The organism is Nocardioides sp. JQ2195 (assembly GCF_012272695.1).
GTDB lineage: Bacteria > Actinomycetota > Actinomycetes > Propionibacteriales > Nocardioidaceae > Nocardioides.
In genome coordinates this window covers 2,846,665-3,302,903 of sequence record NZ_CP050902.1, presented here as the reverse complement: position 1 = coordinate 3,302,903, position 456,239 = coordinate 2,846,665, and the positions used below count along the sequence as shown (strand labels likewise).

General features: G+C 69.1%; 433 protein-coding genes, 4 tRNA genes, 6 rRNA genes, 3 pseudogenes and 5 riboswitches (1 of these 451 running past the window's edge). Of the genes and pseudogenes, 286 read left to right on the top strand and 160 right to left on the bottom strand.

Going from position 1 to position 456,239, the window contains the following annotated elements; all coding sequences use genetic code 11:
• Positions 1-173: the 5' portion of a hypothetical protein gene (locus ncot_RS15740; RefSeq protein WP_168618448.1), read on the bottom strand. It extends 325 nt beyond the left edge of the window; 173 of the gene's 498 nt are visible here — the first part of the coding sequence; it begins with the start codon at positions 171-173; the stop codon falls past the left edge of the window.
• Between the two features lie 71 nt (positions 174-244).
• Between ncot_RS15740 and ncot_RS15735 the strand changes: the two genes are divergently transcribed.
• The 3 genes from ncot_RS15735 (at position 245) to ncot_RS15725 (ending at position 3,119) form a co-directional block, all read left to right on the top strand.
• Positions 245-1,324 carry a DNA polymerase domain-containing protein gene (locus ncot_RS15735; protein WP_168618447.1) on the top strand — a complete coding sequence of 360 codons (1,080 nt, stop codon included), beginning with the start codon at positions 245-247 and terminating at the stop codon, positions 1,322-1,324.
• Between the two features lie 69 nt (positions 1,325-1,393).
• A complete protein-coding gene (locus ncot_RS15730; protein ID WP_168618446.1) occupies positions 1,394-1,936 on the top strand; it encodes a DUF664 domain-containing protein in 543 nt (180 codons plus the stop codon).
• Between the two features lie 172 nt (positions 1,937-2,108).
• Positions 2,109-3,119 carry a hypothetical protein gene (locus tag ncot_RS15725; RefSeq protein ID WP_206065014.1) on the top strand — a complete coding sequence of 337 codons (1,011 nt, stop codon included), beginning with the start codon at positions 2,109-2,111 and terminating at the stop codon, positions 3,117-3,119.
• Between the two features lie 6 nt (positions 3,120-3,125).
• On the opposite strand, the gene ncot_RS15720 is transcribed toward ncot_RS15725, so the two are convergent.
• The 3 genes from ncot_RS15720 to ncot_RS15710 all read right to left on the bottom strand — a co-directional run bounded on the left by ncot_RS15720 (position 3,126) and on the right by ncot_RS15710 (position 5,162).
• The gene (locus ncot_RS15720) at positions 3,126-3,386 is read right to left on the bottom strand and encodes a hypothetical protein (RefSeq protein ID WP_240937935.1); all 261 of its coding nucleotides are present in this window, start codon (positions 3,384-3,386) and stop codon (positions 3,126-3,128) included.
• 90 nt (positions 3,387-3,476) lie between these two features.
• Positions 3,477-4,034 carry a hypothetical protein gene (locus tag ncot_RS15715; protein WP_168618445.1) on the bottom strand — a complete coding sequence of 186 codons (558 nt, stop codon included), beginning with the start codon at positions 4,032-4,034 and terminating at the stop codon, positions 3,477-3,479.
• A gap of 18 nt (positions 4,035-4,052) precedes the next feature.
• Positions 4,053-5,162, bottom strand: a complete 1,110-nt coding sequence (locus tag ncot_RS15710) for an ATP-dependent DNA ligase (protein ID WP_168618444.1) — start codon at positions 5,160-5,162, stop codon at positions 4,053-4,055.
• 142 nt (positions 5,163-5,304) lie between these two features.
• Between ncot_RS15710 and ncot_RS15705 the strand changes: the two genes are divergently transcribed.
• Positions 5,305-5,383 (top strand) — tRNA-Gln (locus tag ncot_RS15705).
• A gap of 185 nt (positions 5,384-5,568) precedes the next feature.
• Here ncot_RS15705 and ncot_RS15695 read toward each other — a convergent pair.
• Complete coding sequence (locus ncot_RS15695; protein WP_168618442.1) at positions 5,569-6,339, bottom strand: hypothetical protein; 771 nt, start codon at positions 6,337-6,339, stop codon at positions 5,569-5,571.
• 223 nt (positions 6,340-6,562) lie between these two features.
• On the opposite strand from ncot_RS15695, the gene glmU reads away from it, so the two are divergent.
• From glmU to ncot_RS15670, 5 genes are all read left to right on the top strand, one after another.
• On the top strand, positions 6,563-7,975 hold the full coding sequence (gene glmU, locus ncot_RS15690) for a bifunctional UDP-N-acetylglucosamine diphosphorylase/glucosamine-1-phosphate N-acetyltransferase GlmU (RefSeq protein WP_240937934.1): 1,413 nt from the start codon (positions 6,563-6,565) through the stop codon (positions 7,973-7,975).
• Between the two features lie 87 nt (positions 7,976-8,062).
• On the top strand, positions 8,063-9,034 hold the full coding sequence (locus ncot_RS15685) for a ribose-phosphate diphosphokinase (protein ID WP_168619406.1): 972 nt from the start codon (positions 8,063-8,065) through the stop codon (positions 9,032-9,034).
• A gap of 923 nt (positions 9,035-9,957) precedes the next feature.
• Complete coding sequence (locus tag ncot_RS15680; protein ID WP_168618441.1) at positions 9,958-10,617, top strand: 50S ribosomal protein L25/general stress protein Ctc; 660 nt, start codon at positions 9,958-9,960, stop codon at positions 10,615-10,617.
• Between the two features lie 68 nt (positions 10,618-10,685).
• Entirely contained in the window at positions 10,686-11,282 is a 597-nt protein-coding gene (gene pth, locus ncot_RS15675) for an aminoacyl-tRNA hydrolase (RefSeq protein WP_168618440.1), read from the top strand.
• A gap of 72 nt (positions 11,283-11,354) precedes the next feature.
• Entirely contained in the window at positions 11,355-12,221 is an 867-nt protein-coding gene (locus tag ncot_RS15670; protein WP_206065013.1) for a glycosyltransferase, read from the top strand.
• Here ncot_RS15670 and ncot_RS15665 read toward each other — a convergent pair.
• A complete protein-coding gene (locus tag ncot_RS15665; protein ID WP_168618439.1) occupies positions 12,218-13,300 on the bottom strand; it encodes an LCP family protein in 1,083 nt (360 codons plus the stop codon). The genes ncot_RS15670 and ncot_RS15665 overlap by 4 nt on opposite strands.
• Positions 13,301-13,302: 2 nt before the next feature.
• Positions 13,303-13,911, bottom strand: coding sequence for an acyltransferase (locus ncot_RS15660; RefSeq protein ID WP_168618438.1), 609 nt, complete (start codon positions 13,909-13,911; stop codon positions 13,303-13,305).
• Positions 13,912-14,138: 227 nt separating this feature from the next.
• Between ncot_RS15660 and ncot_RS15655 the strand changes: the two genes are divergently transcribed.
• The 8 genes from ncot_RS15655 to ncot_RS15620 all read left to right on the top strand — a co-directional run bounded on the left by ncot_RS15655 (position 14,139) and on the right by ncot_RS15620 (position 26,605).
• Entirely contained in the window at positions 14,139-18,863 is a 4,725-nt protein-coding gene (locus ncot_RS15655; protein ID WP_168619404.1) for a DUF4082 domain-containing protein, read from the top strand.
• Between the two features lie 101 nt (positions 18,864-18,964).
• Complete coding sequence (locus tag ncot_RS15650; RefSeq protein WP_168618437.1) at positions 18,965-20,038, top strand: Gfo/Idh/MocA family oxidoreductase; 1,074 nt, start codon at positions 18,965-18,967, stop codon at positions 20,036-20,038.
• Positions 20,035-21,030 (top strand): NAD-dependent epimerase/dehydratase family protein, encoded by a 996-nt coding sequence (locus tag ncot_RS15645; protein WP_168618436.1) that lies wholly within the window; start codon positions 20,035-20,037, stop codon positions 21,028-21,030. The genes ncot_RS15650 and ncot_RS15645 overlap by 4 nt, the downstream gene beginning before the upstream one ends.
• Positions 21,027-22,163 (top strand): DegT/DnrJ/EryC1/StrS family aminotransferase, encoded by a 1,137-nt coding sequence (locus ncot_RS15640; RefSeq protein WP_168618435.1) that lies wholly within the window; start codon positions 21,027-21,029, stop codon positions 22,161-22,163. Before ncot_RS15645 ends, ncot_RS15640 begins: the two co-directional genes overlap by 4 nt.
• On the top strand, positions 22,160-22,807 hold the full coding sequence (locus ncot_RS15635; RefSeq protein WP_168618434.1) for a NeuD/PglB/VioB family sugar acetyltransferase: 648 nt from the start codon (positions 22,160-22,162) through the stop codon (positions 22,805-22,807). The genes ncot_RS15640 and ncot_RS15635 overlap by 4 nt, the downstream gene beginning before the upstream one ends.
• Positions 22,804-23,910, top strand: coding sequence for a DegT/DnrJ/EryC1/StrS family aminotransferase (locus ncot_RS15630; protein ID WP_168618433.1), 1,107 nt, complete (start codon positions 22,804-22,806; stop codon positions 23,908-23,910). The genes ncot_RS15635 and ncot_RS15630 overlap by 4 nt, the downstream gene beginning before the upstream one ends.
• Before the next feature lie 2 nt (positions 23,911-23,912).
• Entirely contained in the window at positions 23,913-25,385 is a 1,473-nt protein-coding gene (locus tag ncot_RS15625) for a lipopolysaccharide biosynthesis protein (protein ID WP_206065012.1), read from the top strand.
• Positions 25,382-26,605: a glycosyltransferase gene (locus tag ncot_RS15620; RefSeq protein WP_168618432.1), complete on the top strand. Its 1,224-nt coding sequence runs from the start codon at positions 25,382-25,384 to the stop codon at positions 26,603-26,605. Before ncot_RS15625 ends, ncot_RS15620 begins: the two co-directional genes overlap by 4 nt.
• Here ncot_RS15620 and ncot_RS15615 read toward each other — a convergent pair.
• The 5 genes from ncot_RS15615 to ncot_RS15595 form a co-directional block, all read right to left on the bottom strand.
• A complete protein-coding gene (locus tag ncot_RS15615) occupies positions 26,586-27,773 on the bottom strand; it encodes a glycosyltransferase (protein ID WP_168618431.1) in 1,188 nt (395 codons plus the stop codon). The two genes, ncot_RS15620 and ncot_RS15615, sit on opposite strands and share 20 nt — an antisense overlap.
• 21 nt (positions 27,774-27,794) lie before the next feature.
• Positions 27,795-28,694, bottom strand: coding sequence for a glycosyltransferase family 2 protein (locus ncot_RS15610; protein ID WP_168618430.1), 900 nt, complete (start codon positions 28,692-28,694; stop codon positions 27,795-27,797).
• A 2-nt stretch (positions 28,695-28,696) separates the two neighbouring features.
• On the bottom strand, positions 28,697-29,437 hold the full coding sequence (locus tag ncot_RS15605; RefSeq protein ID WP_168618429.1) for a hypothetical protein: 741 nt from the start codon (positions 29,435-29,437) through the stop codon (positions 28,697-28,699).
• A 289-nt stretch (positions 29,438-29,726) separates the two neighbouring features.
• Positions 29,727-31,070, bottom strand: a complete 1,344-nt coding sequence (locus tag ncot_RS15600) for an O-antigen ligase family protein (RefSeq protein WP_168618428.1) — start codon at positions 31,068-31,070, stop codon at positions 29,727-29,729.
• Positions 31,071-31,082: 12 nt separating this feature from the next.
• Entirely contained in the window at positions 31,083-31,832 is a 750-nt protein-coding gene (locus ncot_RS15595; RefSeq protein WP_168618427.1) for a hypothetical protein, read from the bottom strand.
• A 158-nt stretch (positions 31,833-31,990) separates the two neighbouring features.
• On the opposite strand from ncot_RS15595, the gene ncot_RS15590 reads away from it, so the two are divergent.
• On the top strand, positions 31,991-32,665 hold the full coding sequence (locus ncot_RS15590; protein WP_168618426.1) for a hypothetical protein: 675 nt from the start codon (positions 31,991-31,993) through the stop codon (positions 32,663-32,665).
• Here the strand turns inward: ncot_RS15590 and ncot_RS15585 are convergent.
• Genes ncot_RS15585 through ncot_RS15545 form a run of 9 tightly spaced genes read right to left on the bottom strand, consistent with a single transcriptional unit; the run spans position 32,595 to position 41,923 of the window.
• Entirely contained in the window at positions 32,595-33,776 is a 1,182-nt protein-coding gene (locus ncot_RS15585; protein ID WP_240938196.1) for a GNAT family N-acetyltransferase, read from the bottom strand. The genes ncot_RS15590 and ncot_RS15585 overlap by 71 nt on opposite strands.
• 5 nt (positions 33,777-33,781) lie before the next feature.
• Entirely contained in the window at positions 33,782-34,438 is a 657-nt protein-coding gene (locus ncot_RS15580) for a class I SAM-dependent methyltransferase (protein WP_168618424.1), read from the bottom strand.
• Positions 34,435-35,595: a UDP-N-acetylglucosamine 2-epimerase (non-hydrolyzing) gene (wecB, locus tag ncot_RS15575; protein ID WP_168618423.1), complete on the bottom strand. Its 1,161-nt coding sequence runs from the start codon at positions 35,593-35,595 to the stop codon at positions 34,435-34,437. Before wecB ends, ncot_RS15580 begins: the two co-directional genes overlap by 4 nt.
• Positions 35,592-36,854 (bottom strand): UDP-N-acetyl-D-mannosamine dehydrogenase, encoded by a 1,263-nt coding sequence (gene wecC / locus ncot_RS15570; RefSeq protein WP_168618422.1) that lies wholly within the window; start codon positions 36,852-36,854, stop codon positions 35,592-35,594. Before wecC ends, wecB begins: the two co-directional genes overlap by 4 nt.
• On the bottom strand, positions 36,847-37,635 hold the full coding sequence (locus ncot_RS15565; protein ID WP_168618421.1) for a WecB/TagA/CpsF family glycosyltransferase: 789 nt from the start codon (positions 37,633-37,635) through the stop codon (positions 36,847-36,849). The genes wecC and ncot_RS15565 overlap by 8 nt, the downstream gene beginning before the upstream one ends.
• Complete coding sequence (locus ncot_RS15560; RefSeq protein ID WP_168618420.1) at positions 37,632-38,816, bottom strand: hypothetical protein; 1,185 nt, start codon at positions 38,814-38,816, stop codon at positions 37,632-37,634. The genes ncot_RS15565 and ncot_RS15560 overlap by 4 nt, the downstream gene beginning before the upstream one ends.
• Complete coding sequence (locus ncot_RS15555) at positions 38,816-39,823, bottom strand: hypothetical protein (RefSeq protein ID WP_168618419.1); 1,008 nt, start codon at positions 39,821-39,823, stop codon at positions 38,816-38,818. Before ncot_RS15555 ends, ncot_RS15560 begins: the two co-directional genes overlap by 1 nt.
• Positions 39,820-41,157 carry an MFS transporter gene (locus ncot_RS15550; RefSeq protein WP_240937933.1) on the bottom strand — a complete coding sequence of 446 codons (1,338 nt, stop codon included), beginning with the start codon at positions 41,155-41,157 and terminating at the stop codon, positions 39,820-39,822. The genes ncot_RS15555 and ncot_RS15550 overlap by 4 nt, the downstream gene beginning before the upstream one ends.
• Position 41,158: 1 nt before the next feature.
• On the bottom strand, positions 41,159-41,923 hold the full coding sequence (locus ncot_RS15545) for a hypothetical protein (RefSeq protein ID WP_168618418.1): 765 nt from the start codon (positions 41,921-41,923) through the stop codon (positions 41,159-41,161).
• A gap of 80 nt (positions 41,924-42,003) precedes the next feature.
• On the opposite strand from ncot_RS15545, the gene ncot_RS15540 reads away from it, so the two are divergent.
• Both ncot_RS15540 and ncot_RS15535 read left to right on the top strand, forming a co-directional pair.
• Positions 42,004-42,774, top strand: coding sequence for a 3'(2'),5'-bisphosphate nucleotidase CysQ (locus ncot_RS15540; RefSeq protein ID WP_168618417.1), 771 nt, complete (start codon positions 42,004-42,006; stop codon positions 42,772-42,774).
• A 335-nt stretch (positions 42,775-43,109) separates the two neighbouring features.
• Positions 43,110-43,268 (top strand): hypothetical protein, encoded by a 159-nt coding sequence (locus ncot_RS15535; protein ID WP_168618416.1) that lies wholly within the window; start codon positions 43,110-43,112, stop codon positions 43,266-43,268.
• A gap of 208 nt (positions 43,269-43,476) precedes the next feature.
• On the opposite strand, the gene ncot_RS15530 is transcribed toward ncot_RS15535, so the two are convergent.
• Positions 43,477-44,832 (bottom strand): helix-turn-helix transcriptional regulator, encoded by a 1,356-nt coding sequence (locus tag ncot_RS15530; RefSeq protein WP_168618415.1) that lies wholly within the window; start codon positions 44,830-44,832, stop codon positions 43,477-43,479.
• Positions 44,833-44,953: 121 nt separating this feature from the next.
• On the opposite strand from ncot_RS15530, the gene ncot_RS15525 reads away from it, so the two are divergent.
• Complete coding sequence (locus tag ncot_RS15525) at positions 44,954-45,352, top strand: VOC family protein (RefSeq protein WP_168618414.1); 399 nt, start codon at positions 44,954-44,956, stop codon at positions 45,350-45,352.
• A 144-nt stretch (positions 45,353-45,496) separates the two neighbouring features.
• Positions 45,497-45,874, top strand: a complete 378-nt coding sequence (locus ncot_RS15520; protein ID WP_168618413.1) for a hypothetical protein — start codon at positions 45,497-45,499, stop codon at positions 45,872-45,874.
• 112 nt (positions 45,875-45,986) lie between these two features.
• On the opposite strand, the gene ncot_RS15515 is transcribed toward ncot_RS15520, so the two are convergent.
• On the bottom strand, positions 45,987-48,620 hold the full coding sequence (locus tag ncot_RS15515; protein ID WP_240937932.1) for a DUF4153 domain-containing protein: 2,634 nt from the start codon (positions 48,618-48,620) through the stop codon (positions 45,987-45,989).
• Complete coding sequence (locus tag ncot_RS15510) at positions 48,617-49,312, bottom strand: response regulator transcription factor (RefSeq protein ID WP_168618412.1); 696 nt, start codon at positions 49,310-49,312, stop codon at positions 48,617-48,619. Before ncot_RS15510 ends, ncot_RS15515 begins: the two co-directional genes overlap by 4 nt.
• 204 nt (positions 49,313-49,516) lie before the next feature.
• Here ncot_RS15510 and ncot_RS15505 point away from each other — a divergent pair, with 204 nt between their 5' ends.
• The 4 genes from ncot_RS15505 (at position 49,517) to bfr (ending at position 51,975) form a co-directional block, all read left to right on the top strand.
• Positions 49,517-49,957: an OB-fold domain-containing protein gene (locus tag ncot_RS15505; RefSeq protein ID WP_168618411.1), complete on the top strand. Its 441-nt coding sequence runs from the start codon at positions 49,517-49,519 to the stop codon at positions 49,955-49,957.
• The gene (locus tag ncot_RS15500; protein ID WP_168618410.1) at positions 49,954-51,144 is read left to right on the top strand and encodes a lipid-transfer protein; all 1,191 of its coding nucleotides are present in this window, start codon (positions 49,954-49,956) and stop codon (positions 51,142-51,144) included. The genes ncot_RS15505 and ncot_RS15500 overlap by 4 nt, the downstream gene beginning before the upstream one ends.
• Before the next feature lie 152 nt (positions 51,145-51,296).
• Entirely contained in the window at positions 51,297-51,503 is a 207-nt protein-coding gene (locus ncot_RS15495; RefSeq protein WP_168618409.1) for a (2Fe-2S)-binding protein, read from the top strand.
• A 10-nt stretch (positions 51,504-51,513) separates the two neighbouring features.
• Positions 51,514-51,975, top strand: coding sequence for a bacterioferritin (gene bfr / locus ncot_RS15490; protein WP_240937931.1), 462 nt, complete (start codon positions 51,514-51,516; stop codon positions 51,973-51,975).
• Positions 51,976-52,074: 99 nt separating this feature from the next.
• Here the strand turns inward: bfr and ncot_RS15485 are convergent, their stop codons facing one another.
• Positions 52,075-53,028 (bottom strand): EamA family transporter, encoded by a 954-nt coding sequence (locus ncot_RS15485; RefSeq protein WP_240937930.1) that lies wholly within the window; start codon positions 53,026-53,028, stop codon positions 52,075-52,077.
• 36 nt (positions 53,029-53,064) lie between these two features.
• On the opposite strand from ncot_RS15485, the gene ncot_RS15480 reads away from it, so the two are divergent.
• From ncot_RS15480 to ncot_RS15460, 5 genes are all read left to right on the top strand, one after another.
• Complete coding sequence (locus ncot_RS15480; RefSeq protein ID WP_168618407.1) at positions 53,065-53,982, top strand: LysR family transcriptional regulator; 918 nt, start codon at positions 53,065-53,067, stop codon at positions 53,980-53,982.
• A gap of 40 nt (positions 53,983-54,022) precedes the next feature.
• The gene (locus ncot_RS15475) at positions 54,023-55,180 is read left to right on the top strand and encodes a low temperature requirement protein A (protein WP_168618406.1); all 1,158 of its coding nucleotides are present in this window, start codon (positions 54,023-54,025) and stop codon (positions 55,178-55,180) included.
• 64 nt (positions 55,181-55,244) lie between these two features.
• Positions 55,245-58,844 carry a transcription-repair coupling factor gene (gene mfd / locus ncot_RS15470; RefSeq protein WP_240937929.1) on the top strand — a complete coding sequence of 1,200 codons (3,600 nt, stop codon included), beginning with the start codon at positions 55,245-55,247 and terminating at the stop codon, positions 58,842-58,844.
• 99 nt (positions 58,845-58,943) lie between these two features.
• Positions 58,944-59,666 carry a SurA N-terminal domain-containing protein gene (locus tag ncot_RS15465; RefSeq protein ID WP_168618405.1) on the top strand — a complete coding sequence of 241 codons (723 nt, stop codon included), beginning with the start codon at positions 58,944-58,946 and terminating at the stop codon, positions 59,664-59,666.
• Between the two features lie 10 nt (positions 59,667-59,676).
• Positions 59,677-60,312 carry a MazG family protein gene (locus ncot_RS15460; RefSeq protein ID WP_168618404.1) on the top strand — a complete coding sequence of 212 codons (636 nt, stop codon included), beginning with the start codon at positions 59,677-59,679 and terminating at the stop codon, positions 60,310-60,312.
• A gap of 278 nt (positions 60,313-60,590) precedes the next feature.
• Here the strand turns inward: ncot_RS15460 and ncot_RS15455 are convergent, their stop codons facing one another.
• The 4 genes from ncot_RS15455 to ncot_RS15440 all read right to left on the bottom strand — a co-directional run bounded on the left by ncot_RS15455 (position 60,591) and on the right by ncot_RS15440 (position 64,678).
• Positions 60,591-61,250 carry a methionine ABC transporter permease gene (locus tag ncot_RS15455; RefSeq protein WP_168618403.1) on the bottom strand — a complete coding sequence of 220 codons (660 nt, stop codon included), beginning with the start codon at positions 61,248-61,250 and terminating at the stop codon, positions 60,591-60,593.
• A complete protein-coding gene (locus tag ncot_RS15450; RefSeq protein WP_168618402.1) occupies positions 61,250-62,278 on the bottom strand; it encodes a methionine ABC transporter ATP-binding protein in 1,029 nt (342 codons plus the stop codon). Before ncot_RS15450 ends, ncot_RS15455 begins: the two co-directional genes overlap by 1 nt.
• A 3-nt stretch (positions 62,279-62,281) precedes the next feature.
• Positions 62,282-63,205, bottom strand: coding sequence for a MetQ/NlpA family ABC transporter substrate-binding protein (locus ncot_RS15445; protein WP_168618401.1), 924 nt, complete (start codon positions 63,203-63,205; stop codon positions 62,282-62,284).
• 213 nt (positions 63,206-63,418) lie between these two features.
• Positions 63,419-64,678 carry a hypothetical protein gene (locus tag ncot_RS15440; protein ID WP_168618400.1) on the bottom strand — a complete coding sequence of 420 codons (1,260 nt, stop codon included), beginning with the start codon at positions 64,676-64,678 and terminating at the stop codon, positions 63,419-63,421.
• Positions 64,679-64,998: 320 nt separating this feature from the next.
• Between ncot_RS15440 and eno the strand changes: the two genes are divergently transcribed.
• From eno to ncot_RS15315, 25 genes are all read left to right on the top strand, one after another.
• The gene (eno, locus tag ncot_RS15435) at positions 64,999-66,279 is read left to right on the top strand and encodes a phosphopyruvate hydratase (RefSeq protein WP_206065011.1); all 1,281 of its coding nucleotides are present in this window, start codon (positions 64,999-65,001) and stop codon (positions 66,277-66,279) included.
• Between the two features lie 8 nt (positions 66,280-66,287).
• Positions 66,288-66,884, top strand: a complete 597-nt coding sequence (locus tag ncot_RS15430; RefSeq protein WP_168618398.1) for a septum formation initiator family protein — start codon at positions 66,288-66,290, stop codon at positions 66,882-66,884.
• Positions 66,877-67,395 carry a DUF501 domain-containing protein gene (locus ncot_RS15425; protein ID WP_168618397.1) on the top strand — a complete coding sequence of 173 codons (519 nt, stop codon included), beginning with the start codon at positions 66,877-66,879 and terminating at the stop codon, positions 67,393-67,395. The genes ncot_RS15430 and ncot_RS15425 overlap by 8 nt, the downstream gene beginning before the upstream one ends.
• Positions 67,396-67,528: 133 nt before the next feature.
• Positions 67,529-68,449 (top strand): Ppx/GppA phosphatase family protein, encoded by a 921-nt coding sequence (locus ncot_RS15420; RefSeq protein ID WP_277345745.1) that lies wholly within the window; start codon positions 67,529-67,531, stop codon positions 68,447-68,449.
• A 47-nt stretch (positions 68,450-68,496) separates the two neighbouring features.
• Positions 68,497-68,793 (top strand): hypothetical protein, encoded by a 297-nt coding sequence (locus tag ncot_RS15415; RefSeq protein WP_206065438.1) that lies wholly within the window; start codon positions 68,497-68,499, stop codon positions 68,791-68,793.
• 7 nt (positions 68,794-68,800) lie between these two features.
• Positions 68,801-69,631 (top strand): uracil-DNA glycosylase, encoded by an 831-nt coding sequence (locus ncot_RS15410; protein WP_168618396.1) that lies wholly within the window; start codon positions 68,801-68,803, stop codon positions 69,629-69,631.
• Positions 69,632-69,744: 113 nt separating this feature from the next.
• The gene (locus ncot_RS15405; protein ID WP_168618395.1) at positions 69,745-70,263 is read left to right on the top strand and encodes an ACT domain-containing protein; all 519 of its coding nucleotides are present in this window, start codon (positions 69,745-69,747) and stop codon (positions 70,261-70,263) included.
• Positions 70,264-70,265: 2 nt separating this feature from the next.
• A complete protein-coding gene (gene def, locus ncot_RS15400; protein WP_240937928.1) occupies positions 70,266-70,844 on the top strand; it encodes a peptide deformylase in 579 nt (192 codons plus the stop codon).
• A gap of 13 nt (positions 70,845-70,857) precedes the next feature.
• Positions 70,858-70,934: transfer RNA gene (locus ncot_RS15395), tRNA-Leu, on the top strand.
• Between the two features lie 104 nt (positions 70,935-71,038).
• The gene (locus ncot_RS15390; RefSeq protein WP_168618394.1) at positions 71,039-75,106 is read left to right on the top strand and encodes an Ig-like domain-containing protein; all 4,068 of its coding nucleotides are present in this window, start codon (positions 71,039-71,041) and stop codon (positions 75,104-75,106) included.
• A 316-nt stretch (positions 75,107-75,422) separates the two neighbouring features.
• Positions 75,423-76,304 (top strand): Bax inhibitor-1/YccA family protein, encoded by an 882-nt coding sequence (locus ncot_RS15385; protein ID WP_168618393.1) that lies wholly within the window; start codon positions 75,423-75,425, stop codon positions 76,302-76,304.
• A gap of 228 nt (positions 76,305-76,532) precedes the next feature.
• Positions 76,533-76,961, top strand: coding sequence for a TadE/TadG family type IV pilus assembly protein (locus ncot_RS15380; protein WP_168618392.1), 429 nt, complete (start codon positions 76,533-76,535; stop codon positions 76,959-76,961).
• A complete protein-coding gene (locus ncot_RS15375; protein ID WP_168618391.1) occupies positions 76,958-78,673 on the top strand; it encodes a pilus assembly protein TadG-related protein in 1,716 nt (571 codons plus the stop codon). Before ncot_RS15380 ends, ncot_RS15375 begins: the two co-directional genes overlap by 4 nt.
• A gap of 45 nt (positions 78,674-78,718) precedes the next feature.
• Positions 78,719-79,495 (top strand): Flp pilus assembly protein CpaB, encoded by a 777-nt coding sequence (gene cpaB, locus ncot_RS15370; protein ID WP_168618390.1) that lies wholly within the window; start codon positions 78,719-78,721, stop codon positions 79,493-79,495.
• Entirely contained in the window at positions 79,492-80,676 is a 1,185-nt protein-coding gene (locus ncot_RS15365; RefSeq protein ID WP_168618389.1) for a P-loop NTPase, read from the top strand. The genes cpaB and ncot_RS15365 overlap by 4 nt, the downstream gene beginning before the upstream one ends.
• Position 80,677: 1 nt before the next feature.
• Entirely contained in the window at positions 80,678-82,066 is a 1,389-nt protein-coding gene (locus ncot_RS15360; protein ID WP_168618388.1) for a CpaF family protein, read from the top strand.
• A 74-nt stretch (positions 82,067-82,140) separates the two neighbouring features.
• Positions 82,141-83,982 (top strand): type II secretion system F family protein, encoded by a 1,842-nt coding sequence (locus ncot_RS15355; protein ID WP_168618387.1) that lies wholly within the window; start codon positions 82,141-82,143, stop codon positions 83,980-83,982.
• Position 83,983: 1 nt separating this feature from the next.
• Positions 83,984-84,916 carry a type II secretion system F family protein gene (locus ncot_RS15350; protein ID WP_168618386.1) on the top strand — a complete coding sequence of 311 codons (933 nt, stop codon included), beginning with the start codon at positions 83,984-83,986 and terminating at the stop codon, positions 84,914-84,916.
• Complete coding sequence (locus ncot_RS15345; RefSeq protein ID WP_168618385.1) at positions 84,916-86,523, top strand: sensor histidine kinase; 1,608 nt, start codon at positions 84,916-84,918, stop codon at positions 86,521-86,523. The genes ncot_RS15350 and ncot_RS15345 overlap by 1 nt, the downstream gene beginning before the upstream one ends.
• Entirely contained in the window at positions 86,495-87,133 is a 639-nt protein-coding gene (locus ncot_RS15340) for a response regulator transcription factor (RefSeq protein ID WP_168618384.1), read from the top strand. Before ncot_RS15345 ends, ncot_RS15340 begins: the two co-directional genes overlap by 29 nt.
• Positions 87,134-87,307: 174 nt before the next feature.
• Complete coding sequence (locus ncot_RS15335; protein WP_206065010.1) at positions 87,308-87,499, top strand: Flp family type IVb pilin; 192 nt, start codon at positions 87,308-87,310, stop codon at positions 87,497-87,499.
• Positions 87,500-87,596: 97 nt separating this feature from the next.
• Entirely contained in the window at positions 87,597-87,782 is a 186-nt protein-coding gene (locus ncot_RS15330; RefSeq protein ID WP_168619395.1) for a Flp family type IVb pilin, read from the top strand.
• Between the two features lie 112 nt (positions 87,783-87,894).
• Positions 87,895-89,349, top strand: coding sequence for a hypothetical protein (locus ncot_RS15325; RefSeq protein ID WP_168618383.1), 1,455 nt, complete (start codon positions 87,895-87,897; stop codon positions 89,347-89,349).
• Positions 89,285-90,682 carry a mannosyltransferase family protein gene (locus tag ncot_RS15320; protein WP_168618382.1) on the top strand — a complete coding sequence of 466 codons (1,398 nt, stop codon included), beginning with the start codon at positions 89,285-89,287 and terminating at the stop codon, positions 90,680-90,682. The genes ncot_RS15325 and ncot_RS15320 overlap by 65 nt, the downstream gene beginning before the upstream one ends.
• A gap of 52 nt (positions 90,683-90,734) precedes the next feature.
• Positions 90,735-91,688: a glycosyltransferase family 2 protein gene (locus tag ncot_RS15315; protein WP_168618381.1), complete on the top strand. Its 954-nt coding sequence runs from the start codon at positions 90,735-90,737 to the stop codon at positions 91,686-91,688.
• Here the strand turns inward: ncot_RS15315 and ncot_RS15310 are convergent.
• From ncot_RS15310 to ncot_RS15300, 3 genes are all read right to left on the bottom strand, one after another.
• Positions 91,672-92,379 carry a GNAT family N-acetyltransferase gene (locus tag ncot_RS15310; RefSeq protein ID WP_168618380.1) on the bottom strand — a complete coding sequence of 236 codons (708 nt, stop codon included), beginning with the start codon at positions 92,377-92,379 and terminating at the stop codon, positions 91,672-91,674. The two genes, ncot_RS15315 and ncot_RS15310, sit on opposite strands and share 17 nt — an antisense overlap.
• Positions 92,380-92,429: 50 nt before the next feature.
• Positions 92,430-93,584, bottom strand: coding sequence for a dTDP-4-amino-4,6-dideoxygalactose transaminase (rffA, locus tag ncot_RS15305; protein WP_240937927.1), 1,155 nt, complete (start codon positions 93,582-93,584; stop codon positions 92,430-92,432).
• A 332-nt stretch (positions 93,585-93,916) separates the two neighbouring features.
• On the bottom strand, positions 93,917-94,966 hold the full coding sequence (locus tag ncot_RS15300) for an SGNH/GDSL hydrolase family protein (RefSeq protein WP_206065008.1): 1,050 nt from the start codon (positions 94,964-94,966) through the stop codon (positions 93,917-93,919).
• A gap of 60 nt (positions 94,967-95,026) precedes the next feature.
• Here ncot_RS15300 and ncot_RS15295 point away from each other — a divergent pair, with 60 nt between their 5' ends.
• The 5 genes from ncot_RS15295 (at position 95,027) to ncot_RS15275 (ending at position 99,797) form a co-directional block, all read left to right on the top strand.
• Positions 95,027-96,424 carry a cystathionine beta-synthase gene (locus tag ncot_RS15295; protein ID WP_168618378.1) on the top strand — a complete coding sequence of 466 codons (1,398 nt, stop codon included), beginning with the start codon at positions 95,027-95,029 and terminating at the stop codon, positions 96,422-96,424.
• A gap of 175 nt (positions 96,425-96,599) precedes the next feature.
• Positions 96,600-97,268: a hypothetical protein gene (locus ncot_RS15290; protein WP_168618377.1), complete on the top strand. Its 669-nt coding sequence runs from the start codon at positions 96,600-96,602 to the stop codon at positions 97,266-97,268.
• 84 nt (positions 97,269-97,352) lie between these two features.
• On the top strand, positions 97,353-98,132 hold the full coding sequence (locus ncot_RS15285; RefSeq protein WP_168618376.1) for a TSUP family transporter: 780 nt from the start codon (positions 97,353-97,355) through the stop codon (positions 98,130-98,132).
• Between the two features lie 95 nt (positions 98,133-98,227).
• Positions 98,228-99,172, top strand: a complete 945-nt coding sequence (locus ncot_RS15280) for a hypothetical protein (protein WP_168618375.1) — start codon at positions 98,228-98,230, stop codon at positions 99,170-99,172.
• Complete coding sequence (locus ncot_RS15275) at positions 99,165-99,797, top strand: YigZ family protein (RefSeq protein WP_168618374.1); 633 nt, start codon at positions 99,165-99,167, stop codon at positions 99,795-99,797. Before ncot_RS15280 ends, ncot_RS15275 begins: the two co-directional genes overlap by 8 nt.
• A gap of 90 nt (positions 99,798-99,887) precedes the next feature.
• On the opposite strand, the gene ncot_RS15270 is transcribed toward ncot_RS15275, so the two are convergent.
• A complete protein-coding gene (locus ncot_RS15270; protein ID WP_168618373.1) occupies positions 99,888-100,268 on the bottom strand; it encodes a YchJ family metal-binding protein in 381 nt (126 codons plus the stop codon).
• 38 nt (positions 100,269-100,306) lie between these two features.
• On the opposite strand from ncot_RS15270, the gene ncot_RS15265 reads away from it, so the two are divergent.
• Both ncot_RS15265 and ncot_RS15260 read left to right on the top strand, forming a co-directional pair.
• Positions 100,307-101,041, top strand: coding sequence for a VOC family protein (locus ncot_RS15265; RefSeq protein ID WP_168618372.1), 735 nt, complete (start codon positions 100,307-100,309; stop codon positions 101,039-101,041).
• Between the two features lie 75 nt (positions 101,042-101,116).
• Positions 101,117-101,650 carry a DinB family protein gene (locus ncot_RS15260; RefSeq protein ID WP_168618371.1) on the top strand — a complete coding sequence of 178 codons (534 nt, stop codon included), beginning with the start codon at positions 101,117-101,119 and terminating at the stop codon, positions 101,648-101,650.
• Positions 101,651-101,664: 14 nt separating this feature from the next.
• Here ncot_RS15260 and ncot_RS15255 read toward each other — a convergent pair whose 3' ends face one another.
• Positions 101,665-102,048 carry a VOC family protein gene (locus ncot_RS15255; RefSeq protein WP_168618370.1) on the bottom strand — a complete coding sequence of 128 codons (384 nt, stop codon included), beginning with the start codon at positions 102,046-102,048 and terminating at the stop codon, positions 101,665-101,667.
• Positions 102,049-102,140: 92 nt separating this feature from the next.
• On the opposite strand from ncot_RS15255, the gene ncot_RS15250 reads away from it, so the two are divergent.
• The 4 genes from ncot_RS15250 (at position 102,141) to ncot_RS15235 (ending at position 107,007) form a co-directional block, all read left to right on the top strand.
• Positions 102,141-102,626 (top strand): GNAT family N-acetyltransferase, encoded by a 486-nt coding sequence (locus ncot_RS15250; protein WP_168618369.1) that lies wholly within the window; start codon positions 102,141-102,143, stop codon positions 102,624-102,626.
• A 100-nt stretch (positions 102,627-102,726) separates the two neighbouring features.
• Positions 102,727-104,115, top strand: coding sequence for a magnesium chelatase (locus ncot_RS15245; protein WP_168618368.1), 1,389 nt, complete (start codon positions 102,727-102,729; stop codon positions 104,113-104,115).
• Positions 104,108-106,258: a VWA domain-containing protein gene (locus ncot_RS15240; RefSeq protein WP_168618367.1), complete on the top strand. Its 2,151-nt coding sequence runs from the start codon at positions 104,108-104,110 to the stop codon at positions 106,256-106,258. The genes ncot_RS15245 and ncot_RS15240 overlap by 8 nt, the downstream gene beginning before the upstream one ends.
• Positions 106,258-107,007 (top strand): ZIP family zinc transporter, encoded by a 750-nt coding sequence (locus ncot_RS15235; protein WP_168618366.1) that lies wholly within the window; start codon positions 106,258-106,260, stop codon positions 107,005-107,007. The genes ncot_RS15240 and ncot_RS15235 overlap by 1 nt, the downstream gene beginning before the upstream one ends.
• A 36-nt stretch (positions 107,008-107,043) precedes the next feature.
• On the opposite strand, the gene ncot_RS15230 is transcribed toward ncot_RS15235, so the two are convergent.
• Entirely contained in the window at positions 107,044-107,466 is a 423-nt protein-coding gene (locus ncot_RS15230; protein WP_168618365.1) for a nuclear transport factor 2 family protein, read from the bottom strand.
• 52 nt (positions 107,467-107,518) lie between these two features.
• Here ncot_RS15230 and ncot_RS15225 point away from each other — a divergent pair, with 52 nt between their 5' ends.
• Positions 107,519-107,803, top strand: a complete 285-nt coding sequence (locus ncot_RS15225; protein ID WP_168618364.1) for a DUF1905 domain-containing protein — start codon at positions 107,519-107,521, stop codon at positions 107,801-107,803.
• 57 nt (positions 107,804-107,860) lie between these two features.
• Here the strand turns inward: ncot_RS15225 and ncot_RS15220 are convergent, their stop codons facing one another.
• The 5 genes from ncot_RS15220 to ncot_RS15200 form a co-directional block, all read right to left on the bottom strand.
• Complete coding sequence (locus tag ncot_RS15220) at positions 107,861-108,220, bottom strand: YciI family protein (protein ID WP_168618363.1); 360 nt, start codon at positions 108,218-108,220, stop codon at positions 107,861-107,863.
• Positions 108,221-108,323: 103 nt separating this feature from the next.
• Positions 108,324-108,464, bottom strand: a complete 141-nt coding sequence (locus ncot_RS15215; protein WP_168618362.1) for a hypothetical protein — start codon at positions 108,462-108,464, stop codon at positions 108,324-108,326.
• Positions 108,465-108,566: 102 nt separating this feature from the next.
• Positions 108,567-108,893, bottom strand: coding sequence for a hypothetical protein (locus tag ncot_RS15210; RefSeq protein ID WP_168618361.1), 327 nt, complete (start codon positions 108,891-108,893; stop codon positions 108,567-108,569).
• A gap of 75 nt (positions 108,894-108,968) precedes the next feature.
• On the bottom strand, positions 108,969-109,613 hold the full coding sequence (gene msrA / locus ncot_RS15205; RefSeq protein ID WP_206065007.1) for a peptide-methionine (S)-S-oxide reductase MsrA: 645 nt from the start codon (positions 109,611-109,613) through the stop codon (positions 108,969-108,971).
• Between the two features lie 88 nt (positions 109,614-109,701).
• Positions 109,702-110,142 (bottom strand): hypothetical protein, encoded by a 441-nt coding sequence (locus ncot_RS15200; protein WP_168618360.1) that lies wholly within the window; start codon positions 110,140-110,142, stop codon positions 109,702-109,704.
• 133 nt (positions 110,143-110,275) lie between these two features.
• On the opposite strand from ncot_RS15200, the gene ncot_RS15195 reads away from it, so the two are divergent.
• Genes ncot_RS15195 through ilvA form a run of 4 tightly spaced genes read left to right on the top strand, consistent with a single transcriptional unit; the run spans position 110,276 to position 115,463 of the window.
• Positions 110,276-111,439, top strand: coding sequence for a cystathionine gamma-synthase (locus ncot_RS15195; RefSeq protein WP_240937926.1), 1,164 nt, complete (start codon positions 110,276-110,278; stop codon positions 111,437-111,439).
• Positions 111,426-112,847, top strand: a complete 1,422-nt coding sequence (locus ncot_RS15190; protein ID WP_168618359.1) for a glutamate mutase L — start codon at positions 111,426-111,428, stop codon at positions 112,845-112,847. Before ncot_RS15195 ends, ncot_RS15190 begins: the two co-directional genes overlap by 14 nt.
• Positions 112,848-112,857: 10 nt before the next feature.
• On the top strand, positions 112,858-114,252 hold the full coding sequence (locus ncot_RS15185) for an AI-2E family transporter (protein ID WP_240937925.1): 1,395 nt from the start codon (positions 112,858-112,860) through the stop codon (positions 114,250-114,252).
• On the top strand, positions 114,249-115,463 hold the full coding sequence (gene ilvA / locus ncot_RS15180; protein ID WP_168618358.1) for a threonine ammonia-lyase: 1,215 nt from the start codon (positions 114,249-114,251) through the stop codon (positions 115,461-115,463). Before ncot_RS15185 ends, ilvA begins: the two co-directional genes overlap by 4 nt.
• A 318-nt stretch (positions 115,464-115,781) precedes the next feature.
• On the opposite strand, the gene greA is transcribed toward ilvA, so the two are convergent.
• Together greA and ncot_RS15170 are read right to left on the bottom strand one after the other, a co-directional pair.
• Positions 115,782-116,279 carry a transcription elongation factor GreA gene (greA, locus tag ncot_RS15175; RefSeq protein ID WP_168618357.1) on the bottom strand — a complete coding sequence of 166 codons (498 nt, stop codon included), beginning with the start codon at positions 116,277-116,279 and terminating at the stop codon, positions 115,782-115,784.
• A gap of 187 nt (positions 116,280-116,466) precedes the next feature.
• Positions 116,467-116,853 (bottom strand): DUF4307 domain-containing protein, encoded by a 387-nt coding sequence (locus ncot_RS15170; RefSeq protein WP_168618356.1) that lies wholly within the window; start codon positions 116,851-116,853, stop codon positions 116,467-116,469.
• A gap of 30 nt (positions 116,854-116,883) precedes the next feature.
• Between ncot_RS15170 and mca the strand changes: the two genes are divergently transcribed.
• Both mca and ncot_RS15160 read left to right on the top strand, forming a co-directional pair.
• Positions 116,884-117,816 (top strand): mycothiol conjugate amidase Mca, encoded by a 933-nt coding sequence (mca, locus tag ncot_RS15165; RefSeq protein WP_206065006.1) that lies wholly within the window; start codon positions 116,884-116,886, stop codon positions 117,814-117,816.
• Complete coding sequence (locus ncot_RS15160) at positions 117,813-118,043, top strand: hypothetical protein (protein ID WP_168618355.1); 231 nt, start codon at positions 117,813-117,815, stop codon at positions 118,041-118,043. Before mca ends, ncot_RS15160 begins: the two co-directional genes overlap by 4 nt.
• A gap of 125 nt (positions 118,044-118,168) precedes the next feature.
• Here the strand turns inward: ncot_RS15160 and fdhD are convergent, their stop codons facing one another.
• On the bottom strand, positions 118,169-118,984 hold the full coding sequence (gene fdhD, locus ncot_RS15155) for a formate dehydrogenase accessory sulfurtransferase FdhD (protein ID WP_168618354.1): 816 nt from the start codon (positions 118,982-118,984) through the stop codon (positions 118,169-118,171).
• Between the two features lie 132 nt (positions 118,985-119,116).
• Between fdhD and ncot_RS15150 the strand changes: the two genes are divergently transcribed.
• Positions 119,117-119,767 (top strand): NAD(P)H-binding protein, encoded by a 651-nt coding sequence (locus ncot_RS15150; protein WP_168618353.1) that lies wholly within the window; start codon positions 119,117-119,119, stop codon positions 119,765-119,767.
• Positions 119,768-119,871: 104 nt separating this feature from the next.
• Here ncot_RS15150 and pucD read toward each other — a convergent pair whose 3' ends face one another.
• The 6 genes from pucD to ncot_RS15120 all read right to left on the bottom strand — a co-directional run bounded on the left by pucD (position 119,872) and on the right by ncot_RS15120 (position 126,317).
• Positions 119,872-122,193 (bottom strand): xanthine dehydrogenase subunit D, encoded by a 2,322-nt coding sequence (gene pucD, locus ncot_RS15145; RefSeq protein WP_168618352.1) that lies wholly within the window; start codon positions 122,191-122,193, stop codon positions 119,872-119,874.
• Positions 122,190-122,654, bottom strand: coding sequence for a (2Fe-2S)-binding protein (locus ncot_RS15140; protein WP_168618351.1), 465 nt, complete (start codon positions 122,652-122,654; stop codon positions 122,190-122,192). The genes pucD and ncot_RS15140 overlap by 4 nt, the downstream gene beginning before the upstream one ends.
• Positions 122,654-123,514, bottom strand: a complete 861-nt coding sequence (locus ncot_RS15135; protein ID WP_168618350.1) for an FAD binding domain-containing protein — start codon at positions 123,512-123,514, stop codon at positions 122,654-122,656. The genes ncot_RS15140 and ncot_RS15135 overlap by 1 nt, the downstream gene beginning before the upstream one ends.
• 3 nt (positions 123,515-123,517) lie before the next feature.
• Complete coding sequence (locus ncot_RS15130) at positions 123,518-125,074, bottom strand: acyl-CoA synthetase (protein ID WP_168618349.1); 1,557 nt, start codon at positions 125,072-125,074, stop codon at positions 123,518-123,520.
• Positions 125,075-125,214: 140 nt separating this feature from the next.
• Positions 125,215-125,646 carry a DUF1707 domain-containing protein gene (locus tag ncot_RS15125; protein ID WP_168618348.1) on the bottom strand — a complete coding sequence of 144 codons (432 nt, stop codon included), beginning with the start codon at positions 125,644-125,646 and terminating at the stop codon, positions 125,215-125,217.
• A complete protein-coding gene (locus ncot_RS15120; protein ID WP_206065005.1) occupies positions 125,646-126,317 on the bottom strand; it encodes a PadR family transcriptional regulator in 672 nt (223 codons plus the stop codon). The genes ncot_RS15125 and ncot_RS15120 overlap by 1 nt, the downstream gene beginning before the upstream one ends.
• A 354-nt stretch (positions 126,318-126,671) precedes the next feature.
• Between ncot_RS15120 and ncot_RS15115 the strand changes: the two genes are divergently transcribed.
• On the top strand, positions 126,672-128,669 hold the full coding sequence (locus tag ncot_RS15115; protein ID WP_168618347.1) for a thioredoxin domain-containing protein: 1,998 nt from the start codon (positions 126,672-126,674) through the stop codon (positions 128,667-128,669).
• Between the two features lie 132 nt (positions 128,670-128,801).
• The gene (locus tag ncot_RS15110; RefSeq protein ID WP_168618346.1) at positions 128,802-129,722 is read left to right on the top strand and encodes a DUF1353 domain-containing protein; all 921 of its coding nucleotides are present in this window, start codon (positions 128,802-128,804) and stop codon (positions 129,720-129,722) included.
• A gap of 92 nt (positions 129,723-129,814) precedes the next feature.
• Here the strand turns inward: ncot_RS15110 and ncot_RS15105 are convergent, their stop codons facing one another.
• Positions 129,815-130,555: a hemolysin III family protein gene (locus tag ncot_RS15105; RefSeq protein ID WP_168618345.1), complete on the bottom strand. Its 741-nt coding sequence runs from the start codon at positions 130,553-130,555 to the stop codon at positions 129,815-129,817.
• A gap of 88 nt (positions 130,556-130,643) precedes the next feature.
• On the opposite strand from ncot_RS15105, the gene ncot_RS15100 reads away from it, so the two are divergent.
• From ncot_RS15100 to ncot_RS15090, 3 genes are all read left to right on the top strand, one after another.
• Positions 130,644-131,420, top strand: coding sequence for an isoprenyl transferase (locus ncot_RS15100; protein ID WP_168618344.1), 777 nt, complete (start codon positions 130,644-130,646; stop codon positions 131,418-131,420).
• A gap of 321 nt (positions 131,421-131,741) precedes the next feature.
• Positions 131,742-133,073 (top strand): PhoH family protein, encoded by a 1,332-nt coding sequence (locus ncot_RS15095; protein ID WP_206065004.1) that lies wholly within the window; start codon positions 131,742-131,744, stop codon positions 133,071-133,073.
• A gap of 306 nt (positions 133,074-133,379) precedes the next feature.
• Positions 133,380-134,039, top strand: a complete 660-nt coding sequence (locus tag ncot_RS15090) for a lytic transglycosylase domain-containing protein (protein WP_168618343.1) — start codon at positions 133,380-133,382, stop codon at positions 134,037-134,039.
• A 119-nt stretch (positions 134,040-134,158) separates the two neighbouring features.
• On the opposite strand, the gene ncot_RS15085 is transcribed toward ncot_RS15090, so the two are convergent.
• Both ncot_RS15085 and ncot_RS15080 read right to left on the bottom strand, forming a co-directional pair.
• Positions 134,159-135,283, bottom strand: a complete 1,125-nt coding sequence (locus ncot_RS15085) for a hypothetical protein (protein WP_168618342.1) — start codon at positions 135,281-135,283, stop codon at positions 134,159-134,161.
• Positions 135,276-135,803, bottom strand: coding sequence for a SigE family RNA polymerase sigma factor (locus tag ncot_RS15080; protein WP_168618341.1), 528 nt, complete (start codon positions 135,801-135,803; stop codon positions 135,276-135,278). The genes ncot_RS15085 and ncot_RS15080 overlap by 8 nt, the downstream gene beginning before the upstream one ends.
• Positions 135,804-136,118: 315 nt before the next feature.
• Here ncot_RS15080 and ncot_RS15075 point away from each other — a divergent pair, with 315 nt between their 5' ends.
• The gene (locus ncot_RS15075; protein ID WP_168618340.1) at positions 136,119-137,459 is read left to right on the top strand and encodes a PKD domain-containing protein; all 1,341 of its coding nucleotides are present in this window, start codon (positions 136,119-136,121) and stop codon (positions 137,457-137,459) included.
• 146 nt (positions 137,460-137,605) lie between these two features.
• Here the strand turns inward: ncot_RS15075 and ncot_RS15070 are convergent, their stop codons facing one another.
• Positions 137,606-139,012: an acyl-CoA synthetase gene (locus ncot_RS15070; RefSeq protein ID WP_168619387.1), complete on the bottom strand. Its 1,407-nt coding sequence runs from the start codon at positions 139,010-139,012 to the stop codon at positions 137,606-137,608.
• A gap of 5 nt (positions 139,013-139,017) precedes the next feature.
• Positions 139,018-140,397: a class II fumarate hydratase gene (locus tag ncot_RS15065; protein WP_168618339.1), complete on the bottom strand. Its 1,380-nt coding sequence runs from the start codon at positions 140,395-140,397 to the stop codon at positions 139,018-139,020.
• Positions 140,398-140,601: 204 nt separating this feature from the next.
• On the opposite strand from ncot_RS15065, the gene ncot_RS15060 reads away from it, so the two are divergent.
• Positions 140,602-142,362, top strand: a complete 1,761-nt coding sequence (locus ncot_RS15060; RefSeq protein ID WP_206065003.1) for an AMP-binding protein — start codon at positions 140,602-140,604, stop codon at positions 142,360-142,362.
• Positions 142,363-142,408: 46 nt separating this feature from the next.
• A complete protein-coding gene (locus tag ncot_RS15055) occupies positions 142,409-142,960 on the top strand; it encodes a TetR family transcriptional regulator (protein WP_206065002.1) in 552 nt (183 codons plus the stop codon).
• A 193-nt stretch (positions 142,961-143,153) separates the two neighbouring features.
• Here ncot_RS15055 and ncot_RS15050 read toward each other — a convergent pair whose 3' ends face one another.
• The gene (locus ncot_RS15050) at positions 143,154-143,828 is read right to left on the bottom strand and encodes a hypothetical protein (RefSeq protein ID WP_168618337.1); all 675 of its coding nucleotides are present in this window, start codon (positions 143,826-143,828) and stop codon (positions 143,154-143,156) included.
• A 261-nt stretch (positions 143,829-144,089) separates the two neighbouring features.
• Between ncot_RS15050 and ncot_RS15045 the strand changes: the two genes are divergently transcribed.
• On the top strand, positions 144,090-145,031 hold the full coding sequence (locus ncot_RS15045; protein ID WP_168618336.1) for a hypothetical protein: 942 nt from the start codon (positions 144,090-144,092) through the stop codon (positions 145,029-145,031).
• A gap of 65 nt (positions 145,032-145,096) precedes the next feature.
• Here ncot_RS15045 and ncot_RS15040 read toward each other — a convergent pair whose 3' ends face one another.
• Both ncot_RS15040 and ncot_RS15035 read right to left on the bottom strand, forming a co-directional pair.
• Positions 145,097-146,161 (bottom strand): MBL fold metallo-hydrolase, encoded by a 1,065-nt coding sequence (locus tag ncot_RS15040; RefSeq protein WP_206065001.1) that lies wholly within the window; start codon positions 146,159-146,161, stop codon positions 145,097-145,099.
• 129 nt (positions 146,162-146,290) lie between these two features.
• Complete coding sequence (locus tag ncot_RS15035; RefSeq protein ID WP_168618335.1) at positions 146,291-146,596, bottom strand: zf-TFIIB domain-containing protein; 306 nt, start codon at positions 146,594-146,596, stop codon at positions 146,291-146,293.
• A 133-nt stretch (positions 146,597-146,729) separates the two neighbouring features.
• On the opposite strand from ncot_RS15035, the gene ncot_RS15030 reads away from it, so the two are divergent.
• Complete coding sequence (locus ncot_RS15030; protein WP_168618334.1) at positions 146,730-147,278, top strand: NAD(P)H-dependent oxidoreductase; 549 nt, start codon at positions 146,730-146,732, stop codon at positions 147,276-147,278.
• 74 nt (positions 147,279-147,352) lie between these two features.
• On the opposite strand, the gene ncot_RS15025 is transcribed toward ncot_RS15030, so the two are convergent.
• Together ncot_RS15025 and ncot_RS15020 are read right to left on the bottom strand one after the other, a co-directional pair.
• Positions 147,353-149,095 carry a fumarate hydratase gene (locus ncot_RS15025; protein WP_206065000.1) on the bottom strand — a complete coding sequence of 581 codons (1,743 nt, stop codon included), beginning with the start codon at positions 149,093-149,095 and terminating at the stop codon, positions 147,353-147,355.
• Positions 149,096-149,175: 80 nt separating this feature from the next.
• Positions 149,176-151,782, bottom strand: coding sequence for an alpha/beta hydrolase fold domain-containing protein (locus ncot_RS15020; protein WP_168618333.1), 2,607 nt, complete (start codon positions 151,780-151,782; stop codon positions 149,176-149,178).
• A 136-nt stretch (positions 151,783-151,918) separates the two neighbouring features.
• Between ncot_RS15020 and ncot_RS15015 the strand changes: the two genes are divergently transcribed.
• The 16 genes from ncot_RS15015 to ncot_RS14940 all read left to right on the top strand — a co-directional run bounded on the left by ncot_RS15015 (position 151,919) and on the right by ncot_RS14940 (position 168,886).
• Positions 151,919-154,162 (top strand): LuxR C-terminal-related transcriptional regulator, encoded by a 2,244-nt coding sequence (locus ncot_RS15015; protein WP_168618332.1) that lies wholly within the window; start codon positions 151,919-151,921, stop codon positions 154,160-154,162.
• 108 nt (positions 154,163-154,270) lie between these two features.
• Entirely contained in the window at positions 154,271-155,035 is a 765-nt protein-coding gene (locus ncot_RS15010; protein ID WP_168618331.1) for a hypothetical protein, read from the top strand.
• Positions 155,036-155,085: 50 nt separating this feature from the next.
• A complete protein-coding gene (locus ncot_RS15005) occupies positions 155,086-155,742 on the top strand; it encodes a DUF1707 domain-containing protein (RefSeq protein WP_206064999.1) in 657 nt (218 codons plus the stop codon).
• Positions 155,743-155,836: 94 nt separating this feature from the next.
• A complete protein-coding gene (locus tag ncot_RS15000) occupies positions 155,837-156,883 on the top strand; it encodes an NAD(P)-binding domain-containing protein (RefSeq protein WP_168618330.1) in 1,047 nt (348 codons plus the stop codon).
• A gap of 27 nt (positions 156,884-156,910) precedes the next feature.
• Positions 156,911-157,021, top strand: a riboswitch (TPP riboswitch).
• Positions 157,019-157,642, top strand: coding sequence for a thiamine phosphate synthase (locus tag ncot_RS14995; RefSeq protein WP_206064998.1), 624 nt, complete (start codon positions 157,019-157,021; stop codon positions 157,640-157,642). It overlaps the preceding riboswitch by 3 nt.
• 5 nt (positions 157,643-157,647) lie before the next feature.
• Complete coding sequence (locus tag ncot_RS14990; RefSeq protein ID WP_168618328.1) at positions 157,648-158,685, top strand: FAD-dependent oxidoreductase; 1,038 nt, start codon at positions 157,648-157,650, stop codon at positions 158,683-158,685.
• A gap of 52 nt (positions 158,686-158,737) precedes the next feature.
• Positions 158,738-158,929: a sulfur carrier protein ThiS gene (gene thiS, locus ncot_RS14985; protein ID WP_168618327.1), complete on the top strand. Its 192-nt coding sequence runs from the start codon at positions 158,738-158,740 to the stop codon at positions 158,927-158,929.
• Positions 158,926-159,687: a thiazole synthase gene (locus ncot_RS14980; RefSeq protein WP_168618326.1), complete on the top strand. Its 762-nt coding sequence runs from the start codon at positions 158,926-158,928 to the stop codon at positions 159,685-159,687. The genes thiS and ncot_RS14980 overlap by 4 nt, the downstream gene beginning before the upstream one ends.
• Positions 159,688-159,698: 11 nt before the next feature.
• The gene (locus ncot_RS14975; RefSeq protein ID WP_206064997.1) at positions 159,699-160,391 is read left to right on the top strand and encodes a thiamine phosphate synthase; all 693 of its coding nucleotides are present in this window, start codon (positions 159,699-159,701) and stop codon (positions 160,389-160,391) included.
• Positions 160,388-161,290 carry a bifunctional hydroxymethylpyrimidine kinase/phosphomethylpyrimidine kinase gene (thiD, locus tag ncot_RS14970; RefSeq protein WP_168618325.1) on the top strand — a complete coding sequence of 301 codons (903 nt, stop codon included), beginning with the start codon at positions 160,388-160,390 and terminating at the stop codon, positions 161,288-161,290. Before ncot_RS14975 ends, thiD begins: the two co-directional genes overlap by 4 nt.
• Positions 161,287-163,017, top strand: coding sequence for a phosphomethylpyrimidine synthase ThiC (gene thiC / locus ncot_RS14965; RefSeq protein WP_168618324.1), 1,731 nt, complete (start codon positions 161,287-161,289; stop codon positions 163,015-163,017). Before thiD ends, thiC begins: the two co-directional genes overlap by 4 nt.
• A 65-nt stretch (positions 163,018-163,082) precedes the next feature.
• Positions 163,083-164,120 (top strand): hypothetical protein, encoded by a 1,038-nt coding sequence (locus ncot_RS14960; protein ID WP_168618323.1) that lies wholly within the window; start codon positions 163,083-163,085, stop codon positions 164,118-164,120.
• Positions 164,117-165,943, top strand: a complete 1,827-nt coding sequence (locus ncot_RS14955; protein ID WP_168618322.1) for a hypothetical protein — start codon at positions 164,117-164,119, stop codon at positions 165,941-165,943. Before ncot_RS14960 ends, ncot_RS14955 begins: the two co-directional genes overlap by 4 nt.
• 53 nt (positions 165,944-165,996) lie before the next feature.
• Complete coding sequence (locus ncot_RS14950; protein WP_168618321.1) at positions 165,997-166,584, top strand: DNA-3-methyladenine glycosylase I; 588 nt, start codon at positions 165,997-165,999, stop codon at positions 166,582-166,584.
• Between the two features lie 32 nt (positions 166,585-166,616).
• On the top strand, positions 166,617-168,107 hold the full coding sequence (locus ncot_RS14945) for a cobyric acid synthase (protein WP_168618320.1): 1,491 nt from the start codon (positions 166,617-166,619) through the stop codon (positions 168,105-168,107).
• Positions 168,104-168,886: a cobalt-precorrin-6A reductase gene (locus ncot_RS14940; protein WP_168618319.1), complete on the top strand. Its 783-nt coding sequence runs from the start codon at positions 168,104-168,106 to the stop codon at positions 168,884-168,886. Before ncot_RS14945 ends, ncot_RS14940 begins: the two co-directional genes overlap by 4 nt.
• Here the strand turns inward: ncot_RS14940 and ncot_RS14935 are convergent.
• The 6 genes from ncot_RS14935 to ncot_RS14910 all read right to left on the bottom strand — a co-directional run bounded on the left by ncot_RS14935 (position 168,868) and on the right by ncot_RS14910 (position 176,647).
• Positions 168,868-169,833 carry a cobalamin biosynthesis protein gene (locus ncot_RS14935; protein WP_240937924.1) on the bottom strand — a complete coding sequence of 322 codons (966 nt, stop codon included), beginning with the start codon at positions 169,831-169,833 and terminating at the stop codon, positions 168,868-168,870. The two genes, ncot_RS14940 and ncot_RS14935, sit on opposite strands and share 19 nt — an antisense overlap.
• Positions 169,834-169,846: 13 nt before the next feature.
• Positions 169,847-170,764, bottom strand: coding sequence for a CbtA family protein (locus ncot_RS14930; protein ID WP_168618317.1), 918 nt, complete (start codon positions 170,762-170,764; stop codon positions 169,847-169,849).
• 204 nt (positions 170,765-170,968) lie between these two features.
• Entirely contained in the window at positions 170,969-171,181 is a 213-nt protein-coding gene (locus ncot_RS14925; protein WP_168618316.1) for a CbtB-domain containing protein, read from the bottom strand.
• Between the two features lie 209 nt (positions 171,182-171,390).
• A complete protein-coding gene (locus ncot_RS14920) occupies positions 171,391-173,964 on the bottom strand; it encodes a cobyrinate a,c-diamide synthase (protein ID WP_206064996.1) in 2,574 nt (857 codons plus the stop codon).
• On the bottom strand, positions 173,958-174,572 hold the full coding sequence (gene cobO / locus ncot_RS14915; RefSeq protein ID WP_168618315.1) for a cob(I)yrinic acid a,c-diamide adenosyltransferase: 615 nt from the start codon (positions 174,570-174,572) through the stop codon (positions 173,958-173,960). Before cobO ends, ncot_RS14920 begins: the two co-directional genes overlap by 7 nt.
• On the bottom strand, positions 174,572-176,647 hold the full coding sequence (locus ncot_RS14910) for a VWA domain-containing protein (RefSeq protein ID WP_168618314.1): 2,076 nt from the start codon (positions 176,645-176,647) through the stop codon (positions 174,572-174,574). Before ncot_RS14910 ends, cobO begins: the two co-directional genes overlap by 1 nt.
• 81 nt (positions 176,648-176,728) lie before the next feature.
• Positions 176,729-176,889, bottom strand: a riboswitch (cobalamin riboswitch).
• A gap of 88 nt (positions 176,890-176,977) precedes the next feature.
• Here ncot_RS14910 and ncot_RS14905 point away from each other — a divergent pair.
• Genes ncot_RS14905 through cobM form a run of 3 tightly spaced genes read left to right on the top strand, consistent with a single transcriptional unit; the run spans position 176,978 to position 179,509 of the window.
• Complete coding sequence (locus ncot_RS14905; RefSeq protein WP_206064994.1) at positions 176,978-177,523, top strand: ATP-binding cassette domain-containing protein; 546 nt, start codon at positions 176,978-176,980, stop codon at positions 177,521-177,523.
• Between the two features lie 19 nt (positions 177,524-177,542).
• A complete protein-coding gene (gene cbiE, locus ncot_RS14900; RefSeq protein WP_168618313.1) occupies positions 177,543-178,748 on the top strand; it encodes a precorrin-6y C5,15-methyltransferase (decarboxylating) subunit CbiE in 1,206 nt (401 codons plus the stop codon).
• Positions 178,745-179,509, top strand: a complete 765-nt coding sequence (gene cobM, locus ncot_RS14895; protein ID WP_168618312.1) for a precorrin-4 C(11)-methyltransferase — start codon at positions 178,745-178,747, stop codon at positions 179,507-179,509. The genes cbiE and cobM overlap by 4 nt, the downstream gene beginning before the upstream one ends.
• Positions 179,510-179,601: 92 nt before the next feature.
• On the opposite strand, the gene ncot_RS14890 is transcribed toward cobM, so the two are convergent.
• The 3 genes from ncot_RS14890 to ncot_RS14880 form a co-directional block, all read right to left on the bottom strand.
• Positions 179,602-181,320: a precorrin-2 C(20)-methyltransferase gene (locus tag ncot_RS14890; protein WP_168618311.1), complete on the bottom strand. Its 1,719-nt coding sequence runs from the start codon at positions 181,318-181,320 to the stop codon at positions 179,602-179,604.
• On the bottom strand, positions 181,317-181,979 hold the full coding sequence (locus ncot_RS14885; RefSeq protein WP_168618310.1) for a precorrin-8X methylmutase: 663 nt from the start codon (positions 181,977-181,979) through the stop codon (positions 181,317-181,319). Before ncot_RS14885 ends, ncot_RS14890 begins: the two co-directional genes overlap by 4 nt.
• A 56-nt stretch (positions 181,980-182,035) precedes the next feature.
• Positions 182,036-182,161: riboswitch (cobalamin riboswitch) on the bottom strand.
• A complete protein-coding gene (locus tag ncot_RS14880; RefSeq protein WP_168618309.1) occupies positions 182,137-183,045 on the bottom strand; it encodes a nitrite reductase in 909 nt (302 codons plus the stop codon). Its footprint overlaps the riboswitch before it by 25 nt.
• A gap of 82 nt (positions 183,046-183,127) precedes the next feature.
• Positions 183,128-183,330: riboswitch (cobalamin riboswitch) on the top strand.
• Between the two features lie 20 nt (positions 183,331-183,350).
• On the opposite strand from ncot_RS14880, the gene ncot_RS14875 reads away from it, so the two are divergent.
• The 3 genes from ncot_RS14875 to cobF are packed head-to-tail and all read left to right on the top strand — an operon-like array spanning position 183,351 to position 188,660.
• Positions 183,351-184,049 (top strand): (2Fe-2S) ferredoxin domain-containing protein, encoded by a 699-nt coding sequence (locus ncot_RS14875; RefSeq protein WP_168618308.1) that lies wholly within the window; start codon positions 183,351-183,353, stop codon positions 184,047-184,049.
• Positions 184,046-187,828: a cobaltochelatase subunit CobN gene (cobN, locus tag ncot_RS14870; RefSeq protein WP_168618307.1), complete on the top strand. Its 3,783-nt coding sequence runs from the start codon at positions 184,046-184,048 to the stop codon at positions 187,826-187,828. Before ncot_RS14875 ends, cobN begins: the two co-directional genes overlap by 4 nt.
• A gap of 58 nt (positions 187,829-187,886) precedes the next feature.
• Positions 187,887-188,660 (top strand): precorrin-6A synthase (deacetylating), encoded by a 774-nt coding sequence (cobF, locus tag ncot_RS14865; protein WP_168618306.1) that lies wholly within the window; start codon positions 187,887-187,889, stop codon positions 188,658-188,660.
• 3 nt (positions 188,661-188,663) lie between these two features.
• Here cobF and ugpC read toward each other — a convergent pair whose 3' ends face one another.
• From ugpC to ncot_RS14840, 5 genes are all read right to left on the bottom strand, one after another.
• Entirely contained in the window at positions 188,664-189,938 is a 1,275-nt protein-coding gene (gene ugpC / locus ncot_RS14860; RefSeq protein WP_168618305.1) for a sn-glycerol-3-phosphate ABC transporter ATP-binding protein UgpC, read from the bottom strand.
• Positions 189,939-189,948: 10 nt separating this feature from the next.
• Positions 189,949-190,782, bottom strand: coding sequence for a carbohydrate ABC transporter permease (locus ncot_RS14855; RefSeq protein WP_168618304.1), 834 nt, complete (start codon positions 190,780-190,782; stop codon positions 189,949-189,951).
• A gap of 4 nt (positions 190,783-190,786) precedes the next feature.
• Positions 190,787-191,710, bottom strand: coding sequence for a sugar ABC transporter permease (locus ncot_RS14850; protein ID WP_240937923.1), 924 nt, complete (start codon positions 191,708-191,710; stop codon positions 190,787-190,789).
• An 11-nt stretch (positions 191,711-191,721) separates the two neighbouring features.
• On the bottom strand, positions 191,722-193,056 hold the full coding sequence (locus ncot_RS14845; protein ID WP_168618302.1) for an extracellular solute-binding protein: 1,335 nt from the start codon (positions 193,054-193,056) through the stop codon (positions 191,722-191,724).
• Between the two features lie 90 nt (positions 193,057-193,146).
• The gene (locus ncot_RS14840) at positions 193,147-194,058 is read right to left on the bottom strand and encodes an alpha/beta hydrolase (RefSeq protein ID WP_168618301.1); all 912 of its coding nucleotides are present in this window, start codon (positions 194,056-194,058) and stop codon (positions 193,147-193,149) included.
• A 76-nt stretch (positions 194,059-194,134) separates the two neighbouring features.
• On the opposite strand from ncot_RS14840, the gene ncot_RS14835 reads away from it, so the two are divergent.
• Positions 194,135-194,965, top strand: a complete 831-nt coding sequence (locus tag ncot_RS14835; protein WP_168618300.1) for an alpha/beta fold hydrolase — start codon at positions 194,135-194,137, stop codon at positions 194,963-194,965.
• 57 nt (positions 194,966-195,022) lie between these two features.
• On the opposite strand, the gene glpX is transcribed toward ncot_RS14835, so the two are convergent.
• From glpX to ncot_RS14810, 5 genes are read right to left on the bottom strand one after another with little or no spacing between them, the layout of a single operon-like run.
• Positions 195,023-196,039, bottom strand: a complete 1,017-nt coding sequence (gene glpX / locus ncot_RS14830) for a class II fructose-bisphosphatase (protein ID WP_168618299.1) — start codon at positions 196,037-196,039, stop codon at positions 195,023-195,025.
• Positions 196,040-196,056: 17 nt separating this feature from the next.
• Positions 196,057-197,034 carry an ABC transporter ATP-binding protein gene (locus ncot_RS14825; protein ID WP_168618298.1) on the bottom strand — a complete coding sequence of 326 codons (978 nt, stop codon included), beginning with the start codon at positions 197,032-197,034 and terminating at the stop codon, positions 196,057-196,059.
• Positions 197,031-197,822, bottom strand: a complete 792-nt coding sequence (locus tag ncot_RS14820; RefSeq protein WP_168618297.1) for an ABC transporter permease — start codon at positions 197,820-197,822, stop codon at positions 197,031-197,033. The genes ncot_RS14825 and ncot_RS14820 overlap by 4 nt, the downstream gene beginning before the upstream one ends.
• Entirely contained in the window at positions 197,819-198,568 is a 750-nt protein-coding gene (gene modA / locus ncot_RS14815) for a molybdate ABC transporter substrate-binding protein (RefSeq protein WP_206064993.1), read from the bottom strand. The genes ncot_RS14820 and modA overlap by 4 nt, the downstream gene beginning before the upstream one ends.
• Positions 198,569-198,572: 4 nt before the next feature.
• Positions 198,573-198,974, bottom strand: a complete 402-nt coding sequence (locus ncot_RS14810) for a helix-turn-helix domain-containing protein (RefSeq protein WP_206064992.1) — start codon at positions 198,972-198,974, stop codon at positions 198,573-198,575.
• Between the two features lie 256 nt (positions 198,975-199,230).
• On the opposite strand from ncot_RS14810, the gene ncot_RS14805 reads away from it, so the two are divergent.
• On the top strand, positions 199,231-199,782 hold the full coding sequence (locus tag ncot_RS14805; protein ID WP_168618296.1) for a DUF4245 family protein: 552 nt from the start codon (positions 199,231-199,233) through the stop codon (positions 199,780-199,782).
• Between the two features lie 133 nt (positions 199,783-199,915).
• Here the strand turns inward: ncot_RS14805 and ncot_RS14800 are convergent, their stop codons facing one another.
• Positions 199,916-200,125, bottom strand: a complete 210-nt coding sequence (locus ncot_RS14800) for an exodeoxyribonuclease VII small subunit (RefSeq protein ID WP_168618295.1) — start codon at positions 200,123-200,125, stop codon at positions 199,916-199,918.
• Positions 200,118-201,377, bottom strand: a complete 1,260-nt coding sequence (gene xseA / locus ncot_RS14795; RefSeq protein WP_168618294.1) for an exodeoxyribonuclease VII large subunit — start codon at positions 201,375-201,377, stop codon at positions 200,118-200,120. The genes ncot_RS14800 and xseA overlap by 8 nt, the downstream gene beginning before the upstream one ends.
• Positions 201,378-201,469: 92 nt before the next feature.
• On the opposite strand from xseA, the gene ncot_RS14790 reads away from it, so the two are divergent.
• Together ncot_RS14790 and ncot_RS14785 are read left to right on the top strand one after the other, a co-directional pair.
• Positions 201,470-202,477, top strand: coding sequence for a 4-hydroxy-3-methylbut-2-enyl diphosphate reductase (locus ncot_RS14790; RefSeq protein ID WP_168618293.1), 1,008 nt, complete (start codon positions 201,470-201,472; stop codon positions 202,475-202,477).
• An 8-nt stretch (positions 202,478-202,485) separates the two neighbouring features.
• The gene (locus tag ncot_RS14785) at positions 202,486-203,106 is read left to right on the top strand and encodes an L-threonylcarbamoyladenylate synthase (protein WP_168618292.1); all 621 of its coding nucleotides are present in this window, start codon (positions 202,486-202,488) and stop codon (positions 203,104-203,106) included.
• A gap of 113 nt (positions 203,107-203,219) precedes the next feature.
• Here ncot_RS14785 and ncot_RS14780 read toward each other — a convergent pair whose 3' ends face one another.
• From ncot_RS14780 to ncot_RS14745, 8 genes are all read right to left on the bottom strand, one after another.
• Entirely contained in the window at positions 203,220-203,771 is a 552-nt protein-coding gene (locus tag ncot_RS14780) for a DUF6542 domain-containing protein (protein ID WP_346766623.1), read from the bottom strand.
• Positions 203,772-203,895: 124 nt separating this feature from the next.
• Complete coding sequence (locus ncot_RS14775; protein ID WP_168618291.1) at positions 203,896-205,050, bottom strand: DNA recombination protein RmuC; 1,155 nt, start codon at positions 205,048-205,050, stop codon at positions 203,896-203,898.
• A gap of 184 nt (positions 205,051-205,234) precedes the next feature.
• Complete coding sequence (locus ncot_RS14770; protein ID WP_168618290.1) at positions 205,235-206,023, bottom strand: exodeoxyribonuclease III; 789 nt, start codon at positions 206,021-206,023, stop codon at positions 205,235-205,237.
• Positions 206,024-206,092: 69 nt separating this feature from the next.
• Entirely contained in the window at positions 206,093-207,583 is a 1,491-nt protein-coding gene (locus tag ncot_RS14765) for a PH domain-containing protein (protein ID WP_168618289.1), read from the bottom strand.
• Positions 207,580-208,107, bottom strand: a complete 528-nt coding sequence (locus tag ncot_RS14760; RefSeq protein WP_206064990.1) for a PH domain-containing protein — start codon at positions 208,105-208,107, stop codon at positions 207,580-207,582. Before ncot_RS14760 ends, ncot_RS14765 begins: the two co-directional genes overlap by 4 nt.
• The gene (locus ncot_RS14755) at positions 208,104-209,447 is read right to left on the bottom strand and encodes an amidohydrolase (RefSeq protein WP_168618288.1); all 1,344 of its coding nucleotides are present in this window, start codon (positions 209,445-209,447) and stop codon (positions 208,104-208,106) included. The genes ncot_RS14760 and ncot_RS14755 overlap by 4 nt, the downstream gene beginning before the upstream one ends.
• Before the next feature lie 9 nt (positions 209,448-209,456).
• Positions 209,457-210,485, bottom strand: a complete 1,029-nt coding sequence (locus ncot_RS14750) for a M48 family metallopeptidase (protein WP_168618287.1) — start codon at positions 210,483-210,485, stop codon at positions 209,457-209,459.
• Positions 210,486-210,494: 9 nt separating this feature from the next.
• Positions 210,495-210,878 carry a hypothetical protein gene (locus tag ncot_RS14745; protein ID WP_168618286.1) on the bottom strand — a complete coding sequence of 128 codons (384 nt, stop codon included), beginning with the start codon at positions 210,876-210,878 and terminating at the stop codon, positions 210,495-210,497.
• 145 nt (positions 210,879-211,023) lie between these two features.
• On the opposite strand from ncot_RS14745, the gene ychF reads away from it, so the two are divergent.
• Both ychF and ncot_RS14735 read left to right on the top strand, forming a co-directional pair.
• The gene (gene ychF / locus ncot_RS14740) at positions 211,024-212,100 is read left to right on the top strand and encodes a redox-regulated ATPase YchF (protein WP_168618285.1); all 1,077 of its coding nucleotides are present in this window, start codon (positions 211,024-211,026) and stop codon (positions 212,098-212,100) included.
• A gap of 66 nt (positions 212,101-212,166) precedes the next feature.
• Positions 212,167-212,484, top strand: a complete 318-nt coding sequence (locus ncot_RS14735) for a hypothetical protein (RefSeq protein WP_168618284.1) — start codon at positions 212,167-212,169, stop codon at positions 212,482-212,484.
• Here the strand turns inward: ncot_RS14735 and ncot_RS14730 are convergent.
• Positions 212,474-212,779 carry a GNAT family N-acetyltransferase gene (locus ncot_RS14730; RefSeq protein WP_168618283.1) on the bottom strand — a complete coding sequence of 102 codons (306 nt, stop codon included), beginning with the start codon at positions 212,777-212,779 and terminating at the stop codon, positions 212,474-212,476. The two genes, ncot_RS14735 and ncot_RS14730, sit on opposite strands and share 11 nt — an antisense overlap.
• Before the next feature lie 213 nt (positions 212,780-212,992).
• Between ncot_RS14730 and ncot_RS14725 the strand changes: the two genes are divergently transcribed.
• Positions 212,993-213,838 carry a GNAT family N-acetyltransferase gene (locus ncot_RS14725; protein ID WP_168618282.1) on the top strand — a complete coding sequence of 282 codons (846 nt, stop codon included), beginning with the start codon at positions 212,993-212,995 and terminating at the stop codon, positions 213,836-213,838.
• A gap of 57 nt (positions 213,839-213,895) precedes the next feature.
• Complete coding sequence (locus tag ncot_RS14720) at positions 213,896-214,567, top strand: snapalysin family zinc-dependent metalloprotease (RefSeq protein ID WP_168618281.1); 672 nt, start codon at positions 213,896-213,898, stop codon at positions 214,565-214,567.
• A gap of 21 nt (positions 214,568-214,588) precedes the next feature.
• On the opposite strand, the gene ncot_RS14715 is transcribed toward ncot_RS14720, so the two are convergent.
• On the bottom strand, positions 214,589-214,816 hold the full coding sequence (locus tag ncot_RS14715) for a hypothetical protein (RefSeq protein ID WP_168618280.1): 228 nt from the start codon (positions 214,814-214,816) through the stop codon (positions 214,589-214,591).
• 184 nt (positions 214,817-215,000) lie between these two features.
• Here ncot_RS14715 and ncot_RS14710 point away from each other — a divergent pair, with 184 nt between their 5' ends.
• The 3 genes from ncot_RS14710 (at position 215,001) to ncot_RS14700 (ending at position 217,021) form a co-directional block, all read left to right on the top strand.
• Positions 215,001-215,828 (top strand): 1-acyl-sn-glycerol-3-phosphate acyltransferase, encoded by an 828-nt coding sequence (locus tag ncot_RS14710; RefSeq protein WP_168618279.1) that lies wholly within the window; start codon positions 215,001-215,003, stop codon positions 215,826-215,828.
• On the top strand, positions 215,828-216,250 hold the full coding sequence (locus ncot_RS14705) for an SRPBCC family protein (protein ID WP_168618278.1): 423 nt from the start codon (positions 215,828-215,830) through the stop codon (positions 216,248-216,250). Before ncot_RS14710 ends, ncot_RS14705 begins: the two co-directional genes overlap by 1 nt.
• A 120-nt stretch (positions 216,251-216,370) precedes the next feature.
• Positions 216,371-217,021, top strand: coding sequence for a maleylpyruvate isomerase family mycothiol-dependent enzyme (locus ncot_RS14700; protein WP_168618277.1), 651 nt, complete (start codon positions 216,371-216,373; stop codon positions 217,019-217,021).
• Between the two features lie 16 nt (positions 217,022-217,037).
• On the opposite strand, the gene ncot_RS14695 is transcribed toward ncot_RS14700, so the two are convergent.
• From ncot_RS14695 to ncot_RS14680, 4 genes are all read right to left on the bottom strand, one after another.
• Positions 217,038-217,631 carry a histone deacetylase gene (locus ncot_RS14695; RefSeq protein WP_168618276.1) on the bottom strand — a complete coding sequence of 198 codons (594 nt, stop codon included), beginning with the start codon at positions 217,629-217,631 and terminating at the stop codon, positions 217,038-217,040.
• Positions 217,632-217,708: 77 nt separating this feature from the next.
• Positions 217,709-218,752 carry an acyl-CoA desaturase gene (locus tag ncot_RS14690; protein WP_168618275.1) on the bottom strand — a complete coding sequence of 348 codons (1,044 nt, stop codon included), beginning with the start codon at positions 218,750-218,752 and terminating at the stop codon, positions 217,709-217,711.
• 75 nt (positions 218,753-218,827) lie between these two features.
• Positions 218,828-219,484, bottom strand: coding sequence for a lysoplasmalogenase (locus tag ncot_RS14685; protein WP_206064989.1), 657 nt, complete (start codon positions 219,482-219,484; stop codon positions 218,828-218,830).
• Positions 219,484-220,506, bottom strand: a complete 1,023-nt coding sequence (locus ncot_RS14680) for an FUSC family protein (RefSeq protein ID WP_240937922.1) — start codon at positions 220,504-220,506, stop codon at positions 219,484-219,486. Before ncot_RS14680 ends, ncot_RS14685 begins: the two co-directional genes overlap by 1 nt.
• Positions 220,507-220,590: 84 nt before the next feature.
• On the opposite strand from ncot_RS14680, the gene ncot_RS14675 reads away from it, so the two are divergent.
• A complete protein-coding gene (locus ncot_RS14675) occupies positions 220,591-221,403 on the top strand; it encodes a thioesterase family protein (protein WP_168618274.1) in 813 nt (270 codons plus the stop codon).
• A gap of 19 nt (positions 221,404-221,422) precedes the next feature.
• Here the strand turns inward: ncot_RS14675 and ncot_RS14670 are convergent, their stop codons facing one another.
• On the bottom strand, positions 221,423-222,520 hold the full coding sequence (locus ncot_RS14670; protein ID WP_168618273.1) for a hypothetical protein: 1,098 nt from the start codon (positions 222,518-222,520) through the stop codon (positions 221,423-221,425).
• Between the two features lie 503 nt (positions 222,521-223,023).
• On the opposite strand from ncot_RS14670, the gene ncot_RS14665 reads away from it, so the two are divergent.
• The 7 genes from ncot_RS14665 (at position 223,024) to ncot_RS14635 (ending at position 229,454) form a co-directional block, all read left to right on the top strand.
• Entirely contained in the window at positions 223,024-224,472 is a 1,449-nt protein-coding gene (locus tag ncot_RS14665; protein ID WP_168618272.1) for an HNH endonuclease signature motif containing protein, read from the top strand.
• Positions 224,473-224,735: 263 nt separating this feature from the next.
• Entirely contained in the window at positions 224,736-225,122 is a 387-nt protein-coding gene (locus tag ncot_RS14660; protein WP_240937921.1) for a (deoxy)nucleoside triphosphate pyrophosphohydrolase, read from the top strand.
• 77 nt (positions 225,123-225,199) lie between these two features.
• Complete coding sequence (locus tag ncot_RS14655; RefSeq protein WP_168618270.1) at positions 225,200-225,475, top strand: hypothetical protein; 276 nt, start codon at positions 225,200-225,202, stop codon at positions 225,473-225,475.
• A 31-nt stretch (positions 225,476-225,506) separates the two neighbouring features.
• A complete protein-coding gene (gene mshB / locus ncot_RS14650; protein WP_168618269.1) occupies positions 225,507-226,412 on the top strand; it encodes an N-acetyl-1-D-myo-inositol-2-amino-2-deoxy-alpha-D-glucopyranoside deacetylase in 906 nt (301 codons plus the stop codon).
• Complete coding sequence (locus ncot_RS14645) at positions 226,409-226,783, top strand: hypothetical protein (RefSeq protein ID WP_168618268.1); 375 nt, start codon at positions 226,409-226,411, stop codon at positions 226,781-226,783. The genes mshB and ncot_RS14645 overlap by 4 nt, the downstream gene beginning before the upstream one ends.
• Positions 226,784-226,793: 10 nt before the next feature.
• Positions 226,794-228,554 carry a VanW family protein gene (locus tag ncot_RS14640; protein WP_168618267.1) on the top strand — a complete coding sequence of 587 codons (1,761 nt, stop codon included), beginning with the start codon at positions 226,794-226,796 and terminating at the stop codon, positions 228,552-228,554.
• 48 nt (positions 228,555-228,602) lie between these two features.
• Positions 228,603-229,454: an alpha/beta fold hydrolase gene (locus ncot_RS14635; protein WP_168618266.1), complete on the top strand. Its 852-nt coding sequence runs from the start codon at positions 228,603-228,605 to the stop codon at positions 229,452-229,454.
• 13 nt (positions 229,455-229,467) lie between these two features.
• Here ncot_RS14635 and ncot_RS14630 read toward each other — a convergent pair whose 3' ends face one another.
• Entirely contained in the window at positions 229,468-230,385 is a 918-nt protein-coding gene (locus ncot_RS14630) for a GNAT family N-acetyltransferase (protein ID WP_168618265.1), read from the bottom strand.
• 58 nt (positions 230,386-230,443) lie between these two features.
• On the opposite strand from ncot_RS14630, the gene fdxA reads away from it, so the two are divergent.
• From fdxA to ncot_RS14615, 3 genes are all read left to right on the top strand, one after another.
• Entirely contained in the window at positions 230,444-230,770 is a 327-nt protein-coding gene (gene fdxA, locus ncot_RS14625) for a ferredoxin (protein WP_057325031.1), read from the top strand.
• Between the two features lie 5 nt (positions 230,771-230,775).
• Positions 230,776-231,915 (top strand): succinyldiaminopimelate transaminase, encoded by a 1,140-nt coding sequence (gene dapC, locus ncot_RS14620; RefSeq protein WP_168618264.1) that lies wholly within the window; start codon positions 230,776-230,778, stop codon positions 231,913-231,915.
• 163 nt (positions 231,916-232,078) lie between these two features.
• Positions 232,079-234,208 carry an FAD-dependent oxidoreductase gene (locus ncot_RS14615; RefSeq protein WP_206064988.1) on the top strand — a complete coding sequence of 710 codons (2,130 nt, stop codon included), beginning with the start codon at positions 232,079-232,081 and terminating at the stop codon, positions 234,206-234,208.
• Between the two features lie 304 nt (positions 234,209-234,512).
• Here ncot_RS14615 and ncot_RS14610 read toward each other — a convergent pair whose 3' ends face one another.
• Together ncot_RS14610 and dapD are read right to left on the bottom strand one after the other, a co-directional pair.
• Positions 234,513-235,484: a hypothetical protein gene (locus ncot_RS14610; protein WP_168618263.1), complete on the bottom strand. Its 972-nt coding sequence runs from the start codon at positions 235,482-235,484 to the stop codon at positions 234,513-234,515.
• Positions 235,485-235,494: 10 nt separating this feature from the next.
• Positions 235,495-236,439, bottom strand: coding sequence for a 2,3,4,5-tetrahydropyridine-2,6-dicarboxylate N-succinyltransferase (gene dapD, locus ncot_RS14605; protein WP_168618262.1), 945 nt, complete (start codon positions 236,437-236,439; stop codon positions 235,495-235,497).
• Between the two features lie 414 nt (positions 236,440-236,853).
• Here dapD and ileS point away from each other — a divergent pair, with 414 nt between their 5' ends.
• Positions 236,854-240,195, top strand: a complete 3,342-nt coding sequence (gene ileS, locus ncot_RS14600) for an isoleucine--tRNA ligase (protein WP_168618261.1) — start codon at positions 236,854-236,856, stop codon at positions 240,193-240,195.
• A gap of 30 nt (positions 240,196-240,225) precedes the next feature.
• Here the strand turns inward: ileS and ncot_RS14595 are convergent, their stop codons facing one another.
• On the bottom strand, positions 240,226-240,381 hold the full coding sequence (locus ncot_RS14595; protein ID WP_168618260.1) for a hypothetical protein: 156 nt from the start codon (positions 240,379-240,381) through the stop codon (positions 240,226-240,228).
• A gap of 90 nt (positions 240,382-240,471) precedes the next feature.
• On the opposite strand from ncot_RS14595, the gene dapE reads away from it, so the two are divergent.
• The 4 genes from dapE to ncot_RS14575 all read left to right on the top strand — a co-directional run bounded on the left by dapE (position 240,472) and on the right by ncot_RS14575 (position 243,134).
• The gene (dapE, locus tag ncot_RS14590) at positions 240,472-241,539 is read left to right on the top strand and encodes a succinyl-diaminopimelate desuccinylase (protein WP_168618259.1); all 1,068 of its coding nucleotides are present in this window, start codon (positions 240,472-240,474) and stop codon (positions 241,537-241,539) included.
• A 41-nt stretch (positions 241,540-241,580) separates the two neighbouring features.
• Complete coding sequence (locus tag ncot_RS14585; protein ID WP_168619373.1) at positions 241,581-242,309, top strand: TIGR00730 family Rossman fold protein; 729 nt, start codon at positions 241,581-241,583, stop codon at positions 242,307-242,309.
• A 7-nt stretch (positions 242,310-242,316) separates the two neighbouring features.
• Positions 242,317-242,634 (top strand): DivIVA domain-containing protein, encoded by a 318-nt coding sequence (locus ncot_RS14580; protein WP_240937920.1) that lies wholly within the window; start codon positions 242,317-242,319, stop codon positions 242,632-242,634.
• 74 nt (positions 242,635-242,708) lie between these two features.
• Positions 242,709-243,134 carry a hypothetical protein gene (locus ncot_RS14575; RefSeq protein WP_168618258.1) on the top strand — a complete coding sequence of 142 codons (426 nt, stop codon included), beginning with the start codon at positions 242,709-242,711 and terminating at the stop codon, positions 243,132-243,134.
• 38 nt (positions 243,135-243,172) lie between these two features.
• Here ncot_RS14575 and ncot_RS14570 read toward each other — a convergent pair whose 3' ends face one another.
• Together ncot_RS14570 and ncot_RS14565 are read right to left on the bottom strand one after the other, a co-directional pair.
• Entirely contained in the window at positions 243,173-243,967 is a 795-nt protein-coding gene (locus tag ncot_RS14570) for an enoyl-CoA hydratase-related protein (RefSeq protein ID WP_168618257.1), read from the bottom strand.
• Positions 243,968-244,025: 58 nt separating this feature from the next.
• Entirely contained in the window at positions 244,026-244,805 is a 780-nt protein-coding gene (locus ncot_RS14565) for a PaaX family transcriptional regulator C-terminal domain-containing protein (RefSeq protein WP_168618256.1), read from the bottom strand.
• A 118-nt stretch (positions 244,806-244,923) separates the two neighbouring features.
• Here ncot_RS14565 and ncot_RS14560 point away from each other — a divergent pair, with 118 nt between their 5' ends.
• The 3 genes from ncot_RS14560 to ncot_RS14550 all read left to right on the top strand — a co-directional run bounded on the left by ncot_RS14560 (position 244,924) and on the right by ncot_RS14550 (position 247,031).
• Positions 244,924-245,091 (top strand): DUF3117 domain-containing protein, encoded by a 168-nt coding sequence (locus ncot_RS14560; RefSeq protein ID WP_082748240.1) that lies wholly within the window; start codon positions 244,924-244,926, stop codon positions 245,089-245,091.
• A 96-nt stretch (positions 245,092-245,187) separates the two neighbouring features.
• Positions 245,188-246,702: a leucyl aminopeptidase family protein gene (locus tag ncot_RS14555; protein ID WP_168618254.1), complete on the top strand. Its 1,515-nt coding sequence runs from the start codon at positions 245,188-245,190 to the stop codon at positions 246,700-246,702.
• On the top strand, positions 246,699-247,031 hold the full coding sequence (locus tag ncot_RS14550; RefSeq protein WP_168618253.1) for a hypothetical protein: 333 nt from the start codon (positions 246,699-246,701) through the stop codon (positions 247,029-247,031). The genes ncot_RS14555 and ncot_RS14550 overlap by 4 nt, the downstream gene beginning before the upstream one ends.
• 57 nt (positions 247,032-247,088) lie before the next feature.
• On the opposite strand, the gene ncot_RS14545 is transcribed toward ncot_RS14550, so the two are convergent.
• Positions 247,089-247,760 (bottom strand): O-methyltransferase, encoded by a 672-nt coding sequence (locus ncot_RS14545; protein ID WP_240937919.1) that lies wholly within the window; start codon positions 247,758-247,760, stop codon positions 247,089-247,091.
• A 175-nt stretch (positions 247,761-247,935) separates the two neighbouring features.
• Between ncot_RS14545 and sigE the strand changes: the two genes are divergently transcribed.
• Together sigE and ncot_RS14535 are read left to right on the top strand one after the other, a co-directional pair.
• A complete protein-coding gene (gene sigE / locus ncot_RS14540) occupies positions 247,936-248,520 on the top strand; it encodes an RNA polymerase sigma factor SigE (protein WP_168618252.1) in 585 nt (194 codons plus the stop codon).
• Positions 248,517-249,044, top strand: coding sequence for a zf-HC2 domain-containing protein (locus ncot_RS14535; protein WP_168618251.1), 528 nt, complete (start codon positions 248,517-248,519; stop codon positions 249,042-249,044). The genes sigE and ncot_RS14535 overlap by 4 nt, the downstream gene beginning before the upstream one ends.
• Before the next feature lie 275 nt (positions 249,045-249,319).
• Here ncot_RS14535 and ncot_RS14530 read toward each other — a convergent pair whose 3' ends face one another.
• Positions 249,320-249,463 (bottom strand): hypothetical protein, encoded by a 144-nt coding sequence (locus ncot_RS14530; protein ID WP_206064986.1) that lies wholly within the window; start codon positions 249,461-249,463, stop codon positions 249,320-249,322.
• 132 nt (positions 249,464-249,595) lie between these two features.
• Between ncot_RS14530 and ncot_RS14525 the strand changes: the two genes are divergently transcribed.
• Entirely contained in the window at positions 249,596-250,690 is a 1,095-nt protein-coding gene (locus ncot_RS14525; protein WP_168618250.1) for a trypsin-like peptidase domain-containing protein, read from the top strand.
• 54 nt (positions 250,691-250,744) lie between these two features.
• On the opposite strand, the gene ncot_RS14520 is transcribed toward ncot_RS14525, so the two are convergent.
• Positions 250,745-251,287, bottom strand: coding sequence for a metallopeptidase family protein (locus ncot_RS14520; RefSeq protein ID WP_168618249.1), 543 nt, complete (start codon positions 251,285-251,287; stop codon positions 250,745-250,747).
• 49 nt (positions 251,288-251,336) lie between these two features.
• Between ncot_RS14520 and ncot_RS14515 the strand changes: the two genes are divergently transcribed.
• From ncot_RS14515 to secA, 14 genes are all read left to right on the top strand, one after another.
• Positions 251,337-251,702, top strand: coding sequence for a DUF3499 domain-containing protein (locus ncot_RS14515; protein WP_168618248.1), 366 nt, complete (start codon positions 251,337-251,339; stop codon positions 251,700-251,702).
• Between the two features lie 27 nt (positions 251,703-251,729).
• Positions 251,730-253,115, top strand: coding sequence for a phosphomannomutase/phosphoglucomutase (locus ncot_RS14510; RefSeq protein WP_168618247.1), 1,386 nt, complete (start codon positions 251,730-251,732; stop codon positions 253,113-253,115).
• Positions 253,112-253,276, top strand: coding sequence for a Trm112 family protein (locus tag ncot_RS14505; protein WP_168618246.1), 165 nt, complete (start codon positions 253,112-253,114; stop codon positions 253,274-253,276). Before ncot_RS14510 ends, ncot_RS14505 begins: the two co-directional genes overlap by 4 nt.
• A 5-nt stretch (positions 253,277-253,281) precedes the next feature.
• The gene (locus tag ncot_RS14500; protein ID WP_168618245.1) at positions 253,282-254,304 is read left to right on the top strand and encodes an SIS domain-containing protein; all 1,023 of its coding nucleotides are present in this window, start codon (positions 253,282-253,284) and stop codon (positions 254,302-254,304) included.
• A gap of 112 nt (positions 254,305-254,416) precedes the next feature.
• Entirely contained in the window at positions 254,417-255,364 is a 948-nt protein-coding gene (locus ncot_RS14495; RefSeq protein ID WP_168618244.1) for a DUF808 domain-containing protein, read from the top strand.
• Positions 255,365-255,498: 134 nt separating this feature from the next.
• Positions 255,499-256,950, top strand: a complete 1,452-nt coding sequence (ahcY, locus tag ncot_RS14490; protein ID WP_168618243.1) for an adenosylhomocysteinase — start codon at positions 255,499-255,501, stop codon at positions 256,948-256,950.
• A gap of 13 nt (positions 256,951-256,963) precedes the next feature.
• Positions 256,964-257,665, top strand: a complete 702-nt coding sequence (gene mtrA, locus ncot_RS14485; protein WP_168618242.1) for an MtrAB system response regulator MtrA — start codon at positions 256,964-256,966, stop codon at positions 257,663-257,665.
• Between the two features lie 70 nt (positions 257,666-257,735).
• Positions 257,736-259,322: an MtrAB system histidine kinase MtrB gene (gene mtrB / locus ncot_RS14480; RefSeq protein WP_240937918.1), complete on the top strand. Its 1,587-nt coding sequence runs from the start codon at positions 257,736-257,738 to the stop codon at positions 259,320-259,322.
• Positions 259,319-261,058 (top strand): LpqB family beta-propeller domain-containing protein, encoded by a 1,740-nt coding sequence (locus tag ncot_RS14475; protein ID WP_168618240.1) that lies wholly within the window; start codon positions 259,319-259,321, stop codon positions 261,056-261,058. Before mtrB ends, ncot_RS14475 begins: the two co-directional genes overlap by 4 nt.
• Positions 261,059-261,211: 153 nt before the next feature.
• Positions 261,212-261,859 carry a ComF family protein gene (locus ncot_RS14470; protein WP_240937917.1) on the top strand — a complete coding sequence of 216 codons (648 nt, stop codon included), beginning with the start codon at positions 261,212-261,214 and terminating at the stop codon, positions 261,857-261,859.
• A 429-nt stretch (positions 261,860-262,288) separates the two neighbouring features.
• Complete coding sequence (gene raiA / locus ncot_RS14465; RefSeq protein ID WP_168618239.1) at positions 262,289-262,912, top strand: ribosome-associated translation inhibitor RaiA; 624 nt, start codon at positions 262,289-262,291, stop codon at positions 262,910-262,912.
• 79 nt (positions 262,913-262,991) lie between these two features.
• Entirely contained in the window at positions 262,992-263,675 is a 684-nt protein-coding gene (locus tag ncot_RS14460; RefSeq protein WP_206064985.1) for a response regulator transcription factor, read from the top strand.
• A gap of 7 nt (positions 263,676-263,682) precedes the next feature.
• Positions 263,683-264,933, top strand: coding sequence for a crosslink repair DNA glycosylase YcaQ family protein (locus ncot_RS14455; protein WP_168618238.1), 1,251 nt, complete (start codon positions 263,683-263,685; stop codon positions 264,931-264,933).
• A gap of 116 nt (positions 264,934-265,049) precedes the next feature.
• Entirely contained in the window at positions 265,050-267,863 is a 2,814-nt protein-coding gene (secA, locus tag ncot_RS14450) for a preprotein translocase subunit SecA (protein WP_168618237.1), read from the top strand.
• A 236-nt stretch (positions 267,864-268,099) separates the two neighbouring features.
• Here the strand turns inward: secA and ncot_RS14445 are convergent, their stop codons facing one another.
• A complete protein-coding gene (locus ncot_RS14445) occupies positions 268,100-268,639 on the bottom strand; it encodes an Rv3235 family protein (RefSeq protein WP_168618236.1) in 540 nt (179 codons plus the stop codon).
• A complete protein-coding gene (locus ncot_RS14440) occupies positions 268,639-269,328 on the bottom strand; it encodes a LysM peptidoglycan-binding domain-containing protein (RefSeq protein WP_168618235.1) in 690 nt (229 codons plus the stop codon). Before ncot_RS14440 ends, ncot_RS14445 begins: the two co-directional genes overlap by 1 nt.
• Before the next feature lie 137 nt (positions 269,329-269,465).
• Here ncot_RS14440 and ncot_RS14435 point away from each other — a divergent pair, with 137 nt between their 5' ends.
• Positions 269,466-270,002, top strand: coding sequence for a hypothetical protein (locus tag ncot_RS14435; protein WP_168618234.1), 537 nt, complete (start codon positions 269,466-269,468; stop codon positions 270,000-270,002).
• 31 nt (positions 270,003-270,033) lie between these two features.
• Here ncot_RS14435 and ncot_RS14430 read toward each other — a convergent pair whose 3' ends face one another.
• Genes ncot_RS14430 through ncot_RS14415 form a run of 4 tightly spaced genes read right to left on the bottom strand, consistent with a single transcriptional unit; the run spans position 270,034 to position 273,340 of the window.
• Positions 270,034-270,360, bottom strand: a complete 327-nt coding sequence (locus tag ncot_RS14430) for a sec-independent translocase (RefSeq protein WP_168618233.1) — start codon at positions 270,358-270,360, stop codon at positions 270,034-270,036.
• 1 nt (position 270,361) lies between these two features.
• Entirely contained in the window at positions 270,362-271,525 is a 1,164-nt protein-coding gene (locus ncot_RS14425; RefSeq protein WP_168618232.1) for an Mrp/NBP35 family ATP-binding protein, read from the bottom strand.
• Between the two features lie 11 nt (positions 271,526-271,536).
• Positions 271,537-272,088, bottom strand: a complete 552-nt coding sequence (locus ncot_RS14420; protein WP_168618231.1) for a DUF1003 domain-containing protein — start codon at positions 272,086-272,088, stop codon at positions 271,537-271,539.
• Positions 272,081-273,340: a CBS domain-containing protein gene (locus ncot_RS14415; RefSeq protein WP_168618230.1), complete on the bottom strand. Its 1,260-nt coding sequence runs from the start codon at positions 273,338-273,340 to the stop codon at positions 272,081-272,083. The genes ncot_RS14420 and ncot_RS14415 overlap by 8 nt, the downstream gene beginning before the upstream one ends.
• Positions 273,341-273,436: 96 nt before the next feature.
• Here ncot_RS14415 and ncot_RS14410 point away from each other — a divergent pair, with 96 nt between their 5' ends.
• Complete coding sequence (locus tag ncot_RS14410; RefSeq protein WP_168618229.1) at positions 273,437-275,047, top strand: class I SAM-dependent methyltransferase; 1,611 nt, start codon at positions 273,437-273,439, stop codon at positions 275,045-275,047.
• Positions 275,038-275,301 (top strand): DUF6752 domain-containing protein, encoded by a 264-nt coding sequence (locus ncot_RS14405; RefSeq protein WP_240937916.1) that lies wholly within the window; start codon positions 275,038-275,040, stop codon positions 275,299-275,301. The genes ncot_RS14410 and ncot_RS14405 overlap by 10 nt, the downstream gene beginning before the upstream one ends.
• Before the next feature lie 130 nt (positions 275,302-275,431).
• Here ncot_RS14405 and ncot_RS14400 read toward each other — a convergent pair whose 3' ends face one another.
• The 3 genes from ncot_RS14400 to ncot_RS14390 form a co-directional block, all read right to left on the bottom strand.
• Positions 275,432-277,324: an alkaline phosphatase family protein gene (locus ncot_RS14400; protein ID WP_168618228.1), complete on the bottom strand. Its 1,893-nt coding sequence runs from the start codon at positions 277,322-277,324 to the stop codon at positions 275,432-275,434.
• A gap of 114 nt (positions 277,325-277,438) precedes the next feature.
• Positions 277,439-278,518 carry a glycosyltransferase family 2 protein gene (locus ncot_RS14395; RefSeq protein ID WP_206064984.1) on the bottom strand — a complete coding sequence of 360 codons (1,080 nt, stop codon included), beginning with the start codon at positions 278,516-278,518 and terminating at the stop codon, positions 277,439-277,441.
• A gap of 76 nt (positions 278,519-278,594) precedes the next feature.
• Positions 278,595-279,782 (bottom strand): endonuclease/exonuclease/phosphatase family protein, encoded by a 1,188-nt coding sequence (locus ncot_RS14390; RefSeq protein WP_168618226.1) that lies wholly within the window; start codon positions 279,780-279,782, stop codon positions 278,595-278,597.
• 121 nt (positions 279,783-279,903) lie between these two features.
• Here ncot_RS14390 and ncot_RS14385 point away from each other — a divergent pair, with 121 nt between their 5' ends.
• The 3 genes from ncot_RS14385 (at position 279,904) to ncot_RS14375 (ending at position 283,841) form a co-directional block, all read left to right on the top strand.
• Entirely contained in the window at positions 279,904-281,028 is a 1,125-nt protein-coding gene (locus ncot_RS14385) for a hypothetical protein (protein ID WP_168618225.1), read from the top strand.
• A gap of 11 nt (positions 281,029-281,039) precedes the next feature.
• Positions 281,040-282,461: a phospholipase D-like domain-containing protein gene (locus tag ncot_RS14380; protein WP_168618224.1), complete on the top strand. Its 1,422-nt coding sequence runs from the start codon at positions 281,040-281,042 to the stop codon at positions 282,459-282,461.
• A 162-nt stretch (positions 282,462-282,623) separates the two neighbouring features.
• Positions 282,624-283,841, top strand: coding sequence for an acyl-CoA dehydrogenase family protein (locus ncot_RS14375; protein WP_168618223.1), 1,218 nt, complete (start codon positions 282,624-282,626; stop codon positions 283,839-283,841).
• Positions 283,842-283,908: 67 nt separating this feature from the next.
• Here ncot_RS14375 and ncot_RS14370 read toward each other — a convergent pair whose 3' ends face one another.
• Positions 283,909-284,550: a hypothetical protein gene (locus ncot_RS14370; RefSeq protein WP_168618222.1), complete on the bottom strand. Its 642-nt coding sequence runs from the start codon at positions 284,548-284,550 to the stop codon at positions 283,909-283,911.
• 285 nt (positions 284,551-284,835) lie between these two features.
• On the opposite strand from ncot_RS14370, the gene ncot_RS14365 reads away from it, so the two are divergent.
• Both ncot_RS14365 and ncot_RS14360 read left to right on the top strand, forming a co-directional pair.
• Positions 284,836-285,027, top strand: a complete 192-nt coding sequence (locus ncot_RS14365; RefSeq protein WP_168618221.1) for a DUF5302 domain-containing protein — start codon at positions 284,836-284,838, stop codon at positions 285,025-285,027.
• 162 nt (positions 285,028-285,189) lie between these two features.
• Entirely contained in the window at positions 285,190-286,224 is a 1,035-nt protein-coding gene (locus tag ncot_RS14360) for a MaoC family dehydratase (RefSeq protein ID WP_168618220.1), read from the top strand.
• Positions 286,225-286,275: 51 nt separating this feature from the next.
• Here ncot_RS14360 and ncot_RS14355 read toward each other — a convergent pair whose 3' ends face one another.
• On the bottom strand, positions 286,276-287,415 hold the full coding sequence (locus ncot_RS14355) for an MFS transporter (RefSeq protein ID WP_168618219.1): 1,140 nt from the start codon (positions 287,413-287,415) through the stop codon (positions 286,276-286,278).
• A gap of 62 nt (positions 287,416-287,477) precedes the next feature.
• On the opposite strand from ncot_RS14355, the gene ncot_RS14350 reads away from it, so the two are divergent.
• From ncot_RS14350 to ncot_RS14330, 5 genes are all read left to right on the top strand, one after another.
• Positions 287,478-288,062, top strand: a complete 585-nt coding sequence (locus ncot_RS14350; protein WP_168618218.1) for a histidine phosphatase family protein — start codon at positions 287,478-287,480, stop codon at positions 288,060-288,062.
• A gap of 55 nt (positions 288,063-288,117) precedes the next feature.
• Complete coding sequence (locus ncot_RS14345) at positions 288,118-288,750, top strand: DUF6758 family protein (protein ID WP_240937915.1); 633 nt, start codon at positions 288,118-288,120, stop codon at positions 288,748-288,750.
• A gap of 44 nt (positions 288,751-288,794) precedes the next feature.
• Positions 288,795-289,673 carry a PHP domain-containing protein gene (locus tag ncot_RS14340; RefSeq protein WP_168618217.1) on the top strand — a complete coding sequence of 293 codons (879 nt, stop codon included), beginning with the start codon at positions 288,795-288,797 and terminating at the stop codon, positions 289,671-289,673.
• A gap of 109 nt (positions 289,674-289,782) precedes the next feature.
• Positions 289,783-290,562 carry a ParA family protein gene (locus ncot_RS14335; protein WP_168618216.1) on the top strand — a complete coding sequence of 260 codons (780 nt, stop codon included), beginning with the start codon at positions 289,783-289,785 and terminating at the stop codon, positions 290,560-290,562.
• A 6-nt stretch (positions 290,563-290,568) separates the two neighbouring features.
• Positions 290,569-291,267 carry a L,D-transpeptidase gene (locus tag ncot_RS14330; protein WP_168618215.1) on the top strand — a complete coding sequence of 233 codons (699 nt, stop codon included), beginning with the start codon at positions 290,569-290,571 and terminating at the stop codon, positions 291,265-291,267.
• Between the two features lie 166 nt (positions 291,268-291,433).
• Here the strand turns inward: ncot_RS14330 and ncot_RS14325 are convergent, their stop codons facing one another.
• Positions 291,434-292,840, bottom strand: coding sequence for a DEAD/DEAH box helicase (locus tag ncot_RS14325; RefSeq protein WP_206064983.1), 1,407 nt, complete (start codon positions 292,838-292,840; stop codon positions 291,434-291,436).
• 174 nt (positions 292,841-293,014) lie between these two features.
• On the opposite strand from ncot_RS14325, the gene ncot_RS14320 reads away from it, so the two are divergent.
• From ncot_RS14320 to ncot_RS14310, 3 genes are all read left to right on the top strand, one after another.
• Positions 293,015-293,728 (top strand): ferritin-like fold-containing protein, encoded by a 714-nt coding sequence (locus ncot_RS14320; RefSeq protein ID WP_168618214.1) that lies wholly within the window; start codon positions 293,015-293,017, stop codon positions 293,726-293,728.
• A 97-nt stretch (positions 293,729-293,825) separates the two neighbouring features.
• Complete coding sequence (locus tag ncot_RS14315; protein ID WP_168618213.1) at positions 293,826-294,350, top strand: MarR family winged helix-turn-helix transcriptional regulator; 525 nt, start codon at positions 293,826-293,828, stop codon at positions 294,348-294,350.
• Positions 294,347-295,912 (top strand): MDR family MFS transporter, encoded by a 1,566-nt coding sequence (locus ncot_RS14310; protein WP_168618212.1) that lies wholly within the window; start codon positions 294,347-294,349, stop codon positions 295,910-295,912. The genes ncot_RS14315 and ncot_RS14310 overlap by 4 nt, the downstream gene beginning before the upstream one ends.
• Positions 295,913-296,037: 125 nt before the next feature.
• Here the strand turns inward: ncot_RS14310 and ncot_RS14305 are convergent, their stop codons facing one another.
• The 4 genes from ncot_RS14305 to ncot_RS14290 form a co-directional block, all read right to left on the bottom strand.
• Entirely contained in the window at positions 296,038-296,307 is a 270-nt protein-coding gene (locus ncot_RS14305; protein WP_168618211.1) for a hypothetical protein, read from the bottom strand.
• Between the two features lie 32 nt (positions 296,308-296,339).
• Positions 296,340-296,561 (bottom strand): DUF3107 domain-containing protein, encoded by a 222-nt coding sequence (locus ncot_RS14300; protein ID WP_168618210.1) that lies wholly within the window; start codon positions 296,559-296,561, stop codon positions 296,340-296,342.
• A gap of 43 nt (positions 296,562-296,604) precedes the next feature.
• The gene (locus tag ncot_RS14295) at positions 296,605-297,186 is read right to left on the bottom strand and encodes a TetR/AcrR family transcriptional regulator (RefSeq protein ID WP_168618209.1); all 582 of its coding nucleotides are present in this window, start codon (positions 297,184-297,186) and stop codon (positions 296,605-296,607) included.
• A 172-nt stretch (positions 297,187-297,358) separates the two neighbouring features.
• Positions 297,359-299,623: an immune inhibitor A domain-containing protein gene (locus ncot_RS14290; protein ID WP_206064982.1), complete on the bottom strand. Its 2,265-nt coding sequence runs from the start codon at positions 299,621-299,623 to the stop codon at positions 297,359-297,361.
• 246 nt (positions 299,624-299,869) lie between these two features.
• Between ncot_RS14290 and moeZ the strand changes: the two genes are divergently transcribed.
• From moeZ to ncot_RS14275, 3 genes are all read left to right on the top strand, one after another.
• Positions 299,870-301,087, top strand: coding sequence for an adenylyltransferase/sulfurtransferase MoeZ (moeZ, locus tag ncot_RS14285; protein ID WP_168619364.1), 1,218 nt, complete (start codon positions 299,870-299,872; stop codon positions 301,085-301,087).
• Positions 301,088-301,432: 345 nt separating this feature from the next.
• Positions 301,433-302,098 carry a hypothetical protein gene (locus tag ncot_RS14280; RefSeq protein ID WP_206064981.1) on the top strand — a complete coding sequence of 222 codons (666 nt, stop codon included), beginning with the start codon at positions 301,433-301,435 and terminating at the stop codon, positions 302,096-302,098.
• Between the two features lie 306 nt (positions 302,099-302,404).
• Entirely contained in the window at positions 302,405-302,707 is a 303-nt protein-coding gene (locus ncot_RS14275) for an MGMT family protein (protein ID WP_168618208.1), read from the top strand.
• 4 nt (positions 302,708-302,711) lie between these two features.
• Here ncot_RS14275 and ncot_RS14270 read toward each other — a convergent pair whose 3' ends face one another.
• From ncot_RS14270 to ncot_RS14260, 3 genes are read right to left on the bottom strand one after another with little or no spacing between them, the layout of a single operon-like run.
• Entirely contained in the window at positions 302,712-304,106 is a 1,395-nt protein-coding gene (locus tag ncot_RS14270) for a DUF1116 domain-containing protein (RefSeq protein WP_168618207.1), read from the bottom strand.
• Positions 304,103-305,617 (bottom strand): FdrA family protein, encoded by a 1,515-nt coding sequence (locus ncot_RS14265; protein ID WP_168618206.1) that lies wholly within the window; start codon positions 305,615-305,617, stop codon positions 304,103-304,105. The genes ncot_RS14270 and ncot_RS14265 overlap by 4 nt, the downstream gene beginning before the upstream one ends.
• On the bottom strand, positions 305,614-306,465 hold the full coding sequence (locus tag ncot_RS14260; RefSeq protein WP_206064980.1) for a DUF2877 domain-containing protein: 852 nt from the start codon (positions 306,463-306,465) through the stop codon (positions 305,614-305,616). The genes ncot_RS14265 and ncot_RS14260 overlap by 4 nt, the downstream gene beginning before the upstream one ends.
• A gap of 69 nt (positions 306,466-306,534) precedes the next feature.
• Between ncot_RS14260 and ncot_RS14255 the strand changes: the two genes are divergently transcribed.
• From ncot_RS14255 to ncot_RS14190, 14 genes are all read left to right on the top strand, one after another.
• Positions 306,535-307,779, top strand: a complete 1,245-nt coding sequence (locus tag ncot_RS14255; RefSeq protein WP_206064979.1) for a helix-turn-helix domain-containing protein — start codon at positions 306,535-306,537, stop codon at positions 307,777-307,779.
• 129 nt (positions 307,780-307,908) lie between these two features.
• Positions 307,909-309,363, top strand: a complete 1,455-nt coding sequence (locus tag ncot_RS14250; RefSeq protein ID WP_240937914.1) for a solute carrier family 23 protein — start codon at positions 307,909-307,911, stop codon at positions 309,361-309,363.
• The gene (locus ncot_RS14245) at positions 309,360-310,241 is read left to right on the top strand and encodes an FAD binding domain-containing protein (RefSeq protein WP_168618204.1); all 882 of its coding nucleotides are present in this window, start codon (positions 309,360-309,362) and stop codon (positions 310,239-310,241) included. The genes ncot_RS14250 and ncot_RS14245 overlap by 4 nt, the downstream gene beginning before the upstream one ends.
• The gene (locus tag ncot_RS14240) at positions 310,238-310,798 is read left to right on the top strand and encodes a (2Fe-2S)-binding protein (protein ID WP_168618203.1); all 561 of its coding nucleotides are present in this window, start codon (positions 310,238-310,240) and stop codon (positions 310,796-310,798) included. The genes ncot_RS14245 and ncot_RS14240 overlap by 4 nt, the downstream gene beginning before the upstream one ends.
• Positions 310,795-313,194: an aerobic carbon-monoxide dehydrogenase large subunit gene (gene cutA / locus ncot_RS14235; protein ID WP_168618202.1), complete on the top strand. Its 2,400-nt coding sequence runs from the start codon at positions 310,795-310,797 to the stop codon at positions 313,192-313,194. The genes ncot_RS14240 and cutA overlap by 4 nt, the downstream gene beginning before the upstream one ends.
• Entirely contained in the window at positions 313,191-313,862 is a 672-nt protein-coding gene (locus tag ncot_RS14230; RefSeq protein ID WP_168618201.1) for a carbon monoxide dehydrogenase subunit G, read from the top strand. Before cutA ends, ncot_RS14230 begins: the two co-directional genes overlap by 4 nt.
• 4 nt (positions 313,863-313,866) lie before the next feature.
• Entirely contained in the window at positions 313,867-315,258 is a 1,392-nt protein-coding gene (locus tag ncot_RS14225; RefSeq protein ID WP_240937913.1) for an amidase, read from the top strand.
• 116 nt (positions 315,259-315,374) lie between these two features.
• Positions 315,375-317,492, top strand: coding sequence for a hydantoinase/oxoprolinase family protein (locus ncot_RS14220; RefSeq protein WP_168618200.1), 2,118 nt, complete (start codon positions 315,375-315,377; stop codon positions 317,490-317,492).
• Positions 317,492-319,525, top strand: coding sequence for a hydantoinase B/oxoprolinase family protein (locus ncot_RS14215; RefSeq protein ID WP_168618199.1), 2,034 nt, complete (start codon positions 317,492-317,494; stop codon positions 319,523-319,525). The genes ncot_RS14220 and ncot_RS14215 overlap by 1 nt, the downstream gene beginning before the upstream one ends.
• Complete coding sequence (arcC, locus tag ncot_RS14210; protein ID WP_168618198.1) at positions 319,522-320,475, top strand: carbamate kinase; 954 nt, start codon at positions 319,522-319,524, stop codon at positions 320,473-320,475. The genes ncot_RS14215 and arcC overlap by 4 nt, the downstream gene beginning before the upstream one ends.
• Positions 320,476-320,518: 43 nt before the next feature.
• Positions 320,519-321,619 carry a ring-opening amidohydrolase gene (locus tag ncot_RS14205; RefSeq protein WP_168618197.1) on the top strand — a complete coding sequence of 367 codons (1,101 nt, stop codon included), beginning with the start codon at positions 320,519-320,521 and terminating at the stop codon, positions 321,617-321,619.
• A 113-nt stretch (positions 321,620-321,732) separates the two neighbouring features.
• On the top strand, positions 321,733-324,999 hold the full coding sequence (locus tag ncot_RS14200) for an ATP-dependent DNA helicase (protein WP_168618196.1): 3,267 nt from the start codon (positions 321,733-321,735) through the stop codon (positions 324,997-324,999).
• Entirely contained in the window at positions 324,996-328,184 is a 3,189-nt protein-coding gene (locus tag ncot_RS14195; protein ID WP_168618195.1) for an ATP-dependent DNA helicase, read from the top strand. The genes ncot_RS14200 and ncot_RS14195 overlap by 4 nt, the downstream gene beginning before the upstream one ends.
• A 90-nt stretch (positions 328,185-328,274) precedes the next feature.
• Complete coding sequence (locus tag ncot_RS14190; protein ID WP_168618194.1) at positions 328,275-329,519, top strand: APC family permease; 1,245 nt, start codon at positions 328,275-328,277, stop codon at positions 329,517-329,519.
• 7 nt (positions 329,520-329,526) lie between these two features.
• Here ncot_RS14190 and deoD read toward each other — a convergent pair whose 3' ends face one another.
• Entirely contained in the window at positions 329,527-330,240 is a 714-nt protein-coding gene (gene deoD, locus ncot_RS14185; RefSeq protein ID WP_168618193.1) for a purine-nucleoside phosphorylase, read from the bottom strand.
• 43 nt (positions 330,241-330,283) lie between these two features.
• Here deoD and ncot_RS14180 point away from each other — a divergent pair, with 43 nt between their 5' ends.
• Both ncot_RS14180 and nudC read left to right on the top strand, forming a co-directional pair.
• Positions 330,284-332,218 carry a M3 family metallopeptidase gene (locus ncot_RS14180; protein ID WP_206064978.1) on the top strand — a complete coding sequence of 645 codons (1,935 nt, stop codon included), beginning with the start codon at positions 330,284-330,286 and terminating at the stop codon, positions 332,216-332,218.
• Positions 332,218-333,138 (top strand): NAD(+) diphosphatase, encoded by a 921-nt coding sequence (gene nudC, locus ncot_RS14175; RefSeq protein ID WP_168618192.1) that lies wholly within the window; start codon positions 332,218-332,220, stop codon positions 333,136-333,138. Before ncot_RS14180 ends, nudC begins: the two co-directional genes overlap by 1 nt.
• 23 nt (positions 333,139-333,161) lie before the next feature.
• On the opposite strand, the gene ncot_RS14170 is transcribed toward nudC, so the two are convergent.
• Positions 333,162-333,410 (bottom strand): mycoredoxin, encoded by a 249-nt coding sequence (locus ncot_RS14170; protein ID WP_168618191.1) that lies wholly within the window; start codon positions 333,408-333,410, stop codon positions 333,162-333,164.
• A 75-nt stretch (positions 333,411-333,485) separates the two neighbouring features.
• Here ncot_RS14170 and ncot_RS14165 point away from each other — a divergent pair, with 75 nt between their 5' ends.
• From ncot_RS14165 to ncot_RS14150, 4 genes are all read left to right on the top strand, one after another.
• The gene (locus ncot_RS14165) at positions 333,486-335,519 is read left to right on the top strand and encodes an ATP-dependent DNA helicase UvrD2 (protein WP_168618190.1); all 2,034 of its coding nucleotides are present in this window, start codon (positions 333,486-333,488) and stop codon (positions 335,517-335,519) included.
• Between the two features lie 161 nt (positions 335,520-335,680).
• Positions 335,681-335,857, top strand: coding sequence for a hypothetical protein (locus ncot_RS14160; protein ID WP_168618189.1), 177 nt, complete (start codon positions 335,681-335,683; stop codon positions 335,855-335,857).
• A gap of 125 nt (positions 335,858-335,982) precedes the next feature.
• Positions 335,983-336,294, top strand: coding sequence for a WhiB family transcriptional regulator (locus ncot_RS14155; RefSeq protein WP_168618188.1), 312 nt, complete (start codon positions 335,983-335,985; stop codon positions 336,292-336,294).
• Between the two features lie 49 nt (positions 336,295-336,343).
• Complete coding sequence (locus ncot_RS14150) at positions 336,344-336,547, top strand: hypothetical protein (RefSeq protein ID WP_240937912.1); 204 nt, start codon at positions 336,344-336,346, stop codon at positions 336,545-336,547.
• Between the two features lie 259 nt (positions 336,548-336,806).
• Here ncot_RS14150 and ncot_RS14145 read toward each other — a convergent pair whose 3' ends face one another.
• Together ncot_RS14145 and ncot_RS14140 are read right to left on the bottom strand one after the other, a co-directional pair.
• Positions 336,807-337,727 (bottom strand): hypothetical protein, encoded by a 921-nt coding sequence (locus ncot_RS14145; protein ID WP_168618187.1) that lies wholly within the window; start codon positions 337,725-337,727, stop codon positions 336,807-336,809.
• Positions 337,728-337,857: 130 nt separating this feature from the next.
• A complete protein-coding gene (locus ncot_RS14140; protein WP_168618186.1) occupies positions 337,858-338,016 on the bottom strand; it encodes a DUF5679 domain-containing protein in 159 nt (52 codons plus the stop codon).
• Positions 338,017-338,599: 583 nt separating this feature from the next.
• On the opposite strand from ncot_RS14140, the gene ncot_RS14135 reads away from it, so the two are divergent.
• Positions 338,600-339,634, top strand: coding sequence for a PHP domain-containing protein (locus ncot_RS14135; protein ID WP_168618185.1), 1,035 nt, complete (start codon positions 338,600-338,602; stop codon positions 339,632-339,634).
• Between the two features lie 78 nt (positions 339,635-339,712).
• Complete coding sequence (locus ncot_RS14130; protein WP_168618184.1) at positions 339,713-340,249, top strand: M48 family metallopeptidase; 537 nt, start codon at positions 339,713-339,715, stop codon at positions 340,247-340,249.
• A 93-nt stretch (positions 340,250-340,342) separates the two neighbouring features.
• Here ncot_RS14130 and ncot_RS14125 read toward each other — a convergent pair whose 3' ends face one another.
• Positions 340,343-340,912 carry an NUDIX domain-containing protein gene (locus tag ncot_RS14125; RefSeq protein ID WP_240937911.1) on the bottom strand — a complete coding sequence of 190 codons (570 nt, stop codon included), beginning with the start codon at positions 340,910-340,912 and terminating at the stop codon, positions 340,343-340,345.
• On the bottom strand, positions 340,909-342,204 hold the full coding sequence (locus ncot_RS14120; RefSeq protein WP_168618183.1) for a zinc-dependent metalloprotease: 1,296 nt from the start codon (positions 342,202-342,204) through the stop codon (positions 340,909-340,911). Before ncot_RS14120 ends, ncot_RS14125 begins: the two co-directional genes overlap by 4 nt.
• Positions 342,205-342,267: 63 nt before the next feature.
• Here ncot_RS14120 and ncot_RS14115 point away from each other — a divergent pair, with 63 nt between their 5' ends.
• The 6 genes from ncot_RS14115 to ncot_RS14090 all read left to right on the top strand — a co-directional run bounded on the left by ncot_RS14115 (position 342,268) and on the right by ncot_RS14090 (position 347,834).
• A complete protein-coding gene (locus ncot_RS14115) occupies positions 342,268-342,708 on the top strand; it encodes a molybdenum cofactor biosynthesis protein MoaE (protein WP_168618182.1) in 441 nt (146 codons plus the stop codon).
• Between the two features lie 77 nt (positions 342,709-342,785).
• Positions 342,786-343,037, top strand: coding sequence for a hypothetical protein (locus ncot_RS14110; RefSeq protein WP_240937910.1), 252 nt, complete (start codon positions 342,786-342,788; stop codon positions 343,035-343,037).
• A 90-nt stretch (positions 343,038-343,127) separates the two neighbouring features.
• Positions 343,128-344,174: a PDZ domain-containing protein gene (locus ncot_RS14105; protein WP_168618181.1), complete on the top strand. Its 1,047-nt coding sequence runs from the start codon at positions 343,128-343,130 to the stop codon at positions 344,172-344,174.
• Between the two features lie 2 nt (positions 344,175-344,176).
• Positions 344,177-344,752, top strand: a complete 576-nt coding sequence (locus ncot_RS14100; protein ID WP_206064977.1) for a PPA1309 family protein — start codon at positions 344,177-344,179, stop codon at positions 344,750-344,752.
• The gene (locus tag ncot_RS14095) at positions 344,749-347,712 is read left to right on the top strand and encodes a UPF0182 family protein (protein WP_168618180.1); all 2,964 of its coding nucleotides are present in this window, start codon (positions 344,749-344,751) and stop codon (positions 347,710-347,712) included. The genes ncot_RS14100 and ncot_RS14095 overlap by 4 nt, the downstream gene beginning before the upstream one ends.
• Before the next feature lie 48 nt (positions 347,713-347,760).
• Positions 347,761-347,834: transfer RNA gene (locus ncot_RS14090), tRNA-Met, on the top strand.
• A 67-nt stretch (positions 347,835-347,901) separates the two neighbouring features.
• On the opposite strand, the gene ncot_RS14085 is transcribed toward ncot_RS14090, so the two are convergent.
• The 14 genes from ncot_RS14085 to ncot_RS14020 all read right to left on the bottom strand — a co-directional run bounded on the left by ncot_RS14085 (position 347,902) and on the right by ncot_RS14020 (position 357,193).
• Complete coding sequence (locus tag ncot_RS14085) at positions 347,902-348,990, bottom strand: site-specific integrase (protein WP_168618179.1); 1,089 nt, start codon at positions 348,988-348,990, stop codon at positions 347,902-347,904.
• A gap of 483 nt (positions 348,991-349,473) precedes the next feature.
• Positions 349,474-349,725: a hypothetical protein gene (locus ncot_RS14080; protein WP_168618178.1), complete on the bottom strand. Its 252-nt coding sequence runs from the start codon at positions 349,723-349,725 to the stop codon at positions 349,474-349,476.
• 5 nt (positions 349,726-349,730) lie between these two features.
• Positions 349,731-350,099 carry a hypothetical protein gene (locus tag ncot_RS14075; protein ID WP_168618177.1) on the bottom strand — a complete coding sequence of 123 codons (369 nt, stop codon included), beginning with the start codon at positions 350,097-350,099 and terminating at the stop codon, positions 349,731-349,733.
• A complete protein-coding gene (locus ncot_RS14070; protein ID WP_168618176.1) occupies positions 350,099-350,356 on the bottom strand; it encodes a hypothetical protein in 258 nt (85 codons plus the stop codon). Before ncot_RS14070 ends, ncot_RS14075 begins: the two co-directional genes overlap by 1 nt.
• A gap of 77 nt (positions 350,357-350,433) precedes the next feature.
• Positions 350,434-350,976 carry an antirestriction protein ArdA gene (locus tag ncot_RS14065; protein ID WP_168618175.1) on the bottom strand — a complete coding sequence of 181 codons (543 nt, stop codon included), beginning with the start codon at positions 350,974-350,976 and terminating at the stop codon, positions 350,434-350,436.
• 29 nt (positions 350,977-351,005) lie between these two features.
• On the bottom strand, positions 351,006-351,341 hold the full coding sequence (locus ncot_RS14060) for a hypothetical protein (protein WP_168618174.1): 336 nt from the start codon (positions 351,339-351,341) through the stop codon (positions 351,006-351,008).
• A gap of 466 nt (positions 351,342-351,807) precedes the next feature.
• Positions 351,808-352,023, bottom strand: coding sequence for a hypothetical protein (locus ncot_RS14055; protein WP_168618173.1), 216 nt, complete (start codon positions 352,021-352,023; stop codon positions 351,808-351,810).
• Positions 352,020-352,319, bottom strand: a complete 300-nt coding sequence (locus ncot_RS14050) for a thioredoxin family protein (RefSeq protein WP_168618172.1) — start codon at positions 352,317-352,319, stop codon at positions 352,020-352,022. Before ncot_RS14050 ends, ncot_RS14055 begins: the two co-directional genes overlap by 4 nt.
• Positions 352,320-352,381: 62 nt before the next feature.
• Entirely contained in the window at positions 352,382-352,870 is a 489-nt protein-coding gene (locus tag ncot_RS14045) for a hypothetical protein (RefSeq protein WP_168618171.1), read from the bottom strand.
• A gap of 200 nt (positions 352,871-353,070) precedes the next feature.
• Entirely contained in the window at positions 353,071-353,403 is a 333-nt protein-coding gene (locus ncot_RS14040; protein WP_168618170.1) for a hypothetical protein, read from the bottom strand.
• 1 nt (position 353,404) lies between these two features.
• Entirely contained in the window at positions 353,405-354,520 is a 1,116-nt protein-coding gene (locus ncot_RS14035; RefSeq protein ID WP_168618169.1) for a hypothetical protein, read from the bottom strand.
• Between the two features lie 181 nt (positions 354,521-354,701).
• Positions 354,702-354,932 carry a hypothetical protein gene (locus tag ncot_RS14030; RefSeq protein ID WP_168618168.1) on the bottom strand — a complete coding sequence of 77 codons (231 nt, stop codon included), beginning with the start codon at positions 354,930-354,932 and terminating at the stop codon, positions 354,702-354,704.
• A 462-nt stretch (positions 354,933-355,394) separates the two neighbouring features.
• Positions 355,395-356,954, bottom strand: coding sequence for a DEAD/DEAH box helicase (locus tag ncot_RS14025; RefSeq protein ID WP_168618167.1), 1,560 nt, complete (start codon positions 356,952-356,954; stop codon positions 355,395-355,397).
• Positions 356,951-357,193 carry a helix-turn-helix domain-containing protein gene (locus ncot_RS14020; protein WP_206064976.1) on the bottom strand — a complete coding sequence of 81 codons (243 nt, stop codon included), beginning with the start codon at positions 357,191-357,193 and terminating at the stop codon, positions 356,951-356,953. Before ncot_RS14020 ends, ncot_RS14025 begins: the two co-directional genes overlap by 4 nt.
• A gap of 122 nt (positions 357,194-357,315) precedes the next feature.
• On the opposite strand from ncot_RS14020, the gene ncot_RS14015 reads away from it, so the two are divergent.
• The 3 genes from ncot_RS14015 to ncot_RS14005 all read left to right on the top strand — a co-directional run bounded on the left by ncot_RS14015 (position 357,316) and on the right by ncot_RS14005 (position 360,359).
• Positions 357,316-358,206: a hypothetical protein gene (locus tag ncot_RS14015; RefSeq protein ID WP_168618166.1), complete on the top strand. Its 891-nt coding sequence runs from the start codon at positions 357,316-357,318 to the stop codon at positions 358,204-358,206.
• Positions 358,207-358,288: 82 nt separating this feature from the next.
• On the top strand, positions 358,289-359,497 hold the full coding sequence (gene dcm / locus ncot_RS14010) for a DNA (cytosine-5-)-methyltransferase (RefSeq protein WP_168618165.1): 1,209 nt from the start codon (positions 358,289-358,291) through the stop codon (positions 359,495-359,497).
• Between the two features lie 10 nt (positions 359,498-359,507).
• Positions 359,508-360,359: a hypothetical protein gene (locus ncot_RS14005; RefSeq protein ID WP_206064975.1), complete on the top strand. Its 852-nt coding sequence runs from the start codon at positions 359,508-359,510 to the stop codon at positions 360,357-360,359.
• 249 nt (positions 360,360-360,608) lie between these two features.
• Here ncot_RS14005 and ncot_RS14000 read toward each other — a convergent pair whose 3' ends face one another.
• Positions 360,609-361,679: an NAD(P)/FAD-dependent oxidoreductase gene (locus tag ncot_RS14000; protein ID WP_168618164.1), complete on the bottom strand. Its 1,071-nt coding sequence runs from the start codon at positions 361,677-361,679 to the stop codon at positions 360,609-360,611.
• Positions 361,680-361,758: 79 nt separating this feature from the next.
• Between ncot_RS14000 and ncot_RS13995 the strand changes: the two genes are divergently transcribed.
• From ncot_RS13995 to ncot_RS13965, 7 genes and pseudogenes are all read left to right on the top strand, one after another.
• Positions 361,759-362,382, top strand: a complete 624-nt coding sequence (locus tag ncot_RS13995) for an XRE family transcriptional regulator (RefSeq protein WP_168618163.1) — start codon at positions 361,759-361,761, stop codon at positions 362,380-362,382.
• Positions 362,383-362,490: 108 nt separating this feature from the next.
• Positions 362,491-364,827: pseudogene (locus ncot_RS13990) on the top strand (helix-turn-helix transcriptional regulator); the annotation flags it as partial.
• A gap of 66 nt (positions 364,828-364,893) precedes the next feature.
• On the top strand, positions 364,894-365,136 hold the full coding sequence (locus ncot_RS19875; protein WP_346766644.1) for a LuxR C-terminal-related transcriptional regulator: 243 nt from the start codon (positions 364,894-364,896) through the stop codon (positions 365,134-365,136).
• Between the two features lie 118 nt (positions 365,137-365,254).
• Entirely contained in the window at positions 365,255-365,938 is a 684-nt protein-coding gene (locus ncot_RS13985) for a hypothetical protein (protein WP_168618162.1), read from the top strand.
• Positions 365,935-366,630, top strand: a complete 696-nt coding sequence (locus ncot_RS13980) for a DUF2306 domain-containing protein (RefSeq protein WP_168618161.1) — start codon at positions 365,935-365,937, stop codon at positions 366,628-366,630. The genes ncot_RS13985 and ncot_RS13980 overlap by 4 nt, the downstream gene beginning before the upstream one ends.
• The gene (locus ncot_RS13970; RefSeq protein WP_240937908.1) at positions 366,627-367,484 is read left to right on the top strand and encodes a GNAT family protein; all 858 of its coding nucleotides are present in this window, start codon (positions 366,627-366,629) and stop codon (positions 367,482-367,484) included. The genes ncot_RS13980 and ncot_RS13970 overlap by 4 nt, the downstream gene beginning before the upstream one ends.
• A gap of 48 nt (positions 367,485-367,532) precedes the next feature.
• Positions 367,533-367,964, top strand: a complete 432-nt coding sequence (locus tag ncot_RS13965; RefSeq protein ID WP_168618160.1) for a hypothetical protein — start codon at positions 367,533-367,535, stop codon at positions 367,962-367,964.
• Here the strand turns inward: ncot_RS13965 and ncot_RS13960 are convergent.
• From ncot_RS13960 to ncot_RS19720, 3 genes and pseudogenes are all read right to left on the bottom strand, one after another.
• Positions 367,916-368,878 carry a class I SAM-dependent methyltransferase gene (locus tag ncot_RS13960; RefSeq protein WP_168618159.1) on the bottom strand — a complete coding sequence of 321 codons (963 nt, stop codon included), beginning with the start codon at positions 368,876-368,878 and terminating at the stop codon, positions 367,916-367,918. The genes ncot_RS13965 and ncot_RS13960 overlap by 49 nt on opposite strands.
• Entirely contained in the window at positions 368,875-369,498 is a 624-nt protein-coding gene (locus ncot_RS19725; protein ID WP_240937907.1) for an FAD-dependent oxidoreductase, read from the bottom strand. The genes ncot_RS13960 and ncot_RS19725 overlap by 4 nt, the downstream gene beginning before the upstream one ends.
• Before the next feature lie 158 nt (positions 369,499-369,656).
• Positions 369,657-369,842 (bottom strand): annotated as a pseudogene (locus ncot_RS19720) (FAD-dependent oxidoreductase); the annotation flags it as partial.
• A 112-nt stretch (positions 369,843-369,954) separates the two neighbouring features.
• Here ncot_RS19720 and ncot_RS13950 point away from each other — a divergent pair.
• On the top strand, positions 369,955-370,548 hold the full coding sequence (locus ncot_RS13950) for an XRE family transcriptional regulator (protein WP_168618158.1): 594 nt from the start codon (positions 369,955-369,957) through the stop codon (positions 370,546-370,548).
• Positions 370,549-370,567: 19 nt separating this feature from the next.
• On the opposite strand, the gene ncot_RS13945 is transcribed toward ncot_RS13950, so the two are convergent.
• A complete protein-coding gene (locus tag ncot_RS13945; RefSeq protein WP_168618157.1) occupies positions 370,568-370,759 on the bottom strand; it encodes a hypothetical protein in 192 nt (63 codons plus the stop codon).
• A 102-nt stretch (positions 370,760-370,861) separates the two neighbouring features.
• Entirely contained in the window at positions 370,862-372,190 is a 1,329-nt protein-coding gene (locus tag ncot_RS13940) for an FAD-dependent oxidoreductase (protein ID WP_168618156.1), read from the bottom strand.
• A 75-nt stretch (positions 372,191-372,265) separates the two neighbouring features.
• Between ncot_RS13940 and ncot_RS13935 the strand changes: the two genes are divergently transcribed.
• Together ncot_RS13935 and ncot_RS13930 are read left to right on the top strand one after the other, a co-directional pair.
• Positions 372,266-373,189, top strand: coding sequence for a LysR family transcriptional regulator (locus tag ncot_RS13935; RefSeq protein WP_168618155.1), 924 nt, complete (start codon positions 372,266-372,268; stop codon positions 373,187-373,189).
• A gap of 299 nt (positions 373,190-373,488) precedes the next feature.
• On the top strand, positions 373,489-373,878 hold the full coding sequence (locus ncot_RS13930) for a DUF5709 domain-containing protein (RefSeq protein ID WP_206064974.1): 390 nt from the start codon (positions 373,489-373,491) through the stop codon (positions 373,876-373,878).
• A 4-nt stretch (positions 373,879-373,882) separates the two neighbouring features.
• On the opposite strand, the gene ncot_RS13925 is transcribed toward ncot_RS13930, so the two are convergent.
• Positions 373,883-374,371, bottom strand: coding sequence for a DUF6328 family protein (locus tag ncot_RS13925; RefSeq protein WP_168618153.1), 489 nt, complete (start codon positions 374,369-374,371; stop codon positions 373,883-373,885).
• Between the two features lie 129 nt (positions 374,372-374,500).
• Here ncot_RS13925 and ncot_RS13920 point away from each other — a divergent pair, with 129 nt between their 5' ends.
• From ncot_RS13920 to ncot_RS13895, 6 genes are all read left to right on the top strand, one after another.
• On the top strand, positions 374,501-375,046 hold the full coding sequence (locus ncot_RS13920) for a type 1 glutamine amidotransferase domain-containing protein (RefSeq protein ID WP_168618152.1): 546 nt from the start codon (positions 374,501-374,503) through the stop codon (positions 375,044-375,046).
• Complete coding sequence (locus ncot_RS13915) at positions 375,043-375,996, top strand: LLM class F420-dependent oxidoreductase (RefSeq protein WP_168618151.1); 954 nt, start codon at positions 375,043-375,045, stop codon at positions 375,994-375,996. Before ncot_RS13920 ends, ncot_RS13915 begins: the two co-directional genes overlap by 4 nt.
• Before the next feature lie 43 nt (positions 375,997-376,039).
• Positions 376,040-376,786, top strand: a complete 747-nt coding sequence (locus ncot_RS13910) for a GAF and ANTAR domain-containing protein (RefSeq protein ID WP_168618150.1) — start codon at positions 376,040-376,042, stop codon at positions 376,784-376,786.
• A 78-nt stretch (positions 376,787-376,864) separates the two neighbouring features.
• Positions 376,865-377,419: a hemerythrin domain-containing protein gene (locus tag ncot_RS13905; protein WP_168618149.1), complete on the top strand. Its 555-nt coding sequence runs from the start codon at positions 376,865-376,867 to the stop codon at positions 377,417-377,419.
• Positions 377,416-377,856 carry a hypothetical protein gene (locus ncot_RS13900; RefSeq protein WP_168618148.1) on the top strand — a complete coding sequence of 147 codons (441 nt, stop codon included), beginning with the start codon at positions 377,416-377,418 and terminating at the stop codon, positions 377,854-377,856. The genes ncot_RS13905 and ncot_RS13900 overlap by 4 nt, the downstream gene beginning before the upstream one ends.
• A gap of 13 nt (positions 377,857-377,869) precedes the next feature.
• Complete coding sequence (locus tag ncot_RS13895) at positions 377,870-379,102, top strand: divalent metal cation transporter (protein WP_168618147.1); 1,233 nt, start codon at positions 377,870-377,872, stop codon at positions 379,100-379,102.
• Positions 379,103-379,108: 6 nt separating this feature from the next.
• Here the strand turns inward: ncot_RS13895 and ncot_RS13890 are convergent, their stop codons facing one another.
• The gene (locus ncot_RS13890) at positions 379,109-379,792 is read right to left on the bottom strand and encodes a hypothetical protein (protein ID WP_168618146.1); all 684 of its coding nucleotides are present in this window, start codon (positions 379,790-379,792) and stop codon (positions 379,109-379,111) included.
• A gap of 149 nt (positions 379,793-379,941) precedes the next feature.
• On the opposite strand from ncot_RS13890, the gene ncot_RS13885 reads away from it, so the two are divergent.
• Positions 379,942-380,211 carry a Rho termination factor N-terminal domain-containing protein gene (locus ncot_RS13885; protein ID WP_168618145.1) on the top strand — a complete coding sequence of 90 codons (270 nt, stop codon included), beginning with the start codon at positions 379,942-379,944 and terminating at the stop codon, positions 380,209-380,211.
• A 7-nt stretch (positions 380,212-380,218) separates the two neighbouring features.
• Here the strand turns inward: ncot_RS13885 and ncot_RS13880 are convergent, their stop codons facing one another.
• Positions 380,219-380,902, bottom strand: a complete 684-nt coding sequence (locus ncot_RS13880) for an HAD family hydrolase (RefSeq protein ID WP_168618144.1) — start codon at positions 380,900-380,902, stop codon at positions 380,219-380,221.
• A 104-nt stretch (positions 380,903-381,006) separates the two neighbouring features.
• Between ncot_RS13880 and ncot_RS13875 the strand changes: the two genes are divergently transcribed.
• From ncot_RS13875 to ncot_RS13820, 12 genes and pseudogenes are all read left to right on the top strand, one after another.
• Complete coding sequence (locus tag ncot_RS13875) at positions 381,007-381,303, top strand: hypothetical protein (protein WP_168618143.1); 297 nt, start codon at positions 381,007-381,009, stop codon at positions 381,301-381,303.
• A gap of 129 nt (positions 381,304-381,432) precedes the next feature.
• Positions 381,433-382,242 (top strand): sigma-70 family RNA polymerase sigma factor, encoded by an 810-nt coding sequence (locus ncot_RS13870; protein ID WP_168618142.1) that lies wholly within the window; start codon positions 381,433-381,435, stop codon positions 382,240-382,242.
• A gap of 188 nt (positions 382,243-382,430) precedes the next feature.
• Entirely contained in the window at positions 382,431-383,768 is a 1,338-nt protein-coding gene (locus tag ncot_RS13865) for a SpoIIE family protein phosphatase (protein ID WP_168618141.1), read from the top strand.
• Between the two features lie 130 nt (positions 383,769-383,898).
• The gene (locus ncot_RS13860) at positions 383,899-384,897 is read left to right on the top strand and encodes a DNA topoisomerase IB (RefSeq protein ID WP_168618140.1); all 999 of its coding nucleotides are present in this window, start codon (positions 383,899-383,901) and stop codon (positions 384,895-384,897) included.
• A 48-nt stretch (positions 384,898-384,945) separates the two neighbouring features.
• On the top strand, positions 384,946-385,614 hold the full coding sequence (rpe, locus tag ncot_RS13855; protein ID WP_168618139.1) for a ribulose-phosphate 3-epimerase: 669 nt from the start codon (positions 384,946-384,948) through the stop codon (positions 385,612-385,614).
• A 122-nt stretch (positions 385,615-385,736) separates the two neighbouring features.
• Positions 385,737-385,884, top strand: a riboswitch (FMN riboswitch).
• Positions 385,885-386,037: 153 nt separating this feature from the next.
• Positions 386,038-387,036 (top strand): annotated as a pseudogene (ribD, locus tag ncot_RS13850) (bifunctional diaminohydroxyphosphoribosylaminopyrimidine deaminase/5-amino-6-(5-phosphoribosylamino)uracil reductase RibD); the annotation flags it as partial.
• Positions 387,037-387,159: 123 nt separating this feature from the next.
• Positions 387,160-387,798 carry a riboflavin synthase gene (locus tag ncot_RS13845; RefSeq protein WP_168618138.1) on the top strand — a complete coding sequence of 213 codons (639 nt, stop codon included), beginning with the start codon at positions 387,160-387,162 and terminating at the stop codon, positions 387,796-387,798.
• Positions 387,791-389,050 carry a bifunctional 3,4-dihydroxy-2-butanone-4-phosphate synthase/GTP cyclohydrolase II gene (locus ncot_RS13840; RefSeq protein WP_168618137.1) on the top strand — a complete coding sequence of 420 codons (1,260 nt, stop codon included), beginning with the start codon at positions 387,791-387,793 and terminating at the stop codon, positions 389,048-389,050. Before ncot_RS13845 ends, ncot_RS13840 begins: the two co-directional genes overlap by 8 nt.
• Positions 389,047-389,517, top strand: a complete 471-nt coding sequence (ribH, locus tag ncot_RS13835) for a 6,7-dimethyl-8-ribityllumazine synthase (RefSeq protein WP_168618136.1) — start codon at positions 389,047-389,049, stop codon at positions 389,515-389,517. Before ncot_RS13840 ends, ribH begins: the two co-directional genes overlap by 4 nt.
• A gap of 488 nt (positions 389,518-390,005) precedes the next feature.
• Complete coding sequence (locus ncot_RS13830; protein WP_168618135.1) at positions 390,006-390,269, top strand: phosphoribosyl-ATP diphosphatase; 264 nt, start codon at positions 390,006-390,008, stop codon at positions 390,267-390,269.
• A gap of 9 nt (positions 390,270-390,278) precedes the next feature.
• On the top strand, positions 390,279-391,130 hold the full coding sequence (gene hisG / locus ncot_RS13825) for an ATP phosphoribosyltransferase (protein WP_168618134.1): 852 nt from the start codon (positions 390,279-390,281) through the stop codon (positions 391,128-391,130).
• On the top strand, positions 391,123-391,551 hold the full coding sequence (locus ncot_RS13820; protein ID WP_168618133.1) for a PH domain-containing protein: 429 nt from the start codon (positions 391,123-391,125) through the stop codon (positions 391,549-391,551). Before hisG ends, ncot_RS13820 begins: the two co-directional genes overlap by 8 nt.
• A 22-nt stretch (positions 391,552-391,573) precedes the next feature.
• Here the strand turns inward: ncot_RS13820 and ncot_RS13815 are convergent, their stop codons facing one another.
• The 4 genes from ncot_RS13815 to ncot_RS13800 are packed head-to-tail and all read right to left on the bottom strand — an operon-like array spanning position 391,574 to position 394,767.
• Positions 391,574-392,482: an aldose 1-epimerase family protein gene (locus ncot_RS13815; RefSeq protein ID WP_168618132.1), complete on the bottom strand. Its 909-nt coding sequence runs from the start codon at positions 392,480-392,482 to the stop codon at positions 391,574-391,576.
• 5 nt (positions 392,483-392,487) lie between these two features.
• Positions 392,488-393,093, bottom strand: coding sequence for a 4-amino-4-deoxy-L-arabinose transferase (locus ncot_RS13810; protein ID WP_206064973.1), 606 nt, complete (start codon positions 393,091-393,093; stop codon positions 392,488-392,490).
• Position 393,094: 1 nt separating this feature from the next.
• Complete coding sequence (locus tag ncot_RS13805) at positions 393,095-394,324, bottom strand: amino acid deaminase/aldolase (RefSeq protein ID WP_240937906.1); 1,230 nt, start codon at positions 394,322-394,324, stop codon at positions 393,095-393,097.
• On the bottom strand, positions 394,324-394,767 hold the full coding sequence (locus ncot_RS13800) for a cellulose synthase (RefSeq protein ID WP_168618131.1): 444 nt from the start codon (positions 394,765-394,767) through the stop codon (positions 394,324-394,326). The genes ncot_RS13805 and ncot_RS13800 overlap by 1 nt, the downstream gene beginning before the upstream one ends.
• 80 nt (positions 394,768-394,847) lie before the next feature.
• Here ncot_RS13800 and ncot_RS13795 point away from each other — a divergent pair, with 80 nt between their 5' ends.
• The 8 genes from ncot_RS13795 (at position 394,848) to pheT (ending at position 402,854) form a co-directional block, all read left to right on the top strand.
• Positions 394,848-395,501 carry an SseB family protein gene (locus tag ncot_RS13795; protein ID WP_168618130.1) on the top strand — a complete coding sequence of 218 codons (654 nt, stop codon included), beginning with the start codon at positions 394,848-394,850 and terminating at the stop codon, positions 395,499-395,501.
• 228 nt (positions 395,502-395,729) lie between these two features.
• The gene (infC, locus tag ncot_RS13790; RefSeq protein ID WP_168618129.1) at positions 395,730-396,458 is read left to right on the top strand and encodes a translation initiation factor IF-3; all 729 of its coding nucleotides are present in this window, start codon (positions 395,730-395,732) and stop codon (positions 396,456-396,458) included.
• A 49-nt stretch (positions 396,459-396,507) separates the two neighbouring features.
• Complete coding sequence (rpmI, locus tag ncot_RS13785) at positions 396,508-396,702, top strand: 50S ribosomal protein L35 (RefSeq protein WP_168618128.1); 195 nt, start codon at positions 396,508-396,510, stop codon at positions 396,700-396,702.
• Between the two features lie 42 nt (positions 396,703-396,744).
• The gene (rplT, locus tag ncot_RS13780) at positions 396,745-397,137 is read left to right on the top strand and encodes a 50S ribosomal protein L20 (RefSeq protein ID WP_168618127.1); all 393 of its coding nucleotides are present in this window, start codon (positions 396,745-396,747) and stop codon (positions 397,135-397,137) included.
• Positions 397,118-398,050, top strand: a complete 933-nt coding sequence (locus ncot_RS13775) for an RNA methyltransferase (RefSeq protein ID WP_346766622.1) — start codon at positions 397,118-397,120, stop codon at positions 398,048-398,050. Before rplT ends, ncot_RS13775 begins: the two co-directional genes overlap by 20 nt.
• Before the next feature lie 59 nt (positions 398,051-398,109).
• Positions 398,110-399,168, top strand: a complete 1,059-nt coding sequence (locus ncot_RS13770) for an ATP-binding protein (RefSeq protein ID WP_240937905.1) — start codon at positions 398,110-398,112, stop codon at positions 399,166-399,168.
• 75 nt (positions 399,169-399,243) lie between these two features.
• A complete protein-coding gene (pheS, locus tag ncot_RS13765; RefSeq protein WP_168618126.1) occupies positions 399,244-400,356 on the top strand; it encodes a phenylalanine--tRNA ligase subunit alpha in 1,113 nt (370 codons plus the stop codon).
• 17 nt (positions 400,357-400,373) lie between these two features.
• The gene (gene pheT / locus ncot_RS13760) at positions 400,374-402,854 is read left to right on the top strand and encodes a phenylalanine--tRNA ligase subunit beta (protein WP_168618125.1); all 2,481 of its coding nucleotides are present in this window, start codon (positions 400,374-400,376) and stop codon (positions 402,852-402,854) included.
• Between the two features lie 310 nt (positions 402,855-403,164).
• Here the strand turns inward: pheT and ncot_RS13755 are convergent, their stop codons facing one another.
• Positions 403,165-403,635, bottom strand: coding sequence for a DinB family protein (locus ncot_RS13755; protein ID WP_206064972.1), 471 nt, complete (start codon positions 403,633-403,635; stop codon positions 403,165-403,167).
• Between the two features lie 8 nt (positions 403,636-403,643).
• Positions 403,644-404,438 (bottom strand): maleylpyruvate isomerase family mycothiol-dependent enzyme, encoded by a 795-nt coding sequence (locus tag ncot_RS13750; protein WP_168618123.1) that lies wholly within the window; start codon positions 404,436-404,438, stop codon positions 403,644-403,646.
• A 73-nt stretch (positions 404,439-404,511) separates the two neighbouring features.
• On the opposite strand from ncot_RS13750, the gene argC reads away from it, so the two are divergent.
• From argC to ncot_RS13645, 21 genes are all read left to right on the top strand, one after another.
• Entirely contained in the window at positions 404,512-405,552 is a 1,041-nt protein-coding gene (argC, locus tag ncot_RS13745; RefSeq protein ID WP_168618122.1) for an N-acetyl-gamma-glutamyl-phosphate reductase, read from the top strand.
• Between the two features lie 35 nt (positions 405,553-405,587).
• Entirely contained in the window at positions 405,588-406,040 is a 453-nt protein-coding gene (locus ncot_RS13740; RefSeq protein WP_168618121.1) for an ACT domain-containing protein, read from the top strand.
• Entirely contained in the window at positions 406,037-407,200 is a 1,164-nt protein-coding gene (gene argJ, locus ncot_RS13735; RefSeq protein WP_168618120.1) for a bifunctional glutamate N-acetyltransferase/amino-acid acetyltransferase ArgJ, read from the top strand. Before ncot_RS13740 ends, argJ begins: the two co-directional genes overlap by 4 nt.
• Entirely contained in the window at positions 407,197-408,132 is a 936-nt protein-coding gene (gene argB, locus ncot_RS13730) for an acetylglutamate kinase (protein ID WP_168618119.1), read from the top strand. Before argJ ends, argB begins: the two co-directional genes overlap by 4 nt.
• Entirely contained in the window at positions 408,132-409,343 is a 1,212-nt protein-coding gene (locus ncot_RS13725) for an acetylornithine transaminase (protein ID WP_168618118.1), read from the top strand. The genes argB and ncot_RS13725 overlap by 1 nt, the downstream gene beginning before the upstream one ends.
• Complete coding sequence (argF, locus tag ncot_RS13720; RefSeq protein WP_168618117.1) at positions 409,340-410,263, top strand: ornithine carbamoyltransferase; 924 nt, start codon at positions 409,340-409,342, stop codon at positions 410,261-410,263. Before ncot_RS13725 ends, argF begins: the two co-directional genes overlap by 4 nt.
• Positions 410,260-410,781 (top strand): arginine repressor, encoded by a 522-nt coding sequence (locus ncot_RS13715; protein WP_168618116.1) that lies wholly within the window; start codon positions 410,260-410,262, stop codon positions 410,779-410,781. The genes argF and ncot_RS13715 overlap by 4 nt, the downstream gene beginning before the upstream one ends.
• Positions 410,782-410,810: 29 nt before the next feature.
• Positions 410,811-412,247: an argininosuccinate lyase gene (gene argH, locus ncot_RS13710; protein ID WP_168618115.1), complete on the top strand. Its 1,437-nt coding sequence runs from the start codon at positions 410,811-410,813 to the stop codon at positions 412,245-412,247.
• A gap of 9 nt (positions 412,248-412,256) precedes the next feature.
• On the top strand, positions 412,257-412,877 hold the full coding sequence (locus ncot_RS13705; RefSeq protein ID WP_168618114.1) for a DNA-3-methyladenine glycosylase: 621 nt from the start codon (positions 412,257-412,259) through the stop codon (positions 412,875-412,877).
• A 121-nt stretch (positions 412,878-412,998) separates the two neighbouring features.
• Complete coding sequence (locus tag ncot_RS13700; protein WP_168618113.1) at positions 412,999-413,625, top strand: FMN-binding negative transcriptional regulator; 627 nt, start codon at positions 412,999-413,001, stop codon at positions 413,623-413,625.
• On the top strand, positions 413,622-414,980 hold the full coding sequence (locus tag ncot_RS13695) for a serine hydrolase domain-containing protein (RefSeq protein WP_168618112.1): 1,359 nt from the start codon (positions 413,622-413,624) through the stop codon (positions 414,978-414,980). The genes ncot_RS13700 and ncot_RS13695 overlap by 4 nt, the downstream gene beginning before the upstream one ends.
• Before the next feature lie 87 nt (positions 414,981-415,067).
• Positions 415,068-416,342 (top strand): tyrosine--tRNA ligase, encoded by a 1,275-nt coding sequence (gene tyrS, locus ncot_RS13690; RefSeq protein ID WP_168618111.1) that lies wholly within the window; start codon positions 415,068-415,070, stop codon positions 416,340-416,342.
• Positions 416,343-416,378: 36 nt separating this feature from the next.
• Positions 416,379-417,425, top strand: a complete 1,047-nt coding sequence (locus ncot_RS13685) for an alpha-hydroxy acid oxidase (protein ID WP_168618110.1) — start codon at positions 416,379-416,381, stop codon at positions 417,423-417,425.
• A gap of 533 nt (positions 417,426-417,958) precedes the next feature.
• A 16S ribosomal RNA gene (locus ncot_RS13680) occupies positions 417,959-419,476 on the top strand.
• Between the two features lie 330 nt (positions 419,477-419,806).
• Positions 419,807-422,905, top strand: a 23S ribosomal RNA gene (locus ncot_RS13675).
• 100 nt (positions 422,906-423,005) lie between these two features.
• Positions 423,006-423,122: ribosomal RNA gene (gene rrf / locus ncot_RS13670) — 5S ribosomal RNA — on the top strand.
• A gap of 1,034 nt (positions 423,123-424,156) precedes the next feature.
• Positions 424,157-425,674 (top strand): 16S ribosomal RNA (locus tag ncot_RS13665).
• Between the two features lie 330 nt (positions 425,675-426,004).
• Positions 426,005-429,103, top strand: a 23S ribosomal RNA gene (locus ncot_RS13660).
• 100 nt (positions 429,104-429,203) lie between these two features.
• Positions 429,204-429,320: ribosomal RNA gene (rrf, locus tag ncot_RS13655) — 5S ribosomal RNA — on the top strand.
• The 16S, 23S and 5S rRNA genes sit together here, the layout of an rRNA operon.
• Positions 429,321-429,418: 98 nt before the next feature.
• Entirely contained in the window at positions 429,419-430,342 is a 924-nt protein-coding gene (locus ncot_RS13650) for a tetratricopeptide repeat protein (RefSeq protein WP_168618109.1), read from the top strand.
• A gap of 113 nt (positions 430,343-430,455) precedes the next feature.
• Positions 430,456-430,773, top strand: a complete 318-nt coding sequence (locus ncot_RS13645; RefSeq protein ID WP_168618108.1) for a single-stranded DNA-binding protein — start codon at positions 430,456-430,458, stop codon at positions 430,771-430,773.
• Here the strand turns inward: ncot_RS13645 and ncot_RS13640 are convergent.
• The gene (locus tag ncot_RS13640; RefSeq protein WP_168618107.1) at positions 430,748-431,833 is read right to left on the bottom strand and encodes a DUF1015 family protein; all 1,086 of its coding nucleotides are present in this window, start codon (positions 431,831-431,833) and stop codon (positions 430,748-430,750) included. The genes ncot_RS13645 and ncot_RS13640 overlap by 26 nt on opposite strands.
• A 34-nt stretch (positions 431,834-431,867) precedes the next feature.
• On the opposite strand from ncot_RS13640, the gene ncot_RS13635 reads away from it, so the two are divergent.
• From ncot_RS13635 to der, 23 genes are all read left to right on the top strand, one after another.
• The gene (locus ncot_RS13635) at positions 431,868-432,842 is read left to right on the top strand and encodes an HAD-IIA family hydrolase (RefSeq protein ID WP_168618106.1); all 975 of its coding nucleotides are present in this window, start codon (positions 431,868-431,870) and stop codon (positions 432,840-432,842) included.
• Positions 432,843-432,846: 4 nt separating this feature from the next.
• Positions 432,847-433,224, top strand: a complete 378-nt coding sequence (locus tag ncot_RS13630; protein WP_168618105.1) for a hypothetical protein — start codon at positions 432,847-432,849, stop codon at positions 433,222-433,224.
• On the top strand, positions 433,175-434,101 hold the full coding sequence (locus ncot_RS13625) for a TlyA family RNA methyltransferase (RefSeq protein ID WP_168618104.1): 927 nt from the start codon (positions 433,175-433,177) through the stop codon (positions 434,099-434,101). Before ncot_RS13630 ends, ncot_RS13625 begins: the two co-directional genes overlap by 50 nt.
• Entirely contained in the window at positions 434,098-435,042 is a 945-nt protein-coding gene (locus ncot_RS13620) for an NAD kinase (RefSeq protein ID WP_168618103.1), read from the top strand. Before ncot_RS13625 ends, ncot_RS13620 begins: the two co-directional genes overlap by 4 nt.
• The gene (recN, locus tag ncot_RS13615; RefSeq protein WP_168618102.1) at positions 435,039-436,790 is read left to right on the top strand and encodes a DNA repair protein RecN; all 1,752 of its coding nucleotides are present in this window, start codon (positions 435,039-435,041) and stop codon (positions 436,788-436,790) included. The genes ncot_RS13620 and recN overlap by 4 nt, the downstream gene beginning before the upstream one ends.
• A gap of 142 nt (positions 436,791-436,932) precedes the next feature.
• On the top strand, positions 436,933-438,135 hold the full coding sequence (steA, locus tag ncot_RS13610) for a putative cytokinetic ring protein SteA (protein ID WP_168618101.1): 1,203 nt from the start codon (positions 436,933-436,935) through the stop codon (positions 438,133-438,135).
• Positions 438,132-439,037 carry a copper transporter gene (locus ncot_RS13605; protein ID WP_168618100.1) on the top strand — a complete coding sequence of 302 codons (906 nt, stop codon included), beginning with the start codon at positions 438,132-438,134 and terminating at the stop codon, positions 439,035-439,037. Before steA ends, ncot_RS13605 begins: the two co-directional genes overlap by 4 nt.
• An 88-nt stretch (positions 439,038-439,125) precedes the next feature.
• Positions 439,126-440,808: a CTP synthase gene (locus ncot_RS13600; RefSeq protein ID WP_240937904.1), complete on the top strand. Its 1,683-nt coding sequence runs from the start codon at positions 439,126-439,128 to the stop codon at positions 440,806-440,808.
• 59 nt (positions 440,809-440,867) lie between these two features.
• Positions 440,868-441,449, top strand: coding sequence for an NUDIX hydrolase (locus ncot_RS13595; RefSeq protein ID WP_168618098.1), 582 nt, complete (start codon positions 440,868-440,870; stop codon positions 441,447-441,449).
• Between the two features lie 5 nt (positions 441,450-441,454).
• Positions 441,455-442,378 (top strand): site-specific tyrosine recombinase XerD, encoded by a 924-nt coding sequence (xerD, locus tag ncot_RS13590; protein WP_206064971.1) that lies wholly within the window; start codon positions 441,455-441,457, stop codon positions 442,376-442,378.
• A 43-nt stretch (positions 442,379-442,421) separates the two neighbouring features.
• The gene (locus ncot_RS13585; RefSeq protein ID WP_168618097.1) at positions 442,422-445,019 is read left to right on the top strand and encodes a DEAD/DEAH box helicase; all 2,598 of its coding nucleotides are present in this window, start codon (positions 442,422-442,424) and stop codon (positions 445,017-445,019) included.
• A gap of 387 nt (positions 445,020-445,406) precedes the next feature.
• Positions 445,407-446,375 (top strand): AAA family ATPase, encoded by a 969-nt coding sequence (locus ncot_RS13580; RefSeq protein WP_346766621.1) that lies wholly within the window; start codon positions 445,407-445,409, stop codon positions 446,373-446,375.
• Complete coding sequence (locus ncot_RS13575) at positions 446,344-446,727, top strand: hypothetical protein (RefSeq protein WP_168618096.1); 384 nt, start codon at positions 446,344-446,346, stop codon at positions 446,725-446,727. The genes ncot_RS13580 and ncot_RS13575 overlap by 32 nt, the downstream gene beginning before the upstream one ends.
• A 5-nt stretch (positions 446,728-446,732) precedes the next feature.
• Positions 446,733-447,578 carry a segregation/condensation protein A gene (locus tag ncot_RS13570; protein WP_168619343.1) on the top strand — a complete coding sequence of 282 codons (846 nt, stop codon included), beginning with the start codon at positions 446,733-446,735 and terminating at the stop codon, positions 447,576-447,578.
• Positions 447,575-448,603 carry an SMC-Scp complex subunit ScpB gene (gene scpB / locus ncot_RS19870; RefSeq protein WP_206064970.1) on the top strand — a complete coding sequence of 343 codons (1,029 nt, stop codon included), beginning with the start codon at positions 447,575-447,577 and terminating at the stop codon, positions 448,601-448,603. The genes ncot_RS13570 and scpB overlap by 4 nt, the downstream gene beginning before the upstream one ends.
• Positions 448,596-449,342 carry a pseudouridine synthase gene (locus ncot_RS13560; RefSeq protein ID WP_168618095.1) on the top strand — a complete coding sequence of 249 codons (747 nt, stop codon included), beginning with the start codon at positions 448,596-448,598 and terminating at the stop codon, positions 449,340-449,342. The genes scpB and ncot_RS13560 overlap by 8 nt, the downstream gene beginning before the upstream one ends.
• Before the next feature lie 142 nt (positions 449,343-449,484).
• A complete protein-coding gene (locus ncot_RS13555) occupies positions 449,485-450,306 on the top strand; it encodes an AraC family transcriptional regulator (RefSeq protein ID WP_168618094.1) in 822 nt (273 codons plus the stop codon).
• A gap of 25 nt (positions 450,307-450,331) precedes the next feature.
• Complete coding sequence (locus tag ncot_RS13550; RefSeq protein WP_168618093.1) at positions 450,332-450,727, top strand: VOC family protein; 396 nt, start codon at positions 450,332-450,334, stop codon at positions 450,725-450,727.
• A gap of 59 nt (positions 450,728-450,786) precedes the next feature.
• A complete protein-coding gene (gene aroH / locus ncot_RS13545) occupies positions 450,787-451,185 on the top strand; it encodes a chorismate mutase (RefSeq protein ID WP_168618092.1) in 399 nt (132 codons plus the stop codon).
• Positions 451,178-452,251: a prephenate dehydrogenase gene (locus ncot_RS13540; RefSeq protein WP_168618091.1), complete on the top strand. Its 1,074-nt coding sequence runs from the start codon at positions 451,178-451,180 to the stop codon at positions 452,249-452,251. The genes aroH and ncot_RS13540 overlap by 8 nt, the downstream gene beginning before the upstream one ends.
• A gap of 66 nt (positions 452,252-452,317) precedes the next feature.
• Positions 452,318-452,986 carry a (d)CMP kinase gene (gene cmk / locus ncot_RS13535; RefSeq protein ID WP_168618090.1) on the top strand — a complete coding sequence of 223 codons (669 nt, stop codon included), beginning with the start codon at positions 452,318-452,320 and terminating at the stop codon, positions 452,984-452,986.
• On the top strand, positions 452,986-453,738 hold the full coding sequence (locus ncot_RS13530) for a lysophospholipid acyltransferase family protein (protein ID WP_168618089.1): 753 nt from the start codon (positions 452,986-452,988) through the stop codon (positions 453,736-453,738). The genes cmk and ncot_RS13530 overlap by 1 nt, the downstream gene beginning before the upstream one ends.
• Positions 453,738-455,099, top strand: a complete 1,362-nt coding sequence (der, locus tag ncot_RS13525) for a ribosome biogenesis GTPase Der (protein WP_168619342.1) — start codon at positions 453,738-453,740, stop codon at positions 455,097-455,099. Before ncot_RS13530 ends, der begins: the two co-directional genes overlap by 1 nt.
• Here the strand turns inward: der and ncot_RS13520 are convergent.
• A complete protein-coding gene (locus ncot_RS13520) occupies positions 455,011-455,970 on the bottom strand; it encodes a patatin-like phospholipase family protein (protein ID WP_168618088.1) in 960 nt (319 codons plus the stop codon). The two genes, der and ncot_RS13520, sit on opposite strands and share 89 nt — an antisense overlap.
• Positions 455,971-456,117: 147 nt before the next feature.
• Here ncot_RS13520 and ncot_RS13515 point away from each other — a divergent pair.
• Positions 456,118-456,191, top strand: a tRNA-Pro gene (locus ncot_RS13515).
• Positions 456,192-456,239 lie beyond the last annotated feature (48 nt).

Below are 456,239 nucleotides of genomic sequence, written 5' to 3'. Positions count from 1 at the left end.
AGCCGGGTGAGCGTGCGTCGCGACTCCTGGACGGCTGCGCGGGCCTGTCGGAGCACCTCGGGGCTCTCCGTCCTCGGTGGCGTCGCGGCCGGAGGCAGGATGACCAGGTCGACGTCGGGATGCTCCTGACGGACGACCCTGAGGAACGGGTCGTGGAGGGAGGGATCGGACATGGCTCTCCGTGTATCCGTTCGGGGCCGCGTCCAAACCTCCGGCCCGGTGGCTCGACGGTAGCGTGTGGAGCATGGCGAAGGCAGCGGCAGCAGAGGTCGAGGCGGGCGGACGAGCGGTGCGGGTCTCGAGCCCGGACCGGGTCATCTACGAGGCGACCGACCGGACCCCCGAGGTCACCAAGCTGATGGTCGCGGAGTTCTTCGCGGGCGCCGGTGACGGACTGATGCGGGCGCTGCGTGACCGCCCGACCGCTCTCGAGCGCTGGCCCAGCGGCGTGCGGGAGGGCATGAAGCTGGCGACCGGACCGCAGGACCGCAACGCGGATGCGTTCTACCAGAAGCGGGTGGCCAAGGGTGCCCCCGACTTCGTCGAGTCGGTCGGGATCACGTTTCCCTCCGGCCGCACCGCCGACGAGATCTGTCCCACCGAGCCGGCCGTCCCCGTGTGGTGCGCGCACATGGGCACGCTGACCTTCCACCCCTGGCCGGTCCGACGCAGCGACGTCGACCGTCCCGACGAGCTGCGGATCGACCTCGACCCCCAGCCCGGCACCACGTTCGCCGATGCCGTGCGGGTGGCGGGGGTGGCCCGTGAGCTCTTCGAGGAGCTGGGCATCGCCGCCTTCGTGAAGACCAGCGGCAACCGTGGGGTGCACGTGTTCGTGCGGATCGAGCCACGGTGGGAGTTCGTAGACGTCCGCCACGCAGCGATCGCGTTCGGGCGCGAGCTGGAGAAGCGGGACGACGGGGTGACCACGGCGTGGTGGAAGGAAGAGCGCGGGGAGCGCATCTTCGTCGACTTCAACCAGAACTGTCGCGACCGCACCATCGCCTCGGCGTACTCCTTGCGACCGCAGCCCGGCGCGCCGGTCTCGACACCGGTGACCTGGGCAGAGCTGGCCGACCTCGAGGACCCGCGCGAGCTCAACCTGTTCACCGTGCCCGACCTGCTCGCCGACCGTGGGGACGCCTGGGCGGCGATCGACGACGTGCACCACTCGCTCGAGCCGTTGCTGGAGCTGTGGGAGGCCAACCCGGTCGAGATGAACTACCCGCCGGACTATCCCAAGATGCCGGGCGAGCCGCCCCGCGTACAGCCGAGCAAGAAGGTCGCCGAGCACTGGGACGACGAGGGCAATCGGGTGGAGTGAGGTCGTGTGTGGACGTCTCGGTGCCGGGCGCCGGAGGATCCAGGCACGAGGTACCGAGAGGGGAAGAGGATGGCGATCGAGGAACCGCTGGGAGACGGCACCACGGCCCAGCACTTCTCGGACTACTTGGCCTACTACCGGGCCGAGGTCATCGAGAAGCTGTCCCGCCTGCCCGAGCGGGAGCTGAGGCGGTCCAGGCTGCCCAGCGGGTGGACGCCGATCGAGCTGCTCTCCCACCTGGTGCACATGGAGCAGCGCTGGTTCGTCTGGGGCTTCCTCGGCGAGGACCTCGCTGCCCCGTGGGGCGACTGGAACGTCGACCGTGACCCGTGGGCCGGCGGAGCCGGGGCTGACGGGGGCGAGGCCCGGTGGCAGGTCCCGGCCACGACCTCGCTGACCGACCTCACCGACGCACTCACCGCGGTGGGGGAGCAGACCACCGAGATCCTGGACGGGCACTCGTTGAGCGAGCTCGCCCAGCCGGGTCCGCGCTGGCCCGAGGACGCGTGGCCCGGCTCCGTCGGGGACCTGCGCTGGATCTGCTTCCACGTCCTCCAGGAGTACGCCCGCCACGTGGGGCACCTCGACATCGCGATCGAGCTGTCGGGCTGAGGCTGCCGTGCGGCCCCCGTGCCGGGCTTCCCGGTTGGCCAGGCCGCTGTGTGTGGATGTTCCGGCGTCAGGTGCCGGAACATCCACACACAACGAGATGCGGACTCGAGTTCTCCACAGTGATGCGTCCACGCCGTTGTCGTGGGTTGCTCGCGCGCCGAGACTTGTCCGCATGGACGAACCCGAGGTACGACGGCTGCAGGGTCTCCAAGCAGGGGTGATCTCCCGCCGACAGGTGCTCGCGTGCGGCGGCAACGACAACGACATCGAGCGGCTCGTGCGACGGCGGGAGTGGGCGCGGGTGCTGGGTGGCGTCTACGTCGACCACACCGGGCCGCTGAGCTGGGAGCAACGCGCCTGGGTCGCTGTCCTGTCCCACTGGCCCGCGGCCCTCATCGGCCGGTCGGCCTTGGATGCCCACGGGGTGCGCCGGCGCTCGGGGCTGCGGTCCGCCGATGCCGAGATCCACATCGGCATCGATGCGACTCGGACGGCGACCGTCGTGGAAGGCATCAGGGTCAAGCGCCTGCGTGGCTTCGACACCACTGTGCAGTGGCACCTGCACCCACCCCGAGTGCGCTTGGAGGGAGCGTTGCTGCAGGTCGCGGCGGAGGCGGCCGACGAGGCATCAGCCGTGGCGGTCCTCGCCGACGCCTGCCAGACCCGACGTACGACGGCCGAGAGGTTGCGCGGTGCCCTCGCCGCGATCCCACGACAACGTCATCGACGGTTGCTCCTGTCGATCCTCGAGGACGTGGCGTGCGGCGCGTTCTCCGTGATGGAACGCCTCTACCTCACAGGAGTGGAGCGGCGGCACCGATTGCCGGCGGCACGACGTCAGCGGCTGGTCAGGTCCGGTAGGAGCGTCGCCCATCGCGACATCGACTACGAAGCGTGGCGGCTGGTCGTCGAGCTCGACGGACGCCTGGGCCACGAGTGGTCCGACGATCGCTGGGCAGATCTCGATCGCGACGTCGTGAGTGCGGTCGAGGACGAGATGACCTTGCGCGTGGGGTGGAAGCAGGTGCTGGAGCCGTGTCGACTGGCGGCTGCCGTCGCGCGCATCCTGGTCGCCCGGGGCTGGGACGGGAAGCCACGCGCCTGCGGGCCCGGTTGCCCGGTTGGGCGGTTGTGTGTGGATGTTCCGGCGTCAGGTGCCGGAACATCCACACACGGGGCGTGAAGAAGGTCAGACCTTCTTGCGCCCCATGGTTCCTTCGGCGATGCCGATCAGGATGATCGCGGCGATGATGCCGACGATGGTGCCGAGGACGTTGAGCTCCCAGATGCCGCCGGTGCCGATGAGCGAGGCGATGATCCCGCCAATGAGGGCACCCGCGATTCCGAGCCCGATGGTCATGAGCCAGCTGATGCTCTGCCGGCCCGGCTTGAGCAGGCGTGCAACGACGCCGATGACGATGCCGATCACGATGAGTCCGAGAATCTGCATGCTCACTCCTATCGTTCAGGGTCGCGCGTCATTGCGCGACCGTTCCGTTCGAAGATAGCCCCAAACGGACCGCAGGTGCGGGACGTTGGGTCAGACCCCGGTGACACCCTCGCCGAAGCCCTCGCCCTGTTCGTCGAACGTCTCGCGCTCGAGCAGGTGGAGGACGGGGACGCCGAGCTTGCGGCGGGCCCGCGAGGTCCAGTCGACGTGGAAGAACTCGGCCACCACGTGGGGCCGGGTCAGGATGATCACTTCACGGCCGTCGACCTTGGCGACCGCGCCGGCCAGGGCGTCGACCGGGTGCTCGTGGCTGATCGCGCCGTCGGCGTTGGCGCCGGCGGCCCGGAGCACCTTCAAGGTGGTGGCCAGCTCCTCCAGCGAGTGGTCGAGGCACTCCTTGCGCACCTCGGCCAGGTCGATCTCACCGATCGCCATCGCGGGTGCCGCCATCACCTCGCCGGCGGACAGTGATCCCATGGCCGCCTCGACCCGGGCTGCGGCGTCCTCGACGGGGATCAGCACGTGGTAGGTGACCGGGTCCTCGAGGTCTTCGTGCAGTGAGGTCACCTGGGCGGCGTCCTCTTCAGAGAGCGCCTGCTCGCAGAGCAGGACCACGTCGTAGTTGTTCGTTGCCTCTTGCTCCGCCATGACAATGCCTCCGGATCGTCAGCTGATGGAAAGAATTCTACCGAGGTCGTAGCTGGATGGCTCCTCGAGCTGGGCGTATCCGCACGACTCCGGGTCACGGTCTGGGCGCCACCGCTTGAACTGCGCGGTGTGGCGGAACCGCCGCCCCTCCATGTGGTCGTAGCCGACCTCGAGGACGCGCTCGGGACGCAGGGGAGTGAAGGACAGGTCCTTGCCGGCCGACCAGCGGCTCTGGGTTCCCGGCACCCGGTCCGGGTTGGCGATCGCCCACTCCTGCCACTCGCCCCACGGGTGGTCGGCGATGTCGCAGACCAGAGGCTGCAGCTCCTCGAACAGCTCGGCCCGCCGGGTCGCGGTGAACGATGCGGAGACGCCGATGTGCTGCAGCTTGGCGTCGTCGTAGAGGCCGAGCAGCAGGGAACCGATGAGCGGGTGATCGGGCGTGGAGGTCTTGTGCTCGCGATAGCCGCAGAGCACGACGTCGGCGGTGCGCGCGTGCTTGAACTTCAGCATCACCCGGGCGTTGGGCTGGTACGCCGCATCCATCGGCTTGCCGACCACGCCGTCCAGGCCGGCGCCCTCGAACTGGGTGAACCAGTCCTCGGCCTCGGCAGGGTCGGTGGTGGTGCGGGTGAGGTGGCAGGGGCCGTCGAGGTCGCCGAGCGCCTCCTCCAGGGCCGCGCGACGATCGGCGAACGGCTGGTCGACGTACGACGTGTCGCCCAGCGCCAGCAGGTCGAAGGCGACGAAGCTCGCCGGAGTCTTCTCCGAGAGCATCGTGATGCGGGAGGCGGCCGGGTGGATGCGTTCCTGGAGGACCTCGAACTCGAGTCGTTCGCCGCCGTCCGTGGCGGTGGAGGCGACGAAGATCTCGCCGTCGAGCACGCACCGGTCGGGGAGCTGCCCGCGGGCGGCGGTGACGAGCTCGGGGAAGTAGCGGGTGAGCGGCTTGGTGTTGCGTGAGGCCAGCTCGACCTCGTCGCCGTCCTTGAACAAGAGGCAGCGGAAGCCGTCCCACTTGGGCTCGAAGGACAGCCCGCCGAACTTCGCGGGATCCAGCCCGCTGATCGGGCCCTTGACTGACTTGGCCAGCATCGGCTTGATCGGCGGCATCACGGGCAGGTCCATGTGATGACACTAGCCACGGGCTCGGGTTCCCGCGCTCCCGACTCGAGGACTTCGTGAGGTCACTTGGCGTGCCAGCGCGTCGGCCAAGTAGCCTGTCGCCCACAGTCCGCCGCGCGTGGACTGTCATTCCCTCGAGGAATGTTCCCCGGTTGGTCTGCCGGCAGGGCCCGCCTGACTTTGAATCAGGATTAGCGACGTAGGTTCGACTCCTACCCGGGGAGCAAGTTCACGGCGTCCGCGCAGTCGGTGCGCGCAGACGGCCTCTCACGAAGTGACGCTCACGCCTCGCAGGCGGTGCCGTCCTTGTCGCGGTCGAGCCTGCTCATGTTGGTCCGGTAGACCACCTTCGCGCGCTTGCCGTGTGCAGGATGCCATGGCCCGCACGGTCGGGCTGGGAGGCGCGGCCTCAGAGATCGGTGACCCACCAGGGCTCGCCGGGTGACCGGCGTACGGCGAAGACCTTCATCACCAGGCCCTTGTGCAGCAGCCGCCCCTCCCACTCGTCGGGGATGCCTTGCGAGAGGTCGACGGGGGAGGTGCCACGGTGCACCACCAGGTCACCCTCCCTGCCTGCGGGGAACTTGTCGGTGCTCGACTCGACGACCCGGAGCGGCAGGTTGAGCACGCCCTCCGTGGTCCGGCTCGGGTCGGCGTCGAGCTTCGCGCGGTCCAGCTGCAACCGGAGCCTGGGCGCGGCGTCGATGTCGGTGTTCCTGAGACGGGTACGCCGGAACGAGCCCACCGCGATCGCGGCGAGCAGCAGCGCGCCGATGCCGAGGAGGACCGGGAGCACCATGGAGCCGAAGCCGATGCCGGACGGGTCGTCCGCCGACAGCTGACCCTCCTCGTCGCGCCAGAGCTCGGCCCGCTCGCCCACCTGCAGGTCGTCGCTGTTGATCCGGCCGGGCCGGCCGTCCTCGGCCACCACCTGCGCGTGGCGCACCTCGGCCAGGTGCCGCGACCGGCGACCGCCGCGGGTCTCCCGGTGGGTGCCGACCGCCTGCACCGTGACGGTCACCTGCTCGGCGGAGGTGGCGGCCGCATCGATCGTCCTGGTGACGGTCGCGTAGGCGCAGGCCAGCGCCAGCAGGGAGGCCACGATCGCGACGACCAGGCTGGTCCGGGTCAGGGCCGCGAGATCGGCCCTCGGGTCTGCGGTGGGGACCGGTTCGGGCACGGTGCTCCTTGATCGACGGGGATCCGCGATCACTGGCGACCGCCGCACCATGATGTCCCACCGTGATCCCCTTCCCGGAGTCACGGGCAGCAGATGCCCACCCAAGGACTGCTCGAGGGACACCGGGGAACTCCCCACAACGCCCCGAGCAGCTGCTTGGCGTGGCAAACTCTGAGGTCGCGCCCGGCCACCCCGGCGGGCGCCAACCCACGGAGGAGCTGCTGTGCCGAACAACCTGACCGTCGTCGTCCTTGCTGCCGGTGGCGGCACCCGGATGAAGTCCAAGACGATGAAGGTGCTGCACGAGGTTGGCGGACGCAGCATGATCGGGCACGTGCTCACCGCCGTACGAGCGATGGAGCCGACGCAGGTGATCGCGGTCATCGGCACCCAGCGGGAGCAGGTCGGACCCCACATCCACGAGCACATGCCCGAGGCGATCCTCGCCGTCCAGGAGACGCAGGACGGCACCGGGCACGCCGTACGCGTGGCACTGGAGTCGATCGAGGGCCGGGTCGAGGGCACGGTCGTCGTGGTCACCGGCGACACGCCGTTGCTGCAGGGTGACAGCCTGCGCGCCTTCGCCGAGGAGCACGAGGCTGCCGAGCGTGCCGTGAGCATCCTGTCCGGCGTCGTGCCCGACCCGCACGGCTACGGGCGCATCGTGCGCAACAAGGAGGGTGACGTCGAGGCGATCGTCGAGGAGAAGGACGCCACGCCGCTGCAGCGGGACATCGGCGAGATCAACTCCGGCATCCTCGCCTTCGACGCCGCGTTCCTCAACGAGGCGTTGACCAAGATCGGCAACGACAACGCCAACGGCGAGTTCTACCTCACGGACACCGTCGGCATCGCCCGCGACTCCGGCCTGACCGTCGGCGCCTACGCGATCGACGACGTCAGCCAGACCGAGGGCGCCAACGACCGCGCCCAGCTCGCCGCACTCGGTCGTGAGCTGAACCGTCGCATCGTCACGCAGTGGATGAAGGACGGCGTCACCGTGATGGACCCCGAGACCACGTGGATCGACGCCGACGTCGTGCTCAACCCGGACGTCACGATCCTGCCCGGCGTTCAGCTCCTCGGCGCCACCGTCATCGCCGAGGACGCGGTGGTCGGGCCCGACTCCACGCTGAAGGACTGTGAGGTCGGCCGCGCCGCCCGCGTCGTCCGCACCCACGGCGAGCTCGCGGTGATCGGCGACGAGGCGAACGTCGGCCCGTTCTCCTACCTGCGGCCCGGCACCAACCTGGGCGCCCGCGGCAAGATCGGTGCGTTCGTGGAGACGAAGAACGCCCAGATCGGCAACGGCTCGAAGGTGCCGCACCTGACGTACGTCGGGGACGCCGAGATCGGCGAGGACTCCAACATCGGTGCCGGGACGATCTTCGCGAACTACGACGGCACCAACAAGCACCGCACCAAGATCGGCAACCGCACCAAGACCGGGGCGAACAACACCTTCGTCGCCCCGATCGAGATCGGCGACGACGCATCGACCGGTGGCGGCACCACCGTCCGACGTGATGTTCCTGACGGTTCGCTGGCGGTCTCGGCCGGTCCACAGCGCATCCTTGAGCGGTGGAACGAGCGTCGCGCCGCCATCCGTGGGGAGCAGGGGCCATCCGAGGACTGACCCTGATTGGCGGCAGGTGAATTCTGGGGGCAGAATCAGGAACGGCGCACCACCAGTCGAGCTTGAGGAGCACCGGGCGTGAGCGGAATGAAGCGGACCACCGAGAAGAACTTGATGGTCTTCAGCGGAAGGGCTCACCCGGAGCTCGCCAAGGAGGTCGCCGAGAACCTCGGCACCGGTCTGGTCCCGACGTCGGCGTACGAGTTCGCCAACTCCGAGATCTACGTCCGCTACGAGGAGTCCGTGCGTGGTTGCGACGCCTTCGTGATCCAGAGCCACACGGCTCCGATCAACGAGTGGATCATGGAGCACCTGATCATGGTCGACGCGCTGAAGCGTGCCTCGGCCAAGCGGATCACCGTGGTGATGCCGTTCTACGGCTACAGCCGCCAGGACAAGAAGCACCGCGGTCGCGAGCCGATCTCGGCGCGCCTGATCGCCGACCTCTTCAAGACCGCCGGTGCCGACCGCCTGATCACCGTCGACCTGCACGCCGACCAGCTCCAGGGCTTCTTCGACGGCCCGGTGGACCACCTCATGGCGCTGCCGATCCTGGCCGACTACGTCAAGGAGAAGTACGGCGACCAGCCCCTCGCGGTGGTCTCGCCCGACGCCGGCCGGATCAAGGTCGCCGAGCGTTGGTCGGCCCGCCTCGGTGGCGTTCCGCTGGCGTTCATCCACAAGACCCGCCGCACCGACCGCCCGAACGAGACCGTCGCCAACCGCGTGATCGGTGAGGTCAAGGGCCGCTACTGCGTGCTCACCGACGACATCATCGACACCGGCGGCACCATCGTGAAGGCAGCCGAGGCGCTCATGGAGGAGGGTGCCGCGGGCGTGATCATCGCCGCGACCCACCCGATCCTCTCGGGCCCGGCCGTCGACCGGCTGAAGAACTCGTCGGCCACCGAGGTGATCGTCACCGACACGTTGCCGCTCACCGACGAGCAGAAGTTCGACAAGCTGACCGTGCTGTCGATCGCGCCGCTCCTGGGCAGCGCGATCCGCGCCGTCTTCGAGGACGGCTCGGTCACCTCCATGTTCGACGGTCACGCGTAGCCCTTCCGCGCACCCGCATGCGGCGTTCTTGCCGGTCATTTCGACAGGAAGTTCGCCGACTCCAAGAGCGGCCACCGCTCGGATCCCAGGCGTCGAGCCTGAACTTCCTGCTCAAATGACCGGCGCCGTGCGGCACGGCGTACGGCGGCTTGGCGGCGGCTTGGCGGCTTGGCGGCGTGCGGCACGGCGTGAGTCGGGGCAGCAGGTGGCCTGGCGGCGTACGGCGGGGCAGGAGGTGGCCTAGCGGTTGGCGGCGAGGCGACGGCTGGCGGCGTACGGCGAGGCGGCGGCTTGGCGGCGTGCGGCACGGCGAGAGTCGGGGCAGCAGGTGGCCTGGCGGCGTACGGCGGGGCAGGAGGTGGCCTGGCGGCTGGCGGCGAGGCGACGGCTGGCAGCCGCGGCCTGGCGGCGTGGCGCCGTGCAGCACGGCGTACGACGGGGCGCGGCAGGGGGCCTGGCGGCGTACGGCGAGGCGGCAGTTCGGCGGGCGACGGTGCGGCGAGGCGGCTGGCGGCGCTCTTGCCGGTCATTTCGACAGGAAGTTCGCCGCCTCCAAGAGCGGCCACCGCTCGGATCCCAGCCATCGAGCCTGAACTTCCTGCTCAAATGACCGGCGCCGTGCAGCACGGCGGCTTGGCGGCGTGCGGCCCGGAGGCCGGCGGCTGGCGGCGTAGCGGCGGGGCGGCGGCAGCGTGCTACGGCGGGCGGCGGGCGGCGGGCGAGGCGGGGATTCGCTGCGGGGCGGAGTTGACGTTAGACTCCTCTGGTTGCCCAGGCGAGGGAGCGCTGCACGCGCAGTGACTCCGTGATCGACGAGGCCGGCTGAGATGCACTGCGCCGCGCTTCCGATCCGGAAGTCGCGGCGTTCTTCGTTCCGGCGCGCTGCAGCCCCGAGACCCACGAAGAACGCATCAGGAGAAGACATGGCCACCGAGAAGATCGCCGCAGAGACCCGCACCGAGTTCGGCAAGGGTGCGGCCCGTCGCATTCGTCGCGACAACCAGATCCCTGCCGTCATCTACGGCCACGGCAACGACCCGATCCACGTCAAGCTGCCGACCCACGCGACCACGATGGCGCTGCGCCACGGTGGCGCCAACGCGCTGCTCGAGCTCAACATCGACGGCCAGACCCAGCTCGCCCTGACCAAGCAGGTCCAGGTCGACCCGATCCGTCGCCTGATCGAGCACATCGACTTCGTGGCCGTCCGCAAGGGCGAGAAGGTCACCGTCGACGTCGTCATCCACCTGGTCGGCGAGGCCGCCAAGGAGACGCTGGTCGTCACCGAGAACGCCACCATCCAGGTCGAGGCCGAGGCCACCCACATCCCCGAGTACTTCGAGATCTCCGTCGAGGGCCTCGAGTCCGGCACCCAGATCCTGGCCAACCAGGTCCAGCTGCCCGAGGGCACCACGCTGCTCTCCGACGAGGAGCTGCTCATCGTCAACATCACCGACGCTCCCACCACCGAGGAGATCGAGGCCGAGCTCGAAGAGGCCGAGGCCGAGGCCGGCATCGAGAAGGACGAGGCCGAGGTGCCCGAGGTCGGCGAGGAGACCGCCGAGGACAAGACCGAGGAGTGATCCGCATGGGCGAGGCGCTGCGCCGAGCCCTCTCACGCTTCACCGGGAAGGACCGGGATACTTCTGCCATGACCGAACCACAGGACCTGTGGCTCGTGGTCGGGCTGGGGAATCCCGGTCCTTCCTATTCCGGGCACCGACACAACATCGGCTACATGGTCGCCGACGAGCTGGCCGACCGGATGGGCTCGCCCTGGCGGGCCCACAAGAGTGGCCGGTCGGCGGTCGTCGAAGGCCGGCTCACGCCACCGGGTACGCCGGGGCCTCGTGTCGTGCTCATGCGTGGGAAGGGCTACATGAACGAGTCCGGGGGACCGGTCTCAACGATCGCGAAGTTCTACAAGGTGCCGCCGGAGCGGATCATCGCGATCCACGACGAGCTCGACATCGGCTTCGGCACGCTGCGGATCAAGCTCGGTGGCGGTGACAACGGGCACAACGGGCTGCGCTCGATGCGGTCGTCGTTGGGCACCGGCGACTTCTTCCGGGTCCGGGCCGGCATCGGCCGTCCGCCGGGTCGGCAGCCGGTCGCCGAGTTCGTGCTCTCCGACTACTCACGCACCGAGAAGAAGGAGCTGCCCTTCCAGATCAGCGATGCGGCTGACGCGATCGAGATGCTGGTCTCGGAGGGCCTGGCCAAGACGCAGTCGCGCTTCAACTCCTGACCGGTCACCGAATCTGGGGATAGCCGGGCCGATCCGTCGGCACGGTGGTCGCGAGCGCGTGACGATGGGCCCGTGTTGGCCAGTGTCGTCATCCCCGCAAACAACGAGTCCGCGACCATCGAGCGCACCTTGGTGGCGCTGCGCAGCGGTGTGGGTGGAGCAGCGGAGCTCGACGTCGTGGTGGTCTGCAACGGATGCACCGACGACACCGCCGAGGCGGCTCGACGCGCGGATCCGCTGGCCCGGGTCATCGAGGTCCCTGAACCGTCCAAGACCGCGGCGGTCCGGGTCGGCAACGCCGCCACGCGTGTCTTCCCGCGCGTGCACGTGGACGCCGATGTCGAGCTCACCGGCGCAGCGTTGCGGCTGCTGGTCGCAGCGCTGGACGACGGCGTGCTGGCGGCTGCCCCGCAGCGGATCCAGCCGCGCGACGGCTGCACGCGACCGGTGCGCTGGTACTACGACGTGTGGGAGCAGCTCCCGCAGGTGCGCGCCGGACTGTTCGGCCGTGGCGTCGTCGCGCTGAGCGACGAGGGTCAGCGGCGGGTCTCCGCGTTGCCACCGATGATGAGCGACGACCTGGTGATCTCCGAGGTCTTCCACCCGTCCGAACGACGCGTCGTCGAGGCGGCCACCGTGGTCGTCCATCCGGCCCGCACGATGCGCGCGCTGCTGCGGCGCCGGGTGCGGGTGGTGACCGGGAACGCGCAGGCAGACGCGGACGGCGTACGTCGCCGGGACGCGGTCACCACACCGCGGACGCTGCTGCGGATGATCAGGAGGCAGCCGTCGTTGGCGATGCGGATGCCCTTCTTCGTGGCCGTGACCCTGGTGGCGCGGTGGCGGGCACGTGCGGCCGTGCGCAGCGGGGACTTCACCACCTGGCAGAGGGACGAGAGCTCGCGCGGAGGCGCACGGCCCAGGGCCGCCAAGCCCTAGTCCACGACGTCGGCCGCCTCGGCGTCGGGGTGCGCGGCCGCCCAGTCGTCGACCCGGTCGTTGCGCACGGCCTGCCACAGCTCCGCGCCCGCCTCGTGGTCGAGGTGGACCACGCTCTGGGCGCCCTCACGGCCCAGGCCGCTGACCGGCGCCGTGAAGTAGTGGATGTCGGCGGACCGCAGGTTGCGCAACGACACGGCGAGCCTGCCCATGTCGATCGTGGACCACTCGGCGTCGATGGAGGCGTGTCGGGCGAGTGTCCTGAGGAAGTGGTGGAGCATGAAGGGGTCCGAGCGCATGGCCGTGTGCAGGTTGGCCTGGAGGACCGCGCGGAGGAACGCCTGCTGGCGCCGGACCCGGTCGAGGTCCCCGCCGGGCAGTCCATAGCGCTGCCCGACGTAGTCGAGCGCCTGCTGGCCGTTGAGCACGTGGGTCCCGGCGGTCCAGGTGATGTCGCGCGCGGAGTCGTGCACGGTCTCGGGGACCTCGACGACCACCCCGCCCACCTCGTCGGTCATCTGGCGGAACCCCTCCCAGTCGATGACGGCGAGGTGGTCGATGCGCACGTTGGTCAGGTTCTCGATGGTCTCCACCGCCAGGGACGGTCCGGCCAGGGAGAAGGCGGCGTTGATCTTGGCGTGCCCGTGGCCGGGGACCTGCACCCATGAGTCGCGGGGCAGCGAGATGATCGACGCGCCCCGACGGTCGCCGTCGATGTGGAGGAGCATCAGCGTGTCGGTGCGCTGGGCGCCGGCGATCCACTCGGGCGCCTGCGCGTCGTCGCCCGTGGTGGCGACGTCGGAGCGGCGGTCGACCCCCATCAGCAGGATGTTCACGGCCTCCGCGGCATCTCCGGTCGCGGGTCGCGACGGCCGGTCCTCCAGACCGGCGAACACGCCGTCGATCCGCTGGACCGGCAGGGCCAGCTTGCCGCCGAGCCCCAGGACGGTCCCGATCGCGGCCGTGCTGATGCCGAAGAGCACGACCAGGCAGACCAGCATCCCGCCGAGTGCCTTCACGTCGTTGCGACGCCTCGGAGCGGGTTGCTCCGTGGTGGAGTCCATCAGGGCGATCGACATGCTCACTCCGTCGCGGGAGCCAGGACGCCGTGCGCCTCGACGTACTCCCGGCCCGTGGCAGGGCACCGGAACCGTCCCGCGCCGACGTCCTCCAGGGGTACGCCGGCGTGCCCCACCCACCGCACCCGACGAGCCGGTACGCCGGCGACGAGGGCGAAGTCGGGCACGTCACGGGTGACCACGGCGCCGGCCGCCACCATCGCCCACCGGCCGATCGTCACCGGAGCCACGCACACGGCACGGGCCCCGAGGCTGGCCCCGGCACGCACGGTCACCCCGGCCGGGACCCAGTCGTCGGCGCTCTTCAGCCGGCCGTCGGGGGTCACCGCCCGGGGGAAGTAGTCGTTCGTGAAGACCACCGCCGGGCCGACGAAGGCACCGTCCTCGAGGACGGCCGGCTCATAGACCAGCGCATGGTTCTGGATCTTGCACCGGTCGCCGACGCGCACGCCCGGACCGATGTAGGCGCCACGGCCGATGATGCAGTCCTGCCCGATCACGGCGTTCTCGCGGACCTGGGCCAGGTGCCAGACCCGGGTGCCGGCACCGATCGTGGCGCGGTCGTCGACGTCGGCGGACCCGGCGACGGGCGTGGTGACCTGGGGCTCCATGGATCCATCGCACACGCGAACCGGATCCGCTCCGGCCGCGGCAGGTGCATTTCATCAATGTTGGGCAGGCCCCGGACCGCCCTCACACCTAGCGTCGAATGTGTCGAGGTCGGTGCTCTGTGGGGAGTGGCGTGGGACGACCTCACCTGACGGGAAGAGCCGACATGAATGGGCTGACGAGAGCACCCGGACGGCAGGGCCGCAGCTGGCGGCTGCGCCTGGCGTCGATGACGACCTCGGTGGCCGTGGTGGCCGCGTTGCTGACCGGCGTGATGCTCGCCTCCGTCCCGGTGTCGGCGATCGCCGCAGCCGGCGACCCGTGCGCCGTCGGTGGGAACAAGATCGCCTGTGAGAACAGCAAGCCCGGCACCGACCCGAGCGTCTGGGACATCGACGGTGCCGGGGACGAGTCGATCCAGGGCTTCGCCACCGACATCAGTGTCAACGTCGGGAGCCGGATCGACTTCAAGATCGACACCGACGCCTCGAACTACTCGATCACCATCTACCGCATCGGCTACTACGGGGGCGACGGCGCGCGCCAGGTCGCCACGGTCTCCCCGTCGGCGACGCTCCCGCAGCGCCAGCCCCAGTGCATCAGCGACGCCACCACGGAGCTCTACGACTGCGGCAACTGGGCCGTCTCGGCCTCGTGGAACGTGCCGTCGACGGCGGTCTCGGGGGTCTACGTCGCCAAGCTGCACCGGTCGGACCGCAACGACTCGAGCCACATCACGTTCATCGTCCGCGACGACTCCAGCCACTCCGACGTGGTCTTCCAGACCTCCGACCCGACGTGGCAGGCCTACAACACCTACGGCGGCTCGGACTTCTACCAGGGCGCGGACAACGGCCGGGCCTACAAGATCAGCTACAACCGGCCGGTGATGACCCGCAACGGTGTCGGCGGGCGTGACTTCTTCTTCTCCAACGAGTACCCGTTGGTCCGCTTCCTCGAGCAGAACGGCTACGACGTCAGCTACATCGCCGGTGTCGACACCGACCGAGCCGGTGCCCTGCTGAAGAACCACAAGGTGTTCCTCTCCGTGGGCCACGACGAGTACTGGAGCAAGGCACAACGCGCGAACGTCGAGGCAGCGCGCGACGCCGGGGTGAACCTGCAGTTCCTCAGTGGGAACGAGGTCTACTGGAAGACCCGCTACGAGTCGTCCGCGGACTCCAGCCACACGCCGTACCGGACCCTGGTGTCCTACAAGGAGACCTGGTCCAACGCGAAGATCGACCCGTCGGACGAGTGGACCGGCACGTGGCGCGATCCGCGGTACGCGCCGCGCAGCAAGGGCGGTGGGATGACCGAGAACGGCCTGACCGGCACCGCCTACATGGTCAACTACTCCGACCTGGCGCTCAAGGTGCCCGCCGAGCAGGGCAAGCTCCGGCTCTGGCGCAACACGTCCGTGGCCAACCTCGCCGCCGGTACGACGGCAACGCTGGCCCCGCACACGGTCGGCTACGAGTCCGACGAGGACCTCGACAACGGTGAGCGTCCAGCCGGGCTGATCCGGCTGTCCACGACCACCGGCGACGTTCCCGAGTACCTCCTCGACTTCGGCAACAACGTCGCGCCCGGCTCCACCACCCACCACCTCACGATGTACCGGGCACCCAGTGGTGCGCTGGTCTTCGGGGCGGGCACGGTGCAGTGGACCTGGGGCCTCGACGGGGAGCACGACAGCCCGTTCGCGCCCGAGCCGGCCGACGCCCGCATGCGGCAGGCCCAGGTGAACCTGCTCGCCGACATGGGCGCCCAGCCCTTCACGTTGGCCTCCGGGCTGACCGCTGCGACGAAGTCCACCGACACCGCCGGCCCCACGGTCGTCATCTCCTCGCCGGCGGCCGGGGCGTCCCAGCAGAACGGCAGCAGGATCACCGTGACGGGCACGGCCGCTGACACCGGCGGCAGGGTCGCCGGCGTGGAGGCCTCGACCGATGGCGGCTCCACCTGGCACCCGGCCACCGGGACGACCGCCTGGAGCTACACGTTCATCCAGCACGGGAACGGCACGTCACCCCTGCGCGTCCGCGCCATCGACGACAGCGGGAACATCGGCGCCCCGACCGACCGGTCCTTCAACGTCGCGTGCCCGTGCAGCGTGTTCGGGGCCACGGTGCCGGCCGTCCCGGCGTCCGACGACGCGTCCTCCGCCGAGCTGGGCCTGCGCTTCACGCCGACCTCGTCGGGCTTCGTCAGCGGGGTCAGGTTCTACAAGGGCAGCGGCAACACCGGCACCCACGTCGGGTCCCTGTGGAGCAGCAGTGCGGAGCTGCTGGCCAGCGCGACCTTCAGCAACGAGTCGGCCACCGGTTGGCAGAGCGTCACCTTCGGGACACCGGTGCCCGTGACGGCGGGGCAGACCTACGTGGTCTCCTACACCGTCCCCAACGGTCACTACGCGGTGCAGCCCTGGGCGTTCTCGTCGTCGCCGACGGACGCGGGCCCGTTGATGGTGGACGGTGGCTTCGGTGCCACGCCGGCGGGGGTCTACGGCAACGCTGGCCAGTTCCCCAGCCAGAGCTACCAGAACGCGAACTACTTCGTGGACGTCTCGTTCACCTCCACCGACGAGTCACCCCTGATCGCGACCAACCAGTGGCCGCTGGCGGGCTCGTCCAGTGTCGCCCTCGACACGACGGTCAGCGCCCGTCTGTCGAAGCCCGTCGTCGCCAGCAGCGTCGGCATCGTCGTCAAGGACGCCAACGGGGTCGCGGTGGCCGGCAGCACGGCGTACGACGCCACCACCCGCACGGTGACCTTCACGCCGTCCCAGCCGCTCGCCGGGTTCGTGAAGTTCACCAGCACGGTGTCGGCCACTGACACCCTGGGCAACCAGGTGAGCACCGGCAGGACCTGGTCGTTCACGACGGCGCGGCCGCCGAACGCTCCCGGGGTCTGCCCCTGCTCCCTCTTCGACGACTCCACCGTGCCGACCCTGCTCGAGGACGTGGACAAGGCAGCGGTGACCCTGGGCGTGAAGGTCTCGCCTGACGTCAACGGCACCATCACCGGGGTCCGGTTCTACAAGGGGCTGAACAACACCGGGACCCACACCGGCACGCTGTGGAGCAGCACCGGCCAGGTGCTCGCCCAGGGGACCTTCACCGACGAGTCGACGACGGGTTGGCAGACGCTCACCTTCGCCCAGCCGGTCCCGGTCACCAAGGGCTCCACCTACGTCGCTTCCTACCGCACCACGGTCGGCAGGTACTCCGCGACGCCGAACGCCTTCGCGAACGCGAACCTGTCGCGGCCGCCCCTGAGCGTGACCTCCAGCGCCGGCGCCTACACCTACGGAACCGGCTTCCCGGACGCGAGCTCCTCGACCAGCTATCTGGTCGACGTGGTCTTCGAGAAGGTCGCACCCACGCTCGCGGTCACCGCGCAGGACCCGGCACCGGGAGCCACCTCGGTGGCGCGCGGCACGCCGATCAGGGTCTGGTTCTCCTCCGCCATCACCTCCGGCGCCACGATGACCGTCAAGAGCGGCAGCACCACGATCGCCGGCACGACATCCCTGGGCAGTGGCGGCACCCAGCTGACCTTCACCCCGGGCGCCCTGCTGCCGGCGTCGTCGACGATCACGGTCACCCTGGCCGGGGTCACCTCGACCGAAGGCGTCACCCTGCCGCAACAGACCTGGAGCTTCGAGACCAGGGGTGCCGACGCCGCCAACAGCCAGTCGCTCTTCAGCGACCTCCTGCCGGAGGTGGCGGCCGCGGACGAGGGATCGCCGGTCGAGCTCGGCACGGTGGTGACTCCGTCGAAGGACGGCAAGATCACCGCGATCAGGTTCTTCAAGGGCACCGGGAACAACGGCACCCACACCGGATCCGTGTGGTCGATGTCGGGCGACCGCCTGGCCACGGTCACCTTCGTCGGGGAGTCGCCCTCGGGATGGCAGACCGCCAACCTCACGCAGCCGCTCTCGGTCACCGCGGGCACGTCGTACGTCGTCTCCTACCTGGCGCCCCAAGGGCACTACTCCTACACGTCGGGCTTCTTCAACAACCCGTGGACCTCGGGCGACCTGACGTCGCCGAGCGGCAACAACGGTCGCTACCTCTACGGAGACGGGGGTGGGTTCCCGACCTTCTCGTGGGGCAGCTCCAACTACTTCGTCGACGTCGTGTTCGAGGCCGCACCGGCGACCATCGCCGTGGCCTCGCGCACCCCGGTCGCGGGTGCTGTTGACGTGGCGCGCACGGTGACGCCCTCCATCACGCTCTCGGCGCCGGTGGCGCCGGGGTGGTCGATGAGCGTGAAGCAGGGCACGACGACGATCGCGGGCACCGCGTCGCTGTCCGCCGACCAGACGAAGCTCACCTTCACACCGACGTCGAACCTCCCGGCCGGGGCTGACATCACGGTCACCGTCTCCGGGGTGGTGTCGACGGACGGCGCCGTGCTGGCGACCCAGACCTGGACGTTCCGCACGGAGGCCAGTGCCCCGTCGACCTACACGTCGTTGTTCACCGGGCTCACTCCCAGCAAGACGTCGATCAACGACAAGGACGCGGTGGAGCTCGGCACGGCGTTCACCCCGTCCGTCGACGGCACGGTGACCGCGATCAAGTTCTTCAAGGGATCCGGCAACACCGGCACCCACACGGGCTCGATCTGGTCCGCGACCGGGACCCGTCTGGCCACGGTGACCTTCACGAACGAGTCGTCGTCCGGGTGGCAGACAGCCCAGCTGTCGACCCCGCTCGCCCTGACCGCAGGGCAGACCTACGTGGTGTCCTACTTCGCGCCCAACGGGCACTACTCCGGCACGCCGAGGTTCTTCTACGACAACCTGACCTCCGGGCCGTTGTTCGCACCGGGCGGCAACAACGGACGCTTCACCTACGGGGCCAGCGGAGGCTTCCCGACGAGCTCGTTCAACGCCACGAACTACTTCGTCGACGTGGTCTTCCGGTCGTCGGCGCCGTAGGCCGTTCCGTCTCTCGCCAACATTGGGTAACTGGCACCAGGTCCTCCACGATCGCCCGCCGATCCGAGTCGAATGGTGTCCTCACGAGTTAAGGGGACGGAATGAGTCGTGCACGGGGCAGGCTCGGAGTCGCTGTGGTGGGTGCCGGCTACTGGGGGCCCAACCTGATCCGCAACTTCCGAGCCAGCGAGGACTGGGACCTGGTCGCCGTGTGCGACCTGGACACGGAGAGGGCACAGCGCGTGCTGGGGGAGCGCAGCGGTGTCGCGGTCACGGACTCCCTGGCGGAGGTCCTCGCGCGTGAGGACGTGGATGCGGTCGCGATCGCCACGCCGGCCCGCACCCACCACGACATCGCCGCGCGGGCGCTCCGTGCGGGCAAGCACGTCGTGGTCGAGAAGCCGTTGGCCGACAGTGGCGACCACGGTCGGGCGATGGTGGACTTCGCCGCAGAACAGGGACTGGTGCTGATGGCCGACCACACCTACTGCTACACGCCGGCCGTCATCAAGATCCGGGAGCTCATCGAGAGCGGGCAGCTGGGTGAGATCCTCTTCATCGACTCGGTGCGGATCAACCTCGGGCTGGTGCAGCCGGACGTCGACGTCTTCTGGGACCTCGCCCCGCACGACCTCTCGATCCTCGACTACATCCTCCCCGGAGGCCTCCGGCCGGTGGGCGTCTCGGCCCAGGGAGCCGACCCCCTGGGCGCCGGCAAGTCCTGCGTGGGCTACCTGATGATGCCGCTGGAGGGCGGGGCGATGGCCCACGTGCACGTGAACTGGCTCAGCCCCACCAAGATCCGCCAGATGGTGATCGGGGGGTCCCAGCGCACCCTCGTCTGGGACGACCTGAACCCCCAGCAGCGGCTCAGCGTCTATGACCGCGGCGTCGACCTCGTCCAGCAGTCCGTCGACCAGGTCGATCGGCGTGCTGCCACGGTCTCCTACCGGCTGGGGGACACGTGGGCGCCTGCACTGCCGGAGACGGAGGCGATCGGCGGCATGGTCGCCGAGTTCGCCTCCAGCATCAGGACCGGCCGCCCGTCACGGACCGACGGCCGGGCCGGGCTCAGGGTGCTCTCGGTCCTCGAGGCCGCGGGCCGGAGCCTGGCCGCCCAGGGCGTGCTCGTCGACGCCGGGGCGTCGGCCGTCGACCGGCAGGCCGTGTCATGACCGCGTTGGACGGGGCCCGGGTGCTCGTCACCGGGGGAGCGGGCACCATCGGTTCGACCATCGTCGACCAGGCGCTCGGGGCCGGTGCTGCGCACATCGACGTGCTCGACAACCTGGTCCGGGGCCGCGTGGCCAATCTCGACGATGCCTTGGCAACGGGTCGGGTGCGCCTGGTGGAGGGCGACATCCGCGACCGCGACCTCGTGCACGACGTGAGCCGCGGCAAGGACCTCGTGTTCCACCAGGCCGCGATCCGGATCACCCAGTGCGCCGAGGAGCCCCGGCTGGCGCTGGAGGTGCTGGTGGACGGCACGTTCAACGTCTGTGAGGCCGCGGTCGACGCGGGCGTGGACAAGCTCGTGGCCGCGTCGTCGGCATCGGTCTACGGGATGGCCGAGGAGTTCCCGACCGACGAACGCCATCACCACCACAACAACGACACCTTCTACGGCGCAGCGAAGTCGTTCAACGAGGGGATGCTGCGCAGCTTCCGGGCGATGCACGGGCTGGACCACGTGCTGCTGCGCTACTTCAACGTCTACGGACCGCGGATGGACGTGCACGGGCTCTACACGGAGGTGCTGGTGCGATGGATGGAGCGGATCGCCGACGGTGTCCCGCCGCTGATCTTCGGGGACGGCCAGCAGACGATGGACTTCGTCTTCACCAGCGACATCGCCCGGGCCAACGTGCTGGCGGCCTGCAGCGGTGTCACCGAGGGCGTCTACAACGTCGCCCGTGGTGAGGAGACCAGCCTGCTCGGGCTGGCAGAAGCACTGCTGCGGGTGATGGGCTCCGACCTGGCCGTCGAGCACGGGCCGGAGCGAGCCGTCAACGGCGTCGTACGTCGCCTGGCGGACACCCGGGCGGCCCGCGAGGACCTGGGGTTCGAGGCCGAGGTCGGGCTGGAGGAAGGTCTGCGACAGCTGGTCGAGTGGTGGCGACCGCTGCGTGAGGAGATCGCAGCGGGACGAACGTTGGCGGCGTCATGAGCCGGATCAACGTGATGCAGCCCTGGCTGGGTGAGGAGGAGATCGCCGCGGTCGGCGAGGTCATCGCGTCCGGGTGGGTGGCCCAGGGGCCGCGGGTCGCGGCCTTCGAGGCGGCGTTCGCCACGGCCATGGAGGCGGAGCACGCCGTCGCCACGTCGAGCTGCACGTCGGCTCTCCACCTGGCGCTCCTCGTGGCCGGCGTCGAGCCGGGCGACGACGTCGTGGTGCCGTCGTTCTCGTTCATCGCCACGGCCAACGCACCGACGTACTGCGGGGCCCGGCCGGTGTTCGCGGACGTCGACCACGTGACCGGCAACCTCACCGCGGAGACCGTGGCCGCGGCGCTCACCCCTCGGACCCGGGCGGTCATCGCGGTCGACCAGGGTGGCGTCCCGGTGGACCTCACCGCCCTGCGGGACCTCTGTGACCCGCTGGGGATCGTGGTCATCGAGGACGCGGCCTGTGGTGCGGGATCGACCTACCGGGGGCGTCCTGTGGGGGCGGGCGCGGAGGTCGCCGCCTGGTCGTTCCACCCGCGCAAGATCGTGACGACCGGGGAGGGCGGCATGCTCACCACCAGTCGTCCCGAGTGGGCCGAACGGGCGCGACACCTGCGCGAGCACGCGATGAGTGTCTCCGCGGCGGCACGCCACGCCAGTGTCCTGGCGCCCCCGGAGGAATACACCGAGGTCGGGTTCAACTACCGCATGACCGACATCCAGGCAGCTGTCGGCATCGTGCAGCTGGGCAGGCTGCCGGAGGTGGTGCGCCGGCGTCGCGAGCTCGCGGCGTCCTACCGCAAGCAGATCAGTGAGATCGAGGGGTTGCGCCCGGTGGCGGACCCCCCGTGGGGGACGTGCAACTTCCAGAGCTTCTGGGTCGAGGTCGGTCCGGGGTTCCCGCTCGACCGGGACGGCCTCCTGACGCACCTCGCGGCCGGTGAGATCTCGGCCCGCCGGGGGATCATGGCGGCGCACCGGCAACCGGCCCACCGCGAGAGGGTCACCGGCCCGGCGGCCCTCGCGGTGACCGAGCGGCTGACGGACACCACGCTGATCCTGCCGCTGTTCCACCAGCTCGCCGACTCCGACCAGGCCCGCGTGGTCCAGGCGTTGCGGGTGACGCAGCCATGAGGCACCTGACGGTGGTTGCGGCGAGCGGCCTGGCCGGCGAGACCATCTCCGCGGCCCGGGCCACGGGCCGGTTCGTCACCATCGAGGTCGTGGACGACGATCCGTTGCTGCGGGGCACGCGGGTCGCTGGTGCGCTGGTCCGGGGTGGGCTGGACGAGATCGGCGACCACGACAACCGTGACGTGGTCGTGTGCGCGGGCAAGGGGCTCGTGCGCCGCGTGCTCGTCGAACGCCTACTGGCCCACGGGGTCTCACCCCACCGCTTCGCCACCATCATCCATCCGCGTGCAACGGTCGCCGCCGAGGCCGATGTCGGCTCCGGCTGCGTGATCCTGGCCGGTGTGGTGGTGACCGCCAACGCAGTCATCGGCGACCACGTCGTCGTGATGCCACAGGTGACGCTCACCCACGACGACACGGTCGCCGACTTCGCCACCCTGTGCGCGGGGGTGGCGCTGGGTGGGTCGGTGCACGTCCGCGAGGCGGCGTACGTCGGGATGAGCGCGTGCGTGCGTGAGGGGACGACCGTCGGTGCGGGATCCACGCTCGGCATGGGGGCCGTGCTGCTGGACGACCTCCCCGACGGTCAGACCTGGGTCGGTGCTCCCGCACGACCGCTCGTCAGGCAGGGGGTGGCGGTGTGAGCATTCCGTTGGTGGACCTGAAGGCACAGCAGGCCGAGGTGGACGACGAGGTCCGTGCCGGACTCGACCGGGTGTTCGCGACCACGGGCTTCGTCGGAGGTGCCGAGGTCGCCCGGTTCGAGGCCGAGTACGCCGCGTTCATCGGCGCCGGGCACTGCGTCGGTGTCGGCAACGGGACGGACGCCCTCGAGCTGGCCCTGCGCGCGGTCGGGGTGCGACCCGGGGGCGAGGTCGTCCTCCCGGCGAACACCTTCATCGCCACAGCCGAGGCGGTCTCGCGCATCGGAGCCGTGCCGGTCCTCGTCGACGTCGACGAGGAGCACCTGCTCATCGATCCCGGTGCAGTGGAGCACGCTGTCACGCGAAGGACCCAGGCGATCGTGCCGGTGCACCTCTTCGGCCAGGTCGCCCCGGTCGAGCGGCTCACCGGCCTCGCTGAGGCGGCCGGTGTCCCGATCGTGGAGGACGCGGCCCAGGCCCAGGGCGCCGTACGCCACGGACGCAACGCGGGAACGCTCGGGGCGATCGCGGCGACCAGCTTCTATCCGGGGAAGAACCTCGGGGCCGCCGGCGACGCGGGTGGTGTGACCACCGACGACGCCGACCTCGCCGCACGGGTGCGGGTGATGGCAGCGCACGGATCGCCGACGAAGTACGTCCACGACGTGATCGGGATGAACTCGCGCCTGGATGCGATCCAGGCCGTCGTGCTGCGAGCCAAGCTGGCCCGGCTGGAGAAGTGGAACGAGCTGCGCAGGGATGCCGCACAGCGCTACGCCGCGCTGCTCGAGGATCTCCACGACGTGCGACCGCCCAACCAGGCAAGGGGAAACGTCGACGTCTGGCACCTCTACGTGATCCGGGTCGCGGACCGTGACCGGGTCCTGGCCGCCCTGAACGAGGCAGGCATCGGAGCCGGGATCCACTACCCGACGCCCATGCACCTCACCCGCGCCTATGCGGGCCTGGGCCTGTCGGCCGGGGCGTTCCCCGTCGCGGAGCGGGCGGCCACGGAGATCCTGTCGCTGCCGATCTTCCCGCAGATCACCGTGGAGCAGCAGGAGCAGGTCGTGACCTGCCTCGCGGGCCTCGTGGGGAGCTGACCGTGGCGGGACGGGTGGCGGACGCGAGTCGTCGTCCGGCGGCGGGACGGGCACTGGCCTGGAGCTTCGCCAACACGATGGTCGCCAGGTTCGGCACCCTGGCCATCGGCATCGCCCTGGCCCGCATGCTGGGCCCGGAGGAGTTCGGCACCTACGCGGTCGCCCTGGTGGCGTTGCTCGCCATCCTCAGCTTCAACGAGCTCGGGGTGAGCCTGGCCATCGTCCGTTGGGAGGAGGACCCTGCCGAGATTGCGCCGACCGTCACCACCATCTCGGTGGGCATGAGCGCGGTGCTGACTGGTGCGGCGGTGTGGGCAGCGCCGTACTTCGCGAGCGCGATGGGCAGTCCGGAGGCGGCGCCACTGGTCCAGCTCATGAGCCTCTGCGTCCTGGTCAACGGTGTGGTGGCGACCCCGGCGGCGCTGATGCAGCGACTGTTTCGGCAGGACCAGCGGATGGTTGCGGACCAGGTGAACGTCTGGCTGGGTGCCTTCGTCTCGCTGGGGATGGTGGCGGTGGGCTTCGGTGCGATCTCGTTGGTGGTCGGGCGTCTCGCCGGTGCCGGGGTGTCCGGTCTCCTCTTCCTGCGCTTCTCGCCGCTGCCGTTCCGCTTCGGCTTCGACCGACGCTTCGCCCGGCGGCTCCTCGTCTTCGGACTCCCGCTGGCCGGGGCCAGCATCATCGTGTTCCTGGTCGGGTTCATCGACCAGCTCATGGTCGGCCGGTTCCTCGGCCCGGTGGTCCTGGGCAGCTATGTCCTCGCCGCCAACCTGGCCAGCTGGCCGGTCTCGATCTTCTCCCAGCCGCTGCGCAGCGTGGCTCCTGCCCTGTTCGCCCGGATGCAGCACGACCCGACGTTGATGCGCACCTCCTTCGTGCAGGTGCTGCGACCGCTGTCTGCCGTCGCGCTCCCGGTCTGCCTCGTGATGAGCGCGACCGCGCCGCAGCTGGTCGCCTTCGTCTACGGCGAGCAGTGGTCCGCCGCAGCCCCGGTGCTGCGGTGGTTGGCACTCCTCGCGGCGCTGCGGATCTTCTTCGAGCTCGCCTACGACTACCTCGTGGTCCGTGCCCGCACGGGCGCGATCCTGCGCATCCAGGTGGTCTGGATCGTGGTGCTCGTGCCGGCGCTGTGGTTGGGGATCGACCGGGCCGGCGCCGGTGGTGCCGCGCTCGCGCTGGTGCTCGTCGCGGCACTGGTGAGCCTGCCGATGTACCTCGCCGAGTTCGCCCGCGGAGGCATCGGCGTCCGGGCAGTGTCGAACGCCGTTGCGCTCCCGTCCCTCCTTGCCGCCCTTGCCTGGATGCTGGCGACAACGCTGGGCGTGGTGATGTCCGGCGCCGTGCTGCTCCTGCTGGTCGCTGGCACGGTCGGCGGGATCTGCATGGCCGCGACGTTGTGGGTGTGCCGCAACGACTTGGAGGTGTGGCGGGCTCAGGCACCCGCCCCCACCGCTGGTGTCAGGAGTCCCGCATGAGGGTGGTGGTCTATCCGCACAGCATGGAGATCGGCGGCAGTCAGCTCAACGCGGTCGAGCTCGCTGCAGCAGCGACCGCCCAGGGACACGAGGTGCTGGTCTACTCCGAGCCGGGGCCACTGGTCGACCGTGTGCACGCCCTGGGACTCGAGCACGTCGTGCGTCGCGAGGCACGGTTGCGCCCCGGGTGGGAGACCGCTGCCGACCTTCGACGCCTGGTCAGGAGCCGCAGGATCGATGTCGTCCATGGCTACGAGTGGCCGCCGATCCTCGAGGCGTACGCCGCCACCCGGGGTGGCATCGGCCGGTCGACCGCTGTTGGCACCGTGATGTCGATGTCGGTGGCTCCCTTCCTTCCTTCGTCTCTTCCACTCGTCGTGGGCACGGCCCAGATCCGGGACCATGTCCGAGCCAGTCACTCAGGTCCGGTGCACCTGCTCGAGCCGCCTGTGGATGCGAGGGAGAATGCCCCGGGCGTCTGTCCGGAGCCACCTGTCGACGTCGTGGGGCTCGAACCCGGGGCCCTGCGGATCGTCGTGGTCTCACGTCTGGTGAGGGAGCTGAAGCTCGAAGGAGTGCTCACGGCGGTGCGTGCCGTGCAGGAGCTCGCGGCAGAGCAGGTGGTGCAGCTCGTGGTGGTCGGAGGTGGTCCCGAGCTCGGAACAGTGCGCCGGGCCGCCGCGAGCGCCAACGCCGCAGCGGGTCGAACGGTCGTGCTCGTGCCGGGGGAGTCACCGGATCCACGCTGGGCCTACGGCTCGGCAGACGTGTGCATCGGGATGGGTGGTTCGGCACTGCGGTGCCTGGCCTTCGGGAAGCCGCTCGTGGTCCAGGGCGAGGGAGGCTTCTTCGAGCTGTTGACCCCGGAAACGTGTCCGACGTTCTTGGCCCAGGGTTGGTATGGCCGGGGAAGCCTGGACCCCGAGCGCGCCGTCGAGCATCTCTGCTGCGTGCTGCGTCGACTGCGGGACCCCGGGCTGCGGGCAGACCTGGGTGCGTTCGGCCGGGAGCTCGTCGTCTCCAGGTTTGCGCTGGATGCCGCTGCAGGTCTGCAGGAGGCCGTCTATCGGGACGCCCTTGACCGCCGGGCCTCCGCTCCTCGCGTCCTGTCGGACACGACCAGGTCTGGCGCGGGGCTGATCTCCTACAAGGTGCGACGCAGGGTGGAGCGACACCGTGGGCGCGTTGCCGTGGACGACTTCAACGCCCGGCCCCTCTGACACCCGGCAGGTCGCGATCCAGTCCGGTGTCCGCAAGGAAGGTGGCGGCTCGGGCGGACCAGTCGTGTCGCCGGGCGAAGCTGCGCAGTTCCTCTGATGCACCCGGGTGCGCGACCTGGGCGGCAAGGGTCGACCTGACCGCGGTCACGAACTCATCGGGGGTGGCGGCGGTGCGCACTCCCGGTGCTGCGAGACGCTCGACGGCGGGCAGGGGTGTCGAGACCACCGGTCGACCGGCCGAGAGGTACTCGAGGGTCTTGAGCGGGAAGCTGGCCAGGTTGAACGCGTCACCCGTGTAGGGAGTGAGGCCGACGTCGATCATGCGCAGGTACGAGGGCAGTTCCTCGAAGCGCTTCTGACCGACAGCGACCACGTTGGCTCGTTCGAGGAGCCGACGCACCCGCTGGGGCTCGAAGTCGACCTGTCGGGGGCCGACCAGGAGCAGCGACATGCCGGCGTCCGCCACGGCCTCCAGCAGGGACAGGTCGATCCGTGGCGTGAGTTGTCCCACCAGGCCGATGATGGGCCTCGGCAACGAGACGTCGGTGGGAAGGGGAGCAGTCTCCACGCCGGCGAAGTGCTGCACGTCGCAGCCGTTGGGGAGCACGAACGTGGGCTGCTCGACCGGCGCCCATCGAGCCACGATCTCGGGAGACACCGCGCCGAGGACATCCGCCTCCCGGACTCGCCGCTGCTCGATCTGTTGGAACCGCCGGGCTCGTTTGCCCATGAGCTCGGCGCCTGCCGAGAAGTCGTCGGTCGCGAAGTAGATGCGGCGCGCTCGCGCCACCACGTCGAGTGCTGGCAGTGGCGAGGTCGAGACCACGGCCTCCGGAACCTGCTCCAGGTGTCCCAGGGACGACCTGATCGCTGCGCGGGCGAGCGCGACAGTGATCCGGTCCAGACCGGGGCGGAAGGCGAACGGTGGCGCCGAGCACCTGAGGCGGGTGATCCGTGGAGCGACCACGTCGAGGCGGGGCCTCAGCGCCGGCCTCTGTCGTGCGCGCAGCGGAGTGACGATCGAGACGGGCGGGTCGACCCAGAGCACGTCGACGTGGCGGCTGAGATGATTGACCAGGTGCCAGTCCGTCCCTGTCACTCCGTCCCAGGCAACTCCCGCTTGCCAGACCACCAAGGGACGGCTTGGGTCCGTCTGCGCGCTGCTCATGCCACCATCACCTCCACGAGCTCAGATCGGCATCATCTGCTGTGAGCACTGGAGCTCGGGCGGGCGGCGGCGTGGCGACAGCAGGCTGACGATCGCCTCCCGTGACTCTGCCTTCCCCCGCAACAGCCACGAGACCTCGCTGGCCACTGACAGGGCCAGGTAGAGCCAGCTCGTGGCTGCGCCGTGACGGCGGCGATAGAGGCGGACCCGGTTGACGATCTGCATGGCGTGGATGCGTGGGGATCGCCCCGAGGCGCCGCCGATGTGTGTGCACACGGCCGCCGGCACGTAGCGCGTGACCATGCCGAGGTCGGCGGCGCGAAGACAGATGTCGGTCTCCTCGGAATAGAGGAAGAAGGATTCGTCCCAGCCGCCCAGTGCGTCATGGCACGAGCGGGAGACGAGCAGGACAGCGCCCAGTGCCCAGTCGGTGACCTGTGGAGCGTCATAGACGGCGTCGTCCGACACCGTCTCGCTCAGGAAACCGAGACCGGTTCGACCCAGGCCGAGGGCGCGGCCCAACGTGGGCTCGCGGCGCAGTGAGTGGAAGAGGGAGCCGTCCTCGTTCAACACCCGGGGGGCAGCAATGCCGGTGCCCGGAACCTCCAGCGCACCCATGAGGGCGCGGACGCAACCGGGAGAGAGCCGGACGTCAGGGTTCAGGACGAGGATGGATCCCTCGCCCTCCAGGGTGGCGACGCCGAGGTTGATGCCCGCCGCGTACCCGCGGTTGTCCGAGCGCACCAACACGCAGTCGGGGTGTTGCGCGACCACTGCGCAGGTGTCGTCGGTGGACCCGTTGTCCACGACCACGGTGCGGGCCGGGAGACCGTCCAGGGCGGGACCGAGCGAATCGAGCAGGTCGCCGATGACCCGCTCACTGTTGTGGGTCACCACCACCACGTCGATCCCGGCCACCATGGCTACGGCCTGACCCTGGAACCGTCGCGGCGACCGCCGCGCCACACGTTGCCCGACCACGTGTTGCCGCTGGACTCCCAGTAGGCGACGGGACCCCAGTAGCCGGAGCGGGGGAAGTGCTTCGTGGAGAAGGTGTTGTCGATGACCCGGATCCCGGCCCGCTGCCCGGGCCCACCGTAGATCGAGTAGCCACCACCGGCGATGAAGTTGTTCTTGAGAAGGCCCGCCGAGTCGCGGTAACGAGGATCGCCCACCCAGACAGCCGCGGTCTGGCTGTGGTGGTTGAGGATCCGGTTGCGGAGGATGCGCCAACCGGTGTAGCCGTCGGCGGTGACGGCGTCGAAGTGCGACTCGGGGCTGCCGCGGAGTCCGTGGATGAGGGAGTCGGTGAGGATGCAGTTGCTTGCCATCCGGACTCCGTCCTCGGTCCTGAAGACGTGGATGCGCCGTGCGACGAAGGATCCGCCCTCGTAGGCGACGAGGCCGGCCAAGGTCGGACCGGGTGTGCCCTCGATGGTGGTGTCCCTGACCTTGGCACGGTGGCCGTAGACCAGCACGCCGTAGGCGCTCGACGTCTTGACGTAGACGTTGTCGAGGACGACGTCGTCGGCCATGATCGTCAGCTGCCCGTTGACCCGCACGTTGCGCAGGACCGCTCCGTCGCGTGTGATCGTGCGGCCCTGGATCGATCGAAGCGTGCCGTGGGCGCCCGACGTCTCCTTCGTTGGCCACCCCTTTCGCATTCGCTCCACTGTGGCCGTCGAGGCGCCTGGCTCTGGCTCGGCTGAAGGAGTTTGTGTCGAGGTCGGCTTGAGCAGGTACCCAGTGGTGATGGCACTGACGACCAGGAAGGTCCCGGCCAAGCTGATGGTGGTCGCTCGTCTCAAGGCCGCCACCACGATGTGAAGTCGTGCGAATCGGCCGTTCCGGCGGTGCATGTGTGCTCTCCCTGTGTCGGCCCCCCAAGAGCACCGAGGCGGGGTCGCGATGGGCATGCTCCAAGGCATTCCCTCGAGGCCGGTGCTCGACGGGTCACCTTAGGTCACTCTCCGCCGAGTCGAAATACCCAAGATCGGGTATTGACGGGCCGGAGTCACAGTCCTCGAGCCTGACCAGTCGCCAGATCGTGCCGCTCAGTCCGATCACCAGGAAGAGCACGGACGTGCCCATGGGGAAGCTGAAGCCGTCGTAGGTGCCGAGTCCGAATCCTGCTGCGGCGACTGCGGCACTGAGGGATTGCGCCATCTCCTTCGTGCCCCTGTTCGTCGACAGCCGCCGTGCTGCCCAGGCGCTGCCGATGGCCGCGAACATCAGCGCCAGGAAGACGAGCAGGCCGACGATTCCGATGTCGACCAGGAGCAGGAGGTACTGGTTGTCGAGGATGCGATAGCTCGGGAGGAAGGTCGAGGGTCCTCGGCCGAACCAGGGCTGACGCTCGAAGAACTCGGAGACGATGGTGTAGGAGCCGGTGCGTGACTGCGTGCTCCCGTCCTCGGCGAATCCGGTGAACAGCTTGAACAAGCTGCCCGAGACCCCGGGGAGGGCCACGGCCACGAATCCGAGGAGGATGCCGACCAGGACGACCGCCATCATCCGGGTTCTGTAGGACCACGCGGCGCCGAGAACCACGAGCCCCACAAGCGCGGCCAGGATGGCCGAGCGTGACCCTGACACGACAATCCCCAAGGCGATTGCCAGGACGCACAACCAAGCACCCGGGTGTCGACCGGCAGCATGCGTGCGGGCCCTGGCGATGGCGATCGGCAGGACGGTGGTCAGCACGGCACCGAACTCGATGGGGTGCAGTGCGGTGCCGGCCGGGCGGGTGAAACCGGCCCGGCTCATCAGGTCACCGAGCGGCGCGCTGGTCTGCAGCCCGGGAATGGTGAACCAGCGGATCAGCGAGTCGTGGGTCAGGAACTGTGCGACGCCAAGGGCACCCAGCAACGCGGTGGCCAGCACGAGTCGGCGCACCAGGACATCGAAGCGCTCGTGTGTCGGAACGCCGTCGTGCGCCAGGAGGCCGATGCCCAGCCAGCCGAGGACCCCGACCATGCCGAGCGTGGCGCTGCTGGTCTCCACCCCGTCGATGGGCCGTGCCATCGCGGCAACGAAGCTCGCCATGTAGGCCAGGAGGAGGGCGAACAGTCCGATCCGGACCGGATGCACCATCCAGCCATCGGAGTGGGTGCGCTGGACCTGGTAGTAGAGCCACCAGCCCAGGCCCGTCAGCGCGATCAGCTGTGCGGGGGTGCCGGCAGCGCCCAAGGGGCCCACGACGTAGCGGGACTCGATCGCGAAGGCGGCCACCAGGAACACCGTGAGGTAGGTGACGCCGTCCAAGCGCTTGGCGCGTGAGTTCTCGCTGAGCAACATGTCTCGGGTCCGTCAGGTGCGAGAGACTGGCTCGAGATCGGAGGTGCCGGAGGACTGGTCCTCCTTCGGATCGGATCCATGGCCGGCCGGTCGGGACTTCGTGGCGTTGCCGCCCTCGCCCTTGGGCGATCTCGTCCTGGAGGCGGCCGTGACCTTGTCGCGCGAGCTCCTCCGGAGCATCAGCCCGTCGACGGCCGCGATGAGGAGGGCGCTCATCAGCAGGAGTCCCGCCAAGGTGAGCCCGGCGAGCCGGATGCGCAGCTTCTCGACGGGGTCCGGGGCAGTGTCGCGCGAGACCAGGACCTGCGTGATCTGGTTGGACGCGGCGATGTCGACCGACTCCTGCAGGTTGCGGAGGTTCACCGGGATCCTGCGCAGGATCGTCTCGAGCATGGCCTCAGCACTCTGCGCTGTGTCGCTGGTGACCTTCACGTCCAGGATCGGGGCGCTCGTGGCCCAGTCCGGCTCCACCTGGTAGGTGGCCTCCGGAGCAGCGTCGCGGATCGCGGCGGTGGTCTCCTCCGACATCATCGTGCGGGCCAGCACGTCGGCGGACTGCTTCAGGCCACCGAGGCCGAGGTACCTGTTCTGGTCAGGTTGTTCCTTGCTCTGCGGCGGGACCAGGACGACCGAGGCCTGGGACTCATAGGACGGCGAGATCGCCATGAAGACCGCGTAGGTCGCCCCTGCCGTGACGGCAAGGCAGACCAGCAGCAGCGGCCATCGCCGCAGGCAACTCGTCAAGAGGTCTCGGAGGTACATGGCTAACGCCCCATCTCAGCGATCGACAGAACGGGTGCGACCGCGCCCACCAGTCTATGAACCGTGGCCCGGGCTGACCCCGAAACCGGAAAACTGCGTCCAACGTCGTGAGCCCCACCTAGAATTGGCTCGAGCTCGATGAGGAGGGGGAACCTGCGGTGACCACGGCAGAGTGCCTGATCGTGCTTCGTCGACGCTGGTACCTCGCCCTGGGTGGGCTCGTGGTGACCGCGTTCCTCACCTTCCTGCTGGTGGGCCGACCGGGTGTCTACACCTCGCGGGTCGACGTGGCCCTGGTCGCCCCTCGTTCCGCGGAGCAGGTCACCGACACCACGTTGGTGGACCAGTCCGAGAGCTTGATCGCCACGGCTGGGTTGGTCGAGCGGCTCGTGAATGCCAACACCGAGACGAGTGCGGCCACCAGCCAGGAGGTCTCCCTCGCCAGCACGGGAGTTCGCGACGGGACCTTGGTGAAGCTGCCCAACTCGGGAGGCCAGTGGGACTACAACTTCACCGCACCGATGCTCAGCGTCCAAGTGGTCGGTCCCGACGCCGACGAGGTCCTCGTCCACCGTGAATCGGCCGTCCGCGACATCAAGCGCGAGCTCCGGCGCATCCAGGTCGGCACGGATCCCGACCAGAGGATCACGACCCAGGAGATCCCTGTGCAAGCACCGGTCACCTATGTCACTGGGCATGTCTCCAGGGTGGTGGTGGGAGGCCTGCTGACCGGTGGACTGCTGACCCTTGCGCTGACCATCCTCATCGACCACCGGCTGACCCTTCGGCGGCAGCGTCGGGTCCATGCGCGAGCGAGCGCCAGCGTCGCCTGATCGACCGGACTCGACCCGACCGCTCGAGCAGGCGGGTGGTCGCGCGGACCACCGCTCCGTTGACCAACAGCGCAGCCCTCACTGCCATCGCTCTCGGCTTGGCAGCAAACACGAGCAGGTCTGAGTGCAGGCTGGACTCGGACGCGAAGCGTCGCTTGTAGTCGGCTTCGCCGTAGCCGAAGTCGACGGTCTTGACGTCCGGGTCGAGGCAGGTGTCCTCGAGCATCTTCATCAGGGTGAAGAAGCCGACACCCGACGACCGGAGAGCAGGATCGAAACCGGTCGCGCCGGGCTCGAGGATGCCTTCGTGGAGCATGCCCCACCAGAACGCGACCGGTGCTGCATCCATGTAGAGGATCCAGGCGCGCAACCAACCGCGGTCCAGGGCCAGGTCACGGAGGGCGTGCAGGACCTGTTCATCGACGCTGCCGATGCCGAGGTGACGCTGATAGCTGTGGGCGGCGACGGCATCGATGTCCTGGGTCAGCTGGTCGGTACCTCCGCCGGCGTCGATCCTCTTGAGGGACCAGCGACCCTTGAAGTCACGGTCGAAGAGCTTCATCTCGCGTCGAAGGCGCTTGCGAGAGCGTGATGGGCGGCTCTCGAGCAGCTCGTACAACGAGTTCGGAACGGTCAAACGGTGCCGGACGACGCTGGGTGTCGTCGTCTGCCACAGCGGCGAGGAGGTGGCCCGGAACTCGAGGTCCAGTGCGCAACCGTCCTCGACCTTCTGAAGCACGAGCACGTCGGCCTCACCGGCTCTCAGCTGTTCGCGCAGCAGGTCGAGCGCGACCCTGCGATCCTCCGTGGTCTCGACACCGAGGATGCCGTCGAACGAGACCAGGAGGGTCCGCGCCCTGATCGTTCCGAGCGTCCGGTAGCCCAACCTGAGCGGAAAGGACTGATCCACCAGGCGGGCCACGACCAACAGGTCGCCGTGCTCCCTGGGCAGGTGGATCACATGGGGCCGCAGGACCTGCGGAGACGAACGCACGACGGCCAGGTAGTAGTCGATGTGGGCATCGATGTTGGGTACCGGCAGGCTGGTCCAGATCGGGCGGAGGGACTCCACCTCGTCGAGGGTGCGTGCCACGGTCGCGGCAGCCGACATCGTGCTCACGAGCGCACCGCGATGATCGACTTGGTCAGGCCGGCGACTCGCTCCTGGCGGATCTCGGCGCCAGGAAAGAGGTGACGGAACTCGGTGAGGCCCACCAGCTCGACCGACAACACGCTCTCGAGCATCGAGTCGTAGTCGCCGTTGGGCGTGTGCACCAGCTTCCACCGCCTGCCAATGGCCACGCGCGTGGCAACCGGCAGGAACTGGAAGCCGGGGAACAGCCAGTGCGGCTCCACGGGAAAGTAGCGGTAGGGGGTCTGCACCCACAGCCGGTCACCGAGACGGTGGACGGTGTCAGCGAAGCGCTGGCGTCGTTCGGCGCCTCCCACGTGCTCGATGACCGCGTTGGAGTAGACGAGGTCGGCCCGCAGGTCGGCGAACTCCGCAGGCAGTGCGCAGGCGTCGACCCGGTGTGCATCGATCCAGTCGAAGGCATCGGCGCCCTCCGGTTCCAGGGTGAGGACTGTGACGTGCCGGGGGCGCATCGGTGCGCGGGCCCAGGAGCTGACGGTGCCCCCCAGGTCGACGACGTGCAGCTCGGCCAGGTCCGGGAACGTGTCGGCGAACTGCGCCCACCGGTTGGCACGGAACCTCTCCGCCAACGAGTCCGGCGAGTCGACGAGCCGGTTGCGGATCATGGAGCCCACGCTCATGCGACACGACCCTCCCAGTCAGGCTCCCGCCGCCCGACCCCGATGAACTCCTCGACGGCGGCTCGGATGCGCAGTGAGGCCCGCCCGTCGCCGTAGGGATTCACGGCGTGCGCCATCTCGTCGTACGCCGCCGGGTCGGTCAGCAGGCGCGAGACCTCCTTGACGATCAGGTCCTCGTCGGTGCCGACCAGGCGCACGGTGCCGGCGGCGACGGCCTCGGGGCGCTCGGTGGTGTCCCGGAGCACGAGCACGGGCTTGCCCAGGCTGGGTGCCTCCTCCTGCACGCCACCGCTGTCGGTGACCACCAGCCGGCACTCGGCCATCGCGCGGGAGAAGTCGGTGTAGGAGAGCGGCTCGGTCACCACGACGTTCGGCAGCCCCTCGATCGGTGGCAGCAGCACGTCACGGACCGTCGGGTTGAGGTGTGCGGGGAGCAGGAAACAGACGTCGGTGAACTCCTTGGCAAGCCGCGCGAGTGCGGCGGCGGTCCGCGCCATCGGCTGGCCCCACGACTCGCGTCGGTGACTGGTGGCCAGCACCAGGGGTTGCCGCTTCTCGAGCGCCGACGCCAGGGCCGGGTCGTCGACGGCCGCGTGGTCGCGGCCGACCACGTGGAGGAGTGCGTCGATCACGGTGTTGCCGGTGACCGCGACGTCGTGGGCGGCGATGCCGTCGTCGAGCAGGTTCTGCCGGGACGTCGCGGTCGGTGCCAGGTGCAACGACGCGAGCTGTGAGGTCATCCGCCGGTTGATCTCCTCGGGGAACGGGTCATAGCGGTGCAGGGTGCGCAGCCCGGCCTCGACGTGGACCACCGGCACCTTCTCGTAGAACGCGGCCAGGGCCGCCACGAACGTCGTGGTCGTGTCGCCCTGCACGACGACCAGGTCGGGTCGCTCGGCCCGGATCACCTCGGTGATCCCGGCCAGCACGCGGCCGGTGACCTCGTGCAGCTGCTGCCGGGGCTGGATCACGTCGAGGTCGTGGGCGGGTGTGATGCCGAAGAGGGCGTTGACCTGGTCGAGCATGGCCCGGTGCTGGCCCGTGACGACCGGGCACACGGTCAGCCACGGCGACCGGTCGAGCTCCTGGATCACGGGTGCCAGCTTGATCGCCTCGGGGCGGGTCCCGTAGACGACCATCGCCTTGTGCGTGCTCATGACCGCCGCCACAGACCGCAGGTGTCATAGACGATCTTTCCCTCGAGGCGGGAACGGCTCAGGGACCGGAAGTGGTCGTGGTCGACCAGGAGGACCACGATGTCGGCCGCCTCGATCGCCTCGACCGCCGACTGGTGGACGACGTGGGGGAACGCATCGAAGCTCGCCGGGAGTGCGGTGATCAGCGGCTCCGCGACCCTGATGTCGAGCTCGGGCAACGACTTCGCGATGTCCAGCACGATGTCGACGGCCGGGCTCTCGCGCAGGTCGTCGACGTTGGCCTTGTAGGCCAGGCCGAGACAGGCGACCGTCGGCTCCTTGAAGCGTGCGGTCTTCGCCACGATCTGCTCCGCCACGTGGATCGGCTTGGCGTCGTTGATCTCGCGGGAGGCGCGCATCAGTCGGGCCTGGTCCGGCGCGGCGCCGACGATGAACCACGGGTCGACCGCGATGCAGTGGCCGCCGACACCCGGGCCCGGGGTGAGCACGTTGACCCGCGGGTGGTGGTTGGCCAGCTTGATGATCTCCCACACGTCGAGCTGCAGCGTCTCGCTGACCAGGGCGAGCTCGTTGGCGAAGGCGATGTTGACGTCGCGGTAGGCGTTCTCGACGAGCTTGGCCATCTCGGCGCTCGCCGCGTCCGAGAGCAGCACCTTGCCGTGCGTGAAGACCCGGTAGACCGCGGCCGCCTTCTCCGCGCACCGGGGGCTGATGCCACCGACGACACGGTCGTTGGTCACCATCTCGATCATGATCCGGCCCGGAAGGACGCGCTCGGGGCAGTGGGCGACGTAGACGTCCGGCACGCCTTCCGAGCAGTGCGGCAGGGTCAGGTCGGGCCGCAGCTCGGCCAGCCACCTGCTCACCTGGACGGTGGTGCCGGGCGGCGAGGTCGACTCGAGGATCACCACCTCGCCACCACGAAGGCGCGGCGCGATCGACTCCACGGCGGCACGGATGTAGTGGAGGTCGGCCCGGTGCTCGTCCATGAACGGGGTGGGCACGGCGATGATGAACGCGTCGGCCTCGGGCACCTCCGAGGTCGCACTCAGGTTTCCCTGGGAGACGGCGCCGCTCACCGCAACACCCAGGTCGGGCTCGACGAACGGGACCTCGCCCCGGGACACCGCCTCCACGGTGGCGGCGTTGACGTCGACCCCGATCACCTCGATGCCTCGCGTCGCGAGCACGGCCGCCGTGGGCAGGCCGATGTAGCCGAGGCCGAGGATCGCGACGCGGCCGCTGAAGATGTCATCCATGATGGACCCCTGATCCGGTGGTGTAGGCGGAGTGCCGATGGACGCGCTCCATCGCGAGCATCAGCAGGAAGCGGGTGTTGGTGGTCAGGTAGCGCTTCCAGAGCCGGCGCGGCTCCTGCCTGACCCGGTAGGCCCACTCCATCCCGGCGCGCTGCCAGGCGAGCGGGGCACGGGCGGTGACCCCGGCCATGACGTCGAAGGAACCGCCGACGCCGTGCAGGATCGGTACGCCGAGGGCGTGGCCGTGCCTGCCGATGAAGTTCTCCTTCTTCGGCGTGGTCATGCCGAGGAACAACATGTCGGCCCGCGCCTCGGCGATGTCCCGGGCGACCGAGGCCGACGAGTCCTCGTCGAAGTAGCCGTCGTGGCTGCCGGCGATCACGGCGTTCGGCCACCGCGTGGAGACGACCTCGCAGAGTCGGGCCAACACCTCGGGGGTCGCCCCGAGGAGATAGATCCGCCGCTGGTCCCGGTGAGCGACCTCGAGCAGCGCCTCGAACAGGTCGATGCCCGCGACGCGCTCGGGAAGGGGACGGCCCAGGAGGCGGCTGGCCCAGACCACGGACTGGCCGTCGGCGAGGAGCAGGTCGCACTCGAGGAGCGAGTCGCGCAGCACCTGGTCCGCGCTCAGCTTCACGATCTTGGCGGCGTTGACCACCCCGATCAGGAGCGGGTCGCGGGTGGCGAGACTGTGCTCTGCCTCGGTCACGACGTCGTCGAGCGTCAGGGCGTGGACGTCGAGGCCGAACAGCTGGCTCGCGGGCATGGGCTGGGTGGTCATCGCGCACTCATCTCGGTCGAAGGGGTCGGTGGGAGCCACGCGTGCAGCAACCAACCGAGCTCGTAGGGGCGGCACTCGTGGTCGACCGACGTCGGTGGGAGGAGCCGGTCGATCCCGGGCAGGTGGGCTCCGACGCGTACGGCGGTCGTGGCGGTGTTGACGGCGCGCGCGGCCTTCGGTGGCTCGCGTCGACCGACCTTCCGCCAGATCACCCCGAACCGGGGGGAGACCAGCTCCTCGACGACCTCGGGATGGGTCTGGAGCCAGGCCAGGCCCCGTGCCACGGCCGCCGTGTGGTCGTCACCCCCGGCCTCCAGCAGGTCGAAGAGCGCCATCGGTCCCATCGCGTGCTGGTGCACGCTGTAGACGGGGAACTTCTCGACGACGCCACCGTTGCGGATGTCGTAGTGCCACCACCACTGGCCGTGCTCGCCCTGCAGCTCACAGATCCGTGACGCGGTCCGGTTGGCCGCGGCGAGGCAGTCGCCCCGTCCGGTCAGGGCAGCGACCCGGGCCAACGCCTGGATCGGGTAGACCTGATCGGCGAAGCACCCGACGTGACCGCGCCAGCGAGGTTGCGCCGTGGGCGGGAGCCAGTGCGGGAAGATTCCGCCGGTGCCTCGGTGGTCGAGCAGCAGCCGGGTGCCGAGGTGGAGGATGCGCGACGTGTCACCGAGGCCGGCCGCCACCGTCGCGGCGGTCACGGCCCAGGATGCGTCCACCGTCGGCAGTGCCACGCCCGCGCCCAGCCGGCCGTCGAGGGCGTCGAAGAGCTCGCCGGCGAAGGCTCCGTTGACCTCGGCCCGGGCCCACGCGGCCAGGGCCACCGCGCCCGGGTCCCGGTGGTCGACGGCCCGTTCGGCGGTGCGTGCGGCGAGCTCGGCGGCCGTGCCACCGGCCAGGACCTGTCGTTGCTGCTCGACCGGCACCCGGGCCAGGCCGAGCGCGGCCATCGCGGCGTACCGGAGGTTGTCACCCTGCCGCTGCAGGCGCGTCCCGGGCGTCCCGGAGAGCCCACGGACGGTCTGCGCGAAACCACCCGTCGCCGGGTCGTGCCCGGCGGCCAGGCCGGTGGGTGCCAGCGCCAGCAGCTGGCGGACCAGCGCTGCGCCGGCGGGATCGATCGCGTCGAGCCGGGCTCGGCTCCGGACCGGTGCTCTGGTGGTGGCGGGTGAGGTCATCACTGGTCTCCTGTGCGTATGACGGACGGCGACCAGGCCTGCTCGATCAGCCGGGTCGGTTCGGCCTCGGGTCGGGTGTCGATGGACCAGATGTCCGTGACGCCCGGTTCGTCGCTCCGGGGGAGGCCGTAGAGCAAGGTGTCCTCGTCGAGCCACTCGACCTGGTCGTCCAGGCCGCGGGTGTGGGGGAGCACCGTGCGCTCACCGGTGGCCAGGTCGAGCACGGCGACCTCCCACTCCTTGTCGTCGAGCACCTTGAAGGCCACCTTCGTGGCGTCGGGGGAGACGGAGGGGCACTCGGCGTTGGTGCTGATCGCGGTCAGGGTGCGCTCGGTGAGGTCACCCTGGGTCAGGTAGGTCCGGCCGCCGGTCGCGACGGTGGCATAGAAGGTGCGGTCGTCGACGAAGGTCACCCCCCAGACGTTGCGGTCCACCGGGTGCACGGCCTTGTCGTTGATCCGGAGCTCGAAGCGCTCGAGGTTGCCCAGGCTCTGGCCGCCGACCTCCCGGATCTCCGTTGCCGTCGAGAAGCCGGTGGTCATGTAGGTGTGCCCGGTGACGAACGACGTGGTCGCCACCAGCGTCCCGTCGGGCGACAGACGGGTGCGGCTCGGGATCCCGGGAAGCCCGTGGGTCTCCCGGACGTCCCAGTCGGCGTCCAGCTCGAGTGCCTCGAACGTGGTCACCACGCCCCGCTCGGTGACCAGGCAGGTGGCTTCGGTGGTGCTGGCGTCGACCCGGTCGCAGGCGACGTCCGTGAAGCTGCGTGGGCCATCGGGGTCGTCGAGCGGCACCATCGCCACGAGCCCGTAGTGGTCGTCGATGCCGGTGTGGCGGAAGACGATCCGGTCGCCGTGGGGCAGGGTGCCCGCGTTGTCGGCCAGCGCCACGGTCGGCGGGTCGTCGTACCTGTCCCAGTAGCGGTGGAAGGCGGTGCTCGCGTAGGCCGTGCTGCCGCCGACGGTCAGCGCAGCGACGGCGAGGAAGACGGTGACGTTGCGGTTCATGCGACCACCAGCGGCCGCGTGTCGAGGCGTCGCAACCCGGCGAAGGCGACGGGAACGGCGACGAGGAGGAGGCCGGCGACGAGGACCAGTGCTCGTTGCGGGCCGACGACCACCCAGAGCAGGCCGAAGCCGAAGGACGCCAGCAGCCTGCTCAGTGCGACCACGGTCTGCACCGACGCGATCCCGCTGGCTCGTGCGGTGCCGGGCACGAGTCCGCCGGCCAGGGCGGCCACCACTCCGTCGGTGGCGGCATAGAAGGCGCCGAGCATCGCCAGCACCGCGAGGATGGCCCACGCAGTCGACACCGGCGCCGCCGTGCCGACGTACGCCGCGGCAAGGGCGAGGTGCCCGAGGACGAGGACCCGCGCACGTCCGACGCGATCGGCCAGTCGGCCGAACGGGATCGCGAGTGCGAGGTAGGCGATGTTGGTGCCGACGTACATCAGGGGGAACCAGGCCGCCGCGAACTGTCCCCGGTCGAGCAGCGCCAGGTAGATGAACCCGTCGCCGACGGAGAGCAGGCCGAGCACCGCCGACACGACCAGGAGCCGGACCATGTCGGGGCTGACGACCTCGGCCCAGCGGAACCGGGGAGCGCTCTCCGCCTGGCGGACCGCCGGCCGGTCCTCCACGAAGAGGCCGAGCAGGGTCAGCCCCAGCACGGCGAATCCGAGCGACACCACCATCACCGTCAGGTAGCCGTCGGGGATCATCCACAGGATCGCGAAGGCGATCAGCGGCCCGATCGCAGCGCCGATGGTGTCGAGGGTGCGGTGCACGCCGAACGCGCGGCCCAGGTGGGCGGGGTCGGTGGCGGCGGAGATCATCGCGTCGCGGGGAGCGGTGCGCAGGCCCTTGCCGATCCGGTCGGCGGTCACCACCGCGGAGACCGTGCCGAGCCCGGCCGCGAAGAGGAGGCCGATGCGCGCGCCGACGGAGACGCCGTACCCCAGGAATGCCACCCACTTGGGGTGCCCGCCCCTGTCCGCGGCCCAGCCACCGCCGATGCGGACCAGGGAGCTGACCCCCTGGTAGAGCCCGTCGATGAATCCGTAGGCCACGGGGGAGAGGCCGACCACGGCCGTCAGGTAGAGCGGCAGGATCGCCGAGACGGACTCGGACGAGATGTCCGTGAGCAGGCTGACGAAGCCGAGCGTGAAGACCACCGGGGCGACCTTGGGTCCCTTGCCCGTGGTCGTGCTCGCGACGGCCGTTCCGGTGCCGTCTCCGCTGCCGGCTCCGGTGCCGGCGGACGCGGGACCGGTGGACGCGGGACCGGCGGACGGGCCGCCGGGTGGTGCGGCGCTCGGTCGATCCCGGAGCGAGACGTACATGTCAGGATCCCGAGGCGTGGAGTGTGCCGTAGGCGGTGTAGGTGGTCTCGTCCGCGCCGGGGGTCGCGGTCACGACCACAGTGTCGTCGCCGCGGATGAAGCTCGCCGCGCTGGAGCCCCCGATGACGGGCAGCGCCGCGTCGGTCTCGGTGAAGCCGAGCTTGGCGAGGCGGATGCGGTAGTCACGCAGGACGGCGTCCGCACCCGCACGAGTGGTCGCGACCAAGGCCACCTGGAGCGAGTTGACATCGGCTGCCGGCGAGACGCTGCTGGTGACGATTGCCGACTTCTTCCGCGGACCGAGCACCTTCCGGGGGAACCCCTTGGCCAAGGAGTCCTTCGCCACCGCGCTGTCGGGCAGCGGCAGGTCGATCAACGGCTGCTTCGTGTCGGGCGGCTTGGTGTCGAGCCCGGGCAGGCCCTCGGTGGTCTCGGGATCGGTGGGCAGCACCTCGACACCGGAGTCCCCGTTGCCGCTGGTGTCGCTGGTGTCGACACTCGGCTGAGTGTCACTGGCACTGGGGTCGGTGGGGGCGTCGGAGTCGTGCTCCCGAGCGTCCGGTGTGGTGCCCGCGGAGTCGTCCGACGGCGGGGCCGAGGTCGAGCTCGGTGCCGAGTCCGGAGCCGAGGGCGAAGAGGTCGGCGTTGCGGAGGAGTCGTGGGTCCGTTGCGCGCCGTCGTCGCCCGGCACGACGCCCAGCCACGCCATGGCGACGACCGCCACCAACGCGACGACGGCATAGGCGGCCAGGACCTGACGGGGCATGTTGACGACGCTAGGAGCGTCCGTGGTCCGCTATGGGGTCTTCCCATGGGGTTCCCCAAGTTTGATGACAGACTGCCTCCGTGACTACCGACTTCCCGGCCGCCGCGGCCACTGATGACCACATTTTCGCCACCTGGCTTGCCGGAGCTGCCGGCGACCGCCTGCTGGAGGTGCGCAGCCAGGGCCTCGAGGGGCGTGAGCTCAAGGATGCCGGCGACGCCGCTGCGCAGGCGTTGATCGCCGAGCTCCTGGCCGAGCACCGGCCCGACGACGCCGTGCTCTCCGAGGAGGCTGCCGACGACAAGTCCCGCCTGCAGTCAAAGCGGGTCTGGATCATCGACCCCCTCGACGGCACCCGTGAGTTCTCCGAGCCGCCGCGTGACGACTGGGCCGTGCACGTCGCGCTCTGGGAGGACGGCGACCTCACCGTCGGCGCCGTGGCGCAGCCCGCGCTGGGAGAGACCTTCAACACCGGCACGCCGTCCGTCGTTCCTCCGCGTACGTCGACCCGCCCGCGCATCGCGGTCTCGCGGACCCGCCCGCCGGCCTTCGTGCAGGCCCTGGCGGAGGAGATCGACGCCGAGCTGGTGCCGATGGGCTCTGCCGGTGTGAAGGTGATGTCCGTGGTCCGTGACGTCGCCGACGCCTACATCCACGCCGGTGGGCAGTACGAGTGGGACAACGCCGCCCCCGTGGCGGTGGCCCGAGCCGCCGGCCTGTTCTGCTCACGCGTGGACGGCTCCGAGCTGGCCTACAACCAAGACAACGTCTCGCTGCCCGACCTGATCGTCTGCCGCCCGGAGCTGGCCGAGCAGATCGTCGACTTCGTCAAGCGCAACGGCACCGACTGACCGCCTGCGCCTCGAACCAAAGAAGAAACCCCCGCCGGAACCGGCGGGGGTTTCTGTGCGCTTGGGGTGGGGGGATACCCCTGCACGCTGCTCGCGATCAATGGGGGTGGTCACGAGGGGGGTTGGGTTGGTGGTTGTGGGTGGGTTGCCAACCGAACTTGACCAAACTTTACTCACGACTCGACAGCCTTGTCTCAGAGTTGGAAAGATTCTTTTGGAAAGTTCCTCTTTCGTCGAGATTGGCAGGGATACTTCTAGTCAAGGATCGCCTCGTGAGTCGCGGCTGGTCCGGCTGACCCCAGCAGCACACCAAAAAGACAGTGGAGGGAACCACCATGAAGAGCACGATGAAGAAGACCCTGACAGTCCTGGCGCTCACGGCTGTGACGTCGTTCGGCGTCGTCGGTCCGAGCAGCGCGGCAACCAGCGCCCCCGTCAAGGGTGACCGCGGCGGGATGGTGATCTTCAAGGTCGGCGACCCCTGGTGCTGCTGACCCACATCGTCAGCAAGGCGTAGCAGCGGTCAGGCCACGCGGGGACCAAGTCAGGTTCGCGTGTGGCCTGTCGTCATTTCGGCGCGGTCGTGCCCTGGTCGCGGGCCCGTTCCACCTGCGAGTCGTTGCCTCTGGACGCAAGCTGGGCGTGGGCCGGGTGCGTGGGCGGTTCCGGGGCCTGTCGAACGGGGCGCCGGAACCATGCCGGTCAGACCTGGGAGCGGATTCGCGGCGCAGTCGTTCGCCGGAGACCGGTGGAGGCAGCTGCGCTGCGATACGCATCGCGTGCCGCTGCCGTGTCGCCGACCTCGTCCAGCTGCGAGGCGAGCTCGAACCAGAACTGTGCTGCACTGCGGTCCGCGCCGACACCGGTGAGCAGGTTGACCGCGGCGCGGTAGGCCGTTCGCGCTCCTTCGATGTCGCCGGTGCTGGACAGCGCGAGGCCCTCGACAGACTTGGCATTCGCCGCAACCAGCGGCGAGGTCGCTGCGGCGACGTCATGGACGTGTCGGCTGAGCTCGATGGCTCGATGGACGTCCCCCGTTGCGTGCAGCGCCCGCGCCAGCGCCAAGTCGTTCTTGGCCACGTCGATGGGTGCCGCACTCGACCACTTCAAGTCCTCCGCGGCTTGGGAGAGCTGCTGCATCGCGTCGTCGATGGCGGGAGGATCCATGGCGAGCTGCAGGGTGCCGAGCTGGGTTCGTAGAAGCGCCAAGTGGCGCATGTCCTGGCCTTCACCGAGCAGCGCCAGCGCGCGCTCGGCCAGCGGGATGGCCGCCCGGGTGTGGCCGCGGTGGGCCTCCATGATCGAGGCGTTCCAGTAGGCCGAGGCACGCGCGGTCGGCGAGCCGAGCTCTTCGGCACGGGTCGCGGCGCGGCGGCAGATGCGGATCGCGTGGCTGACGTCGCCGCGCTCGAAGTAGGCCGAGGCCAGGGTGGCAGCCAGCTGCACCGCCTCGTCCGCCTGCTCCAGCCCACTGCCCTCGAGCAGGTCGAGCAGTCGCTGCCCGCTCGCGATCGACATGCCCAGGTCGCCCGAGTCGCGGTAGCAACGGGTCAGCGCGATGCCGGCGCGGATCGTGACCAGGGTGAGCTGCTCGACGGCGACCAGCTGCTCGAGCTCCAGCACCGCGTCGTCGAGCTGTCCCAGGGACTCGCACGCGCGCGCCCGGACATAGGCGGCGCGTTCGGCGAACTCGGCGACCTGCGACTCCCGCGCCCGGTCGAGCACGGTGTCGGCCTGTCGCATGGCCTCGGCCGGATCGCCCGACTCGAGCGACAGCTCGGCGAAGTCGAGGCCGAGGCGGAGCTCGTCGTACTCCGCGGGGGCCACGCCACCGAGGAGCTCCTCGAGCCCCACGCCGAGCCGGTTGGCCAGTGCGGTCAGGGTCTTGGCGTTGGGACGCCGTTGCCCGGACTCCATCCGGGAGATGTATCCGGTCGAGGCGGTCTCACCGCCGAGGTCGGCCTGGGTGAGGCCACGCGAGACCCGGGCTGCGCGCAGGCGATCGCCGAGCACGACCGGATCGATCGTCTGCAGAAGCGTCGCCTGACGGGAGTCCATCCAGCGATTGTGACGGATTCGAGGCACAAATGGGCAACTTTTGCAGCATTCCCGAGAAATGACGGAGAACGTCCGCGGGAAATCCGTGGACGGCTCGTTCCTGCGGCGTCAGAGTGACGCCATGACGTCCTTCATCTCGCACACGTCCGTCGACTGCCGCAACGCCTACGAGCTCTCCGAGTGGTGGAAGAACCTGCTCGGGTACGTCGACATCGAGGGCGATCCCAACCTCCCGGGTCACGAGGAGTGCATGATCCGGCACCCCGAGAGCGGCCACCAGCTCCTCTTCATCGAGGTGCCCGACGAGAAGCAGGTCAAGAACCGTCTCCACTTCGACCTGCGGCCCTCCGACCGCTCCCGTGACGAGGAGGTGGCCCGGTTGCTGGAGAACGGCGCCACCCAGGTCGACGACCAGCGGAACATTCGCGGCGACGGAACCGGTTGGGTGGTCCTGGCCGATCCGGAGGGCAACGAGTTCTGCATCCTGCGCTCGGAGTCGGAGCTCGCTGCCAGCCAGTGATGCCGGCCACAGATGCCGGCCAGTGACGCCGGCCGGTGATGCCGGCCAGTGATGCCGGTGACGCACCCGCCGGCGCGGGCGGCCACGATTACCGCTCGGCGCGGGCTCTTGGGAGAATGGGGCCTCCAGATGAAGGGGTGTCCCATGACCGAACGCCAGCCCGCGACCACCGTGCAGCCGCGGCGTGCCAAGCACCTCATGGACCCCAGCAACCCTCGTCGGCAGGTCGATCCGGAGCAGCTCCGCGAGGAGAAGCGCAAGCTGCAGAACGTGCAGCGCTGGGTGGGATCCACGCTCGCGGTCACCACGATCCTCCACATGGCGGCTGGTCTGGTGATCGCAGCCATGGTGGTTCCCGACGACCGCCTCGACGCGAAGATCGGGCTCAACGTCATCGCCGGCGCCTTCGGTGTCCTCTCGGTCGCTGCCGGTCTCGTGATCCACGCCCGCCCGGTCCTGTCGTGGTGGCTCCTGCTGGGCGTGCTGGTCACTCCGATCGGGCTGCTGGCGACGTTCGCCTGACGGCGCGGCGCGGGGCGAGGCTCCCCAGCGGTCGGAGCAGGGCCGGGGCTCGGCTCAGGAACGGTGCTCGGAAATGGCGCTCGGGAACGGCGTCCGGGAACGGCACTCCGGCTCAGTCCGTGCCGCTGCTGCGGCAGATCGCGTCATCCCGGAATGCGCCGGCGGCGTGGTCCTCCAGGATCGGGGCTGCACGATGTCGGCCCAGGTTCCACTCGAGCCAGTCGTCGTCGCTGACCGCGCCGTGGCCCACGAGTGCGCACCCGACGACGTCGTCGGGCAACGTGGCCAGCACCGGCACGGCGTCGTCGGAGAGCCCCCCGAGGAAGGACCAGTCGACCTTGCCGGTCTCGGCATAGCGGTCGAGGTTCTTCTGGGCGACCCAGGCATCCGGGTTGATCGCGGCAATCGCGAGCAGCAGGGTCGCACCACTGAGCAGGGCTGCCCGGGGGAGCCAGCGCGCACGCAACCTCGACCCGGCGACCATCACCGCGAGGACGAGCAGGCCGAGCCAGCCCTCGAAGACGTCGACCAGCAGCCGGAGCTGGGTGAAGCCGTAGGCCTCCTGGTAGACGTGCATCCGGTAGAGGGCGGAGGCGACGACCACGAGGGTGAGCAGGCAGAGCAGGCCGAGTGATCCGCGCAGCCAGGCCCGGTCGGCAGACGTCGTACGCCGTGCCTTGCGGGCCGCGGCCCAGACCACCAGGAGCGTGAGGGCGGTGGCCACGGTCAGCTGGCCGAAGCCCTGGTGGACGTAGTCGGCGTAGGTCACTCCGGTGGTGCGCTCCAGGTAGTCGTGCCCGCCGAAGATGACGGTGGCCTGCGCGACGAGGAACAGCAGGAACACGGCATCGACCAGGAGGACGGGCGCCAACCACTCGTAGCGGTTCGCGACCGGTCGGGTGGGCCCGTCCTCGGTGTTGACCTGCGGCGGGTTCAGGCCGACGTACGTCGCGGCCAGCACGACCCCGCCGACCGCGACCGTGATGAACGCGCGCAGCACGAAGGAGTCGAGCTCGAGGTCGGGCACCAGGGCGCCGATCCACTCGGCGAACAGGGCGTCGGCCGACGCGAAGAGCAGCCCGAAGACGAGGACACCGGCGACGGAGAGCACGACCGTGCGGATCGCCGCCGCACTGGTGCCCTGCCCGGTGATGCCGCGTGCCGATCGACCCAGCCACGGCATGCCGCGCAGCCCGGCCAACGGCCAGGAGATGCCGGCCAGCACGAACGACGGGAGGGTGCGGCCCTCCACCAGGCCGACCAGGCAGAGGGCTCCGCCGGCCAGCAGGCAGAGGACGACGATCCACTCGGCGTCGCGGACGACGACCGTCCCGGCGAGCAGGACGCACAGGGCGGCGCAGGCCAGGGTGAACGGCGAGCGGCGGTTCGCGCTGAAGCCGAGGATCACCCCGCCTGCGGCGAGCAGCACCGCGAAGGTGCCCAGGCCCAGGTCGCGGAACGGCAGCACGATCGCGGCGAGCAGGCCGACCCCCAGGCAGGCCAGCAGGGCGCGGGTGTTGCCGCGGAGGCCCTGCTCGGGCCAGAACCTGCCGAAGATGCTGTCGAGCGCGGGCTCCGGCTGGGTGGCAGGAGGACGTGTCGGCGCCGCGGGTGGGGGTGTGGCGGGTGTGCTCATGACGATCTCCTGGCTTCGGGTCTCGGTGCGTGGTCTCGGCCGGCCGGTGTCCGGGCTCGGCGTGCTCGTGGCGGCGGGGCTGACCGGCAGCACCACGCGGACCCGGGCTCCGGAGGCGCCGGGCGCCGGGTCGACGAAGGCGATGGAGCCGCCGTGCAGCTCGGCCACCCAGCGGGCGATGGCGAGGCCCAGGCCGGTGCCTCCGCCTCCCTCGGTCTCGGTCAGGGTGCCGAACCGCTCGAAGACCCGGTCACGGTCGACGGTCGGGATGCCGGGTCCGTCGTCGGCGACCTCGAGGATCCAGTCGCTCCCGTCGAGGTGGGCGTCGAGCCGCACGATCCCGCCGCTGGGGCTGTGCCGCGAGGCGTTGTCGAGCAGGTTGGCGACCAGCTGCTGCAGTCGAGCGGGATCCGCCGAGACGGTGAGGTGCTCGGGGTCGACCTGGACGTCGTAGGCCACGTCGCGGCCGGTGGACCGGGCCTCGCCCACGGCCCGGTCGAGGAGCTCCCGGGGCCGCAGCTGGGTGGTGGCGAGCTCGACCTTGCCCGACTCCACGCGGGCGAGGTCCAGCAGGTCGGCGGCGAGCGCGGACAACCGCTCCGCCTGGTCGAGGGCCGTGCGCAGGGTCTGCGGGTCGGGCTCGGCGACACCGTCGACGAGGTTCTCGAGCACGGCACACAGCGCGGCCAGCGGCGTCCGGATCTCGTGGCTCACGTTGGCCACGAGCTCGCGACGCTGGCGGTCGACGGTGGCGAGGTCCTCGGCCATGGTGTTGAAGGCCCGGGCCAGCTCGCCGACCTCGTCGCTCGAGGTGGCCACCACCCGGCCGGAGTAGTCGCCGCGCGCCATCTGCCGGGCGGCCGACGTCATCTCGCGCAGGGGTGAGGTCATCCCTGACGCCAGCAGCTGGGTGACTGCCAGCGCGAGCGCGACGGTGACCGGCAGGCTGAGCCAGAGGGGTACGCCGCCGCCGGCGCCGATGGCGGCGACCACCGACGCGGCGACGACGCTGGCCGCCACCAGCAGGCCGAGCTTGACCTTGATCGACGGCACCGCGTCGAGGACCGGCCGGTCGGGGCCGCTCAGCGGGCCACTCAGCGGGCCGGTCACGGTGCCACCGCGGGCTCGAGTGCGTAGCCGACGCCGTGCACGGTCCGGATCCGCTCGGCGCCGATCTTGGCGCGCAGTGCCTTGACGTGGCTGTCGACCGTGCGGGTGCCCGACGCCCCCGACCAGCCCCACACGTCGGAGTAGAGCGTCTCGCGGGTGATCACGGTGCCGGGGCTGCCCGCGAGTCGGAGCAGCAGGTCGAACTCGGTGGGTGTCAGGTGGATCTCGGCCTCGGCCACCCACGCCCGTCGGGCGCCGGCGTCGATGCGCAGGTCACCCAGGTCGGGGGAGGCGTTGGCGGCCAGGGTGGCCGCCCGCTCGACGCGCCGCAGCAGGGCCGCCACCCGGGCCACGAGCTCGCGCATCCGGAACGGCTTGGTCAGGTAGTCGTCGGCGCCCACGCCGAGCCCGACCAGGATGTCGGCCTCGTCGTCACGCGCGGTGAGCATCAGCACCGGCACGGGTCGCTCGGCCTGGATCCGGCGGCACACCTCGTGCCCGTCGAAGCCCGGCAGCATCACGTCGAGGAGCACGAGGTCGGGCTCGACCTCGCGGAACAGGGCCACCGCACCGGGGCCGTCGTAGGCCTGGCTGACGGCGTACCCCGAACCGCGCAGGCGGTCGGTGACGGCTTGGTTGATGACCGGTTCGTCCTCGACGACGAGGATCCTGGCCGTGGCGTTCACTGGCATGTCCTGAGCCTAGGAGCCCGCGAGGTCGGGAGTCGCGGACAACTCGTGAAGGTTCTGTGCAGGTCTGCGGTCGGCCGCTCCCGGTCAGCGGGAGCGGTCGGTGCAACGGGTGCGGGAGCGTGTGGAATGTGGCCACACGGATCTGGTCACGCCGCTCCGTGTGCATAATGGAACACGTTCTATTTCTGGACGACAGGCGGAGAGATGACGACACCTGCGATCGACGACTGGTTCAGCACTGGCACCGAGCCGGCCCTCCTGGGCAGCTCCTGCGCCGAGTGCGGCAACATCGCGTTCCCGCCGGAGCGCGACTTCTGCAAGAACCCGGCCTGCTCCGGCGAGGCGTTCGAGACCCGCGAGCTCTCCCGGCGCGGCACGGTCTGGTCCTACACGGACGCGCAGTACCAGCCGCCGGCGCCCTACATCTCCACCAGTGACCCCTACGTGCCCTTCGCCCTGGCCGCCGTCGAGCTGCCCGAGGGCCTCGTCGTGCTCGGCCAGCTGGCCACCGGCTTCGGGGTCGACGACGTCAAGGTCGGCTCCGCCGTCGAGCTCGTGGTCGAGACGATCTATACCGACGAGGTGGGCGAGCGCACCATGTGGAAGTGGCTGCCGACCGAGACGAGCGAAGGAGAAGACGCATGAGCACCGACGTCGCCATTGCCGGGGTCGGCATGCACCCCTGGGGCAAGTGGGGCCACTCGTTCGTGAAGTACGGCGTCGCCGCCGCGCGCACCGCCCTGGCTGATGCCGGCATCCCGTGGGCCGACGTCGAGCTCGTCGTCGGCGGCGAGACCGTCCGCAACGGGTACGGCGGCTACGTCGCCGGCTCGACCTTCGCCCAGGCGCTGGGCTGGAACGGCGCCCGCGTCGCCACGTCGTACGCCGCCTGTGCGACCGGTTCGCAGGCCCTCGACACCGCACGGTCCCGGATCCTCGCCGGCCAGTGCGACGTCGCGCTCGTGGTCGGTGCCGACACCACGCCGAAGGGATTCCTGGCTCCCAACGCGGGGGAGCGGTGGGACGACCCCGACTGGCTGCGCTTCCGCCTGCTGGGGATGACCAACCCCGGCTACTTCGCGCTCTACGCACGACGCCGGATGGACCTCTTCGGCGCGACCCAGGAGGACTTCGCCCAGGTCAAGGTGAAGAACGCCCGCCACGGGCTGCACAACCCGAACGCGCGCTATCGCAAGGAGGTCAGTGCGCAGGACGTGCTGAGCTCGGCGATCGTCTCCGACCCGCTGCACCTGCTCGACATCTGCGCCACCAGCGACGGTGGCGCGGCCGTCGTGCTCACCTCGATGGACTACGCGCGCAAGCACGGGCTCGCGGACCCGGTCAGGGTGCGGGCGATCTCGACCGTGACGCCGACCTTCCCGCAGACCGTCCTCGACATGCCGCTCTTCTCCACCGAGTCGACCCACGTGACCGGTGCGCCGGAGCGCACCTTCAAGGAGTCGATCGCCGACGCCGCCTACGAGGAGGCGGGACTGTCGCCGGAGGACGTCGACGTCGCTGAGGTCTATGACCTCTCGACCGCGCTCGAGCTCGACTGGATCGAGGACCTCGGCCTCTGCAAGCACGGGGAGGCCGAGCACCTGCTGCGTGCCGGAGACACCACGATCGGCGGCCGGATCCCGGTCAACCCGTCGGGTGGCCTGGCCTGCTTCGGCGAGGCCGTTCCGGCCCAGGCGTTGGCCCAGGTCTGTGAGCTCACCTGGCAGCTGCGTGGACAGGCGGAGGGTCGCCAGGTCGAGGGAGCGCGCGTCGGGATCACCGCGAACCAGGGCCTGTTCGGGCACGGGTCGTCGGTCATCGTCTCGGTCTGATGCCGCTCGACGTCTCGGTCTGACCCCATCGATCGGGGCGGAGCGAGGTGTCGGCCGGGCTGGGGTCGTCTCACTCAGTGGAGGATGACGGTGACAGGTTGCGCGAGTCTAGGTTAGCCTTGCCTAACTCTTCCCGCCGACCGAGGATTCCGATGATCGTCTGCCACTGCGCCGCCGTCAACGACGAAGCGGTGCGACGTGCCTACGACGAGGGCGCGCGCACCGTGTCGCAGGTGTGCCGCTCCACCGGGGCCGGTCAGGATTGCGGGTCCTGCATCTTCACAGTGAAGCGCGTGGTGTGCCAGCATGAGGCGTTGGCCCCGGCGTCCCCTGTGGAGGTGGAAGGTGCAGCCAGTTAGCCCTCGAGTCGTGGAGCTGCTGAATTCAGCGCTCACCTTCGAGCTCTCCGTCACGAACACCTACTTCCTGCATGCTCGGATGCTCGACAACTGGGGTCTCTCCAACCTCGGCAAGGTGTTCTACGACCTCTCCATCGACGAGATGAAGGATGCCGACGACCTGATCAACCGCATCCTGTTCTTCGACGGCCACCCCAACGTGCAGAAGCTCAACGCGATCCAGATCGGCGAGACCGCCGAGGAGATGCTCAGCCTGGCGATGGCCAGCGAGCGTGAGGCGGTCGCGCAGTTCAACGCCGGGGCGCAGGAGTGCCACGACCTCGGTGACCACGCCACGGCCGCGGTCTTCGAGGAGATGGCTCGTGACGAGGAGAAGCACGCCGACTGGTTCGAGGGCCAGCTCGACGCGATCGAGCGGGTCGGCCTCCAGCAGTACCTCGCCCAGCAGATCGGCACCGGCGGCCCGGAGTAGTCCCCGCAGCAGACCGGCAGCAGCCGGCCCGGGCCCCGCAGCAGACCAGCATTGGTCGGCGTGGACCCCGCAGCAGGTCAGCGCCGGCCCGGCGTCGCTTCAGCGGCCCACCGGCACCGCATCGGTGGGCGTCGTCGGGTCCGGTGCGGCCGCGCGGGGCAGCCGGCTGCCCAGCAGAACGCCGCCCACGACGAGGCCGGCGCCGACCAGCTCCCCGGGGCTGACCTTCTCGCCGAGCAACAGCCAGGCAGCGCTCATCCCCACGACCGGCACCAGCATCGAGAACGGCGCGACCACTCCCGCGGGATGCCGGGCCATCAGCCACGACCACACGCCCGAGCCGGCGACGGTGCCGATCAGGACCGTGTAGACCAGCCCCAGCAGGGCGGGGACGGCGGCGGGGTCACCGAGGCCGGTGAGCGAGTCGGCGATCGGCCCGGGCCCTTCGACGACCAGGGCAAGGCCGAGCATCGGGACGGGTGGCACCACCGACATCCACAGCGTGAACTGCAACGGGTTCGGCGCCTTGGCGCGGGCGTTGCACAGGTTGCCGATCGCCCAGCCGAACGCCCCGGCCAGGACCAGCAGGAACGGCAGGATCGCCGCCGACTCGGCCCGCTGCCAGCCGACCAGGGCCAGCCCGCTCACCGCGACGAGGATGCCAACCAGCCGTCGACCGCTGATCCGGTCCTGCGCGACGGTGGCGCCGAGCAGGACCGTGAAGGGGGCGGAGGCCTGCAGCACCAGCGAGGCCAAGCCCGTGGGCATCCCGGCAGCCATGCCCCAGTAGAGGAACAGGAACTGCAGCGTGCCGAAGCCGAGGCCGTAGCCGACCAGCCAGCGCATCTCCACCTGTGGGCGGGGGACCAGCAGGACGGTGGGGACGGCGATCAGCGCGAAGCGGATCGCGACCAGGAACATCGGCGGGAACTGCTCGAGGGAGGCATGGATCGCGATGAAGTTCAGCCCCCACATGACGGCGACGGAGACGGCGAGGAGGCGGTGGTTCAGCGGCACGTGCACCATCGTCCGGTCTGCGTCAGTGAAGGACAAGCGAATAGTGCTTCATCGACTCTGTAGGCTGACTTCATGGATGTCCGGCACCTCGAGCTGCTCCGGGAGCTCGCCCTCCGGGGCAGCCTGGCCGAGGTCGCCCGGGCCACGCACCGCACCCCCTCCGCGGTCAGCCAGCAGCTGCGCACGGCCCAGCGTGAGTTCGGCACGGCCCTCGTCGAGCCCTCGGGCCGCGGCCTCCGGCTCACCGGCGCCGGTCGCCTGCTGGCCGACGGTGGTAACGAGGTGGCCCGGGTGCTCGAGCGGGTGCAGGCGAGGTGGGACGAGTTCCGTGGCCAGCCGTCGGGCACCGTCACGGTCGCGGGGCTGCCCAGCGCCGCGACGTACCTGCTCCCCGGGGCGTTCGCCGAGCTCGAGACGACCGCGATCGACCTGGTCTTCACCGACGAGGACGTCGCCGAGCGGGCGTACGCCGACCTGGTCCTCGAGCACGACATTGTCATCGCGCACAGCCTGACCCGGCGCGCCCCGGCCGGCACCGAGGGGCTGGTCACCGTCGAGCTGGTGCGTGAACCGCTCGACGTGGCGATGGCTGCGGGCCACCCGCTGGCCGCGCGGGGCGACGTACGCCCGGAGGACCTGGTCGACCAGGAGTGGATCGGGGTGCCGATCGGGTTCCCCTTCGACACGGTGCGCCTCGCGGTCGAGGACAGCACCGGGCAGCCGATCACCGTGGTGCAACGCCTGAGGGACAACCGGCTGATCGAGGCCCTGGTCGCCGCCAGCCACAAGGTCGCGATCCTGCCGCGGTTCACCTCCCCGCAGGGCAGCGGCGTCGTGCTCCGTCCACTCCTGGGCATCGAGAGCGCGCGGCACATCTTCGCGGTGATGCGCCCCGACCGGGCCGAGCGCCTGGCCGTACGCCGTGTGCTCGCAGCGCTCGCCGATGCCGCCCCGCACGACGCCGCAGCTCCACGCGCCGCATCCCGCTGAGCCCTCCCGGGAAACCCGTCGGGCATGGAAAACTGCGCCCATGGTGATGCCGCGTCTCTCCCTGCGCCCGCGCGATCCCCGTGAGGAACACCGCGTCGCCACACCGCTCGAGCTGTTCACCGACCTCTGCTACGTGGTGGCCATCGCCCAGGCAGCCCTCCAGCTGCACCACGCGATCAGCGAGGACCACGTCGGCCACGGCGTGCTGTTCTTCGCCATCGCGTTCTTCGCGATCTGGTGGGCCTGGCTCAACTTCGCTTGGTTCAACTCCGCCTACGACCACGACGACCCGCTGCACCGGGTGCTGACGCTGCTGCAGATCTCGGGCTCACTCGTGCTCGCCGCCGGTGTGCCGCGACTGTTCGAGGAGGACTTCACCCTCATCGTCATCGGCTACGTGGTCATGCGGGTCGGGCTCGTCGCCATGTGGCTGCGCGCCGGACAGGACCGCACGGGACGGCACGCCACCTGCCGTCGCTACATCACCGGCCTGGTCGCGGTGCAGCTCGGCTGGGTGGCGTTCCTGTGGGTCCCGCACGACCTGGTCGTGCCGGTCTTCCTGGTGCTGGCCCTGGCCGACCTGGCCGTGCCGTTCTGGGCGGAGCAGGCCGGGCCGACGCCGTGGCACCCGCACCACATCGCCGAGCGCTACTCGCTGATGTTCATCATCGTGCTGGGCGAGACGGTGCTCTCCACGACGGTGGCGATCCAGGTCGCCATCGACGGCGAGGCGATCGGCTGGCGGGCCGGCCTGGTCGTGGTCGGTGGCCTGCTCGTCGTGTTCAGTGCGTGGTGGCTCTATTTCTCCCGCGACACCGGTGACGTGCTGTCCGCGGACAACGACGTGAACCCCTTCGTCTGGGGCTTCGGTCACTACTTCATCTTCGCGTCAGGGGCCGCTCTGGGTGCCGGGCTCGCCGCCCGGGTCGACCACTACTCACACCATGCGGAGATCGGTGACGTGGTCAGCTCGGCCTTCGTCACCGGCCCCGTCGTCGTGTTCCTGGTCGCGCTCTGGGCGGTGCACCTGCGGCTGCACGACCCGTCGGCTCGCACCTGGGGGCCGTTGCTCGTGGTTTGCCTGGCCCTGGCCGCGGTCACGTTCGTGCCCTGGTCCGAGCTGTGGGCGGGCCTGCTCTGCGCCCTCCTGCTGGTGGTCGTGCTCCGGCTGGCCGGGGGCTCGCGGACGGCCACGTAGGATGGGCGAGTTCACCCCCTGTCATCCCAGACCGGGGGCTGTCGTCGTGTGGAAGGTCTGAAACGTGCGCCTGCAAGGTCTCGCGGATGTGGTGCTCGCCAACGAGACGTTGGCGGGAGCGATGGCCGATGCCGGCACGGTCAGTGCCCTCGACCTGACCGGCCCCGCCGGTCTCCGTCCCTTCGTCGTCTCCGGCCTGGTCCGCGCCGGACGCAGCGTGCTGGTGGTGACCGCCACCCAGCGCGAGGCCGAGGACCTGGTCGACACCCTCGCCGACCTGGTCGACCCGGAGCTGGTGGCCTACTTCCCGAGCTGGGAGACCCTCCCGCACGAGCGGCTCAGCCCGCGCAGCGACACCGTCGGTCGCCGTCTCGCGGTCCTGCGTCGACTGTGCCACCCGGATCCGGCCCACCCGGAGGCGGGCGAGCTCAAGGTCGTCGTCGCGCCGGTGCGCAGCGTGCTGCAGCCGCAGGTCAAGGGCCTCGGTGACCTCGTCCCGGTGGAGATCCACAAGGGCGACACGGTCGAGATCGACGACATTGCCCGGCGCCTGCAGGACGCGGCGTACTCCCGGGTGGACTTGGTCGAGAAGCGCGGTGAGTACGCCGTGCGCGGCGGCATCGTCGACGTCTTCCCGCCCACCGAGGAACACCCCGTGCGCGTGGAGTTCTGGGGCGATGACGTCGAGGAGATCCGCAGCTTCGCGGTGGCCGACCAGCGCACCCTCGACGCCGTCGACCGGCTCTGGGCGCCGCCGTGCCGCGAGCTGCTGATGACCGACGACGTACGCCGCCGCGCGGCCGAGCTGGGCGCCAGCCACCCGCAGCTGCTCGAGCTCACCGACAAGATCGCCAACGGCATCGCGGTCGAGGGCATGGAGTCGCTGGCCCCGGTGCTGGTCGACGACATGGAGCTCTTGGTCGACCTGATGCCGAAGGACACCAGCGTGCTGGTGCTCGACCCGGAGCGGGTGCGCTCGCGGGCCCAGGACCTGGTCGCGACCAGCGAGGAGTTCCTCGGCGCCTCGTGGGCCGCGGCCGCCGGCGGCGGGGTCGCGCCGATCGACCTCGGCGCCGCGTCGTACAAGATGCTCGGCGAGGTCCGCGAGCACGCCATCGAGTCCGGGTTGGCGTGGTGGTCGGTGAGCCCGTTCGGGCTCGACGAGGATCTCGACAGGCTCGATCACCGAGGAGACCCGGTGGGCGACCTCGACCCCGACGCACCGTCGACGCGCGTCGTCGAGCTCAACCCGGCCGAGGCATACCGCGGCGACGTCGCGCAGGCCGTCCGCGACGTCAAGGCGTGGAGCGATGCCGGCAAGCAGGTCTTCGTGGTCCGCGAGGGCCACGGCCCCGCGCAGCGCACCGTCGAGGTGCTGGGGGAGAACGAGGTTGCCGCGCGCCTGGTCGAGGAGACCGTGTCGCCGGGTCTCGATACGGGCGCAGAGCGCCCTACTCGACCAGCGTTTCAAGCCGACGGCGTGGTCAACGTGCTGCAGGGCCAGCTGGTCCAGGGCCTGGTCGGCGACCGGTTCGCGATCCTCACCGGGGAGGACATCTCCGGCCAGAAGAGCTCGACGCGCGACATGCGCAAGCTGCCCGCGCGCCGCAAGAAGCAGATCGACCCGCTCGAGCTGAAGCCCGGCGACCACGTCGTCCACGAGCAGCACGGCGTCGGCCGCTACGTCGAGATGAAGCAGCGGGTCGTGCAGGGCGCGACCCGCGAGTACCTGGTGCTCGAGTACGGCGCCGCCAAGCGCGGCGCGGCGCCCGACCGGTTGTACGTGCCGGCCGACTCCCTCGACCAGGTCACCCGGTACGTCGGCGGCGAGGCGCCCAGCCTGGACCGCCTGGGCGGTGCTGACTGGGCCAAGCGCAAGGGCAAGGCACGCAAGGCGGTGCGCGAGATCGCCTCCGAGCTGATCAAGCTCTACGCCGCCCGCCAGGCCACCAAGGGCCACGCGTTCGGCCCCGACACCCCGTGGCAGCGCGAGCTCGAGGACGCCTTCCCGTTCCAGGAGACGGCCGACCAGCTGAGCACGGTCGACGAGGTGAAGAGCGACATGATGCAGCAGGTCCCGATGGACCGGCTGGTCTGCGGTGACGTGGGCTACGGCAAGACCGAGATCGCCGTGCGGGCGGCGTTCAAGGCGGTGCAGGACGGCAAGCAGGTCGCCGTGCTGGTGCCCACCACGCTGCTGGTGACCCAGCACTTCTCGACCTTCGCGGAGCGGATGAGCGGCTTCCCGGTCAACCTCCGTGCCCTGTCGCGCTTCCAGAGCGACAAGGAGGCCAAGGAGGTCATGGAGGGCCTGGCCGACGGCACCGTCGACATCGTCATCGGCACGCACCGGCTCTTCAACGCCGACGTGCGCTTCAAGGACCTCGGCCTGATCATCGTCGACGAGGAGCAGCGCTTCGGCGTCGAGCACAAGGAGAAGATGAAGACGCTGCGCACCAGCGTCGACGTCCTCTCGATGTCGGCCACGCCGATCCCGCGCACCCTGGAGATGACGATCACCGGCATCCGTGAGATGTCCACGATCGCCACCCCGCCCGAGGAACGGCACCCCGTGCTCACCTACGTCGGTGGCTACGAGGACCGCCAGGTGACCGCCGCGATCCGCCGGGAGCTGTTGCGCGAGGGGCAGGTCTTCTACATCCACAACCGGGTGCAGTCGATCGAGAAGGCCGCCCAGCGCATCAACGAGCTGGTCCCGGAGGCGAGGGTCGCCACCGCGCACGGGCAGATGAACGAGCGCCAGCTCGAGCAGGTGATGCTCGACTTCTGGGAGAAGCGCTTCGACGTGCTGGTCTGCACGACCCTGGTGGAGTCGGGACTCGACGTGTCGAACGCGAACACGATGATCATCGAGCGCTCCGACACCCTCGGGCTCTCCCAGCTGCACCAGCTGCGCGGTCGCGTCGGCCGGTCGCGGGAGCGGGCCTACGCCTACTTCCTCTACCCGAGCGAGAAGCCGCTCACCGAGACCGCGCACGAGCGGCTCGCCACACTGGCCCAGCACTCCGACCTGGGTGGGGGCATGGCGATCGCGATGAAGGACCTCGAGATCCGTGGTGCCGGCAACCTGCTCGGTGGCGAGCAATCGGGCCACATCGCCGACGTCGGCTTCGACCTCTACGTGCGCCTGGTCGGCGAGGCCGTCACCGAGTTCCGGGGCGACGCCGAGCCGGAGCTGGCCGAGGTCCGCATCGAGCTGCCGATCGACGCCCACCTTCCCCACGACTACATCCCCTCCGAGCGGCTGCGCCTCGAGATGTACAAGCGACTGGCCGAGGTGCGCAACGACGACGACGTCAAGCAGCTGCGTGAGGAGCTCCTCGACCGCTACGGCAACCCGCCGAAGCCGGTCGCGTCCCTGCTCGAGGTGGCCCGGTTCCGGGCGCGGGCACGCCAGGCCGGGATCGGTGAGATCACGCTGGCCGGCAAGTTCGTCCGGTTCGCACCCGTCGACCTGCCGGAGTCGCGCACCCTGCGGCTGCAGCGGGTCTATCCGAAGTCCTTGGTGAAGACCACGACGAGCACCGTGCTGGTCCCGCGGCCGACGGTGCCCGGTGGCCACCTGCGCGACGAGGAGCTCCTCGACTGGGCCCGGCAGGTGATCGACGGGGTCATCGATCCGCCCGCCGTGCCCGCGACGTGAGCGCTGCCGCTGGTCCACCCGTCGTACCCGCGACGTGAGCGGCGTCACGGCGCCTGCTTGAATGGGGGCGTCGTCATCACACCTCGAAGGAGTTTCATCGTGAAGGTGCGCGCTGTGGGTGCCGTGGCCGTTGGTGCGGTCGCGGTGTTGGCACTCTCCGGATGCGGGTCCGACCTCGGTCCCGACCTGCACCCCGGGCAGGCTGCGGTGGTCGGCGACCACGAGATCAGCATGAGTGAGGTCGACAGCCGCGCCGATGCCTACTGCACGGCCCTCCTGCCCGGCCTGGCGCAGTCCGAGATCGCGCTGCCGATGTCGAGCATCCGCGACGAGCTCGTCTCCGTCATGGTCGACGAGAACCTCGCCCGTCAGTACGCCGAGGCGAACGACATCGACGTCAGTGACGTCTACGAGGCCAACCTCGCCCAGCTCGACCAGCAGCTGAACGACCCGACGAGCGGTGTCTCCGAGGAGAACCGCGGGGCGATCCGTGACTTCAACCGCATGGTGATCTATTCGTCGAGCGTGCAGTCGGAGGTCGGGGGCAGCTTGTCGCGTGGCCAGAAGAAGCTCCCCACCGACCAGGAGCTGGCCAAGGGCAAGCAGGAGATCGAGACCTGGGCGCAGGCCAACGGGGTCGAGGTCAGCGTCGACCCGCGCTTCGAGCTCTCCGGTGACGACTCGACCGCGTTGTCCTTCGCCGTGAGCGACACGACCAAGCTGGCTGAGGTCGCCCGCGCCGAGGTCGGCAAGGCCCAGCCGGACCCGAAGAAGATCACGGCCTACACCGACACGTTGCCCGCCTCCCAGAAGTGCGGCTGAGTCCTCTCCGATGGCCGAGCCGACGGGTCCGCCGACAGGTGAGCCGACGGACGGGCCAACAGGTGAGTCGCTGGTCGAGCTGACCGCGGTGATGACCCGCATGCGGCGCGCCTGCGCCTGGAAGGCAGGCCAGACCCATCGCTCGTTGGCCCGGTTCCTGCTCGAGGAGGCCCACGAGACGCTCGAGGCGATCGACACCGGTGACGCGGAGCACCTGCGCGAGGAGCTCGGAGACCTGCTGCTGCAGGTCTGGTTCCACGCGGAGATCGCCTCGGAGACCGGCGCGTTCACGATCGACGACGTGGCCACTGACCTGATCGAGAAGATGGTGCGGCGCAACCCGCACGTCTTCGGTGATGCCCCGGCCTCCGACGACTCGGTCGAGATCAACGAGGTCTGGCAGGCGATCAAGGCCCAGGAGAAGCAGCGTGACTCGGTCTTCGACGGCCTGCCGCCCACGCTGCCCGCGTTGCTGCTCGCCGACAAGGTGCTCGACCGGCTGGAGCGTTCCGGCCGATCGGTCGCGCCGCCGGGGGACGAGCTCGGCGATCGCCTGCTTGCCCTGGTGGCCGAGGCCCGCGCCGAGGGCGTGGACCCCGAGCAGGCCCTGCGCGACGCCGTACGCCGCGTCGCTGGCGACGCCTGACCTTGCGGGACGAGTGGGCCGGCCGGCTCCTGCGAGTGGGACGGGCCGACCGGGCCGCTTCTGTGACGGGCGCCGCGTCTGCTGCGAAGCCTGACGGGCGCCGCTTCCGCAGCGAAGCCTGACGGGCGCGGCCTCTGCCGTGAAAGGTGACTGGCGTGGTCCCGCCGGCGAAGGGTGACGGACCTCTGTCCGGCGGGACTGGCCGCGATGGACCAATTGGTCCACCGCGGGCAGTCCGCGGACGGTTCTGCTGTGAGAGCGCCGAACCCGGCCTCGGGTCAGCGGCGCATGACCTTGCGGGCCAGGGCGTTGCCGAGGAACTGGGCGAGCTGCACGATCAGGATGATCATCAGCACCGCGGCCCAGGTGACCACGGTGTCGAACTGGCGATAGCCGTAGACGATCGCGAAATTTCCGAGACCACCGCCGCCGACCACGCCGGCGACCGCGGACATGTCGACGAGCGCGACCAGGGCAAACGTGTAGCCGAGGATCAGCGGGCCGAGGGCCTCGGGAAGCAGCACGGTGAACACGATGCGGGTGCGACTCGCGCCCATCGCCCGGGCCGCCTCGAGCACGCCGGGATCGACGGTGAGCAGGTTCTGCTCGACGATCCGGCTGATGCCGAACGTGGCGGCCAGCGCCATCACGAAGATCACTGGCTTGTTGCCGATGCCGGTCCCGGTGATCGCACGCGCCAGTGGTTGGGCGGCTGCGATGAAGATGATGAACGGGATCGGTCGGAAGATGTTGACCACGATGTTGCCGACGAAGGCGACCGGACGGTTCGGCTTGATGCCCCCGGCCCGGGTCACGTAGAGCAGGATCCCGAGGAGCAGGCCACCGAGGCCACCGATGATGAGCACGGCGAAGACGATGTAGAGCGTCTCGCCGGTGGCCTGCCAGAACAGGTCCTGGAGCTCTGCGAGGCGTTCCATCAGGGCACCTCCGTCGTCTCGACCATGGCGGACACGGCGGCGACCGCCTCGTCCACCCGGGCCTCGTCACCGGTGAGCGCCAGGGTCAGGTGGCCGAACGTGCGGCCGTTGACGTCCTCGACGCCGCCGTGGATCAGCTCGAAGCGCACCCCTCGCTCGATGAACTGGGCGAACACGTCGGAGGGAGTCACCGACTCGTCGCGCAGCGACAGGGTCACGAATCGGCCCTCGTGGCGCTGGCGCAGCCGTTCCCGTGTGTGCTCCGGGGGACCCTGCTCCACCAGTGTGCTGACGAACCGCTTGGTCGCGGGGTGCTGCGGGTCGGCGAAGAGGTCGAAGACGGGGCCCTGCTCGACGATCTTGCCCTTCTCCATCACCGCCACCCGCTGGGCGAGAGTGCGGACCACCTCCATCTCGTGGGTGATCAGCACGATGGTGATGCCGAACTCCTCGTTGACCCGGCGCAGCAGGGCCAGCACCTCGTCTGTGGTCTGTGGGTCGAGTGCACTGGTCGGCTCGTCGGCCAGCAGGATCTTCGGGTTGGTGGCCAGGGCGCGGGCGATGCCGACGCGCTGCTTCTGCCCACCGGACAGCTCGTTGGGGTAGGCATGCGCCTTGTCGGCCAGGCCCACGAAGTGGAGCAGGTCCGAGATGCGCCGCTGGTGCTCCGCCTTGGGAACGCCGGCCACCTGCAGGGGATAGGCGACGTTGCCCCACACCGTGCGGCTGGAGAGCAGGTTGAACTGCTGGAAGATCATCCCGATCTCGGCGCGCACCGGCAGCAGCTGCTTCTCGCGCAAGGAGCTGACCTCGTGGCCGTCGACGACGACGGAGCCCGAGGTCGGCTGGTCGAGGGCATTGATCAGCCGCAGCAGCGTCGACTTGCCGGCGCCGGAGTAGCCCACGATCCCGACGATCTCGCCGGACTCGATGTCGAGGTCGACACCGTCGAGCGCGTGGACCGGTGGCGCAGACCGGCCGCGTCCCGGGAACTCCCGGGACACGGCGCGGATCTCGATGAGGGCCATCGGCTACTTCTGGGCCCGGGTGTCGGCTTCGACCTTCTCCAGCGAGGTCTCGAGGTCCTTGACCGGGGTGTCGACGGCGATGCCGGTGCCGGCGGAGGCCTCGATCAGCTGCTCCTGGACCTCGTCGCTCGACTGGAAGATCTCGACGAGCTTCTGGTAGGTCGCGTTGTCGGCGTCGTCCGCACGGGCGACGAAGACGTTGACGTAGGGCAGCGCGTTCGGGTCGGACGGATCGTCGTGGGCGATGGCGTCCTCGGGGTCGAGGTCGGCGTCGGCGACGAAGTCGTTGTTGACGATGGCAGCGGCCAGGTCCTCCAGCGAGGTGACGGTCAGCTCGGCACTCAGGGCCTTCACCTTCACCTTGGAGGCGGCCTCGTCGACGTCCGAGAGGTCGGAGAAGATCGAGCCACCGGACTTGAGCTTGATCAGCCCGGCCGACTGCAGCACCAGCAGGCCACGCGCCTGGTTGCTCGGGTCGTTCGGCACGGCGACGGTCTCGCCGGCGGGGATCGCCTCGACGTCGTCGTACGTCTTCGAGTAGAGCGCCAGCGGATAGATCGCGGTGGAGCCGATCGGGGTCAGGTCCTCGTCGTTGGCGACGTTGTAGTCGGCCAGGTAGACGATGTGCTGGAAGACGTTGAGGTCGATGTCCTGGTTGGTCAGCGCCGGGTTGGGCTGGGTGTACTCGGTGAAGTTGACCAGCTCGACGTCGATGCCCTCCTCCTCGGCCTCGTCGACGTAGGTCTGCCAGTAGGCCTCGCTGGAGTCGACGACCCCGATGGTGACGGTCTTGTTCTCCTCGCCGTCACGCAGGAAGACGAAGTAGACCAGGCCGACGACGAGGGCCAGGGTGACGAGTCCGCCCACGATCAGCAGGACGGGGCTCTTCTTCGGGGCCTCGATCAGGGGCGCTTCGGGGGTCGACATCGGGTGTCCTCTCGGTGTCGTCCGCGTGGGTGGCGGACGAGGGTCTGCGGGTGGTGACGTGACCTTAAGTTCACACCGCGGACCGTCATTCCCCGATCTCAGGTTTTCGGCGTGTGCGTTTCCTCACCGACTTCCCGATACTCCCTAACGTGCGGCATGCGAAAGCAGCCGCTGCGGGTGCGTGACGTTAGGGAGTATCGGGGGTGGTGGCGGTCAGATGCGGACGCGGACGTCGTACTTCAGTCGGACCCGCTTGACGACGTACGCACGCCAGTAGGTGACGCGGACCCGCACACGGTAGCTGTTCGATCCCACCCAGCTGCCCTCGCGGATCAACCTCCCGTTGTCACAGCACAGGTTCTCGCCACGGACCTCGAAGCGGACGTGCTTGGCACCGTCGGGCACGTGGAAGGTGTAAGCGGCCTCCGCGAACGCACCGCCCCAGCAGTCGAGGTGGTTGCCGCGGGGGTAGTACTCCGAGGTGTGGCAGTTGCCGGACGTCCGGTCGCGTGAGTCATACCAACCGTCCTTGGTCTTGGTGACGTGAAGGGTTCGGAACCCGGTGTCCACCCACAGCGCGACGCGGTCGGTGACCGATCGACCACCCAGGGTCGACGTCACGACGGCGGTGTAGCGCCCGGTCTTCACGGTGCGTCCGGCGTTGCTGCGACCGTCCCAGGCAACGGAGCGGCCCTGGTACCAGTCGTACGAGCGGCGGGCGCGCTTCGAGATGGTGCGCACCGTGCGGCCGGTGGACTTGCGGACGATCCTGATCTTGACGGCCGAGTCGAGACGGCTGCTGAACTTGATGCGCGTGCGGTCCTTGTAGCCGTCACGGACACGGGGGTAGAACGTGCTCGGCGCCGCGCGCAGGTTGCGGATCTGGGGCGCCGGGTAGGTGCGAGCAACCGTGAAGGAGACCGACTCCGTGTCGTAGGTCTGCTCGTTCTCGAGCATGAGGGTGCACTCCTCGCCCGCGTCGACGGAGTCGAGGGTGCCGGTGAGCGTCTGCCCTGCGTAGGAAGCGGTCACCCACGTGCTGTCCCAGGTGTAGTCGCACTCCAGCGAGAGCCAGTAGTCACCCGAGCCACCCGCCACGAAGGAGTAGGACAAGGGACCGGCAGGCACCGTGCTCCCGTTGGTCGGCTTCACGATCTCGTCGACCGTCGAAGCAGACGCTGCCACCCCGGGACTGCTCTTGGTCGCGGGCTGCTCGGACTCCCCAGGCGGCTCGGACTCTGCGGACTGCTCGGACTCTGCTGGCGCGGGCGTCGGCGCGTCCGTGGACGTTGGCGCTGGCTCAGGGGTCGGTGCCGGCTCGTCACTCCCCTCGGGCTGGGGAGTGGCGTCCGCCTGGACCTGGGTGGCCGAGTCGCTCGGTACGCCGTCATTGGCGGAGGCGGGTGTGAGGCCCATGAGGGCCACCGAGAGGGACAGGACTGCCGTGACGACGGTGCCCGAGAAGAGACGCATGGTGAAGTTCCTGTGCTGGAGAGACGTGATGGCGTGCGCACGGAACGGCGCAGCATGCCTGACCGCAGCAATCTAGGCTTGCGCCGGTCACACCGTCTCGGTTTCGCGCCAGGATGACTCGATCGGGCCATGGACAGTAGTCCGGATTCGGGCGGTAGTCCCTAACGTGCGGCATGCGAAAGCAGCCGGTGCGGGTGCGTGACGTTAGGGAGTATCGGGGGGTGGCGGCTCGTCCCACACGCGCGGGTGCTGCCGGATCTCCGGCCGCTGCCCGGTTAGGCTGGCCCCGCTCGATCCATCGACCCCCAGGAGCATCCCCAGTGGCTTCCATTGCTGCAGTCGGCGCGCGCGAGATCCTTGACTCGCGCGGCAACCCCACGGTTGAGGTCGAGGTCCAACTCGACGACGGCACCTTCGCCCGCGCCGCGGTGCCCAGCGGTGCCTCCACAGGGGCCTTCGAGGCCGTGGAGCTGCGCGACGGCGGCGACCGCTACCTCGGCAAGGGCGTGGAGAACGCCGTCATCGGTGTGCTCGACAAGATCGGGCCGGCCATCGAGGGTCTCGAGGCCGACGACCAGCGCCTGATCGACCAGACCATGTTCGACCTCGACGGCACCCCCAACAAGGCGAACCTCGGCGCCAACGCGATCCTCGGCGTCTCGCTGGCCGTGGCCCGCGCCGCCGCCGACTCCGCCGGCCTGCCGCTCTACCGCTACGTCGGTGGCCCCAACGCCCACCTGCTACCGGTGCCGATGATGAACATCCTCAACGGTGGCGCCCACGCCGACTCCAACGTCGACGTCCAGGAGTTCATGATCGCCCCGATCGGCGCGCCCACCTTCAAGGAGGCGCTGCGCTCCGGCGCGGAGGTCTACCACGCCCTCAAGTCCGTGCTGAAGAAGAAGGGCCTGTCCACCGGCCTCGGTGACGAGGGTGGCTTCGCGCCCAACCTCGAGTCCAACCGCGCCGCGCTCGACCTGATCGCCGAGGCGGTCGAGGCCTCGGGCCAGAAGCTCGGCACCGACATCGCGCTGGCGCTCGACGTGGCCGCCTCCGAGTTCTTCAACGACGGCGCCTACACCTTCGAGGGTGTCTCCAAGTCCGCCGCCGAGATGACCGCCTACTACGCCGACCTCGTCGCGAGCTACCCCATCGTCTCGATCGAGGACCCGCTCGACGAGGAGGACTGGGACGGCTGGAAGACCATCACCGACCAGCTCGGCGCGAAGACCCAGCTGGTCGGCGACGACCTGTTCGTCACCAACGTCGAGCGGCTCCAGCGCGGCATCGACGGCGGCCAGGGCAACGCGATGCTGGTCAAGGTCAACCAGATCGGGTCGCTCACCGAGACCCTCGACGCGGTCGAGCTCGCCCACCGCTCCGGCTTCCGCAACATGATGAGCCACCGCTCCGGCGAGACCGAGGACACCACGATCGCCGACCTCGCCGTGGCCACCAACTGCGGCCAGATCAAGACCGGTGCCCCGGCCCGCTCCGACCGCGTCGCCAAGTACAACCAGCTCCTGCGCATCGAGGACGAGCTCGCCGACGCCGCCCGCTACGCCGGTGCGGCGGCGTTCCCGCGCTACTCCCGGGGCTGATCCGAGCCATGGCTGATCGTCGACCGACCCGGGGCAGCGGCCCCCGTGGCACCCGGAGGCCCAGCGGCCCCCGGGGCGCCCGGCCGCGTGCCGGGGCGGTCGGCGCCTCCGCTGCCGCATCCCGGCCGTCGAGCCGTCCGGCGCCGCGGCGCCCTCGGGAGCGGCCGCGGCTCACCGGACGGGCGGCGATCCTGGTCCTGGTCCTGGCCGTGCTGATGGTCTCGTTCGCCTCGTCGATGCGCGCCTACCTGCAGCAGCAGGCGCACATCTCCGACCTGGAGTCGCAGATCTCCGAGACCGACCGCCAGATCGACCACCTCGAGCGGGAGAAGCGGCGGTGGCACGACGAGGCCTACGTCAAGGACCAGGCCCGCGCCCGCTTCGGCTACATCATGCCGGGGGAGACCGGCTACATGGTGATCGACGAGAACGGCGACCCCCTCGACTCACCCGACCAGCTGACCGACATGAGCGACCTGCCCGAGGAGAAGCCCGACGCCTGGTGGAGCACCGCCTGGGACTCCATGGAGGCCGCCGGCTTCCCCAACCGTGACAAGCCCGACCAGCCGGTCGACAAGATCACCCCTCCGAAATCTGATGACTGAGCCTTCTGACACCGCCGCCATCGCCGCCCAGCTGGGACGCGAGCCCCGCTCGATCCACGAGATCGGTCACCGGTGCCCCTGCGGGAACCCCGACGTCGCGACCACCGAGCCGCGGCTCGACAACGGGACGCCGTTCCCCACGACCTACTACCTGACCTGTCCCCGGGCGGCCTCGAGGATCGGCACCCTGGAGAACTCCGGCCTGATGCGCGACATGGAGCGCCGCCTCGCCGAGGACCCCGAGCTCGCTGCGCAGTACGCCGCCGCACACGAGGCCTACCTCGCCGCACGTGCCGAGATCGGCGCGGCCAGCGGGCACGACGTTCCCGAGATCGAGGGCATCTCGGCCGGCGGCATGCCGACGCGGGTCAAGTGCCTGCACGTGATGGCCGGCCAGTCGCTGGCCCAGGGGCCGGGGGTGAACCCCTTCGGCGACGAGGTGCTCGAGCTGCTCGGCGAGTGGTGGAAGTTGGGTCCGTGCGTCATCGAGTCGGGCCCCGCGCCCGACTGACCTGTCAACACGTGCCGACTCGGCGCTCGCAGGCGTCAACACGTGCCGACTCGGCGCTCGGGAGCGTCAACACGTGCCGACTCGGCGCTCGCAGGCGTCAACACGTGCCGACTCGGCGATCTACGATGACGCCGTGACCAACACCGGCGTGGAGCCCACGAAGACGGTGGCCGCGATCGACTGCGGCACCAACACCATCAAGCTGATGATCGCGCGGCTGCCTGACGTGCTGGTGCGCGAGACCCGGATGGTGCGGCTCGGCCAGGACGTCGACCGCACGGGGCGTCTGGCCGACGAGGCCCTCGCGCGCACCTTCGCCGCCGTCGACGAGTACGCCGCGCTGATCCGCGAGCACGACGTGGAGCAGATCCGCTTCTGCGCGACGTCCGCGAGCCGGGACGCGTCGAACGCCGAGGTCTTCGTGGCCGGCGTCCGCGAGCGACTGGGCATCGAGCCCGAGGTGGTCGCCGGGCACGAGGAGGCGGGGCTGGCCTTCGACGGCGCGGTCCGCAACCTGCGTGACGAGCCGAACAAACCCGTCCTGGTCGTCGACATCGGCGGCGGCTCGACCGAGCTGATCCTGGGCTCCACGAGCCCGGAGGCCGCACACAGCATGGACATCGGCTCCGTCCGCATGCACGAGCGCCACCTGCACTCCGACCCACCGACGCCCGACGAGATCGCTGCGGCCACCCGCGACATCGACGCCCACCTCGACGAGTGCCCGGTGCCTGCAGGCGATGCCGCCACGGTCGTCGGGGTCGCGGGCACGATCCTCACCGTCGCGGCCGGGGTGCTCGACCTGCCGGCCTACGACCGGGACCGGATCGACCAGTCCGTGCTGTCGCGAGAGGCGGTGCACACGATGACCGAGCGGCTCCTGGCGATGACCGTCGAGGAGCGGCTGGCGCTGCCCTACATGGAACCGGGGCGTGCGGACGTCATCGGTGCCGGGGCGCTGATCCTCGACCGGGTGCTGCGGCGAACGGCCGTCGACGAGCTGGTCGCCTCCGAGGCGGACATCCTCGACGGCATCGCCTGGTCGATGGCCTGACGGGATACGCTCGTGGTGACATCCGACTCGGAGGAAAGGCACCACGAATGTTCAAGCTGTTGAAGATCGCGGCCCTGATCGGCGTCGGCTACGTGCTCGGCGCCAAGGCCGGTCGGGAACGCTACGAGCAGATCGCCCGCACCGCCAGCAAGGTGCGCCAGAGCCCGCCCGTCCAGGCCGGGGTGGCCAAGGCCGGGGAGAAGGCCCCCGTCGTCGCCGACGCCGTGAAACACAAGGCCTCCGACGTGGCCGCGACCGTGGCCGAGAAGGCCCCGTTCGGGAGCAGCAGCCAGGGCGGTGCCCACGCGGCCACCGACGCCGGCTCGAACGGCACCGGCTCCTGAGCCACCCATGGCCGAGCTGCTGCCGCACCCGCTGACCGGGCAACCGTTCCCCTCGCCCGTGCCTCCGGGCACCGGCTGGCCGGACGACCCGGCAGTGGGCGGCACCCCGGTGGCGCTCGACGCGCACGACGTACGACGTCTCGCCGGCGAGGTCGACCTGGCCGAGCTGGATGCCCGGGTCTCGGTGTGCGGTGCCTGCCCCCGCCTGGTCACCTGGCGCGAGGACGTGGCTCGCGACAAGCGGGCCAGCTTCGCCGGCCAGCCCTACTGGGGCCGGCCGATCGCCGGTTGGGGCGACCCGGAGCCCGGCGTCCTGGTCGTTGGGCTGGCACCGGCGGCCAACGGCGGCAACCGCACCGGCCGCATCTTCACCGGCGACCGGTCAGGTGACTGGCTCTTCGCCGCCCTGCACCGGGTCGGCCTCGCCAACCAGCCGACCTCCGAGCATGCCGGCGACGGGCTGCAGCTGATCAACACGAGGATGGTCGCCACCGTGCGTTGCGCGCCACCGCAGAACCGGCCGACCACCGAGGAGCGCGACACCTGCTCGCCGTGGATCGAGCGCGAGATCGCGCTGGTCGCCCCGTCGGTCCGCGTCGTGGTCGCCCTGGGCAGCTATGGCTGGGACGCGGCGCTGCGCTCGTTCCGAGCGGCCGGCTTCGCCGTCCCCAGGCCCAAGCCGAAGTTCGGCCACGGCGCCGAGGCCGTGATCGGCGACGGGGTGACCCTGCTGGGTTGCTTCCACCCCAGCCAGCAGAACACCTTCACCGGCAAGCTGACCGAGGAGATGACCGACGCGGTCCTGGGCCGCGCGGCGGTGCTGGCCGGTTCCGCCTGACCCGGCCACTCGCTCCTGTGTGTGGTTCTTCCGGCGTCAGACGCCGGGAGAACCACACACGGCGCCCCGACCATGGCCCGCCTCGCTGCGGCGGTGCTGGCACAATCTCCGGCGTGACTCTCCACGCCATCACCGTCCTCGGCCACGACCGCCCCGGCATCATCGCCGAAGCCACCGGGATCCTCGGTGACCTCGGGCTGAACCTCGAGGACTCCTCGATGACCCTGCTCCGCGGCCACTTCGCGATGACCCTGATCAGTGACGGCGACGCCGACACCGACGCGGTGGAGGCCGCCCTGGCGCCGCTGACCGCAGCCGGTGACCTCACCGTCTCCGTGCGCGAGCTGCCCCAGCAGCAGGCCACCTTCACCCAGGGCAGCTCCTGGGTGCTCAGCGTGCACGGCGGAGACCGTCCCGGCATCGTCTCGTCGGTCGTGGGTCGCGTTGCCGCGGTGGGTGGCAACGTCACCGACCTGACCACGCGGCTGGCAGGGGACCTCTATGTGCTGGTCGCCGAGCTCGACCTGCCGGTGGATGTCGACGCCGAGGTGCTGCGCGAGGACCTCAGGGGAGTGGCCGCCGAGCTCGGCGTGGGCGTGAGCCTGCACGAGGTCGAGGCAGATGAGCTGTGACCGTGCAGCCTGACGCAGTGCCCGACGGCGTCAACGCACGGGTCGCCGACTGGAGCGAGGCCGAGCTCGGTGTCGAGGGCAACCTGCTCGCGGTGGTGACCGCGCCGGCACCGGTGCTGTCCACCGTCGGCGCGACCGTCGACCCCTGCGCCCCCGAGATCGTGCAGCTGGCTGCCGACCTGGTGGCCACGATGCGGGTCTCGCCCGGCTGTGTCGGGCTGGCTGCCCCGCAGGTGGGGGAGTCGGTGAAGGTGTTCTGCGTCGACGTCTCCGAGCACCCGAAGACCCGTGACCACCACGGCACCTTCGTGTTGTGCAACGGCGAGGTCGTCGAGTCCTCGCGCAACGAGAAGGCCCGCGAGGGCTGCATGAGCGTCCCCGACCTGACCGGTGACGTGAAGCGGGCGACGCGTGTCGTCGTCCGCGGTCAGCTGCCGGGGACCGGCGAGACCGTGACCCTGCGGGCGAATGCCTTCGAGGCCCGCGCGCTGCAGCACGAGATCGACCACTGCGACGGCTTGCTGTTCCTCGACCGGGCCGCCGGCGCGCACGCGATCCACGCGCGCAAGACCTACCTATAGTCGTCAGGGTCTCGCCCCCGTAGCCCAATCGGCAGAGGCAGTCGCCTTAAAAGCGATCCAGTGTGGGTTCGAACCCCACCGGGGGTACCACGCGGGATGCCACCAAATTCGGTGATGCCGCACTCCCGCGAACAGGCGGAGCATGGCGAGCATCGCCGCATGTGGGGTGCGGCATCCTGGACCTTGGAGCAGCCATGTGGGCACCGCGCTTCGTCTCACCATTCCTCGGGATCCTGATCGCAGTCGCCGGCCTCGCGGTCGGGGCGTCGCCGGCACAGGCCGCGACACCTGCCCTCGTCGATGACGTGGGCACGGTCGCGGCAGGCGACACGATCACTCTCGACCTGACCGCGAACGACGCGGGCCTCGACGACGAGCCGATCGACTTCCAGCTCATCGACGGCAGCTACGAGTTCGGTGACCCGTCCCTGGATCCGAGCACGGGGGAGCTCACCTACACGGCCTTCAACGTCGGCGGGGAGGACCAGTACACCTACCAGGCCACCGACGTCGACGGCGAGACCAGCGAGGCGACCGTGACGATCACGGTCACGCCGCCGCGGGCGATCGTCAGTGCCGGGCCGTTGACCAACGTCAGCGTCGACGAGGACCTCAACTGCGCGGTCAACCACGTGGCCGACTCCTCCGGGGAGTTCTTCGGCGACACCGCCTGCGGCACCTTCCTGGTGGTCGACGGGGAGATGTTCTCGCCGGCCGTGATCCCGGCCGGGACACCCGGCACGCCGTGGACCCCGGTCGAGCAGACGGCGTTGACCGGCAACGGCAGTGCGGGTGACCCGTTCCGCTACTCCACCACGGTCGCCGCCGGCACCACCGGGGTGACGATCACCCAGACCGACTCCTACGTGGTGGGGCAGGAGTCCTACCGCACCAGCATCCGGGTCGACAACGACGGCCCGGCTCGCGACGTACGCCTCTATCGGGCCGCGGACTGCTATCTCGCCGACTCCGACAACGGCCTGGGTGCCGTCGACACGACCACCGGGGCGGTCTCCTGCACCAGCCCGACCTCCGACCGGATCGAGCAGTTCCTGCCGCTCTCGCCCGGCTCGCGCTACTACGAGGCGGGGTACGGCGAGGTGTGGTCGGCGATCTCCGCCATGGAGCAGTTCCCCAACACCTGCCGCTGCGACGAGGAGATCGACAACGGCGCCGGCCTCTCCTGGGACATCTCCCTGACCGCGGGCGGCTCGGCCACCCGCAACAGCCTGATCACCTTCTCCCCGGTCGGCGCGGTCCCGCTGACGACGGAGAAGACCGTCGACGACTCCGAGGTCGGCCCCGGTGACGAGGTGACCTACACGATCACCGTGCGCAACCCCGGCGACGCGGCTGCCACCCTCGAGGACATCCGTGATGACCTGCCCGACGGCTTTGCGTACGTCGACGGCAGCACGGACGGTGCCACCACCGACGACCCGACGACGACCGGTGACGAGCTGGTCTGGTCGACCCCGACCACGGTCCCCGCCGGTGGCGACGTCTCCCTGACGTTCAGCGCGACCGCTGCCGACACGGAGGGCGACTACTTCAACAACGCCACCGCGACGGCCACCGACCTCTTCGTCAACCCGACCGGCGACACCGCGCAGGTCACGGTCGAGCAGGTGGTCGCGGCGGTGGAGCCGGTGACGAACCTGCAGGCGGCCGGTGCCGGCGCGGGCTCGGTGGTGCTGACCTGGCTGAACCCGGACCAGCTCGACGGGATCGTCGTGCGCTGGTCCACCGACGACTTCCCGCAGTCGCCCACCGACGGCACCGGGGTGCCGGTCACCGGAACCCCCGAGACCGTCACCATCGACGGGCTCGACGACGGCGCGACCGTCTTCTTCTCGGTCTTCGCCACCCTGGGGGAGGGCGTGTCCGAGCCCGCCTTCACCGAGCTCAGCCCCTTCGCGTGTCCTGACCTGACCCCGGCGCTCGACGCGACCGGTGGCCTGATCACCGGGCAGGAGTGGGTGGCCTGCAGCTCGCCGACCGCGCACGACCCGGCGAACTCCCTCGACACCGTGCTGCCACGCACCGGAGCGACGCAGGCGCTGATGACCAGCGGTGACCGCGAGGTGGCGACCCCACCGGACGACGGATCCGGTGAGGGCCCCGACAACGGCACCGGTTCCCGGGGTGCCTTCGACGTGTCGATCTATCGCATCGACCTGCAGGTGCCGGCCGGTGCCAACTGCCTGCAGTTCGACTACGTCTTCGCGTCCGAGGAATACCCCGAGTACGTCGGTCAGTCCTTCAACGACGGCTTCCTGGCCCAGCTGGACCAGAACGAGTGGGTGGTCGACGAGAACAGCTCGATCTCCGCGACGGGCAACTTCGCCAAGATGGCGGACGGTGACTTCATCAGCGTCAACAGCGCGGTCTTCGCCGATCCGGCGAAGGTGTTCCTGCCGGCGGTCAACGGCACCGGGTACGACGGCATGAGCGTGCCGTTGACCGCTTCCACCCCGATCACGCCGGGCGCGCACGCGATCTATCTGTCGATCTTCGACGCCGGTGACGGGGTCCTCGACTCCGCGGCGTTCGTCGACCACCTGCGCACCACCGACCTGAACTGCCAGGCGGGCAGCAACCAGCCGCCGGTCGCGATCGACGACACGGCCAACACGGTCGGCACCGCACCGGTGACGGTCAACGTGCTGGCCAACGACACCGACGGCGAGGGCCAGGCGCTGACGGTCTCCGACCACACCGCCCCGGCGCACGGCACGGTGACCTGCACGGCCACCGACTGCACCTACACCGCCGAGGCCGGCTTCACCGGGACCGACACGTTCACCTACACCGTCAACGACGGCCACGGCGGCGTCGACACGGCCACCGTGACGGTCACCGTCGCCTCAGGCAACGCACCTCCCGACGCCGTGGCCGACACCGCGACCACGCACACCACCGACCCGGTGACGATCAACGTGCTGGCCAACGACACCGACCCCGAGGGCGACGACCTGGTGGTCACCTCGGCGACGCCCACCGCGGCCCACGGCACGGTCTCCTGCACGGCCACGGCCTGCACCTACACCGCGACCGGCAAGTTCACCGGCACGGACTCCTTCACCTATGCGATCAGTGACGGCAACGGGGGCACCGACTCCGCCACGGTCACGGTGACCGTGGAGAACCGGCCCCCGGTGGCGGTGGACGACACCGCCGAGACGGTCGGTACGACGCCGGTCACGGTCGCCGTCCGCGCCAACGACTCCGACCCGGACGGGCACGCGCTGACGGTCACCGACCACACCGCGGCAGCCCACGGCACGGTCTCGTGCACGGCGAGCAGCTGCACCTACACGGCCGAGTCCGGCTTCACCGGCACGGACTCGTTCACCTACACGGTCGGCGACGGCCACGGCGGCAGCGACACCGCGACGGTCACGGTCACCGTCGAGGAGCCCCCGGCGGTCTCCGAGCTCGGCATCTCCATCTCCCGGACGTTGGTGACCTGGCCCGGGCAGGTCACCGTGACCGGCACCGCGAAGAACTCCGCCGGTGACGTGGTCGCCGGTGTGGAGCTCGAGCTGTGGCAGACGGTCGGTGGGGTGTCGACCAAGGTGGACACCGTGACCACGGGCGCGGACGGCACGGCCAGCAGCACGCAGCGGCCCGAGGCGCGCACGTCCTACATGTGGAAGACGGTCAGCCCGGCCCTGGCGTCGGCGGCGAAGACCGTCAAGGTGCGCCCGGCCCTGACCATGCGGGTCTCGGAGACCAAGCTCGCGGTCCACGCACCGCTGGTGGTGGAGGGCGACAGCAGCCCGAGCCGGGTCGGCACGCCGGTGCGGCTGCAGCGGCTCAAGGGCCACCGCTGGATCACCGTGAAGTCGACGACGATCGACGAGGCGACCAACACCCTCGAGCCGACCGGGCACTACCGGTTCCGGCTCAGCTCGACCAAGTCGGGCGCCTTCAAGTTCCGCGTGATGATCCCGGCCGACGCCGGCCGCGAGGCGTCCACCTCAGTGGTGAGGAAGGTGAAGTTCCACAAGGCCAAGGTCACGTCGGTCTCGCGGGGTCGCAACCAGGTGGTGAAGATCAAGAACACCGGCGAGGTGGCGATCAACCTGCGCGGCTGGGAGCTGGTCAACAAGCACGGCACGACGATCGAGCTGTCCAGCAAGAAGGTGACACCCGGGCACACGGCCAAGATCAAGACCCACCGCTCGATCTTCAGCCGGAACGACAAGGTGAAGCTGGTCGACCCGAACGGGTTCGTCGTGCACACCTTCCGGATGTAGGGCGGGGCATACGCTTCAGGAGACGAGTCGCACGAGACGGAGGGGGCTGAAGGTGATGGAGATCTTCGGCCTCCTCCTGACGTTTGCTCTCTTCCTCGGCGTGATGGGTCTGGTCTTCCAGCTCTACGAGGCGTGGTCGCGCCGCCGGAAGTGAGCGTTGCCGCGACCACCGGTTCATGGGGAACACCCCCCATTTCGGGAACAGGCCACCCCTCCCGTTCGTTCTGAATGGTGCAGGCACCACCTAGACTGGATGACATGCACAAGGGCGCCGTCAGAGCGATGGTCCCGACCGGCCTCCAAGGAGGAGACCACAATGAAGAGCAACAACCCGGTTTTCAACCGATCGCCTGAGTTCAACGGCCAGGCGAATGCCTACGGCAACCAGACCTATGCCGGCAACGGCCAGGCCCACAGCGGCTACGGCCAGCAGCCCACGATGACCGACCCGTCCCAGTGGAGCGTTGCCCAGGGCGGTCAGCCCGGCTATGCCCAGCCCGGCCAGGTCGACCAGGGTCGGATGACGATCGACTCGGTCGTCCAGAAGACCGGGATCTCGCTCGGCGTGGTGATCATCACCGCCCTGGCCACCTGGATCCTGACCCCCGACATCACCACCGGCGCCGACCTCGGCCCGCTGATGGCTGCGATGACGATCGGCTCCCTCGGTGCCTTCGCGCTCTCGATGGTCAACTCCTTCAAGCGCGTGATCAGCCCGGCGCTGGTGCTCGCGTTCTGTGCCCTCGAGGGTGTTGCGCTCGGTGCCATCAGCAAGTTCTTCGACGCCCAGTTCGGTGACGGCGTGGTCAGCGGCGCGGTGATCGGCACCTTCGGTGCCTTCGCCGGCACGCTCGCCGCCTACAAGTTCTTCAACATCCAGGTCGGCGCCAAGTTCAAGATGTTCGTGATGGCCGCCGTGTTCGGCATGATCGGCCTCTCGCTCATGGAGCTCGTGCTGGGCATGTTCGGCGCCCAGATCGGCCTCTTCGGCGTCAGCGGCCTCGGCATGGTCACCGCCTTCGCGGGCCTGATCCTCGGTGTGTTCATGCTGGTGATGGACTTCGACTTCGTCGAGAACGGCGTCCGCGCCGGCATCCCGGAGCGTGAGTCGTGGCGCGCGGCCTTCGCGATGACCGTGAGCCTGGTCTGGATCTACACCAACCTGCTCCGCATCCTGGCGTTCTTCAGCCAGGACTGACAACCAGCAGACTGCCACGAGGCGCTCCCCGCTGCGGGGAGCGCCTCGTGTCGCTTATCACGGTTTGGTTGCTTGGCCTAATTCGTGTCAGACCGGTCTAGTCATTTCGGGTGGTCCGGAGTGCCAATGGGGTACTTCTGTGCCATTTCCGCATGCGGCGGGACTAACCGCCCCTAATGTCCTGTTTGGCTCGGGGGATGAGCCAGGGGGAGAAATAGGGGTGGACAGATGAGTGGGTGGATCAAGCGAGCACGTTCGCGTGACGAACGCGGTGCCGCAGCGGTCGAGTTCGCATTGATCTCGATCATCCTGCTGACGCTGCTCATCGGCATCATCCAGGCATCGATCTTCTTCTGGTCCTACCAGACCGGGGCGAATGCGGCCCGCGAGGGAGCCAGGCAGTACGCCGTGGATCCCTGCGACAAGACGGGGTTGGCCAACGACCAGAAGGTCAAGGACTTCGTGGGTGGCGCCGCCTCTGGCACCGTCACCGTCGGACACACCTTCAGCGGCTCGAATCCTCCGGTCACCGGCGACGAGGTGACGGTCACCGTCTCCTATGATGCTCCGTCCATCGGCGGTCTGCTGCCGGACTTCCCGGCGGTCGTGAAGACCGCATCAGCGCGGGTCGAAGACGTTCAGGACTGCACGCCATGAGGCGCCTCCTCGGACTCGACCGACCACGCAACGATCGTGGCGCAACTGCTGTGCTGTTCGCGGTGTTGGCACTCGTTCTGCTGGGCATCGGGGCGGTGGCAGTCGACATGGGCCAGGTCTATGCCAAACGATCGTCTCTGCAGAGTGCGGTCGACCACGCTGTCCTTGCGGCTGCCGCCGAGCTCGACGGGACCAACACCTGCTCCTTGGACGCGATCGCGGCGGCCGAGAAGTACCTTCGCGACAACTGGATCGACGACTCCGGTGACCCGATCCAGGTCAATCTCGGCGGCTCCGCTGGAGACTCCGACGGCTTTATCAAGTGCACCGGCTGGAACGTGAAGTTGTGGGCACCGGATGCCACGGTCGACTTCGGGTTGGCCAAGGCCGTCTCCGACGTCAGCAGCGTCGAGGTGCCGGCCTACGCCGAAGCCGGTGTCTTCTCACCGGCCACCGGGGTGATGCCCGCCTTCGCCGTCACCGGCTGTGACTACGGTCCGCAGACGCTGCTCGACCCCCCGGGTGGCCACGAGACGGTCTATGTGCCGACTCTCCCGGAGCTCACCACGCCCTACACAGCGGTCAACCTCAACCCAGCGCCCGGTGGTGTCAACCCGATCTCGATCGCACTCAACCAGTTCAGCGCCCTGGACATCTACGCCTCCGCGAACCCGGCCGCGAAGAGCCTCACCGGCGTCAACGCGATCTCGTTCTCGACCGAGGACGGCACGATCGTGAAGATGCGGATCACCGACACGCCGTCGTTCACCGTCGCCGCCGGCCAGATCCACGTGGCCGAGATCCCGGCTGCTGTTCGAGATGTCGAGAAGGTCTGGTGGGTGCGGGTCTCCAAGGACAACGGTGCCCACTGGAGCTCACCGGAGACCGCGCTGCCTCTGCGTGTCGGCGACCCGCTGCTCGAGTGCGCCGGGGAGAGCAACGAAGGCAACTTCGGCACCGTCGACCTGCCGCACCTCAACCCCGGTGCCAACGCCGAGAAGGCAATCGAGTGGAACATCGCCACCCAGGTCGACTTCGACCTGACCACCCTGCTCGGCACGAACGGATACTGCAGCCCGGGCACTGGGGGCGCTGTCGCACCTACCGTCGACGGCACCAACTGCGTCCAGGCGCAGACCGGGTTCGCAGGCAACGGAGCGACCGGTGGCTTGATCACGGGACCTGCTGGCGGCACGCCGGGTCGCCTGGTCAAGACGCCGACTGCGACGGGCTGTGACCCGCACAACGGGTCGAGCAACTACGAGACCGAGAAGGTCAAGGGATCCAACTATTCGATCAACAACGACACCCTGACCTGCTTCTTCACCAACAGCTCCACGACGATCAACACGATCGCGGTGCCCAACGGTGGATACGACGGCGACGAGGTCATCGACGCCGACATCTTCAAGTCACCCCGGTTCTTCTGGGTGCCGGTCTTCTCGGTCCAGCCATCCAACGGAAATTCCAACCACTACGCGATCGTCGACTTCCGCCCGGGGTTCATCACCGGTGAGCTGGGCGCGTCGACCAAGGCGTCGAGCGTGATGGACGCCAACGGCGACAAGAACGGGGTCGTCTTCGCCAGCAGTGGCATCGAGACCCTCAAGATCGTCTTCTTCGATCCAGATGCACTTCCGGAAAGCATGTCGGGCGGTCCCGTGATGACCTATCTCGGCGTCGGAACCAAGGTAATCGTCCTCGTCGACTGACGACTCGGGGCGAACAACAAGCGACAAGCGACAAGGACATACATCATGGCAAGACGTTCAATCCTCCTGATTGCGGCACTCTTCATCGCCGCGTTGGGGACCGCAATGATCGTGGTCTACGTGCAAGGAATCGACGCCCGCGCTGCCGAAGGCCAGGAGCTGGTCGAGGTGCTCACCGTCACGGAAACCGTGGAAGCGGGTGAGTCCGTCCAGGACGCGCAGTCGGCGGGCAAGTTCGAGACGACCGAAGTCGTCCGTGACGACATGGTCGACGGGGCCCTCACCTCGACCTCGTCGATCCTCGACGACGTCGCGTTGGGCGCGATCTATCCGGGCGAGCAGATCATCAGCAAGAAGTTCGGCGCGGCCGGATCCGAGGCAGCGCTGAACATCCCCGACGACAAGCTGGCCATCTCGGTCGACCTGACCGACCCGGCCCGAGTGGCCGGCTTCGTGATCCCCGGCTCCGAAGTGGCGATCTTCGCTTCAGGCGACCCCGAGGCGATCAAGCCCGACGGCAGCACGCAGAAACTGTCGACCTACACCCGCCTGTTGTTGCCGAAGGTGCAGGTCATCGGGGTCGGCACCACGTCACTCACAGCAAAGACCACCAAGACCGATGACGGCGAGACCACCGAGCAGATCCCGCGCACGATCCTCACCGTCGCGGTCGACCAGGAGCAGGCCGAGAGGCTCATTTTCGCGGACCGCAACGGCGACCTCTCCTTCGCCCTGCTGAGCGAGAAGTCGAAGGTCAAGGACGGCCGCGGGGTCGTCGTGCAGGACATCATGCCCGAGGTCTTCGCAGGGATCGCACAATGACCACCCTGGTCGAGCAGGACCCGGAGCTGATCCGCCAGGTGCGCGAGGTCCTGGGCGCTGATGTCACCGTGGTCGAGTCGCTGGACCGCCTGGGAGAGCACCTCGCCACGCACCCCCACGAATACGCGGTGGTGGTGGGCCAGTCGGTCGACGCCGGAGCAGCGGGCGCCTTCGCAGAAGCCAGCCGGATCCAGCAGCCGGCGCTCGGCGTGATCATGCTCCGGAGCTTCGTCGACACCGAGGTCCTGGCCAATGCCCTGCGCTCGGGGATGCGCGACGTGATCGCGGTGGACGACCTCACGGGTCTCAGCAGCGCAGTCGCACGGTCACGCACTTTGTCCCACGCGATGAGCGGGACTGCTGATCGGGCCGTGGAGGCCGCCGATGGTCTTCTGTTCACGATCTTCTCGACCAAGGGAGGCGTGGGCAAGAGCCTGGTTGCCACCAACGTGGCCGCGGCTCTGGCCGACCAGGGCCGCCGGGTCTGCATCGTCGACCTAGACGTCCAGTGTGGCGACGTGGCCATCATGCTCCAGCTGAACCCGCTGCACACGCTGGCGGATCTGACCCAGCTGTCGGGACAGATCGACCCGGGCGGCGTGGAGTCGCTGCTCAGCCTGCACTCCGAGAACCTCAGCGTGCTGGCGGCCCCGGTGCAGCTCGAGACCCACGTCCAGCCCGAGCAGGTGTCGTCGGTCCTTGAGACGCTGAAGACCATGTTCGACGTCGTGGTCGTGGACACCTCAGGCGCGTTCGACGACCATGCTCTTGCGGCGCTGGACCACAGTGACCTGCTGGTCCTTGTCGGCACCCTGGACATCCCGGCCCTGAAGAGCCTCAAGCTCGCTGCGGGCACCCTCGACCTGCTCAACTATCCCCGGGAGCGGTGGCGGTTGGTGCTCAACCGCGCTGACTCCAAGGTCGGCCTGTCGGCGAAGGAGTTCGAGGAGACCCTCGGAGTCACCGCGGCGATCAGCATCCCGTCGAGCCGAGACGTCCTGGCCGCGGTCAACCGCGGTGAGACCATCGTCCGCTCGAGCGCGGGTCACCAGATCAGCAAGACGTTGACCGGTTTCGCCGGTGGACTGTATGCCGACGCTGCACCGGCGTCGGCCGAAGTGACCTCGGGCGGCTCGCGCCGCGGAAACCGGCGCAAGCTCCGCGCCAAGAAGGTGAGCTGACATGGCCCTCTCCGACCGCATCCAGGCTGCCCAGCGCAGTGGCATGACCTTGGTCAACAACGAGCCGAAGGCCCACAGCGGAGCGGGTGCCCGGGTGGCACGGCCGACCCTGCAGGATCCGTTCGCCAACCTGAAGAAGATCGTTCACGCGCAATTGGTCACTGTTCTCGGGCCCAAGCTCTATGACGTCGACATGACGGCCAGTGAGCTCGAGGAGCAGGTCCGCAGCGCCTTGCAGAATGCCATTGCGGCCAACGACCAGCCGATGTCTGGAGCCGATCGCACTCGGATCACCCAGGAGATCGCCGACGACATCCTCGGCTACGGGCCGTTGGAGCCGCTGTTGCGTGACCCGGATCTCTCCGAGGTGATGGTCAACAGCGCGAGCGACATCTTTGTTGAGCGCAACGGCAAGCTGACCCGCGTCGACGCGATGTTCAGTGACGAGGCGCACCTGCGGCGCACCATCGACAAGATCGTCGGCAAGATCGGACGACGTGTCGACGAGGTCAGCCCGATGGTCGACGCCCGGCTCCCCGACGGGTCTCGTGTCAACGCGATCATCCCGCCGTTGGCCCTGGACGGCTCCAAGCTCACCATCCGCAAGTTCTCCGAGGATCCCTACACGGTCGAGGACCTGATCGCCTTCGACACCTTGAGTCGGGAGTCTGCGGACCTCCTGAACGCGTGCGTGCGAGGCCGGCTCAACATCCTGGTCTCCGGTGGAACCGGCGCTGGCAAGACCACCACGCTCAACGTGCTCTCCTCGTTCATTCCGGAGGACGAGCGCATCGTCACCATCGAGGATGCCGCGGAGCTGCGGCTCCACCAGGAGCACGTGCTGCGCCTCGAGTCCCGTCCCGCCAACATCGAGGGCAAGGGCGCGGTCCACATTCGCGACCTCGTTCGCAACTCGCTCCGTATGCGACCGGACCGCATTGTCGTCGGCGAGATCCGTGATGCATCCGCGCTCGACATGCTCCAGGCGATGAACACTGGTCACGACGGCTCCATCTCGACGGTGCACGCCAATACCCCGCGCGACGCTCTCTCGCGTGTGGAGACCATGGTGATGATGGCCGGGATGGATCTCCCGGTGCGGGCCATCCGTGAGCAGGCTTCGAGCGCCATCGACCTGATCATCCAGCAGACCCGGCTCAAGGACGGCACGCGTCGGATCACGGCGATCACCGAGGTCGTGGGCATGGAGGGCGACATCATCACGCTCCAGGACGTGTTCCTCTTCGACTACGCCGCAGGCTTCGACGAGCACGGCCGCGCCCGTGGTCACCTGAAGTCCACCGGTCTCCGCCCGCGCTTCATCGACCGTCTCGCCGACCACAACGTGCACGTCGATCCTGCGGTCTTCGCCATGGGGGTCTACCGCTAATGCTCTCTTCTCGGAAGACGCACGCCGCCCGTGGGTGGTCGAGAGTCGCAAGTCTCTTCGCGGCGGTAGCCATCGTGCTCGTTGCGAACCCTGCCCACGCTGCCGACGAGATCAACATCGACCACGTCGAGTCCGCCGACGGCAAGGTCTCGGTGCTGCTGGCGGTCGACGAGCTTCCCGGCGGAGCAACGCCCGACCTCGACGGCCTGTCCGTCACTGTCGACGGCAACGCCGTGGATGCCAAGGCCAAGACCGTCGAGGCTGGCGAGATCGAGCGCACCACCGTGCTTGCACTCGACACCAGCAAGAGCATGCGCGGGGCGCCCATCGAGGATGCGAAGGCCGCAGCCAAGGCGTTCCTCGATGCCGCACCTGCGGACGTCAAGATCGGCCTGCTGACCTTCTCCGGGTCTGTGCAGAGCACCATCGAGCCGACCACCGACCACGCGGCGCTGGCTGCGGCGATCGATGGCATAGAGCTCACCTTGGGCACACGTGTCTACGACGCAGTCGTCGAAGCCGTGGGCCTCGCCGGCTCGGACGGTGCGCGGAGTGTGCTCCTGCTCTCCGACGGCAAGGACCAGGGCGGAGGCGCCCCGATCGCAGACGCTGTCTCCGCAGCGACCGACAACGACGTCGTCGTCGACGTCGTCTCCCTGGATCAGAGGCCGGCGAACCAAGCGCTGCTCGCAAAGATCTCGGACGCCAGCGGGGGAGCAGTCATCGACGCCAAACCCGCTGCGCTCGAGGGCGTCTTCACCGCCCAGGCCGACGCACTCTCCAACCAGGTGCTGGTCACGTTCGATGCCCCAAAGCAGTCGTCGGAGGAGGTCAACCTCGCAGTCGAGCTGACCTCGGGCGGGGTGTCCTATGACGACTCTGCCCTTGTCGCCATCGCGGTTGCCGACGAGGGGCCCCGCACCGTCACCTACGACGCGCCCAAGTTCGGAAAGGGTGTGATGCTCTTGGGCGCCCTTGGGTTTGGGATCGGGCTGGCCATCCTGCTCGCGGTTGTGATGATGGGCTCCAAGGGGCAGTCCGAGGCTCAGCGACGGGTCGCTGCCTACCTCGGCGAGGCGAAGCCGACGTCGAAGGGCAAGCGGTCTGGCGAGCCCTCGCCGGGAAGCCTGAAGGACTCCGCGGTGGCACTGACGGAGAACTTGGTCAAGGGAGACTTCGAGGATCGGCTCAACATGAAACTCGCCGGCGCTGCGGTGAAGATGACTGCCGCCGAGTGGTTGCTGACACACGCTGGCATCGCCGTCGTCACAGCATTTGCAGGGTTGATAATGAGCGGCGGAGCCGCAATGGTCGTCTTCGGATTGTTCGGCGCTGTACTTCCGTGGCTTTACCTGAAGCGCCGACACAAGAAGCGGCTTGCAGCGTTCGACGGACAACTCGCAGAGACTCTGACACTCATGGCAGGCGGGCTGTCAGCGGGGTTGTCCATGCCACAGGCCATCGATTCTGTGGTGCGTGAGGGAAATGAGCCTGTCTCTGGTGAATTGCGCAGGGCGCTGGTCGAGCAGCGTCTGGGCATCCAGATAGAAGAGGCTTTGGACAGCGTGGCGGAGAGGATGGAAAGCGAGGACTTCGCCTGGGTGGTGATGGCAATCAGGATCCAGCGTGAAGTCGGTGGCAACCTAGCCGAACTCTTGAGCACGGTGGCGAACACGCTCCGCGAACGTGAATACCTGCGACGCCAGGTGCAAGTCTTGAGTGCGGAAGGGCGGATGTCGGGATACGTGCTGGGTGGCCTACCCATCGGCCTATTCCTGTACATGCTGTTGGTGCGGCCTGACACCGCGCGAGTGCTCTACACAGAACCAGCCGGGATGGGTCTGAGCGCTGCCGCGTTGGTAATGCTGGGACTTGGGTACTGGATGATTGCCAAGATTGTGAAGATTGAGGTCTGACATGTCTTCAACTCTGATTCTGCTCCTCGGCGGGCTGTTGTTGTTCTCAGCCTTCGCACTCACACTCTCAGTGATCGGTGTTGCCACCGCCGAGCGCCGCGCGGTAGGTAGGTCATTGGCCGCTGTCCAAGCAATCGACCAGGCCCCGGACATCTTGCGAGAAGAACTTGAGCGGCCGTTCTCCGAGCGCGTGATCGCGCCGTTGGGCGAGAAACTTGTGGGCATTGGCCGCAAACTCACCCGTGCGGACACCGCGGATCGAATTCGGCACAAGTTGGACATCGCTGGTAATCCCCAAGGCTGGGACGTGAACCGCATCATCGGGCTGAAGGTTCTCGGCATGGGGGTATTTGGATTACTCACTTTCTTGTACATGCTCGGCAACGGGTCAGCCTTCTCCAAGACTGTGCTCATCACCGTGGGCGTTGGTGCCTTGGGCTATCTCTTGCCGAACATTTTGGTCCACAACGCTGGTCAGAAGCGCGAGTCATTGATGCTCAATGCGCTCCCGGATGCCCTCGACCTGCTGACCATCTCGGTCGAGGCGGGCTTGGGCTTTGATGCTGCTGTGGCGAGGGTGGCCAAGAACACCACAGGGCCGCTGGCCCAAGAGTTCGCCAGGCTTCTTCAGGAGATGCAGATCGGTGTCGGGCGTATGGAAGCCATGCGGTCGATGGGGGAGCGGACCTCCATCAAGGACTTGAAGTCGTTCTGTCTGTCCATGGTGCAAGCCGATCAACTCGGGATTCCGATTGCCCGAGTACTCCGCGTGCAGAGCTCGGAGATGCGGACCAAGCGTCGTCAACGGGCTGAAGAGGCAGCACAGAAGGTGCCCGTGAAAATTCTCTTCCCGTTGATCTTCTTCATCCTGCCGTGCTTGTTCATCGTGGTCATTGGACCGGTCATTCTCCAAGCCCGAGGCGCATTCGGCTGATGATCACACTGCGAGCGAAACCCACGCGAGCGCCGGTCACGGCAGGCAAGTCCTGGCGCGTGACGACTGCCGCGAGAGTTTTCGTGCTGGCGCTCGTCTTTGGGTTGACTCTCAGCTCCGGGACGATCAATTCGGCTGGAGTCATTCTGTTGGCGCTGGTGCTGCTCGCTTCGGTTTGCTGCGTGCTTGAAGCGAATCCATTGACTGGTCCCACGCCATGGACGCCGTTGGTCGAGGGGGTTCTGACCGCTGCGTTGATCGGTATGACCCCGGGCCCGATCGGTGCATTGTCCATCTATCTCGTGATCCCGCCGGTGGTCGCAGGCATTCGACACGGCTGGGTCACCACTGCCAACACCTTCCTGGCCGAGGGCTTCGTGATGTTCGGTGCGGGGGCAGCCGCCGAAGAACTCGGACTCGTCGATGCACAGATGCTCAGCTCGGCCCCCTGGCTCCTCACCGGCTTGGGTGGGGGTTTGTTGGCCGCTTGGCAGAGTCGGTCGGTGCGAAATCTTGCCTCTATCCAAGCGCCCTACGAGGCTGCCCACCACCTAGTTTCTCAATTGCATACGCTGGCCCAGCGACTCCCGGTGGGCCTCGACAGTCTCACAGCGGCGAGGGCACTCAACGATGCAACTCGCGAAGGCGTGAGTGCAGATCGGTCAGCCGTCATCATCAGGACCGCAGAGGATGCCTTCGAACCGCTGATCAGGGAGGGTGCGATCAGCGCGGTCGACGAGCGGATGGCTTCGATCTGCTTCGGCACCGGGCGCCCCCTGACAGGAAAAGGTTTGCTCGCATTGCCGATACGCGTGGGTGAGCACTGCTTCGGAGTGCTCCTGCTCGGGCGAGCCACGTCGTGGACGAAGAGACAAGTGCAGGAACTACAGGCCGTTGTCGACACCCAAGCCGTCCGACTCGACACTGCATTGCTCTTCGACGACGTGAGATCCTTCGCCACCTCGGAGGAGCGCAACCGTCTCGCTCGTGACATCCACGACGGGGTTGCGCAAGAGATCGCGTCGCTCGGCTACATGGCTGATGAGATCGCCGACACCAGCCCTGACGACGCCACGCGGAAGGTCGCCAACGATCTCCGTGCCGAAATCACACGAGTGGTCAGTGAGTTGCGATTCTCGATCTTCGATCTGCGCCACGACCTCGATGAAGCCAGCAGTGTTTCGGGAGCGCTGGCTGAATACGTCCGCGAGGTCAGTCATCAAAGTGGGATGCGGGTGCACCTGCTCTTCGATGAGCGGGGCCCCCGGCTTCCACAACGCGTTGAGCAAGAGTTGCTACGCATCGGGCAAGAGGCGATTGGAAACGCGCGCAAGCATGCGCATGCGATCAACCTGTGGGTGACGCTCACCAGCGACGGTAAATGTGTGCGCCTCGTGATCGAGGACGATGGCATCGGTGCGGCGACCGCGCGGCCAGGACACTATGGGATGCACACGATGCGTGAGCGAGCTGACCGGATTGGTGCGAACTTCTCTGTCACTTCACGTGCGGATGGTGGCACTGTGGTCACTGTGCAGTCGAGACAGTCTGCTGGCGAGATCACGGAAGGTTCGAACGATGGTTACAAGAGTCCTGCTCGTCGATGACCACGAGCTGATCAGGCAGGGCCTTGCTCGCGCCTTCGAGCGCCACGGGCAGATGACCGTGATCGGCCAAGCCGCCAGCGTGGCGGAAGCCAAGGTGGCCTGGGCCTCCCTGAAGCCCGATGTCGTCGTCACAGACCTTCAACTGCCCGATGGCACAGGCTTGGAGATGATTCGAGCCATTCGAGCCGAAGATGCTGACGTTGGCATCGTCATGCTCACGATGCATGCCGGCGATGACCAGATCTTCGCAGCCATGGAGGCTGGTGCCTCCGCGTTCGTCGGCAAGGACAGCAAGGCCAGCGAGGTCGTCCAAGCCGCCGCTCACGCGGCGGTGTCACCACGGAGTTTTCTCTGCTCAGGTCTGACTGCCGCGATGATGCGTCGTGCGAGTGGGCCAGCTCCCACGAAGCTCACTGATCGTGAGCAGGAGGTGCTCGAGTTGTTGGCAGACGGTCTTGGCACCGCGGCGATCGCTCGCCAGCTATTCATGAGCGAGTCGACCGCGAAGACCCACATCACCCGAATTTACGAGAAGCTCGGGGCTTCAAATCGCGCTCAGGCATTGGTGACGGCCATGAGGAGCGGCTTGCTCTCTTCTGTCACCCCCTGACGGGCCAATGGATCGACTGCCTGGAGGGTCTCTCGAGTAGCCCGAAAGGACCATCCGATGTGGGCGGATCATCCGATACGCCAAGACAAGATTCCCGGCAAGATTGATTCCAGAACGAGTCCGGTGGGGGCTCGGACTCACATCCGTGGGGACTCAATCAAAGGGAGAAATCCAATGCTCGAGAAGTTCATGATGCTCATGCTCGTCGGTCCGGCCAAGAAGGACGACGAGAAGGGCGCGACCGCCACCGAGTACGGCCTGCTCGTGGCCTTCATCGCCGTCGTCATCATCGTCGCTGTCACGTTGTTCGGTGAGGCACTGAACAGCTTCTTCCAGGACATGGTCACCGAGGTCAACAGCTGGTGATCTGACGCATCCAGCATCGCCGGGCGCCGCGACGGCATTCCGTCGCGGCGCCCGGTTTCGGGCTTTGGTAGGCGGCCATATGAGCCGGGGAGTGGATATGAAGGTTTTTAGACAATCGATTGTCGGGCGGACGTCGCGCCGCAATGAACGTGGTGCCACCGCGACCGAGTACGGAATTCTCGTCGGCTTCATCGCGATCGTAATCATCGTGGCGGTGACGCTCTTCGGTACTGCCCTCAACGACGTCTTTGGTCGCCTCGCAATTTGGGTCGGCACGTTCTAGGGCATGGACGTGACTCGGGCTGTGGCGCAGGACGCGTGCAAGGACCTCTCGAGGTCGTGCGCGGCGTCCCGGGCTACCCGGAGTACTGACTCGAAAATTTCAAGGACGACGAATGACAACCGTGCGTGACTCGGGCCCCTCGGCTGACCAGGTCGAGGTGGTCTCGAACCGGCGTGGGCTACCGACCTGGATGCCCATGGCCGTCTTCGGACTTCTGATGGTGATGGTCGTCCGGCAGTCGGCCCGACCGCTCTCCGACCCGGACAGCTTCTGGCACCTGCGGCTGGGCGAGCAGATCTGGAGCGCACGCTCCGTCGGTACGCCGGACTGGTCCACCGCCGACGACCGGTCGTGGGTGCTGACCCAATGGCTCCCCGAGGTGGTCGCGGCTCGCTTCGAGGCATGGCTCGGCCTGCCCGGCGTGGCGTGGCTGTTCGGAGCCAGCCTGCTGGTGCTCGTCGTCGCCGTCTACTTTATGTGTCGCCAGCGGGCCGGACTCCTGGCCAGCGCCTTCGCCACAGGTCTGGCTGTCGTCGCGATGGGTGCCGGCCTGTCGCCCAGGCCCCACATGGTCACCTATGTCCTGCTGGCGACCACCTTGGCCGCCTGGCTCAGGACCGTGGACGACCTCAGGCCACGCTGGTGGCTGCTGCCCCTGTCCTGGCTCTGGGCATGTTGCCACGGCATGTGGTTCACCGGACCACTCGTTGGTCTCCTGGTGATTCTCGGACTCCGGCTTGACCAGCGCGTCTCAGACCGTGATCTCGTCAGACTCGCAGTGATCCCTCTCGGCTCAGTTTTCCTGGCCGCTCTCACACCGGTCGGACCCAAGCTGCTCGGGGCACCGTTCGCAGTCGGGGGCATCAGCGCCTACATCACCGAGTGGCAGCCGCCGTCCTTCCGTACCATCGGGCCCGCCGCTGCGATGCTGATCCTTGCGCTCGTCGTGCTCACCTGGTCGCGCACGCAACGACGGGTTCCTTGGACCAATCTGCTCCTGCTGCTCATGGCGACCGGGTGGACACTGCTCGCGGTACGCACCGTGACCCTGGGCGCCATCATCGCGGCGCCCCTGCTGGCTGGGGCGATCCAGACCTGGCTCCATCGGAGAGCCGAGCCGCGGGCGAGTTGGGAGAAGCCCTTCGTCCTCGGTGCAGCGGCAGTGTGCCTGGTCGGTCTCGCGCTGGTGGTCTCGCAGGTCTCCGAAGAGCCGGCACGGGTTCCCTCCGGCCTCGACCCCCAGTTGAGTGCCATGGCTGCCGGCACTCCGGTGCTCAACGACTACGCGACGGGCGGATGGTTGCGATGGGCCCACCCTGGGCTCGATCCGCTCATCGACGGACTGACCGAGGCCTACTCGCTGGATGAGTTGCGCGACTACGGCACGGCGATGGCCGTCGGAGCAGGCTGGGAGGACATCGTTGGGTCCTCCCGGGCAGAGTATGCACTCCTGAAGGAGTCATCGCCCCTCGCCAGCGCCCTCGAGGATCGTCTCTCATGGGTTGTCCTCGGAGCTGACGAGGGCTTTGTGCTCCTGTCTGCGCCTGACGCATCCTCCGGGGCGTGAACTCCTGATGAGCACGACGCGCTTGGCAGCCACCAAGGACTCAACCGGCGCGAGCGACGGGGCCCTGTCAGCACCGTCGACGAGCAGCGATCACCGCGTCCCACCTTCCCTGCGAATCTTGTGGAGCCGTTGGCGGTGGATGTTGGTCCCGCTGACGATCTTCGGGCTTACCCGGATGATCTCCGGCTACCTGCTCAGCGTGGGCGCGCAGCGACAGGTCGCACTCACCGAGGATTCGCCGGCCTACCACCTGACCACCCCGACGGACGCTTCTCCGGGCTATCTGGGCGTGATCTCCAACTGGGACGGGCAGTGGTTCCGCTCCATTGCCGAGTCCGGTTACCCGGTTCCGTTGCCGATGGAAGACGGTCAGGTCGTCCAGAACGAGTGGGCCTTCTCGCCGGGGTATCCCACCCTTGTGCGTTTGGTCATGATGCTCACCCGAACCGACTTTCCCCTCGCCGCCACAGTGGTTAGCCTGGTGTGTTCCGGACTCGCTGTGCTCTTGGTCTACCGATTGTTGATGACGCGGGCAGACTCCTTCGTCGCGACGACCGCGGTCCTGGGCCTGTGCTCCTTCCCCGCATCTCCCATCCTCCAGGTTGCCTACTCGGAGAGCCTGGCCCTGCTTCTCGTGGTCACGGCCCTGGTGCTGCTGACACAACGAAGGTATGGGTGGCTCGTCGTCGTTGCCTTCGCACTGTGCCTGACGAGGCCGCTCACGCTCCCGCTGGCCGCGGTGATCGGGGTTCACTGGTTGGTGCGATGGCGCCGTTCGGACGATCTGTTCCCGGTCCGGGATCGACTGTGGGCGGGAGGTGCAGCGCTGGCCTCAGCCATGTTCATGGGGGTCTGGCCGCTGATCGCCGCAGTCGTCACCGGCACCACCGACGCGTTCACGGCGACGATTGCGGCCTGGCCCGGGAACTCCGGAGACCAGGGACTGCTGACCAACTGGCTGGTGCTCGCAGCGACGGGCGTGGGTCCGGTCACCGTGTTCGTCCTGATGGTGCTGATGTTCCTCCTGTACGCGGTGTTCCGTCGAGGGAGCAGAAATCTTGGCGCCGACGTGCGTGCGTGGTCCCTGATCTACCCCGTCTACATGCTTGCGGTGACGCGACCCAACGCTGGGGTCCTGCGCTATCTCGTCCTGGCGGTCGGTGTGCTGTGGCCCTTGCCTGACCTGGTCCCGGAACGCGAGTCGCGGGTGCAGTTCGTCGTGCGCTGGGCCATGCCGATCCTCTTCGCGATCGCGAGCATGGTTGGTCAGTACTACTGGGTGACCCGGATCTTCATCATCAACGGCGACCCGGGAATGCAGCCCTTCCCGTGACCACCATTAGCACTGCACCCCAGCACTCAACCCCAAGGACGGAGGTACCGCGATGGACGTGTCCGTGGTGATTCCCTGCTATCGATCCGAGAGGACCCTCGGGCACCTGCTCACCCGGCTGATCGCAGTGTTGGAGGAGTGCGCGGGAGCCTACGAAGTGCTGCTTGTGGTCGACGGTAGCCCCGACGGCACCTGGAAGGTGGCCGCTGGACTCGCCGAGGAGCATCGTTGGGTGAACGCGATTCACCTGTCCCGTAACTACGGGCAACACAATGCGTTGCTGGCCGGCCTTCGTTGCGCCCGCCTTCCCGTTGTGGTGACGATGGACGACGACCTGCAGCATCCACCCGAGGAGATTCCGAAGCTCTTGTCGGCGTTGACGGACGACGTCGACCTCGTCTACGGCGTCCCCATCGATGATGAGCACGATGCGATTCGCAACTTCGCCTCACGGACGGTGAAGCGGGCGATGGCTCGGGGGCTGGAGATTCCGAATGCGGAGAGCATCAGCGCCTTCCGTGCCTTCCGCACTTATCTGCGTGATGCGTCGGCGGGCCTGACCGGCCCGCATGCGTCGGTCGACGTGGCCCTGTCCTGGTCCACGACCCGCGTCGCAACGCAGCGGGTCCGCATGGACCAGCGAGCCGAAGGACGCTCGAACTACTCGTTCCGGCTGCTGGTCAAGCACGCCATGAACATGTTGCTCGGCTACTCGGTCGCACCGCTGCGACTCGTCGGGTACTTGGGGTTCTTCTGCGGGTTTGTCGGAGCGCTAATGCTCGCGTATGTGTTGTGGGGCTATGTCACTGGCAACACGACGGTTGCCGGGTGGACCTCGGTGGCGTCAATGATCGCGGTCTTCTCCGGAGCGCAGATGGTCTCCATCGCAGTGGTGGGTGAGTACGTCGGCCGGGTGCACGCGAACAACATGGGGCGGCCGACCTACCTGATCCGTCAACGGACCGATCAGCACTCCGGCCGATCGGATGTCAGGTCGATCTCCTGAGGTGAACGGTGATGTGCGAGGCAATCGGTTCGAAACCATATCGAGCCCAAGCACGCTGACCGTTCGTGTTGTGGGACTGCGTTGAGCTGACGACCCGGTGAGCACCCTTCCGGAGAGCTGCAGTCTCGACCGCCGACAAGATGTGTGCATACCAGCCGCGGCCCTGTTGCGAGGCCACGACGCCGCCCAACAACATTTCGCTCGTGTCCGTGCCGGTCGTCGAGATCATCAGCCCGACAGGCTCGCCCAGCACGTTCAGCAGCAGGGAATCACCGGACTTGATCGCCCGTCGCGCCCAGTCCTGGTAGCCGGCCAAGGCCAAGGCTGGATCGAACAGTGGGTCGGCGGTGTAGTGATTGCCGTAGCCATGAAAGGCATCCGCCACCAACTCGTCGACGAGCCCGGAGGGGGCCTCGCCCGCAGGGCTGACGCTGGCGTTCGTGACTGGTTGTGGGGTGCGGCCGGATCCAGCTTCAAGGGCCCAGTACGTGAGGCTGTCTGCGAAGAGGACGTCGAAGCCGCGTCGCATCAGTTCTGCGAACCAGGCGTTCTGGCGGGCTGGATACCTGAGAATCCAGACATCCGATGGGTCGTCATGCACGGCGTCCAACACGTCATCCAGGTTGACGTCGGTCGCGGCACTCGGGACCGTGATCCTCGAGACGCGGAAGCCGAATCGATCCGTGTCCACCTGACTGGGCCCTGCCGACATCGCTGTCGCAGTGACGACTTCGGACCAACTCATGACTGAGGGACATACGAGCAGACGGCCTCGACAACCCGTGCGGAATCCCGTTCACTCATGCCGGCGTACAGCGGGAGCCGCACCAGTCTCTCGCTCACTGAGTGGGAGGTGGCACATCCCGACGGCCCCGGGCGGCCGGCCCCGGCGCCGAACGGGGAGCTGTGCAGCGGGACGTAGTGGAACGTGCCGAGAATGCCGTGATCAGCCAGATGGGAGAGCAGGGCCCGCTGGTCAGCGTTGCTCGGCATCAGGACGAAGAAGAGGTGAGCGGTGTGCTCGCGATCCGGAACCTGCATGCTCGTCGAGAGCCCATGCTTCTCCGCCCAGTCGTGGACACCCTCGTCGTAGGCCTTCCAGACACGCTGTCGCCGGGATTGGATGTCGTCGAACGCTTCGAGTTGTGCGGTCAGGATCGCCGCGTTGATGTCTGAGGGAAGGTAACTCGAGCCCACGTCGACCCAGCGGTACTTGTCGACCTCGCCTCGGAAGTACTTGGCGCGGTTCGTCCCCTTCTCGCGGATGATCTCTGCCCGCTCCACATACCGAGAGTCGTTGACCACGAGAGCTCCACCCTCGCCGCACTGAATGTTCTTTGTTCCGTGGAAGCTTTGAGTCGCCATTACACCGAATGATCCAAGGCGCTGGCCCTGGTAGCTGCCGCCCAAGCCGTGTGCGTTGTCCTCGATCACCGGAATGTCGTGACGAGCTCCGATGTCGAGGATCTGGTCCATCTCGCAGGCGACGCCACCGTAGTGGACGACGATGATCGCCTTCGTTCGGTCCGTCACTGCCTCCTCGATAAGCCGCTCATCAATGTTGAGTGTGTCGTCCCGGCAATCGACGAACACCGGCACAGCGCCACGGAGCACGAAGGCATTGGCCGTCGAAACGAAGGTGAGCGAAGGCATGATCACCTCATCGCCCGGCTGAAGATTCAGGAGGAGCGCCGTCATCTCGAGCGCGTGGGTGCAGGAGGCAGTCAGGAGGCACGATCCGCCACCCACCAAGGGCCTAAGCAGTTCCGAGGCACGGCGAGTGAAGGGGCCGTCACCGGTGAGCAACCCAGACGCCAGCGAGTCAGCGACGTACCACGACTCATTCCCGGTTAGGAAGGAGACGTTGAAGGGAATGTCAAACGGTCGGCGCTTCATCATTCAAGGTTAGGTTCGACACACGTCCGCGGCTTGCGATTCCCAAAGAAATCAGTCGCTGTTGTCCCGCGGTCGTTACATCGTGACTTATCGGGTTGGCTCGAGTTCCGAATAGACCAGGTCCGGCCTAGGTCAATCGGAGCATGGGTCAAACTGTCGGTCAAGATCGGCAGTTGGCTCTGGCGACGTCAGCCGGATCGGACGTACGTTTCTTCAACGGAGCAAGGGAGATCGGGCTTCCGACAGTCCGGCCCGTCGGGGGCTACGGACGTCGCGCTGACCATCTTCGGGGGGAGTGATCAGCGCGGCGTTCTCCGCGGGTTTCGCGTGGGTCAGTCGGACGGGCCGGCGGAGGCGGAGTCGCCAGCCGCGCTCATCTCGTCGTCGGCCTCGTGCGGGGCCTCGGGCTCGGTGCACGGGTGACGCCGGCGGTGGCGCAGCTCGACCCAGAGGCCGCGGACGCCGCGCCGCGAGCCACCGACCTCCGTGCCGTCGAGCTCGGTTCCGGGAGTGCGGGCCGCCTCGACGGCAGCCTTGGCGATCGGCAGGACGCCCTCGCCGCGCAATGCCTCCGGTGTGGTCTCCGACTCGGGCACCAAGCCCAGGGCGGCCATCACCGACGGCAGCATCACCGCGGCCAGAGACGCATACCCGTCGGCCGACGGGTGGAACTGGTCGGGGCCGAAGAGCAGCGCCGGGGCGGCGGCGAACTCCGGGCCGAGGACCGAGCCGAGCGACACGGTTCGTCCGCCGGCCTCGACGACGGCGATCGCCTGGGCGGCGGCCAGCCGGCGCGACCAGGTGCGGGCAACCTGCTTGAGGGGCGGATTGATCGGCTTGATCGTGCCGAGGTCGGGGCACGTGCCGACCACGACGGCGACGCCGGCGCTGCGCAGGCGGCGTACGGCCTCGGAGAGCAGGGCCACAGATTGCGAAGGGCGGACCGTGTGGGTGACGTCGTTGGCGCCGATCAGGATCACCGCGACGTCGGGCTCGATCGGCAGCGCCGACTCCACCTGGGCGGCGAGGTCCTTCGACTGGGCGCCGACCACCGCGAAGGACCGCAGGTAGACGCGACGGTCGGCCCGCTCGGAGAGTCCGCTGGCCAGGTTGGCGCCCGGGGTGCCGACCACGGTCGCGACGCCGTAGCCGGCGGCGCTGGAGTCACCGATCAGGGCCACCTTGAAGGCGGGTCCGGGTCGCCCGCGGCCATACCACCCGGTGGCGTCGGGCGGATCGCCCTCGGCGTCACCGATGGCTCGACGAGCCAGCTTCGCCTCGGCGCGCAGGACGCCGTAGAGCCCCGCGCCCATCGCAGAAAGGCCTCCGCCGCCATACATCGCGGCAGAGGCGAGCTTCTTGGCTGCCGCTGTCTTCCCCACGGCCCCAGTCTACTGATCGGTAGTTGTCACCGCGGACGGACCGCGGGCTAGCCTGAGCGCGTGGACTACGTGAACTCGCTCCTTGACCTCATCGGCAACACCCCGCTGCTGCGGCTCTCCCGCTCCCTCGATGTGGGGGACAGCAAGGAAGAGGGGCCGCTGGTGCTGGCGAAGGTGGAATACCTCAACCCCGGTGGCTCGGTGAAGGACCGCATCGCGACGCGGATGATCGAGGCCGCCGAGGCCTCCGGCGAGCTGCAGCCCGGCGGCACGATCGTCGAGCCGACCTCCGGCAACACCGGTGTCGGGCTGGCGATGGTCGCGCAGGCCAAGGGCTACAAGTGCATCTTCGTGTGCCCCGACAAGGTCAGCGAGGACAAGCGCAACGTGCTCAAGGCCTACGGCGCCGAGGTCGTCGTCTGCCCCACGGCCGTCGCCCCGGAGCACCCGGACTCCTACTACAACGTCTCCGACCGGCTCTCGTCCCAGCCGGGCGCCTGGAAGCCGAACCAGTACGCCAACATGCACAACCCGCGCTCCCACTACGAGACCACCGGTCCGGAGATCTGGAAGCAGACCGAGGGACGGATCACCCACTTCGTGGCGGGCGTCGGCACCGGCGGCACGATCAGCGGCATCGGCCGCTACCTCAAGGAACAGAACCCTGACGTGCAGGTGATCGGCGCCGACCCGGCCGGCTCGGTCTACTCCGGCGGCACGGGGCGTCCCTACCTGGTCGAGGGCGTCGGCGAGGACTTCTGGCCCGAGACCTATGACCGCACCATCGCCGACCGCATCATCGAGGTCTCCGACGCCGACTCCTTCGCGTTCACCCGTCGCCTGGCCCGTGAGGAAGCCCTCCTGGTCGGCGGCTCCTCCGGCATGGCGGCCTTCGCGGCCAAGCAGCTGGCTGCCGAGCTGGCCGCCGAGGGTCGCACCGATGCCGTGATCGTCGTACTCCTGCCGGACTCGGGGCGTGGCTACCTGACGAAGGTCTTCAACGACGAGTGGCTCGGCACCTATGGCTTTGCGTCGGGCTCCGAGGACGCCGATCGGCGTACCGTCGGCGAGGTCCTGCGGGGCAAGGCCGGGCGGCTGCCCGACCTGGTGCACACCCACCCCAACGAGACCATCGCCGAGGCGGTGCACATCCTCCAGGAGTACGGCGTCTCGCAGATGCCCGTGGTCCGCGCGGAGCCGCCGATCGTGGCTGCCGAGGTCGCCGGCTCGGTCTCGGAGCGCACCCTTCTCGACGCGCTCTTCGCCGGCCACGCCAAGCTGACCGACACCGTCGAGCAGCACATGTCGCCCGCGCTGCCGACGATCGGTTCCACCGAGGAGGCGCACGACGCGGTGCAGCTGCTCGAGGACGCCGACGCCCTGCTGGTGCAGGAGGACGGCAAGCCGGTCGGCGTGCTCACCCGGCAGGACCTGCTGGCGTTCCTGGCCAAGGTCTGAACCCCCGCGCGTGGGCCCGACCGGGCCCAGTCCGGTAGTTGGCGTCCCCCTTTCGGTGGTCTGGACTAGTCCTTTCGGACCATCTGGCCCTCAAACCTGAGAAACCCCTGATTTTCACTGGTCTAGTTCATTGCGCAACAACAATTGTCATCACCAACTTTGGGGGTTTTCCCGTATGTCTCTGCTCAAGTCTCGCGTCGTCGCCGTTGTCGCCGCCGCTTCCGTGATCGGCGTCGCCAGCACCACCGGTGCCGTGGCCGCCAAGATGATCACCGGCGACGACATCAAGAACGGCACCGTCGAGTCGAAGGACATCGCCAACGACACCATCCGCGGCAAGGACGTCAAGAACGGCTCGCTCGGCTTCGGTGACCTGAACGAGACGGCCAAGTCGAAGATCTCCGACCAGGCCGGTGTTGCCCTGGCCGGTTCGCTCGCCACCGACGCCACCGTGATCACGAACCTCGGCGGTTCGTTCGCGACCCGCGCCACCGAGCTCGGCACGGTCGAGCTGCCCGAGGCGGGCACCTACGTGATCAACGGTTACGGCTTCTTCGACAGCCTCGAGGACGTTCCCGCCGACCAGGCTGGCTCGCAGCTGCAGCTGGCGCTGCGCACCGTGCCCGCCGAGGGTGAGCAGTGGGGCGAGGACTTCGGCACCTGCTTCACCGGTGCCGTCCCGGTCGGTGACCGCGAGATGACCTGCCAGTCGGTGCGCACCGTCACCGTCGACGCTCCGACCTCCGTCATCGTCTGGGGCTTCGGCTACAACGCCGACCAGGGCTCCGACGGCAGCGGTAACTTCACCGTCACGGCTGACGTCTCGGCGCTGAAGGTCGGCTGACACCAGCACCACTCCACGAAGGGGTGCAGGAACTCGTCGAGTTCCTGCACCCCTTCGTCATTTCGTGACGTCTAAGGTGAGTGGGTGCCCGAGCCGACCCTGACCGTTGTCTGCCTGCTCGTCCTGGCAGCGCTCGCCGCGGGCTTCGTGGACGCGGTCGTCGGCGGCGGCGGGCTGATCCAACTGCCGGCGCTGGTGATCGGGCTGCCCGGGGCTTCGCCGGTGCAGATGCTGGCCACCAACAAGCTCGCGTCGGTGTGTGGCACCACGGTCAGCTCGGCGACCTTCTATCGCCGGATCAGACCGGATCCGAAGACGTTCCTGCCGTTGATGGCCTGTGCCTTCACCGGGGCGCTGGGCGGAGCCGCGGTCGCGACCCTGATCCCGAAGTCGGCCTTCAACCCGATCATCCTCGCGGTGCTGGTCCTGGTCGGGGCCTACGTGCTCTTCAAGCCGGAGGTCGGTGAGCTGACCGCGCTGCGCTATGCCGGCCACCAGCACACGATCCTGGCTGCCCTGACCGGGCTGGTGATCGGGTTCTACGACGGGGCGCTCGGTCCGGGCACCGGCTCGTTCTTCGTCTTCACGCTGGTCGGTCTGCTGGGCTACAACTTCCTCGAAGCGTCGGCGAAGGCGAAGCTGGCCAACTGGGCCACCAACGTCGCCTCCCTGGTCATCTTCATCCCGCAGGGCGCCGTGATGTGGCGGATCGGGCTGCTGATGGGGGTGGCCAACCTGGTGGGCGGCTACATGGGTGCCCGGGTGGCCGTCGCCAAGGGTGCCGCCTTCGTCCGGGCGTTCTTCGTCGTCGTGGTCTCCGCGTTCATCATCAAGATCGGCGGCGACGTCCTCGGCATCTGGTGAGGTGTCCGTGCCGGGCGTGCCTCCGTCCCGGGCGCCGGGCGTGCCCGCGGCACCGGGCGCCGGGTGTGCCCGGTGCCGGGCCTACGATGCGGGACATGACTGACAGGGAGCAGGTCCAGCAGGCCATCGTCGATGCCGAGCAGGCACGCACCGAGCACCGCAAGCTGGGAGAGCGCCTGGCGCTGCTCGACCAGCAGGTGGCGCGGGCGGAGCAGTCCGTGGCCCGGGCACGTGCTCGGCTGGTCGACGAGCGGGCCGACGTGGCCAAGCTCGAGTCCTTCTCGACCACCCGGATCATGGCCGCGCTCAGGGGCGACCGGAGCGAGCGCATCGAGCGCGAGAAGGCCGAGCAGCAGGCGGCCGAGTACGCCGTCGCCACGGAGGAGGCCGGCCTGGCGCAGGTCCGTGCCGAGCGCGACCACCTGGCTGCACGGCGTACGTCGTTGGGCGATGTCGACGGCAGCTGGGAGCGGGCGCTGGCCGCGAAGGAGCAGTGGCTCACGACGGTCGACCCGGCGGCGGGCGGCGAGGCCGCCGACCTGTCCAGCCGGATCGGCCGCGGCACGGCGCAGCTGAAGGAGCTGGGGGAGGCGCAGCAGGCCCACGGCCGGGCCGTGGCCCAGCTGACCGCGGCCGCAGGATTCCTGGGATCGGCGCGCTCGTGGTCGACGTACGACGCCTGGTTCGACGGAGGATTCGTCGGTGACCTGGCCAAGCACCAGAAGATGGACGAGGCGAGCGCGCGGATGCGTGCCGCGGACGTCGCGCTGCGCCAGCTCGCGACCGAGCTCGCCGACGTCTCGATGGCGCCCGTCGGTGGGCTCGGGGTCACCGACCTGACCAAGACCTTCGACATCTGGTTCGACAACATCTTCACCGACTTCGCGGTCCGCAACCGGATCATCGAGTCGATCGACCGGGTCAACGCGGCCCTGCACGCGCTCGGTGGCATCGGGCAGCAATTGGCCGGCAGGCGCATCGAGACCGAGCAGGAGATCGGCCGTTGCCGCAACGAGCGCGAAGCGCTGCTGCGTGGCTGACTCCTACCTGACCGTCGCAAGGAACGGGGCCGTCGAGATCGAGGTGAAGCGCTCGCGCTTCCTCTGCACGATCGAGCGCGTCTCCGACGAGACCGCCGCGCGGGCCGTCGTCGAGCGACTCCGCAAGGAGCACTGGGACGCCCGCCACCACTGCTCCGCCTTCGTGCTCGGACCCTCCGGCGAGGTGCAGCGCTCCTCGGACGACGGCGAGCCGGCCGGCACCGCAGGAGCCCCGATGCTGGAGGTGCTGCGCGGACGCGAGGTCTCCGACGTGGTCGCCGTGGTGACGCGTTGGTTCGGGGGAGTGCTGCTCGGGGCGGGCGGGCTGGTGCGGGCGTACGGCGACGCCGTGCGGGCCGGGCTCGACTCCGTCGGCACGCTCGAGCGATCGCTGGTCGTGGAGCACTCGCTGTCGGTCTCGCACGCGGACGCCGGACGGCTGGAGTCGGAGCTGCGCTCGCGGGGTGTCTCGGTGCTCGACGTTGCCTACGGCGCCGCGGGGGCGACGATGCTGCTGGGGGTTCGCTCTTCTTCTGCGGCGGCCCTGGCGCCGCTTGTCGCCGAGCTCACGGGAGGCTCGGGCGTGGTCTCCGTGGTCGGTCAGCGGTGGGTGGACCTCTCGTAACGCCTGGGCCTTCTGTGCGAGGCGGCGCGTGCGGCGGCGGGTGTGGGGGCCCCTGATTCGCGGGGACACGACAAGAGGCTCGACGGCGGATCAGAGCTCGGAGACGTAGACCCAACGGCCGGCGCGACGCTCGAAGGTGCTGCGCTCGTGCAGGGCGTCAGCACCGGCCGGCGAGGTGAAGTGCGCCCGGAACTCCACGATGCCGCGGTCATCCTCCTCGCCACCGTCGACCACGTCGAGGATCTCGAGCGCCGTCCACGTCGTCCCGGGCTGGGGCTTCGGGTCGTCGGGCCGGGTGCGCGGGTGCCACGTTCGATAGACGTGGTCGAGGTCGCCGACGGCGTACGCCGCGAAGCGCGAACGCATCAGCTCCTCGGCGGTGACCGCCTGGGCCTGGCCGCGGTGCAGCCGCCCGCAGCACGCGTCGTACGTCGCACCGGATCCGCACGGACACTGCCTGACCTCGAACATCACTGCCTGACCTCGAACATGTCTCGTACCGTAGCCGCGTGACCACTCCGTTCTGGATCTCGGCGTTCCTCGACCTCCCGACGGCCAGCTTCGCGCCTGCCGTGAGCTTCTGGCGGGAGGTGACCGGCTACGACCTGTCGTCGCCGCGCGGAGACGATCGAGAGTTCGGCACGTTGCTGCCGCCGGACGGCGACGACTTCCTGCGGGTGCAGCAGCTCCGCGACGGTGAGCCCGGCATCCACCTCGACCTGCACGTCACGGATCCGCGAGCCTCGGCCGACCGGGCGGTGGCGCTCGGCGCCGAGGAGGTCGCGGATCGTGGACACGTGGTGATGCGCTCTCCGGGCGGCTTCGCCTTCTGCTTCGTCACCCACCCCGCCAGCACGCCCCCGACCGCCGCGACCTGGCCGGACGGCTCGACCAGCCAGGTCGACCAGGTCTGCCTCGACATCCCGTCAGGAAGCTACGACGAGGAGTGCGCGTTCTGGGAGGCGGTCACCGGTTGGCAGCTGCTCGGGCCGACGACCAGCCCGGAGTTCACCTCACTGCGCCGCCCCGCAGCGATCCCGCTGCGGCTGCTCCTGCAACGACTCGGCGACCAGTCGGGGACCGTTCGCGGCCACCTCGACCTCGCCTCCGACGACCGGCAGTCGGAGGTACGCCGCCACACGACGCTCGGCGCCCAGCTCCTGGAGGAGTACGGCGAGTGGACCGTCCTGCGCGACCCCGCCGGGTCGGCGTACTGCATCACCGATCGCCGGCCGAGGGACTGACCAGGGCGGGAGGACCCGCGGGCCCACCGACGAAAAGGCGGTGCCTGGCTGAGGGAGCGTCGCTACGGTGAGGCCATGACCTCGATCGAGCGCGTTGATCCACCACTGGCGGTCGACGAAGCCGCGACGTTGCGCGGCTTCCTCGACTATCACCGCGAGACACTGCGCCTGAAGACCGAGGGATTGTCCCGGGAGCAGCTCAACCAGACGCTGGCACCGTCGGCGATGACCCTCGGTGGCATGCTCAAGCACCTCGCTCTCGTCGAGGACTGGTGGTTCTCCTGCGTGCTCCTCGGCAACGAGGACGCGGACTACTGGCAGGGCGTCGACTGGGACGAGGACCGGGACTGGGACTGGCACAGTGCGGTCGAGAACACCCCGGAGCAGCTGCGCACCCTCTTCGACGACGCCGTGGCGGCCAGCGACGCGATCCTCGACCGGGTGCTCGCCGACTCCGGCCTCGACACGCTGTCGGTCAAGCACGACCGGCGCAAGGACGAGGCGTTCAGCCTGCGCTGGATCATGCTGCACATGGTCGAGGAGTACGCCCGCCACAACGGCCACGCCGACCTGATCCGTGAGTCGATCGACGGGGCCACCGGCGAGTGATCACCCGGACCGACTCACGTGTCCTCGTGGATGCAGAGCACGTTCCCGTCCGGATCGGTGAACCACGCGGCCTTCTCGCTGTCGAGCACGCAGACGTGGTCGACGGTCTTCAGGTCCGGCAGGTCGTAGTCCTGGAAGACGACCCCGTCGGCCTCGAGCTTGGCCACCTCCTTCTCGATGTCAGAGACACGCCAGCTCATCGCCGTGCTCTCCGACTGGCTGCCGGCCGGGCGCGGGAGCAGCACCAGCGTGGCGCCACCACCCAGGCCGAGACGGGCACCGCCATCCGCGGTCATGCCCTCGTGGGGGAGCCCGAGGCGGCTCGTGTAGAACTGCTGGGCCCGATCGACGTCGGTCACCGGCAACATCACCGACACGACGTTCTCCGTCAACGACATGTGACACCTCCTCGACGTCCATCATCGGGTGGCCGACGCCCGCAGCGCATCCCCCAAACGTGCCCGCCCGCCGCACCTCGAGGAGACCGACGATGATCCGTGAAGCGCGCCCGGACGACTGGGCCGAGATCTGGCAGGTCTTCGACGCCATCGTGCAGGACGGCGAGACCTACGCCTATCCGACCGACCTGACCTCGGAGCAGGCGCAGCGACTCTGGTTCGAGCAGCCGCCGGCACGCACGGTGGTGCTCGAGGAGCACGGAAGCATCCTCGGCACCGCCAAGATGGGCCCCAACAAACCGTCGTACGGCGCCCACATCGGCACCGCCAGCTTCATGGTCAGCGACGCCGCGCGTGGCCAGGGCGTCGGGCGGCAGCTGGGTGAGCACGTGATCACCTGGCACCGCGAGCAGGGGTTCCGCGGCATCCAGTTCAACGCTGTCGTCGAGAGCAACACCGCGGCGGTGAACCTGTGGAGCGACCTCGGCTTCGAGATCATCGGCACGGTTCCGGGCGCGTTCCGGTCCCGTCGCCACGGGTACGTCGGGCTGCACGTGATGTTCCTCGACCTGACCTGAGCCACCGGAACCGTGAGCTCGCTGCGGTCCCGCGCCGGGCCACCTGAGTGATCCCGGGACGAGCGATGCGAGGACTTGCCTTCCGGGCTAGCGTGAAGGCGTGACGAACGCCCCGGACATCAGCACCCTTGCCCAGCTCCGCGCTTCCGGACACGAGTTCAAAGAACTGCGCCAGGAGATCCGTGACAACCTGCTCGCCGCCCTGGCCGAGGGCCGCGATCCGTGGCCCGGGCTGCACGGCTTCGAGACCACGGTCATCCCGCAGCTCGAACGAGCGCTGATCGCCGGCCACGACGTCGTGCTCCTCGGCGAGCGCGGGCAGGGCAAGACGCGCATCCTGCGCACCATGGTCGGCCTGCTCGACGAGTGGACCCCGGTGATCGCCGGCTCCGAGCTCGGCGAGCACCCCTTTGCGCCGATCACCCACGAGTCGATCCGTCGCGTGGGTGAGCTCGGCGACGACCTCCCGGTCGCCTGGCAGCACCGCGACGAGCGGTACGCCGAGAAGCTGGCCACCCCGGACACCTCCGTGGCCGACCTGATCGGTGACGTCGACCCGATGAAGGTCGCCGAGGGGCGTTCCCTGGGCGATCCGGAGACCATCCACTTCGGCCTGATCCCGCGCAGCCACAGGGGGATCGTGGCCATCAACGAGCTGCCCGACCTGGCCGAGCGGATCCAGGTGGCGATGCTCAACGTGATGGAGGAGCGCGACATCCAGATCCGCGGCTACGTGCTGCGGCTGCCCCTCGACGTACTCGTCGTGGCTTCGGCCAACCCGGAGGACTACACCAACCGCGGCCGCATCATCACCCCGCTCAAGGACCGCTTCGGCGCCGAGATCCGCACCCACTACCCGGCCGAGCTCGACGCCGAGGTCGCGGTGATCCGGCAGGAGGCGCACCTGACCGCCACCGTGCCCGACCACCTCGTCGAGATCCTGGCCCGCTTCACCCGCGCCCTGCGCGAGTCCAACGCGGTCGACCAACGCTCCGGTGTGAGCGCCCGGTTCGCGATCGCCGGCGCCGAGACCATCGCGGCAGCCGCGCTGCACCGCGCCACCGTGCGTGGTGAGGACGATGCCGTGGCCCGGGTGGTCGACCTCGAGACCGCGGTCGACGTGCTCGGCGGCAAGATCGAGTTCGAGACCGGCGAGGAGGGCCGCGAGCGGCAGATCCTCGAGCACCTGCTGCGCACGTCGGTCGCCGAGACCGTGCGCGGCCGCTTCCGGGGCATCGACTTCGCGCCGCTGATCAATGCCATCGAGCAGGGCGTCCCGATCGCCACGGGCGAGCAGGTCACCGCACGCGAGCTGCTCGACGCGCTCCCACAGCTGGGGGAGTCGGAGTTCTACGAGACCGTCGACGAGCGCTTCGAGACGACCAACGACGGCGAGCGTGCCAGCGCCATCGAGCTCGCCCTCGAAGGACTCTTCCTGGCCCGCAAGATCAGCAAGGAGAGCGTCGACGGAGAGACCGTCTATGGCTAGGTCGCGCGACGCGCACCGGGCCCGCTACGGCAAGTACGCCGGCGGGCCGGACCCGTTGGCGCCACCCGTCGACCTGTCCGAGGCACTCGACGCCATCGGTGAGGACGTGATGGCGGGCTACTCGCCGGAGCGGGCGATGCGGGAGTTCCTGCGCCGGGGCGGCCGGGACCAACGCGGTCTCGACGACCTGGCCCGGCGGGTGCAGGAGAAGCGCCGCGAGCTGCTGCAGCGGCACAACCTCGACGGCACCCTGCAGGAGGTCAAGGAGCTCCTCGACCGGGCCCTGCTCGAGGAGCGCAAGCAGCTGGCCCGTGACATCGACATGGACGACGCCGACCGGGCGTTCCGCGAGCTGCAGCTGGAGAACCTCTCACCCTCCACCGCGGCCGCGGTGAGCGAGCTGTCGTCCTACGACTGGTCCTCCCAGCAGGCGCGTGAGGACTACGAGAAGATCAAGGACCTGCTCGGCCGGGAGCTGCTCGACCAGCGCTTCGCCGGCATGAAGCAGGCGATGGAGGGCGCCACCGACGAGGACCGGGCCGCCATCAACGAGATGCTCGACGACCTCAACGGCCTGCTCGAGAAGCACGCCCGCGGCGAGGACACTCCCGAGGACTTCGCCGAGTTCATGGACAAACACGGTGACTTCTTCCCGGAGAACCCGAAGGACATCGACGAGCTGCTCGACACGTTGGCGCAACGGTCCGCGGCCGCGCAGCGGACGCTGAACTCGATGACGCCCGAGCAGCGCGAGGAGCTGATGCAGCTCTCGGCCCAGGCCTTCGGCTCTCCCCAGCTGACCGAGCAGCTCAGCCGTCTCGACGCCAACCTGCAGGTCGCGCGCCCCGGGGAGGACTGGGGCGGCTCCGAGCAGTTCGAGGGCGACCAGGGGATGGGGCTGGGCGACGGCACCGGAGCGCTGCAGGACCTGGCCGACCTCGACGCGCTGGCCGACCAGCTGGCCCAGTCCTACGTCGGCGCCCGCATGGACGACGTCGACCTCGACAAGCTGGCCCGCCAGCTCGGCGACGACGCGGCGGTCGATGCCCGCACGTTGTCCGAGCTGGAGAAGGCACTGCGCGAGACCGGCTACCTGAAGAAGGACTCGACCGGGCAGTTCCGGCTCTCGCCGAAGGCGATGCGCCAACTCGGCAAGGCGCTGCTGCGTGACGTGGCCCAGCGGATGTCGGGTCGACAGGGTGCCCGTGACCTGCGACAAGCCGGGGCGGCGGGCGAGCGCAGCGGCGCGACCCGCGAGTGGGCCTTCGGTGACACCGAGCCGTGGGACATCCCGCGCACCGTGCTCAACGCCGTACGCCGTACCGCCGCCGAGGGCCTTGGTTTCGAGACGGGCGCAGAGCGCCCTCCTCAACCAGCGGCATCCACGGACGCAGGTGCGTCGTCGGTGGTTGAGGAGCGAGGAACGAGCGTCTCGAAACCACCCTTCAAGCTCGACATCCGTGACGTCGAGGTGACCGAGACCGAGGCCCGCACCCAGGCCTGCGTGGCCCTGCTCGTGGACACGTCGTTCTCGATGGCGATGGACGGGCGCTGGGTGCCGATGAAGCGGACCGCGCTCGCCCTGCACACGCTGATCAAGAGCCGGTTCCGCGGCGACCACCTGCAGCTGATCGGCTTCGGCCGGCACGCGGAGGTGATGGAGATCGAGGAGCTCACCGCCCTCGACGCGTTCTGGCAGAAGGGCACCAACCTCCACCACGCGCTGCTGCTGGCCAACCGCCACTTCCGCAAGCACCCCAATGCCCAGCCCGTGCTTCTCGTCGTCACCGACGGTGAGCCGACCTCGCACCTCGAGCCGAACGGCGAGGTCTACTTCGACTATCCGCCGCACCCGTTGACGATCGCCTACTCGGTGCGCGAGCTCGACAACGCCGGACGCCTCGGCGCCCAGGTCACCTTCTTCCGCCTCGGCGAGGACCCCGGCCTGGCCCGGTTCATCGACTCGATGGCCAAGCGGGTCGACGGGCGAGTGGTGGCGCCCGAGCTCGACGACCTCGGGGCTGCCGTGGTGGGCTCCTACCTCGGCTCCCGCGGGCCGCGGGGTCGCTCGTCCGGTCGCTCGTCCGGTGGTGCGGGGGGCTTCGGCGGCTGGGGTGGTCGCGGCTTCTGGGTCGACGACTGATGCCGATCTGGTTGCAGGCCGGGCTCTGGGGCGTCCTGGCCGGTGGCGCCCTCGTGCTCGGCGCGCTGGTGGCCTGGTTCGTCAAGGTGCCCCGCCCGATCGTGGCCGGAGTGATGGCCTTCGGCGCCGGCGTACTCATCTCCGCGCTCTCCTTCGACCTCGTCGACGACGCCGAGGAGATCGGCGGCCTGTGGCCGACCGTCGGCGGCTTCCTCGGCGGCGCACTGGTCTACGTGGCGGCCAACATCTTCCTCGCCCGACGCGGAGCCAGGCACCGCAAGCGCTCGGGGGACCAGCAGCCGTCAGAGCAGGAGCAGAGTGGCAGCGGCACCGCGATCGCCGTCGGCGCCCTGCTCGACGGCGTACCGGAATCCGTCGTCCTCGGGCTCTCCCTGCTCGGCGGGGGCGGGATCGGCGGGCCCGTGCTGGCGGCGATCTTCATCTCCAACCTCCCCGAGGGGTTGTCCAGCTCGGCGGGGATGAAGGCCAACGGACGCAGTGCCCGCTACGTCTTCGGGGTGTGGATCGGGATCGCCGTGGCCAGCGGCATCGCCGGCATGGTCGGAGTCCTATTGCTGGACGGTGCCGCGCCCGAGGTGATCGCCGCGATCACGGCGGTGGCGGCCGGCGCGATCCTGGCCATGGTCGCCGACACGATGATCCCCGAGGCGTTCGAGCGCACCCACCTCTATGCCGGCCTGATCGCCACGCTCGGCTTCATCACCGCGTTCGCGATCAGCCGCGCCTGAGCGCTCAGCTCCGCGCGTCGATAGGCGCCATGACCCTCAGTCCTCCTCGGAGTCGCCCGCCTCTTCCGCCTGACGGGTGAGCTCCTCGCCCATCCTGTTGATCACGGCATGGAGTGCCTTGACCGGTCGGATCATCACGGTGAACTCAGTGATCCTGCCGTCGTCATCCCACGTGATCCTGTCGATGCCCGAGACGTCGAGCCCGTCGACCACCGTGCGGAACTCGAGGATCGCGTCGTCCTCGCGGGTCCACTCGTCGACGTACGACAACTCGGGGCCGAGGATGTTGATCGCCCCGGTGAGATAGAGGTGGACCAGATCGCGACCCTCCTGGGGCGCGTGGACCGCGGGGGAGTGGAACACGGCGTCCTCCGCGATCATGTCGCGAAGGCCGCTCGTGTCCTTCGACTCGACGAGTTCATGCCAGCGGGCCAGACCAAGTTCGGTGGGTGTGCTCATGCTTCCACCGTGCCAGAGAACGCGGGAGTCGGCGACTGTCTATCGTGTCGGCATGGAGATCGAGTTCGTCGGCCCGCTGGTCGAGTGGCGCGGCCCGGCGCCCTACCACTTCGTGGTGCTCCCCGAGGAGGCCGCCGAGGTGGTCGACGAGGTGAAGGCCGCGGTGGCCTACTGGGGCGTGGTCCCGGTGGTGGCAACCATCGGCGAGACCGAATTCACCACCTCGATGTACCCCCGCGAGGGAACCTGGTTCCTGCCCATCAAGGACGCCGTACGCCGGCCCGAGGCGCTCGTGCTCGGCGACGCGGTGGAGGTCCGACTCAGCATCGACGCCTGACCACCGACGACGGTGGTTGAGGAGCGAGGCACGAGCGTCTCGAAACCACCTGCACGCTCACCCGGGCGGGCGCGGCTTGAACTTGCGCACCTCCTGCGGCCAGCCACAGCCCTGAGCCACGCGACCGCACCAGTACCTGGCCTGCTCGTCGTCGGGGACGTCGATGATGGTCAGGCCACCGAGGAACTCGGTGGTCTCGACGTACGGACCGTCGCTGATCACGAGCTCGCCGCTGGTGTCGTCGGCGGAGGAGATCGGGCCCTGGTCGCCTTCCTCGAGCCCGCCGGCGTACACGTAGACACCGGCTTCCTTCATCTCTGCCATCACCGCCATCGAGGGCTTCACGCGGGTGGCGTACCACTCCTCGGGGTGGTCACCGACCCACTGCTGGTTGAAGAAGATGAGGTACTCGGCCATGACGGCTCCTGATTGTCGTGGGCGGGCCCGTTGCCCGCCCTCACCTCAGTGACGATCGACCAACAGGGGAATCGACACGATCATGCCGGAAATCTCGTCGACCTCAGGAACGCTTCGCGGCGAATGCGACGAGCGCGACGAGCGCGCCGCCCGGGTCGCGCACGACCGCGGCGTCCAGCCCGTGCACGCGGCGCGCGGCCCCGGCGGAGCTCAGCGCAAGGGTGAAGCGAGGTCCGATCGACATGCAGTTGGGACGATTCCGACGGCCGGTCACGCTCAGCGGCGCGCGAGATGGTCGCAACTGCATGTCGATCGGACCACCAGGCGCGGGGAAGTGCAGCTGATCTCAATCGTCGGCGCCGTCAGGCGCGTGGGGCTCGAGGTAGCGCACCGGGATCCCGAGCGACACAGCGTGCTCGATTTCGTGGGTGGTGCTCTCGCCGACATGGCCGCCCACGTTGACGACGAGGACCTCGTCGGCCATCGCCACCTTCTGCAGGTGGATCCGGCCGAGCCGGGCGCGTTCCTCCACGGTCAGTTCCTCCGGACTCGGCTCCCCGAGGGCCGGGACTGTGGCCGAGGCAGCCGGGGCCAGTGGCGTCGGCGCCAGCACCACGTGCCCGGCGAGCGTCAGCTCGGCGGCCAGGCGCTGGAGCTCCTGATGGAATCGCATGGAGCCGCACAGCGTGATCACCGTGAGCTCCGGCGCGCTGCGCGGCCCCTCGGACGGCACGGGACGCGACCCGGGTCAGGCGGTCTCGGGGAAACGTACGCCGGTGTTGGCGTGGCAGCGGTAGCCGAACGGGTTCTTCGCCAAGTACTGCTGGTGGACGTCCTCGGCGTAGTAGTAGGTCGGGGCCGGACGGATCTCGGTGCTGATCTGGCCGAGACCGCGACGCTCGAGCTCGGCGCCGTAGGCCTTGGTGAGCTCGAGAGCGGTCTCCCGCTGCGCCTCGCCGAAGGTGTAGATCGCGGAGCGGTACTGGGTGCCGACGTCGTTGCCCTGGCGGTAGCCCTGGGTCGGGTCGTGCACCTCGAAGAACGTCTTCACCAGGTCGGCGTAGGAGACGACGGTCGGGTCGAAGACCACCCGGACCGCCTCGGTGTGGCCGGTCATGCCGGAGCAGACCTCCTCGTAGGACGGGTGCGGCGTCGAGCCACCGGCGTAGCCGACCGACGTCGACCAGACGCCGTCCTTCTGCCAGTAGATCTCCTCGGCTCCCCAGAAGCAGCCGAGCCCGAAGACCGCGACCTCGAGGCCGTCCGGGACGACGTCGGTGATCACCGGCGCGTCGAGCACCACGTGCTTGTCGGAGAGGTTGAACCAGGCCTCGGTGCGACCGGGCAGGGCGTTCTCGGGGGTGACCATCTCGGTCTTGTGGCGGCCGAACACGGGCGTCTCCTCGGGTCTCGGGGGCGGGGTCCTCCAGTGTCTCAACAACGGGAAGCCGCCGATCGTTCCCGGTGCCGCACGGAGCTGGTCACTCGGCTGGGATGGTGCACGCCACCGTGTCGGCGTACGGCTCGGGCTCCTGCGTGCCGGCGACGCGGCGGTCCGGGAGCACCTTGACCGTGGCACCGACCCGCCACGGCTGCTCGGCCTGCACGTTGTTGCCGTGGCGGTCGGGGATGAAGGTCGGCACCGTGTAGCGGTGGATGCCCAGGTTGAGCATCTCGACCCGGCACAGCTCCATGACGTCGAAACCGGAGAGCGTCTGCTCGGTGCCGGGCGCGGTGTCGCGGGCGGCCTGGTCGGCGTAGGACGTCGAGTAGCCGTTGATCGCGCCGCCCACCGAGATGATCGCCACCATCGCGACGGCGCTCCAGAGAGGGGAGTGCTGGTGCCGGGGCGCGTCGGGGTCGTCCGACGCGTCTCCGAGGGACTGGCCGGGCTGGTCGAGCATGGAGATGGAATCGATCATGGCGCCCTCACCCCGATCTTCCGCCCGTCGGGGGCTCAGGACAAGGGGGCGAGGTGGTCCGGCGCCGGTTGCGGCCGTGGCGGTGCGGAGCCACCCCTCGAAGATCCCACGGGGCGTGGCTAGAGTCGGGTCCGTGAGCACCCAAGAGCACTCCGAGAAGACCGGCTTCGAGACGCGGGCGATCCACGCGGGCTACGAACCCGACGAGATGACCGGCGCCGTGATCCCACCGATCTATGCGACCAGCACCTACAAGCAGGACGGTGTCGGCGGGATGCGCGGCGGCTACGAGTACAGCCGCTCCGCGAACCCCACGCGGACCGCACTGGAGGGCGTGCTCACGGCCCTCGAGCAGGGCGAGCGCGGCTTCGCGTTCGCCTCCGGCATGGCCGCCGAGGACACCCTCATGCGCGCCCTGTGCCGACCCGGTGACCACGCGGTCATCCCCGATGATGCGTACGGCGGCACCTTCCGCCTGTTCGACAAGGTCGCCGCCCCCTGGGGCCTGGCGCACAGCCCGGCCGCGGTCTCCGACGTCGACGCGGTGCGCGCCGCGATCCGGCCCGGTGAGACCAAGCTCGTGTGGGTCGAGACCCCGACCAACCCGCTGCTCAACATCGGCGACATCGAGGCGCTCGCCGGGGTCGCCCACGAGGCCGGTGCGCTGCTCGTCGTCGACAACACCTTCGCCTCGCCCTACCTGCAGCAGCCGATCACCCTCGGTGCCGACGTGGTCGTGCACTCGACCACGAAGTACTGTGGCGGCCACTCCGACGTCGTCGGGGGAGCACTCGTCGTACGCGACCTGGAGGTGGCCGAGAAGGTCGCCTTCCACCAGAACTCCATGGGTGCGGTCGCTGGCCCCTTCGACTCCTTCCTCACCCACCGCGGCCTGAAGACGCTCGGCGTGCGGATGGACCGCCACTGCGACAACGCCGAGCGGGTCGTCGAGTTCCTGACGAAGCACCCCAAGGTGGCCCAGGTGATCTACCCCGGCCTCGAGGAGCACCCCGGCCACGCGGTCGCCTCCAAGCAGATGAAGAGGTACGGCGGCATCGTGTCGTTCCGGGTCAAGGGTGACGAGCAGCTGGCGCTCGACGTCTGCGCGAAGGCGCAGGTGTTCACCCTCGGTGAGTCGCTCGGCGGTGTCGAGTCGCTGATCGAGCACCCGGGCCGGATGACCCACGCGTCGGTGGCCGGCACGGATCTCGAGGTGCCCGCAGACCTGATCCGGCTGAGTGTCGGCATCGAGACCGCCGACGACCTGCTCGCCGACCTCGACCGTGCCCTCGGCTGAGCAGCCGGAGGCCCGCCGTTCCCTCGAGCCCGACGCCGTCGTCTGCGTCGACTTCGGGTCGACCTTCACCAAGAGCGCGCTGATCGGTCTCTCCGACGGCGCGATCCTGGCCGCGGCCGACCACCGGACCACCATCGACACGGATGTCCTCGACGGGTTCGACGCCTGCCTGGCCCGCCTCACCGAGGCTGACCCGCGGGCGGCCACGGCACCGGTCCTGGCCTGCTCCTCGGCCGGCGGCGGCCTGCGGATCGCCGTGGTCGGCAACGAGGAGCTGGTCACCGCGGAGGCCGGGCGCAGGGTCGCGCTGAGCAGCGGGGGCAAGGTGGTGGCGGTGATCGCCGCCGCCGACGGCCACGACTTCGACGCCGAGCTGGTGGCCTCCGAGCCCGACGTCGTGCTGCTCACCGGGGGCACCGACGGTGGCAACGACGAGGTCCTGCTCGCGTGTGCCCGACAGCTCGCCGCGGGCACTTGGCAGGGGCCGGTGGTGGTGGCCGGCAACGTGGACGCCCGCGACGACGTCTCGGCGATCCTGTCCGCGCGGCCCCACGTGCTGGCCGACAACGTGGTGCCACGCATCGGCGTGCTCACACCCGGCTCCGCCCGCTCCGCGATCCGCGAGATGTTCCTGGCCCACGTCATCGGCGGCAAGCACCTGAGCGCGCGCACCGACTTCACCGCGATGGTCCGCGGCGCCACGCCCGACGTCGTCCTCACCGGGGTCGAGCTGCTGGCCCGCGGTCTCGATGCCCCCGGCGCGGGAGACGTGGTCGTGGTCGACGTCGGTGGCGCCACCACCGACGTGCACTCGGTGATCGAGGTGGACCCGGAGGACGGGCTCACCGAGGCCGGCCTGGCCCGCGAGGTCGTGGCCACGACCCCGGTCACCCGCACGGTCGAGGGCGACCTCGGGATGCGCTGGTCGGCGGCCAGCACCGTGACCGAGGGCATCGACGCCGGGCTGCTCGCCGAGGACGAGGGGCTGCGGGCCGCCGCGGCCGCGCGCGTGGACGACCCGGCGTACCTCCCGGACTCCACCGGCGAGGAGGCGTACGACGAGGCCATCGCGGCCGCCGCCGTCGGGGTGGCCCTGCGCCGCCATGCCGGCCGGTCGCGGGTCGTGCTGAGCCCGGAGGGCCGCGTGGTCGAGCGCACCGGCAAGGACCTGCGCGAGGTGGACCTGCTGGTCGGCTCGGGTGGTGTGCTCCGCAACGGTGCCGACGGGGTCGCCGACCGGGTCCTCGGGGCCGTGGTCGGGGAGGTCGAGGGCGGGTGGCAGCTGCCCCGCCAGCCTGCCACCGTGGTCGACGTCGACTACGTGCTGGCCGCCGCCGGGCTGCTCGTCGACGAGCATCCCGGAGCGGCGGGACAACTCGTCCGCAGGCTGCATCCCGGCGTGGCATAGCCTGTCGATCGTGAGCAACGAAGCTGACGAGTCCGACCGGCCCGAGCCCGAGCAGGCTATCCCTGACGAGGACCTCGGGGTCGACGAGCCCAAGCGCCGATTCCTCCTCGGCAGGAGCCGCGACCGCGACGCCGTGGACGAGGAGACGGTGTCCGAGCGGCTGACCCAACAGCTGGCCAGCCAGTGGGCCCTGATGCGGGCCGAGCGCCGGGCCGGCCCGAGCCCGATCGAGACCGGCCCGTCGAACCTCACCCGGGCGCAGGTGCCCTGGGCGCTCGACCTGGCCGCGGCCTGGGCCTGGCGGTCCATCATCATCGCCGCCGCGCTCCTCGGCGTGCTCTGGCTGCTGGCCTACTTCGCGGTGATCACCCTCCCGCTGGTGATCGCCCTGCTGATCGCTGCCCTGGCCGCACCGCTGGTGCGGGCGATGAAGGCGATCGGGGTTCCCCGGGCCCTCGGTGCGGGTCTGGTCGTCCTGGGCGGCATCGCCGTGGTCGGTGCCCTGCTCACCTTCGTCAGCCGCGAGGTGATCGCCGGCGGCACCCAGCTGGCCGACCAGGTCGTCGACGGCATCGGTCGGATCCGCACCTGGTTGCAGGACGGCCCCCTGCAGGCCAGCGACTCCCAGATCAACGGCTGGCTCGAGGAGATCCAGAAGAGCATCACCGAGCGGTCCAAGGACGCCGAGGTGATCGGCCAGGTCACCGAGTTCGGCGCGGCCCTGGGTCACGTGCTGGCCGGCTTCTTCATCGTCCTCTTCGCCACCTACTTCTTCCTGGCCGACGGCGACCGGATCTGGTCGTGGATGGTCCGGATCTTCCCGCGGGCCTCCCGCGAGCGGGTCGACTCCTCGGGCCGGGTCGCCTGGGTCTCGCTGACCCAGTTCGTGCGGGCCACGGTCGTGGTCGCCCTGGTCGACGCCATCGGCATCATGATCGTGGCCGCCCTGCTCGACGTCCCGCTGGTGGCGCCGATCGGCGTGCTGGTCTTCCTCGGGGCGTTCGTCCCGATGATCGGGGCCACGATCGCGGGCTCCGTGGCGATCCTGGTCGCGCTGGTCGCCCAGGGGCCGTTCACCGCCCTGCTCATGCTGGGTGGCGTGGTCCTCGTCCAGCAGATCGAGGGCCACGTCCTGCAGCCGTTCCTGATGGGTCGCTTCGTCTCGGTGCACCCGCTCGGGGTCATCGTGGCGATCGGGTGCGGGGTGATCGTGGCCGGGGTCGCCGGCGCGCTGGTCGCCGTACCCCTGGCTGCGGTGGTCAACGCCGTGGTGCAGCACCTCGCCGCCTTCACGCAGGTGGGCGAGGACCCGGTGGAGGCGGTGGACGAAGACCTGGAGGCCGGGGGACGAGATCCCGAGGCCTCCGACGACGGCAGGGCTCTGGCAGACGGAGGAGACAGGTGAACGAGATCCCGGTGGTGTCGCTGGCCGACATCGAAGCGGCGCGGACCGCACTGGAGGGCGTCGCCGTCCTCACCCCGATGGAGGAGTCGCGCTGGCTCTCGGCGCTGGCCGGCGGACCGGTCGGCCTGAAGTGCGAGAACCTGCAGCGCACCGGGTCGTTCAAGATCCGCGGCGCCTACCTGCGCATCGCCCGGCTCAGCGAGGAGGAGCGGGCCAACGGCGTCGTCGCCGCCTCTGCCGGCAACCACGCCCAAGGTGTCGCGCTCGCCGCGCAGCTGCTCGGAACCAGGTCGACGGTGTTCATGCCCGAAGGGGCGCCGATCCCGAAGGAGCGGGCCACCCGGGCCTACGGCGCGGACGTGGTCTTCCACGGCAAGTACATCGACCAGGCATTGATCGCGGCCAAGGAGTTCTCGGAGAAGACCGGCGCGGTGCTGATCCACCCGTTCGACCACGAGGACATCGTGGCCGGCCAGGGCACCGCCGGGCTCGAGATCCTCGAGCAGGCACCCGACGTACGCACGATCCTGGTGCCGGCCGGGGGCGGGGGACTGGTGGCTGGCATCGGGACCGCCGTCAAGGCGCTGCGGCCCGACGTGCGTGTGGTCGCGGTGCAGGCCGAGGGGGCCGCGGCGATCCCGGCCTCCCTGGCGCAGGGGGTGCCGGTCCCGTTGGAGGACATGACCACGATGGCCGACGGGATCGCGGTCGGCTGCCCGGGTGCGGTGCCGTTCCAGGCCATCCAGCACTTCGTCGACGACGTGCTCACGGTCTCGGAGGAGTCGCTGTCACGGGCGTTGCTGGCGCTCGTGGAGCGAGCCAAGATGGTCGTCGAGCCGGCCGGCGCGGCAGCCGTCGCGGCGATGCTCGACCACCCCGACGCCTTCGAGACGCCGGCGGTGGCCGTGCTCTCGGGCGGCAACATCGACCCGTTGCTGCTGGGCAAGGTGATCCGCCACGGCATGGCGGCCGACAGTCGCTACCTCAACCTGCGCGTCTGCATCCCCGACGTGCCGGGCGGGCTGGCCAAGCTGCTGGGGGAGCTGGCCGCGGCCCAGGCCAACGTCCTCGAGGTCGCCCACGAGCGCATCTCGCCCTCGCTGCACCTCGACGAGGTCGAGGTGCACCTGCAGCTCGAGACCCGTGGCGAGCCGCACGCCGAGAGCCTGCTCGCCCGACTGCGCGAGCGCGGCTACACCGTCTACGAGTGACCCAGAATCCCGCCGAGTCGGCACGAGTTGACCCAGAAGCTCGCCGAGCCGGCACGAGTTGACGCAGAAATGCGCCGAGCCGGCACGAGTTGACGCAGAAATGCGCCGAGCCGGCACGAGTTGACGCGATGGGTGTCAATTCGTGCCGGCTCGCGGGTCTGGCCGTGAATTCGTGCCGACTCGGCGGGTCTGACCGTCAATTCGTGCCGACTCGGCGGGTCTGACCGTCAATTCGTGCCGACTCGGCGGGTCTGACCGTGAATTCGTGCCGGCTCGGCGGGTCTGGCCGTGAATTCGTGCCGACTCGGCGGGGTCGGCTCAGGCGGAGGTGTAGGGCTTCGCCTCGAGGATCTCGACCTTGAGCTCCTTGCCGTTGGGCGCGGTGTAGGAGACCGTGTCGCCCTTGGAGGCTCCGTTGATCGCACCACCCATGGCGGACTCGGGCGAGTAGACGGTCAGGTCGTCGCCCTCGTTGAGGTTCTCGCGGGCGCCGAGCAGGAACAGCTCCTCATCGTCGAAGTCGAGCATCTTGACCTTGACGACCATGCCCGGCTCGACGACGCCGTCGTCGGGGGGCGTCTCGCCGACCTCGGCGCGACGGAGGATGTCCTCCAGCTGGCGGATGCGGGCCTCCTGCTTGCCCTGCTCGTCCTTGGCTGCGTGGTAGCCGCTGTTCTCCTTGAGGTCACCCTCGTCGCGGGCCGTGGAGATCTTCTCGATGATCTCCTGGCGCAGCGGGCCCTTGAGGTCTTCCAGCTCGGACTGGAGCTTGTCGTAAGCGTCCTGGGTAAGCCAGATCGTTCCCTGCTCAGTCATGGTGCAACTCCTGCGTGCATTGCGGTTGGGGCAGTGCGGTTTGGGTGTGCCTCGGGCGGTGTGGCGAACGCACACAACCGCGGGGAGGGGCACGAGCGCCGTCCCACCGGCAGCGCTACGTCCCTGCTCGAGGTGTCGAAGCAACGATCCTAGCAAAGAGGCCCGGTGCGGGCACGTTTTCGCGAGGTCAGCGAGGGCGGTTCTGGCCGTCGGTGGTGCAGCCGACGAGGTCGACCGAGGTGGCCCGGCGCTCCGTGCGGATGGTCAGCTCGTTGCGGCCGTCGACCGGAGTGAAGTTCAGCTCGCCGACCACGGCGTGGTCGTCGGCCAAGGCCCGGATCTTGCAGCTCGCGTCGGCGTCGTCCTCGAGGCGCACGTGGGCCTGTGCCTCGACCGTGTGGGCGTCGACGACGGAGTAGTTGCCCAGCTCGGAGGTGACCTCCGGGGTGGAGTGGAACCAGGTCGCCCAGGCCAACCAGCCGACGAACGCGACGACGAGCACCGCCGCGCCGACGACGACGATCCGGCCGAGGGAACGGTTCGTGCCATAGCGGTCAGACAGGTCAACACTCACGTCCACCATCGTCCCACCTAGAATCGCGGCATGCCGACCCCGCCCCCCGTCCAGACGTCCGAAGCCGCTGCGACCAGCCGCGCCGGTCTCCGGCTGATGCACGTGCACGCCCACCCCGACGACGAGTCGAGCAAGGGTGCGGCCACCACGGCCAAGTACGTCGCCGAGGGCGTCGACGTGCACGTCGTCACCTGCACCGGTGGCGAGCGCGGCTCCGTGCTGAACCCGCGCATGGACCGCCCCGACGTCCTGGCGAACATCACCGAGATCCGCCGCAAGGAGATGGAGGCGGCTCGCGACATCCTCGGGGTGACGCAGGACTGGCTGGGTTTCGTCGACTCGGGCTGGCCCGAGGGCGACCCGAAGCCGCCGCTCCCGGAGGGGTGCTTCGCGACCGAGGACGTCGAGGCGGCCGCCGAGCCGCTGGTGCGCCTGATCCGCGAGTTCAAGCCCCACGTCGTCACGACGTACGACGAGAACGGCGGCTACCCGCACCCCGACCACATCCAGTGCCACAACGTCTCGATGGTGGCCTTCGAAGCGGCCGGCGACCCGGAGCGCTATCCCGACGCCGGGCCGGCCTGGCAGCCCCTCAAGCTCTACTACCAGCACGGCTTCAACCGGCCGCGCACCGTCGCCATCTCGGAGGCGATGGATGCCGCCGGGCTCGAGTCCCCGTGGAAGGAGCGGCTGGCGAACTGGAAGCCGGACCCGGCGCACGACGCGCGCATCACCACGCGCGTGCCGTGCGGTGACTACTTCGACGTCCGTGACCGCGCCCTGTTGGCGCACGCCACCCAGATCGACCCGGACGGCCACTGGTTCGCGGTGCCGCTGGAGATCCAGCGCGAGGTCTGGCCGACCGAGGAGTTCGAGCTGGTGACCAGCCACGTCGAGACCTCCCTGCCCGAGGACGACCTGTTCGCCGGGATCCGCGAGGCGACTGGAACAATGGAGTCATGAACAGCCTGTGGCCCATGATCGTGGCGGAGAAGACCGGGATCCCCGACGACAAGGACGTGGTCGCCGGGTGGCTCGGCGCGGCGGTGCTCCTCGCGCTCATCGTGGCGGTGGCCCTGCTCTGCTGGAATTTCACGCACCAGATCCGCAAGGCGAAGGCGGCCAAGGACGCCGGTGTCTACGGTGACAAGCCGGTCGACAACTCGTCCGAGGACGACGCGCAGGGCTGAGGTCCACGACCTGCGACCACGCGACGTACGACGGAACGCGCGGCCGCAAGGTCCGCGCTGACGACGTACGACGGGGCGCGCGGCCGCAAGGTCCGCGCCGACGCCGACTGACGGCGTACGCCGGGCTAGCCGGTCGTGATCCGCTGCGCCCCGGCGTAGATGTTCATCGAGTCGCCGCGCACGAAGCCGGTGAGCGTCATGCCGGCCTCGGTGGCCAGGTCGACGGCCAGGGTCGACGGTGCGGAGACCGCGCTGAGCAAGGGGATCCCGGCCAGCCACGCCTTCTGCACCAGCTCGAACGACGTACGCCCGCTGACCTGCAGCAGGTGGCCGCGCAGGGGGAGTCGTCCCTGCATCAGGGCCCAGCCGACCACCTTGTCGACGGCGTTGTGGCGCCCGACGTCCTCGCGCAGGCAGACGAGGTCGCCCTGCGCCGTGAACAGGCCGGCCGCGTGCAGGCCGCCGGTGCGCTCGAAGACGGCTTGGCCCTCCCGCAGCCGGTCGGCCAACGAGGCGACGAGGTCGGTGGTGACGGCGACGTCGTCGTCCGCGACGCTCCACCGGGCCGACGTGCGTACGGCGTCGAGGCTGTCCTTGCCGCAGACGCCGCAGGAGCTCGAGGTGTAGAAGCTCCGGCTCGTCTCCGGTGGAGGGACGTGCGCGGACAGGGTGACGTCGACGATGTTGGTGGTCGGGTCGGGGCGGCCGTCGTCGCAGTGGCGGATGCCGACGATGTCCTCGACCTCGGCGACCACGCCCTCGGAGACCAGGAAGCCCGCGGCCAGCTCGAAGTCGTCGCCGGGCGTGCGCATGGTGACCGCGAAGGCGGTGCCGCCGACGCGGATCTCGAGGGGCTCCTCGACGGCCAGGCTGTCCGGCCGGGTGGTGACGAGGTCGCCGTGCACCCGCAGCACCCGGCGACGATCAGATCTGCGACCCATGCCGCCAGTCAAGCACTCACGTCGGGGCGCGCGTCAGCCTCCCGGGAGAACAGGGCCTGCCTCTCGTCGACCGGTCTCCCGGAGCACCGCAGTCTCCCACCCGTGGTTGGCCCTGCCGCGTAGGGTCGGACCATGTCTCGAATCGCTGTCATCGGCGGCCACGGCAAGGTCGCCCTCCACCTCGGCCGCATCCTCACCGACGCCGGGCACCACGTCAGCTCGGTGATCCGCAACCCCGACCACTCCGCCGACGTCGCGGCGACCGGTGCCACCCCCGTGGTCGCCGACGTCGAGACGCTCGACGTGAACGCGCTGGCCGAGCTGGTGGCCGGTCACGACGCGGTCGTGTTCTCGGCCGGTGCCGGTGGTGGCAGCCCCGAGCGCACGTACGCCGTCGACCGTGACGCCGCGATCCGGGTCGCCGACGCTGCCGGGCAGGCCGCCGCGAAGCGCTTCGTGATGGTCTCCTACTTCGGCGCCGGGCCCGACCACGGCGTGCCCGAGAGCGAGCCGTTCTTCCACTACGCCGAGGCGAAGGCCGCCGCCGACGCCCACGTGCGCGACTCGGGCCTCGACTGGACGGTGCTCGGCCCCAGCGCTCTCACCCTGGAGCCGGCCAGCGGCAAGATCGCCCTCGGCCCCGACGCCGGCAAGGGGCAGGTCTCGCGGGAGAACGTCGCGCTGGTGATCGCCGCGGCCCTCGCCGACGAGAGCACGGTCGGCAAGACGATCGAGTTCAACGACGGTGACGTGCCGATCACCGAGGCGCTCGCGGGAGCCTGATCGCTGCGGCCGGCTCCACGTCCTACGACGTGTGCGGTGCAGGAGTCACTTCACACGCGACCGGTCACCTGCGAGGTGACCTGCGAGGTGACCTGGGCACCGCGTCACTCGGAGGTGGGGGCGGTGATGTCGGCAGGGCGGATCGGCACCCGGGGCAACGCCAGGCCGGTGGCCGCGCGCACCGCGGCCGCGACGGCCGGCCCTGACGAGATCGTGGGCGCCTCACCGACACCGCGCAGGCCGTACGGCGCGTGCGGGTCGGCGTGCTCCAGCACCTCGATCGGCATCGGCGGCACGTCGAGGATGGTCGGGATCAGGTAGTCGGTGAACGACGGGTTGGTGATCCGCCCGTCGACGACCTGGATCTCCTCCATCAACGCCAGGCCCAGGCCCTGGGCGCTGCCGCCCTGGATCTGGCCGACGACGGCCTGCGGGTTCATCGCCCGGCCGACGTCCTGCACGCAGGCCAGCTCGACCACCTTGACCAACCCGAGGTCGACGTCGACGTCGACCACCGCCCGGTGGGCGGCGAACGCGTACTGCACGTGGGCGTCGCCCTGCCCGGTCTCCTCGTCGATGGGGTACGTCGGCCGGTGCCGCCACTCGACCGTGTCCTCGACGTGGTCGTCCCCGAGCAGGTCGACCAGGCTGATCGTGACCTCGCCGCCCTCGTCGAGCACCGCGCCGCCGGGCCCGAGCCACAGGCCGTCGACCTCGCGACCGAGGCGGGTCGCCGCGCTGGTGAGCAGCAGCCGTCGCACGCTCTCGCAGGCCGCCTTGACCGCGCCGCCGGTGACGTAGGTCTGTCGTGAGGCGGAGCTGGACCCGGCGGAGCCGACCGAGGTGTCCTGGGGCGCCACCACGACGCGCTCGATGCCGAGCTCGGTGCGGCAGATCTGCTGCTCGACGGTGACCAGGCCCTGCCCGACCTCCGCGGCGGCGGTGTGCACCGTGGTCACCGGCTGGCCGCCGACGACCGAGACACGGACCCGTGCGGTGGAGAAGTCGTCGAAGCCCTCGGAGAACGCGACGTTCTTGTAGGCGACCGCATAGCCGACCCCGCGGCGTACGCCCTCGCCGTGGGTGGAGTTGGCGACCCCGCCGGGCAGGTGCCGCAGGTCGAGCGGGCCAGCCACGTCGGCGGGGGCGGGAAGCGGCAGGTCGCGCAGCTTCTCGACCAGCTCCGCGACCGGCGCGGGTGCATCGATCACCTGGCCGGTCGGGGCCCGCGATCCTTCGCGGAAACCGTTGCGGACCCGGATCTCGACCGGGTCGAGGCCCAGCTCGGCGGCCAGCAGGTCCATCGTCGCCTCGACCGCGAACGCGGTCTGCACCGAGCCGAAACCGCGCATCGCGCCGCAGGGCGGGTTGTTGGTGTAGGCGCCGAAGCAGTCGACCTGGATGTTCGGGATGTCGTAGGGACCCAGGCCCATCGTGCCGGCGTTGCCGACCACGGCCGGCGTGCTCGACGCGTAGGCGCCACCGTCGAGGTGGATGGTGGCGCGGGCGTAGACCAGCTGACCGGACCGGTCCGCGCCGTACTCGTAGTGCATGCGGGCCGGGTGCCGGTGCACGTGCCCGAAGAACGACTCCTCGCGGTTGTAGACCATCTTCACCGGCTTGCCGGTGTGCTGGGCGAGGAGGCAGCCGTGCACGTGCATCGAGAGGTCCTCGCGGCCACCGAACGCGCCACCGACGCCGGCCAGGCGCAGCCGGACCTGGTCGGGCGGGAGCCCCAGCGCGGAGCAGACCTGGCGCTGGTCGACGTGCAGCCACTGGGTGGCGACCCAGAGGTCGATCCCGCCCTCGCCGTCGGGGACGGCCAGCCCGGCCTCGGGGCCGAGGAAGGCCTGGTCCTGCATGCCGACCTCGAAGTCACCGCAGACCACGACCTCGGCGCGGGGGCTCGGGTCGCCGGTGCGGACGCGGACGTGGCGGACCAGGTTGCCGCCCTCGTGGAGGTGAGGGGTGTCGGGGAGCAGGGCGCGCTCGGCGTCGACGATCGGCGCCAGGACGTCGTAGTCGACCCTGATCCGCTTGGCAGCCTGGCGGGCCACCTCCGGGTGGTCGGCGGCGACCAGTGCCACCGGCTCGCCCTGGTAGCGCACCCGGTCGATGGCGAGCACGGGTTGGTCCTGGTGCTCCAGCCCGTAGTGCTTCTCGCCGGGCACGTCCTCGTGGGTGAGGACGGCGAAGACCCCGGGCGTGGCCAGCGCCTCGGTCAGGTCGATGCCGGTGATCCGGGCATGGGGGTGGGGGCTGCGCAGGGTGACGCCCCACAGCATGTCGTCCATCCAGAGGTCGCTGGCGAAGGCGAACTCACCGGCCACCTTGAGCGTCCCGTCCGGTCGGGGTGGTGAGGTGCCGACTCCGTCTGCGGTCGTCGGTCGCGCGGTCGTGGGGGAGGTCGTGGGGGAGGCCGTCATCGCTGCCTCCCTGCCGCCAGCCGGACCGCGTCGAGGATCTTCTCGTAGCCCGTGCACCGGCACAGGTTGCCCGACAACGCCTCGCGGACCTGCGCGTCGTCGGGGTCGGGCTCTCGGGCCAGCAGGTCGTGGGTGGCGACCAGCAGCCCGGGCGTGCAGAAGCCGCACTGGACGGCACCCGCCTCGAGGAAGGCCTGCTGCACGGGGTGCAGCTCGTCGGCGGTGCCGAGCCCTTCGACGGTGACCACCTCGCGGCCGTCGGCCTGGCCCGCGGCGACGAGGCAGGCGCAACACGTCACGCCGTCGAGGTAGACCGTGCACGAGCCGCACTCGCCCTGCTCGCAGGCGTTCTTCGACCCCGGCAGGCCGAGCCGCTCACGCAGCACGAAGAGCAGGCTCTCGCCCTCCCAGACGTCGTCGGCCCGGTGCTCCTCGCCGTTCACGGTCAGGGTGATCCGCATCAGCTGCTCCTTCCCTGGTGCTCGGCCCACGCCCAGGCCAGGCAGCGTCGGGCCATCACCGACAGGGCGTGCCGCCGGTAGTCGGCGGTTCCCCTCACGTCGTCGATCGGGGACGCCGCGGTGGCGACCAGCCGTCCGAACTCCGTGGCCACCGAGTCGGGGACGTCGCGACGGCCGGCCCAGTCGAGCTCGGCCGAGAGGAAATCCTCGGCATGCCTGGCCCGTCGCGGCGTCGGGGCCGCCGAGCCGACGCCGGTGCCCACCCGCTCCAGGTCGGGGTGCAGGGCGAGTCCGAAGGACGCGACCGCGATCACCATCGCGTTGCGGGTGCCGATCTTGCTGAACTGCTGCGGGCCGGTGGCCGCCGGCACCCAGACCGCGGTGACCAGCTCGTCGGGGCGCCCGGCGTGGTGCTTCACGCCCGTGAAGAACTCGTCGACAGGGACCCGGCGTACGCCGTGGCGCGAGGCCAGCTCGACCTCGGCGAAGGCCGCGAGCAGGGCCGGGTGGGCGTCGCCGGCAGGCGAGGCGGCGCCGAGGTTGCCACCGACGGTGCCGCGGTTGCGGATCTGCGGGGAGCCCACCGTGCGCGAGGCGATCGCCAAGCTCGGCAGCCGGGTGCCCAGCTCGCGGATGACCCGCGCATAGGTGACGCCGGCGCCGAGACGCACCAGGTCGTCGGTGTGCTCCCACGTGGCCAGCTCGGCCACGCGAGTCAGGTCGAGGAGTGCCTCGGGACGCCGTCGGTCGAAGTTGAGCTCGACCATCACGTCGGTGCCGCCCATCAGCGGCAACGCGTCCGGCTGGCTGGCGCGCGCCTCCAGGGCGTCGTCCAGGTCAGCAGGACACAGGAACTCCACGGTTCATGCCTGCGCGATCTCGCCGTGCTCGTCGCGGAGCTGGCGCTTGAGGATCTTGCCGCTCGGGTTCTTGGGCAGCGCGTCGGCGACCACGACGAACTTCGGGGTCTTGTAGCCGGCGAGCACCGAGCGGGCGTGCTCGATGACCTGGTCGGAGGTGAGCGTCACACCCTCCTTGGGGACGACGACCGCGGTCACTGCCTCGACCCACGTCGGGTGGCTGACCCCGAAGACGGCGACCTCGGCCACCCCGTCGAGGGTGTAGATCGCCTCCTCCACCTCGCGGCTGGCGACGTTCTCCCCGCCGGTCTTGATCATGTCCTTCTTGCGGTCGACGACGAAGAGCAGGCCGGCGTCGTCGACGTACCCCAGGTCGCCGGAGTGGAACCAGCCGTTGCGGAACGCCTCGGCGGTCTTGTCCTCGTCGTTGTAGTAGCCCAGCGTGGCGTGCGGGGAGCGGTGCACGATCTCGCCGACGGTGCCGGTGGGCACCTGCTGGTCGGCGTCGTCGACGATGCGGGTCTCGACGTTGAGCGACTGCCGGCCCGCGGACCCGGCCGCCGAGAGCTGCTCGTCCGGTCCCAGGATGGTCGCCAGCGGTGCCATCTCGGTCTGGCCGTAGAAGTTCCACAGGTCGACCTCGGGCAGGCGCTCGCGGAGCTCCTTGAGCACCTCGACCGGCATCGCCGAGGCGCCGTAGTAGCCCTTGCGCAACGAGGAGAGGTCGGCCGACTCGAAGTCGGGATGGCGCAGTAGCGCGATCCAGATGGTCGGGGGAGCGAAGAACTTGGTGACCCTCTCCTCGGCGATGGTGCGCAGGATGGTGGCCGGGTCGGGGCCGGGCAGGATCACGCTGGTGGCGCCGAGGTAGACGTCGGGTCCGAGGAAGCAGTCGAGCTGGGCGCAGTGGTAGAGCGGCAAGGTGTGCAGCTCGACGTCGTCGGCCGACATCGAGCCGTCGACGACACAGGAGACGTACTGCCACATCAGTGAGCGGCTGGAGAGCAGGGCCCCCTTCGGGCGGGACTCGGTGCCGGAGGTGTACATCAGCCGGATCGGGTCGTCGTCGCCCACGACCACGTCGGGCGCCTCGCCGTCGTGGTCGAACCAGGCCTGTGCGTCGGACCAGCCGTCGACCGGTGCGCCGATCGTCACCTTGCGGGTGACCACGCCGCCGGCCTGCATCGCCTTGTCCGCGGTGGCGCTGAGGTCGGACTCGACCACGAAGGTCTCCGCCCCGGAGTGGTCGAGGATGAAGCCGATCTCGTCGGCGCCGAGCATGAAGTTGACCGGCACCAGCACCACGCCGAGGCGGGCACTGGCGAAGGAGAGGGCGGCGAACTGCCAGCAGTTGTGGGACAGCAGCGCCACGCGGTCGCCCTTGGCGATGCCGTCGGCCGCCATGCCGGCTGCGGTGCGGTCGACCAGGTCGGCGAGCTCGAGGAAGGTCAGTCGCTCGTCACCTTCGACGATCGCGGTCTTGCTCGGGGTCCTCTGGGCGGTACGTCGGGGCAGGTCGCCGAGGCTGTGCTGTCGTGCTCTCCGGATCAGGTCATCCATGGCACCAGTGTGCCCTGTGCCACAAGATGGCGGGCCGGAACGCTTGCGCCCGAACTGGCCCGCGAGATCGTCGGCGAGGCAGCTGATCGGCATAGCCGGGGCTGCGACTTCCCCGAGCGGCGATCACCCCGGTGCGAGGCTCACCGCCACGTGCGGTGGGCGCGATGTCCCCAGCTGCCGCAGACCACGAAGAAGATCAGGATCCAGAACGGCAGGTGCGTGATCGCGCTGAGCAGCACCAGCACCGCGATCACCGGCAGCCGGGGGAGTGCTCGCAGGGCGCCGGAGAGTCCCCGGAGCCGGTCGCGGCCGCGCTCGGTGCCGGAGCGCCCGGCGGCGTGATTGGCGGCGTGGTCGGCGTGGGCGGCCGGGCGTGCGACCGCACCGCGCGCAGGGTGGGGGAGGTCGTCGAAGATCGGGGCCAGGTCCGCCCCGGTGCGCGCCGACCAGATGGCATCGAGTCGCTCCGCGTGCTCGTCGGTGGTCAGGCGTCCCTCGGCGTAGTGCTCGGCCAGGTCCGCAGCAGCCCGCTCGCGCTCGACGTCGCTGATCCTCAGGTGCTGGTGATCCATCACTCCTCCTCGTCGTTGGTGTCGTCCTCGTCGCGGACGGCGCCGTCGGCCAGCACGCCGTAGAGGCGGCGCCGGGTGTCGACGAGGATGTCGATCGCAGCTCGTTGCTGGCTCCGGGACCCGGTGGTGGTGATCTGCCAGATCGCGCTCATCACCTGGCCGATCTCGGCCTTGAGGTCGGCGTACCCGCTGTCGGCGCGACGCTCCTGGGCGCGCTCGAAGGGTGCCCACACCGCCGCCAGCTCGGCGTCGTGGTCGGCGCACCAACGCACCCCGTCGGCGGTGAGGCGGATGGTGCGACGGCCACGCTCGTCGTCGTTCTCGACCAGGCCCTCGTCCTGCAGCTGCTGGATGGTCGGGTAGACCGATCCGGGGCTGGGGTGCCAGGCGCCGTCGCTGCGGTCGCCGATCTGCTGGATCACCTGGTAGCCGTTGATGGGCTCGCCGGCCTCGTCGGCGGCCCGCAGGACGTCGAGGATCGCCGCGCGCACGTCGCCCCGGCGCACCTTGGGTCGCCGTTGCTGCTCCGAGGGAGCCATCCCGAAGATCCCGGCCAGCCAGGGCGGCGGCCCGCCCTGCCCGCCCGTGCCCGGGCGGCCCCAAGGTGGGCCGCCGCCCCAGCCGTGGCTCCAGTCGCTGCGGCCGTGGCCGCTGTGCCCGTGTCGTCCCATGACTGCGCTCCCTGCTCCGGAACCAGCCGCTCCGGTTGCCGAATGTCGTTGGAATGTCGCCGATAGGTTGGCGATATATCGTGATCGTACGACTGTGCTGTCGGCCGCACAAGGTCTTTTCGTCCCGGACGGGGAACACGCACTCCTCGACGCCGTACGGGCTGCTCAGCGCCTGCCGCGCAGCTCCGGATCCGTGGGACGGACGCCGGCGGACCGTGCCCGTCGGGGCCGGCCAATCAGGCCGGCCAATCAGGCTGGCCACGGGCTGGCCGGGGACCGTCCGAGCCTCCTCGGTGCCCCACCCAGCCGCCTCCTAGGCTGGATGCACGTGCCTGACGTCAGGAGCCATGGGACATGCCGAACCGCCTTGCCAACGCGACATCTCCGTATCTCCTCCAGCACAAGGACAATCCCGTCGACTGGTGGGAGTGGGGCGAGGACGCCTTCGCGACGGCGCGCGAGCGCAAGGTCCCGGTGCTGCTCTCGGTGGGCTACGCCGCCTGCCACTGGTGCCACGTGATGGCCCACGAGTCCTTCGAGGACGAGGCCACCGCGGCGTACATGAACGAGCACTTCGTGAACATCAAGGTCGACCGCGAGGAACGCCCCGACGTCGACGCGGTCTACATGAGTGCGACCCAGGCGATGACCGGCCACGGCGGCTGGCCGATGACCTGCATCCTCGACCACGACGGCAACCCGTTCTTCGCCGGCACCTACTTCCCCGACGAGCCACGGCACGGCAGCGCGAGCTTCAGGCAGGTGCTCCAAGCGCTGGTCGACGCGTGGACCAACCGCGCTGACGACGTACGTCGTGCTGCGGCCGAGATCGGCGACCACCTGAGGGTGCAGGGGACGCTGGAGTCGGGGCTGATCACCGCGGAGACCCTCGACGGTGCGGTGCGCACGCTGGCCAGCGAGTTCGACGGCCAGCACGCCGGCTTCGGGGGTGCGCCGAAGTTCCCGCCCGGGATGGTGCTCGAGTTCCTGCTGCGCCACGCGGTCGGGGTCTCGAGAGGCTCGCTGGCGCTCGCTCCTCAACCGACGTCGTCTGCCGCGACGGCGCGACGGATGGTCGACGCCACCTGTGTCGCGATGGCGCGCGGCGGCATCTACGACCAGATCGGTGGCGGCTTCGCGCGCTACTCGGTCGACGCCGGCTGGGTGGTGCCGCACTTCGAGAAGATGCTCTACGACAACGCCCAGCTGGTCGGGCTGTATGCACGCGTCGGTGCCGACCGGGTGGCTCGCGAGACCGCGGCATTCATGCTGCGCGAGCTGCGTACGCCGGAAGGTGGGTTCGCGTCCGCGCTCGACGCCGACAGCGAGGGGGTCGAGGGAAAGTTCTATGCCTGGACCCCCGCCCAGCTGGTCGAGGCGCTGGGTGCCGAGGACGGTGCCTGGGCGGCCGAGACCTTCACCGTGACCGAACGGGGCACCTTCGAGCACGGCTCGTCGACCCTGCAGCTGCTCGAGGACCCCGACGACCTGGCCCGGCTCGAGTCCGTCAAGCAACGGCTCCTCGAGGCCCGCGCCACCCGGGTGCGTCCCGAGCGTGACGACAAGGTGGTCGCCGCCTGGAACGGACTGGCGATCACCGGCCTGTGCGACGCCGGCACGCTGCTCTCCGAGCCCAGCCTCGTCGCGGCCGCGGCGGAAGCGGGCCAGCTCATCTGGGACCTGCACGTGGTGGATGGCCGCCTGCGGCGGGTCTCGCGCGACGGCGTGGTCGGTCGCCACGACGCCGTGCTCGAGGACTTCGGCTGCGTGGCGAGCGGGTTCCTGTCGTTGCTGCAGGCCACCGGTGATGCGGTCTGGCTCGAGCGCGCCCGGGTGCTGCTCGACGACGCGCTCGCCCGGTTCCGGGCGGACGACGGCGGCTTCCACGACACCGCCTCGGACGCCGAGGAGCTGATCACCCGGCCCCGCGACATCTCCGACAACGCCAGCCCCTCCGGCCAGTCGGCGATGGTGCACGCGCTGGCGACGTACGCCGCCCTGACCGGGTCCGGCGCGCACCGCACGGCAGCCGAGCAGACGCTGGCCACGCTGGCGCGGGTGGCCGAGCGCGCGCCGCGCTTCGCCGGCTGGGTGCTGGCTGCGGCCGAGTCGATGATCGAGGGTCCGGAGGAGATCGTGGTCGTCGGACGACCGGGCTCGGCGCGCGATGCACTCGAGCTGGCGGCACGCCGGCGCCACGGAGCCGTCGTGCTCGCCGTCGAACCCGGCCGCGAGGACATCCCGCTGCTGGTGGGCCGTGACGAGGTGGACGGCCGGCCCGCGGCGTACGTCTGTCGCAACATGGTCTGCGAGCGTCCGGTCACCGACCCTTCCGCCCTCGATAGTCCCTAACGTCACGCATCCGATCGACCCTCGTTGGCATGCGAGAGGTTAGGGAGTATCCCGGAGGAAACAGTGGGGGCGGTGGGTCGGGTGGGGCGGTGGGCGTGGCCCGGGAAGGTCGCGATCTGCCACTGTGGAGGCATGAAGGTCTCGGACATGGTCGCGAGCCAGGTGGAGCCGGAGACCCGCCGGTTCCACGACGGGGGCCTGCCCGCGCTGGGTGGCCTGCCCGAGGTGCCGCCGAATCCGCACGAGGACCCGCGAATCGTGCTCGAGCGGCACAGCGTGGAAGGGCGCGAGCAGTTCGCCCTGGAGCGCAGGATCGCCTATCGCGACCGGCACTTCGGGGAGCTCCTGGTGCCGGCTGACACCGTCACCTTCCGGACCGACCTGACCTCGGTGCCGACCCTGTTCACCTGGCTGGTGCCCAAGACCGGGGCGCACCTTCCGGCGGCGCTGCTGCACGACGGGCTCTGCCACGACGACGACGAGGCCCCCACCTACACCTCGACCGACGGCCACAGCATCGACCGGGTCGAGGCCGACCGGGTGTTCCGCGACGCGATGGCTGACACCGGCACCGGCGTCGTCCGTCGTTGGCTGGTGTGGTCGGCGGTGACCACGGCGACGCTGCTCCGGGGCGACCAGGTGCCCTGGCGCGCGTCGACCACGTGGCGGCACCGGGTGGTGATCGGGCTGTCGCTGGCGGTGGTGCTGGTGCTCGGGGTGCTGGCCACCGTCGACCTCTTCGACCTCGGTGGCGTCGAGCTCCCGTGGATGGGGGAGCGGCCGTGGTGGCTGGAGCTCATCGGCGGGCTGGCCGGAGCGATCGCCGTCCCCCTCGTGATGGGCCTGGCCTGGGGCCGCTTCCGGGTGGCCGGCTGGGTGATGGGGATCGGGCTGGCGGTGCTGCTCCACGTGACGGTGGGGCTGCTGGGCGTGACCGGCCTCTACCGAGTCGTCGAGAGGCTGGCCAGCAGGTTCCCGATGGTGGCGGCCGGGTTGGCCGTCCTGACCGGCTTCCTCGCCGGTGTCGTGGTGCTGGTCCTGCTGGCGTTCTGAGCCTCGCGCTCGCGTCCAGCGCGGCACGAGATGTGGATCCCCCGGCGTCACGGGCCGGAAGATCCACACTCAACGAGGTCGAGCGGGCGACGTCAGCGCAAGGAGTACGTCGCCAGCGAGACGCCGACGTAGTGCGTGATGAACGCGAGGATCGTGAAGGAGTGGAACACCTCGTGGAAGCCGAACCACGTGGGCGCCGGGTCGGGGCGCTTGAAGCCGTAGACCACCCCGCCGATCGTGTAGAGCACGCCACCCGTGGCGACGAGCACCAGCACCGCGATGGAGACGCTGGCGGAGAACCGGTCAGCACCGGCCACGAACTGGGGGTAGAAGAAGACCGCTGACCAGCCCAGGGCGATGTACATCGGGGTGTAGAGCCAGCGGGGGGCGTCGGTCCAGAACACCCGGAACAGCACGCCGAGGATCGCCGCCGACCAGACGACGGCCAACAGGGTGGCCCTGGTGGCCCCCTCGAGGAACAGGACGGCGAACGGCGTGTAGGAGCCGGCGATCAGGATGAAGATGTTGGCGTGGTCGAAGCGCCGCAGGAAGGCCCACGTGCGCGGCGACCAGGTGCCGCGGTGGTAGATCGCGGAGACCGTGAACAGGATCATCGCGCTCACCGCGAACACGGTGGAGGCGATCCGGGTCCCCTCGGTGGGTGACAGCGCGATGAGCACGATCCCGGCGGCCAGGGCCAGGGGCGCGGTGCCGGCGTGCAACCAACCACGCAGCTTCGGCTTCACCTCGGCGAGCTTGTCCTGGGCACGGTCGACAGCGCCGTGGGCGCGGTCGACGGCCTCGTCGAGGCGGCCGCGGATCATGTCGTTCATGCCACCAACTTACGGCACCGTAGGTTGCGGCGCACCCCAATGTCGGGGATGTCACTGGTCACGACGGGCGCGCCGGTAGCATCGACACGTGGCGGACTGGAAGCAGGCGATTCGACGGGTGCTCTACCCGGCCTACGAAGCGCGGGTCGTGAAGTTCCTGCCCTCCGACCGGCTGCCCAAGCACGTGGGCGTCATGCTCGACGGCAACCGCCGCTGGGCCAAGTCGGTCGGTGCCGACACCGCCCACGGGCACCGGGCCGGCGCGGCCAACATCGAGCCGTTGCTCGGGTGGTGCGAGGAGGTCGGCATCGAGGTGGTCACCCTGTGGCTGCTCTCCACCGACAACCTCAACCGTCCCCCCGACGAGCTCGAGCCGCTGATGACCATCATCGAGGAGGCGGTGGCGTCGCTGGCCGACCAGAAGCGGTGGCGGCTCCACCCGGTGGGCGCTCTCGACCTGCTGCCGGCGCACACCGCCCGTCGGCTCAAAGAGGCCGAGGACGCCACCAGGGACGTCGACGGCATCCTGGTCAACGTCGCGGTCTCCTACGGCGGCCGCCGCGAGATCGCCGACGCCGTACGCTCCCTGCTGCTCGAGGCCGACCAGTCGGGCACCTCGCTGCAGGACCTGGCCCAACGGGTCGACGTGGACCTCATCGGGGAGCACCTCTACACCAAGGGCCAGCCCGACCCCGACCTCGTGATCCGCACGTCGGGGGAGCAGCGCCTCGGCGGCTTCCTGCTGTGGCAGAGCGCCAGGAGCGAGTTCTACTTCTGCGAAGCGCTGTGGCCCGAGTTCCGCAAGATCGACTTCCTGCGCGCGATCCGGGCGTACGCCGAACGCGAGCGCCGCTTCGGCTCCTAGCCGGTCGTGCCGTCCCGGCCAGCCGGTCGTGCCGTCCCGGCCAGCCGGTGGACGCCAGCCGGATGCCCAACCTTCACCCCCGAGTTCGGGCGTGTCTGCCGGATTCCCTTGTCGGCGGGCGTAATTTCGCAGGTAACGGCGAGTGGGGAAGCTCGCTGCATCGGGAGGCCCGTTCGTGAACGTTCACGACTCAAGTACAGCCACTGACGTGGCTCGTGCGCGCGGGGGCCGGCACTCCGGCTTTCGGGCGTCATCCCGGTCCAACTGTGTGAGTTAGGGCCGGGCGAGGAGTGCGCGCGCCGGTCCGTGAGGGTGAGCAACGTGGCTTCCAGCAAGAAGACGGACACCACCACTCGTACGTACGTTCTCGACACGAGCGTGCTCCTCGCCGATCCGGGGGCGATGCACCGCTTTGACGAGCACGAGGTGGTCCTCCCCGTGGTCGTGATCACCGAGCTGGAGGGGAAGCGGCACCACCCCGAGCTCGGCTACTTCGCGCGCTCCGCCCTGCGGACGCTCGACGAGATGCGCATCACCCACGGTCGCCTCGACCAGCCGATCCCGGTGGGTGCATCCGGCGGCACGCTCCGGGTGGAGCTGAACCACACCGACCCGGGGTCGCTGCCGAGCGGCTTCCGGCCAAGTGGTCAGTCCTGGGACAACGACTCGAGAATTCTGGCCGTGGCCCGCAACCTGGCCAACGAGGGGTCCGAGGTCACGCTCGTCTCCAAGGACCTGCCGCTGCGGATCAAGGCGTCGGCGGTGGGGCTCGACGCAGAGGAGTACCGTGCCGAGGCGGTCAACGAGGACTCCGGCCACACCGGCATGGCCGAGCTCGAGGTGGCCTCCGCTGACCTCGACGAGCTCTACGACGACGGCGTGGTCGACCTCGAGTCGGCCCGGGAGCTGCCCTGCCACACCGGCCTGGTGCTGCTGTCCGACCGGGGCACCGCGCTGGGACGGGTCGGTCCCGACAAGCAGGTGCACCTGGTCCGCGGCGACCGGGAGGCCTTCGGGGTCCACGGCCGCTCGGCCGAGCAGCGGATCGCCCTGGAGATGCTGCTCGACCCCGAGGTGGGCATCGTCTCGCTCGGCGGCCGGGCCGGCACCGGCAAGTCGGCGATGGCGCTGTGTGCCGGGCTGGAGGCGGTGATGGAGCGCCGCCAGCACAAGAAGGTGGTGGTCTTCCGCCCGTTGTTCGCGGTCGGTGGGCAGGAGCTCGGCTACCTCCCCGGCTCGGAGAACGAGAAGATGTCGCCGTGGGGTCAGGCCGTCTTCGACACGCTCGGAGCCCTCACCTCGCCCGACGTGATCGACGAGGTGATGGACCGGGGGATGCTCGAGGTGCTGCCCCTGACCCACATCCGCGGCCGCTCCCTGCACGACGCCTTCGTGATCGTCGACGAGGCGCAGTCCCTGGAGCGCAACGTGCTGCTCACCGTGCTGTCCCGCATCGGCGCCAACTCCAAGGTGGTGCTCACCCACGACGTCGCCCAGCGCGACAACCTGCGGGTCGGTCGCCACGACGGCGTGGTCGCGGTGGTCGAGAAGCTCAAGGGCCACCCGCTGTTCGCCCACGTCACGCTGAACCGCTCCGAGCGGTCGCCGATCGCGGCCCTGGTCACCGAGATGCTGGAGAACATCACGATGTGACTCGGTCGCCTCCGCAGGTCGGGGCACCCGCGTCGTGATTGCGCCGTACGACGACGCCGGTGTCCCGATCTGTGCGTCATGGGCCACAGTCACCGGCAGGAGGGCGAGACGGGTGGGGTCTGTGTGACGCCTGTGACGATCTGCGTCGACTGTGACCGGACTCGCGTGGTGGACAAGCCGTGTCCGGTTTGCCTCAACCGTTCATCTCATGCAAGGTGGCTCGTGGTCTTTTCGTGACCGGTTCTTCGTTGCCGGGGGGTGCGAGGTCCGACGAGACAGTCCTGACGTCAACCCGTGGGTACCCCTTTGTCCAAGCACATCAAGTATGTCCCGACGCACCGGCAACCCCGGGCAGCAGGCACCCCGAAAAAGGCGCTGCGCAACACGCTGATCCTCTCTTCGCTCGCAGTGGCAGCCACCGGAACCACGGTCGGCACCGGCCTCCTGGCCGACGGCGCCACCGCCTCCAAGGATGTCCGGACGGTTGCCGCCAACATCAACGACATCGCCCCGCTCACCGCGGCCGACGTGGCCGAGCGCCGTGAGGAGGAGCCCTCGCGCTCCGACCGGCGCGAGCCTGCCGACCCGGCCAAGCAGGCCGAGCTGGACGCTGCGGCGACCACCCCCACCGGCAATGCCGTGGTGGCCACCGAGGACGCCACGGACGGTGACCCACGCAGCGTCGCCCGCGCACTGCTCTCCGAGTTCGGCTTCGGCCAGGACCAGTTCGGCTGCCTCGACTCGCTGTGGACCAAGGAGAGCGGCTGGAACGTCAGCGCCGACAACCCCAGCTCCTCGGCGTACGGCATCCCGCAGGCCCTGCCCGGCTCCAAGATGAGCTCCGCCGGTTCCGACTGGGCGACGAACCCGGCGACCCAGATCCGCTGGGGCCTGGGCTACATCCAGGACCGCTACGGCACCCCGTGCTCGGCCTGGGGCCACAGCCAGAGCCACAACTGGTACTGATCCTCGGCGCCTCGATCATCACCCGGTCGGCGGCCTGATCCTCGGACACTGACCGACTGAGCCACCCCGGAGCGACAAGGATCGCTCCGGGGTGGCTCACGTTCCGGCCCCGTCACGGCTCAGCTCTCGTAGGCCTTGCCGCCCAGCCGGAGCCCACCGCCCAGTCGGGGGCCGGTGTCCGACTCACAGGTGGCGGTCCCCGGGTCGCAGACCGTGCGCTGCGTCCCGGACACGAGGACAGCGAGGCTCGAGGACGTCCAACCCCAGCCATAGGGATCGCCGTCGAGGCTCACGTGGTCACCCGTGGCCACGTCATAGACCTGGATGCCCTCGGGTTCGCGGGGCTGTCCCTTCTCGTCGAACGACTCCTCCATCGTGAACTGGAGGAAGCGGCCGTCGGGGGACAGCACGCCGAAGCCGTAGCGGTCCTGGCCGAGCGGCACCTGCATCAGGCGCTCACCGGTGGCCACGTCGACGACGGAGATGCCGGCCCTGTCGTAGGCGAGCGCGTGACCACCGGAGACCTCGGGGATCCCGCCCGGCAGTCCCTTCGCGGGCTCCTCCCGGCCGGTGCGCCAGTTGACGGCCACCGCTTCCTTCTTGAACCCGGCGTAGACCACGTCACCGTCGAGCGCGAGTGGCGGCACGTCCCAGTAGCTCATCGGGAGGTCGGGGAGCGGCACGCTGCCCACCTCGTCACCCGTGCGCGCGTCACGGATCACGGCCCGGAACCCGACTCCGGAGCGCTCGGCCAGCGCATAGACCGGCTCGTCGGGATCGGTCGCTGGGCCGACTCCCTCCGGGATCCTGCCCAGGCCCGTGGTGCCGCCGTCGGAGGCGACCAGGGTCAGGCTCTCGGGGCCGGAGCCGTCGGAGGCTCCGTCGTTGGGGTTGCTGCGCACGAGCACACCGACCGACGTGTAGGCCAGTGAGTGCACGGTGTCCGGAACGGTGGCGGTCGTGTCCCCGACGACGACCGTGGAACCGGCTCCGTAGGAGATCAGCCCGGGCGAGGGCATCGCGGTGGCCGTGTCGTTGCCGGAGGATCCGTCCCCCGCCACGTCGACGACCAGGGCCGCGCCGGTGCCGACGACGGCCAGCGCCGCGGCCGCGGCCACCACGGTGGCGGCCCGTCGACGGGTGCGCGCCTGCCGGCCCTTCCGCAGGATCGACACGTGGTCGGGCGCCGGGACCTCGAGGGTCGCCGCTTCGTCGTGGAGCAGGGCAGAGAGTCGTTCAGTCACGGGGGGCTCCCAGGGTCTCGGGGATCACGGCCTCGCCCAGCAGCACGCGCAGCTTGGCGAAGGCCTCGAAGGTCTGGCTCTTGACCGTTCCGGTCGAGCAGCCCAGGGCCTCGGCGGTCTCGGCGACCGACAGGTCCTCATAGAAGCGGAGCACGACCACAGCCCTCTGCCGCGGCGGCAGCTGCTCCAAGGCGTCCATCACCGCGGGTCGGGTGCTCGGGTCCGAGGCGTACGCCGACTCCGGGATCGTCTCGGTGGGCAGCTCGTTGCGCCACCCCTTCCTGCGGAACCACGACGAGGCGGTGTTGACCAGGACTCGCCGGGCGTAGGCCGGAGCCGCGGCCCGTGCGTCGATGCGTGGCCAGGCGACGTAGGTCTTGACCAGGGCGGTCTGGGCCAGGTCCTCGGCGAGGTCGTGGTCGCCGAGCAACAGGTAGCCGGTGCGGTAGAGCCCGGGCCAGGTGGCCGCCACGAACTCGGTGAAGTCACCGTCGTGCGCGGCCGGGTGCCGTCGAGCCATCGGTCCTCCTCGAATGGATTGTCACCCAGACAGATGCAGTGCGGGGGCCGAAGGTTGGGCGGCTCCGCGAACTCCTCGCCCAGGAGGCGCGCCGACCGACGCCCAAGTTCGTCCGGTCAGTTGTCTAGTCTGGCCATCTCGGGTGGGGCGCACCATCGAGCAGTGGGGACGCCCGATCCGACCGATCGGCTCGATCATTGCAAAATCAACGTTGTCGCCCCGCGCCTGCCTCCATGCTCGGGCCAAGGGCACCTGGGGGGACCGGTTTCGGATCCGGGTGCCGTCAAACAATGATCCGAGAGGGGCCGCATCAGCATGCGTCCACAACAGTTCCTACGCACATCACTTCCAACCATCGCCGTCGTCACCGGGCTGGCCCTGGTGGGCACGACCGCACCCAGCACGGCCGCACCGCCGGTCCGTCCGGGCAAGGTCGCCGGCATCGAGGTCGGGGCCATCAGCAAGCCGGCCGCGGCGTACGTCGTCCCGGCCACCTGGACGGAGGCCACCAAGGCCACCAGCTATCGGGTGGCCCTGGTCAACTCGTCCTCGGGGGCCACGCTCGACTCCGAGACGGTCACCGCGGCGCAATGGACCGCGTCCACGACGGCGGCACCCGGCACCTCGATCCGCATCCGGGTCACGCCGTACGCCGGGACCCGCAAGGGAAAGGTCGCGCAGAGCACCGTCAAGGTGCTGCCGGACGTCACCGCGCCCACCGGCGCCTTCGCCCTCACGGTCGATGACGACGGCCTCACCGCGACCGTCAACCAGACGTCGCTCTCCGACGACGTCACGCCCGCCGGCTCGATCATCCGCATGATCGACTGGGGTGAGTCGGCCGAACCGAGCTGGACCGGGTGGACCGGCTCGTCGGCGGCGCACACCTACCCGGCCACCGAGGCGCGCTACGTGCCGCAGGTCAAGCTGAGCGACGCGGCCGGCAACGTGCGCGTGTTCACGCTGCCCGGTGTCGTGATCAACGACCACGTCGCACCGACCGGCACCTTCGCGCTGACCTCGACCACCGCCTGGGCCAACCTGACCGAGGTGCAGCTGAGCCAGAATGAGCTGAGCGACAACTGGACCCCGGGGAACCTGGTCGAGCGCCGGGTCGACTGGGGTGACGGCACGCCGCTGACGCTGTGGGAGTCCGGCAGCCTGCTGACGCACGTCTACCGCAAGGCGGGTCCGTTCACGCCGACCGTCACCCTGACCGACGAGGCGCAGAACACCAGCGTCCCCGTTGCCGCCGGCACGGTCACGGTTGCGGCCGACACCGCGCGCCCGGTGGTGCGGCTGACGCTGCCCCGGACCGGACGCACCAAGGTCCGCAAGTGGGTCACCCTGCGTGGCGTGGCCAAGGACAGCGGCACCGGTGTCCGATCGGTGCTCGTGCGTGCGATCGAGAAGCGAGGCACCGTCTGGTACTCCTTCCGGCCCACCACCGGCAAGTGGATCAAGAGTGGTCGCAGCAAGTCACGTGCGCTGCACCGGGCCGGGAACCGGGTCGTCGTGCCGACGGCCGCGGGCGCCTGGACGGCGCGTCTCCCGCGTCTGACCAAGGGCAAGCTGGTCTACCGCGTCCGTGCCGACGACCTGGTCGGCAACACCTCAGCGGTGCGCAAGCGGACCCAGCTGCTCACGCGTCGCTGATCCCGACGGGGTGAGGAGGGCCCGGCCGCTGCATCGTTCCTGTGCAGCGGCCGGGCCGTTCGGGTTCCGGGACGCGCCGGGTCGCTCCGGGTCGCTCCGGGTCGCGCCGGTTCGCTCCGGATCGATCCCGATCGCGCCGGCGAGGGTCAGACCAGGCGCTTCTTCTGCACCTTGCCCATCTCGTTGCGGGGCAGCGCGTCGACGAAAACCACCGCACGGGGCCGCTTGTGCGCGGACAGCTGCTCCCCGACGTACGCCGTGAGCTCGGCGGGGTCGGGCTCGCCCGAACCCGGACGTGGCACGACGTAGGCCACGATCCGCTGGCCCAGGTCGTCGTCAGGGACGCCGACCACGGCACACTCCGCGACGGCAGGGTGGCCCAGCAGCGTGGACTCGATCTCACCGGCGCCGATGCGGTAGCCGGCCGACTTGATCAGGTCGACCGACTCACGTCCGACGATGCGGTGCATGCCGGTGGGATCGATCACCGCGACGTCGCCGGTGACGAACCAGCCGTCCTCCGTGCGGGTCTCGTCGGTGGCATCCGGTCGGTTGAGGTAGCCGCCGAACAGGGTCGTCCCACGCACCTCGAGACGTCCGACGCTCTCGCCGTCGCGCGGCACCTGGCCGCCGTCCTCGGAGCGCAGCCGGGTCTCCACCCCCTTGATGGGCACACCGACCCAGCCTGCCCGACGGGTGCCGTCGGCGCGGGTGGCCACGGTGATCAGGGTCTCGCTCATGCCGTAGCGCTCGGCGACCTCGAGGCCGGTCAGCTCGCGCAGCCGCTCGAAGACCGGGACCGGCAGGGCGGCGCTGCCGGAGACCAGGAGACGGGCCCCGCGCAGCTCCTCGGCGTGCTCCGGTGACTCCGCGATGCGCGACCAGATGGTGGGGACGGCGAAATACATGGTGCCGCTCGCCCCGGCGTACGCCTCAGGGGTGCCCCTGCCGACGTGGGTGAGGCTGCCGCCGACGCGGAGCGGCCCGAGGACGCCGAGCACCAACCCGTGCACGTGGAACAGCGGCAGGCCGTGCACGAGCACGTCGTCTGCGCTCCAGCTCCACGCGTCGACCAGACCGTCGAGCCCGGCCGCGACCGCACGGTGCGAGAGCAGCACGCCCTTGGGCAGGCCGGTGGTGCCGGACGTGTAGAGCACGAACGCGGTGTGCTCCGGGTCGACGACGACCGGTTCGTAGGACGACCGGGCGCCCGCGTCGACCTCGAGCGAGGGGACCTCGCTGCCCTCGGGCGCCGGCCCCAGCCAGAGCTCGGGGGCGGCGTCGTCGATGATGTGCCGCAGCTCGCCGGCACCGGAGTCGGGTGGCACGGGCACCACCTCGACACCAGCCAGCAGGGCTCCGGTGACCGCGAGGACCGTCGACATCGTGGGCGTGGCGAGCACGGCCACCCGGGTGCGTCCGGCCAGCGACTCGGCGACGGCTCCGGCGGCGCCCAGCAGCGCGGCGTGGGCGAGGGTGGTGCCGGCGATGCTGACGTGGCGGTCGGGACGGGCTTCGAGGAGCCCGGGCAGCAGGGCGTCGGGGTTCGTCATCGGCGTCACGGGTGGGTCATCGACGCGACGTCGAGGGCCTCGTCGAGCTGTTGCTCGGTGAGCCCGTCGCCCACGAAGCCCATCTCCACCACGGTCTCGCGGATCGTCTTCTTCTCGGCGAGCGCCCTCTTGGCGACCTTGGCGGCGTTCTCGTAGCCGATGTACTTGTTGAGCGGGGTGACCACGGACGGCGACGACTCGGCGTACGTGCGCATCCGCTCGACGTCGGCGGTGATGCCGTCGACGCAGCGCTCGGCCAGCAGGGTCGAGCTGGTGGCGAGGATGCGGATCGACTCGAGCAGGTTGCGGGCGATCATCGGCAGCATCACGTTGAGCTCGAAGTTGCCGGCCGCACCGCCCGTCGCGATGGCCAGGTCGTTGCCGACGACCTGGGCGCAGACCTGCAGGGTGGCCTCCGGCAGCACCGGGTTCACCTTGCCCGGCATGATGCTCGAGCCCGGCTGCAGGTCGGGGAGGTGGATCTCCGCGAGACCGGTGGTGGGGCCGCTGCTCATCCAGCGCAGGTCGTTGCAGATCTTGGTCAGCCCCACCGCGTAGGTGCGCAGCACGCCGCTCAGCTCGACCAACGAGTCACGTGCGCTCTGGGCCTCGAAGTGGTTGCGGGCCTCGGAGAACTCCTGGCCGGTGAGCTCGCTCAGCCCGGAGATCACGGCCGCCGCGAAACCGGGAGGTGTGTTGATGCCGGTGCCGACCGCCGTACCTCCCAGGGGCAGCTCGCGGACCCGGGGGAGCACGGAGTCCAGGCGCTCGCGGGCGTAGCGCACGGTCGCGGCGTACCCGCCGAACTCCTGGCCGAGCATCACCGGGGTGGCGTCCATCAGGTGGGTGCGACCCGACTTCACGTGGTCCTTGAACTCCTCGGCCCTGCCCTCCAGGGAGGTGGCCAGGGTGTCGAGGGCGGGGAAGAGGTCCTCGGTCACCGCCATCGCCGCGGCGACGTGGATCGAGGTCGGGAAGGTGTCGTTGCTGGACTGGCTGGCGTTGACGTGGTCGTTCGGGTGCACCTCCGTGCCGGCCCTGGCAGCCAGCGAGGCGAGCACCTCGTTGGTGTTCATGTTGGAGCTGGTGCCGGAGCCGGTCTGGAAGATGTCGATCGGGAAGTGCGCATCGTGCTCGCCGGTCGCCACCTCCTCGGCGGCGGCGACGATCGCGTCTGCCTGCTCCGTCGTGATCACGCCGAGCTCGGCGTTGACCCGGGCGGCGGACATCTTGACCAGTGCGAGCGCCTTGACGTGGCGCGGCTCGAGGACCGAGCCGCTGATCGGGAAGTTCTCGATCGCGCGCTGGGTCTGTGCCCGCCAGAGTGCGTCGGCGGGGACCCGGACCTCGCCCATGGAGTCATGTTCGATGCGGAAGTCAGTCATGGGTACGACGGTACCGCCGAGCTCCGTCCCGTGGGCGAGCAGCGACGGGGGAGCTCCTGCTCTCGGGTGGGCGATCAGCGACGGGGTCGGTCGAGACCGCCCGGGGACGGCGGTCACCGCTTGAGAGAAAAACAAGCAGGAGTGCTTGCTCGTCGGGTGTGACGTGGCTTACATTCGGCCATCGTCGTCTTGAGGGAGACCGTTGTGACTGAGCCTGCCACCGTCTGCGAAGCGTTCCAGAGGACCGCCGCCGTCGACCCCGCCGCCGTTGCCCTGCGCACGTCGGGTGATGCCGTGTCCGTGACCTGGCGGGAGTACGCCGATCGCGTGCGCGCCACGGCCGCCGGGCTGGCGTCCCTGGGAGTGAAGCGGGGGGACACGGTCGCGATCATGTTGACCAACCGGCCGGAGTTCGCCTGGGTCGATGCTGGCGCGATGCACCTCGGCGCCGCGCCGTTCTCGATCTACAACACCTCGTCGCCCGAGCAGATCTCCTATCTCTTCGGCAACGCGGACAACCGCGTGGTCGTCACCGAGGCGGCGTTCCTGCCGTCGATCGTGGCCTCCGGCGCTCCGCTCGACCACATCATCGTGGTGGGTGATGCCCAGGAAGGGGCGACGATGACCCTCGCCGAGCTCGAGGCAGCCGGCGACCCGGAGTTCGACTTCGAGGCCGCGTGGCGTGCGGTCGAGCCCGACGACGTCCTGACCCTGATCTACACCTCCGGCACGACCGGACCGTCCAAGGGCGTCCAGCTCACCCACGCCAACATCATGCGCACGGTGGAGTACGCCTCGCAGGTGGTGGAGGTCGAGTTCGGGGACCGGATCACGTCGTTCCTGCCGGCAGCCCACATCGCCGACCGGGCGTCCGCGCAGTACTTCGCCGCGACCCGTGGCGTGCAGGTGACCTACGTCGACGACCCGCGCGCGATCGCCACGGCCCTGCCGGACGCCCGGCCGACGATCTGGTTCGCCGTCCCGCGGGTGTGGGAGAAGATCAAGATGGGCGTCGAGGCCAAGCTGGCCGCCGAGGAGAGCCCGGTGAAGAAGAAGCTCGCCGGCTGGGCGCTCGGCATGGCGGAGAAGAACGCCGATGCCCAGCTCTCGGGGAAGCCGCTGGGCGGCCTCGACAAGGTCCAGTTCGGGCTGGCCGACAAGCTGGTGCTGAGCAAGGTGCGCGAGGCGCTGGGCATGGGCGAGCTCAAGTGGGCCTGGTCGGGCGCCGCGGCGATCGCCCCGGAGACCCTCAAGTTCTTCATGGGGCTCGGGCTCGACGTCTGCGAGCTGTGGGGCATGTCCGAGCTCTCCGGCGCCGGCTCCATCAACCCACCCGGCCGGGCGAAGGTCGGCACCGTCGGCCCCGTGCTTCCCGGCAACGAGGTCAAGCTCGCCGACGACGGTGAGCTGCTCTTCCGCGGCCCCGGAGTGATGCCGAGCTACCGCAAGGACCCGGAGAAGACCGCCGAGGCGATCGACGAGGACGGCTGGCTGCACACGGGTGACGTTGCCACCATCGACGCCGACGGCTACATCACGATCGTGGACCGCAAGAAGGAGCTGATCATCAGCTCCTCCGGCAAGAACATGTCGCCGTCCAACATCGAGAACACGTTGAAGGTGACCACGCCCCTGGCCGCGACCATCACCGTGATCGGTGACGGCAGACCGTTCAACGTGGCCCTGGTGACCCTCGACCCCGACGGTGCCGCTGCCTTCGCCGAGAAGGCCGGTGTGGCGCCGGACCCCGCCATCCTCGCCAAGCACCCCGAGCTGCTGGCCACCATCCAGGCCGGAGTCGACGCCGGCAACGCGAGGCTCTCCCGGGTGGAGCAGGTGAAGAAGGTGGAGGTGCTCCCTGAGTTCTGGATGCCCGGCACCGACGTACTCACGCCCACCCTCAAGCTGCGACGCAAGCCGATCAACGAGAAGTACGCCGACGTGATCGCGCGACTCTACGAATGAGATGAGCCAACCGCAGCAGTCTCGGTCTCGGGCGACCCGGCAGCGGTTGCTGGAAGCCACCGTCGAGAGCCTGGCCGAGGTCGGCTGGGCAGGCACGTCGGTCGTGGGCGTCGCTGCGCGCGCCGGGGTCTCGCGTGGCGCTGCCCAGCACCACTTCGCGACGCGTGACGACCTGGTCCGGGCCTCCGCCGAGGCGGTCCTCGACGAGCTGACCCGGATCGTCCAGGCGCGGGAGTCGAGCCTCGACGACGCCCGGGGACGACCGCTCGCAGTGGTGGAGCTGCTCGCCGACATGTGGGCGAGCAGCCTGGGCAGGGCGGCCACGCACCTGTGGGTGGCGGCGTCGACGGACCCGACGTTGCGCGAGCTGGTGCTGCCGCTGGAGAAGCGGTTCAGCCGCGAGCTGTTCCGAGCCACGGCCGAGCTCCTGCAGGCCGACTGCGAGGAGCCCGGCGCCGCGCAGTCGGTCCGTCTGACCATCGACCTGACCCGCGGTGTCGGCCTGGGCACCCTGCTCCACCCGAACCTGCAGCGACGGAAGGCTGAGCTGGCCCAGTGGGCCGCCGTGCTCGCCACGATCCCGGGCATCGGCGTCTAGTCGACAGGCCCCGGCCTCCGTGCCTGCCGGGCATCGGCGTCCAGTCGGCAGGCCCCGGCCCCGTGCCTGCCGGGCGCCGCACTTGGGCGGTGGTCGTGCCACTTCACAGGTGACCGGTGCGGGCGAAGTGACACGGACACTCTGCGCACCCGTGACCTGGTCGGCGTGGCCGCGACCGCGGCCGCCCACCGCGTCACTCGGGGTGAATCCGGCTGACGTAGAGCCAGTAGGTCTCGGGACGCTGACCGAGCTGGACGTCGTACGACGTCGGCTCGCAGTTGCCGAAGACCTGCTCCATGGCGCCCTGCAGCGGGGTCGTCTCGGCCGCGGACCAGATCGCGATCACCTGGCGTGTCGCGTGCTTGGCCGCCTCGAGGAACGGCGGCAGGTAGAGCCCGGCGTTCCCCTCGTGGACGAGGTGGTCGGGGCCGTTGTCGACGTCGAGCAGCACCAGGTCGTAGGTCGCGTCACCGGCCTCGGCGAGTGCCGTCGCCACATCGGCGACGACGACGTCGAGGCGCTCGTCGGCCAGCAGGGCCGGCCCGTGGCTGATCGTGCCGTCGCGCATCCAGTCGACCAGGCACTGCTCCAGCTCGACCACAGTGCACGACTCCACCCGGCGGTCGGCGAGCACCTCGGCCAGCGTGAAGCCGAGTCCGAGGCCGCCGATCAGCACGGAACCGGGGGCATCGACCAGCTCGAGTGCGGCAGTGGCCAGGGCGCGCTCGCTGCTGGTCTCCAAGGTGTCCATCACGAAGACGCCGTTGACCCGCAGCTCGGTCACGGTCGGTGCGTTCTCCTCGTGGCGTTCGCGCAGCACCACCTCGCCGCGCTCCGACTCGGCCCTGGCGATCTCCACGGTCTCCATGCCACGCAGCGTATGACGTCGCCCGGACGTCATACGGTTCGGTCGCGCTGACTCCCGGTTCGTATGACGTCGCCCGGACGTCATACGGTTCGGTCGCGCCGACTGCCGGTTCGTATGACGTTGCGTTGCGTCATACGGTTCGGTCGCGCTGACCCCCGGTTCGTATGACGTTGCAGGAGGATGCGCGGCTCTCCCGCTCCCATCCACAGGCTGTACGCCGGTCGGTGGCACGTGGGTGGCAAGCGTCCCAGACTCTTGACCATGCCGGTGATCAGTGAAGCAATGCGCTCCGTCGAGGCGTTGGCGACGGAGCAGGCTTCGGTCGTGTCACGAACCCAGGCCTATGCAGCCGGTCTGAGCCGAGGCGTGGTGCGTGCCCAGGTGCGCGCCCGGCGGTGGCAGGTGATCGGTTGCCACTCGATCTGCCTGCACAACGGGCCGCTGTCGGAGCAGTCCTTGCACTGGGCGGCGGTGATCGAAGCCGGCCCACGCGCGATGCTGGACGGTGCCACCGCCCTGGTCGCCGGCGGGCTCTCGGGCTACACGACGGAGAGGATCAGGGTCTCCGTGCCACGAGGAGCCCGGATCCGCCACCGGGGGAGCGGTGTCGACATCCGGCAGACCCGCCGGTGGGCCAGCAACGACCTTGCTCCGACCGGAGTTCCGCGGACCAGGCCCGCCGTCGCTGCCATTCGGGCAGCGCTGTGGGCTCGGTCGGACAAGCAGGCAGCGCTTCTGCTGACCATGACGGCGCAACAGGGTCTCGCGACCCCCGAGCAGATGGGGGTCGAGATGCTGCGCGTCAGGCGCCATCGACGACGCGGGTTCGTGCACCAGGTGCTGCTGGACCTGATCGGGGGAGTGCGTGCGGTCAGCGAGCTGGAGTTTGCGCGAGAGTGCCGGTCGAGGGGCCTGCCCGAGCCCACGCGGCAAGTCGTGCGCAAGGGAGCCAACGGCAGCTACTTCCTCGACGTGGTCTGGGAGGAGTGGAACGTCGTCACCGAGATCGACGGCATCCATCACACGTGGGCCGCCAACCTCGTCACCGACGCCCTGCGCCACAACGACCTCACGCTCACCGACGCCACGGTCCTGCGACTTCCGCTGTTGGGCCTGCGGGTGGCGGCCGACGAGTTCTTTGCCCAGATCGAGGCGGCGTTGCGAGCCGCCGGCTGGTCGGGTCGGCTTCCGACAGCCGTGTGAGGTCGCCAAGCTGCTGCGCCGGGGGTGCTGCGGCGCCGGGGGTGCAGCGGCGCCAGGGGCGGACGTCATACGGGGCGGTCGCCGGAACCACCGCGTCGTATGACGTCGTGCCACCAGGGGGTGGTGGGCAGGCCGCCGTCGACGCCGAATCGCTCCCCGGGTCGCGGGGCGGCAACCGCAACCTCCCCGGCTGCGCGAGTGAGCCACTCGATCGGCGCTTCCCAGCTGTGGAAGGCGAGGTCGAAGGTGGCCCAGTGGATCGGCAGGAGCACGCGTCCGCGCAGCTCGCGGTGGGCCAGCAACGCCTCCTCGGGGTCCATGTGCACGTCGCGCCAACGCCGGTCGTAGGCGCCGATCGGCAGCACGGTCAGGTCGAACGGTCCGTGCTCGTCACCGATCGTGGTGAAGGCATCGTGGTAGCCGGTGTCGCCTCCGAAGAAGGCGCTCGCCGTCTCGGTGGCCACGATCCACGACGACCACAGGGTGGTGTTGTTGGTGAACAGTCGCCCGGAGAAGTGTTGGGCCTCGGCGCAGGTGAGTGCGAGGTCGTCGATGGTGTGGGTCTGGCCCCAGTCCAGCTCGACGATCCGATCCGGGGGCACGCCCCAACGGAGCAGGTGGGCCCCGATGCCGAGGGGGACGACGAACGGGGTCTCCTGGTTGGCGGTCAACCACTCGATCGTGCGGGCGTCGAGGTGGTCGTAGTGGTCGTGGGAGATGAGCACGGCGCTCAACGCGGGCAGTTCTCGCAGCGGCATCGGCACGGGATGGTGCCGACGAGGCCCGACTCGGGTGGCCGGTGAGACCCGCTCGCTCCACACGGGGTCGGTCAGCACCCAGTGCCCGCCGACCTCGAGCAGGACGGTGGCATGCCCGAGCCAGGTGGCGGCGCAGTCGGCGGCCGTGGCGGGGAGCTCGGGCGTGCGGACCGGGATCGGCCCGCGCGGCCGGCCAGTGCTTCCCTTGCGGGCGAAGTCCCGGGCGATGGAGGCGCGCCCCGCCTGCTCGACCACGGGCGCGGGCTGCCGGTTGTGGAAGAAGCCGTCGCGGAACTGGGCGGATCCGTGGAAGGCCGCGGGATCGGGGCGTCCGCCGATGCTGCGCACGAGGGGGAGTCGCTGGAGGGTCACGCCACGATTCTCCCGCAGCCGACCAACAGGTGGTCGAACGGAGACTGACGAGCCGTCGACATCGTGGGATTCCCCGCAGGATCCGCTCGGGAGCCCACCACGTCGGGGGAGCGAGCGGATCCTGACGTCTCAGTCGAAGAGCTCGCTGAGCCAGCTCTCCTTCTTCTTGCGGTAGGGCTGCTTCCCGTAGCCCCGGTCCTCGCGGAACGGGTGCTGGTAGCCGGCAGGGCCGCGGTCGCGGTCGTCGTACTCACGGCGCTCCGTGGGGGCCGGCATCGGGGCCGCGGCCGGGGGTGCCTGGGCCATCGAGCGCTCGATGATCTTGTCCAGCTCGCCTCGGTCGAGCCACACGCCGCGACAGGTCGGGCAGTAGTCGATCTCGATGCCGCTGCGTTCGCTCATCACGAGCACGGCGCCGTCGGTGGGGCACTGCATGGGAGGTCCTCTCGTTGCCGGTCTCCTGGTCAACGTGTGGGAGAGGTCGGCAGTTCCCGCGAAAGCAGGAATAAGTTCAACCTTCAACTGGTTCTTCCCGGCGTACTGACTCCAACCCTTCAGGGAGAACAACGTGAAGATCGGCATCATCATCGGCAGCACCCGCAACGGTCGTCTCGGCAGCAGTGTCGGCAAGTGGGTCTACGAGGAGGCGCTGGCCCACGGAGGGGCCGAGTTCGAGGTGGTCGAGCTCGACGAGTTCAACCTCGAGCTGCTCACGGACGCCACGGTCCCGGGCATGGTGAACCGCGAGTACGCCGACCCGAAGGTCCGCCGTTGGAGCGAGAAGATCGACGAGCTCGACGGCTTCATCTTCGTCTCGCCGGAGTACAACCACTCCGTGCCGGCTGCCCTGAAGAACGCCTTCGACTCGATCTTCCCCGAGTGGGGCAACAAGGCGCTGGGCCTGGTGGCGTACGGCGCCGACGGTGGCGTCCGCGCCGTCGAGCACTGGCGCACCATCGCCGCGAACGCGAACCTCGTCGCCGTTCGTTCGCAGGTCTCGCTCGGCCTGTTCACCGACTTCGCCGAGAGCGGCTTCGCGCCCCTCGAGCGGCGTGAGGCTGAGCTCAAGAGCGTGCTCGACTCGGTGATCGAGCTCTCCGCCAAGCTGCAGGGCTGACTCTGCATTGCGTCATACGGTCCGGTCGTCGTGACGGCCGGACCGTATGACGTTGCGGGAGGCGCCCGGTCGGGCTACTCCTTCGAACGCACCCGGACCCCGGGGACACCGATCGAGCTCAACGGCACGGTGACCGCGCCGGAGGGGTCGGTGAAGAAGTCGTTGCCCTTGTCGTCGACGACGATGAAGGCGGGGAAGTCCTCGACCTCGATCTTCCAGATCGCCTCCATCCCGAGCTCGGGATACTCGACGACCTCCTGGCTCCGGATGCAGTCCTGCGCCAGCCGAGCCGCCGGGCCACCGATCGAGCCGAGGTAGAAGCCGCCGTGGCTGTCGCAGGCCTCGGTGACGACCTTGCTCCGGTTGCCCTTGGCCAGCATCACCATCGAGCCGCCCGCGGCCTGGAACTGCTCGACGTACGAGTCCATCCGGCCGGCGGTGGTCGGGCCGAAGGAGCCGGACGCCATGCCCTCGGGGGTCTTGGCCGGGCCGGCGTAGTAGACCGGGTGGTTCTTCAGGTAGTCGGGCATCTCCTCGCCGGCGTCGAGGCGCTCCTTGATCTTGGCGTGCGCGATGTCGCGGGCCACGATCAGGGGGCCGGTCAGCGAGAGCCGGGTCTTGACCGGGTGCTTGCGGAGCTCGGCGAGGATCTCGGGCATCGGCTGGTTGAGGTCGATCTGCACGACCTCGCCACCGGAGATGTCCTCGGCGACACCGGCGTCGGGCATGTAGTGCGCCGGGTCGGTCTCGAGCTGCTCGAGGAAGACGCCCTCGGGAGTGATCTTGCCGAGCGCCTGGCGGTCCGCCGAGCAGGAGACCGCGATCGCGACCGGGCAGCTCGCGCCGTGGCGAGGGAGGCGCACCACGCGCACGTCGTGGCAGAAGTACTTGCCGCCGAACTGGGCGCCGATGCCGAAGGACTGGGTCAGCTCGAAGACCTGCTCCTCGAGGTCGAGGTCGCGGAAGCCATGGGCGCTCATCGTGCCCTCGGTCGGCAGGTCGTCGAGGTAGTGGGCGCTGGCGTACTTCGCGGTCTTCAGGGCGAACTCCGCGCTGGTGCCGCCGATCACCACGGCCAGGTGGTAGGGCGGGCAGGCGGCGGTGCCGAGCGAGCGGATCTTCTCGTCGAGGAACTCCAGCATCCGCTTCGGGTTCAGGATCGCCTTGGTCTCCTGGAACAGGAACGACTTGTTCGCCGAGCCGCCGCCCTTGGCCATGAAGAGGAACTTGTACTCCGGCTTGCCGCTCTGATCTGACGGAACCTGCGGGGTCGAGTAGAGCTCGATCTGGGCGGGCAGGTTGGAGCCGGTGTTCTTCTCGTCGTACGTCGTCAGCGGTGCGAGCTGCGAGTAGCGCAGGTTCAGCTTGGTGTAGGCGTCGTAGACGCCCTGGCTGATCGCCTCGCCGTCGTCGGCGCCGGTGAGCACGCCCTCGGACTTCTTGCCCATCACGATGGCGGTGCCGGTGTCCTGGCACATCGGCAGCACACCACCGGCGGAGATGTTGACGTTCTTGAGCAGGTCGAGGGCGACGAACCGGTCGTTGCCCGACGCCTCGGGGTCGTCGATGATCTTGCGCAGCTGGGCCAGGTGGGCGGGCCGGAGGTAGTGGCTGATGTCGTGCATTGCCTCGGCGGTCAGCTTGCGGATCGCCTCGGGCTCGACCTGGAGGAAGGTCTTCGTGGTCCCGTCCGGTGCCTCAGCGGTGAAGGTGCTGACGCCCTCCGTGGTGATCAGCCGGTACGGCGTCTCGTCGGCGCCGTTGGAGCCGGCGGTCGGGAGCAGATCGGAATAGCGGAAGTCAGGTTCGTTGGCCACGGCCCCCAGATTACGGGAGGCGAGTGCCCGGGTGGTCGCCGGAGCCACCACCCGGGCACTCGCTCGGTCACTCGGTCGGATCACAGAAGGGCGGGCGCCTTCGCGAGCTGCTCGACGAGGAACTCGGCGACGTCCTCGCGCTGGTCGTTGCCGCGGGCCACGGCCAGCGACATCCAGAAGACCCCGTGCGCCAGGCCGTCGTAGCGGATCGTGCGCGCCTCCACGCCGGCCTCCCGGATCCTGTCGGCGAGCAGCTCGGCCTCGTCCCGCAAGGTGTCGCACTCGTTGGTCAGCACCAGGGTCGGTGGCAACCCGGAGAGGTCGGCGGTGTCGAGCGCCAGCCTCGGGTCGGTAACGTCGTCGGCGGAGGCGACGTACTGCTCGCCGAACCAGGCCAGGTCGTCGAGCTCGATGATGTGGTCGGTGGCGAACTCACGGCGCGACGGGGTGTCGATGGTCGCGTTCACCAACGGGTAGACCAGAGCCAGTGACGAGACGTGCGTGCCGACCTGCGCGGCCCGGACGGCGGCCCACGCAGCCAGGTTGGCGCCGGCGGAGTCACCGGCCAGCGCGATCCGGTGCGGGTCACCGCCGTGCTCGGAGACGTGCTCCACGACCCACTGCAGGGCGGCACTCGCATCGTCGTGGGCGGCCGGGAACTTGTGCTCCGGCGGGCGGCGATAGGTCGCGGAGACCACGATGGCGCCGGTGCGCAGGGCAAGGTCGCGAGCCGGTTCGTCGGCCACCTCGAGGCTGCCGGCCACGAAGCCGCCGCCGTGGAAGTAGACCAGCACCGGCTTCTCGGCGGCATCCTCGTCGGGGCGGTAGATGCGCACCCGCTGCTCGGGATCTCCGCCGTACGACGCCTCGGTCACGCTCGCGACCTCCTTCTTCGGTGCCTGCATGTCGACGAACGAGTCGACGGTCGCCCGCGCCGCATCGACGCCGACCGCGCGGAACCCCGGGAACTGCTGCTCCTTGAGCGCCTGCACCACGAACATCACCGACGGATCGAGCGCCCGGGCACCGGTGGCCTCGTCCAGGCCGTGCGAGGTGTCGGAGAACCGGAAGCCGCGGTAGTCGTGGGCCTGCACGTTGTCGCAGATCGCGCGGTAGCGGGGCGCCCCGCCCAGGTAGACGAGGACGCGGCGGGGCTTGCCGGGGATGTTGGCGCCCATGTACCAGGACGAGGCCGACTTCGGCAGCAGCGTCATCTCCGAGATGGCGGTGGTCTCCGCGACCCACTGGTCCTGGGCCTGTCGGGTGGGCTCGATGACCAGGTGCCCGTGGTCGGCCATCCAGGTGAGGGTGTCCGCGAACAGGTCGATGTGGTCCTCGATCGCCAGCGGCATGTTGTAGAGCACCGAGGGGCTCTGCGGGCCGGTGACCATGAACAGGTTGGGGAAGCCGTGCACGGTGACGCCCAGGTAGGTCTGCGGGCCGTCGGCCCACTCGTCGGCCAGGCGCACGCCGTTGCGACCGGTGATGTTCATCGCCAGCAGCGGGCCGGTGCAGGCGTCGAAGCCGGTGGCCAGGATGAGCACGTCGAACTCGTGGACGGTGCTGTCGGCGAGGCGCACGCCCTCGGGGACGACGGCGTCGATCGGGTTCGCGGACACGTCGACGAGCGAGACGGAGTCGCGGTTGAACGCCTCGTAGTAGTCGGTCTCCAGGGGAGGGCGCTTCGTGCCGTAGGGATAGGTCGTCGGGCACAGCAGGTCGGCCGTGGCGGGGTCCTGCACCCGCTCGCGGATCCGGGAGCGGATGTAGTCGGCAGCAGTGTCGTTGGCGTCCTGGTCGAGCAGCACGTCCTCGAAGCTGTCGATGAAGAGGCGGAACCCGCCGCGGTCCCAGCGGTCGTCGAAGATCGCACGACGCTCCTCCGCGGTGACCGCGAGCGCCGACGGCTGCACGTCGGAGTAGGGGACTCCCAGGAAGTGCTTGCGCGAGGCGTCGCGGAGCTCGGCGTACTGCGCCTTCTCCTCGGCCTCCTGCACGGGGTCGGTCGGGTGGTTGCCGATCGGGGTGGCGAAGTTCGGGGTGCGCTGCAGCACGGTCAGGCTCTCGGCCACCTTGGCGATCTCGCTGATCGCCTGGATGCCGCTCGACCCGGTGCCGATGATGCCGACGCGCTGGCCGGACAGGTCGACGTCCTCACGCCAGTTGCCGGTGAGCAGGGTCCGTCCGGCGAAGGTGTCGATGCCGGGGAAGTCCGGGGTCTTCGGCACCGACAGGGTGCCGCCGCCGGAGACGAAGAACCGCGAGGTGTGCACGGCGCCGTCGTCGGTGGTCACCCGCCACAGGCTGGCGGCGTCGTCCCACGTGACGGCGGTGACGCGGGTGCCGAACGTGATGTCGGGGCGGACGGCGAAGCGGTCGGCCACGTGGTTGAGGTAGGTGAGGATCTCGGGCTGTGCCGGGAACCGCTCGCTCCAGTGCCACTCCTGCTGGAGCTCCTCGTCGAAGGAGTAGGAGTAGTGCACGCTCTCGATGTCCACGCGCGCGCCGGGGTAACGGTTCCAGTACCAGGTGCCCCCGACGTCGTCGGCGGCGTCGAAGGCGTGGACCCGCAGGCCCATCAGGTCGCGGAACCTGTGGATGGCGTAGATGCCGGCAAAGCCGGCACCGACGACGATGACGTCGTGGTCGGGAGTGGTCACGTGCTGCTCGGACAGGTGGTCGGTCATGGGGTCCTCCTCGGTGGGCGTGACGCCACCGTGACCCCGGTCACGTCCCGCGGGCACGGGTAGGACCACCCCTTTCTGCACCCCAACGCCCGAGGGGGTGGTCTCCGTCACACGGACGGGTCTAGGGTTCCCGACCATGAGCGGCGCGGGCGAGCGGTTGACGACCTTCATCGGTCGCGACGACATGCTGCGTGAGGTGCGCGCGCTCCTCGGGTGGTCGAGGCTGGTCACCCTGACCGGCACCGGTGGCGTCGGCAAGACCCGCCTCTCGCTCGAGGTCGCGGAGCGCACCCGTCACCTCTTCGCCGACGGCGCCACGTTCGTCGACCTGGCCAGCCTGGGTGCCTCGGCCGCGGTGGCACCGGCGATGGTCTCTGCGCTCGGGATCGTCGACCAGTCGACCCGGACACCGATGGAGCAGCTCCAGCGACACCTGTCCGACAAGGCCGGACTGATCGTGATCGACAACTGCGAGCACGTCCTGGAGGAAGTGGCCGACCTGGTGGGCGACCTGCTCGAGCTCGCCCCCGAGACGTGCATCCTGGCCACCAGCCGGGAGCCCCTGGGCCTGCCCAGCGAGCAGGTCTTCCCGGTGGGTCCGCTCGACCTGCCCGAGGCGGTGCGGCTGCTGGTCGACCGGACCCGTCACCAGGTTCCCGGCTTCGCCGTCACCGAGGCGAACCGGACCGTCGTGGAGCGTCTGTGCGAGACGCTCGACGGGTTGCCGCTGGCCATCGAGCTGGCCGCCACCCGGTTGCGCAGCCTGTCGGTCGAGCAGCTGCTGGAACGGCTGCACCACCGCTTCCAGCTGCTGCGCGGGGACGTGCGCGGCAGGTTGAAGCGACACCAGGCCCTCTGGGACCTGGTCGACTGGAGCCACGACCTGTGCAGTCCCGACGAGCAGCTGTTGTGGGCCCGCCTGTCGGTCTTCCGCGGTGGCCTCGACCTGGTCGCGGTCGAGACCGTCTGCGGCTTCGGTGCGCTGGACGCGGACCGGATCGTCGACGTGCTCGACCAGCTGGTGGCCAAGTCGATCGTGGTCGCCGAGCCCGGCGGCACCCAGATGCGGTTCCGGATGCTGGTGACGATGCGGGAGTACGGCGCGGAGAAGCTCCACGCCGCGGGTGAGACCGAGGAGCTCCGTCGGCGGCACTGCGACCACTACCTCGCCCGGGCCCGGGCGATGGTCGAGTCGTGGAGCGGCCCGAGACAGCCTGAGGCCCTGGCCGCGATGCGCCGCGACCACGCCAACGTGCTGGCAGCGCTCGAGTGGTCGGCCACGGCGCCGGGCGAGCAGGAGAAGGCGGCGACCCTCGGCTCGCTGCTGCGCTACCACTGGATCGCCGGCGGCTTCCTCAGTGACGGCCGCCGTTGGCTGGAGCGGATCCTCGCCCTCGACCTGGGGCGTACGCCGGAGCACGGGGCCGCACTCTGGGTCGCGGCCTGGGTCTGCCTGATCCAGGGCGACCGGCCGGCCGGTGCCCGCCATCTCGCGACCTGCCGGGACCTCGCCGAGGAGCTCGACGACCAGCACCTGCTCGCGCACGTCAACGCGTGGACCGGCCTGCTCGAGCTCTTCAGCGGCAACCTCGAGGAGTCGATGCAGGCCTATGAGGACGCCATCGAGGCGTTCGGCCAGTTCGGCGACGACGCCGCCGCGCAGACCGCGATGTTCCAGCTGGCGATGGCGGAATACTTCGCGATCGGCCCGGAGCGGGCCCTGGAGACCTGTGACCGTGTGGTGGCCTGGTGCTCGGAGAAGGGCGAGGGCTGGTGCCTGGCCTACTCGTCGTGGATCACCGGCATGTGCCACTGGCGGCTCGGCGACCAGGTGGCGGCCAAGGCGGCGGGGGTCGCGGCGCTGGAGCTGCAGCGTGAGTTCCTCGACGGCATCTGCATCGCGTTGACCCTGGAGCTCGCGTCGTGGATCTCGAGCGCCAACGAGCGCTTCGAGAACGCGGCGGCGCTCTTCGGGGCCGCCACCGCCGTGTGGAGCCTGCTCGGCACCGACGTCGATGCGTTCGGACCGCACATCAGCGCCGACAGTCGGCGAGTCGTCGAGGAGGTCGACGCTGCCATCGGTCACCCCCGGGCCGAGCGGTTGCGGGCCGGCCAGCGCACCCTCGACCGGGCCGGCGCGGTGCTGCTCGGGCTGGGCACCGGCGCCGACCCGAGCGCCGTGGTGGCCGACAACCCGCTGACAAAGCGGGAGCAGCAGGTGGCCGAGCTGGTGGCCGAGGGGATGAGCAACCGACAGATCGCCGAGCGCCTGGTCATCTCCAACCGAACCGTCGACGGCCACGTCGAGCGGATCCTCGCCAAGCTCGAGGTGCGCACGCGCACACAGGTGGCGACCTGGGTCATGGGGCGCCGGGTCTGACGCCGAGCGCACAGCAGTCTGCTGGCCCGGTCGGACGTGATGGATGGCGGCGTGGGCCTCGCTGGCCTATCGTGATCCGCAACCATCGGAGTTGACCAGGGGGTCGTCATGCGTCGGCTGGTGTTGAGCGTCGTCTCGGGCCTGATCATCACGTTGTTGGCGCCGGCTGCTCCGGCCTCAGCGGACGTCGGGTTCACGCAGGTCGGAGTCGAACGGCAGTTCAAGAAGTTCACCATCAGCTACCGGCGCTCCTGTCCGAGCTGCACGAGCACCTGGTACCCGCCGAGCTCCAACGGCGACCCCGTCAAGACAGCCACCGGCAAGGCCACCGTGCGTGTCACGACGTTCAAGATCAGGGAGGACAACGGTCGACGTGACCTCTACGCCATCGACGTCGACGTCGCGGTGACCAATCGCAAGGGCGACGAGGACTGGGGCTGGATGGACGTCCGCGTGCAGAGCACAGGCCGAACGCGGATCTACGACGCGATCCACACGCAGGGAATCGGTGCCACGAACAAGGACACGAAGTCGTCGTACCCCATCACACTGAGCGCTGGCTACGGTCCGATCAGCGCGGGAGCGACCATCGGCTACTTCGTGTCGGAAGCGAAGGGGTCCAGTCTGGTGGCCAAGCAGGTCGCTCGGGGACGTCAGTGGCGGGTGAACAAGGTCAACGGGGTCTACCACGCCACCACCGGGCGGATCGTCCGCGTCGGGCAGGGCAAGTTGCCGACCTTCCGAGTGGTCGCGTCTGCCAACAAGGACGGCGCCACGTTCACCTGTCAGCAGTGGAGCGACGGCTACCACTGCTTCGTGCCGCGGGGATTCGTCACCAAGTCCGCCAGGATCGGCACCCGCCGGCTCAGCTGATCCACCGGGCAACACCCGAGACAGTCGCGCACCACCGCTAGTGTGACGACATGGAGGGAACGCCCGAACCGCACCAGATGCGCATCTCGGACGCCGACCGGCACCGGGTCGCCGAGGTGCTCCGCGAGGCAGCCGGCGAGGGCCGGATCGACTTCGACGAGCTCGACGAGCGCCTCGAGGCCACGTACGCCGCGAAGACCTACGCCGACCTGGTGCCGATCACCGTGGACCTGCCGACCAAGGGGATCGAGGCGGCCCACCCCACGAGTCCGACACCCGTCGGCAGCCCGGTGCCGGCGACCGTGCACGCGCCCCGGCACAACGCGTCCTTGGCGATCATGGGGGGCCAGGACCGCAAGGGCGTCTGGGAGGTCGGCGCCAGCCACACTGCCTTCGCGTTGATGGGTGGCATCGACCTCGACCTGCGCGAGGCCGTCCTCACGGCTCGGGAGACCACCATCGTGGCGAACACGGTGATGGGTGGCATCGACGTGATCGTCAACGCACACACGCATGTGATCGTCGAGGGCGTCGGAGTGATGGGCGACTTCAGCCAGGCTCGTGACCGCGTCGAGCCGCAGATCGGGCCGGACTCGCCCGTCGTGCGTGTCAAGGGGTTCGCGCTGATGGGCGGGGTGACCGTGGTGCGCAAGCCGATGCCCGGCGAAGGCCGCGGCCGCAGGCTGAAGCGGCTGCCCGGAGGCTGAGCCGGGTGCCCTGAGGCTGGAGCGGCCCTGAGGTTGGAGCCGCTGCCCGGAGGCTGAGCCGGCATATTTTCGTGCCGCTCGTCGTTGGCCGTGTGTGGACATCTTCGACTCGGTGGTGATCGGCGCGGGCCAGGCCGGCCTGTCGTCGTCGTTCCACCTGAAGCGCCTGGGGCTGCGCCACGTCGTGCTCGACGCCAACGCGGCCCCCGGCGGGGCCTGGCAGCACCGCTGGGACTCGCTGACCATGGCCGACGTGCACGGTGTCGCCGACCTCCCCGACGGCGCTGCTCCGGGTGCCTCGCGAGCCCGAGCAAACCTCGTGGTGCCGGAGTTCTTCGACGCCTACGAGGAGACGCACGCGCTCCCGGTGCTCCGGCCGGTCGCGGTCGACTCCGTGCGCTCGGAGGGCGACCTGCTCGTCGTACGCTCCGGGACACAGGAGTGGTGGAGTCGGACGATCGTCAACGCCACCGGCACGTGGACCCGGCCGTTCGTGCCGCACTACCCGGGCATCGAGGGCTTCACCGGCGAGCAGTGGCACACCCACGACTACCCGGGGCGCGACCACTTCCGTGGCAAGCGGGTGCTGGTCGTGGGCGGGGGAGCCTCCGCCGTGCAGTTCCTCGGTGAGCTGGCCCCCGTCACCGACACCCTGTGGGCCACCCGCAGGCCCCCGGTCTGGCGCACGGACGACTTCACCCCGGAGGTGGGCCGGGCGGCCGTCGCCCTGGTGGAGGACCGCGTACGCCGCGGGTTGCCGCCGGCGAGCGTGGTCAGCGTGACCGGCCTGCTGCTGCGTGAGCAGGAGCAGGAGGCCGCACGGCTGGGCGCCTACGACGACCCGCGGCCGATGTTCGCCGCGATCGAGCCCGACGGCGTGCGCTGGGCGTCGGGCGACGTCGAAGCCGTCGACGCGATCCTGTGGGCCACCGGTTTCCGCCCGGCCATCTCCCACCTGGCACCCCTGCGGTTGCGCAGCCCGCGCGGCGGGATCCAGCTCGACGGCACCACCGCGGTCGTCGACGAGCGGGTGCAGCTGGTCGGCTACGGGCCGTCGGCCAGCACGATCGGTGCCAACCGCGCCGGGCGTCGCGCAGCGGTGGGGGTCTCCGCGTTCCTCGACGGCGAGGCGGTTGCCTGACCCCGGGCACTCTGCGCTAGTGTCGCTCGCATCCACCACAGGAGTCCCGAGGCAGGGGCTGAGAGGGAGCTGTAGCCGCTCCGACTGTTGAACCTGATCCGGGTCATGCCGGCGAAGGAAGCGAGGAGCGTTCCCGTGTTGTCACCGTCCGTCTCGTCGGCACCCGTCCTGCCACCGCCCGCGTTGCCGAGGCTGTTCTGCCTGGTCTCGACCGACGACGACCCGGCGCTGTTGCCCGGCCTGGCTGCGGCCGGGATCGACGGTTTCCAGGTCCGTGACAAGACCGCCACCACGCGCGGGCTGGTGGCGCTCACCGCCGCGGCGCTCGACACCGGCGCGTGTGTCGTGGTCAACGACCGCCTGGACGTGGCCGTCGTGGCCGGCGCGCACGGGGTGCACCTGGGAGCCAGCGACCTCTCCGTCGCCGCCGCCCGGCGCGTCGCTCCGTCGCTCATGGTGGGCGCCACCTGTCGCACGCCGGAGCAGGTCGCGCGGGCTGCCGCGGACGGCGCCACCTACGCAGGCTTCGGCCCGCTGTTCGCGACCTCGTCGAAGGCCGGCCTGCCTGCCCCGCTGGGGCTCCCGGCGATGTCGTCGGCGGTCGGCCCGCTGCCGCTGATCGGGATCGGCGGCGTCGACGCGTCCCGTGCGGGCTCCGTGATCGAGGCCGGTGCCCACGGCGTCGCCGTGATCGGCGGGATCTGGCGACAACCCGATCCACTGCAGGCAGCGAAGGACCTCGTGACGGCGGTCTCCTGATGCGGGTGCGCGTGCTCGGCGCCGGGATCGTCGGCCTCTCCGTCGCCGACGAGCTCATCCGCCGGGGACACACGGTCGTCGTCGTGGATCCCGCACCGGGCGCCGGGGCCTCGCACGCCGCGGCCGGCATGTTGTCGCCGTCGAGCGAGGTCTGGCACGGCGAGGAGGAGATCCTGCGCCTGGGCCTGCGCAGCCTCGAGCTGTGGCCGGCGTACGCCGAGCGGCTGGGGGTCGCGCTGCACCGCACCGGCACGCTGCTCGTGGGGCATGACCGGGGCGACCTGCACGAGGTGGAGCGACAGGCGGCGTTGCTGGCCTCCGCGGGACTGGCGCCAGCGGTGCTGACCGGTCGCGAGGTCCGGCGCCTCGAGCCGACGCTCGCGCCGCGTGTCGCAGGCGGTGTGCTGCTCCCTGCCGACCACAGCGTCGATCCGCGCAGGCTGGTCGCCGCCCTGCTGCTGCGGGTCGGGCGGGTTGCTCCGGTTGCGCCGGAGAACCCGTGTGAGGTGACGGTGGTCGCCACGGGCGCACGCCTGCCGGAGCCGTGGGCCCACCTGGTCCGAGGCGTGCGTGGCGAGATCCTGCGTGGGCACAGCGAGGACCCGCCGACCCGGACCATCCGGGGCCGGGTGAAGGGGCGGCCGGTCTACGTCGTCCCGCGCGCCGACGGCGGCATCGTCGTCGGAGCGACGTCGGAGGAGCACGACACACGTCCTGTGGTCACCTTCGGTGGAGTGTTCGCCCTGGTCGAGGCGGCCCGTGCGTTGCTGCCCGGGCTCGACCGGGCCACCTTCCACGAGGCGACCGCGCGGGACCGGCCCGCTGCTCCGGACAACCTGCCGTTGATCGGGCCGGCCCCGGGCCGACCGGACGTCGTCCTCGCGGCCGGCCTGTTCCGACACGGCGTCCTGCTCGCCCCGCTGGTTGCGCGGCTGGTTGCCGACCACCTCGAGCACGGGCACCTCGAGCCCGCGCTCGACCCCCACCGCTTCGCCGAGTCGGCACGTGTTGACAGCGCTGCCCGCCGAGTCGGCACGTGTTGACATCCCAGACCGCCGAGTCGGCACGTGTTGACAGCCCAGAGAGGAAGAACGGATGAGGATCATCGTGAACGGCACCGAGCGCGAGGTGGACGAGGAGCTGCCGCTGACGGCGCTGCTGCCCGGCAAACCACAGGGCACGGCCGTGGCACTCAACGACACGATCGTGCCTCGCCACCGGATCGGCGTCGTCGAGCTGGCTGCCGGCGACCGGGTCGAGATCGTGACGGCGGTGCAGGGCGGATGAGCCTCGTGATCGACGGAGAGACGCTCTCCTCGCGCCTGTTCCTCGGCACGGGCGGCCTGCCGCACCTGTCGTTGCTGGAGGCGGTGCTCGACGCGGCCGAGCCGGGCCTGGTGACCGTGAGCATGCGACGTACGTCGAGCGTGGCCGCGGGTGGGCTGCTCGCCACCCTGCAGCGTCGAGGAGTCAAGATCCTGCCGAACACCGCCGGGTGTCTCTCGGCGCGGGAGGCAGTGCTGACCGCCGAGCTTGCCCGCGAGGCACTCGGCACCGACTGGGTGAAGCTCGAGGTGATCGGCGACGAGACCAGCCTGATGCCCGACGCCATCGAGCTGCTCGAGGCGGCGGAAACCCTTGTGGGCAAGGGATTCACGGTCCTGCCCTACTCGAGCGACGACCCGGTGCTCGCCCGCCGGCTGGCCGATGCCGGGTGCGCCGCGGTGATGCCGCTCGGCTCACCGATCGGGTCCGGGCTCGGGGTGCTCAACCCGCATGCCATCGAAGCGGTGGTCGCCGCGGTCGACGTGCCGGTGGTGCTCGATGCGGGAGTGGGGACAGCCTCCGACGCTGCGCTAGCCCTCGAGCTGGGGTGTGACGCGGTGCTCGCGGCGACCGCGATCACGCGTGCCGACGACCCTGTCGCGATGGCACGGGCCCTGCGTCTCGGCGTCGAGGCCGGCTCGCTGGCACGCGCGGCCGGTCGCATCCCGCGTCGAACCGAGGCGCGGGCCTCCAGCCCGATGCAGGGACGGATCGCGTGACACGGGCGCAGGTGGCGTCTCGCCCGACGGCCGGCGACCGCGAGCCGGTGGCACTGCCGAGGCTCATGGTGCTCACGGACCGTTCCCAGCTGCGCCTCGGTCGGGGTCTGGTGCGCACCGTCGCCGAGTGCGTCGACGCCGGCCTCACCCACGTCGTCGTACGCGAGCACGATCTCGCTCCCGGCACCCGTGCGGCTCTGGTCGAGGCACTGCTCGGCGTGCCTGGCCTGATCGTGATCAGCTCGCGGATCCCGGACCCGGCGGCGCACGGACTCCACCAGCCCGCAGCTGCCGATGCCCCGCCGTCGTGCAACGCGGTGTCCGCGTCACCTGTGCGGCGACCGGAAGGCGCGGAAGTGACGTGGACACCGCGTTGCACGCGAGGGAGCGGAGGGGGAGCAGCGTTGGTCGGGCGGTCGTGCCACGACGCCGCTGATGTGCGTCGGGCGGCGGGTGACGGCGTCGACTACGTGACGCTCTCGCCGTTCGCAGCGACGCGCAGCAAGCCGGGGCACGGGCCCGCGCTCGGCCCCGAGGAGTACGCCGGCCACACGGTGCCGGTGTTCGCGCTCGGCGGGATCGGCGTCGAGAACGCCCCTGCCGCACGCCGGGCCGGAGCCCACGGCGTGGCGGTCATGGGTGAAGTGATGCGATCGGCTGATCCGGCGAGCACGGTGGCCCGGCTGCTCGAGGCGGTCCGATGAACCCGGCCGTCGTCCTGTCCGTCGCCGGCACCGACTCCGGGGGAGCAGCCGGGCTCGCCGCCGACCTGGCCACCTTCGCCGCCCACGGAACTCATGGCGCCGCCGTCGTCACTGCCGTGACGGCCCAGGACACCACCGGTGTGCGCGCGGTGCACGTGCCGCCGTACGACGTGGTGGTCGCGCAGGTCGATGCGGTGCTCGACGACCTGCCCGTCGCCGCCGTGAAGACCGGCATGCTCGGCTCCCCGGAGGTCGTGCGCCTGGTCGCCGAGCGGCTGGGCCACCTCCCCCTGGTCGTCGACCCCGTGCTGGTGGCCACCAGCGGCGCCGTGCTCGGCGACGCAGCGGTGCGGGCGGCCTACGTCGAGCACCTCCTTCCGGTCGCCAGCCTGATCACTCCCAATGTCGACGAGGCAGCGGCGCTGCTCGGCTCCGACAGTCGGGCCGACGGTCCGGCCGACAGTCCGGCCGACGAGCTCGCCGCCGGGCTGGCCGCGTTGGGCCCCGCGGTCGTGGTCACGGGTGGTGGGACGACGGGCCGTTGCACGGACTGGCTCGCAGCCCCCGGCCGGGACCCGATCGCGCTGAGCCATCCGGCCCTCCCGACCACCAACGACCACGGCACCGGCTGCACGTTCAGCGCGGCCCTGGCCGCCCACCTCGCACATGTTCTCGGCCCGGCCCGGGGCAGCTCCCGGGGCGCACGCGGCAGGTCGGGCGCCGAGACCCGCGGACTGCTCGGCGCCGACCTCGAGCAGGCCGTACGACGCGCCGCGGCCTACACCGCGAACCAGCTGATGCTCAGCCGCCACTGGGACCTCGGCCGAGGCCGGGGCCCGATCGCCCACCTGATCTCGACGAACTCGATCAACGGAAGAAACCACGAGGAGACACCATGACCGTCCACGAAGCCCACGAACGCATTCACGTCAGCGGTGATCGCCCCGACATCCGGGTGCCGATGACGAGGGTCAACCTCACCAACGGTGGGAGCTTCGACCGCTACGCGACCGAGGGCCCGGGCTCGAAGCCGGAGGTCGGACTGCCGCGGCTGCGCACCGACTGGATCGTCGAGCGGGGGGACACGGAGACGTACGACGGTCGCGAGACCCAGCTCCTCGACAACGGCAGGTCCGCCGTACGTCGAGGCGCAGCAGCCGACGAGTGGCAGGGGGAGAATCCCCAACCCCGCAAGGCGACTGAGGGTCGCCGCGTCACTCAGATGCACTACGCCCGCAACGGCGTCATCACCCCCGAGATGGAGTTCGTGGCGATTCGTGAGGGCTGCGACGTCGAGCTGGTGCGCAGCGAGGTGGCTGCTGGCCGCGCGATCATCCCGGCCAACGTCAACCACCCCGAGGCCGAGCCGATGATCATCGGCAGGCGCTTCCTGGTGAAGGTCAACGCCAACATCGGGAACTCGGCCGTCACCAGCTCCATCGCGGAGGAGGTCGACAAGCTCACCTGGGCGGTCACCTGGGGCGCCGACACGGTCATGGACCTGAGCACCGGGGACGACATCCACACCACCCGCGAGTGGATCGTGCGCAACAGCCCGGTCCCGATCGGGACCGTGCCGATCTACCAAGCCCTCGAGAAGGTCAACGGTGAGGCCGACAAGCTCACCTGGGAGATCTTCCGGGACACGGTGATCGAGCAGTGCGAGCAGGGCGTCGACTACATGACCATCCACGCCGGGGTGCTGCTGCGCTACGTGCCGATGACGGCCGACCGGGTCACCGGCATCGTCTCCCGCGGCGGCTCGATCATGGCGGGGTGGTGCCTGGCCCACCACGAGGAGAACTTCCTCCACACGCACTTCGACGAGCTGTGCGAGATCTTCGCCCAGTACGACGTCAGCTTCAGCCTCGGCGACGGGTTGCGGCCGGGCTCGACCGCGGACGCCAACGACCAGGCCCAGTTCTCCGAGCTGCGCACGCTGGCCGAGCTCACCGAGCGGGCGTGGGAGCACGACGTGCAGGTGATGGTCGAGGGCCCGGGACACGTGCCGCTCAACCTGGTCGAGGAGAACGTCGTTCTCCAGCAGGACTGGTGCAAGGGGGCGCCGTTCTACACCCTCGGCCCGCTGGCCACGGACATCGCGCCCGGCTACGACCACATCACCAGCGCCATCGGCGCCGCCACGATCGCGATGCACGGCACGGCGATGCTCTGCTACGTCACGCCCAAGGAGCACCTGGGCCTGCCGAACCGCGACGACGTGAAGACCGGCGTGATCACCTACAAGCTCTCCGCCCACGCGGCCGACGTCGCCAAGGGACACCCGCGGGCCCGGGACTGGGACGACGAGCTGAGCAGGGCCCGCTTCGAGTTCCGCTGGCGCGACCAGTTCGCGCTCTCGCTCGACCCGCACACGGCCGAGGCGTTCCACGACGAGACCCTGCCCGCCGAGGCGAGCAAGACCGCGCACTTCTGCTCGATGTGCGGCCCGAAGTTCTGCTCGATGCGGATCAGCCAGGACGTGCGCGACCGCTTCGGGTCGTCGCTGGAGCCCGGACTGGAGCCGGGACCGGACCCGGACCTGGACCCTGAGCTCGGGATGCGGCAGAAGTCCGCAGAGTTCCTCGAGCTCGGCAGGAGCGTGTACGTCGAGGTGACCACCTGACCCGGATGTCGCCGTCCGCGGCGACGGGGTGGTTTCAACGGCGCTCCTCGGGGCACCCTGTGGCCATGGTGAGTGCTCTCAGTGGTCGACCCCTGCCGCTGCGACGCCTGCTCGCCGGGCTGCTCGGCCTGCTGCTCGTGGTTGCCGTGACTGCCTGTGACAGCGAGGCCGACCGCGAGCCCGGGGGTCAGCACTGGCCGACCGGTGAGTCCCTCGACGCGTCAGGGCTGGTCTGGGGCAAGGGCCACACCATCCACCTCGCGGATGGCACCGAGATCGACACCGTGGACGACTTCAGCGAGTACGCCGTCGCCGGCGACGCTGTCTGGTTCACCAAGGCGGCGGCCTCTGACCCGACGCAGCCAGCCGAGAACGGGCGCCTCTACCGGGCCACCCGGGACGGGGTGGAGGCGACCGACTCCTACGTCACGCAGATCAGCGCGACGACGGACGGACGCCACCTGGTCCTCCTCGACGACGTGAACGGCCCGAAGGACGACCACGGCACGGCGGCCTTCCTGCTGGTGGTGGTCGACACCGAGACCGGTGAGGAGACGATCCGGACCGCGGAGGGCATGGACGACCCGGGAGGCGTCGGCCTTGCCGAGGCCTACGAGGAAGGCAGCCCGTGGCTGGCCGCCGTCACGGACACCACGGCGTACGTCAGTGCCCTGGGGGAGCACCGCGCCTTCGACCTGGCCACGGGTGAGGTCGAGGAGGTCAGCTCGGACGACGTCCCGGACCCGCAGGGCGAACCGACCCACCCGCGGTGGAATGGCTCGCACACCTGGCGGATCGACATCGGCCAGGACGGGTCGCAACCGGGGCTCGTCGACGAGGCAGGCCACAGGATCGACCCGGAGCTGAGCACCTCCGAGTGGGCGCTGGTGCGCTGGCTGGACGACGACACCGTCCTCGCGATCTCCATGGCGCGAGTGGGGTCGGACGGCGACGACGGCATCCAGGCCGGCGACGTGGACTCGTTGGCGACGTGTGAGGTGCCCAGCGGTGCCTGCACGCAGGTCCCGGGAGCCACCCGTGACCTGGTGTCGGAACCTCCGTTGTTCCCGCAACAGGCGATCAGGACGGGAGTCGAGTCGTGAGCGACGGACCCGAGCGTCTCTACGCGAGGCTGACGTCGGGCAACCCCGGGACCATCGTCACCGTGCGCGACTCGGTCACGGCCTCCATGACATCGATCGACACCAGCGCAGACTCGCTCGAGCTCGCCACGACGGGTGTCGAGTGGAAGGGACAGGACCGCGACTCCTACAACGAGCGGATCTGGGCCACGAAGGCGATGGCGGAGATGGCGCACATGCGCTGCAGCCAGGGCAAGGTTGCGCTGAACAGCGTGCAACGGCTCTACGACGCGACCATCGGGTTCGCCGACCTCGTCATCACGACCTGGCGGGTCAATAAGACCCTGCCCCTCGCAGGTCCGGTGCTCAAGCTCTGCCGCGATGATGCGATGGATGCGCTGCGTCAGGCCTCGTCGGTCTACACCGAGGGGTTGGTGGCCGCCACGGACTACCTGCCCACGGACGAGCTGGCGCAGCAGGATGGCGACGCGGACGACTTCAAGGACTACCTCAGGAACGGCGGCCTGTCCGAGAAGGAGATCGAGGCCCTGCAGGACGGCATCGGCTACTCCATGACGTGGGGCCTCGACAACGGGACCTTGCCGGGCCCGGTCATCGCGGACACGGAGGTGACCGGCAACGACGACGGCCTGACGCCCCAGGGCCTCGGCTACAGCCCGGCCAACGGCGGCACGATGGTGCAGGTGTCGTACGGCGGCAAGGGTGACGACACCGCCGTGGCGTCGATCATCGATCCGGACACCGGCGAGCTGATCAACACCGTCGAGCTCTCAGGCTTCGACGGGCAGGCGGCCCACCACGTGGGCAGTGTGGTCGTCGACGGCAACGACGTGTGGATCACGGCTGGTGACCCGTCACGAGCGATCCGCTACTCGCTGTCCGACCTGAAGACCCAGAACCTCGGCAGTGTCGCGCCGGCCCGGGACGCCGTGGACCTCAAGGACGGCGGTCACTCGTTCTCGACGATCCACACCGACGCCAACGGGTCGACGTACCTCTATGCGGGCAACTTCTGGGACGACCGGATGTATCGCTACGAGAAGGTCGGTGGTGACTGGGTCCGCGATGACGACTACGAGGTCAGGACCCCGGAGTTCACACAAGGCGTGGTCATCACGGACGGGGAGATGTCGTTCAGCACCTCCTACGGCCGCGGCTACGAGTCCGAGGTCAAGACCTTCGACCGCGGCACCCTCGAGAACGGCGGTGACGCGTCGGCCGACGACGGGTTGATCAGGAACACACATCTCGCCAACATGTCCGAGGGGATGACACAGACCCCGGAGGGCCTGGCGGTGATGCACGAGTCCGGTGCGAAGGACTACCTTGGCACCGGGGACGAATGGGTCAGCCCCTTCATGTCCATCCTGAGCCCGGAACAGTCGGGCATGCCGGGCTCGATCGAGGTGCAGCCCGAGACCCTCCGTGATGCCGCCACGAACCTGGGGCGGGTGGAGGCAGCGTTGAGCTCGGCGGGCAGCACGATCCATGCCATCCACCTGCCCACCTCCGCCCTGGGCCAGGTCGAAGGAGCGGCCGACTTCGCGAAGGCGCTCAACCTCCACCTCGACGCGACCGGGATCTGGCTCAAGCGCTCCGAGATCTCCGCGGGCATCAGCATCGACGGACTGCGCAGCAGCGCCGACGAGCACGAGCGAGCCGACACCACGACTCGGTCGTTGTACGAGTGGGACCGCGAGCACCTCGGCCTTGCCGACAAGGGCAAGGAGGCGGTGGAGGACGTCAAGGAGTTCGGCAAGGACGCCAAGGAGAAGGCCGAGAACATCGACCTGACTCCGTGGGACGGCGTCTTCCCCGGCTAGGACGGCAGACTCGTCACTTCATCGGTGCCGGCGGTTCCTGCCACACTGTCGCCATGACCGTGATGTGCGACGACGGCCTCGCCCGGCCCACCTGGGCCGCGACCGACCCGATGCTGCGCGACTACTACGACACCGAGTGGGGCATGCCGGTCCGTGAGGAAGCAGCCCTCTTCGAGCGGATCAGCCTCGAGGCCTTCCAGTCCGGCCTGTCGTGGGCCACGATCCTGAGGAAGCGTCCGGCCTTCCGCGAGGCCTTCGACGGCTTCGATCCCGAGAAGGTCGCGGCCTACGACGACTCCGACCGCGAGCGCCTGATGGCCGACGCCGGCATCGTGCGCAACCGGCGCAAGGTCGACGCCACGATCACCAATGCTCGCGCGACGTTGGCGTTGCGTGACGAGGGTGGGTTGGTCGACTTCGTCTGGTCCTTCCAGCCGTCGGCAACGCCCGAGCCCACGACCTGGGCCGACGTGCCCACGCAGTCGGCCGAGTCCGTGGCGCTGTCGAGGGCGCTGAAGAAGAAGGGCTTCGTCCACGTCGGGCCCACCACGATGCATGCGCTGATGGAGGCGGTCGGCATCGTCGACACCCACCTGATGGGCTCCCATCGCCGCGGCTCGTCCGGGGTCTGGCCGCGGTGATCCGCGCGGCCCCACGCCGATAGGCTGCGGGCATGACTCGTGGTGCCCTTCTCGTCGCCGGCACCACCTCCGACGCGGGCAAGAGCATCCTCACCACGGGCCTGTGCCGTGCCTTCGCACGTCGGGGACTGAGGGTGGCACCGTTCAAGAGCCAGAACATGTCCAACAACTCGATGGTCTGTGCCGACGGCGCCGAGATCGGCCGTGCCCAGTGGGTCCAGGCCCTGGCGGCACGGGCCGAGCCGGAGGCCGCGATGAACCCGGTGCTGCTCAAGCCCGGCGGCGACCGGCGCAGCCACGTGGTGGTGATGGGGCAGCCCGCGGGCGAGATCTCGAGTCGCGACTTCGTCGACGGCAGGCGCCATCTTGCCCGGTCGGCGTACGACGCGTTCGACGACCTGGCGTCGCGCTACGACGTGGTGGTCGCGGAGGGTGCCGGTAGCCCGACCGAGATCAACCTGCGCGAGAGCGACTACGTCAACATGGGCCTGGCCCGGCATGCCTCGATCCCGACCGTGGTGGTCGGTGACATCGATCGGGGTGGAGTCTTCGCCGCGATGTTCGGCACGGTGGCGCTGCTCGAGCCGGCCGACCAGGCACTCATCGCCGGCTTCGTGGTCAACAAGTTCCGCGGTGACGCGTCGTTGCTGACGCCGGGGCTCGACCAGCTCGAGGCGCTCACGGGGCGGCGGGTGTTCGGCGTGCTGCCGTGGAATCCCCATCTCTGGTTGGACTCCGAGGACGCGCTCGACCTCGAGGGGCGGCGTACGCCGGTCGGTGCGGCCGCGATGAAGGTCGCGGTGATCCGACTGCCACGGGTCTCGAACTTCACCGACGTCGACGCGCTCGGCATCGAGCCGGGACTCGACGTGGTCTTCGTCAGCGACCCACGCGCGATGGCCGACGCCGACCTCGTCGTCCTGCCCGGGACGCGCGCCACGATCTCGGACCTGGCCTGGCTGCGCTCGCGAGGGCTGGATCGAGCGATCCTCGACCATGCCGGGGCCGGGAAGCCGATGCTCGGGATCTGTGGTGGCTTCCAGATGCTCGGTCGTCGCATCGCCGACCCTGACGGGGTGGAGGGCGAGACGGGTGCCGTGGTCGACGGCCTCGGGCTGCTCGACGTCACCACGACGTTCGCCCGGGAGAAGGCACTGCGCCTGCCGACCGGCTCCGCCCTGGGCGCCGCGACGACTGGTTACGAGATCCACCACGGGCGGATCACCCGTGGCTCGGACGAGGAGTTCCTCGGCGGGGCCCGCAACGACGCGGTCTTCGGGACCATGTGGCACGGCAGCCTCGAGGGTGACGACTTCCGCCGAGCCCTGCTGGGGGAGGTGGCAGCCGTGTCCGGGCGCACCTGGACCAGCTCCGACGTCAGCTTCTCCGAGCAACGCGAACGACGCCTCGACCTGCTGGGCGACCTCGTCGAGGAACACCTCGACGTCGAGGCGCTGATCGACCTCGTCGACCGGGGTGCACCAGCCGACCTGTCGATCCTCCCACCGGGAACGGGTCGATGAGCGTTCTCCTGCTCGGCGGCACCGGTGAGGCGCGCGAGCTGGCCCTTCTCCTGGAGCAGCGTGGCGTCGACTTCACCTCGTCGCTGGCGGGTCGGGTGGCACGGCCACGCCTGCCGGTCGGCCCGGTCCGGATCGGTGGCTTCGGGGGAGTCGACGGCTTGGTCGCCCACCTGCGTGCTGCCGGGGTGACGGCGGTGGTCGACGCGACGCACCCCTTCGCGGCAGGCATCACCCGCAACGCGGCCGCGGCCTGTGCTGCGACCGGCACTCCGCTGCTGCGCCTCGAACGTCCCGGCTGGGCGGACGCGCCGGGCTCCGACGCCTGGCACTGGGTGGATGATCACGACTCGGCCGCCCGCCTGACGGCCTCGCTCGGCGATCGTCCGTTCCTCACCGTGGGGCGCCAGTCGCTCGACCGGTTCGTCGGCCCCTTGGCCGAATCGTCAGCGCTGGTGCGGGTTGTCGACCCGCCGTCGATCGAGCTGCCTCCGTCCTGGCGGCTGCTCACCAGCCGCGGTCCCTACCGCCTCGAGGGGGAGCTGGCCGTGATGCGCGAGCACTCCGTCGACGTCGTGGTCACCAAGGACTCGGGGGGCTCCTTCACCTGGCCCAAGATGGAGGCTGCTGGCTCGCTCGGCCTGCCCGTGGTCGTCGTTCGTCGCTCGGCGGCGGCGCCGGACACACAGGTCGTCCACGACCCCGCCGCCGCGGGTGCCTGGCTGACGGGCATCGGGCTCGCGGGTCGCGACGATGGAGGATCTCACGCAGTGGGTGAGTGAGATCCTCCACTGTTCCCGGCGCGGCCGAGAAGGAGCGTGATGCCCGCGGCCACGACGACCGAGCCCCCTGACACCCTGTCGGCGAGGTCGCGGGCACGATCGATGTCGGCCGCCGTCGGCCCTCGACCAGTCCCGAGGGTGTGCCGGTCCTCGACCCGGTTGCCGTAGGTGTTCACCCCGCCGAGCTGTAGGCCGAGCGCTCCGGCGAACGCTGCCTCAACCGGGCCGGCGTTGGGGCTGGGGTGGTGGCGGGCATCGCGGCGCCAGGCCTGCAGTGCCGCGCGAGAGGAGCCGCCCACCGTGGGTGCCAGTGCCGTGGCGAGGAGAGCCGCGAGCCGGGCACCGGCCAGGTTGAGCAGGTCGTCGAGCCGGGCCGAGGCCCACCCGAAGTCCCGGTAGCGCTCATCGCGGTGGCCGACCATCGCATCGAGCGTGTTCGCCGCTCGGTAGCCGACCAGCCCCGGAATGCCATGGAGACCGCCCAGGACGAGCGGAGCGACCACCGCGTCGGAGGTGTTCTCGGCGACGGACTCGATGGTGGCGCGGGCGATCTCCGACTCGTCGAGCCGGGAGGTGTCCCGCCCGACGAGGTGGGTCAGCTGACGTCGAGCGGCCGGCAGGTCGGTGGCCTCGAGCTGAGCGTGGATGGTGCGCGCCTCGCGCCCCAACGACGTACCACCGAGGACGGCCCAGGTGGCGGTGGCAGTGAGCACGGTGCGCGTGACCGGCCGGTGGGCGGCCCGGCGCTCGACGAGTGCGCTGATGGCTGCGCTGCCTCCCACCAGAGTGGCGGTGAACAGCATGCCGCGTCGGCGCGTGGCGGCGTACATGCGCGCTTCCAGGCGTGAGGCGACCTGTCCGAAGCCGGCCACCGGGTGGAAGCGAGCGGGGTCGCCCAGGAGCCGATCTGCGGCGAACCCCAGGGCGAGTCCCAGGGCACGCGGCACGGAGCTGTCCATCTCAGAGGGAGGCGGCGAGCTCGCGGCGCTCGGCCTGCGCGACGGCAACGCTGTCGAGCCTGCCGACCAGGCCGGTGAGGACCACGCCGATCACACCCCAGAGGGTGGCGAGGGTGAAGAGCGAGGAGAGGCGGAAGTACCAGAGCGTGTCGGCGGGGAAGTCGCCGAGCTCGTTGACCGTCGGCATCGCGACGGCGCTCACGATCACCACCAGGAGGTAGACCGCGACGCCGATCACGACGCTGGCGTAGGCGCTGAGCTGCGTGTGCATGCGGCGGGCTAGCAGAGTGGCGGCGAACGCGGCGAGGATCGAGATCGTGAGGAAGACGAAGTAGTCGACCGTGCGCTCGCCGATGGTCTCGCCGGAACCGACGGCCGGGGGAGCGGCCGGGTACTTGAACCACGGCACCACGGCGAACGCGACGAAGCCGATCGCGGTGACCAGGGCGGTGGAGGCGGCCGGTCGGAGACGACCGATGCGACCGACGGCGGCGGCGGAGACCAGGGCGACGATCCCGCCCAGTGCGGTGCCCACGACGAGCGTGCCGGTCAACAGTCCCCAGGTCCTCTGGTCGGCGCGCGACACCTCGGACTCGCCGTCGCCGTGGCTGTGTCCGCCACCGGACTCGTCGTGCTCGTGGGTCGCGCCGGTGTCTGTGTGCGCCTCGTCGTGCTCGTGGGTCGCGCCGGTGTCTGTGTGTTCCTCGTCGTGCTCGTGGGTCGCGCCGGCGTCTGTGTGCGCCCCGTCGTGCTCGTGGGTGTGCTCGGCGGGAGCCGCTTCGTCGGCCGTCCCGGCCTCTTCGAGGGCGATCGCCTTCTCGACGTGGGGTTCGCCGACCTGGTGGGCGACGAGGAAGGCGAGGATACCGGCGACGAAACCGGCAACCAGGCCCCTGATCAGGATGTTGCGTGCGGTCATGGTGGGTCCGTTCAAAACTGCGCGAGAGCGCGGAAGACAAGCGAGTGACGCGACGTCATACGGGTTGGTGGCCGGGACGACCTGTGCGTATGACGTTGCGCTGCGTCATGCGGTGGGGCTGTCGGGGCGACCTGTGCGTATGACGTTGCGGCGTGAGATGGCGTGCTGCGGTGCAGCTCGTGGGCCCGCGGGGCCGTCAGCGGCTCAGTGGCAGGGGTAGCCGAGCAGGTGGCGACCGTCGTGGACCCACTCGTGGATCGCGGTACCGGAGATCAGCGACGTGGCGCCCTGGTCGGTGCTCACGAAGAACAGCGCGAGCACGGCGATGAGGCCGAAGAAGAGCGCCCACGGGGCGATCTGGCCGAGCGGGATCGAGGGGACCTCGACGGCGGGAGCGGATGCAGAGACCTGTGACATGTTTCCTCCTGAGGGATGGTGCGTCCCTTGACTGGTGGGGATTTCACGGGCCTTCGGGTCTGACTCCACCGCCTCGATGCTGCCGAAGCGATGTCACAGTAGCGCGACTGTGCCGGAGTTCCACCGGCTTCCTCGTGCCCGTTCGTGAGCAGCCTAGAGCATGCCGGGCCGCGTGTCGCGACGCCCTCTCGTGGTGGACTTGATCCGGGTCAACCGAGCTCGACACCCAGTGTCGTCAGGAACTTCCGGGTGACGTCGGGAGCCCGTACGGCGACACGGATCCAGGTCTCGTCCAGGCCCGGGAAGGTGTCTGCACGACGGACGGCGAATCCCGCCGACCGCAGCCGCTCACGCAGCCCGACGGGCCCTCGGACCAGCACGAACGGAGCGCTCGAGGCGACGTGCTCGAGACCCAGCTCACTGAGCCCGTCGGTGAGCACCTTGCGGCGTACGACGATCTGACGCGCGCGCTCGGCTGCGTCTGCGGCAGCCTCGTCGCCGGCACAGGCCGACATGGCCGCGGCAGCTGTCGTCGAGACCGACCAGGGCACCTGGTGGTTCCTGAGAGCTGTGACGACGGACGGCTCGGCGAGGACATAACCGGCACGGACACCCGGGATCGCCCACAGCTTGGTGAGACTCCGGATCACGACCAACCCGGGCGTGCGCTCACCGGCCAAGGACTGGGCCTCGCCGGGAACTCCATCCATGAACGCCTCGTCGACCACCACGAGGCGCCCCGGCCGCACCAAGGCGCGGATCGTCGACACCGGGTGCAGGATCCCGGTCGGGTTGGTCGGGTTGCCGACGACCACGAGATCGGCGTCCTCGGGGACCTCGTCGGGGTCGAGGCAGAAACCGTCAGACGCCTTGCAGAGCACGTGATCGGGTGCGTGGCCGGCCATGGTCAGGGCCACGTCGGGCTCGGTGAACTGGGGATGCACGACGACGGGTCGGCGCCAGTCCCGCAGGCGGGCGACGAGTGAGAAGGCCTCTGCCGCACCCGCCGTCGCCAGCACGTCATCCGACCTACGACCGTGCCGGCGAGCGATCGCGCGCTCGGCACCGGAGGCTGAGGGGTAGTGGTCGACGGCATCGAGGCTTGCCACCAGCTGATCGTGCAACCACGCCGGCCGCGGCCCGTCATGGACGTTGACGGCGAGGTCGACCATGCCCTCGTCAGCCTCGACGTCCCCGTGGTGCCGCAACGGATCCGATGGAGCGGAGGTTTCGAGACGGGCTCGTTCCTCGCCCTCCTCAACCACCGCCTCGCGGGTCGCACCCACCGTCAGTGTTGACGGTGGTTGCGGAGCGAGCCCCGGCGAGGGGCTCGAAACCACGCTCGCGTCGTAGGCGAACACCGCCTCCGCGAACCGTCGGGCCAGCTGCGGGTGACCGGCCCAGTGGGTGTGCAGGTAGGACGCGTGCACCGTGTCGGAGGCGAAGCCGATGGGGCTGCCGGCGACGGTCCACGCGGGCACGTCGGAGGAGGCCGGCGCCACGGTGGTGCGGTGGAACTCGTGTCCGGTGACGACCTCGCCCGGCCTGCCGAGCAGGGTCGAGCCCGTGGACTCGGCGTGACGGTAGGACAACGTCAACCTCGGCGTCATGCGCGCCTCGGCTGCCAAGGCTCCGACCATGGCCGCGTTGTCGACGGAACGGCACAGGTAGAGGAGTCCGGCGCACTCGGCGACGGTCGGCACGCCGGCGTCGATGGCCGCCGCGAGAGCCCGGCGCAGTGGTTCGTTGGAGGAGAGACCCGCGGCATGCACCTCGGGGAAGCCCCCGCCGAGGTAGATGCCTGCCGTTCCCGGGGGGAGCGCGGTGTCGTGAAGAGGGTCGAAGGCGACCACCTCGCAACCGGCGGCGCGCAGCAGCTCCTCGGTCTCCGCGTAGCGGAACGTGAAGGCACGCCCACCGGCCATCGCGACCACCGGAGCAACACCCGGTGGTCGAGCAGCGGCGGAGGAGTGGTCAGTCACGACCACGCTGGCGTCCGGTGGTCGAGCAACGGACACCAGCGAGCGTTCGTCCAGGCCGGGGTCCGGGAGCACGCCCTGCATCACCGTCACCGGGTCCCACGGCTCGGCCGCCAGGTCCGGGGCACGTGAGGCGAGCTCGAGGACGGCGTCCAGGTCGATCCGCTCGGTGATCCGCTCGGTCAACCGGTCCAGCGTCGCCGCGGCTTCGTCGCGCTCGTCAGCGGGCACGAGCCCGAGGTGGCGCGAGGGGGCCACGATCCCGTCGTCACGGTGCAGTACGCCGAGCACCGGCAGGTGGATCGACCGGCGTACCTCGTCAGCGTGCCGCACCGATCCGGCCTTGTTCAGGATCACCCCGGCGATCTCGACCGAGGGGTCGAACGATGCCATGCCGTGGACGACGGCTCCGACGGAACGTGACGCGTGCGAGACGTCGACGACGAGCACGATCGGGGAACGGGTCACCGCGGCCACGTGGGCAGTGGAGGCGAATCCGTCGCCGCCGATCTGTCCGTCGTACAGGCCCATTACGCCTTCGACGACCGCCAGGTCAGCGCCGGCAGCACCGTGCAGCAGCAGGGGGACCAGCAGGTCCTCACCGACCAGGTGCGGGTCGAGGTTGCGTCCCGGCCGGCCGGTGGCCAGCGCGTGGTAGCCGGGGTCGATGTAGTCAGGTCCCACCTTGTGCCCGCTGACCGCCGACCCGCGACGCGAGAGCGCCGACATCAACCCGGTGGCGATGGTGGTCTTGCCGTGCCCGGACGCGGGAGCCGCGATCACCAGGCGCGGAAGGCTCACCATTCGATGCCCCGCTGGCCCTTCTGGCCGCGGTCCATCTGGTGCTTGACCTTGGTCATCTCGGTGACCAGGTCGGCAGCCTCGACCAGCTTCGGGTTCGCGCGGCGTCCGGTGACCACGACGTACTGTCGGCCCGGGCGGTCGCGGAGCGTCGAGACCACGTCGTCGACGTCGACCCAGCCCCACTCCATCGGGTAGGTGAACTCGTCGAGCACGTAGAGGTCGTGGCGTTCCTCGGCGATCCGGCGCTTGACCTCGGCCCAGCCCTCGGCAGCGTCGCGGGCGTGGTCCTCGGCGGTGCCCTCCTTGCGCGACCACGACCAGCCGGAGCCCATCTTGTGCCACTCGACCGGCCCGCCCTCGCCGGTCTCCTCGTGCAGCCGGCCGAGGCGCTCGAGCACGGTCTGCTCGCCGATGCGCCACTTGGCCGACTTCACGAACTGGAAGACACCGATGTTCCACCCCTGGTTCCACGAACGGATCGCCAGCCCGAAGGCGGCGGTCGACTTGCCCTTCCCGTCGCCGGTGTTGACCATCAGCAGCGGTTGGTTGCGACGCTGTGCGGTGGTCAGCCCGTCGTCGGGAACGTTCGGCGCAACACCCTTCGGCATCAGGCCGCTCCTTCGTCCTGGCCCGCGAGGGATCCGCGCACCACGGTGGTCAGGGCGCTGGCGCTGACCTCCCCGAGAGGGACGTACTCGGCTCGCAGCTCACCGGCCAACGTGTCCGCCAATCCCATCCGGAAGCGGCCGACCTCGCAGTCGATCACGAGCGACGAGATGCCCTGGCCAGCGACGTACGCCGCGACCCGGCGCGAGCGGGGTACTGCCTCGGGTCCGTACGTCGCCCGCCCGTCCGTCACTGTCACCAGCAACGGACGTCGTCGCGGGTCGCGGATCCTCTCCAGCCGCAGCACCTCGGCGGCCTTCAGCAGTCCCTCCGCCAGCGGGGTGCGACCGCCGGACGGAAGCTCCTCGAGTCGGCTGGCCGCGATGTCGACCGAGTGGGTCGGCGGCAGCACGAGGCTGGCCTCACCGCCCCGGAAGGTGACCAGGCCGACCTTGTCGCGACGCTGGTAGGCGTCGAGCAGCAACGAGAGGATCGCGGTCTTCACCTGCTCCATCCGCCTCTTCGCGGCCATCGAGCCGGAGGCATCGACGCAGAAGAGGATCAGGTTCGACTCGTGGCCCTCCTTGGTGGCGACCCGGAGGTCGTCACCACGGAACCGCATCGGGCCAGCGGTCCGACCGCGTCCGAACTGGTGGGGAGCCGCGGCGCGGATGGTCTCGGTGAGGTGGATCGATCCGCCCACTCCACCTGCGGGTCGACGTGCACCGATGCGACGCCCGGAGTCGGTGATCGCCCGGCTGCGGCGCCCGTTCTCACCCGCCCCGGTGCCGGACACGGTGAACAGCTTCGGTCGGTAGGGCTGGCTCGCCCGGGCCACCTGCGTGCTGCCGACCCCCGCCTCGCTGGCGTCATACGAACTGGTCGTCCCGGGGCCCGATTCGAATGACGTTGCGGATGAGGTTGCGGAGTCGACGCTCGGGACGTCATCCGTTGCGGTCGTCGGAGGCGCCGAATCGGATGACGTTGCGTCGGGAGAGTCGGAGGGGGAGGTGTCGGGGGAGGTGTCGGGGGAGCCGCCACCATCCGGCCCACCACCGGGCCCACCACCGGGCCCACCACCGGGCCCACCCGCCGGCGGCTCGGGAGGGAGGTCATCGTCACCGAGGAGCTGGTCGAGCAGGTCCTCGTCGATGCCGGGCGCGTCGAACGGGTTGCGCCGGCGTCGGTGGGGGAGCGACAGGCGGGCCGCAGCGCGGATGTCCTCGCGACTGACCGTCGTACGCCCGTGCCACGCAGCGTGCGCGACCGCGGCCCGCGCGGTGACGATGTCGGCGCGCATTCCGTCGACGTCGAAGGCGGCGCAGACCTCGGCGATCGTGAGGAGTGCCGCGTCGCCGAGCACGACCTGGTCGACGAGCTTCTGGGCGGCCAGGATCCGGTCGGTCAGCGCGCGCTCGTCCTCGGCGTACGACGCAGCGAACCCGGCGGGATCGGTCTCGAAGGCGATCCGCCGGCGGACCACGTCGACCCGCAGCGCCGGGTCACGCGGAGCGGCCACCTCGACGGTGAGCCCGAAGCGGTCCAGCAGCTGCGGCCGCAGCTCGCCCTCCTCGGGGTTCATCGTGCCGACCAGCACGAAGCGGGCGGCGTGCTCGACCGAGACCCCGTCGCGCTCGACGGTGGAGCGACCCATCGCGGCGGCATCGAGGAGGAGGTCGACGAGGTGGTCGTGCAGCAGGTTGACCTCGTCGACGTAGAGGATGCCGCGGTGGGCCCGGGCCAGCAGCCCGGGCTCGTACTCGGCGACGCCGGACGAGAGGGCCTTCTCGAGGTGGAGCGATCCGAGCACCCGGTCCTCGGTGGCACCGACCGGCAGCTCGACCAGGCGCACCGGCCTGGTCTCGGTGTCGGCATCAGCCGGGAACGGGCCGTCCGGGGAGGCGGGACTCGCCTCGCGAGGGTCGCTGGAGAACCGGTCGCCGGCGATCACCTCGATCGGCGGCAGCACGGACGCGAGCGCGCGCACCATGGTGGACTTCGCGGTGCCCTTCTCGCCACGCACGAGCACGCCGCCAACCGACGGAGAGATCGTGGTGAGGACCAGGGCCAGGGCCATGTCATCGGATCCGACGACGGCACTGAAGGGAAATAGGTGTGAAGAAGGTGGCATTGGGGGCTCCCGCTCTCATTCGCCAACTGACTGGTGGCGGCGCGAGGCCGGTCTTCGGACTTCCCAGGTCGTGTTGCCTGAGTCACCGCAGCGGGCCCTGTGCCGGATTCTCACCGGCTTCCCAGATTCTCCCCTCCGCAGCCGTCCGGGGACGGCGGCTTCGGGACACCTCGTGCCTTCGGCGTCACCGTAGCCGGTCGGGCGCCGGGGTCGTCCACGAGGCCACCAGTCGAGCAGTGAGACAGGACGTCCGGAGGACCGCGTCGGATTCTCGTGGTGAGTGCAGCTGACAACGCCCTGGAGCTTCGCGACGTCGCCTTCGTCCGGGGCGGGCGCACGTTGCTCGAGGACATCTCGCTGACCGTGCGCCGCGGCGAGCACTGGGCGCTGATCGGCCCGAACGGCGCGGGAAAGACCACCCTGCTCAACCTCTTCGGTGCGCTGTCGTTCCCGACCCGCGGGGAGGTGCACGTGCTCGGGCACAAGCTCGGGCGGGTCGACCTGCGGGAGTTGCGCCGCTCGATCGGCCACGTGAACCCGCGCCACCAGATCGGGTCGAACCTCTCGGTGGAGGAGGTCGTGCTCACCGGGGAGACGGGCACCAACGAGATGGTGCCGCGGTGGCAACCGTCGCCCGAGACCCGTGACCGTGCTCGCCTGTTGATCAAGACGCTGGGCACCGACACGGACGAACCGCACGGGCACACGATGTCGCAGGGGGAGCGGGGGCGTGCGCTGACCTCCGACCTCGTCACGGAGACCTTCGACCATCCGATCGAGGTGGGTCGTCGCCGCGGACGCTGGTTCGCGATGACCCACTGACCCACTAGTGTCTGGCCTCATGTCATCTGCCGTCACCGTCATCGGGATCGGCGCCGACGGCTGGCCGGGCCTCCCCGCCGCCCAGCGGGAACGCGTCCTGCGCGCCGAGGTGGTCCTCGGTGGGGACCGCCACCTGGCCATGCTGCCGGACGCACCCGGCCAGGTCCGCGAGTCGTGGCCGTCACCGTTGCGCGACGGTCTGCCGGCACTGCTGTGGAAGCACGACGGCAAGCGCGTGGTCGCCCTGGCCTCGGGCGACCCGTTCGTCTCCGGCATCGGGGGCACGCTGGTCGAGCTGCTCGGCCGCGGCGCCGTGGCCGTCGAACCAGCGGTCTCGTCGGTCGCGCTGGCCCGCGCCCGGATGGGGTGGGACGCCGAGATGGTCGAGGTGGTCAGCCTGGTCGGACGCGACGTGCACGCGGTGCTCCGCGCACTCGCCCCCGGGCACCGCCTCGTCGTGCTCTCCTCCGATGCCCGTACGCCGGCAGCGGTCGCCGCCCTGCTCGACCGCGTGGGCTACGGCGCGTCGACGATGACGGTCCTTGGGGACCTCGGCTCCCGCGACGAGACGCGCATGGTGTCGACGGCCGCCGCGTGGGACCTGGCAGCGCCCCAGCTCAACGTGATCGCTCTCGCCCTGGTCGGGCCGGTGATCGGCGGCTGGGCGGCCGGTCTTCCGGACGACGCCTTCGAGCACGACGGTCAGCTCACCAAGCGCGACCTGCGTGCCTCGGCACTGGCCCGGCTCGCTCCGACCCCCGCGGCGTTGCTGTGGGACGTCGGCGCCGGTGCCGGCTCGGTGGGCATCGAGTGGATGCGGGCACATCCGACCTGTCGCACCATCGCCGTCGAGAGCAACCCGGAGCGTGCCGCTCGGATCACGCGCAACGCGCAAGCACTCGGCGTACCCGCGTTGGAGGTCGTCGAAGGCCGTGCTCCGGAGGCACTTGACGCTCTGGCGAGGCCCGACGCGATCTTCGTCGGAGGTGGTGCCACAGCGCCGTCGATGGTGGAGAATTGCCTTGCTGCACTGGGACCTGGCGGTCGGCTCGTGGTGCACGGGGTCACCGTCGAGACCGAGGCCGTCCTTGCCGCAGCGCACCGGGAGCACGGTGGTGAGCTCACCCGTCACCAGGTCGAGACGGCCGCCCCGATCGGCACCTTCACCGGCTGGACACCGGCCCGCACCGTCACCCAGTGGGCGCACACCAAGGAGTCGTCATGACCGTTCACTTCGTCGGTGCCGGGCCCGGAGCGGCCGACCTGATCACGTTGCGTGCCGCCACGCTGCTGTCCCAGGCAGACGTGGTGCTCTATCCGGGCACCTACCTCGACGACGAGGTGCTGTCGCACTGCCGGCCCGACGCCGTTCGGGTGGACACCCAGGACCTCGACCTCGACCAGATGATCGCGATCATGGCCGATGCCCACCGCGGCGGCCAGGACGTCGTCCGCCTCACCTCGGGGGACCCGTCGGTCTACTCCGCGCTGGCCGAGCAGACCCGACGTCTCGATGCGGCAGGGGTGCCGTGGGACGTCACACCCGGCATCCCGGCGTACGCCGCCGCGGCGGCCAGGTTGGGACGCGAGCTGACCGTGCCGAAGCTGGCGCAGTCGGTGGTGCTGACCCGCGCACAGGCCCGGTCCACCGCGATGCCATCGGGGGAGAAGCTGGCGAGCTTCGCCGCCACCGGAGCCACGCTCGTGCTGCACCTGGCGATCACGCGCACCCGGGAGCTGGTCGAGGAGCTCGCGCTCCACTACGGACCGACCTGCCCGGTCGCGGTGATCTCGCGGGTCAGCCAACCGCAGGAGCTGGTGCTGCGCGGCACGCTGGGCGACATCGCCGACCAGGTCGAGGCGGCGGACCTTCGCCAGGCAGCGCTGATCATGGTCGGTCCCGCGATCGACCCGTCGCTCGTGTCGCAGGAGCTGGCGGAGTCCTACCTCTACGACCCGGCTCGGGACCGCTCCGTCAAGCGCTGACCCGTCGCCCTTCCTGTCGAGCGATCGCCAGTCCGGGGCGGCAGGCTGAGCTCACGACAGGTCGGTCAGAACTCAGACAGGTCGGGCAGAACTCACGACGGGTCGACGAAGCGCGGGGTCCAGACCCGACCGGCCGGCGTACGACGGGTGCTCGAGGCGCCGATGAGCAGCAGGCACTTCATGTCGATCGTGCCCGTGTCGAGCTCGCCCAGGGTCGTCAAGGTGAGTGACTCCTCGGCGCGGCCGATGTCGCGGCCGATGACGACGACGGTGTCGGGGGCGCGCTCGTCGAGCAGCACCTTGTGGGCCAGCGCGACCTGGTCGACCCTCGAGCGTGAAGCAGGGTTGTAGATCCCCAGCACCAGGTCAGCCCGGGAGACTGCTCGCAGCCGGTCCTCGATCACCGACCAGGGCTTGAGCCGGTCGCTCAGGCTCATCACAGCGAAGTCAGCACCGATCGGGGCGCCGGCGCGTGCCGCCACGGCCTGGATCGCGCTGATCCCGGGCAGGACCCGGACGGGCACGTCGGCGTACGCCGGTTCCTCGGCCGCCTCGAACACCGCCGACGCCATCCCGAAGACACCGGCGTCACCGCCGGAGACGACGGCGACGCGCTGACCCTGCTTGGCCAGGTCGAGAGCGAGCCTGGCCCGGTCGACCTCGACGGTGTTGCCGGAGGCGTGCCGGGTCAGGCCGGCTCGTTGGGGCACACGATTGACGTAGGGCCCATAGCCGACCACATGGTCGACCCCGGCGAGGGCCTGCGTGGCCTCGGGAGTGAGCCAGCAGTCGGGGCCGGGTCCCAGCCCGACGACCAGGAGCTCTTCGGCCCGCGGAGTGGTCTCGAGGGGGGCTCTGGTTTCGAGGCGGGCTCTGGTTTCGAGACGGGCTCTGGTTTCGAGACGGGCTCTGGTTTCGAGACGGGCTCTGGTTTCGAGACGGGCTCGTTCCTCGCCCTCCTCAACCACCGCCTCGGCCGGATCGATCACCGTATCGGCCGGATCGACCACCGCCTCGGCCGGATCGACCACGGCCTCGGTCGGCTTGACCACCGGAGTGCTGCTCGTCGCTCGCCGGCCACCGGGGTCGTCGGCGAGCGAGTCGCCGGGCACCACGATCAGCGAGAAGTAGGGGACCGACGACGGATCCACCTCGGTCACCTTCATCCAGCGCTCGGCGGGCATCGAGGCGCGCTCGATGTACCACGCGTGCTCGAGCCGACCGGCCTGTGCGAGCGCCTCGACCACCCCGGGGAAACGGCGTCCCAGCTTCATGATGATCGCGCCGTCGGTGTCGGCCAGGCGCCGGGCCAGCTCGGGGACGGGCAACGTGCCGGGCAGCACGGTGAGCACGTCGGTCTGTCTCACGAGCGGAGTGGCCACGACGGCGGTGGCAGCCGCGAAGGCCGGCACACCGGGCACGACCTCGGTGGGGAAGAGCGGTGACAGCCGGTCGTGGAGATACATGAACGAGCCGTAGAACAACGGGTCACCCTCGGCCAGCACGACGACCTTCCGACCGGCCTCGAGGTGCATCGACAGTCGGGAGGCGCAGGACTCGTAGAACTCGGCCATCGCGCCGGCGTACCCACCCGGATGGGCGGTCGGCCCGGTGGTGACCGGATAGCGGAGCAGCTCCTCGGTGACGCCGCCGGGAATCAACGAGTCAGCGATGCGGCGCGCATTCGATTCCTTGCCCACACCGGCGTGGTAGGCGATCACGTCGGCCTCCGCGATGAGGCGCGCCGCCTTGCGGGTGATCAGCTCGGGGTCGCCGGGGCCCAGTCCGACGCCGTGGAGCGAGCCCGTCATTCCTGCTCCTGGGCGAGTGCGTTGAGGGCGGAAGCGGTCATCGCCGAACCGCCCCGACGTCCACGGACCGTGAGGAACGGGATGTCGATGCCGTGGTCGGCTGCGAAGGAGGCCAACGCCTCCTTCGACTCGGCGGCGCCGATGAAGCCCACGGGGCAGCCTATGACGGCGGCCGGTCGTGGTGCTCCGTCGAGCAGCATCTCGAGCAGGTGGAACAGGGCGGTGGGTGCGTTGCCGATGGCGACGACAGAGCCCTCCAGCCGATCGGCGAGCAGGGAGAGTGCGGCCGCCGAGCGCGTGGTGCCCAGCTCGTGGGCGAGGCCCGGGACGCGCTCGTCGCGCAGCAGGCAGAGCACGTCGTTGCCACGGGGCAGCCGGGCCCGGGTGACACCGGAGGCGACCATGTTCGCGTCGGTGATGATCGGTGCCCCCGCCTCCAACGCGGACCGGGCTGCGGTGACGAGCCCCGGGTGGACCACCAGGTCATCGGTCAGGTCGGTCTGGCCGGTGCCGTGCACCATGCGGACAGCGACCTTCTCGGCCTCGGCCGGCAGGTGGTCCAGGCGGGACTCCGCCCGGATCGTGGCGAACGAGTCGACATAGATGGCGGCGCCGTCGTCGACGTAGTCATAGCGGCGCGGGGGTCTGCAGACGGACAACTTCACTCCTCGGGGTTCTCGCCCCTGGTGGATTGCGCCGGGTGTCGACGCTGGGTGAATCGAGATGTCCTGGCAGCAGTGTCTGGCTGGGCCCGAGGGCCTCACAGTGGCGGAACCGCCCCGGAATCACACCGGGTTCCTTCCGACAGGACGCGCGTCAGACTACGCGGTCGACGACCACGACGCTGCGCCACGGGGTGACGACGAGATGGTCCGGTTCGTCGGCGAGCAGGTCGTCGAGCTGCTCCCGGGTGAGCACGCCGTCGGGCACCGTCACGTGCGCCACGCCCGGAGCCACGACGCCGTACGGCGGGGGCGCGTTGGGCACCTCGATGCGCGGATCACGAGGGTGGTCATCGGTGCGGGCGGGCAACTCGTCGACGTGCCACGCAGCCGTCGGGCCCTCGCCACGCACGGTGATGAATGCCCGGGCCAGCCCGACCAGTCGCCCGGCAGCCTCCTCGAGGGGCACGACCGGGCCCCAGGCTCGAGTGCCCATGCGCAGTTGGCACTCGCTGCTCGAGACCGCAACCAACCCGAGGTCGAGACTGCGGTCGAGCAGGTCTCCGCGTCCGTCGTCGAGCACGAAGAGGAACCGGCCCGGCAACGCGGCCAGGGACGGGTGTGCGCACAGGCCCTCGTCCAGCTCCCTGGCCACCGGCCGCAGGTCGGCGCGACCTCTTGCGCGCGATTCACTGTCACCTGGTGACTGCAGATCGCGCGCAAGCGGGCTGTCGAGGCCACTGAGCGGCGAGACCATGATGTTGCGCACCAGCTCGTGGCTCGGAAAGGGCAGCAGTCCGGTCGCTGCTATCTCTTCGACGAGCTCCGGCGCAAGGCAGTCGCCGTCGGCCGGGAGCCCCCTGAGCTGCAGGTTCGCCCGCTTGGTCAGATGCACGGTGCCATCGCCATGAGACTCGGCGACGCGCAGCAGCCCGACCAATGCGTCCGGCTCGACCCGGCCGCCGACCAGGCGCAGCCGCACGAGAGCACCGTCCTCGGCGGGCCACGGGCGCAGCACTCCCGGACACAGGTCGGCCCTGTGGCGCACGGCAGGTGACTTCACGGCCGCATCGTCGCACGCCTCGTCGTGGCGGAAGGTGTTGACCGGGTGGGACGCCGATTCGGCACGTGCTCACGAGGTGTTGATAGCGTGACGGTGCCGTGGTGTTCGGGAAGCCGGTTCAATGCCGGCGCGGCCCTCGCCACTGTATCCGTCGAGTCGACGGCCCTTGCGGCGTTCCTCCAGCGAGATCGGGAGAGCGTCGGACCACTGGGAGCAATCCCGGGAAGGTCGGCCAGAGACGCTGAGACGGGAGCCAGGAGACCGGCCACGGCGCGTCATGTTCCACGAGGGTTTGGAGACCGCCGATGACGGCGTTGGTCCTGGTAGGTATGTCCGTCCGTGAGGTCGAGGCGAGCGATCGGCTGCACACCGCCGCCCGGTCGCACGACGGCACCGTCGCGTTCCTGCAGCTGGGGGAACCGTCGCTGCACCGCGAGCTCACCCGACTGGCCGACGGTGGGGTCGAGCACCTCACTCTGGTCGGGGTCAGCCTCGGCACACTCGCGCCAGCGACGTCGTGGCTGCGCCGCATCGCATCCCACTGGTGGCGCGAGTGGCCACGTGATCGACCGGTGATCGAGGTGGCCACCGCGATGGTGCGCAACGACCTCGACCTCGACCCGGTGCTGGACGTGACGCGCCCGATCAAGGGCACCGAGGCCCCACTGAGCTCCGCAGCCTGGCAGGAGGTTCCCGGACATCGGCACCAGGTGCTCGTCTGTCGAGGCCCGCGCTGCACCGCGCTCGGCTCGGACAGGAGCGCGGAGGCATTCGCCCTCGAGCTGATGCGCCTCGAGCAGGACGACGACGACGTCCTGATCACCCAGACCGGTTGCCAGTTCCCCTGCAACCACGCGCCCGTCGTGTCGGTCCAGCCCGACGACGTCTGGTACGGCGGCGTGGATCCGGAAGCGGCCCGCCTCATCTCGCACGAGCACCTCGTGCACCACCGGCCCGTCGAAGCCAACCGTCTGTCCCGACGTACCCAGGAGAAGTCCTCATGACGCGCATCGCCCTGCTCTCCACCTCCGACACCGACCTGCTCAGTGCCCGCACCTCCGGCGCCGACTTCGCGTTGGGCAATCCTGCGCGCCTCGATGTCGACGAGGATCTCCCGAGCCTGCTCAGCGGCTCGGACCTGGTCGTCGTACGCATCCTGGGCAGCGCGCGTTCCTGGCAGGAGGGGCTTCAGGCGGTCGGCGCTGCCGGTGTGCCGGTGGTGGTGCTCGGCGGCGAGCAGACCCCGGACGCCGAGCTGATGGGCCACTCCACCGTGCCCGTCGGCACGGCCGCCGAGGCGCACGCCTACCTGGCCCAGGGTGGACCGGCCAACCTGACCAACCTGCACGCGTTCCTCTCGGACACGGTGCTGCTGACCGGGGAGGGCTTCGAGGCGCCGATGGTGCTGCCGGAGTGGGGCTGGGCGGAGCGGGCTGGTCTCGATACACCGCCTCGTGCCTCGGCGGCACTCGACCAACGGGGAGGGGGGACCTCGGCGGCACTCGACCAACGAGGAGGGGGGTCCTCGGCGGCACTCGACCAACGAGGAGGGGGGTCCTCGGCGGCATTCGACCAACGAGTTCGCGCGCGGGTCGGGGTGCTCTACTACCGGGCCCACGAGGCCAGCGGCAACAACGCCTTCGCCCACGCACTGGCCGACGCGATCGACGCCACCGGCGAGGCGGTCGGGCTGCCGATCTTCTCCAGCTCGCTGCGTGCCGCTCCCGATGAGCTGTACGACGCACTCGGCTCACTCGACGCGATCGTCGTCACGGTCCTGGCCGCCGGCGGCACCAAGCCCGGCACCGCGAGTGCCGGCGAGGACGACGAGGCATGGGACGTCGAGCGGATGAAGGCACTCGACATCCCTGTCCTGCAAGGGCTCTGCCTCACCTCGAGCCGCGAGGAGTGGGAGGCGAGCGACGACGGTGTCACCCCGCTCGACTCCGCCAACCAGATCGCGATCCCGGAGTTCGACGGACGGATCATCACCGCGCCGTTCTCCTTCAAGGAGATCGACGAGGATGGGCTCCCGCACTACGTGGCCGACGACGAGCGGTGCGCACGGGTGGCCGGGATCGCGGTCAACCATGCGCGCCTTCGCCACATCGCACCGAAGGACCGACGACTGGCGCTGATGCTGTCGGCGTACCCCACCAAGCACAGCCGCATCGGCAACGCCGTCGGGCTCGACACCCCGGTCTCCGCGATCCGACTGCTGCGGCGGCTGCGTGAGGCGGGCTACGACCTCGGGAAGAGAAACACGGTCACAGCGATCCTCGACCGTGGTCTCGAGACGGTCGCCGGGGCTCCCTCCTCGACCAACGAGGAGACGTCCGACACCGAGGCCGGCAACGCTCTGATCCATGCCTTGATCGCCGCAGGCGGGCAGGACGAGGAGTGGCTCACGTCCGCCCAGCTCAACGACTCCCACGTGAGAATCTCCGAGCAGGACTACGAGAAGTGGACTGCTGACCTGCCCGATGACCTCAAGGAGGAGATCGTCGAGGCCTGGGGCGCGGCCCCCGGCACGCTGTTCGTGAACCGGGCCGGCGAGATCGTGCTGGCCACGCTTCGCGCCGGCAACGTCGTCCTCATGATCCAGCCGCCGCGCGGGTTCGGGGAGAACCCGGTGGCGATCTACCACGACCCGGAGCTGGCCCCCAGCCACCACTACCTGGCGGCGTACCGCTGGGTCGAGAAGGGCTTCGGCGCCCACGCGATCGTCCACCTCGGCAAGCACGGGTCGATGGAGTGGCTGCCCGGAAAGAACGCCGCACTGTCGGCGGCCTGCGCCACCGACGCCGTGATCGGCAACCTTCCCCTGATCTACCCGTTCCTGATCAACGACCCGGGAGAGGGCGCGCAGGCCAAGCGTCGTGCCCATGCCACGATCGTCGACCACCTGATCCCTCCGATGGCGCGTGCCGATTCCTACGGCGACATCGCCAAGCTCGAGCAGCTGCTCGACGAGTACGCCAACATCGCGGCGATGGACCCGCCCAAGCTGCCGATGATCCGGGCCCAGATCTGGACGCTGATGCAGACCGCGCAGATGCACCAGGACCTGGGTCTGGAGTCGCAGCCGGGGGACGAAGAGTTCGACGACTTCATCATGCACGTCGACGGCTGGCTGTGTGAGATCAAGGACGCCCAGATCCGCGACGGACTGCACGTGCTCGGCCAGGCACCCGACGGTGAGGCCCGGGTGAACCTGGTCCTCGCGATCCTGCGGGCCACCCAGGTCTGGGGAGGGGAGCAGGCATCCCTTCCCGGGCTGCGCAACGCGCTCGGCCTCAAGGAGGACGCGCCCGCCACGGAGGTCGACGCGATCGAGGCGCGCGCCAAGGCACTCGTGCACGGCATGGAAGCTGCCGACTGGGAGGTCGCCGCGGTGGAGCAGGTGCTCAGCGAGCACGAGCCCGACGCCACCGACGAGCTGGCCGCGATCCTCCGGTTCGCGGCCACCCAGGTGGTGCCGCGACTGGCAAGCACGACCGACGAGCTCGACGCCGTGCTGCATGCCCTCGACGGCGGCTTCATCCCCGCCGGGCCGAGCGGTTCGCCGTTGCGAGGCCTGGTCAACGTGCTCCCGACGGGACGCAACTTCTACACCGTCGACCCACGTGCGGTCCCGTCACGGCTGGCCTGGGAGACCGGCGTCTCCATGGCTGACTCGCTGGCGCAGCGCCACCTCACCGAGACGGGGGAGTACCCGAAGTCGGTCGGGCTCTCGATCTGGGGCACCAGTGCGATGCGCACCTCCGGTGACGACATCGCGGAGGTGCTGGCGCTGATCGGCATCCGACCCGAGTGGGACGCCGCGTCGCGCCGGGTCAACGGGCTGTCCGTGATCCCGTTGGCTGAGCTGGGGCGACCGCGCATCGACGTGACCGTGCGGATCTCGGGCTTCTTCCGGGATGCGTTCCCGCACGTGATCGCCATGATGGACGACGCGATCCGCATGGCCGCCGAGCTCGACGAACCGGTGGAGCAGAACTCCGTGCGTGCCCATGCCCGCGCCGACCTCGCCGAGCACGGCGACGTACGCCGCTCCACGACCCGCATCTTCGGCTCGCGTCCGGGGGCGTACGGCGCCGGCATCCTGCAGGTGATCGAGTCCGGGAACTGGCGCGACGACAAGGACCTGGCTGAGGTCTACACGCAGTGGGGCGGCTTCGCCTACGGTCGTGGCCTCGACGGTGTGGCGGCGAGTGACGACATGACGGCCAACTACCGGCGCATCACCGTCGCGGCCAAGAACATCGACACCCGCGAGCACGACATCGCCGACTCCGACGACTACTTCCAGTACCACGGCGGCATGATCGCCACGGTCCGCGCGCTCACCGGCAACGCCCCACGCGCGTACGTCGGCGACTCGACCACGCCTGACGCGGTGCGCACGAGGTCACTCGCCGAGGAGACCGCCCGCGTCTTCCGAGCCCGGGTGGTCAACCCGCGATGGATCGGCGCGATGCAGCGCCACGGCTACAAGGGTGCCTTCGAGCTGGCCGCCACGGTCGACTACCTCTTCGGCTTCGACGCCACGGCGGGGGTCGTCCACGACTGGATGTACGACACGCTCGCCAAGGAGTACGTCCTCGACGCGGACAACCAGGAGTTCATGAAGGACGCCAATCCCTGGGCGCTGCGCGGGATCATCGAGCGGTTGCACGAAGCCGCGGAGCGTGACCTGTGGGCCGAGCCCGACCCGGAGGTGATCGCCGCGATGCAGCAGGTCTACCTCGACCTCGAAGGTGACATCGAGGACCGAGGGTGAGCCTCCCGGTGGTGGGGCAGCGAGCGTCGGCGAGCGCAGGTCTCCCGGTGGTGGAGGAATGAGCGCCGAACGGCCGTCGAGACCACGACGCGTCCGCCTGGTCGGGATCGGTTCGGGGCACCCGGACCAGATCACCCTCGAGGCAGCGGCCGCGATCGAGTCCGTCGACTTCGTGATCGCGGCCGCCAAGTCCGCAGACGACCCCTTGCTCGAGGCGCGACGCGAGATCTGCCGGCGCCACGGCAACCCCGAGCTCGTCGCGGTCCCGGATCCTCCGCGCGACCGCGACGACCCGACCGACTACACGGGGGCGGTCACGGACTGGCACGACGCCCGTGCGGCGGCGTACGAGCAGGTGCTGCTCGAGCGCGCCGGTGACGCGGCCTTCCTGGTCTGGGGCGACCCGGCCTTCTACGACTCGACGATCCGGATCGTCGAGCGGATCCTCGCGCGCGGCAACGTGGAGTTCGAACACGACGTGCTGCCGGGCATCTCCAGCCTGCAGGTGCTCGCCGCTGCTCACCGGATCGTGCTGCACGAGGTGGGCCAGCCGATCCTGGTGACCACCGGCCGCCGGTTGCTCGAGGCCGTCTGGCAGGGCCACGACAACCTCGTCGTCATGCTCGACGGGGACCTGGCCTGCTCGGCACTCCTCGGTCAACCGGGATGGCTGATGTGGTGGGGTGCCAACCTCGGCACCACCGACCAGGTCCTGGTCGCTGGCCCGTTGGCCGACGTGCTCCCGGAGGTCGAGAGCGCGAGGGCGCGGGCAAAGGCCGCCTCAGGGTGGGTGATGGACACCTATCTCCTGAGACGGCCTGCGGTGCCGTAGCGACTACTCGCTGTCGCGGACCGCGGTGGGCTCGGCCTGCTCGCCCGTGCGCACGGCGGTGCCGTCGGCCTCGGCGCCTTCGCGCACCGCAGTGTCGTCGGCCTGCTCGTTGGGTTGGACCTGGCGATCGAGAGTGAGGTTCTCGCCGGTTGCGGGATCGAAGAGGTGGATCTGCGACGCATCCACCCAGATCCGGGCGTCGTCGCCGGCCGCGACCGTGGAGGCGCCGTCGAGCGAGACCACGAGCTGGGTGCGCATCGACTCGCCGTCGAGGTCCTTCTCCAGCTGGTCGAGCTGTGCCTGGACCTCGGGCGGAGCCTCGAAGGGGATGTAGGCGTAGGCCTCGTTGCCGAGCCACTCCACGACGTCGACCTTGGCGCTGAAGGTGGACCCCTCGTCGGCGTTGGTGGCGACCGCTGCGTCCTCGAAGTGCTCGGGGCGGATGCCGGCGATGAGCAGTCCCTTGCCCTGCGCCCTGGCCGCCTTCTCCGGCGGCAGGCTCACCGTGCCGAACGGCAGCGAGATGGAGTCTCCCTCGACCTTCGCGGGCAGGAAGTTCATCGGCGGGGAGCCGATGAAGCCGGCCACGAACAGGTTGTTCGGCTGGGTGTAGAGCTCCCGCGGTGTGGCCAGCTGCTGCAGGATGCCGCGCTTGAGCACGGCGACCCGGTCGCCCAGTGTCATGGCCTCGGTCTGGTCGTGGGTGACGTAGACCGTGGTGATGCCCAGGCGCTTCTGGAGCCGCGAGATCTCGGTGCGCATCTGGCCACGCAGCTTCGCGTCGAGGTTGGACAGCGGCTCGTCGAAGAGGAACGCGTCGGCGTCACGGACGATCGCTCGCCCCATGGCGACCCGCTGGCGCTGACCACCGGACAGGTTGCCCGGCTTGCGGTCGAGGTGCTCGTCGAGCTCGAGCGTCTTGGAGGCCTGGCGCACCTTCTCGTCGATCTCGTCCGCCGGGGCCTTGGCGAGACGGAGGGGGAACGCGATGTTCTCGTAGACCGTCAGGTGGGGATAGAGCGCGTAGTTCTGGAACACCATCGCCAGGTTGCGCTCCTTGGGAGCGAGGTCGTTGACCCTCCTCTCGCCGATCACCATGTCGCCCGAGGTGATGTCCTCCAGCCCGACGATCATCCGCAGCAGCGTGGACTTGCCGCAGCCGGACGGCCCGACGAGGATCACGAACTCCCCGTCGGCCACGTCGATGCTCACGTCGTTGACCGCCGGGAACCCATCGCCGTACTTCTTGACGATGTTCTTCATCTGGATCTTGGCCATGAGGATCTCCCTAACCCTTCACTGCGCCGGAGGTCAGTCCGGCGACGATCTTGCGCTGGAACACCAGGACGATGACGATGATCGGGATCGTGGCAATCACGGCCCCGGCGGCCAGCAAGGATGCTGGTCGGTTGAACGGATCGGCGCCGACGAAGAACGACAGCGCCGCCGGGATCGGACGAGCGGCCTCGGTGGAGGTCAGTGAGATCCCGAAGACGAAGTCGTTCCAGGCGAAGAAGAAGGTCAGGATCGCCGCGGTGAACACCCCAGGTGCGGCGAGCGGGACGATGATCTTCCGGAAGGCCTGCCACGAGGTGGCGCCGTCGACCTGGGCGGCCTGTTCCAGCTCCCACGGGATCTCGCGGAAGAAGGCGGTCAGGGTCCAGATCGCCAGCGGCAGGGTGAACGACATGTAGGGAATGATCAGTCCCGGCCAGGTGTCGTAGAGGCCGAGCGTGCGCCACATGTCGAACAACGGGCCGACCAGGGAGACCACCGGGAACATCGCGATGGCCAACGCAGTGGTGAGCACGAACTTCTTGCCCCGGAACTCCAGCCGAGCGATCGCGTAGGCGGCGAGGGTCCCGAGGATCACCGAGAGCACCGTGGCGATCAGGGCGATGCCGATGGAGTTCAGGATCGCCCGACGGAACTGCTCGTTGTCCCAGACGTCGATGTAGTTCTGCCAGCCGGCGTTGGTGCCCTCGGCGGGCAGGAACCCGGGGTTGCCGACGGTGATCGACTCCTGGGTCTTGAAGGACAGGGAGATGATCCAGGCCACCGGGAGCAGGCACCAGACCAGGATCAGGATGCAACCGAGAGCGGTACCGACCTTGCGCATCATGTGCTCATCCCTCCTGCCGTGCCGCGGCCAGGTCGACCCGGAACACCTTGACGATCAACCAGGCGATCAGCAGCACGGAGAGGAAGAGCAGCACCGAGAGTGCGGAGCCCATGCCGAGCTGGAACTGTTCGATGGTCTGTCGATAGGTGAGGAACGAGATCGACTCGGTTCCCGAGGCGCCGTTGGTCATCACGAAGATGTTGTCGAAGATGCGGTAGGCGTCGAGGGCCCGGAAGAGCACGGCGACCATGATCGCTGCCTGCATGTTGGGCAGGATCACCTTGGTCAGCCGTTGCATCCAGGTGGCGCCGTCGACCTTGGCTGCCTCGATCATGTCCTCGGAGACCTGGGCCAGACCGGCCAGCAGGAGCAGCGACATGAACGGCGTGGTCTTCCAGATCTCGGAGACCATGATCGCGATCACTGCCGGCGTCGTGTCGCCGAACCAGTTGAACTGTTCGTCGACGAAGGGGAGCCAGTTGTTCACGAAGCCGTTCTGGTAGCTGAAGGCGAACTGCCAGGCGAAGCCCGAGACGACCGTGATGATGCCGTAGGGGATCAGGATCGAGGTGCGGATGACGCCGCGCGCGAAGATCACCCTGTGCATGACCATCGCGAAGATGAAGCCGATCACCAGCTCGACCGCCACGGTGACCACCATGTAGAGCACGGTCACCCCGGTGTCTCGCCAGAAGAGCGGGTCCGTCAGCGCGGTGAGGTAGTTGCTCAGCCCGACGAACTCGCGGTCATCCGGTGCGGTGAGCGTGTAGTTGAACACCGACAGGTAGATCGCCCGGAGCATCGGGAAGGCGGTCACCAGCAGCATCACGATGATCGCCGGCGCCACCAGCTTCTGGCCGAGGGAGTTCTCGGCGCGTGCGCGGTCGCTGGCCCTGACCTTGGCCCTGCCGCGAGTGGGTCTCTCCACGGTTGCCGTGCTCACAGCAGTGCCTTTCCGTTGAGGACGTCAGAGAGGAACTGGGCCGACTTCTCGGGAGTCGAGCCCGGGTCGACGTCGAAGGGCGAGTGCCACACGCTCTGGATCGCAGCGGAGATGGTCGCGTAGTAGGCACTCTTGGGACGGGGTCCACCGCTGTCCACGCTCTCGCGGAACAGCTTCAGCAGGTCGGCGGGGTAGGCCTTGGCGAGAGCCGGGTCGTCGTAGGCGGAGCCCCGTGCCGGCATGAGCCCTGACTCGACGGCGAGGGCAACCTGCGCGTCCGTGCTGGTCACGCACTCGGCCGCGGCCATCGCGAAGTCGGGGTGCTCGGTGAAGGCGCCGACACCGATGTCGATGCCGCCGATGGGCGGCTTCGACTCCTCACCCGCGACGGTCTGCGGATAGCGTGCCCACCCCAGGTCCTCGAACTCCTTCTTGTCGGCCGGGCCACCCGGAGCGCCGATCACGCCCTCGTAGTTCTTGTAGACGAACGTCCAGTTGAGCATGAACTCGCCGGGCCCGCCCTGGGGGTACATCTGGCCCAGGCTGGTGCCCTCGTTGGAGGTGGAGAGGTCGGGCTGCTTGGCCTTCGAGTCGGCGAGCTGCTTGATGACCTCGGCGGCCTTCTTCGCAGCGTCGGAGTCGAGGTCGATGCTGGCGTCCTTGCCGGCCTCGTTGTCGCTGATGATGTCGCCACCGGCGCCCATGATCAGGGCGTTGATCCACACGACGTACGCCTCGTACTTGTTGGCCTGGACGCCCACCGTGCCGCCCTCCTTGGCAGCGGCCTCGATGATCTGGGACCAGGTCACCGGCTGGGACATGTCGAGCCCGGCCTTCTCGGCGAGGGACTTGCGGTACCAGAGCACCTGCGTGTTCGCCCACTGCGGGAAGGCATAGACGGCGTCGTCCCACTTGACGGTCTCCGCGGCACCGGACAGGACGTCCTCGTCGACTGCCTTGGCGGCCACGTCCTCGGGCAGCTGCTCGAGCCAACCAGCGTTGGCGAACTCCGGGACGAACACCGGGTCGAGGCTCATCAGGTCCGTCGAGGAGTCCTTGGCGGCGAGCCGGCGGGCCAACTGGGTGCGCTGGTCCGTGGCCCCGGCGGGCAGCAGCTGGATCTCGATGTCGTAGTCGTCGGTGCTGCACTGCTCGGCCAGCTTGGTCAGGGTCTCGACACCGTCGGGGTTGACGTACCAATTCAGTGTCGGGGGACCGTCGTCGGCACCGAAGGCCGAGCAAGCGGTGAGCAGACCGGCTGTGCAAGCCAGTGACGCGAGGGCGGCCAGACGGCGACGCCTGCGCCCTTGGTGCGTTGAGGGTTGCTTCACGAGTGCCTCCCTGTCGTGGTCTACATCACACTCGCGCTATTGCTGCAATTTGGCAAGAGTCCACAGGGTCGAGCACGCGGTTGGCGAGGATCAGGACGAGGCCGACGCCCTGTTCGCGGTCCGTCGGATCGCCTCGGTGACGGACTCCCACAGCTCGGGGGGAAGGTCGTGGCCCATGCCGTCGACGAGCAGCAGCTCGGAGCCCGGAATGGCCGCGGAGGTGGCTCGTCCTCCGGAGACGTGCACCATCCGGTCACTCAGCCCATGGATGATCTGGGAGGGAATCGTCAACGAGTGCAGGGATCTGGAGCGATTCGGCTGGGTCAGGATCGCCATCATGTGGCGCAGGACCCCGGGTCCGTTCAGTCCGCGATCGAAGGTCTCCTCGGATCGCTTGGTGGCTCGCTCGACCGGCTCGGGATAGTGGGGTGAGCCGATCAGCCTGGCGAAGGCCACCGCGGTCTTCACGTAGGCCTCACGCTCGACCCGCTTGCCGGCGAGCAGGCGGGGCAGCAGCTTCGGGTCCTGCCAGCCGACCGAGCGCTTGCCGGTCGTCGACATGATGGACGTCATCGACCGCACGCGCGCCGTGTGGTCGATGGCCATGGTCTGCACGATCATGCCGCCCATCGAGATGCCGGCCACGTGGGCCGCGTCGATGCCGAGGTGGTCGAGGAGACCGATGCCGTCGGAGGCCATGTCCGAGAGGGAGTACGGCGCGTTGCCGCGGCCGGTGAGGAAGGCGCGGACCAGGTCGGCGCGGCGCACCCGGCCCCGCTGCACGGAGGACCGGCCGGTGTCGCGGTTGTCGTAGCGGATGACGAAGAAACCCTTGTCAGCAAGGAGATGGCAGAAGTCGTCGTCCCACCAGATCATCGGCCCACCGAGGCCCATCACCAGCAGCAGCGGGTCTCCCGAGGGGTCGCCGAAGGTCTGGTAGCAGAGCTCGACCTCTGCACTGACCGGCGCGAAGAGCTCGTCGGAGACAGCCTGGTTGGTCATGGCTCCATCCAACACGATGGCTCGAAGAGCTGGACAGCTGCCCAGTTCTCGCAGTTCCTGGCTCTACCGTGTCGGAATGGCGAACGCACTTGCTGACTTCCTGGCCCCCGAGGGCTACTGCCAGCCGGGGATGAGCAGCCTGGCCCGTGAGCTCACGTTCTGGCCGGAGTCCGGGCGGGCCCTGCTGCGGGCCGCCGCCGACAAGCGCGAGCTGCTCGGCACGCCGTACGTCTCTCGCGCCCCGCAGCGCTCGATCGAGCCGGTCCTGCTGGTCCCGGGGTTCCTGGCCGGCGACTACACGCTCCGGCTGATGGGCCACACGTTGCGCCGGCACGGCTACCGCACCTATCGCTCGCAGATCAGCAGCAACGTCTCCTGCTTGCGCACCAACGCCGCCATGCTGGAGCGACGGATGGAGGCGATCGCCACGAAGCGGGGGAGCAAGGTCCGCATCGTGGGGCACTCGTTGGGCGGGATGCTGGCGCGCACCCTCGCCGTACGCCGCCCCGACCTGGTCTCCGGCATCATCACGATGGGCAGTCCGATGATGTCGCCGGGCACCTCGCACCCGGTGCTCCTGTCGGCGGCCACCCTGCTGGTGCGGCTGAGCCAGCTGGGCGTCCCGGGGTTGATGAACGAGTCCTGCGTCAGCGGAGACTGTGCCCTCACGTCCTGGCGGGAGTCACGTCAGCCGATTCCCGACGGCGTCGACTTCACCTGCATCTGGTCGCAAGGTGACGGTCTGGTCGACCCTCGCTCGTGCGTGGATCCGTTGTCCAAGGGCGTCGAGGTGCACGCCAGCCACATCGGCATGGCCATCGACCCCCGGGTGGCAGACGTCGTCGTGGCCGACCTCGCCGCCCAGCGCGAACCGCGAGCTGTCGATGCGCGAGCCGCCGGTTGCTGATCCGCGAACCGCCGGCCCTTGATCCGCGAACCCGCGGATCAAGGACACGGATCCGCGTCAGTCGAAGTCGATGGCGCTGTAGGCGCGGAGCTTGCGCAGCCGGTGCTCGCTGGTGATGGTGCGGATCGTGCCGCTGCGTGAGCGCATCACCAAGGACTGGGTGGTGGCTCCTCCGGCGCGGTAGCGGACTCCCTTGAGCAGCTCGCCGTCGGTGATCCCGGTGGCCACGAAGAAGCAGTCGTCACCGGTGACGAGGTCGTCGGTGGTGAGGATCGCGTCGGGGTCGAGACCGGCGTCGACGGCCTTCTGGCGCTCGTCGTCGTCGGTCGGCCACAGGCGACCCTGGATCGTGCCGCCGAGGCACTTCATCGCACAGGCGGTGATGATGCCCTCGGGGGTTCCGCCCACGCCCATCAGCAGGTCGATGCCGGTGTCGGGTCGTGCTGCCATGATCGCGCCGGCCACGTCGCCGTCGCTGATGAACTTGATGCGGGCGCCGGTCGCCCGGATCTCCTCGACGAGGTCCTGGTGCCGCGGCCGGTCGAGGATCACGACGGTGACGTCCTCGGGGCTCGAGCCCTTGGCCTTGGCGACGAGGTTGATGTTCTCCGCCGCGGGCAGGCGGATGTCAACCACCTCAGCGGCCTCGGGCCCGGTGACGAGCTTGTCCATGTAGAACACGGCGGAGGGGTCGTACATGGTGCCGCGGGGCGCGACCGCGAGCACGGCGATCGCGTTGTTCATGCCCTTCGCGGCCAGGGTGGTCCCGTCGATCGGGTCGACCGCGACGTCGCAGTCGGGACCGGTGCCGTCCCCGACGACCTCCCCGTTGTAGAGCATCGGGGCGTTGTCCTTCTCGCCCTCGCCGATCACGACGGTGCCGTTCATGCCGATGCTGGAGATCATCACCCGCATGGCGTTCACCGCCACGCCGTCGGCGCCGTTCTTGTCACCCCGTCCGACCCAGCGTCCGGCTGCCATGGCGGCTGCCTCCGTGACCCGGACCAGTTCCAGGGCGAGGTTGCGGTCGGGGGACTCGGGGGCAACGCGGAACTCGATCGGGCGACTAGGCATGGGCGAATCGTATCGGCTCAACGAGCATGGTTCGTGTATGCCCGCACCGAAGTGGCCTTCACGGAGACCCAGACGGCGCGTCCGAGCGTGAGACCCAGCTCGGTCGCGGCCTCCGGGGTGACGTCGGCGATCAGTTCCGGGCCGCCTCCCGAGGTGCGTACGACGAGTCTCAGCGCCGCCCCGTGCGGGGTGATCGCGGCGACCGTTCCCGACCAGCGATGACGTGCCGATCCCGTGGGCTCGGTGAGGTTGACGGTCACCGCGGAGGGCTCGAACGCGCTGAACTCCTCCCCGCTGCGGATCACGTTCAGGCCGACCAGCCGGGCCACGTGCTCCGTGGTCGGACGCTGGGCGACCTCGTCCGGCGTACCGAACTGAGCGACGCGACCCGCGTCGAGCACGAGCACGCGGTTGGCGACCGTCAACGCATCGAGCGCGTCGTGGGTGACCAGCAGGGCGATCCCGCCGAAGGCGGCGAGGTGCCGGGCCAGCTCGATGCGCAGGGAGGTGGCCACCCCGACGTCGAGACCGCTCATCGGCTCGTCGAGGAGCAGCAGGTCGGGGGCGGTGACCAGGGCGCGGGCGATCGCGACGCGTTGGGCCTGGCCGCCGGAGAGCTCCGAGGGCTTGCGGTGGGAGAGCTCGCCGACACCGAGGGCGTCCAGCCAGGAGTCCGCGCGACGCCGTGCCTCGGCCCTGGCGACCCCGCGTGCCCGCGGGCCGTAGGCCACGTTGTCGCGCGCGTCGAGGTGGGGGAAGAGCAGCTGGTCCTGGAAGACCACCCCGAGCGAGCGCTCCTTGGTGGGGACGTGCATCAGGTCGCGACCGTCGAGGACGACCGTGCCCACTGCCGGCACCAGGCCCGCGACGGCCTTGACCAGGCTGGACTTGCCCGCGCCGTTCGGTCCGATCACTGCGATCACGTCGCCGCGGTCGGCGGTGAGGTCGACCTGGACCCGACCCGGGACCTCCAGGGAGACAGCGAGATCGCTCATGTGGTCACCAACCAGCGATCACGCAGCGCGACGAGCACGGCCAGGGACAGGAGCAGGAGGACCAGGCTCAACGTCTTGGCTGCCTCGGGGTGGGAGTTGATCGAGAGGTAGATCAGCGTCGGCATCGTCTGTGTCGTGCCCGGGTAGTTGCCGGCGAAGGTGATCGTGGCTCCGAACTCGCCCAGTGAGCGGGCCCAGGCCAGCACCATCCCGGCGACGATCCCGGGGAACGCCAACGGGACGGTCACGGTGCGGAATGCATGCCACCGGCTGGCGCCGAGGGTCGCGGCGGCGGCGTCGTACTCCTGGTGCGCGGAGCGCAGCGCACCCTCGATGCTGATCACCACGAACGGCAGGGAGACGAAGACGTGCGCCACGATCACCCCGGCCGTCGTGTAGGGGAGGCTGAGGCCGGTGGCCTCCCGCAACGGCTCGCCGATGATGCCGGTGCGTCCGAAGGCGGAGACCAGGGCCACTCCGGCGACCACGGGGGGCAGCACCAGCGGCACGATCACCAGGGTGCGCAGCAGGCGTCGCCCGGGGAAGTCGAGGCGTGCCAGCACCCAGGCGAGGGGGAGCCCGAGGACCAGGCACACACCCGTGGCGACGGTGGCGGTGAGCACCGAGAGCCACATCGCCTCCCGCAGCGCCTCCGTGCGCAGCTGCTCGCCGAGCATCGACCAGGGTGCGGTCAGCAGGAGGGAGACCAGTGGGAGCACCAGCAACAAGGTGGCCAGGCCTGCAGGCACCAGCAGCCGCGCCGGGGCTCGTCCCAAGGAGTCACTCATGGCGTGCTGAAGCCTGCTTCCCGGAGCAGTTCCTGGCCCTCCTCGGAGCCCACCAGCTCGAGCCAGTCCGCGGCGAGGTCGGCGTCCTCGCTCTGCTCCAGCGTCGCGATGAAGTAGGGATTGGGCTCGTCCTCGGCACCGGGCACCGGGAACGTCTTGACCTTGTCGCCCGCTGCGACCGCGTCGGAGGCATAGACGAAGCCGGCGTCGGCCTCCCCGGACGTGACCTTCGCCAACACCGACTTCACGTCGATCTCGCGGCTGGCCGGCTCCCGGTCGACCTGGTTCTCCTCGAGGAGGGTGGCCGCCAGTCGACCGCACGGCACGTCGTCGTCACAGCGCACCCAGTCGCTGTCGGCGAAGTCGTCGAAGCCGGTGATCCGGGCCGGGTTGTCCGTGGGCACGACGAGGACCAGGGCATTGGTGGCGAACTCGGTCGGCTCGCCGCCGACAGAACCACCGTCGACCGCGAGATCCATCGACTTCCGGTCGGCAGTGGCCAGTACGTCGCCGGGCGCGCCGTCGTTGGCCTGCTCGGCGAGCGTGGTGCTGGAGCCGAAGGAGAGCTTCACGTCGACGCCGGCGTGGTCCTCCTCGAACCGCTGCTCCAGCTCCTGGAACGACTCGGTCAGGGAGGCCGCGGCCAGCACCTTGAGCTCCATGGTGTCGTCGCCGCAGGCACTCAGTGGCAGCAGCAGGCACACGGTGGCCGGCACGAGCATCCGGGTCAGGAGTGGGCGGGGCACCGGCTCAGGCCCTCTCGATGACGACGTTGGTGGACTTCACGGAGGCGATCGCGCGCACCCCGGTCTCGAGCCCGAGGTCGGTGGCCGCCTCGCTGCTCATCAGGCTCACCATGCGATAGGGCCCACAGATCATCTCCACCTGGGCCATCACGGTGTCCTTGGTGACCTTGGTGATGATGCCGTCGAGCCGGTTGCGGGCGCTGACCGAGACCGATCGCCGGTCGTCGCGCTCCGGATGGTCGGCGAGCTCGCTGGCCAGGGTGGCCAGGTCGGCGCCGCTGATCGTCGTACGGCCTCCGGGGCCGGCCTCGGAGGCGGGGAGCCGACCGTTGTCGATCCAGCGACGCACGGTGTCGTCGCTGACGCCGAGAATGTCGGCAGATTCCGCAATTCGGTACGTCGTCACGGGAGCAGCATTCCGCATCCACGCAGAAATGGCGAGCATCTCTCCGATTCTGCGGTGGGACGGGGTGTCGGTCGATCGGCCGACGACTGCACGTGGGGGACGGGCCGGAGTGCCGCGGGCCCTCGCGCCGGGAGGACCGGAACGTCAGGGATCATCGACGGGGAAGTAGCGTTGCGGCGGCGAAGCCCGGCGAGCACGAGCGGGGCTCACCGCACGTACCACCAGGAACACCTCAGACCAGGAGCACCGGAACCGAATGAGCGCGCAGGGATCAGGGCGGTACACCCGCAGCAGCGTCGGCATGGTCGGCGCGATGATCGTGACGGTCGGGGTGATCCTCGCGTTCGTGGCCTTCCGGGCGATCAACCGTGACGACCTCGAGGTGCAGCGCGAGGAGATCGACTACCTCTCCAGCGTGCAGGAGCTGCAGAAGGTCTCCGAAGTGAAGATCGTCTATCCGCCGGCGCTGCCCGAGGGGTTGAAGGCGGTCGACATCAAGCCGACGGACGCCAACGGCTGGTCGCTCGACATCCTGAGCGACGACGGTGACGAGTTCATCGGGATCTACCAGGGTGTCTCCGGGGTGGCTGACTGGGTGAAGAAGTACGTCGACGAGAACCCGACGAGGGGCGACGTCGTCACGCTGGACAGCGCGGTGGCGAAGAAGTGGCAGTCCTGGAGCGACGCCGGGGGCGACTACGCCGTGACCAGCAAGCACCAGGGCCAGGTGGTGATGGTCTTCGGATCTGCCGATGACGACCTGATCCGCGAGGTGGCGGCGTCACTGACCACCAAGCCGGTGCGCTGACAGCACACGGCTCGCTCGGCGGTTGCGTCGCGCTGCTCGGCCGTTCGCGTCGTACCGCTCGGCCGTTCGTGGGCGGTTCGCGTCGCGCCGCTCGGCCGTTCGTGGGCGGTTCGCGTCGCGCCGCCCGCGCGGGTCAGGACTCCGCGTCGACGGCTGCGTCGAGGCGCTTGCGGGCCCCGTCGAGCCAGCCCTGGCAGGTGCGGGCCAGCTTCTCGCCGCGCTCCCACAGGGCCAGTGACTCCTCCAGGCTCGTGCCGCCGGCCTCGAGCTTGTGCACGACCGCGATCAGCTCTTCACGGGCCGCCTCGTAGGAGAGGTCTTCGTCGGGTTGTTCCTCAGGCATCTGCTTCCTCGTCTTCGGCTTCGACCAGTGGGGCGGAGTTCTCGATGTCGGTGGCGGTGGCGTGCACACGCCCGTCGGCCAGGCGCACGGAGACCGCGTCGCCCGCGGTGACCTCGTCGACCGAGGCCAGCACGTGACCGTCGGCCCGCTGGACCACGGCATACCCACGGCGCAGCGTGGCCAGGGGTGAGAGTGCGGTGGCGCGCGCGGCATGGTGCAGGATCTCGTCGTCGGCCCGGTCGAGCCGGTGTCGCACACAACGCCGCGACCGGTCGCGAAGCTGGGCGATCTCGTCGGAGCGGTCGTCGAGCAGGTTGCGGGGGTCGGCCATCGCCGGGCGGCTGCGGATGGAGGCGAGCCCGGCATCCTCGCGATCGAGCCAGGCAGCCATCAGGTGGCGGATGCGTTGTCTGGCCTGGTCGACGCGCAGGACCTCGTCGGCCATGTCGGGCACCACCCGACGCGCGGCATCCGTGGGCGTGGAGGCGCGCAGGTCGGCGACGAGGTCGAGCAGTGGCTGGTCGGCCTCGTGGCCGATCGCGGACACCACCGGGGTGCGCGCCTTGTGCACCGCCCGGACCAGTCCCTCGTCGGAGAACGGGAGCAGGTCCTCCACGGAGCCACCGCCACGAGCGATCACGATCACCTCGACCTCGGGGTCGGCATCGAGCTCCTGGAGCGCAGCGGTCACCTCGAGGGGACTGTGCTGGCCCTGCATCCGGGCCGCGGCGACCTTGATCCGCACCGAGGGCCAGCGTCGCCGGGAGTTCTCGATCACGTCGCGCTCGGCGTCGGAACCGGGGGAGGTGACCAGGCCGACGGTGTGCGGGAGGAACGGCAGCCTGCGCTTCAGCTCCATGCTGAAGAGCCCCTCGGCGGCCAGCAGCTGCCGACGTCGCTCGATGCGGGCCAGCAGCTCCCCGAGGCCGACCATGCGAATCTCACGGGCATGCAGGGACAGGGAGCCGCGAACGGCGTAGTAGGACGGCTTGGCCTGGATCACCACGCTGGCCCCCTCGACCACGGGTGGGTTGAGCCCGTCGAACAAGGTGCGCGGACACGTCACCGGGATCGAGATGTCAGCCACCGTGTCGCGCAGGGTCATGAACACCGTGTTCAGCCCGGGTCGCCGGCTCAGCTGGGCGATCTGGCCCTCCACCCACACGACTCCCAGCCGGTCGACCCAGCCCGAGATCGCGTTCGCGATCTGCCGGACCGGGGCCGGTGACTCCAAGGAGGTGCTGAGTGCCATGACGGCGAGCCTAGGGGAGGGCGCCGACAAGATGGTCACGCCTCTCCACAGCCGGGCGTGAACCTGTGCCGCCAGCCCGTAGACTCAGGGCCATGAGCACCAACCTTGGCGTTCCCGCCGTACTTTCCCCCGACGAGGCCGACAAGGCCGTTCGCCTGGCCGCCCCACGCGGCTACTGCGCCGGCGTGGACCGGGCTGTGATCACCGTCGAGAAGGCCCTGGACCTCTACGGTGCCCCCGTCTATGTCCGCAAGCAGATCGTGCACAACAAGCACGTGGTCTCCAACCTCGAGGAGCGGGGCGCGATCTTCGTCGAGGAGCTCGACGAGGTGCCCGAGGGCGCGACGGTGGTGTTCTCCGCCCACGGCGTCTCCCCGGAGGTGCACCGCCAGGCAGAGACCCGCAGCCTCAAGACGATCGACGCCACCTGCCCCTTGGTGACCAAGGTGCACCACGAGGCGAAGCGCTTCGCGGCCGACGACTACGACATCCTCCTCATCGGCCACGAGGGCCACGAGGAGGTGGAGGGCACGGCGGGCGAGGCGCCCGACCACATCCAGCTCGTGCAGGGTCCCGAAGACGTCGCCAACATCGTCGTGCGCGACCCGAGCAGGGTCTCGTGGTTGTCGCAGACCACCCTGTCGGTCGACGAGACCCTCGAGACCGTCGCCGCCATTCGTGAGCGGTTCCCGGAGCTGCTCGACCCACCCAGCGACGACATCTGCTACGCCACCCAGAACCGCCAGCTCGCGGTCAAGGAGATCGCGCACGACGCCGACCTGGTGATCGTGGTCGGCTCGGGCAACTCCTCCAACTCCGTGCGCCTGGTCGAGGTGGCCCTCGAGGTCGGCGCCAAGGCGTCCTACCGTGTCGACGATGCCTCGGAGATCGACGAGGCCTGGCTCGAGGGCGTCAGCAAGGTCAGCGTGACCTCCGGTGCTTCGGTGCCCGAGGAGCTGGTCGACGGTGTGCTGAGCTTCCTCGCCGAGCGTGGCTATCCCGATGCGCAAGCCGTGCACACGGCTGAGGAGTCACTGATCTTCGCGCTGCCGCCCGAGCTGCGACGCGACCTGCGGGCCGCCCAGCAGGCCGGGAAGTAGGTCGGAGCATGGCGCGCTACCTCGACATCCACCCGGAGAACCCGCAGCAGCGGCTCATCGACCAGGTCGTCGAGCAGCTGCGTGACGATGCCCTGATCGCCTACCCGACCGACTCCGGCTACGCCCTGGGTTGTGCGCTCGGCAACCGCGACGGTCGTGACCGCATCCTGCGGATCCGCGAGCTCGACGACAAGCACCACTTCACCCTGATGTGCCGTGACTTCGCCCAGCTGGGGCAGTTCGTGCACGTCAACAACACCGCCTTCCGGGCGATCAAGGCCGCGACGCCCGGCCCCTACACGTTCATCCTGCCGGCCACGGGCGAGGTGCCACGCCGGCTGATGCACCCCAAGAAGCGCACCGTCGGCGTACGCATCCCGACGTCCCCGCTGGTCAATTCCCTGCTCGACTCCTTGGGCGAGCCGCTGTTGACCAGCACCCTGATCCTGCCCGGCGAGGAGGAGCCGCGGACCCAGGGCTGGGACATCAAGGAGGAGCTCGACCACGTCGTCGACACCGTGATCGAGGCGGGGGAGGTGTCGGCCCAGCCGACGACCGTCATCGACTGGTCCGGTGACCTGCCCGAGGTCGTTCGCCACGGTGCCGGAGACGTGACCCGCTTCGAGTGACCCGCGGGCTGCGGCCCGCGCATCAAGAATCCACCGTTCGCGCGTCAAGAATCCACCGTTCGCGCATCCGGAATCCACCGTTCGCGCATCAAGAACCCACCGTTCGCGCGGGGTCAGCTGCCGAGTGCGGACCGTTCGCCGTGGCTCGCCGTCGGTGGGAGATCGACCGCGCGGGTCGGTGCGACCGGACGAGCTGTGGTCGGTGTCTCGCGCGACGGCGCAGGGCGCGGAGCCGGGATGCGGGACCGCGGGGCGGTCGGGCGACGGCGCTTGCGGAGGACGTGCTGGCGCATGGCGAGCGAGCCGAGGCACAACGCGTAGCCGGTGATCAGCGCGCCGGCGTGGTGCGCCAGCCCGGCGACCACGGCCTGGATGGTGCCGTCGCCGGCATCGGCGATGACGCTCGGTGAGGCGACACCGAGGATCACGAAGATGCCCAGCATCAACAGGGGTGGCAGGACACCGACGGTGAAGAAGTCGGAGGGGCGGACCCGCAGGGCCATCGTCACGCAGGTCATCACGAAGACGACGTCGAACAGCCAGGTGACCTCGCGGTTGACCACCAGATCGAGGGCCACGGCAGTCAGGGCGACGGCGATCCCCAGAACGGCGACTAGGCGTCCTGGCTCAGTTCCCTCTTCCCAGAGGGTGCGCGCGCGGGCCACGACGTCACCGTAGGCCGTGCTGCGGCGCGGTTGGGCACGACGCGCCGGAGCCGGTTTGGTCCTTCTCGGCGGGGTCGCTCGACGAGCACCGGGCGGACGTCGTCGAGCGGACACGGAGCGCAGGTTATCCGGTGCGGCGTCCGGACAGGCCCTCAGGCCCGGTCGGCTCCGCCACGGGCAGCTCCGGACGCGGAGCGGCCACGGCGTCGAGCAGCTCCGAGGCCGTGAGCGGTCGCGGGGCGTCCGTCACCGGGGTGGGCGAGACGAGCTCGTCACCGCTGACGCCGAGCTCACCGAAGCGACGGGCCGAGACGAGCACCCTCGACTCCAGGGATCCGACCGCGCGGTTGTAGGCCTCCACCGATCCCTTCAGCGAGCGACCGACCTTGTCGAGGTGGCCGCCGAGGATGCCGAGGCGTGCATAGAGGTCGCGCCCGAGGTCGTGGATCGCGCGGGTCTGCTCGGCCAGCTGGGCCTGGGTCCACCCGTGGGCGACGGTCTTGAGCAGCGCGATCAGTGTGGTCGGGGTGGCCAGGACGACGTTGCGGGCGGCGGCGTACTCGATGAGGGAGCGATCGCCCTCGAGGGCGGCGGAGAGGAACGACTCGCCCGGGAGGAAGAGCACCACGAACTCCGGTGAGTCGCCCAGGGCCTGCCAGTAGCGCTTGCTGCCGAGCGCATCGACATGGGCACGAACCTGGCGGGCATGGCGGACGAGATGGGCGGACTGCTCCTCCGGGGCGTCGGTGCCGGTGGCATCGAGGAACGCGTCGAGCGGCACCTTGCTGTCCACCACCACGTCACGGCCACCGGAGAGGTGCACGACGAGGTCGGGCCGCAGCACCGCGTCGTCGAGAGTCGTGTGGTGCTGCTCGGTGAAGTCGCACCGATCGACCAGACCGGCCAGCTCGACGGCGCGACGCAGCTGCATCTCGCCCCACCGCCCGCGCACCTGCGGCTTGCGCAGCGCGGTCGACAGCGAGGACGTCTCGCGGCGCAGCTCCTCGGCGGAGTGGCGCACGTCATCGACCTGCTGGCGCAGCTGCCCCTGCCAGGTGGCGCGGTTGTGCTCGAGCTCGCGCATCTGCTCGCCGAGCCGGTCGAGGCCGTCACGCAGCGTGGTGTCCTCGGTGACGCGGCGCTCGAGCGCGGCCACCGACTCGCGGGCATCGATCGCACTGCCGCTGGAGGGCGCGCGGGAGCGGGACCAGAGCAGTGCCGCGAGCGCGCCGACGAGCGCCCCCACGACGAGGCCGATGAGAAGCAGCAGGATCTCCATGTCCACGAGCATGGACCAGGGCACCGACAGTGGACGGGAGGCAGCCCTCCTGCGGGTCGGGACCCCCGGCGAGGAAGCAGGTGTGACGCAGGGACAGCCGGGGGCTGGGGGCGGGCGAACTCAGTCCGGGCCGACGTCAGTCCGGGCCGACGTCGGTCCGGGTCGACGTCGGTCCGGGTCGACGTCAGTCCAGGTCGACGACCACGGGAGCATGGTCGGAGGGCTTGCCCGTGCCCTGGGCAGGGTCGCGCTCGTCGAGGTCCACGAACGCCGCGGTCACGCGGCTCGCCAGCGACGGTGAGCCGAGCACGAAGTCGATGCGCAGGCCGCGGTTGCGCTCGAAACGCTGCCGGTAGTAGTCCCAGTACGTGTAGGAGCCGGGTCCGGGCGTGTGCGGCCGGGCCACGTCGACGTACCCCTCGTCGAGGAAGGCCTGGAACGCGGCGCGTTCCGGGGGAGTGACGTGCGTGGAGGTGCGGAACTGCGCCATGTCGAAGACGTCCTCGTCGCGGGGCGCGATGTTCCAGTCTCCGACCAGCGCGGTGTCGTCGTCGAGCCAGTCACCGGCCGCGGCGCGCAGTCGCTGCAACCAGTCGAGCTTGTAGACGTAGTGCGGGTCATCGACCTTGCGGCCGTTGGGCACGTAGAGCGACCACAGGCGTACGCCGCCGCACGTGGCGCCGATCGCGCGCGCCTCGGCGGTCAGCGGATCTCCGAAACCGGGCATCTCCGGGAAGCCGACCTGCACGTCCTCCAGACCCACCCGGCTGAGGATCGCCACCCCGTTCCACTGGTTGATGCCCGCCGCCGCGACCTCGTAGCCCAGTGACTGCAGGCCCATCAGGGGCAGCTGGTCCTCGCGGGCCTTGGTCTCCTGGAGGGCGAGCACGTCGACCTGCTGGCGTTGCAGGAAGGCCTCGACCCGGTCGATGCGAGTGCGGAGGGAGTTCACGTTCCAGGTGGCGATGCGCATGGGGCGGAGCCTACGGCGGCCCGGAGGTGGCCGGTGACGGCGGCACAGCCGGGCTCGGCACGGATGGGGTCAGGCATCCGCCAGGAAGGGGTCGAGCATGCCCGGCGTCGCTGCGCGTGCGAACGCCACCGCGTCCGTCAGTGGGATGTCGCGGATGGTGACCTTCTCGGCCCCGGCTGCGGTCGTGGCGATGAGCGTGGCCAGCCCGCGACGGCGCTGGAACCAGGTCTGGGAGACCACCCATCCGATGACTCCGTCCCGCTGAAGGACGGTGCGGACGCGGGCGGTGGTGCCGGAGCCCGCCACCAGGTGCTCGGTGGTGAGCGCGTGGCCGAGGTGGGCGAACTCGGAGCGTGCGAGCAGGAGCGCGACCGGCACGAGAGCGATCGCGACCACGACCGGGAGCCACCAGGACCCGTCCAGCAGGAGGACCAGCGCCAAGGTGGCGACCGGGACCGGGAGGAGCGAGAAGAGGTTGCGTGTGCGGCACCGGGCCAGAGCAGCCGGGCCGTGCTGCAGGAGCCCGGCCGTGAGTGGCTCCCGGCTGCCGAGGACCGTGCCGGCGACGTCGGTGGTGAGCTTGATCGGCGTCAGTGGCAGGACGGCGTGCACGGACTCCTCGAGGCCGGTGACGAGCGCATGGAGCTCGCCACCGGCGGCCGCGCGCACGAGTGCGGTCTCCCGGACCTGCACTCCGCGGATGCGTCGCACCTCGACGGTCGTGGAGGTGGTGGTGAGCAGGCCTCGCGTGAGGTGGAGGTTGTCACGGTCCCGCACCAGGCGCAGGTCCCACCACTGCACCAGGAAGGCCACCATCGACAACGCGGTCCACGCCACCAAGGCGCCGAGGACGAGCACGAGGATGACCAGCACCACCGATGCTCCGGCGACGAGCTCCCAGATCTCGTGCCCCCGGGACAGGTCGATGCGGACGTCGCCGATGAACTGCCACAGCGCGCCGAGCGCACCGAGGGCGATGGCCAGGCGGCCCAGGCTCAACGGCGCGAAGCGGGCCCACCCGGGGGAGAACGTGGCCAGGACCTCCTCGGTGTGCGGCGGGGCCGCAACGTCCGCCGGTGGTTCGTCCGCGCGGGGCGGCGTGATGGCGGTGCTGGACGACGCCGACGGTGTCCGCCGGGACAGGAGTACGCCGCGCAGCTCCGCGGCCTGGGACCGGGACAGTGCGTTCAGCTCGATCATCGTGTCGTCGACTCCGGTGCCGACCTCGACCTTCTCGAGGCCGAGCACCCGGTGCAACAGGCTGGCCTCCAGGTCCACGGTGCGGATCCGGTCGAGCGGCGCGGTCAACCGCGTGCGGCTGACCAGCCCGGTGGTCACCACGAGCTGGCCGTCGGCGACCCGGAACCGGGTGCTGAACCACGGCACCAGGCCGACTCCGATCGAGCCCAGGATGATGACCGGTGCGGCATAGAGGAGCCACCTCGGTTGCTGGGTGCCGACCCCGATCAGTGCGACCAGGGACGGGAATAGGAACTGACGGAAGGCACTGATCGGACCGATGACCATGATCTTCGGATCCAGGCGTTGCCAGTCGTTCACGTGGCGTCGCCCTCGTCGGCGCTGGTGATCTCGGTCAGCTCGGCGACCACCCGAGCGGCCACGTCGGCGTCGAGACCCTGGATCTCGACCGCACCGGCCGCCGACGCGGTGGTGATGGTGACCGCGGCCAACCCGTAGAGCCGCATCAACGGGCCCTGTCGGGTGTCGACGGTCTGGACCCGTGAGAGCGGGGCGATCCGTTGCTGGGTGCTGATCCAGCCGGAGCGGGTGTGGACCGCTCCGGGGGTCACCTCCCAACGGTGGATCCGGTTCCTGATGCCCGGCTGCCAGATCGCGATCGCGACCAGGGGGAGCAGCACGACGACGACCAGCACCACCAGCCACCAGGGGTGGGACGGCACCAGCAGCCAGACGACCACGAGCACGGCGACGGCCCCCACGAGCTCACTGACCGCGATCATCCGCCACATCGCCACGGCCCTGGGGGAGACCTGGTGGGCAGGCTCCCGCAGCAGGGCAGACCCGGCTGCGTTCGTCGGTGTCCCCGGTGTCGCGTCCGTCATGTCCGCACGTCCGTTGCCGGCACGTCGGTTGCTGAGGCGTCCGTTGCCGGCGTGTCCGTCGGCTGGGCACCTGTTGGCCGGGCACCAGATGGCCGGGCGTCCGTGCCCAACCAGGCGAGTGCCGCGACGACCAGCGTCGAGGTGCCGGTGTCGAGGGTGGGCTGCACGACCGGGGCGAAGAACGGCGAGTGGTTCGTCGGGATGTCCTGGGAGACCCGTCCGGCGGCCTCGGCCGCGGCGTACGTCTCTGGATCGATGCCGCCCACGCCCCAGTAGGTGTAGGGGACGCCGAGGGCGTTCGGGAGGTCGCTGAAGTCCTCGCTCGCCGCCTGCAGGTCGAGATCGGTGACCTGCTCGCCGAAGGCCTCCTCGAAGGCGGCACGCACGGTGGCCGTCGTGTCCTCGTCGTTGGTGGTGGCCGGGAACCGGTCGAAGGTTTCGAACTCGGGCGGGCGCGGTGAGCCGGAGGCCTGGCACTCGGCGACCACGATGCGGTGGATCGCGTCGAGGACCTGCTGGCGTACTGCGTCGTCGTAGGTGCGGAGGTTGAGCTCCAGGACCGCGTGGTCGCCGATCACGTTGCTCTTGGTGCCTGCGTGGATCGAGCCGACGGTGAGCACTGCGGGCTGGGTGGGGGCGACCTCGCGGGAGACCACGGTCTGCAAACGGACCACGATCATCGCGGCGAGCACGACCGGGTCGATGGCGGCTTGGGGTGCCGATCCGTGGGCGCCACGTCCGTGCACGGTGATCCGCATGCTGTCGGCGGCGGAGAGGATCGGTCCCGGCCGGGTGGCGATGGTGCCCGCGGCGAAGGGAAGCACGTGCTGGGCCAGGGCCACGTCGACAGTGCCGACGAGTCCGGCCAGGCCGTCCTCCACCATCAGCCGTGCTCCGTCGCCACGTTCCTCGGCCGGCTGGAAGACCGCGACCAGGCGGCCGGTCCACCGCTCGCGGGAGTCGGCCATCAACGACGCCGCGCCGAGCAGGCAGGCCACGTGCACGTCGTGGCCACAGGCGTGCATGACCGGCGTCTCCGTGCCCTCGTCGTCGGTCGTGGTCTCGGTGCTGGCGTAGCCCAGGCCGGTGTCCTCACGCACCGGCAGCGCGTCCATGTCTGCGCGCAGCAGGACGGACGGGCCGTCGCCGTTCTGAAGCACGCCCACCACACCCGTGCCGCCGACGCCCTCGTGCACGTCGTAGCCGAAGCTGCGCAGGCGTTCGGCCACGGTCGCAGCGGTGTCGTGCTCCTGGTGGGAGAGCTCGGGATGCTGATGGAGGTGGCGGTAGAGCTCCTCCTGCCAGCCGCGGATCGTGTCGAGGGCGGGAACCGTGTCCATCGTGACTCCTCAGTCGTCGTCGCGTCGTGAGCGCGGGAACCTGGTGCTGATCCAGGCCTTCGCGTTCCCCACGCCCTCACCGAGGTCGCGCAGCAGCTTCGCCAACGGGTCCTGCGAGGTGCGAAAGCTCTCGGCGTACGACGCCGCTGCGTCCTTGGCGGCCTGGGACAACGACGCCTTGTCGTCGTCCTGCCGACGGGGGTAGGCGCCGCCGAGGATCGCGACGTAGTCGCCGCCGTCGACCCAGCGCCGCAGCTCGTGGGCGCGGACCACCGGGAACGGATGGGTGCTGGCCTCGAGGAGCATCAGCTTGAGGAGGCTGTCGCGCAGGTCGCCTGACGCTTCGTACTCGCTGCCCTGCGCCAGGAAGGCGGTGCTGTCGAGCTGGGCGAGGTTGCCTCCGCTGGCGGTCTTCATGTTCACCCGCAGCGCCGCGGCCGGGTCCTGCGTGGACAACAGTCCGGCCCGGTCGGCGGAGAGCTCGGACTTGCGCTGCCACTCGGTCAGCGCGGCCACGATCGCTCGCAGCCCCAGGTTGCCGATCGGCAGCCAGCTGAGGGCGCCGCTGACCTGCATCAGCCACAGCAGCAGGGTGCGGTAGAGCGCATGCCCGCTGGCGGCGTGCCCCAGCTCGTGGCCGAGGACGAAACGGAGCTCGTCCTCGTCGAGGCCGTTGACCAGGGCGGAGTTCAGGACGATGAACGGCTTGTCGATGCCGACGGTGACGGCGTTCCAGAGCGGCGAGTTGGCGACGTACAGCTCGGGGAGCTCGCGCACGTCGAGCACGGCGGCGGCCTCGGTGAGGAGTCGGTGGAGGTCGGCGAACTGTCGCTCGTCGACGCGCACCGCGGAGCCGAGGAAGCGCAGCCTGAAGGCGCGTTCGTTGAACATCCCGGTCATCTTGCGGAGCAGGAAGTCGAAGCCCTTGAGCTTGCGCAGGGCGACCAGCGCACCCTGGTCGGCAGGGTGCTCCCAGGCACGGGAGCTGATGTCGGTCAGGGTGACCCGGCGGCGGGCGGGCGGCTGATCGGCGGTCATGCCTCGACTCTAGTCAGCAGGTGGTTCCTCGGGCAGGGGCCGGAAGCCGGAGCAGAGGATGCGCAACCACACGATCTTGCCGTCCAGGTTGCGGTAGTAGCCGGTCTGCTCGACGCGCTGTTCCCCGGACGGCGTCTCGAGGTCGAACTGGTAGGTCATCCGAAGGATGTCCACGATGATCTCGACCTCTCCCATCTGGACGTCGGCGATGTGGTCCTGCTCCTCGAACCAGTTGTCGAGGACGATGGCAGCCACGCCTGCCGGTGTGTGCGCCTCCCAGATCCGTCTCGGGGTCATCGCCCGGAAGTCGATGGAGTCGTCCAGGAGCGCGATCAGGCGAGCACGGTCGCGGGTCGCGATCGCTGCCGCGAATGCGGCGGCCAGTCGGGGCATGGCGATCCTCCGGGGTGTCTGTCCTCGGGGTGGTGATGCTCAGAACATAGGGGCGCGAGCGGGCTCCGGCATCGCCAGAATCGGGGCTGTTGGGCCGCCACCATGAATTCGGCCCCACCATGAAGTCGCCGTAGACTCCACGCCCGTGGCACTCACCATCGGAATCGTCGGGCTCCCCAACGCTGGCAAGTCGACGCTCTTCAACGCACTGACCAAGAACGACGTCCTCGCGGCGAACTACCCGTTCGCGACGATCGAGCCCAACGTCGGGGTGGTCGGCGTCCCCGACGAGCGCCTGCCGAAGCTGGCCGAGGTGTTCGGGTCGGCGAAGCTGCTGCCCGCGACCGTCGAGTTCGTCGACATCGCCGGCATCGTCGCCGGGGCCTCGCAGGGTGAGGGCCTGGGCAACAAGTTCCTCTCCCACATCCGCGAGTCCGCAGCGATCTGCCAGGTCACCCGCGTCTTCCGCGACGAGGACGTCACCCACGTCGACGGCGAGGTCAACCCGGGCAACGACATCTCCACCATCCAGACCGAGCTGATCCTGGCCGATCTGCAGACCGTCGAGAAGGCGATCCCGCGGTTGGAGAAGGAGGCTCGGACCAAGAAGGAGAACGCGCCCGCGCTGGCCGCGGCCAAGGAAGCGCTCGAGGCCCTCGAGTCCGGCACACCGATCATCTCCACCACGATCGACCGCGACCTCGTCAACGAGCTGTCGCTTCTCACCGCGAAGCCCTTCATCTATGTCTTCAACTGCGACTCCGACGAGCTCGGCGACGAGGACCTCCAGCAGAAGATGCGCGACCTCGTCGCCCCGGCCGAGGCGATCTTCCTCGACGCGAAGTTCGAGGCCGAGCTGGTCGAGCTCGATGACGACGAGGAGGCCCGCGAGATGCTGGCCGAGATGGGCATCACCGAGCCCGGCCTCGACAAGCTGGCCCGGGTCGGCTTCGACACCCTCGGACTGCAGACCTACCTGACCGCCGGCCCCAAGGAGACGCGGGCCTGGACCATCCCCAAGGGCGCCACGGCTCCCGAGGCGGCGGGCGTCATCCACACCGACTTCCAGCGCGGCTTCATCAAGGCCGAGATCGTCTCCTTCGACGACCTGATGGAGCTCGGCACCATGCAGAAGGCCAAGGAGGCCGGCAAGGTCCGCATGGAGGGCAAGGACTACGTGATGGCCGACGGTGACGTCGTGGAGTTCCGCTTCAACGTCTGACCTGCACCCGACCACGGGTCGGCATCGTCGGCAGCCAAGGCCCGGGGTCAGGCGGGGGTGCCGACGTTGACCCCGCACCCGGTCTCCGACGAGCACGGACTCCAGCACGCCATGCTCACTGCGGACACGTTGCACGTCGCCTTCGCGGAAGCGCCGGGAGTGACCACCTTCCGGGCCACGACTGACCGCGTCTACGAGTCCGCGGGAGAGCCCCAGAGGCAGATCCACGTCTCCTGGGCGCACGAGGTGCTGACCTGGGCCGGCACTGGGGGACGAACGACGAGCCCGTCCTCGAGCGGTCACGAGCCATCTGTCGTCGTACGGACTGCTGAGACCGAGTCGGCGCCGCTGTTCGGCATCCGACCGGTCCGTCTCAGTCGGTGACCGTGCTCGGTGGGCGCCGGTAGTCGAGGTCTGCGTAGTCGGGGTGCCGGCTCATCCAGTCCTGGACGAAGGGGCACACGGGCAGCACGGCGAGCCCGAGCGTGCGCACGTCGTCGAGCGCGCCCTGAACCAGCTGCCCACCGATGCCCCGGCCCTCCACGGCAGGGTCGACCTCGGTGTGGGTGAACACGATGAGCTGGGTGGTCCGCTGGTAGGCGGCGTGGCCGAGGAGGGTCCCGTCATCCATGATCTCGTAGCGGTGCTCGGTCGGGTTGTCGCGAACAGTGATGGCCACGGGCCCACCTCTCTTGAGTCGAGCCTGCCTCGGATGACTGCTCTGATCCTTCGACTGTAGCCACGTGTGCGAAGCGTGCGGGTGCGCGACGAAGGCGGTGGCTCGATTCCGGGGCGGCTGCTCCCTCGGCTCGCCTTCCACCTCGACACCTGAGACCCGGGGGCACCGCAAAACCAGTGGTCGTTCGGGGTTTCGGGGTGTGAGAGTTCAGCCATGACCTCACCGGCCGAGCTGCTCGCGGCATACGACGCCCAGTTGCGCACCGCCGCGGAGACCGGTGGCGCGCAGGGCCTCACCCGGCTGGGACCGTTGCACCTGGCCACGTTCACCGGACGCGGAGGCTTCGTCACCTACCGCGACCTGGGCGACGCCGACGAGCACCGCGTACGCGAGCTGGTCGTCGCTGCGAAGTCCCACTTCGAGAACCAGACCGACGTCGCCCGGGCGGAGTGGAAGACCCGGGGCCACGACCACGCGCCGGGGCTCCACGAGGCGCTCGTCGAGAACGGCTTCGAGCCGGACGAACCAGAGTCGATCATGGTCGGCGAGGCACGCCTGCTGGCGCTCGACCTCGACCTGCCCGACGGCATCGTCCTGAGGCAGGTCCACGAGGAGGCCGACATCCGCGCGATGTGCGCCATGCAGGGCGAGGTCTTCGGCGACGACCCGGCCGAGATCGAGGCGATGGCCGACTCGATCGTGCGCCACAGCGGCACCGATGACTCGGAGATGTGGATCGCCGAGGCCGACGGGCAGGTGATCAGCGCGGGCCGTCTCTCGCCGGTCGCGGACTCCGACTTCGCCGGCATCTGGGGCGGTTCGACCCGTCCGGAGTGGCGCGGCAGGGGTGTCTACCGAGCACTCACCGCGGCCCGCGCCAAGTCAGCCCTGCGCCTCGGCAAGAGGTTCATCAACAGTGACTCGACCGAGTTCTCCCGGCCGATCCTGGAACGCTCCGGGCTGGTCAAGGTGTCCACCACGACGCCCTACCTGTGGCGTCGTGATGCCGGAGAAACTGTCAAGAGTCAAAACCCGGTGGAACGGCGCCACGGAAGCTGATCGCAGGTAGGAACGAGATGCAAGGCAATTCTCGGGAACCACCTGGAAGGACCTCTGATGGCCATCAGGACACCACTCGCGCTGCTTGCCGCAGCGCTCACCTTCGCCGGCACCGCAGCCGTCCCGGCGACGACCACCACCGCGTCGACGCCATCGCCGACGGACAGCGCCGACGCCACCTCGTCATACCTGCCCGGGGACTTGAACAAGGAACAGAACCGACGGCTCACGAAGCAGCTCGCCGAGGCGAAGGCACGCGCCGAGGCAGACCGCACCAACGGCGTGAAGAAGGCCCGGGCAGTCGTCACCACGGTCTACTACGACGCGTCCTATGCCCCCTCGTTCGACTCCGAGATCTCCAACACCCAGCAGATCTGGAACGGTTCGGTCAACAACGTGCGGCTGGTCGAGGACCCGAGCCGGGCGACCCTCTACTTCGAGGAGGGATCATCGGCCAACGGGTCCTACTACCAGGGCAACGGCCACGGGAGCGGCCTGATCTTCCTCGACCATGACCAGGCCAACACCTACGCGCCGTTGCGGATCGTGGCCCACGAGACCGGCCACGCACTCGGACTGCCGGACCGCTACTCCCAGCCGTGCTACAAGCTGATGTCCGGTGGCGGTCCCGGCCCGTCGTGCACCAACCCCTACCCGGACTCGGTGGAGGCCAACGAGGTCGACACCATCTGGCGCTACGGCATCACGGCAGCCGAACCCGCTGCCTGACCCAAGACCAGGAGCGGTCCGTCACCGTCCACGATTGCGTGGGTGGTTGCGGGCCGCTCGTTCATTTCCGTGCCGGTAGTTGCCGGTGACCCGGGCCATCAGCTCCTGGTCGTCACCGTGCTCGACGTGGTCGAGGAAGTCAGTGGCCCTGCGTCCCCGCAGCACCGTCGCCGCGCGACCGTGATGGGTGATGGCGACTGTCCCGTCCTTGCGCACGGTGTAGTCGAAGCCTTCCGGTGTGTTGCTCACGGCGCCAGTCAATCGCGGCTGGTGCCCCACCGCCAGTGGGTTTCGGCCGGTTCGCGTGGGTGTGCCTCGAACTGGCGACGGGTCAGTTTGGTGTGAGACCTCCACCACGGGGCCGTCACCCGTGGCGCTCCGGAGCGTTGTGCCGGTGACTGCATCGCGCGGTCGCCGAGAAGGAGTACGTCGCGTGGCCCTGCCCCTGCCCAAGTTCTTGAAGCCCCAGCCCGACGGGCTCGAGGGGCGTGACCCGGAGTTCATCCGACGCATGCTCCCGCGGCTGTGGCTCGGCACCAGCGTCTACTTCCGGCCCGAGGTCAACGGCTTCGAGAACGTGCCCGACGAGCCCGTGCTGTTCGTCGGCAACCACAGTGGGGGAGCCAACATCCCCGACACCTGGGTGTTCACGCTCGCCTACCACACCTACTTCACCGTCGAGGGTCGGCCGCTGGCCGGCCTGGGCCACAAGATCATCGCGATGACACCGCTGGTCGGTGACTTCGCCCGCAAGTTCGGCATGGTCACCGCCGGCAACGACCAGGCCGACGAGCTGTTCGCCAACGGTGCCTCGGTGATGGTCTACCCCGGCGGGGACGTCGAGGCGCTCCGTCCGTGGCGCGACCGGAACAAGATCGTCTTCGACGGGCGCAAGGGCTTCCTTCGCCTCGCGCACCGCAACAACGTCAAGATCGTCCCGGTCGTCGCCACCGGCGGCCAGGACACGTTCTTCGTGATCAACGACGGTCGCAGCACCGCGAAGTTCCTCAAGCTCGACAAGCTGCTCCGGCTCAAGACCCTGCCGCTGTCGATCAGCTTCCCGTGGGGCCTGTTGCCCGGCGACCTGCCGCACGTCCCGCTCCCGGCCAAGATCCGGATCCAGGTGTTGCCGCCGATCGACCTGCGCGAGCTGTTCGGTGACGACCCCGACTGGGACCGGGCCTACGACTACGTCACCAGCCTGATGCAGATGGAGCTCTCGAGGCTCGCCACCCGCTCGGTGATGCCGGTGCTCGGCTGATGAGCACCTCCGTCACGTGGGCCGTCGTCGTACGCCGTCCGGTCGCCGAGGTCGCCGCGGTCGCCACCGACCCCGAGCGGCTGATGCCGATGCTGAGCGGGATCGGCAGGTCCGGCCAGGTGACCGAGCAGGAGTACGACATGTTCCTCGACGTCGGCACCATCCACGTCGGCGGCCGGGTGGCGGTGTCCACCCCCGACGCGCACACGCTGTCGTGGCGGTCGATCCGCGGCACCGAGAACGACTTCGAGCTGCGCGTCACCGAGCACCCGGACGGATCCCTGGTCAGCGCCACGCTTCGGCTGAGGCTCCATGGGTTGGTGATGGCCAGGGTCTCCGAGTTCCTGGCCCGCGGCATCATGAGCCGGCACCTGATCGCGGGGCTCGAGCAGCTGCGCCACGACGTCGAGCACGGTTCCTGACGTTCGACGTGCTGGCACGCCCGGCGTGGTCACGGAGGTGCCCCCGGGGATCCTGCGGGAGGGCTGGGCGTCTGCAATTCTGGTGATGCGCAGCGACGTCCGGCGAGGAAGGATCGGGGCATGCCAGATCGTGTCTGGGACCTTGCCAGCACCGAACGCCGATCGTTCGCGGACTTCGCCGAGTCCCTGTCGCCTGCGGAGCTCGACACCCAGTCCCTGTGTGCCCAGTGGCGGGTGCGCGACGTCATCGCGCACGTGTCGTGGGCGGCCACGAACCCGCCCCTGGCCACCCTGCGTGCCATCGCCGGGGCACGGTTCCGGGCCAACGTGGCGAACGCGCGGCTCGGTCGCGAGTGGGGCGAGCGGCCTCCGGAGCAGACGCTCGCCCACCTGCGACAGGTGGCGGACCACCACGCCCGCACCGTCGGCACCAAGCCGGTCGACGTGCTCGCGGACGTGCTCACCCACCACCTCGACATCCGGGTCCCGCTCGGCCGACGACGTACGCCGCCAGGTGCCGGCTACCGGATGGCGCTCACCCGCTATGCAGGGATGGGCTTTCCCCTGCACCTCGCGTTCGGTCGGAGCCCGAAGGGCACGGCCGCAGGCTTCACCCTGGTCGCCGACGACGTCGACTGGCGCCACGGCACCGGCCCCCAGGTGCACGCGCCCGGCGATGCCATGCTCCTCGCCCTGACCGGTCGCCCGGTCGATCCCGTGGAGTTCACCGGTGCCGGCGCAGAGGAGTTCGTGGCCCGACTCGAAGCGTGAGCGACGGTGGGTGGAATCAGGGTGTGCCGGCGATGACCGAGGTGAAGTAGGACTCGATCTCCTCGTGGCTCCAGCCGTGCGCGTCATGGAGGCCCTCCGCGAGCATCGCGAGGTAGGCCGGCTGCGGACGGGTGTGCGGCACCGACTCGAGACCGTGGGGCGCGGTGAAGGTGAGCATCGGCAGGTCGTCGCGGCGGCCCACCTCGATCAAGGTCTCGTAGACACCCGGCCCCGCCTCGTGGCGGCCGTCCGGGAGCCCGGCGACCACGACGCCGGCGAGTGGATCCTCCGGGTCCGGCAGCCGGTGCATCTCCTGGGCGGCGACGTCGACGAACTGGCCCACGGTCATCCGGTAGGCACGAGCCGGTGTCGGGCCGGGCCTGTCATGGTCGTAGAACGCGGTGCCGCCGCCCCAGATCCGGGAGTCCCCGGCGAAGTACAGGCTCCCGGGAAGCACCACCGGCGTGTCCTCGGCCGGGATCGTGCGGTCGTGCGCGCCGGCGTACGTGACCGCGGCACCGGGCGGGCGACCGCCCTGGATGTAGCAGGCCAGGCGAACGCGCGACATGTTCGATCCATAGCTGACGTACCAGACTTCTTCCTCAGACATCGCCGCCCATTGTCCACTGCGTGTGGTTCTCCCGGCACCCGGCGCCGGAAGAGCCCCACACAGCGGCGGCCGCCAGGTCAGCCGGCGCGTAGGGGTGCACCGACCGCGTGCATGTGGCGCAGGGCGATCCCGTACGACTCAACCAGGCCGGTCTCGGCGTAGTCCACCCCCAGCGCCGCACAGTGCTCGCGCACGATCGGCCTGGCCCTGCGCAGGTTGGCGCACGGCATGCTCGGGAAGAGGTGGTGCTCGATCTGGTAGTTCAGCCCACCGAGTGCGATGTCGGTGACCGGACCGCCACGGACGTTGCGTGAGGTGAGCACCTGCTTGCGCAGGAAGTCGGGTTCGCGGTCGCCGGTGAGCGTCGGCATGCCCTTGTGGTTCGGTGCGAAGGAGCAACCGAGATAGACGCCGAAGACTGCCTGGTTGACCACGATGAAGGCCACCGCGAGGCCGGGGGAGAGCACGGTGAGCACGAGCCCGAGGTAGATCGCGAAGTGGGCCAGCAGCAGGCCGGCCTCGACGCGGCGCCCGGGCAGTCCCGGGCGCAGGACGGCACGAACGCCGGAGACATGGAGGTTGAGTGCCTCCAGGGTGAGCAGGGGGAAGAAGAGGAACGCCTCGTGCTTCCCGATGAACCTGGCCACCCCGCGCGCCTCGCGGGCCTGGTCCTGCGACCACACCAGCAGGTCGGGGGAGACATCCGGGTCCAGCTCCTCGTGATTGGGGTTGGCGTGGTGGCGGGTGTGCTTGTCCATCCACCAGCCGTAGCTCATCCCGACCCCGAGGTTGCCGACGAGTCGGCCGGCAAGCTCGCTGGGGCGCCGGGTGCGGAAGACCTGCCGGTGGGCGATGTCGTGGGCCAGCAGCGCGAGCTGGGCGAAGACCACGGCCAGGACGACGGCCATGGCCAGCTGCCACCACGTGTTGCCGATCGCGACGAAGGCGGTCCACCCACCGACGACCGCCGTGCCCAGGAGGGCGACGCGGGCCAGGTAGTAGCCGGGGCGCCGGTCGAGCAGTCCGGCAGCGTCGATGCGCCTGCGCAGCTCGGCGAAGTCGGAGCCGCCGTGGTTGGGCCGGGTCCGTGTGGGCGTGGGAGCGGGGGTCTCGATGGTCATGCCTCGAGTCTTCGTGCGCCCGGGACCGGAGGCGATGGGCCAGGAACCCGTTCGGGGGTGGTGCCAGGACCACCCTCAGTCGGTGGGCTCCTGGACGCCGAGCACGATCAGGACTTGCGCGACGACGTAGGTGAGCATCACCCAGAAGCTGTCGTGCGCGATCTCGACGTCGGAGAAGGCGCCCAGTGCGATCAGTCCGTCGGAGACGAGGAACATCGCGCCGCCTGCCCAGACGAGAGGGTTCACACCGGTGGCGAGCACGGCCATCGTGCCCAGCACCAGGCCGTAGACCAGCACCGGGACCAGCAGCGCTCCCGCGCCGGGTGCGCACAGGGCGACCAGCACCGCCACGGCCACGACGTACGGCGCGAGCGCGATGCGGCCGACGTGGAGGACGGACCGTGCGGCGTACGGCAGGAAGGCGCGGACATAGGCGACCTGGGCGAGAAGGAAGAACCCGATCATCAGCAGGAACGCCGTGTCGCCGGAGGCGAAGCGGGGCGCGGTGTCGCCCAGCCAGCTCAGCCCGAGGGCGACCAGGGTGAGCCGTACCAAGGTGGTGCGGGGCGCTTCGGTCGCGAACCAGAGGGCCGCCGCGAGCAGCGCCATCAGCAACGGCTGGGTGGGGTCGGCGATGCGGTCGACACCCATCCACTGCGCGCCGAGGTGCACGCCGGTGACGACGGAGAGCGCGGCCAGGGCCAGCACCACGGGGAGACGGTGACCGGGCATCAGGCTCGCCTCCGGTCGCGGGTGAGGTATCCGATCAGGACGCCGATCACCGCCCCGACCAGCGTCTCGACGCCCCGGTCGAGGAGCAGGGTGCCGGTGGGTGTCGGTGCGACGATGTGCACCATCAGCAGCGCCAGTGGCGTGATCACGATCAGGGCCAGTGCGTAGTTGCGACCGACCAGGAGCTCGGCACCGACCTGCAGGAGCACGACCAGCAGGATCAGCGCGAGGGAGGGGAGGTCGAGGCTGAGCAGCACTGCGGCCAGCACCAGGCCGAGGGCGGTGCCGACCACGCGCTGGACACCACGCACGACCTGGGGCAGCAGGTCGCGCACGGTGAGCGGGACCACGGCCGAGACCATCGCCCAGTAGGGGTGCCCGACTCCCATCGCGGTGGCCAGGCCACCGGCGACGAGCACTCCCGCGACGTTGCGGGCGATGTGGCGCCGGGCCGTGGCCGACCAGACGATGCGACGACGACCCGTCTGTCGGCGGGGGTGACCGGCGCGGACGTGCCTCCACGCTGCTCCCAGCGAGCCGACCAGCACGGAGAACGTCGCGGAACCGGCCGCGACGGCCAGGGCAACGGGGATGTCTCCGACGTCGGCAGGGATGGACGCGACGGCGGCGAAGCCGAAGATCAGGAAGAGGGTGCCCGGCGGGTGCCAGTCCTGCACCTCGGAGAACCAGGAGCCGATCGCGGCGACCAGTCCGGCCACCGGGACCGCCAGCCAGGCGCGTTCGTGTGACGTGGCCACCCAGGCTCCGAGACCCACGGACCCCGTGAGCAGCACTCCCAGCGTGACCTGCATCTGCGTGCGCGAGAGCCCGACGTGGTTGCGGCCGTAGAGCGAGGTGAAGGCCCCGAACGCGGCATAGATCGACCAGTCCACCCGGTCGAGGGCGAGCAGCAGGAGCAGCGGCACCGCCACCGAGACGCCGGCGCGGAAGGCGACCCGGTGGGCTCCGTTGTGGGGACCCATCCTCAACGCGGCTCGGGTGATGCTCTGACGATCTGGCACTCGGTCATTGTCCCTGCCCCGGCTGCGCGAGGACGTCGGGCACCATGGCACGGACAGCTCGGGCCTCCACCTAGGATTCGTCGCATGGGACACGAGTTCGATCGCGACACCGACGTCACTGCTGTCGGCGAGGGCGAGTACGCCGCCGAGCTGGCGCCGGGCTGGGTCGTCGGTGGCGGGGTCAACGGCGGCTACCTGCTGGCGATCATCGGCAACGCCTTGAGGGAGACCCTGTCCGGCAAGCCTGACCCGATCGCGGTCACGGCCTACTACCTGGCCGCCTCGAAGCCCGGACCCGCCACGATTCGCACGCGGATCCTGCGGGACGGTCGCGGCACGAGCACCGTGGCCGCCGACCTGAGCCAGGACGGCACTGACTGCATCACCGTGCTGGCCACCTACGGCGACCTGTCCACGTCGATCGATGACGTACGCACCACCGCGGTCGAGCCAGAGCTGCCGCCGCTGGAGGAATGCCTCCCGACGTCGATGGCTCCGGAGGAGATCCGGCGGATCGCCCCGTTGATGTCGCGCTTCGACCTGCGCCTCGACCCGGCGTACGCCGGATGGGCAGTGGGGGAGCCGAGCGGCAACGGCATCATCCAGGGATGGTTCAGGCTCAACGACGACCGCGACCCCGATCCGATCTCGTTGCTGCTCACGGTCGACGCACTGCCACCGGTCACGTTCGACCTCGGCATCCCGGGCTGGGCGCCCACCCTCGAGCTCAGCGCCCACGTCCGCGCGATCCCGGCAAAGGGGTGGCTCAAGGTGCGCCACGAGACCCGCAACCTGGCCGGCGGGATGTTCGAGGAGGACTGCGTCGTGTGGGACTCGGCCGGTCGACTGGTCGCACAGTCCCGCCAGCTGGCCAAGGCGCCGCGACCACAGGAGTAGGAACCGGGCAGGCGTCCGGTCAGCTGCGCTTGTCGAACCACGCTCGCTTCATCGAGTAGACCCAGCGCCGGTTCGGGTGCTCCGTCACCGACCACAGCTCGTCGGCCGCGGCGACGTAGGAGAGGTCCTCGCAACCGATCGGTGTGGCCCACCGGTGCTTGCGGAACCTGCCGGGCCTGCCGACGTACACGTTGCCGGGGAAGATCGGCCCGTTGGAGGCGGTGGCGTAGTAGGTGCCGCCGGTGACGACCACTCCCTGCATCTGGACGACCCCACCGTCCTCGAGCATCAGCGGCCGGGAGAAGCCGTCGTCGGCGACGACGAGGTGCATGCTCTCCGCGTCGATCGGGTAGCGCGCCAGACGGGTGGTCTGCTCACCGCGACCGTATTCACCGACCACCAGCTCCGGCGGCTGGGCCGAGCGGTCCAGCGACATGAACGAGTAGCGCATCTTCTCCAGTCCCTCGGCGGAGAAGGCCTTGTAGGAGAACCGCACCGGGAGCACGTAGCGGTAGCCGAAGGAGGCGACCTTGTCCTCGGAGGCGTCGAGCTTGAGCCGGTCGGGGACGCCGCGCTCGTCGGGAACGCGCAGGATGTCGTCGACCCGGCAGGTCATGAATCCCCGTGAGGTCGCCGCGATGTGCAGGTAGGGGCCGGCCCAGACGATCCCACCGGCGTGGACGCTCAACGGAGCCAGCGTCATCGTGCCGTCGTCGCCGAGCGTGGGCACGACGAGCAGCACGTGGCGGTACCTCAACGTGTCGAGGTCGAGGATCGTGATGCGAGATCCCTTCTTCACCCCCTCGTGCTCCTTGGCGTACCACGTGGTCACCAGGAGGCGGCGGCCGCCGAAGTCACCGGTGTCGGAGGCGTCGGCCGTGGTGGTGATCCCCTGGGGCCACCAGCGTCGGCTGCGGCAGTCGGACCGGTCCCACCGGTAGGCCCGGTGCACAGCACGGCCGAAGGCGAAGAAGCTGCGCCTGGCCCTCCGGTTGAGGTCCTGGATGACGCCCTCGATGCCGACCCGTCCGCCCAGTCGCTGCGCCAACGCGTCGATCTCGTCGATGTTCTCCTCGGTGCGGTGGAGGTGGATTCCCTGGACGAACTCGAAGGCCATGTCCTCACGTTAGCGTCGCCTCCGACGGTGGTTGAGGAGCGAGGAACGAGCGTCTCGAAACCGCGCCGTACGTCGCCCCCGCCGGTGGTTGAGGAGCGAGGAACGAGCGTCTCGAAACCGCCCCGTACGTCGCCCCCGACGGTGGTTGAGGAGCGAGGAACGAGCGTCTCGAAACCGTGCCCCGCGCCGTACGCCGTCCCCGGCGGTGGTTGAGGAGCGAGGAACGAGCGTCTCGAAACCGTGCCCCGCGCCGTACGCCGTCCCCGGCGGTGGTTGAGGAGCGAGGAACGAGCGTCTCGAAACCGCCCCGTACGTCGCCCCCGCCGGTGGTTGAGGAGCGAGGAACGAGCGTCTCGAAACCGCCCCGTACGTCGCCCCCGCCGGGCCGAGATCACAGCACCGGCAGACCACCTGGCAAAGATTCTGAAAATTCTTTCTCCGAAGCCTGTGGAGAACCCCATTTCCGGGTGTCGGCTGTCAGTTCTCAGTGATGCAATGGACTCATGCTCGAAGTCGATGCCGCACTCCACCCGTTCGAGGTCTCTGACCTCGGCGGTGAAGCGCTGTTCGATCTCATCTCCGACGCCCGCGATGCTGAGTTCCGCAGCGACCGTCGCAAGGTCAGGTTGGCTTATCAGCTCTGTGTGACCAACCCTGCTGGCCCTGGCATCGACCCGGCGACGTGGGGTGACGGGCTCCCCGGGATGGCGGGTGACTACGACGCCACGTTGGGTGGCGAGGGCACACCGTTGGTGGCGCGGTTCGTGGTGGAGGACTGGGCTGCGGCGACCCGGAAGTCACGTGGTTCGGGCCAGCAGTTCCTGGCCAACACGTTGGACCTGCACCACCGGCTGCCACGGACCCACGCCCGCTTCGAGGATCTCGAGTTGGAGTTGTGGAGGGCTTTCCAACTGGCCGAGGAAACCCACGACCTCTCGCTTGAGGCAGCCCGGTGGATCGATGCCCGCGTTGCCGAAGTCGGGTCGTATTCGTTCAACGCGATCGCGAAGGCGGTGAAGCTCGGGGTGGCGAAGTTCCACCCCGAGAAGCTCGAGGACGACAACGGGCTCCCCGGCAAGGTCGACTGGGACGTCAGCGTCGACCACAACCAGGGCGCAGAGGGCACCAGCACCCTCGAGGCCATCGGATCTTCGTTGGATCTGGCGAAGTTCCACGATCTCGTCTCCGATGAGGCGACCACGATGGGACGCCTCGGCGACACCGACACGTTGGGCCAACGCAAGGCCAAGGCCCTCGGGGTCATCGCCGACCGGCAAGCATCGTTGGATCTGCTGGGGATCCTCGACCAGGACCCGCCGGTCCACCCGGAGACCGGGGAACCGGTCATCCCGCGCAAGTCCTACTTGAAGGCGCGCCTGTTCGTGCACCTGTCCCTCGCGGATCTGGCCACGATGTGTGCGGGCTCCGCCACGATCCCGGCCGACGGCACCGAATCGCCCCGTGGCCCGCTCGGGTCAGGTGACGCTGTTCGCCCGGGGTCGGAGAGCCCGGTCGGGGTGGTGGAGTCGAACCTGTTCGGGCCGGCCACCACGCACCTGATCGCCGGTTATCTGAAGCAGCTCGGTGCTGATGCCCGGGTGACGCCGGTGATCGACACCACCAAGGTGTGGGCGGTGGATGTCCATGATCCGCCGCAGGCGATGCGGGACCAGGTCACCGAACGTGATCGGCACTGTGTGCATCCACACTGTGGCCGGTCGTCGAAGACCTGCGATCTCGACCACATCGTGCCGTTTGATGACACCGGTCCGTCGGGCCAGACGAACCCGGAGAATTTGGCGCCGTTGTGTCGTCGACATCATCTGTTGAAGACCCACGGCGGCTGGCGTTATCAACGAAACCGCGACGGGACGTATACCTGGACCAACCAGCACGGCCGGAGTTGGTTGGTCACCGACAGCGGAACAGTCGAGCTCACCCAAGAACCCTGAATCAGCGTTGGTTGAGGAGGTCGCCCAGCGACCGTCTCGAAACCAACTCCCAGTCAGGGCACCGACACATCAAGCACCGGCCAAACACGTAGCACCACGACAGCAGGCCCACACCAAGGACAAGAACCCGGTGGCTGGGCCTACTGCCACGCCCGCCCGCAGTAACCGAGCGTGGTCTCGACGGTCGGGCTCGTCCTCGCCCGTCGATCACAGGGCTCGACATCTGAGGTCTGCTCATCCCAGACATGGCAAGGTGTCCCACCATGAAGCCAGTGGTCGGTGCCGCGATCCTCCGGGACGGCTGCGTTCTGGCGGCTCGGCGTACGTCGCCGCCCGAGGCCGCGGGCCGCTGGGAGTTCCCCGGTGGCAAGGTGGAGACGGGGGAGACCCCGGACACTGCACTCGCCCGCGAGATCGCCGAGGAGCTCGGCTGCAGGGTCGACGTACGACTCTGGCTGTCCGGCGCCGTTCCGATCAGGGACACCCACGAGCTGACCGTGGCCACGGCCGAGATCATCGAGGGCGAGCCGGTCGCGACCGAGCACGACCTGCTCCGCTGGCTCGCCCCGGAGGAGCTGGACGACGTCGACTGGCTCGAGCCGGACCGTCCCTTCCTCGCCGAGCTCCGCGGAATCCTGCTCGACGGCTGATGGTCAGTGGGACTGCCGGAACCGGCCGCGGGGCCACTCGTGGCGCGACTGCCCGCGCTGATGGGGATACTGGAGCCGTGAGAGGGATCTTCTTCGAGGAGGACGACGCGCAGGCCGTCGTCGCCCAGCTGCTGCGCGACGGGTGGGAGGCGTCCGTGCAGCGCGAGCGCCTGGCCGGCGAGGACGACGACGAGGACCACCCGTGGGCGGTGCTCACCGATGCTCCCGACATCGTCTTCGAGGTGCTCGTCGACCAGTACGACGGGTGGCTGGATGCCGAGGAGCAGGCTCCCGCAGCAGCACCACTCGACCTCCCCACCGCACCGAAGCGGATCAAGCGCACCGAGCGATAAAAGGTGGCACCCTGCAACTAGGCTGGATCCCATGACCGAAGACCAGCGCCTCCTGCTCGTGCACGCCCACCCCGATGACGAGTCGATCGGCCAGGGCGCCACGATGGCCCGCTACGTGGCCGAGGGCCGCGGCGTCACCCTGGTCACCTGCACGGCCGGCGAGATGGGCGAGATCCTCGTCCCCGAGCTGGCCCACCTTGCCGCCGACAAGCAGGACGGCCTGGGTGAGCACCGTCGCGGGGAGCTCGAGAACGCGATGAAGGAGCTCGGCGTCACCGACCACCGCTTCCTCGGCGGTTTCGGCAGCTACCGCGACTCCGGGATGAAGTGGCACGCGGACGGGCATGCCGTCGCTGCCGACGAGACGCACGAGAACGCCTTCTGGAATGCGGACCTCGCCGAGGCGGCGAACCACCTGGTCACCGTGATCCGCGAGGTGCGCCCGCAGGTGCTGGTCACCTACGACGAGTTCGGCGGCTACGGCCACCCCGACCACATCCAGGCCCACCGGGTGGCGATGTATGCCGCCCAGCTTGCTGCGGTGCCGTCCTACAAGCTCGACCTCGGTGAGCCGTGGGAGGTCGCCAAGATCTACTGGACGGCGATGAGTGAGGGCCGGATGCGCGAGAGCCTGCGCGCGATCCGCGCGTCCGGCGACACCGAGACCTTCGAGGGCATGGACCCCGATGGTGACCTCGGCCCGTTCGTGACCCCGGACGACCAGCTCGCGGCGCGGGTCGACGGCTCGGCGTTCATCGACCAGAAGATGGCGGCCCTGGCCGCACACGAGACCCAGATCGAGAAGGACGGGTTCTTCTTCAAGGGGGCCGAGAGTGGCCATGCGTTCTGGGGCGAGGAGTTCTTCCGGCTGGCCAAGGGGAAGCAGGGCCCGGTGGGTGACGACGGCCTCGAGACCGATCTCTTCGCCGGGCTGTGACCTGGCCGCCACGCGGACCGTTGCTGGCCGCGTCGACGTTGCTGGCCCTCGTCATCGGCGCGGGCACCGGCATCGCCTCGTTGGCGGTGCACGAGAAGTCGTGGCTCTGGCTTGCCCTGGCCCTGGCCGCCCCTGCCGCCACCACCGTGGCACTGCCTGCCGGCTGGCTGCGGTCGGGGTTCTGCCTCGGCTGGGTCAGCCTGGTCCTCGTCGCGCTGCAGACCCGGCCCGAGGGTGATTTCGTGGTGATGTCCAGCACCCGCGGCTACACGGTGTTCGGCTTCGGCATGGCGCTCCTGATTGCGATGATCGTGACCATCCCGGCACGCAGGCGGTCCAAGGAATCGGAATCAGCCACCCGCCCAACCTAGGATGGCGGCCGTGAACACCAAGCCCTCCCGCGAGAGCAACGGCGGCCGTGTCGTCATCCTGACGGTGCTCGGCCTCATCGTCCTGTTCGGTGGCGGCTACGTTGCGGCGTACGCCGGAGCCGGCGCCAAGGTGCCGCGCGGTGCCACCGTGGCCGGTGTCGAGATCGGCGGCAAGACCCACGATGACGCCGTCGAAGCACTCGAGTCGGGACTCGCCGAACGCACCGACCTCGCCGTCACCGTCGAGGGCAAGCCTGCCGAAGTCACGGCCGAGCAGGCGGGCATCTCGGTCGACGCGTCGGCGTCGGTCACCGAGGCCGGCGGTGGCCGCAGCTGGTCGCCCTCCCGCCTGTGGGACTACTACACCGGTGGTGACGACGTCGATGCCGTGGTCGAGGTCGACGACGAGTCCCTCGCCGCGACGGTCGAGCAGCTGAACGACACGTTCGGCACGCCCGCCACGGACGGCTCGGTGGTGTTCCAGGACGGAGAGGTGAAGCGCACCGACTCCAAGGTCGGCGAAGAGGTGGACGTCCAGGCAGCACGTGCCGGCCTGACCGAGGCCTACCTCTCCGACGACGAGGTCGACCTCGAGCTGGTCGAGGCGGAGCCCGAGGTCGACGACGCCGACGTCCAGGAGGCACTCGACAACTTCGCCAACGCAGCAGTCTCCGGTCCGGTGACCCTGGTCTTCGACGAGTCGCCGGTGAAGCTGACCCCGAAGGAGTACTCCCCGGCGCTGAGCATGAAGGCCGAGGACGGAGAGCTGGTCCCCGAGCTCGACGAGAAGCTGCTCAACAAGCTGGTCAAGTCGAAGATCTCCGACCCCAAGGGCCAGCCCGTCGATGCCTCCTTCACGGTGGTCAACGGCAAGCCGAAGGTGGTCCCGGCCAAGCCCGGCGTCGACTACGAGGCCTCCGACATCAGCTCGGCCTTCCTCGACCTGGTCGGTGACAGCGGCAAGCGCACGGTGAAGGTGAAGGCCACGGTCAAGAAGGCCGACTTCACCACCGCCGAGGCCAAGAAGCTGGGCATCAAGACCCGGGTCTCCACGTTCACCACCAACTTCCCCTACGCCGAGTACCGCAACGTCAACCTCGGCCGCGCCGCGGAGCTGATCAGCGGCACCGTGCTGGAGCCTGGGGAGACCTTCTCGCTCAACGACACCGTCGGCGAGCGGACCGCCGAGAACGGCTTCACCAAGGGCTACATCATCAGCAACGGCGTCTACCGGTCGGAATTCGGTGGCGGCGTCTCGCAGATGGCGACCACCCTGTTCAACGCCATGTTCTTCGCCGGCCTCGAGGACGTCGAGCACCGGCCGCACTCGTTCTACATCGACCGCTACCCGGTGGGTCGTGAGGCGACGGTCGTGTGGGGCGCCCTGGACCTGAAGTTCAAGAACGACACCGAGCACGGCGTCCTGGTCGAGTCGCACCTCACCCCGGCCACCTCGGGGAGCCAGGGCGCGCTGACGGTGTCGATGTACTCCACGAAGACGTGGGACATCACCACCAAGACCGGCGAGCGCTACAACTTCACCTCCCCGGGCACGCGCACCCTGCCGGTGGAGGGCTGCACCCCGAACACCGGCTACGGCGGCTTCGACATCAACGTGTGGCGCTACTTCCACAAGCCCGGCTCCGACGCCATCGAGCGCACCGAGAAGTTCCACACGACGTACACGCCCTCGGACACGGTGATCTGCAAGGACCCGCCGGCCCCGAAGCCGGACAAGCCGAAGCAGGACGACAAGCCCGGCGACGACTGATCGGCACGCCGTGGCGTGACACGACGCCACAGGCGTCGTTGAGCAGGCATGCGTTCCTTCCTGCTTGCCCTTCTCGCCCTCACCGCGGCCGCGGCGGTCGCCCTGGTCCCGACCGCATCGGCGCAGGCCGACGGTTTCCCGGTCCCGTTGCCCACCTCGCCTGCCGGTGACCCTCCGGGCGCCAACGACTGGAGCTGCCGGCCGACCGCGCAGCACCCGAGCCCCGTGGTGCTGGTGCACGGCACGTTCGGAGACCGCAAGAACCTCCTCGAGAACCTGTCCCGGGGCATCAAGACCGCCGGGTTCTGCGTGTTCTCCCTCGACTACGGCAACCGCGCGACCGGCGACATCGCGGAGTCCGCGAAGACCCTCAAGAAGTACGTCGCCAAGGTGCGTCGGGCGACCGGGGCCCAGAAGGTCTCCCTGGTCGGCCACAGCCAGGGTGGGATGATGCCGCGCTACTACATCAAGTTCCTCGGCGGGGCGAAGGTGGTCGACGACCTGGTCGGGATCGCGCCCTCCAACCACGGCACCGACGCGATCGGCAACCTCAGGCCGCTGATGGGCCTGACCGGGCCGATCCTCGACGTGGTCTGTCGCGCCTGCAACCAGCAAGGGACCGACTCGGCGTTCCTGCGCAGGCTCAACGCCGGCGACGAGACCCCCGGCAGGGTGAGCTACACCCAGATCACCACCACCCACGACGAGGTCGTCGTCCCGCACACGTCGGGCTACCTCGAGCCCGGGCGGCGCACCACCAACCTGACCCTCCAGAACGCCTGTCCTCGCGAGCTGGCCGAGCACCTGCTCATCCCGTTGGCCAAGCCGACCGTGAGCTGGACGATCAACGCGTTGAAGCGCCGGGGCCCGGCCAGCAAGACCTTCCGCCCGGCCTGCTGATCCAGCCGGCGGCTCAACGGGCGGCCAGGTACCTGTAGGCGTGGTGGGTGACGAAACCGAGTCGCTCGTAGAGCGCGAGCGCGGCGGTGTTGTCGCTGCGCACCTGGAGGTAGGCCGTGGTGGCACCCAGGGATGCCCCCCAGTCGACGAGCTCGGCCAGCAACAGCGTGGACAGTCCCTGGCGGCGAGCCTCCGGGGAGGTCCAGATGTCGTGCAGGCCGAGCCAGTCGTCGTCGACCGCGGCCCGGGCCCGGGCGCGGTCGCCGAAGGCGGCCACGGCACGGACGCCGTCGTCCTCGACGTCGATGCCGTCGGGCGGCGTCGGGAGCGCCCGGTGGAGCCGGGAGAGCGCGACGACCTGGAACAGCGTGTCGGCCTCGTCGGGCCGGGCAGCCACCCACCCGAGCGAGCGCAGCGCATGCTCCTGCTCGGAGTCCACGACCACCTGCGCCCATGCCGGGCGGCCGAGGGGGGTGTAGAAGTCGACGGTGGCGGCCGCCGCGTCGGCGTACGGCATCCCGGGGTCGCCCATCGCCAGCACGGAGCCGGCACGCGCGATCTCCTCAGGGGTCACGTCGCTGCGCAGCACCCAGTCACCGAGGGCCCGGGTGGGGACGTCGGGCCACATCGTGAGCGAGTGCAGCTCGGCATCGCGGGCGGACACGCGGTGCCGCACGGACGGGCGAGGCGGAACCGGCTTGCCCGAGACGATGTCGGCGAGCGGGATCGTCACCTCGGGGCCCGACTCCGGGGCCACCACACACGCGCGGGCACCCCACGACGTGCAGATGCCGAGCAGGTCGGTCATCGCCGGACCCCCGGTCGGTCCGGTCTCCCCGCGCACCAGTCGACGCACCACGACACGCTTGCCGACGACGTGCGGACCGAGCGTGTGCCTGCCCACGTCGTGGGAGTCGCCGACGGAACCCATGTGGCGGATACTAGGCTGTAGGCAGCAACCCAGCTTCAGTAGTCCTCAGGAGGATCTGGTGACCTACGTCATCGCCCAGCCGTGCGTCGACCTCAAGGACCGCGCATGTGTCGACGAGTGTCCCGTCGACTGCATCTACGAAGGCAAGCGCATGCTCTACATCCACCCGGATGAGTGTGTCGACTGTGGTGCCTGCGAGCCCGTGTGCCCCGTCGAAGCGATCTTCTACGAGGACGACACCCCGGAGCAGTGGAAGGACTACTACGACGCCAACGTGCAGTTCTTCGACGACCTGGGCTCGCCCGGTGGCGCCGCCAAGATGGGTGAGATCGACAAGGACCACCCGTTCGTCGCAGCGCTCCCGCCGCAGAACCAGGACGACTGAAGTCGGTGGTTGAGGAGGCGCGCCAGCGCCCTCTCGAGAACCCGTTGTCCGGGCGACTCCCCGACTTCCCGTGGGACAAGCTCACCTCCTTCGCCGCTCGCGCACGCGAGCACGTCGACGGTATCGTCGACCTCTCAGTCGGTACGCCGATCGACCCGACGCCGCAGGTCGCCCAGGACGCGCTGATCGCGGCGGCCGACAGCCCGGGCTACCCGGTGACCATCGGCAAGGTCGAGACCCGTCAGGCGATCATCGACTGGATGGCGCGCACCCTGGGTGTCACCGGCGTCGGTCTCGACGGGGTGCTGCCGGTGATCGGCTCCAAGGAGCTGATCGCCAGCCTGGCCCTGCACCTGGGCGTCTCCAACGGAGACCTCGTCGTCTTCCCCCGACTGGCCTACCCCACCTACGAGGTGGGGGCTGCCATCGTCGGCGCACGCACCCTCGCCGCGGACTCCTTGACGGCGATCGGGCCGTCGGTCCCGAAGATCCTCTGGATCAACTCGCCGTCCAACCCGACCGGCAAGGTGCTGCCCGTCGACCACCTGAGGAAGGTGGTCGACTGGTGTCGCCAGCGCGGCACGATCCTGGTCTCCGACGAGTGCTACATCGAGATGTCCTGGGACGCCGACAACCCGCCGATCTCCGTGCTGCACCCCGATGTCTGCGGCGGCAGCCACGAAGGCATCATCGCGGTGCACTCGCTCTCCAAGCGCTCCAACCTGGCCGGGTACCGCTGCGCCTTCATCGCCGGTGACCCGGCGCTGGTCGGTGAGCTGCTCGCGGTGCGCAAGAACCTCGGACTGCAGATGCCCGGCCCGCAGCAGCTGGCGATGATCGCGGCGCTCGACGACGACGCGCACGTGGTCGACCAGCACGCGCGCTATGCGGCGAGGCGGGCCAAGCTCAAGGAGGCCCTCGAGCGGGCCGGCTTCCGCATCGACAACTCCGAGGCGTCGCTCTATCTCTGGTCGACCCGTGGCGAGGACTGCTGGACGACCGTCGAGTCGTTGGCCGAGCTCGGCATCCTGGTCGCCCCCGGCTCGTTCTACGGCAGCGCCGGTCACGAACACGTGCGGGTGGCGTTCACCGCCACCGACGAGCGCATCGACCGCGCCGTGGAACGCTTGGCCACCCTGGGCTGAGGGCTGCCGGCGTACGCCTGCACAGGCCGGCGTACGCCTGCACAGGCCGGCGTACGCCTGCACAGGTCGGCGTACGCCTGCTGCGCACTGGTCGTCCGTGCCGCTGTCCCGTTGAGTGGGGCATCCGGCGCCGTCGGAGATCGGGTGCACCTAGCGTGCCGGTGTGTCCAGGAAGACGAAGAGCGCCTCAAAGGCCCACCCCCACCTCCTCTCGGCCGGTCGCATCGGCGTGATGGAGCTGTCCAACCGCGTCGTGCTGCCCGCCATGGACATGAACGTCTGCGTCGACGGCGAGATCGAGCAGGCCGACATCGACCACTACGTGGCCCGAGCCGCGGGTGGGACCGGCCTGATCATCACCGGGGCCAGTGCCGTCGCGTACCCGGTCGGCGCCACGAGCACCAAGGAGCCGGGCCTGTCCGACGACAGGTTCCTGCCGGGGCTGACCGCGCTCGCCGAGGCGGTGCACGCCGCCGGGAGCAAGCTGTGCGTGCAGAGCACCCACCACGGCAAGGTCGCCCGCATCGACACCCTCAACGGCCGCCCGCTGCTGGTGCCCTCGGAGCCCGACTACGCCGTCGACATGGGTGCCCTCGCCGACAACACGATCGAGGAGCTCACCAAGATGGGCTCGGTGACCGCCGGCCGGAAGCCCACCTTCCACACCGCGACCGCCGATGACATCAGCTGGTTGGTGGAGACCTGGGTCGATGCCGCGGACCGGGTGATGCGCTCGGGTGCCGACGCGATCGAGATCCACTGCGCCCACGGCTACATCCTCGGCGCGTTCCTCAACCAGCGGGACAACCGTCGCACCGACGAGTACGGCGGCTCCCTGGAGAACCGCGCCAGGCTGGCCTGCGAGGTCATCGCGGCGGTGAAGGCAGCGGTCGGGGACCGGCTCGCCGTCATCGTGCGTGTCGCTGGCGCCGAGTTCGGTCAGGAGGGCGGCCTGACCAACGAGGAGTCCTGCGCCGCCTCCGCACTGTTCGAGAAGGCAGGTGCCGACGCGATCCACGTCACCGGCTGGGGTCGCAACCCCTTCGCCAACTTCACCGACGGCCCCTTGCCCAACCGGGTCGGCGCCTATGTCGACCTGGCCGCCGAGGTGAAGAAGCACGTGGGGATCCCGGTCATCACGGTCGGCCGGGTGCTGCCGGACGTGGGGGAGCAGGCCATCGCCGAGGGACGCGCCGACTTCGTGGCGATGGGGCGCCAGCTGCTCGCCGACCCGGACCTGGTCAACAAGCTTGCGGCGGGGGCTCCGGAACAGGTGCGCCCGTGCATCAACTGCTATGTCTGCGTTCAGGAGAACTTCTGGGACGACACACCCCTGTGTGCCGTCAACCCCGCGCTGGGCGTCTCGCCACCGCTGGTGCCTGAGCCGGCAGAGGCCAAGAAGCACGTGCTGGTGGTCGGCGCCGGCCCCGGTGGGCTCGAGACCGCCCGGGTGCTCACCGAGCGCGGGCACCGAGTGACGGTGATCGACAAGTCCGACCGGCTCGGCGGGACGCTGTGGTTCTCCAGCCTCACCACGCCCGACAACGAGAGGCTGCTCGACTGGCTGACGTCGGAGGTCGCCCGGTTGGGCATCGAGGTGCGCCTCGACACCGAGGCCACCACGGAGACCGTTCGCGCGCTGGCGCCCGACCACGTCGTGGTGGCCACAGGAGCGGTCCGGCCCCGCCCCGCCATTCCCGGTGGCGACCTGCCGCACGTGCACACGGGTGACACGCTGCGCAACCTCGTCCTGGGCAGCGCCGGGGCCACCGACGGGTCGCGTCTGCTCCGCACGATGGGCAGGCTCGGCAAGCTGTCGGGGATCACCAAGAGCCCCGAAGCGATCCGGCGGCTGACGAAGACGTTCCTGCCGCTGGGCAAGGACGTGGTCGTCATCGGTGGGTCGCTGGTCGGTCTGGAGCTCGCCGAGTGGTTGGCCGAGCGTGGCCGCAACGTCACCCTGATCGAGCCGGGCAAGGCGCTCGGCCTGCCGATGGCGATGCCACGGCGCTGGACCGCCGTACGCCGGGCTGGCGAGCTGGGCGTGGTCGTTCACCGGGAGGCGTCCGTCTCCCGGATCACCGCCGACCGGGTCGAGTTCACCGTCGGTGACCAACAGCTCAGCGCTGCGGCCGACGTGGTCATCCACGCCGACGGCACCACCTCGGGTGCGCCTTTGGCCGACGAGCTGCGGTCCGGTGGGTGGAGCGTGGACGTGGTCGGCGACGCGAGCCAGGTCGACTACATCGAGGGTGCCATCCACTCCGCGTGGGAGGTCGCTGCGAAGGTCTGACCCGCGCGACGTCATACGTGGTGGTCGTTCGGGGCGCCGCGTCGTATGACGTTGCGGTGGGCGGCGATGCGGCGAAGGTCTGACCCGCGCGACGTCATACGTGGTGGTCGTTCGGGGCGCCGCGTCGTATGACGTTGCGGTGGGCGGCGGCGCGGCGAGGGTCTGACTCGCGTGACGTCATACGTGGTGGTTGTTGGGGGCGCCGCGTCGTATGACGTTGCGGCGGCGGCGGCGGCGGCGGGGCGACGCGGCGGCGGCGGCGGCGGGACGTTGCCCGGGGCGGCGTGGCGACGGGGCGGGAGCCTCAGTCGTGCACGTCGACGTGCACGTGGTCGCGGTGCTCGAGCACGGCGATCGTCTCGGGTGACTTGCCGGCCGTGTCACCCGGGTCGTAGTCGCGCCAGCCGTCCGCCGAACGTCGTGCCGTCCAGATCATGTCGTCGAAGATGACGGTGGAGATCTCGAGTCGATCGGCCTGCGCGACCAGGTAGTAGGCCATCGCCCACCCCAGCTTGCGTTGCGGGTCACCGATCGGGCGGAAGAACACGTCGATGGCGCGGCCCTCGTAGTGCGCCGAGCCCTCCATGTGCCCGGAGTCGACACCCTGCGGGGAGAACCCGCCCAAGGCCTGGCTGCCGAAGGCTGCCTCCAGGTCCTCGCGCACCGCGGCGGCTCGCTCGGTCAGCCCGGCTGCGTCGAGCCGGTCCGACTCGTCGTCGGGGGTGCCCCTGACCTCACAGGTGAACTGGCCGTCCTGGGAGTTCCCGGTCAGCGCCGATGCCAACGCGCGGCCGTCCTCGGCGTGGTCCTCGTAGGCCTCCGGGAACCCGGAGCGCTGCACGAGCTGGGCGGCCTCCGTGATGCGCATCTGCTCGTAGCCGTCGATCTTCACGAGCGCGTCGTAGAACGCGTTCGTGGAGTAGTAGGGGTTGAGGATCTCCTCGCGACTGCCCCACCCCTGGGACGGGCGCTGCTGGAACAACCCGAGCGAGTCGCGGTCGCCTGCCTCCAGGTTGACGATCTTGGATTCTTGGTACGCCGTGGCGAGGGCGATGCTGACGGCGCGCGCCGGCAGCCCGCGCCGGGTGCCGATCGCCGAGATCAGCGCGGCATTCTCGGCCTGCTCGAGACTCAGCTCGACCTCGTGGCCGTCCACCTCGGCGGTGCACACCTCGGGGTCGGAGAACGGTGGGAAGCCCCGGTCGACCGCGATGGCGACACCGGCCACGACCGCGACGACTGCTGCTCCACCGGCCACCCAGCCACGAATGCCCATGGGAGCTCAGTCAGTCGTTGGCGTGCAGCGCCGCGTTGAGCTCGATGCCCTGGCTCTTCCACGCGACGGCTTCGATGGCGCCGCTGACCGAGTTGCGGCGGAACAGGACGTTGTCGGCTCCCGACAAGGTCGACGCCTTCACCACGGACCCGTCCTCGAGGGTGACCTTGGTGCCGGCAGTGACGTAGCAGCCGGCCTCCACGACGCAGTCGTCGCCGAGCGAGATGCCCAGACCGGAGTTGGCTCCCAGCAGGCAGCGCTCGCCGACGGAGATGACCTGCTTGCCGCCACCCGAGAGGGTGCCCATGATCGAGGCGCCACCACCGATGTCGGAGCCGTCCCCGACCACGACGCCGCCGGAGATCCGACCCTCGACCATCGAGGCGCCGAGGGTGCCGGCGTTGAAGTTCACGAAGCCCTCGTGCATGACGGTGGTGCCGGCGGCGAGGTGGGCACCGAGCCGGACCCGGTCGGCGTCACCGATGCGTACGCCGCTGGGCACGACGTAGTCGACCATGCGCGGGAACTTGTCGACGCCGAACACCGTGACGTGCTGGCCGGCGGCGCGCAGCCGGGCACGAGTGAGCTCGAAGCCCTCCACGGCGCAGGGGCCGGCGCTGGTCCACACCACGTTGGTGAGCAGGCCGAACTGCCCGTCGAGGGAGAGGCCGTGCGGCTGCACCAGGCGGCTGGAGATCAGGTGCAGGCGCAGCCAGACGTCCTCCGTCGTGGCCGGCGCGGCGGAGAGGTCGGCGATGGTGACCAGCCGGACCTCACGGCGTACGCCGCGGACGTCGTCGCTGCCCTCGAGGGCGGTCAACGCGGCGGGGGGAGCGGTGTCGGCCGGCGCCTCGCCGAGCGCGGGCTCGGGGAACCAGACGTCGAGGACGGTGTCGTCGGCGGTGAGAGTGGCCAGGCCGTGGCCCCAGGCGGGGGCGGAAGTCGTGTCAGTCACGGGGCCAACTCTACGGTCGGCCGCCCAGACGACTGAGCCGACCGTCGAAACGTGAACGGCGCCGGGAGGACTGGCATCCCGACGCCGGCTGCGTGATGCGAGATGAGCTTCCTCAGCAGCGCCAGCCGCAAAGGATTGGTCGCCACTGCCGGGGCGGGGCTATCCTCGGTGCAACAGCGTTCGAGCCGTCATCAGCGGCGAGCTTCCGGAAGAACGGGTCACCTAGGCAGTCGGGTGGCCTCACTAGAACCGGACGGTCAGGCCCGTCACAGCCGTGAACGAAGCGGTCATGGTCTCGACAATCTCGACCACCGAAACCATGGCAAGCGAGGTGGTACCGCGGTCGCCCCAAGATCTGGGGAGTCGTCCTCGTGGCAGCAGCCCCGAGTTGTACGACGTACGCAGGAGACCCCGATGAGCTACCCCAAGGCCTCGTCCCAGGACGACAACGCCGCAGTCCCCTCGAGCCCGAAGTTCCCGGAGCTCGAGGAGCGCGTCCTCGACTACTGGAAGAAGGACGAGACCTTCATCGCGAGCGTCGAGCAGCGGGACGCGGGGGAGAACGGCGAGAACGAGTTCGTCTTCTACGACGGTCCGCCCTTCGCCAACGGGCTGCCGCACTACGGCCACCTGCTCACCGGCTACGTCAAGGACGTGGTGCCGCGCTACCAGACGATGCGCGGCAAGCGGGTCGAACGCCGCTTCGGGTGGGACACCCATGGCCTTCCCGCCGAGCTGGAGGCGATGCGCCAGCTCGGCCTGAAGACCACGGACGAGATCCACGAGATGGGCATCGAGAAGTTCAACGACGCGGCTCGTTCCTCGGTGCTGAAGTACACCGGGGACTGGGAGCAGTACGTCACCCGGCAGGCGCGCTGGGTGGACTTCGAGAACGACTACAAGACGCTCAACCCCGAATACATGGAGAGCGTCATCTGGGCGTTCAAGTCGCTCCACGAGAAGGGCTACGTCTACGAGGGCTTCCGGGTCCTGCCGTACTGCTGGAACGACGAGACGCCGCTGTCCAACCACGAGCTGCGCATGGATGACGACGTCTACAAGAACCGCCAGGACCCTGCGGTCACGGTCGGCTTCGTGATGGAGCCGACCGGCGACGACCCGGTCCTCGACGGTGCCCACGTGCTGATCTGGACCACGACTCCGTGGACGCTGCCCTCCAACCTCGCGGTGATGGTCGGCTCCGACATCGACTACGTCGTGGTCGAGGCCGGCGTTCCCGGCACCGAGTCGAGGGCCCGCTACCTGCTCGCCGAGGCCCGGCTGCCGGCGTACGCCCGTGAGCTCGGTGACGCGGACGGCGAGTTCAAGGTGGTCGGCCGCTACACCGGCGCCGACCTGGTGGGGCGCACCTACGCGCCGGCCTTCTCCTACTTCGCGGGCCACGCGAACGCCTTCCGCATCGTCGCTGCCGACGACGCGGTCACGACCACCGACGGAACCGGCCTCGTGCACTCGGCCGGCGCGTTCGGTGAGGTCGACAAGGAGGTCACCGACCGCGAGGGCATCGAGGCGGTCATGCCGGTCGGCAAGGACGGACGCTTCACCCACCCCGTCGACGAGTACGCCGGAATGCTGGTCTTCGACGCCAACCTGCAGATCATGGACCACCTCAAGGCCGCCACCCGTGGTCAGACCTCCGAGGACACCGGCGCCGTCACGCCGGGCACGATCCTGCTGCGGCGTGAGTCCTACGAGCACTCCTACCCGCACTGCTGGCGCTGTCGCGAGCCCCTGATCTACAAGGGTGTCTCGTCGTGGTTCGTCGAGGTGACCGCCTTCAAGGACAAGATGCTCGAGCTCAACGAGCAGATTCGCTGGGTGCCCGACCACATCCAGCAGGGCCAGTTCGGCAAGTGGCTGGCCAACGCCCGTGACTGGTCGATCACCCGCAACCGGTTCTGGGGCTCCCCGGTGCCGGTGTGGAAGAGCGACGACGAGGCCCACCCGCGCATCGACGTCTACGGATCGTTCGAGGAGATCGAGCGGGACTTCGGGCGGCTGCCGCGCAACGCTGCCGGCGAGCCCGACCTGCACCGTCCCTTCGTGGACGACCTCACCCGGCCCAACCCCGACGACCCCACCGGGAAGTCGACGATGCGACGGGTCGAGGACGTGCTCGACGTGTGGTTCGACTCCGGGTCGATGTCCTACGCCCAGGTGCACTACCCCTTCGAGAACGCCGAGTGGTTCGCCGGCACCGACGACTCCGAGGGTCACTTCCCGGCCGACTTCATCGTCGAGTACATCGGCCAGACCCGCGGCTGGTTCTACACGCTGCACGTCCTGGCCAGCGCGCTCTTCGAGAAGCCGGCCTTCAGCTCGGTGATCTGCCACGGCATTGTGCTCGGCTCGGACGGCAACAAGATGAGCAAGTCGCTGCGCAACTACCCTGACGTCAGCGAGGTCTTCGACAGCGTCGGCGCCGACGCGATGCGTTGGTTCCTGATGGCCTCGCCGATCCTTCGCGGGGGAAATCTGGTCGTCACCGACCAGGGCATCCGCGACACCGTGCGCCAGGTGCTGATCCCGTTGTGGAACAGCTGGTACTTCTTCTCGCTCTACGCCAACGCCGCCAACGACGGTGCCGGCTACGACGCCCAGTCGTGCCTCGGCCGCACCATGGAGAACCCGCTCGACCGCTACCTGCTGGCCAAGCTGCGCCAGCACGTCGAGACGATGACCCAGCAGATGGACGCCTACGACATCGCGGGCGCCTGCGAGTCGACGCGCACGTTCCTCGACGTGCTCACCAACTGGTACATCCGCCGTTCGCGTGAGCGTTTCTGGTCGACCGGTGACGACCTCGACACGGACGCCTTCGACACCCTCCACACGGTGCTCGAGGTGCTGTGCCGGGTGACCGCCCCACTCCTCCCGCTGACGCTGGAGGAGATGTGGCGGGGGCTGACCGGTGGCCGCTCCGTGCACCTCACGGACTGGCCCTCGGCCGAGGACCTGCCGGCCGACGACGAGCTGGTGGCCTCGATGGACGTCGTGCGCGACGTCTGCTCGGCGACGTCCGCGCTGCGCAAGGGCGCGTCCCTGCGCAACCGTCTGCCGTTGTCCTGCCTCACCGTCGTCGTGGACTCCGCGGCCGACCTGTCCGGCTTCGAGTCGATCGTCTCCGACGAGGTCAACGTCAAGCAGGTCCGCCTGCTCGATCTCGCCGACCCCGAGGCCGCGTCGTACGGCGTCTCGCAGAAGCTGACCGTGAACGCGCGGGCGGCCGGACCTCGTCTCGGCAAGGACGTGCAGCACGCGATCAAGGGCTCGAAGACCGGCGACTGGTCCGTGGCCGACGACGGGACCGTGACCTCCGGAGGCCTGGCACTGGTCGAGGGTGAGTTCACCCTCGAGACGGTGGCGGCGTCGGGCGACGACTCCGCGACCGGCATGCTCCCGCGCGGCGGGTTCGTCGTGCTGGACACCGTGGTCACCGCGGAGCTGGCTGCCGAGGGACTGGCCCGTGACCTGGTGCGCGCTGTGCAGCAGGCGCGCCGTGACGCCGGCCTCGACGTCTCCGACCGGATCACGCTGACCATCGGTGGTGACCCCCTGGTGTTGTCCGCGGCGCGTACCCACGAGTCGCTGATCGCGGGGGAGACGCTCGCCACCACGGTGCTCCACGACGAGGGTGGTGCGGGTGACGCCGGCGACGGTGAGTCCGGTGGCGCCGACGTGGTCGTGGGCGAGGGACAGAAGGCCCGCGTCGGCGTGGCCGTCGCCACCGACTGACCGTCCGCGCGGCCGCTCGACCGAGGGGGATCAGGTCAGGGCGAGCCCGTCCGCGTTGGCGGCGATCCAGGCGAACGTCTGGGTGTAGCGGTCGTCGGGCAGGGACTCGTCACCGGTTCCGGGCGACCGCTGCGCCGCGTGGCGCCGTACGACGTGTGCGGTGCGGTGGGCGAACTCGCCGGTCACAGCACCCGTGGAGCGACGCTGACCCTGCGTCGCTCCACGGGGCACGGGCGCGTTGCACGCGGGTTGGTGGGGCGGCTCTACGATGGCGCCATGCCCGAACTGGACCTCACCGCGGACGCGGTCACCCTCACCGAGCAACTGGTCAACGTGGAGTCGGTGAGCCGCAACGAGCAGGCCATCGCCGACCTGATCGAGACCGAGCTTCGCCGGCTCGAGCACCTCACCGTCACCCGGCACGGCCACACGATCGTGGCTCGCACCGAGCTCGGCCGTGATGACCGGGTGGTGATCGCCGGCCACATCGACACCGTGCCGCTCAACGACAACCTGCCTGCCCGTCGCGACGACACGTTGTTGCACGGGCTCGGGTCCTGCGACATGAAGGGTGGGGTGGCGGTCGCCCTCAAGCTGGCCGCGACGTTGCCCGAGCCGAACCGCGACGTCACCTTCATCTTCTACGAGGCAGAGGAGATCGACGCCGAGTTCAACGGGCTCTTCCAGCTCTCGCAGAGCAATCCTGAGCTGATGCAGGCCGACTTCGCGATTCTCATGGAGCCGTCCAACGCGGTCGTGGAGGCCGGCTGCCAGGGCACCATGCGGATCGACATCCGCACGAAGGGGGAGCGCGCGCACAGCGCTCGCAGCTGGATGGGGTCCAACGCCATCCACGCTGCCGCCCCGATCCTGGCCCGGCTGGCGGCCTACGAGCCCCGCAAGCCGGTCATCGACGGGTTGGAGTACCACGAGGGACTCAACGCGGTCTTCATCGAGGGCGGTGTCGCCGGCAACGTGCTGCCCGACGAGTGCGTGGTACGGGTCAACCACCGATTCGCGCCTGACCGCAGTGGCGACGAGGCGGAGGCGTTCCTGCGCGAGTTCTTCGAGGGCTTCGAGTTCACCGTCACCGACTTCGGCGACGCGGCGTTGCCGGGTCTGTCGGTCCCGGCGGCCGCTGCCTTCCTCGAAGCCGTGGGCGGTGAGGCGAACCCGAAGTTCGGCTGGACCGACGTGGCTCGGTTCAGCAGCCTCGGCGTCCCGGCCGTCAACTTCGGGCCCGGTGACCCGCTGCTGGCCCACAAGCAGGAGGAGCACGTGCCCTTCGCCGACATCCTTCGCTGTGAAGAACAGCTCCGCGCCTGGCTGGGGGAGGACCGTTGACCGAGAACCACGGACGCGACAAGCACCGCGGACCTGTCGTGATGCGCCGCTCGCAGGTCGACAGCGGGACGACGGACCAGCGGCTCCTCGACTCGCGCGGCCCCAGTGACTGGGTGCACACGGATCCGTGGCGCGTGCTTCGGATCCAGTCCGAGTTCGTGGAGGGGTTCGGCGCGCTGGCCGAGCTCGGTCCGGCGATCGGCGTCTTCGGCTCGGCGAGGACCAAGCCCGACGACCCGTTCTATGCGCAGGCCGAGGAGCTCGGCCGCAAGCTGGTCGACGCTGGCTTCGCAGTGATCACCGGGGGCGGCCCCGGGGCCATGGAGGCGGCCAACAAGGGAGCGTCCGAGGCCGGCGGTGCCAGCGTCGGCCTCGGCATCGAGCTGCCCTTCGAGACGGGCCTCAACCAGTGGGTCGACAAGGGCGTGAACTTCCGGTACTTCTTCGCCCGCAAGACCATGTTCGTCAAGTACTCCCAGGGCTTCGTCGTCCTCCCCGGCGGCGTGGGCACCCTCGACGAGCTGTTCGAGGCAGTGACCCTGGTGCAGACCCAGAAGGTGACCTCCTTCCCCGTCGTGCTGCTCGGCGTGGACTACTGGTCAGGACTGATCGACTGGTTGCGGAGGACCGTGCTGGCCGAGGGCAAGATCTCGGAGGCGGATCTCGACCTGATCACCCTCACCGATGACATCGACCACGCGGTGGAGCTCATGGTCGCGGCACGGAAGGGCGAGGGGACGACGGCTCCCGTCGCCAAGCAGCCGGAGTGAGTGCCCCATGATGTGGTTCTTCGCGATCCTGGCCGTCCTGGCGCTCGGCGGGGTGGCCCTGGTCGCCTCCGGTCACGGCTCCGGGATGGCCGTCGTTCACCCCGACCGCCCCGACCTGGACCTCGCTCGGGACCGGGACCTCGTCGGCCAGGACGTGCGGGACGTCCGCTTCTCGACCGCCGTGCGTGGCTACCGGATGAGCGAGGTGGACGCGTTGCTGTCGCGGCTGGCCCGTCAGCTCGAGGACGCCCGCACTCCTGCCGAGACGCCCGAGACGCACGAGGCGACGAGCGCCCGGCCCCCGGACGCACCGGAGCGTCCCTGAGGCGTTGCCGCGCGACGTGCCGAGGACTGGGCGAATGATGGCAACGCACCTGCGGAGTAGGGCAGACTCGGAGCGTGCCCCTTTCGTGGATCGTCTACATCCTGACCGCACTCGCGGCGCTCGTCGTGGTGCTCACCCGCAAGCGTCTCGGCGGTGACGAGGCAGGTGCCGGACGGTTCCAGACCTCGTCGAACCTGCTCAACGTGCACACGGTGGCCGGCGCGCTCGCGGTCCTGCTGTGGGTCGTCTTCCTCGTGACCGGTGCCGGGGACGGGGTCGGCAACGCGTTCGTGGGCATCGTCGCCCTGGCGTTCTTCTGGATCACCGTGGTGGCCGGGCTGATGATCCTCGTGCGCTGGATGCCCTCCCGTGGGAAGCACTCGTCGGACGCGATCCACGACTCGTGGAGCGACGGTCCCGGTCTGTCGGTGCTGGGCCACGTCGGCATGCTGGTCGGCGTCTGTGTGTTCACCTGGGCCTATCTGACCTCAGCGGTCTGACCCGGGCCGTCTCCCAGCAGGGAGGGGCCACCCCACCTTCAGCGCCCGTGGAAGACAGGCTTCTGCTTGGCGACGAACGCCGCGACGGCCGCCGCGTGGTCGGAGGTGGCTCCAGTGTGCTGCATCATGGCGCTCTCGAAGGCGACGGCGTCCTCGAAGGAGGCGCCGGCCGAGTTCGCCACTGATCGGCGGATCGAGCCGAACGACTGGGTCGGTCCGGCAGCCAGTCGTGCGGCCAGCGCGCCGACCTCGCCCGCGAAGTCATCACCGGGGACCACCTTGGTGGCCAGCCCGAGCTCCTTCGACTCGTCGGCGGACAACGTGCTGGGGAAGTAGAGCAGCTCGAGGGCCTTCGCCTGTCCGACCAGTCGCGGGAGGGTCCACGACGCGCCGGTGTCGCAGGACAGGGCCACGCCGGTGAAGGCGAGGTTGAAGCCGGCGGTGTCGGACAGGATCCGGAAGTCACACGCGAAGGCGAGACTCGCGCCGGCCCCGGCGGCAATCCCCTGGACCGCGGCGATGACCGGCTTGTTCATGGTGGCCAGCAAGGTGACGGTCGGGTTGTAGTGCTTGTCCACCGTGGTGAACAGGGCGTCCGAGTCACCCGTCTCGAGGAGCTGGATGTGCTCCTTCAGGTCCTGGCCGACGCAGAAGGCCCGGCCGGTCCCGGTCAGCACCACGCATCGCACGTCGTCATCCTCGGCCACCGTGCGCACCGTCTCCAGCAACGCTTCCTTGGTGGCGATGTTCAGGCTGTTCATCGCATCGGGTCGGTTCAGGGTGATGGTGGCGACGCCGTCGGTGACGTCGAGGAGGACGGGCTGGTCGGTCATGGGTGGTTCCCTTCGCAGGTGGCGTGCCGAGACGGGTGGTCCGGCTGTGGACAGGTGGTCAGGTGGCGGCCAGGGACCGGTCGACGAACCGGTCTGCGCCGGGCTTCAGCCGGTCGGCCTCGGCCTTGAAGAACGACGCGGCTGCGCGTCCGGGCCAGTCGGCGGGGAGGAGCTCCTCGGGCAGCCCCGGGTCGCGGAACAGGAAGTTGCGCCACTCGTGGACGAGGTGGAAGCGGTGCGCGAAGTCGGCGCAGTCCGGGTCTGCCGCGCTGTCGCGCCACGGCGCCGAGCGAGCGTGGCGCAGCCACCCGGCGTACTCCTCGCCCAGCGTGCTGAGGTCCCACCTCGAGGCCGGTCGGTCCGGAGGGTCGAAGGAGACCACCTCGGCCCGGCTGGCGCTCACCTCCTCGCGGGCCAGCAGGTCGTCGAGCTCCGGTTGCGCCCAGGGGCTGATCCACACGCCGTCGGACAGCTCCGCGTGGCCGACCCACTGCAGCGCGGAGCGCAGCCTGGTCCGCGCTGTGCGGGAACGGACGGGGTCGAGCACCACCAGGTGCCAGCGGCCGTCCCACGTGCGGTCACGGGTGCGATAGATCCGCGCGGCGGCCTCGTCGAGTCGTCGGATGGCCTGGGCGGTCGCCCGGTAGCCCCGGCCGCGGTCCAGTCCGACGGGTGCCAACCAGTTCTGCGCCACCATCCGCGAGATCGCGGTGCGGACTGCCGGAGCCGCGATGCCGACGGGCTCGAGGAGCCGCACCAGTGCGGCCACCGGGGCCCGGTCTCCGCGCGTTCGCAGGTGATCTCCGTAGATGTCGAAGAGCGCGGATCGGGCGTGCATGGGGAGGAGTCTGCCAGCATGTTGCGACCGGCGTTTCGGGACTGGCGGTGCGATGAGGAATACTGGGCAGTGTGAACAGCGCCACGGGGCGCGGCATGAACTAGGAAGAGGTGCGCGGATGGCGGCGATGAAGCCGCGGACGGGCGACGGTCCGCTGGAGGTCACCAAGGAAGGACGCGGCATCGTGATGCGCGTCCCGCTCGAAGGCGGTGGCCGACTCGTTGTCGAGCTGAATGCTGAGGAAGCCACGGCACTCGGCGATGCACTCAAAGGTGTTGTTGGCTGAGCTGTGAGCGACGCGAGGGGCCGGGGCGGCCGACAACGGACTGACAGGGCCGGATCTCCGGCCGCACGGCGAGCTGACGTCGAGGTTCCACCTCAGGTGCAACCCCCCACGTTCTCGCTGGTCGAGGCTCCTCTCGATCCCGGTGGATCGGTCGTCGTCGCTCTCCCGGTCCTCGAGGGAGCCGGCGACGACGACAGCAGTCTCACCCTGGGGCCCGGCTCGGCCGAGTTCCTTGCTGAGCACGACCTCGACCTGTTCGCCGTGCTCGACCACCACGGTGCCACGGGCAAGCCCGGCGAGGTGGTCACCCATCCGTTGGTCGGCGGGGACAATGCGGGCGCAGTCGTCCTGGTCGGCTTGGGGTCGGGTTCGACCGCCGACCTGAGGGCCGCTGGTGCCGGCCTGGCCCGCGCGGTCAAGGACCGCGATGAGGTGACCACGACCATCACCGCACTGGCCGACGACGAGGGCCTGCGTGCCTTCGTCGTGGGACTGACCCTCGGCTCCTTCGAGTTCCACTGGCGCAAGGGCGGCGCCAAGGCCCACCCCGTACGCCGGGTGGTGCTGGCCGGTGGCGAGGAGCAGCAGCCGGTGCTCGACAAGGCGGTTGCCGTCGCTGCGGCCGGATGGCGGGCGCGCTACCTGGCCAGCGTGCCGTCGAACGCCAAGAACCCGGCGTGGTTGGTCGAGCAGGCGCGAGAGGTCGCCGACGCGACCGGCCTGAAGCTGACCGTCTGGGACGAGACGAAGCTCGAGGCCGAGGGCTTCGGCGGCATCCTTGCCGTCGGCGCAGCCTCGGACACGCCGCCGCGGATGATCCGCATCGACTACACCCCGCGGCGAGGCATCAAGCGCGCCGCCGGGCACGTCGCGCTGGTCGGCAAGGGCATCACGTTCGACACCGGCGGTCTCTCGATCAAGCCGGGCGAGGCGATGGTCAACATGAAGCGCGACATGACCGGCGGGGCGGTGGTGATCGCGACGATGGGAGCGTTGGCTGCCGTCGACTGCCCGATCAAGGTGACCGCCCTGGTGCCCACGGCCGAGAACGCCATCGGTGGCTCGGCCTATCGTCCGGGTGACGTGATCCGCCACTTCGGTGGGCGCACCACCGAGGTGACCAACACCGATGCCGAGGGTCGTCTGGTGATGGCCGACGCGCTGGCCTATGCCGTGGCCAAGGTCAAGCCCGACGCGTTGGTCGACGTGGCGACGCTGACCGGCGCGATGAAGGTCGCGCTGGGGCTGCGCACCGGAGGCCTGTTCGCCAACGACGACGCGCTCGCGGCAGCGATCGACGAGTCCGGCACCACCTCGGGTGAACGCCTGTGGCGGATGCCGCTGGCCGAGGAGTACGAGGAGAAGCTCTCCTCGAAGGTCGCCGACGGTGACAACGGCGCCGGCAACCCGGGCGCCATCACTGCCGCACTCTTCCTGCAGCACTTCACCGGGGGCCTGCCCTGGGCCCACCTCGACGTGGCCTCGGTCGGCGATGCGCCCACCGACCACCACGAGTGGACGGTCGGCCCGACCGGCTTCGGTGCGCGCACACTGATCACCTGGCTGGAGCGGCGAGACCCGCTCGACGGCATCACCAAGGAGCGCCGATGAACGGACTCTCCGTGCGCTGGTCGCTCCTCGGCGCCCCGGCCGGCGTCCTCGACGAGCTTAAGACCTACGTCGCCGACAGCTCCCACCCCCGGTTCACCGGCATGGACGGCCTCGCCTTCAAGACGTGGCGGGTGCGGGCGGGGGAGTGGTTCGAGGGTTCCTACGTCTTCGAGTCCGACACGGCCCGGGCCGCGTTCGAGGAGTCGTTCACGGCCGGCGCAGCCGAGTCCCCGGTCTCGCAGATCGTGGGCAGCGCGCCGATCCTGATCGAGCCGTGCGAGATCGTGGCGATCGCCGAGGGTGGCTCCGGCTTCAGCTCCCGGAAGTGAGCCGCACATGACTCGAGCGCTGAACTGACCAGCAGTTCAGCGCTCGAGGCGTGCAGGCTACTCGGGAATCCATTCCTTCTTGGCCGCCAGGAGCCCGTCGCCAACCGGCAGCAGGACCGGCACGAGCCCCTCGGCTTCCTGGATGGTGCGACCCAGCTCGCGGATCGAGACCGTCTCCTCGTCGCGCTGGGCGGGGTCGGCCACCCGGTCGTGCCACAGGGCGTTGTCGAAGGCGACCACGCCGCCGGGGCGGAGGAGGCGCATGGCCTCCTTGAGGTAGTCGGCGTACTCACGCTTGTCGCCGTCACAGAAGACCAGGTCGTAGTGGCCGTCGGTGAGCCGGGGCAGCACCTCGAGAGCGGCGCCGGGGATGGTGCGGGCCCGCTGGGCGGGGACGCCGGCGTCGGTGAAGGTCTGCTTCGCGAGCCGCTGGTGCTCGGTCTCGACGTCGACCGTGGTCAGGACGCCGTCGGGGCGCATGCCGCGCAGCAACCAGAGGCCCGACACGCCCGTGCCGGTTCCGACCTCGACGACTGCGCGCGCGTCGAGGACGGCTGCCAGGAAGCGCAGGGACGCGCCGACACCGGAGCCGATCGGCACCACGCCGACCTCCTCGGCCCGGGCACGTGCGGCGGCGAGGATCTCGTCCTCGGCGACGAACTCCTCCGCATAGGTCCAACTCGTGGGCTTGATGGGCGTGGTGATGGCAGCCTCCTGGGGTCGTGACAACGCACCGTGCTCCGACCCTATCGGGAACACAGGGGTGCCGGGAAACGTTGTCGGGGGAGACAGGGGCTCCGGCAACCTCCCAGCAACTCCGTTGCCAGTGCTCAGGTTCTTCTCAGTCGGGTTCCCTAGCGTTGGCGAGGTCAGGTTGCACCACGGACGAGCGAAGGAAGTCTCCATGCCGGAGAACGATGTGATCCCCAGCTGGGACGAGATCGTCGCCCAGCACTCCGAGCGCGTCTACCGCCTTGCCTACCGCCTGACCGGGAACCCGGCCGATGCAGAGGACCTCACGCAGGACGTCTTCGTCCGTGTCTTCCGTTCCCTCTCGACCTACCAACCGGGCACGTTCGAGGGCTGGCTGCACCGCGTCACGACGAACCTCTTCCTCGACGGGGCGCGCCGCAAGCAGCGGATTCGCTTCGACGCCCTCTCGGACGAGCGGGCAGCTCGGCTGCGCAGCGACGGCGGCGTCCCCCACGAGGAGTACGCCGACCAGCGCTTCGAGGACGACGTGGAGCGGGCCCTGGCCCAGCTCCCGCCGGACTTCCGGGCGGCCGTGGTCCTCTGTGACATCGAGGGCCTCTCCTACGAGGAGATCGCCACGATCCTCGACGCGAAGCTCGGCACCGTCCGTTCACGGATCCACCGGGGCCGTGCGATGTTGCGTGACGCGTTGGCCCACCGCGCTCCGAGTGCTGGGCGGGCTCGCTACTCCGGACCGGTCATCGCGCCGTACTCGCCGGAGGGGGTCGTCGGATGATCGGCCACGTCGGCGCCAAGGTGAGCGCCCTGATCGACGGGCAGCTGCCTGCGGCAGAGTCCGAACGGCTCTGGAACCACGTGCACGGGTGTGCCTCCTGCCGCCAGCACGTGGAGCGCGAGGGCTGGATCAAGACCCGGCTCGCTGGGCTGGGCGGGGACTGTGCCCAGCCTGCGGCACCCAACTACCTGCACAGCGTGCTGTGCCACTCCACCCGGTACGACACCGATGATCCGGTCGCCGAGCCCCCGCAGGCAGGCGTACGCCGCCGCACGGTCGCCGTGGCCGTGCTCGGTGCCGGATCGATGGGCGCCGCCATGCTCGGCGTCTTTGCCCTGACCATCCCGGCTGAGGCTCCGCCCGTCGATCGTCGTGGCCCGACCACGTCGTTGACCGGTGTCTCCGACTCCCTCCGTCCGGCAGTTCCGGTCGCCACCACCGAGCCCGTGGGCGCCACCTCCAACTCGGCGCAGACCTCCGTGGTCGACGGCCCCGCACCAAGATGGGTGACAATCAACAAGTGAACGACGAGCAGAACAACCGTCCTGACAGCTCGAGCGACACCGAGCACACACTGCCGCTGCGACCGGATGACTCCGTGGGCAGTGGGCGCGAGCACGAGGGCCAGCAGTCGCCGGCCCCGGGGCCCCAAGGGTCGCCGTACCCCGCTCCTCAGTCCTCGGGTCCGCCGTCACAGGCACCGAGCAGCCAGGTTCCCGGCCAGACGCCCCCGTCGTACGCCGCTCCTGCGTCGCAGCACCATCCGGCCCCCGGCCCGCACCAGCCCGGGCAGCAGGGGTCAGACCCGCGCCAGCCCGGCCAGCAGGGGCCCGGCCCGCACCAGCCCGGGCAGCAGGGGCCAGACCCGCACCAGCCCGGGCAGCAGGGGCCAGACCCGCGCCAGCCCGGCCCGCACCAGCCAGGTCACCAGGGTCAGCAGCACGCCCCGTCCCTCCAGTCGCAAGGTGGCGGCCGCCCGCCCTACGGGGTCGGCGCCGGCATCCCCGGAGAGCCGGCCCGGCAGCCCACCTCGCGCGCCAAGCTGTCCTCCGGGGTCTGGCCGGCGATCGCGGCCATGTCGCTGGTCATCGGACTCGTCGGTGGCGGCCTGGGTGGCTATGCGGTCAACAAATGGGCCGATGACCACCCTGACTCCGAGAGCTCCGGCCAAGGGCTCTCCGACAGCGACGTGGTCACCGATGCTCCGCTGCCGTCCAACTCCGAGGGGACCGGCTCCAAGGACGCCGCCTCGGGGAGCATCGCCGACGTCGCCGAGGTCCTGCTGCCCAGCACCGTGCAGATCCTCGCCGAGTTCAACGGCGAGGAGGGCGGCGCCACCGGGTCCGGGTTCTTCCTCGACAAGCAGGGCCACGTCGTGACCAACAACCACGTCGTCGCGGAAGCCGCCGACGGAGGCAAGATCACGGTCGTCGACCACCAGGGCAAGCGCTACCCCGCCACCGTGGTGGGTCGGAGCCCGGTCTACGACCTCGCCGTGCTGGACGTCGAGGGCATCACGTCCGTCCAACCGGCCTCGCTCGGCTCGTCCAAGGACCTCGAGGTCGGCGAGCAGGTGGTCGCCATCGGCTCGCCCCTCGGCCTCAGCAGCACCGTGACCTCCGGCATCGTGAGTGCCCTGAACCGACCGGTCACGACCGGTGGCGGGGAGGACTCCCAGTCCTTCATCAACGCCGTCCAGACCGACGCGGCGATCAACCCGGGCAACTCGGGTGGACCCCTGGTCAACCTGTCGGGCCAGGTCGTCGGGGTGAACTCGGCCATCGCCACCACCGGCGGCTCGAGCCTCGGTGGCGAGTCCGGGAACATCGGCGTCGGCTTCGCGATCCCGATCGAGCAGGTGCGGGTCACCGCTGACCAGATCCTGCGTGACGGCGAGGCCCGCTACCCCGTGATCGGGGCCACGGTCCAGAGTGACCAGGACGGCGGCGGAGCCCGCATCCAGGAAGTGGTCGGTGACAGTCCGGCCGCGGACAGTGGTCTCAAGAAGGGCGACCTCATCACTGCCCTCGACGATCGACCGGTCACCGACAACGCCACCCTGATCGTGGCGATCCGTTCCCACCTGCCGGGCGACACGGTGACCCTCACGGTCGATCGCGACGGCGACACGAAGAAGGTCGACGTCGAGCTCGACTCCAAGGTCGGCTGACACTCACCCTGTGCCCCGCGAGGGCGACTCCGACCTGGCCATGATGGTGCCCGCCTAGGAGTCGTCCTCGCGGTATCTCGGGTCCACCTCGTCAGCGGGGACTCCGAGGAGCTCGGCCACCTGCTCGACCACGACCGTGAGCACCAACGCCTCGAGCTCCTCCCGACCCTCGCAGCGGTGCTCGATCGGTCGGCGGAAGACCACGAGCCGGGTGGGTTGCGTGCCGGTGCCACGCACCAACGAGGAGAGCGGGACCGAGTCGACGTCCCAGTCGTCGGGGACCAGGGGCGTGTCCTCGACGGCGAACTCCACCAGCCCGAGCCGGTGCTGCCAGCGATCGTCGATCGCCGAGACCACACCGAGCACCAAGGAGTCGAAACGCTCGCGGCGGGTCGGACGAGGTCGCACGAAGCGGTCCCCGGGCCGTGTCCGGGGCAGGATCTCGGGCCCGCGCGGGCCACGACCACGACGGTCCCTGCTTCGCCCGAACGTCTTCGCTCCGGCCGTCTCCGCTCCGGCCGTCTCCGCTCCGGTCGTCTCAGCTCCGGCAGGGACCCGCTCGGAGCCGGTGGGCCCGGACGCACGTTGCTCAGTCACGCCGCGAGCCTAAACCGCGCAGGGGCATCCGGGCGGTAGCGTCTGCCGCGTGACTTCAGCCCGTCGGTGTTCGCGTACTGCCTGTGGCCGCCCCGCGGTCAACACGCTGACCTACGTCTATGCCGACCAGACCGCGGTGCTGGGCCCGCTGGCGACCTACGCCGAGCCCCACGCCTACGACCTCTGCGAGGCCCACAGCGAGCGCCTCAGCGCGCCCCGTGGGTGGGAGGTCATGCGCCTGGCCCCCGACCCGTCCACCCTCGAGCCCTCCAGTGACGACCTGCTGGCCCTCGCAGATGCCGTTCGCGAGGCGGCCCGACCCGTCCCCGCGGTCGCCCAGACCGCCGGCCTGCAGACTGAGACCGGTCGTGAGACTGCCCGCCGTGGGCACCTGCGGGTGCTCAGCAACGACTGACCCCCGGACGGCGATAGGCTCGGCGCCATGCCCCCAGTTCCTGCGTCGTCCTCCACGCTCGATCCTGACAACCTGCACGCGATCTTCAAGGCGTACGACGTCCGCGGCACCGTTGGTGACCAGATCGACGAGGTGCTCGCTCGCCGTGTCGGTGGTGCGTTCGTCGCCGTGACCGGTGCGCCGACCGTTGCCATCGGCCACGACATGCGACCGTCGTCGCCGGGTCTGGCCCGGGCCTTCGCCGAAGGCGCCGCTCAGGCCGGGGCCGACGTCGTCATGATCGGCCTGGCCTCGACCGACCAGCTCTACTTCGCCTCCGGGCACCTCGACCTGGCGGGCGTGATGTTCACCGCCAGCCACAACCCGGCCGCCTACAACGGCATCAAGATGTGCCGTCCGGGCGCGCGCCCGATCGGCGCCGAGACCGGGTTGCTCGAGATCCGTGACGCGGTCGCCGACGAGGTGACCGGCGATCGCCGGGGCTCGATCACCGAGCGTGACGTCCTCGCCGGCTACGCCGACCACCTGCTGTCCCTGGCGCCGGTCCGCGGTCGGCGGCTCACGGTCGTCGTCGACGCCGGCAACGGAATGGCCGGCCACACGGCGCCGGCAGTCTTCGACCGCCTCGGGGACCAGGTCGACCTGGTGCCGATGTACTTCGAGCTCGACGGCACCTTCCCCAACCACGAGGCCAACCCGATCGAGCCGGCCAACCTCGTCGACCTGCAGGAGCGGGTGCTGGCCGAGAAGGCCGACATCGGGCTTGCCTTCGACGGAGACGCCGATCGCTGCTTCCTCGTCGACGAGCGCGGCGAGCTGGTCTCACCGTCCACCCTCACCGGCCTGATCGCCGCCCGTGAGCTGGCGCGCGAGCCCGGCTCCACGATCATCCACAACCTGATCACCTCCCGCTCGGTCCCCGAGATCGTGGGCGAGCTCGGCGGGACCGCGGTGCGCACCCGCGTCGGGCACTCGTTCATCAAGGCCACGATGGCCGAGACGGACGCGATCTTCGGCGGCGAGCACAGCGGGCACTTCTACTTCCGCGACTTCTGGCGCGCCGACTCGGGCATGCTGGCCGCGTTGCACGCCTTGGCCGCGCTGGCCGAGGGAGAGGGGCCGCTCTCGGACCTGCTCGCCGAGTACGTGCGCTTCTCCTCGTCCGGCGAGATCAACTCGACCGTGACCGACCAGGCTGCGGTGCTGGAGGAGCTCGAGACCGCCCACGCCGGCGCAACCGGGGTCGCGCTCGACCACCTCGACGGCCTCACCGTGGCCCACGACGACTGGTGGTTCAATGTGCGAGCCTCCAACACCGAGCCGCTGCTCCGGCTGAATGCTGAAGGCAAGGACGAGCAAACCATGGCGCGCGTGCGCGACGACGTACTCAGTGTGATCAGGAGAGACCAGTGAACATCGACCCCCAGCTGCTCAAGATCATCGTGTGCCCCGACTGCCACGGGGAGCTCTCGGCCCAGGCCGAGGAGCTGGTCTGCTCGGCCTGCGGCCTCGCCTACCCGGTGCGCGACGACATCCCGGTGCTGCTGGTCGACGAGGCCCGCAAGCCGGCCTGATCGCCATGTGGTTCGACGAGTCACGCCTCGACGACGAATCCGCTCTCGCCGGGTCCGACCTGCTGCTGCGCTCCTTGGCGGAGTCCGGTGCGCGCGTGCGTCGAGCCGCGGGCGACGCTCGCGAGGCGATCGACGAGGCGCTGCGTCGTAGCGAGGGCTCCCGGCCCCGCGCGGTCATCGCTGCCGGCCCCGACTCGCGGCTGCTGCGCGCGGTGCTCGAGCCGTGGTGCCCGGTGCCGTTCGTGGCCTGGCCCGGTCCAGCGCTGCCGGGGTGGGCGGGCTCCCTCGACCTCGTCGTGATCCTGTCGCCCGAGCGCTCCGACCCGGCGGCGGCCTCCGCCGTCGCCGAGGCGGTCCGACGTGGATGCCAGGTGGTGGTGGCGTGCCAGTCCGACTCGATGGTGGCCGAGCATGCGGCCGGTCGCTGGAGCACGATCCTGCCGATCGTCTCGGGGGACCAGCTGGCGACTGCCGTGGTGATGCTCGACTACCTGCACCGGCTCGGCCTCGGGCCGGAGTCCGACGCCGACGAGGTCGCCACCGCACTCGATGACATGGCGATCTCCTGCTCACCGCACCGCGACATCGCGATCAACCCCGCCAAGATGCTGGCGATCGGCCTCGCGGACGCCAACCCCTTGGTCTGGGGAGGCTCGGTCCTTGCCGCCCGGGCAGCGCGTCGGGTCGCTGAGTCCATGCGTCGAGCATCGGGGCGCAGCGCGTTGGCCGGCGACGCCGAGCACCTGCTTCCCGTGCTCGAGGCGACCCGGGCCAGGAACGTCTTCGACGACCCGTTCGCAGATGACGGTGGCGAGCTGCGCACCGTCCTTCTCGTCCTCGAGGACGGCTCCGACGACCAGGTGGGCCGGGAACAACGCGGCCGCCTGCTGGCAGCGGCGGAGAGTCGCGGCGTACGCGTCGAGACGATGGCCGCCGAGTCGGGCAGCGAGGTCGCTCGTTATGCCTCCCTGCTCCTCCTGGGGTCCTACACCGCCGCCTACCTCCAGCTCGCCCTCACCACCACCTAGCCGCGCACGCGCTCTCTGGCGTGTCCTCGGTCGACTCCGAGGGGGGACCAGCAACTACACTGCGCAGCGTGATGACACCGCTGAGTGCCGCAAACCCGGAGGTCCCGGTCCGATGAGCGCGGGACTGTTCGCGCTCCTCGACGACGTCGCGGCGCTGGCCAGGGTCGCGGCAGCCTCGATCGACGACGTCGGGGCGGCTGCCGGTCGTGCCAGCGTGAAGGCTGCCGGAGTCGTGGTCGACGACACCGCCGTGACCCCGCAGTACGTCGCGGGCGTGGCCGCCAAGCGCGAGCTGCCGATCATCAAGAAGATCGCCATCGGATCGATCCGCAACAAGCTGATCATCATCCTGCCCCTGGCCCTGTTGCTCAGCCAGTTCCTCCCGTGGTTGCTGACCCCGATCCTCATGTGCGGCGGCGCCTTCCTCTGCTACGAAGGGGCCGAGAAGATCTGGGAGAAGCTCAGCGGTCACCAGGTCGAGGCCGACGAGGCCACGCTCGAGATCACCCCCGAGAGGGAGAAGGAGATGATCTCCGGCGCGATCCGCACCGACCTGATCCTCTCCGCCGAGATCATGGTGATCTCGCTCAACGAGGTCGCCGACCAACCGTTCCTCGCCCGCGCCGCGATCCTGGTCGTGGTCGCGGTCGGCATCACGGTCCTGGTCTACGGCGTCGTCGCGATGATCGTGAAGATGGACGATGTCGGTCTCCGGATGACCATGTTCCGCTCGGGACTGGCCCAGAGGTTCGGCCATGCGCTGGTCAAGGCGATGCCCAAGCTGCTCGCGGTCATCTCGGTCGTCGGCACCGCAGCCATGCTGTGGGTGGGTGGCCACATCCTGCTGGTCGGGCTCGACGACCTGGGCTGGCACCCTCCCTACGAGTTCGTGCACCACCTCGAGGAACAGGTGCACCACGCCGTCAGCGGCGTGGGGGCAGCCCTGGGTTGGCTGGTCAACACCGTCGCCTCGGCGATCATGGGCCTGCTGGTGGGTGCCGTGGTCGTGGCGATCATGCACTTCCTGCCGTTCGGGCACGGTGCCGAGAAGGCCCACTGATCCGGCAGCAGCATTCGTCCGATGATTCTGTGGCCGGCGGCACACGCTTGTAGTCTTGGCCGAGTCCGCGCGGGAGATCCCGAAGAGTTGCAGATGCACCGCGGCACGCAGTCGAACATGTTGAGGACCATTCGATGGATTACAACGTTGCTGACCTGAGCCTGGCCGAGTTCGGCCGCAAGGAGCTCACCCTCGCCGAGCACGAGATGCCCGGCCTGGTCTCCCTTCGCACGACGTACGGCGACGCGCAGCCGCTGAAGGGTGCCCGGATCGCCGGTTCCCTGCACATGACCGTGCAGACCGCGGTCCTGATCGAGACCCTGGTCGCCCTCGGCGCCGACGTGCGCTGGGCCACCTGCAACATCTTCTCCACCCAGGACCACGCCGCCGCCGCGGTCGTCGTCGGCCCGCCGAGCAGCGGGGGGACCCCCGAGAACCCGCAGGGCACCCCGGTCTTCGCCTGGAAGGGCGAGACCCTCGCCGAGTACTGGGACGAGGCCGAGAAGGTCTTCGCCTTCACCGACGACGCCGGCAACCCGGTCGGTCCCAACATGCTCCTCGACGACGGTGGTGACATCACGCTCCTCGTGCACAAGGGTGTGGAGTTCGAGAAGGCCGGCGCCGTTCCGAGCCAGGACTCCACCGACAACGAGGAGTTCAAGGAGGTGCTGCGCGTCCTGGCCCGCTCGCTGGAGAACGACCCGCAGCGCTGGACCACCATCGCCAACGACATCAAGGGCGTCTCCGAGGAGACCACCACCGGTGTGCTGCGCCTCTACGACCGCTTCAAGGAGGGCTCGCTGCTCTTCCCGGCGATCAACGTCAACGACTCGGTCACCAAGTCGAAGTTCGACAACAAGTACGGCTGCCGCCACTCGCTGATCGACGGCATCAACCGAGGCACCGACGTGATGATCGGCGGAAAGGTCGCCGTCGTCTGTGGCTACGGCGACGTCGGCAAGGGCTCCGCGGAGTCGCTGCGCGGCCAGGGTGCTCGCGTCATCGTCACCGAGATCGACCCGATCTGCGCACTGCAGGCGGCGATGGACGGCTACGAGGTCAAGCGCCTCGAGTCGGTCGTCGAGACGGCTGACATCTTCATCACCACGACGGGGAACTTCGACATCATCCGGGTCGAGCACTTCGAGAAGATGAAGCACCAGGCGATCGTCGGCAACATCGGCCACTTCGACAACGAGATCAACATGGCCGGGTTGTCGCGCATCGAGGGCATCGTGAAGGACGAGATCAAGCCCCAGGTCCACCAGTGGATCTTCCCCGACGGCAAGAAGGTCATCGTGCTGTCGGAGGGTCGCCTGCTCAACCTCGGCAACGCGACCGGCCACCCGTCGTTCGTCATGTCGAACTCCTTCACCAACCAGGTGCTGGCCCAGATCGAGCTCTTCACCAAGACCGAGGAGTACCCGGTGGGCGTCTACGTCCTGCCCAAGCACCTCGACGAGGAGGTCGCCCGACTGCACCTCGACGCTCTCGGTGTCGAGCTCACCGAGCTCACCCAGGAGCAGGCCGACTACCTCGGCGTCCCGGTCGAGGGTCCCTACAAGTCGGAGCAGTACCGCTACTGAGCGGGACCACCCCATGAGCGCAGCGAACGACTTCGGAACCAAGGGGCGCGTCCTCGTCGTCGACGACGACGCGTCCCTTGCCGAGATGCTCACGATCGTGCTCCGGCAGGAGGGCTTCGAGGCCAGGGTGTGCCCGCGGGGTGACCTGGCCCTGGCCGAGTTCCGTGACTTCCGTCCCGACGTGCTGCTGCTCGACCTGATGCTGCCCGGCAAGGACGGCATCGACGTGTGCAAGGAGATCCGGGCCGAGTCCGGCATCCCGATCGTCATGCTCACTGCCAAGGGCGACACTGTCGACGTGGTCGTCGGCCTCGAGTCCGGGGCCGACGACTACATCGTCAAGCCGTTCAAGCCCAAGGAGCTCGTGGCCCGCATCCGCGCGCGCGTACGCCGTACCGACAGCTCGCCGCAGGAGAGCCTCACCATCGGCGACCTGAGCATCGACGTCGCCGGTCACTCGGTGACGCGGGGCAGCGAGTCGGTCAACCTGACCCCGTTGGAGTTCGACCTCCTGGTCTGCCTCGCCCGCAAGCCGTGGCAGGTGTTCACCCGCGAGGTCCTGCTGGAACAGGTGTGGGGCTACCGTCACGCCGCCGACACCCGTCTGGTCAACGTGCACGTCCAGCGCCTTCGCTCCAAGGTCGAGCAGGACCCGGAGAACCCCGAGATCGTGGTCACGGTCCGTGGGGTGGGATACAAGGCCGGAAGCTCCTAGGCCATGACTCCCCAGCGACGGCCGATCCTCGAGAGAGATGGCCTAGGCAACCCACATGCGCTCGCGGCCGTTGACTGACGCCATCCGCTGGACCCTGACGTTCTGGCGTCGGTCGATCCAGGCCCGGGTCGTGGTGAGCACGGTGCTGCTCTCCGCCATCGTGTTCAGTGTCGTCGGCTGGTTCCTGCTGCAGCAGACCAAGGACGGACTGGTCGACGCGCGGGTCGAGCGCGTCGTCGCGGAGGCGGCCAACGAGACCGCCGATGCACGCGCCCGCCTGGCAACCGTGCCCGGCACCGACGACGAGGCGAGCCTGCAGCTCCAGCAGCTGGTCGACCCGATCATCTCGCGAGGGGCCTCGCGGGGGTTCTCCGTGGTGCTGAACGGTCCCATCGGCGAGGAACCGACCGACCTGGCGGTCAGCGGCCCGCGCTACTCCACCGGCCTCGACCTCGACAGCGTGCCCGACGAGCTGGTGGAGCACCTCGACGAGAGCGACGCGACCGCCTGGGCGTTCTCCCGGGTCCGCTACCTGCCGGAGAGCGGTCGCGCCGACGGGCCGGGGATCGTGGTCGGCTCGCGGATCCGCCTGCCCGCCGACGGCGAGTTCTACACAATCTACTACGTCTTCCCGATGCAGCAGGAACAGGAGACCCTCGACCTGGTCACGCGTGCGCTGATCACCGCGGGTGCCCTGCTGCTGGTGCTCGTCGCCGGGCTCACCTGGCTGGTGACCCGCCAGGTGGTGACCCCCGTGCGGATGGCTCGCCGGGTGGCGGAGCGACTCGCTGCCGGTGAGCTCGAGGAGCGGCTGCGGGTGCGCGGTGAGGACGACATCGCCCGCCTGGCGACCTCGTTCAACCAGATGGCCTCCAGCCTGCAGCGCCAGATCCGGCAGCTGGAGGAGCTGTCCCGGGTCCAGCGACGCTTCACCTCCGACGTCTCCCACGAGCTGCGCACACCCCTGACGACGGTGCGGATGGCCGGCGACGTGCTGTACGACGCGCGGGCCGACTTCGACCCGGTCACGGCTCGTGCGGCAGAGCTGCTGCAGACCGAGCTCGACCGCTTCGAGGGCCTGCTCAGCGACCTGCTCGAGATCAGCCGCTTCGACGCCGGAGCGGCCGCACTGGAGCTCGACGACGTGAACCTCGTCGACGTCGCCCACCGTGTGGTGGACATGACCAGGGCACTCGCGGAGCAGCGCCACACCACGGTCACCGTCACCGCGCTCTCCGATCCCTGCCTGGCGGAGGCGGACTCCAGGCGCGTGGAGCGGATCGTCCGCAACCTGGTGAGCAATGCGATCGACCACGCGGACTCGACGGGGATCGTGATCCTGGTGAACGCCGACGAGCACGCCGCGGCGATCGCCGTGCGCGACCACGGGGTCGGCCTCGCCCCGGGTGAGGCGGCCCTGGTGTTCAACAGGTTCTGGCGTGCCGACCCGGCTCGGGCCCGCACCAGCGGAGGCACCGGCCTGGGCCTGTCGATCTCCTTGGAGGACACCCACCTGCACGGAGGATGGTTGCAGGCCTGGGGCCAGCCGGGGGAGGGCGCCCAGTTCCGGCTGACCCTGCCGCGCCGGGTGAGCCAGGTGCTGCGGCACAGTCCGTTGCCGCTGGTTCCCGACGATGCCGAGGAGATGGCGACATGACCGTCCGGACCCGTGGACTCGTGCTGGCCGTGGTCGCGCTGATGCTGTGCTCGGCGTGCGTGAGCATGCCCGACAGCGGCGACGTCCAGGTGGGCGACGACACGGGTGCGTCCTCCCAGGACCCCGGCTACCCCTACGACCCGCGGCCCCCGCAGCCCGGTGAGCGGGCCACGGAGATCGTGAGCCACTTCCTCGACGCGATGATGGCCAACCCGACCACCACGGCGGTGGCCAAGCAGTTCCTCTCCGAGGACGCGCGCGAGTCGTGGCATCCCGAGCGCCAGATGATCACCTACGACGACATTCAGACCCCGTCGGGGACCAACGAGGTCTCGGTGACCCTCCTGGACGCCAATCACCTGGACGCCCGGGGTGCCTGGCAGGGCCCGGTGTCGGACAAGCAGCGAGTGCTGTCCTTCGGGATGACCGTGGAGGACGGGGAGTGGCGCATCGCCGACCCGCCCGACGCGATGATCGTCTCCGACGAGTTCTTCGAGGGACGCTACCGCCAGGCTTCGCTCTACTTCGTGGATCCGACGGCACGCGTGGTGGTTCCCGAACCCGTCTTCGTGCCGCGCAGCGGCCAGCTGTCAGCCGTCCTGATGCGGGGACTGCTCCGCGGCCCCGGGGCGCGCCTGGACGGGGTGCTGAGGTCCTACATCCCCGACGACATGAACCTGGACCTCTCCGCGCCGGTCTCGGCGGACGGCGTCGCGGAGGTCTCGCTGCGCGGGGACATCACGACGCTCGACCCCGAGAGCGTGGAGCTGATGACCGTGCAGATCGCCTGGACGCTGCGCCAGGACCCGTCCGTGAGCCGGGTCCGCCTCACCATCAACGAGACCCCGGTCACCACGTCAGGCTCGTCGTCGGCCTTCGACGTCGACATCGGCGAGGAGTACAACCCCATCGGGGCGAACTCCTGGCAGGGGCTCTTCGGCCTGCGCGAGGGGCGGGTGGTGTCCTCGATCAGTGGTCGGGAGAACCACGACACCGGACCGTTCGGGACCGCCGAGTACGGCCTCCGCACGATCGCGGTGAACCTGCAGGCGACCCAGATCGCCGGGGTCACCTCGGACGGCCGCTCGGTGCTGTCGGCCCCGACGTCCGAGGGCGAGGCGGCAACGGTGTCGACCCTCGCCGGTGGCAGCGACTTCCTGGAGCCCGCCTGGGACGTCTCGAACCGGTTGTGGCTGGTGGACCGCACCTCAGGTGGTGCCGTCGTCTCCTACGTGCGCAGGGGCCAACGCCACGTCGTCCCGGTGCCCGGGGTGTCCGGGAAGCGGGTGACCCACTTCCTGGTCTCCCGTGACGGCACGCGTCTGATCGCCGTGCTCCGACGCAAGCAGGGCGACGTGGTCGTGCAGAGCCGGATCGCGCTGGCCGGGAACAAGGTGCGCGGCACCCCGGCCACGGTGACGCGTCGTTTCCCGGACGAGCTGGTGCGGATTCGTGCGCTGGCCTGGCACTCGCCGACCGAAGTGGTGATGTCGCGGGTCATCACCAACGACCTCACCCAGCTGACCACCGTCTCGGTGGACGGGTCCGACGTCGTGCTGTCGGCGGACGTGCCGATCGAGCTGGTCCGGGACAAGGTGGTGCGACTGGTCGGTTCGCCGGACCCGGCGTCAGGTGCGTGGGCGGTGGCCGCTTCCGGCAAGGTCTACGACCTGACTCCTGACAGCGACGTACTGCCACCCAAGGACGGGCTCCTGTCACTCACCTACGTGGGGTGATCCACAGGCGTGGACCAGGGGCTTGCCCGGGGCCGCTGGAAGCGGTCGGCTGTGGGGGTGCTCCCCGCCCTGATGGATCTGGTCACCGGCTCGGCCTGCCCCGGTTGTGGGCAGCCGGGGACCCTGCTGTGCCGGCGGTGCCGGGAAGGGCTGATGGGCGCTGAGCGTGCGTCGGCCCCCACACCGTGTCCGCCCGAGCTCGTTCGGCCCTGGGCCGCGGGGGAGTACGACGGGCTGCTGCGCACGTTGATCCTGGGCCACAAGGAACGACAACAGTTCTCCCTGAGGCGCCCCCTCGGCGAGCTGCTGGCGAGAGCCGTGGCCGGACTGGCCGGCACCGCAGGCGTCGTCACGGGCTCGCCGCTGGTGCTGGTCCCGGTCCCGTCGCAACGGGCACGCGTGCGAGCTCGCGGACATGACCCGACGCTCCTGGTCACACGGGTTGCGGCGCGCGAGCTGCGCCGGATCGGCCACCGTGCGGAGGCGGCTTCTCTGCTGCACGTCGGACGGGTCCTCGACCAGTCGGAGCTGGACGCAGCTGGGCGCGCGGCGAACCTGGCCGGATCGATGTGGGTGCGCGGCCGTGGGCTGGAACGGCTGGCCGCCACGACGGGTCGGGCCTGGGTCGTCGTGTGCGACGACGTCCTGACGACGGGCGCCACCGCAGCGGAGGCTCAGCGGGCCTTGCGCGCCTGCGGGCTCGGAGTGCTCGGGGCAGCGACGATCGCCGCGACCCGCAAACGGCTGCCGGGCGGGGCCCGGGCGGGAGCCGAACCGCGGACGGATGCCCCCACATCCTGAAGATCTCCCGTGGGCCGGACCGGATCGGGACGGCGCGCTGGTCTTGTGGGCGGGAAGAGACTAACGTCTCTGCATGGAGTCCGTTCGGGTCCGTGGTTGCGTCGTCAGCTGGCTCGATGAGCCTTGGCGACAAGCCGAAGCCAGTCGCAGGCGAAACGGCCCACGTAAGTCCACGGTCGGGACATCGCTTCCCGGGTGCGGACGATCACGGTGCGGCTTAGAAGTAAGTCCTGCCCCGGCCCTGTCGTCAGACACGGCGGTCCGTCGGGAGAAGGTGGGTAGTGGCACCAAGCCGCGAGAACCTCAGCAGGCGGTTGTGGGGTCGAAGACCAGGTCGGCCGAGCGGACTCCTACCCACGTCCGGAGGCCACCCCAGAGGTGGTCCTCCGGCGCGCTCGAAGTATCCAATTCAAGGCACGGGAGGTCCACATGGACGTTGTGGTGAACGCTCGACACTGCGAGGTGTCCGATCGGTTCCGCAGTCATGTCGAGGAGAAGCTCGCCAAACTCGAGAAGCACGACCATCGCATCATGCGAGTGCTCGTCGAGGTGGAGAAGGAGCGCAACCCGCGCCAGCACGATCGGTCGGTTCGCGTGGAGCTGACGGCCCACTCCAAGGGGCCCGTCATCCGGGCCGAGGCCGCAGCTGACGACAAGATGGGCGCCCTTGACCTGGCGCTCGACAAGATGGCCTCCCAGATGCGGCGCGCGGCCGACCGTCGCCGCGTCCACCGCGGACGCCACACCCCGGTGTCCGTGGGGGAGGCGCTGGCCGACGCCCAGCCCCCGGTGGAGACCGTTGTCGAGCAGGACGACGTCGTCACCACCGAGCGCCAGGTCGGCCCGATCACCGTGACCGGTGACGGCCCGTTGGTGGTCCGCGAGAAGTCCCACAGCGCGACGCCGATGACGTTGGACCAGGCGCTCTACGAGATGGAGCTGGTCGGGCACGACTTCTACCTCTACGTCGACAAGGACAGCGAGCGGCCCGCAGTGGTCTATCGCCGGCGTGGTTACGACTACGGCGTGATCTCGCTCGACGTCGACAGCTGACCGGTTCATCCATGGCCATCAGGCACGACCGGGACGCTCGGGGACGGCAGATGTCGCCCGGTCGTGCCATGATGCCCTTGTGACAGACAGCAACGCTTCCGGCGAGTCCGAACCGATCCGTGTCCTGGTGGTCGACGACCAGGAGCTCTTCAGACGCGGTCTGACCATGCTGCTCGGGGTGGAGTCCGGCATCGAGGTCATCGGTGAGGCCGGGGACGGCATCGAGGGCACCGACCTGGCGATCAGCTCGGCCCCCGACGTGGTCCTCCTCGACGTCCGCATGCCGAAGCGATCCGGCATCGAGGCCTGCGTGGCGATCAAGGAAGCGGTTCCGTCGGCAAAGATCATCATGCTGACTGTCTCCGACGAGGAGGCCGACCTCTACGAAGCGGTCAAGAGCGGTGCGTCCGGCTACCTCCTCAAGGACTCCTCGATCGAGGAGGTGGCCCAAGCCGTGCGCGTGGTTGCCGACGGCCAGTCCCTGATCAGCCCGTCGATGGCGGTGAAGCTGATCGACGAGTTCAAGCAGATGTCCAAGCCGGAGCGGGAGCAGGTCACCGGGCTGCGCCTGACCGAGCGTGAGCTCGAGGTGCTGCGTCTGGTCGCCAAGGGGATGAACAACCGCGAGATCGCTCGCCAGCTGTTCATCAGCGAGAACACCGTGAAGAACCACGTGCGCAACATCCTGGAGAAGCTGCAGCTCCACTCCCGCATGGAGGCCGTGATGTACGCCGTGCGGGAGAAGCTGCTCGACATCCCCTGACCTGCTCGTGACGTCACTGTCCCGGGCCCAGGCCCGACGCATCGCGCTGGCCGCCCAGGGTTTCACCGACCGGCCGCACTCCCGCCCGACCCTCCGCACCCTGACCCGCACGGTCGAGCGCACCGGGGTGCTCCAGGTGGACAGCGTGAACGTGTTGCAGCGCGCCCACTACATGCCGCTCTATGCGCGCATGGGGCCCTACGACGTGGACCTGTTGCGACGTGCCTCCAGCGGTGGTGAGCAGCGGCGACTCGTGGAGTACTGGGCGCACGTCCAGGCCCTGATGCCGGTGGAGCTGTGGCCGTTCATGCAGCACCGCATGGCGTCGTACCGGGCCGGAAGGGGCAAGTGGTTCCAGGCCATCCCTGACCTCGAGCGCGAGATCCGGGCGGTGATCACCGAGCGCGGGGCCAGCACGTCCAGGCAGGTGGCGGAGGTGCTGTCCCGGGAAGCGCACCGCTCGAAGGACCACTGGGGCTGGAACTGGTCCGACGAGCGCAAGGTGCTCGACCACATGTTCACCTGCGGCGAGGTGGCCATCGCGGGGCGCAACCAACAGTTCGAGGTGGTCTACGACCTGCCCGAGCGTGTCCTGCCGTCCGCCGTCCTGGCAGCCCCGGAGCCGTCACCGATCGAGGCAGCAGTCGAGCTGGTGCGCCGGGCGGCCAGGTCGCACGGAGTGGCGACTGCGTCATGCCTGGCTGACTACTACCGGATGCGCGTCCAGCCGGCCAGGGCAGCTGCCGCCGACGCGAGCGACGCCGGTCTCGCCAGCGCGCAGGAGGCCATCCACGTCCTGGTGGACTCCGGCGAGCTGCTGCCGGTTGCGGTGGAGGGCTGGAAGCGCCCGGCCTACCTGCACGCCGGAGCCAAGCTCCCCAGGAAGGTGTCGGCGCGGACCGTGCTGAGCCCGTTCGACCCCCTGGTCTGGGAACGGGAGCGCACCGAGCGGTTGTTCGACTTCTCCTACCGCATCGAGATCTACGTCCCGGCGGCCAAACGAGTGCACGGCTACTACGTGCTGCCGTTCCTCCTGGGGGATCGCATCGTCGCCCGGGTTGACCTCAAGGCCGACCGTGCGGCGCGACGACTGCTGGTGAAGGCAGCCCACGCCGAGCCCGGTGCGCCGACGGAGACCGCTGCCGAGCTGGCCGTGGAGTTGCGCCGGTTGGCCGGCTGGCTGGCGCTCGACGAGGTGGTCGTGGAACCCCGCGGAGACCTGGCTCCCGGGCTGGGCGCCGAGGTCCTCCTCACCTGACGAGGAAGCCACCCCCTCGACCGGTGAAAATCTTGGTGTCGTGGGTAGCATGGCCCCGGCGCCGGAGTGTCTGAGCCCCGGGCCCGCTCGACCATCAACCCAGGGAGTTCCCGCTCGTGCCTGCCATTCTCGACAAGATCCTCCGCATCGGCGAAGGCAAGATCGTCCGTCAGCTCGAAGTCGTCGCCAAGGCCGTGAACTCGATCGAGGACGACTTCGTCAAGATGACCGATGACGAACTGCGTGGCATGACCGTGGAGTTCAAGGAGCGGCTCGAGAAGGGGGAGACCCTCGACGACATCATGCCGGAGGCCTTCGCCACCGTGCGTGAGGCGGCTCACCGGGTCATCGGCCAGCGTCACTACGACGTCCAGATCATGGGTGGGGCGGCACTGCACCAGGGCAACATCGCCGAGATGAAGACCGGTGAGGGCAAGACGTTGGTCGCCACCCTCCCGGCGTACCTCAACGCGCTGGCCGGGCAGGGCGTCCACATCGTCACGGTGAACGACTACCTGGCCAAGTTCCAGTCCGAGATGATGGGTCGCATCCACCACTTCCTGGGCCTGACCACCGGCGTGATCCTGCCCGAGATGCGCCCCGCCGAACGACGCGAGGCCTATGCCTGCGACATCACCTACGGCACCAACAACGAGCTCGGGTTCGACTACCTGCGCGACAACATGGCATCCGACATCAAGGACTGCGTGCAGCGCGGCCACGGCTTCGCGATCGTGGACGAGGTCGACTCGATCCTCATCGACGAGGCCCGCACCCCGTTGATCATCTCCGGCCCCACCCAGGACGAGGTCCGCTGGTACGCCGAGTTCGCCAAGATCGCGCGCACGATGAAGATCGACGTCGACTACGAGGTCGACGAGAAGAAGCGCACCATCTCCGTGCTCGAGGGTGGCATCACCAAGGTCGAGGACCACCTCGGCATCGACAACCTCTACGACTCGGTCAACACCCCGCTGATCTCCTTCATGAACAACTCCATCAAGGCGAAGGAGCTGTTCCGCAGCGACAAGGAATACGTCGTCATGGACGGCGAGGTGCTCATCGTCGACGAGCACACCGGTCGCATGCTCGCCGGACGTCGCTACAACGACGGCCTGCACCAGGCCATCGAGGCCAAGGAGGGCGTGACGGTCCGCGAGGAGTACCAGACGCTCGCCACGGTCACCCTGCAGAACTACTTCCGTCTCTACAAGAAGCTCTCCGGCATGACCGGAACCGCGATGACCGAGGCGAGCGAGTTCGACAAGATCTACAACCTCGGCGTGGTTCCGATCCCGACCAACAAGCCGATGCAGCGCGTGGACCAGGCCGACCTGGTCTACCGCACCGAGAACGCCAAGTACCTCGCGGTGTGCGACGACATCGTCGAACGCCACAAGAACGGCCAGCCGGTCCTGATCGGCACCGTCTCGGTGGAGAAGTCCGAGCTGCTCTCGGGCCTGCTGAAGAAGAAGGGCGTCGCGCACAGCGTGCTCAACGCCAAGGTGCACGCCGACGAGGCCGCGATCGTGGCCCAGGCCGGTCACAAGGGCGCGGTCACCGTGGCCACCAACATGGCCGGTCGAGGAACCGACATCATGCTCGGTGGTTCGGTGGAGTTCATCGCCGACCAGGAGCTGCGCAAGCAGGGCCTCGAGCCAACGGGTGAGACCGCCGAGGCCTACGACGAGGCCTGGCCCGACATGGTCGAGCGCATCAAGGCCCAGGTCAAGGCCGAGCACGACGAGGTCAAGGAGGCAGGTGGCCTCTACGTCGTCGGCACCGAGCGCCACGAGTCCCGCCGCATCGACAACCAGCTCCGTGGTCGCTCCGGCCGTCAGGGTGACCCGGGGGAGTCGCGCTTCTACCTGTCGCTCGAGGACGAGCTGATGCGCCTGTTCAAGTCCGACTGGGTCGACCGGGTGCTGGTCATGCTCAAGGTGCCCGACGACGTGCCGATCGAGAACAAGCGGGTCACCGGCGCGATCGCCAACGCGCAGGGGCAGCTGGAGTCGCAGAACTTCGAGTCCCGCAAGAACGTGCTGAAGTACGACGACGTGATGGACCGCCAGCGCCACGTGATCTACGACGAGCGTCGCCAGGTCCTCGAGGGAGCTGACCTCGAGGAGCAGATGCGCACCTTCGTCGACGACGTGGTCGGCGCCTACGTCACCGGCGCGACCGAGGGCTTCTCGGAGGAGTGGGACCTCGACGCCCTGTGGACCGCCCTCAAGCAGCTGTATCCGATCTCGGTGTCCCTCGACGAGGTCGAGACGCAGGCGGGTGGCCGCGCTGCGATGACCCGCCTCGAGCTCACCGAGACCCTGACCAAGGACGCCCAGAAGGCCTACGACGAGCGCGAGGCGCTGGTGGGCGAGGAGAACATGCGCGAGCTCGAGCGCCGCGTGGTTCTCTCGGTGCTCGACCGCAAGTGGCGCGACCACCTCTACGAGATGGACTACCTCCGCGAGGGCATCTACCTGCGCGCCTACTCGCAGCGCGACCCGCTGGTCGAGTACCAGCGCGAGGGCTTCGACATGTTCCAGGCGATGATGGACGCGATCAAGGAGGAGTCCGTCGGCTTCCTGTTCAACCTCGAGGTCGAGGTCGAGGAGGCTGACGAGGCAGGCGTCGAGATCGTGGACGCCGACGCGTCCGAGGAAGCCGCCCCCGAGCACGTCCACGACGGCCCGCGCATCTCTGCGAAGGGTCTCGAGGCGCCGAAGGCTCCGACGAACCTCTCCTACACCGGTCCCGCGGAGGACGGGGAGGCAGAGGTGACCGGTGGCTCGGTGACCACGGACAGCGACGACCCCTTCGCCCACGTGGGTCGCAACGCGGACTGCCCGTGTGGGTCCGGCAAGAAGTACAAGAAGTGCCACGGTGCGCCCAACGGCCCGACCGGGCTGACCACGCGCGTCAACGGCTGAGACCGTTCGCAGCAAGGACCCCGGCGCTGGTTGCGCTGGGGTCCTTGCGATTTCCTCGCCCAGTCGGCCCGACGGTCCGGGCTTGAGACCAACCCGCGTTGGTCTCGGGGAGTGCCCGGGCTCCGGGCCCTGCTCACTTCGCCGAGCCGTCAGTTCTCGTCAGTTCCGCTGGCGCTCCGTGTCAACAACAGACCGCTCGACTCTTGCGTTGGAGTTCGGTCGAGCGGCCTAGCCGCTCACCCGAACTCCAACGCGGTGCACTGCCAGCGACCGGAGACGACCTCGAGCCGCCCGGCCAGGCAGCGACTGCGCTCGCCGTACTTCACGCGGGTGCAGAACTCGACGACCCCCTCGGCGAGGAAGCAGGTGTGCGCGGTCTGCACCTGCGGGCGCACGGACGGCCGGCGGCCCCGGCCCCTGCCGGCCGCATGCACCCCGGCGCGTGCCACGACGCCGGCGCGGTAGGCGAGCTCGTGGTGGATCTGCGGCGTGGTCCAGCGCAGCAGCTGCGACACCGGACGGTCGCCTCCGATCACCTCGACGCACGACTGGCTGAACGTCACCACCCAGCGGTGCAGGTCGTGGCGGATGCCGGCCGACACGGTGACCACGTCGGCGCCGGCGGTGATGGCACCGCTGGCCTCGGAGGTCGGCCAGGGCGGCCCGAGGTCGGGCTCGAGGTCGAGGGCAAGCGTGCCCTGCAGGCTCGTCGCGACCACGGACGCCGGACGACGGGGGTTGATCAGTGCGCTCACGTTGGTGGTCGTGGAGGCCATCACTTCTCCTGGGTGTTGTGGTGTCGAGGGGGCAGGTGCAGCTGGGCGCCGGGCCGGATCAGGTCGGGGTCGGTGCCGATCAGGGCCCGGTTCGCTGCCCAGATCTCGCGCCAGAGGGCATCGATCGATCGCGCCCCCGCCCGTGGTGGCAGCTCGGCCTCGGCGATGCGCCAGAGGCTGTCCCCGGCCCGCACGATGACGGTCGAGGTGACCGGGACACGCGCCGGCGCCGTCCTGGGACCTGGCGCGTGGGCGTCGAGCGACTGGCGATCGGGCAGCTGCAGTCCGACGATGACGGCGTCGTCGGACGGTTGGGGTGGTTGTCCCGCGCTCTGGTCGGCCGAGGCAGGCGAGAGCCCGCTGGCCAACCCGATGCCGCAGGCCACCAGCACGGTTCGCCGGATGAGTCGTGGGCACGGACCCAGCCGAAAGCAGGTGGCGGCCTCCACCACGGCGAAGGACGTCGCCACCCACCACCACACCAGGCAACCCGCGAGCAGCACGGCTGCGACGTCGGCCAGTGCCTCCTCGAGCGTGGCCGGCGCCAGCGCCGGGTTCTCGACCCACCGGATGGTGCGGCGCAGGTGGGGGAGGAGCAGCTGGAGCAGGGCCGCCAGCCCTGCTGAGGCGACGAGCCAGACCAGCAGGCAGCGGGCCGGCGCGGCCGTGGAGCGTTCCCGAGATGGCATCGCGATGCTTTCGTTTGCGTGTGTTTGCTTCAGTCAATGTCCGAATGCAGCCGTTGTCAACGGTTCATCCACAGGCATCTGCTCGGGTCGGTGGCGTGGTTGACAGGCCGCGACGACACGGGCAAGGCTCCTGCCCCATGAGCTGGGAGTCCGAACTGTTCGCACTGCTCGACGACCTGGAGGGGCGCGCCGAGGCGGTCTTCGACGCCGACCGTCAGGTGGAGGTGGCCGATCGGGCGCGGGGGGAGTACGCCGCGGTGACGGCAGCGAGCCGCCTGATGGCCAGTGTCGGGAGCACCCTCGTGCTGGGCGTCACCGGCGTCGGACGTCTGAGCGGTCGCCTGGCGACGGTGGGGGACGGCTGGTGCCTGCTGGAGTCCGATCAGCAGGAGTGGCTGGTGCGCCAGGACGCCGTCGTGGCGATCAGCGGTGCTTCTCCACGCTCGGTGCCGCAGGACGCGTGGCCGGTGACGGCGCGTCTCGGCTGGGCGTCAGCGCTCAGGGGCATTGCGGAGTGGGCCGATCCGTGCCGGCTGCTGATGCGTGACGGGAGCCAGTACGACGTGGTCGCGACGCGGGTCGGCCAGGACTTCCTCGAGGTCGAGGTGGGCGAGCGTCGAGAGCAGGTGCTGATCGGCTTCACGGCGATGGCCGCGGTGAGGACCCGGCGCTAGCCGAGACCCGGAGCCGCCGGAGTCGCCGGGCTCAGGTGGCCTCGCCGTCGTACGGCGGCAGCTCGCCGGCAGCGAGCGGGCGCAGCTCCTTGCGGGGCCTCAGGTCCTCGTCGTCAGCCATCGCCTCGGCGATGTGCTTGCGGACGATGGTGCGTGGGTCGAGGTCGCGCAGCTCGAGGTCGGAGAACTCCGGACCCAGCTCATTGCGCAGGTCATCGCGTGTCGAGTTGGCGAACGCCTTCATCTGCTTGATGAAGCGAGCCGCTTGACGGGCCAGGTCCGGGAGCTTGTCCGGACCGAAGACGATGACGGCCACCAGTGCGATGACCGCCATCTCCGCCAGGCCGATGTCGAACACGTCAGAACCGGCTGGTGGGCGTCAATCCGAGTTGCATGCCGGCCAGGCCCCGACCGCGGCCGGAGAGGCCCTCGGCGATGCGCGTGAGCTCCTGGGCCGAGGGGGCCGTCGGGTCGGACTCGACGATCGGCTTGCCGGCGTCCCCGCCCTCACGCAGCGACACGTCCAGGGGGATGCGGCCGAGCACGCGGACGTCGTAGCCGAAGCGGGCGGACAGCGTCGTGGCGACGCGGTCGCCACCGCCGGAGCCGAACACCTCGAGCCGGTGGTCCTTGCCCTCCTCGAGGCAGTGCGGGCAGGCCAGGTAGCTCATGTTCTCCACGACGCCGACGACGCGCTGATGCATCATCGAGGCCATCGTGCCGGCTCGCTCGGCCACCTCGGCGGCGGCCTCCTGCGGCGTGGTCACCACGACCACCTCGGCGTTCGGGAGGTGCTGGCCGAGGGAGATCGCCACGTCGCCGGTGCCGGGCGGCAGGTCGAGGAGGAGGGCGTCGAGGTCGCCCCAGTAGACGTCGGCCAGCATCTGCACCAGCGCCCGGTCGAGCATCGGGCCACGCCACGCGACGACCTGCTCGCGCTTGGGCTTGAGCATGCCGATCGAGATCACCGAGACCCCCGAAGGCGTCGGGACGGGCATGATCAGGTCGTCGACCTGCGTCGGCCGGGCGTCGCCCACGCCCAGCATGGCGGGCACCGAGTGGCCGTAGATGTCGGCATCGAGCACACCCACCCTGAGGCCCTGCTTGGCCAGGGACAGCGCGAGGTTGACCGTCACCGAGGACTTGCCGACACCGCCCTTCCCGGAAGCGATGGCGTAGACCTTGGTCAACGAGCCCGGCTTGGCGAAGGGGATCTCGCGCTGGGCCTGGCCGTCGCGGAGGATCTCCTGCAGCCCGGCACGCTGCTCGGCGGTCATCACGCCCAGCTCCAGGTCGACCCCGGTGACACCGGGGACCCGCGAGACTGCTGCGGTGACGTCACGGGTGATGGTGTCCTTGAGGGGACAGCCGGCGACGGTCAGCAGCACGACGACCGAGACCTTGCCGTCCTCGGCGATCTCGACGCTGTCGACCATGTTGATCTCGGTGATCGGCCGCTTGATCTCAGGGTCGTTGACGGTCGCCAGTGCTGCGTTGACCTGCTCGATCGTGGGGGTGCTCATGGTGCCCAAGACTACGTGGTGGTCCCCGGTTCAACGATTTCGGACCCGGGCGGCTGGTGCTCGGAATCGGTCGCTTCGGACTCCGTCGCACGATCATCCAGCTCCGTGAGCAGGGTGCGGAGCTCGGAGCGGAGGAAGTCACGGGTGGCGACCTCGCCGACCGCCATCCGCAGGGAGGCGACTTCCCGGGCGAGGAACTCCATGTCCGCGTGGGCCCGGGCGTTGGCCTGGCGGTCCTGCTCGGCCACGACCTTGTCCCGGGTCTCCTGCCGGTTCTGGGCGAGCAGGATCAGGGGAGCGGCGTACGACGCCTGGAGGCTCAGCATCAAGGTCAGGAAGATGAAGGGGTAGTCGTCCCACCGCGCGGGAGTCGGAGCGATCCAGTTCCAACCGATCCAGACGACGACGAACAGCGACATGTAGATCAGGAAGCGGGCCGTTCCCATGAACCGGGCGAACTGCTCGGCGAAGACGCCGAACGTGTCCGAGTCGTAGCTCGGGCGGCGCACCAGGGGGCGGTGCAGCTCCCGGGGTGTGTCGAGGCGGGTACGTCGTTCAGCCACGGCTGCCTCCCTTGCGTGGGGTCAGCTCGCGCCAGTTCTCCGGGAGCATGTGGTCGAGCAGGTCGTCGACGGTGACTGCGCCCAGCAGGCGGCCCTCCTCGTCGACGACGGGTGCGGCGACCAGGTTGTAGGCGGCGAGGTGTGCGGCGACGGCGTCGATCCCCATCTCGGGGCGCAACGGGTCGAGCGTCTGGTCGAGCGCCGCGGCGACCAGGGTCGACGGTGGCTCGCGGAGGAGCCTCTGGATGTGGGCCACGCCCAGGAGGCGTCCGGTGGGGGGCTCGAGCGGCGACCGGCAGACATAGACCAGGGCGGCGAGGGAGGTGGTGAGCTCGGGGTTGCGGACCCGTGCCAGGGCCTCGGCGATCGTCGCATCGGGCGGAAGGATGACCGGCTCGACGGCCATCATGCCGCCGGCCGTGTGCTCGGCGTAGGACATCAGGCGCTTCACGTCCTCGGCGTCCGAGGGCTCCATCAGCTCGAGCAGCTGGGCGGCCGTCTCGTGCGGCAGGTCCGCGATGAGGTCGGCGGCGTCGTCGGGCGACATCTCCTCGAGGACGTCGGCTGCGCGCTCGGAGTCGAGCTGCTCGAGGATCTCGACCTGGTCCTCCTCGGGGAGCTCCTCGAGGACCTCGGCCAGTCGTTCGTCACCGAGCGCGGCGACAACGGAGCGCCGTCGTTCCTTGGGGAGGTCGTGGATGACGCTCGCTGCGTCGGCGGGGCGCATCTCGTTGAGCGTGGCCAGCAGCTGGGTGGCGCCCTGGGACTCCTCGTGCTGGGTGAGACCGGTGACCTCGCCCCACTCGACGACGTGGGTCTGCCCCTTGCGACGGAAACCCCGGCCGGCCTCCTGGAGGGCCACGCGGCTGAGCACCCAGTCGCGGTTGCGGGCCTGCTCCATGGCCACGTCGTAGACGGTGCCGCTGACCTCGGACCCGGTGATGCGCACGGTGCGGTCGAGCATCTGCCCGATCACCAGGGTCTCGGTCGGTCGCTGCTCGAAGCGGCGCATGTTCAGCAGCCCGGTGGTGTAGACCTGCCCCGAGTCGATGTTGGTGACCCTGGTCATCGGCACGAAGATGCGGCGACGTCCGAAGACCTCGGCCACGAGCCCGAGCACCCGGGGCTGGCTGGTCTCCGTGCGGAGTGCAACCACCAGGTCACGGACCTTGCCGACCTGGTCACCTTGGGGGTCGAAGATCGGCAGCCCGACGAGGCGGGCGACGAAGACTCGGGAAGGGGTTGTGCTCACGTCACCAGACGCTATCGTGCGACACGCGGTTCGTCGGCTGGCCACTCCGGTAGTCTGCGTTCGCTGGACCCGACAGACCTCCGAGAAAGTTCCTCCATGTCCCACCTCCGCCGCAAGGCCGCCGGCCCCGCGGGGCCGGACCAGCCCAGTGACGTGACGGTCGACGACGACGGCATCCGTTTCGCCGACGACGCGGAGCGGGTGGTCGACGCACTGTTCGACGGCCGTCGGGTGTGGTCGTTCTGGCTGCAACGGGACGGGGAGCGCGAGGGCGACCACACGTTCGTGGCCTGGCCCGGCGCGCTGCGCAGCTTCCTCCACGGGGTGACCGACCTCGAGCTGGTCGAGCACACCTCAGGAGAGGTGCACTTCTCCGAGGAGGTCAGGTTCGGCAGCGGTGACCAGCGCATCGCGATCGAGACACCCGACGGACGACCGCTCGGCCTGGACAAGTCGAACCGGCTGGCGCAGACCTTCGACACCCGCAGCTCCGAGCACGTGGAGCCCCTGCTCGACTCCATCGACGAGGTGCTGGCTGCGCTGCGCACGGCCGGCATCGAGGCGTTCCCGGCGTACGGCACGCTCCTCGGCGCGGTCCGCGGCGGCAAGCTGATCGGGCACGACAGCGACGCCGACATCGGCTACGTCAGCCGTCACTCGGCTCCGGTCGACGTCACCCGCGAGTCGTTCCGGCTGCAGCGCAGGCTCAGCGAGATGGGCTACGACATCACCCGCTACAGCGGTGCCGCGTTCAAGGTCGACGTCCTGGAGGCCGACGGCTCCAAGCGGGGGCTCGACGTCTTCGGCGGCTTCCTGAGCGATGACGGCCACCTGGTCCTGATGGGGGAGATCCGCACCCCGTTCCGCAAGGAGTGGATCCACCCGCTGGGGGAGACCACCCTGGAAGGACGCACCCTCCCGGCTCCCGCCGACCCCGACAAGTTCCTCACCGCGACCTACGGGCCGAGCTGGCGGGTGCCCGATCCGGCGTACCACTTCGAGACACCGCTCTCGACGCACCGTCGGCTCAACGGCTGGTTCCGGGGCACCCGCGTGGGACGCGACCGTTGGGACCGGGTCTGGTCGAGTGCCCATCGCGAGGGCGCCCCGGACTTCGAGCGCGATCCCTTCGTGGAGTGGGTCCTCGGAGCGGTGCCCACGCCGGCCCACGCGGTCGACATCGGCTGCGGACGCGGCGTCGGGGTCATCGACCTGGCTGGGCGCGGAGTCCCGGCGGTCGGTCTCGACTTCTCGCCCCGTGGTTTCGCGGCTGCGGTCACGCATGCCGAGTCGACGGGGCTGCCGGCGACCTTCGAGAAGTTCAACCTCCTCGAGCTTCGCCAGGCGTTGGCCTTCGGCGCCCGGCTGGCCAGGGTGCCGGGACCACGCCTGGTGCTGGCCGACCACCTGGTCGACAACACCACCGGAGTGGGACGCGAGCACCTCTGGCGGATGGCCGAGATGTTGCTGCGCGACGGCGGACGTCTCGCCCTGCGGTTCCGAGCGCCGGTGCGCAACTCCGAGAACGGCACGCGCGAGGGCCCGGGCATCCGGGAGTCCCGCATCCGGCGCGAGCTGCAGGAGCGTGGTGCCGTGATTCTCGAGTCCGAGAAGTCCGAGGTCGCAGCGACCGAGGACAACGTTGACGGAGCGGCCCCCGCGGGGGACCGCATGAATGTCTGGCGATTGGTTGTGGCATGGAAATGAACGGTCAAGGGGCGCGTGGCGTGCTGGGCAAGGGGCGTGAGCGGTTGCGTCAGCTCAAGGGCGCAGGCGCCAGTCGTGCCCAGCTCGAGGCCCGGGTCTCCGAGCTCGAGGAGGAGGTGCAGGAGTGTCGCAAGCTGAACCTCCGCCTCGCCGAGCTCACGGACATCGTCCAGGAGCTGCTGCTCCCGGTTGCCCAGCGGGACGAGGAGAAGCTGGCTGCCCTCGTGGAGAAGTACTCCTCCGACCTCGGCTGAACTCCTCCGGTCACTGCTGAACTCCTCCGACCTCGGCTGATGCCGGGGGACCGCCCGCCGCAGGCGGCGAGCGGTCCCGATCAGTCCAGCTCAGCGCTCAGCTCGACGCGCGCCGGTCACGACCGCGTGCTCAGTCCAGCGCCTGCACGTTGAACGACTGGTGGTTGTTCAACGTGCTCCCCGGCGTTGCCGGCAGGCGCAGTGCCGCGAGCGCCAGGTTGGCGATGTCCCCGGTGTGGATCGCCTTCGACGAGTACGGCACGCGCTTGCCTCTAGGTGAGGCCCACGCCGGGTTCAGGTCATAGAGGTTCGTGCCGGCGGGCACTCCGGGACCCTTGATGAACAATGGCACTCGGTAGTTCTGGTCCGAGTCGGCCCGGGCATCGCTGCGCCCGTCTCCGCCGCCGGTCGAGGCGATGATCAGCAACGTCCGGCCGCGCAGCTGTGAGCTCTTGCGCAGGGCTCGGCGGACCAGCGCGATGTTGCGGTCGAAGTCGCGGATGGCCTGCTTGTAGCGGGAGCTCCGGAAGCCGTACGCGATGCCCACCTCGCGGGGCTCCCCGAGGTGCAGGTGGGTGTAGGCGGCGCCGTTCTCCCGGGTGTCCAGGAAGCGACGTACGACGGCCCGGTCGCTGGCCAGCTTCTCGTAGGAGGTGAACTTGTCGCGCCCGTTGTCGGCCCCGTAGGGATCGCCGCCGCCGGCCGCGTGCCACGTCTCGTAGATGGGATCGGTGGTGTCGCTGCTGGAGAGCATCCGGGTCTTGAGGCCCAGGTTGTGGACCAGGTCGAAGGTGGACGAGACATACATGCCTGCTGCGTTGTGGACGGTGCCCGAGAGCGTGTTCCGCTCCACGCCGTGCCCGAGCGAGCCGTCGACCGTCCGCCCGGTCAGGATCGACACCAGGTTGGGCAACGGCTGCGTCGACTCGACCGCGGTTCGTGCGTTGAAGGTCGAGCTGCCTTGGCGCTTCGTGGCGGCGATGGCCTTGGCATCGCCGCGTCGGGTTGCCTTCAGCAGGGTCTGGCGACGAACCCCCTCGGCGGTGACCACGACCACGCGCTTGAAGCGACTGGCCTGCATCACGGGGGAAGGAATGTTGGCCGTGGCCACGATGACGGGGTGGTCGGTGGTCTTGCGGACCAGGTCCGTGCGCATCGCCCAGTAGCCGGTGAAGTTGTTGGGGCCGGTGGCAAGCAGCCAGTCGACCAGCATCGGCTGGGGCGGGGTGCAGGACGACCCGCTGGCGGTCCCGCCGTTGGCTGCCTCCAGCTCGGTCTGGGCCACGGTCGGGCAGAAGAACTTGTCCCGGTCGTTCATGTCTCCGGTCATGAAGACCGGGACGCCGGGGAACTTGTTGCGCAAGCGGTTGACCAGCTTGTTGGCACGGGCGAAGCCGATGTCACGCCACTTCTGCTGGTTGTTGGGGATGTTGGCCGGGTTGTGCACGTTGTAGATCCAGATGCGCTGCCCCGACGCCTTGTGCTGGAGCATGACGTAGGGCATCTTCTGCTCCACGCCGCGGAAGTAGGGGATCTTGATGGTCCGCTTGCGCAGCACCTTGAACTCGCTGCGGCGCCAGGAAATGCTGTTCTGCCCGGCCTTGGTGTCCAGCTTGGTTCCCGGGAAGGTGCCCCACTGTGACGAGTTCCGCTGGGTCCACAGCGTGGCCTGCTTCGGGTGCATCTCCTGGAAGCCGACCAGGTTGATCTGCATGTCGTCGAGGATCCGACGCGTCCACTTCAGTCGCTTCGAGGAGTCGGCCCAGCCCTTGCGCTGCGGATTGGCACCGTCAGTGTGGCCGGCCCCGAGCAGGTTGAAGGAGGCCACCCGGAACGACGTGGTGCCGAGCGGCTGGTCCGACGGATCGGCGGCCGCGCTGGACAACGCGACGCCGTCGTCGACCGGCCCCGGTGCGGCCTCGCCGGTGAAGGCCAGGGTCAGGGCCAGCCCCGTCGCGGCCAGTGCAGCGGACCAGGGACGGAGTGAGCGGAGACGGTCGACCAGAGGGCGACGGTGAGACATGAGGGTGACCTTTCAAGCGACGAATGTGGTCAGTGTGACTCAAGTGACGCACGAGAGCCACCCCACGATCTCAATCTCCGGCGTGTTGCGCTTGATTTTTCGGTCGAATTACAGTTATGTAATTCGTTTCCGTCGCCCCAGGAGCTTCCGGAACCCCTGTCCCTGCTCGGCCGTCGGCTCGGTCTTCTGGTCCTCGTCGGCCTTCTCCTCGACGCGCAGCTTGGCCCGCGGCGGCATGTAGTTGCGCTTGTCCTCCAGACGGATGGCGTCCAGGGCTGCGGCCAGGGTGTCCCGCTGGTCCCGGGTGAGTGGTTCGGGCCGATGGCTTCCCCGGGTCGGGTCGATGCGTTCCAGCAGGCCCAGCGAGTCCAGCTCCTCCACGGGGTCGGCCATGTGCCGCTGGTAGAACGTCTCGAGGTGCCGGGTCTTGACGTCGGCGGGCAGGTCGAGCTCGACCAGTGTCTTCAGGGCCGTGGCCAGCGCCATCCGCTCGTCACCGAAGTGCATGGTCGGCCCGGAGGTGATCATGTTCTTCCACTTGCGCACGAACTCCGCCCCGGAGTAGGCCTCGTAGTGGAGCATCTCCAGGCCGGGGGCTCGATGGGCCGGCTTGCGGACTCCCTCGGCATCGGTCGCCATGTGGATCTCGAGATACCGGTCGGTGCCCGGGCGGACACCCATCTTCCCGGCGATGTGGCTGCGGAAGTAGCGCGGATTGCTGGGTTCCTCCAGCAGTCCGAGCGCGACGGCGAGCTGCAGCTCGCCCTCGTCGAGAAGGCGCTTGAAGAGCGTCGGCGGTCCCTGTGGCTCAAGGACCCCGACGACCTCGAGCGGTCGCAGGTTCACGACGTTGGCCTCGGCCGGGACCTGGTCGAGGACGTCGCGGTCGATGCGGACGACCTCGTCGGCGTCGACGTGGAACAGCCACTCGACACCGCCCACCTGCTCCGCGACGGCCAGGGCGAGATTCGCGTTGATGTTCTGCCGCAGGTTCAACCGACCCGGCCGCTTGCCCCTCCACCAGGACTTGTCGGTCACGACCGTGGTGACGTTGTCGCGCTCGGCCAGCCAGGCCTCCACCTCGGGCTCCGACTGGTCCAGGAAGACGAACATGTGATCCGCCCCGCTGGCCAGGTTGCCGGTCACGAACCTCTGGATGTTGCCAAGGTTGTCCTTGACAGTGCTTACCGTCATGATCACGGCGTCATGCTAGCCGCAGCCAGCACGTCGTACGCCGTTGTGTCGACGCCCCACGAGGGGTCCTGACGCGTCAGGGGCGAGGGCAGTAGTGCTCGACCCCGTGGCGAGCGCGCGCCTTCACGCAGCCCGGTCGTTCCAGGGCTCCGGGGGCGGTCACCGTGGCTGCGATGAGCGGGTGGTCGCTGAGGTGGCGGTGCCGGCTCGACCAGTCCTCGGCGTACTCGCTGAACGAGAGCGTGGAGCTGCCGAAGATCCAGTCAACACTCATCGCGCGCGGTGTCTGGCACCCGGCGCTGGTCGTGCGAGCGCCGTTGGGGGAGTGCATCCCGCTCTGCTGGCTGAACGGGCAGGCGAACTTCTCCCGATCGTTCATGTCGCCGGTCATGATCACCGGTGTTCCGTCGCTGCCCAGGGTCTTGGCCAGGCTCGCCTCGATCCGGACCGCCAGTGCGCGCCACCGGGCGTGGTTGCCGCCGATGTTGGCGGGATTGTGGAAGTTGCCGAACCAGACCAGTCGCCCGGTCTCCTGGTGGCGCAGCAGCACCTGCGGCATCGGCACGCGGTGGCCGCCGAAGTAGGGGATCGGCGTGGTCTGCTGCTTGACCAGCTCCCACGTGTCGGTGCGCCAGATGATCGAGTTCTGCGAGAGACGGGTGCCGAGCTTCACTCCCGGGTAGACCCCGTAGCTGCCGCCGCGGATCCGGGTGAACAGGTTGCTCTGCGGGTGCTGGAACTCCTGCAGTCCGGCGACCGTGACTCCATGGCTCTCGAGGAGACCGACCTGGGGCGCCATCCGGCGGGCGTAGCCGGCGTACCCGCGCCGGGCCTTGGGCCCCGTGGTGTGGGAGGCGCCGAGGACGTTGTAGGACGCCACCCGGAACGTGAACGACTTCTTCTCAGTGGCGCCGACCCGGAAGAGCCCCTTGGGACGATGACGCGCATCGAGCTGCTTGACGGTCGGGTAGCGCACGAACCGGATCCGCTCGCCGACCAGCTTCCTCCCCTGGTCGGGGGGCGGGGTCACCGTGACCGTCTCGGACGCCGACGGCGTGGCTGAGGGCTCCGGCGACGGGGTGGGGGTCGCGGAGGGCGCAGGGCCGGAGCTGGTCGGCTCGGTGTCGGGGGAGAAGTGACGTACGCCGCTCACGCCGGCGACCAGGAGCAGCAGCCCGACCGCGATGATCGCCACGTGTCGCAGCAGGCCGGAGCGGGCACCCCTGTTGGCCACCGAGGCGGCCTTGACGGCCGACCTGGTCATCTTCCGTCTGCCGTCGCCCACACGGCCGAATGTTATCCGACCCACTGCGGGTGGTGCCCATGCGCCCGGCGGTCGCCACGGCGTACCCTCGACGGGCCTGCAACGGATGGAGGACTCCCGGATGGCCGAGCGCATCTACTGGCACATTGGTCTGCCGAAGACCGGCACCACCTACCTGCAGAAGATCCTCTGGAACAACCGCGAGGAGCTGGAGCGATCCGGGATCTCGCTCCCTGCTGCCGGCCACCGGCGGAGCCTGTGGGCCGCGCTGGACCTGATGGGCAACACCCGCCTCGATCGCCGGCATCCTGACGCCCCGGGGAGCTGGGAGCGGCTCTGCCAGGAGCTCGACTCCGTCGAGGGCACCGCCCTGCTGACCCACGAGTTCTTCTGCGGGGCGACTGCGCAGCAGGTCGAGCGGGCGGTGGCCCGGCTCGCTCCGGCCGAGATCCACGTGGTGATCACCGCGCGCGACGCGGCGGGCATGCTGACCGCGGGGTGGCAGGAGCACGTCAAGAACGGCGGGGTGAGCACGCTGCGTGAGGTCGCCGAGCTCGCCGAGCCCGCCGAGTTCGGCTGGTGGGTCTGGGACCTCGGGCAGGTCGTCGAGCGGTGGGCCGGCGCCGTCCCGGCCGGTCGGATCCATGTCCTCCCCATGCCGGAACGCTCCGAGGGTCCGGACCAGCACTGGCGCAACTTCGCCAAGGTGATCGGCTCCGATGCCGTGATCGAGGGAGCCGAGGCCGAGGCCAACCGTTCCCTCGGTGTGGTGCAGGCGGAGGCGCTGCGCCGGGTCAACCAGAAGCTGCGCGGCTTCGGCAGGCCCGTGGACCGGGGAGTGTGGATCCGTGGCTACCTCGGAGAGGACCACTTGGCCCGTCAGCACAGCGAACGGGTTCGTCTCGAGGACGACCTGCTGCGCGACTGCCGCGAGCGCAGTGAGCGCGCGGCAGACCTGATCGAGCGGCTCGGCATCCAGGTCGTGGGCAGTCCGGACCGATTGCTGGTGGCCCCGGGGGAGCCCTCCGGGCGCACGCTCGAGTCGGTCGGGGCCGACGAGGTCGCCGACGCCCTGGCCGGACTGGTCTCGACGCTGGTTGCCGACGTGCGCGAGGAGCGGGCGGCCAACGCCAGGTCCGCTGCGGGAACGGCTCCTGAGCCCGAGGCGCGCGGAGTGCGGCGAATCCGGGAGAGGGTCCAGAGTGTTATATCCTCGGCCCGCACTGATCACCAGTCCAGTTCATAGCCGGGGGAACCATGCTCAGCCCGAAGTTTCAGCGCCTGAACCGTGACCGTCGTCGGATCGGCACCCTGTTCGTCAGTCTCGTCCTGGCCGTGTCCACGCTCGGCGCGGTGTCTCCCAGCTCCGCCTCGGCGGTGGGGTCGGCCTCGTCCGCAGCCACGTCGGCGCAGGTGGCCCTGGCTGACAGGTGGAAGCCCCCGGCCGGGGCCAAGTTCAACGTTCCTCGTGCCGGCGGCGAGCCGGAGTACCGCCTCGAGCGGGCTGTCATCGCCGCGATCGACCACGCGAAGCCGAAGACGACCATCAAGATGGCGATGTTCTCCTTCGACCGGGTCCAGGTCTCCGACGCCCTGATCAGGGCCAAGCGACGCAAGGTGCGGGTCCAGGTCATCGTGAACGGTCACGAGTTCCCCCGCGCCCAGCGGGACCTCAAGCGGGTCCTGGGCGGCAAGCGCTTCAAGACCGTGAAGCGCAACGGCCACAAGAAGCGGGTGGCCCGCAAGAACTTCTTCTACCAGTGCCAGTCCGCCTGCCGCGGTGACGGTGACGTGCAGCACAGCAAGTTCGTCCTGTTCGAGAAGTCCGGCGCCGCCAAGAAGGTGGTGATGCTCGGGTCGCTCAACATGAAGCTCAACGGGGTCAGGAACCAGTTCAACGACCTGCTGACCGTCCGCGACTCGCCCAAGATGTACGACAAGCTGCGCATCATCTTCAAGGAGATGCGCAACGACCGCACCCTCAAGGACTCGCGCCGTGTCTATCGCGACGGCAAGAAGTACCGGCTCGAGGTCATGCCGTTCCCCCGCACCAAGGCGACCAAGAAGACGCGCTGGACACCCAAGCGTGACCCGGTGATGAAGACGCTGGACAAGGTCCACTGCAAGGGCGCCCGGACCAACGACGGTCGGACCATCATCCGGGTCAACATGCACGCCTGGGACAAGAGTCGTGGTGCCCTGATCGCGAACCGATTCCGTGACCTCTACGCCGAGGGCTGCAACGTGATGATCATGGTCGGCTTCGCCGGGGCCAAGGTCCGCAACATCTTCGCGCGGCCCACCGCTCGGGGTCTGGTGCCCGTGCGCAGCACCGGTTTCGACACCAACGGTGACCAGCAGATCGACCTCTACAGCCACGACAAGATCCTGACGATCAACGGCCACTACGCCAAGAAGCGCGACCGCAAGATGGTGCTCACCGGCTCCAGCAACTACCAGAACGGCGGCCAGTACGGCGACGAGATCTTCTTCCGGGTGTTCAGCCCGAAGATCTATCGTCAGTACGCCGACAACTGGGGCTACGTGTGGCGCAACCACACGCACGGCTTCCGGTGGAGCCGGACGTCCGCCCTGCGCGGCGGCCCGACCTGGGTCGGCCCTCAATACACCCTCGAGGACGGCCTGGGGACTGACAGCCCCGAATGGCGAGACGAGTGACATTCGCCGTGGCTCAGGCGTGACCTGAGCCACGGCGCACCCGTCCTCAGTCGTGGTATTCATGGCCCCGGACGGGTCCTTCACGCGACCTGGCCACGTCAATGGCTGCACACGGGGATCCAACAGGGCGTCTGCTGACGCCTGCCGAAAGGAACAACGCACATGGGACGGCTCTGCGAGACCGAGAACCTCACCGACATCCAGGAAGAGATTCTCAAGACGGTTCGCCAGTTCGTCGACGCGAAGATCATCCCGGTTGCCCAGGAGCTCGAGCACGCCGACGAGTATCCGACCGAGATCATCGAGGGCCTCAAGGAGCTCGGCATCTTCGGCCTGACGATCCCCGAGGAGTTCGGCGGCCTGGGTGAGTCCCTGCTGACCTACGCACTGGTCGTCGAGGAGATCGCTCGTGGCTGGATGAGCGTGTCGGGTGTCATCAACACCCACTTCATCGTGGCCTACCTGCTGATGAACCACGGCACCGAGGAGCAGAAGCAGAAGTACCTGCCGAGAATGGCGACCGGCGAGGTGCGCGGCGCATTCTCGATGTCCGAGCCGAGTCTCGGCTCCGACGTCTCCGCGGTCTCCACCAAGGCGACAGTGACGAAGACGGGGCAGGACGACGCACCGCTCGAATACTCGATCACCGGCCAGAAGATGTGGCTGACCAACGGCGGCACGTCGACGCTGGTGGCCCTGCTGACCAAGACCGACGAGGGCGCGGACAGCGTCTACAAGAACATGACCACGTTCCTGGTGGAGAAGGAAGCCGGCTTCGGCGAGACCGCCCAGGGAGTCACGGTCCCGGGCAAGCTCGAGAAGATGGGCTACAAGGGGGTCGAGACCACCGAGCTGATCCTCGAGGGCCACCAGATCGCCGCCGACCAGATCCTTGGCGGAGACCCGGGCAAGGGCTTCTTCCAGATGATGGACGGCGTCGAGGTCGGCCGTGTCAACGTCGCGGCCCGTGCCTGCGGCCTGGCCTGGCGGGGCTTCGAGCTCGGCATCGCCTACGCCCAGCAGCGCAAGACCTTCGGCAAGGTCATCGCCGACCACCAGGCCGTGCTCTTCCGCCTCGCCGACATGGCCACCAAGGTCGAGACCGCACACACCATGATGGTTCGCGCTGCCCGTCTCAAGGACACCGGCCGACGGATGGACGTCGAGGCGGGGATGGCCAAGATGGTGGCCTCCGAGTACGCGAACGAGGTCGTCGAGGACTCCTTCCGCATCCACGGCGGCTACGGCTACTCGAAGGAGTACGAGATCGAGCGCCTGATGCGTGAGGTCAAGTTCATGCTCATCGGTGAAGGCACCTCCGACATCCAGAAGATGATCATCGGACGCAGCCTGCTCAAGGACTACAAGCTCAAGGGCTGAACGCCCTCGCCCCTCTGCGACCAGAAGGCTCGCCTCCCCAGGGAGGCGGGCCTTCGGCGTCACCGGGTCAGCTCGTCCACTTCCATGACGCCAGGACACCGTTGACCACCGAGTCGCGCCTGGCCTTGGGAAGGTCGGGGGAGAAGGAGAAGGTGATGATGGTGATCCTCGAGTCGTCGTCGAGGTTGGTGAACTGCTCGAGGTAGTACTTCGAGGGGCCGTCGACGACCAGGCCGCGGTAGTGGAGGGTCTCCACGCCCTCGAGGATGACGTGGGGCTGCATGTCGAGCTTCTTGACCTGCTCCGACAGCTGGTCCGGGACCGACGCCTCGAGGTCGTCGAGGGTGCTCCCCGGGGCCCTGTCGAAGTTGACGGTGACGGTGTCCCTGAAGCCGTCGTCGAACGTGGCCTCACCGGCCGCGGAGTCGATGCTCTTCTGGACCGCCTTGGCCTGCTTGGTGCTGTTGACCCACGCGGCAGGCATCCGATACGTGTAGCCGTCGCCCTTGACCAGGGGGCCCTTGGCCGGTGCGCCGAAGTCGGTGTCGGTCGGCGTCTCGCTCTCCTCCGGTGCCGGAGCAGATGCCGGGGAGCTCGCAGACTCACTGGGCTCGGATCCCTTGGCGTCGTCGTCGGAGCCACCTCCGCATCCGGTGACGAGGGCCAGCGACAGCAGGGCCGCGGTTGCGGCAGGGGCACGTCGGTGCATCGAGTTCAACTCCTTGGTGGTCAGGCCCGCCGTTCCCAGGACTCGGGAACGGCATCGATCAGCTCACGCCGGTCTGGTTGGATCGGCCACCGTCGATGGTGACTCGATCATAGGTCTCGAGGTCCTCGACCAGGTAGGCCAGACGCGTCACGACGAGTTGCTCCCCGGGCTTCGAGGTTGACGCCCGGAAGCCGGAAACCACCTCGGGAAGAGTTCGGATATCCGCTTGGCCCCGGGCCTCGGGGATGCCATGGTGGTGACTCAGCGACCACCGGAGGAGACACCATGACGGATGCTGGGGAAACCAACGCGGACCTCAAGGCGAAGATGCGCGAAGCCCTCGAGCGCAAGAACGGCGCGCACCACCCCACGGAGGGCGACGGTCGCGCCGAGTCACGGGAGAAGGTGCACGGGTCCGAGGTCGAGGGAGGCGGTCCCAAGATGCATCGACGCAAGGCCGGTGGTGGCGGTTCCTGACCTCCGGGTCATGACGGCCCCGGGGTGAAGCCCGGGGTGCCCGGTGGTCCCAGCTGTGGTGAACCGCACGCTGGGACGTGTCACCACCCGGTGGTGAAGTGCGGCACCATGGGCACGCCTTCGAGAACCTCGCAGGCGTGCGCACGGAGCCGAGAGGACACCATGACCAAGACCAACCCGGGCAACTTCTTCGAGGACTTCACCGTGGGGCAGGTGCTGGAGCACGCCACCCCCCGGACCGTGACCGACGGGGATCGGGCGTTGTACGGCGCCATCTACCCCACCCGTTTCGCGTTGCCGTCCTCAGCGGAGTTCGCGGCACGGTGTGGCCTGTCCCCGGCGCCGGTCGAGGACCTGATCGCCTTCCACATCGCGTTCGGCAAGACCGTGCCCGACATCTCGCTCAACGCCGTGGCCAACCTCGGCTACGCCGAGTGCCGCTTCCACCGTCCGGTGGTCACCGGCGACACCCTGCGCACGTCGTCCGAGGTGATCGGTCTCAAGCAGAACTCCAACGGCCGGACGGGCGTCGTCTACGTCCGCTCGACGGCGACCAACCAGCGTGGCGAGATCGCCCTCGACTGGGTGCGTTGGGTGATGGTGCACAAGCGGGACCCCGAGTCCGCCGCCCCCGAGTCCGTGGTGCCGGAGCTGGCCGACGTGGTCGCGCCGGAGGACCTCGTCGTCCCCGAGGGTCTCGACTTCACGAGCTACGACTTCGCGGCCGCGGGTGAGTCGCACCGGTTCGACGACTACGAGGTCGGCGAGAAGATCGACCACGTCGACGGGGTCACGCTCACTGACGCTGAGCACATGATGGCCACCCGCCTCTGGCAGAACACGGCGAAGGTGCACTTCAACACCGAGGCTCGCCCCGACGGCACCCGTCTGGTCTACGGCGGGCACGTGATCTCGATGGCGCGCGCACTGTCCTTCAACGGGCTGGCCAATGCCCAGCTCGTTGCCGCCGTCAACGCCGGTGCCCACACCGCGCCGGCGTTCGCGGGCGACACCGTCTACGCGTGGTCCGAGGTGCTCGACAAGGCAGAGACCTCCGCTCCCGGAGTCGGTGCCGTCCGCGTGCGCCTGGTCGCGACCAAGGGCCGCGACGAGTCCATGACCCTGCGCAACGACGAGGGCAAGTACGCCGACGGTGTACTCCTCGACCTGGACTACTGGGTGTTCGTGCCCCGCTGACCCATCCGGCCCCGGTACGGCCACCGGAGGCCGTGGTCCAGCGGCTCCGGCTCAGCGGAAGGCCCGTGCCAACGGCAGGATGGCGAGGATCAGCACCATCGGCACGGCGAAGCCGATGCGCAGGTTGTCGGCGCCGACCAGGCCCGTGAGCACAGCACCCAGCAGGGCGCCCACGTAGTTGAACTGGTTGAACCGACCGATCACCACGTCCACCCGTGCCTGGCGCAGGTGATCCGGCACCTCGTCCCCACCGGCGATGCGAGCCGCCGCGGAAAAGCTGAGGGGGGCGATCACTGCGACACCGGCACCGAGCAGGGTGAAGCCCAGCACCGAGATCGGCCACGTGGGAGCGGTCACGACCACGGCCAGCGACACGGCTGCCACGAGCCCACCGGCGCGGAGGACGGGCACCGGGCCGAAACGGGCGACCAGTCCGTCGCCCGCCAAGCGCACGACCAGGGTGGCCACGAGGTAGGGCAGCGTGGCGAGGGCCACCAGCCTCTCCGGTGTGCTGAAGGTGGTGTCGAGGTAGGTCGGCCCCCAGGTGGTGGCAGCGGTGTCGACCATGTAGAAGAGCACCATGCCCAGCCCCACCAGCACGATCGGGCGCCATGGCACCTCGACGTCGGAGGGCAACGGATCGCCGACCCGCGGCAGGAGCGGCGCGAAGGCCGCCAGGAGTGGCACCACGGCCACCACCGCGACCGGGGCGAGGCCGCCGGTGGCCAGCGTGACCATCGAGCCGATCAGGCCACCGAGCGTCCAGGCGCCGTGGAACGAGGGGAGGATCGGCCGACGGTAGGCGTGCTCGACGGCCACGGCCTGCATGTTGCTGGCCGCGTCCACCACGCCGAGGCCGACGCCGTAGGCCGCGAGCCCGGTGACGAACACGGCGAAGCTCGGGGCGAGTGCGACCACGGGAACCGCACCGGCGACCAGCAGCAACCCGCCACGCAGCACGGTGGCGCTGGTGCGCCGGCGTGCCAGCGTCTCGGCCAGGACGGAGCCCACGCCGGCCAGGAGCACCATCATCAGCAGGAGCAGGCTGAGGGCGGCCTCCCCGATGCTCCACGTCTCCTTCACGACGGGCAGGCGCGTGGTCAGGCTGATGAAGACCATGCCCTGCGCCAGGAAGGCCGACGCGACGGACAGGCGCGCCCGCGTGGGCGTGGGCGTGAGCACGGTGGGCATGAGGGTGAGCATCGCACGCGGCCTGCGCTGACCGGTTCCGGAATGCGTGCAACAGTGATCCCATGAGCCACCAGGAGACGGATCCGACACCGCACGAGCTCTGGTTGGTGCGCCACGGCGAGACGGAGTGGAGCCGCGACGGCAAGCACACCTCCATCACCGATCTGGACCTCACGGAGACGGGGGTGGAGGTGGCGAGGGCCTTGGCGCCACAGCTGGCGGCGACGTCCTTCGACCAGGTCCTGACCAGTCCTCGCACGCGGGCATGGCGGACCGCAGCCCTGGCGGGCTTCCCGGATGCCGAGGTCGACGAGGACCTTGCTGAGTGGGCCTACGGCGAGTACGAGGGCGTGACCACGCCCGAGATCCGCGAGAGCGTGCCGGGATGGACCGTGTGGACGCACCCGTCCCCGGGCGGGGAGTCGGCCGCGCAGGTCGCTGCCCGGCTGGATCGTGTCGTCCGGAGGGCCCGGGAGGTCCCCGGCCGCACCTTGGCCTTCGCCCACGGTCACTCGCTGCGGGTCCTGGCGGCACGCTGGCTCGGGTTGCCCGCGACCGACGGCAGGCTGCTGCGCTTGGACACGTCGACGGTGTCGGTGCTCGGCTTCGAGCGGGAGTGCCCCGCCGTCCTCCGGTGGAACGCCTGACCGAGCGACCCGGCCGCTCTTGACGGAGCCAGTGATCCAGTCGCACCGTTGACCCGTGGTCCTCGACGCCGGCTGCCCCCGCTGCCCGTCTCCGGTCGCGGAGTCGGACGCCCGTTGGCGCTGCGCCGCGCACGGCCTCGTCCCGCCGCTGTGGCGCGCGGCCGAGGCGTCGTACGACTCGTTCGGGGAGCACCTGCGGCGGGCCGGGGGCTTTCCCACCTACCTGCCGTGGCCGATGGCCTCGGGGTGGCAGGTGACCGACTTCGGCGTCGTCGTGGGCGGCACCGGGGCGGTGGCCACCGTGGCCTCGGTGGCCGGGGTGAGTCCGCTCGACGGCCCGGTCGAGGTGACCATGGTCAGCGAGGAGCCGGCGACGGGTCTGGGGTCCCGCTGCGCTGGCACCGTGCACTCCGACCCCGGGGCGGAGATCGGCGCCGAGGCCCCCTCGATGCGAGTGCGCGTGGACGGCCAGGTGGTTCCCCTGTGGTTGCTGCCGATGTCGGGTGACGACGCCGTCAGGGATCGTGCCGTGGCGGCCGGGGAGGCGCACGGGCGCTGGTTGTGGCTGGTCGTGACGCCTGCCTCGGCCCTGTTGCTGCTGCGGGAGGACTGGTTGGTCGCGGACGTCTCGGGAGTGGGCGCACCGCTGCTCGAGCTGCCCTTCGGAGGACCGCGCGCCTCGTGGTGACCGGGTCGGCGCTGGCCTCGTCCTGCATGCCCTAGGCTGCCGACGTGCGCATCGACCTCCACACGCATTCACGTGTCAGCGACGGCACCCAGCCCCCGGACGAGGTGATCCGTCTCGCGGCTGCGCAGGGCCTGGACGTGGTGGCCCTCACCGATCACGACACCACGGACGGGTGGGCCGAGGCCACCCGCGCTGCCGCGGAGACGGGGATCACGTTGGTGCGGGGGCTGGAGATCAGCACCAAGCACAACGGGCAGGGCGTCCACCTGCTCGGCTACCTTCCCGACCCGACGTACCCGCCGCTCGTCGAGGGGCTCCAGAAGGTCCTGGACGGACGGAACTCACGGATCCCCGCGATCCTCGAACGACTCAACGAGCTCGGCATCGCGATCCGTGTCGACGACGTACGTCAGGTGGCGGGCGATGCTGCGGCCGCCGGCCGCCCCCACGTGGCGGACGCCCTGGTGGACCGGGGTGTCGTGCGTGACCGTGAACAGGCCTTCGACGAGCTGTTGAGCCCGGGGCGACCTGCCTACGTGCACCGGTATGCGGCGCCCCTGGTGGAGATGATCCGGATCGTCGGTGAGGCCGGTGGGGTGGCCGTGCTCGCCCACCCGTGGGGTCGACACGCGCCCGCCGGGATGAGCCCCGAGGACATTGCGGGGCTCGCCGAGCTCGGTCTCGTCGGGCTGGAGGTGGATCACCAGGACCACGACGCGGCGTCGCGCCGGGACCTGGCTGCCATCGCCGACGACCTCGGACTGGTGCGCACCGGGTCCAGTGACTACCACGGGGCCGGGAAAAAGAACCACGAGCTCGGGTGCAACACCACGGAGCCCGAGCAGTTCGAGCGGCTCATCGCCCTGGCCTCCGATGCGGCTGCCCGATCCGGGCGCCGGACCCCGGAGCTCGTCGTTCCCTGACGAGGCACCCTCCCGGCACGCGCCGGCGACGGCCGTCGTGGGCGACTCGTGTCCGCTTCGGCCTCTCCTGTGGGGTTCCGCACCGTCCTTCAGGCATGATGGGCCCACGATGACTTCCACGACTCTCGCGATCGCCAACCAGAAGGGCGGCGTCGCCAAGACCACGACCGTCGCGTCGCTCGGTGCGGCCCTCGTCGAGCTGGGCCACAAGGTTCTCCTCGTCGACCTCGATCCGCAGGCGTGCCTGACCTTCTCCCTCGGGATCGACCCCGAGGACCTCGAGCTCTCGGTCCACCACGTGTTGACCAAGGGGCTCGACCCGACCGAGGCCATCATCGAGACCGACGACGGTGTCGACCTGCTGCCGGCCACGATCGAGCTGGCTCGCGCCGAGGCGGACCTGTTGACCCGCACCGGCCGCGAGCACGTCATCAAGGGTGCTCTCGAGGACCTCGAGGAAGCCGGAGTCGGCTACGACTGGGTGCTGCTGGACTGTCCGCCGTCCCTGGGTGTCCTCACCGTGGCCGCGCTGACTGCGGCCCAGGCAGTGGTGATCCCGCTCCAGTGCGAGACGCTCTCGCACCGTGGCGTCGGGCAGCTGCTCGACACCGTGCACGACGTCCGCAAGTTCACCAACCGCAGGCTGAAGGTCTGGGGTGTCCTGCCGACACTGTTCGACGGCCGGACCAACCACTCGCGGACCGTCCTCGAGACGATCTCCGACACCTACGACCTCGACGTCATCGAGCCGCCGATCCCGAAGACGATCAAGTTCGCGGAGGCACCGGCCGCTGGCCGCTCGATCCTCGCCACCAGCCGCAGCAACAAGGGGGCGCAGGCCTACCGTGAGGTCGCCGCGAACCTGGTCGAGCGACGCCGGAGGAAGTGACCTCGCATGAGTCGTCACCGGTCCCCGTCGATCCGGCCCCGCTACGGGCGGATCGTGGCGGTGTGCTCCTCGAGCCTGATCACCCTGACCGCCGTGCTCGGTGGGACCGGGGTGCTGCCCACCGGTGGGCAGGACGCCGCCGCTGTCTCCGCCTCGATGTCGGTTCCCTCGGGGGCCAAGGGCGACGCAGCCAGGGACAGGGTGACCGGCGGCGGCTCGGCCAAGGATGGTGCCGAGCCTGACGAGCAGGGAACGACGGTGGCCAAGCAGGTTGCCGACCCGACGGTCATCCCCGTCGACCCGACGGAGGCTCCCGCCGATTCGGGCGAGGGCAGGCGCGTGGTGTTCAGCCAGGCTGCCCAACGCGTGTGGCTGATCGACGAGGACGACACCGTCGAACGCACCTACCTGGTCTCGGGCAGCGTCTACGACAACCTCGACCCCGGCACGTTCGCGGTGTACTCCCGCTCCGAGAAGGCGTGGGGCATCGACGACTCCGGCACGATGAACTGGTTCGTGCGGTTCGCCCACGGACCGAACGCGGCGATCGGCTTCCACGACATCCCGGTCGACGACGGTCAGCGGGTGCAGACCGCGGACGAGCTCGGCACTCCGCGGTCGCACGGCTGCATCCGTCAGCGCCCCGTCGACGCCAAGGCGCTGTGGGAGTTCGCTCCCATCGGCACCACTGTCGTCGTGATCTGATCCCCGGTTGCGGCAGGGCGTCTCGGCCCGGCTGTGGAGGACCTCAGGCGGAGTGCCATCACGGACCGCCGTGTGCCCACCGCGGCTCCGACACGCGTCGTGGCATGGAACGGCCCGGACCACCTGCGCTGCAGGATGGTCCGGGCCGACCTGACGATGTCCTGGGTCAGTCGCCCTGGCTGGTGCTCGACGCGGGCTTGGCGCTGGAGGTGACGGACTCGCCGTTGCGCGTGCGACGACGGTTCCGGTTCCGGTTGCGGCGCGGAGCCTCGGTGGACTTGTCGCCACCGCCCGAACGACCTTCACCGCGACGACGGTCGCCACCGCGGCCCTGACCGGCCGGCTTGCGCTCGACGGGCGCCGGGTCCTTGATGCGTCCCTTCGTGCCCACCGGGATGCCCTGGTCGTGGAAGAGGTGCTCCGAGGTCGAGTAGGTCTCCTGCGGCTCGTCGAAGGGCAGGTCGAGGGCCTTGTTGATGACCTTCCACCGGGTCAGGTCCGCCCAGTCGACGAAGGTGATGGCCACACCGGAGGCGCCCGCGCGACCCGTGCGACCGATGCGGTGCACGTAGGTCTTGTCGTCCTCGGGGCAGGTGTAGTTGATGACGTGGGAGACGCCGGCGACGTCGATGCCGCGAGCGGCGACGTCCGTGGCGACGAGGACCTTGATCTTGTCCTCGCGGAACTTGGCCATCGCCTTCTCGCGGGACGTCTGCTGCATGTCGCCGTGGAGGGGGCTGGCGTTGAACCCACGCTCGGTGAGGTCGTCGGCGATCCGCTGCGACTGGCGCTTGGTGCGGGTGAAGACGATGACCTTGTCGGCGTCGTCGGCCTGCAGGACCCGGCCGATGATCTCCGGCTTGTCGAGGTCGTGGGCCTGGTAGATGAACTGGGCGGTGGCCGGCACGGTCTGCTCGTCGGTCGAGGACTCCGCGCGGATGTTCATCGGGTGGCGCATGTGGGTGCGGGCCAGGGCGATGATCGCGGCCGGCATGGTGGCCGAGAACAGCATGGTCTGCCGGGTCTCGGGGGTCATCGCGAGAAGCTTGTTGACGTCGGGGAGGAACCCGAGGTCGAGCATCTCGTCGGCCTCGTCGAGCACGACGGACTTCACGTGCGACAGGTCGAGGGCCTTGCGGTTGGCCAGGTCGAGGAGGCGGCCGGGGGTGCCGACGACCACGTCGACGCCCGACTTGAGGGCGTCGAGCTGTGGGTCGTAGCCCACGCCTCCGTAGACGGTGAGCACGCGGATGCCGCGGTCCGAGCCGGCCAGGTGCAGGTCGTTGGAGACCTGGAGGGCAAGCTCGCGGGTCGGGGCCACGATGAGTGCCTGGGGCTTGCCCTGGGCCAGCTCGGCGTAGTCGGCGTCATGGGAGGCGACGGTGCGCTGGAGGATCGGGATGCCGAAGGCGAGGGTCTTGCCGGTGCCGGTGCGGGCCTGTCCGATGAGGTCGGTGCCGAGCAGGGCGACGGAGAGCGTCATCTCCTGGATCGGGAAGGGCTCGGTGATGCCGGCGCGTTCGAGGGCGTCAGCGATTTCGGGCAGGACGCCCAGTTCTCTGAAGGTGGTCAAGTTGTGAAGTCTTTTCCGTGAGTAGGTCTGTGCGGCCGACTCCGGGAGGTGGATCTGCCGCGCACATGCGCCGGCACCTGCTGTTCCGGAGGGCTCCGGTGGCGGTGCCGAGCAAGGGGCTCGAGACGGGCTCGCGCCACGCAATCGCCCTCAGTCTATCGGTACGCTGCAGCCATGACTGAATCCCCGACCGATGGTTCCCTCGCCGGGCAGGGCGTTGCCTTCGACGATCCGTCCTACCGTGCCGCCGTCGTCGACCTGCTCGCCGTGATCGCCTATGGCGAGATCTCGGCCTTCGAGCGGCTGGCCGAGGACGCGAAGCTGGCGCCGTCGCTGGAGGACAAGGTGGCGTTGGCGACGATGGCCGCCGCCGAGTTCGAGAACGTGACCCTGCTCCGTGCCCGGCTCGAGTCCTTGGGCGCGGATCCGTTCGAGGCGATGAAGCCGTTCCGTCCCGCCATCGACAACTTCCACGCGCACACCTCCCCGTCCAACTGGCTCGAGGGCCTGGTCAAGGCCTACGTCGGTGACGGCCTGGCCCGCGACTTCTACGCCGAGATCGCAGCGTTCGTCGACGTGGACACCCGCGACCTGATCCTGGGAGCCCTCGAGCGCACCACCCACAGCGAGTTCGTCGTCGAGCGGGTCCGGGAGGGCATCGCCGCCGACCACCGGATCGGTGGGCCGTTGGCCCTGTGGGGTCGGCGCCTGATGGGCGAGGCGCTCTCGCAGGCCCAACGGGTTGCCGCTGAGCGCGATGCGCTCTCCGCGCTGCTGGCAGGGGGAGTGGACCGCCCCGGGATGGACCTGGCCGCGATCGGCCGGATGTTCAACCGGCTCACCGAACGTCACGCCATGCGCATGGAGGACCTCGGCCTGGCGCACTGACCCACTTGGGGGCGCTCACACCCCGGGGAGGGGACGGTGGTCGACGTCACGCCGTGAATAGTTGCTTGATGAAATCAATCGATGTGTAATGGTTGACATGGTCAACCAATCCTCGACGGTCAGCGACCCGTCGGCCCACGCCGTCGCCTTCGAGGAATTCGCCGTCAGCCTCTTCAGGTTCACCCGGACGATTCGCTCCACCTCCACCCTGTGGGTCCAGCTCCCCGGCGGGCTCAAGCGGTCGGACGTCACGATCCTGCGCACGCTCTCCCACCACGGCGAGTGTCGGCCGAGCTCGATCGCCGAGGTGATGGGTGTCGGCCCTTCCGTGATCAGCCGACAGCTGGTGGCCCTCGGCGAGCAGGAGCTCGTCGTACGCCGTCGGGACCCGGTGGACGGTCGCGCCGAGCTGATCGCCCTGACCCCGGTCGGAAGGGAGCGCCTCGACGCGATGCGTGAGGCCTACGTGGCCGGGATGCAGGAGCAGTTCACCGACTGGGACGAGGCCAAGGTGCGTGCCGCCGCCGCCCTCCTCGAGGAGATCTCCGACCACATCGCACCAGCCCTGGGGCGCGACAGCGCTCGGGCCACGAACCAGTTGAACGACAAGGAACCTGCATGAGCACCGAGTCCGTCCGTGCCGAGCCGAACCTGAGCCGGAATGAGATCATGGAGGTCCTGGCGGGCCTCCTGTCGATGCTCTTCGTGGCCATGGTCAGCTCGACGATCGTGAGCACGGCATTGCCGACGATCATCGGAGACCTGCACGGCAACCAGACCCAGTACACCTGGGTGGTCACGATCACCCTGCTGATGATGACGGTCTCCAGCCCGATCTGGTCGAAGCTGGCCGACCTGTTCGACAAGAAGCTGCTGGTGCAGGTCTCGGGCGTGATCTTCCTGCTCGGCTCACTGGCCGCGGGATTCGCGCACGACGTACCCCAGCTGCTCGGTGCACGTGCGCTGCAGGGACTGGGTGTGGGCGGTCTGATGGCCCTCGCGCAGGCCATCCTCGGCTCGATCATCCCGCCCCGCGAGCGTGGTCGCTACAGCGGCTACATGGCCGCGACGATGGCGGTCGCCACCGTCTCCGGTCCGCTCCTCGGGGGGCTGCTCGTGGACACGGCGGGCTGGCGCTGGTGCTTCTGGGCCGCCGTCCCGATCTCGCTCGCCGGTCTCGGCGTGCTGCAGAAGTTCCTGCACCTGGAAACGGTGCGTCGTGACGTCCACATCGACTGGTGGGGCGTAGGGCTGATCGCGGTCGCCGCCAGCCTGCCGCTGGTGTGGGTGTCGTTCGCAGGGCGCGAGTACGACTGGGCCTCCCGCGAGACGGCGTACCTCCTGGTCCCGGCGGTGCTGGCCGTTGCGGCGCTGGTCTTCGTCGAGCGCAGTCATCCCGAGCCGTTGATCCCGCCGAAGATCCTCCTCGAGAAGACCACCATCCTGGCCATCGTGGCGAGCATCGCCGTCGGCATCGCCCAGTTCGGCACCTCGGTCTTCCTCAGCCAGTTCTTCCAGGTGGCCCAAGGCTTCTCGCCGACCGAGGCGGGCCTGCTGATGCTGCCACTGATCCTGGGCAGCATGGTCGGCGCGACCGTCTCCGGGCAGCTGATCACCCGCACCGGCACCTGGAAGCCCTACATGCTCGTGGGCACTGTCGTGCTGATCGCCGGCCTGATGCTGATGGGACCGACGGACCACTCCACGCCGGTGTGGCACCTGAGCGTCTACATGATCATGATGGGCCTCGGCCAGGGCACGTTGATGCAGAACCTGGTCCTCGTCGTGCAGAACACCGTGGACGTGCGCGACATCGGGGCGGCGAGCGGCGTGGTCAGCTTCTTCCGCACGCTCGGAGGAACCGTCGGCATCGCGGTCCTGGGTGCGATCCTGACCAACCGGGTGAGCGAGCACATCGCCACCGGTCTGGCCGCCGAGGGACTCCCGGTGCCGAAGGACGCAACCGGTGGGGGCAACCTGAACCTCGACGAGGTCCCGGAACCGTTCCTGACGATCATCCGGCATGCGTACGGCGACAGCACCGGCTACATCTTCATGGTGGCCGGCGCGATCGCGGTGATCTCGCTGGTCGCGATCTGGCGGATGCCCGTCACCGAGCTGCGCACCACCGTGCGCAAGCTGGAGAAGGAGGACGCCCTCGGGCTCGAGCATGCCATCGATTGACCGGGTGGCCGCACCCCCGTCACCGCCCCCGCCCCCTTCTTACTCCTCGATAGTCCCTAACGCCTCGCATCCCATCCACGGCTGGGGGATGCGAGGCGTTAGGGACTATCGGCAATGACGAGGAATCAGTCGCGACGACTGGTCAGCGTGGCCGCCACCATGACCAGGATGGTGGCGGTGGCGATCTGCCACGCGTGGCGCCACCAGTCGAAGCCGGGTGGGGGCTCGCCGAAGATGCGGGTGTAGGCCCACGTGCCGATCAGCACGCCGCCGACGCCGCAGATGACGGTGAGCCAGAGGGGGATGTTGTCACGGTCTCCCGGGGCCAGCATCTTGCCCAGGACTCCGATGACCGTGCCGCCGACCAGTGCCCACAGGATGTCGATGATGACCATGGGTGTCCTTTCTCGCGACGACCGTCAGGGCATCAGGAGCGGAAGCCGACCTGGCCCGCGGCACCGGTGCCGACCTCGACGAACGCGATCCGCTGCGAGGGAACCAGGACCCGGCGACCCTTGGTGTCGGTGAGGGAGACCAACCCCTCGGAGGCCAGTGCCTCACTGATCGCCTTCTCGACGGCGTCAGCGTCGAGGTCCACGTCGACGATGAGCTCGCGGGGGGCCTGCTGGATTCCGATCTTGACCTCCATGTGGGGGCCGTCCTCTCTGTTCGGTGGTGCGAAGAAGGTGGGCTCAGTCCGTGAGCGGGTAGCCGCGGATGCCCCGCCAGGCAAGGCCGGCGATCAGGTTCGCGGCGTCGCTGCGGGTGATGCTGGAGGAGTCGTTGAGCCAGTAGCGGGCGCTCACCTGCGCCATGCCGACCAAGGACACCGCGAGCAGGTGGGAGGCCTCCGCGGGAAGCCCGGTGTCGTCCTGGATGACGTCGGCGATCATGGCCGCACATTCCTGGGTGACCCGCTCGACATGGCCCCGGACGGCGGGCTCGTTGTTGAGGTCGGACTCGAAGACGAGTCGGAAGGCGCCCGTCTCGGCAGCCACGTAGTCGTAGAACACGGTGATCGTCGCAGCGACCCGCAGCTTGTTGTCGTCGGTGGACCCGAGGGCGGCGCGGGCGTTGGAGATGATCGTGTCGCACGCCTCGTCGAGGAGGGCGAGGTAGAGCTCCAGCTTGCCGGGGAAGTGCTGGTAGAGCACGGGCTTCGACACACCCGCACGTTCGGCGATGTCGTCCATCGCCGCGGAGTGGTAGCCCTGCGCCACGAAGACCTCGAGGGCGGCCTCGAGGAGCTGCGCGCGGCGCGCCTTGCGAGGCATGCGCCCTCCACGGGGGCGGAGTCCGCCCAGTCCGTCCTGCCCACCGCTCAACGCGCCGCTCCCATCGTGTTCCTGATCCGGCTTGGCAGCCTACCTGTCCAAACGGGCGGACCCCGTCGCACCCGGGTGAACGGGCGCGACGGGGTCCGTGGATTCGTCGGTCGAGCTCAGGTCACGGGTTGTCGACCTGGACGGACAGGAAATCACCGTCGCGAGCCGTGACCGTGGCGGTCACGCCGACACCGGCCACCTTGACGGAGCCCTGGGGGTTGTCAGCGCTCCAGTAGGCCTCCGGATCGCTGTCGTCGAAGGTCGGGATGCCGGGCGACGACGGCGCACACGCTTCGTACGTCGTGCCCTCCGCGTCCTGCTTGTGCAGGCACACGTCGTCGGTGGCCTCGAGCCCGAACGTCGCGTCGAACGGCTGACGGCGGTTCGTGGGACTGGTCCCGTCACCGAACGTCATCGGTGCCGGTCGGGCGTCGACCACCATGGCGTAGCCGGCACCCGGGTGGGTGGCGACGTTGTTGTCCTTGTAGCGGTTGTCGACGTACCAGACCAGCATGCCGTCCTGGAACGGGAAGTGCTCGACCCAGTTGGGACGGGTCAGGCCCTCGGAGAACTGGTAGGGCCCGACCTGGAGGGTCGAGTCGTAGCCGACGTAGGCACGGTTCTCCAGCAGGTAGTAGCGCGTCGAGTCCTGCGACTCGGTGCCCGTGGAGGTGGACCAGCCCTTGGCGGTCCAGCCGTTGTCGCCGGCCTCGGCGCCATCGGTGAACGTGTAGGCCTTGCCGGCCTTGATCACGATGTCGTCGAGGAACGCGCCGGCCTCGCTCACGCCGCCGTCGGTCTGGTAGCGGAACCGGAACAGCGACTCCTGGCCGGCGGGCCGGTAGGCGAAGCTGAGCTTGGTCCAGTCGCGGGAGTTGCCGGAGATCGGCTTCCCGATCTGGTTCCAGGTGGCCCCCTCGTCGAGGGAGTACTCGGCGTAGAGGAAGTCGTAGCCGGCCTCGATCTGGTGCCAGGCCTTCGTGTTCACGGTGACGCGCGAAGCGCCGGGGACCGTGCGGGTGAGCGTGTTGTTGAGCTGGTCGGCGCTGCCGGAGTACCACGCGTGCGTGCCCTCGGGCGGGGTCGTGTACTCGTTGGTGACGGTCGCGTTCGGAAGGTTCACCTTGACCGCCTGGTCGGCTCCGTCGTAGGTGTGCTGCGACGGGCCCAGGTCGAAGGTGCCGGACTCGCCGGAGCTCACCTCGGAGTAGTCGAGCCAGCCGAGGAAGCGCTTCTCCTCCGGGCCCATCAGGCCGGGCGTTCCGCCGATGCCGTCAGCGTCTCCACCGTGGCCGAGCCAGGAGCCCGAGGACATCAGGGTCCAGAACGCGGTGCTGTTCTCGCCGCCGGCGGTGTCGTAGTAGTCCGGCAGGCCGAGGTCGTGGCCGAACTCGTGCGCGAACACACCGAGGCCGCCGTTCTCGGGCTCGACGGTGTAGTCACCGACGAAGTACTTCGAGTCACCGACCTGCGCGCCGCCGTAGAGGTTGGGCGTCCCGTCCACGGAGGGGCCGGTGGTGCCGTAGTCCGTGGCGTTGACGAACCAGCGGTGCGACCAGATCGCGTCAGGGTCGGCGCCGGCCTCCTCGCCCTCACCGGCGTGCACCGCCTGGAAGTGGTCGAGGTAGCCGTCGGCCTCGTTGAAGTCGCCGTCGCCGTCGAAGTCGTAACGGTCCCAGACATCGAACTGGGACAGGTAGGTGTCGATCTCGGCGGCGGTCTTCCCGGAGGCGACCTGGTCGGCGTACCAGGCGTCGAGGCTGTCCTGGATGAAGGCCCACGAGCCGCCGTCGTCCTCGACGGCGTTGTCGCCGTACGACGACGCGTTGCCGGGGACGGTGACCCAGTCGGTGACCGTGTTGATCGCGGTGTAGCGGCCGCTGGAGAGCTGGGAGTAGTAGTTCTTGAACGACTCACCGTCGCCGTTGAACATCTCCTCGTAGTGGGCCTGGTTGAAGTCGTTGGTCCAGATCGTGGAGTTGTCCTGGGTCCGGTCGGGCTCGGGAATCTCGTTGTGCAGCGGCCCGGGCGTCCTGCCGAAGCGGCCGGAGCCCTCCGTGCCGAACTCGGCGAGGACAGTGAAGATCTTGTCCTCCTTCTCGATCGGGAACTCGACGTAGCTTCCGTCGGCGAGCTTGACCGTGGATCCACCACCGGGTTGGGGCTGGAGGCGGGCGGTGCCGTTGTCGAGCATGGTGAGGGCCTTGGCCCGCATCTTGTTCTGCTGGCGCGTCTTGGGCCCGTGACGGTTGTCGTGCTTCGTCTTCGCGCTCGAGTCCGATGCCTGTGGGCTGGGGTTCGGTGCGGCGTTGCCAGCGGGGAGCATGGAGACGCTCAGTGCCAGCGCGGCGGTTCCGGCGAGGAGGCCGGGTGGCAACTTCTTCACATTTCTGCCTTCCGGGGGGAGTGTCCGTTCCTGTCACCAGCGGGGGAGAGGAGCGGGACCAACGGTCCGAAGATGACTTTTGACCTGTATTTGCGGTTCAGGCAAGCCCCCGGGCAAACATTTGTCGATTCGTGACCGTCCGCATGACGGGACGTCGAGCCCAGGTGCTGGGACGGCGCGGGAACAATGGGTCCGGTGACGGTGTTCCACCGTGACCAGACCAAGCTGCCGCTGAGGAGAACTTCCGTGTCCTATCCCGCGCTCGTGGAACCAGCCGCCGAGCTGACCATCGACGAGGTACGCCGCTACAGCCGGCACCTGATCATCCCCGACGTCGGGATGACCGGTCAGAAGCGGTTGAAGAATGCCAAGGTCCTCGTGATCGGGGCCGGCGGCCTCGGCTCGCCCGCCATGCTCTACCTCGCCGCGGCGGGCGTCGGCACGATCGGCATCGCCGAGTTCGACGAGGTCGACGAGTCCAACCTGCAGCGCCAGGTGATCCACGGCCAGTCCGACATCGGCCGCCCCAAGTCCGAGTCCGCGCGCGACTCCATCAAGGAGATCAACCCGCACGTCAACGTGGTGATCCACGAGGGCCGCCTCGACAACGACAACGTGATGGGCGTGTTCGAGGGCTACGACCTGATCCTCGACGGCACCGACAACTTCGCCACGCGCTACATGGTCAACGACGCGGCGTACTTCTTGAAGATCCCCTACGTCTGGGGCTCGATCTACCGCTTCGACGGCCAGGCCTCGGTCTTCTGGCCCAACGCGACGCTCGAGAACGGCGAGTCCGCCGACGCGCCCTGCTACCGCTGCCTCTACCCGGAGCCCCCGCCGCCGGGGATGGTGCCCTCGTGCGCCGAGGGCGGCGTGCTCGGTGTGCTCTGTGCCGCGATCGGCTCCATCCAGGTCAACGAGGGCATCAAGCTCCTCACCGGCATCGGCGACCCGTTGGTCGGCAAGCTGATGATCTACGACGCACTCGAGATGGAGTACCGCAAGCTCAAGGTGCGCAAGGACCCCAACTGCGCCCTGTGCGGCGAGAACGCCACGGTCACCGAGCTCATCGACTACGACGCGTTCTGTGGTGCGGTCTCGGACGAGGCCGCCGAGGCAGCGGTGGGCTCCACGATCTCGGTGACCCAGCTCGAGCACATGATCAAGGAGAAGGAGAACGGCGGCGACGACTTCTTCCTGGTCGACGTGCGCGAGCCCAACGAGGCCGAGATCAACAACATCCCCGGCGCCGTGCTGATCCCCAAGGGTGAGTTCCTCAACGGCAACGCGCTCGAGCAGCTGCCCGCCGAGAAGAAGATCGTGCTGCACTGCAAGTCGGGTGTCCGCTCGGCCGAGTGCCTCGCGATCGTCAAGGGCGCCGGTTACGAGAACGCGGTCCACGTCGGTGGTGGCGTGGTGGCGTGGGTCAACCAGATCGACCCCAGCCAGCCGTCGTACTGACCGACCGCAGCCAGGTCTGCACCGCACGCCCCATGGCCCGTCCGGGCCATGGGGCGTGACCCTTTCGGGTCATTCGTCGTTGAGTCGGTCACCGCACCCACTCGACTGGAGGACGCACCCCATGCGTTTGATCCCGAATTCCCGCCCGTCCCGCCTGCTGCTCGGCACCGTCGCCACGATCGGCAGTCTCGCCCTGGGCGTCGGCGCGCTGCCGGCCCAGGCCGCCACCGCTGACGCCGAGACCTGGCGCCGGCGGAGACCGCCGCGATCCACCCCGGTGTCCAGACCTACACCTCGGGCGGCCAGTGCACCGCCAACTTCGTCTTCACCGACGATGCCGGCAACGTGTACGTCGGCCAGGCCGCGCACTGCTCCGGCACCGGCGAGGCCACCGACACCAACGGCTGCGACGCCGGGACCCTGCCCCTGGGCACCGAGGTGACCTTCAACGAGGGCGGCAGCCTGATCTCCGAAGGCACCCAGGTCGGCACGGGCAGCATCGCCTACAGCAGCTGGAACACCATGCAGGCCCGCGGCGAGACCGACGCCAACACCTGCGCCTACAACGACCTTGCGCTGGTCAAGGTGTCGTCTGCCGACGTCGCGAAGGTGAACCCGTCCGTGCCGTTCTGGGGCGGTCCGGTCGCCATCAACACGACCGGGACCCAGGCCGGCGACAAGGTGTACTCCTACGGCAACTCCAGCCTGCGCGGCGGCCTCACGCAGCTCTCGCCGAAGACCGGCATCAGCCTCGGCGACAACGCGGCAGACGGCGGCTGGACCCACCCGCTCTACACCCTGACGCCGGGTGTTCCCGGTGACTCGGGCAGCGCGTTCCTCGATGCCAACGGCAACGCCGTCGGCACCTTGTCGACGCTGGGCCTGGCCCCGCTCCCGCTGTCGAACAACATCGGAGACCTGGCCCACGAGCTGGCCTACGCCCAGGCCCACTCCGGCATCTCCGGCCTGCGCCTGGTGCCCGGCACCGAGCCGTTCTCGCCGGCACTCTGAGTCACGCCTGAAGCACAGCTCGGTCCCGTTCGGCGCGATGCCGGACGGGACCGACTGCGTTGCCGAGGTGTGCATCGACGCCACACCGTTCCCCTCGCCGCCCTGGATGGCGGCGACCACCCGGGGGCACGCAGTGGGGTGGTTGGAGCCACGACGTCTGCACGGTGACCCCGGGCGCTCCCGGCGACCCGGGTTCGGGGTTCGTGGAGGCGCAGGGCCGCGCCCAGCACCACGCAGGCATCGCGGGGTGCGCCCGGTCCGGGGCACCGAGCCGTTCCGGCCGGTGCTCTGACCTACGCTGGGACCGTGCACGAGGAGTATGTCGAAGCGGTCCTGCGGTGCGTCGAGCGGATCCCGCGCGGCCGGGTGACGACGTACGGCGCGATCGCCGACGTGGTGGGCGAGCAGCTCGGCATGGGTGGACCCCGCCTTGTCGGCAACGTGATGGGCCTGCACGGCGGCCCGGTGCCGTGGTGGCGGGTGGTGCGGGCCGACGGATCGCTCCCGCCCAGCCACCAGGGCGAGGCGCGGCAGTCCTACCTGGAGGAGAACACGCCGATGCGACCCTCCGGGAACGTGGACCTGAAGTCTGCGTTCTGGCAGCCCTGACCCGTCAGGCGCTTCGGCTGCGGGTCCTGCTGGCCAGCTCCGCGAGTGCCTGCGGGAAGATCTCGGCGGGCGGCGTCACCAGACCCGCTCCGACCTGCCCGACCCCCGCCTTCCTGCCGGCCATGCCGGTGTTGATCTGGGGCAGGATGCCGGTGCGGCAGACGAGGCTGACGTCGATGCCCGTGGGCACGCCCTGGAACTCGAGCACCGGGACCGACCAGCGCGGGTTCTCGCCGAGGGTGATCTCGTGCATGCGGCGGGTGGTGGCGAGCGCATCGGGCACGTTGCCCCCGACCAGTCGCACGATGGCTGGTGCGGTCGCCATCGCGAACCCGCCGATGCCGGCGGTCTCGGTGATCGCGGAGTCACCGATGTCCGGGTTGGCGTCCTCGGGCCCGTAGTCGCCGAGGAACAGACCGTCCGCGACCTGGGCCGGGCCGGTGAACCACTGGTCGCCGGTGCCCGAGGTCTGGATGCCGAACTCCGTGCCGTTGCGGGCCATCGCGACGACCATCGTGGAGCCCTCGATGCCGCGGGCCGCGTCGAGCGCCAGCTTGCAGACCGGCATAGCCACGTTGAGGAAGAAGTGGTCGTTGCCTCCGATGAAGCGCAGGGCCGCGGCCACGTCCGCGGACGGGAACCCGGAGCCGACCATCGCGGGGGACAGGTCGCGCAGCAGCATCAGGGTGCCGGCGCGGTTGCGGTTGTGCGCCTCGTCGCCCATCTGCAGCATCTGGGTGAGGATCCCCGTCGCGTCCACCGCGTCACTGCTGCGCACGGCCGCCCGGAGGACCGGTCCGAGCACGGCCGACATCCAGCGCAACCGGTCGAGCACCTCGGGGGAGTAGGCGCCGTAGCGGAGCACCTTGCCGAGGCCCTCGTTGAGCGAGCAGTGGGTCCTCCTCCCGGTCGCCGGGTCCTCGAGGACGAACATCCACATGGACGGGGTGACGACGCCGGCCATCGGGCCCACGGTGCCGCGGTGGTGGCAGGGCTCGAGAGTGACCCCGTCTCCGGACTCGAAGAGGGCCACGGCGTCCTCCGGGTCGTCGACCAGCCCCTCCAGCGCCGCGCCCGCCATCAGACCACCCCGCAGGGGGCCCGATGCGTTCGCCCACTCGATCGGCGGCCCCGCGTGCAGGAACTCGCCCCGTTGCAGGCCGAGCACCTCCGATGCCGGTGCGACGTCGACGAGGAGGGCCTGCACACCGAGCATCGCAGCCAGCGCGCTGTTGTTCGCGGACCTGCGCAAGGGGTCGCCCGCCACGATGGCGAGGTCGGCCTCGGTGCCGGGCATCGGGGGCCGCCAGTCGACACGAGTGACGGGGACGGCCTGGGCGGCGACGGTCTCCGCGAACAGGGCGGCACCGGTGCTGACGACCCGCGTGGGTGTGGTCATCGGGCGTCTCCGATCAGCTCGAGGGCGCGCCGGCACGCGGCTGCGTTGGACAGGTGGACCTCGGCGCCTGCCGCGGAGAGCACCGTCGCCTGCCGGTCCAGCCCCTGGGGGTCCGCGGAGGTCCCGACCAGGGCGACCACCACCGGGCAACGGGCCTGCTCGATCGCCGGGGCCAGTCCCGCGGCAGGATCGGCCTCGGCGCCGTGCCCGAGCACCACGTCGAGGAGCAGTACGCCGGTGCGTGGGTCGCCAGCCTGCCGGCCGAGGTGCTCGAGCCTCAGGGTCGGGTCGATCATCGGGTGTGCCCGGCCGGCGGTGAGGGTGTCGTCACCGAAGTCGACCATCAGGTGGGCGTCCGCCGTGAGGTCGGGGCCGAGGGCGAGGTCGGGGCTGAGCGGGATGTTGCTCCGGATCGGGCCCAGGGCTGCGGTGGCGAGCAGCATCGCCTCGTCACACAGGGTGCCGCCGACGAAGAGGCCGCGCAGCAGGGATCCCTCGCCCGGCCGGCTGCTCCTGACGCGTGGTGACGCCGCGCCCCACTGCGGCCATTCGGGAACCGGCCGGCCGAGCCGCTCCAGCACCGCTTCCGCAGCAGCGGTCAGGTCGGGCTCGCCCTCGCCGAGCAGGGCGAGCTCGACGGGCGTCCCGAGCGTGGCGGCGTACTCACGGAGGGATGCCGCGACCTCGGCCGAGGGCGGCTTGGAGACGACGACGACCAGCTCGACCTCGGTGTCGGCGTCGAGCCTGCGCAGGGACTCCCGCGTTGAGAGCCCTCCGACGTCGGCGGACAGGTCACGTCCGCCGACGCCGAGGGCCGACCCCACCCCCACGCCTGCATGGTCGAGGAGCGCCATCAGCTGTTGGCACCCGGTGCCGGATGCAGCGACGATCCCGACCGGCCCCGGCCCGGTCGCACTGGCGAACCCGAGACCGAGGCCACCGACGACTGCGGTGCCGCAGTCGGGTCCCATCACCAGGAGCCCGCGCTCAGCGGCGGTGCGCTTGAGGACGAGCTCCTGCTCGAGCGGGACGTTGTCGCTGAAGACCATCACGTCGCGGCCGGCGTCGAGCGCATCCATCGCCTCCACGAAGGCGCTGGCCCCGGGCACGGACACGAGTGCCAGCGCACCGGTCGGCCCGCCGCCCTCGCGGCGGAACGCGGACCCCGTCGTGCGGGGCGGCTCGACCTCGACCGTGCCGGCGCCGCCCGGACTGCCGGTGCCCGCGCGCCTCGTCGCCGACAGGGCGCGCTCCACGGCGAGCAGCGCGGGTTCGAGGGCATCGGCACCGTCCAGGTGCAGTGCCACGACCATGTCGTTGGCGGTGGCACCGGCTGGAGGGGTGAACCCCATCCCGCGGAGCACGTCGAGGTTGAGCTCGGTCGCCATGGCCACCTGCGCAGCAGCGACCCCGGCCACCGCGGCCACGTCCCGGCTCACCCGCAGCAGCGCCACCGAATCGGCGTACGCCCCCGGACGCAGCTCGACGTGGGAGACGACATCTGTGGTCATCGCAGGCTCCCCTCCGGTTCGGCCAGGGCCAGGAATGCGCCGACGGCCAGCCCGCAGCCGGACGTGTGGCCCACGCGCAGGAGTGGCTCCAGGGCCGGTGGGCCGTCGAGCAACAGGCGGCGGAGCTCCGGGATCACCTCGCCGCGCGTCGCATCGGCCAGGAGCGTCCCTGACAGCAGCGTGGTACGTCGCTGCGCCAGGCGTCTGACCTGTTCTGCCACCGCGGTCCAGCCAGCGACGCGCGCGGTCCGTCCGACCGCCAGCCACCCCGCGAGCACGTCGTCGCCGAGCGGGGTGAGCCCGCTGCCGCGACCGAGCAGCGACCTGACGGCAGACGGGTCGCCCGTGCGCAACGCGTCGAGGGCGCGGTCGGGCAGCTCCGCGCCCACGAGCCTTCGGGCACCCTCCAAGCGGTCACGGAGCTGCTCGACGAGGGCGGCACCGATCGCCGAGGACCGCGGGACGGACGCGTCGACGATGCGGGCCACCGCCAGGTCGTGGCGGGGGAGTCGGAGCACCCCGTCGCTGATCGACAGCAGGGCCCCCTGATCGACCTCGTCGACACGGTCCAGCAGGGTGCGAATGCCGCACGGGACGTGGGTGGCGTGGCGGGAGAGCACCCCGACCAGACCCGGCCCCCTGCCCGCGACAGCGGGCAGCTCGACGTAGAGGGCGTCGCGGCCGGAGTGCACCACCCGTGCGCTCCGCCGAGGCCCGGCGAGCGCGTCGCGGACCCGAACGGTCGCCGCGCCCCCGAGCCGCTCCTGCACGGCCACCTGGTCGGCCACCTGGTCGGCCACCTGCACGGCCACCCGGTCGGCAGCCGGGGCCAGCATCACGGAATCCACCTCTCGGACGCTAGCGGCTGGGATACCGTCCGACGAATGGTAAGCATTGCCAACACTTCGGGGAGGGAGGTGCAGAAGTTGATAACCGCCCGCATCGATGCCCTGCACCAGGGCCTGACCCAGCTGGTGCTCGACGGCGGCGACCTGGACCAGATCGCGGCCCGAGTGGCCGAGGCCCTCGACGTCGGGATCCTGGTCACGTCGACCGACGGTCGCGAGCGGGCAGCGGCCGCGACCGCGTGGCACCGGACCCTCCTCGACGAGGCCGACCTGGTCGATCCCACGGGACGGATCCGGGTCGAGCGGGCCAAGGGCTCGTTGGCGCTGGCCGACGGCGAGGTCCGCTCGACCGCGATCGCGGCGGGGGGCACCGACCTCGCCCGGCTGGTGTCGATCAGACCTGCCGGGGTGCTGGACGCGGCCGACCTGCAGGCCCTGGAGCGAGCCGCGACGGTCGCCGCCCTGCTGATCACGCGTGAGCAGGCCGTCCAGGCCGTGGAGAACAAGTACCGCGGTGACTTCCTGCGCGACATCTTCCTGGGCCGGGCAGGTCCCGTCGAGTTCGTGCTCGAGCACGCCGAGACCTTCGGATGGGTGCTGGCCAGGCCGATGGTGGTGCTCGCCGCCGAGATCGACCCTGACGAGACCCCGGTGTCCAGCCGGGTCAGTCGAGCCTGGCAGGAACGCTTCTCCGCGGCGTGGAGCCAGGTCTGCCGGGGCCGCGACCCGGGCATCCCATCGGCTGACTTCTCCTCGGAGGTGGTGACGCTGCTCCCCGCTCCGCTCGACGCCGACGGCGAGCCCGACGTCCCCGCGCTCAGGGCCGCGGTGTCGGAGACGGTCTCAGCGGTGGCCGGGGATCGTGGTGGTGGGCGACGGCCCTTCTCGGTCGGGATCAGTCGCGTGGTCACGGACCTCGCAGACCTGCCCGCGGCCTACAACCAGGCCGGTCGGGCGGTTCGCGTCGGGCGACGGATGAACGGTGGACGCAGCACGACCTGGTTCGACGACCTCGGCCTTCACCGGCTGATCGCGCTGGTGACCGACGAGGAGGAGCTCCGGGCCTTCGCCCACGACGTGCTGGGCGAGCTGGCCTCGGACACCGAGGAGGCAGCCGACCTGCGCGCCACGCTGCAGCACCTCCTCGACACCAACGTCAACGTGGCCGAGGCCGCTCGTCTGCAGTTCTTCCACTACAACACGATGCGCTACCGGGTCGGCAAGCTGGAGCGGATCCTCGGTCCGTTCACGAGCAATCCGCACCTGCGGCTCAACGTCGCCGTGGCCCTCCAGGTCCTCGAGGTGACCGGTTGACCACGCTTCGCCCAACCTCTGCCAGCACCGTGCTGGTCCGTTCGGCAGAACTCGCCAGTGTCCGGGAGTGACGTGGATCACTAGCGTCGGGCAGAAGTGGCAGTGGGCCACCGACCGAGGAGGGTTCGCATGTCCATGTTCACGTGGAAGGTCGTCCACGGCGGCAAGACCCCACCGCCCGGCGAGGCCGTCGGGCCGATGGAGAGACTGAGCTGGCCGCGCACGATCGGGCTCGGTGCCCAGCACGTGGTGGCGATGTTCGGCGCGACCTTCGTCTTCCCACTGGTGATGGGCCTGGACGCCAACCTCGCCATCATGTTCTCGGGCATCTGCACCATCATGTTCCTGCTGATGGTCTCCAACCGGGTGCCCAGCTATCTGGGCACCAGCGCCTCCTTCGTGGCCGCGGTCGCCGCGATCCGCACGCAGGGTGGCGACTCCGCCGACGTCACCGGGGCGATCCTCGTCGCCGGTCTCGTCCTCGCCGCGGTCGGCGCGCTGGTGCACTTCGCCGGCTCGCGGCTGATCCACGCGATCCTGCCTCCGGCCGTCACCGGCGCCGTGGTCATGCTGATCGGCTTCAACCTGGCACCCGTCGTGGCCGGCGTCTACTGGCCGCAGGACCAGTGGATCGCGATCATCACCGCGACCGCACTGGTCCTCTTCGCTGTCCTGCTGCCGGGCTTCTGGTCCCGCATCGCGGTCTTCCTCGCGCTGGTCTTCGGCTACCTGGTGTCGTGGCTCGCCGACCTCTCCTTCGGCACGATCAACAGCATCCTGCCGGGCCAGAACCTGGTCCTGCACGACATCGTCGACGGGGAGTCGACGATGGTGCCGTGCCCGCCGGGCGGGAACCCGAACTGCGTGGAGGCCGCCTTCAACCACGACCGGATCTGGGCCTGGGGAGCGGTCGGCGACGCCGACTGGATCGGACTGCCCGGAGGCGTGCTGGCCGACGGGGTGGACGTCGTGCACGGCCCGAGCTTCTCGCTCACCTTCATCCTCCTGGTGCTGCCGGGCGTGATCGCGCTGATCGCCGAGAACACCGGCCACGTCAAGGCGGTCGCGGAGATGACCGGCGACGACCTCGACCCCTACATGGGCCGCGCGATCGGGGCGGACGGTATCGCCACCGCCTTCGCCAGTGCCTTCGGCGGCTCGCCCACCACGACGTACGCCGAGAACATCGGCGTCATGAGCGCCACCCGCATCTATTCGACCGCGGCCTACTACGTCGCGGCGATCGTGGCGATCCTGCTCGGGCTGTGCCCGAAGTTCGGCGCGATCGTCAACGCCATCCCCGGCGGCGTGCTGGGCGGCATCACGGTTGTGCTCTACGGCATGATCGGTCTCGTGGGCGCCAAGATCTGGGTGGAGAACCGGGTGGACTTCGGCAACCCGGTCAACCTGGTGGGCCTGGCCGGGGGACTGATCGCGGGCATCGGGGGCGTCACCCTCCAGGTCACCGACGACTTCGAGCTCGGCGGCATCGCCCTCGGCACGATCATGGTCATCGTCTACTTCCACCTGGTGAAGGGGCGTCGCGACGAGCTGGCGCCGGAAGAGGTGACCAAGACCCCGTGAAGCCGGCGCCCTTCGCCTACTCCCGCCCGACGACGCTCGACGAAGCCCTCGACGCGCTCGCCTCGGACCCGCACGCGAAGGTGCTCGCCGGTGGACAGAGCCTGGTCCCACTGCTCTCGATGCGACTCGCCTCGCCGTCCCTGCTGGTCGACATCAACGGGCTTGCGGAGCTGGCCACGGTGCGGGCCGACGAGGACGGCGTGCGTGTCGGCGCGCTGGCCCGCCATGCCCAGGTCGAGACCGACCCCGGCGTACGCCGGACACAGCCACTGGTCGCCCGGGCGCTGCGCCTCGTGGCCCATCCCACGATTCGCAACCGCGGCACCACGGTCGGGTCGTTGGTGCACGCCGACGCCGCCGCAGAGATGCCGGCCGTCCTGCTCCTGCTCGACGGAGCCCTGACCGTCCTCTCCGGCGAGGGGGAGCGAGAGATCCCTGCCGCCGACCTCGTCGTGGGACCGCTCGAGTCCTCGCTCCGCGCCGGCGAGCTGGCCGTCTCGGCGCACTTCCCGGCCCTGCAGAAGGGATTCGGGATCGCCTGCGACGAGGTGGCCCGTCGACACGGCGACTATGCGGTGTGCGGGGTCGCAGCGCTCGTGGGCATCGACGAGTCACGTCAGGTGACCTCGGCGCGCACGTCGTACTGGTCCATGGGCGACGTGCCGATCGCGGTCGACCTCTCCGAGGCGTTCTCCGCAGGAGAGCCGAGCGAGGACGCGCTCGATGCCGCTGCCGACCTCGCCCTCACCCGGCTCGACCCGGCCGCCGACATCCATGCCAGCGCCGCCTACCGAGCCCAGCTGGGCAGGGTGCTCACCCGCCGCGTCCTGCGCGCGGCGTACGACGACGCGGTGGCGCGGCACGAGGAGGACCGATGACCCAGGAAGCTCCCGAGGAGACCCACGACATCCTCCTGAACGTCAACGGCGCAGCCCATGCGGTGACGGTGCCGGCGCGCCGACTGCTCAGTGACGCCCTGCGCCACGACCTCGGGCTGACCGGCACCCACGTCGGTTGCGAGCACGGGGTGTGCGGTGCCTGCACCGTCCTGCTCGACGGCGCCCCGGTGCGGTCCTGCCTGTTGTTCGCCGTGACCGTGTCCGGCCAGGAGCTCACCACGGTGGAGGGCCTGGCCGCGGAGGACGGCACGCTCGGCCCGGTCCAGCAGGCGTTCAGGGACTGCCACGGGCTGCAGTGCGGCTTCTGCACCCCCGGCTTCCTCACCACGATCACCGCCGGGCTGCGTGACAACCCGCGGCCGAGCGAGGTCGAGGCCCGAGAGATGGTCGCCGGCAACCTGTGCCGGTGCACCGGCTACCAGAACATCGCCAAGGCGGTCCACCGTGCCGCCGACCTGATCGCGGAAGGATCGAGCTCCGAGGACGGGCGACCGTCTCGGCCAGGCTCGATCGCGGCCGAGGAGGAGGCGCCGTGACCACGAAGCTGTTCGGCGAGAAGGTCAAGCGCGTCGAGGACGCCCGGCTGCTGCTCGGTCGCGGCCGCTACGTCGACGACCTGATGGGCGGAGCCCTCGAGGCCGCGGTCCTGCGCAGTCCGCACGCCCACGCCCGCATCGTCGACATCGACGTCGAGGCGGTGCTCGACCTCGAGGGCGTGCACGCGGTCTACACCTACGACGACCTCACCGGTGCCATGGCCGACCCGCTGCCCCTGCTGATCCCGCACCCGGCCCTGACCCACGGCCGGACCCAGTACGCCCTCGCCAAGGACGAGGTGAACCACGTCGGTGAGGCGATCGCGTTCGTGGTCGCCGACGACCGCTACCTCGCCGAGGACGCGGTGTCGCGCATTCGTGTCGACTACGAGTTCCTGCCGCCCGTCGTGGGTCTGCCGGCCGCTCGTGAGGCGTCGAGCCTGGTGCACGACGACGTGCCCGGCAACGTCGCGGCCCGGCTCGAGCAGGAGGACGGCGATGCCGAGGCCGCGATCGCCGCAGCACCGCACCGACTCGCCCTCGACCTCGACGTCGAACGGAGCGCCAGCACTCCCTTGGAGGGGCGTGGAGTCGTGGCCCGCTGGGATCCCGACAGTCACCGGTTGCAGGTGTGGACCTCCACGCAGACGTCCACCGGGGTCCGCGCAGCAGTCGCCGCCAAGCTCGGTCTCGACCTGGTGCAGGTGGACGTGATCACGCCCGACGTCGGCGGTGGTTTCGGCGTCAAGATCGTGCACCCGTGGCCCGAGGAGCTGCTGGTGCCGATGGCGGCCCAGGCCTTGGGGATGCCGGTGAAGTTCACCGAGGACCGGCGCGAGCACTTCGTCTCGGCGGCCCACGAACGTGCCCAGCAGCAGCACATCGAGGTCGGGTTCGACGACGACGGTCGGCTGCTCGGTCTCTCGGTGCAGTTCTGGCACGACAACGGCGCCTACACGCCGTACGGCCTGATCGTGCCGATCATCACCTCGACCCAGCTGCTCGGCCCCTACAAGCCGCAGAGCTACAAGGTGGTCTTCGAGAGCCTCTACACCAACACGGTGATCGTCACGCCCTACCGCGGCGCCGGCCGACCGCAGGGGGTGTTCGCGATGGAGCGCACCATGGACGCGATCGCGGCCCACCTCGGCAAGGACCGTGCCGACGTGCGGGCGACGAACTTCATCCAGCCCGACGAGTTCCCCTACGAGCACGGGCTGGTCTTCCAGGACGGACGGCCGCTCACCTACGACTCGGGGGACTACCCGGCCAGCCTGGCGAAGCTCAAGCAGCTGGTCGGGTGGGACGACTTCGAGAAGGTGCGCGCGGCAGCCCGGGCCGAGGGACGCCAGGTCGGCATCGGGCTGGCCTGCTACGTCGAGGGAACCGGGGTCGGACCCTACGAGGGCGCCCACGTGCACATCGAGACCAGCGGCAGGGTGAAGGTCGCGATCGGCCTGACCAGCCAGGGCCAGGGGCACCAGACCGCGTTCGCCCAGATCGTGGCCGACGAGCTCGGCGTCCCCCTCGACGACGTCGAGGTGGTCGCCGGCGACACCCGTCGGATGCCGTACGCCGTGGGCACGTTCGCCTCGCGTGCTGCAGTGATGAGCGGGTCTGCCGTGGCGCTGGCCGCCCGGCGAGCCCGTGCCAAGGCACTCCGGATCGCGGCCGAGGCCCTGGAGGTGGACGCCGCGGACCTCGAGATCGCCGACGGCGTCGTGCAGGTCAGGGGCGCCCCGTCCTCGCAGATCTCCCTGGGCACCGTCGCCGTGCTGTCCAACCCCCTGCGCTACGCCTTCGACGAAGCCTCGCAGGCGGCCACCCAGTTCACCGTCGGCGACCCGGACAAGCCGCCCGTCGCGGTGGGGGAGGAACCGGGGCTGGAGGGCAAGGACTTCTACTCGCCCGAGCGCTCGACGTTCGCCAACGGCATGCACGCCGTCGTGGTGGAGACCGATCCCGAGACGGCCGAGGTCCGCATCCTGCGCTACTGCGTCGTCCACGACTGCGGCAACCTGATCAACCCGATGATCGTCGAGGGCCAGATCCACGGTGGTGTCGCCCAAGGAGTGGGCGGTGCCCTCTACGAACGGATGGAGTACGACGAGTCGGGACAGCTCCTGAACGCCTCGTTCATGGACTTCCTGATGCCCTACATCACCGAGGTCCCGGCCGAGATCGAGATCGACCACCTCGAGACCCCGTCGCCCCTGAACCCGCTCGGCATCAAGGGGGCCGGCGAGGCAGGTGTGATCCCCTCGGCGGCGGTCTTCGCCTCCGCGATCGAGGACGCCGAACGACTCGATCCCTCGACCCTCGCGATCACCGCGATGCCGATCTCACCCTCGCAGCTCTTCGAGCTGAGGCGAGCGCACCGAAAGGATCCGTCATGAAGATCGTTGGCGAGGCCACCCTCGTCGCTCCCGTCGAGAAGGTGTGGGACGCGTTGCTCGACCCGTCCGTGCTGGTGGCGACCATCCCCGGCTGCGAGCGACTCGAGGAGACCGGCGAGAACGCCTATGCGATGACCGTGACCGCGGGGGTGGCCGCCGTGCGCGGCACCTATGCCGGCACCTGCGAGCTGCGCGACCTGGAACCCCACCGGTCCCTGGTGCTGGCCGCGCAGGGAGCCGGGACACCCGGCACGATCGCGGCTGACGTGTCGGTCTCGTTCGACGACAACGGCGACGGCACCACGACCCTCCACTACGACGCCGACACCGTCGTGGGCGGGATGATCGGCGGCGTCGGCCAGCGGATGCTGACCTCGGTCAGCCGGAGGATGGCCACCGAGTTCTTCACCAACGTCGAGCGGGAGATCGCCCAGGGTGTCCCGGGGGTGGCGCCACCCGTCGATGCCTCGACGGTGTCCGAACAGTCCGCGGGAAGATCGGCCGGAGAGCCCGCACCCGCTTCGGTGGCGGCAGGGGGTGGGGCGGTGTTCACCGCTGCGGCCCAGGCCCCGGGGAGTCGCGACGACTTCGTCAAGGGCGTCATGGTCGGGGCGGGGCTGGTGCTGTCCGGCGTGGTGGCCGGGGCCCTGCTCGGCCGACGGCGCTGACGCCGTGGTCACCGTCGACTCCACGGCCCGGGAGATGGTCGCGGCCCTGCGTGACCGCGAGATCTCCGCACGCGAGCTGCTCGACCTGCACCTCGATCGCATCGGGGAACACAACCCGGAGCTGAACGCCGTCGTGTCGCTCGACGAGGAACGGGCACGGGAGGGCGCGGCTGCGGCCGATCGGTCCTTGGCCTCGGGGGAAGTGGTCGGCCCGCTGCACGGCCTGCCGTTCGCGTTCAAGGACACCCACGCCGTGGCCGGCTGGCGGACGACGTACGGCTCACCGCTGTTCGCGGACCACGTCCCGGAGGCCGACGACCTGATCGTCGAGCGAGTACGCCGCGCCGGTGTCGTGGTGGTCGGCAAGACCAACGTGCCGGAGTTCGCGGCGGGCTCGCACACCTTTAACACGGTCTTCGGCACCACGCTGAACCCCCACGACCCCACAAGGTCGGCCGGTGGCTCGAGCGGGGGCGCCGCCTGTGCGCTGGCGGCCGGCATGGTCCCGCTCGCCGACGGGTCCGACATGGGCGGCTCCCTGCGCAACCCCGCCTCCTTCTGCGGCGTGGTCGGTTTGCGGCCGTCCCTGGGGAGGGTGCCGGAGTGGCCGACGGCCAACCAGTGGGAGTCCACGTCGGTGGGTGGACCGCTGGCTCGCAACGTGGGTGACCTGGCCCTGCTGCTGTCCGTCCAGGCCGGTCCCGACCCGCGGGCCCCGCTGGCCCTCGGGGACCCCGGCTCGGCCTTCGCACCACCCCTGCGTGGCTCGCTCGAGGGTGTCCGCGTGGGCCTGTCGGTCGACCTCGGGGGCGCCTTCGAGGTCGATGCACAGGTGGCGCGGGTGGTGGAGGAGTCCGCGTCGTCGTTCAGCGGTGCCGGTGCTCAGGTGGTGCGCGCCCACCCCGATCTCGGCTTGGCCGAGGACACCTTCAGGACCCTGCGGGCCTGGCACTTCCAGGCGAAGTTCGGTCGGCTCCTCGCCGAGAACCCCGGCTCCTTCAAGGACTCGCTGGCCGACAACATCCGGGCCGGGGAGTCGCTCACCGGCGCCGACGTGGCCCGCGCCTACGCGCAGCGAACCGCCCTGGCAGAACGCATGCGACTGTTCTTCGCCGACCGCGACCTCCTCGTCCTCCCCGTCTCCCAGGTGCCCCCGTTCCCGGCCGACCGGGAGTTCCCGACCGAGATCAACGGCCACCCCATGGACACCTACCTCGACTGGATGCGCTCGGCCTACTTCATCACCGTCACCGGGTGCCCGGCGATCTCCGTGCCGGCCGGCACCACCGACGACGGGCTGCCGGTGGGGATCCAGCTGGTCGCCCCGCACGGTGGTGAGCGCCGGCTGCTCGAGGTGGCGGCGGCGTTCGAGTCGATCACGACGCCCCACCGCTGAACAGTCGGTCGGAACCGCCAGCCGGGCGAGGGCAATCGTGACCTGCCAACGAATCAGCGATCCGTTGGCACAACTTGCCGTCGCAGCGAGTGGCTCGGGGCGGATTGAATCGGGGCATGGCAACGGGTTCCCGGCAGCGCCGCATCCGCGTCGGCATCGACACCGGCGGCACCTTCACCGATGTCGTGGCGCTCGACGAGGAGACGGGCGAGCTGGTCACCACCAAGACGCCCTCGACCCCCGGCAACCCGGCCGACGGTTTCATGGCCGGCATCGAGAAGGTCCTCGGGCTGCTTGGCCTGCCGCCGGGCCGCGGTGACGCCCTGACCGCCGTCAGCCACGGGACGACCGTCGCCACCAACCAGCTCCTGGAGGGCAAGGTGGGAGCCCTCGGGTTCATCACCACCGAGGGCTACGAGGCGATGCTCGAGATCGCCCGGCAGTCGGTCCCCGACGGCTACGGCAACTCCTACTTCTGGGTCAAGCCCGATCGCATCGTTCCCCGGCACCTGGTCAAGGGAGTCGGCGGGCGACTGGACCACACCGGTGCAGAGGTCCGCCCGTTCGACGAGGCCGGAGCCCGGCTGGTGGCGCGCTGGTTCCGCCAGCGTGACATCAACACCCTCGCCGTCTGCTTCCTCCACTCCTATGCCGACTCGACCCAGGAGGAGGCCATGCTGTCGGTGCTGCGCGAGGAGCACCCCGACGCGGTGGTCTCCCTGAGCAGCGAGGTGCTGCTGGAGTACCGCGAGTACGAACGCGCGATGACCACGCTCGTCGATGCCGCCGTGAAGCCACGGTTGGGCACCTATGTCACCAACATCAAGGACCGGCTCGACGCCTACGCCTCGACCGACGGCGAAAGGCGGGTGCCGTTCTACGTGATGAAGTCGAACGGTGGCGTGCTCAGCGCCGACGAGGTCGTCCACCAGCCGATCAGCACCGTCCTCTCCGGCCCGGCTGCGGGTGCGCTCGGTGCCGCCCTGATCGCCAAGGTCGCCGGCTTCGACCGGGTGCTGACCAGCGACGGCGGCGGCACGTCGACCGACGTCAGCGTGGTCGTCGACGGCGAGCCGACCCTGACCACCGAGGGCAGCGTGGGCGCCTTCCCCTCCAAGATCCCCATGATCGACGTCGTCACCGTCGGAGCCGGAGGCGGCTCGATCGCCTGGCTCTCCCCGGAAGGAGCGCTCAAGGTGGGCCCGCACTCAGCGGGGGCCGACCCGGGTCCGCTGTGCTACGCCAAGGGCGGCGACGAGGTCACCATCACCGACGCCCACGTGTTCCTCGGCCGGGTCCCGCCGCACCTGCTCGGCGGCGAGATCCCACTCGACACGGAGGCAGCGGCCTCCGGCATCCGTGCCCTGGCCGACGAGCTCGGACTCACCCCCGAGGCCTGTGCGGCCGGCGTGCTCGAGATCTCTGCCTGGAACCAGGCCAACGCGTTGCGCGCGGTCACGGTCAAGCGGGGGCTGGACGTCCGCGACTTCACCCTCACCACCTTCGGTGGATCGGGATCCCTGTTGTTGTGCCGGTTGGCCGACATCCTGGGCCTGCGGGCAGTGCTGGTGCCACCCAACCCCGGCAACGTGTCCGCGTTCGGCCTCCTCACCGTCGACGTGAAGAACGACTACGTCCAGACCCACGTGCGGCTGCACGACGACGTCGATGCCGCCGACCTGGCCGGGGTCTACGACGACCTCTGCGGCCGGGCCCGTGCGGCGCTGACCAAGGAGGGCTTTCCCGGCACCGAGCACCAGTTCCTGCGAACCGCCGACCTGCGCTACTTCGGACAGGCCTTCGAGGTCAGGGTGTCGCTGCCCGAGGGCGCCATCGACAGCGCCCTGCTGGCGGAGGTGGCCGAGCGCTTCCACGCCGAGCACCGCACGCTTTACGGCTACGACTTCGCTGACGACCCGCGACAACAGGTCGAGTGGGTCAACCTCCGAGTCTCCGGGGTGGGCCCGATCCAGCGGCCCGAGATCAAGAAATGGTCGGTGGTTGAGGAGGTCGCGCAGCGACCGTCTCGAAACCACGGCGCCCGTCAAGTGTGCTTCGAGGTGTCCGACGGGTACGTCGACACGCCGGTCTTCTGGCGCCCGGACCTGGCGCCCGGCCACGAGCTCGCCGGCCCGGCGATCATCGAGGAGTTCGGTTCGACGGTGCCCTTGCACCCGGGGTTCCGGGCTCGCATTGACGCGTTCCTCAACATCATCGTGACGCGGGAGGGCTGATGGAACCGACATCTTCGGGTGCGGGTGGTTTCGAGACAGGCGCTGGCGCGCCTTCCTCAACCACCGAGAGTGCGGCTCCCTCAACCACCGAGGGTGCAGGCGCCGGCACCGGGTCCCGGCGGGCGCCGACGGACTTCCCGTTCGGCACCCTCACCGCCGACGCCGGTGCCAGCGCCGAGCAGGTGCTCGTGGAGATCGTCCAGGGCAGCCTGGCCGCCGTGGAGCTCGAGGTCGAGACGGCGATCGGGCGCACCAGTCGCAGCCCGATGATCCGCGACGCCCACGACTTCCGGGCCGGCATCCACGACCGGTTGCTGCGCAAGCTGACCGGGCGTTCCTACTCCGCGCTGGTGCACCCGGTGGCGCGCGACTTCCCGGTGGAGGAGATGCGGGAGGGCGACGTGTTCTTCCACAACGACGTCTACCGCTCCGAGGGCGGCATCGGCCACCTGCCGGACCTCTGCGTGACGGTCCCGGTCTTCCACGACGGCAGGGTGGTCGCGTTCGTGCAGGCCTTCGGCCACCACGACGACATCGGCGGGTGCGTGCCCGGCTCCATGCCCAGCGGCGCGACCTCCGTCTATGAAGAGGGCCTGATGGTGCCGCCGATCAAGCTCTGGGACGCCGGCACCCCCAACAAGTCCGCGCTGGCGATCATGACCCGCAACTCGCGGATGCCGGACAGCCTAGCCGCCGACCTCGACGCCGAGTGCTCGGCCTGCCTGATGGGCGCGCGACGCCTGGGTGAGCTGTTCGAGAGGTATGGCGTCGACGCGGTCGAGTCGGCCTTCGACGCGATCATCGACCGGACCACGCAGACCTACCGCCGCGAGATCCTCTCCCGGATACCCGTCGGAGAATGGGTGTGGGAGGACTACGCCGAGCACGACGGCGTGGACGAGCCGCAGCTGTTCGCGCAACGCATCACGATGACGCGCACCGGCCCCGACGACCCCGACGGCGAGCGCCTGGTGCTCGACTTCGACGGCACCTCGCCCCAGGCCAAGGGGCCGATCAACCACTGCGGTGACTACAGCGACGGCAACTTCCTGAAGAAGTGGCTGGCCCCGATCCTCCGCAACCTCGCCGAGTCTCCCGAACGAATGGCCGAGCTCGACGTCAACGAGGGCGTGGTGCCGCTGATCGAGATGCGTTTCCCGCCGCCGGGCACGTTGCTGACGCCGGTCTTCCCGGCCCCGACCAACGCCCGCACGTTCGTGATCCTGAGACTCCTGGGCGTGCTGGCCGGCGTGCTCGCCAAGGCAGTCGACGGCCGGATGCCCGCCGACCAGGAGACGATCCGCTACACCGGCGTCTACGGCGAGGACCGGCAGGGCGAGCCCTACCTGATGCGTGAGGTCCTGGGCGGCGGGTCGGGTGGGCGCTACTACGCGGACGGTGAGGACACCATCCACGTGGTGCCCGACTCCCGGAACCTCCCGTCGGAGTTCACCGAGAGCCGTTTCCCGTTCCTCGTGGAGAAGCTCGGCCTGGCCATGGACTCCGGCGGCGCCGGCCAGTTCCGCGGCGGACTCGGCTACGAGAAGCACCTGCGCATGCTCAAGGACGGCCACTTCATGTCGATCGCGGACCGCTCGATCCTGGCGTGCTGGGGGGTCAGGGGCGGCCGGGCCGGCAAGCCGTTCGACGTGGTGATCGACCCGGGTGGCCCCGCCGAGCGCGTGGTCGATGCCCTTGCCGACGCAGAGCCGGTCAAGGCCGGCGAGGTGATCCGGATCCGTACGACGGGGGGCGGCGGCTGGGGTGACCCGCTCGACCGCGACCCGGCACTCGTCGTACGCGACGTGGTGTGGCAGAAGGTGTCGCCCGAGGCCGCGCTCGCCGACTACGGCGTGGTGCTCACCGGCTCCGTCGAGGACGACACCCTCGACCACGACCCGGACCGCACGACGGCAGAACGTGCCTCGCGCCCGGTCCCCGGCACGGCGTTCTTCGACCGCGGGCCGGGCTACGCCCGCCTGTCCGGGGGAGCCGACGCCGCCGACGTCGACTTCATGGAGTCCTCACGATGAGGGTCCTGCTCGCGTTGGGTGGCAACGCCATGACGAGTGCGGACGGCCGGGCCCGCCCCGGTGACCAGATCGCCGCGGCGAGGAAGGCGATGGCAGCGGTGGCACGGCTGGTGACGCGCACCCGTGATCCGGTGGACGTGGTGATCACCCACGGGAACGGGCCACAGGTCGGCAACCTGCTGGTCAAGAACGAGCTGGCCGCGACCGTGGTCCCTCCGGTCCCGCTCGACTGGTGCGGCGCCCAGACCCAGGCCACCCTCGGCTTCGTCCTGATGGACGCCCTCGACGACGAGCTCGCCCGGCACGGCTCCGACCGGCGCAGCGCGGCGGTGGTGACCCGCACCCTCGTCGATGCCGACGACCCGGGGCTGACCCACCCCAGCAAGCCGATCGGCCGGTTCCTCGACAAGGATGCCGCGGCCGTGCTGATCGAGCACGGCGAGACCTGGCAGGACCGCGGTGAGAAGGGCTGGCGGCGCGTGGTCGCCTCGCCCGAGCCACGCGAGATCCTCGACGGCCCGGCGGTGCGTGCCCTCGTCGACGCCGGATTCATCGTGATCGCCAACGGCGGCGGTGGTGTCCCGGTGGTGCGTTCCGAAGCCGGGCTGGTCGGTGTCGAGGCGGTCATCGACAAGGACCTCGGCGCGGCACTTCTCGCGGCCACCGTCGAGGCCGACGTGCTCGTGATCGCCACCGACGTGCCCCACGCCGTGCTCCGGTTCGGCACGCCTGACGCCGAGCCGATCGGCCAGGTCTCGGTCGAGGACCTGCGGACGATGGCCGCCGCCGGGCACTTCGCGAGCGGATCGATGGGCCCCAAGGTGGATGCCGCCTGCCGGTTCGTCGAGAGCGGCGGTCGCTACGCCGTGATCAGCGACCTCGACACCATCCTCGACGCCGTGGCCGGCACCACCGGCACCGTCGTCCTGCCCAACTCAAACGGTGGTTGAGCGATCGAGCCTGCGCGACACCACACCACGAAAGGAACACTCCATGCCCGCCATCGAAGTACGCAAGGTCCCGATCCACTCCGTCGCGGACGCCAGTGAGCTGGCGAAGCTGATCGACGACGGGGTCATGCACGCCGACCGGGTGATCGCGATCATCGGCAAGACCGAGGGGAACGGTGGCGTCAACGACTACACCCGCATCATCTCCGACCGGGCGTTCCGTGAGGTGCTCGTCGACAAGGGTGCACCTGCTGAGCAGGTCAAGCAGATCCCGATCGTCTGGTCCGGTGGCACCGACGGAGTGATCAGCCCGCACGCCACCATCTTCGCGACCGTTCCCGACGAGGACGCGATACCCACCGACGAGCCCCGCCTCACCGTCGGCTTCGCGATGAGCGAGCCGTTGCTGCCCGAGGAGATCGGGCGCACGCCGATGGTCACCAAGGTCGCGGACGCGGTCAAGGTGGCGATGGAGAAGGCCGGCATCACCGACCCGGGCGACGTGCACTACGTGCAGACGAAGACGCCGCTGCTGACGATCCACACCATCCGCGACGCCAAGTCGCGCGGCAAGACGGTCTGGACCGAGCACACCCACGAGTCGATGGACCTCTCCAACGGATGTACGGCGCTGGGCATCGCCGTCGCCCTGGATGAGATCGAGATGCCCACCGACGACGACGTCATGCACAACCGGGAGCTCTACTCGGCCGTGGCGTCGTGCTCGTCGGGGGTCGAGCTCGACGTGGCGCAGGTCGTCGTGGTCGGCAACGCGCCGGGTGTCGGTGGCCGGTACCGCATCGGCCACTCGGTGATGAAGGACGCCCTCGACCAGGACGGCCTGTGGGAGGCGATCAAGGATGCTGGGCTCGAGCTGCCCGAGCGGCCGCACCACAGTGACCTCGACGGTCGACTGGTGAACCTGTTCCTCAAGTGTGAGGCCTCCCAGGACGGCACGGTCCGCGGTCGCCGCAACGCGATGCTCGACGACTCCGACGTGCACTGGCACCGGCAGATCAAGGCGGCCGTCGGCGGCGTGACCGCCGCCGTGACCGGCGACCCGGCGGTCTTCGTGTCGGTCTCGGCCGCACACCAGGGCCCGGAGGGCGGCGGTCCCGTGGCCGCCATCGTCGACCTCGGCTGACCAAGCCGCTCGTTGCTGATCGGGCAGGGCGAGGGACCGGCCCGGTCCCTCGAGATCGGGCCGCGTGAGGGTCAGGGACGCAGGGCGTCGGTGGTGGGTGGTTGGCTGTCCCCATGAGCACGACGAGCACCGACACGACCTACCACCTCGTGGCAGCTGAGGCGGCTGCGGCGCGGGTCCCCGAGCTCGACGACTTCCAGCGCAGCGTGGTCGACCACGCCGGGGGGCCGCTCCTGGTGCTGGCCGGGCCCGGCACCGGCAAGACGACGACGCTGGTCGAAGCCATCGTCGACCGGATCGACCACCGTGGGGCATCCCCGGAGTCGGTGCTCGCCCTGACCTTCTCGCGCAAGGCCGCCGAGCAGCTGCGTGACCGGGTCACCTCGCGACTGGGGCACACCACCTCGTCGACGCTGTCGGCGACGTTCCACTCCTTCGCCTACGGGCTGATCCGGCGCTACGCACCCGCCGAGCTCTACGAAGCCCCGTTGCGGTTGTTGTCGGCACCGGAGCAGGACGTCGTGCTGCAGGAGCTGCTCACCGACGCTCCCGAGTCCGTGGCCTGGCCCGAGGGCCTCCGGCGCGCTGTCGCGACTCGGGGCTTCGCGCGCGAGGTGCACGCGGTGCTGTCGCGGGCCCGAGAGAAGGGCCTCGACGGCACCGACCTGCGCGAGCTGGGCATCGCCAAGGAGTTGCCCGAGTTCGTCGCTGCCGGGCTCTTCCTCGACCAGTACCTCGAGGTCCTCGACTTCCAGGGCGCCATCGACTATCCCGACCTGATCCGCCGTGCCGCCGAGGAGGCCGAGCGGCACCGCACGGAGCTGCGCGCCCAGTTCCAGCACGTCTTCGTCGACGAGTACCAGGACACCGACCCCGGCCAGGTGGCGCTGCTCCAGGCGCTGGTCGGCGACGGCGGCAACCTGACCGTGGTCGGCGACCCCCACCAGTCGATCTACGGTTTCCGCGGTGCGGAGGTGCGCGGCATCCTCGAGTTCCCCACGGCGTTCCCCCAGGTCTCCGGCGATCCTGCCGACGTGGTCGCGTTGCGCACCACCCGTCGCTTCGGCTCCCGGCTGCTGCTGGCCTCCCAACGCGTGGCCCAGCGACTCACCCTGGCCGGGACCATTCCCGAGGAGGCCAGGGATGCCTTCCTGCGGCCCGTCGCGGAGCCCGGCGACCTCGGCGACGGCCGGGTCGAGGTGGTCACCTTCGACACCGAGCGTGCCGAGACCGAGCACCTGGCCGACCGGTTGCGCCGAGCCCACCTCGCCGACGGCATCGCCTGGTCCCGGATGGCCGTCCTGGTCCGCTCCGGGCGCAACTCGATCCCGGCACTGCGTCGTTCGTTGGGTGCCGCCGGGGTTCCTGTCGAGGTCGCCAGCGACGACACGCCACTGGTGCGTGAGGTCGCCGTGATGCCGTTGCTCGCCGCGTTGCGCGCCGTGGTCAACCTCGACCAGGACGATGCCGACCATCCCGACCACCTTGATCCGGACCGGGCCCACGACCTGCTCATCTCGCCCCTCGCCGGCCTCGACGCCTCCGACGTACGCGCGCTGGCGCGGGCGCTGCGCCTGCGTGACAAGGAGCGGGTGGCCCGTGACGGCGGAGCTCCGCGGCCGTCCCCGTGGTTGCTCAGGCAGGCCGTCGTCGAGCCCGACGGCCTCGCCGGGTTGGAGGTGTCAGCGGCCCGGCGAGCAGGGGCGTTGGGTCACCTGTTGCGCAGGGCGCGCAGTGACCTCGAGGCGGGCGCCACCGCCGAGGAAGTGCTCTGGACCCTCTGGTCCGGCACCGACTGGCCCCGCCGGCTCCGTGCCCAGGTCGAGTCCGGGGGAGGGGCGGCGCGTCGAGCGCACCGCGACCTGGATGCGATCTGCGCCCTGTTCGAGACTGCGGCGCGGGCCGAGGAGCAGCGCGGACACCGGGGTGTGGCCTCGTTCCTGGCCACGCTCCAGGCCCAGGACCTGCCGGGCGACACCCTCGCCGACCGCGGCGTGCGTGGCGAGGCGGTCCGGCTCCTGACCGCCCACCGCGCCAAGGGCCTCGAGTGGGACTTCGTGGTGGTGGCCCACGTCCAGGAGGACGGGTGGCCCGACCTTCGTCGCCGCGCCACCCTGTTGCAGGCCGACCGCATCGGCCTCGACGGACTGGTGCCCCCGGTGAGTGCACGCGAACAGCTCATGGAGGAGCGTCGGCTGTTCTACGTCGCGTGCACCCGGGCCCGGTCCCGACTGCTGGTCACCGCGGTCAGGTCACCGGACGACGACGGTGAGCAGCCGTCCCGCTTCATCGCGGAGCTGTTGCCCCGCACGGACGACGAGGAGCGGGTGCCCGCCCACGTGCAGGGGCGACCGGTGCGACCACTGTCCCTGGCCGGCATGGTGGCCGAGCTCCGGCGCACCGTCGTCGATCCCGAGACCCCGGCCGAGCTCCGTGCCGCTGCTGCCCGGCGGTTGGTCCGGCTCTCCCGAGAACGCATCGGGGAACGACCCTTGGTGCCCGCCGCCGATCCGGCCAACTGGTGGGGCACCCGTGCGGCGACGGCTGCCGACGTCCCCGTGCGGCCGGAGGAGAAGCCGGTCGCCCTGTCGGCCTCCGCGCTGACCTCGATCGAGGAATGCCCGGCGCGCTGGTTCCTCGAGCGCGAGGCCGGTGGCTCCACGGCCGCCACCTCGGCCCAGGGCTTCGGCCTGCTGGTGCATGCCCTGGCCGAGCGGGTGGCCACGGGGGAGCTGTCCGCGGATCCGGAGCACGTCGACGCGCTGATGGCCCAGGTCGACACCGTGTGGGAGCGGCTCTCGTTCCGCACGCCGTGGTCGGCCACGCGCGAGCGTGAGGAGATGCGGCAGGCGTTGCTGCGGTTCCTGGTCTGGCACGGTGCTGACCGTGGGCGCACCCTGCTGGCCAGCGAGAAGGAGCTCACCGCCGCCGTGACCCTGCCCGACGGCCAGCAGGTCACCCTGCGCGGCTTCGCCGACCGGCTCGAGGTCGATGCCGACGGATCCGTCGTGGTGATCGACTTCAAGACCGGGAAGTACAAGCCGACCGGCGACGAGGTGAAGGTGCACCCGCAGCTCGGCCTCTACCAGCTCGCTGTCGAGAACGGAGCCGTCGACGACCTGGTCGACACACCGCCGGCTCGCGCTGCTGGGGCCGAGCTGATCCAGCTGCGCCACGGCGCCAACAACAAGGTCAACATCCAGTGGCAGGGTGAGCAACCCGCCGACGACGACGGGAACCGCCCGGTGGAGGTCCAGCTGATGGCCGCGGTGCAACTCATCCGGGACGAGGAGTTCCCGGCCAGGGCCGGCAAGCACTGCGACCGGTGCGCGTTCACCGCGATCTGTCCGATCCAAGGAGCCGGGACGGTGCTGTCATGAGGAGCGCGATCAGCATCGAGAGCCCCGCCGACCTGCAGCGCGTGATGGGCACCGACTTCCAGGTCAGCCCCCAGCAGTGGGCAGCGATCTCCTCCGATCTCGAACCGGCGGTGGTGATCGCCGGTGCCGGCTCCGGCAAGACCGCCCTGATGGCTGCACGGGTGGTCCACCTGGTCGTCACCGGGCAGGTCGAGGCCCACGAGATCCTCGGGCTCACCTTCACCACCAAGGCGGCCCGCGAGCTGTCGGTCCGCATCCGTGACGCGCTGGAGAAGGCCGGCCACGCCCCCGGGGCGTCGGCCGCTGTGCCCGGCGCCGAGGAGGGCGAGACCCTCGAGCCCACGGTGGCCACCTACAACGCCTACGCCAGCTCACTGCTCACCGAGCACGGCCTCCGCATCGGCCACGAGCCCGACACCCGGGTGATGGCCGACGCATCGCGCTACCAGCTGGCCGCGCGTGCGATCAACCGTCACAGTGGGCGCATCGAGCTGCTCAGCGACCACCCCGACACCGTGGTCAACTACATCCTCGGTCTCGAGGGCGCGATGAGCGAGCACTTGGTCGACCTCGACGACGTGCGCGCCTTCCAGGCCCGCGAGCTGCCCCGCTTCCGGCACGCAGCGGAGACCGCCCGGGCCAAGGCCGATCCCCGCAAGGTCATCCACGCGATGGAACGCCGCGAGGAGCTGCTCGGCCTCGTGGCCACCTATCGACGCCTGAAGGCCGAGCTCGGACTGATGGACTTCAGCGACCAGATCGCGCTCGCGGCGCGGTTGGCCGACGAGCACCCCGAGGTCGGCGAGCTCGAACGCCAGAAGTTCAAGATCGTCCTGCTCGACGAATACCAGGACACCTCCGTGGCGCAGGCCCTGATGCTCAAGAAGCTCTTCGGTGGGGGGCACGCGGTCACGGCGGTGGGCGACCCCAACCAGGCCATCTACGGGTGGAGGGGGGCGTCGGTCTCCAACATCCTCGGCTTCGGTCGTGACTTCCCGCGCGCCGACGGCGCTGACGTGCGGGTCTTCCCGCTGACGGTGAACCGTCGCTCCGACCGTCGCATCCTCGAGGTCGCCAACCGGCTGGCCCAGCCGCTGCTCGACGAGTTCCCCCAGGTGCAGGCCCTGGAGCCTGCCGAGCAGGCCGGCCCGGGCACCGTGCGCACCTCGGTGCACGAGACCTATGCCGCCGAGCTGGCCTGGCTCGCCGAGCAGGTCCGGGCCACCCACGAGGCGATGGCCGAGCCGAAGTGGAACGAGATCGGCGTGCTCACCCGCGACAACAAGCACGCGGCCGACGTGTTCGACGCCTTGTCGTCGCGCGAGATCCCGGTCGAGATCGTCGGCCTCAAGGGCCTGTTGCGCCTGCCCGAGGTGGCCGAGGTGGTGGCGACGTTGACCCTGCTGCACGACCTCACCGCCAACTCGGCGCTGCTGACGCTGCTCACCGGCCCACGTTGGACCATCGGCCCGCGCGACCTGGCACTGCTCGGCAAGCGGGCCCGCGAGCTGGCCGGTGTCGTCTCCACACCGACCGCCGGCCAAGGCATCGACGAGCAGCTCGCGGATGCCGTCGAGGGCGCCGACCCGACGGAGATCGCGTCGTTGTGCGACGCGCTCGACGACCCGGGCGAGGCGGCGTACTCCCGTGCAGCGCTCGATCGCTTCGCCCTGCTGCGCTCGGAGCTGCGGGCGTTGCGGTCCCACGCCGGCGAGCCGTTGCTCGACCTGGTGCGGCGCATCATCGACACCACCGGCATCGACGTCGAGCTGGCCTCCTCGGTCAGCCCGGCGGCAGCCGCCCGGCGCGACAACCTCGACCTGTTCGTCAAGGCCGTCGCCGAGTTCCAGGCCATCGACGGCTCGGTCAGCCTCACCGCGCTGCTCGCCTACCTCGAGGCCGAGGACGAGATGGGCACCGGTCTCGACGTGGCGACTCCCTCCGAGTCCGACTCGGTGAAGCTGCTCACCGTCCACCGCGCCAAGGGCCTCGAGTGGGACGCCGTGTTCGTGGTCGGGGTGTGCGAGGAGAAGTTCCCGACCAAGCAGGCCCGCACACAGTGGACCTCCGGTCCGGCGGTCCTCCCCAACGACCTGCGTGGCGACCGCCACGACCTGGCCGCACTGGGGGGCTACGAGAAACCCGACCTGGAGGCCTTCGTGAAGTCGGCCCGGGCCAAGGAGGCACAGGAGGAGCTCCGGCTCGGCTACGTGGCCTTCACCCGGGCCCGGCACCTGCTCTCGGTCTCGTCCTACCTGTGGAACCAGAACCGCAAGACCCCGGTGGGCCCGTCCCCCTACCAGCTCGTCGTGCACGAGGCGATCCAGGAATGGGGTGAGTCGGCCGAGGCATGGCTCGACAAGCCCGACAAGGAGACACCGAACCCGCTGCTGGCGAGCGCGGTCACGGCCCCGTGGCCCCAGACCGAACACACTGCGGAGACCCTGAGACGACTCGAGGCAGCCGAGTTCGTCCGCTCGGTCGACGCGGATGCCGAGGACGAGGTCGACCTGGTCAACGGATCGACGGTCGCCACCTGGGACGAGGAGCTCGACCGGCTCCTGGCCGAGGCGCGCCGGGACCGGTCGACCGACATCGGGGTGCCGCTGCCGAGCACGCTCTCGGCCACCGCGGTGGCCCGACTGCGGGACGACCCCGATGCCTTCGCGCGCGACCTGGCCAGGCCGATGCCCCGTCAGCCCTCTCCGGCCGCCCGCTTCGGCACCCGGTTCCACGCGTGGGTCGAGGCCCGGTTCGGCCAGCAGAACCTCTTCGACCCCGACGAGCTGCCCGGGCGTGCCGACCTGGGCATCGACGACGAGTCCGACCTGAAGGAGCTGACCGCACTCTTCGCAGACGGCCCGTTCGGACGACGTGAGCCGCACGCGATCGAGGCGCCGTTCGCCCTGGTCCTCGGTGGGCAGGTCGTGCGTGGCCGCATCGACGCGGTCTACACCGAGCCCGACGGCGGCTACCTGGTCATCGACTGGAAGACCAACCAACGCGCCACCGCAGACCCGTTGCAGCTCGGCATCTATCGCTTGGCCTGGGCCGAGCTGTGCGGGGTCCCCGTCGAGAGGGTGCGTGCTGCCTTCCACTACGTGCGCACGGGCAGGACCGTCGACCACACCGACGACCTGCCCGGCCGGGAGGAGCTCGAGAAGCTGGTCCGTCCCGACGGCTGAGGCCGACCGGGCCGAGGGGGCGAGGTCCCTCGGCCCGACGTCCGCACGGTCGATCCAACGGGTGATCGGCGCTGGTGCGAGGATGAAGCCGTGACCACCGATCGCTTGGCCAGGCGGCTCGGCACGGGCGATGCAGTCGTCGTCGGGCTCTCCGCGATGATCGGCGCCGGCGTCTTCGCCGCGTTCGCTCCGGCCGCTGCCACGGCGGGGTCGGCACTGCTCACCGGGTTGGGCATCGCCGCCGTCATCGCCTTCTGCAACGCCGTGGCCTCGGCCCAGCTGGCCGCCCATCACCCTTCGTCGGGAGGTACCTACCTCTTCGGCCGTGAGGTCCTCGGACCGTGGTGGGGCTTCCTGGCCGGGTGGGGCTTCGTCATCGGCAAGACCGCTTCCTGCGCGGCCATGGCGATGACCTTCGCGGCGTACGCCGTCCCGTCGGACGGCTGGGCCCAGAGGGGTGCGGCCGCCGGAGCCGTCCTGATGCTCACCCTGGCCACCATGCGTGGCATCACCCGCACCGCTCGCCTGGCCGGGGTCCTGCTCGCCGCGACGCTCCTGGTGCTGCTGCTGGCGCTGGCGCTCGTCACGGTCGGTGACCCGGCGTCGCCCGACCCGTTGCCCGACCCGTTGGCCGGCCCGGACGGCGTGCGCAGCGTCCTACAGGCGGCCGGACTGCTGTTCTTCGCGTTCGCCGGCTATGCCCGCATCGCCACGTTGGCCGAAGAGGTGCGCCGACCTGAGGTGCTGGGCCAGGCCATCCTGGTCGCGCTGGGTGTCGCGGTCGTGCTCTACGCAGCGATCGGCGCGGCTCTCGTGCACGCACTCGGTGCCGGCCTCGCGACGAGTGAGGCGCCCCTCTCGGACGCGGTCACGGCCGTCGGGGCCGCCTGGGCCGAGCCCGTGGTCCGGATCGGTGCGGCAGCCGCGTGCCTGGGGGCGCTGCTCGCCCTCCTGGCCGGCGTGACCCGCACCGCCCTGGCGATGGCGCGTGAGCGCGACCTGCCCACGCCGTTGGCCCACGTCGACCCGAAGCACCGGGTGCCGGACCGCGCCCAGCTCGCCCTCGGGGCCGCGGTGATGGTGCTGGTGCTCACCGTCGACCTGCGCGGTGCCATCGGGTTCTCCAGCTTCGGGGTGCTGGTCTACTACGCCGTCGCGAACCTCTCCGCGCTCCGACAACCCGCCGAGCAGCGACGCTGGCCGCGTGCGCTCCAGGTGCTGGGCCTCAGCGGTTGCCTCGTGCTGGCGGTGATGCTGCCCTGGACCTCGGTGCTGGCCGGGCTGGGGGTGCTCGCCGTCGGTGTGCTCGGCCGGCTCGTCCTGCGTCGCGGTTGACCCGGGGTCAGGGACGGGCCAGGGCCGCGGTCAGCGCGATCTCGACCATGGCGCCGAAGGTCTGTTCACGTTCCTGGGAGCTGGTCTCCTCGCCGGTGACGATGTGGTCGGAGACCGTGCAGATCGCCAGCGCGCGGCGGTCGTGCTTGGCTGCCAGCGTGTAGAGAGCAGCCGCTTCCATCTCCACGGCCAGCACGCCGTGGTCGACCATCGTCGCCATCAGCTCGGGACGCGGCGTGTAGAACTGGTCGCTGCTGAAGATCAGCCCGGTCCACGTGGTCACGTCGTCGCGCTCCGTCGCCGCGTCGTACGCCGCCCGCAGCAGGCCGAAGTCGGCCACGGGGGCGTAGTCGAGCCCGTGGAAGCGCAGCCGGTTCATCCCGGAGTCGGTGCAGGCTCCGGACGCCAGGACGATGTCGCGCAGGCGGACCTTCTCGACGAGCGCGCCGCAGGAGCCCACCCGGATGATCGACTGCACGTCGTACTCGGTGAACAGCTCCGTGGCATAGATGGCCAAGGAGGGCTGGCCCATCCCGGACCCCTGCACGCTGACCCGCTCGCCCTGCCAGGTGCCGGTGTAGCCGAGCATGCCGCGGACCTCGTTGTAGCAGGTGACGTCGTCGAGGAAGCTCGACGCGATCCACTGGGCACGCAACGGGTCCCCGGGCATCAGGACGTGCGGGGCGATGGCGCCGGGAGCTGTGCCGATGTGGGTGCTCATGACCCGATCGTAGGGCCTGAGGGCCGGTGGGTAGCCTGCAAGCGTGACCGGACCTGAGCAGCTCCAACCCCTGTCCCTGCCCGCCGCTGACGACGACTGGGCGGCTTGGCTCGACGAACGCTGCCGGGGTTCCCTGGCCCGAGCCCGAGCGATGCGCGCGACCCTCGTCGACGTCGACCCGGCTGACGTCCTGGCCGCGTGGAACGACCTGCACGTCGAGCTGGCCAACGCCTTCTCGGTGGCCGGCCTGATCGCCCAGGTCCACCCCGACAAGGCGATCCGTGAGCTGGCCGAGCAGGTGGAGGTCGAGGCCAACCGATTCCACACCGAGCTGATGCTGGACCCCGGTGCGTTCGCGGCGCTCTCCGCGGCACCCACCGAGCACCTCGACCCGGCTGCCCGCCGTGCCCTGGACAAGTCCCTGCGTGACTTCCGTCGCGCCGGCGTCGACCGCGACGAGGTGACCCGCGCCAAGCTGCGTGACCTCAACGAGCGGGGGGTCGAGCTGGGCCAGGCGTTCTCCCGGGGGATCCGCGACGACAACCGCACCACCACTGTCGCCGCGTCGGCACTGGAGGGGCTGCCCGCCGACTGGGTGGCCGACCACCCGGCCGGGGATGACGGCCGGGTCACTCTCACCACCGACTACCCGGACACCGTGCCGTTCATGACGTTCAGCCAGGATGCCGCCGCACGTCGGGCGGTGATGACCAGCTTCCTCAACGGTGGTTGGCCGCAGAACGACAAGGTCCTCGCAGAGCTGCTCGCCGTCAGGCACGAGCACGCCCAGCTGCTGGGCTACAGCGACTGGGCCGACTTCGATGCGGAGGTGAAGATGATCGGGCGCGGCGCCGCGATCGCCGAGTTCATCGACTCCATCGCCGCGGACTCCCTGGCGGCCGGGCAGCGCGACATCGCGGTCCTGCTCGAGCGTGCCCGTCGTGACGACCCGGCCGTCGAGGCGATCGACGTGGCCAACTGGCGCCACTACGCCGAGGTCGTGCGCCGCGAGCACTTCGACGTGGATGCCCAGGAGGTGCGCAGGTACTTCGACTTCACCAAGGTGCGCCAAGGACTCCTCGACGTCACCGGACGCCTGTTCGGCCTCGAGTACGCCGAGGTGCCGGGGGCGCCGTCCTGGCACGGCGACGTGACGGCGTACGACGTGTCGCTCGGCGGTGAGGTGCTCGGCCGGATCCGGCTGGACCTGCACCCGCGCGACGGCAAGTACAACCACGCCGCCCAGTTCGACCTGGTGCCCGGTGTGCGCGGCGTACAGCTCGCTGAGGGGGTGCTGGTGTGCAACTTCCCGCGCGGCCTGATGGAGCACGACGACGTGGTGACGCTGTTCCACGAGTTCGGCCACCTCGTCCACCACGTGCTGGCCGGTCGCCACGACTGGGTGCGCTTCTCCGGTGTCGCCACCGAGTGGGACTTCGTCGAGGCGCCGAGCCAGATGCTGGAGGAGTGGGCCTGGGACGCCGACGTCCTGGCCAGCTTCGCCACGGACGAGGCGGGCACGCCGATCCCGGCCGACCTGGTGGCCAGGATGCGTGCCGGCGAGGAGTTCGGCAAGGGCTTCCTGGCGCGGACCCAGATGTTCTACGCCGCGATCTCCTACCGCCTGCACGTCGAGCGTCCCGATGACATCACGTCCCGCGTGCTCGAGCTCCACGACGCCTACAACCTGATCAAGCCGATTCCGGACACGCACTTCCACACCGGCTTCGGACACCTCGAGGGCTACTCCTCGGCGTACTACACCTACATGTGGAGCCAGGTGATCGCCAAGGACCTCTTCTCGGCGTTCGACCAGGACGACCTCTTCGCCGACGGTCCCGCGCAGCGCTATCGGGACACGGTGCTCGCCGCAGGGGGCAGCAAGGACGCGGCGGACCTGGTGGCGGACTTCCTCGGCCGCCCCTACAACGCAGATGCGTTCAGGGCCTGGCTCGAGGCCTCACCGGAGGAGAAGTGATGGATCGCGACCTCCCGCACCTGGCCCTCTCGGAGCACGCCCACAACCGGCACGGCTTCGAGCGCACGGACGAGGCTTGGCTCGACGACCGCTGGGCCGACCCGGCGACGCGGGTCCTCCTGGTGGCCGGCAACCGGTTGCGCCCCGTCGGCGGAGCCCTCGAGTGGCTCTCTCCGGCGGACTGCCCCGACGGGGGACTGCGGGTGCTGCTCGGCGAGCAGCACGGCGTCACCCACTTCGCCCTCGTGCTGGCGCCCGACCGGGCTCCCGGCCCGAAGGACGACTGGGTCGTGCTGCGTGGGGCGCTCGGTGCCCTGGCCGGCGACGGCGCCGTCCAGGCGCCCCTGGTCATGCACGCGATCGGGATGGCCGAGTGGCACTGGGCGACCCGGCACTGCCCCCGTTGTGGGGGAGCGTTGCGTGCCGAGCAGGCCGGCCACGTGCTGACCTGCGTGGACTGCGAGCGTCAGCAGTTCCCGCGATCGGATCCGGCCGTGATCATGCTGATCGCGCACGGCGAGCCGGGGTCGTCGGAGGAACGATGCCTGCTCGGGCGCGGAGCCAGCTGGCCCGAGGGGCGGTTCTCCACGCTCGCGGGCTTCGTGGAGCCCGGTGAGACGATGGAGGACGCCGTACGCCGTGAGGTGATGGAGGAGACTGGTGTGGCGGTGGGGCCGGTCGACTACTTCGGCAGCCAGCCGTGGCCGCTCCCGGCCAGCCTGATGGTCGGATTCCTCGGCCGGGCCACCTCGACCGACGTCAACGTGGACGGAGCCGAGGTCGCCGAGGCGCGCTGGTTCACCCGCGCCGAGATGGCCGAGCAGGCCCGCGACGGCAGCATCGTGCTGCCCGGTGGGGTCTCGATCTCACGTTCCCTGGTCGAGCACTGGTACGGCGGACCGCTCCCCGGCTCCTGGTGACCCACCAGCCACGTGCCAGTCGGTCAGGCGAGCTCGGCGAGCTTGGCCTTCACCTGGGCGATCGACGGGTTGGTCTGGGCCGAGCCGTCCGAGTAGACCAGCGTGGGCACGGTCTGGTTGCCGCCGTTGGCCTCCTCGACCAGCTTGGCCGCCTCCGGCTGCTGCTCGATGTCGACGATGTCGAAGGCGATGCCCTCACGGTCGAGCTGGCTCTTGAGCCGGTGGCAGTAGCCGCACCAGGGCGTGGTGTACATCGTGAAGGTGTCGGTCATGGCAGGACTGTCCCCTTGGGCGTCTAGGGTTTGCTGGGCTTGAGGTGAACAACGATTCCACAGGAGATCTTCCCGATGCCGACCCCCGCTGACCTGTTGGCCGCTCTCGACCCCGAGCAGCGGCAGGTGGCCGAGGCCCTGCGTGGTCCGGTGCGGGTGCTCGCCGGGGCGGGGACCGGCAAGACCAGGGCGATCACGCACCGCATCGCGCACGGCGTCGCCAGCGGTGTCTACCAGCCCGGCGAGGTGCTGGCGGTCACGTTCACCACCCGGGCTGCGGGGGAGATGCGCACCCGGCTGCGAGAGCTCGGTGCCCCGGGCGTCCAGGCTCGCACCTTCCACGCCGCCGCGCTGCGCCAGCTGCGGTACTTCTGGCCCTCGGTCCACGGCAGCGAGCTACCCACACTGACCGAGTCGAAGCTCGCACTGATGGCGCTGGCGGCCCGCCGCCAACGCCTCGCCGTCGACCAGGGAACCTTGCGTGACCTCGCCTCGGAGGTCGAGTGGGCCAAGGTCAGCAACGTGCGACCGGAGGAGTACCCCCGGCTCGCCCCGGCGCGCGGGCGCGAGGTCAACAACGTCGACGCGGAGACGGTCGCCCGAGTCTTCGGCACCTACGAGGACGTCAAGCGCGGTCAGGGCCGGATGGACATGGAGGACGTCCTCCTGCTCACCGCCGCCCTCCTCGCCGAGGACGAGCGGGTGGCGGCGCAGGTGCGCCGCCAGTACAAGTTCTTCGTCGTCGACGAGTTCCAGGACGTCTCGCCGTTGCAGTCGGCCCTGCTCGACCTGTGGCTGGGTGGTCGCGACGAGATCTGTGTGGTCGGCGACCCCGCCCAGACGATCTACAGCTTCGCCGGCGCCAACGCCTCCTACCTCCGTGAGTTCTCCGCGAAGCACTCCGGCACCACCTCGATCGAGCTGGTGCGCAACTATCGCTCCACCCCCGAGGTCATCGGTGCGGCCAACGCGTTGCTGTCCGGCACCAGCTCCCGCGGCGTCCAGCTGACGGCCCAACGGGCGTCCGGGCCGGCGATCACCTACGTCGAGCACACCGACGAGGTCGACGAGGCAGAGTCGGTCGCGGCGGAGGTCCTGCGCCTGCAGGACGAGGGTGTCTCACCCGGATCGATGGCCGTGCTGTTCCGCATCAACGCCCAGTCGGAGGCGTTCGAGGACGCGCTGGCCGCCCGCAACATTCCCTACGTGGTGCGCGGTGCGGCCCGGTTCTTCGACCGCCCCGAGGTGCGCCAGGCGATCACCCTGCTGCGCGGCACCGCGCGGTCGGGCGCGGGCGGCGACGACCTGGTGGACGACGTCCGCGACACGCTTGCGGGCATGGGCTGGACCTCCGAGCCCCCGTCGGGGCGCGGCACCGCGCGCGACCGTTGGGAGTCGTTGCACGCCCTGGTCTCCCAGGCCGAGACGTACGCCGCCTCCGACGGCTCCTCGCTGGGCGGATTCGTCGACGACCTCGACCGTCGCGCCCAGGAGCAGCACGCCCCGGTGGCCGAGGGCGTCACCCTGGCCACCCTCCACACGGCCAAGGGCCTCGAGTGGGATGCGGTGTTCGTGTGCGGCGCCCAGGAGGGCTCCCTGCCGATCAGCTTCGCGCAGACGCCTGCGGAGGTCGAGGAGGAGCGGCGGCTGCTCTACGTGGGCATCACCCGGGCTCGGGTGCACCTGCGGATCTCGTGGAGCCTGGCCCGCAAGCCGGGGGGCCGCAAGACCCGGAGTGCCTCCAGGTTCCTCGCCGCGCTGCGCCCCGACGTGCACGAGCCCAGGCCTGCTCGCACCAAGAAGGCGGCCAGGGCGGCCATGTGTGGCACGTGCGGCCGCCCGCTGTCCACGGCGGGCGAGCGCAAGGTGGGGCGCTGCATCGACTGTCCCGCCACCTACGACGAGGACCTCTTCGCCCGGCTGAAGGAGTGGCGCCGCGAGCGGGCCGGCGAGGACGGCGTGCCGGCGTACGTCGTCTTCACCGACAAGACCCTGGAGGCGGTGGCCGAGATGAAGCCGGCCGACGACGCGCAGCTGTTGCGCATCTCCGGGATCGGCGCGGCCAAGGTCGAGCGCTACGGCGATGAGCTCCTCGCCCTGATCAACTGAGCACGCGCCACGAGCGGCAGAAGAAAAGAAAATCAAGAAATACCCAATAAATCGTTTGCCCATTACAGGCGTGGCGCGATAGTTTTCTTCTCGTCCAAGAAGTTTGCGCACCACGACCTTGGCAAGGTCGGCGCTCAATGACACCGAAGGAGGTGGGCACCATGAAGAACATCTACACCGACACCACGGCTGTGAACCAGTCGCGCATCGTCATGCCCACCTACGCCTTTGGCGTGTCCACGTGTGCCCGAGTCGATGCTCCGGCTCGCCAGCACGCTGCCGCTCTCATCGAGGGAGCCGCCCAGGGGACCACTGTCTGGAGTCCACCACCGAACTGAGGAAACTCAGCTCGGCAGCCTCCAGGCCGCGGAACCCGAAGACCGGGATCCGCGGCCTTTTTGTTTGGCCAGGACCCGATCAACACCCATCAGCAATCGATCAGGTCTCAGAGGAGGTGACACACATGACCATCAGCGAACTTCGGGAGCCGGTCGAGATCAGCCTGGGAGAGCTCCACGCGGCGGCTGACTCCGTCGATGACGAGCTGTTGCCCTGCCGGGCCAACAACCCCGAGCTGTTCTTCGCCGAGTCACCCAGCGACGTCGAGTACGCCAAGGCCCTGTGCACGGACTGCCCGGTCCAGGCAATGTGCCTCGCTGGCGCGCTCGAGCGGCGTGAGCCCTGGGGCGTCTGGGGAGGGGAGCTGTTCCTGCAAGGGATCGTCATTCCCCGCAAGCGGCCCAGGGGCCGCCCGCGCAAGAACGCCGCAGCCTGATCTGACCACCACCCACCCGGTCAGCGGAAGGCGACCGGCACAGAAAGCGATGAACACCACCATGAACACGAACACGAACTGGAGCAACACGATGAGTCTCATGCACGAAGAAATGGCACGCGCACAAATGTCCGCGCGCCTGGGAGAGGCGCAGAGCATGCGGCAGGGTCACCAGCTGGCCCTCGCACGCCGGATGAGCCGCAAGGCCGAACGTGCCGCCCAGCAGGCACGCCTGGCGTTCGCGCGCCTCTGATCAACACAGCCGAGTCGGCACGAGTTGACGCACCACGCTCACCTCGTGCCGGCTCGGCTTTGTCGTGACCTCTCGGCGTACGGTGAAGGAGTGCCAGCAACCTGTGACTTCTGTGGACGCCAAGCCGACTCCGACGAGATCCCGTTGACCTGGAGCACGGCCGTCGAGAACGGCCGGAGCCAGGTCTTCTGTGACACCTGCTCACGGGAGCACCTGCGCGCGATGGAGAGCAAGCTCGACAGCGAGTGGTGGTAGGCGTTCACACGGCGTGACGGCGACCCCAGCCGCAGCCGCACGCCGGGTGCTGGGCCCAGTGCGCCCGGCGCAGGTCGAGCGTGGGGTCGAGCGTGATGGTGGCACTCCACGTGGTGGGCTGCTTGCCGTCGATCCAGTTGAGCAGGTCACGCGAGGCCCACAGCAGGGCCATGTCGAGGAGGTCGTGATGGATCGGATCGGGGAGCCCGTCGCGCGGCGCGGCAGGATCGGCGTACTGCGTGAGGATCAGGGGCCGGCGCGGGTCCGTGTCGGCGTGGTGCGCATCGACGCAACGCAAGCAAGCGGTGTGGCCGGGCACCACGAACGGTCCGACACGCACCACTCCCTCGCTCGAGCTGACCAGGAGGTGAGGGAGGTCGGCACGCACCCAGTCGTCGAGCCGGTCGCGGTCGGTCTCGCCCCGGGTGACCAGCACGGCGAGGTCGGGCTGAGCGTCGACGGACGAGCCCGTGCCACCGGTCTCGAGGAGGGCGCTGAGCCTGCGACCGGCCCGCGGGAGCCCGCGGTGCTCGACGCGGACGGCGGTCTGCCGGCGTCGTTCGAGCAGGCCCCGGGTGAGGGATCCGTTGTCCGCGAAGAAGGCGGACAGCGACTCTCGTGACTCCTGGCCCCGTCGTGCGCCGACCGAGGTGAAGAAGTCGTCGGCATCCATCACCAGGCCACGGTCCAACAGGTCGGAGCACAGGCGCAGGGCACCGGGGGACAAGCTGGAGACGGGCCCCGGGGGCACTCCGTTGCGCAGCCCCGCGAGGAGCTGCCGGACCTCGTCGACGTCAGGCGCGACCACGGCCAGGTGGGAGGCCAGGCCGACCTGCAGGTGACCGTCCTCGCGGCGACAGATCCGGACCCCGGGCCGCAGCAGGGGACGGGCCGGGAAGCCGGGGTGCCGGTGTGTCGAGGACATGGCGGCACCCTGACACAATCACCGGGCCGGCGTGCCCGTCATCCACAGGGGCCCCGCGGGGTGCTTCGGAGAGCGGCGACGGCGCCACCCCGGGAGGGGTGACGCCGTCGAGGATTGCTCGTGGGGCGAGTTATGCCTTGCCGAGGATCCGGTTGAGGTTGGTGCCGCACTCGGGGCAGACAGCCTTGGCCATCCGGGTGCCCTTGTCGTTCACCTTGACCTCACCCGAGGCTTCACGCTTGGCCTTGCACTTCACGCAGTAGAACTCGCCACTCCAGGTCTCCGCCATGACGGCCTCCTTGCCTATTTTGATTCTCCGGTCGTCGCGACGGGGATTCGTGGGGAAGCCCGCCGGGGTCTCACGCTTGGGTGTTGACCACCAAAAACCCTACGCCACGCCCGCATTCAGGCGTGGGAGGCGCCCCGTTGGGGTGCCGACGTGGTCATCAGTGAAGAACTCGAGTTCCTGGGTGTCGCACGCCCCCGGCCCGGCCTCGCCCTGCTCACCCTCGAAGATCCGGACCGCCCACGGGCAGTCGGGCCACCGTCACAGGCGCACGGAGAAGAGGCCCCGGATCGCACCACCACACTTGCCTTCCCCTTGCGAGTGTGGAGATGCCCGCCGAAGCGGGATGACCTGGGGCCTCATCTGCAGCAGACGTTAGGGCGCTGCGGGCGCGCGGTCAATGGAAGAACCACACAGCCTGTGGACAAACCTGTGGACAACTTGTGGAGTTGGCTGCTGCCGCTGTGGAACAGTGGTCGGACGGTTGTGGGTGAGGTCGGAGGTCCGTCCCGAGAAGTGCCGCTTGAGCAGGGTCTTTGTCGAGGCCGGGCTGTGGAGAAGAAGAATTTTCAGGAGTTGGGAGCAGATGAGCCTCGATCCGGTCGGCCCGGTGCCTGCCCTGCGTCGCATTGCCTTCCTTCTCGAGCGTGCTCGGGAGGACACCTACAAGATCAAGGCGTTCCGCAGCGCGGCGGCCACGATCCTGCCGCTCAGTGCCGAGGAGCTGGCGCGACACGTCGCGGACCAGACTCTCACCGGCCTGCCCGGCATCGGTGCGAGCTCGGCCACCGTGATCAGCCAGGCCTGGCGCGGCGAGGTCCCGGAGCGGCTGGCGGCGTTGGAGGAGGAGTACGCCGGCCCGTTGGCCGAGGGCGGCCGCAACCTGCGCGCGTTGCTCCGCGGTGACCTGCACAGCCACTCGGACTGGTCCGACGGGGGCTCGCCCCTGGAGGAGATGGCGTTCACCGCGCTCGAGCTCGGTCACGACTACCTGGTGCTCACCGACCACTCGCCGCGGCTCAAGGTGGCCCGGGGGCTGAGCGCCGAGCGCTTGGCCCGTCAGCTGTCGGTCGTCGACGCGGTGAACGAGCACCTGTCCGACCAGTCGTTCCGCCTCCTCAAGGGCATCGAGGTCGACATCCTCGACGACGGGTCCCTCGACCAGAGCGAGGAGATGCTGGGCCGCCTCGACCTACGCGTGGCGAGCGTCCACTCGAAGCTCAAGATGGACAAGGAGCCGATGACCCGCCGGATGGTGGCCGCGGTGCAGAACCCGTTCACCAACGTGCTCGGCCACTGCACCGGCCGCCTGGTGACCGGCAACCGGGGCATGCGCGCGCAGTCACAGTTCGACGCGAGGGCGGTCTTCGAGGCATGCGCCGAACATGACGTGGCGGTCGAGATCAACTCGCGCCCCGAGCGGCGGGACCCGCCCACGCAGCTGCTCGAGCTGGCGCGGGACATCGGTTGCCTCTTCTCCATCGACAGTGATGCCCACGCTCCGGGACAGCTCGACATGCTCGACTACGGCTGCGAGCGTGCCGAGTCGGCGGGCATCGATCCCGACAGCATCGTCAACACCTGGCCTGCGGACCGCCTCCTGGCCTGGGCGAACCGGTAGCTCCCGCCACATGCCGTTCCTCGGGTGTCCCGGGTCACATTCGACGAACCTTGGGCCCCACCCACTAGCCTGCTGGTCATGGACGAGCCCGAGATCGAGGTACGCCGCTCGAAGCGGCGTCGTCGCACGGTCTCGGCGTACAAGGACGGCGGCAAGGTCGTCGTGCTGATCCCGGCGTCGATGTCACGCGCGCAGGAGGCCGAGTGGGTCGAGACCATGGTGGCTCGCCTCGAGCGGCAGGAGAAGCGGCGGCGGCCCTCCGACGAGCAGCTGTTCAAACGGGCGACCGAGCTCTCCGAGCGCTACCTCGGTGGGCTGGCGGAGCCGGACTCCGTGCGGTGGGTGGACAACCAGAACTCGCGATGGGGATCGTGCAGCCCCGGCGACCGGTCGATCCGGGTGTCCTCACGGCTCCAGGGGCTGCCCGGCTGGGTGGTCGACTACGTGTTGGTCCATGAGCTGGCTCACCTGATCGAGCACGGGCACGACGAGAAGTTCTGGGCGTGGGTGGCCCACTACCCGAAGTCCGAACGCGCCCGCGGCTACCTGCTGGGCTACTCCGCGGCCGCCGACATCGACCCGCCGTCCAGCGAGCTCGACGACGCATCAGGCTGACGCGTCAGGCTGACGCGTCAGGTTGACCGCTCAGGCTGACCGGCCAGGCTGACCGGCCAGGTTGACGTTCGGATCGACCGGCCCAGCTGACAGTCAGGCGACGCCGAGCCGGGCCCGGGCCAGACGGACCAGGTCGCGCATGTCGTCCTCGAGCTCGACGGGAAGCGCGTCGACGGGCCACCACCGCACGTCCAGCGACTCGAGTGACGCGGCGTGTGCCGCGTCCGGAGGAGCGACGGCGACGTGGCGGACGTCGAGGTGGTTGACCGTGCCGCGGGAGTCGCAGAACGGTACGGCGTGCACGTCGAGCTGCACCGGGACCGGATCGAAGTCCATCTCGGCGAGGCCCGACTCCTCGAGTGCCTCCCGGTGGGCCACGGCGCCCAGGGTCAGGTCGCCCGGTTCGCAGTGACCACCGAAGGCGAACCAACGACGGGCCTTGCGATGCAGGTTGAGCAACACCTGACGGCCGTCGTCGGAGATCACCAGGGTCCCGGCGGTCAGGTGATCAGGGAAGCACTGGCGTCGTACGCCGTCGGGGTGGGTCTCCAGGTGGAGCAGCATGCGCTGCCGGTGCAGCTCCTGAGCCCGGTCGGGCGCGCTCCAGCCGCGCAGCACCTCGAGTGCGTCGGCATGCAGCTGGTCGACGCCCTGGGCGGTCACGTCGCGGAGTCGTCGCCGCTCGTGCCCTCGTCGAGCAGCTTGGCGAGCTCGGCGTCGAAGTCGTCGTCGCTCGGGGTGAGCGGCTCGGCAGTCTCCTCGCGGAAGCCCAGCGGGTCGTCGAGGTCGGCGGCCGTCGGCAACAGGTCCGGGTGCAGCCAGACCGCGTCCCGGGCGTCGGTGCCGTGGCGCGAGCGCAGTGAACCCCACAGGGTGGACGCGTCACGCAGGCGCCGGGGGCGCAGCTCGAGGCCGACCAGTGCGGCGAAGGTCTGCTCGCCGGGTCCGCCGGCGGCTCGGCGTCGGCGCACGGCTTCCTGCATCTTGGCCGCGGCCGGCATCCGCTCGGAGGTGGCCTGGCCGACGACCTCGTCGACCCAACCCTCGACCAGGGCCAGCGTGGTCTCGAGCCGCTGCAGTGCCGCCTCCTGGGCGGGTGTCTTCTTCGGCTCGAAGAGGCCGCCCTCGAGCGCCTCCTGGATCGCCGTCGGATCGGTGGGGTTGAGGTTGCGCATCTGCTCCTCGATGCCCGAGGTGTCGATCGCTATGCCACGACCATAGTCGGCAACCGCGGAGATGAGGTGCTCGCGCAGCCACGGCACGTGGGCGAAGAGTCGCTGGTGGGCGGCTTCTCGCAGCGCGAGATAGAGCAGCACGTCGTCCGCGGAGACGTCGAGCCCTTCGGCGAAGGCCTCGACGTTGACCGAGACCACCGCGGCCCGGCCCGCAGGACCCAGGGGAAGGCCGATGTCGGAAGCGGTGAGCACCTCGCTGGCCAGCCCGCCGAGGGCGCTGCCGACCTGGCTGCCGAACATGGCGCCCCCCATCTGGCCGAGCATGCCGATCAGGGGACCTGCCATCTGCTTGGCCTCGTCGGGCAAGGCGTTGCCCATCGCGCCGACGACGTGGTCGGCGACGGGTTCGACCAGCACCTTCCACACGTCGCGCGTGGACTCGATCCACTCGGCGCGACTCCACGCCGCCGCAGACTGGACGCCGGAGGGGAACTCGCAGGCCTCGTCGAGCCAGTGGTCGGCAAGGCGGACAGCGTCGGCCACGGCATCCTGCTGTCGCTGCGTGGGGGTCGGGTCCGGCTCCTGGGCCACCTGGCGTCGGGCGATGTCACCGGCGAGCTTCCAGTTCACGGCACCGTCGTGGGGCGCCATCATGGCCTGCATCTGCCCCATCAGGGCGTTCAGGTCGGGCATGCCGGAGCCGCCGCCGGCGCCGAAGAGCTGCTCGAACGGGGTGCCCTTGAACGGGTTCTCCGGCTCGTCACCGGGGTTCTCAGTCATGGCTCCAAGTTACTCGCTGAATGGTGAGCGCCAACCAGTAACCCGGTGAACTAGGCTCGGAGCATGACGCAGTCAGAGATCCGCGACCGGGTTCGTCTCGTCGACCTGCGCGAGGTGCGGCTCGACGTGGACGAAGTGCTGGCCAGTCTCGATGACGAGACGTCGGGCGCCGTGAACCTCTTCGTGGGTCGGGTGCGAGACCACGACGGCGGACGCGGCGTGAGTGCCCTCGACTACGCAGCCCACCCCAGTGCCCTGGAGCGGTTGCGCGACGTGTGCCGGCAGGTCGCCGAGGAGTACGACGTGACCGGCGTCAGCGCCGTCCACCGGGTCGGGTCCCTGGCCATCGGCGATGCCGCGGTGGTCGTGGCCGCGGCCGCGGCGCACCGCGGGACGGCATACGACGCCTCCCGGGCTCTGATCGACCGCCTCAAGGCGGAGGTGCCGATCTGGAAGCAGCAGTCGTTCGTCGACGGTGAGCAGGAGTGGGTCGGCTCGCCCTGAGCACCGGGCGTGCCTCGACCACGACCGCTCCCGCGTGGTTGCCGGACCCGGCACCATCCCCGTGGCAGAGTTGACGCGTGGAGATCTTGTTCTGGCTGGTGCCACCCGCGGTGGTGACGCTGGTGGCGATGTTGTGGGTGTCCTGGCTGGGCCGTGACGGTCGTGGCGAGGTGGATCGCGACGTCGCCGTCCAGAGGCTCGAACGTGCCCTGCGCAAGGACCACCCGGGCCTCGCGCGCCCCGGCCCGGGCGCTTCACGCGTCCGCGACCGCAGCACCGGCATCGCGGTGCGCCCGTCGCGGGCCACCGACGACCGCCGCTCCGCCTGAGCTCGACCGCGGGTCCGACGCTGACGACATGGTGATGCTGGTCCGAGACTGGTTGATCACGGATTTTCGTCGGGTGAGAAGGTTGGCCGCATGACACGGCGTACCGTCGCGATCGCGATCTCGGTCCCGCTCCTGGTCGCGCTCTGGGCATGCGCGATCCTGCGCCCGGTGCCCTACGTGACCTTCCAGCCCGGCGTCACGGTCGACATGCTCTCCCGCGTCGACGGCCACGAGCGGATCCAGATCACGGGGCACAAGGCCTACTACGACACCGGCGAGCTCCGGATGACCACCGTCTCCGTGACCCGTGCCGGCAGTTCGGTGAGCATCTTCGCGGCGCTCCAGGCGTGGTTCGACGAGGACGACGCGGTCCAGCCGTACTCCGCGGTCTACGAGGAGAGCGAGACCGAGGAGTCCAACGAGAAGGAGTCGTCGCTCCAGATGGTGACCTCGCAGGACGCCTCCGAGGTGGCCGCGCTGCGTTCCCTGGGCTACGACGTGCCGCTGCGCCCACGGGTGATCGAGGTCGAGAAGGACATGCCCGCCACCGGCAAGCTGCGCAAGGGCGACTGGATCCTGGCCATCAACGACACCAGGATCACCGATGCCCAGCAGGTCGTCGACCTGATCGGTGCCTCGGAGCCCGGCCGCGACATCAGCGTGCGCGTGCGCCGCGGTGAGAAGCGCAAGACCTTCCAGATCGCGCCGAGGATGGTCGACAAGCAGGTCCGCCTGGGTTTCTCACAAGGCGTTCAGTACGACTTCCCCTTCGACATCGACATCCTGATCGATCCGGAGATCGGCGGCCCGAGCGCCGGCATGATGTTCGCGCTGGCGATCGTGGACACCCTCACCCCGGGATCCATGACCAACGGCCAGCACATCGCCGGGACCGGCACCATCGACGACAAGGGCAACGTCGGCCCGATCGGCGGCATCCAGCAGAAGATCCCGGCGGTGCGGGATGCCGGCGCCAAGTTGTTCCTGGTCCCCGCAGACAACTGTGCCGAGGCGTTGGGCGCCGACAACGGCGACGTACGCCTGGTCCGGGTGACGACGTTGAAGGACGCGATCGCATCGGTCGAGGCGTGGTCCGAGGACCCGGGCGCTGACCTGCCCAGCTGCGAGAAGGAGTAGACGTGTCCGACAGCGAGTTGCCCGCCCCGGCACCGACCGACCTGCCTGACCCCGCGCTGGCCCAGGCCGTGCTCGAGATCGAGTCGCACGCGGCCCAGGACGGCTGGGACCAGAAGTCCAGGCTCTACGCGCTCGCGGACACCGCCTCCCTGGTGGCCCGGGAACCCGCCCTGGCCGCGGCCATGGGCCTCGACGAGTCGAGCGCCGAGGGATCCTTCACCCCGATCGAGCAGGAGCTCGACGCCAGTGTGCCCTTCGAGACGGTCCTGGCCTCCATCGTCTGGCCCGACGCTGTCACGGGCTGCGCAGCCGTGGTCGAGCGCCTGGTGCTCCCGCCGAGCGCCGACGGACAGATCCCTGAGGAACCGGACGCCGCGCACGCCTTCGCCCAGGAACACCCCGACCGACAGGAAGTGCGCATCGTGGCGGGAGTGATCCGCGACGGGTCGACGTACTGCGCGCTGCGGCTGCGGGCACACGACGACGAACAGTCCGTCGTGGGCGGCAATGACTTGGTCCCCGAGCTCGTGGAGCTGCTCCGGGCAACGCTCGAGGGCGACGAGGAAGGCAACAGATGAGCAACATGTTCGACGACGAGGGCGGCGCTCCCGAGGTCGAGGAGCCCCGGAAGTCGTCATGGGCCCGGCGGTTGTGGATCACGGCGGCGGTGGTGATCGCCCTTGTCGTGGCCTTCACGGGCTACACCGCCATCTGGACCGAGAAGCTCTGGTTCGAGTCGACCGGCTACGGCGGCGTCTTCTCGACGCTGGTGCGCACCCGCATCGGGCTGTTCCTGATCTTCGGGCTGCTGATGACGCTGGTGGTGGCACTCAACCTCGGGCTGGCCTACCGCTACCGGCCCATCTTCCGTCCGGCCTCACCGGAGCAGGTCAGCCTCGATCGCTACCGCGAGGCGGTCCGCCCGATCCGGTACCTGCTGCTGGCCGGTGTCTCGTTGGCCATCGGCGCCTTCGCCGGCGCCACGGCATCGGGGAAGTGGCGCGAATACATGCTGTGGCGCAACGGCAGCGACTTCGGCAAGTCGGATCCCTACTTCGGCAAGGACATCGGGTTCTACGTCTTCGACCTCCCGTGGTTGCACTTCCTGGTCGACTTCACCATGTCCGTGATGATCGTGTCGCTGCTCGCCGCAGCGATCGTGCACTATCTCTACGGCGGCATCCGTCTGCAGTCCTCCCAGGACCGCTTCTCCGGGGCCGCGGCCGCCCAGCTGTCCGTGCTCCTCGGCTTCTTCGTCCTGGTCAAGGGCCTCGACTACTACCTGGACCGCTTCGACCTGCTCAACGAGTCCGGGTCACTGGTCACCGGGATGAACTACACCGACGACCACGCCGTGCTGCCGGCCAAGAACATCTTGATGTTCATCGCGCTGATCTGCGCGATCCTCTTCTTCGCCAACGTCATCCGCCGGACCTGGCTGTTGCCCTCGGTGGGCCTGGGCCTGCTGGCGCTGTCGTCGATCCTGCTCGGCCTGCTGTGGCCCGGCATCGTGCAGCAGTTCCAGGTCGAGCCGTCGCAGGCCGACAAGGAGGCGCCGTACATCAAGAAGAACATCGACGCCACGCGCGAGGCCTATGACATCGGCGACGCGGTGATCACGCCGTACGCCGGCAAGAGCACGTTGACCAAGGAGCAGCAGGAGCTGGCCACCAAGACGATCCCGGGCATCCGCCTGGTCGACCCGCAGATCGTCCGGGCCACGTTCGAGCAGACCCAGCAGGTGACCAACTACTACAGCGTGGCCGACGTCCTCGACGTCGACCGCTACACGATCGACGGGCAGGAGCGCGACCTCGTCGTCGGCGTCCGGGAGCTCAACCAGGACGGCATGCCCGACGACAGCAAGAACTGGTCGAACCTGCACACCGTCTACACCCACGGCTACGGAGTGATCGCGGCCTACGGCAACCAGCGCGGTGCCGACAACGAGACGCAGACGACGGGCGATGCCCCGGAGTGGGCCGAGGAGAGCATCCCGCCCACCGGTGTGCTGAGCGACCTGACCCCGGACGGTTACCGGGGACAGATCTACTTCGGCGAGCAGAGCCCGGAGTACTCGATCGTCGGCAAGGCCTCGGACGACGCCAAGGACGTCGAGCTCGACCTGCCGGGCTCGGAGAAGAGCCGCAACACCTACACCGGCAAGGCAGGGGTCGAGGTCGGTAGTGCCTTCCGCCAGGTGCTCTACTCCTGGAAGTTCGGCGAGCCCAACATCGCCCTCTCGGGCCGGGTGAACGAGAACTCGAAGATCCTCTACGACCGGAACCCGCGGCAGATGGTCGAGAAGGTCGCCCCGTGGCTGACCGTCGACTCCGACCCGTTCCCGGCCGTGGTGGACGGCAAGGTGGTCTGGCTGCTCGACGGCTACACGACCACGGACCAGTACCCCCTCTCGGAGCGTGGCTCCTACCAGGACATGACCAGCGACGCCCTCGACACCGGCAACGAGTTCCGTACGCTGCCGACCGACGAGATCAACTACATGCGCAACGCGGTCAAGGCCGTCGTCGATGCGTACGACGGCACCGTCACGCTCTACGCGTGGGACGAGGACGACCCGTTGCTGAAGGCCTGGCGCAAGGCCTTCCCGAGCACGGTCAAGGACAAGGACGAGATCCCCGCCGAGCTGCTCGAGCACATGCGCTACCCCGAGGACATGTTCAAGGTGCAGCGCTACCAGCTGGCGTCCTACCACGTCACCGACGCGAAGAACTTCTACGAGGGCAACGCCCGCTGGCAGGTGCCGGAGGATCCGAGCAAGAGCGGGACCCTGCAGCCGCCGTACCGGCTCTCGATCAACACGCCCAACGGTGGTGACGAGCCCGTGTTCAGCCTGACCTCGGTCTATGTCCCGAACAAGAAGAACAACCTCTCCGCGTTCGTCTCCGTCGATGCGGACGCCTCCAAGGCCGACTACGGAACCCTGCGCGTGCTGACCCTGCCCGGGAACACCCAGATCGACGGGCCGGGTCAGATCGCCGGCAACTTCGGCGCCGACGAGGATGTCCAACGGGTCATCCAGTCGCTGTCGAAGAACGTCAACGTCCGCCTGGTCTACGGCAACCTGCTGACCCTGCCCGTGGGGGAGGGGTTGCTCTACGTGCAGCCGCTCTACTCCATCCGCAGCGGGAACAGCACCGCCAACTACCCGGTGCTCTCGTTCGTGCTGGTCTCGTTCGGCGACAAGCAGGGAGTCGGCAAGACCATCGCCGAGGCTGTCGCGAACGTGCTCGAGGTCAACGGGCGCGAGATCGACAAGGGTGCCGGCGGCGGCAAGGGCGACAAGGGTGACCAGCCCGTGGGGACGCTCTCGCAACAGGTGCTGGACCTGCTGGAGCAGGCCGATGGCAAGTTCAAGGAGGCCCAGGCGGCGCTCAAGGACGGCGACCTGGCGGCCTACCAGAAGGCCACCAAGCGAGCCGAGGCCCTCGTCGGCCGGGCCCTGGTCGCCGCCAACCAAGCCGCCGAGGACTCGTCGCAGAAGGCCGAGGAACCGGCGCGGGACGAAGGGGACTGACCCCGATTTGAGTCCCGCACCCGCGTCGCGTAGTGTTCTGTTCACCGACGCGGGGTGGAGCAGCTCGGTAGCTCGCTGGGCTCATAACCCAGAGGTCGCAGGTTCAAATCCTGCCCCCGCTACGAAAAACAAGGCCTGACCTGCGGAAACGCAGGTCAGGCCTTGTTGTTTCTCCGGGTCATTCACGACTTATTCACGACTAATGACTTTGAGGCTCGGCCGCTTCGCCGTCATCGGCAGTGCCATCACGGACGCTGCCCGCGTGGGTGCGACCTTCCTGCCGAGGTACTTGGCCGTGACGTTGGTGTCAGCGTGACCGAGTTGGTTGGCGATCTCGGCCAGCGGAGCGCCAGCCTCATCGAGCCACGATGCGACGGTTCGGCGGAACGTGTGCGTGCCGGCCCACGGGACTCCCGCAGCGGCGAACACTCGTCGCAGAGCCTTGCTCACGTTGTTCCGGTCTCGGGGCTCCCCGAGCTTGCTCGTGAAGTAGGTGACCCCGAAAACAAGCCCCGTAGTGCCGTGCAGACCTGCACGCTCCCGAAGCCGCTCCGTGAGGTCGTCACCGATGGCGAGCACCCGATCCGCTTGCGCCGTCTTGGTTCCGCGCACATGGACAGTCTGTTCGTCCAGGGCAACGTCATCCCACGAGACGCAGTGCAGAGCCTCGCTGATCCGAACTCCCGTGCCGAACAGGAACGCGGCGAGGTCTCCCACGTCGGCCTTGGCGCTATTGGCGGCGTCGAGCACCGCAGCGGCCTCGTCCTGGGTGAAAGCGCGCCGTGTATCCAGATGCCGTTTGCCGCAGTCCAGATCGCAGTCCGTGTCGTGGCACTTGCGATCTCCGGTGCTCCCCGGCTTCGAGCCCGGAGTCTTGACCCGGTGCATGACGCTGGACGGGATCGCCCCTCGTCGCTCAGCAAGGCCGAGGATGCCCGAGAGAACTTTGCGGCTCTGCTTGGCAGCGGTCGCACCACGGTCGTCAGCGATGCCAGTCAGCCATGTCTCGATCCGGGCAACGTCGTTCGCCTGCATCACAGTGAGGGCTTCGAGGGCACCAACCTTGATCGAGCGATCCACGTAGCCCGTGTAGTCGCGCATCGTGTTTCGAGACAGGTCTTCACGTGCCTTGGCATCGAGCCACACGTCAGCCGCGACAGTGAGCCGTGTGTCGTGTCGGAGAACTCCGTCCCCGCCCCGATGCTCGTCACGGACCTCGTTGACCTTCGCCAGCAACGCACGACGCGCAGCCGCCTCGGTCTTGCCGCTGGCCGTCACGTCACGGGACTTGTTGTTGCTGTCCCGGTAGAAGCCACGTGCCTGGACCTGTCCGGCCTTGGTCGGGTGGGCTCGGTAGGTGACCTTCCCCAGCGTGTACGGCGGGCTTGCCGGTCGTGCCATTGGTCTTGAACTCCTTGGTGCCCCTCATGGGCCTCTCGGGTGGATGGACCACCCTGGGTCATAAATCGTGAACGGTCAACGCGGTTCAAATGCGTTCGGGTGCGCGCCAGCCCCGCGTCCTGGGTCGTCTGAGTCGTGGGAGTCAGCGGGTTGTTGCTGGCCCGCACCGTGGACAGTTGTCAGCCTCGTAGGCGTCATGCCGAGGGCATGGGTTGTCCAACGTCACGACGGGAGTCACTTCGGCTCCAGGGTGCTGCCCGATCAGGCTCCTGATCTGGTCGGCATGGTCAGTCAGCGGAGCGGGGAAGATGCCCAGCAACTCCCCATCTTTGCTTCTGACCTCGAAGCGGGAGTGCATCGTCACTCGTCCGTTGTCGCCCGGTAGGCACTGCTCCGGCGATCCATCTCCGAACCAGCAAGGCCGGTGAGCTCGGGCCTGCCCACATAGGCAGCGAAGGCTCGTCGCACTGCATCAGAGGTCGTCACGCTCTCTCCAGCGTCAGCCTCCGCCTTCGCCAGCACGGCGTCCCACAAGTCATCAGAGACGCGGAAGGCACGTACCTTGGTTGCGCCACGATCACCCTTGCGGGGGGCAGGCTTCTTCGAGGTCATGGGAGTCAGTCTCTCGTTTCCGTGGTGGTCTGCTCAGCGTAGGTGGTGACGAGACGCGCCAGCCTCAGCGCGTAGTCCTGCTCATCGGCAGTGGTCGGGGTCTCGTCACTCGTCGCCACATGCAACGGGTAGAGCCCGTGAACCTTGCGCCCATCGGGCATGTGGGCGATGACGGCGACGTCTTCCCAGTCGTCTTCCAGGAACGTCCATGCCGAGTCAGCGAGTCGCCTCACCAAGGAAGTCCAGTCGGCAGCGTGCAGCGACTCGGGACCGCCCATGCGGAGATCGTCAGAAGTCAGCGGAGCTACGACGATGCCGGCCCCATGCATCGGGTCCAGGACGGCGACGTGAGCGCCCGTGGTGAAGATGTCCATCACTCGTCCTCCGACCAGACCCACGAGCGCGCTCCCAGCGCGTTGGCGATCGCGTGGGCAAGGTCGTCAGTGTCGAAGGGCAGCCCGTGAGACAGAGCCGTCAGGTTGCGGGCTCGCTCATTGGGGGAGTGCCAGTAACTCGCGATGGTCCGGGCGGTCTGGTCGCTGATCGTGTCGCCAGTCTCAGCGGCTCGCCAGATGTCTTCGTAGATCTCGGAACTCGTGCCGAGTCGGTAGGTCGTGACGTGTGCGTACATGGTGGTGAAGTCCTCTCGTAGTCTTTCGAGAGGCACCGGGGAGATAGCCGCTCCCCGGTGCCGTTTCAGGGGAGCGGTCAGAAGGTGCGGAACACGTAGACGCCGTGACTCGGGGCGTCAGCGGTGTTGTAGTCGTACGCGAGATCTCGCGCCCAGGCCTGCCAGTCGAAGTAGCCCACGAACTCATCAGGCACACCGGCCAGAAGTCCGGTGTCTTCGGCCAGTTCTTCGGCGTACTGCTGGAAGGTTTCCCACTCTCCGCAGTAGGCGTCTTCGAAGTCGGACACGGACGGCAGCCCGTCGCCATCGTGGGAATAGTCGCCAGCGGTCACCCATGCGCGGAAGGCATCGCGCTGCCACTCGTCTACCGAGTCCAGCAGTTCCGCCCAAGCCGCAGCCTCAGCGGGTGAGCACTCGCCAGTGATGGGCAGGTACTCGTGATCCATCACCCACAACTCATCGTGAGAGTCAGCGCGGGAGTGTGCGCCGTGAACGTCGTAGGTGGTCACGTCGCCAGCGTCAGTAGCGGGGAACCATTCCCCGATTAGTCGCCCGGCGTTGTAGCAGGCAAGGCAGCCGATCCACACGCGGGGAGTGGTGTCGGTGGTCGTGGTGGTCATGTCGTGGTCCTCTCGGTTGGTTGGGTAGGTCAGGCCGGGTTGATCTGCTGGCAGTAGTCCGTGACTGTCTGGCAGTCGTGGCACCACCAGTCAGCGCGTGCCGCGTTGTAGCCGTGCCGGTGCTGGCCCTCCAGCACGTCGGCCCACAGTCGGTAGGCGTAGGCGTCCTGCTTCTGCTGGCATCCGTCGCACGTGAACCCGTGGCACGGCTGATCGCTCTCGTCCGTGAGCACGGTGTGAGCGGGCACGTCGGCGCTCTCGTGGTCGTGGCCGTAGTAGTCGCGGCATCCGCTCTCATCGCCGTTGGCGATCAGGAGAGCGCAGCACTCGCACAGTGCCAGCGTGTCCGTGGTGGTCATGGTCATGTCTTCGTCCTCTCATCGGTTGGTGTCATACACCATCTGAGAGTGACGCTACCTCATGGTGTATGACACCACAAGTCCTGACCCGAGATCGGTTGAAACTGAGCGTGGAATGACCGCCCGTGTCGGCGTGTCACATGCCGTTCTGCTGGCCCGTTTCCGCGTCGGTGGGTGAGGAGTAGGTCAGTTGCTCACGCGCTGGCAGTGGCCAACGTGGCGACGTGTGGCAGGTGCTCCCGCGAGTCGGTGACGTGCTGACCCGTGGGCAGGTCGGGGAGCGTCGGTGCTCACGTGCTCACGTGCTCACGTGCTGGCCGCTGGCCGTGAGAGTCGGGAGCATGAGCCCGTGGGCGGCGGGGGTATGACCCCCAGGTCGGCCGTGGCCGGGACCGCCATGTCATAGCAGCAAGGATCGTGCGCAGGTCCATAGGTCGATGAGGAAGCTGCGCAGGGATGGGCAAGAACGGCCCTAATGCGCGGTGCGGTCCAGTCTGGCCTTCTCCTGGGCGTCGTACGTCGAGCGGTGACCCCACGGGAAAACCCACCGGAACAGGCTCAGACCGGGACGGCGACACCAGCAGTCCTCGGCACAGCCACAGCGCATCGCGCCGAAGTGCTCAGCGACCCGGTTCCCGGCAGCGATGAGGAGGTAGCCGCCCACCAGCACCAGGCCGACGCGCCTCACGACAGCACCTGGACCAACTGGTCGGTGGTTGGGGAGCCGCTGAGCCCGCTCGGAGTGGCGTAGACCCGGCAGGCCAGTCCCACCTGCTCCGTGCCCGAAGCGAACGGGTCGGTGCCGTCGATACGGATGGTCGGAGACCCGAGGAACCCCAACTCCTCGGCCTCCTCGACTGTCTCAACCCGGCGATGCTCCACGGTGACGCCGTTGTGGTTGGCGGCACGCAGCGCCTCGGTCAGGCGCTCGTTGGCGACGGTCCAGTTCGGGCAACCGTCGAAGTACATGAGCTCAACTCGCACCGGGTGTTCCTCCTCGCCTGCATGGTCCAGTTCCACTGTGCCACGCCCTCGGGCGGGTTGAGTTACATGCGGTTGAGCATCATGGCCCGCGCCATGCGGACTGTCATGCCAGACGCTCGGTCCAGGCGCGAGTGGCAGGAGAAGCAGCGAGGCTGGTAGTGCTCGATGTGCTCGCAGTACGGCGAGCCGGCGCTCTCGGGGTCACAGGGCTTCGTCGGTCCCGACCGCTCGTCGGGACAACCCCTGACGTAAGACCACGTGTCTGCCCAGGCGGGGCAGTCGATGCACTCGTGCTCGCTCGCGGGTCCGCGTGCGGCGCGTACGCGCTCGTGCGCTCGCGGGTAGCCACGGTCGATGCCGTCATCCGTGCGTGGGCGACCACCAGTGCAGCCGCAGGACCGCGTACGTCGTTTCAGGTCGCTCTGTCGCACCGTGATCGTGTTGCCGCAGTCGCATCGACACTCGTACATGCGGTGGTAGCCGCGCTTGTCGAGCTCGCGTACGACGACAAGCAGTCCGAACCTCTCGTTGGTCAGATCGGTCTTGGTCATTGCAGTGTTCCTTCCAGGTCTGAGGGGCGCAGGGCAGGCAGCGGACTCATTGCCTGCCCCTGCGCCCAGAGGCCGTCAGAACTCGTTTCGTGGGCTCTGACGGCGGGTGAGGGGGTCAGTCCTCGGGAGTGAGGGCGTCAGCCGCTCGCTGGCTCTCCAGGAGCAGGAGCAGCATCTCCGGGGTCATGTGGATCTCGTGCTCATCCATCACCACTCCCGAGAGGTCGGTAAGCCTCGATCTCGCCGTAGAGGTTCCGTAGGATCTCGACAGCGCCTTCGCGCTCCAGCCGCTCGTACTTCCCCTTGACCTGCGGGGCGAGTGCACCGGAGCGGGACATGCCCTCGGGTCGCCTCCAGCCCTCGTCGCCGTTGACGACCGGGCGTTCGGGCTTCTTGCTGTCAGCGATGGCAGCGTCGATGCCACCCTCAGCCTGAGCCGCGAGGTAGTCCTCACGGCTCCGCTTGTTGGAGAGGCGGGAGTCTCTGCCGATGAACTCCTCGTCGGAGATCCGTCCGTCGATGTAGTTGGTCATCTCAGACTCCCTCGACCTTCTCGAAGGAGAAGTCGAGCGAGATGGTCAGCCCGAACTTCTGGGTGGGGACTCGGACGCCGATGAACGCCTGCTGCCTGGTCTGCCACAGACCCGCGTCCACGACCTCCTCGACGGTGATCTTGTCGAGCACGCCAGCGGACGTGTGGACTCCTGTGTTGAAGTGACTGAGCGTGGCGTCGATGAAGTGCTGCATCTGGTAGAGCGGAGGACGCTCGTCCTCGACTCCGAAGGTCGCCACGATTTTGCCCTTCGCCTTGCCCTCCTCGGGGACGCTCAGGGAGGCCTCCGCGGTGTGCCACACGGCGTCGTAGGAGCGGTAGGTCTCGGTCGCCTTGTTGCCGCCACGCTTCAGTTCAGCGTCGAAGGCTCGTTCGAGCACGTGGGCGAACTCGGTGACCGCACCCTCGGAGGGCTGGATCAGGCGAGTCACCGGCCAGAGGGCCTGCTCGAAGTCGATGAGGCCAGCAGTCACGAAGACCTCAGAGCCGGTCTCCTTCAGAGCATCTTCCAGAGCGTCCAGGTCGAGTCCGGTGTTGCCGAGCTCAGTGAAGCGAAGGCGACCAGACGGCTTCACGGTGCCGTAGTCGGTCGTGGCTTCCACCTGGGACAGCACCACTGCGTCAGCGATGCCCTGCACGTCACGGGGGCGTTTGCGAAGGAGGACAGGCACGTCAACCAGTGACTCGAAGGTCTCGACGGCGAGGGAGGCGAGATGGTCGTCAGCGAGGAAGGGCCTCAGGGCACCCTCGGCCTTCTGGACCTCCGCAGCGGCAGGCTTCCTCTTGCCCTTCAGCCGTCGAACCGTCGTGGTCGCAGAGAACAGGTCCATGTCGTCCACGTCGTCGCTGCCAGCGTCCACAGCGGCGTCCAGGCGAGCCTTCTCAGCCTCAGCGGCAGCGATCTGCCGCTCGATGTCTGCGAGAGCCTGCCGAGCGGCGTCAGCGGCCTTGTAAAGCTCCTGACGGGCCTCCTCGTCGGCTCGGATGCCTTCGGCTCGGAGGTTGTTGGCGACCTCGGTTCGCTGGGCCTTCAGGCTCACGATCTGGTCGGTGATCTCCCGGAACTGGTCGATCGAGTTGGTGGTCATGGTGGTCATCGGTTCTCCTTCGGGTTGGTGTTGGTGTTCTGGCACTTCAGGCAGGGCTTCAGCCAGCCCTTCGCGATGTGCCGTGCTCGGACCTCGGTCAGCGAGCCGCAGGCTTGGCAGCGGAGACGAACTCGGTTGCCGTCTCCTCGGCTTGGGGCTGGGCCGACCTCGATCCATGTGTGGAGGTTGGTCATCGCCGCTTGCCTCGACCTCGCCTCGACTTGCCAGCGATCCCGATGCGCTCGGCATCGCGCTTGGTCACCCGGTCGCCTCGCTGTCGCCGGTTGTCCTTCGGAGCGAAGGTCTTCGGCATCGCATCGAGCCTCAGTCCCTCGGGAGAGACGTACGGCTCGTGGACATCGGCCAGCAGGCCGGTCTCTCGGAGGATCTTCTGCTGGTCAGGGGTTAGGGGGTTCTTCATCTATGGATCTCCTTCGGGGTTGTCGGATTACCGGCCAGCGGGGTTGCTGGTCGGGTGTTGTGAGAGATGGGCCGCGTCAGCGGCCCCAGCGGGCTACCTGTTGAGAAGGCAGCCCGGTGAGGTCGAGTGAGTCACTGTGGGTCACCTGACCTCGATCCCAAGTTCTCCTCCGATGCCTTGCCGGTGGCAGCAACGGCTACTTGGGGGTGGGGATGGGAACCAGAGGGAGAGGAGCAAGCAAGGTCGCCTGTCCAGGTGTCCAAGGCCTACTTGCTTCCCTCTCTGGCGGGTGGGGAGCCCCTGCGACGTGTGACGTGCGCCAGCAGTGGACGATGCGCGTGCAGGAGCTTGCGACTGCGCGGTAGCGCGTCTATACCCGGTTTTCACGATCATGAGAATGGTTCTCAACTGCGACTGACCCGTTGTTTCAAGTCGTTCGCAATAAGCGATTGAGAACCGTTCTCAACTTGCCTGCCTGACCATGCGCTCGTACATCTGGGCCACGACTCCGGGCCTCTTGGTGCCTTCAGGGAAGTGCAGCATCGTCAGCGGACCCTTGCCCGACAGGTAGCCGACCTTGCGGAGCTTGGTCATGTGGTTGTTGACCGTCCCGGCAGTAGATCCGACCTTCTGGCCGATCGCCTCGGCATCCACCGACGCTCGGATCGAGTCGCTGTCCTCGATCGCCTCCACGATCGCCTGAGCCGTGTAGGCGACGGTCGGAGAGACCTCCCGGTCGTGCTCGATCTCCTCCCACCACTTGCTACGGATCGCCCGAGCCTCGTCCAGCGTCCAGGCGCTCGGCAGGTGCTCAGCACTCACGATCCCGGCGTACTGCCGCGCCCGAGTCAGCGCCGTGTAGTGCCAGCCTCGCGACTGGTGCGAGAGCCAGCCCTCATCGACCACGAGCACCGAGTCCCACTCGGAACCCTGAGCCTTGTGGCACGTGATGGCGTCAGCGAACGTCAGCGCATCGACACCGGCTCCCCGGTAGTCCCAGATGCCCTTCTTCTCAGCAGCGCACCCGGAGAACATGCTCGCGGGCACTCGGGTAGAGCGACCGTCCGAGAAGCCGATCTCGAAGTAGTCGAACTCGGGCCACCCGCCCTTGTTGCTGGCAGGCATCGTCGCCCTCGTCGCCCACGCGACCTCGAACTGGTCACCCTTCACGCCGAAGGCACTGTTCTCCAGCATCACCAGCCGGTCGCCCTTGTCAGGCTCACCCGCAGGCATCCCCTTCGCCTGACGGAGCAGGTTGATGATGTGCCACCGGGTCTCGTTCTGGTAGGCGATGACCTGATCGGCTCGGAGCAGCGCCTCGATGCCCGGTCGCGAGCCGACGCCAGCGATCTCCCACATAACACCGAAGTCACGCCCGTCAGGGCCTCGGACGGCCTGAGCGGCTTGCAGGACTCGCGAGCCTTCGGCGCTCCGGTGGATCGTCTCCAGGCGAGCGGTGTGGTTACCCTCGGTCGCCCACGGGCTCGGCTCCGCAGCCTTCACCGGCCACAACTGAGCCGGGTCACCGACAGCGAGCACCCGCAGGTTCTCCCGCCTACCTCCACCTGTCGCGAGGTCGTTGAACAGGTCCCCCGAGTCAGGGTGGTACAGCACCCGAGCGGCCCACTCCTTCGACACCATCGAACATTCGTCCAGGATCAGCAGGTCGATGTTGTCGAGCCCTGCCGCCCCCTTCGCGAGCGGGTGGAAGTACGACGCTCCGGTCCGCTTGCTCTTGCGGTGCTGCCAGATGAGACCGGGACTGTGCAGCGTCGTCGCGCCAGTCAGCCCCTTGCTCCGCATCACCTGAGCGGCCTTGTTGGTCGGTGCAGCGAAGTGCAGCCGCAGGTCGTCACCACGGGCCTCTCGGAGCCGTCGCACGACCTCCTTCAAGACCGTCGTCTTGCCGGTTCCGGCGTAGCCGTGGAGCTTGAACACGCGCTTGCCGTCCGGGTCGGCGTACCAGTCCAGGATCGCCGCGACGGCCTCTTCCTGCTCATCGGTGAGGGTCAGTGTCTTCATGCGACCGCCTGAGTCCGTCCAGCGGTCTCGTACTGCTCCACGTCGGCCAGCGCGTAGCGGACGCTGTTGCCGATCTTGCAGTAGGTCGGGCCTGTGCCTCGGGCTCGCCAGTTGGCGAGAGTGCCGGGGGAGACCTCCCAGCGTTCTGCCAGCATCTCGGTGGTCAGGTAGATGGGTGCCGAGGTTGTCGTCCTTGCCGAGCCGCCTCGTAGCGCGTCTGTGGTTGTCGTATGACTCAACTGCTCCTCCTTGGTGTCGTCGTTGCGGGTGGTAGGAGCAATACTACGAAAATGATCTGATAGGATATGAAAAACGCACTGTTTGTCGAACAGTGCAACTACGCGAGTGGAAGGGGTTGCGGGTGGCCGAGGATGCGTCGGAGCCGACCAGAGTCGAGATCGAGACGAGTGTTTGGCGAGGGGCCGTCACGCTCGCGGAGAGCGTCCCCGGCGGAGGGGACTGGTCTGTCGTCGGAGTTGAAGTCTCGGCCCTGGACGGGTCTGCCCTCAGCGCCGCAAGACTCCGCGCTGTCCCGTGGGGCGAACTCCTCGAACGTGCGCGAGTTCAGGTCGCTGGATCTTCCAGACGGTCGCCGTTCGTCAGTCCGAGCGACACCTTCCTCACAGCGTTCACTGTGGATCGCAGGGGCAAGAGTGCTCGTACTGAACGTGACTATGCCGAGTTGGCCGCTGCCTACCTCGCGTTCGGACAGGAGCGCGGCCACAAGGCCGCAAGCCACTGGGCAAAGAAGTTCGGCAACCGCTCAGCCCAGCGATGGCGCATGGACATCAAGAGAGCCAAGGAGCACTACCTCGAACCAACGCCGGAGGGGACGCTGGCGCTTACTGACGAAGCATGGCTGCTCATCTACGGAGAAGACTTCTTCGACGTGTTGGAGGTCGAGAACGCCATCGAGGCTGACGTGGAACAGATCGAAGACCGTATCGAGGATCTTGTCGGTCAGATCGAGCGCCTGGAAACCAGCGGATTGGCTATGTATGCCGATGCCCAACGGGATGTCGGAGAGTTGGCGCGCCGGAACGGGGTCCAGGTGACGCGGACAGCCGTACAGGATGCATGGTTGAAGCGCCTCGCAGAGACTGATCCGGCCCTGCGGCAGTCTGTCCAGGTCGCACAAGAACTGTCGCGCCAGCGAGGCGTCAATGTCTCCACCAAGGCCGTACTCGACGCACGGTTGAGGCAAGAGCGCCAGAAGTTGGCGGGGGTGAACTCGCCCCATGCGCCTGAGTGAGCAACGCCGAGCAGACGCGAAACTCGAGTTTGTCGGCGGATCGGGCTACCGTTCGCAGCAAGGTCAAGGGTAGGAGAGCGCAGTGCGGATCGCAGGGTTGTTCGCTGGTATCGGCGGCATCGAGCAGGGCTTCCATCGTGCCTTGGGTCGGGATGTTCAGACCGAACTCCTTTGTGAGTGGTGGGAGCCTGCCCAAGACGTTCTCCGCGCCCGGTTCGCGGGTGTCGAGCTCCACCCGGACGTACGCGAACTCCGAGACCTTCCGAAGGGCCTGGACCTGCTCTCGGCAGGCTTCCCATGCACCGATCTCTCGCAGGCCGGCCGGACTGCTGGCATCACGGGCGCAGCTTCCGGTCTGGTTTCAAACGTGTTCGAGGCGTTGCGCCTGACGGCTGCCAGCGACCGCCTTCCGTGGCTGATGATCGAGAACGTCCCGAACATGCTCACGCTCGACAAGGGTAAGGCGATGGCCTACCTCGTCCACGAGATCGAGGCGCTTGGCTACCGATGGGCCTACCGAGTTGTGGACTCCCGCTTCACGGGTGTCCCGCAGCGCCGCCGTCGTGTGATCCTGCTGGCGTCGGCCACGGAAGATCCCCGACGTGTCCTGTTCGCAGATGACGCTGGCGAGCGGCCTGAGACCGATCTCAAGTCCGATGCGTTCGGCTTCTACTGGACAGAGGGCCGTGGAGGCCTCGGGTGGGCTCAAGACGCCGTTCCGACCCTCAAGGGTGGCTCTACTGTCGGCATCCCGTCGCCACCGGCCATCTGGGTCCCAGGTGCCCCTGACGACCGCCTGTTCGTCACTCCGAGCGTTGAAGACGCCGAGGAGATGCAAGGCTTCGAGCGTGGATGGACCAACGTCACCACGACCGCCCGCAAGAACGGGCCTCGCTGGAAGTTGGTCGGCAACGCGGTCACGACGCGAGTGGCCGAGTGGGTCGCAGGTCGCCTCTCGAAGCCCGGTGATCCTGTTGTGGATCTCAACGGGCCGAGCATCACTCACCGTTGGCCCACGGCGGCATGGGGCGACTCAGGGGAGCGGCACGCGGTGTCGATCTCCGAGTTCCCGACCCTTGCGCCGTACGAACACCTGTCGTCTGTTGTGGATCTCAACGAGGCCGCGCCCCTGAGCGCTCGGGCGATCAACGGCTTCCAGAACCGCCTCTCCCAAGGGAACCTTGGCCGGTTCGAGGGCTTCCGCGATGACGTGGCTCGATACCGCGAGACGAAGTGGTCAATGCACTACGACAGCGGGGTCCTCCCCGTCCAGGTGCCCAAGGTGAGCTAACGTCACCTCCGTGCATGGACCGGAGATCTTGACGCGATACCTGAGCGCGATGGGTCCTGCCGATAAGAACGGGGTCCGCTGGCAGTACCACTCTCGATCCGACCGCCATTCCAAGGTTGGCTGCTGGGGAGTCGCGTTCGACCTCCTCCGTACGTCGTCTCTGATGCAGTCACATGCCGCGAGCGGCAAGGTGATCCTGGGCGTCAACCACGAGATGCGCGACTACGGCACGGGTCGGAAGAAGGATCTCGACCTCGTGATCGCCCGACCGAATGGGGACGTTCCGGCCAAGGGGCCGACGTTCAAGTCGCTCGTGGAGCAGTACCAGATCGTTCTCACTGCCGAGGAGCAGTCGATGCTCGACGGGCTGCCTGACATGCCCGTCGCGCCCGTTGGTGCTGTTCTGGTGGCTCTCGAAGCCAAGGCGTGCATGACGGCACACGTCAAGTCGTTGCCAAGGCTCTACGACGAACTCAACTCGTCGCATCTGTGCGTGCATGGGGCCTCGGTCCAGGCACTCGCCATCGCCTACGTCCAGGTGAACCACGCGGAGACGTTCATCTCCCCGATCATCAACTCCAAGGACATCGCTCGCGGCCTGGACCCGGAGATCTCGGTTCACAAGCAACCTGCCGACACTCAGCGAGTACTCAACAAGGTGGCCGAGATCCCGAGGCGTAGCAACAACAAGGGCACCGGCTTCGATGCCATCGGCGTCACTGTCCTGGATCTGGTCAACGACGGCTCGCCCGTCACTCTGTTCGAGGCTCCGCCGGCCCCGCAGAGGGGTGACCACTTCCACTACGGGTCAATGATCGTGCGGATGGCGAACGAGTACGACGCGACCTTCGCGCACATTTGAGCCCTCGCAGTTCCCGATCTATTCACGAAGAACTCCCGAAAAACGTCGTGAATGACGATGATCTGCTGAGGCTTGCAGGTGGCTGAGATCGCGTAAACATGCAGGTCGGAGTGCATTTCAGTGACCTTGGGTGACCTCGCCACGTCGTTCCCCAGAGGTCGCAGGTTCAAATCCTGCCCCCGCTACAAATGTGATGTCTCAGGACATCGAAGACACCCGAACTCACGGAAACGTGGGTTCGGGTGTCTGTCATTTCGGGGTCGTGGTTGGTAGTCCTTGCTGGGGTCGACGGTGAGTTCGCGGAGCAGTTCTCCGGTTCAGTCCGAGCCGGAAGCGGGTGACCGCGTGCTCGGCGTCCTCTTCGGTGAGGTCGTTGTTGATGGCGATGGCCGCTGCGGACCCTTCGCCGGCGGCGGTGATGACTTGGGCGCGGGGGTTGGTGGCGTTCCCCGCCGCCCAGAGACCGGGGACGCTGGTTTTGCCGGTCTGGTCGACAGCGACCCAGCCGTTCGCGTGGGTAGCTGCGCCGACGCCGGTCAGCAGGGAGTCGTTGGGAACGAAGTCGGGGCGGACGAACAACGCGGCCCTGGGGACGACTTGGCCGGTCGCGAGCTCGACGCCGGTGAGATGGTCGTCTTCGACGATGAGCTGGCTGACGTGTTCGTCGACGATGCCGATGGCCGAGGCGACGAGCCGTTCGCGTTGGTCGGCGGTGAGGGTCGCGCCGTTGGAGAAGAGGACGACGTCGTCGGACCACTGGCGGATCAGGAGGGCGTGGGTGACGGACTCAGGGTTGCCGCCGAGCACGCCCAGAGGTTGGTCGCGGACCTCGTAGCCGTGGCAGTACGGGCAGTGCAGGAGGTCCTTTCCCCACCGTTCGCGTATGCCGGGGATGCCGGGGATGTCGTCGCGGAGCCCGGTGGTGACCAGGACGCGCCGCGCGGTCAGGGCGGTACCGTCCTCGAGTCGGACCAGGAACCTTGCGGAGCCGTCTGCGCTGCCGGGGTCGATGCTGGTGACGGTGCCGTGGACGAACTGTCCGCCGTAGCCGGCGACCTCTGTGCGGCCGGCTGCCAGCAGCTCAGTGGGCGGGAGGCCATCGGAGCCGAGGAAGCCTTGCATGTGGGCGGCCGGGGCGTTGCGGGGGTGGCCGGCGTCGATGACGACGACGCGTCGGCGGGCTCGCGTCAACACGAGCGCGGCGGACAAGCCGGCCGCGCCGCCGCCGATGACTGCCACATCGAACCCGGTGGCCTCAGTGCCAGCATGGGCTGACTGTGCGGTCCCGTCGATGTGCGGCTGGGTGCTGTTCTCATTCATGGTGACGAGAGTCCATCTCGCGAGAGCGAACGACAACTGACGTTGCCGTTCCTGGGAACTTGCAGCGAAGATGATCTCCATGGGTCACGGAGAAAAGGTGGCTACGGGCTCGGCCATCGAGACCGCGTTGGATGGTGTCGCGCCGCGGTTGAGGAAGATCCGCGAGCAGCGCGGGGCCACATTGACTGACGTGGCCACCCGGACCGGTATCTCGAAGAGCACCCTGTCGCGGCTGGAGAACGGGCAGCGCAAACCGAGCCTCGAGCTGCTGCTGCCGCTGGCCGAGCTGTACCGGGTACCGCTGGACGATCTGGTCGGCGCACCCGAATCGGGCGACCCGCGCATCCGGCTCAAGCCGCGCCGTGTTCACGGCCGCACCGTGCTTCCTCTGACCCGGCATCCGGGCGGGGTGCAGGCGTGGAAGATCGTCATTCCGGTCAACCAGACCAAGCCTGAGCCGCGCACCCACGACGGCTACGAGTGGCTGTACGTCCTCACCGGTCGGATGCGGTTGGTGCTGGGCCACCAGGACCTCGTGCTTGAGGCCGGAGAGGCAGCGGATTTCGACACCCAGCTGCCGCACTGGTTCGGCAGCACCGGCGAGGGCCCGGCAGAGGTGCTCAGCATCTTCGGGCGGCCGGGTGAGCAGATGCACGTACGCGCCAGCACCAAGAGCACCTCCCAGGGTGACGGTGCGCACTAGATCGGCGACGAGGTGGGTCTGGTGACGAAGACCGCTCTCGTCGAGACGAAGCTCTTCCCTCCTCGCCGACGCGACGGCGCGGTCCCTCGCCCCCGCCTCGACGACCTCATGAGCCAGACCGCGCGCCTCACGTTGGTGTCCGCACCGGCTGGGTTCGGGAAGACCACGCTCGTCGGCTCCTGGGTCGCCGGACAGGTCGCGGCCGCCGGTGCTCGGCTGGCCTGGGTGTCGCTCGACGCTGGCGACAAGGACGCGGGGACGTTCTGGACCTACGTCCTGACCGCACTGGACCGCGCCGCGCCGGGCACCGGGTCTGGAGGACTGACCGCTCTCAGCTCTGGACAACCGGTCGAGGTGGTCATCGGTTCAGTCGTCAACGAGCTCAGCGTCTTGCCTGATGACGTCGTCCTTGTTCTTGACGACTACCACCTGGCCGACGGGCCACCGCTGCAGCCTGGTCTGGCCTTTCTCCTGGACCGTCTCCCGCCGCAGGTCCGTCTGATCATCACCACGCGCGCGGACCCGACTCTCCCGCTGGCTCGGATGCGAGCTCGCGGAGAGCTTGTCGAGATCAGGGCCGCCGACCTGCGATTTACCGAGAACGAGACCTCGACCTTCCTGACCGCCGCAACCAGCAGGGAACTCGACGCGGGCGACGTGACCGCGCTGAGCCACCGCACCGAAGGTTGGATCGCCTCACTACAACTTGCGGCCTTGTCGTTGCGCGGCCGCGACGACCCGTCGGCGTTCATCGCAGGGTTCGCCGGCGACGACCGGCACGTCGTCGACTACCTCGTCGAGGAAGTCCTCTCCCAACAGTCCGACGAGGTTTGTACCTTCCTACTCGACACGTCCGTGCTCGACGGCCTCACCGGAACCCTGTGTGACGCCGTCACCCGCACGGGCGGGGGCGCCCAGATGCTGGAGTCGTTGGACCGGCGCAATCTATTCGTCGTACCGCTGGACGACCAACGCCGCTGGTACCGCTACCACCACCTGTTTGCCGACGTCCTCCGAGCACGCCTCCTCGCAGAACGCCCCGGAGACGTCACCGAGCTGCACCGGCGTGCCAGCCGCTGGTTCGACCAGGCCGGCCAACCGGACGAGGCAGTTCGGCACGCCCTCGCCGGCGGCGACCTCGATGGAGCAGCCGATCTCGTCGAGCACGCCCTCCCAGAACTGCGGCGCCAGCGGCGTGAGCACCTCCTGCGCGCATGGGCCGAGCAGCTCCCCGACGACATCGTCCGCAACCGGCCGGTCCTCGCGGTGGGGCTGGTCAGCGGTCTGATGGCCAGCAACGACTTCACCGATGTCGACCGCCGCCTGCGCGACATCGAGAAGACCCTCGCCCGTCCGGCCACCGACCTCGTCGTGCTCGATCCTGGCGAACTGGCGCGTCTACCGGCGGCGGTGGAGACGTACCGAGCCGGACTCGCCTTGGTTGCTGGGGACCTCGCTGGCGCCATCAGCCATGCCGACGACGCACAGGCCAAGTCACTGCCAGATGATGACCTGACCCGGGCGGCTGCCGCCGGCCTGGCCGGCCTGGCGCACTGGGCGGCCGGCGACATCCAAGAAGCCCACGCGGCCTTCACGACCTGCGCCACCGGGCTCGAACGCGCCGACCACATCGCAGACGTCCTGGGCTGCTCGCTCACCCTGGCTGACATGGAGCTCGCTCTCGGGCGCCTCCGGGCCGCCGAGGCCACCCTCGATCGGGCCCTGGACCTGGCTGACCGTCATACGCCGAAGGATGCTGTGGAGCCAGGACATCCCCTTGTCCTGCGTGGCACCGCCGACATGTATGTCGCCTTGAGCCGTGCAGCGTGGCATCGCAACGAACTGGACCAGGCGGCCGAGCTTCTGGGTCGCGCCGACGACCTCGGCGAGGCGGCAGGACTGCCCCAACATCCCTACCGGTGGCGAGTCGCGCTGGCCCGGTTACGGGCTGCCGCCGGCGACCACGCCACAGCACTCGACCTGCTCGACGAGGCCGAACGCGTGTACGTCGGCGACTTCTCCCCACAGGTGCACCCAATCCACGCAACTCGGGCCCGGGTCCTGCTTGCATCCGGTGACCTGGACGCCGCCGTCGACTGGTCCCGCCGTCATGACCTGTCTGCGGACGACGGCCTGTCCTACCTGCGCGAGTACGAGCACCTGACTTTGGCCCGGGTTCTCCTCGCACAGCACCAGGCGACCGGCGCTCCAGGCCAGCTCGAGGCCGCTACCGGGCTCCTCGACAGGCTCCTACACGCAGCCGAGACCGGACGCCGGTTCGGAACCGTCATCGAGGTGGAGGTCTTGCGAGCCCGGGCCAACGCCTCAGGAGAGCACGCAGACGCTGCAGCGGCCGCCCTCGAGCACGCCGTCGACCTGGCTGAACCGGATGGCTGGGTGAGATACATCGTGGACGCCGGACCAGAGCTGACACCCCTCCTGGGCCACCTGGCAGCACAGTGCCCGGACTCGACGTTCCTCAACCGGCTCGTCCCCGACGCCACTGCGTCGGTGGCACCTGCACCTGGCGCCCAAACGCTCATCGAGCCGCTCAGCGACCGCGAGCTCGACGTGCTTCGGCTCCTAGCCTCCGAGCTCGACGGCCCCTCCATTGCGCGGCATCTGGTGGTTTCGCTGAACACGGTCCGCACCCACACCAAGCACATCTACACCAAGCTCGACGTCAACAGCCGTCGCGCGGCGGTCAGCCGCGCCCACAAGATCGGCCTCCTCAGCCGCAGGCCCGGGACCTGACAATCAGCACTGAGAATCACCACCTCGCTCACATCAGGTGGTGATGTGGGCTCACCACGTGCGTTCGTACGTTCCCGGTATCGCCAGGCGCCCCGCCCGGCTGGACCAGGAGCCCGACATGAATGTCACCACCACCGCCCTGACCAAGGCTGCCGGCATCGCCGCCGCCACCGCCGGCGTCATCTTCATCGCCGTCCAGATCAACCACCCCGCCACCGACGCGTACCTGACTGAGACCAACGAGTGGGTCATGCGCTGCTCCGCCAAGGGCGTCATGGCCGCCCTCGCGCTGGCAGGCATCACCGGCATCTACTTGTCTCAGGCCCGCAAGATGCGGGCCCTGGGTCTGGTCGGGTTCGTGACGTTCGCAGCCGGCTACCTGACCATGTTCGCCACCCAGATGATGGCGGTGTTCTTCCTCCCCGCGCTGACCGACAAGTCGCCCCGGTTCGTCGCCGACGTCATCGTCGCCGCCGACGGCGGCAAGCCCACCGGCGACATCGGCCACATTCAGGTCCTGTTCAACATCACGGGTGCCTGCTACATGCTCGGCGGTCTCATGTTCGGCATCGCCCTGTTCCGCGCCGGGGTCCTGGCCCGCTGGGCCTCGGCTCTGCTGGCTGTCGCCACGGTCGGCACCGCATCCCTGGCGGTCCTGCCGGAGGCGTTCAACCGGCCGATGGCCGTTCCCACCGGCATCGCCCTCATCGGGCTCGGGGTCTCCCTGTGGCGCACCACCCTGCAGGGCACGACCAAGTCAGCCACCCCGGGCGTCTCCACGCAGGTTGCGGCGAGTCGATGAGCTCCCAGACCGCGCTCCCCGCGAGCGGTCACCGGGACCGGTCACGCAGCTGGCCGGTCCCGGTTGCCCTCATCGTCTTGTCCGCAATCCCGCTCACAGCCGGCGCGTTGCGGCTCGTCCAACTGGCAGGTGGGCCTGCGGTGATTCCGGCCGACCACCGGTTCACCGGGTTCCCGGCCGCGCTCGTGGTTCATATCGTCGGCGCAGGGATCTTCGCGTTCGTCGGTGCGTTCCAGTTCGTCCCCGGGCTGCGGCGCCGGAGCTGGCACCGGCGCGCCGGGCGTGTCCTCGCTGTCGCAGGGGTTCTGGTCGCCGGTTCCGCGCTCTGGCTCACCCTGTTCCATGAAGCTCAACCCGGCACGGGCGACCTGCTGTATGCCTTCCGGCTGATGTTCGCTTCGGCGATGGCCGCGTGTCTGGTGCTGGGGTTCACCGCCATCCGTCGCCGCGAGACAGAGGCCCACAGCGCATGGATGACACGTGCGTACGCCCTCGGGCTCGGTGCCGGCACCCAGGCGTTCACCGAAGGTATCGCCGATGCCGTTTTCGGCGCCGGCGAGCTGACGGGGGACCTTGCCAAGGGTGCCGGATGGGTCATCAACCTCGCCGTCGCTGAATGGGTCATCCGGCGGCGCCGCAACCAGGACGCCCGTCCCCCCGGGCGCGCCGCGTTGCCGGTGGTGGCGTCATGACCGCGGTCCGAAACCTTGACCTCGACGCTGGCCGCCCGGTCTGCTACAGCGTCGACGTGGCGGGCCTCCTCGATGACCACTGGTCCGACTGGCTTGGTGGTGTGACTCTGCGCCGCAACGAAGACGCGACCACGACTCTGACCAGTCAGGGCGTCGACCAGGCCCAGCTCCATGGGCTTCTGGTCGCCGTTCGCGACATTGGCGCCACACTGCTCGCCGTTCGACAGACCGACTGCGACCCGGCCCGCGCAATCCCCTCCAGCAGCGCGAGCGATCAGGAGCCGATCCTGGGGCGGGTTCTGAAGACCGAACGGCTCGTCCTTCGGCCAGCACGCCCGGACGACCAAGACGCAACCTGGGCGTTCCGGCGTCTCGACTCGGTCAACGAGTGGCTCACCGGCTGCCCGACCGATCTCGACGGCTACCGTGCCCTCTTCAACGAGCCCGGCCGACTCGCCAGCACGGTCATCGTCGAGCTGTCCGATGGCACCATCATCGGAGACTTCATGCTCCGCCGCGAAGACGCCTGGGCCCAGCTCGAGGTCGCAGAACAAGCGGTCGGCGCACAGGCCGAACTGGGTTGGGTCCTCGACCCCACGTACAGCGGACGCGGCTACGCCACCGAAGCCGTGCACGCGATGCTCCGTCACTGCTTCACAGACCTCGGCGTCCACCGAGTCGTCGCCAACTGCTTCCTCGGCAACGACGCCTCTTGGCGTCTGATGGAACGCGTCGGCATGCGTCGCGAGACCCACGCGGTCGGGGAGTCCCTGCACCGATCGGGGCAATGGTTGGACACCGTGGCCTACGCACTCCTCGCCCAGGAGTGGGTCCACGAGAACGCTCGCAGGTAAGCCTCCGTACTCAACGAACCAACCGCACAACCAATAGAAGGAGGAACGATGGTCACCACCGTCGAGACCCCACGCACCAGCACCCCCTCGCTCTCGCTGACCCGCCTGCACATCATGCGCGGCGGCTACTTGTTCATGGGCCTCGGTCTCGTCCTGGTCAAGTGGCCGAAGCTCCCAGACGCGCACACCATGCCGGTGTACGAAGCAGTGACGCTCTGCCTGCTGACCGCCATGTCCCTGCTGGCGTTCCTCGGCCTGCGCTACCCCGTCAAGCTGCTGCCAATCCTTCTGTTCGAGGCTGCGTGGAAGGTGCTGTGGTTCGGGATCGTCGCGCTTCCGCAGACGCTTGACGGCGGACTCAACAGCGGAACATCCGACATGGTGGCTAGAAACGCGCTCGTCGTCGTCATCATCGCGGTCATCCCATGGCGCTACGTGTGGACCACGTTCGTACGTACCGAGGGGGACCCATGGCGGTGAAGTCGCCCATCCACCCACGCGATCCGTGGAGTTGGCCCGCCGCGCGCATCGCCCTCGGAGAAGGGGAGGGGATGACAGCACGCATGGCCGGCATGATCATCGCAGCGATGGTCGGATCGACCTTGTCGCCGACCAGCGGCGATGGGCTGGTGTTCACGAGGTTCCACCTTCAGGAGGGCAGGCTGAGGAGGCGCCGTGGCCCCCTTGTGGCTGGCGCTGGTGGGGCGGTCGTAGTTGCGGCGGGATGCTCGCACGACGACGTCGTGGATGGTGGTCTGCCGACCGTTCGGCCCGGCCATGGTCCGCTGGGACTCCTCGGCGGTGTCGATGCTCCAAACAGCTGTGTCGAGGCGATCGGTGATGGTGGCGGCGGTGGCGGATGCCTCCGCGGGCGGCTGGGACGAGTCGTGCCCGTGCTCCCCGCCGTGCCCGTGGCCGTGCCCGTGGTCGTGCGCTTGCGCCGGGGAGCCGGGGGAGTCGTGGTGGAGGTGGCCGACGATGAGCAACGTGCCCCCCGGTGCCACCCACGACGCGATGCGGTCGTAGAAGTCCAGCTGCGACATCTCAGGGTGGGCGTAGTGCGTGGTGACCAGGTCGTAGCGGACGGGCGGCTCCGAGGTCGAGAGGTCCGCCCGGACCCAGTCGACCTGCCCCTCCACGCCGGCCTCGACCGCCCGGTCCTCGGCAAGGGCCAGCGCCGCCTGTGCGACGTCCGCACCGGTGACCTTCCAGCCCTGTGAGGCGAGCCAGATGGCCTCGGCTCCCGCGCCACAGCCCGCATCGATCGCGGTTCCGGGCGTCAGGTCACCGACCTGCTCGACCAGGTGGGGGTTGGGATCGCTGCTGCTCATGGCGGTGGCGCGGTCGCCGGTCCAGATCTGGTCCCAGTAGTCCTTGTCGAATGAGTGGGTCATCCGTTGTTCCTTCCGGTGGGGGCGTCATCGAGCTCGGCGACCGCCCGGTCGAGGTCCTTGTCGATGAGGTCGGTGTTGATGTGCTGGGCGGCAAGGGCTCCAGCCGCTGCGGCGCCACTGACCTGTGCGCCGATGTCCGTGGCGTTGCCTGCCACCCAGACACCTTCCACGGCGGTCTGTCCGAAGGCGTCGGTCTCGATGTAGGAGCCAGCCGGGTGGAGGGTCGGCTCCAGACCGATCCCGGCGAAGGGTTCGATGCGGGCGACCATCGGGGTGGCGACGACGACGGCATCGACCGCGATGACCCGTCCGTCCCGGAGCCGCACGCCGGTGACCTCTTCGTCCTCGAGCTCCAGGCTCGAGACGGCGCCGTCGATCACCGGGATCTCGAGGGCCCGCAGCTTCAGCCGCTCCTCGTCGTTGACCTGGTGGTCCCCCGAGAACAGCATGACCTGCGGGCTCCACTGCCGGAAGAGGAACGCCTTGTGCACCGCCATCGGGCTGGTGACCAGCACTCCGATGCGGCGATCGCGCACCTCCCAGCCGTGGCAGTAGGGGCAGTGGAGCACGCCGCGGCCCCACTGCTCGCGAACGCCGGGGATCTCCGGCAGCTCGTCCACCAACCCGGTGGCGATGAGCAGGCGTCGGCCGTGGACCTGGCTCCCGTCGCGCAGTGCGACCGCGAAGCCGTACGACGCGCAGCTGACGTCGGCGACGTCGCCGCAGACGAACTCAGCGCGTATCCGCGGACCTCCTCGCGGCCCTTGGCCAGCAGCGCTGCCGGGTTGATGCCTTCGTGCCCGAGCAGCCCGTGGACCGCACTCGCGGGTGCGTTGCGCGGCTCGCCGGCGTCCACGAGGGTCACCGTACGCCGGGCGCGGGTCAGCGTGAGTGCCGCGCTCAGGCCGGCGGCTCCGGCTCCCACGATCACCACGTCTCTGATCGGAGCATCAATTCCTGCCATCGTTCGAGCCTCCTGGCGTCTGTCGGACCACCCGTTCGGTGGCCCACAGATTGAGAATGACTCTCAAGGACCAGAATTGCAAAGGATGTTGCCAAATGGAAAACTCGACCGCATGGAGAACACCGACCGCACGCTCGACGCGGTGGGCCCGAGGCTGAAGGGCCTGCGCCAACGCCGCGACATCACGCTCAATGAGCTGGCCGACGAGACGGGAATCTCGGTCAGCACGCTGTCGAGGCTCGAGGCAGGACTTCGCCGTCCGACGCTCGAGCAGTTGCTGCCCCTGGCGCGGGTGCACGGCGTCACCCTCGACGAGCTCGTCGACGCGCCACCCACCGGCGACCCTCGCGTCAACCTACGTCCGATCCCCACCCGTGACGGTCGGACGATCCTGCCCCTGTCCCGCCGGTCCGGGGGCATCCAGGCCTACAAGTTCATCCTCCCCGCCGGTCGTGACGACGCCGAGCCCGAGCTGCGGACCCACGAGGGCTACGACTGGGCCTTCGTGCTCTACGGGAAGCTCCGGCTCGTGCTCGGCGAGCACGACCTCGTCCTCGAGCCCGGCGAGGCAGCCGAGTTCGACACCCGCACCCCGCACTGGTTCGGAGCGACCAGCTCAGGGCCCGTCGAGTTCCTCAGCCTGGTCGGCAAGCAGGGCGAGCGGGCCCACGTCCGAGCGGCCCCCAGGAGGAGCGGCACCGAGTAGGCCTGCGGTTGCCGGGAGGTCAGAGATCCTCGGGAAGCTTGGAGTCCGCGATCGACTCCTCGGCAGGTCGTTCGGTGAAGTTCGGCTGCTCCTCGGGATCCAGCTTGACCCGCTCGGCGGCATCGGCTGTCTCCATGTGTTCCTCGTCGGGCACGCCCTCGATCTCCACGGGACGATCGTGGGAGGACTGGGAGTTCTCTGGTGTGGTCATGACGCGACCGGTACCCCGTGGCGAGCTGACCATGACGAGAGCTGGTGGCCCGGTCGGGGTGAGCGTCCGGGCGCGGGCCGGCAGGACAGGTGGAGGGACCTCTCAGCGGGCCACGCGCAGCATCTCGTCGCGGTCGACGACCTTGATGCGAGTGCGACCGTCGGCCTCGCCGAGGGAGACCTCGTGGTTGTCGAGGTTCTCCCAGTTGGCGAACTCGACCACCTCCACGCCGCGCTCGGCGAAGTAGGCGTCGACCGCTGCGGGGTCGCGCTCGGCGGCCGTGGCGACCGTGTCCTCGAGGAGGTGGGCGACCGTCTGGGCGGCGTCGCTCTTGGTGTGGCCGATCAGCCCGACCGGCCCCCGCTTGATCCATCCAGTGACGAAGGTGCCCGCCATCGGTTCACCCTCGAGGTCGAGAACTCGACCCTCGTCGTTGGGGATGACCGCCGCGCGGGTGTCGAAGGGCAGGTCCGTGATCGGCGTGCTCCGGTAGCCGACCGCTCGATAGACCGCTTGGACGTCCCAGTCAGTGATCTCGCCGGTTCCCTCGACGCCGCCGTCGCCCACGAGTCGGGTGCGCTCGGTGCGGAAGCGCTCCACCTGTCCGTCACCCTCGATCGCCACCGGCTGCTCCAGGAAGTGCAGGTGGATGCGGTGCGGCTTTCCGCTGGGCTCGCGGCCGACCCAGTTCGACAGGGTGTTGAGGACCATCTTGGCCTGTTTGTTCCTGGCGATGTGCTCCATGCTGGCGTCGTCGACCTCGAAGCCCTCCGGGTGCACCACCACGTCGACGTTGGGGGAGTGTGCCAGCTCGCGGAGCTCGAGGGGGGAGAACTTCGCGTACGCCGGCCCGCGACGGGCGAAGACGTGGACGTCGGTGGCCTGCTTGGCCTTCAACCCGGCGTACACGTTGGCGGGAATGTCGGTGGTGAGCATCTCGTCACCGGTCTTCGCGAGCACGCGTGCCACGTCCAGAGCGACGTTGCCGGCGCCGACGACGGCCACGCTCCGGGCCTCCAGCGGCCAGTCGCGGGCCACGTCGGGGTGGCCGTCGTACCAGCAGACGAAGTCAGCGGCCCCGAACGAGCCCGGCAGGTCCTCTCCGGGAATGTCGAGGTCGCGGTCGGCCATCGCCCCCGTGGCGATCACCACAGCGTCGTAGAAGTCGCGCAGGTCGTCGAGCTTCACGTCGACGCCGTAGGTCACGTTGCCGAGGAAGCGCACCTCGGGCTTGGCCAGCACGCGCTGGAGAGCCTTGACGATCTCCTTGATGCGCGGGTGGTCAGGGGCGACGCCGTAGCGGACCAGGCCGAACGGCGCGGGCAGCCGCTCGAGGATGTCGACGGAGACGTCGGTCTCGGACTTGGTCAGAAGGTCCGCCGCGTAGATGCCGGCCGGACCGCCACCCACGATTGCCACACGAAGAGTCATGTGACCAGTCTGCGCAGAAGACGTCACCGCCGGAACGACAATGGGCTTGTGGTGTCACAAGGTAGGCTTGTGGCCATGCTGAGCTCACACATCCCTGACCTTCGCGGACTGGAGCTGTTGGTGGTGCTGGCTCGCACCGGCAGCCTGAGCTCGGCCGCCCAGGAGCTCGGGATCAGCCAGCAGGCCGCCTCCTCGAGGCTGCGGACGATGGAATCGGTGGTGGGGGCCTCCCTGGTGGCCCGCACGCGGAAGGGTTCCAAGCTCACCGCACACGGGGACCTCGTGGTGCAGTGGGCGAGTGGCGTGATCGATGCGGCCGAGCAGCTCGATGCGGGCATCGCAGCGTTGCGCCAGGGACGACGTGGACACCTGGCCGTGGCAGCGAGCCTGACGATCGCCGAATACCTGCTGCCCTCGTGGCTGGTCGCCGTGCGCGCGCGCCAGCACGGCCTCGGCCTGCCTCCGACCGAGTTCACGATGACAGCGACGAACAGTGAGCGCGTGGCCGCACTGGTCCAAGCCGGAGTGGTCGACCTCGGGTTCGTGGAGGGGCCCGACACTCCGGAGAACCTCCAGCACCGCCTCGTCGGGATCGACAAGCTGGTCGTGGTGGTCGGCCGTGACCATCCGTGGGCCGCTCGCTCCAGCCGTCGGGTGACGGCTGCGACCCTGGCCTCCACCGCCCTCGTCGTGCGTGAGACCGGGTCCGGGACCCGCACCGTGCTGGAACGAGCCCTGGCCGGCTTCGACACCGCGGCCCCGGTCCTCGAGCTCTCCAGCACGGCAGCGGTCTGTGCCGCGGTGGCCGCGGGTGCGGGGCCGGCGGCCCTCAGTGCCCACGCGGTGCGCAACGACGTGGCCAGCGGTCGCCTGGTGCAGGTCGGGGTGACCGGGCTGGACCTCTCGCGTCGGCTGCACGCCGTGTGGACCGGAGGCCCGAGCCTGCCCGCGGGTCCCGCGCGCGACCTCGTGGAGTGGGCCGTCAACTCCGGCCAGTAGGCACCAGCCGCGCGACAGATCCACGGCGGAGACGGGCGTGTGACGCTGTGGTCAGTGGGTACCGCTCCGCCAGCACGGCACGAACGCACCCCGGGTCAGTGCCACCCTCGAAGAGTCGTGGAGGACAACATTCACCTGAACTGGGCGATGGCGAACATCAGGAACAGGACCAGGAGGATGACGAGCACCACACTGGCAACCATGAAGCCTCGTCCGCTCTGGCCTGCGGGATCGCGTTCATTCATGCCGGAGCGGTACCCAGTCGAGGCGGGCGCATGCCCGCAGAAGGAGGCGCTGTGATGAGCGGCGACCAGCTGCAACCCGAGGACACTCTGGACGACCGGGGTGTCGACGACATCCTGGACGAGGGAATCTCCCCTCCCGAGCGGCCGCGAGGAGTCACCGCCAAGGGCGTGACCGCGCGTGAGGAGCTCGAGGGCGAGACCATCGACGAACGGCTGGACCAAGAGGAGCCGGAGGTGTGGGCCGACGTCGAGGAGACCCGGGACGCCGACATCCTGGACGGCCCCGTCGGTGGCGAGGTGGGCACGGCCCGCGCCGGCCGCCTGGTGGCGCCTGACGAGGGCTCCGGGGAGGACGTCGACTCCGAGCTCGTCGCCGAGGACGAGGGCATCGACGGAGCCGGCGCCTCGGCCGAGGAGGCCGCGGTCCACGTGGTCGAGGAGTGAACGGCTAGCTGTCCGTCCGGGGCCCTTCCACGACGCGCGGCAGGACGGCCAGGACCGAGACGACCACGGCCGCCATGACCGCCCCGACGATGAGGGCAGCCGGGCGGTCCAGGACGACGTCGAAGACGAAGACCGCGATGCCGGTCACCAGGCAACCGATCAACACCATCACCACCTGGGCCAGACGGTGGCCGGCGTGCACGAGTCGCAGCTTCTGCTGCTGCTGGAACAACCGCCGGTGCAGGGCGATCGGCGCCAGCATGAGCGTCGTGCACAGGGTCGCGACCAGGACCAGCGCGAGGTAGAGCCCACGCTGCAGGTCGTCCAGGTCGCCGAACGCTGACTGGAACGGAAGGGTCAGCAGGAAGCCCCCGAGGATCTGCACACCGGTCTGCAGCACCCGGAACTCCTGGAGCAGCTCGTTCCAGTTGCGATCGGCACGCTCGCCGTCCGTCTCGTCGCGATCTGAGGTCGTCTCGTCTGCGTCGCTCACGCGGTCCTCCTCGTGGGTTGCGCTCCTGTACCCCTGCCGGTGCGGTTCATCCCCGGATCGGGGGAGTGTGCATGTCGTGGCGGTGGGTACCGGGCCCGCCCAGTTTCCCTCGGGAGGAGGTCGGAGCCCATGACCGACGCAACGACACGCAGGGTCGCCGTGATGGTGGCCGCCGAAGGCATTGAGCAGGTTGAGCTGACCGAGCCGTGGCAGGCCTTGGAGCAGGCTGGTTGGCAGCCCACATTGCTGGCTCCTGACGAAGGCACTGTGCAGGCCTACAACCACTTGGACCCCGGTGACACGTTCGACGTCGACGTCCGTGTCGCGGACGCGCAGCTGGCCGACTACGCCGCCCTCGTGCTGCCGGGCGGGGTCGCCAACGGCGACCAGCTGCGCACCGACGAGAAGGCCGTGGCGTTCACCCGGGACTTCATCAAGAGTGGCCGTCCCGTGGCAGCGATCTGCCACGCCATCTGGACGGTCGTGGAGGCCGGGGTCGACGGGCGACGGGTGACGTCGTGGCCGAGCCTGCAGACCGACGTGCGCAACGCCGGCGGCGAGTGGGTGGACCACGAGGTGGTGGTGGACGGCAACTTGGTCACCAGTCGCAAGCCCGATGACATCCCTGCCTTCAACCGAGCGCTGCTCGAGCAGCTCGAGGGCGCCCAGCGATGACCAAGTACGGATACTTCCTGTCCTGCGAGGAGTACGGCCCCGCCGAGCTGGTCGAGCAGGCGGTGCACGCGGAGGCGGCCGGCTTCGACAGCCTGTGGATCAGCGATCACTTCCATCCGTGGAACGACGAGCAGGGCGAGAGCCCGTTCGTGTGGTCGGTCATCGGCGCCCTCTCCCAGGCGTGTTCGCTTCCCGTCACCACGGCAGTGACGTGTCCCACGGTCCGGATCAGTCCGGTGGTGATCGCCCAGGCCGCGGCCACCAGTGCGGTCATGCTGGAGGGACGATTCACCCTCGGCCTCGGCAGTGGTGAAGCCCTGAACGAGCACATCCTCGGTGACGGGTGGCCGACGGCCGAGGTCCGCCAGGAGATGTTGGCGGAGGCCATCGACCTGATCCGCGAGCTGTGGGACGGCGGCTTCGTCAATCACCGTGGGCGGTACTACACGGCCGACACGGCGCGCATCTACACGCTCCCGGACGAGCCTCCTCCGATCTTCGTCTCCGGCTTCGGGCCGGAGGCCACCGACCTGGCTGCTCGAAAGGGCGACGGCTACATCACCACGTCGCCCGACACCGACCTGCTGCAGCGGTTCCGGAAGGGCTCGGGAGGCAAGCCCGCGCAGGCCGGCACCAAGGTCTCCTGGGCCGAGACCGAGCAGGAGGGAGTCGAGATCGCCCATCGCCTCTGGGGCACGAGCGGCCTGCCCGGAGAGCTCGCGCAGGTCCTGCCGTCGCCGCGCCACTTCGAGCAGGCCGCACAGCTCGTCACGCCGGAGCAGACGCGGGACAGCGTCGTGTGCGGCTCCGATCCCGAGCGCCACCGGGAGGCCCTGCGCCCCTTCGTGGAGGCAGGTTTCGAGGAGGTGTACGTCGCCAACATGGGTCCGCACTGGCGGCAGATGATCGACATGTACGCCGAGTCGGTGCTGCCGGTGCTGCGCGCCTGACACCCGGGGTGTGGATCGCATTCGTCGGCAGTAGTGTCGGGGCATGACCGAAGACACGTCGCGCGAAGCGCTCGCCGACACCGCGCCGTACTTCGCCGGGCTGAGCAAGCAGCTGATGTCGGACCAGGACGTCGTGGCGACGCTGGACCGCATCTGCGATCGGGCCCTCGAAGTGGTTCCGGCGGCCGACTTCTGCGCGATCACCGTCCGTCGCAGGAGGGGACGTCTGGAGACCTTGGCCTGGACCGACGAGGCCGCCCTGGACTGCGACCGTCTGCAGTATGCGCTGGAAGAGGGGCCGTGCATCAGCTCCGCCATCGAGGACGAGCCGTTCCTGGTCCGGTCCACGGGCCACGACGACCGTTGGCCGAAGTGGGGGCCCAGGGTCGCGGAGCACGGGGTCCACTCGTTGGTCAGTGTCCAGCTGTCCGCCGAGACGCTCGACCCGGACCGCGACCCGCTGGGTGCGATCAACCTCTACGCACGCAAGGTGGATGCCTTCGCCGCCGAGGATGTCGAGAGGGCCCTGGTCTTCGGCGTCCATGCCGCCAACGCCCTGTCGATGTCGCACCTGGTCTCCGGCCTCGCGGAAGCAGTCGAGAGTCGGCACCAGATCGGTGTCGCCCAAGGCCTGCTGATGAACCGTTACGGACTCGACCTGGACCAGGCGTTCGAGGCGCTCCAGCGCTTCTCGTCGAACAGCAACGTGAAGTTGCGCGACGTGGCCAGGCTGGTGATCGAGGCGGGTGAGCTGCCCGCCAACTACGAGGACGTCAGCAGCCAGACCTGACCCGCACGACCGTGCACGGATGCATTCCCACTCGCGGGGTACTGGCTCAGCGATTCCCGTCGAGCGAAGGAGAATGCCGTGTCCCAGGACGTGATCGACCTCATCATGCAGGACCACCGTGAGGTGGAGCGCATGTTCGAGCAGTTGAAGACCCAGCCGGACTCCAGAGCGGGCCTCACCCCCGTGCTGGTGACGCTCCTCGCGGCACACAGCCGTGCGGAGGAGGCCGAGGTCTATCCGGCAGCGCGTGACGAGGCCGGGGCCGCCGAGGACGTGGAGCACAGCCAGGAGGAGCACCTCCTGGCCGATCGGCTGCTCGCCGAGCTCTCGGAGTGTGATCCGACCAGCTCGGCGTACGACGCGAAGCTGGCGGAGGTCGTCGACGCCGTGACCCATCACGTCCAGGAGGAGGAGTCGACGGTCCTGCCGGACATGCGCACCGGTCTGGACGAGACGCGCCGCGCGGCACTGGGAGAGGCATTCCTGCGCAGCCGTCAGTCACACCTGGGTGACATGCCCCAGGACATCACCATGGAGGAGATGCGCCAGCAGGCGGCGAATGCCGACATCCCGGTGGGCGACCGCGACAAGCAGGCCCTCGAGTCCGAGCTGGACAAGCACGCGGACAAATGAACCTGAGCCGTCTCGCCGCCGGGCTGCTCCTCGGGTTCCTGGCGGCGGGATGCGTGCCCTCCACCCCGACCCCGTCGGACTGGACGGGGCAGGCGAGCCGCGCCCTCGACTCCGTGGCCGGCGAGGTCGCCACCGCCCGGATCGTGCTGCGCGAGCACCGGCAGGACGACCTGCTCGGCAAGGCGGCGGTGGTCATGCTGGTCGATGCCGAGGAGTCCCTCGGGAAGACCTCGGACGACCTCGCGTCGACGCAGGCTCCCCGGGGCCGTGCCCGGCAGTACGACAAGGTCACGTCGGAGATCGACGAGGCGTCGAGCCTGGTCACTGAGGCGCGCGCCGCAGCCGTCGCGAACGACGACACGTCCTTTCCGGACCTCGAGGCCAAGCTGCGCCGCGAGGAGAAGGACCTGAAGGACCTGGCCGGAGCCCTGCGATGAGGAAGGTCCTGCGATGAAGAAGTTCTTGGGCATCGCACTGGGGATCCTCACCGCCATCGGTGGTTTCGTCGACATCGGCGACCTCGTGACCAACGCCCAGGTGGGCGCACGGTTCGGGCTCTCCCTCGGTTGGGTGGTGGTGTTCGGAGTCGTCGGGATCTGCGTGTTCGCGGAGATGTCCGGTCGAGTCGCTGCGGTGAGCGGGCGGGCCACCTTCGACCTGATCCGGGAGCGACTCGGCCCACGCATGGCCCTGCTCAACCTCGTCGGCTCGCTCGGGGTCACCCTGCTGACCTTCATCGCCGAGATCGGAGGTGTGGCGCTCGCGCTCGCACTGGTCACCTCGGTCAGCCCCGTCCTGCTGGTGCCCTTCATCGGCCTGCTCGTGTGGGCCGTGCTGTGGAGAGCGCGCTTCTCGGTGCTGGAGAACGTGCTCGGTCTCCTGGGGCTTTGCCTGGTGGTCTTCACGGTTGCCCTGTGGCGCCTGGGCCCGGACTGGGCGAGCCTCACCCACCAGCTCGCCACCGTCGACAAGCCCGTCGACGAAACCTGGATGACCTGGGCCTACTACGCCGTGGCGCTCTTCGGTGCCGCGATGACGCCGTACGAGGTCTTCTTCTTCTCGTCGGGGGGCATCGAGGAGAAGTGGACGGAGAAGGACATCCCGCTGATGCGGGCCAACGTCTTCATCGGATTCCCCCTCGGCGGTCTCCTCTCGCTGTCCATCGCCGGAGCCGCATGGGTCGCCCTGGGGCCGGCCGGGATCACGGTCGGCACGCTCGGGCAGGTCGGCCTGCCGGTCGCCGTGGCGCTGGGCAAGATCGGCCTCGCGGTCGCCATCGTCGGCTTCGTGGCCGCGACGTTCGGTGCGGCGTGCGAGACCGGGCTGTCCGTCGGGTACTCGATCGCGCAGTACCGCGGGTGGCAGTGGGGGAAGTTCGTCCGGGTCAAGCAGGCCGCGAGGTTCCACCTGGTCCTGATCATGTCGACACTGCTCGGGGTCGGCGTCCTGCTCACCACGGTCGATCCCATCCTCGTGACCGAGGTCTCCGTGGTGTTCTCGGCCGTCGCCCTGCCGCTGACCTACTTCCCGATCCTCGTGGTCGCCAACGACCCTGACTACATGGGCCGGCACACCAACGGCAGGTTGGCGAACGCCATGGGCTCCGTCTACCTCGTGGTGGTCCTCATCGCCGCACTGCTGGCCATTCCGTTGATGGTGATCACCAGGATGGGGACCCTGTGAGCTCGGTCAGCCCGACGCGGTGAGACTCTCCAGCTCGCCCTGACACGTGATCGTCCCGCCTTGCCAGTCGATGTCGACCGCCGACAGGGCGACCTGCCCGGTGTGACGGTGCATCCAGCGGATGCACCGCCCCAGCAGGACAGGCCCCATCTGCGGCTGTCGGTCGTAGCCCAGCATGGTCCCGGGACGACCACGCCCCACGACGAGATGGGTGCAGGCAAGCTTGGTCGTGCGGCCTGTGCGCCGCGGTTCGAGGCGTACGTCGGTCACCCGGCCCAGCGACGTGCCGTCGCGCCGAACGTCCATCCCGAGGAGTCGGTCCATCGGGCGGGTGTGTCCCTCCGCGGGCTCGTCGGCGCGCACCAGGAGGCCCTCACGCGGCACCGAGAGACGCACACAGCTCTGCAGCTCGCGCACCTGACGGAGGTCTATGCGCCACGGCTGGTCCCGGTCGGCGTCCTCCACCCCGAGCCGGTGCCACAGCCGGAGCAGGGAGCGACCCAGGTGGCCCGAGAACCTGGGCAGCAGCACCGGGGCTCCCACGAGCAGCCCCGTGACGGCCAAGGAATGGTCGGCGTTCTCCGTCAGCTCGACGTCGTCGACCTTGCAGACCAGGAGACCGTCGACGTCCACGACCTGACGGTCCTGGAGGTGCAGGACCGCATCGAAGGGGCCTTCGAGCCTGTTCATGGAACCCGGTCGTCCTCTCGTTCCTCGGCGGGACTCGCCAGTACCCACGCCGCGGGGATCCAGACTGCCTCGGTGCGCGGGGCACGTGTGTCCTGTGACCGACTGGGTACCGCAGCCGCACCCGACCGGAACGAGAGGAAGTGGACAAGATGGCGAAGCGCACACCGGGGCCGAGCGTCAAGGATCCGGAGCTCTACGAGGAGATCCGTGATGACGGGGCCAGCAAGGAGAAGGCCGCTCGTATCGCGAACCAGGCCGCCAAGAGCTCGCGCTCCTCGGTGGGACGCAAGGGCGGCGAGTCCGGCTCCTACGAGGACTGGAAGGTTGCCGACCTCAAGGACAGGGCCCGGGAAATCGGGATCGAGGGACGCTCGAAGATGAACAAGGACGAGCTGGTCAAGGCGTTGCGCGACCACTGACCAGCGGTCACACCTGGAGGGGGCTGTCCGCGCGACGGTCGTAGAGGTCCTGCGGGTCGGCGTACACCCAGCTCGCCCCGGCCTCCCGAAGCACGGCCTCGTCGGTACCGCCGCAGCGCAGCGCGATGCACGGAAGGCCCCGGGCCTTGGCAGGCTGGGCATCCCACACCGAGTCGCCGAGGACGACGGCCCGAACGCTTTCGACGCGCTGCATCGCGGCGTCGATCAGGTCGGGTGCCGGTTTGCTCTGCTCCACCTCGGAGCCGGAGACGACATCACGTAGGAGCCCCCGCGCCTCCACCAGGGCCAACAGCGCCTCGGTCATCTCGGCGCCCCCGGAGGTGGCGACGACCAGCGCGTGGTGCTGTGCCAGCCACTCGAGCAACGGGGTGACCCCCGGAAGCTCGCGCACGTGCGGCAGCAGGGACATGAAGCGAGCGTCGTGCGCCTGGCGTACGTCGTCTCCCACCGCCCGTTCCGCGGAGTCTCCCGCGAGGTGGCTGACCATGCGATCACTGCCGAGCCCGATCGCCCGGTGCACGTCAGCAGCTGAGACCTGGAGCCCCACGTCGTGGAACGCTCCCTGCCAGGCGGCCACGTGTTGGTAGACGGAGTCGACCAACGTCCCGTCGACGTCGAGGACGACGGTGTCGATGGGTGGCTGCTCCTCGCCGGTGGAGGTCTCGCTCATGCGTCGGTGCGTCCTTTCCGTGGTGTTCCTCGTCCTCCTGCGATACCCAAAGGACTGGCCCTCATGCCTGCATACGGAGCCGAGCCAGTGGGTACGAACAAGCCATGGGCAGGAACCGAGAAGCGGTGCCGGGCAGTGGTCCGGGGTGGCCGGCGGTGGCCGCGGCCATGGTCGCGGGGTACGCGGTGCACGCGTGCGCCAGCCGGGCCGGCGTCCGCGGGCCCGGGAGTCGCGCCGAGCCCGCCGGCACGAGGTTGTCCGGGGTGCCCGGCACGCCCCTGTGGCGCAACGCCGAGCACGCGAGCTCGAGCTTCGCCCAGCAGTCGCAGCAGGCCGTGCGCGCCGCGGACGCGGCCATGTGCTCCGGTGTTGCTGACGCCCGGCCAAGCGAGAATGACTAGTCCTCATGGCCCGATCGGACTAGCCGTGACCGCCCAGGTGGGCTAGGTTCGAGGAACGGCAGAACTTCTTGCCAACCTCTCGCTGAAGACAACGGCGGGCATCGAGCGAATTCTTTTTCGGAGTACGCGATGACACCCGGTTCCTTTCCGTCCAGAGAACTTCCCCGTGAGCAACGCCGGCGCCTGACCGCCTGTCTGCTGCGACAAGCAGCACAGGCAGAGGACGACGAGCTGCGCGCCCATCTGCTCGAGGAGGTCGTGCTGGCCAACATCTGCGTCGCCCGCAGCATTGCCTCGCGCTATCGCTCCCGCGGGGTCGCGTCAGAAGATCTCGAGCAAGTGGCGAACGCCGCGCTCGTGCGAGCCGTCAACCAGTTCGACGGCGACCGTGCCAGCGACTTCCTGTCCTTCGCGGTGCCCAGCATCCGCGGCGAGCTCCGCCGCTACTTCCGTGACCACGGTTGGGTGGTTCGACCGCCGCGCCGGGTCCAGGAGCTGCAGTCCGAGGTCATCGAGGAACGCGATCGACACCAAGCCGGCGAGCGGCGAACCCCGACCGATGCCCAGATCGCGGAGCGGCTGGGAGTGCCGGAGGCGGACGTCACCGAGGCGCTGCGCGCCGAGGGATGCTTCACCCCCTCCTCGCTCGACGCACAGCTGTCGGAGCAGGGGGGCGCCACCGTCGGTGAGTCCCTCGCCGACTCGCACTCCGGCGAGGACAGCGACGCAGCGGAGGCTCGTGTCATGCTCCAGCCCGTCGTGCGCCAGTTGTCCTCGCGCGATCGTGAGCTCCTGCGTCTCAGGTTCTTCGAGGAGCTGACCCAGCAGGAGATCGCGAACGAGTTCGGCGTGACGCAGACCCAGGTCTCCCGTTTGCTCAGCCGGGTGCTGCGCGATCTTCGCTGCTCCCTCGAGGAGGGTCAGGGAACGCCCATCTGAGCACCCGTTTGACGATCGCCGGCGTGGTTACCTGATAGAACGGACCAAGACCCACAGATCTGCGGGAAATCATGGTGAACACGCCGACCGACGTTCAACTGCCGTCACGCCTGCCCATTCTCCCGGGCCTCGTGCTGTCGGGGCGCTATCTGCTCACCGTGTCGGAGCCGATCAATCGGGGAGACACCTTGGATGCCGTCCTCCTCCCTGACGGGCGGACGGCGCTGCTGGTCGCCGACGTGGTGGGCCACGGTGTGGGCGCGGTGGTGGCGATCGCCCAGGTCCGCGCCATCCTGCGGCAGAGGCTCTCGACCGGCGTGGGGCTGCTCGATGCCCTGCGTGACGCCGACCGTTACGCCGAGGAGTTCCCGGAGACCTGTGCCACGACCGTGTGCCTGGTGGCGCTCGACCAGGCCTCGGGCGAGGCCGAGTACGTCTGTGCGGGCCATCTGCCGCCGCTCTGGCTGAGCGCCGCCGGCCGGACGCAGGTGCTGCCGGGGCTCGGCAGTCGACCACTCGGCACGGGCGGAGACTTCCGGTCGGGGCGAGTGAGCATGGGACCCCGGGATGCGCTGGTCCTCTACACCGACGGCCTGAACGGCTCGCCCGGGCGTGACCTTCTCGAGGCGAGGCAGCTCCTCGTGCAGGTGGCCGCCCAGGCGTTCGCCCGGTCGCTGGACAGTCCGGCCCCTCCTGCGCAGCGCGCGGAGGACTTGTGCAGCCAGATCCTCGGGGAGGTCTCACCCCCCGACGGTGCCTTGGACGACGCTGTGCTGCTGGTGGCCCTCCGTGCGCCGCAGCCCGATGTCCTCCGCATCACCCTGCCGGCCGATCTTGCGGCCGTCTCCGAGGTCCGCACTTCCCTCAACGACTGGCTCGACGGTCTCGGTGCGGGGTTGCTCGACCACATAGGGCTCACGCACGCGGTGACTGAGCTGGTCGCCAACGCAGTGCAGCACGCCTACCCGCCAGGTTCCGACGGGGCCATGGTCCACGTGGTGGGCGCGCTCGACGAGGACGGTGCGGTTGCGGTCACTGTCTCCGATCGAGGCCAGTGGCTCGAGCGAGCGTCCGACGGACAAGGCCTGATGATGGCTGCCGGTCTCGCTGATTCCATGACGGTTCGTCGCGAGAGCCGGGGGACCAGCGTGGACCTCCGGTTCCTGCTGTCGCGCCCCGTGCACATGCTGCAGTCGGTGGCGATGAACGGGATGCCTCGCACCAACGACCCCGTGGCCGACCTCCACGCGGAGGCGTCCCCGGGCCTGCTCACCGCTGTGGGGCCCGTGGACGAGGTCTCCGTCGAACTGTTCCACGCCTCCATGGAGGAGGCCACCCGCTCCGGCACGGCTGACGCGGTCATCGACCTGAGCGGTGTGACCCACCTGTCCAGCCCCGGCGTGCAGTCGCTCTTCGAGTTCCTGGGGCGTGCGAAGCGGTCCGGCTCCTCGCTCAGCCTGGTCGCTCCGCCCGAGTCTCCCGCAGGGCAGATCCTCGACCTGGTGGGGCTCGAGAGCAGGGTATGAATCCTCGAACCGGGGGTACTTCCACGGCACGTCGAGGCCGGTTGCACCCGGCCTCGACGGCCAGGTCCAGCAGTGGGGCCCTCCCGTAGGTCGTGTGGGGGCCCCACGCTGGGTGTGAAGGAGGATCCCCGTGACGCGGTTGCGTCGGAGCTCCCCGACCGAGGCAGGTTGGACGCGGCGTCGTGCGGGTCGTGGATTCACCTACCTCGACTCCGACGGCGCCCGCCTCGCGCGGACCGACGCTGACCGTGCTCGAAGCCTGGCCATCCCTCCAGCCTGGCGGGAGGTCTGGATCTGTCCTCACGAGAACGGGCACCTCCAAGCGGTGGGCACGGACCGAGCGGGTCGGCGGCAGTACATCTACCACCAGGCATGGCAGACCCGGCGGGACGCCGAGAAGTTCGATCGGGCGCGGGCTCTGGGCCGAGCCCTGCCGAAGGTCAGGGACCACCTGGCGCGCGACCTGGCAGAGCCAGACCTGTCCGCAGCGAGGGCCTGTGCCCTTGCCGTCCGCCTCCTCGACGTCGGCTTCTTCAGGATCGGCAGCGACACCTACACGGATGAGCACGGGAGCTTCGGGCTGACCACCTTGGAGCGGAGCCACGTGCGGCTCGGTGCCGGCGCGGCGACCTTCTCCTTCAACGGGAAGTCCGACATCGAGCGCGAAGTGGTCGTCGACGACGCGCTCTGTCTCGCCACGATCCAGAAGTTGCGGCGACGGCGAGGCGGCTTCAGTGAGTTCCTTGCCTTCAAGGACGGACGTCGTTGGAGTCGGCTGGGTGCGGCGCAGGTGAACCAGTACCTCGGGGACGTCTCCGGGCTCGAGATCAGCGCCAAGGACTTCCGCACCTGGCACGGCACCGTCCGCGCTGCGGTCGCGTTGGCCGGGAGCGAGGAAGCGGGGGACAGCAAGGCCTCGCGCAAGCGCGCCGTCGGGGCTGCGATGGTCGAGGTGGGCGAGTTCCTGGGCAACACCCCGACCGTTGCCCGCACCTCGTACGTCGACCCGCGCGTCCTCGACCGCTTCGAGGAGGGCCGAACGGTCACTGTCCGCAGGTCAGCAGCAGGGTCACCATCGGTCGCCGACCAACAACGCATCGAGAGATCGGTCCTGCGCCTGCTGGCATGAGGGCCGGCGACCAGTGCCGGTTCCGACTCGCACAGTAAGGTCTGCGTCGTGGGAATCCAGATCACGCCAAGCATCCTCAACGCCGACCTCGCCGACCTCGCGAACGAGGTGCGCCGCATCGGCAGTGCCGACTGGGTGCACGTCGACGTGATGGACAATCACTTCGTCCCGAACCTGACCCTGGGACTACCGGTCATCGAGTCGCTGGCGAAGTCGACACAGCTGCCGATGGACGCGCACCTGATGATCGAGGACCCGGACCGCTGGGCACCGGCGTACGCCGAGGCCGGGTGCGGCTCGGTCACCTTCCACGTGGAGGCGGCGGCCGCGCCGGTCCGGCTGGCTCGTGAGATCCGTGGCCAAGGGGCCCGAGCGAGCATGGCCCTCAAGCCGGCCACTCCGATCGAGCCCTACGAGGACCTCCTCGCCGAGCTGGACATGCTGCTGATCATGACCGTCGAGCCGGGCTTCGGTGGCCAGAAGTTCCTGGACCTCTGCCTGCCCAAGATCCGTCGTGCCCGGGCAATGATGGACAAGCACGGCGTCGAGACCTGGCTCCAGGTCGACGGTGGGGTCTCGCTCGAGACCGTCGAGCGTTGTGCCGAGGCCGGTGCCGACGTGTTCGTGGCCGGCTCCGCGGTCTACTCCGCCGACGACCCCGACGCGATGGTCAACGAGCTGCGCGCCAAGGCTGAAGTCGCCGCCAACGCCGGTTGAGCCTGCCCCGGCGGTGAGCGCCGGCGCCGTGTCCCGAGGTCTGCGGCCCCGTCTCGCTGAGGGAGATGTCACGTCGGCCACCGGGGGAGCCTGTGGCAGGATGAGCATGTCGAGTTTTCAACTCGCGTGCTCTGGGGTCGGTGAAAATCCGAGCCGGCGGTGACTGGGTGAATCTGCCCAGAAGTCCGCGACCCGGTCACAGCCAGTGACCGGTTGACCAGGTGGGATTCCTGGACCGACGGTCAAAGTCCGGATGGGAAGTGCACGCAGCGGTTGACACTCTGCGGTCCCCCGCCGGTCGGGCAGGCTGCACGAGTTGACCCCCTGCAGATCGACCCGCACGGTGCCCCCGGAGTCCGCGACCGGACCGTGAGGGCCAGCAAGGTGACGATCAGCAACTTCTCCGCTGCCGAGCAGCGCGCGATGCTGCGTGCCCTCGAGCTGGCCGCGACGCCGGGCGTTCCGCTGGGACCGAATCCTCGGGTGGGTTGCGTGCTGCTCGCGGATGACGGCTCGGAGGTCGCCGAGGGATTCCATCGCGGTGCCGGCACGCCGCACGCCGAGGCCGCCGCCCTCACGGAGGCCGCGGCCGGCATCGGCGGCGAGCCACGTGGGCTCGGGTCCTTGGCTCGCGGCACCACGGCCGTGGTCACCCTCGAGCCGTGCAACCACACCGGCCGGACCGGGCCGTGCGCGCAGGCCCTGATCGATGCCGGCGTACGACGTGTGGTCTTCGCCCAGGCCGACCCGAACCAGGTCGCAGCCGGGGGAGCGGAGACCCTCCGCTCGGCTGGCATCGAGGTCGCCCGAGGACTCTTCGAGACGGAGGCGCGTCGGCTCAACCGGGCGTGGACCTTTGCCGTCGAGCACGAACGTCCCTTCGTCACCTGGAAGTTCGCCACCACCCTGGACGGCCGCAGTGCGGCCGCTGACGGAACCAGTCGCTGGGTCTCCTCCCGGCCGTCGCGACTGGACACGCATCGACTGCGCGGTGAGTGCGACGTGATGATGGTCGGCTCCAGCACCGTCGAGGTGGACGACCCCGAGCTCACGGTGCGTGACGAGGTCGACGAACCCGTCGACACGCAGCCGCTGAGAGTGGTGATGGGGATGCGTGACCTGCCCGACACCAAGCGGGTCTTCAACGACAGGGCGGAGACCCTGCGCCTGCGCACCCGAGACCCTCTCGAGGCACTGGGCCACCTGCACGCGCTCGGTCGTCGACACGTGTTCCTCGAAGGAGGACCGACGCTGGCGGCCGCCTTCCTGGAAGCCGGCCTGGTCGACGAGGTGGTCGCCTACGTCGCGCCCATGCTCCTCGGCTCCGGACGCAACGCGGTCGCTGACCTCGGAATCGCGACGATCTCCGAGGCGTTGCACTTCGCGATCGTCGACGTCACCGTCCTCGGCACCGGGCCCGAGACCAACGTCCGCCTGACCATGTCCTTGCCCGCTCCGGTGCTTGAGCAGACCCCGGTGGTTGAGGAGCGAGCGCCAGCGAGCGTCTCGAAACCACCCACCCGGTACACCACGGAGGAGACCTGAATGTTCACCGGAATCGTCGAGGAACTCGGCACCATCGAGGCGATCGAGCCCCAAGGTGACGCGATCCGCCTGTCCATCCGCTCCGAGCTGGTCCTCGAGGGCACCGGCCTGGGTGACTCGATCGCCGTCAACGGTTGCTGTCTCACGGTCACCTCGATCCAACCCTCCGGGACCTGGACCGCAGACGTCATGCAGGAGACCCTCGACAAGACCTCCCTGCTCGGCTCGCGGCCGGGCGACAAGGTCAATCTGGAGCGCGCCGTCACCGTCGACAAGCGGCTGGGCGGCCACATCGTCCAGGGCCACGTCGACGGCGTCGGCACCGTCACCAACCGCACTCCCAGCGAGCACTGGGAGCTGGTCGAGATCACGATGCCCGACGGCATGGGGCGCTATCTCGTCGACAAGGGGTCCATCACCGTCGACGGCATCTCCCTGACCGTCGTGGAGACCCGCGGCGACACGTTCACGATCAGCCTCATCCCCGAGACCCTCGCGCGGACGACGCTCGGCTTCCGGGCGCCCGGTGACCGGGTCAACCTCGAGGCCGATGTCATCGCCAAGCACGTCGAGAAGCTGCTGGCCAGTGGCTACATCAACCAAGGAGACAGCACCAATGAAGGAGCAGGGCATGAGTGAGGCCCACGACCGCGTCCGGCTGGACAGCGTCGAGGACGCCATCGCCGACATCGCCGCGGGCAAGGCAGTCGTCGTGGTCGACGACGAGACCCGGGAGAACGAGGGCGACATCATCTTCGCGGCCAGCAAGGCGACCCCGGAGCTGATGGCGTTCACCATTCGCCACTCCAGCGGCGTGATCTGCGTGCCGATGCCCGCGGCGATGCTCGACCGGCTCGAGATCCCGCTGATGACGCCGCACAACAAGGACAAGCTGCGCACGGCGTACACGATCTCGGTGGATGCCCGTGACGGCGTCTCCACCGGGATCTCCGCCGCCGACCGGGCGCACACTGCGCGGGTCCTGGCCGACTCCGCGACCGAGCCGTGGGAGATCACCCGACCCGGCCACGTCTTCCCGTTGCGCTATCGCGAGGGCGGCACCTTGGTCCGGCGCGGCCACACGGAGGCAGCCGTGGACCTGGCCAAGCTGGCCGGGCTCACGCCGGCCGGTGTGCTGGTCGAGGTGGTCAACGACGACGGCACGATGAAGCGCGCGCCCGAGCTGCGTGCCTTCGCCGACGAGCACGGCCTGAAGATGATCTCGATCGAGGACCTGGTCCGCCACCGCCGACGCACCGAGGTGTTGGTCGAGCGGGTCGCCGAGACCAGGTTGCCGACGAAGTACGGCGACTTCACCGCGTTCGGCTACAAGATCACCATCGACGACAGCGAGCACATCGCGCTGGTCCACGGCGACGTGAGCGGCGACGAGGCCGTGCTCACCCGTGTGCACTCCGAGTGCCTGACCGGCGACGTCTTCGGCAGCCACCGCTGCGACTGCGGCCCCCAGCTCGACGAGGCCCTCGAGGCCGTCGTCGCCGAGGGCCGCGGCATCGTGATCTACCTGCGTGGGCACGAGGGGCGCGGCATCGGCCTCGTCGCCAAGCTGCAGGCTTACCAGCTGCAGGACGGCGGGCGGGACACCGTCGACGCCAACCTGGACCTGGGCCTGCCCGCAGACGCCCGCCACTACGGGACGGCGACCCAGATCCTGCGCGATCTCGGCGTCGGATCGGTCCGCCTGATGACGAACAACCCCGACAAGGTGAACAACCTCGAGGACTTCGGGATCGCGGTCGCGGAGCGGGTGCCGCTGACCCCCCACCCCAACGACCACAACCTCGCCTACCTGATGACCAAGCGCGACCGGATGGGGCACCAGCTGCCCGACCTCGAGGCGAAGCCCGACCTGGAAGGACAGTCACGATGAGTGGTGCAGGAGCCCCCGACCAGCAGGCCACGGACTGTCACGACCTGCGGGTGGTCGTGGTGGCCTCCAGCTGGCACGAGGAGGTCATGGACGGCCTGGTGGCCGGGGCCGTTCGGGCACTCGAGGCCCACCAGGTGGTCGACTCGTCGGTGATCCGGGTGCCCGGTGCCTTCGAGCTGCCCGTGGTGGCGAACGCACTGGCACCGCACCATGACGCGGTGATCGCGCTCGGCGTGGTGATCCGGGGCGGCACACCCCACTTCGACTACGTCTGCAATGCCGCGACCGACGGGCTCTCCCGGGTCGCGCTCGACCACGGCACCCCCATCGGCTTCGGGCTGCTCACCTGCGACACCGACGAACAGGCCCTCGATCGTGCCGGTCTGCCGGGTTCGAGCGAGGACAAGGGCTGGGAGGCCACAGCCGCCGCCCTGGCCACTGCCCGGATCCTCGAGCAGCACAGCTGACGGGGGTGGTTTCGAGACGGTCGCTGGCGCTCCCTCCTCAACCACCGGGAGCAGCACAGCTGACGGGGGTGGTTTCGAGACGGTCGCTGGCGCTCCCTCCTCAACCACCGGGAGCAGTACAGCTGACGGGGGTGGTTTCGAGACGGTCGCTGGCGCTCCCTCCTCAACCACCGGGAGCAGCACAGCTGACGGGGGTGGTTTCGAGACGGTCGCTGGCGCTCCCTCCTCAACCACCGGGAGCAGCACAGCTGACGGGGGTGGTTTCGAGACGGTCGCTGGCGCTCCCTCCTCAACCACCGGGAGCAGCACAGCTGACGGGGGTGGTTTCGAGACGGTCGCTGGCGCTCCCTCCTCAACCACCGAAAAGATGATTCGGTGGTCGAGTGTCGCGAGGAACGAGCGATGTATCGAGACCTGCGCGACCGCAGAGTGACGGTGGTTGAGACCGGCGCCGACCGCGGTCGCCGTACGCCGTAGGCTTGGTGCCCGTGAAGACGTTCGAGGAACTCTGGGCCGAGCTCAACGAGAAGGCCCAGACCCGACCCGAGGGATCCGGCACGGTGCGCGAGCTCGACGCCGGCGTCCATACCATCGGCAAGAAGCTGGTGGAGGAAGCCGCGGAGTCCTGGATGGCTGCCGAGCACGAGGGCAAGGACGCCACGGCTGAGGAGATCAGTCAGCTGCTGTACCACGCACAGGTGCTGATGATCGCCACTGGTATCACCCTGGACGACGTCTACGCACACCTCTGAGGACTCCTCATGACCAAGCTTCTCCGGATCGCCGTGCCCAACAAGGGCTCGCTGTCCCAGTCCGCCACCGAGATCCTGCGCGAGGCGGGCTACCGCCAACGCAGTGACTCCAAGGAACTCGCGCTGGTCGATGCCGACAACGGCGTCGAGTTCTTCTACCTGCGCCCCCGCGACATCGCGTTGTACGTCGGTGAGGGCACGCTCGACCTCGGCATCACCGGTCGCGACCTGTTGCTCGACTCCGGGGCGAGCGCCGACGAGGTCCGGGGACTCGGCTTCGGCCGCTCGAAGTTCTGGTTCGCGGGCCCCTCCGGACGTTTCTCCGACATCGCCGAGCTCGAGGGCAAGCGCATCGCCACGTCGTACGTCGGGGTGGTGCAGCAGTTCCTCGACCGTCGCGGCATCGCGGCCACGGTCACCCGGCTCGACGGTGCCGTCGAGACCAGCATCCAGCTGGGCGTCGCCGACGCGATCGCCGACGTGGTCGAGACCGGCAGCACCCTGCGTGCCGCCGGACTCGCGACCTTCGGTGACGTGGTGCTCGAGTCCGAGGGGGTGCTGATCTCGCGCAACGGTGAGCGCCCCGCCGGCTTCGAGGTCTTCCTGCGCCGCCTGCAGGGCGTGCTGGTGGCCCGCTCCTACGTGATGATGGACTACGACATCCGCAGCGAGAGCGTGTCGAAGGCCGTGGACCTGACTCCCGGCATCGAGAGCCCCACCGTCTCGCCGTTGCATCGGGAAGGGTGGGTCGCGGTGCGTGCCATGGTTCCCCGCGACGGTGCCCAGAAGCTGATGGACCAGCTCTACGACATCGGTGCCCGCGGCATCCTGCTCACCGACATCCACGCCTGCCGTGTCTGAGCTCGAGCTGCCCCACACCTACCGCCCCCTCGGCGTCCGGATGGCCGGCATCGCCGGGGGAGTGATCGTGCTGGTGGCCGTGGTCGCGGCGTGGCTTCTGCTCTCGCCGGAGATCCGGGCCACGTTCACCCTGATCGAGCGCATCCTTGCCCTGCTGCTCGGCGCGATGATGGCAGCGTGCGTCCATGCGCTGGTGCGTGCCAAGGTGGTGGTCACCGAGCGAGGCCTCACCATCGTCAACGGCTACCGCACCCATGAGTTCGAGTGGGCGCAGGTGGTGGCCATCCACATGCCCACGGGCGCACCTTGGGCGACCCTCGACCTCTCCGACGGCACCACCTGCTCGGTGCTGGCGCTGCAGTCCACCGACGGCGACCGGGCCGTCCGGGCGATCCGCCAGATCCGCACACTGCTCCGCTGAGCCGGTCCCCGGCGCCTGCGTCCTAGCGGACTCGGATCCCCCAGGACACGGAGTGCTCGCCACCATGGGGAGCGAGGATGATGAGGTCCTCGCCGCTGCGGAACGCGTTGGCCTGCGCCGTCATCGGCTCGACCGCCAACGATCGTCGTGCCGTCGGCCCGGCGTCGTCCGCGGAGTAGACCTGCAACCATCGGACGTTCTGGTCGACCCACATCACGACGCCACGTTCGCGGCCCTGCACCACGACCTCCGCATGGCCGTCCTCGTCCCGTTCGAGATCGGTGAACGCGTCGTTCAGGGACGTGCGGGCGATCGGCCGGGCGACGCGGAAGTCGAAGTCGGTGCCGGCGACGTCTGCCGAGCCGATCGGCAGCAGCCGTTCGGGGGTGACGAGTGACCTGCGGGACGCGGGCAGGGTGAGCTCCCAGTCGTCGACCGGTCCGTCACCGACGGTGAGGTAGGGATGCGCGCCGGAGGCGTAGGGCGCCGGCGAGTCGGACATGTTCGTGGCGGTCTGCGTGACGGTGAGCCCGTCAGCCGACAGGTCGTAGAGAACGTGCAGGTCCACGGTCCACGGGTATCCCTTCTGGGCCATCACCCGCAGGACCAGCGACACCGAGTTGGCGGTGTGCTCCTCCACCGTCCAGGCGGCCCACCTGGCCAACCCGTGCGATGCGTTGTGCCGGGCGGGTTCGGTGAGTGCCAGCTGGTGGTCACGGCCGCCGAAGGAGTACTGACCGTCCTCGATCCGGTTCGGCCACGGCATCAGCAGCTGGCCGCGCCCGCCGGAGGCCATCTCGTCCTCGGCGAAACCGTCGATCAGCGACTGGCCGTCGTGGGACAGGTGTCGCAGGGCAGCACCGCTCTCGGTGACCACCGCGCGGTGTCCCGCGGCACGGATCTCGAACTGTTCTCCCGACGGTGCAACCATGCCTCTCACCCTAGGGGTGGCAGCGGTCTGTTCCCGTCCACCGCCAGGTCAGCGGACTCGCGGACCCGGTGCTCGGCGAAGAACCTGGCCTCGTCCGCCAAGAAGGCGTCCCACCTGGCTCGCTGGGCGGGCTCGTCCCAGACCGCCGCATCCTGCTCGTAGCGGTCGCGGTCGCGGGCCAGGCCTCGTCGCAACCGCAGCTCGTCGGGAGCCGCGACCCAGACCAGAGTCGAGCGGTACGGCGCGAGTGCCAGGTCGCCGGAGCCGACGCCCTCGAGCACCAGCAGGTCGCTCGGCGGCACCACGTGCAGCTCGGCGAAGCGGTCGAGGTGCCAGTCGAATCGTCGGAAGAGGCCCGGCTCTCCCGCGGCCAGGGGTGCGATCACCTGGTCGCGCAGTCGGGGACCGAGGTCATCGTTGAGCCCGCTCCACCCTTCGTACATGTCGTCCATGTGCAGCAACACGGCGCCCGGCACGGCTTCCGCGAGGGCTGTCGCGAGCGTCGTCTTGCCGGAGCCGGCGGGGCCGTCGATGCAGATCAACCGCCCACCCGCCAGCCGTCCGTCCGCGGAGCGGGCGTGGTCGAGCACGTCCGCGACGACCTCGTCCATGTCAGAAGGAGTTGCCGGTGCCGCGGTAGGACGGCACCTCGTCGACGATCTCCGCGCCGGAGAGCAGGTGCACGCTGTTGGTGTGCTCGAAGAGCTCCCCGGACTTGGCGTGGCGGAACCACACGAGGTCGCCCACCTTCAACGTCGAGGCCGGGTGGCCGGTGAGCGGTGTCTGCACCTCGCCGGCACCCTCGACGCCGCTCAGGTGCAGTCCGGGCGGAGCCCAGGGGATCGGCGCCCGGTCCGCGCCGACCGGCCCGGACGCGATGAACCCGCCACCGGCCACGGTCACCACGGACGGCGAGGGACGGCGTACGACGGGGACCGCGAAGAAGGCCGCCGGCCGCGGCCGGAACGCCTGGTAGTTGTCGAACAGGCCGGGCACGAGCAGCCCCGAGCCGGCCGCGACCTCGGTGACCACGGGGTCGGACGCCGAGGACTCCACCGAGCCGGAGCCGCCGGCGTTCCAGAACTCCAACGGAGCAACCTGGCGCAACGCCGCCTCGATCGCGTGGCGGCGGACCTTCAGCTGCTCGACCGACGCTGCCTTGAGACGACGCACGATCATCGACTTCGCGCGTTGGCCCGGAACGTCATCGGGCACGCCGGCCACCTGGCCCTCGTAGGTCATCACACCGACCAAGGTGAAACCGGGACGCTGCACGACGGCGCGGGCCAGGTCCACGACCGCGGACGTGTCATGGAGGGGAGAGCGCTTGGGTCCGACGTGCTGCCCGCTCACCCGCAGGCCGGCGTCGACGTCGATCGCGATCCGGATGGACACGGCCTTGGACGAACGCACCGAGTCGATCACCTCGAGATGGTCGACCGAGTCGATCATCAGGGTGATCGACGATGCGGCCGAAGGAGACGCGACCAAGGTCGAGAGCGAGCCTCGATCGACGCTCGGGTAGCCCATCACGATGTCGTCGGTGATGAGCTGGTCGTGCAACCACAGTGCCTCTCTCAACGAGTAGGCCAGCACCCCGTGGAAGCCCGGCCTGCTGAGTGCCCGCTGCAACAGGGCCGGCACACGGAGGGACTTCGAGGCCACCCGCAGGGGAGTGCCGTTCGCCCGCCGGACCAGGTCAGCGGCGTTGGCGTCGAAGGCATCGAGGTCGACCAGCATGGCAGGGGTGCGCAGGGGTGCGGGCAGGGCGGCGACCGCGGCATCGAGACGCGCGCGCAACCGGTTGCGGACAATGTTGCCCAGCATCTCCTCGGTTCCCATCAGCTGATGCCGCGTTTCTTGAGGATCGCCTCGATGTCGGAGAGGTCGTCGTCGATGACCGGCCCGCCCTTCGAGGACGGGGGAGGCAGCTGCTTGCGCGCCCTCCTGGACTTCCGCGAGGCGGGCCGTTCGTCCGTCTCCCCGGCCGTCCGACCGCCCATGCGGCCGGAGACACCGAAGAGCACGACGGAGAGCACGAAGAGTCCCAGCCCGACCCACACGAACGGGCTGAACACGAAGCCCGTGGCCCAGTCGGCCACCGCCGAGCCGATCTCACCGGCCATCTCGAGGGTCCCGGTGAAGTAGGCGGCGAACGGGAGCAGGGTGATTCCCGCGCCGCGGACACCGGAGGCCACCCCCCGATTGCGGGCGGCGTACCACGTCCACAGCCCTCCGCACACGGTCAGCGCCAAGGCCAGGGCCAGCCAGCTCACATCGGACATGTCCTCAGCATTTCACATCGACGGTCGGGATGGCTGCCGAGACCGGGGACAACCGCGATGTGGCCTAGGCTGGGTGGACCATGAGCAACCCGCATCCGGATCGATTCGCCGGCGCCCGCCTGCTCGAGTCCTCCTTCCCGAACGACGACGGCAGCCAGTTCCCGGAGGTCGCTGCCGGGTTGTCGGCCTATGCCCAGGACCCCCGGGCGTACGCCGCCGCGCTGGCCACGGTGCAGTCCTCGCGGCTGATGGTGCCGGTCGTGGCGGTGCTCGGAGAGGTCGAGTACGACGACAACGGACTGGCCCACGACAAGTCCAGCGACATGGCGGCCGTCCTGATGCAGGGAGCCGACGGACGGATGGCCCTGCTCGCCTTCACCGGCACCGACCAGCTGAACGCGTGGAACGCCGAGGCCCGGCCGGTGGCGGTGCCCGCGCCGGCGGCGGCCCAGTCCGCGATCCAGGAGAAGGCACAAGCGCTGGTGATCGACATCGCCGGGCCGGTCACGTTCGTGGTGCAGGGCGACGACCTGCTCGGACTGGCCAGCGGGTGGCAGCTGGTCGAGGTCGACGGGCAGTCGGCGTGGCTCCGTCCGGAGCCCCACGGCCAGGCGGCCGCGGACCGGGCGCGGTCGGACGGGACGCGATCCGACCAGAGGAGATCCAGCCCGACAGGATCCGACCAGGGAGGATCCAACCAGACGGATTTGGGGCAGGGGCCCGCGAGCGAGTAGTCTGTCCCTCGACCGATCCGAACTGCCACGACCCAGTGGTGGGAGGGATCAATCAAGCGGAGGTTTCGACTTCTCACCCGCATCGACCGCCAGGTCGTCGGGTCCGGTCCGCAGATCCCGATCTGTGCGGCGTACGCCGTTGCTCGAATCGTGGAGAAGCGTGGTGCATCCGTGCATCTGGAGACTGGCTTCCGCTTGTGATGAGCGGAAGCCTTTTTTCGTTTGCAGGTGGATTGTTTCCGAAGCTTTGCACCATCGTTCCCAGGAGGACACATCAGCACAGAGCTGCGCATCAACGATCGGATCCGGGTTCCCGAGGTTCGCCTCGTTGGGCCCAATGGCGAGACCGTCGGCATCGTGCCGACCGGCGACGCGCTGCGCCTTGCCCAGGAAGCCGACCTCGACCTCGTCGAGATCGCCCCGCAGGGAAAGCCGCCCGTCTGCAAGCTCATGGACTACGGCAAGTTCAAGTACGAGAACGCCCAGAAGGCCCGTGAAGCCCGTCGCAATCAGTCGAACGTCATCATCAAGGAGATGAAGCTTCGGCCGAAGATCGACGCGCACGACTACGAGACCAAGAAGGGTCACGTCGTCCGCTTCCTGAAGGCCGGCGACAAGGTCAAGATCACGATCATGTTCCGTGGCCGCGAGCAGCACCGTCCCGAGCTGGGCTTCCGGTTGCTGCAGCGCCTCGCGGAGGACGTCGAGGAGCTGGGCTTCGTCGAGAGCTCGCCCAAGCAGGACGGCCGCAACATGATCATGGTGCTGGGTCCGCACCGCAAGAAGGCTGACGCCAAGGTCGAGATGCTCGCCGAGAAGGAGAGCAAGGCCGCCGAGCGCGACGCGGCCGAGGCGCAGGACGCAGACTTCCGCAAGGCCTCCGCCGGCAAGAAGCCCGTGGCCCAGAAGAAGGAGCGCAAGCGCTCCGAGAATCTCGACCCCGAGATCGACGCCTGATCCAGGCCATCCCGCACGTTCAGTTGTTCCAGAGATAGAGAGCAGAGAGATGCCGAAGAACAAGACGCACTCCGGTGCCAAGAAGCGCTTCCGCGTGACCGGCTCCGGCAAGATCCTTCGCGAGAAGGCCGGCAAGCGCCACAACCTCGAGAAGAAGCCGTCCAAGGTGACGCGCCGCATGACCGGCACGGTCGAGTTGGCCAAGGCCGACCAGGCGCGCGCCAAGAAGATGCTTGGTCTCTGAGACCTTCCCCCCTGAACTTTTCGAGCAACAAGGAGTAACACAGTGGCACGCGTCAAGCGGGCGGTAAACGCCCACAAGAAGCGCCGGGTAATCCTCGATCGCGCATCCGGCTACCGCGGACAGCGCTCGCGCCTGTACCGCAAGGCCAAGGAGCAGGTCACCCACTCGCTGGTCTACAGCTACCGCGACCGCAAGGCCAAGAAGGGCGAGTTCCGTCGTCTGTGGATCCAGCGGATCAACGCTGCTGCCCGCCAGAACGGCCTCACCTACAACCGCCTGATCCAGGGCCTCAAGGCCGCTGAGATCCAGGTGGACCGCAAGATCCTCGCCGACCTGGCCGTCAACGACGCCCCGGCCTTCGCCGCCCTCGTCGAGCTGGCCAAGGGCGCGCTCCCCGCGGACGTCAACGCGCCGCGTGCCGACGCGACTGCCTGAGCGCATCGCTGCTGACGTGGCGAGCTTCCGCGACGACCCGACCCCGCTGACAAGTGGGAACACTCGGGTCAAGAACGCGCGGAAGCTCGCCCGTCGCTCATTTCGGGCCGAGAACCGGTTGTTCCTCGCCGATGGACCGAAGGCAGTCGAAGGAGCGCTCTCACTGCCCGGTTGCGTGGTCGAGGTGTTCGCCACGGTCGAGGCGACCGCCAAGCACACCGACCTTCGTGACGCGGTGGCTGCCACGGAGATCGACTGGAGGCTTGTCGACGATCGCGCCCTGGCCTCCCTCTCCGATGCGGTCACCCCGGCCGGTGTGATCGCGGTGTGCCGGTTCGTCGACCGCCCCGTCGACCATGTGCTGGCACCGTCGGCGACCGAGGAGGCGAGGGACGAGCCGTCTCGAGCCCGCCCCCACCTGGTCACGATCTGCGCCGACGTGCGAGACCCCGGCAATGCCGGGACCGTGATCCGCACCAGTGACGCCGCCGGCGCCGACGCGGTGGTCCTGGCCGGCCACTCGGTCGACCCGCACAACCCGAAGACCGTTCGGGCCACGGTGGGCAGCCTGTTCCACGTGCCGATCGCCGATGTCGAGGACCCCAGCGACGCCGTACGCCGGGCACAGGCCGCCGGACTGGTGGTGCTGGCGGCCGACGGTGCCGGCGAGATCGACCTCGACGACGCGATCGATGACGGGCTGCTGGCCGGGCCGACTGCCTGGTTGTTCGGCAACGAGGCATGGGGGTTGCCGGCGGAGCTCGCGGCCCTGGCCGACCACCGGGTGCGTATCCCCATCCACGGGCGAGCCGAGAGCCTCAACCTCTCCACGGCCGCCGCCGTGTGTCTCTATGCCTCGGCGCGGGCCCAGCGTCCGTCCCGGCGCGCCACCCGGCGCCCCGACGGGGCCTGACCCGACTGGTTCGCGCACCCGGCGTGGGTCGAGGGAGATCCGGCGGTAGGTTGCTGCGTGTGGACCTGACCGCACGCGCGAGCCTCGACCTGTTGCCCGACGGTGTCGTCGTGGCCGGGGCAGACCACGTCATCGCGGTGGCGAACTCCGAGGCGGCGCGCATGCTCGGCGCGGCGTCCGCCGATGAGCTGGTCGGCCGCAGGCTCGACGATGCCCTGCGCCTGCAGAACCAGTCCGGTGACACCTGGTGCGACCACAACGAGCCCTACCGCGGGTTGTCCACCCGCACCGGCGTGCCCGAGCAGTCGTGGGTCCTGCCCAACGGGACGGAGGTGGTGGTCACCGCCCGCATCCAGCGGCCCAGTCTCTCGGAGCCGGTCGCGTGGGTGGCGATCAGCCTGCGGTCCGGCAGGGGGCGGGCGCGCCTGGACCGGGAGCGCTCGGACCTGGTGGCCACCGTGGCCCACGAGATCCGCTCGCCGCTGACCGGGGTGAAGGGCTTCGTCCAGGCCCTGCTGAACCGGTGGGACAAGCTCAACGACGACCAGCGCAAGCTGATGCTGACCACCGTCAACGCGGACGCCGATCGGTTGAGCCGGCTCATCGCCGAGCTTCTCGACGTGGCGCGGATCGACACCGGGCGTCTCTCGCTCTTCCCGCGACCGGCCGACGTCGGGGTGCTGGTGCAACGCGTGGTCGACTCCGTCAACGCAGGAACCGCTCGCTCGGTGAGCCTCGAGGTCAGTGGTGACGTCCCGGAGGCCCAGCTCGACCCTGATAAGTTCACCCAGGTGATCACCAACCTGATCGAGAACGCCATCCGTCACGGTGAGGGCCAGGTGGACGTCTCCGTGCGGGCAATCGCAGGCGAGGCAGACTTCCCGGGCGCCCTGGTGACCGTCGACGACGAGGGCGCCGGGATCCCCGAGGAGATGCGGCGGCGCATCTTCACCAAGTTCTGGACCCATGGCCAACGTGGGGGTTCGGGCCTGGGGATGTACATCGTCAACGGCCTCGTGCGCGCTCACGGCGGGGTCCTCACCATCTCGAGCTCACCATCGGGTGGCGCTCGGATCACCACCGCCTGGCCCCAGGGCGAACCACTCGGGAGCGACTAGGACAAACCCGGTCGCGGGCGCCGCGGCGCAGTTCCTAGACTTGCCCTGGCACATCCCACTTCCCGGAAGGCAGTCATGTCGGGACCGAACACTGATTACGACCCCGTCGAGGTCACGCCCCTGCGCGCCGACGAGGTCGAGGCCCAACGCGACGCAGCGCTCGCCGCGATCGCCGGGGCGACCGACCTCGATGCCCTCAAGCAGGTCCGCCTCGAGCACGCCGGTGACCGGTCCCCGCTGGCCTTGGCCAACCGCGAGATCGGTGCGTTGCCCCCGCAGGCCCGCAAGGAGGCCGGTGCCCGTGTCGGCAAGGCCCGCGGCCAGGTGAACCAGGCGCTGGGGGAGAGGCTGGCCGTGCTCGAGGCCGAGCACGAGGAGCGGATGCTGGTCGAGGAGACCGTCGACGTCACGCTGCCCACCGACCGTGCCCTGACCGGTGCCCGCCACCCGATCACGATGATGTCCGAGCGCATCGCCGACGTCTTCGTGTCCATGGGGTGGGAGGTGGCCGAGGGGCCGCAGGTCGAGGCCGAGTGGCTCAACTTCGATGCCCTCAACATGGGCGCCGACCACCCCGCCCGCACCATGCAGGACACCTTCTGGCTCGAGCCTGCGGAGGCCGCCCTGGTGCTGCGCACGCACACCTCGCCGGTGCAGGCGCGCACGATGCTGACCCGCACGCCGCCGATCTACGTCGTGTGCCCCGGCCGGGTCTACCGCACCGACGAGATCGACGCGACGCACTCGCCCGTCTTCCACCAGGTCGAGGGCCTGGTCATCGACGAGGGCATCACGATGGCCCACCTGAAGGGGTCGCTCGACCACTTCGCGACCGCCATGTTCGGCGAGGGCATCACCACCCGGTTCCGGCCGTCGTACTTCCCGTTCACCGAGCCGTCGGCCGAGGTCGACCTGATCTGCTTCGTCTGCCGCGGCACCGGTCACGACGACGAGGGCAGCGACACCTGTCGCACCTGCCGTGGCGAGGGCTGGATCGAGTGGGGCGGCTGCGGCGTGGTCAATCCGCGCGTCCTCGTCGCCTGCGGCGTCGACCCGGAGAAGTACACCGGCTTCGCCTTCGGCATGGGCATCGACCGCACCCTGATGTTCCGCCACGGCGTCGAGGACATGCGCGACATCTTCGAGGGTGACGTGCGCTTCACGCAGCCCTTCGGCATCGAGATCTGAGAGGTCCGAGCACCCACATGAAAGCCCCTGTTTCCTGGATCCGCGACTACGTCGACCTGCCGGAGGCGGTCTCGACGGACGAGCTCGCCGCCAGGCTGACCATGCTCGGCCTCAAGCTCGAGGCGCTCGAGACGCCGGCCGATGCCATCACCGGCCCCCTCGTGGTCGGTCGTGTGCTGACCATCGAGAAGGAGCCGCAGAAGAACGGCAAGATCATCAACTGGTGCACCGTCGACGTCGCAGACGCCAACGGCACCGGTGAACCTCAGGGCATCATCTGCGGTGCCCACAACTTCGTCGAGGGCGACCTGGTCGTGGTCTGCCTGCCCGGCGCCGTGCTGCCCGGCAACTTCGAGATCTCCGCGCGCAAGACCTACGGGCACGTCTCCGCCGGCATGATCTGCTCCTCGCGCGAGCTGGGACTGGGTGAGGACCACGGCGGCATCATCGTGCTGCCCGCCGATGCCGGCCAGCCCGGCGACGACGCCTTCGACGTGCTCGACATGAACGACTCCGTGATCGAGTTCGAGATCAACCCCGACCGCGCCTATGCACTGTCCCTGCGCGGCATCGCCCGCGAGGCCGCCACCGGCTTCGACGCGCCCTTCCGTGACCCCGGGTTGCGCGACGTGCCCGCTGCCAACGACGAAGGTCAGCCTGTCGTGGTCGACGACGCCGACGGCTGCCCGGTGTTCGTGGCCCGCTCGGTGACGGGCTTCGACCCCTCGGCACCGACCCCCGACTGGATGGTCAAGCGGCTGGGCGCCTGCGGGATGCGCCCGATCTCGCTCGGCGTCGACATCACCAACTACGTCATGTTCGAGCTCGGCCAGCCGATCCACGGCTACGACCGCGCCAAGCTCTCCGGTGCGATCCGGGTGCGGCGTGCCCATGAGGGTGAGCGGTTGACGACCCTCGACGGGCAGGAGCGCAAGCTCTCGACCGAGGACCTGCTGATCACCGACGACTCCGGTCCCATCGGCATCGCCGGCACGATGGGTGGGCAGACCACCGAGCTCTCCGAGACCACCACCGACGTGGTCATCGAGGCGGCCCACTTCGACGCGGTCTCGATCTTCCGCACCGAGCGCCGGCACAAGCTGCCGTCCGAGGCCTCCAAGCGCTTCGAGCGCGGCGTCGACCCCGAGCTACCGGCTGCTGCCGCGGACCGAGTCGTCGAGCTGATGGTCGAGCTCGGCGGCGCCACCGCGGATGCGGGGGTGACCGTGGTGGGCCGGGCCCCGGCACGTCGCACCGTCACCGCTGCCACCGACCTGCCCGCCCGGGTCACCGGCATGGAGATCGATGCAGCGACCACGGTCGCGAACCTCGAGCTGGTCGGCTGCGAGGTCGTCGTCGACGGTGACCAGCTCACGGCCACGGTGCCGTCGTGGCGCCCGGACATGAGCGACCCCTTCGACCTGGTCGAGGAGGTGGCCCGCATCGTCGGTTACGACAAGGTGCCCTCGGTGCTGCCCCCGGCCCCGTCCGGCGGTGGCCTTCCCCTCGCGCAGAAGCTGCGCCGCCGGGTGGGCCTGGTGCTGGCCGGTTCCGGTTGGACCGAGACGATCAGCTACCCGTTCGTGGGCGACTCCGACTGGTCCGACCTCGGCCTTGCCGACGACGACGAGCGCCGTCGTACGATCCGGATGGCGAACCCGCTCAATGCGGAGGAGCCCCAGCTCGCCACCACGCTGCTCCCCGGTCTGCTCCGTTCCTTGGGTCTCAACGTCGGCCGCGGCAACGCCGACGCCTCCCTGTTCGAGACGGGCCTGGTGTTCCTGCCGACCGGCAACGAGCTGGCCCCGATCCTCGGGGTCGACCGTCGTCCGAGCGACGAGGAGTGGGCCGCGATCGAGAAGGCGGTCCCGCGCCAGCCGCAGCACCTCGCCCTGGCCCTCTCCGGCCACCGCGAGCGCGAGGGCTGGTGGGGACCAGGTCGTCAGGGCTCGTGGGCCGACGCGATCGGCGCCGTCCGTGAGGTCGCCGCCGCCCTGGGCGTCGAGGTCGAGATGGCGGCTGCGGCCGTCGCGCCGTGGCACCCGGGTCGCTGTGCCGAGATCCGAGTCGGCGAGACCGTGCTCGGCCACGCCGGCGAGCTGCACCCGAAGGTCTGCAAGGCGTACGGCGTCCCGTCCCGGTCGGCCGCTGCCGAGGTCGACCTCGACGCGCTGCTGGGCCTGGCGCGGGTGACCACGCCGGCCCCGACCTTCGGCTCCTACCCGGTCGCCAAGGAGGACGTCGCCCTCGTCGTCGACGCCTCGGTTCCCTCGGCGGACGTGGCGGCGACGCTGCGCGAGGGAGCCGGCGAGCTGCTCGAGTCGGTGCGCCTCTTCGACGTGTTCACCGGCGACCAGGTCGGCGAGGGCAAGAAGTCCTTGGCCTTCGCGCTGCGCTTCCGGGCACCCGACCGCACCCTCAAGGAGGGCGAGGCCGGTGCCGCTCGTGACGCCGCGGTGGCCCTCGCCGTCGAGCGGAACGGCGCCGTCCAGCGCTGATCCGGCCCGTCGCGCGCGCTCGAGGTACCGCCCGTCTCCCCGGCGCCCGGGGACGTGGAACCTCCCGGCCGAGACATCGGCGGGGAGGTTCCCGGATCGGCGCCGGCGTGCGGCCAGCCTGCGGACATGCCCCTGTTCGAGTTCGAAGGCAAGCGTCCCGACGACCACCCGGAGGCGTTCATCGCACCCACCGCCACCCTTGGCCGGCACGTCCGCGGAGTTCTGGGTGCAGGCCAACCCGCCGTACTACGCCGAGCTGGCCCGACGACACCGCAGCGGCATCACCCGGATCGACTGACGTCCCGGAGCCTCAACGGCTGGCCTCGATCTGCTCGCGCAGGATGTCGGCGTGCCCGGCATGGCGGGCCACCTCCCGGATCAGGTGGAGGTAGATCCACCGGAGCGACAGCACGCCGTGGTGGTCGTGGTCGATCGTGAAGTCGAGGTCGAGCGGGTCGGCGATCTCGCGGCCGCGCACCGCCGCGCGTCGCAGCGCGGCGACGGCGGAGGCCACGGTGTCGTCGTCGGAGACCGTAAAGCTCGCGTCGTCACCGAAGGCGTAGCCGTCCCACTGGTCCTCGGGCAGAGCCGCCACCCGACGTTGGAACCAGCTGCGCTCCGCCGCCGCGACGTGCTTGAGGAGGGCGAGGGGAGTGGTGAGCGAGGGCACCAGTCGTTGACGGGCCTCGCTCTCGCTGAGCCCCTCAACGCACTCGATCAACGACTCACGGTTGAGGTCGAGCATGTTGACCAGCATCGCCCGCTCCGGGCCCGTGCTCACGACCTCCATCAGTCGATGGGGTGGTTGACGCAGGTCAGGAACAGGTCGTGGGCCGTGCGGTCGCCGGCCACGGTGAGGTCACCGTCGTCGCCTCGGCGCCACAGCCAGGCGTCGAGGTCGGCGGCAGTGCCGGAGACGACGACATCGGGCTCGCGGCCCGGGTCGGTGACCACGCTGATGTCGTCCTCGTCGTGGGCGACCCCGTCCTCCGGATCGGTGCCCGTGAAACGACCGAGCTCCACCCAGACGTGGTGGTCGGTGTCGATGCAGTCGACGCGGACGAAGGTCTCGCTGCCGGTGAACGAACCCCACCCGGGCGTGCCCCCGAACATCACGGCGAGGACCTCCTCCACCCCGTCGGCGGCCAGCCGGGCATCGAGGTCGGTGACCGTTCCGGCGGCCTGCTCGGCATCGAGGCGGTGGATCAGTGCCTCGTGGGCCTGGCGGCGGAGGATGAACCCGACCGTCTGCTCCGGTGCCCAGGTCCAGGCCTGCTCCTTCGGGTCTGCGACCCTCAGGGCCTCGACCAGTCCGGCGGAGGCGTCGTCGAAGGCGGTCAGCAGGTCGGCGTACGTCGTCGGGCGCGGGGGCTCCTCGAAGGCGTCGGGGCCGGTGGGCCGGTCGGCGACGATGCGGGACCAGAAGTGCTGCACCTCGGTGAGGTGCCAGAGGAGGTCGGCAGCATCCCAGTCGGGGCAGCTCGGCACCCGGTCGGTCGGGTCGGTGGCGGCCAGCACGTCGCGGAAGCGCGCTGACTCGCTGCGAAGGTGGTCGAGGTAGGCATCGTCCGGCAGTCGGGTCATGGAGATCACGCTAGGGCTGCCCGCCCACCGAGCGAAACCCATTATGCGAGTTCATGCAGGGGAATGTATAGTCATGCACATGTCCGACAAGATCTCAGTCGCAGTCGCCGGTGCCAGTGGATACGCAGGTGGCGAAGTCCTCCGCCTGCTCCTGGCCCACCCCAACATCGAGATCGGCGCGCTCACCGGTGGGTCCAACGCCGGTGAGAACTTCGGACGACTGCAACCCCACCTGGGCCCACTCGCCGACCGTACCCTCGAAGCGACCACACCCGAAGTCCTCGCCGGTCACGACGTGGTCTTCCTGGGCCTGCCACACGGTGCCTCCGCCGAGGTGGCCAACGCGCTCGGCGACGACGTCGTGGTCATCGACTGCGGTGCCGACTTCCGGCTCAACGACCCCGCGCTGTGGGAGAAGTTCTACGGCTCGCCGCACGCCGGGTCCTGGCCCTACGGCATGCCCGAGCTGGCCGGCCAGCGGGACCAGCTCCGCGGTGCGAAGCGGATCGCCGTCCCGGGTTGCTACCCGACCGTCTCCACGCTCACCGCGGCCCCCGCCATTGCCAAGGGCCTGGTCGAGCCGAGCATCGTCGTGGTCGCGGCCAGCGGCACCAGCGGAGCCGGCAAGGCAGCCAAGACCAACCTGCTCGGCAGCGAGGTGATGGGCAACGCCAGTGCCTACGGCGTGGGTGGCGTCCACCGGCACACCCCCGAGATCATCCAGAACCTGAACCTGCTCACCGACGCCAAGGTGAAGGTGAGCTTCACCCCGCTGCTGGTGGCCATGCCCCGCGGCATCCTCGCCACCGTCACCGCACCGCTGGCCGCGCCGCTCACGGCCGACGAGGCCTACGCCGCCTATGTCGAGGCGTACGCCGACGAGCCGTTCGTCACCGTTCTGCCCCAGGGCATGTGGCCGCAGACCAAGTCGGTGATCGGTTCCAACGCGGTGCACGTGCAGGTCACCGTCGACGAGGAGGCCGGGCAGCTGATCGCCGTCGGAGCGGTCGACAACCTGGCCAAGGGCACCGGCGGCGCCGCCGTCCAGTGCATGAACCTCGCTCTAGGGCTCGATGAGTCCGCGGGCCTGACCACGATCGGACTGGCACCGTGAGCGCTGACCCCACGAGCGAAGGGAACCACGACGGAATGAACGAGATCCCCGAGGCAACCAACCAGCCCCAGACGTTCACCCTCCAGCAGTTCCCCGAGAAGCTGGCCGTCGTTCGACTGGCCCCGGGCGCCGAGGTGCCGCAGTGGGCCGAGGCGTCGTCGCTGTTCTCGATCACCGCCACCGCCACCGAGACGTCATTGGTGTGTGCCACCCGCACCGTCCCGACGAAGGTGCCCAGCCAGAAGCCGTTCACCGCGTTCGCGGTGAAGGGCCCGCTCGACTTCGAGCTGTACGGCGTGCTGGTCACGCTGCTGCAACCGTTGGCGGAGGCGAAGATCAGCGTCTTCACGATCTCGACCTTCGACACCGACTGGATCCTCGTCCCCCAGGCCAAGGCCGACGAGGCGACCGAGGCATGGCGACGACAGGGGCACACCGTTGCCGCAGCCGTCCCCGTCTCCCCGTCAGGAAAGAGCAAGAAGAAATGACCGTCACCTCTCCCGCTGGCTTCCTCGCCGCCGGCGTGCCCGCTGGCCTGAAGAGCGCCAAGGAAGCCAAGGCCCCCCTCGACCTGGCCCTGGTCGTCAACCAGGGGCCGTCGTTCGACTCGGCCTCCGTCTTCACCGCCAACCGCTGCAAGGCGAACCCGATCCTGTGGAGCCAGGAGGTCGTCAAGGACGGCGTCGTGCGCGCGGTCGTCCTCAACTCCGGTGGGGCGAACTGCTACACCGGCTCGGAGGGCTTCCAGACCACCCACGCGGTCGCCGAGCAGGTGGCCGGCAAGCTCGGCATCGGGGCCGGCGACGTGGTGGTCTGCTCCACCGGACTGATCGGCCTGGCCAACCCGCGGCAGAACCTGCTCGACGGTGTCGACGCGGCCCACGCCGCGCTCAGCGACGACGGCGGTGCCGACGCGGCCGAGGCGATCATGACCACGGACAGCGTCAGCAAGAAGGTCGTCATCGAGGGCGCCGGCTGGACGATCGGCGGGATGGCCAAGGGGGCCGGCATGCTCGCCCCCCAGCTGGCCACGATGCTCGTGGTGATCACCACCGATGCCGTGGTCCCCGCAGCTGACCTCGACAAGGCGCTGCGCGCGGCGACCCGGGTCAGCTTCGACCGGCTCGACTCCGACGGCTGCATGAGCACCAACGACACGGTGACCGTGATGGCCAGCGGCGCCTCGGGCATCACCCCGCCGCTCGACGACTTCACCGATGCGTTGACCCAGGCCTGCACCGACCTGGCCATGCAGCTGCTCAAGGACGCCGAGGGCGCCGACCACGAGATCGCCATCACCACGCTCAACGCGGCGTCCGAGGACGACGCGGTCAAGGTCGGTCGCTCGGTGGCCCGCTCCAACCTGTTCAAGGCCGCCGTCTTCGGCAAGGACCCGAACTGGGGCCGGGTGCTGGCCAGCATGGGCACCACCGACGCGGTCTTCGACCCGGCCGACCTCGACGTGGCGATGAACGGCGTCTGGGTGTGCCGCAGCTCCACCCCCGCGGAGGACCCGGCCGGTGTTGACCTGAGCGCCCGCGAGGTCACCGTCACCATCGACCTCAAGTCCGGCGACGAGCGAGCCACGGTGTGGACCAACGACCTGACCCACGCCTACGTCCACGAGAACAGCGCCTACTCCTCATGAGCGAGAACAACGTGAAACCTGACCCCGTCAAGGCCGACGTCCTGGCCCGGGCCCTGCCCTGGCTGATGGAGTACCACGGCAAGGTGATCGTGGTGAAGTACGGCGGCAACGCCATGACCGACGACCGTCTCAAGCAGGCCTTCGCCGAGGACATCGCCTTCCTCCGCTATGCCGGCTTCAAGCCGGTCGTGGTGCACGGCGGTGGCCCGCAGATCTCGAAGATGCTCGACCGGCTCGACATCGAGTCCGAGTTCAAGGGCGGCCTCCGGGTGACCACCCCCGAGGCCATGGACGTGGTCCGCATGGTGCTGGTCGGCCAGGTGCAGCGCGAGCTGGTCGGGTTGATCAACCAGCACGGGCCGATCGCTGTCGGACTCTCCGGTGAGGACGCCGGCCTGTTCACCGCGGAGCCGACCAACACCATCGTCGACGGCGAGGAGGTCGACCTGGGCCTCGTCGGCGAGGTCGCCAAGGTCCGCCCCGAGTCCGTGCTCGACCTGGTCGAGGCGGGCCGGATCCCGGTGATCTCGTCCGTCGCCCCGGATGTCGACGGACGGGTCCACAACGTCAACGCCGACACCGCGGCAGCCGCGCTGGCCGTCGCGCTGAAGGCTGAGAAGCTCCTCGTCCTCACCGACGTCGAGGGCCTCTACCGCGACTGGCCCGACAGCGACGACGTGATCAAGGAGATCAGCCCGGAGTCCTTGGCCGAGCTGATGCCGTCGCTGGCCTCGGGCATGGTGCCCAAGATGGCCGCCTGCCTCAACGCCGTGCAGGGGGACGTTCCGCGGGCGACGGTCGTCGACGGTCGCGCCGAGCACGCCGTCCTTCTGGAGATCTTCACCGACGAGGGCGTCGGCACCCAGGTGCTGCCCGGGGTGGAGACGAAGATCCGGCAGGCCACGAACCCTCCCGTCGTGAAGGAGTCCTGATGACTGCCACCTGGCCCGAGCGCTACGCCGCGTCGTTGATGAACACCTTCGGCCCGCCGAAGCTGGTGCTGACCCGCGGCGAGGGCGCCCACGTGTGGGACGAGGACGACAGGGAGTACGTCGACCTGCTCGGCGGCATTGCCGTCAACGCCCTCGGTCACGGCCATCCCGCCCTCGTGGAGGCGGTGACCGACCAGCTCAAGACCTTGGGCCACGTCTCCAACTTCTTCGCCACCCGGCCGCAGATCGAGCTCGCGGAGAAGCTCCTCGACCTTCTTTCGGTGGTTGAGGAGGGCGCGCAGCGCCCGTCTCGAAGCCCCGGCAAGGTTTTCTTCTCCAACTCCGGCACCGAGGCCAACGAGGCCGCCTTCAAGCTGACCCGCCGCACCGGCCGCACCCACGTCGTGGTGGCCGAGGGCTCCTTCCACGGCCGCACCATGGGTGCGCTGGCGCTGACCTCGAAGGAGGCCTACCGCGCGCCCTTCGAGCCACTGCCCGGCGACGTCACCTTCGTCCCGTACGGCGACTCCGAGGCGCTCGCCGCAGCGGTCACCGACGAGACAGCTGCCGTGCTCCTGGAGCCGCTGCAGGGAGAGGCCGGCGTGAACGTGCCTCCTGCCGGCTACCTGGCACGGGCCCGTGAGATCACCACCGAGCACGGGGCGCTGCTCTGGTTCGACGAGATCCAGACCGGGATCGCCCGGACCGGTGCGTGGTTCGCCCACGCCGAGTCGGGTGTCACCCCTGACGTGATCACCCTGGCCAAGGGCCTCGGTGGCGGCATCCCGATCGGGGCCACCATCGCCCTCGGCGCGGCCGGCGACCTGCTGGAGCCCGGCAACCACGGCACCACGTTCGGCGGCAACCCGGTCGCGACCGCGGCAGCGCTCGCCGTGCTCCACGTGATCGAGAAGGACGACCTGCTCGAGCGCACGAACGCGATCGGCGAACGACTCCGCGACGGGCTGGCCGCCGACCCCCGGGTGACCGAGGTGCGGGGGAAGGGCCTGCTGATCGGCCTCGACCTGTCCGCGGACGCCTCGGCCGACGTGACCGCGGCAGCCCTGGAGCTGGGCTTCATCATCAACAACCCGACGCCGAACCGGATCCGACTGGCGCCACCGCTGGTGCTCACCGATGACGACGTGGAGTCGTTCCTGTCGGCCTGGCCGGCAATCCTGGACCGCGCCGGTGTGGAGCCACCCTCATGACCCGGCACCTGTTGCGCGACGACGACCTCAGCCCGGCCGAGCAGGCCGAGGTGCTGGCCCTCGCCGTGAAGATGAAGGCGGCGCCGTTCCAGCACAAGCCGCTGGCCGGGCCGCGCACCGTCGCCATGATCTTCGACAAGCCGACCCTGCGCACGCAGTCCTCCTTCTCCGCGGGGATCGCCGAGCTCGGCGGCAATCCGTTGGTGATCAACGGCGACCTGGCCCAGATCGGTGTCCGCGAGTCCGTCGAGGACGTGGCCCGGGTGCTCGGTCGCCAGGCCAGCCAGATCGTGTGGCGCACCAACGACCAGCACAAGCTCGAGTCGATGGCGCAGTGGGGCGGGGTCCCGGTGATCAACGCGCTCAGTGACGACTTCCACCCGTGCCAGCTGCTGGCCGACCTGCTCACCGTGATCGAGCGCAAGGGGCCGTTGGCGGGTCTGCGTGCCACGTTCGTCGGCGACGGTGCCTGCAACATGGGCAACTCGTGGCTGCTGGCCGGCGCCACCGCCGGCATGCACGTGGTGATCAGCTCACCCGAGGGCTACGAGCCCAGCGGCGAGATCGTGGCGGCAGCGGGGAAGATCGCCGCCGAGACCGGTGGGTCCGTTGCGCTGGACCGCGACCCGGTGGCCGCCGTCGCGAACGCCGACATCGTGATCACCGACACCTGGGTCTCGATGGGCAAGGAGGCAGAGTCGCAGGACCGGCTCGCCGCGCTGAAGCCCTACGCGCTGACCCGCGCCCTGGTCGCGGCCGCGCACCCTGACGCGATCGCCATGCACTGCCTGCCGGCCTACCGCGGCAAGGAGGTGGAGGCCGAGCTCATCGACGGCCCCGACAGCGTGGTGTGGGACGAGGCCGAGAACCGCCGTCACGCGCAGAAGGCCGTGATGGCATTCCTGGAGGAGCGACGATGAACGAGTCGGCACTCACCCCGTTGACCAAGAGCGCACGCCAGCAGCTGATCATCGATCTGCTCACCACGCGTGAGGTGAAGTCGCAGGTCGAGCTCGCCGAGCACCTGGCCGCCCGGGGCGTGCACGCCACCCAGGCCACGCTCTCGCGCGACCTCGTCGAGCTCGACGCGGTCAAGGTGCGTGCCAGCAGCGGGGCACTGGTCTACGCGGTTCCCGCTGAGGGCGGGGACCGGACGCCCGCCACCGCCCCGGAGAGCGCGGCGGCCAACGCCCGCCTGGCCCGGCTCTGCTCCGAGCTGCTGGTCAGCGCCGAGTCCAGTGCCAACATGGTCATCCTGCGCACCCCACCGGGTGCCGCCCAGTTCCTGGCCTCCGCCTTCGACAAGGCCGAGATCGGTGACGTGCTCGGCACGATCGCCGGCGACGACACCGTGCTGGTGATCGGCCGCGAGCCCGACGGTGGCGACGACCTCGCCCAACGCTTCCTGGGCTTCGCGAACGACCCGCGCACCGCCTGAGCCCACCCCTGACTGATACGAAGGACCTCGTGACCGAGAACAGCACGACCAACACCGGCAAGCTCTGGGGCGGACGCTTCGAGGGCGGCCCCAGCCCGGAGCTCGACGCGCTCTCGCGCTCCACGCACTTCGACTGGCGGCTGACGCCCTACGACTTGGCCGGCTCTCGGGCCCACGCCAACGTGCTGCACACGGCCGGGCTGCTCACCGACGCCGACCACGCCGAGCTCCTGCGTGGCCTCGACGCGCTGGGCCAGGAGTACGCCGACGGCTCACTCGCCCCCGATCCCTCCGACGAGGACGTGCACGGCGCCCTCGAGCGACTGCTGCTCGAGGAGGTCGGCCCCGAGGTCGGCGGCCGGTTGCGTGCGGGACGGTCCCGCAACGACCAGATCGCCACCCTGTTCAAGGTGTTCCTGCGCGACCACGCCCGGGTGATCGCGGCGCAGGTGCTCGACCTGGTCGAGGCGCTGCAGGCCCAGGCCGAGCAGCACCTCGGTGCGATCATGCCCGGGCGCACCCACCTGCAGCACGCACAGCCCGTGCTGCTGTCTCACCACCTGCTGGCTCATGCCTGGCCGTTGCTGCGCGACGTCGAGCGGTTGCGTGACTGGGACGCCCGCGTCGCCGCGGACTCGCCGTACGGCTCGGGGGCCCTGGCCGGGCAGAGCCTGGGCCTCGACCCGGAGCAGGTGGCAGCCGAGTTCGGCTTCACCGGCTCCAGCGCCAACTCGATCGACGGCACGGCGTCGCGCGACTTCGTGGCGGAGTTCGCGTTCGTCACCGCGATGATCGGCGTCGACGTGAGTCGTCTGGCCGAGGAGGTCATCCTCTGGTCGACCCGCGAGTTCGAGTTCGTGAAGCTGCACGACTCCTGGTCGACGGGGTCGAGCATCATGCCGCAGAAGAAGAACCCCGACATCGCCGAGCTGGCCCGCGGCAAGGCCGGCCGTCTGATCGGCAACGTCAGTGGCCTGCTGGCCACGCTCAAGGCGTTGCCGCTGGCCTACAACCGCGACCTGCAGGAGGACAAGGAGCCGGTCTTCGACTCCGTCGACACGCTCGAGGTCCTGCTGCCCGCCTTCACCGGCATGGTCGCCACCCTCACCTTCAACACCGAGCGGATGGCCGAGCTGGCGCCGCAGGGCTTCTCGTTGGCCACCGACATCGCCGAGTGGCTGGTCCGCGAGGGCGTGGCGTTCCGGGTCGCCCACGAGGTCGCCGGTGCGTGCGTACGCCGTTGCGAGGAGCGCGGCGTCGAGCTCGACGAGCTCACCGACGAGGAGTTCGCCGCGATCGACGAGCACCTGACCCCGGGCGTCCGCGAGGTGCTCACCGCCGAGGGGTCAGTGGCTTCCCGCAACGGCCGCGGTGGCACCGCCCCCGACCGGGTGGCCGAGCAGCTCCAGGAGCTCGCGGCCGCTGCCTCCGCCCACCGTGCCCGGCTCGACGTTCCCGGGGAGTGAGCTCGACCCGTGCCCCGGGCGACTGACCTGACCGCCCTCGACGGCGCCCCGCTGGAGGTGGCGCCACTGCTGCTCGGCGCCGTCCTCCGACACGGCGACGTCGCGCTCCGGATCACCGAGGTCGAGGCGTACGACGGCGCGCACGACCCCGGCTCCCACGCGTACCGGGGGCGCACCAGACGCAACGAGGTGATGTTCGGTCCGGCCGGCCATCTCTACTGCTACTTCACCTACGGGATGCACGTGTGCTGCAACGTCGTGTGCCGCGAGGACGGCACGGCGGGAGCGGTCCTGCTGCGCGCCGGCGAGGTCGTCGAGGGGATCGGGACGGCCCGCTCGCGTCGACCCGGGAGCAGCGACCGCGACCTGGCCCGGGGACCGGCCCGCCTGTGCAGGGCGATGGGCATCGCGCTCGACGCCGACGGCACCGACCTGTCCACCGGTCCGATCACGCTGCGGCTCGACGACCCCGTGGCCCCCGAGGCGATCAGCAGCGGTCCCCGCGTCGGGCTTCGCGCCGCCCCCGACTGGCCGTGGCGGTTCTGGCTGACCGGCGACCCGACCGTGTCGACCTACCGCCCCCACAAGCCCCGCAAGCCCCGCAATTCCCCCCGCACCCCAGATCCCTGATGCGCGAACGGGCACTTCTTGCTGCGCGAACGGGCGGTTCTTGTTGCGCGAACAGGCACTTGTTGTTGCGCGAACAGGCACTTGTTGTTGCGGTGGGACATGGATGCGGGAGACTGGATCCGTGCTGATCCATCCGTGGGACTCCGTCGAGGACTGGCGCGGGCTGGTGCCCGGCAACGACTTCGGTCAGCTGGTCACCGTGGGTGAGGTCGACGGCTGGCCGGTCATCGTGCCCACCCACTTCGTGGTCGAGGGCGACGAGGTCCTGCTCCACCTGGCCCGTCCGAACCCCGTGTGGGCAGCGCTCGCGCAGGACGACCGCGTCGTCATGGCCATGACCGGCGACTACGCCTACGTCGATGCGTCGATGAACGCCGGCCCCGGGACCGATCCTGATCTCGGCGTGCCCACGTCGTACTACACCGCCCTGCAGCTGCGGGGACGCGCGACCGTCGTCGACGACCCGGAAGCGAAGGCCGCCATCCTGGCGCGGCAGCTGCTGCACTTCGAGCCCGAGGGCTCGACGCGCGTCACGCCCACCACCGACGTCGAGTCGGACCGTCGTCAGCTGCCCGCGATCCGTGGTCTGAGGATCCGGATCCAGGACGTGCGGGCCAAGCAGAAGTACGGCGGCAACAAGTCGGTGGAGGAACGCACGGCCATCGCGAGCCGACTCGCGGAGCGCGACGCGGCCGGGGACCGAGGCGTTCGAGCGAGGCTGCTGGAACGGACTGAGGTCGTCGAGTGACCAGCCTGCGCCCAGAGACCGCGGAGTCCCTCCGACGCATCGTTGCCGACAAGCAGGCCGAGGGAAGGGTCCCCGGTGTCGTCGGAGCGGTGGTGCGCGACGGCGCCATGCTCTGGGGGGAGGGCGTGGGCACTGCTGACGTCGCCCGCTCGGGCGAGCCGCCCACCGTCGACCAGCAGTTCCTGATCGCTTCGAACAGCAAGACCTTCACGGCAGTGGCGATCATGGCGCTGCGGGACGAGGGCAAGCTGGATCTCGACGACACGCTCGAGCGATTCGTGCCCGAGTGCGGGCACGCCGGTGTCACGGTCCGCCAGATGCTGGCCCACTGCTCGGGGATGCAGCGAGAGCCCGTGACCGACGTGTGGGAGACGCTGCAGCAACCCGATCGGCGTGAGCTGGTGGAGGGTTTCGCGCAGGCCGAGCGGGTGCTCCGGCCGCACCACCACTGGCACTACTCCAACCTCGTCTACGCGATGCTGGGGGAGGTGATCGCCAGGCTCGACGGTCGCGAGTGGTTCGACTCGATCAAGGCCCGCATCCTCGACCCGTTGGGCATGACGCGCACGACGCTCGGCCTGCAGCACGACCCAGTCACCGGGTACTACGTGCCGCCCTTCCACGACGTACCGATCCTCGAGCCGACCTTCGACTTCGCGGCGATGGCCGCCTGCGGCGGACTGGCCAGCACCGCCCGAGACCTGACGCAGTGGTTGTTGTTCGTGGCGGACCCGGTCGAGGAGGTGTTGAGCCCCGACACGTTCGAGGAGATGCTGCAGCCCCAGATCATGGTCGATCGCGAACGCTGGACCCTGGCCTTCGGGCTCGGGTTCATGCTGCACCGCAAGGGTGAGCGCTTCTTCGTCGGGCACACCGGTGGGATGCCGGGCCACGTCACCGGGCTGTTCACCCACCGCGAGTCCGGCACCGGTGGCATGGTGCTGATGAACTCCACCTCGGCCCCCGATCCGACCCAGTTCGCGGTCGAGCTCGCCGAAGAGGTGATCTCCAAGGAGCCACACACCCGCGTCCCGTGGATGCCCGGCAGCACCGTGCCCGAGGAGTACGTCGGCATCATCGGTCGCTGGTACTCCGAGGGTGCGCCGTTCGACTTCGTCGTCCGTGCGGGTCGACTCGAGGCGCACAGCCCCACGGCGCCCGCGCACAAGGGGCCTTCGGTGTTCGTCAAGGAGGGCGATGACCTCTATCGAACGGAGTCTGGCCGGGAGGCCGGCGAGCTGCTCCGGGTCACCCGCGACAGCACGGGCCGGGTGACGAAGATGAACTGGGCGACCTACGTCGTGACGCGGGAGCCCTTGGCCTTCGGCGCGTGGCTCTCCGACACCACGCAGTGAAACCGCGTACCGTCATGGCGCGATGATGGGGCAGGCTTGGACCTGGCAGTCCGTCCACCTCGTGCACGTCTCCCGGAAGGAAACACGTTGTCCACCGACCCGAATCTCCTCGACGACCTCGAGTGGCGCGGACTGATCGCCCACTCGACGGACCGCGACATGCTTCGAGAAGCGTTGTCCGAGGGGAGCGTCAAGTTCTACGTGGGCTTCGACCCGACCGCGCCCAGCCTGCACATGGGTCACCTGGTGCAGATCCTGACGGCCAAGCGTCTGCAGCTGGCCGGGCACACGCCGTACGCCCTGGTCGGTGGAGCCACCGGCAGCATCGGCGACCCGAAGGAGTCGGGGGAGCGGGTGATGAACTCGCTCGACACCGTCAAGGAGTGGGTCGAGCGGGTGCGCGGCCAGATCGAGCCGTTCCTCTCGTTCGAGGGACCGAACGCCGCGACCATGGTCAACAACTACGACTGGACCGCCTCGATGTCGGTGATCGACTTCTTGCGTGACATCGGCAAGCACTTCCCGGTCAACCGCATGCTGGCTCGTGACGTGGTGCGGACCCGCCTGGAGTCCGGGATCAGCTTCACGGAGTTCAGCTACGTCCTGCTCCAGTCGATGGACTTCCTGAACCTCTTCCGCGACCACGGTGTCGTGCTGCAGTTCGGTGGCTCCGACCAGTGGGGCAACCTGACCGCAGGCGTGGAGCTGATCCGGCGCACCAACGGCGGCAAGGCGCACGCGATCGCGACGCCGCTGATGACGAAGAGCGACGGCACCAAGTACGGCAAGACAGAGGGCGGGGCCCTCTGGCTCGATCCGCAGATGATGTCGCCGTACGCCTTCCACCAGTTCTGGCTCAATGTCGAGGACGAGAAGGTCGGGGAGCTGCTGAGGGTCTTCACCTTCCTCTCGCACGAGGAGATCGAGGACCTCGAGGCGCAGACCGAGGAGAAGCCGTTCCTGCGCGCGGGGCAGAAGGCCCTCGCAGACGCGGTCACGACGCTGGTGCACGGTGCTGCCGAGACGGAGCAGGCGAAGCTGGCCGCGGCGGCGCTCTTCGGCCGGGGCGACCTTGCCTCGCTCAACGGTGCGACGCTCGGTGCCGCGCTGAGGGAGGCCGGCTCCACGTCGTTCCGACGGGCCGAGGGCACCCCGGACATCGTTGCCCTGCTGGTCGAGACCGGCCTGGCCAAGAGCAACGGCGATGCCCGGCGCACCATCAAGGAGGGTGGCGCCTACCTCAACAACGAACGCATCGAGGACGCCGAGTACGTCCCGACCGACGCCGACTTCGTGGCGGGCAGCTGGCTGGTGCTGCGCAAGGGCAAGAAGACGATGGCCGGCGTCGAGGCGCTGGACTGAGCGATTGACCGACTGAGACCTGCGGGAGGACCGGGGATGGACGCGAACTGGTTGGACGGCGTCGAGGAGGCCGCGCGCCATGCGCTGCCCGCCCCCGTCCATCGCTACATCCGGCAGGGGGCCGGAGCCTCGGTCACGGCGGCCGAGGCAGGACGGAGCTGGGACCGGATCCGGTTCGCCCCGCACGTCCTGCGCGACGTGACTGACGTCGACCTCCGCACGACTCTGCTCGGGAGCGACCTGTCGACGCCGATCGGCGTGGCACCCACCACCTTCCAGCGTGCGGCGCATCCCGACGGCGAGGTCGCCATGGCACGGGCCGCGGCCGACGCAGGGTCCGTGATGGTCGTGTCCAGCAACGCCGGATCGACCTTCGTCGACATCGCCGGCACGGGAGTCACGTGGTGGTTGCAGGCCTACCTGTCCGCTGACCGAACGCTGACCGAACCGCTGCTGCGCCGCGCGGTCGACGCGGGCGCCCGAGCCGTGGTGCTCACCGTGGACACCCCGGTGGTCGGCACGAAGCACGACGACGGGCCGACCGTCTGGGAGACGACCGACCCTGGGTGGCTGCGGGTCAACTTCGATGCGGGGTACGACGACCTGCCCGGCGCGCAGAAGGCGCTCGACCTCGGTCCCCATGACATCGAATGGTTGTCGAGCACGACCGGACTGCCGGTCGTCGTGAAGGGAGTGCTGCGGCCCGATGACGCCCGTCGTTGTGTGCAGGCGGGCGCTGCTGCCGTCTGGGTGTCCAACCACGGGGGACGGCAGCTGGACCGGACAGTGGCCAGTGCCGAGGTCCTCGAATCGGTGGTTGCCGCCGTCGGCGGGGACGCCGAGGTCTACGTCGACGGTGGCCTGCGGTCGGGCAGTGACGTCCTGGCTGCGATGGCACTCGGTGCGGACGCGGCCTTTCTCGGCCGGCTACCGCTCTGGTGCCTGGCCGCGGGGGAGGAACGGGTCCTGGCCATGCACAGGACACTGGCGGCGCAGCTGACTGAGGCGACCCGGCTGGCGGGGCTCAGCAGCCCGTCCCAAGCGGTCGGAGTGCTCGCTCCGAAGCCCCCATTCGGCCCCTGACCTGCCCATATGCACCATGTGGTCCGGCTCACGTCACTTCGATTTGACCCGCTGTGCGCACTCGCATAATGTTCCGTTCGTCGCCAGGGAGCGGCGGGAGACAAGGCCGGTCGGCCGGGTCTCCGGCCCCGGGTGACCACCCCAAGCTTCATCCTCGTCCGAGGTTTCAAGAGTGCCCACAGCAGTGGCCTCCGGTGAACCCGGCGAGTTTGAGTTGCCCGGGGTGGCTGGACGAGAAGCCCGGTTTGACCGGCGCCGATCAAACCGGTAAGTTTTGTCAGGTTGCCCCAAGCGCTGGTCGTGAGGCTGGTGTGGTGCGCGCTTGATCCTTGAGAACTCAACAGTGTGTCAAAAGTCGACGAATTAGTTTGATATGCCCGTCCGGCTTCATGCCAGTTTTGCTGGTGTGTTTGTCGTACGGTTCCTTTGGTAGGAAAACGATGATTCTGACAACTATGTCAGTGATTCGGTCTCTTGCCGGGATATCTCAATTGAGTTTGATGTCTGCCTTTTTGGTGGGTGTCGTTTGAACTTCAACGGAGAGTTTGATCCTGGCTCAGGACGAACGCTGGCGGCGTGCTTAACACATGCAAGTCGAGCGGTAAGGCTCCTTCGGGAGTACACGAGCGGCGAACGGGTGAGTAACACGTGAGCAATCTGCCCTTCACTTTGGGATAACCACCGGAAACGGTGGCTAATACCGAATACGACAGCTCCAGGCATCTGGTGGTTGTGGAAAGTTCTGGCGGTGAAGGATGAGCTCGCGGCCTATCAGCTTGTTGGTGAGGTAATGGCTCACCAAGGCTTCGACGGGTAGCCGGCCTGAGAGGGTGACCGGCCACACTGGGACTGAGACACGGCCCAGACTCCTACGGGAGGCAGCAGTGGGGAATATTGGACAATGGGCGAAAGCCTGATCCAGCAACGCCGCGTGAGGGATGAATGCCTTCGGGTTGTAAACCTCTTTCAGCAGGGACGAAGCGCAAGTGACGGTACCTGCAGAAGAAGCACCGGCCAACTACGTGCCAGCAGCCGCGGTAATACGTAGGGTGCGAGCGTTGTCCGGAATTATTGGGCGTAAAGGGCTCGTAGGCGGTTTGTCACGTCGGGAGTGAAAACCAGGTGCTTAACACCTGGCCTGCTTCCGATACGGGCAGACTAGAGGTATGCAGGGGAGAACGGAATTCCTGGTGTAGCGGTGAAATGCGCAGATATCAGGAGGAACACCGGTGGCGAAGGCGGTTCTCTGGGCATTACCTGACGCTGAGGAGCGAAAGTGTGGGGAGCGAACAGGATTAGATACCCTGGTAGTCCACACCGTAAACGTTGGGCGCTAGGTGTGGGACTCATTCCACGAGTTCCGTGCCGCAGCTAACGCATTAAGCGCCCCGCCTGGGGAGTACGGCCGCAAGGCTAAAACTCAAAGGAATTGACGGGGGCCCGCACAAGCGGCGGAGCATGCGGATTAATTCGATGCAACGCGAAGAACCTTACCTGGGTTTGACATATGCCGGAAAGCTCTAGAGATAGAGCCCCTTTTAGTCGGTATACAGGTGGTGCATGGCTGTCGTCAGCTCGTGTCGTGAGATGTTGGGTTAAGTCCCGCAACGAGCGCAACCCTCGTCTTATGTTGCCAGCACGTAATGGTGGGGACTCATAAGAGACTGCCGGGGTCAACTCGGAGGAAGGTGGGGATGACGTCAAGTCATCATGCCCCTTATGTCCAGGGCTTCACGCATGCTACAATGGCCGGTACAAAGGGCTGCGATACCGCAAGGTGGAGCGAATCCCAAAAAGCCGGTCTCAGTTCGGATTGGGGTCTGCAACTCGACCCCATGAAGTCGGAGTCGCTAGTAATCGCAGATCAGCAACGCTGCGGTGAATACGTTCCCGGGCCTTGTACACACCGCCCGTCACGTCACGAAAGTCGGCAACACCCGAAGCCGGTGGCCCAACCCTTGTGGAGGGAGCCGTCGAAGGTGGGGCTGGCGATTGGGACGAAGTCGTAACAAGGTAGCCGTACCGGAAGGTGCGGCTGGATCACCTCCTTTCTAAGGAGCAATTGGCAGCCTTGAGCTGTCCATGTCGTCTGTTTCGTGGCCGAATGTGTCGCGGCAGACAACGCTCACTAGTGGAACGTCGATTAGTTGGTGGTGCTCGGTTGAGTGCTCGTCAGTACTGCTCCTTTGGGGCGTGGAAATTCGAGTGTGAGGCTGGGTTTCACTTGACACACTGTTGGGTCCTGAGGGATCGAGTCTTGACTCAGTCTCTCGTGGGCCATCACCCCGCTGAACCGCCAGGTCTCCTGGTAGGCACGGATCTTGTGGTGGTACCGCCCGTATCTTGAGAACTACACAGTGGACGCGAGCATCTTTGTAGCAAGACAAGCTACTAAGGGCACATGGTGGATGCCTTGGCACCAAGAGCCGATGAAGGACGTAGGAACCTGCGATAAGCCCCGGGAAGTTGGTAACCAAGCTGTGATCCGGGGATTTCCGAATGGGGAAACCCAGCTGGAGTCATGTCCAGTTACCTCTGTCTGAACACATAGGACAGTTGGAGGGAACGAGGGGAAGTGAAACATCTCAGTACCCTCAGGAAGAGAAAACAAAAGTGATTCCGAGAGTAGTGGCGAGCGAAATCGGAAGAGGCCAAACTTGAGCAGTGTGATAGCCGGCAGGCGTTGCTGTTCGAGGGTTGTGGGGCCGTCACGTCGGATCTGCCGATCCGGCACAGAGTTAGAAACCGTCGTTGAAGTCGAAATGGACTGGAAAGTCCTGGCGTAGAGGGTGATACCCCCGTACACGTAAGACGATGGCTCTGAGACGTCACCCCAAGTAACACGGAACCCCTGAAATTCCGTGTGAATCTGGCGGGACCACCCGTTAAGCCTAAATACTCCTTGGTGACCGATAGCGGACAAGTACCGTGAGGGAAAGGTGAAAAGTACCCCTGGCGGGGAGTGAAATAGTACCTGAAACCATGTGCCTACAAACCGTTGGAGCGGCTCTTTGAGCTGTGACAGCGTGCCTTTTGAAGAATGAGCCTGCGAGTTTGCGTTGTGTTGCGAGGTTAACCCGTGTGGGGAAGCCGTAGCGAAAGCGAGTCCGAATAGGGCGTCTGAGTAGCACGATCAAGACCCGAAGCGAAGTGATCTATCCATGGGCAGGTTGAAGCGCGGGTAAGACCGCGTGGAGGACCGAACCCACTTAGGTTGAAAACTGAGGGGATGACCTGTGGATAGGGGTGAAAGGCCAATCAAACTTCGTGATAGCTGGTTCTCCCCGAAATGCATTTAGGTGCAGCGTCGCGTGTTTCTTGCTGGAGGTAGAGCACTGGATAGCCGATGGGCCCTACACGGTTACTGACGTTAACCAAACTCCGAATGCCAGTAAGTGAGAGCGCGGCAGTGAGACTGCGGGGGATAAGCTCCGTAGTCGAGAGGGAAACAGCCCAGACCATCAGCTAAGGTCCCTAAGCGATAACTAAGTGGAAAAGGATGTGGAGTCGCACAGACAACCAGGAGGTTGGCTTGGAAGCAGCCACCCTTGAAAGAGTGCGTAATAGCTCACTGGTCAAGTGATTCCGCGCCGACAATGTAGCGGGGCTCAAGTTATCCACCGAAGCTATGGCATTCATGCGTAAGACAGGCCTTCGTGGTCCAGTTGCATGGATGGGTAGGGGAGCGTCGTGTGGGCAGTGAAGCGGCGGAGTGATCCAGTCGTGGAGGCCACACGAGTGAGAATGCAGGCATGAGTAGCGAATGACTGGCGAGAAACCAGTCCGCCGAATGATCAAGGGTTCCAGGGTCAAGCTAATCTGCCCTGGGTAAGTCGGGACCTAAGGCGAGGCCGACAGGCGTAGTCGATGGACAACGGGTTGATATTCCCGTACCGGCAAAATAGCGCCCATGACGAACCTAGTGATGCTAAGTGCCCGAAACCACCGGGATCCTTCGGGACGATGGTGGCAGAGCGCACGACCCGAACTAGTAGTAGTCAAGCGATGGGGTGACGCAGGAAGGTAGTCCAACCGTGGCGATGGTTGCCCACGGCTAAGGGTGTAGGGCGAGAGATAGGCAAATCCGTCTCTCATGTGCCTGAGACCTGACGGGGAGTCCGTATGGACGAAGTGGATGATCCTATGCTGTCGAGAAAAACCTCTAGCGAGCTATGCGCCGCCCGTACCCCAAACCGACTCAGGTGATCAGGTAGAGAATACCAAGGCGATCGAGTGAACCACGGTTAAGGAACTCGGCAAAATACCCCCGTAACTTCGGGAGAAGGGGGGCCGGATTCGTTAGTGCACTTGCTGCACAAAGCGTTGATGGCCGCAGAGACCAGGCCCAAGCGACTGTTTACTAAAAACACAGGTCCGTGCGAAGTCGTAAGACGATGTATACGGACTGACTCCTGCCCGGTGCTGGAAGGTTAAGGGGACCTGTTAGAACTTCGGTTCGAAGCGGAGAACTTAAGCCCCAGTAAACGGCGGTGGTAACTATAACCATCCTAAGGTAGCGAAATTCCTTGTCGGGTAAGTTCCGACCTGCACGAATGGAGTAACGACTTGGGCGCTGTCTCAACCGTGGACTCGGCGAAATTGCAGTACGAGTAAAGATGCTCGTTACGCGCGGAAGGACGGAAAGACCCCGGGACCTTTACTATAGTTTGGTATTGGTGTTTGGTTCGACTTGTGTAGGATAGGTGGGAGACTGTGAAGCTTGGACGCCAGTTCAGGTGGAGTCAACGTTGAAATACCACTCTGGTCGTATTAGATATCTAACCTAGGTCCATTATCTGGATCAGGGACAGTGCCTGATGGGTAGTTTAACTGGGGCGGTTGCCTCCTAAAATGTAACGGAGGCGCTCAAAGGTTCCCTCAGCCTGGTTGGCAATCAGGTTTCGAGTGTAAGTGCACAAGGGAGCTTGACTGTGAGAGTGACAACTCGAGCAGGGACGAAAGTCGGAACTAGTGATCCGGCGCCGGCATGTGGAAGCGGCGTCGCTCAACGGATAAAAGGTACCCCGGGGATAACAGGCTGATCTTCCCCAAGAGTCCATATCGACGGGATGGTTTGGCACCTCGATGTCGGCTCGTCGCATCCTGGGGCTGGAGTAGGTCCCAAGGGTTGGGCTGTTCGCCCATTAAAGCGGCACGCGAGCTGGGTTTAGAACGTCGTGAGACAGTTCGGTCCCTATCCTCCGCGCGCGCAGGAAACTTGAGAAAGGCTGTCCCTAGTACGAGAGGACCGGGATGGACGAACCTCTGGTGTGCCAGTTGTTCCGCCAGGAGCACGGCTGGTTAGCTACGTTCGGAAGTGATAACCGCTGAATGCATCTAAGCGGGAAGCACGTTTCAAGATGAGGTTTCCCACCGGGTTAACCGGGTAAGGTCCCCAGTAGACTACTGGGTTGATAGGCCGGAGGTGTACAGCAGTAATGCCTAGCCGACCGGTACTAATAGACCGAGGGCTTGTCCCTCAAAGATGTTGCGCGTCCACTGTGTGGTTCCCGAGTTACGGTCGGGAACCAGCTGATAAGTCACGAGACTTAGAGTTGGTTTGATCTAACTCCATAGAGTTTCGGCGACCATAGCGAAAGGGAAACACCCGGCTCCATTCCGAACCCGGAAGTTAAGCCTTTCAGCGCCGATGGTACTGCAACCGGGAGGTTGTGGGAGAGTAGGACGTCGCCGGACATAACTTCAGTAGCGGCCACCTCATACGAGGTGGCCGCTACGCTTTTGTCCACATGATCTGGTCGAACAACCCAGGTCCAGCGCCATTCTGAATCGAGCCCCGATCGCGCAAGCGATACGGGGCTCGTGTGCTTCTGCTCCCGGTTTCGGCGTGGAGGCTTGCTCGAGGGTCCGCGGTGGAGAAGACCGCGCAGGACGTCCTTGCGATGGGGTGGTGACTCCCTCTAGGTCGCCGAACGTCTTCCGGCCCGTCCTCGGTCGACCAGCCGGTCCGGGTGCACCGTGATCCCTGCCGGAGATCTTTCCCACACGGCCGACAGCGACCGGGCCGTCTCGACGGGCACCAGCTCACGTGGGCCGTCATCGACGCTGCCCGGAGCGACCGCGCCGGCTGGGCCTCCAGGCCCCGTTACGCTCCCTGGAGCCAGCCTGCCCTCCGGACCCAGGTCAACACTGCTGCGTCAGGGGATTCCCGGGTGAACTCGGCCCTGGGCGGGGAGCGGGAGCGCCGCGATGAGCGTGGATTCCTCCTCGATTTGACCCGGTGGCCGGCGTTCACCTAATGTTCTGTCTGTCGCCAAGAGCGGCCGGGAAAGTCGGAGCCTTCGGTTCCGGGTCCTGGCCCCACCCGGCGGCCGAACCTCCCTCAGGAGCTCGATCGAGGGTCATTGAGTGTGCGCCACGATGCGGCCGAAGATGACCTGGAGTCGATACTCGGACGGGGGATCGGAGCGGAACTGCTCAGTTTGACAGAGCGGGTCGACTTCGGTAAGTTTTGTCAGGTTGCCCCAAGCGCTGGTCGTGAGGCTGGTGTGGTGCGCGCTTGATCCTTGAGAACTCAACAGTGTGTCAAAAGTCGACGAATTAGTTTGATATGCCCGTCCGGCTTCATGCCAGTTTTGCTGGTGTGTTTGTCGTACGGTTCCTTTGGTAGGAAAACGATGATTCTGACAACTATGTCAGTGATTCGGTCTCTTGCCGGGATATCTCAATTGAGTTTGATGTCTGCCTTTTTGGTGGGTGTCGTTTGAACTTCAACGGAGAGTTTGATCCTGGCTCAGGACGAACGCTGGCGGCGTGCTTAACACATGCAAGTCGAGCGGTAAGGCTCCTTCGGGAGTACACGAGCGGCGAACGGGTGAGTAACACGTGAGCAATCTGCCCTTCACTTTGGGATAACCACCGGAAACGGTGGCTAATACCGAATACGACAGCTCCAGGCATCTGGTGGTTGTGGAAAGTTCTGGCGGTGAAGGATGAGCTCGCGGCCTATCAGCTTGTTGGTGAGGTAATGGCTCACCAAGGCTTCGACGGGTAGCCGGCCTGAGAGGGTGACCGGCCACACTGGGACTGAGACACGGCCCAGACTCCTACGGGAGGCAGCAGTGGGGAATATTGGACAATGGGCGAAAGCCTGATCCAGCAACGCCGCGTGAGGGATGAATGCCTTCGGGTTGTAAACCTCTTTCAGCAGGGACGAAGCGCAAGTGACGGTACCTGCAGAAGAAGCACCGGCCAACTACGTGCCAGCAGCCGCGGTAATACGTAGGGTGCGAGCGTTGTCCGGAATTATTGGGCGTAAAGGGCTCGTAGGCGGTTTGTCACGTCGGGAGTGAAAACCAGGTGCTTAACACCTGGCCTGCTTCCGATACGGGCAGACTAGAGGTATGCAGGGGAGAACGGAATTCCTGGTGTAGCGGTGAAATGCGCAGATATCAGGAGGAACACCGGTGGCGAAGGCGGTTCTCTGGGCATTACCTGACGCTGAGGAGCGAAAGTGTGGGGAGCGAACAGGATTAGATACCCTGGTAGTCCACACCGTAAACGTTGGGCGCTAGGTGTGGGACTCATTCCACGAGTTCCGTGCCGCAGCTAACGCATTAAGCGCCCCGCCTGGGGAGTACGGCCGCAAGGCTAAAACTCAAAGGAATTGACGGGGGCCCGCACAAGCGGCGGAGCATGCGGATTAATTCGATGCAACGCGAAGAACCTTACCTGGGTTTGACATATGCCGGAAAGCTCTAGAGATAGAGCCCCTTTTAGTCGGTATACAGGTGGTGCATGGCTGTCGTCAGCTCGTGTCGTGAGATGTTGGGTTAAGTCCCGCAACGAGCGCAACCCTCGTCTTATGTTGCCAGCACGTAATGGTGGGGACTCATAAGAGACTGCCGGGGTCAACTCGGAGGAAGGTGGGGATGACGTCAAGTCATCATGCCCCTTATGTCCAGGGCTTCACGCATGCTACAATGGCCGGTACAAAGGGCTGCGATACCGCAAGGTGGAGCGAATCCCAAAAAGCCGGTCTCAGTTCGGATTGGGGTCTGCAACTCGACCCCATGAAGTCGGAGTCGCTAGTAATCGCAGATCAGCAACGCTGCGGTGAATACGTTCCCGGGCCTTGTACACACCGCCCGTCACGTCACGAAAGTCGGCAACACCCGAAGCCGGTGGCCCAACCCTTGTGGAGGGAGCCGTCGAAGGTGGGGCTGGCGATTGGGACGAAGTCGTAACAAGGTAGCCGTACCGGAAGGTGCGGCTGGATCACCTCCTTTCTAAGGAGCAATTGGCAGCCTTGAGCTGTCCATGTCGTCTGTTTCGTGGCCGAATGTGTCGCGGCAGACAACGCTCACTAGTGGAACGTCGATTAGTTGGTGGTGCTCGGTTGAGTGCTCGTCAGTACTGCTCCTTTGGGGCGTGGAAATTCGAGTGTGAGGCTGGGTTTCACTTGACACACTGTTGGGTCCTGAGGGATCGAGTCTTGACTCAGTCTCTCGTGGGCCATCACCCCGCTGAACCGCCAGGTCTCCTGGTAGGCACGGATCTTGTGGTGGTACCGCCCGTATCTTGAGAACTACACAGTGGACGCGAGCATCTTTGTAGCAAGACAAGCTACTAAGGGCACATGGTGGATGCCTTGGCACCAAGAGCCGATGAAGGACGTAGGAACCTGCGATAAGCCCCGGGAAGTTGGTAACCAAGCTGTGATCCGGGGATTTCCGAATGGGGAAACCCAGCTGGAGTCATGTCCAGTTACCTCTGTCTGAACACATAGGACAGTTGGAGGGAACGAGGGGAAGTGAAACATCTCAGTACCCTCAGGAAGAGAAAACAAAAGTGATTCCGAGAGTAGTGGCGAGCGAAATCGGAAGAGGCCAAACTTGAGCAGTGTGATAGCCGGCAGGCGTTGCTGTTCGAGGGTTGTGGGGCCGTCACGTCGGATCTGCCGATCCGGCACAGAGTTAGAAACCGTCGTTGAAGTCGAAATGGACTGGAAAGTCCTGGCGTAGAGGGTGATACCCCCGTACACGTAAGACGATGGCTCTGAGACGTCACCCCAAGTAACACGGAACCCCTGAAATTCCGTGTGAATCTGGCGGGACCACCCGTTAAGCCTAAATACTCCTTGGTGACCGATAGCGGACAAGTACCGTGAGGGAAAGGTGAAAAGTACCCCTGGCGGGGAGTGAAATAGTACCTGAAACCATGTGCCTACAAACCGTTGGAGCGGCTCTTTGAGCTGTGACAGCGTGCCTTTTGAAGAATGAGCCTGCGAGTTTGCGTTGTGTTGCGAGGTTAACCCGTGTGGGGAAGCCGTAGCGAAAGCGAGTCCGAATAGGGCGTCTGAGTAGCACGATCAAGACCCGAAGCGAAGTGATCTATCCATGGGCAGGTTGAAGCGCGGGTAAGACCGCGTGGAGGACCGAACCCACTTAGGTTGAAAACTGAGGGGATGACCTGTGGATAGGGGTGAAAGGCCAATCAAACTTCGTGATAGCTGGTTCTCCCCGAAATGCATTTAGGTGCAGCGTCGCGTGTTTCTTGCTGGAGGTAGAGCACTGGATAGCCGATGGGCCCTACACGGTTACTGACGTTAACCAAACTCCGAATGCCAGTAAGTGAGAGCGCGGCAGTGAGACTGCGGGGGATAAGCTCCGTAGTCGAGAGGGAAACAGCCCAGACCATCAGCTAAGGTCCCTAAGCGATAACTAAGTGGAAAAGGATGTGGAGTCGCACAGACAACCAGGAGGTTGGCTTGGAAGCAGCCACCCTTGAAAGAGTGCGTAATAGCTCACTGGTCAAGTGATTCCGCGCCGACAATGTAGCGGGGCTCAAGTTATCCACCGAAGCTATGGCATTCATGCGTAAGACAGGCCTTCGTGGTCCAGTTGCATGGATGGGTAGGGGAGCGTCGTGTGGGCAGTGAAGCGGCGGAGTGATCCAGTCGTGGAGGCCACACGAGTGAGAATGCAGGCATGAGTAGCGAATGACTGGCGAGAAACCAGTCCGCCGAATGATCAAGGGTTCCAGGGTCAAGCTAATCTGCCCTGGGTAAGTCGGGACCTAAGGCGAGGCCGACAGGCGTAGTCGATGGACAACGGGTTGATATTCCCGTACCGGCAAAATAGCGCCCATGACGAACCTAGTGATGCTAAGTGCCCGAAACCACCGGGATCCTTCGGGACGATGGTGGCAGAGCGCACGACCCGAACTAGTAGTAGTCAAGCGATGGGGTGACGCAGGAAGGTAGTCCAACCGTGGCGATGGTTGCCCACGGCTAAGGGTGTAGGGCGAGAGATAGGCAAATCCGTCTCTCATGTGCCTGAGACCTGACGGGGAGTCCGTATGGACGAAGTGGATGATCCTATGCTGTCGAGAAAAACCTCTAGCGAGCTATGCGCCGCCCGTACCCCAAACCGACTCAGGTGATCAGGTAGAGAATACCAAGGCGATCGAGTGAACCACGGTTAAGGAACTCGGCAAAATACCCCCGTAACTTCGGGAGAAGGGGGGCCGGATTCGTTAGTGCACTTGCTGCACAAAGCGTTGATGGCCGCAGAGACCAGGCCCAAGCGACTGTTTACTAAAAACACAGGTCCGTGCGAAGTCGTAAGACGATGTATACGGACTGACTCCTGCCCGGTGCTGGAAGGTTAAGGGGACCTGTTAGAACTTCGGTTCGAAGCGGAGAACTTAAGCCCCAGTAAACGGCGGTGGTAACTATAACCATCCTAAGGTAGCGAAATTCCTTGTCGGGTAAGTTCCGACCTGCACGAATGGAGTAACGACTTGGGCGCTGTCTCAACCGTGGACTCGGCGAAATTGCAGTACGAGTAAAGATGCTCGTTACGCGCGGAAGGACGGAAAGACCCCGGGACCTTTACTATAGTTTGGTATTGGTGTTTGGTTCGACTTGTGTAGGATAGGTGGGAGACTGTGAAGCTTGGACGCCAGTTCAGGTGGAGTCAACGTTGAAATACCACTCTGGTCGTATTAGATATCTAACCTAGGTCCATTATCTGGATCAGGGACAGTGCCTGATGGGTAGTTTAACTGGGGCGGTTGCCTCCTAAAATGTAACGGAGGCGCTCAAAGGTTCCCTCAGCCTGGTTGGCAATCAGGTTTCGAGTGTAAGTGCACAAGGGAGCTTGACTGTGAGAGTGACAACTCGAGCAGGGACGAAAGTCGGAACTAGTGATCCGGCGCCGGCATGTGGAAGCGGCGTCGCTCAACGGATAAAAGGTACCCCGGGGATAACAGGCTGATCTTCCCCAAGAGTCCATATCGACGGGATGGTTTGGCACCTCGATGTCGGCTCGTCGCATCCTGGGGCTGGAGTAGGTCCCAAGGGTTGGGCTGTTCGCCCATTAAAGCGGCACGCGAGCTGGGTTTAGAACGTCGTGAGACAGTTCGGTCCCTATCCTCCGCGCGCGCAGGAAACTTGAGAAAGGCTGTCCCTAGTACGAGAGGACCGGGATGGACGAACCTCTGGTGTGCCAGTTGTTCCGCCAGGAGCACGGCTGGTTAGCTACGTTCGGAAGTGATAACCGCTGAATGCATCTAAGCGGGAAGCACGTTTCAAGATGAGGTTTCCCACCGGGTTAACCGGGTAAGGTCCCCAGTAGACTACTGGGTTGATAGGCCGGAGGTGTACAGCAGTAATGCCTAGCCGACCGGTACTAATAGACCGAGGGCTTGTCCCTCAAAGATGTTGCGCGTCCACTGTGTGGTTCCCGAGTTACGGTCGGGAACCAGCTGATAAGTCACGAGACTTAGAGTTGGTTTGATCTAACTCCATAGAGTTTCGGCGACCATAGCGAAAGGGAAACACCCGGCTCCATTCCGAACCCGGAAGTTAAGCCTTTCAGCGCCGATGGTACTGCAACCGGGAGGTTGTGGGAGAGTAGGACGTCGCCGGACATAACTTCAGTAGCGGCCACCTCATACGAGGTGGCCGCTACGCTTTTGTCCACATGATCTGGTCGAACAACCCAGGTCCACCGCCGAAAGGATCCGTCATGGCTGAGAACACCCCACGCCGCAATTCGTCTGGACGATCATCGGGGTCGGACGGACGTGGCGCCAGCCGTTCTGGGTCCGCTCCGCGTCGTACCTCGGGGAAGTCCGAGGAGCGCCGCAGCAACCGTGGTTCCGCCGATCGCCGTGGACAGGGCGGCAAGCCGACTGGTCGCGGTGGTTCGTCGCGCAAGGGCGACTGGAGCCGGCCCCGGGACGACCAGCGTCCTCGCTCGGAGGACCAGGCGCGCTACGACGGGCCCGAGATTCCCGAGGACATCACCGGCAAGGAGCTCGACCGCTCAGTCTCCGCCCAGTTGCGCGGACTGCCGGAGAAGCTCGCGCTCCGGGTTGCTCGTCACTTGGCGGCCGCCGGACTCCTGATCGAGTCCGATCCGGAGACTGCCTACAAGCACACCCTGGCCGCTCGAGCGCGTGCGTCGCGCCTCGCTGTGGTCCGCGAAGCGTGTGGCGAAGCCGCCTACGCGGCCGGCGAGTACACCGAGGCCCTCTCAGAGCTCCGAGCTGCGAAGCGGATGAATGGGGCCACCGCCTACCTGCCGATCATGGCCGACTGTGAGCGCGCGCTGGGTCGACCCGAACGGGCACTGGCGCTGGCCAAGAGCCCTTCGGTCGCCAACTTCTCACCCGAGGCCAAGGCCGAGATGACCATCGTGGAGGCAGGTGCCCGGCGAGACATGGGTGAGTTCGACGCCGCACTGCGCACCCTGGAGTACGCGCCACTGAACTCCAACACCCGTGCCCCGTGGGTGGTGCGTCTGCGCTACACCTACGCTGACACGTTGCTGGCAGCGGGGCGCACCGAGGACGCCCTCGAGTGGTTCCACCGGACGGAGGCCATCGACGGCGATGAGCTGACCGATGCCGGTGCGCGTGCCCTGGAGATCGAGCGCTCCAAGGGCTGAACCGCCCGGTTGTTGCCCACACGTCCACCGACTGCCGGTGTTCTCCACAGCGAGAGCGCCGGCAGTTCCATGTCCGCACGCCTTCGACGAGGCTTGTCCCGGAGGTGGATCCCATGACGAACACAGTGGTGCTGGAAGGACGGCTCTCGCGGGCGCCCGAGGAGAAGGTGCTGCCCAGCGGTGACGCGCTGTGGACGGTGCGCGTGGTGGTGCCGCGCCCGGACGGTGATCGGCCCGGCGTCGACTGGGTCGACTGCTCGGTCTGGACCGGCCGCCTGAGACTCTCGGTTGCCTCGTGGCACGAGGGAGACGTGGTCGAGGTGCGTGGTGTCCTGCGACGTCGGTTCTTCAGAGTCGGCGGTGCGCCCGTCTCGCGGCTCGAGGTCGAGGCCACGGGTGGCCGACTCATTCGTCGCTCAAGTCCCGCATGAGGACGCCGAAGTGGGGCTTGGGCTGGAAGGAGGTGGCCTTGTGGGGCAGCAGGTGACCCGAGAGCGCGGAGCGATCCACGTCGTCGAAGGTCGGGGCCGGGAGCAGCACGCTCACGCCCAGCCCGGCCCGCTCGATGGCCTCGGTGGCTGAGTGGTGGAAGACCAGCTTGTCCTCGTCCCTGTCCCATGACGGGAGCAGCCGCTCGTGCAACCAGGTCACCAGGAGCTCGTTGGGATCCGCTGGCGCCAGGGTCGCCCAGGCCGTGCCGTCGTGCAGCACGAGCGCGTGCTCGAGCTTGGCCAGGGCCTGGTGGCTCGAGTCGTGACGACGGAACGTGTCCCCGCTGCGGGCGGCGCACTTCTCGATCGCGTCGAGCGAGAGCCGGGGCACCGTCCGGTGGATGGCACACAGCTGCAGGGGCGTGTCTGACTGGTCGACCAGCATCACCAAGGTCCGGGTCCAGCCGCTGTCCGGGTGTTGCAGCCAAGCCTGACGGGCAGCGGCATACCGGTGGTGGCCGTCTGCGATGACGACATGGGCGTCCGCGAGCTGGGCAGCGAGCAGGTCGATCGCCGTCGGGTCGGTGATGCGCCAGACACGCTGGAGCTGGGATCCGCGGTCGGTGTAGACGAGCTGGGGCTCCTCGGCCGTGGTCGAACGGATCAACTCGCGGACTGCCTCGGTGCCTCGGTACATCAGGAGGATCGGAGCCGGGTTGAGGTTCATCTCGATCATCCGACCAGCCAGCTGCTCGACCTGGGCGGCCTGGGTTCCCTCGTGAGGGAAGATCGCGTCCTTGCTCTCGAGCAGGTCGACCGTGGCCACCAGGCCCCGGATCGTCACTCCCGCCGAGGTGTACTCGTGGACGTAGATGGCCGGGGTCGAGTCGAGCGTCAGGTGGCGCTTGCGCCGCCACTCACGCAGGCGCGCGGGCACAGATCGATAGGGTCGGGCGAAGACCCGGTGGGATGCCGGGTCGCCGACACGGCTGTCGGCGAGGCGGAGCGCACGGAACGGGACCAACCCGAGACGGGGGCGTGCCTGATCCGGGATGTCCATTCGAACAATCGTAGCCAGCGGAGGGTTGAACACCATGTTGAAGGTGGCCGAGGATCCGTTGCACGCGGCGTACGACGTGGCGATGCTGGACCTGGACGGAGTCGTCTACGTCGGTGCCTCCGCCGTGCCGGGTGCGCCTGAGCACCTCACGCGAGCCCGCGCGACCGGGATGCACCTCGCCTTCGTGACGAACAACGCCTCCCGGACTCCCGCTCATGTGGCCGAGCACCTCAACCAGCTCGGGATCGACGCTGCCGCCGAGGACGTGGTGACCTCCGCGCAGGCGGCAGCCCACCTGCTGGCCCAGTCGCTTCCCACGGGTGCACGGGTGTTCCTGCTGGGCAGCGCGGGCCTTGCGTCCGCACTGGAGGCCGAGGGGCTCGAGCCGGTCGGCAGCCTCGACGAGGACCCGGTCGCCGTGGTCAGCGGCTACGACCCCGACCTGCCTTGGCGACGCCTGATGCAGGGAGCCGTCCTGATTCGCGATGGGTTGCCCTGGGTGGCCTCCAACACCGACCTGACCGTGCCCACGGAATACGGCCTGGGTCCCGGGCACGGGGTGCAGGTCCGCATGCTCAGCGAGTTCTCGGGGGTGACCCCGGTGGTGGCCGGCAAGCCCAGGCGTCCGCTGCTCGACGAGACCATTCGCCGGGTCGGCGGGACGCGTCCACTGATGGTCGGTGACCGGCTGGACACCGACATCGAGGGTGCGAACGCCGCGGACGTCGACTCGCTCCTGGTGATGACCGGGGTGACGAACGAGGACGACCTGGTCCGTGCGCCCGAGCAGCTGCGCCCGACCTACATCTCGACCGACCTGAACGGCCTCCTCGTGCCACACCCGGTGCCCGCACAGGTGGACGGTCGGTTCGAGCTGGCCGGGTGGACGGCCCACACCCGCGACGGACGCCTGGTCGTCGAGGGCGCCGGGAGCCCGGACGACCGCCTGCGCACCGTCGCCGCGGCAGCGTGGGCGCACCTGGACGAGACCGGCGAGCCGGTACGGTGACCACATGAGCGAACAGTTCGAAGGCGCCGGCACCGAGCCGGCATCCGGCGCGGATGCCGGGGAGGCCCCGGTGACGGACGAGGTCGAGATGGCGCCGGTGACGGACCAGGTCGAGACGGCGCCGGTGACGGACGAGGTCGAGATGGCGCCGGTGACGGACCAGGCGGGGGCCGACCAGGAGTACGACGAAGCGACGTTCCCCGCGGAGGATGCCTCGAACCCCGCGAGTGCCGAACGCACCGGGAACCATGCCGTCGACCGTGTGCTGGACAGCCTCGACGGGATCGCTGACAGGCCGGTTGAGGAGCACGTCGCCGTGTTCGAGCGGGCCCATGAGCAACTGCGTGGAGCTCTCGACGGCCCGCGCCTGCCCCGCCCCTGATCTCGTGCCTCCACGTCGACTTCGTCTGGACGCCGAGCTGGTTCGGCGCAAGCTGGCCCGCTCGCGCGAGCACGCCAGTGAGCTGATCGCAGCCCGTCGGGTGAAGGTCAACGGAGCGATCGCAGCCAAGCCCGCCACGGGCGTCACCACCGATGTGGCACTCGTGGTGATCGAGGACCCGGACCGGCCCGACTACGTGTCCCGGGGCGGGCACAAGCTCGCCGGGGCACTGGCCGCCTTCACGCCGCTCGGCCTGGCCGTCAGCGGTCGTCGCTGCCTCGACGCGGGTGCGTCGACGGGTGGATTCACCGATGTCCTGCTGCGCCACGGTGCCGGGCACGTGGTGGCGGTCGACGTCGGCTACGGCCAGCTTGCCTGGCGGCTCCAGCAGGACGAGCGGGTCACCGTGCACGACCGCACCAACATTCGTGAGCTGAGCCTGGAGATCATCGGGGAGCCGGTCGACCTGGTGGTGGGCGACCTGTCCTTCATCTCCCTCGAGCTCGTCCTCGACGCCCTGCTCTCCGTCATGCACCCCGACGGAGACCTGGCGCTGATGGTCAAGCCCCAGTTCGAGGTGGGCAAGAACCGGGTCGGCAAGGGCGGCGTGGTCCGTGACCTCTCCCTGAGGGCGGAGGCGGTCTCCACGGTTGCCGCGGCCGCCGTACGACGTGGGTGGGGCGCGCAGGCCGTCACCACCAGTCCCTTGCCCGGGCCGTCCGGCAACGTGGAGTTCTTCCTGTGGTTGCGCAAGGGAACCGCCGCCATCGGGGACGACGAGATCACCGCTGAGGTGCACCGTTCGGCCCGTCTCGGGACCGGGTCCGACGGGCACGACCCGGATCCGGGGGTGGCTGGTGAGAAGGTTGACCCGTGACTGAGCCCCGACGCGTACTCCTCATCGCACACACCGGACGTGAAGACGCCCGTGAAGTGGCTCGCGCCTTCTGCAAGGAACTCACCGCCCACGACATCGTCGTGCGGCTGATCGCCACCGAGGCGAGCGAGCTCGAGGTGGACCCGCGATCCTTCTCCCCGGCGATCGAGGTGGTGGCCGAGGACCAGCACACCGCCACCGGCTGCGAGCTGGCCGTCGTGATCGGCGGCGACGGCACCATCCTGCGCGCCGCCGAGGCCACCCACGGCACCTCCACCCCGCTCCTGGGCGTCAACCTCGGACATGTCGGGTTCCTCGCCGAGGCGGAGTACGACGACGTCGAGTCGACCATCCAAGCGATCATCGAGCGTGCCTACACCGCCGAGGAACGCCTGACCCTCGACGTGTCGGTCTACCAGGACAAGGAGCTGGTCGCCAGCACCTTCGCGCTCAACGAGGCCAGCGTCGAGAAGGCCGCCCGCGAGCGCATGCTCGAGGTGGTCGTCGAGATCGACGGCCGCCCGTTGTCCCGCTGGGGATGCGACGGCGTGGTCTGCGCCACCCCGACCGGCTCCACCGCCTACAACTTCTCCGCCGGCGGCCCCGTCGTGTGGCCAGCCGTCGAGGCCTTGCTGATGGTGCCGATCAGCGCCCACGCACTCTTCGCGCGCCCCATGGTCGTGGCCCCCACCTCGGTGCTCGCCGTCGAGGTGCTGGCCCGCACCGAAGGCGCTGGTGTCCTGTGGTGCGATGGGCGTCGCACCGTCGACCTGCCGCCGGGAGCACGCATCGAAGTGCGCCGCGGTGCCTCGCCCGTCCACCTCGTCCGCCTGCACCGGGCGCCGTTCACCGACCGTCTCGTGGCCAAGTTCGGGCTGTCCGTCGAGGGCTGGCGCGGTGCTTCGGAGCGACGTCGACGCAATGGCGGTGACCCGGCGTGATCGAGGAGATCCGCATCCAGTCCCTGGGCGTCATCGACTCCTCGACACTGGAGCTGGGACCCGGCCTGACCGTGATCACCGGTGAGACGGGAGCCGGCAAGACCATGGTGGTGACCGCGCTCGGGCTGCTGCTCGGTGGACGCGCCGACTCCGGTGCCGTGCGCTCCGGAGCCAGGTCCGCCCGGGTCGAGGGCGTCGTCGACGCCACCCGTCTGGTGAACTTCGTGACCCGGGTCGACGAGCTCGGGGGAGTGGCCGAGGACGACCGTGTCGTCCTCGCCCGCAACATCGCCGGTGAGGGCCGCTCGCGCGCGTTCGTCGGCGGGGCGTCCGTTCCGGCCTCCCAGCTCGCCGAGGTGGCTGACGGGCTCGTCGCCGTGCACGGACAGTCCGACCAGCACCGCCTGCTCAAGCCCGCGGCTCAACGCAACGCTCTCGACCTCTTCGGTGGCCGCGCACTGCACGACCTGGCGAGAAGCTACGCAACCCTCCACACGGAGCTGGCCTCCGTCGAGGCGGAGCTGACCGAGGTGGTCGCCACTGCGCGTGAGAGAGCGCGAGAGGCCGACCTGCTCCGCTTCGGGCTGGAGGAGATCGGTGCGGTCGAGCCACAGCCGGGCGAGGACGACGCACTGGCTGCGGAGGAGACCCGTCTCGGCTTCGCCGACACCCTGCGCACCGCGGCCGAGCAGGCTCGCGAGGCCCTCTCCTCGGAGAACGACCGCCCGGACGCCCTGGGGGCCACCTCAGCGGCCCGGCGCCTCCTCGAGGGTGTGCGTGAGCACGACAGCGAGGCCGCGGGGCTGGCCGATCGGTTGGCGGAGGTGAGCTACCTTCTCTCCGACGTGGCCGCGGACGTCGCCTCCTATGCCTCCGGGCTCGAGACCGACCCGAATCGGCTCTCGGTCGTCTCGGAGCGCCGAGCCGCGCTGACCGCGCTGACGCGCAAGTACGGCGACACCATCGACGAGGTGCTGGCCTGGTCGGCGCAGGCCGCGGGCAAGCTGACCGAGCTCGACGGCACGGACGACCGGATCAGCACCTTGCGTGAACGGCGCCGCGAGCTGCGCGCAGGTCTCGGCAAGGTCGCGGAGAAGCTGTCCAAGGCCCGCACCGAGGCCGCCGGACGCCTCGGGGACGTGGTCTCCGACGAGCTCACCCTGCTGGCCATGCCCCACGCCACCGTCGCGGTCGACGTACGCCAGCACGAGGCCGAGGCACCCGAGTCCGAGGAACGCGCAGGTGCCCCGTTGCGGGTCGGCAAGCGCTGGCTGCGCTACTCCGCGACCGGTGTCGACGACGTCGAGATCCTGCTCGCAGCCAACAAGGGGGCCGATGCCCGCGCGCTCCACAAGGGGGCATCGGGCGGCGAGCTGTCCCGGGTCATGCTGGCCCTCGAGGTCGCCCTGGCCGAGACCAGCCCGGTGCCCACCTTCGTCTTCGACGAGGTCGACGCCGGGGTCGGCGGCAAGGCTGCGGTCGAGGTCGGTCGCCGACTGGCCACCCTGGCCCGCACCGCCCAGGTGCTGGTCGTCACGCACCTGCCCCAGGTCGCGGCGTACGCCGACCGGCACGTCGTGGTGGCCAAGTCCAGCGACGGCACGGTGACCACCTCGGGCCTGACCGTGCTGGAGGAGACCGACCGGGTGCGTGAGCTCTCCCGGATGCTGGCCGGCATGGAGGAGTCCGACACTGCCCTGGCACACGCCCAGGAACTCCTGGAGACGGCCCGCGCTGCTCGTTCCTGACAGACGCGGCAGTCGCACCCAGGTCGCGTGGGGGAGCGACCCGGTCCGTAACCCGGCGCAGCCCGGGAGCGGACTGTGCTTCGTGCCACGGCCCGCGTGGCCTACCGAATAGGCGGAGGCGGCGTGCCACGATGAATCGGTCATGAAGCTGCCCACTCGTCACCCCCGTGAAGCCGCCCCGCCCGGAGTCGTCGGCACCGCGCGCGTCGATCGCCGGACCCGCACCTTGATCTCCCGGCTCGAACCCGGCGACATCGTCGTGCTCGACCACCTCGACATGGACCGATCGACGGCCCAGCGACTGGTCGACGCCGAAGTCGCAGCCGTGGTGAACGCCTCGCCGTTCGTCTCGGGCCGTTTCCCCAACCAGGGTCCGGCGGTGCTCATCGACGCCGGCATCACGCTGCTCGACGGGGTCGGTCCCGATGCCTTCTCCGCGGTCAAGGACGGCCGCACGCTGAGGGTGCACCGGGGTGAGGTCTTCTCCGGTGACGACACGGTGGCCACCGGCGCGGTGCTCGACCGGGAGCGGCTCGAGGACGAGCTGGCTGCCGCCCGTGGTGGGCTCGGCACCCAGCTCGAGAGCTTCACCCGCAACAGCACCGAGTACCTCCGTCACGAGGAGGACCTGCTGCTGCACGGCGCCGGGGCCCCCCGTCTCGGCACCCGCATCGCGGCCCGACCCGTCGTGGTCGTCGTGCCCGGGCCCGACCACGAGGCCGAGCTCAAGGGGATCCGGCGCTACCTGCGTGAGCAGAAGCCGGTCCTGGTCGGCGTCGACTCGGGCGCCGACGTCCTCCTGGCCGCGGGGTTCAAGCCCGATGTCGTCGTGCTCAGCTCGACCACCAGCGCCGAGGCCGACGAGACCCGGGTGTCGGCCAGGGCGCTCCGGGGAGCCAAGGACGTCGTGGTGCTCGTCGACCGAGGTGACGGCAGGTCGCCGACCGACTCCCTCGAGCGCCTGGGTGTCCGCCCGCTGCGGTTCGAGACCGGGGCCACCGCCGAGGACGCGGGCCTGATGCTGGCCAGCCTGGGCGACGCGAGCCTGATCGTCGCGGTCGGGGCACACGCCAACCTTGCTGACTTCCTCGACCGGCAGCGCGGCCACCTCGCCTCGACCTTCCTGACCCGGCTCCGCGTCGGGTCGACCCTCGTCGACGCGCGTGCCCTGCCTGCCCTCTACGCCGGCCGGGTGCGCACTTGGCACATCTGGCTGGTGCTGCTCGTGGGCCTGCTCGCCGTGGCCGCCGCGATCGCGGTGACCCCCGTCGGCCAGCAGTGGATCGACGACCTTCGCCCCCACATCAACGACCTGTTCCACCGCGTTGGAGGATTCTTCTCTTGATCACGTTCCGCTACCACGTCGTCTCGCTCGTCGCGGTTCTCGTCGCGCTCGCCGTCGGAATCGCCCTCGGCGGCGGCCCCCTGTCGGAGATCGGCCGGGGTGACGACGCGACCCAGTCCGCCGAGAAGGACAACGCGCGACTCTCCGACGACCTGGAGGAGGCCGAGCTCGTGGCGGGCTTCCAGGACCAGGTGACCGAGTCGCTGGCCGCCTCCAGCAGCAGCGCCGCCCTGAAGGGCCAGACCGTCGCCATGGTGACCACCCCGGGCGTCGACCCCAAGCTGGTCTCGGCACTGGTCAACCAGGTCAAGCGCTCGGGTGGTGCCATGACCGGCACCTTTGCGATGTCGCAGGCCCTGCTCTCGAGCGACGGCAGCTCCTTGGTCGACAACCTCGGCGCACAGCTCGTCGAGACCACCACGGACTCCGGGGTCGACGACGCGGCCACGACGTACGCCCGGATGGGCCAGTTGATCAGCCGCGCCATCAGCAGCTCCGGACCCGGTGGCGAACCCGTCGACAAGGGTGCCAGCAACATCCTCTCCGGCCTCGAGGCGGCCGAGCTGTTCAGCACGTCATCAGGGGGCACCAAGCGCAGCAACCTGGTGCTGGTGGTGCTGGGAGACGACCTCAAGGGTGACGGCGCCGACAAGATCCTGGGCGGCCTGGTCACGGGCCTGGCCCAGGGTTCCGGCGGGACCGTGGTCGCCGGTGACACCGACTCCGCGACCCTCGCTGCCCTGCGGGGACACGACGAGGTCACCAGCGTGGTCTCCACGGTGGACTCCGTGCAGAGCGGTGCCGGCCAGCTCGCCACCGTCTCGGCCCTGGCCGCCGAGCGCAGCGGTGAGCCCGGCTCCTACGGCGCCCACGGAAATGACGGGGCGATTCCGCGCGGCTGATTCCCCGAGAACGGCGATCGATTGGTAGGCTAGAACCCCGTAGCAGACCATGCATTCTGTGTGGACCAGTCTGACCACGGGAGTTTCCTTGGCCTCATCGGCGCCAACCAAGCACGTCTTCGTCACCGGAGGCGTCGCATCCTCGCTCGGCAAGGGGCTCACCGCCTCGAGCCTGGGCAATCTTCTGAAGTCCCGCGGGCTTCGGGTCACCATGCAGAAGCTGGACCCGTACCTCAACGTGGACCCCGGCACGATGAACCCGTTCCAGCACGGCGAGGTCTTCGTGACCGACGACGGCGCCGAGACCGACCTCGACGTCGGTCACTACGAGCGCTTCCTCGACACCGATCTCAACCAGATCGCCAACGTGACCACTGGCCAGGTGTACTCGTCGGTGATCGCCAAGGAGCGCCGCGGCGACTACCTCGGTGACACCGTGCAGGTGATCCCGCACATCACCAACGAGATCAAGGACCGTGTCCGCGCCATGGGGGGAGACGACGTCGACGTGGTGATCACCGAGATCGGCGGCACCGTGGGAGACATCGAGTCCCTGCCGTTCCTCGAGGCCGCTCGGCAGGTGCGTCACGACATCGGTCGCGACAACTGCTTCTTCCTGCACGTGTCCCTGGTGCCCTACCTCGGCCCGTCGGGTGAGCTGAAGACCAAGCCGACCCAGCACTCGGTCGCCGCCCTGCGCTCGATCGGCATCCAGCCCGACGCGATCGTGCTGCGCTCGGACCGCGAGGTTCCGCAGTCGATCAAGAACAAGATCTCCCTCATGTGTGACGTCGACACCGAGGCGGTCATCAACTGCGCCGACGCACCCTCCATCTACGACATCCCGAAGGTGATCCACTCCGAGGGCCTCGACGCCTACCTCGTGCGCCGGCTGAACCTGCCGTTCCGTGACGTGGAGTGGACCGTGTGGGACGACCTGCTCCGCCGCGTGCACCACCCAGCCGAGGAGGTCACCGTCGCCCTGGTCGGCAAGTACATCGACCTGCCCGACGCCTACCTCTCCGTCGGTGAAGCACTCCGTGCCGGTGGCTTCGCCCACGAGGCGAAGGTGAACATCCTCTGGATCGCATCCGACGAGTGCGCGACCCAGGCCGGCGCCGCCAAGAACCTCTCCGACGTGGACGCCATCTGTGTCCCCGGTGGGTTCGGCATCCGCGGTCTCGAGGGCAAGCTCGGCGCGTTGACCTACGCGCGCACCCACGGCATTCCGACACTGGGACTGTGCCTGGGGCTCCAGTCCATGGTGATCGAGTACGCGCGCTCCGTGGCCGGTCTCGAGAAGGCTGCTTCGACGGAGTTCGACCCCGACACCATCGAGCCGGTGATCGCCACGATGGAGGAGCAGAAGTCCTTCGTCGAGGGCGCCGGGGACCTCGGCGGCACGATGCGGCTGGGCCTCTACCCGGCACGCCTCAAGGAGGGCAGCGTCGTCCGCGAGGCCTATGGCGAGGCCGAGATCAACGAGCGCCACCGTCACCGCTACGAGGTGAACAACGAGTACCGCGACCAGCTCGAGGCAGCCGGCCTGGTCTTCTCCGGTACGTCGCCGGACAACAACCTGGTCGAGTTCGTCGAGCTGCCCCGCGAGGTGCACCCCTACTACGTCTCGACCCAGGCGCACCCGGAGTACAAGTCCCGACCGACGAAGGCGCACCCGCTCTTCGCCGGCCTGATCGGTGCAGCCATCGAGCGACAGAAGGAGCTGCGCTTCCCGATCGACGAGGAGTTGCGCCGGCGGGAGGAGGACTGAGCCACGCTCAGTCCTCACCCCACGCGACCACCGCCGCAGGGCGGGCTAACCTTCGTGCCATGGCGCTGACAGCAGACACCCCGGAGTCCTGGCCGGTCAGGTCGTCGACCGACCTGCACCGCGACGACTGGGTGGTGGCGTTCCGCTCCGACCAGGTGGCGCACCCGGACGATCCCGAGGGACCGACCTTCCGCAGGCTGGTCCTCGAGCATCCCGGTGCCGCGTTCGTGCTGGCCATCGACGACCAGGACCGGGTGCTGTGCCTGCGGCAGTACCGCCACCCGGCGCAGCGAAGGTTCCTCGAGCTGCCGGCCGGCATCTGCGACCACCCGGGGGAGGACCCGCTCGAGGTGGCCGTCCGCGAGCTGCGCGAGGAGGTCGAGTTCGAGGCGGCCGAGTGGACCCACCTGATCTCGGTGTGGGGATCACCGGGGATCTCGGCCGAGCAGCACCACTACTACCTGGCCCGCGGCCTCTCCGCGTGCGACCGCGGCGACTTCGAGCTCGAGGCGGAGGAGGCCGACATGGAGACCCTCTGGGTGCCCCTGGACGAGCTGCGTAAGGCGGTCCTGGACGGCCGGGTCACCGACGGCCCGGTCGCCCTCGCGATCTTCACCCACGACGCGAGGCGATCGAGCTGAGCGGGTTGAACGGCATCGGCCGCGCGGTCCGCACCTACCTCGACCATCTCTCCGTCGAGCGTGGGCTGGCGGACAACACCCTCAAGTCCTATCGCCGCGACCTGCGCCGCTACCAGGAACACCTGGCCAAGGCCGGGCTCGAGGAGCTCGACGAGGTCACCGAGGCAACCGTCTCCGGCTTCCTGGTCAGCCTGCGCGAGGGCGACCTCGACCACCAGCCCCTCGGTTCCACCTCCGCCGCACGCACCGTGGTCGCGGTGCGCGGCTTCCACAAGTTCGCGGTCCGTGACGGACTCGCCACCGCGGACCCCGCGGCTGCGGTCAAGCCGCCCACCCCCGCCAAGCGGCTGCCCAAGGCGTTGCCGCTCTCCGACGTCGAGGCGATCCTGGAGGCCGCCGGGTCCGCGGGCACGGCGCTGGCCAGCCGCGACAAGGCCCTGCTCGAGGTGCTCTACGGCACCGGCGCCCGCATCTCGGAGGCCGTGGGCCTCGACGTCGACGACCTGGACCTCGTGGACGGCGTGATCCGGCTGCGCGGCAAGGGCAGCAAGGAGCGCATCGTCCCCGTGGGATCGTTCGCCAGGGACGCTGTCAGGACGTACGTCGAACGCGGGCGTCGCGACCTCGTCGGCAATGGCCAGGGTGGCCCGGCGTTGTTCCTCAACGCGCGTGGTGGCCGGCTGTCCCGGCAGAGTGCCTGGGCGGTGCTGGTGCGGACGGCGGAGCGTGCCGGAGTGACCCGAGACGTCTCGCCGCACACCCTGCGCCACTCGTTCGCCACGCACCTGCTCGACGGCGGTGCCGACGTGCGCGTGGTCCAGGAGCTGCTCGGCCACGCCTCGGTGACCACCACACAGGTCTACACGCTGGTCACCGTCGACAACCTGCGCGAGGTCTTTGCCACCGCCCACCCGAGGGCCCGCAGCTGATGGGCGCGCGACCGCGGGAGACCGCACAGGGAGAACTGCGCTGATGGGGATCAACCTGGGCACCTGGACGGGTGCTCACGACGCCGACACGTTGTACGACGCGTTCTCCGGCTGGGCGGTCGAGCGGAACCTGCCGCTCTACCCGCACCAGGACGAGGCGGTCATCGAGCTCTTCTCGGGCAACAACGTCATCCTCGCCACCCCCACGGGGTCCGGCAAGTCGATGGTGGCCCTGGCTGCGCACTTCGCCGCGCTCAATCGCGACCAGGTGAGCTTCTACACCGCGCCGATCAAGGCGCTGGTCAGCGAGAAGTTCTTCGCGTTGTGCGAGATCTTCGGGGCCGACAACGTCGGCATGCTCACCGGTGACGCGTCGGTCAACTCCGACGCACCGATCATCGCCTGCACGGCAGAGGTGCTGGCCAACATCGCCCTGCGTGAAGGGGCCAGCGCCGACGTGGGACTGGTCGTGATGGACGAGTTCCACTTCTACTCCGAGCCCGACCGTGGCTGGGCCTGGCAGGTCCCCCTGCTGACGCTGCCGCAGGCACAGTTCCTGCTGATGTCGGCGACGTTGGGCGACGTCTCGCCGTTCATCGCCGACCTGGATCGCCGCACCGGCCGGGAGACCGTGCTCGTCGACGACGCCGAGCGCCCGGTGCCGCTGAGCTTCGGCTGGGCGATGACCCCGCTGGCCGAGACGCTCGAGGAGCTGGTCAGCACCCGCCAGGTGCCGGCGTACGTCGTGCACTTCACCCAGAAGGACGCGATCGAGCACGCCAACCAGTTGCTCTCCCCGGGCTCGCTCGGCAACAAGCTGGTCAGCCGCGAGGAGAAGGACGCCATCGCCGACCGCCTCGGCGCGTTCAAGTTCGGCGCCGGTTTCGGGAGGACCCTGTCGAAGCTGGTGCGCAACGGCATCGGGGTGCACCACGCGGGGATGCTGCCGAAGTATCGTCGCCTCGTCGAGCAGCTCGCCCAGGACGGGCTGCTCAAGGTCATCTGCGGCACCGACACCCTCGGGGTCGGCATCAACGTCCCCATCCGCACGGTGCTGTTCACCGGGCTCGCCAAGTTCGACGGCACGAGGCAGCGCACGCTGCGCATCCGCGAGTTCCAGCAGATCGCCGGGCGTGCCGGTCGCGCCGGCTACGACACGGCCGGGTACGTCGTCGTGCAGGCTCCCGAGCACGTCATCGAGAACGAGAAGGCCAAGGCCAAGGCGGCCGCCAAGAACGCCGCGATGAGCGAGGCGAAGCTGGCCAGGAAGAAGTCCAAGGCACAGCTCAAGAAGGCGCCCGAGGGGTCCGTGGTCTGGACCGAGGAGACCTTCGACCGGCTCGTCGGCGGCCAGCCCGAGGCGCTGGTCTCGCGGATGCGGGTGGACAACTCGATGCTGCTCAACGTGGTGGCTCGCGAGACCGACGCGTTCTCGGTGATGCGTGACCTGCTCCGCGACAACCACGAGGACCCCCGCAACCAGGTGCGCCTGGTCCGACGGGCGCTGCGACTGGCCCGCTCCCTCGTGCACTCCGGGGTGCTCACCCGTCTCGAGGAGCCCGACGAGCTCGGCCGCAGGTTCGTGCTCACCACGTCGCTGGCCGACGACTTCGCGCTCAACCAGCCGCTGGCCCACTTCGCCCTGGCCGCACTCGACGTGCTCGACCCCGAGGACCCCGAGCACCTGCTCAACCTGGTCTCCGTGGTCGAGGCGGTGCTCGAAGGACCGCGACAGATCCTGTTCGCCCAGCAGAAGGCGGCACGGGGTGAGGCGGTCGCGGAGATGAAGGCCGACGGCATCGAGTACGAGGAGCGCATGGCGCTGCTCGACGAGATCACCTGGCCGCAGCCGCTCGCCGAGCTGCTCGAGGCGACGTACGAGATCTACCGGCAGAGCCACCCGTGGCTGCCCGAGGACGGTTTGGCGCCCAAGGCCATCGTCCGCGAGATGTATGAGCAGGGGATGAGCTTCACCGACTTCGTCGGGCGCTACCAGCTGGCCCGCTCCGAGGGGCTGGTGCTGCGCTACCTCACCGACGCCTACCGCACGCTGCGGCACACGGTGCCCGAGACCCATCGGACCCCCGAGCTGGAGGAGCTCATCGAGTGGTTGGGGGAGACCATCCGCCAGACCGACTCGTCGCTGCTCGACGAGTGGGAGGCGTTGACCGACCCGGACCTCGTGGCCCGTGCGGCTGCCGGGGAACCCCCGCCCCCGCCGCGACCGCTGTCGATGCAGGAGCGACCGTTCCGGGTGATGATCCGCAACGCGATGTTCCGTCGTGTCGAGCTCTGCGCCCGCGACGACCTCGACGGACTGATGCGCATGGAACGGGCCACTGCCGACCTCTTCGACCCGGCTCGCGAGATCGGGATGACCCGCTCGGCGTGGGACGAGGCGCTGGAGGAGTACTTCGACGAGCACGACTCCATCGCCACCGACGGGGACGCGCGCGGACCCGACCTGCTGCGGATCACACCGGGCACCGACCCCGAGCTCGGTCGGGTATGGGAGGCGCGACAGACGATCCACGACCCCGAGGGCCACCACGACTGGGTGATCGAGGCCGTGGTCGACCTCGATGCCTCGGACGAGCTGGGGCAGGCGATCGTCACCTCACGGGCCATGCGCCGGCTCTGAGCCCTGCCTCGTCGACCGGTGCCAGGTCGACCGGTGCCAGGTCGACCGGTGCCACGTCGACCGGTTGGGCGGGCCGATCTATCCACAGGCTTGTGCACAGGCGCAGGTTGCCCTGTGCAACTGAGCGGGCGGTTGTGCACAGATTTCCCTGCTGGGGCACGGATCTGGACCCTCGTCTTGTTCCCGCCGGAGGGGTGGCCATAGAGTCGCCCGCAGGCTCGGGCACTTGTCGCCGAGTCGACATTGCACAGGAAGCATGAGGAGCGGCAGATGAGCGGTGGCGGACAGTTCTCCGGCCTTCCCGGGCAGTCCGGGAGCGGTGCTCCCGAGATGCCACCGTTGCTCCGACCTCCCGTCGCACCCACTTCCCCCGGAGATGACCACCGCGTGAGCGACCCGATTCCCTTCCCCACCTCGCAACCCACCTCGCAACCCGCCTCGGAACCCACGGCCGAGGCCTCGGAGGCGTCCGACCACCTGGTCGACGTGCAGCCGCAGGCGGAGCTCGGCCCGACCGGTCGGCCGATGCCGACCCTGCCCGAGCCGCGTCCCGTGGTCACCCACGGCAACGCCCGGGTGATCTCGATGTGCAACCAGAAGGGTGGTGTGGGCAAGACCACCACGACCATCAACCTCGGCGCGTCGCTGGCCGAGTACGGCCGCAAGGTGCTGCTGGTCGACTTCGACCCGCAGGGCTCCCTCTCGGTGGGCCTGGGCCTCAACCCGCACGAGATGGACCTGAGCATCTACAACCTGCTCATGGAGCGCGACGTCAACTACGAGGACGTCGTCGTGCCCACCGGTGTGCCCGGCATGGACCTGCTGCCCTCCAACATCGACCTCTCCGCGGCCGAGGTCCAGCTGGTGCACGAGGTCGCCCGCGAGCAGACCCTGCAGCGGATCCTCGCGCCCGCGCTCGACCACTACGACGTCATCCTGATCGACTGCCAGCCCTCCCTGGGCCTGCTCACGGTCAACGCGTTGACCGCTTCCGACGGCGTGATCGTGCCCTTGGAGTGCGAGTACTTCGCGCTGCGTGGGGTCGCCCTGCTGAAGACGACCATCGACAAGGTCCAGGAGCGGTTGAACCCCAAGCTCGAGATCGACGGCGTCCTCGGGACCATGTTCGACGGCCGCACCCTGCACAGCCGCGAGGTCATGGAGCGACTCGTGCACGCCTGGGGTGACAAGGTGTTCCACACGGTCATTCGCCGCACCATCAAGTTCTCCGACTCCACCGTTGCCGGTGAGCCGATCACGACGTACGCCTCCTCGTCGGCTGGTGCCGACTCCTACCGCCAGTTGGCCAAGGAGGTGCTGGCGCGTGTCGAGACGGGTGAGCCTGCCCGCAGCTGACGACCTGTTCCGTCCCACCGCCGATCGCTCCGGGACCACCGCGGACAAGGCCGAGAAGACGCCCCTCGCGGCGGTGGCGGAGGACGCGGCCGTCGTGCCGGGCGAGTCCACGACCGCGGCGAAGGAGCCCCGCAAGCCCAGCGGACGGATCCGGCACGACGAGAAGATGACGGTCTACGTCACCTCCGACGAGCTGCTCGACATCGAGCATGCCCGCCTCACGCTGCGACGTACGACCGGCAAGGCGGTCGACCGTGGCCGACTGGTGCGCTCGGCGATCGCGATCGCGCTGGCCGACCTGGAGCAGAACGGCGACGACTCCGTGCTGGTCTCACGGCTGCGCGACTCGTGACGGACCTGTCCTCGCCGCCCGTCGAGGCGACTCCTGAGTTCGCGGTCCACCTCGCCAACTTCGAGGGCCCCTTCGACCTGCTGCTCAACCTGATCGCCAAGCACAAGCTGGACATCACCGAGGTGGCGCTCTCTGCGGTCACGGACGAGTTCATCGCCTACGTGAAGGCCGGTGGTCCGATCTGGGACCTCGAGCAGACCACGTCGTTCCTCCTGGTGGCCTCGACGCTGCTCGACCTGAAGGCCGCTCGCCTGCTGCCCCAGGGCGACGTCGAGGACGAGGAGGACCTGGCCCTGCTCGAGGCTCGCGACCTGCTCTTCGCCCGACTCATGCAGTACAAGGCGTTCAAGCAGGTCGCAGGCGTGCTCGAGGAGCGCCTGACCGGGGAGTCCCGTCGGTTCCCGCGCGCGGTCGGCATGGAGGAGCGCTTCGCGACCCTGCTGCCGGAGGTGCTGATCGGCATCGGGCTCGAGCAGTTCGCCCAGCTCGCGGCCCGTGCCCTCGAGCCCAAGCCGGTGCTCGAGGTCAACCTGCAGCACATCCACGCGGCCCAGGTGTCGGTCAAGGAGCAGGCTGCGCTCGTGGTGGAGCGGCTGCGCCGGTCCGGCACGATGACGTTCCGGGCGCTGTGCGGTGACTCGCCCGACACCCTGACCACGGTGGCCCGGTTCCTGTCGCTGCTGGAGCTCTTCCGCGAGGGTGCGGTCGCCTTCGACCAGATGACCCCGCTGGGTGAGCTGACCGTGCGCTGGACCGGTGGCGACGACGACGAGATCGAGATCAACGACGAGTTCGACGGAGCGCCGCCCGAGGCCGCGCCGGCGCCCGAGAGCAGCGAGGACGACGCATGAGCGAGCAGCCCCACGAGCACGAGGCCGACACCGAGGTGGAGCCGGAGGTCGGGAATCGCGAGACAGGCGACGTCGGGACCGAGGGCGCTCACGCCGAAGCAGTCGAGGGCGAGGCCGCGTCCGAGGACGAGGCGTTTCCGCTGGCCGAGCTCCGGCCCTCCCTGGAGGCGATCCTCATGGTTGCCGACCAACCGCTCGACCAGGTCACCCTCGCCAGCGCGGTCGGGTACCCGGTGGGCGAGGTGCGGGCGGCGCTCGACGACCTGGCTCGGGAGTACGGCGAGCAGCGCCGCGGCTTCGAGCTGCGCAACGTCGCAGGCGGGTGGCGGTACTACACCCGGGAGGAGTACGCCTCGGTGGTCGAGGGCTTCGTGCTCGACGGCCAGCAGGCTCGCCTGACCCAGGCTGCTCTCGAGACGCTGTCGGTGGTGGCCTACAAGCAGCCGATCTCGCGGGCCCGGGTCTCCGCGATCCGTGGCGTGAACGTCGACGGCGTGATGCGGACCCTGCTCACCCGCGGACTGGTCGAGGAGGCCGGCCAGGACGGCGAGACCGGTGCGAACCTCTACCAGACGACCTCGTACTTCCTCGAGCGCATCGGCATCACCGCGATCACCGACCTGCCCGAGCTGGCGCCCTTCCTGCCCGACATGGACGACATGGAGGATGACCTGGCTGCGCTGGCCGGTGGCGGCGACCCGGCTGAGACGGCCGGAGCGGTTGCTGCCACTCCGGTCGGGCCGGCGGCGGAGCCAACCGTCGACCCAGCAGTCGATGTCCTCGGGGAACCGGACGCTCCTGTCGAACCCGATGCTGCGGTGGAACCCGATGCTGCGGTCGAACCCGAACCCGAGCCCGCGGTGGAGGTCGAGCTGGCCGAGCTGGGCATGGAGACCGACGCCGTCGCGGAGCCGGACGGCGCTGCCGGACGAGAGCCCGGGGCTGCCCCGGACGTCGAGCCCGCCCCGGACGTCGACGGGCAGGCTGACAGTGCGCACGGTGCCCGGGTGACGCCCGGTGAGTGACGACGGCCTGGTCCGGCTGCAGAAGCACCTGGCGCAGTCGGGTGTCGCCTCGCGTCGCAAGTGTGAGGAGATCATGCTCGACGGTCTGGTCGAGGTCGACGGCGAGGTCGTCACTCGGCTGGGCACGAAGGTCGACCCGCGCACCGCGGTCATCCGTGTCGACGGGAGACGACTCCCTCCGATCAGCCCGAATGTCTACCTGGTGCTCAACAAGCCCCGGGGCATCGTCTCCACGATGTCCGACCCCGAGGGTCGCCCGACGTTGAGCGACTTCGTCGCCGACCGCCCGGAGCGGCTCTTCCACGTCGGTCGTCTCGACACCGACACCTCGGGCCTGATCCTGCTGACCAACGACGGCGACTTCGCCCAGAAGGTTGCCCACCCGTCGTACGAGCTGCAGAAGACCTACGTCGCCGAGGTCGAGGGCGAGGCCACCAAGGAGACCATCACCCAGCTGCTGGCCGGAGTCACCCTCGACGACGGGCCCGTGGAGGTTTCGCGGGCGCGCATCATGCGCACCGGGCAGGGTGGTGCCAAGGGGCGCAGCATCATCGAGCTGACGATTCACGAAGGTCGGAACCGGATCGTGCGGCGCCTGCTCGACCACCTCGGGCATCCCGTGCGCAACCTGACCCGGACCGCGATCGGACCGGTGCTGCTGCAGACCCTCAAGCTCGGCACGATGCGCGAGCTCACGCCGGACGAGCTCGGGGCCCTGCTCGACGCCGCCAAGCTGTAGCCCGAGCCGGGGCCGGCGTCACCCAGTCTGCGTGGTCGCCCACGTCGAGACCGGGTGCGCGCCCCGCCCATGCCCGCAGGTGACCCCCACCGGCGGCCTCGTGCCTCGCCGGGCGACGCTCTCGCGGCGTAGCGTGGGGGACATGGTTGCCGAGGTCCTGGAGCCGTACGTCGCCTCGCTGACGGCGTACGACATCACCATGCCGGCGCCCGGGATCCACCGCGGGCTTCCTGCGCCGACCTTGACGTTCGTGCTGCCCGTGGGCGACCCGCTCGAGGTCTCCTGGGCCGACGCCCCCGAGACCCACCGCAGCGGCTGGTCGTCGGTCTCGGGCCTGCACACCGGCCCGGCACACATCCATCACGGCCTGCGCCAAGCGGGCATCCAGATCGCCATCACGCCGCTCGGCAGCCGGGCCCTGCTCGGCCTACCGATCGGTGAGGTGTCGGGGGAGCTGCTCGACCTCGACGACCTCGGCAGCGACCTGCCCGCGCCGCTCTCCCGGCTTCCCGAGGAGCTGCACGGCATCCTTGACGCACGTGAACGGAGCAGGTTGGTGGAGCGACGCCTGGTCGAGGCACTGGTCGAGACGGGCGCGCCCGCGCCCCGCGCAGAGGTGGGCCTTGCCCTCGCCGCCCTGACTCGCGGGGCACCCGTGGGCAGGGTGTCCGAGGAGGCCGGCTACAGCCGACGTCGACTGTCCACGTTGTTCCGGGCCGAGTGCGGCATCGGACCGAAGGAGTTCCAGCGGATCGCTCGCTTCGCGGCCAGCCGACAGCGATGGGGACGGCGACTGGCCACGGGTGACGGCTCGCTGGCCCGGGTGGCGAGCGAGTGCGGATACGCCGACCAGTCACACCTCACCCGGGAGTGGGTGGCGCTGGCCGGGTGCACCCCCACGGCATGGGCTCGCGAGGAGTTCCCATTCGTCCAAGACGTGGCCCTGGAGACTGCGGCAACCTGAGGGTCCGACGACCCAGGAGAGCGTGATGACCTCAGCAGCTGACATCAAGCACTGGCAGACCCTGACCCTGCGCGACCCGGAGACGATGATGGCGTGGTTGGGCGCGATCGGGTTCACCGAGCACGCGACCTACCGCGACGAGTCCGACCCGCCGGTCGTGGTGCACGCCGAATGGCTCTGGTCGGGTGGTGGGGGCATCATGTTCGGTGCCGTGCGCGACGACTCCGTCGGATCCTCACAGCCGGGGATGGCCGCCTGCTACCTGGTGAGCGACGATCCCGACGCACTCTTCGACGCCGCCGTCGCCGCCGGGGCGACCGTCATCCGTGAGATGAAGGACGAGGACTACGGCGGGCGTGGCGGAACGGTGGCCGACCCCGAGGGCAACATGTGGTCGTTCGGCAGCTACCAGCCGACGTGACGGGGTGGGCGGCGTACTAGCCTGTGCGGGCAAGGATTCGCTCTGGAGAGGACATCATCGTGGCCGTACGAGCCGTGCGTGGAGCTACGCAGCTCGAGGAGGACGTCCGCGACCACATGCTCGAACGGGTCGCCGAGATGGTCCAGGACGTGATGACCTCCAACGGTCTCGTCGTCGACGACTTCATCTCGGTCATCTTCACCGCGACCGACGACCTCAACTCCGAGTTCCCTGCGTATGCCGCCAGGCGCCTGGGTTTCGGCGAGATCCCGTTGATCTGCGCCCGCGAGCTCGAGATCGAGGGCTCCATGCCGCGGGTGGTGCGCATGATGGCGCACATCGAGACCGACCTGCCTCGTGCCGACATCACCCATGTCTACCTGCACGGCGCCGCGAACCTTCGTCGCGACCTGACCCGGGTGCGCGAGGTGCCCGACGAGTCCGGTGCGGATGACTGACGCTCCGTCGTTGCGCGGGCCGGTCCTGGTGGTCGGGGCCGGGCTGCTCGGCACCTCGGTGGCCCTCGCCTGCCGCAAGGCCGGACTCGAGGTCCTGCTCACTGACACCTCCACCGAGCACCTCCGCACCGCCAGTGGGCTCGGCGCGGGACGGGCGTACGACGGCCAACCTGTGCAGCTCGTGGTCGTGGCCGTGCCGCCCGACCACCTCGGCACGTTGATCGCCGAACAGCTGCGTGCGATGGACGCCGTGGTGACCGACGTCGGCAGCATCAAGTCACAGCCGCTGGCGGAGGTGCTGGCGACCGCACCGGCCGACGTTCGCCGCTATGTCGGCAGCCACCCGATGGCCGGCAGCGAGCGCTCCGGTCCGCTGGCTGCGTCGGCCACCCTGTTCGAGGGCCGTCCCTGGGCGATCGCCGTGCACGAGCAGGCCGATGCCGACGCCGTGGGCCTGGTGCGCGAGCTGGTCGAGGCGTGTGGCGGAGTGCCCCTGGAGCTGACGCCTGAGGAACACGACCAGGCCGTGGCCCGCACGTCCCACCTGCCGCACCTGATGGCCTCGATCGTGGCGGAGCGGCTCGTCCACGCACCCGACGGACACCTCGCGCTGTCGGGACAGGGCGTGCGAGACGTCACCCGCATCGCGGCCGGGGACCCGCGCCTGTGGCAACAGATCATCGCGGCCAACTCGTCCGCCGTCCTGGCGCTCCTCGACGAGGTCGAAGCCCGGGTGGGCGCCTTCCGTGACGCCATCGCGTCGGGGGAGCGCAGTGCGCTCGGTGCCCTGCTCGCCGAGGGTGTCACGGGCACCCGGGCGATCCCGGGCAAGCACGGTGGCCCGCCGCGACCGATGAGCAGCGTCTTCGTCGCCGTGCCCGACCACCCGGGCGAGCTGGCCCGCCTCTTCGCCGACGCCGGTGAGATCGGCGTCAACATCGAGGACATCCGCATCGACCACGACCCGGGCCGCCCGGTCGGTCTGGTCGAGCTGGTGGTCAGCGTGGCCCGCGCGGAGCACCTGGCCGACGCCCTGGCCGAGCGCAAGTGGGACATTCACCGATAGCCCGTCCAGTGCTGCTGAACGGTAGGCTACTCCCGGCCCACATCGACCAGAAGGAAGCGGGATCCCGTGAGCAGCACCGTCGTCGTCGCCATCGACGGACCCTCTGGGTCGGGCAAGTCGAGCACCTCGCGCGGGGTCGCGGCCCGGTTGGGCCTACGCTACCTCGACACCGGTGCGATGTTCCGGGCGATGACGTGGTGGATGCTCGAGCACGAGATCGACGTCCATGACGTCGCTGCGGTCGCTGCGCACGCCCAGGAGCCGGACATCGTGTCCGGCACGGACCCGTCGGCGCCGACCATCAGCGTCGACGGCACAGACGTGGCCGAGGCGATCCGCGGCGAGGACGTCACCGGCTCGGTGAGCCCGGTCAGCGCAGTCCCCGAGGTGCGCGCACGTCTGTTGGCGTTGCAGCGTGAGGCCATCGACACCGGCGGGATCGTCGTCGAGGGCCGCGACATCGGCTCGGTCGTGTGGCCGCAGGCCGAGGTCAAGCTCTACCTGACCGCAGACCCGGCCGCCCGCGCCATGCGCCGTGCGGCCGAGGAGGGCGGCTCCGACCTGGCCGCCACCGAGCAGTCCCTGCTGGCTCGCGACAGGATCGACTCCGGGCGAGCCGCTGCACCCCTGGTGATGGCCGACGGTGCGCGCCACATCGACACCACGCCCTTCACCCTCGACGAGGTCATCGACCAGGTGGTCGAGCTGGTGGGGGCAGCCCAGGGCCAGGTGTGATGACACGCTCGTTCCTGCCTGACACGACGGCGGTGGCCCTGCCACGTCGATTGATGTTGCACGGGCTGCGGCCACTGGCCAGCTTCATCGTCAGGCGTCGCTTCGCGGTGCGGGTCCACCACGCGGACCGGGCGCCGGTCAGCGGCCCCGTCATCTTCGCCTCCAACCACGTGGGCGTGGCCGACGGCCCGCTGCTCGCCATCTTCAGCCCCCGCCCCGTGCACGCGCTGACCAAGGTCGAGATGTTCGAGGGGAGGCTCGGCGGATTCCTGCGCGGCGCGGGCCAGATCCCGTTGAACCGGTTCACCGCCGACCCGTCGGCGATCAAGACCTGCCTGGCCGTGCTGCGCGCGGGACGGGCCGCCGGCATCTTCCCCGAGGGCAGCCGCGGACCCGGCGACTTCAGGCGCTTCCACGCGGGAGCCGCGTACCTCGGACTGGTGTCAGGGGCGCCGATCGTGCCGGTGAGCATGATCGGCACCCGCGCGCCGGGTGCGGGGAGCAGCGCGTTGCCAGCCAGGGGAGCGACGGTCGACATCGTCTACGGTGAACCGTTCCGGGTCGAGCAGGTGCCCTGGCCGCGCACCCGGGAACAAGTCACGCGGTCCTCGTTGTTGCTACGGCAGCACATGATCGCCCAGCTGGACGACGCCCTGGCCCTGACCGGGCGGCACCTCCCCGGGCCGCTGCCCGTGGGGCAGCAGAACATCGATGACGACCCGCCCACCGGCGTGGTCGAACAAGGAGCATGATGAGCGAGTACGACGCACCAGCCCCCGGCGACCCCGACATCTTGGGGCCCGTGCCGGTGCTCGCCGTGGTCGGACGCCCGAACGTCGGCAAGTCCACCTTGGTGAATCGCATCATCGGCCGTCGTGAGGCCGTCGTCGAGGACCGTCCCGGCGTGACCCGTGACCGGGTCTCCTACGACGCCTCCTGGAACGGGCGCGCCTTCACCGTGGTCGACACCGGTGGTTGGGACCCCGACGCCCGTGGGCTTGCCGAGCGCATCGCCGCGCAGGCCGAGATTGCCGTCTCGCTGGCCGATGCGGTGCTGTTCGTGGTCGACGCGACCGTGGGCATCACCGATGCCGACGAAGCCGTGGTGAAGATCCTGCGCCAGTCGAAGAAGCCCGTGGTGCTGGCCGCGAACAAGGTCGACGACCAGCGCACCGAGGCCGAGGCCTTCGGGCTGTGGAACCTGGGCCTGGGTGAGCCCTTCCCGGTCTCGGCCATGCACGGGCGCGGCTCGGGCGACCTGCTCGACGCGGTCCTCAAGGCGCTGCCGGAGACCCCTGAGGAGTCGTACGGCGAGATGGGCGGCCCGCGCCGCATCGCACTGGTCGGCAAGCCCAACGTCGGCAAGTCGTCGCTGCTCAACAAGCTGGCCGGCTCCGAACGGGTCGTGGTGGACAACGTCGCAGGCACCACCGTCGACCCGGTCGACGAGCTGATCACCCTCGGTGGCCGCGATTGGCGCTTCATCGACACCGCGGGCATCCGCAAGCGCGTGAAGTCCGCCTCGGGCCACGAGTACTACGCGTCCCTGCGCACCGCCGGCGCCATCGAGCGCGCCGAGGTCGCCGTGCTGGTGGTGGATGGCTCCGAGTCCCTCTCCGAGCAGGACGTCCGCATCATCCAGACGGTCCGCGACACCGGCCGGGCGTTGGTGATCGCGTTCAACAAGTGGGACCTGGTCGACGAGGAGCGTCGTTACTACCTCGACCGCGAGATCGAGCGTGAGCTGGTGCAGGTGCAGTGGGCACCGCGGATCAACATCACCGCCCGCACCGGCTGGCACGTCGACCGGCTCGTCCCGGCACTCGACCGAGCACTGGAGGGCTGGGAGACCCGCATCTCCACCGGACAGCTCAACGCCTTCCTCGGGCGTCTCGTGGCCGAGCACCCACACCCGGTGCGTGGCGGCAAGCAGCCGAAGATCCTGTTCGGCACCCAGGCCCAGACCGCGCCGCCGACGTTCATCCTGTTCACCAGCGGGAAGCTGGATGCGGGCTACGAGCGGTTCATCGAGCGTCGCCTGCGCGAGGAGTTCGGCTTCGTGGGCACCCCGATCGAGCTGTCGGTCCGTCCGCGCGAGAAGCGCAAGCGCTGATCTCTTCCGGGCTGATCGCTTCCGGGTGGGTGTGCAGCGACAACACCCGGGAGCCCGGCAGCTGGTCCATTCCTTCGTCGAGCCACCTCCCGGTGGCCGCGGCGGATCGTTCGATCAGGTACTCGGCCCGGCTGAAGTCGGCACTCGACACGTGCAGCGGGCACAGGGGTGGAAGCACGTGCAGATCGGTCGCCGTGCTGAACAGCTGGGTCTCGAGCAACGCGCGTTGGTGCAGCAGCAGCGTGAGCGCGTGCAGGGCTGCGCCCACGGGATGGGTCTCGGGCCTCGCCAGGGCACAGCTGGTTCCACCGGGGATGAGATAGACGTGGTGTGCGCCGAGAGCGATGGCCTGGGAGATGCCGGAGTCGTTGGCCACGGCACCGTCACAGAGCCAGCGTGTGCCCCGCAGCACGGGGGGATGGACGCCTGGAATGGCGCAGCTGGCCAGCAACGCCTCGGCCACGCTGCCGTCGGAGATCAGGACGGTCTCACCGGAGAGGACATCGGCGGTGACCACGTGCAGGTCGATGGCGGTCCCGTCGAAGGTGGCCTCGCCCAGCTGGGCCCGGAGGAACCGGGCGAGCGGGGCGGGGGAGAACACCGACGGAGATCGCCCGAGCACGGCCATCAACCCGCGCGCCGGCTGCAGCGGGAAGACATCTCGACGGTGCAGGCCGGTCCACAGTCGTTCGAGCTCGAGGAGGGCCGGCTCCCTGGTGCCGTGGATGGCCACGAACGCCGCGTTGAGTGAGCCGGCAGAGGTCCCGACCAGCAGGTCAGGGGTGATGCCACGTTGGGTGAGTGCGCGGAGCGCCCCCACCTGGACGGCGCCCAAGCTCCCGCCGCCGGAGAAGACGAATGCAGTGACCATGCTGCCCTCTATCGTAGGAATACTTCTACTTTAGACCGGTGGCCCGCGGTTCGGTGGCCGCACCGGATCGCCGTGGGTCACCCGAATTCAATGTCGGCGCAGGGTTGCGATAGTGTTCATCCGGCTCGCACGGATCGACGCGAGCTTCGGGCTGTAGCGCAGCTTGGTAGCGCACTTGACTGGGGGTCAAGGGGTCGCAGGTTCAAATCCTGTCAGCCCGACGCAGGTCAGAGGCGGTTTCGGAGAAATCCGGAGCCGCCTCTTTCGCG

Excerpts from the sequence above, each read along its gene's own strand:
- ncot_RS15735 (WP_168618447.1), top strand. The coding sequence starts at position 245 with ATGGCGAAGGCAGCGGCAGCAGAGGTCGAGGCGGGCGGACGAGCGGTG.
- ncot_RS15730 (WP_168618446.1), top strand. The coding sequence starts at position 1,394 with ATGGCGATCGAGGAACCGCTGGGAGACGGCACCACGGCCCAGCACTTC.
- ncot_RS15725 (WP_206065014.1), top strand. The coding sequence starts at position 2,109 with ATGGACGAACCCGAGGTACGACGGCTGCAGGGTCTCCAAGCAGGGGTG.
- ncot_RS15720 (WP_240937935.1), bottom strand. The coding sequence starts at position 3,386 with ATGCAGATTCTCGGACTCATCGTGATCGGCATCGTCATCGGCGTCGTT.
- ncot_RS15715 (WP_168618445.1), bottom strand. The coding sequence starts at position 4,034 with ATGGCGGAGCAAGAGGCAACGAACAACTACGACGTGGTCCTGCTCTGC.
- ncot_RS15710 (WP_168618444.1), bottom strand. The coding sequence starts at position 5,162 with ATGGACCTGCCCGTGATGCCGCCGATCAAGCCGATGCTGGCCAAGTCA.
- ncot_RS15685 (WP_168619406.1), top strand. The coding sequence starts at position 8,063 with ATGAAGCGGACCACCGAGAAGAACTTGATGGTCTTCAGCGGAAGGGCT.
- ncot_RS15680 (WP_168618441.1), top strand. The coding sequence starts at position 9,958 with ATGGCCACCGAGAAGATCGCCGCAGAGACCCGCACCGAGTTCGGCAAG.
- pth (WP_168618440.1), top strand. The coding sequence starts at position 10,686 with ATGACCGAACCACAGGACCTGTGGCTCGTGGTCGGGCTGGGGAATCCC.
- ncot_RS15665 (WP_168618439.1), bottom strand. The coding sequence starts at position 13,300 with ATGTCGATCGCCCTGATGGACTCCACCACGGAGCAACCCGCTCCGAGG.
- ncot_RS15660 (WP_168618438.1), bottom strand. The coding sequence starts at position 13,911 with ATGGAGCCCCAGGTCACCACGCCCGTCGCCGGGTCCGCCGACGTCGAC.
- ncot_RS15655 (WP_168619404.1), top strand. The coding sequence starts at position 14,139 with ATGACGACCTCGGTGGCCGTGGTGGCCGCGTTGCTGACCGGCGTGATG.
- ncot_RS15650 (WP_168618437.1), top strand. The coding sequence starts at position 18,965 with ATGAGTCGTGCACGGGGCAGGCTCGGAGTCGCTGTGGTGGGTGCCGGC.
- ncot_RS15645 (WP_168618436.1), top strand. The coding sequence starts at position 20,035 with ATGACCGCGTTGGACGGGGCCCGGGTGCTCGTCACCGGGGGAGCGGGC.
- ncot_RS15640 (WP_168618435.1), top strand. The coding sequence starts at position 21,027 with ATGAGCCGGATCAACGTGATGCAGCCCTGGCTGGGTGAGGAGGAGATC.
- ncot_RS15635 (WP_168618434.1), top strand. The coding sequence starts at position 22,160 with ATGAGGCACCTGACGGTGGTTGCGGCGAGCGGCCTGGCCGGCGAGACC.
- ncot_RS15620 (WP_168618432.1), top strand. The coding sequence starts at position 25,382 with ATGAGGGTGGTGGTCTATCCGCACAGCATGGAGATCGGCGGCAGTCAG.
- ncot_RS15615 (WP_168618431.1), bottom strand. The coding sequence starts at position 27,773 with ATGAGCAGCGCGCAGACGGACCCAAGCCGTCCCTTGGTGGTCTGGCAA.
- ncot_RS15610 (WP_168618430.1), bottom strand. The coding sequence starts at position 28,694 with ATGGTGGCCGGGATCGACGTGGTGGTGGTGACCCACAACAGTGAGCGG.
- ncot_RS15605 (WP_168618429.1), bottom strand. The coding sequence starts at position 29,437 with ATGCGAAAGGGGTGGCCAACGAAGGAGACGTCGGGCGCCCACGGCACG.
- ncot_RS15600 (WP_168618428.1), bottom strand. The coding sequence starts at position 31,070 with ATGTTGCTCAGCGAGAACTCACGCGCCAAGCGCTTGGACGGCGTCACC.
- ncot_RS15595 (WP_168618427.1), bottom strand. The coding sequence starts at position 31,832 with ATGTACCTCCGAGACCTCTTGACGAGTTGCCTGCGGCGATGGCCGCTG.
- ncot_RS15585 (WP_240938196.1), bottom strand. The coding sequence starts at position 33,776 with ATGTCGGCTGCCGCGACCGTGGCACGCACCCTCGACGAGGTGGAGTCC.
- ncot_RS15580 (WP_168618424.1), bottom strand. The coding sequence starts at position 34,438 with ATGAGCGTGGGCTCCATGATCCGCAACCGGCTCGTCGACTCGCCGGAC.
- wecB (WP_168618423.1), bottom strand. The coding sequence starts at position 35,595 with ATGAGCACGCACAAGGCGATGGTCGTCTACGGGACCCGCCCCGAGGCG.
- wecC (WP_168618422.1), bottom strand. The coding sequence starts at position 36,854 with ATGGATGACATCTTCAGCGGCCGCGTCGCGATCCTCGGCCTCGGCTAC.
- ncot_RS15565 (WP_168618421.1), bottom strand. The coding sequence starts at position 37,635 with ATGACCACCCAGCCCATGCCCGCGAGCCAGCTGTTCGGCCTCGACGTC.
- ncot_RS15560 (WP_168618420.1), bottom strand. The coding sequence starts at position 38,816 with ATGACCTCACCCGCCACCACCAGAGCACCGGTCCGGAGCCGAGCCCGG.
- ncot_RS15555 (WP_168618419.1), bottom strand. The coding sequence starts at position 39,823 with ATGAACCGCAACGTCACCGTCTTCCTCGCCGTCGCTGCGCTGACCGTC.
- ncot_RS15550 (WP_240937933.1), bottom strand. The coding sequence starts at position 41,157 with ATGTACGTCTCGCTCCGGGATCGACCGAGCGCCGCACCACCCGGCGGC.
- ncot_RS15545 (WP_168618418.1), bottom strand. The coding sequence starts at position 41,923 with ATGCCCCGTCAGGTCCTGGCCGCCTATGCCGTCGTCGCGTTGGTGGCG.
- ncot_RS15535 (WP_168618416.1), top strand. The coding sequence starts at position 43,110 with ATGAAGAGCACGATGAAGAAGACCCTGACAGTCCTGGCGCTCACGGCT.
- ncot_RS15530 (WP_168618415.1), bottom strand. The coding sequence starts at position 44,832 with ATGGACTCCCGTCAGGCGACGCTTCTGCAGACGATCGATCCGGTCGTG.
- ncot_RS15525 (WP_168618414.1), top strand. The coding sequence starts at position 44,954 with ATGACGTCCTTCATCTCGCACACGTCCGTCGACTGCCGCAACGCCTAC.
- ncot_RS15520 (WP_168618413.1), top strand. The coding sequence starts at position 45,497 with ATGACCGAACGCCAGCCCGCGACCACCGTGCAGCCGCGGCGTGCCAAG.
- ncot_RS15510 (WP_168618412.1), bottom strand. The coding sequence starts at position 49,312 with ATGCCAGTGAACGCCACGGCCAGGATCCTCGTCGTCGAGGACGAACCG.
- ncot_RS15505 (WP_168618411.1), top strand. The coding sequence starts at position 49,517 with ATGACGACACCTGCGATCGACGACTGGTTCAGCACTGGCACCGAGCCG.
- ncot_RS15500 (WP_168618410.1), top strand. The coding sequence starts at position 49,954 with ATGAGCACCGACGTCGCCATTGCCGGGGTCGGCATGCACCCCTGGGGC.
- ncot_RS15495 (WP_168618409.1), top strand. The coding sequence starts at position 51,297 with ATGATCGTCTGCCACTGCGCCGCCGTCAACGACGAAGCGGTGCGACGT.
- ncot_RS15480 (WP_168618407.1), top strand. The coding sequence starts at position 53,065 with ATGGATGTCCGGCACCTCGAGCTGCTCCGGGAGCTCGCCCTCCGGGGC.
- ncot_RS15475 (WP_168618406.1), top strand. The coding sequence starts at position 54,023 with ATGGTGATGCCGCGTCTCTCCCTGCGCCCGCGCGATCCCCGTGAGGAA.
- ncot_RS15460 (WP_168618404.1), top strand. The coding sequence starts at position 59,677 with ATGGCCGAGCCGACGGGTCCGCCGACAGGTGAGCCGACGGACGGGCCA.
- ncot_RS15455 (WP_168618403.1), bottom strand. The coding sequence starts at position 61,250 with ATGGAACGCCTCGCAGAGCTCCAGGACCTGTTCTGGCAGGCCACCGGC.
- ncot_RS15450 (WP_168618402.1), bottom strand. The coding sequence starts at position 62,278 with ATGGCCCTCATCGAGATCCGCGCCGTGTCCCGGGAGTTCCCGGGACGC.
- ncot_RS15445 (WP_168618401.1), bottom strand. The coding sequence starts at position 63,205 with ATGTCGACCCCCGAAGCGCCCCTGATCGAGGCCCCGAAGAAGAGCCCC.
- ncot_RS15440 (WP_168618400.1), bottom strand. The coding sequence starts at position 64,678 with ATGCGTCTCTTCTCGGGCACCGTCGTCACGGCAGTCCTGTCCCTCTCG.
- ncot_RS15430 (WP_168618398.1), top strand. The coding sequence starts at position 66,288 with ATGGCTGATCGTCGACCGACCCGGGGCAGCGGCCCCCGTGGCACCCGG.
- ncot_RS15425 (WP_168618397.1), top strand. The coding sequence starts at position 66,877 with ATGACTGAGCCTTCTGACACCGCCGCCATCGCCGCCCAGCTGGGACGC.
- ncot_RS15415 (WP_206065438.1), top strand. The coding sequence starts at position 68,497 with ATGTTCAAGCTGTTGAAGATCGCGGCCCTGATCGGCGTCGGCTACGTG.
- ncot_RS15410 (WP_168618396.1), top strand. The coding sequence starts at position 68,801 with ATGGCCGAGCTGCTGCCGCACCCGCTGACCGGGCAACCGTTCCCCTCG.
- ncot_RS15390 (WP_168618394.1), top strand. The coding sequence starts at position 71,039 with ATGTGGGCACCGCGCTTCGTCTCACCATTCCTCGGGATCCTGATCGCA.
- ncot_RS15385 (WP_168618393.1), top strand. The coding sequence starts at position 75,423 with ATGAAGAGCAACAACCCGGTTTTCAACCGATCGCCTGAGTTCAACGGC.
- ncot_RS15380 (WP_168618392.1), top strand. The coding sequence starts at position 76,533 with ATGAGTGGGTGGATCAAGCGAGCACGTTCGCGTGACGAACGCGGTGCC.
- ncot_RS15375 (WP_168618391.1), top strand. The coding sequence starts at position 76,958 with ATGAGGCGCCTCCTCGGACTCGACCGACCACGCAACGATCGTGGCGCA.
- cpaB (WP_168618390.1), top strand. The coding sequence starts at position 78,719 with ATGGCAAGACGTTCAATCCTCCTGATTGCGGCACTCTTCATCGCCGCG.
- ncot_RS15365 (WP_168618389.1), top strand. The coding sequence starts at position 79,492 with ATGACCACCCTGGTCGAGCAGGACCCGGAGCTGATCCGCCAGGTGCGC.
- ncot_RS15360 (WP_168618388.1), top strand. The coding sequence starts at position 80,678 with ATGGCCCTCTCCGACCGCATCCAGGCTGCCCAGCGCAGTGGCATGACC.
- ncot_RS15350 (WP_168618386.1), top strand. The coding sequence starts at position 83,984 with ATGTCTTCAACTCTGATTCTGCTCCTCGGCGGGCTGTTGTTGTTCTCA.
- ncot_RS15345 (WP_168618385.1), top strand. The coding sequence starts at position 84,916 with ATGATCACACTGCGAGCGAAACCCACGCGAGCGCCGGTCACGGCAGGC.
- ncot_RS15340 (WP_168618384.1), top strand. The coding sequence starts at position 86,495 with ATGGTTACAAGAGTCCTGCTCGTCGATGACCACGAGCTGATCAGGCAG.
- ncot_RS15335 (WP_206065010.1), top strand. The coding sequence starts at position 87,308 with ATGCTCGAGAAGTTCATGATGCTCATGCTCGTCGGTCCGGCCAAGAAG.
- ncot_RS15330 (WP_168619395.1), top strand. The coding sequence starts at position 87,597 with ATGAAGGTTTTTAGACAATCGATTGTCGGGCGGACGTCGCGCCGCAAT.
- ncot_RS15325 (WP_168618383.1), top strand. The coding sequence starts at position 87,895 with ATGACAACCGTGCGTGACTCGGGCCCCTCGGCTGACCAGGTCGAGGTG.
- ncot_RS15315 (WP_168618381.1), top strand. The coding sequence starts at position 90,735 with ATGGACGTGTCCGTGGTGATTCCCTGCTATCGATCCGAGAGGACCCTC.
- rffA (WP_240937927.1), bottom strand. The coding sequence starts at position 93,584 with ATGAAGCGCCGACCGTTTGACATTCCCTTCAACGTCTCCTTCCTAACC.
- ncot_RS15290 (WP_168618377.1), top strand. The coding sequence starts at position 96,600 with ATGTCTCTGCTCAAGTCTCGCGTCGTCGCCGTTGTCGCCGCCGCTTCC.
- ncot_RS15280 (WP_168618375.1), top strand. The coding sequence starts at position 98,228 with ATGACTGACAGGGAGCAGGTCCAGCAGGCCATCGTCGATGCCGAGCAG.
- ncot_RS15270 (WP_168618373.1), bottom strand. The coding sequence starts at position 100,268 with ATGTTCGAGGTCAGGCAGTGTCCGTGCGGATCCGGTGCGACGTACGAC.
- ncot_RS15260 (WP_168618371.1), top strand. The coding sequence starts at position 101,117 with ATGACCTCGATCGAGCGCGTTGATCCACCACTGGCGGTCGACGAAGCC.
- ncot_RS15255 (WP_168618370.1), bottom strand. The coding sequence starts at position 102,048 with ATGTCGTTGACGGAGAACGTCGTGTCGGTGATGTTGCCGGTGACCGAC.
- ncot_RS15250 (WP_168618369.1), top strand. The coding sequence starts at position 102,141 with ATGATCCGTGAAGCGCGCCCGGACGACTGGGCCGAGATCTGGCAGGTC.
- ncot_RS15240 (WP_168618367.1), top strand. The coding sequence starts at position 104,108 with ATGGCTAGGTCGCGCGACGCGCACCGGGCCCGCTACGGCAAGTACGCC.
- ncot_RS15235 (WP_168618366.1), top strand. The coding sequence starts at position 106,258 with ATGCCGATCTGGTTGCAGGCCGGGCTCTGGGGCGTCCTGGCCGGTGGC.
- ncot_RS15230 (WP_168618365.1), bottom strand. The coding sequence starts at position 107,466 with ATGAGCACACCCACCGAACTTGGTCTGGCCCGCTGGCATGAACTCGTC.
- ncot_RS15225 (WP_168618364.1), top strand. The coding sequence starts at position 107,519 with ATGGAGATCGAGTTCGTCGGCCCGCTGGTCGAGTGGCGCGGCCCGGCG.
- ncot_RS15220 (WP_168618363.1), bottom strand. The coding sequence starts at position 108,220 with ATGGCCGAGTACCTCATCTTCTTCAACCAGCAGTGGGTCGGTGACCAC.
- ncot_RS15215 (WP_168618362.1), bottom strand. The coding sequence starts at position 108,464 with ATGTCGATCGGACCTCGCTTCACCCTTGCGCTGAGCTCCGCCGGGGCC.
- ncot_RS15210 (WP_168618361.1), bottom strand. The coding sequence starts at position 108,893 with ATGCGATTCCATCAGGAGCTCCAGCGCCTGGCCGCCGAGCTGACGCTC.
- ncot_RS15200 (WP_168618360.1), bottom strand. The coding sequence starts at position 110,142 with ATGATCGATTCCATCTCCATGCTCGACCAGCCCGGCCAGTCCCTCGGA.
- greA (WP_168618357.1), bottom strand. The coding sequence starts at position 116,279 with ATGACTGAGCAGGGAACGATCTGGCTTACCCAGGACGCTTACGACAAG.
- mca (WP_206065006.1), top strand. The coding sequence starts at position 116,884 with ATGCCGACCCCGCCCCCCGTCCAGACGTCCGAAGCCGCTGCGACCAGC.
- ncot_RS15160 (WP_168618355.1), top strand. The coding sequence starts at position 117,813 with ATGAACAGCCTGTGGCCCATGATCGTGGCGGAGAAGACCGGGATCCCC.
- fdhD (WP_168618354.1), bottom strand. The coding sequence starts at position 118,984 with ATGGGTCGCAGATCTGATCGTCGCCGGGTGCTGCGGGTGCACGGCGAC.
- ncot_RS15150 (WP_168618353.1), top strand. The coding sequence starts at position 119,117 with ATGTCTCGAATCGCTGTCATCGGCGGCCACGGCAAGGTCGCCCTCCAC.
- pucD (WP_168618352.1), bottom strand. The coding sequence starts at position 122,193 with ATGACGGCCTCCCCCACGACCTCCCCCACGACCGCGCGACCGACGACC.
- ncot_RS15140 (WP_168618351.1), bottom strand. The coding sequence starts at position 122,654 with ATGCGGATCACCCTGACCGTGAACGGCGAGGAGCACCGGGCCGACGAC.
- ncot_RS15130 (WP_168618349.1), bottom strand. The coding sequence starts at position 125,074 with ATGGATGACCTGATCCGGAGAGCACGACAGCACAGCCTCGGCGACCTG.
- ncot_RS15125 (WP_168618348.1), bottom strand. The coding sequence starts at position 125,646 with ATGGATCACCAGCACCTGAGGATCAGCGACGTCGAGCGCGAGCGGGCT.
- ncot_RS15120 (WP_206065005.1), bottom strand. The coding sequence starts at position 126,317 with ATGGGACGACACGGGCACAGCGGCCACGGCCGCAGCGACTGGAGCCAC.
- ncot_RS15115 (WP_168618347.1), top strand. The coding sequence starts at position 126,672 with ATGCCGAACCGCCTTGCCAACGCGACATCTCCGTATCTCCTCCAGCAC.
- ncot_RS15110 (WP_168618346.1), top strand. The coding sequence starts at position 128,802 with ATGAAGGTCTCGGACATGGTCGCGAGCCAGGTGGAGCCGGAGACCCGC.
- ncot_RS15105 (WP_168618345.1), bottom strand. The coding sequence starts at position 130,555 with ATGAACGACATGATCCGCGGCCGCCTCGACGAGGCCGTCGACCGCGCC.
- ncot_RS15080 (WP_168618341.1), bottom strand. The coding sequence starts at position 135,803 with ATGGCTCGACGGCACCCGGCCGCGCACGACGGTGACTTCACCGAGTTC.
- ncot_RS15075 (WP_168618340.1), top strand. The coding sequence starts at position 136,119 with ATGCGTCCACAACAGTTCCTACGCACATCACTTCCAACCATCGCCGTC.
- ncot_RS15070 (WP_168619387.1), bottom strand. The coding sequence starts at position 139,012 with ATGACGAACCCCGACGCCCTGCTGCCCGGGCTCCTCGAAGCCCGTCCC.
- ncot_RS15065 (WP_168618339.1), bottom strand. The coding sequence starts at position 140,397 with ATGACTGACTTCCGCATCGAACATGACTCCATGGGCGAGGTCCGGGTC.
- ncot_RS15050 (WP_168618337.1), bottom strand. The coding sequence starts at position 143,828 with ATGGAGACCGTGGAGATCGCCAGGGCCGAGTCGGAGCGCGGCGAGGTG.
- ncot_RS15045 (WP_168618336.1), top strand. The coding sequence starts at position 144,090 with ATGCCGGTGATCAGTGAAGCAATGCGCTCCGTCGAGGCGTTGGCGACG.
- ncot_RS15035 (WP_168618335.1), bottom strand. The coding sequence starts at position 146,596 with ATGCAGTGCCCCACCGACGGCGCCGTGCTCGTGATGAGCGAACGCAGC.
- ncot_RS15020 (WP_168618333.1), bottom strand. The coding sequence starts at position 151,782 with ATGACCGACCACCTGTCCGAGCAGCACGTGACCACTCCCGACCACGAC.
- ncot_RS15015 (WP_168618332.1), top strand. The coding sequence starts at position 151,919 with ATGAGCGGCGCGGGCGAGCGGTTGACGACCTTCATCGGTCGCGACGAC.
- ncot_RS15010 (WP_168618331.1), top strand. The coding sequence starts at position 154,271 with ATGCGTCGGCTGGTGTTGAGCGTCGTCTCGGGCCTGATCATCACGTTG.
- ncot_RS15005 (WP_206064999.1), top strand. The coding sequence starts at position 155,086 with ATGGAGGGAACGCCCGAACCGCACCAGATGCGCATCTCGGACGCCGAC.
- thiS (WP_168618327.1), top strand. The coding sequence starts at position 158,738 with ATGAGGATCATCGTGAACGGCACCGAGCGCGAGGTGGACGAGGAGCTG.
- ncot_RS14980 (WP_168618326.1), top strand. The coding sequence starts at position 158,926 with ATGAGCCTCGTGATCGACGGAGAGACGCTCTCCTCGCGCCTGTTCCTC.
- thiD (WP_168618325.1), top strand. The coding sequence starts at position 160,388 with ATGAACCCGGCCGTCGTCCTGTCCGTCGCCGGCACCGACTCCGGGGGA.
- thiC (WP_168618324.1), top strand. The coding sequence starts at position 161,287 with ATGACCGTCCACGAAGCCCACGAACGCATTCACGTCAGCGGTGATCGC.
- ncot_RS14960 (WP_168618323.1), top strand. The coding sequence starts at position 163,083 with ATGGTGAGTGCTCTCAGTGGTCGACCCCTGCCGCTGCGACGCCTGCTC.
- ncot_RS14950 (WP_168618321.1), top strand. The coding sequence starts at position 165,997 with ATGACCGTGATGTGCGACGACGGCCTCGCCCGGCCCACCTGGGCCGCG.
- ncot_RS14945 (WP_168618320.1), top strand. The coding sequence starts at position 166,617 with ATGACTCGTGGTGCCCTTCTCGTCGCCGGCACCACCTCCGACGCGGGC.
- ncot_RS14940 (WP_168618319.1), top strand. The coding sequence starts at position 168,104 with ATGAGCGTTCTCCTGCTCGGCGGCACCGGTGAGGCGCGCGAGCTGGCC.
- ncot_RS14930 (WP_168618317.1), bottom strand. The coding sequence starts at position 170,764 with ATGACCGCACGCAACATCCTGATCAGGGGCCTGGTTGCCGGTTTCGTC.
- ncot_RS14925 (WP_168618316.1), bottom strand. The coding sequence starts at position 171,181 with ATGTCACAGGTCTCTGCATCCGCTCCCGCCGTCGAGGTCCCCTCGATC.
- ncot_RS14920 (WP_206064996.1), bottom strand. The coding sequence starts at position 173,964 with ATGGTGAGCCTTCCGCGCCTGGTGATCGCGGCTCCCGCGTCCGGGCAC.
- cobO (WP_168618315.1), bottom strand. The coding sequence starts at position 174,572 with ATGCCGAAGGGTGTTGCGCCGAACGTTCCCGACGACGGGCTGACCACC.
- ncot_RS14910 (WP_168618314.1), bottom strand. The coding sequence starts at position 176,647 with ATGGCCCTGGCCCTGGTCCTCACCACGATCTCTCCGTCGGTTGGCGGC.
- cbiE (WP_168618313.1), top strand. The coding sequence starts at position 177,543 with ATGTCATCTGCCGTCACCGTCATCGGGATCGGCGCCGACGGCTGGCCG.
- cobM (WP_168618312.1), top strand. The coding sequence starts at position 178,745 with ATGACCGTTCACTTCGTCGGTGCCGGGCCCGGAGCGGCCGACCTGATC.
- ncot_RS14890 (WP_168618311.1), bottom strand. The coding sequence starts at position 181,320 with ATGACGGGCTCGCTCCACGGCGTCGGACTGGGCCCCGGCGACCCCGAG.
- ncot_RS14875 (WP_168618308.1), top strand. The coding sequence starts at position 183,351 with ATGACGGCGTTGGTCCTGGTAGGTATGTCCGTCCGTGAGGTCGAGGCG.
- cobN (WP_168618307.1), top strand. The coding sequence starts at position 184,046 with ATGACGCGCATCGCCCTGCTCTCCACCTCCGACACCGACCTGCTCAGT.
- cobF (WP_168618306.1), top strand. The coding sequence starts at position 187,887 with ATGAGCGCCGAACGGCCGTCGAGACCACGACGCGTCCGCCTGGTCGGG.
- ugpC (WP_168618305.1), bottom strand. The coding sequence starts at position 189,938 with ATGGCCAAGATCCAGATGAAGAACATCGTCAAGAAGTACGGCGATGGG.
- ncot_RS14855 (WP_168618304.1), bottom strand. The coding sequence starts at position 190,782 with ATGATGCGCAAGGTCGGTACCGCTCTCGGTTGCATCCTGATCCTGGTC.
- ncot_RS14840 (WP_168618301.1), bottom strand. The coding sequence starts at position 194,058 with ATGACCAACCAGGCTGTCTCCGACGAGCTCTTCGCGCCGGTCAGTGCA.
- ncot_RS14835 (WP_168618300.1), top strand. The coding sequence starts at position 194,135 with ATGGCGAACGCACTTGCTGACTTCCTGGCCCCCGAGGGCTACTGCCAG.
- glpX (WP_168618299.1), bottom strand. The coding sequence starts at position 196,039 with ATGCCTAGTCGCCCGATCGAGTTCCGCGTTGCCCCCGAGTCCCCCGAC.
- ncot_RS14825 (WP_168618298.1), bottom strand. The coding sequence starts at position 197,034 with ATGAGCGATCTCGCTGTCTCCCTGGAGGTCCCGGGTCGGGTCCAGGTC.
- ncot_RS14820 (WP_168618297.1), bottom strand. The coding sequence starts at position 197,822 with ATGAGTGACTCCTTGGGACGAGCCCCGGCGCGGCTGCTGGTGCCTGCA.
- ncot_RS14805 (WP_168618296.1), top strand. The coding sequence starts at position 199,231 with ATGAGCGCGCAGGGATCAGGGCGGTACACCCGCAGCAGCGTCGGCATG.
- ncot_RS14800 (WP_168618295.1), bottom strand. The coding sequence starts at position 200,125 with ATGCCTGAGGAACAACCCGACGAAGACCTCTCCTACGAGGCGGCCCGT.
- xseA (WP_168618294.1), bottom strand. The coding sequence starts at position 201,377 with ATGGCACTCAGCACCTCCTTGGAGTCACCGGCCCCGGTCCGGCAGATC.
- ncot_RS14790 (WP_168618293.1), top strand. The coding sequence starts at position 201,470 with ATGAGCACCAACCTTGGCGTTCCCGCCGTACTTTCCCCCGACGAGGCC.
- ncot_RS14785 (WP_168618292.1), top strand. The coding sequence starts at position 202,486 with ATGGCGCGCTACCTCGACATCCACCCGGAGAACCCGCAGCAGCGGCTC.
- ncot_RS14775 (WP_168618291.1), bottom strand. The coding sequence starts at position 205,050 with ATGGAGATCCTGCTGCTTCTCATCGGCCTCGTCGTGGGGGCGCTCGTC.
- ncot_RS14770 (WP_168618290.1), bottom strand. The coding sequence starts at position 206,023 with ATGCGCATCGCCACCTGGAACGTGAACTCCCTCCGCACTCGCATCGAC.
- ncot_RS14760 (WP_206064990.1), bottom strand. The coding sequence starts at position 208,107 with ATGACGGACGCGACACCGGGGACACCGACGAACGCAGCCGGGTCTGCC.
- ncot_RS14755 (WP_168618288.1), bottom strand. The coding sequence starts at position 209,447 with ATGGACACGGTTCCCGCCCTCGACACGATCCGCGGCTGGCAGGAGGAG.
- ncot_RS14750 (WP_168618287.1), bottom strand. The coding sequence starts at position 210,485 with ATGACCGCCGATCAGCCGCCCGCCCGCCGCCGGGTCACCCTGACCGAC.
- ncot_RS14745 (WP_168618286.1), bottom strand. The coding sequence starts at position 210,878 with ATGCCCCGACTGGCCGCCGCATTCGCGGCAGCGATCGCGACCCGCGAC.
- ncot_RS14725 (WP_168618282.1), top strand. The coding sequence starts at position 212,993 with ATGACCTCACCGGCCGAGCTGCTCGCGGCATACGACGCCCAGTTGCGC.
- ncot_RS14720 (WP_168618281.1), top strand. The coding sequence starts at position 213,896 with ATGGCCATCAGGACACCACTCGCGCTGCTTGCCGCAGCGCTCACCTTC.
- ncot_RS14705 (WP_168618278.1), top strand. The coding sequence starts at position 215,828 with ATGAGCACCTCCGTCACGTGGGCCGTCGTCGTACGCCGTCCGGTCGCC.
- ncot_RS14700 (WP_168618277.1), top strand. The coding sequence starts at position 216,371 with ATGCCAGATCGTGTCTGGGACCTTGCCAGCACCGAACGCCGATCGTTC.
- ncot_RS14695 (WP_168618276.1), bottom strand. The coding sequence starts at position 217,631 with ATGTCTGAGGAAGAAGTCTGGTACGTCAGCTATGGATCGAACATGTCG.
- ncot_RS14690 (WP_168618275.1), bottom strand. The coding sequence starts at position 218,752 with ATGACCATCGAGACCCCCGCTCCCACGCCCACACGGACCCGGCCCAAC.
- ncot_RS14685 (WP_206064989.1), bottom strand. The coding sequence starts at position 219,484 with ATGCCCGGTCACCGTCTCCCCGTGGTGCTGGCCCTGGCCGCGCTCTCC.
- ncot_RS14675 (WP_168618274.1), top strand. The coding sequence starts at position 220,591 with ATGGGACACGAGTTCGATCGCGACACCGACGTCACTGCTGTCGGCGAG.
- ncot_RS14670 (WP_168618273.1), bottom strand. The coding sequence starts at position 222,520 with ATGGCCTTCGAGTTCGTCCAGGGAATCCACCTCCACCGCACCGAGGAG.
- ncot_RS14665 (WP_168618272.1), top strand. The coding sequence starts at position 223,024 with ATGCTCGAAGTCGATGCCGCACTCCACCCGTTCGAGGTCTCTGACCTC.
- ncot_RS14660 (WP_240937921.1), top strand. The coding sequence starts at position 224,736 with ATGAAGCCAGTGGTCGGTGCCGCGATCCTCCGGGACGGCTGCGTTCTG.
- mshB (WP_168618269.1), top strand. The coding sequence starts at position 225,507 with ATGACCGAAGACCAGCGCCTCCTGCTCGTGCACGCCCACCCCGATGAC.
- ncot_RS14635 (WP_168618266.1), top strand. The coding sequence starts at position 228,603 with ATGCGTTCCTTCCTGCTTGCCCTTCTCGCCCTCACCGCGGCCGCGGCG.
- ncot_RS14630 (WP_168618265.1), bottom strand. The coding sequence starts at position 230,385 with ATGGGTTCCGTCGGCGACTCCCACGACGTGGGCAGGCACACGCTCGGT.
- ncot_RS14610 (WP_168618263.1), bottom strand. The coding sequence starts at position 235,484 with ATGGGCATTCGTGGCTGGGTGGCCGGTGGAGCAGCAGTCGTCGCGGTC.
- ileS (WP_168618261.1), top strand. The coding sequence starts at position 236,854 with ATGAGCTACCCCAAGGCCTCGTCCCAGGACGACAACGCCGCAGTCCCC.
- dapE (WP_168618259.1), top strand. The coding sequence starts at position 240,472 with ATGCCCGAACTGGACCTCACCGCGGACGCGGTCACCCTCACCGAGCAA.
- ncot_RS14585 (WP_168619373.1), top strand. The coding sequence starts at position 241,581 with ATGCGCCGCTCGCAGGTCGACAGCGGGACGACGGACCAGCGGCTCCTC.
- ncot_RS14580 (WP_240937920.1), top strand. The coding sequence starts at position 242,317 with ATGATGTGGTTCTTCGCGATCCTGGCCGTCCTGGCGCTCGGCGGGGTG.
- ncot_RS14570 (WP_168618257.1), bottom strand. The coding sequence starts at position 243,967 with ATGACCGACCAGCCCGTCCTCCTCGACGTCACCGACGGCGTCGCCACC.
- ncot_RS14565 (WP_168618256.1), bottom strand. The coding sequence starts at position 244,805 with ATGCACGCCCGATCCGCGCTCTTCGACATCTACGGAGATCACCTGCGA.
- ncot_RS14560 (WP_082748240.1), top strand. The coding sequence starts at position 244,924 with ATGGCGGCGATGAAGCCGCGGACGGGCGACGGTCCGCTGGAGGTCACC.
- ncot_RS14550 (WP_168618253.1), top strand. The coding sequence starts at position 246,699 with ATGAACGGACTCTCCGTGCGCTGGTCGCTCCTCGGCGCCCCGGCCGGC.
- sigE (WP_168618252.1), top strand. The coding sequence starts at position 247,936 with ATGCCGGAGAACGATGTGATCCCCAGCTGGGACGAGATCGTCGCCCAG.
- ncot_RS14535 (WP_168618251.1), top strand. The coding sequence starts at position 248,517 with ATGATCGGCCACGTCGGCGCCAAGGTGAGCGCCCTGATCGACGGGCAG.
- ncot_RS14525 (WP_168618250.1), top strand. The coding sequence starts at position 249,596 with ATGTCGCTGGTCATCGGACTCGTCGGTGGCGGCCTGGGTGGCTATGCG.
- ncot_RS14510 (WP_168618247.1), top strand. The coding sequence starts at position 251,730 with ATGCCCCCAGTTCCTGCGTCGTCCTCCACGCTCGATCCTGACAACCTG.
- ncot_RS14500 (WP_168618245.1), top strand. The coding sequence starts at position 253,282 with ATGTGGTTCGACGAGTCACGCCTCGACGACGAATCCGCTCTCGCCGGG.
- ncot_RS14495 (WP_168618244.1), top strand. The coding sequence starts at position 254,417 with ATGAGCGCGGGACTGTTCGCGCTCCTCGACGACGTCGCGGCGCTGGCC.
- ahcY (WP_168618243.1), top strand. The coding sequence starts at position 255,499 with ATGGATTACAACGTTGCTGACCTGAGCCTGGCCGAGTTCGGCCGCAAG.
- mtrA (WP_168618242.1), top strand. The coding sequence starts at position 256,964 with ATGAGCGCAGCGAACGACTTCGGAACCAAGGGGCGCGTCCTCGTCGTC.
- ncot_RS14475 (WP_168618240.1), top strand. The coding sequence starts at position 259,319 with ATGACCGTCCGGACCCGTGGACTCGTGCTGGCCGTGGTCGCGCTGATG.
- ncot_RS14470 (WP_240937917.1), top strand. The coding sequence starts at position 261,212 with ATGGGCGCTGAGCGTGCGTCGGCCCCCACACCGTGTCCGCCCGAGCTC.
- raiA (WP_168618239.1), top strand. The coding sequence starts at position 262,289 with ATGGACGTTGTGGTGAACGCTCGACACTGCGAGGTGTCCGATCGGTTC.
- ncot_RS14445 (WP_168618236.1), bottom strand. The coding sequence starts at position 268,639 with ATGGCCTCCACGACCACCAACGTGAGCGCACTGATCAACCCCCGTCGT.
- ncot_RS14440 (WP_168618235.1), bottom strand. The coding sequence starts at position 269,328 with ATGCCATCTCGGGAACGCTCCACGGCCGCGCCGGCCCGCTGCCTGCTG.
- ncot_RS14435 (WP_168618234.1), top strand. The coding sequence starts at position 269,466 with ATGAGCTGGGAGTCCGAACTGTTCGCACTGCTCGACGACCTGGAGGGG.
- ncot_RS14425 (WP_168618232.1), bottom strand. The coding sequence starts at position 271,525 with ATGAGCACCCCCACGATCGAGCAGGTCAACGCAGCACTGGCGACCGTC.
- ncot_RS14410 (WP_168618229.1), top strand. The coding sequence starts at position 273,437 with ATGTCCCACCTCCGCCGCAAGGCCGCCGGCCCCGCGGGGCCGGACCAG.
- ncot_RS14405 (WP_240937916.1), top strand. The coding sequence starts at position 275,038 with ATGGAAATGAACGGTCAAGGGGCGCGTGGCGTGCTGGGCAAGGGGCGT.
- ncot_RS14400 (WP_168618228.1), bottom strand. The coding sequence starts at position 277,324 with ATGTCTCACCGTCGCCCTCTGGTCGACCGTCTCCGCTCACTCCGTCCC.
- ncot_RS14395 (WP_206064984.1), bottom strand. The coding sequence starts at position 278,518 with ATGACGGTAAGCACTGTCAAGGACAACCTTGGCAACATCCAGAGGTTC.
- ncot_RS14390 (WP_168618226.1), bottom strand. The coding sequence starts at position 279,782 with ATGACCAGGTCGGCCGTCAAGGCCGCCTCGGTGGCCAACAGGGGTGCC.
- ncot_RS14385 (WP_168618225.1), top strand. The coding sequence starts at position 279,904 with ATGGCCGAGCGCATCTACTGGCACATTGGTCTGCCGAAGACCGGCACC.
- ncot_RS14380 (WP_168618224.1), top strand. The coding sequence starts at position 281,040 with ATGCTCAGCCCGAAGTTTCAGCGCCTGAACCGTGACCGTCGTCGGATC.
- ncot_RS14375 (WP_168618223.1), top strand. The coding sequence starts at position 282,624 with ATGGGACGGCTCTGCGAGACCGAGAACCTCACCGACATCCAGGAAGAG.
- ncot_RS14370 (WP_168618222.1), bottom strand. The coding sequence starts at position 284,550 with ATGCACCGACGTGCCCCTGCCGCAACCGCGGCCCTGCTGTCGCTGGCC.
- ncot_RS14365 (WP_168618221.1), top strand. The coding sequence starts at position 284,836 with ATGACGGATGCTGGGGAAACCAACGCGGACCTCAAGGCGAAGATGCGC.
- ncot_RS14360 (WP_168618220.1), top strand. The coding sequence starts at position 285,190 with ATGACCAAGACCAACCCGGGCAACTTCTTCGAGGACTTCACCGTGGGG.
- ncot_RS14355 (WP_168618219.1), bottom strand. The coding sequence starts at position 287,415 with ATGCCCACCGTGCTCACGCCCACGCCCACGCGGGCGCGCCTGTCCGTC.
- ncot_RS14350 (WP_168618218.1), top strand. The coding sequence starts at position 287,478 with ATGAGCCACCAGGAGACGGATCCGACACCGCACGAGCTCTGGTTGGTG.
- ncot_RS14335 (WP_168618216.1), top strand. The coding sequence starts at position 289,783 with ATGACTTCCACGACTCTCGCGATCGCCAACCAGAAGGGCGGCGTCGCC.
- ncot_RS14330 (WP_168618215.1), top strand. The coding sequence starts at position 290,569 with ATGAGTCGTCACCGGTCCCCGTCGATCCGGCCCCGCTACGGGCGGATC.
- ncot_RS14320 (WP_168618214.1), top strand. The coding sequence starts at position 293,015 with ATGACTGAATCCCCGACCGATGGTTCCCTCGCCGGGCAGGGCGTTGCC.
- ncot_RS14315 (WP_168618213.1), top strand. The coding sequence starts at position 293,826 with ATGGTCAACCAATCCTCGACGGTCAGCGACCCGTCGGCCCACGCCGTC.
- ncot_RS14310 (WP_168618212.1), top strand. The coding sequence starts at position 294,347 with ATGAGCACCGAGTCCGTCCGTGCCGAGCCGAACCTGAGCCGGAATGAG.
- ncot_RS14305 (WP_168618211.1), bottom strand. The coding sequence starts at position 296,307 with ATGGTCATCATCGACATCCTGTGGGCACTGGTCGGCGGCACGGTCATC.
- ncot_RS14300 (WP_168618210.1), bottom strand. The coding sequence starts at position 296,561 with ATGGAGGTCAAGATCGGAATCCAGCAGGCCCCCCGCGAGCTCATCGTC.
- ncot_RS14295 (WP_168618209.1), bottom strand. The coding sequence starts at position 297,186 with ATGCCTCGCAAGGCGCGCCGCGCGCAGCTCCTCGAGGCCGCCCTCGAG.
- ncot_RS14270 (WP_168618207.1), bottom strand. The coding sequence starts at position 304,106 with ATGACCACACCCACGCGGGTCGTCAGCACCGGTGCCGCCCTGTTCGCG.
- ncot_RS14265 (WP_168618206.1), bottom strand. The coding sequence starts at position 305,617 with ATGACCACAGATGTCGTCTCCCACGTCGAGCTGCGTCCGGGGGCGTAC.
- ncot_RS14250 (WP_240937914.1), top strand. The coding sequence starts at position 307,909 with ATGTCCATGTTCACGTGGAAGGTCGTCCACGGCGGCAAGACCCCACCG.
- ncot_RS14240 (WP_168618203.1), top strand. The coding sequence starts at position 310,238 with ATGACCCAGGAAGCTCCCGAGGAGACCCACGACATCCTCCTGAACGTC.
- ncot_RS14230 (WP_168618201.1), top strand. The coding sequence starts at position 313,191 with ATGAAGATCGTTGGCGAGGCCACCCTCGTCGCTCCCGTCGAGAAGGTG.
- ncot_RS14220 (WP_168618200.1), top strand. The coding sequence starts at position 315,375 with ATGGCAACGGGTTCCCGGCAGCGCCGCATCCGCGTCGGCATCGACACC.
- ncot_RS14215 (WP_168618199.1), top strand. The coding sequence starts at position 317,492 with ATGGAACCGACATCTTCGGGTGCGGGTGGTTTCGAGACAGGCGCTGGC.
- arcC (WP_168618198.1), top strand. The coding sequence starts at position 319,522 with ATGAGGGTCCTGCTCGCGTTGGGTGGCAACGCCATGACGAGTGCGGAC.
- ncot_RS14205 (WP_168618197.1), top strand. The coding sequence starts at position 320,519 with ATGCCCGCCATCGAAGTACGCAAGGTCCCGATCCACTCCGTCGCGGAC.
- ncot_RS14200 (WP_168618196.1), top strand. The coding sequence starts at position 321,733 with ATGAGCACGACGAGCACCGACACGACCTACCACCTCGTGGCAGCTGAG.
- ncot_RS14195 (WP_168618195.1), top strand. The coding sequence starts at position 324,996 with ATGAGGAGCGCGATCAGCATCGAGAGCCCCGCCGACCTGCAGCGCGTG.
- deoD (WP_168618193.1), bottom strand. The coding sequence starts at position 330,240 with ATGAGCACCCACATCGGCACAGCTCCCGGCGCCATCGCCCCGCACGTC.
- nudC (WP_168618192.1), top strand. The coding sequence starts at position 332,218 with ATGGATCGCGACCTCCCGCACCTGGCCCTCTCGGAGCACGCCCACAAC.
- ncot_RS14170 (WP_168618191.1), bottom strand. The coding sequence starts at position 333,410 with ATGACCGACACCTTCACGATGTACACCACGCCCTGGTGCGGCTACTGC.
- ncot_RS14165 (WP_168618190.1), top strand. The coding sequence starts at position 333,486 with ATGCCGACCCCCGCTGACCTGTTGGCCGCTCTCGACCCCGAGCAGCGG.
- ncot_RS14160 (WP_168618189.1), top strand. The coding sequence starts at position 335,681 with ATGAAGAACATCTACACCGACACCACGGCTGTGAACCAGTCGCGCATC.
- ncot_RS14155 (WP_168618188.1), top strand. The coding sequence starts at position 335,983 with ATGACCATCAGCGAACTTCGGGAGCCGGTCGAGATCAGCCTGGGAGAG.
- ncot_RS14150 (WP_240937912.1), top strand. The coding sequence starts at position 336,344 with ATGAACACCACCATGAACACGAACACGAACTGGAGCAACACGATGAGT.
- ncot_RS14145 (WP_168618187.1), bottom strand. The coding sequence starts at position 337,727 with ATGTCCTCGACACACCGGCACCCCGGCTTCCCGGCCCGTCCCCTGCTG.
- ncot_RS14140 (WP_168618186.1), bottom strand. The coding sequence starts at position 338,016 with ATGGCGGAGACCTGGAGTGGCGAGTTCTACTGCGTGAAGTGCAAGGCC.
- ncot_RS14135 (WP_168618185.1), top strand. The coding sequence starts at position 338,600 with ATGAGCCTCGATCCGGTCGGCCCGGTGCCTGCCCTGCGTCGCATTGCC.
- ncot_RS14130 (WP_168618184.1), top strand. The coding sequence starts at position 339,713 with ATGGACGAGCCCGAGATCGAGGTACGCCGCTCGAAGCGGCGTCGTCGC.
- ncot_RS14120 (WP_168618183.1), bottom strand. The coding sequence starts at position 342,204 with ATGACTGAGAACCCCGGTGACGAGCCGGAGAACCCGTTCAAGGGCACC.
- ncot_RS14115 (WP_168618182.1), top strand. The coding sequence starts at position 342,268 with ATGACGCAGTCAGAGATCCGCGACCGGGTTCGTCTCGTCGACCTGCGC.
- ncot_RS14105 (WP_168618181.1), top strand. The coding sequence starts at position 343,128 with ATGACACGGCGTACCGTCGCGATCGCGATCTCGGTCCCGCTCCTGGTC.
- ncot_RS14095 (WP_168618180.1), top strand. The coding sequence starts at position 344,749 with ATGAGCAACATGTTCGACGACGAGGGCGGCGCTCCCGAGGTCGAGGAG.
- ncot_RS14080 (WP_168618178.1), bottom strand. The coding sequence starts at position 349,725 with ATGACCTCGAAGAAGCCTGCCCCCCGCAAGGGTGATCGTGGCGCAACC.
- ncot_RS14075 (WP_168618177.1), bottom strand. The coding sequence starts at position 350,099 with ATGGACATCTTCACCACGGGCGCTCACGTCGCCGTCCTGGACCCGATG.
- ncot_RS14070 (WP_168618176.1), bottom strand. The coding sequence starts at position 350,356 with ATGTACGCACACGTCACGACCTACCGACTCGGCACGAGTTCCGAGATC.
- ncot_RS14065 (WP_168618175.1), bottom strand. The coding sequence starts at position 350,976 with ATGACCACCACGACCACCGACACCACTCCCCGCGTGTGGATCGGCTGC.
- ncot_RS14060 (WP_168618174.1), bottom strand. The coding sequence starts at position 351,341 with ATGACCATGACCACCACGGACACGCTGGCACTGTGCGAGTGCTGCGCT.
- ncot_RS14045 (WP_168618171.1), bottom strand. The coding sequence starts at position 352,870 with ATGACCAAGACCGATCTGACCAACGAGAGGTTCGGACTGCTTGTCGTC.
- ncot_RS14040 (WP_168618170.1), bottom strand. The coding sequence starts at position 353,403 with ATGACCAACTACATCGACGGACGGATCTCCGACGAGGAGTTCATCGGC.
- ncot_RS14035 (WP_168618169.1), bottom strand. The coding sequence starts at position 354,520 with ATGACCACCATGACCACCAACTCGATCGACCAGTTCCGGGAGATCACC.
- ncot_RS14030 (WP_168618168.1), bottom strand. The coding sequence starts at position 354,932 with ATGAAGAACCCCCTAACCCCTGACCAGCAGAAGATCCTCCGAGAGACC.
- ncot_RS14025 (WP_168618167.1), bottom strand. The coding sequence starts at position 356,954 with ATGAAGACACTGACCCTCACCGATGAGCAGGAAGAGGCCGTCGCGGCG.
- ncot_RS14000 (WP_168618164.1), bottom strand. The coding sequence starts at position 361,679 with ATGAATGAGAACAGCACCCAGCCGCACATCGACGGGACCGCACAGTCA.
- ncot_RS13995 (WP_168618163.1), top strand. The coding sequence starts at position 361,759 with ATGGGTCACGGAGAAAAGGTGGCTACGGGCTCGGCCATCGAGACCGCG.
- ncot_RS13985 (WP_168618162.1), top strand. The coding sequence starts at position 365,255 with ATGAATGTCACCACCACCGCCCTGACCAAGGCTGCCGGCATCGCCGCC.
- ncot_RS13980 (WP_168618161.1), top strand. The coding sequence starts at position 365,935 with ATGAGCTCCCAGACCGCGCTCCCCGCGAGCGGTCACCGGGACCGGTCA.
- ncot_RS13970 (WP_240937908.1), top strand. The coding sequence starts at position 366,627 with ATGACCGCGGTCCGAAACCTTGACCTCGACGCTGGCCGCCCGGTCTGC.
- ncot_RS13965 (WP_168618160.1), top strand. The coding sequence starts at position 367,533 with ATGGTCACCACCGTCGAGACCCCACGCACCAGCACCCCCTCGCTCTCG.
- ncot_RS13960 (WP_168618159.1), bottom strand. The coding sequence starts at position 368,878 with ATGACCCACTCATTCGACAAGGACTACTGGGACCAGATCTGGACCGGC.
- ncot_RS13950 (WP_168618158.1), top strand. The coding sequence starts at position 369,955 with ATGGAGAACACCGACCGCACGCTCGACGCGGTGGGCCCGAGGCTGAAG.
- ncot_RS13945 (WP_168618157.1), bottom strand. The coding sequence starts at position 370,759 with ATGACCACACCAGAGAACTCCCAGTCCTCCCACGATCGTCCCGTGGAG.
- ncot_RS13940 (WP_168618156.1), bottom strand. The coding sequence starts at position 372,190 with ATGACTCTTCGTGTGGCAATCGTGGGTGGCGGTCCGGCCGGCATCTAC.
- ncot_RS13935 (WP_168618155.1), top strand. The coding sequence starts at position 372,266 with ATGCTGAGCTCACACATCCCTGACCTTCGCGGACTGGAGCTGTTGGTG.
- ncot_RS13930 (WP_206064974.1), top strand. The coding sequence starts at position 373,489 with ATGAGCGGCGACCAGCTGCAACCCGAGGACACTCTGGACGACCGGGGT.
- ncot_RS13920 (WP_168618152.1), top strand. The coding sequence starts at position 374,501 with ATGACCGACGCAACGACACGCAGGGTCGCCGTGATGGTGGCCGCCGAA.
- ncot_RS13915 (WP_168618151.1), top strand. The coding sequence starts at position 375,043 with ATGACCAAGTACGGATACTTCCTGTCCTGCGAGGAGTACGGCCCCGCC.
- ncot_RS13910 (WP_168618150.1), top strand. The coding sequence starts at position 376,040 with ATGACCGAAGACACGTCGCGCGAAGCGCTCGCCGACACCGCGCCGTAC.
- ncot_RS13900 (WP_168618148.1), top strand. The coding sequence starts at position 377,416 with ATGAACCTGAGCCGTCTCGCCGCCGGGCTGCTCCTCGGGTTCCTGGCG.
- ncot_RS13895 (WP_168618147.1), top strand. The coding sequence starts at position 377,870 with ATGAAGAAGTTCTTGGGCATCGCACTGGGGATCCTCACCGCCATCGGT.
- ncot_RS13890 (WP_168618146.1), bottom strand. The coding sequence starts at position 379,792 with ATGAACAGGCTCGAAGGCCCCTTCGATGCGGTCCTGCACCTCCAGGAC.
- ncot_RS13885 (WP_168618145.1), top strand. The coding sequence starts at position 379,942 with ATGGCGAAGCGCACACCGGGGCCGAGCGTCAAGGATCCGGAGCTCTAC.
- ncot_RS13880 (WP_168618144.1), bottom strand. The coding sequence starts at position 380,902 with ATGAGCGAGACCTCCACCGGCGAGGAGCAGCCACCCATCGACACCGTC.
- ncot_RS13875 (WP_168618143.1), top strand. The coding sequence starts at position 381,007 with ATGGGCAGGAACCGAGAAGCGGTGCCGGGCAGTGGTCCGGGGTGGCCG.
- ncot_RS13870 (WP_168618142.1), top strand. The coding sequence starts at position 381,433 with ATGACACCCGGTTCCTTTCCGTCCAGAGAACTTCCCCGTGAGCAACGC.
- ncot_RS13845 (WP_168618138.1), top strand. The coding sequence starts at position 387,160 with ATGTTCACCGGAATCGTCGAGGAACTCGGCACCATCGAGGCGATCGAG.
- ncot_RS13840 (WP_168618137.1), top strand. The coding sequence starts at position 387,791 with ATGAGTGAGGCCCACGACCGCGTCCGGCTGGACAGCGTCGAGGACGCC.
- ribH (WP_168618136.1), top strand. The coding sequence starts at position 389,047 with ATGAGTGGTGCAGGAGCCCCCGACCAGCAGGCCACGGACTGTCACGAC.
- hisG (WP_168618134.1), top strand. The coding sequence starts at position 390,279 with ATGACCAAGCTTCTCCGGATCGCCGTGCCCAACAAGGGCTCGCTGTCC.
- ncot_RS13815 (WP_168618132.1), bottom strand. The coding sequence starts at position 392,482 with ATGGTTGCACCGTCGGGAGAACAGTTCGAGATCCGTGCCGCGGGACAC.
- ncot_RS13810 (WP_206064973.1), bottom strand. The coding sequence starts at position 393,093 with ATGGACGAGGTCGTCGCGGACGTGCTCGACCACGCCCGCTCCGCGGAC.
- ncot_RS13805 (WP_240937906.1), bottom strand. The coding sequence starts at position 394,324 with ATGGGAACCGAGGAGATGCTGGGCAACATTGTCCGCAACCGGTTGCGC.
- ncot_RS13800 (WP_168618131.1), bottom strand. The coding sequence starts at position 394,767 with ATGTCCGATGTGAGCTGGCTGGCCCTGGCCTTGGCGCTGACCGTGTGC.
- ncot_RS13795 (WP_168618130.1), top strand. The coding sequence starts at position 394,848 with ATGAGCAACCCGCATCCGGATCGATTCGCCGGCGCCCGCCTGCTCGAG.
- rpmI (WP_168618128.1), top strand. The coding sequence starts at position 396,508 with ATGCCGAAGAACAAGACGCACTCCGGTGCCAAGAAGCGCTTCCGCGTG.
- pheS (WP_168618126.1), top strand. The coding sequence starts at position 399,244 with ATGTCGGGACCGAACACTGATTACGACCCCGTCGAGGTCACGCCCCTG.
- pheT (WP_168618125.1), top strand. The coding sequence starts at position 400,374 with ATGAAAGCCCCTGTTTCCTGGATCCGCGACTACGTCGACCTGCCGGAG.
- ncot_RS13750 (WP_168618123.1), bottom strand. The coding sequence starts at position 404,438 with ATGACCCGACTGCCGGACGATGCCTACCTCGACCACCTTCGCAGCGAG.
- argC (WP_168618122.1), top strand. The coding sequence starts at position 404,512 with ATGCACATGTCCGACAAGATCTCAGTCGCAGTCGCCGGTGCCAGTGGA.
- ncot_RS13740 (WP_168618121.1), top strand. The coding sequence starts at position 405,588 with ATGAACGAGATCCCCGAGGCAACCAACCAGCCCCAGACGTTCACCCTC.
- argJ (WP_168618120.1), top strand. The coding sequence starts at position 406,037 with ATGACCGTCACCTCTCCCGCTGGCTTCCTCGCCGCCGGCGTGCCCGCT.
- argB (WP_168618119.1), top strand. The coding sequence starts at position 407,197 with ATGAGCGAGAACAACGTGAAACCTGACCCCGTCAAGGCCGACGTCCTG.
- ncot_RS13725 (WP_168618118.1), top strand. The coding sequence starts at position 408,132 with ATGACTGCCACCTGGCCCGAGCGCTACGCCGCGTCGTTGATGAACACC.
- argF (WP_168618117.1), top strand. The coding sequence starts at position 409,340 with ATGACCCGGCACCTGTTGCGCGACGACGACCTCAGCCCGGCCGAGCAG.
- ncot_RS13715 (WP_168618116.1), top strand. The coding sequence starts at position 410,260 with ATGAACGAGTCGGCACTCACCCCGTTGACCAAGAGCGCACGCCAGCAG.
- ncot_RS13685 (WP_168618110.1), top strand. The coding sequence starts at position 416,379 with ATGGACGCGAACTGGTTGGACGGCGTCGAGGAGGCCGCGCGCCATGCG.
- ncot_RS13650 (WP_168618109.1), top strand. The coding sequence starts at position 429,419 with ATGGCTGAGAACACCCCACGCCGCAATTCGTCTGGACGATCATCGGGG.
- ncot_RS13645 (WP_168618108.1), top strand. The coding sequence starts at position 430,456 with ATGACGAACACAGTGGTGCTGGAAGGACGGCTCTCGCGGGCGCCCGAG.
- ncot_RS13640 (WP_168618107.1), bottom strand. The coding sequence starts at position 431,833 with ATGGACATCCCGGATCAGGCACGCCCCCGTCTCGGGTTGGTCCCGTTC.
- ncot_RS13635 (WP_168618106.1), top strand. The coding sequence starts at position 431,868 with ATGTTGAAGGTGGCCGAGGATCCGTTGCACGCGGCGTACGACGTGGCG.
- ncot_RS13630 (WP_168618105.1), top strand. The coding sequence starts at position 432,847 with ATGAGCGAACAGTTCGAAGGCGCCGGCACCGAGCCGGCATCCGGCGCG.
- ncot_RS13625 (WP_168618104.1), top strand. The coding sequence starts at position 433,175 with ATGAGCAACTGCGTGGAGCTCTCGACGGCCCGCGCCTGCCCCGCCCCT.
- steA (WP_168618101.1), top strand. The coding sequence starts at position 436,933 with ATGAAGCTGCCCACTCGTCACCCCCGTGAAGCCGCCCCGCCCGGAGTC.
- ncot_RS13595 (WP_168618098.1), top strand. The coding sequence starts at position 440,868 with ATGGCGCTGACAGCAGACACCCCGGAGTCCTGGCCGGTCAGGTCGTCG.
- ncot_RS13585 (WP_168618097.1), top strand. The coding sequence starts at position 442,422 with ATGGGGATCAACCTGGGCACCTGGACGGGTGCTCACGACGCCGACACG.
- scpB (WP_206064970.1), top strand. The coding sequence starts at position 447,575 with ATGAGCGAGCAGCCCCACGAGCACGAGGCCGACACCGAGGTGGAGCCG.
- ncot_RS13555 (WP_168618094.1), top strand. The coding sequence starts at position 449,485 with ATGGTTGCCGAGGTCCTGGAGCCGTACGTCGCCTCGCTGACGGCGTAC.
- ncot_RS13550 (WP_168618093.1), top strand. The coding sequence starts at position 450,332 with ATGACCTCAGCAGCTGACATCAAGCACTGGCAGACCCTGACCCTGCGC.
- ncot_RS13540 (WP_168618091.1), top strand. The coding sequence starts at position 451,178 with ATGACTGACGCTCCGTCGTTGCGCGGGCCGGTCCTGGTGGTCGGGGCC.
- ncot_RS13530 (WP_168618089.1), top strand. The coding sequence starts at position 452,986 with ATGACACGCTCGTTCCTGCCTGACACGACGGCGGTGGCCCTGCCACGT.
- der (WP_168619342.1), top strand. The coding sequence starts at position 453,738 with ATGAGCGAGTACGACGCACCAGCCCCCGGCGACCCCGACATCTTGGGG.
- ncot_RS13520 (WP_168618088.1), bottom strand. The coding sequence starts at position 455,970 with ATGGTCACTGCATTCGTCTTCTCCGGCGGCGGGAGCTTGGGCGCCGTC.